Source organism: Acidobacteriota bacterium (assembly GCA_035529075.1).
GTDB lineage: Bacteria > Zixibacteria > MSB-5A5 > GN15 > FEB-12 > DATKXK01.
Map to the genome: position 1 here is coordinate 56365 of DATKXK010000010.1, position 461373 is coordinate 517737.

392 protein-coding genes, 11 tRNA genes, 1 pseudogene and 1 riboswitch (2 of these 405 cut by a window edge) are annotated in these 461373 nt (G+C 59.1%); of the genes and pseudogenes, 315 read left to right on the forward strand and 89 right to left on the reverse strand.

Going from position 1 to position 461373, the window contains the following annotated elements; translation table 11 throughout:
• Positions 1–515, forward strand: partial view of an ATP-dependent chaperone ClpB gene (clpB, locus tag VMY05_03435; GenBank protein ID HUV30131.1) — the final stretch only. It extends 2116 nt beyond the left edge of the window; 515 of the gene's 2631 nt are visible here — the last part of the coding sequence; its start codon lies off the left edge, out of view; the stop codon is at positions 513–515.
• A gap of 167 nt (positions 516–682) precedes the next feature.
• Here clpB and VMY05_03440 read toward each other — a convergent pair whose 3' ends face one another.
• On the reverse strand, positions 683–1255 hold the full coding sequence (locus VMY05_03440) for a hypothetical protein (protein HUV30132.1): 573 nt from the start codon (positions 1253–1255) through the stop codon (positions 683–685).
• Positions 1256–1452: 197 nt separating this feature from the next.
• Between VMY05_03440 and VMY05_03445 the strand changes: the two genes are divergently transcribed.
• The 5 genes from VMY05_03445 to VMY05_03465 all read left to right on the forward strand — a co-directional run bounded on the left by VMY05_03445 (position 1453) and on the right by VMY05_03465 (position 5722).
• Positions 1453–2502 (forward strand): hydroxymethylglutaryl-CoA synthase, encoded by a 1050-nt coding sequence (locus VMY05_03445; GenBank protein ID HUV30133.1) that lies wholly within the window; start codon positions 1453–1455, stop codon positions 2500–2502.
• Between the two features lie 14 nt (positions 2503–2516).
• Positions 2517–3677 (forward strand): thiolase domain-containing protein, encoded by a 1161-nt coding sequence (locus tag VMY05_03450; protein HUV30134.1) that lies wholly within the window; start codon positions 2517–2519, stop codon positions 3675–3677.
• Entirely contained in the window at positions 3677–4078 is a 402-nt protein-coding gene (locus tag VMY05_03455; GenBank protein ID HUV30135.1) for a Zn-ribbon domain-containing OB-fold protein, read from the forward strand. Before VMY05_03450 ends, VMY05_03455 begins: the two co-directional genes overlap by 1 nt.
• A 215-nt stretch (positions 4079–4293) precedes the next feature.
• Complete coding sequence (locus VMY05_03460) at positions 4294–4848, forward strand: acetate uptake transporter (GenBank protein ID HUV30136.1); 555 nt, start codon at positions 4294–4296, stop codon at positions 4846–4848.
• 73 nt (positions 4849–4921) lie between these two features.
• Positions 4922–5722, forward strand: coding sequence for a class I SAM-dependent methyltransferase (locus tag VMY05_03465; GenBank protein HUV30137.1), 801 nt, complete (start codon positions 4922–4924; stop codon positions 5720–5722).
• 38 nt (positions 5723–5760) lie between these two features.
• Here VMY05_03465 and VMY05_03470 read toward each other — a convergent pair whose 3' ends face one another.
• Positions 5761–6228, reverse strand: a complete 468-nt coding sequence (locus VMY05_03470) for an SRPBCC family protein (GenBank protein HUV30138.1) — start codon at positions 6226–6228, stop codon at positions 5761–5763.
• Between the two features lie 20 nt (positions 6229–6248).
• On the reverse strand, positions 6249–7214 hold the full coding sequence (locus tag VMY05_03475) for a DUF523 and DUF1722 domain-containing protein (GenBank protein HUV30139.1): 966 nt from the start codon (positions 7212–7214) through the stop codon (positions 6249–6251).
• 273 nt (positions 7215–7487) lie between these two features.
• On the opposite strand from VMY05_03475, the gene VMY05_03480 reads away from it, so the two are divergent.
• From VMY05_03480 to VMY05_03500, 5 genes are read left to right on the forward strand one after another with little or no spacing between them, the layout of a single operon-like run.
• Positions 7488–9278 (forward strand): acyclic terpene utilization AtuA family protein, encoded by a 1791-nt coding sequence (locus VMY05_03480; GenBank protein ID HUV30140.1) that lies wholly within the window; start codon positions 7488–7490, stop codon positions 9276–9278.
• A 15-nt stretch (positions 9279–9293) separates the two neighbouring features.
• On the forward strand, positions 9294–10901 hold the full coding sequence (locus VMY05_03485) for a carboxyl transferase domain-containing protein (protein HUV30141.1): 1608 nt from the start codon (positions 9294–9296) through the stop codon (positions 10899–10901).
• Positions 10902–10954: 53 nt separating this feature from the next.
• Positions 10955–11758, forward strand: a complete 804-nt coding sequence (locus VMY05_03490; protein ID HUV30142.1) for an enoyl-CoA hydratase/isomerase family protein — start codon at positions 10955–10957, stop codon at positions 11756–11758.
• Positions 11759–11760: 2 nt separating this feature from the next.
• A complete protein-coding gene (locus VMY05_03495) occupies positions 11761–13281 on the forward strand; it encodes an acetyl-CoA carboxylase biotin carboxylase subunit (protein ID HUV30143.1) in 1521 nt (506 codons plus the stop codon).
• A complete protein-coding gene (locus VMY05_03500) occupies positions 13274–13771 on the forward strand; it encodes an acetyl-CoA carboxylase biotin carboxyl carrier protein subunit (GenBank protein HUV30144.1) in 498 nt (165 codons plus the stop codon). Before VMY05_03495 ends, VMY05_03500 begins: the two co-directional genes overlap by 8 nt.
• Positions 13772–13871: 100 nt before the next feature.
• Here the strand turns inward: VMY05_03500 and VMY05_03505 are convergent, their stop codons facing one another.
• The gene (locus VMY05_03505) at positions 13872–14468 is read right to left on the reverse strand and encodes a hypothetical protein (GenBank protein HUV30145.1); all 597 of its coding nucleotides are present in this window, start codon (positions 14466–14468) and stop codon (positions 13872–13874) included.
• A gap of 144 nt (positions 14469–14612) precedes the next feature.
• Positions 14613–15224, reverse strand: a complete 612-nt coding sequence (locus tag VMY05_03510) for an outer membrane beta-barrel protein (protein ID HUV30146.1) — start codon at positions 15222–15224, stop codon at positions 14613–14615.
• A gap of 411 nt (positions 15225–15635) precedes the next feature.
• Here VMY05_03510 and VMY05_03515 point away from each other — a divergent pair, with 411 nt between their 5' ends.
• The 37 genes from VMY05_03515 to fliJ all read left to right on the forward strand — a co-directional run bounded on the left by VMY05_03515 (position 15636) and on the right by fliJ (position 48537).
• The gene (locus tag VMY05_03515; GenBank protein ID HUV30147.1) at positions 15636–16826 is read left to right on the forward strand and encodes an acetyl-CoA C-acetyltransferase; all 1191 of its coding nucleotides are present in this window, start codon (positions 15636–15638) and stop codon (positions 16824–16826) included.
• Positions 16827–16852: 26 nt separating this feature from the next.
• Positions 16853–17716, forward strand: a complete 864-nt coding sequence (locus VMY05_03520; GenBank protein ID HUV30148.1) for a 3-hydroxybutyryl-CoA dehydrogenase — start codon at positions 16853–16855, stop codon at positions 17714–17716.
• 11 nt (positions 17717–17727) lie between these two features.
• Positions 17728–18870: an acyl-CoA dehydrogenase family protein gene (locus tag VMY05_03525; GenBank protein HUV30149.1), complete on the forward strand. Its 1143-nt coding sequence runs from the start codon at positions 17728–17730 to the stop codon at positions 18868–18870.
• A 3-nt stretch (positions 18871–18873) separates the two neighbouring features.
• On the forward strand, positions 18874–20016 hold the full coding sequence (locus tag VMY05_03530; protein HUV30150.1) for an acyl-CoA dehydrogenase family protein: 1143 nt from the start codon (positions 18874–18876) through the stop codon (positions 20014–20016).
• Between the two features lie 170 nt (positions 20017–20186).
• Entirely contained in the window at positions 20187–21131 is a 945-nt protein-coding gene (locus VMY05_03535; protein HUV30151.1) for a branched-chain amino acid transaminase, read from the forward strand.
• Entirely contained in the window at positions 21132–21593 is a 462-nt protein-coding gene (gene rpiB, locus VMY05_03540; protein HUV30152.1) for a ribose 5-phosphate isomerase B, read from the forward strand.
• A 162-nt stretch (positions 21594–21755) separates the two neighbouring features.
• Positions 21756–23012, forward strand: coding sequence for a serine hydroxymethyltransferase (gene glyA / locus VMY05_03545; protein ID HUV30153.1), 1257 nt, complete (start codon positions 21756–21758; stop codon positions 23010–23012).
• A gap of 2 nt (positions 23013–23014) precedes the next feature.
• On the forward strand, positions 23015–23323 hold the full coding sequence (locus tag VMY05_03550; protein ID HUV30154.1) for an MTH1187 family thiamine-binding protein: 309 nt from the start codon (positions 23015–23017) through the stop codon (positions 23321–23323).
• On the forward strand, positions 23323–23643 hold the full coding sequence (cutA, locus tag VMY05_03555; GenBank protein HUV30155.1) for a divalent-cation tolerance protein CutA: 321 nt from the start codon (positions 23323–23325) through the stop codon (positions 23641–23643). The genes VMY05_03550 and cutA overlap by 1 nt, the downstream gene beginning before the upstream one ends.
• Before the next feature lie 72 nt (positions 23644–23715).
• Positions 23716–26064: a tetratricopeptide repeat protein gene (locus VMY05_03560; protein HUV30156.1), complete on the forward strand. Its 2349-nt coding sequence runs from the start codon at positions 23716–23718 to the stop codon at positions 26062–26064.
• Between the two features lie 3 nt (positions 26065–26067).
• Positions 26068–26517 (forward strand): transcriptional regulator NrdR, encoded by a 450-nt coding sequence (gene nrdR, locus VMY05_03565; protein ID HUV30157.1) that lies wholly within the window; start codon positions 26068–26070, stop codon positions 26515–26517.
• A gap of 47 nt (positions 26518–26564) precedes the next feature.
• The gene (gene tatC / locus VMY05_03570; protein HUV30158.1) at positions 26565–27299 is read left to right on the forward strand and encodes a twin-arginine translocase subunit TatC; all 735 of its coding nucleotides are present in this window, start codon (positions 26565–26567) and stop codon (positions 27297–27299) included.
• 73 nt (positions 27300–27372) lie between these two features.
• A tRNA-Gly gene (locus tag VMY05_03575) sits at positions 27373–27444 on the forward strand.
• Between the two features lie 25 nt (positions 27445–27469).
• Positions 27470–28753, forward strand: coding sequence for a DUF512 domain-containing protein (locus VMY05_03580; GenBank protein ID HUV30159.1), 1284 nt, complete (start codon positions 27470–27472; stop codon positions 28751–28753).
• On the forward strand, positions 28750–30060 hold the full coding sequence (der, locus tag VMY05_03585; GenBank protein ID HUV30160.1) for a ribosome biogenesis GTPase Der: 1311 nt from the start codon (positions 28750–28752) through the stop codon (positions 30058–30060). The genes VMY05_03580 and der overlap by 4 nt, the downstream gene beginning before the upstream one ends.
• 115 nt (positions 30061–30175) lie before the next feature.
• On the forward strand, positions 30176–31468 hold the full coding sequence (locus VMY05_03590) for a GAF domain-containing SpoIIE family protein phosphatase (GenBank protein HUV30161.1): 1293 nt from the start codon (positions 30176–30178) through the stop codon (positions 31466–31468).
• A gap of 2 nt (positions 31469–31470) precedes the next feature.
• A complete protein-coding gene (locus VMY05_03595; GenBank protein ID HUV30162.1) occupies positions 31471–31896 on the forward strand; it encodes an ATP-binding protein in 426 nt (141 codons plus the stop codon).
• 21 nt (positions 31897–31917) lie between these two features.
• Positions 31918–32268, forward strand: a complete 351-nt coding sequence (locus tag VMY05_03600; GenBank protein HUV30163.1) for an STAS domain-containing protein — start codon at positions 31918–31920, stop codon at positions 32266–32268.
• A 33-nt stretch (positions 32269–32301) separates the two neighbouring features.
• The gene (locus tag VMY05_03605) at positions 32302–34209 is read left to right on the forward strand and encodes a HEAT repeat domain-containing protein (GenBank protein ID HUV30164.1); all 1908 of its coding nucleotides are present in this window, start codon (positions 32302–32304) and stop codon (positions 34207–34209) included.
• Positions 34209–34583, forward strand: coding sequence for a response regulator (locus VMY05_03610; protein HUV30165.1), 375 nt, complete (start codon positions 34209–34211; stop codon positions 34581–34583). Before VMY05_03605 ends, VMY05_03610 begins: the two co-directional genes overlap by 1 nt.
• Before the next feature lie 43 nt (positions 34584–34626).
• Positions 34627–35649 carry a protein-glutamate O-methyltransferase CheR gene (locus VMY05_03615; protein HUV30166.1) on the forward strand — a complete coding sequence of 341 codons (1023 nt, stop codon included), beginning with the start codon at positions 34627–34629 and terminating at the stop codon, positions 35647–35649.
• Positions 35650–35660: 11 nt separating this feature from the next.
• On the forward strand, positions 35661–36032 hold the full coding sequence (locus tag VMY05_03620) for a response regulator (protein HUV30167.1): 372 nt from the start codon (positions 35661–35663) through the stop codon (positions 36030–36032).
• 45 nt (positions 36033–36077) lie between these two features.
• Positions 36078–36455 carry a response regulator gene (locus tag VMY05_03625; protein ID HUV30168.1) on the forward strand — a complete coding sequence of 126 codons (378 nt, stop codon included), beginning with the start codon at positions 36078–36080 and terminating at the stop codon, positions 36453–36455.
• Between the two features lie 21 nt (positions 36456–36476).
• Positions 36477–37079: a hypothetical protein gene (locus tag VMY05_03630; protein HUV30169.1), complete on the forward strand. Its 603-nt coding sequence runs from the start codon at positions 36477–36479 to the stop codon at positions 37077–37079.
• 137 nt (positions 37080–37216) lie between these two features.
• Positions 37217–38572, forward strand: a complete 1356-nt coding sequence (locus VMY05_03635; protein HUV30170.1) for an ATP-binding protein — start codon at positions 37217–37219, stop codon at positions 38570–38572.
• A gap of 16 nt (positions 38573–38588) precedes the next feature.
• A complete protein-coding gene (locus VMY05_03640; GenBank protein ID HUV30171.1) occupies positions 38589–39962 on the forward strand; it encodes a sigma-54 dependent transcriptional regulator in 1374 nt (457 codons plus the stop codon).
• Positions 39963–40084: 122 nt separating this feature from the next.
• Positions 40085–40849 carry a flagellar motor protein gene (locus tag VMY05_03645; GenBank protein HUV30172.1) on the forward strand — a complete coding sequence of 255 codons (765 nt, stop codon included), beginning with the start codon at positions 40085–40087 and terminating at the stop codon, positions 40847–40849.
• Between the two features lie 3 nt (positions 40850–40852).
• Positions 40853–41596, forward strand: coding sequence for a flagellar motor protein MotB (locus tag VMY05_03650; protein ID HUV30173.1), 744 nt, complete (start codon positions 40853–40855; stop codon positions 41594–41596).
• A gap of 183 nt (positions 41597–41779) precedes the next feature.
• Positions 41780–42184, forward strand: coding sequence for a flagellar basal body rod protein FlgB (gene flgB / locus VMY05_03655; protein HUV30174.1), 405 nt, complete (start codon positions 41780–41782; stop codon positions 42182–42184).
• A 10-nt stretch (positions 42185–42194) separates the two neighbouring features.
• A complete protein-coding gene (flgC, locus tag VMY05_03660) occupies positions 42195–42689 on the forward strand; it encodes a flagellar basal body rod protein FlgC (GenBank protein ID HUV30175.1) in 495 nt (164 codons plus the stop codon).
• Between the two features lie 18 nt (positions 42690–42707).
• Positions 42708–43034: a hypothetical protein gene (locus VMY05_03665; protein HUV30176.1), complete on the forward strand. Its 327-nt coding sequence runs from the start codon at positions 42708–42710 to the stop codon at positions 43032–43034.
• A gap of 2 nt (positions 43035–43036) precedes the next feature.
• Positions 43037–43357: a flagellar hook-basal body complex protein FliE gene (gene fliE / locus VMY05_03670; protein HUV30177.1), complete on the forward strand. Its 321-nt coding sequence runs from the start codon at positions 43037–43039 to the stop codon at positions 43355–43357.
• A gap of 62 nt (positions 43358–43419) precedes the next feature.
• Positions 43420–44979 (forward strand): flagellar basal-body MS-ring/collar protein FliF, encoded by a 1560-nt coding sequence (fliF, locus tag VMY05_03675; protein ID HUV30178.1) that lies wholly within the window; start codon positions 43420–43422, stop codon positions 44977–44979.
• Positions 44980–44986: 7 nt separating this feature from the next.
• Positions 44987–45997 carry a flagellar motor switch protein FliG gene (gene fliG, locus VMY05_03680; protein ID HUV30179.1) on the forward strand — a complete coding sequence of 337 codons (1011 nt, stop codon included), beginning with the start codon at positions 44987–44989 and terminating at the stop codon, positions 45995–45997.
• The gene (locus tag VMY05_03685; protein HUV30180.1) at positions 45990–46691 is read left to right on the forward strand and encodes a FliH/SctL family protein; all 702 of its coding nucleotides are present in this window, start codon (positions 45990–45992) and stop codon (positions 46689–46691) included. Before fliG ends, VMY05_03685 begins: the two co-directional genes overlap by 8 nt.
• 17 nt (positions 46692–46708) lie before the next feature.
• Positions 46709–48004, forward strand: a complete 1296-nt coding sequence (locus tag VMY05_03690) for a FliI/YscN family ATPase (protein HUV30181.1) — start codon at positions 46709–46711, stop codon at positions 48002–48004.
• Positions 48005–48015: 11 nt separating this feature from the next.
• Positions 48016–48537 carry a flagellar export protein FliJ gene (gene fliJ / locus VMY05_03695; protein HUV30182.1) on the forward strand — a complete coding sequence of 174 codons (522 nt, stop codon included), beginning with the start codon at positions 48016–48018 and terminating at the stop codon, positions 48535–48537.
• On the opposite strand, the gene VMY05_03700 is transcribed toward fliJ, so the two are convergent.
• Positions 48527–49822 (reverse strand): T9SS type A sorting domain-containing protein, encoded by a 1296-nt coding sequence (locus VMY05_03700; protein ID HUV30183.1) that lies wholly within the window; start codon positions 49820–49822, stop codon positions 48527–48529. The two genes, fliJ and VMY05_03700, sit on opposite strands and share 11 nt — an antisense overlap.
• Before the next feature lie 516 nt (positions 49823–50338).
• On the opposite strand from VMY05_03700, the gene VMY05_03705 reads away from it, so the two are divergent.
• The 19 genes and pseudogenes from VMY05_03705 to VMY05_03795 all read left to right on the forward strand — a co-directional run bounded on the left by VMY05_03705 (position 50339) and on the right by VMY05_03795 (position 71644).
• Positions 50339–51067 carry a flagellar hook-basal body protein gene (locus VMY05_03705; protein HUV30184.1) on the forward strand — a complete coding sequence of 243 codons (729 nt, stop codon included), beginning with the start codon at positions 50339–50341 and terminating at the stop codon, positions 51065–51067.
• A 36-nt stretch (positions 51068–51103) separates the two neighbouring features.
• Complete coding sequence (gene flgG / locus VMY05_03710) at positions 51104–51892, forward strand: flagellar basal-body rod protein FlgG (protein HUV30185.1); 789 nt, start codon at positions 51104–51106, stop codon at positions 51890–51892.
• A 4-nt stretch (positions 51893–51896) separates the two neighbouring features.
• On the forward strand, positions 51897–52583 hold the full coding sequence (gene flgA / locus VMY05_03715) for a flagellar basal body P-ring formation chaperone FlgA (GenBank protein HUV30186.1): 687 nt from the start codon (positions 51897–51899) through the stop codon (positions 52581–52583).
• A 34-nt stretch (positions 52584–52617) separates the two neighbouring features.
• Positions 52618–53202 carry a flagellar basal body L-ring protein FlgH gene (locus tag VMY05_03720; GenBank protein ID HUV30187.1) on the forward strand — a complete coding sequence of 195 codons (585 nt, stop codon included), beginning with the start codon at positions 52618–52620 and terminating at the stop codon, positions 53200–53202.
• A 9-nt stretch (positions 53203–53211) separates the two neighbouring features.
• A complete protein-coding gene (locus tag VMY05_03725) occupies positions 53212–54351 on the forward strand; it encodes a flagellar basal body P-ring protein FlgI (GenBank protein ID HUV30188.1) in 1140 nt (379 codons plus the stop codon).
• On the forward strand, positions 54351–55292 hold the full coding sequence (locus tag VMY05_03730; protein ID HUV30189.1) for a transglycosylase SLT domain-containing protein: 942 nt from the start codon (positions 54351–54353) through the stop codon (positions 55290–55292). The genes VMY05_03725 and VMY05_03730 overlap by 1 nt, the downstream gene beginning before the upstream one ends.
• 24 nt (positions 55293–55316) lie before the next feature.
• Positions 55317–55820 (forward strand): flagellar protein FlgN, encoded by a 504-nt coding sequence (locus VMY05_03735; GenBank protein ID HUV30190.1) that lies wholly within the window; start codon positions 55317–55319, stop codon positions 55818–55820.
• Positions 55820–57214: a flagellar hook-associated protein FlgK gene (gene flgK / locus VMY05_03740; protein HUV30191.1), complete on the forward strand. Its 1395-nt coding sequence runs from the start codon at positions 55820–55822 to the stop codon at positions 57212–57214. The genes VMY05_03735 and flgK overlap by 1 nt, the downstream gene beginning before the upstream one ends.
• 45 nt (positions 57215–57259) lie before the next feature.
• A pseudogene (gene csrA, locus VMY05_03745) lies at positions 57260–57442 on the forward strand (carbon storage regulator CsrA).
• Between the two features lie 185 nt (positions 57443–57627).
• Positions 57628–59547, forward strand: a complete 1920-nt coding sequence (flgL, locus tag VMY05_03750) for a flagellar hook-associated protein FlgL (GenBank protein ID HUV30192.1) — start codon at positions 57628–57630, stop codon at positions 59545–59547.
• Between the two features lie 25 nt (positions 59548–59572).
• Positions 59573–60049, forward strand: coding sequence for a flagellar assembly protein FliW (fliW, locus tag VMY05_03755; GenBank protein HUV30193.1), 477 nt, complete (start codon positions 59573–59575; stop codon positions 60047–60049).
• A gap of 97 nt (positions 60050–60146) precedes the next feature.
• Positions 60147–61796 (forward strand): tetratricopeptide repeat protein, encoded by a 1650-nt coding sequence (locus VMY05_03760; protein HUV30194.1) that lies wholly within the window; start codon positions 60147–60149, stop codon positions 61794–61796.
• Between the two features lie 3 nt (positions 61797–61799).
• Entirely contained in the window at positions 61800–64496 is a 2697-nt protein-coding gene (locus VMY05_03765) for a tetratricopeptide repeat protein (GenBank protein HUV30195.1), read from the forward strand.
• 292 nt (positions 64497–64788) lie between these two features.
• On the forward strand, positions 64789–66984 hold the full coding sequence (locus tag VMY05_03770) for a flagellin (protein ID HUV30196.1): 2196 nt from the start codon (positions 64789–64791) through the stop codon (positions 66982–66984).
• A 104-nt stretch (positions 66985–67088) separates the two neighbouring features.
• A complete protein-coding gene (gene fliD, locus VMY05_03775) occupies positions 67089–69422 on the forward strand; it encodes a flagellar filament capping protein FliD (GenBank protein HUV30197.1) in 2334 nt (777 codons plus the stop codon).
• A gap of 21 nt (positions 69423–69443) precedes the next feature.
• A complete protein-coding gene (gene fliS / locus VMY05_03780; protein ID HUV30198.1) occupies positions 69444–69869 on the forward strand; it encodes a flagellar export chaperone FliS in 426 nt (141 codons plus the stop codon).
• A 13-nt stretch (positions 69870–69882) separates the two neighbouring features.
• Complete coding sequence (locus tag VMY05_03785) at positions 69883–70335, forward strand: hypothetical protein (protein HUV30199.1); 453 nt, start codon at positions 69883–69885, stop codon at positions 70333–70335.
• An 86-nt stretch (positions 70336–70421) separates the two neighbouring features.
• The gene (locus VMY05_03790; GenBank protein HUV30200.1) at positions 70422–70742 is read left to right on the forward strand and encodes a hypothetical protein; all 321 of its coding nucleotides are present in this window, start codon (positions 70422–70424) and stop codon (positions 70740–70742) included.
• 17 nt (positions 70743–70759) lie between these two features.
• On the forward strand, positions 70760–71644 hold the full coding sequence (locus VMY05_03795) for an HDOD domain-containing protein (protein ID HUV30201.1): 885 nt from the start codon (positions 70760–70762) through the stop codon (positions 71642–71644).
• A gap of 90 nt (positions 71645–71734) precedes the next feature.
• Here the strand turns inward: VMY05_03795 and VMY05_03800 are convergent, their stop codons facing one another.
• Positions 71735–72328: a class I SAM-dependent methyltransferase gene (locus VMY05_03800; GenBank protein ID HUV30202.1), complete on the reverse strand. Its 594-nt coding sequence runs from the start codon at positions 72326–72328 to the stop codon at positions 71735–71737.
• Between the two features lie 313 nt (positions 72329–72641).
• Here VMY05_03800 and VMY05_03805 point away from each other — a divergent pair.
• From VMY05_03805 to VMY05_03965, 33 genes are all read left to right on the forward strand, one after another.
• A tRNA-Val gene (locus VMY05_03805) sits at positions 72642–72718 on the forward strand.
• Positions 72719–72796: 78 nt separating this feature from the next.
• Positions 72797–74740, forward strand: coding sequence for a threonine--tRNA ligase (gene thrS / locus VMY05_03810; protein HUV30203.1), 1944 nt, complete (start codon positions 72797–72799; stop codon positions 74738–74740).
• Positions 74741–74764: 24 nt separating this feature from the next.
• On the forward strand, positions 74765–75313 hold the full coding sequence (gene infC / locus VMY05_03815) for a translation initiation factor IF-3 (protein ID HUV30204.1): 549 nt from the start codon (positions 74765–74767) through the stop codon (positions 75311–75313).
• An 88-nt stretch (positions 75314–75401) separates the two neighbouring features.
• Positions 75402–75596 carry a 50S ribosomal protein L35 gene (gene rpmI, locus VMY05_03820; GenBank protein HUV30205.1) on the forward strand — a complete coding sequence of 65 codons (195 nt, stop codon included), beginning with the start codon at positions 75402–75404 and terminating at the stop codon, positions 75594–75596.
• A 38-nt stretch (positions 75597–75634) separates the two neighbouring features.
• Positions 75635–75985 carry a 50S ribosomal protein L20 gene (gene rplT, locus VMY05_03825; GenBank protein HUV30206.1) on the forward strand — a complete coding sequence of 117 codons (351 nt, stop codon included), beginning with the start codon at positions 75635–75637 and terminating at the stop codon, positions 75983–75985.
• A gap of 17 nt (positions 75986–76002) precedes the next feature.
• On the forward strand, positions 76003–77016 hold the full coding sequence (gene pheS, locus VMY05_03830; GenBank protein ID HUV30207.1) for a phenylalanine--tRNA ligase subunit alpha: 1014 nt from the start codon (positions 76003–76005) through the stop codon (positions 77014–77016).
• A 2-nt stretch (positions 77017–77018) separates the two neighbouring features.
• Positions 77019–79403, forward strand: coding sequence for a phenylalanine--tRNA ligase subunit beta (pheT, locus tag VMY05_03835; protein ID HUV30208.1), 2385 nt, complete (start codon positions 77019–77021; stop codon positions 79401–79403).
• A gap of 2 nt (positions 79404–79405) precedes the next feature.
• Entirely contained in the window at positions 79406–79648 is a 243-nt protein-coding gene (locus VMY05_03840) for a hypothetical protein (GenBank protein HUV30209.1), read from the forward strand.
• A gap of 117 nt (positions 79649–79765) precedes the next feature.
• Entirely contained in the window at positions 79766–80059 is a 294-nt protein-coding gene (locus VMY05_03845) for a cell division protein ZapA (protein HUV30210.1), read from the forward strand.
• A gap of 94 nt (positions 80060–80153) precedes the next feature.
• Positions 80154–81719 (forward strand): ribonuclease Y, encoded by a 1566-nt coding sequence (gene rny / locus VMY05_03850; protein HUV30211.1) that lies wholly within the window; start codon positions 80154–80156, stop codon positions 81717–81719.
• Positions 81720–81856: 137 nt separating this feature from the next.
• Complete coding sequence (locus VMY05_03855; GenBank protein ID HUV30212.1) at positions 81857–82681, forward strand: TIGR00282 family metallophosphoesterase; 825 nt, start codon at positions 81857–81859, stop codon at positions 82679–82681.
• Positions 82682–82695: 14 nt separating this feature from the next.
• Positions 82696–83586 (forward strand): tetrahydrofolate dehydrogenase/cyclohydrolase catalytic domain-containing protein, encoded by an 891-nt coding sequence (locus tag VMY05_03860; protein HUV30213.1) that lies wholly within the window; start codon positions 82696–82698, stop codon positions 83584–83586.
• A gap of 483 nt (positions 83587–84069) precedes the next feature.
• Positions 84070–86889 carry a hypothetical protein gene (locus VMY05_03865; GenBank protein ID HUV30214.1) on the forward strand — a complete coding sequence of 940 codons (2820 nt, stop codon included), beginning with the start codon at positions 84070–84072 and terminating at the stop codon, positions 86887–86889.
• A complete protein-coding gene (locus VMY05_03870; protein ID HUV30215.1) occupies positions 86886–88712 on the forward strand; it encodes a PorV/PorQ family protein in 1827 nt (608 codons plus the stop codon). The genes VMY05_03865 and VMY05_03870 overlap by 4 nt, the downstream gene beginning before the upstream one ends.
• 62 nt (positions 88713–88774) lie before the next feature.
• On the forward strand, positions 88775–90823 hold the full coding sequence (locus VMY05_03875; protein ID HUV30216.1) for a SpoIIE family protein phosphatase: 2049 nt from the start codon (positions 88775–88777) through the stop codon (positions 90821–90823).
• 75 nt (positions 90824–90898) lie between these two features.
• A complete protein-coding gene (locus VMY05_03880; protein ID HUV30217.1) occupies positions 90899–91582 on the forward strand; it encodes an STAS domain-containing protein in 684 nt (227 codons plus the stop codon).
• A gap of 81 nt (positions 91583–91663) precedes the next feature.
• A complete protein-coding gene (locus tag VMY05_03885) occupies positions 91664–93310 on the forward strand; it encodes a GGDEF domain-containing protein (protein HUV30218.1) in 1647 nt (548 codons plus the stop codon).
• 116 nt (positions 93311–93426) lie between these two features.
• Positions 93427–94407, forward strand: coding sequence for a polysaccharide biosynthesis/export family protein (locus tag VMY05_03890; GenBank protein HUV30219.1), 981 nt, complete (start codon positions 93427–93429; stop codon positions 94405–94407).
• 54 nt (positions 94408–94461) lie between these two features.
• Positions 94462–95583 carry a tetratricopeptide repeat protein gene (locus VMY05_03895; GenBank protein HUV30220.1) on the forward strand — a complete coding sequence of 374 codons (1122 nt, stop codon included), beginning with the start codon at positions 94462–94464 and terminating at the stop codon, positions 95581–95583.
• A gap of 10 nt (positions 95584–95593) precedes the next feature.
• Positions 95594–96385 carry a CpsD/CapB family tyrosine-protein kinase gene (locus VMY05_03900; GenBank protein ID HUV30221.1) on the forward strand — a complete coding sequence of 264 codons (792 nt, stop codon included), beginning with the start codon at positions 95594–95596 and terminating at the stop codon, positions 96383–96385.
• Positions 96386–96397: 12 nt separating this feature from the next.
• The gene (locus tag VMY05_03905) at positions 96398–97270 is read left to right on the forward strand and encodes an XrtA system polysaccharide deacetylase (GenBank protein HUV30222.1); all 873 of its coding nucleotides are present in this window, start codon (positions 96398–96400) and stop codon (positions 97268–97270) included.
• Between the two features lie 208 nt (positions 97271–97478).
• Positions 97479–98150: a hypothetical protein gene (locus VMY05_03910; protein HUV30223.1), complete on the forward strand. Its 672-nt coding sequence runs from the start codon at positions 97479–97481 to the stop codon at positions 98148–98150.
• Positions 98151–98251: 101 nt separating this feature from the next.
• Positions 98252–98626, forward strand: coding sequence for a hypothetical protein (locus tag VMY05_03915; protein ID HUV30224.1), 375 nt, complete (start codon positions 98252–98254; stop codon positions 98624–98626).
• Complete coding sequence (locus VMY05_03920) at positions 98623–99717, forward strand: tetratricopeptide repeat protein (protein ID HUV30225.1); 1095 nt, start codon at positions 98623–98625, stop codon at positions 99715–99717. The genes VMY05_03915 and VMY05_03920 overlap by 4 nt, the downstream gene beginning before the upstream one ends.
• A gap of 33 nt (positions 99718–99750) precedes the next feature.
• On the forward strand, positions 99751–100749 hold the full coding sequence (locus VMY05_03925) for an SPOR domain-containing protein (protein HUV30226.1): 999 nt from the start codon (positions 99751–99753) through the stop codon (positions 100747–100749).
• On the forward strand, positions 100746–103355 hold the full coding sequence (mutS, locus tag VMY05_03930; GenBank protein HUV30227.1) for a DNA mismatch repair protein MutS: 2610 nt from the start codon (positions 100746–100748) through the stop codon (positions 103353–103355). Before VMY05_03925 ends, mutS begins: the two co-directional genes overlap by 4 nt.
• Positions 103355–105229, forward strand: coding sequence for a DNA mismatch repair endonuclease MutL (gene mutL / locus VMY05_03935; protein HUV30228.1), 1875 nt, complete (start codon positions 103355–103357; stop codon positions 105227–105229). Before mutS ends, mutL begins: the two co-directional genes overlap by 1 nt.
• Entirely contained in the window at positions 105222–106130 is a 909-nt protein-coding gene (gene miaA, locus VMY05_03940) for a tRNA (adenosine(37)-N6)-dimethylallyltransferase MiaA (protein ID HUV30229.1), read from the forward strand. Before mutL ends, miaA begins: the two co-directional genes overlap by 8 nt.
• Before the next feature lie 164 nt (positions 106131–106294).
• A complete protein-coding gene (locus tag VMY05_03945; GenBank protein ID HUV30230.1) occupies positions 106295–108598 on the forward strand; it encodes a LysM peptidoglycan-binding domain-containing protein in 2304 nt (767 codons plus the stop codon).
• Positions 108599–108610: 12 nt separating this feature from the next.
• A complete protein-coding gene (sppA, locus tag VMY05_03950; protein HUV30231.1) occupies positions 108611–109513 on the forward strand; it encodes a signal peptide peptidase SppA in 903 nt (300 codons plus the stop codon).
• Between the two features lie 204 nt (positions 109514–109717).
• Complete coding sequence (locus VMY05_03955; GenBank protein ID HUV30232.1) at positions 109718–110002, forward strand: HU family DNA-binding protein; 285 nt, start codon at positions 109718–109720, stop codon at positions 110000–110002.
• Between the two features lie 339 nt (positions 110003–110341).
• Positions 110342–113188, forward strand: coding sequence for a FlgD immunoglobulin-like domain containing protein (locus VMY05_03960; protein ID HUV30233.1), 2847 nt, complete (start codon positions 110342–110344; stop codon positions 113186–113188).
• Positions 113189–113311: 123 nt separating this feature from the next.
• Positions 113312–114568 (forward strand): hypothetical protein, encoded by a 1257-nt coding sequence (locus VMY05_03965; GenBank protein ID HUV30234.1) that lies wholly within the window; start codon positions 113312–113314, stop codon positions 114566–114568.
• Positions 114569–114695: 127 nt separating this feature from the next.
• Here the strand turns inward: VMY05_03965 and VMY05_03970 are convergent, their stop codons facing one another.
• From VMY05_03970 to purD, 3 genes are all read right to left on the reverse strand, one after another.
• Positions 114696–115607, reverse strand: coding sequence for a tetratricopeptide repeat protein (locus VMY05_03970; GenBank protein ID HUV30235.1), 912 nt, complete (start codon positions 115605–115607; stop codon positions 114696–114698).
• 74 nt (positions 115608–115681) lie between these two features.
• Positions 115682–116128 carry a 5-(carboxyamino)imidazole ribonucleotide mutase gene (gene purE / locus VMY05_03975; protein ID HUV30236.1) on the reverse strand — a complete coding sequence of 149 codons (447 nt, stop codon included), beginning with the start codon at positions 116126–116128 and terminating at the stop codon, positions 115682–115684.
• 5 nt (positions 116129–116133) lie between these two features.
• Positions 116134–117420, reverse strand: coding sequence for a phosphoribosylamine--glycine ligase (gene purD / locus VMY05_03980; protein ID HUV30237.1), 1287 nt, complete (start codon positions 117418–117420; stop codon positions 116134–116136).
• 275 nt (positions 117421–117695) lie between these two features.
• On the opposite strand from purD, the gene VMY05_03985 reads away from it, so the two are divergent.
• The 15 genes from VMY05_03985 (at position 117696) to rnhC (ending at position 133685) form a co-directional block, all read left to right on the forward strand.
• The gene (locus VMY05_03985) at positions 117696–118370 is read left to right on the forward strand and encodes a hypothetical protein (GenBank protein ID HUV30238.1); all 675 of its coding nucleotides are present in this window, start codon (positions 117696–117698) and stop codon (positions 118368–118370) included.
• Positions 118371–118462: 92 nt separating this feature from the next.
• The gene (locus VMY05_03990) at positions 118463–119812 is read left to right on the forward strand and encodes a sigma-54 dependent transcriptional regulator (protein ID HUV30239.1); all 1350 of its coding nucleotides are present in this window, start codon (positions 118463–118465) and stop codon (positions 119810–119812) included.
• 180 nt (positions 119813–119992) lie between these two features.
• Positions 119993–120892 (forward strand): fibronectin type III domain-containing protein, encoded by a 900-nt coding sequence (locus VMY05_03995; GenBank protein HUV30240.1) that lies wholly within the window; start codon positions 119993–119995, stop codon positions 120890–120892.
• Between the two features lie 32 nt (positions 120893–120924).
• On the forward strand, positions 120925–122529 hold the full coding sequence (locus VMY05_04000; GenBank protein HUV30241.1) for a DUF4384 domain-containing protein: 1605 nt from the start codon (positions 120925–120927) through the stop codon (positions 122527–122529).
• 63 nt (positions 122530–122592) lie between these two features.
• Complete coding sequence (locus VMY05_04005) at positions 122593–122940, forward strand: hypothetical protein (protein ID HUV30242.1); 348 nt, start codon at positions 122593–122595, stop codon at positions 122938–122940.
• Positions 122941–123119: 179 nt separating this feature from the next.
• Positions 123120–124166, forward strand: coding sequence for a heat-inducible transcriptional repressor HrcA (gene hrcA, locus VMY05_04010; GenBank protein ID HUV30243.1), 1047 nt, complete (start codon positions 123120–123122; stop codon positions 124164–124166).
• Between the two features lie 4 nt (positions 124167–124170).
• Entirely contained in the window at positions 124171–124839 is a 669-nt protein-coding gene (locus tag VMY05_04015) for a nucleotide exchange factor GrpE (GenBank protein ID HUV30244.1), read from the forward strand.
• Positions 124840–124937: 98 nt separating this feature from the next.
• On the forward strand, positions 124938–126896 hold the full coding sequence (dnaK, locus tag VMY05_04020; GenBank protein HUV30245.1) for a molecular chaperone DnaK: 1959 nt from the start codon (positions 124938–124940) through the stop codon (positions 126894–126896).
• Positions 126896–128059 carry a molecular chaperone DnaJ gene (gene dnaJ / locus VMY05_04025; protein HUV30246.1) on the forward strand — a complete coding sequence of 388 codons (1164 nt, stop codon included), beginning with the start codon at positions 126896–126898 and terminating at the stop codon, positions 128057–128059. The genes dnaK and dnaJ overlap by 1 nt, the downstream gene beginning before the upstream one ends.
• Before the next feature lie 2 nt (positions 128060–128061).
• Complete coding sequence (locus tag VMY05_04030) at positions 128062–128946, forward strand: 50S ribosomal protein L11 methyltransferase (GenBank protein ID HUV30247.1); 885 nt, start codon at positions 128062–128064, stop codon at positions 128944–128946.
• A 3-nt stretch (positions 128947–128949) separates the two neighbouring features.
• On the forward strand, positions 128950–129696 hold the full coding sequence (locus VMY05_04035; protein ID HUV30248.1) for a 16S rRNA (uracil(1498)-N(3))-methyltransferase: 747 nt from the start codon (positions 128950–128952) through the stop codon (positions 129694–129696).
• A 26-nt stretch (positions 129697–129722) separates the two neighbouring features.
• A complete protein-coding gene (locus VMY05_04040) occupies positions 129723–130508 on the forward strand; it encodes a prepilin peptidase (GenBank protein ID HUV30249.1) in 786 nt (261 codons plus the stop codon).
• A 54-nt stretch (positions 130509–130562) separates the two neighbouring features.
• Positions 130563–132407, forward strand: a complete 1845-nt coding sequence (locus tag VMY05_04045; GenBank protein ID HUV30250.1) for an ATP-binding protein — start codon at positions 130563–130565, stop codon at positions 132405–132407.
• A 60-nt stretch (positions 132408–132467) separates the two neighbouring features.
• Complete coding sequence (efp, locus tag VMY05_04050; protein HUV30251.1) at positions 132468–133028, forward strand: elongation factor P; 561 nt, start codon at positions 132468–132470, stop codon at positions 133026–133028.
• A 3-nt stretch (positions 133029–133031) separates the two neighbouring features.
• Positions 133032–133685, forward strand: a complete 654-nt coding sequence (rnhC, locus tag VMY05_04055; GenBank protein HUV30252.1) for a ribonuclease HIII — start codon at positions 133032–133034, stop codon at positions 133683–133685.
• Positions 133686–133767: 82 nt separating this feature from the next.
• Here the strand turns inward: rnhC and VMY05_04060 are convergent, their stop codons facing one another.
• On the reverse strand, positions 133768–134082 hold the full coding sequence (locus VMY05_04060) for a hypothetical protein (GenBank protein ID HUV30253.1): 315 nt from the start codon (positions 134080–134082) through the stop codon (positions 133768–133770).
• Between the two features lie 291 nt (positions 134083–134373).
• On the opposite strand from VMY05_04060, the gene VMY05_04065 reads away from it, so the two are divergent.
• From VMY05_04065 to VMY05_04135, 15 genes are all read left to right on the forward strand, one after another.
• Positions 134374–136425, forward strand: coding sequence for a GAF domain-containing protein (locus VMY05_04065; GenBank protein HUV30254.1), 2052 nt, complete (start codon positions 134374–134376; stop codon positions 136423–136425).
• Between the two features lie 143 nt (positions 136426–136568).
• Positions 136569–136693, forward strand: a riboswitch (FMN riboswitch).
• 76 nt (positions 136694–136769) lie between these two features.
• Complete coding sequence (ribD, locus tag VMY05_04070; GenBank protein HUV30255.1) at positions 136770–137873, forward strand: bifunctional diaminohydroxyphosphoribosylaminopyrimidine deaminase/5-amino-6-(5-phosphoribosylamino)uracil reductase RibD; 1104 nt, start codon at positions 136770–136772, stop codon at positions 137871–137873.
• 2 nt (positions 137874–137875) lie between these two features.
• Positions 137876–138511 carry a riboflavin synthase gene (locus VMY05_04075; protein ID HUV30256.1) on the forward strand — a complete coding sequence of 212 codons (636 nt, stop codon included), beginning with the start codon at positions 137876–137878 and terminating at the stop codon, positions 138509–138511.
• A gap of 1 nt (position 138512) precedes the next feature.
• Positions 138513–139733, forward strand: a complete 1221-nt coding sequence (locus tag VMY05_04080) for a bifunctional 3,4-dihydroxy-2-butanone-4-phosphate synthase/GTP cyclohydrolase II (GenBank protein HUV30257.1) — start codon at positions 138513–138515, stop codon at positions 139731–139733.
• A gap of 7 nt (positions 139734–139740) precedes the next feature.
• Positions 139741–140211, forward strand: a complete 471-nt coding sequence (gene ribH / locus VMY05_04085; GenBank protein HUV30258.1) for a 6,7-dimethyl-8-ribityllumazine synthase — start codon at positions 139741–139743, stop codon at positions 140209–140211.
• Between the two features lie 3 nt (positions 140212–140214).
• Entirely contained in the window at positions 140215–140640 is a 426-nt protein-coding gene (gene nusB / locus VMY05_04090) for a transcription antitermination factor NusB (protein HUV30259.1), read from the forward strand.
• A gap of 146 nt (positions 140641–140786) precedes the next feature.
• Complete coding sequence (locus tag VMY05_04095) at positions 140787–143756, forward strand: DUF2723 domain-containing protein (protein ID HUV30260.1); 2970 nt, start codon at positions 140787–140789, stop codon at positions 143754–143756.
• The gene (locus tag VMY05_04100; GenBank protein ID HUV30261.1) at positions 143753–144868 is read left to right on the forward strand and encodes a glycosyltransferase family 4 protein; all 1116 of its coding nucleotides are present in this window, start codon (positions 143753–143755) and stop codon (positions 144866–144868) included. Before VMY05_04095 ends, VMY05_04100 begins: the two co-directional genes overlap by 4 nt.
• The gene (locus tag VMY05_04105; protein HUV30262.1) at positions 144865–145875 is read left to right on the forward strand and encodes a lysylphosphatidylglycerol synthase transmembrane domain-containing protein; all 1011 of its coding nucleotides are present in this window, start codon (positions 144865–144867) and stop codon (positions 145873–145875) included. Before VMY05_04100 ends, VMY05_04105 begins: the two co-directional genes overlap by 4 nt.
• A gap of 254 nt (positions 145876–146129) precedes the next feature.
• The gene (locus VMY05_04110) at positions 146130–146669 is read left to right on the forward strand and encodes a hypothetical protein (GenBank protein HUV30263.1); all 540 of its coding nucleotides are present in this window, start codon (positions 146130–146132) and stop codon (positions 146667–146669) included.
• Positions 146670–146683: 14 nt separating this feature from the next.
• Complete coding sequence (locus VMY05_04115) at positions 146684–147001, forward strand: LuxR C-terminal-related transcriptional regulator (protein ID HUV30264.1); 318 nt, start codon at positions 146684–146686, stop codon at positions 146999–147001.
• 207 nt (positions 147002–147208) lie between these two features.
• Positions 147209–147391, forward strand: coding sequence for a hypothetical protein (locus VMY05_04120; GenBank protein ID HUV30265.1), 183 nt, complete (start codon positions 147209–147211; stop codon positions 147389–147391).
• Positions 147392–147547: 156 nt separating this feature from the next.
• A complete protein-coding gene (locus VMY05_04125) occupies positions 147548–148288 on the forward strand; it encodes a ZIP family metal transporter (GenBank protein HUV30266.1) in 741 nt (246 codons plus the stop codon).
• A 74-nt stretch (positions 148289–148362) separates the two neighbouring features.
• Positions 148363–148878, forward strand: a complete 516-nt coding sequence (locus VMY05_04130; GenBank protein HUV30267.1) for a rhodanese-like domain-containing protein — start codon at positions 148363–148365, stop codon at positions 148876–148878.
• On the forward strand, positions 148866–149315 hold the full coding sequence (locus VMY05_04135) for a MauE/DoxX family redox-associated membrane protein (protein HUV30268.1): 450 nt from the start codon (positions 148866–148868) through the stop codon (positions 149313–149315). Before VMY05_04130 ends, VMY05_04135 begins: the two co-directional genes overlap by 13 nt.
• Here VMY05_04135 and VMY05_04140 read toward each other — a convergent pair.
• From VMY05_04140 to VMY05_04175, 8 genes are all read right to left on the reverse strand, one after another.
• Positions 149312–150595, reverse strand: a complete 1284-nt coding sequence (locus tag VMY05_04140; GenBank protein HUV30269.1) for a secretin and TonB N-terminal domain-containing protein — start codon at positions 150593–150595, stop codon at positions 149312–149314. The genes VMY05_04135 and VMY05_04140 overlap by 4 nt on opposite strands.
• Positions 150596–150599: 4 nt before the next feature.
• Complete coding sequence (locus tag VMY05_04145; GenBank protein HUV30270.1) at positions 150600–151049, reverse strand: hypothetical protein; 450 nt, start codon at positions 151047–151049, stop codon at positions 150600–150602.
• Complete coding sequence (locus tag VMY05_04150) at positions 151046–151609, reverse strand: hypothetical protein (protein HUV30271.1); 564 nt, start codon at positions 151607–151609, stop codon at positions 151046–151048. The genes VMY05_04145 and VMY05_04150 overlap by 4 nt, the downstream gene beginning before the upstream one ends.
• Entirely contained in the window at positions 151606–153213 is a 1608-nt protein-coding gene (gene pilM, locus VMY05_04155; protein HUV30272.1) for a pilus assembly protein PilM, read from the reverse strand. Before pilM ends, VMY05_04150 begins: the two co-directional genes overlap by 4 nt.
• Before the next feature lie 15 nt (positions 153214–153228).
• Positions 153229–153708 (reverse strand): prepilin-type N-terminal cleavage/methylation domain-containing protein, encoded by a 480-nt coding sequence (locus tag VMY05_04160; GenBank protein HUV30273.1) that lies wholly within the window; start codon positions 153706–153708, stop codon positions 153229–153231.
• Positions 153709–153712: 4 nt separating this feature from the next.
• Positions 153713–154141 carry a prepilin-type N-terminal cleavage/methylation domain-containing protein gene (locus VMY05_04165; protein ID HUV30274.1) on the reverse strand — a complete coding sequence of 143 codons (429 nt, stop codon included), beginning with the start codon at positions 154139–154141 and terminating at the stop codon, positions 153713–153715.
• A 70-nt stretch (positions 154142–154211) separates the two neighbouring features.
• Positions 154212–155426 (reverse strand): type II secretion system F family protein, encoded by a 1215-nt coding sequence (locus tag VMY05_04170; GenBank protein HUV30275.1) that lies wholly within the window; start codon positions 155424–155426, stop codon positions 154212–154214.
• Positions 155410–157149 carry an ATPase, T2SS/T4P/T4SS family gene (locus VMY05_04175; protein HUV30276.1) on the reverse strand — a complete coding sequence of 580 codons (1740 nt, stop codon included), beginning with the start codon at positions 157147–157149 and terminating at the stop codon, positions 155410–155412. The genes VMY05_04170 and VMY05_04175 overlap by 17 nt, the downstream gene beginning before the upstream one ends.
• A 153-nt stretch (positions 157150–157302) precedes the next feature.
• Between VMY05_04175 and VMY05_04180 the strand changes: the two genes are divergently transcribed.
• The 3 genes from VMY05_04180 (at position 157303) to VMY05_04190 (ending at position 161599) form a co-directional block, all read left to right on the forward strand.
• Positions 157303–158937 (forward strand): hypothetical protein, encoded by a 1635-nt coding sequence (locus VMY05_04180; GenBank protein ID HUV30277.1) that lies wholly within the window; start codon positions 157303–157305, stop codon positions 158935–158937.
• A gap of 302 nt (positions 158938–159239) precedes the next feature.
• On the forward strand, positions 159240–161261 hold the full coding sequence (locus VMY05_04185; GenBank protein HUV30278.1) for a dockerin type I repeat-containing protein: 2022 nt from the start codon (positions 159240–159242) through the stop codon (positions 161259–161261).
• A gap of 131 nt (positions 161262–161392) precedes the next feature.
• Complete coding sequence (locus VMY05_04190; protein HUV30279.1) at positions 161393–161599, forward strand: zinc-ribbon domain containing protein; 207 nt, start codon at positions 161393–161395, stop codon at positions 161597–161599.
• A 107-nt stretch (positions 161600–161706) separates the two neighbouring features.
• On the opposite strand, the gene VMY05_04195 is transcribed toward VMY05_04190, so the two are convergent.
• From VMY05_04195 to VMY05_04205, 3 genes are read right to left on the reverse strand one after another with little or no spacing between them, the layout of a single operon-like run.
• A complete protein-coding gene (locus VMY05_04195; GenBank protein HUV30280.1) occupies positions 161707–163461 on the reverse strand; it encodes a M6 family metalloprotease domain-containing protein in 1755 nt (584 codons plus the stop codon).
• Between the two features lie 13 nt (positions 163462–163474).
• Positions 163475–164767 (reverse strand): DUF5723 family protein, encoded by a 1293-nt coding sequence (locus tag VMY05_04200; protein HUV30281.1) that lies wholly within the window; start codon positions 164765–164767, stop codon positions 163475–163477.
• Positions 164768–164777: 10 nt separating this feature from the next.
• Complete coding sequence (locus VMY05_04205) at positions 164778–166826, reverse strand: hypothetical protein (GenBank protein ID HUV30282.1); 2049 nt, start codon at positions 166824–166826, stop codon at positions 164778–164780.
• Positions 166827–167053: 227 nt separating this feature from the next.
• On the opposite strand from VMY05_04205, the gene VMY05_04210 reads away from it, so the two are divergent.
• The 14 genes from VMY05_04210 (at position 167054) to VMY05_04275 (ending at position 184845) form a co-directional block, all read left to right on the forward strand.
• Complete coding sequence (locus VMY05_04210; protein ID HUV30283.1) at positions 167054–168025, forward strand: YafY family protein; 972 nt, start codon at positions 167054–167056, stop codon at positions 168023–168025.
• Between the two features lie 271 nt (positions 168026–168296).
• The gene (locus VMY05_04215; protein ID HUV30284.1) at positions 168297–168485 is read left to right on the forward strand and encodes a hypothetical protein; all 189 of its coding nucleotides are present in this window, start codon (positions 168297–168299) and stop codon (positions 168483–168485) included.
• Between the two features lie 265 nt (positions 168486–168750).
• Positions 168751–169314 carry a flavodoxin domain-containing protein gene (locus VMY05_04220; protein HUV30285.1) on the forward strand — a complete coding sequence of 188 codons (564 nt, stop codon included), beginning with the start codon at positions 168751–168753 and terminating at the stop codon, positions 169312–169314.
• A gap of 39 nt (positions 169315–169353) precedes the next feature.
• Positions 169354–169914, forward strand: coding sequence for a DJ-1 family glyoxalase III (locus VMY05_04225; protein HUV30286.1), 561 nt, complete (start codon positions 169354–169356; stop codon positions 169912–169914).
• A gap of 125 nt (positions 169915–170039) precedes the next feature.
• Complete coding sequence (locus tag VMY05_04230; protein ID HUV30287.1) at positions 170040–171308, forward strand: putative sugar nucleotidyl transferase; 1269 nt, start codon at positions 170040–170042, stop codon at positions 171306–171308.
• A gap of 112 nt (positions 171309–171420) precedes the next feature.
• Positions 171421–172467: a galactose-1-phosphate uridylyltransferase gene (gene galT / locus VMY05_04235; protein HUV30288.1), complete on the forward strand. Its 1047-nt coding sequence runs from the start codon at positions 171421–171423 to the stop codon at positions 172465–172467.
• Positions 172457–173959 carry a glycogen synthase GlgA gene (glgA, locus tag VMY05_04240; protein ID HUV30289.1) on the forward strand — a complete coding sequence of 501 codons (1503 nt, stop codon included), beginning with the start codon at positions 172457–172459 and terminating at the stop codon, positions 173957–173959. Before galT ends, glgA begins: the two co-directional genes overlap by 11 nt.
• On the forward strand, positions 173956–175839 hold the full coding sequence (locus VMY05_04245) for a hypothetical protein (GenBank protein ID HUV30290.1): 1884 nt from the start codon (positions 173956–173958) through the stop codon (positions 175837–175839). Before glgA ends, VMY05_04245 begins: the two co-directional genes overlap by 4 nt.
• Before the next feature lie 75 nt (positions 175840–175914).
• Positions 175915–175987: transfer RNA gene (locus VMY05_04250), tRNA-Gly, on the forward strand.
• A 9-nt stretch (positions 175988–175996) separates the two neighbouring features.
• A tRNA-Cys gene (locus VMY05_04255) sits at positions 175997–176068 on the forward strand.
• A gap of 593 nt (positions 176069–176661) precedes the next feature.
• Positions 176662–181521, forward strand: a complete 4860-nt coding sequence (locus tag VMY05_04260) for an FG-GAP-like repeat-containing protein (protein ID HUV30291.1) — start codon at positions 176662–176664, stop codon at positions 181519–181521.
• Positions 181522–181734: 213 nt separating this feature from the next.
• The gene (locus VMY05_04265; protein ID HUV30292.1) at positions 181735–183372 is read left to right on the forward strand and encodes a hypothetical protein; all 1638 of its coding nucleotides are present in this window, start codon (positions 181735–181737) and stop codon (positions 183370–183372) included.
• Positions 183373–183585: 213 nt separating this feature from the next.
• Positions 183586–184473 carry a hypothetical protein gene (locus VMY05_04270; protein ID HUV30293.1) on the forward strand — a complete coding sequence of 296 codons (888 nt, stop codon included), beginning with the start codon at positions 183586–183588 and terminating at the stop codon, positions 184471–184473.
• A gap of 186 nt (positions 184474–184659) precedes the next feature.
• Positions 184660–184845: a 4Fe-4S binding protein gene (locus VMY05_04275; protein ID HUV30294.1), complete on the forward strand. Its 186-nt coding sequence runs from the start codon at positions 184660–184662 to the stop codon at positions 184843–184845.
• 268 nt (positions 184846–185113) lie between these two features.
• Here VMY05_04275 and VMY05_04280 read toward each other — a convergent pair whose 3' ends face one another.
• Both VMY05_04280 and VMY05_04285 read right to left on the reverse strand, forming a co-directional pair.
• Positions 185114–185815 carry a DUF1573 domain-containing protein gene (locus VMY05_04280; GenBank protein HUV30295.1) on the reverse strand — a complete coding sequence of 234 codons (702 nt, stop codon included), beginning with the start codon at positions 185813–185815 and terminating at the stop codon, positions 185114–185116.
• Positions 185812–186807 (reverse strand): cysteine synthase family protein, encoded by a 996-nt coding sequence (locus VMY05_04285; protein HUV30296.1) that lies wholly within the window; start codon positions 186805–186807, stop codon positions 185812–185814. The genes VMY05_04280 and VMY05_04285 overlap by 4 nt, the downstream gene beginning before the upstream one ends.
• A 181-nt stretch (positions 186808–186988) precedes the next feature.
• Between VMY05_04285 and VMY05_04290 the strand changes: the two genes are divergently transcribed.
• A complete protein-coding gene (locus tag VMY05_04290) occupies positions 186989–187465 on the forward strand; it encodes an SPOR domain-containing protein (protein HUV30297.1) in 477 nt (158 codons plus the stop codon).
• Between the two features lie 85 nt (positions 187466–187550).
• Here VMY05_04290 and VMY05_04295 read toward each other — a convergent pair whose 3' ends face one another.
• From VMY05_04295 to VMY05_04305, 3 genes are all read right to left on the reverse strand, one after another.
• Positions 187551–189500 (reverse strand): S9 family peptidase, encoded by a 1950-nt coding sequence (locus tag VMY05_04295; GenBank protein HUV30298.1) that lies wholly within the window; start codon positions 189498–189500, stop codon positions 187551–187553.
• Between the two features lie 160 nt (positions 189501–189660).
• Complete coding sequence (locus VMY05_04300; GenBank protein ID HUV30299.1) at positions 189661–189951, reverse strand: hypothetical protein; 291 nt, start codon at positions 189949–189951, stop codon at positions 189661–189663.
• 8 nt (positions 189952–189959) lie between these two features.
• A complete protein-coding gene (locus VMY05_04305) occupies positions 189960–192143 on the reverse strand; it encodes a tetratricopeptide repeat protein (protein ID HUV30300.1) in 2184 nt (727 codons plus the stop codon).
• Between the two features lie 221 nt (positions 192144–192364).
• On the opposite strand from VMY05_04305, the gene VMY05_04310 reads away from it, so the two are divergent.
• The 3 genes from VMY05_04310 to VMY05_04320 all read left to right on the forward strand — a co-directional run bounded on the left by VMY05_04310 (position 192365) and on the right by VMY05_04320 (position 198440).
• A complete protein-coding gene (locus tag VMY05_04310; protein ID HUV30301.1) occupies positions 192365–193918 on the forward strand; it encodes a hypothetical protein in 1554 nt (517 codons plus the stop codon).
• A gap of 481 nt (positions 193919–194399) precedes the next feature.
• Positions 194400–196361, forward strand: a complete 1962-nt coding sequence (locus VMY05_04315; protein ID HUV30302.1) for an ATP-binding protein — start codon at positions 194400–194402, stop codon at positions 196359–196361.
• Positions 196362–196403: 42 nt separating this feature from the next.
• A complete protein-coding gene (locus tag VMY05_04320) occupies positions 196404–198440 on the forward strand; it encodes an ATP-binding protein (protein ID HUV30303.1) in 2037 nt (678 codons plus the stop codon).
• 52 nt (positions 198441–198492) lie between these two features.
• Here VMY05_04320 and VMY05_04325 read toward each other — a convergent pair whose 3' ends face one another.
• From VMY05_04325 to prfB, 4 genes are all read right to left on the reverse strand, one after another.
• On the reverse strand, positions 198493–199773 hold the full coding sequence (locus tag VMY05_04325) for a citrate (Si)-synthase (GenBank protein HUV30304.1): 1281 nt from the start codon (positions 199771–199773) through the stop codon (positions 198493–198495).
• A 413-nt stretch (positions 199774–200186) separates the two neighbouring features.
• Positions 200187–200483 carry a zinc ribbon domain-containing protein gene (locus tag VMY05_04330; GenBank protein ID HUV30305.1) on the reverse strand — a complete coding sequence of 99 codons (297 nt, stop codon included), beginning with the start codon at positions 200481–200483 and terminating at the stop codon, positions 200187–200189.
• A gap of 90 nt (positions 200484–200573) precedes the next feature.
• Positions 200574–201566: a phosphate acetyltransferase gene (gene pta / locus VMY05_04335; GenBank protein HUV30306.1), complete on the reverse strand. Its 993-nt coding sequence runs from the start codon at positions 201564–201566 to the stop codon at positions 200574–200576.
• A 48-nt stretch (positions 201567–201614) separates the two neighbouring features.
• Positions 201615–202722 (reverse strand): peptide chain release factor 2 gene (gene prfB, locus VMY05_04340; protein HUV30307.1). Its coding sequence is split into 2 segments (ribosomal slippage): positions 201615–202664 and positions 202666–202722, totalling 1107 coding nucleotides; the frame shifts between segments, so codons are not numbered across the junction.
• 170 nt (positions 202723–202892) lie between these two features.
• On the opposite strand from prfB, the gene VMY05_04345 reads away from it, so the two are divergent.
• From VMY05_04345 to VMY05_04395, 11 genes are all read left to right on the forward strand, one after another.
• Complete coding sequence (locus tag VMY05_04345) at positions 202893–203540, forward strand: MBL fold metallo-hydrolase (GenBank protein HUV30308.1); 648 nt, start codon at positions 202893–202895, stop codon at positions 203538–203540.
• Positions 203533–204387, forward strand: coding sequence for a histidinol-phosphatase HisJ family protein (locus VMY05_04350; GenBank protein ID HUV30309.1), 855 nt, complete (start codon positions 203533–203535; stop codon positions 204385–204387). The genes VMY05_04345 and VMY05_04350 overlap by 8 nt, the downstream gene beginning before the upstream one ends.
• A gap of 17 nt (positions 204388–204404) precedes the next feature.
• A complete protein-coding gene (locus VMY05_04355) occupies positions 204405–204995 on the forward strand; it encodes a DNA-3-methyladenine glycosylase (GenBank protein HUV30310.1) in 591 nt (196 codons plus the stop codon).
• Positions 204996–205037: 42 nt separating this feature from the next.
• Complete coding sequence (locus VMY05_04360) at positions 205038–205658, forward strand: site-2 protease family protein (protein HUV30311.1); 621 nt, start codon at positions 205038–205040, stop codon at positions 205656–205658.
• A 47-nt stretch (positions 205659–205705) separates the two neighbouring features.
• Positions 205706–206395 (forward strand): hypothetical protein, encoded by a 690-nt coding sequence (locus tag VMY05_04365; protein HUV30312.1) that lies wholly within the window; start codon positions 205706–205708, stop codon positions 206393–206395.
• A gap of 79 nt (positions 206396–206474) precedes the next feature.
• Entirely contained in the window at positions 206475–208376 is a 1902-nt protein-coding gene (locus VMY05_04370) for an ABC transporter ATP-binding protein (protein ID HUV30313.1), read from the forward strand.
• Complete coding sequence (locus VMY05_04375; GenBank protein HUV30314.1) at positions 208373–209503, forward strand: glycosyltransferase family 4 protein; 1131 nt, start codon at positions 208373–208375, stop codon at positions 209501–209503. The genes VMY05_04370 and VMY05_04375 overlap by 4 nt, the downstream gene beginning before the upstream one ends.
• Positions 209490–210605, forward strand: a complete 1116-nt coding sequence (locus tag VMY05_04380) for a glycosyltransferase family 9 protein (GenBank protein ID HUV30315.1) — start codon at positions 209490–209492, stop codon at positions 210603–210605. Before VMY05_04375 ends, VMY05_04380 begins: the two co-directional genes overlap by 14 nt.
• Positions 210602–211366 (forward strand): glycosyltransferase family 2 protein, encoded by a 765-nt coding sequence (locus VMY05_04385; GenBank protein ID HUV30316.1) that lies wholly within the window; start codon positions 210602–210604, stop codon positions 211364–211366. The genes VMY05_04380 and VMY05_04385 overlap by 4 nt, the downstream gene beginning before the upstream one ends.
• A 3-nt stretch (positions 211367–211369) precedes the next feature.
• Positions 211370–212404 carry a glycosyltransferase family 9 protein gene (locus tag VMY05_04390; protein HUV30317.1) on the forward strand — a complete coding sequence of 345 codons (1035 nt, stop codon included), beginning with the start codon at positions 211370–211372 and terminating at the stop codon, positions 212402–212404.
• Positions 212405–212406: 2 nt separating this feature from the next.
• The gene (locus VMY05_04395) at positions 212407–214569 is read left to right on the forward strand and encodes a bifunctional (p)ppGpp synthetase/guanosine-3',5'-bis(diphosphate) 3'-pyrophosphohydrolase (GenBank protein HUV30318.1); all 2163 of its coding nucleotides are present in this window, start codon (positions 212407–212409) and stop codon (positions 214567–214569) included.
• 47 nt (positions 214570–214616) lie between these two features.
• On the opposite strand, the gene VMY05_04400 is transcribed toward VMY05_04395, so the two are convergent.
• Positions 214617–216329, reverse strand: a complete 1713-nt coding sequence (locus VMY05_04400) for a M20/M25/M40 family metallo-hydrolase (GenBank protein ID HUV30319.1) — start codon at positions 216327–216329, stop codon at positions 214617–214619.
• A 313-nt stretch (positions 216330–216642) separates the two neighbouring features.
• Between VMY05_04400 and VMY05_04405 the strand changes: the two genes are divergently transcribed.
• From VMY05_04405 to VMY05_04425, 5 genes are all read left to right on the forward strand, one after another.
• Positions 216643–217146, forward strand: coding sequence for a tetratricopeptide repeat protein (locus VMY05_04405; protein HUV30320.1), 504 nt, complete (start codon positions 216643–216645; stop codon positions 217144–217146).
• A 175-nt stretch (positions 217147–217321) separates the two neighbouring features.
• Positions 217322–218035, forward strand: a complete 714-nt coding sequence (locus tag VMY05_04410; GenBank protein ID HUV30321.1) for a ComF family protein — start codon at positions 217322–217324, stop codon at positions 218033–218035.
• Between the two features lies 1 nt (position 218036).
• The gene (locus VMY05_04415; protein ID HUV30322.1) at positions 218037–218945 is read left to right on the forward strand and encodes a tyrosine recombinase; all 909 of its coding nucleotides are present in this window, start codon (positions 218037–218039) and stop codon (positions 218943–218945) included.
• Complete coding sequence (locus VMY05_04420; protein HUV30323.1) at positions 218890–219888, forward strand: diguanylate cyclase; 999 nt, start codon at positions 218890–218892, stop codon at positions 219886–219888. The genes VMY05_04415 and VMY05_04420 overlap by 56 nt, the downstream gene beginning before the upstream one ends.
• A gap of 468 nt (positions 219889–220356) precedes the next feature.
• Positions 220357–221817 carry an SdrD B-like domain-containing protein gene (locus VMY05_04425; GenBank protein HUV30324.1) on the forward strand — a complete coding sequence of 487 codons (1461 nt, stop codon included), beginning with the start codon at positions 220357–220359 and terminating at the stop codon, positions 221815–221817.
• A 103-nt stretch (positions 221818–221920) separates the two neighbouring features.
• Here the strand turns inward: VMY05_04425 and VMY05_04430 are convergent, their stop codons facing one another.
• Positions 221921–223270, reverse strand: a complete 1350-nt coding sequence (locus VMY05_04430) for a vWA domain-containing protein (GenBank protein HUV30325.1) — start codon at positions 223268–223270, stop codon at positions 221921–221923.
• A gap of 286 nt (positions 223271–223556) precedes the next feature.
• Positions 223557–225542 carry an oligopeptide transporter, OPT family gene (locus VMY05_04435; GenBank protein ID HUV30326.1) on the reverse strand — a complete coding sequence of 662 codons (1986 nt, stop codon included), beginning with the start codon at positions 225540–225542 and terminating at the stop codon, positions 223557–223559.
• A gap of 601 nt (positions 225543–226143) precedes the next feature.
• On the opposite strand from VMY05_04435, the gene VMY05_04440 reads away from it, so the two are divergent.
• Positions 226144–226956, forward strand: a complete 813-nt coding sequence (locus tag VMY05_04440) for a T9SS type A sorting domain-containing protein (GenBank protein HUV30327.1) — start codon at positions 226144–226146, stop codon at positions 226954–226956.
• A 433-nt stretch (positions 226957–227389) separates the two neighbouring features.
• On the opposite strand, the gene VMY05_04445 is transcribed toward VMY05_04440, so the two are convergent.
• A complete protein-coding gene (locus VMY05_04445) occupies positions 227390–228415 on the reverse strand; it encodes a hypothetical protein (GenBank protein ID HUV30328.1) in 1026 nt (341 codons plus the stop codon).
• Between the two features lie 72 nt (positions 228416–228487).
• On the opposite strand from VMY05_04445, the gene VMY05_04450 reads away from it, so the two are divergent.
• Genes VMY05_04450 through VMY05_04460 form a run of 3 tightly spaced genes read left to right on the forward strand, consistent with a single transcriptional unit; the run spans position 228488 to position 231147 of the window.
• Positions 228488–229369, forward strand: coding sequence for an ABC transporter permease (locus VMY05_04450; GenBank protein ID HUV30329.1), 882 nt, complete (start codon positions 228488–228490; stop codon positions 229367–229369).
• On the forward strand, positions 229366–230160 hold the full coding sequence (locus VMY05_04455) for an ATP-binding cassette domain-containing protein (GenBank protein ID HUV30330.1): 795 nt from the start codon (positions 229366–229368) through the stop codon (positions 230158–230160). The genes VMY05_04450 and VMY05_04455 overlap by 4 nt, the downstream gene beginning before the upstream one ends.
• A 51-nt stretch (positions 230161–230211) precedes the next feature.
• Entirely contained in the window at positions 230212–231147 is a 936-nt protein-coding gene (locus tag VMY05_04460) for an MlaD family protein (protein ID HUV30331.1), read from the forward strand.
• A 78-nt stretch (positions 231148–231225) separates the two neighbouring features.
• On the opposite strand, the gene VMY05_04465 is transcribed toward VMY05_04460, so the two are convergent.
• The 7 genes from VMY05_04465 to VMY05_04495 form a co-directional block, all read right to left on the reverse strand.
• On the reverse strand, positions 231226–233505 hold the full coding sequence (locus VMY05_04465) for a DEAD/DEAH box helicase (GenBank protein HUV30332.1): 2280 nt from the start codon (positions 233503–233505) through the stop codon (positions 231226–231228).
• 21 nt (positions 233506–233526) lie between these two features.
• Complete coding sequence (locus VMY05_04470) at positions 233527–234069, reverse strand: archaemetzincin family Zn-dependent metalloprotease (protein HUV30333.1); 543 nt, start codon at positions 234067–234069, stop codon at positions 233527–233529.
• A 328-nt stretch (positions 234070–234397) separates the two neighbouring features.
• Positions 234398–235072 (reverse strand): deoxyribose-phosphate aldolase, encoded by a 675-nt coding sequence (gene deoC, locus VMY05_04475; GenBank protein ID HUV30334.1) that lies wholly within the window; start codon positions 235070–235072, stop codon positions 234398–234400.
• Positions 235073–235085: 13 nt separating this feature from the next.
• Positions 235086–236267 (reverse strand): phosphopentomutase, encoded by a 1182-nt coding sequence (locus tag VMY05_04480; protein HUV30335.1) that lies wholly within the window; start codon positions 236265–236267, stop codon positions 235086–235088.
• A gap of 27 nt (positions 236268–236294) precedes the next feature.
• Positions 236295–237134, reverse strand: coding sequence for a hypothetical protein (locus VMY05_04485; GenBank protein ID HUV30336.1), 840 nt, complete (start codon positions 237132–237134; stop codon positions 236295–236297).
• A gap of 37 nt (positions 237135–237171) precedes the next feature.
• Complete coding sequence (locus tag VMY05_04490; protein HUV30337.1) at positions 237172–237738, reverse strand: zf-HC2 domain-containing protein; 567 nt, start codon at positions 237736–237738, stop codon at positions 237172–237174.
• A gap of 2 nt (positions 237739–237740) precedes the next feature.
• Complete coding sequence (locus tag VMY05_04495; GenBank protein ID HUV30338.1) at positions 237741–238316, reverse strand: RNA polymerase sigma factor; 576 nt, start codon at positions 238314–238316, stop codon at positions 237741–237743.
• A gap of 155 nt (positions 238317–238471) precedes the next feature.
• Between VMY05_04495 and VMY05_04500 the strand changes: the two genes are divergently transcribed.
• The 3 genes from VMY05_04500 to VMY05_04510 all read left to right on the forward strand — a co-directional run bounded on the left by VMY05_04500 (position 238472) and on the right by VMY05_04510 (position 241923).
• The gene (locus tag VMY05_04500) at positions 238472–239866 is read left to right on the forward strand and encodes an MFS transporter (protein ID HUV30339.1); all 1395 of its coding nucleotides are present in this window, start codon (positions 238472–238474) and stop codon (positions 239864–239866) included.
• Positions 239867–239919: 53 nt separating this feature from the next.
• Positions 239920–239995 (forward strand) — tRNA-Ala (locus VMY05_04505).
• Between the two features lie 161 nt (positions 239996–240156).
• On the forward strand, positions 240157–241923 hold the full coding sequence (locus VMY05_04510) for a hypothetical protein (GenBank protein ID HUV30340.1): 1767 nt from the start codon (positions 240157–240159) through the stop codon (positions 241921–241923).
• A gap of 253 nt (positions 241924–242176) precedes the next feature.
• Here VMY05_04510 and VMY05_04515 read toward each other — a convergent pair whose 3' ends face one another.
• Complete coding sequence (locus VMY05_04515) at positions 242177–242536, reverse strand: DUF6249 domain-containing protein (GenBank protein HUV30341.1); 360 nt, start codon at positions 242534–242536, stop codon at positions 242177–242179.
• A gap of 121 nt (positions 242537–242657) precedes the next feature.
• Between VMY05_04515 and VMY05_04520 the strand changes: the two genes are divergently transcribed.
• Positions 242658–243230, forward strand: a complete 573-nt coding sequence (locus tag VMY05_04520) for a sigma-70 family RNA polymerase sigma factor (GenBank protein ID HUV30342.1) — start codon at positions 242658–242660, stop codon at positions 243228–243230.
• On the forward strand, positions 243221–243799 hold the full coding sequence (locus VMY05_04525) for a hypothetical protein (protein ID HUV30343.1): 579 nt from the start codon (positions 243221–243223) through the stop codon (positions 243797–243799). The genes VMY05_04520 and VMY05_04525 overlap by 10 nt, the downstream gene beginning before the upstream one ends.
• A 37-nt stretch (positions 243800–243836) precedes the next feature.
• On the opposite strand, the gene VMY05_04530 is transcribed toward VMY05_04525, so the two are convergent.
• A complete protein-coding gene (locus VMY05_04530; GenBank protein HUV30344.1) occupies positions 243837–244682 on the reverse strand; it encodes an exonuclease domain-containing protein in 846 nt (281 codons plus the stop codon).
• Between the two features lie 280 nt (positions 244683–244962).
• Here VMY05_04530 and VMY05_04535 point away from each other — a divergent pair, with 280 nt between their 5' ends.
• Positions 244963–246486 (forward strand): aromatic amino acid ammonia-lyase, encoded by a 1524-nt coding sequence (locus VMY05_04535; protein HUV30345.1) that lies wholly within the window; start codon positions 244963–244965, stop codon positions 246484–246486.
• 39 nt (positions 246487–246525) lie between these two features.
• On the opposite strand, the gene VMY05_04540 is transcribed toward VMY05_04535, so the two are convergent.
• From VMY05_04540 to VMY05_04555, 4 genes are all read right to left on the reverse strand, one after another.
• Entirely contained in the window at positions 246526–248499 is a 1974-nt protein-coding gene (locus VMY05_04540) for an LTA synthase family protein (GenBank protein ID HUV30346.1), read from the reverse strand.
• A 105-nt stretch (positions 248500–248604) separates the two neighbouring features.
• Complete coding sequence (locus tag VMY05_04545) at positions 248605–248925, reverse strand: YbjQ family protein (GenBank protein ID HUV30347.1); 321 nt, start codon at positions 248923–248925, stop codon at positions 248605–248607.
• Entirely contained in the window at positions 248922–249368 is a 447-nt protein-coding gene (locus VMY05_04550) for a hypothetical protein (GenBank protein ID HUV30348.1), read from the reverse strand. The genes VMY05_04545 and VMY05_04550 overlap by 4 nt, the downstream gene beginning before the upstream one ends.
• Complete coding sequence (locus VMY05_04555) at positions 249358–249906, reverse strand: RNA polymerase sigma factor (GenBank protein HUV30349.1); 549 nt, start codon at positions 249904–249906, stop codon at positions 249358–249360. The genes VMY05_04550 and VMY05_04555 overlap by 11 nt, the downstream gene beginning before the upstream one ends.
• A 234-nt stretch (positions 249907–250140) precedes the next feature.
• Here VMY05_04555 and VMY05_04560 point away from each other — a divergent pair, with 234 nt between their 5' ends.
• Positions 250141–251139, forward strand: coding sequence for a DUF1028 domain-containing protein (locus VMY05_04560; GenBank protein HUV30350.1), 999 nt, complete (start codon positions 250141–250143; stop codon positions 251137–251139).
• Between the two features lie 87 nt (positions 251140–251226).
• On the opposite strand, the gene recN is transcribed toward VMY05_04560, so the two are convergent.
• The 6 genes from recN to rpsU all read right to left on the reverse strand — a co-directional run bounded on the left by recN (position 251227) and on the right by rpsU (position 258382).
• Positions 251227–252885, reverse strand: a complete 1659-nt coding sequence (gene recN, locus VMY05_04565; GenBank protein HUV30351.1) for a DNA repair protein RecN — start codon at positions 252883–252885, stop codon at positions 251227–251229.
• Positions 252885–254603 (reverse strand): DNA primase, encoded by a 1719-nt coding sequence (dnaG, locus tag VMY05_04570; GenBank protein ID HUV30352.1) that lies wholly within the window; start codon positions 254601–254603, stop codon positions 252885–252887. Before dnaG ends, recN begins: the two co-directional genes overlap by 1 nt.
• Positions 254600–256966: an endonuclease MutS2 gene (locus VMY05_04575; GenBank protein HUV30353.1), complete on the reverse strand. Its 2367-nt coding sequence runs from the start codon at positions 256964–256966 to the stop codon at positions 254600–254602. Before VMY05_04575 ends, dnaG begins: the two co-directional genes overlap by 4 nt.
• Positions 256967–257045: 79 nt before the next feature.
• Positions 257046–257678 (reverse strand): CvpA family protein, encoded by a 633-nt coding sequence (locus tag VMY05_04580; protein HUV30354.1) that lies wholly within the window; start codon positions 257676–257678, stop codon positions 257046–257048.
• Positions 257679–257735: 57 nt separating this feature from the next.
• Positions 257736–258182 carry a GatB/YqeY domain-containing protein gene (locus VMY05_04585; GenBank protein ID HUV30355.1) on the reverse strand — a complete coding sequence of 149 codons (447 nt, stop codon included), beginning with the start codon at positions 258180–258182 and terminating at the stop codon, positions 257736–257738.
• Entirely contained in the window at positions 258182–258382 is a 201-nt protein-coding gene (gene rpsU, locus VMY05_04590; GenBank protein HUV30356.1) for a 30S ribosomal protein S21, read from the reverse strand. Before rpsU ends, VMY05_04585 begins: the two co-directional genes overlap by 1 nt.
• Before the next feature lie 215 nt (positions 258383–258597).
• Here rpsU and VMY05_04595 point away from each other — a divergent pair, with 215 nt between their 5' ends.
• Positions 258598–259431: a DUF4184 family protein gene (locus VMY05_04595; protein HUV30357.1), complete on the forward strand. Its 834-nt coding sequence runs from the start codon at positions 258598–258600 to the stop codon at positions 259429–259431.
• Positions 259432–259456: 25 nt separating this feature from the next.
• On the opposite strand, the gene VMY05_04600 is transcribed toward VMY05_04595, so the two are convergent.
• Entirely contained in the window at positions 259457–259792 is a 336-nt protein-coding gene (locus VMY05_04600; protein ID HUV30358.1) for an HIT family protein, read from the reverse strand.
• Between the two features lie 6 nt (positions 259793–259798).
• Positions 259799–260560 (reverse strand): hypothetical protein, encoded by a 762-nt coding sequence (locus VMY05_04605; protein HUV30359.1) that lies wholly within the window; start codon positions 260558–260560, stop codon positions 259799–259801.
• Between the two features lie 571 nt (positions 260561–261131).
• Here VMY05_04605 and VMY05_04610 point away from each other — a divergent pair.
• The 32 genes from VMY05_04610 to VMY05_04765 all read left to right on the forward strand — a co-directional run bounded on the left by VMY05_04610 (position 261132) and on the right by VMY05_04765 (position 290587).
• Positions 261132–261884, forward strand: a complete 753-nt coding sequence (locus VMY05_04610) for a YebC/PmpR family DNA-binding transcriptional regulator (GenBank protein ID HUV30360.1) — start codon at positions 261132–261134, stop codon at positions 261882–261884.
• Positions 261885–261950: 66 nt separating this feature from the next.
• Positions 261951–262727, forward strand: coding sequence for a TIGR01458 family HAD-type hydrolase (locus tag VMY05_04615; protein HUV30361.1), 777 nt, complete (start codon positions 261951–261953; stop codon positions 262725–262727).
• A 100-nt stretch (positions 262728–262827) separates the two neighbouring features.
• Positions 262828–263322: a crossover junction endodeoxyribonuclease RuvC gene (ruvC, locus tag VMY05_04620; GenBank protein HUV30362.1), complete on the forward strand. Its 495-nt coding sequence runs from the start codon at positions 262828–262830 to the stop codon at positions 263320–263322.
• The gene (gene ruvA / locus VMY05_04625) at positions 263277–263966 is read left to right on the forward strand and encodes a Holliday junction branch migration protein RuvA (GenBank protein ID HUV30363.1); all 690 of its coding nucleotides are present in this window, start codon (positions 263277–263279) and stop codon (positions 263964–263966) included. Before ruvC ends, ruvA begins: the two co-directional genes overlap by 46 nt.
• Positions 263966–264994 carry a Holliday junction branch migration DNA helicase RuvB gene (gene ruvB, locus VMY05_04630; GenBank protein ID HUV30364.1) on the forward strand — a complete coding sequence of 343 codons (1029 nt, stop codon included), beginning with the start codon at positions 263966–263968 and terminating at the stop codon, positions 264992–264994. The genes ruvA and ruvB overlap by 1 nt, the downstream gene beginning before the upstream one ends.
• A gap of 117 nt (positions 264995–265111) precedes the next feature.
• On the forward strand, positions 265112–265399 hold the full coding sequence (locus VMY05_04635; protein HUV30365.1) for a hypothetical protein: 288 nt from the start codon (positions 265112–265114) through the stop codon (positions 265397–265399).
• Positions 265400–265429: 30 nt separating this feature from the next.
• A complete protein-coding gene (locus tag VMY05_04640) occupies positions 265430–265651 on the forward strand; it encodes a DUF2905 domain-containing protein (GenBank protein ID HUV30366.1) in 222 nt (73 codons plus the stop codon).
• A 6-nt stretch (positions 265652–265657) separates the two neighbouring features.
• Positions 265658–266698, forward strand: coding sequence for a tRNA preQ1(34) S-adenosylmethionine ribosyltransferase-isomerase QueA (queA, locus tag VMY05_04645; protein ID HUV30367.1), 1041 nt, complete (start codon positions 265658–265660; stop codon positions 266696–266698).
• Between the two features lie 42 nt (positions 266699–266740).
• A complete protein-coding gene (ispD, locus tag VMY05_04650; GenBank protein HUV30368.1) occupies positions 266741–267430 on the forward strand; it encodes a 2-C-methyl-D-erythritol 4-phosphate cytidylyltransferase in 690 nt (229 codons plus the stop codon).
• Complete coding sequence (gene ispF / locus VMY05_04655; protein HUV30369.1) at positions 267423–267911, forward strand: 2-C-methyl-D-erythritol 2,4-cyclodiphosphate synthase; 489 nt, start codon at positions 267423–267425, stop codon at positions 267909–267911. The genes ispD and ispF overlap by 8 nt, the downstream gene beginning before the upstream one ends.
• Positions 267904–268536, forward strand: coding sequence for a DedA family protein (locus VMY05_04660; GenBank protein HUV30370.1), 633 nt, complete (start codon positions 267904–267906; stop codon positions 268534–268536). The genes ispF and VMY05_04660 overlap by 8 nt, the downstream gene beginning before the upstream one ends.
• Positions 268533–269558 (forward strand): D-alanine--D-alanine ligase, encoded by a 1026-nt coding sequence (locus tag VMY05_04665; GenBank protein HUV30371.1) that lies wholly within the window; start codon positions 268533–268535, stop codon positions 269556–269558. Before VMY05_04660 ends, VMY05_04665 begins: the two co-directional genes overlap by 4 nt.
• 6 nt (positions 269559–269564) lie before the next feature.
• Positions 269565–270311, forward strand: a complete 747-nt coding sequence (locus VMY05_04670) for an HAD family hydrolase (GenBank protein HUV30372.1) — start codon at positions 269565–269567, stop codon at positions 270309–270311.
• Positions 270312–270390: 79 nt separating this feature from the next.
• Entirely contained in the window at positions 270391–271467 is a 1077-nt protein-coding gene (locus VMY05_04675; GenBank protein ID HUV30373.1) for a M42 family metallopeptidase, read from the forward strand.
• Positions 271468–271473: 6 nt separating this feature from the next.
• Positions 271474–272868: a cysteine--tRNA ligase gene (cysS, locus tag VMY05_04680; GenBank protein ID HUV30374.1), complete on the forward strand. Its 1395-nt coding sequence runs from the start codon at positions 271474–271476 to the stop codon at positions 272866–272868.
• Between the two features lie 81 nt (positions 272869–272949).
• A tRNA-Thr gene (locus tag VMY05_04685) sits at positions 272950–273022 on the forward strand.
• Between the two features lie 94 nt (positions 273023–273116).
• A complete protein-coding gene (gene rfbB / locus VMY05_04690; GenBank protein ID HUV30375.1) occupies positions 273117–274178 on the forward strand; it encodes a dTDP-glucose 4,6-dehydratase in 1062 nt (353 codons plus the stop codon).
• 8 nt (positions 274179–274186) lie between these two features.
• Positions 274187–275080, forward strand: coding sequence for a glucose-1-phosphate thymidylyltransferase RfbA (rfbA, locus tag VMY05_04695; protein HUV30376.1), 894 nt, complete (start codon positions 274187–274189; stop codon positions 275078–275080).
• On the forward strand, positions 275064–275960 hold the full coding sequence (gene rfbD / locus VMY05_04700; GenBank protein ID HUV30377.1) for a dTDP-4-dehydrorhamnose reductase: 897 nt from the start codon (positions 275064–275066) through the stop codon (positions 275958–275960). Before rfbA ends, rfbD begins: the two co-directional genes overlap by 17 nt.
• Complete coding sequence (locus VMY05_04705; GenBank protein HUV30378.1) at positions 275957–276427, forward strand: dTDP-4-dehydrorhamnose 3,5-epimerase family protein; 471 nt, start codon at positions 275957–275959, stop codon at positions 276425–276427. The genes rfbD and VMY05_04705 overlap by 4 nt, the downstream gene beginning before the upstream one ends.
• 132 nt (positions 276428–276559) lie before the next feature.
• Complete coding sequence (locus tag VMY05_04710) at positions 276560–277699, forward strand: glycosyltransferase family 1 protein (GenBank protein ID HUV30379.1); 1140 nt, start codon at positions 276560–276562, stop codon at positions 277697–277699.
• Between the two features lie 62 nt (positions 277700–277761).
• On the forward strand, positions 277762–278790 hold the full coding sequence (locus tag VMY05_04715; GenBank protein HUV30380.1) for a glycosyltransferase family 2 protein: 1029 nt from the start codon (positions 277762–277764) through the stop codon (positions 278788–278790).
• On the forward strand, positions 278783–279892 hold the full coding sequence (locus tag VMY05_04720; protein HUV30381.1) for an NAD(P)-dependent oxidoreductase: 1110 nt from the start codon (positions 278783–278785) through the stop codon (positions 279890–279892). Before VMY05_04715 ends, VMY05_04720 begins: the two co-directional genes overlap by 8 nt.
• A gap of 443 nt (positions 279893–280335) precedes the next feature.
• Positions 280336–281601, forward strand: coding sequence for a flippase (locus VMY05_04725; protein HUV30382.1), 1266 nt, complete (start codon positions 280336–280338; stop codon positions 281599–281601).
• Positions 281598–282269: a phosphocholine cytidylyltransferase family protein gene (locus tag VMY05_04730; GenBank protein HUV30383.1), complete on the forward strand. Its 672-nt coding sequence runs from the start codon at positions 281598–281600 to the stop codon at positions 282267–282269. Before VMY05_04725 ends, VMY05_04730 begins: the two co-directional genes overlap by 4 nt.
• Before the next feature lie 144 nt (positions 282270–282413).
• Positions 282414–283685 (forward strand): CDP-glycerol glycerophosphotransferase family protein, encoded by a 1272-nt coding sequence (locus VMY05_04735; protein HUV30384.1) that lies wholly within the window; start codon positions 282414–282416, stop codon positions 283683–283685.
• 83 nt (positions 283686–283768) lie between these two features.
• Positions 283769–284908 carry a glycosyltransferase family 4 protein gene (locus VMY05_04740; GenBank protein ID HUV30385.1) on the forward strand — a complete coding sequence of 380 codons (1140 nt, stop codon included), beginning with the start codon at positions 283769–283771 and terminating at the stop codon, positions 284906–284908.
• A gap of 6 nt (positions 284909–284914) precedes the next feature.
• A complete protein-coding gene (locus VMY05_04745; GenBank protein ID HUV30386.1) occupies positions 284915–286099 on the forward strand; it encodes a glycosyltransferase family 4 protein in 1185 nt (394 codons plus the stop codon).
• Positions 286096–287394 carry a hypothetical protein gene (locus VMY05_04750; protein HUV30387.1) on the forward strand — a complete coding sequence of 433 codons (1299 nt, stop codon included), beginning with the start codon at positions 286096–286098 and terminating at the stop codon, positions 287392–287394. The genes VMY05_04745 and VMY05_04750 overlap by 4 nt, the downstream gene beginning before the upstream one ends.
• Positions 287395–287635: 241 nt before the next feature.
• Positions 287636–288772, forward strand: coding sequence for a Wzz/FepE/Etk N-terminal domain-containing protein (locus VMY05_04755; protein ID HUV30388.1), 1137 nt, complete (start codon positions 287636–287638; stop codon positions 288770–288772).
• Positions 288773–288984: 212 nt separating this feature from the next.
• Positions 288985–289069: transfer RNA gene (locus VMY05_04760), tRNA-Tyr, on the forward strand.
• 144 nt (positions 289070–289213) lie between these two features.
• Positions 289214–290587 carry an MATE family efflux transporter gene (locus VMY05_04765; GenBank protein HUV30389.1) on the forward strand — a complete coding sequence of 458 codons (1374 nt, stop codon included), beginning with the start codon at positions 289214–289216 and terminating at the stop codon, positions 290585–290587.
• Positions 290588–290608: 21 nt separating this feature from the next.
• Here VMY05_04765 and VMY05_04770 read toward each other — a convergent pair whose 3' ends face one another.
• From VMY05_04770 to VMY05_04800, 7 genes are all read right to left on the reverse strand, one after another.
• Entirely contained in the window at positions 290609–291412 is an 804-nt protein-coding gene (locus tag VMY05_04770) for a SagB/ThcOx family dehydrogenase (protein HUV30390.1), read from the reverse strand.
• 138 nt (positions 291413–291550) lie between these two features.
• Positions 291551–292057 (reverse strand): hypothetical protein, encoded by a 507-nt coding sequence (locus VMY05_04775; protein ID HUV30391.1) that lies wholly within the window; start codon positions 292055–292057, stop codon positions 291551–291553.
• A gap of 115 nt (positions 292058–292172) precedes the next feature.
• Positions 292173–292688, reverse strand: coding sequence for a hypothetical protein (locus VMY05_04780; protein ID HUV30392.1), 516 nt, complete (start codon positions 292686–292688; stop codon positions 292173–292175).
• Positions 292689–292789: 101 nt separating this feature from the next.
• Positions 292790–295888 (reverse strand): error-prone DNA polymerase, encoded by a 3099-nt coding sequence (locus VMY05_04785; protein HUV30393.1) that lies wholly within the window; start codon positions 295886–295888, stop codon positions 292790–292792.
• 17 nt (positions 295889–295905) lie between these two features.
• Positions 295906–297432 (reverse strand): DNA polymerase Y family protein, encoded by a 1527-nt coding sequence (locus VMY05_04790; protein HUV30394.1) that lies wholly within the window; start codon positions 297430–297432, stop codon positions 295906–295908.
• Positions 297429–298010 carry a hypothetical protein gene (locus tag VMY05_04795; protein HUV30395.1) on the reverse strand — a complete coding sequence of 194 codons (582 nt, stop codon included), beginning with the start codon at positions 298008–298010 and terminating at the stop codon, positions 297429–297431. The genes VMY05_04790 and VMY05_04795 overlap by 4 nt, the downstream gene beginning before the upstream one ends.
• Positions 298011–298435: 425 nt before the next feature.
• The gene (locus VMY05_04800) at positions 298436–299032 is read right to left on the reverse strand and encodes a hypothetical protein (GenBank protein HUV30396.1); all 597 of its coding nucleotides are present in this window, start codon (positions 299030–299032) and stop codon (positions 298436–298438) included.
• A gap of 213 nt (positions 299033–299245) precedes the next feature.
• Here VMY05_04800 and VMY05_04805 point away from each other — a divergent pair, with 213 nt between their 5' ends.
• Positions 299246–301360, forward strand: a complete 2115-nt coding sequence (locus VMY05_04805; GenBank protein HUV30397.1) for a DUF2723 domain-containing protein — start codon at positions 299246–299248, stop codon at positions 301358–301360.
• Positions 301361–301421: 61 nt separating this feature from the next.
• Here the strand turns inward: VMY05_04805 and aceK are convergent, their stop codons facing one another.
• Positions 301422–303212 carry a bifunctional isocitrate dehydrogenase kinase/phosphatase gene (gene aceK / locus VMY05_04810; GenBank protein ID HUV30398.1) on the reverse strand — a complete coding sequence of 597 codons (1791 nt, stop codon included), beginning with the start codon at positions 303210–303212 and terminating at the stop codon, positions 301422–301424.
• Positions 303213–303802: 590 nt separating this feature from the next.
• On the opposite strand from aceK, the gene VMY05_04815 reads away from it, so the two are divergent.
• Entirely contained in the window at positions 303803–304210 is a 408-nt protein-coding gene (locus tag VMY05_04815) for a hypothetical protein (protein HUV30399.1), read from the forward strand.
• 151 nt (positions 304211–304361) lie between these two features.
• Here VMY05_04815 and VMY05_04820 read toward each other — a convergent pair whose 3' ends face one another.
• The gene (locus VMY05_04820) at positions 304362–305429 is read right to left on the reverse strand and encodes a DJ-1/PfpI family protein (protein ID HUV30400.1); all 1068 of its coding nucleotides are present in this window, start codon (positions 305427–305429) and stop codon (positions 304362–304364) included.
• A gap of 760 nt (positions 305430–306189) precedes the next feature.
• Between VMY05_04820 and VMY05_04825 the strand changes: the two genes are divergently transcribed.
• The 4 genes from VMY05_04825 to VMY05_04840 all read left to right on the forward strand — a co-directional run bounded on the left by VMY05_04825 (position 306190) and on the right by VMY05_04840 (position 308798).
• Positions 306190–306492, forward strand: coding sequence for an RNA-binding protein (locus VMY05_04825; protein ID HUV30401.1), 303 nt, complete (start codon positions 306190–306192; stop codon positions 306490–306492).
• 104 nt (positions 306493–306596) lie between these two features.
• Positions 306597–306968, forward strand: coding sequence for an RNA-binding protein (locus VMY05_04830; protein HUV30402.1), 372 nt, complete (start codon positions 306597–306599; stop codon positions 306966–306968).
• A gap of 97 nt (positions 306969–307065) precedes the next feature.
• Entirely contained in the window at positions 307066–307494 is a 429-nt protein-coding gene (locus tag VMY05_04835) for a peptidylprolyl isomerase (protein HUV30403.1), read from the forward strand.
• Between the two features lie 155 nt (positions 307495–307649).
• Positions 307650–308798, forward strand: coding sequence for a 3-oxoacyl-[acyl-carrier-protein] synthase III C-terminal domain-containing protein (locus VMY05_04840; protein HUV30404.1), 1149 nt, complete (start codon positions 307650–307652; stop codon positions 308796–308798).
• Between the two features lie 115 nt (positions 308799–308913).
• Here VMY05_04840 and VMY05_04845 read toward each other — a convergent pair whose 3' ends face one another.
• A complete protein-coding gene (locus VMY05_04845; protein HUV30405.1) occupies positions 308914–311640 on the reverse strand; it encodes a pitrilysin family protein in 2727 nt (908 codons plus the stop codon).
• A gap of 515 nt (positions 311641–312155) precedes the next feature.
• On the opposite strand from VMY05_04845, the gene VMY05_04850 reads away from it, so the two are divergent.
• The 6 genes from VMY05_04850 (at position 312156) to VMY05_04875 (ending at position 317790) form a co-directional block, all read left to right on the forward strand.
• The gene (locus tag VMY05_04850) at positions 312156–314807 is read left to right on the forward strand and encodes a tetratricopeptide repeat protein (GenBank protein ID HUV30406.1); all 2652 of its coding nucleotides are present in this window, start codon (positions 312156–312158) and stop codon (positions 314805–314807) included.
• A 71-nt stretch (positions 314808–314878) separates the two neighbouring features.
• Positions 314879–315208 (forward strand): hypothetical protein, encoded by a 330-nt coding sequence (locus tag VMY05_04855; GenBank protein HUV30407.1) that lies wholly within the window; start codon positions 314879–314881, stop codon positions 315206–315208.
• 102 nt (positions 315209–315310) lie between these two features.
• On the forward strand, positions 315311–315586 hold the full coding sequence (locus tag VMY05_04860) for a hypothetical protein (GenBank protein ID HUV30408.1): 276 nt from the start codon (positions 315311–315313) through the stop codon (positions 315584–315586).
• 557 nt (positions 315587–316143) lie between these two features.
• A complete protein-coding gene (locus tag VMY05_04865) occupies positions 316144–316584 on the forward strand; it encodes a nuclear transport factor 2 family protein (GenBank protein HUV30409.1) in 441 nt (146 codons plus the stop codon).
• Positions 316585–316699: 115 nt separating this feature from the next.
• The gene (locus VMY05_04870; protein HUV30410.1) at positions 316700–317107 is read left to right on the forward strand and encodes a cupin domain-containing protein; all 408 of its coding nucleotides are present in this window, start codon (positions 316700–316702) and stop codon (positions 317105–317107) included.
• Between the two features lie 161 nt (positions 317108–317268).
• Positions 317269–317790, forward strand: coding sequence for a nuclear transport factor 2 family protein (locus tag VMY05_04875; GenBank protein HUV30411.1), 522 nt, complete (start codon positions 317269–317271; stop codon positions 317788–317790).
• 328 nt (positions 317791–318118) lie between these two features.
• Here VMY05_04875 and VMY05_04880 read toward each other — a convergent pair whose 3' ends face one another.
• A complete protein-coding gene (locus VMY05_04880; protein HUV30412.1) occupies positions 318119–318892 on the reverse strand; it encodes a hypothetical protein in 774 nt (257 codons plus the stop codon).
• 632 nt (positions 318893–319524) lie between these two features.
• On the opposite strand from VMY05_04880, the gene VMY05_04885 reads away from it, so the two are divergent.
• The 8 genes from VMY05_04885 (at position 319525) to VMY05_04920 (ending at position 330000) form a co-directional block, all read left to right on the forward strand.
• Positions 319525–321165 carry a hypothetical protein gene (locus tag VMY05_04885; protein HUV30413.1) on the forward strand — a complete coding sequence of 547 codons (1641 nt, stop codon included), beginning with the start codon at positions 319525–319527 and terminating at the stop codon, positions 321163–321165.
• A 1282-nt stretch (positions 321166–322447) separates the two neighbouring features.
• Positions 322448–323032, forward strand: coding sequence for a hypothetical protein (locus VMY05_04890; protein ID HUV30414.1), 585 nt, complete (start codon positions 322448–322450; stop codon positions 323030–323032).
• A 3-nt stretch (positions 323033–323035) separates the two neighbouring features.
• On the forward strand, positions 323036–324544 hold the full coding sequence (locus VMY05_04895) for a hypothetical protein (protein ID HUV30415.1): 1509 nt from the start codon (positions 323036–323038) through the stop codon (positions 324542–324544).
• 488 nt (positions 324545–325032) lie between these two features.
• The gene (locus tag VMY05_04900) at positions 325033–326070 is read left to right on the forward strand and encodes a serine hydrolase domain-containing protein (protein ID HUV30416.1); all 1038 of its coding nucleotides are present in this window, start codon (positions 325033–325035) and stop codon (positions 326068–326070) included.
• A gap of 867 nt (positions 326071–326937) precedes the next feature.
• Entirely contained in the window at positions 326938–327303 is a 366-nt protein-coding gene (locus VMY05_04905; protein HUV30417.1) for a PadR family transcriptional regulator, read from the forward strand.
• Positions 327296–328186: a sensor domain-containing protein gene (locus VMY05_04910; protein HUV30418.1), complete on the forward strand. Its 891-nt coding sequence runs from the start codon at positions 327296–327298 to the stop codon at positions 328184–328186. The genes VMY05_04905 and VMY05_04910 overlap by 8 nt, the downstream gene beginning before the upstream one ends.
• A gap of 340 nt (positions 328187–328526) precedes the next feature.
• A complete protein-coding gene (locus VMY05_04915; protein ID HUV30419.1) occupies positions 328527–329477 on the forward strand; it encodes a hypothetical protein in 951 nt (316 codons plus the stop codon).
• Between the two features lie 160 nt (positions 329478–329637).
• Positions 329638–330000 carry a methyltransferase domain-containing protein gene (locus VMY05_04920; protein ID HUV30420.1) on the forward strand — a complete coding sequence of 121 codons (363 nt, stop codon included), beginning with the start codon at positions 329638–329640 and terminating at the stop codon, positions 329998–330000.
• Between the two features lie 345 nt (positions 330001–330345).
• On the opposite strand, the gene VMY05_04925 is transcribed toward VMY05_04920, so the two are convergent.
• Positions 330346–333360, reverse strand: a complete 3015-nt coding sequence (locus VMY05_04925) for a hypothetical protein (protein ID HUV30421.1) — start codon at positions 333358–333360, stop codon at positions 330346–330348.
• A 204-nt stretch (positions 333361–333564) separates the two neighbouring features.
• On the opposite strand from VMY05_04925, the gene VMY05_04930 reads away from it, so the two are divergent.
• The 4 genes from VMY05_04930 (at position 333565) to VMY05_04945 (ending at position 338610) form a co-directional block, all read left to right on the forward strand.
• Positions 333565–333650 (forward strand) — tRNA-Leu (locus VMY05_04930).
• A gap of 311 nt (positions 333651–333961) precedes the next feature.
• Positions 333962–336274 carry a fibronectin type III domain-containing protein gene (locus tag VMY05_04935; protein ID HUV30422.1) on the forward strand — a complete coding sequence of 771 codons (2313 nt, stop codon included), beginning with the start codon at positions 333962–333964 and terminating at the stop codon, positions 336272–336274.
• Positions 336275–336756: 482 nt separating this feature from the next.
• On the forward strand, positions 336757–337494 hold the full coding sequence (locus VMY05_04940) for a hypothetical protein (GenBank protein HUV30423.1): 738 nt from the start codon (positions 336757–336759) through the stop codon (positions 337492–337494).
• 237 nt (positions 337495–337731) lie between these two features.
• Positions 337732–338610, forward strand: coding sequence for an arginine deiminase family protein (locus tag VMY05_04945; protein HUV30424.1), 879 nt, complete (start codon positions 337732–337734; stop codon positions 338608–338610).
• A gap of 63 nt (positions 338611–338673) precedes the next feature.
• Here VMY05_04945 and VMY05_04950 read toward each other — a convergent pair whose 3' ends face one another.
• Genes VMY05_04950 through VMY05_04960 form a run of 3 tightly spaced genes read right to left on the reverse strand, consistent with a single transcriptional unit; the run spans position 338674 to position 341963 of the window.
• A complete protein-coding gene (locus tag VMY05_04950) occupies positions 338674–339144 on the reverse strand; it encodes a DinB family protein (GenBank protein HUV30425.1) in 471 nt (156 codons plus the stop codon).
• 34 nt (positions 339145–339178) lie between these two features.
• Positions 339179–340540 (reverse strand): FAD-binding oxidoreductase, encoded by a 1362-nt coding sequence (locus VMY05_04955; protein HUV30426.1) that lies wholly within the window; start codon positions 340538–340540, stop codon positions 339179–339181.
• Between the two features lie 31 nt (positions 340541–340571).
• Complete coding sequence (locus VMY05_04960) at positions 340572–341963, reverse strand: C1 family peptidase (protein HUV30427.1); 1392 nt, start codon at positions 341961–341963, stop codon at positions 340572–340574.
• A 326-nt stretch (positions 341964–342289) separates the two neighbouring features.
• On the opposite strand from VMY05_04960, the gene VMY05_04965 reads away from it, so the two are divergent.
• A complete protein-coding gene (locus VMY05_04965) occupies positions 342290–343708 on the forward strand; it encodes a Glu/Leu/Phe/Val dehydrogenase (GenBank protein HUV30428.1) in 1419 nt (472 codons plus the stop codon).
• 44 nt (positions 343709–343752) lie between these two features.
• Here the strand turns inward: VMY05_04965 and VMY05_04970 are convergent, their stop codons facing one another.
• Positions 343753–344697: a Gfo/Idh/MocA family oxidoreductase gene (locus VMY05_04970; protein ID HUV30429.1), complete on the reverse strand. Its 945-nt coding sequence runs from the start codon at positions 344695–344697 to the stop codon at positions 343753–343755.
• A gap of 285 nt (positions 344698–344982) precedes the next feature.
• On the opposite strand from VMY05_04970, the gene VMY05_04975 reads away from it, so the two are divergent.
• The 43 genes from VMY05_04975 to coaE all read left to right on the forward strand — a co-directional run bounded on the left by VMY05_04975 (position 344983) and on the right by coaE (position 394340).
• Positions 344983–345516 (forward strand): hypothetical protein, encoded by a 534-nt coding sequence (locus VMY05_04975; protein HUV30430.1) that lies wholly within the window; start codon positions 344983–344985, stop codon positions 345514–345516.
• 2 nt (positions 345517–345518) lie between these two features.
• Positions 345519–347492 carry a homoaconitase gene (gene lysF / locus VMY05_04980; protein ID HUV30431.1) on the forward strand — a complete coding sequence of 658 codons (1974 nt, stop codon included), beginning with the start codon at positions 345519–345521 and terminating at the stop codon, positions 347490–347492.
• Positions 347493–347517: 25 nt separating this feature from the next.
• A complete protein-coding gene (locus tag VMY05_04985) occupies positions 347518–348897 on the forward strand; it encodes an MmgE/PrpD family protein (GenBank protein HUV30432.1) in 1380 nt (459 codons plus the stop codon).
• 45 nt (positions 348898–348942) lie between these two features.
• Positions 348943–350382, forward strand: a complete 1440-nt coding sequence (hisS, locus tag VMY05_04990) for a histidine--tRNA ligase (GenBank protein HUV30433.1) — start codon at positions 348943–348945, stop codon at positions 350380–350382.
• Positions 350383–350463: 81 nt separating this feature from the next.
• Complete coding sequence (locus tag VMY05_04995) at positions 350464–351219, forward strand: class I SAM-dependent methyltransferase (GenBank protein ID HUV30434.1); 756 nt, start codon at positions 350464–350466, stop codon at positions 351217–351219.
• Positions 351220–351255: 36 nt separating this feature from the next.
• Positions 351256–352734: a hypothetical protein gene (locus VMY05_05000; protein ID HUV30435.1), complete on the forward strand. Its 1479-nt coding sequence runs from the start codon at positions 351256–351258 to the stop codon at positions 352732–352734.
• Positions 352735–352878: 144 nt separating this feature from the next.
• Positions 352879–353850, forward strand: a complete 972-nt coding sequence (locus VMY05_05005; GenBank protein HUV30436.1) for an ROK family protein — start codon at positions 352879–352881, stop codon at positions 353848–353850.
• An 18-nt stretch (positions 353851–353868) separates the two neighbouring features.
• A complete protein-coding gene (locus tag VMY05_05010; GenBank protein HUV30437.1) occupies positions 353869–354243 on the forward strand; it encodes a hypothetical protein in 375 nt (124 codons plus the stop codon).
• Positions 354244–354302: 59 nt separating this feature from the next.
• Positions 354303–354375: transfer RNA gene (locus tag VMY05_05015), tRNA-Phe, on the forward strand.
• A gap of 297 nt (positions 354376–354672) precedes the next feature.
• On the forward strand, positions 354673–355881 hold the full coding sequence (locus VMY05_05020) for a PLP-dependent aminotransferase family protein (GenBank protein ID HUV30438.1): 1209 nt from the start codon (positions 354673–354675) through the stop codon (positions 355879–355881).
• Positions 355882–355987: 106 nt separating this feature from the next.
• A complete protein-coding gene (dapF, locus tag VMY05_05025; GenBank protein ID HUV30439.1) occupies positions 355988–356830 on the forward strand; it encodes a diaminopimelate epimerase in 843 nt (280 codons plus the stop codon).
• A complete protein-coding gene (gene trpE, locus VMY05_05030; protein HUV30440.1) occupies positions 356827–358293 on the forward strand; it encodes an anthranilate synthase component I in 1467 nt (488 codons plus the stop codon). The genes dapF and trpE overlap by 4 nt, the downstream gene beginning before the upstream one ends.
• Complete coding sequence (locus tag VMY05_05035) at positions 358290–358856, forward strand: aminodeoxychorismate/anthranilate synthase component II (protein ID HUV30441.1); 567 nt, start codon at positions 358290–358292, stop codon at positions 358854–358856. Before trpE ends, VMY05_05035 begins: the two co-directional genes overlap by 4 nt.
• A gap of 1 nt (position 358857) precedes the next feature.
• A complete protein-coding gene (trpD, locus tag VMY05_05040; protein ID HUV30442.1) occupies positions 358858–359868 on the forward strand; it encodes an anthranilate phosphoribosyltransferase in 1011 nt (336 codons plus the stop codon).
• Between the two features lie 3 nt (positions 359869–359871).
• The gene (locus tag VMY05_05045) at positions 359872–361197 is read left to right on the forward strand and encodes an MFS transporter (GenBank protein HUV30443.1); all 1326 of its coding nucleotides are present in this window, start codon (positions 359872–359874) and stop codon (positions 361195–361197) included.
• Complete coding sequence (trpC, locus tag VMY05_05050; protein HUV30444.1) at positions 361194–361973, forward strand: indole-3-glycerol phosphate synthase TrpC; 780 nt, start codon at positions 361194–361196, stop codon at positions 361971–361973. Before VMY05_05045 ends, trpC begins: the two co-directional genes overlap by 4 nt.
• Positions 361970–362605 (forward strand): phosphoribosylanthranilate isomerase, encoded by a 636-nt coding sequence (locus VMY05_05055; protein ID HUV30445.1) that lies wholly within the window; start codon positions 361970–361972, stop codon positions 362603–362605. Before trpC ends, VMY05_05055 begins: the two co-directional genes overlap by 4 nt.
• Complete coding sequence (gene trpB, locus VMY05_05060; GenBank protein HUV30446.1) at positions 362595–363800, forward strand: tryptophan synthase subunit beta; 1206 nt, start codon at positions 362595–362597, stop codon at positions 363798–363800. The genes VMY05_05055 and trpB overlap by 11 nt, the downstream gene beginning before the upstream one ends.
• Positions 363797–364585, forward strand: coding sequence for a tryptophan synthase subunit alpha (trpA, locus tag VMY05_05065; GenBank protein HUV30447.1), 789 nt, complete (start codon positions 363797–363799; stop codon positions 364583–364585). The genes trpB and trpA overlap by 4 nt, the downstream gene beginning before the upstream one ends.
• A 120-nt stretch (positions 364586–364705) precedes the next feature.
• The gene (argS, locus tag VMY05_05070; GenBank protein ID HUV30448.1) at positions 364706–366517 is read left to right on the forward strand and encodes an arginine--tRNA ligase; all 1812 of its coding nucleotides are present in this window, start codon (positions 364706–364708) and stop codon (positions 366515–366517) included.
• A 48-nt stretch (positions 366518–366565) separates the two neighbouring features.
• On the forward strand, positions 366566–367582 hold the full coding sequence (gene aroF, locus VMY05_05075) for a 3-deoxy-7-phosphoheptulonate synthase (protein HUV30449.1): 1017 nt from the start codon (positions 366566–366568) through the stop codon (positions 367580–367582).
• Complete coding sequence (aroA, locus tag VMY05_05080) at positions 367579–368922, forward strand: 3-phosphoshikimate 1-carboxyvinyltransferase (GenBank protein HUV30450.1); 1344 nt, start codon at positions 367579–367581, stop codon at positions 368920–368922. Before aroF ends, aroA begins: the two co-directional genes overlap by 4 nt.
• Positions 368919–369758, forward strand: coding sequence for a shikimate dehydrogenase (locus tag VMY05_05085; protein HUV30451.1), 840 nt, complete (start codon positions 368919–368921; stop codon positions 369756–369758). The genes aroA and VMY05_05085 overlap by 4 nt, the downstream gene beginning before the upstream one ends.
• A 45-nt stretch (positions 369759–369803) precedes the next feature.
• Complete coding sequence (locus tag VMY05_05090) at positions 369804–370382, forward strand: shikimate kinase (GenBank protein HUV30452.1); 579 nt, start codon at positions 369804–369806, stop codon at positions 370380–370382.
• A complete protein-coding gene (locus VMY05_05095) occupies positions 370348–371478 on the forward strand; it encodes a 3-dehydroquinate synthase family protein (GenBank protein HUV30453.1) in 1131 nt (376 codons plus the stop codon). Before VMY05_05090 ends, VMY05_05095 begins: the two co-directional genes overlap by 35 nt.
• Positions 371456–371896 carry a type II 3-dehydroquinate dehydratase gene (gene aroQ / locus VMY05_05100; GenBank protein HUV30454.1) on the forward strand — a complete coding sequence of 147 codons (441 nt, stop codon included), beginning with the start codon at positions 371456–371458 and terminating at the stop codon, positions 371894–371896. Before VMY05_05095 ends, aroQ begins: the two co-directional genes overlap by 23 nt.
• 1 nt (position 371897) lies before the next feature.
• Positions 371898–373484: a M3 family metallopeptidase gene (locus VMY05_05105; protein HUV30455.1), complete on the forward strand. Its 1587-nt coding sequence runs from the start codon at positions 371898–371900 to the stop codon at positions 373482–373484.
• A gap of 123 nt (positions 373485–373607) precedes the next feature.
• Complete coding sequence (locus VMY05_05110) at positions 373608–374957, forward strand: MATE family efflux transporter (protein ID HUV30456.1); 1350 nt, start codon at positions 373608–373610, stop codon at positions 374955–374957.
• 43 nt (positions 374958–375000) lie between these two features.
• Entirely contained in the window at positions 375001–375933 is a 933-nt protein-coding gene (locus VMY05_05115) for a histone deacetylase (protein ID HUV30457.1), read from the forward strand.
• Complete coding sequence (locus tag VMY05_05120) at positions 375930–376700, forward strand: fumarylacetoacetate hydrolase family protein (GenBank protein HUV30458.1); 771 nt, start codon at positions 375930–375932, stop codon at positions 376698–376700. Before VMY05_05115 ends, VMY05_05120 begins: the two co-directional genes overlap by 4 nt.
• Complete coding sequence (locus tag VMY05_05125) at positions 376681–378459, forward strand: M1 family aminopeptidase (GenBank protein HUV30459.1); 1779 nt, start codon at positions 376681–376683, stop codon at positions 378457–378459. The genes VMY05_05120 and VMY05_05125 overlap by 20 nt, the downstream gene beginning before the upstream one ends.
• Positions 378459–379358: a hypothetical protein gene (locus tag VMY05_05130; GenBank protein ID HUV30460.1), complete on the forward strand. Its 900-nt coding sequence runs from the start codon at positions 378459–378461 to the stop codon at positions 379356–379358. The genes VMY05_05125 and VMY05_05130 overlap by 1 nt, the downstream gene beginning before the upstream one ends.
• The gene (locus tag VMY05_05135; GenBank protein ID HUV30461.1) at positions 379351–380541 is read left to right on the forward strand and encodes a DHHA1 domain-containing protein; all 1191 of its coding nucleotides are present in this window, start codon (positions 379351–379353) and stop codon (positions 380539–380541) included. Before VMY05_05130 ends, VMY05_05135 begins: the two co-directional genes overlap by 8 nt.
• On the forward strand, positions 380504–383920 hold the full coding sequence (gene lptD / locus VMY05_05140; GenBank protein ID HUV30462.1) for an LPS assembly protein LptD: 3417 nt from the start codon (positions 380504–380506) through the stop codon (positions 383918–383920). Before VMY05_05135 ends, lptD begins: the two co-directional genes overlap by 38 nt.
• A 144-nt stretch (positions 383921–384064) precedes the next feature.
• On the forward strand, positions 384065–384340 hold the full coding sequence (locus tag VMY05_05145; protein ID HUV30463.1) for an HU family DNA-binding protein: 276 nt from the start codon (positions 384065–384067) through the stop codon (positions 384338–384340).
• 104 nt (positions 384341–384444) lie between these two features.
• Positions 384445–386736 carry a DNA translocase FtsK 4TM domain-containing protein gene (locus VMY05_05150; GenBank protein HUV30464.1) on the forward strand — a complete coding sequence of 764 codons (2292 nt, stop codon included), beginning with the start codon at positions 384445–384447 and terminating at the stop codon, positions 386734–386736.
• Positions 386737–386769: 33 nt separating this feature from the next.
• Positions 386770–387384 carry an outer membrane lipoprotein carrier protein LolA gene (locus tag VMY05_05155; GenBank protein ID HUV30465.1) on the forward strand — a complete coding sequence of 205 codons (615 nt, stop codon included), beginning with the start codon at positions 386770–386772 and terminating at the stop codon, positions 387382–387384.
• Between the two features lies 1 nt (position 387385).
• The gene (rimO, locus tag VMY05_05160) at positions 387386–388708 is read left to right on the forward strand and encodes a 30S ribosomal protein S12 methylthiotransferase RimO (GenBank protein HUV30466.1); all 1323 of its coding nucleotides are present in this window, start codon (positions 387386–387388) and stop codon (positions 388706–388708) included.
• Between the two features lie 3 nt (positions 388709–388711).
• A complete protein-coding gene (locus VMY05_05165) occupies positions 388712–389356 on the forward strand; it encodes a lytic transglycosylase domain-containing protein (GenBank protein HUV30467.1) in 645 nt (214 codons plus the stop codon).
• A complete protein-coding gene (bamD, locus tag VMY05_05170; protein ID HUV30468.1) occupies positions 389356–390300 on the forward strand; it encodes an outer membrane protein assembly factor BamD in 945 nt (314 codons plus the stop codon). Before VMY05_05165 ends, bamD begins: the two co-directional genes overlap by 1 nt.
• Complete coding sequence (nadD, locus tag VMY05_05175) at positions 390254–390886, forward strand: nicotinate-nucleotide adenylyltransferase (GenBank protein HUV30469.1); 633 nt, start codon at positions 390254–390256, stop codon at positions 390884–390886. Before bamD ends, nadD begins: the two co-directional genes overlap by 47 nt.
• Positions 390883–393600 (forward strand): DNA polymerase I, encoded by a 2718-nt coding sequence (polA, locus tag VMY05_05180; GenBank protein HUV30470.1) that lies wholly within the window; start codon positions 390883–390885, stop codon positions 393598–393600. The genes nadD and polA overlap by 4 nt, the downstream gene beginning before the upstream one ends.
• Before the next feature lie 146 nt (positions 393601–393746).
• Complete coding sequence (coaE, locus tag VMY05_05185; protein ID HUV30471.1) at positions 393747–394340, forward strand: dephospho-CoA kinase; 594 nt, start codon at positions 393747–393749, stop codon at positions 394338–394340.
• 130 nt (positions 394341–394470) lie between these two features.
• On the opposite strand, the gene VMY05_05190 is transcribed toward coaE, so the two are convergent.
• A complete protein-coding gene (locus tag VMY05_05190; protein ID HUV30472.1) occupies positions 394471–395469 on the reverse strand; it encodes an ornithine cyclodeaminase family protein in 999 nt (332 codons plus the stop codon).
• Between the two features lie 206 nt (positions 395470–395675).
• Here VMY05_05190 and VMY05_05195 point away from each other — a divergent pair, with 206 nt between their 5' ends.
• The 6 genes from VMY05_05195 (at position 395676) to VMY05_05220 (ending at position 402258) form a co-directional block, all read left to right on the forward strand.
• Positions 395676–396470 (forward strand): NlpC/P60 family protein, encoded by a 795-nt coding sequence (locus VMY05_05195; protein HUV30473.1) that lies wholly within the window; start codon positions 395676–395678, stop codon positions 396468–396470.
• The gene (locus VMY05_05200) at positions 396467–397498 is read left to right on the forward strand and encodes an enolase C-terminal domain-like protein (protein ID HUV30474.1); all 1032 of its coding nucleotides are present in this window, start codon (positions 396467–396469) and stop codon (positions 397496–397498) included. The genes VMY05_05195 and VMY05_05200 overlap by 4 nt, the downstream gene beginning before the upstream one ends.
• Positions 397491–399434 carry an N-acetylmuramoyl-L-alanine amidase gene (locus tag VMY05_05205; GenBank protein HUV30475.1) on the forward strand — a complete coding sequence of 648 codons (1944 nt, stop codon included), beginning with the start codon at positions 397491–397493 and terminating at the stop codon, positions 399432–399434. The genes VMY05_05200 and VMY05_05205 overlap by 8 nt, the downstream gene beginning before the upstream one ends.
• Positions 399421–399681 carry a hypothetical protein gene (locus tag VMY05_05210; GenBank protein HUV30476.1) on the forward strand — a complete coding sequence of 87 codons (261 nt, stop codon included), beginning with the start codon at positions 399421–399423 and terminating at the stop codon, positions 399679–399681. The genes VMY05_05205 and VMY05_05210 overlap by 14 nt, the downstream gene beginning before the upstream one ends.
• Positions 399682–399818: 137 nt before the next feature.
• Positions 399819–401138: a hypothetical protein gene (locus VMY05_05215; protein ID HUV30477.1), complete on the forward strand. Its 1320-nt coding sequence runs from the start codon at positions 399819–399821 to the stop codon at positions 401136–401138.
• Positions 401139–401268: 130 nt separating this feature from the next.
• Complete coding sequence (locus VMY05_05220; protein HUV30478.1) at positions 401269–402258, forward strand: radical SAM protein; 990 nt, start codon at positions 401269–401271, stop codon at positions 402256–402258.
• Between the two features lie 57 nt (positions 402259–402315).
• Here VMY05_05220 and VMY05_05225 read toward each other — a convergent pair.
• A tRNA-Arg gene (locus VMY05_05225) sits at positions 402316–402387 on the reverse strand.
• Between the two features lie 227 nt (positions 402388–402614).
• On the opposite strand from VMY05_05225, the gene VMY05_05230 reads away from it, so the two are divergent.
• The 13 genes from VMY05_05230 (at position 402615) to leuS (ending at position 419117) form a co-directional block, all read left to right on the forward strand.
• Positions 402615–404333 carry a proline--tRNA ligase gene (locus tag VMY05_05230; protein HUV30479.1) on the forward strand — a complete coding sequence of 573 codons (1719 nt, stop codon included), beginning with the start codon at positions 402615–402617 and terminating at the stop codon, positions 404331–404333.
• Between the two features lie 110 nt (positions 404334–404443).
• Positions 404444–404887 (forward strand): hypothetical protein, encoded by a 444-nt coding sequence (locus VMY05_05235; GenBank protein HUV30480.1) that lies wholly within the window; start codon positions 404444–404446, stop codon positions 404885–404887.
• Between the two features lie 14 nt (positions 404888–404901).
• Positions 404902–406341, forward strand: coding sequence for a transcription termination factor NusA (gene nusA / locus VMY05_05240; protein HUV30481.1), 1440 nt, complete (start codon positions 404902–404904; stop codon positions 406339–406341).
• Positions 406342–406402: 61 nt separating this feature from the next.
• Positions 406403–408646: a translation initiation factor IF-2 gene (gene infB, locus VMY05_05245; protein HUV30482.1), complete on the forward strand. Its 2244-nt coding sequence runs from the start codon at positions 406403–406405 to the stop codon at positions 408644–408646.
• 81 nt (positions 408647–408727) lie between these two features.
• A complete protein-coding gene (rbfA, locus tag VMY05_05250; GenBank protein ID HUV30483.1) occupies positions 408728–409087 on the forward strand; it encodes a 30S ribosome-binding factor RbfA in 360 nt (119 codons plus the stop codon).
• Entirely contained in the window at positions 409056–410084 is a 1029-nt protein-coding gene (locus VMY05_05255; GenBank protein ID HUV30484.1) for a bifunctional oligoribonuclease/PAP phosphatase NrnA, read from the forward strand. Before rbfA ends, VMY05_05255 begins: the two co-directional genes overlap by 32 nt.
• Complete coding sequence (gene truB / locus VMY05_05260; protein HUV30485.1) at positions 410071–411018, forward strand: tRNA pseudouridine(55) synthase TruB; 948 nt, start codon at positions 410071–410073, stop codon at positions 411016–411018. The genes VMY05_05255 and truB overlap by 14 nt, the downstream gene beginning before the upstream one ends.
• A gap of 2 nt (positions 411019–411020) precedes the next feature.
• Positions 411021–411968: a bifunctional riboflavin kinase/FAD synthetase gene (locus tag VMY05_05265; protein HUV30486.1), complete on the forward strand. Its 948-nt coding sequence runs from the start codon at positions 411021–411023 to the stop codon at positions 411966–411968.
• Positions 411959–412228, forward strand: coding sequence for a 30S ribosomal protein S15 (rpsO, locus tag VMY05_05270; protein HUV30487.1), 270 nt, complete (start codon positions 411959–411961; stop codon positions 412226–412228). The genes VMY05_05265 and rpsO overlap by 10 nt, the downstream gene beginning before the upstream one ends.
• Positions 412229–412248: 20 nt before the next feature.
• Positions 412249–414426, forward strand: a complete 2178-nt coding sequence (pnp, locus tag VMY05_05275; protein HUV30488.1) for a polyribonucleotide nucleotidyltransferase — start codon at positions 412249–412251, stop codon at positions 414424–414426.
• A 19-nt stretch (positions 414427–414445) separates the two neighbouring features.
• Positions 414446–415726, forward strand: coding sequence for a pitrilysin family protein (locus tag VMY05_05280; protein HUV30489.1), 1281 nt, complete (start codon positions 414446–414448; stop codon positions 415724–415726).
• Positions 415698–416525: a polysaccharide deacetylase family protein gene (locus VMY05_05285; protein HUV30490.1), complete on the forward strand. Its 828-nt coding sequence runs from the start codon at positions 415698–415700 to the stop codon at positions 416523–416525. Before VMY05_05280 ends, VMY05_05285 begins: the two co-directional genes overlap by 29 nt.
• Positions 416526–416615: 90 nt before the next feature.
• Positions 416616–419117 carry a leucine--tRNA ligase gene (gene leuS, locus VMY05_05290; GenBank protein ID HUV30491.1) on the forward strand — a complete coding sequence of 834 codons (2502 nt, stop codon included), beginning with the start codon at positions 416616–416618 and terminating at the stop codon, positions 419115–419117.
• 279 nt (positions 419118–419396) lie between these two features.
• Here the strand turns inward: leuS and VMY05_05295 are convergent, their stop codons facing one another.
• From VMY05_05295 to VMY05_05330, 8 genes are all read right to left on the reverse strand, one after another.
• Positions 419397–420314: a serine hydrolase gene (locus tag VMY05_05295; protein HUV30492.1), complete on the reverse strand. Its 918-nt coding sequence runs from the start codon at positions 420312–420314 to the stop codon at positions 419397–419399.
• A gap of 19 nt (positions 420315–420333) precedes the next feature.
• On the reverse strand, positions 420334–421650 hold the full coding sequence (locus VMY05_05300) for an ABC transporter permease (GenBank protein HUV30493.1): 1317 nt from the start codon (positions 421648–421650) through the stop codon (positions 420334–420336).
• Positions 421643–422575: an ATP-binding cassette domain-containing protein gene (locus VMY05_05305; GenBank protein HUV30494.1), complete on the reverse strand. Its 933-nt coding sequence runs from the start codon at positions 422573–422575 to the stop codon at positions 421643–421645. Before VMY05_05305 ends, VMY05_05300 begins: the two co-directional genes overlap by 8 nt.
• Before the next feature lie 84 nt (positions 422576–422659).
• Positions 422660–423469: a DUF72 domain-containing protein gene (locus VMY05_05310; GenBank protein HUV30495.1), complete on the reverse strand. Its 810-nt coding sequence runs from the start codon at positions 423467–423469 to the stop codon at positions 422660–422662.
• Positions 423470–423606: 137 nt separating this feature from the next.
• On the reverse strand, positions 423607–424221 hold the full coding sequence (locus VMY05_05315; GenBank protein HUV30496.1) for a hypothetical protein: 615 nt from the start codon (positions 424219–424221) through the stop codon (positions 423607–423609).
• Entirely contained in the window at positions 424221–425033 is an 813-nt protein-coding gene (locus VMY05_05320) for a hypothetical protein (GenBank protein HUV30497.1), read from the reverse strand. The genes VMY05_05315 and VMY05_05320 overlap by 1 nt, the downstream gene beginning before the upstream one ends.
• A complete protein-coding gene (locus VMY05_05325; protein HUV30498.1) occupies positions 425030–425653 on the reverse strand; it encodes a hypothetical protein in 624 nt (207 codons plus the stop codon). Before VMY05_05325 ends, VMY05_05320 begins: the two co-directional genes overlap by 4 nt.
• The gene (locus VMY05_05330) at positions 425653–426462 is read right to left on the reverse strand and encodes a DUF6754 domain-containing protein (protein ID HUV30499.1); all 810 of its coding nucleotides are present in this window, start codon (positions 426460–426462) and stop codon (positions 425653–425655) included. The genes VMY05_05325 and VMY05_05330 overlap by 1 nt, the downstream gene beginning before the upstream one ends.
• Positions 426463–426589: 127 nt before the next feature.
• Here VMY05_05330 and VMY05_05335 point away from each other — a divergent pair, with 127 nt between their 5' ends.
• The 4 genes from VMY05_05335 to VMY05_05350 all read left to right on the forward strand — a co-directional run bounded on the left by VMY05_05335 (position 426590) and on the right by VMY05_05350 (position 430185).
• The gene (locus VMY05_05335; GenBank protein ID HUV30500.1) at positions 426590–427804 is read left to right on the forward strand and encodes an extracellular solute-binding protein; all 1215 of its coding nucleotides are present in this window, start codon (positions 426590–426592) and stop codon (positions 427802–427804) included.
• The gene (locus VMY05_05340) at positions 427801–428667 is read left to right on the forward strand and encodes a sugar ABC transporter permease (GenBank protein ID HUV30501.1); all 867 of its coding nucleotides are present in this window, start codon (positions 427801–427803) and stop codon (positions 428665–428667) included. Before VMY05_05335 ends, VMY05_05340 begins: the two co-directional genes overlap by 4 nt.
• Complete coding sequence (locus VMY05_05345) at positions 428661–429488, forward strand: carbohydrate ABC transporter permease (protein HUV30502.1); 828 nt, start codon at positions 428661–428663, stop codon at positions 429486–429488. Before VMY05_05340 ends, VMY05_05345 begins: the two co-directional genes overlap by 7 nt.
• A gap of 106 nt (positions 429489–429594) precedes the next feature.
• Positions 429595–430185 (forward strand): OmpA family protein, encoded by a 591-nt coding sequence (locus VMY05_05350; protein ID HUV30503.1) that lies wholly within the window; start codon positions 429595–429597, stop codon positions 430183–430185.
• A 77-nt stretch (positions 430186–430262) separates the two neighbouring features.
• Here VMY05_05350 and VMY05_05355 read toward each other — a convergent pair whose 3' ends face one another.
• Genes VMY05_05355 through tyrS form a run of 3 tightly spaced genes read right to left on the reverse strand, consistent with a single transcriptional unit; the run spans position 430263 to position 434934 of the window.
• Positions 430263–431954 (reverse strand): Ig-like domain-containing protein, encoded by a 1692-nt coding sequence (locus tag VMY05_05355; GenBank protein ID HUV30504.1) that lies wholly within the window; start codon positions 431952–431954, stop codon positions 430263–430265.
• Positions 431954–433603, reverse strand: a complete 1650-nt coding sequence (locus tag VMY05_05360) for a tetratricopeptide repeat protein (GenBank protein ID HUV30505.1) — start codon at positions 433601–433603, stop codon at positions 431954–431956. Before VMY05_05360 ends, VMY05_05355 begins: the two co-directional genes overlap by 1 nt.
• A 59-nt stretch (positions 433604–433662) precedes the next feature.
• On the reverse strand, positions 433663–434934 hold the full coding sequence (tyrS, locus tag VMY05_05365; GenBank protein HUV30506.1) for a tyrosine--tRNA ligase: 1272 nt from the start codon (positions 434932–434934) through the stop codon (positions 433663–433665).
• A gap of 197 nt (positions 434935–435131) precedes the next feature.
• On the opposite strand from tyrS, the gene VMY05_05370 reads away from it, so the two are divergent.
• From VMY05_05370 to VMY05_05425, 12 genes are all read left to right on the forward strand, one after another.
• Complete coding sequence (locus VMY05_05370) at positions 435132–437288, forward strand: PBP1A family penicillin-binding protein (GenBank protein HUV30507.1); 2157 nt, start codon at positions 435132–435134, stop codon at positions 437286–437288.
• A 166-nt stretch (positions 437289–437454) separates the two neighbouring features.
• Positions 437455–437538, forward strand: a tRNA-Leu gene (locus VMY05_05375).
• A 116-nt stretch (positions 437539–437654) separates the two neighbouring features.
• Positions 437655–439106 (forward strand): hypothetical protein, encoded by a 1452-nt coding sequence (locus tag VMY05_05380; GenBank protein ID HUV30508.1) that lies wholly within the window; start codon positions 437655–437657, stop codon positions 439104–439106.
• Positions 439107–439243: 137 nt separating this feature from the next.
• Positions 439244–440428: a hypothetical protein gene (locus tag VMY05_05385; GenBank protein ID HUV30509.1), complete on the forward strand. Its 1185-nt coding sequence runs from the start codon at positions 439244–439246 to the stop codon at positions 440426–440428.
• Positions 440429–440620: 192 nt separating this feature from the next.
• Positions 440621–442612 (forward strand): Glu-tRNA(Gln) amidotransferase subunit GatE, encoded by a 1992-nt coding sequence (gatE, locus tag VMY05_05390; protein ID HUV30510.1) that lies wholly within the window; start codon positions 440621–440623, stop codon positions 442610–442612.
• Positions 442605–443987, forward strand: a complete 1383-nt coding sequence (gene gatD / locus VMY05_05395; protein ID HUV30511.1) for a Glu-tRNA(Gln) amidotransferase subunit GatD — start codon at positions 442605–442607, stop codon at positions 443985–443987. The genes gatE and gatD overlap by 8 nt, the downstream gene beginning before the upstream one ends.
• Before the next feature lie 316 nt (positions 443988–444303).
• The gene (locus VMY05_05400) at positions 444304–444765 is read left to right on the forward strand and encodes a YbhB/YbcL family Raf kinase inhibitor-like protein (protein HUV30512.1); all 462 of its coding nucleotides are present in this window, start codon (positions 444304–444306) and stop codon (positions 444763–444765) included.
• Positions 444766–444861: 96 nt separating this feature from the next.
• On the forward strand, positions 444862–445860 hold the full coding sequence (locus VMY05_05405; GenBank protein ID HUV30513.1) for an HD-GYP domain-containing protein: 999 nt from the start codon (positions 444862–444864) through the stop codon (positions 445858–445860).
• Positions 445861–446185: 325 nt separating this feature from the next.
• On the forward strand, positions 446186–449170 hold the full coding sequence (locus tag VMY05_05410; GenBank protein ID HUV30514.1) for a C25 family cysteine peptidase: 2985 nt from the start codon (positions 446186–446188) through the stop codon (positions 449168–449170).
• Positions 449171–449444: 274 nt separating this feature from the next.
• Positions 449445–453041, forward strand: coding sequence for a hypothetical protein (locus tag VMY05_05415; GenBank protein ID HUV30515.1), 3597 nt, complete (start codon positions 449445–449447; stop codon positions 453039–453041).
• A 270-nt stretch (positions 453042–453311) separates the two neighbouring features.
• Positions 453312–453914 carry a superoxide dismutase gene (locus VMY05_05420; protein ID HUV30516.1) on the forward strand — a complete coding sequence of 201 codons (603 nt, stop codon included), beginning with the start codon at positions 453312–453314 and terminating at the stop codon, positions 453912–453914.
• Positions 453915–454202: 288 nt separating this feature from the next.
• On the forward strand, positions 454203–454415 hold the full coding sequence (locus tag VMY05_05425) for a cold-shock protein (protein HUV30517.1): 213 nt from the start codon (positions 454203–454205) through the stop codon (positions 454413–454415).
• A gap of 125 nt (positions 454416–454540) precedes the next feature.
• Here VMY05_05425 and VMY05_05430 read toward each other — a convergent pair whose 3' ends face one another.
• The 3 genes from VMY05_05430 to VMY05_05440 are packed head-to-tail and all read right to left on the reverse strand — an operon-like array spanning position 454541 to position 459359.
• Positions 454541–455902 carry a DUF4340 domain-containing protein gene (locus VMY05_05430; protein ID HUV30518.1) on the reverse strand — a complete coding sequence of 454 codons (1362 nt, stop codon included), beginning with the start codon at positions 455900–455902 and terminating at the stop codon, positions 454541–454543.
• A gap of 2 nt (positions 455903–455904) precedes the next feature.
• Positions 455905–458595, reverse strand: coding sequence for a Gldg family protein (locus tag VMY05_05435; GenBank protein ID HUV30519.1), 2691 nt, complete (start codon positions 458593–458595; stop codon positions 455905–455907).
• Complete coding sequence (locus tag VMY05_05440) at positions 458592–459359, reverse strand: ABC transporter ATP-binding protein (GenBank protein ID HUV30520.1); 768 nt, start codon at positions 459357–459359, stop codon at positions 458592–458594. Before VMY05_05440 ends, VMY05_05435 begins: the two co-directional genes overlap by 4 nt.
• Positions 459360–459805: 446 nt before the next feature.
• Between VMY05_05440 and VMY05_05445 the strand changes: the two genes are divergently transcribed.
• Positions 459806–460489, forward strand: coding sequence for a hypothetical protein (locus tag VMY05_05445; GenBank protein HUV30521.1), 684 nt, complete (start codon positions 459806–459808; stop codon positions 460487–460489).
• A 293-nt stretch (positions 460490–460782) separates the two neighbouring features.
• On the opposite strand, the gene VMY05_05450 is transcribed toward VMY05_05445, so the two are convergent.
• A protein-coding gene (locus VMY05_05450) for a cytochrome b/b6 domain-containing protein (GenBank protein ID HUV30522.1) crosses the window boundary here: on the reverse strand, positions 460783–461373 show its end. 1449 nt of this gene lie beyond the right edge of the window; only the last 591 of its 2040 coding nucleotides appear in the window; the start codon falls outside the window, past its right edge; the stop codon is at positions 460783–460785.

Consider the following 461373-nt stretch of genomic DNA (forward strand, 5'->3'; position numbering starts at 1 on the left):
CGGTGTCGTTCAGGAACACCATCCTGGTGATGACCTCGAACGTCGCCGCCGAGTACATCCAGAAGGAATCGCAGAACCTCGGCGAATTCAACCGCCAGGTCGTCTACGAGAACATCAAGCGGAACGTTCTGGCCACCCTCAGACAGACGCTTCGCCCTGAGTTTCTCAACCGGGTCGACGAGACCATTGTGTTCTCGTCGCTGACCAGGCCCGAAATCGCCGACATCGTTCGCCTGCAACTCAGGCGGCTGCAAACGCTGTTGACCGAAAAGGAGATTACGCTGGAGGTCACCGACGCCGCCGTTGATCACATCGCGGCGACGGCGTATGACGAGACGTTCGGCGCTCGCCCTATCAAGCGGTTTATCAATAAGCAGCTTAGCCAGAGGATCGCCAGAATGTTGCTGTCCGGCGACCTGGGCCAGGGGCAGAGGCTGCGGGTGGATATTGTGAATAATGAGCTTCAGCTTACCGGTCTCAACGACAGACCGGAAGAAGAGGCGGTTCAAGCGTAAATCGCGGGGATGCGGTAAACGGCAGGGTCGATGCCCCTGCCGTTTTTTTTTGCCTAGGTCCGTTGCGGCCGGGACGGGGCATCAGGGTTAAATCGGCCGGCCGGTTTTGGGACCGGGCAGCCCTTCCAGCGCCCGGCCTGGACAGGCGGGGGTAAATTCAAAAGGGACTATGGGAGCCCGGTTTGGCCCCTGACCAGAGCCCTTGCGCTCCGGAGACAGGCAATGAACGCTTCCTCGGCGTGCGGGCGCAGCACCGAGTCGGAGATGACGAGTTCGAAAATCAGCAGGTCCGCCCCGCCGTCGAAATAAGAAACCATGACATTGGGGATGAAGCGGCCCTTGTCATCGAGGAAGAACGTCTTGATCGGATCGCCGCTGCCGATCATGACCGAATCTACCTTCCACATGACCAGGCTGTCGCCGTAGTGGGCTCTGAGTGAGGCGGTGTCATGGGCTACGACGTCTGCAAACGACAGCCCCCGAATCTTGTAGATGTTTACGCCGATCATAATCTCGGCGCCGCCGTACTGCGAGGATTCAGGAACGAAGGCAAACGAGTACCCGTCGTCGATCGCCTCGCGGTCGACCAGCCTGAACCGAGGGGGTGGCGCTATCACGTAGTTGAGCGTTTCCCCTTCATAGAAAGCCGCGTTCCGGCTGATCACTTCCTCGGGTTGGGAGGCCGCCGACTCGACCCACAGGCAGAGTAATACGGCCGCGAGGGACAAGTATACCTTCATATCATCAGTATATCGGCACGGGCAGACGGAGCGTTTAGGTGACCTTTGCAGGTATAACGGTCGGGGATCCGGGGCAAAAAACCGATATTCGCTTGTCACCGGCTGCGGCCGGGTTTATAATGGCTTTTCCGGTCGGCCGGGTAACGGCCGAGGTGGAGTAGGACAACAACGCCAACATCAAGCGATAGAGGTTTCTAATGGCTGGTATTGTAGGCTACGGAGCGCATCTTCCGAGACATCGCATAAAGATTGCCGAGATTGCCAAGGTCTGGGGAGCGGATGCGCCGAGCTACGAGAGAGGGCTGATGCTGCGTCAGAAGTCGGTTCCCCCGCCCGACATGGATACGATAACCCTGTCCGTGGAGGCCGCCAAGAACGCGCTGAAGCGCTCCGGCGGGGTGGACCCGGCGGATATAGGAGCGATTTATGTCGGTTCGGAGTCGCATCCGTACGCGGTGAAACCATCGGGCACGGTCGTGGCGGAAGCCATCGGAGCTACGCCGGATATCCATTGTGCCGATTTCGAGTTTGCGTGCAAGGCCGGATCGGAAGCAATGTTCGTGGCGCTCTCCCACGTCCAATCCGGGAACATGAAATACGCTCTGGCCATCGCCGCCGACACGTCGCAGGGAGCACCTTCCGATGCCCTGGAGTTCTCCACGGCCGCCGGCGCGGGTGCCTTCATCATGGGCATGGAGAATCTCATCGCCGAGGTTCTGTACACGCATTCCTACATGACCGACATGCCCGATTTCTGGCGTCGCGAACACGAGTTTTACCCGCAGCACGGCGGGCGTTTCACCGGTGAGGAAGCCTACTTCGCCCATACCAAGGGAGCTTCGCGGGCTATCCTGGAGAAATCGGGGATGAAGCCGGCCGACTTCAGGCACGCTGTTTTTCACCAGCCCAACGGGAAGTTCCCGGTCAGGGTCGCCCGTGATCTCGGGTTTAGCAGTGAGCAGATTCAAGCCGGTCTTCTGGCACCGACGCTCGGGAATACGTATTCAGGGGCGTCACCGATCGGGCTGACGGCGGCGCTGGACGCCTCAAAACCAGGCGACCTGATCTTTATGTGCTCGTACGGTTCCGGCGCCGGTTCCGACGCCTTTATCTGGAAGGTCACGGGGCGCATCGACGAGGCGCGCGACAAGGCGGTTCGTACGAAAAAGCTCCTGGACGAAAATCTCTTCTACATCGACTACGGCACCTACGCCAAGTATCGTGGGAAGATCATCAAGAACAATTAGGAGGACATTCAGCGATGAGAAAGGTTTGTGTAGTAGGTGTCGGCTTGAGTCAGTGGGGAGAGATCTGGCGAAAGTCGTTTCGCCAGCTTTTTGTCGATGCCGCTATGGACGCAATTCGTGACTCCGGGGTCGATCACCTGGACTCGCTGTACGTGGGTTGCATGTCCGGCGGGCTTTTCGTCGGCCAGGAACACGTGGGTGCCCTCATGGCCGATTACATGGGCATGCCCGGCGTGCCGGCCGTCCGGGTGGAGTCGGCCTGCGCGTCCGGCGGGATGGCGTTTCGGCTGGCGTTTCTCGAAGTGGCTTCGGGCAACGCCGACATCGTCATGGCCTCCGGTGTCGAGAAAATGACCGACTGTTCGGGTGACGACGCCACCTACGCCCTGGCTGCGGCCGCGGATCAGGAATACGAAGTGTTCCACGGTGCCACGTTTCCGGGATTGTACGCCATGATGGCGCATGCCCACATGGCCAGGTACGGGACGACCCGCGACATGCTCTCGGCGGTGGCGGTCAAGAACCATCGTAACGGCGCCCGGAACCCGGTTGCCCAGTACCCCTTTGAGATCACGGCCGAGCAGGTGGCCAAGTCCGTTATGGTCGCGGACCCGCTTCACATTCTGGACTGCTCGCCGATCACCGACGGGGCCGCCGCCGTGATCGTGACGACCGAAGAGGTTGCCAGGAAGCTTGGCAAACCGTACGTGATAGTGACCGGCAGCGGTGCCGGCACCGATACTATCGCCCTTGCCCAGCGCGAGGACATGACGACTATCAAGGCCACGACGGCGGCCACGCAGCGGGCGCTGAAAATGGCCGGCCGGAAGATCGAGGACGTCCAGTTCTGCGAAGTGCACGACTGTTTCACCATTGCAGAGCTCGTGGTGACGGAATCAATCGGCAAGTTCAAACCGGGCAAAGCCGGTCCGGCGGCTCTGGCGGGGGAAACCTCGCTGGAAGGAACGTTTCCGGTTAACCCGTCGGGCGGCCTGAAGTCCAAAGGACACCCCGTCGGTGCCACCGGCGTAGCACAGGTGATTGAGGTCTATAAACAACTGACCGGGCAGGCGGAAAACGGTCGGCAGATTGCGGGGTCGCCGAAGACGGGCCTGACGCAGAACATGGGCGGTTCCGGCGCATCCTCGGTCACGCACATATTGGAGGTGGCGTGATGACTATGTTCAGCTCTCGCAACTGGCGCGAGTACCCGCAGCGGTACCGGCTGGAAGCGGTCAAGTTCAAGAAGAGCGGCAAGACGTATTTCCCGCCGAGGCTGGTGGACCCGGAAACCGGCGATACCGAATGCGAGAAGGTCACGCTGCCGGACACCGGCAAGATCGTCACGTACACCGTTATCCGTGTGGCGCCGAGTCAGTGGGGAGACATTGCACCGTACGCCCTGGCCATTGCCGAACTGGCTGACGGCACCCGGCTGATGGCGCAGGTCACGGACTGCGACGTCGAAAAGGTCAAGATCGGGATGGAAGTACGGCTGGAGTTCCGCCGTATCCAGTCCGAGGGCCACCACGGCGTGATCAGCTACGGGTACAAGTTCGTGCCCAAGTGGTACTGAGAAGCGTTCTCGATTCTCGCTCTTACGACGACACTGTTTTGACACGGCAGGACTTTCGGGTCCTGCCGTTTTCTTTTGCCGGTCCCACGGGCGCGCCGGTCCGTCGCCGGGACAAACATTTACTTGCAGGTGCGTACAGTCGCCGGTAACTTGGTGTTTCTTCAATGTCGCAGGGTTATACCGTGCGCTCAACGATGGTGGAGGAGGAGATACCAATGGACAACAAGCTGTCGAACCCGGCGCCGCTGGGACTGATGGGTTTCGGCATGACCACCGTCCTGCTGAACATTCACAATGCCGGGTTTTTCCCGCTTGGTTCGATGATTCTCGCGATGGGAATCTTCTACGGGGGTCTGGCACAGATCTTTGCCGGCATCATGGAATTCAGGAAGGGAAACACCTTCGGGACCACGGCCTTCACCTCGTACGGTCTTTTCTGGGTGTCGCTGGTGGCCTTGATCGTCTTTCCCCGAATCGGGTGGGCCGAGGCAACCCCGGCGGGCTTCATGGCCTGGTACCTTTTCTTCTGGGGCCTGTTTACATGCTTGATGTGGTTTGCCACGTTCGGCAAGCACCGTGCTCTGCAGGTCGTTTTTCTCACTCTGACGATTCTTTTCTGGCTGCTGGCGGTCGCTGACTGGACGGGCTCGGCCGCGGTGCGCATAATTGCCGGGTACGAGGGCATCGTGTGCGGTCTTTCGGCCATCTACCTGGCCATGGCCGAGGTCATCAATGAATCGCAGGGCAGGACGATCCTGCCGATCGGGTAAAGCGTCAAGGAACGGCCGGTCTCAACTCCTGTCGGGTCCGGCCTCTCTGAAATCGTTACGTGAGGACAACGCAATGGACACGGCGGGTGGGTACGAAGACTTTCCGTTTGTTGCTGAATACTATGACTACGTGCATTCGTATGCGGCTCTGAAGGACACTGACTTCTTTGTCGGATTTGCCCGTAAGGCGTTCGGTCCGGTCCTGGAGCTTGCCTGCGGCACCGGACGGGTGCTGATCCCGACAGCAAAGGCCGGCATCGAGATAGTCGGGCTCGATCTCTCTGAGCCAATGCTTTCCGCCTGCCGAAGAAAACTGTCCAAGGAGGCGGCCGAGGTTCAGGCGCGGGTTCAGCTCGTTCACGCCGACATGCGACGCTTCGACCTCAAGCGCCGGTTTGCGCTGGCCATGATCCCGTTTCGATCCTTTCAACTGTTGACCGAGATCGATGACCAACTGTCATGTCTGGCCTCTGTCCATCGCCACCTTCAGGATGACTGCCGCCTCGTGCTTGACCTGTTCAATCCGCATATGCCGTGGCTGGCCGGTGAGCCGCGAAAGGAGGAGTACGGTGATGATCCGCCGGTGACGATGCCGGACGGCCGGAAGGTCTACATGCGCGGGCGCAATGTTCGGATCGACAGACCGAAACAGTGTATCGATGTCGAACTGATCTTTTACGTCGAGCATCCTGACGGGCGGAAAGAGCGACTGGTACACTCCTTTCGTGTCTTCTACCTGTTTCGCTATGAGGCCGAGCACCTGCTGGCACGAAGCGGGTTCGAAGTCGAGCACGTCTACGGCGATCACGAGATGAATCCGTTCGGCACCGAGGAACCCGGAGAGCTGATCCTGGTTGCGCGCAAACGCCCCTGACCGGCCCTGAGGGCGGTCAGACCTTCGGACGTCTCCGTCTAGTGGGCTGCGGACCCGAACCGCTGCCCGAGTACCCTCTCCCGGAAGGCGAAGATGGCGTCGATCTGCCTGCGGACCACAAGGGCATGGGCTATTCGGCCCAGGATACCCAGCGGCAGCCCGTAGCGGACGGTATCCCCCAACACGATGCCGTTCGCGATTTCCTCAAACCGGTGCTCATGGTGCCAGAACCTGTACGGCCCGAAGCGCTGTTCGTCGATGAACATGAACGGTTCGTTCACATGGGTGATTTCGGTCACCCACGTGACGGGGATACCGGCGAACGGGGTGATACGGTAGGTGACGAGCATCCCCTCGTACATCAGGGCCGGCACGTCGGAGATCGGTCTCAGGTTGAGCGAGGGCGGGGTCAGAAGCGCGAGATTCGCCGGGTTGGAAAAGAACCGCCAGGCGTCATTCAGCGACAGGGCCAGTTGCTGACTCCGCTGAACGCTGTAGATTTTCATGGCAGTGTGGTCTCCTCCAACTATTCAGACTTTCTCCAGGAGTTGATGTCGGCCAGCTCACCGGGGTATGGTCGGAAGAAGCTGTCAGACCGCAGGAACGTCTTGTCGTACCGGACGGCCCAGACCTGGAGCGTTTTTCGAAGCGCGCTCAGGGGGAACTCTCCCTGACAATACCTCTCTAACGACCGACTGAAGGCGTGCCTCTCGGAGGCGTCGAGGTGAGTCGAGTAGTAATCCAGTGCGCCGGCCAGTATTTTTCTTACGGAAGCCCGCCGGGGAGGTCTGCTCATGGCGGCGCGAAGGTGGAGCTGATATTCCGCGAAGGTCGCGCGTGGATGTTTCCTGTCGCAGGCTCGCATGGCCGCGTCGAGGCGCCGCGCCCGCCCCTGGTTGCAGGCGGCCAGCAGGTGACGGTTGTACCGATGAAAAGCAACCAGGCGTTTCATGCTGCCGGATCGCATGCTCAGGCGGAACGCTGCCAGTGTAAACAGCCCGGTCAACCAGTGTTCACGGGCGCGGTCCCGGGCCAGCCTCGAATCCGTCGTGACGGCCAGATCACCGCAGCGTTTCAAAACCTGTGCGGCAAAGACGCCGGAACCGTGCCGTGATTCGGTTCGATGATTGTCGGTCAGGCTTCGGATTCTCACGTCGCCGATGCCGCATGAGGGTGATCGGCCCTTGAGAATGAAGCCGTCCACGTCCTGCTGCGAAGAGAGAAACCGATGTGCGAAGGCATTCATCGTTCGGGTCAGATTCCGGCCGGTCGTCGGCTGGCAGAGTGAAATTTCCGATCCGGTCCGAACGAGTTCTATCGGTTCGCGGGGAGTGCCCAGCCCGATCCGGACCTCGGGGCAGACCGGTACGAAGTTCACGTACGGTTTGAGAGCCTGCACGAACGGGCTGCACAGACGCCGCCCGTCAAAGCGGCAGGCCTCGAATCCCAGGCACTTGCTGACCACTACCGTGGGTTTGGCGAACGAACTCATGCCGGGCTTCCGTTTACAACACTCCTGTCGTCGGTGTCCTCGCGCAGACGCTCACGCGCACCGCGCGGTCAAAACCTCGTTTTTCTCTGTCGGGCAAAGTAGCGCCGGTAAGTCCTGTTTGCAAGCCGAAACGGGCGCCGACCAGCGAAATCAAATCGACCGGTATCAGCTTCCCCTTTACAAAGGGAAGGCCGGCGGCTATATTGTTTCTCCTGTGTGCAAAGACACGCTTTTCGGTGGCTGGAGACAACGGCATAGCTGGGACCGCACAGCTTGAAGAAAGCAATTCGTATCGGCAATGCAGGCGGCTACTGGGGTGATGACCTCGCGGCACTAAAACGCCAGATCACAGGTGGACCGCTCGACTACATCATGATGGACTTCCTGGCCGAGATCACGATGTCCATACTCCAGCGCCAGCGCAAGAAATCTCCGGATCTCGGCTACGCGGTTGACTTCCTGGAACAGCTCGCGGAGTGCCTGCCTCTGGCTGTTCAGAAGGGAGTGAGGATCATAACGAACGCCGGGGGGATCAATCCGATCGGCATGGGCCGAAAGATTCTCGACATGGCTCGTGCCATGGGACTCGACCTGAAAGTCGGCGTGGTATATGGGGACGACATCGTCAATCAGCTTTATGAGCTTTCCGCCGCCGGTGAGCGGTTCACCAACATGGAAACAGGCCAGGACTTTCACGGCGTGCGTTCACGCATAGCCGCGGCCAACATCTATCTCGGCGCAGAGCCGGTCGTAAAGGCGCTCGAGACGGGCTGCCAGCTTGTGGTCACCGGTCGAGTCACCGACACGGGTCTGGCGCTGGCCCCGATGATACACGAGTTTGGCTGGGCCATGGACGACTGGGATCGCATGGCCGCGGGCATCGTGGCCGGGCACATAATCGAGTGCGGTTGCCAGGCCAGCGGCGGCAACGTCACCGACTGGCACGAAATTAAGAACTTCGAGGCCTGCGGTTATCCGATTATCGAAATGGATGACAGTGGAGAATTCGTCGTCACCAAGCACCCCCGCACCGGCGGGCTGGTTTCCGAGAAGACGGTCAAGGAACAGCTCGTGTACGAGATGGGTGATCCGGCCAATTACATATCGCCCGACGGGATAGCCCGCTTCGATACCATTCGGCTGAAACCCGCCGGTAAGAACCGGGTGCGCGTGTCCGGGATCAGGGGAAAGCCGGAGCCTGACCGCCTGAAGGTTTCGATGGCCTACGACGACGGCTGGAAATCGTCCGGCGAGGTCCTCGTGTCCGGACCCGACACGTATCGCAAGGCCGAGACCATCGCGCGGATCTTCTGGGGGAAACTCGGGCATACGTATGAGTCGACGCGCACTGAGATGATCGGTTCCGGCTCTATCTGGCCCGACCATCTGAGGAATTGCGACACCAACGAGATTCTGCTCCGCTTCGGGGTGCGGGATCGCGAGCTGGATAAAGTCAGGGACTTCGGCAAAGTGCTCTCGACGCTGATTCTGTCCGGCCCGGCGGGTATGGCGGTTACCGGGCAGGGCCGACCCAGGCCGAAACAGGTCATCGCATACTGGCCGGCCTTGATTCACCGCAGCCGCGTCCGGGCCAAGGTGCTGGCAATTACGACGGATGGCCGGGAGGAGTTCTACGAGATCTCGTTTCCGGTGCGGGTGCAGACGGCGCCGGTACAAGCCGCCGGGGCGAGGCCTCGTCGGAGAAAGCGACAACGACCCGCCGGACGGCTGAAAACGGCGCGGCTGCGCGATATCTGTTACGCGCGCTCGGGTGACAAGGGTGATACGTGCAATATCGGTGTGCTGGCGCGTACGCCCGAGGCGTACGGCTGGATCGTCGAACACCTGACCGCTGAACGGGTCAGGAGGTTCTTTCGCGGCATAACCGGGGGAAAGGTGATTCGCTATGAACTGGACAACTTGCTGGGCCTTAATTTCCTTCTGGAGGAAACGCTGGGCGGCGGCGGGACGAAATCGTTAATGATAGATCCGCAGGGAAAGACGCTGGCACAGGCGCTGTTGCAGATGCCCGTCAGAGTGCCCTCGTCGCTGCTTCAGAGTTAGACGGGACGGACACAGATGTTTCGTATTGAATCCAAAGTTGACACGAGTTCCGCGACGTTCAAGGAGAACGCGGAGGTAAACCGGCGGCTTCACGCCGAGTTCAAGGAGCGCCTGGAAAAGGTGAAGCTGGGAGGGCCGGAGAAGTCGCGCAAACGCCACGTCGACCGTGGGAAGATGCTGCCGCGCGACCGGATGGCCCGCCTGCTCGACCGCAACAGTCCCTTCCTGGAGATCTGCTCGCTGGCCGCCTATGACATGTACGACAACGACGCGCCCTGTGCCGGTATCATTACCGGTATCGGCAAGGTGCACGACAAGCACGTCATGGTGATTACCAACGACGCCACGGTGAAGGGCGGCACGTACTTCCCCATAACGATTCTCAAGCACGGGCGGGCGCAGGCGGTGGCGGAAATCAACAACCTGCCCTGCATTTACCTCGTCGACTCGGGCGGAATCTTCCTGCCCCTGCAGTCAGGCACCTTTCCCGACAAGGATCACTTCGGCCGTATCTTTTACAACCAGGCCCGGATGTCGGCCAAGGGGTTGGCCCAGATTTCAATTGTCCTGGGCTCCTGCACCGCCGGCGGCGCCTACCTTCCGGCGATGTCCGACGAGACCGTCATTGTTCGCAAACAGGGTACGATTTTCATCGGCGGCCCCCCTCTCGTCAAGGCGGCGACCGGTGAGGTGGTGACGGCCGAAGAGCTGGGCGGGGCGGACGTCCACTGCCGGACCTCGGGCGTTACCGATCACTACGCGCAGAATGACGAGCACGCCCTGCAGATGGCCCGCAACATCATCGAAAACCTCCACATACCCAGGCCCGCCGAAGTTGACCGCACGGCTCCGGAGGACCCGCATTACGATCCCGAGGAACTGTACGGTGTTGTCTCGCACGACGTCAGAAAGCCCTATGACATTCGTGAAGTAATCGCGCGGCTTGCGGACGGTTCCCGTTTCCACGAGTTCAAGGAGCTGTACGGCGCCACGCTGGTTACGGGCTTTGCGCGGATCATGGGTTATCTCGTCGGGATCATCGGCAACAACGGCGTCCTCTTTTCGGAATCGTCGCTCAAGGGCGCCCATTTCATCGAGTTGTGTACGCAGCGAAAAATCCCCCTTGTCTTTCTGCAGAACATATCGGGATTCATCGTCGGTCGTCAGTACGAGGCGGGCGGCATTGCGCGCGACGGAGCCAAGCTGGTTCACGCGGTGGCGAACGCGGACGTACCGAAGTTCACCGTCGTGGTCGGTGGCTCCTACGGCGCCGGAAACTACGCCATGTGCGGACGCGCTTACTTTCCACGGCTGATGTTCATGTGGCCCAACGCCCGGATTTGCGTCATGGGCGGCGAGCAGGCGGCCGACGTACTGGCGACGGTCAAGATTGTGCAGCTGCAAAAGGAGGGCAAGAAACTCAGCGAAGAGGAGATCAGGACCATCCGGCAACCGATCATAGACAAGTACGAGGCGGAGTCAACGCCGTACTATTCGGGGGCGCGGCTGTGGGACGACGGGATAATCGGCATGACCGATACCCGCCAGATGCTGGCCCTGTCGATAGCAATGGCTCTCAACGCGCCGATACCGGATCAGAAGTACGGCGTTTTCAGAATGTAAACGTGATCGTGACCCCGACGAGACAACCATGAGAATACGGTGAGCGCGAGCAAATGAACTTTACGACACTCAAATATGATAAGGACGGCCAGGTTGCCCGCGTCTGCTTCAACAGGCCGGAAATCCACAACGCCTTCAACGCGACCATGATCACCGAGATGTCGCGGCTGTTCTCCGAGATCGAAAAGGACAGCGAGGTTCGCGTGATAGTTCTGACCGGCGAGGGCAAATCATTCTGCGCCGGGGCCGACCTTAACTGGATGCGCGAGGTGGTCAAGCAGTCATTCGATGAAAACCTTGCCGAATCCAGCGCCCTGGCAGACCTGTTCTACCAGATTTATGCCTGCCCGTGCCCGGTGGTCGGCCGCATCAACGGCGCAGCCATCGGCGGCGGGACCGGGTTTGTGGCCGTCTGCGATATCGCCCTGGCGGCCCGTTCGGCCCGCTTCTCGTTTTCCGAGGTCAAGATCGGCGTCGTGCCGGCCTGTATCGGTCCCTACGTCATCAAGAAAATGGGGGAGGGAAAGGCGCGCGAGTTGTTTATCACTGGTGAGCGTATGCCGGCCGAGCGTGCCTTCCAGGTCGGCCTCGTCAACAAGGTGGTCGAGGACGACCGGCTTGATGCCGAAGTCGACCGCTTGGTTCAGGACCTCCTGACGTCGGGTCCGGAGGCCGTGGCCATGGCCAAGAAGCTCATCGGCGAGGCGCCGGGAATGTCACCGGAGCAGTTCAAGCCGTACACGGCCCAGATGATTGCACGGCTGCGCGTGTCGGATGAGGGGCAGGAGGGCATGACGGCTTTCCTTGAGAAGCGCAAGCCGGCGTGGGTGGCCCGGCGTGAACGGCGGGAGGAGTAGCTATGTCGGACGGATTATTCGCAAAGGTGCTCATCGCTAACCGCTCGGAGATCGCTGTGCGCGTCCTTAACGCCTGTCGCACGCTCGGGATTCCGACCGTTGCGATCTACTCCGAGGCGGACGCCAACAGCAGGCACCGGCTTCTGGCCGACGAATCGGTATGTATCGGACCGCCGCCGCCCGGCGAATCGTACCTGCACATCGACAAGATTATCGACGCCGCCAAACAAACAGGGTGCGACGCCATACATCCCGGCTACGGTTTTCTCGCCGAAAACCCGGCCTTCGCGAAACGCTGCGCCGATGAGAAGATCACCTTTATCGGCCCCGGCGCCGAGGCCATCGAACTGATGGGAAACAAGGTGATCTCACGCCGGATGATGGCCGACGCCGGGGTGCCCATCATCCCGGGCATGAATAGCAGCGAGTCATCCCCGGAAGCGTTCGCGCGCGAGGCGGAGAAGATCGGCTACCCGGTGCTGGTTAAGGCCGCCGCCGGCGGGGGCGGCAAGGGGATGCGTGTGGTGCGCTCCGATGATGACCTCCCGGCGGCACTTGAGGCCGCTCAGCGCGAAGCCAGAAACGCTTTCGGCGACGACACCATTTACCTCGAGAAGTTCCTGACCAATCCGAGGCACATCGAATTCCAGGTCCTGGCCGATCACCAGGGCAACTGCGTGCACCTGTTCGAACGCGAGTGTTCCATCCAGCGACGTCACCAGAAGATCATCGAGGAGTCACCGTCGACGGCACTCGACGAGGAGCTGCGGAACCGCATGGGCCAGGACGCCGTCAGGGTGGCTAAAGCGGCCGACTACACCAACGCCGGGACCGTGGAGTTTCTTTTGGACGAAGGCGGCGGCTACTACTTTCTGGAGATGAACACGCGTGTCCAGGTTGAGCATCCCGTGACCGAATTCGTCTGCGGCGTGGATCTCGTGGTTGAACAGATCAAGATTGCGGCCGGACTGCCCCTGTCGGATCATCTGTTCAATCTCGTGCAGCGCGGGCACGCCATTGAATGTCGCATCTACGCCGAGGATGGCGAGAACGACTTCCTTCCCTCGACCGGTCGAATCCTGCACTACTCCGAGCCGGTCGGCCCGGGAATTCGCGTGGATTCCGGGGTGACGACCGGGACTGATATCACCATTGATTACGACCCGATTATGGCCAAGCTTATCGTACACGCGCCGGATCGTTCCCTGGCGATACGCAAGATGATTGATGCCCTGCACCAGTACAAGATTCTCGGAGTGAAGACCTCCAAGAAATTCATGGTTGACGTCCTCCGTCACGAGGAGTTCGCCGCCGGCAGGACGTTCACCAGCTTTATTGAGCAGCACATGGCCGACCGGGCAACCGACCTCTCCGCCTACAGGGAACTGGCCGCCGCGGTGGCCTCGGTTGCGTCCGTGACCGGCCGTGAAGCACCAGCCGTTGCCGCCGAAGGCCGGACAGCTCTGCCCTCTCCATGGGAAACGCTTAGCCACTGGCAGATAGGAGATTCGATTGATGCATAGGCACGACTTCGTGTTTGACGGTCAGGCCGTTGAGTGCTCCACGGAGAAACGCGGCGCGGTTTACGAAGTACGGGTCGGCGAAAAGCTCGTGGAGGTACATCCGCTCGGCACGGACCTGTTCGCCGCAACTCTCAACGGTCAGAAGAAGATCATCGCCGCGGAATTCAACAAGGGAGTCTGCTATCTCGAGATCGATTCCGTCCAGCTCGAATTGCGCGAGCCCGGCGACGAAGGATTTGCCGGAAGTGGCGCTGACCTCTCCGCGGTCAAGGACAAGATATTCGCCCCCATGCCCGGAAGGATCGTCAAGATCCTGGTGAACGTGGGTGACACCGTCAAGGAAAAGCAGCCGCTGGTGATCGTCGAAGCCATGAAGATGGAGAACCCGGTCAGCTCTCGTGCCTGCGGCAGGATCAAGGCGATAAACGTCCAGGCCGAGCAGCAGGTCGACACCGAGACTCCGCTCATCGAGCTGGACATCCAGGAGTGAGCACAACTCAAACCTTGAGTTAGATAATCGGGCCGCGACCGCCGGTTCCGATCAGTGCTCAGCCGTCTTTCGGGAAAGCCCCCGATTGATCCCGGCCGTCTTAGATTTTAACCCCCAGGGTGACCGTCACAAACTGGTAATCTGATATATATGTTCCCGAGACATCGGTGAATCTGAACTCGATGAAGGGCCTGATCGGGCCACCGGCGGCCAGTTCGGCACCGAAGCCGGGGGATGCGTAAAAGTCGTTCTCCGAGCGGCTTTCGATCTGGCGCTCAATGATTCGGAGTCCGGAGGCCGTAGCCACGGTACTCCGGTACATGAACTGTTCGCGGCGCGCTTTCGCGTAGCCGCCGCCGAGAATCAGATAGAGCGTGGAACCGTTTCTCTGCCGATAGCTTATTTTCACATCAACCCCGGCGGCAACAAAGGAGAAATCTCCCTCGGTGTCTATATCCGACAGCAATCGATGGTAAAAGCCCCGGAGAATAAACTCAATGCCGCCTGACGGAACGGCTGCTAACGGCACTCCGGCACCAAGCCCGGCATGATAGCCGGTCTCGGCGCGTTCACCAAGATCGCCGACGGCAAGATTGCCGCCGCCACCCAGATACAGGGCGGCCCGTGACCCGGCCAGGCATGACGTCGAGCCGGTCAGCCAAAGAAGGAAAAGAATGGATATCCGTATCCGCGCCAACGTGAGTCCTCCACTGCGCCGGGCGCGGACTGACGGCCCGGCACAAACGCTAATATATCCAATAGGACCTGAAATAGAACCCCAAAGCACAAAAAAATACCGGGGCCGACGGCCCCGGTATTGGCACTGCCGAATAACAATCTCTTAGAAGAACTTTACTCCCAGTGTCACCGGCACGAACGAGGAGGATTCTCCTTCCGTGGCGATGGAGACGTAGCGCAGCTGCGCGAACAGGCTCCAGGCCGGGCCTGCCTTTAGCTCGACGCCGGCGCCGAGGTTAAAGTACATCTTGTTCTGGTCTTCCTGGATCAGGCTGTTGAGCGTGCTGGTAGCCAGAGTGTTGGAGCCGGAGAACTCAGACTGCTGGATCTTGGCCATTCCAAGGCCGCCAAGCACGAACGGCTTTACCGGGGAGGACGGAAGAGCAAACGACATCCGTGCGTCGACACCGAACATCCACATCTTGTTCGCGCCGCCTTCGACGCCCGTCAGCGTCGAGAGGAGGGGATTGCTGTCAAAATCGATCGGGAACTGGTGATGTTCCACCTTGGCCACTATCTGAGTATTCGGAGCAGCTTTGTAGCCAAAGCCTATGCTTCCGTGGAAACCGGTCTTGTACCCCTCCTTGAAACCGTCGGGCGCGGCCGGCAGCGACAGTGCTCCGCCTGCATAGAGGCTGAACGGCTGCGGCGCCTGCGCCCAGGCCGCGACAGCAAACACCGTCAGAAAGAGTACGGTGAAAAGCAGTTTCTTCATCTTTACCTCCAGTTAACGTGAGTGCCACCTGCGTTTGTAGATAAATCGGACGAGTGAGACGATTCCTTAACGGCCTGTGGTCAGGCAACTCGGATATACTCCGGGGCTCAATTAACTACGGGCAAGGTCTGGATTAAACCGGACTAATTCAGTCTGAATGGTTCATAAGGCCGCGAACAGGTTATTTCGCGCAGTCAGCACTTGCACACTGAGTGGTTCTGCCGGGTTGCGGGGTCGGTGTTACCTGCTGCTGCACGTCGGCGGAATTCGGCCTCTGGCGGCCACGGGACGGTCGGACAGGACGCCCCGAGACGACATTTGTGAACAAATTCACTTGCGCCTGCCCGCGCGATTCGTTATATAGCGCAAAAACATCGTCCGGCACAAATCCACTTATATCAGGAGGCTTCGATGCCAAAAAGAGACGAGGCTTATATCATCTCCGCCTGCCGGTCAGCAATTGGCACGTTGCACGGCGGCCTGGGCAGCTTCACTGGTCCGCAACTCGGTGCCTTTGCCGTCAAAGAGGCCGTCAAGCGTGGCAAAATAGATCCCGCTGCCCTTGATGAAGTCATTATGGGACAAGTAGTTCAGGGAGCTGCCGGTCAGGCGCCGGCCCGTCAGGCGGCTATCCACGGGGGCATTCCGGCTGAAGTGCCGGCCATAACGATCAACAAAGTCTGCGGTTCAGGGCTCAAGGCCGTTATGCTGGCAGCGCAGTCGATTCGGGCCGGCGACCAGAATCTCGTTCTGGCCGGCGGCATGGAATCGATGTCCAGTACGCCGTATGTCATCCGGGGGGCCAAAACGGGCACCAAGTTCGGTCACCGGAAACTCGAGGACATCATGATCTCTGACGGCCTGTGGGACTCTTTCAATGACGTTCACATGGGTAACATCGCCGAGTACACGCGCAAGAAGGCCAACGTGACCCGCGAGGACCAGGATGAATTCGCCTTTAAGTCCCATCAGAAGGCGGTTGCCGCGCAGACGGCCGGCAAGTTCAAGCAGGAGATCTTTCCTATCAGCGTGCCGCGCCGCAAGGGCGATCCGGTGATTTTCGAGGTCGATGAGTGTCCGCGGGCCGACATTTCCATCGAGAAACTGGCCAAGCTGCGTCCGGCATTCGAGAAGGAGGGGACAGTCACGGCCGGGAACGCTCCGGGTCTCAACGATGGCAGCGCGGCGTGCGTGGTGGCCTCGGAGAAGTACATGAAGGACAACGGGCTTACACCGCTGGCGCGGGTGATCGAGTACGCCGTCGCCGGTACCGAGCCCATCGACCTGTTCTTCTCACCGATCTATGCGGTGCAGAAGCTGATGGAGAAGATGAAGGTCGACATCAACTACTTTGACCTCATCGAAGCCAATGAGGCATTCTCGGCGCAGGCGGTCACGGACGGTCGCGGTCTGAAGTGGGACTGGGACCGCGTCAACGTGCATGGCGGCGCGGTGGCTCTCGGCCATCCGATCGGCGCCTCCGGCACCCGTATCCTGACCACGCTGATCTACGCGCTGAAGGATCGAGGACTCAAGACCGGCCTGGCCACGCTCTGCCTTGGCGGCGGCAACGCCGTTGCGATGGCTATTGAGCTTAGCTAATAACCACAGTCGTGGAGGGAACGAACGTGAAGTTAGAGGATATCAAGACGGTGTCAATCATCGGCGCCGGCACTATGGGCAACGGGATTGCCCAGGTGTTTGCCCAGACCGGGTACGCCGTGAACCTGATGGAAGTAGATCAGGCGTACCTGGATCGTGCTCTGGCGACCATTACCAAGAGCCTTGACCGGATGGTGAAAAAGGAGAAGATCACGGAGGCTGTGAAGACCGAGACCCTCGGCCGAATCAAGACCTCAACTGATCTCAAGTCTGCCTCCGGTTCACAACTGGTCATTGAGGCCGTCACGGAACAATTGGACCTGAAGCTGAAGCTGTTTCAGGAGCTTGAGGGTATCTGCGGCCCTGATACGCTGTTTGCTTCCAACACGTCATCGTTGCCGATAACCCGGCTGGCCGCGGCGACCAAGCGACCGGCCCAGTTTATCGGTATGCACTTCATGAACCCCGTGCCGATGATGAAGCTGGTTGAGCTGATTCGCGGTATTGCCACCTCGGATGAAACGTGTAACGTCATCGCGGAGTTAGCAAAGAAGCTCGGCAAGGTGCCGGTGGAGGCCAACGATTTCCCCGGGTTCATCGCGAACCGCATCCTGTTGCCGATGATCAACGAGGCGATCTACGCCCACATGGAGGGTGTCGGTACGATTGAGGCCATCGACGAGGTGATGAAGCTGGGGATGGGGCATCCGATGGGACCGCTGACACTGGCCGATTTTATCGGCCTTGACGTCTGCCTGGCCATTCTGGAAGTGATGCACGACGGGTTGGGCGATCCCAAGTACCGTCCGTGCCCGCTCCTGCGGAAGATGGTTCAGGCCGGCTACCTTGGCCGCAAGACCGGTCGCGGATTCTACGACTACAGCAAGTAAGGAGTCGGTCTATGGATTTCAAGTTGTCCGAAGATGACCTTGAGCTTAAGATGACGGCCCGGGAATTGGCTGAGAAACGTCTCTACCCGATCGCCATGGAAATGGACGAGAAGGAACAGACGCCGCCGGAACTGATCAAGGAATGTGCGGAACTCGGTTATTTCGGGTTCACCGCTCCCGAGAAGTACGGCGGTCTCGAACTCAGTGCCACCTCCTTCATGGGGGTGCTCGAAGAGATCTGCGCGGCCTGCGCTGGCTTCGGCATCATGCTCTCGGTTCACAACTCCCTGGTCTGCGAGATCATCAAGCTGTACGGCTCTGAGGAGCTCAAACAGAAGTACCTGCCGCTTATGGCGACCGGAGAGAAGATCGGCGCCTACTGCATCACGGAACCGCAGGCCGGTACCGACATCGCCTCGCTGAGTATGACGGCCGTCGAAAAGGGCGACTCCTGGGTGCTCAACGGCACGAAGACGTTTGTCACCAACGCGAACTTCGCCGGTGTGTATATCGTCTTCGCCAAGACGCACCCGGAGGAGGGGCGCAAGGGTATCTCCTGTTTTGTGGTCGACGGCGGCCTTGACGGGATGACGCTCGGCCAGCCCGAGAAGAAATGCGGGTTGAGGGCCTCAGACACGCGCGAGGTGAACTTCGCGGATGTCGTGATTCCAAAAGGGAATCTTCTGGGGAAACCCCGCGAGGGTTTTCGTATGGCCGTGAGCATCCTGAATTCCGGCCGTATCGGGGTGGCCTTCCAGTCCATCGGCATTGCCCAGGCGGCTTTGAGCGAAGCCATCAAGTACTCCAAGGAGCGCCGGCAGTTTGACCAGCCGATCGCCAACTTCCAGGCCATTCAGTTCAAGCTGGCTGACATGGCGATGAAGATCGACGCCGGCAGGTTGCTGGCGTACCGCGCGGTGCAGCTCAAGGATGCCGGGGAACCGTGCCACCGTGAGTCGTCCATGGCTAAGCTGTTTTGTTCCACCATGGCCAACTTCGTCTGTAATGAAGCCCTGCAGATTCACGGAGGGTACGGCTACATCAAGGAGTACGCCGTGGAGCGGTATTTCCGCGATGCGCGCGTGACGGAACTTTACGAAGGTACCTCGGAAGCCCAGCGCATGGTCATTTCGAGGGATCTCTTGAGGGAGTGAGCGTTGCTGGAAAAGAAGCACCTGGAATACCGCGAAAAAATCCGGGCGTTCATGGAGGAAACCGTCAAGCCGGTCGCCGCGACGCTTGACCTTGAACAACGGTTTCCCGACGAGCACATGAAGCCGCTGACCGACATGGGGCTGCTCAGTATGCTCGTGCCCGAGAAATACGGCGGTCGCCCTACCGACACGTTGACCTACACCATAGCGGTCGAGGAGGCCTCGCGCGTATGCGGGTCCACCGGCATTATGCTGGCGGCGCACAATTCGCTGGGCTGTTTACCCATCCTGGAGTTCGGCTCCGAGCAACAGAGGCAGAAGTACCTGCCGCGTGCCGCGCAGGGGGAGCTGATCGCCTTCGGCCTTTCGGAGCCGGAGGCCGGGTCCGATGCCGGCGGCACGCGCACCATGGCCCGCCGTGAAAACGAACACTGGGTCATCAACGGCTGCAAGTGCTGGATAACGTCGGCCACCAAGGCCTTCGCCACGATTGCTTCCGCGCGCACGTCCGAGGATCTCGAGGACAAGCGTATCACCTGTTTCATTCTTGACAAAGACTGGGAAGGCTACTCGGTCGGCAAGAAGGAAAACAAACTGGGCCTGCGGGGTTCGGACACGGCGTTTCTTCATTTCGATGATCTGCGCGTGCCCCTGGATGCGCAGCTCGGCGACGTCGGGCAGGGGTTCAAGCAGATGTTGATCACCCTGGACGGAGGCCGGATATCTATCGGCGCCATGGCCCTGGGCCTCGGCCAGGGGGCCTTCGAGTGCGCGCTCAGGTACTCGGCGGATCGCGTACAGTTCGGCAAACCGATCAGCTACAATCAGGCGATCCAGCACAAGCTGGCCGACATGGCGACGGAACTGGAGGCCGCCCGGCAGCTCCTGTACGAATGCTCCTGCATGAAGGACGCCGGAGTGCCGTACGGTCATTATTCGGCCATGGCCAAGCTGTACGCCTCGGAAGTGGCCACTCGCGCGGCCGCCACCGCCATCGGCATCCTTGGCGCCGTCGGCATCAGCACCGGCCGGTACCCGGCCGAGCGTATCTGGCGCGATGTCAAGCTTTGCGAGATTGGGGAGGGGACGTCCGAGATTCAACGGCTGGTCATCGCCCGGTACCTGCTCAAGTCGTTGAAGGTGTGACAGCTGCCCATAGAATCAACCATGCCCGCCGGGGCGGCATTGCCCGTCTCCGGCGGGCTTTTTGCTTCGGGCGGTGCTCCGGCCGACGCGAATTTGTTTGAACCTCAGGCCGGTATTTTGTATCATGACTAAAACGGTGCATCTAATCATCTTGCTCTTGAGGTATCCATATGGCGTTCAATAAGACCGAATACATCTGGATGAACGGTAAGTTCGTCAAGTGGGACGATGCCAAAATCCACGTCCTCTCGCACGTGGTCCACTACGGCTCGTCGGTGTTCGAGGGCATGCGCGCGTACAAGACACCCAGGGGAGCGGCCTGTTTTCGCCTGAAGGATCACAGCGTTCGGCTGTTCGATTCGGCAAAAATCTATCGCATGGACATCCCCTTCACGCCGGAAGAGATCGACCAGGCCACGCTCGACATTATCGGTGCCAACCGTCTGGACGAGTGCTACGTGCGCCCCGTCGTCTACCGGGGATATAACAGTCTCGGGGTGGACCCCTCGCGTTGCCCGATCGACGTCTGCATTGCCGTCTGGCCGTGGGGGCAGTACCTCGGCCCGGAGGCTCTTGACAAGGGCGTATCGGTGTGCTTCTCGTCGTGGAACCGCATGGCTCCCAATACGCTTCCCGCCATGGCCAAGGCCGGGGCCAACTACATGAACAGCCAGCTTATCAAAATGGAGGCTATCAGCCACGGCTACGTGGAGGGAATTGCCCTGGATGTCTACGGTCACGTCTCGGAAGGCTCCGGCGAGAACATCTTTCTCGTCCGCAACGGCGTGCTGATTACACCGACCTTTGCCGCCTCGATCCTTCCCGGCATCATTCGCCGGTCCATCATCAGGCTGGCCGAGGATATGGGCATCAAGGTCATCGAGCAGAACGTCCCGCGCGAGGCCCTGTACCTGGCCGACGAGGTCTTTTTCACCGGCTCGGCGGCCGAGATCACGCCGATATCCGCAATCGACCATATCAAGGTCGGTACCGGCAGGTGCGGGCCGATCACCAAGAAGCTCCAGCAGACCTTCTTCGGTATCGTCAGCGGCGCGATCGAGGACAAGTACGGCTGGCTGACGTACGTGCCGGAGTACAAAGGAGTACCGGTATAAATGAAGGTGGCCGTCGGCGCCGATCACAAGGGCTACGCCTTCAAGGCGCGGATCAAGGGCATACTCGAGAAGCTCGGTCACGAGGTGATCGACTTCGGTACCGATTCGGAAGAGTCGGTGGACTACCCGGATTTCGGCCTGAAAGTGGCGCGCGCGGTTCGAAGCGGTCAGGCCCGGTTTGGCATAACGGTTTGCTGGACCGGCAACGGCATGAACATCGCCGCCAACAAGGTTCCTGGTATCCGGGCGGGCATGGCACTCAGTCCCGACCAGGCCCGCCTGACGCGCCTTCACAACGACGCCAACGTCCTGACGATTGCCAGCAAGTACACGCCTGAAAGCGATCTCGAGGCCATTGTCACGACGTTTCTCACCACCGAGTTTGAGGCCGGACGGCACGTACAGCGGCTGGAGAAGATCAGACAGCAGGAGGAAAGCGCCGCCGACGTGTCGAAGGAGTAGCCCGTCCCGGCTTCAAAGTGCCTGATATTGCGGGTCGACCGTCCGGTCGGCCCGTGTTTTTTCAGGCCGGGTGACCGGTCAAGGGGCCCGTATGGAATAGATTGACCCCCAAAGCCGTTTTGCCTACCTTGGCGGTACCTGAATAAAGAAACGGAGCCAGCCATGTCATATCTGAAAGACGTCGATCGTGAAATTTACGACGCCATTGTCAAAGAAACCGATCGCGAGATGACCAAGCTCGAATTGATCGCCTCGGAGAATTTCGTTTCCGAGGCCGTGCTGGAGGCGGCGGGCGGGGTTATGACGAACAAGTATGCCGAGGGTTACCCGGCCAAGCGGTACTACGGCGGCTGCGAATTTGTCGACATTGCCGAGAACCTTGCCCGTGACCGGGCCAAACAACTGTTCGGCTGCGACCATGCCAATGTCCAGCCGCACGCCGGGTCGCAGGCCAACATGGCCGTCTATTTCACTGTCCTCAAGCCCGGCGACAAGGTCATGGGCCTGGATTTGACCCACGGCGGCCACCTGACTCATGGCCACCCGATCAATTTTTCCGGCTTCCTGTTCAATTTCGTCGGCTACCAGGTCGAGAAAGAAACTGAAGTCATCGACTACGACAAGCTGATCGAAACGGCGAAAAAGGAGAAGCCGAAAATGATCGTATCCGGGGCGTCGGCCTATCCGCGTTTCCTTGATTTTGAGAGAATTCGCGAGGCCTGCGACGCCTGCGGGGCGTACATGATGGTGGATATCGCCCACATCGCCGGGATGGTGGCCGTCGGGCTGCATCCCTCGCCGATCCCGTACGCCGATTTCGTCACCACCACTACGCACAAGACCCTGCGCGGGCCGCGCGGCGGCATGGTCATGTGCAAGGAACAGTACGCCGCCGATCTGGATCGCATGGTCATGCCCGGCATCCAGGGCGGGCCGCTCATGCACATCATCGCCGCCAAGGCCGTTGCTTTCAAGGAAGCCCTGACCGACGAGTTCAAGGCCTACCAGAAGCGGATCGTGGACAACGCCAGGGCGCTGGCCGAGGCGCTCAAGGCCAGGGGTTACCGGCTGGTCGCGGGCGGCACCGATACCCACCTCATGCTGGTGTCGTTTCTCGACGTGCCCAAACTGACCGGAAGCAGGGTCGAAAAGGCGCTGGACAAGGCCGGCATCACGGTCAACAAGAACACCGTCCCGTTCGACACCGAAAAGCCGTTCATCACTTCCGGAATCCGCATCGGCACCCCGGCCATCACCACGCGCGGCATGACCACCGCCGAGATGCCGATTATCGCCGATATGATCGACCGCGCCATCCAGAACCGCCGCGACGACGAGGTCCTGGCTTCAATCGCCGCCGAGGTCGCCGCCTTGTGCAAGAAGTTCCCCATCTACCAGGAGCGGCTCGAGGAGGCGTGAGCATGCTGTTTCAGGTGACGATGTTTCCGACGTCCAAGGGCACCCCCTCGGCCTCGGCCGACGTGGCCCGGGTGATCGACATCATCGACAGGTCCGGCCTGCCGTACAGGCTGACGGCCATGTCGACCATCATCGAGGGGGAATGGGAGCCGGTGATGAAAGTCATCAACCGTGCCCGGCTGATGTTGCGGCGACGGCACAGCCGCCTGTATATCAATATCACTGTCGATGACCGCAAGGGGGCGCGCCATCGCCTGACGGGAAAAATAGAATCTGTTGAACATAAACTCGGACGCGAGGTGAAAAAGTAATGGAGAACATTCGGGTCGTCTTCATATCGGTTCCCCGGGACGAGGTCAAGAAGTTCGCGCGGGCGATCGTGGCCGAGCGGCTGGCCGCCTGTGTCAACATCGTGCCCCATATCGACTCCTTCTTCTGGTGGAACAACGAGGTGCAGTCCGACGAGGAAGCCCTCATGATCATCAAGACCACGCAGGCGCGCGTCGACCGCCTCATCGAGTACGTCAGGGAGAACCATCCCTACGACATCCCGGAGATCATCACCGTGCCCGTGGCCGAGGGCCTGCCTGACTACATCAACTGGGTCATAGAAGAGACGGGGAAGAGCTAATAACCACATAGCAAGGGGGCATCGATGGGTGCCGGGGAGAAGCAGAAATGGTGCAAGCGCCCAAGGTGGCGCGTGGCTGGAGTTGCGTTCGGTGCAGTATTGCTTGCTTTGCTGTTGCACGTCGGCAGTGCATCCGGCCAGGTTGAGCAGGAGCAGGACATCAGTGTCGAGTTACTCGAGGCGCTCGACAAAACTCTTGAGAAGATCCCTGAGCAACTCAGGTCCGACGTGATTATCGAGGTCCCGGAGAATTTCGATACAATCGAAGCAGAAGTCCGCAAGCATCTTGATCAGGGTGAGTTGTTCGAACTGTCTACTCTTGTCAAGATAGGTAACGTGGAATACAGCCGGGACCGATTCGACAACGCGCTGCACTACTTCAACGTCGTTCTTGATCAAGTAGAGAACCAGGGGGGCCGGGAGGCTGTAGCGGCGGCGAGCGGTAACATCGGTCTGATTTATCGAGCCAAGAACGAACGTGACCGGGCGCTGGAGTATTTCGAGAGAGCGTTGGAGATAGATCGTGAGACTGGTTATCGTGAGGGTGAGGCGGCTCAACTGTGTAACGTCGGTCTGATCTACCAGGATAAGGGCGATGCCGAACGCGCGCTGGAGTATTACGAGAAAGCGTTGAAAATAGATCGGAAGATCGGTTGTCGCCAGGGTGAGGCGAGTGACCTGAGGAGCATTGGCAAGGTCAATTATACCGAAGGTGACCCTGACCGGATCCTGAAGTACTCCAAGAAAGCCCTGAAGATATATCGTAAGATAGGCGATCGTCTGAATGAGGCGAATCAACTGGGCAACATTGCGCAGGTCTATCTCATGGAGGGCGATCCTGACCGCGGGCAGAAGTATCTACAGGACGCGCTGGAGATGTTCAGCGAGATCGGCTATCGTAGGGGTGTGGCGATGACTATTGGCAACATCGGTGGGGCCTACCACCAGAAAGGTGATGCTGATCGGGCGCTGAAATACTACGAAGACGCGTTGAAGATAGATCGTGAGATCGGCTATCGTAAGGGTGAGGCGCATCGACTCGCCAACATCGGTCTTGTCTATCGGGACAAAGGTGATCCTGAGCAAGCGCTGGAGTACCTGGAAGAGGCGTTGAAGATACGTCGTGAGATCGGCGATCGCGGGGGTGAGATGGTTGACCTGGCCCACGTCGCGAAGATCTATGAGGCCCAGGGTGATTACGACCGGGAGTTGGCGTATTTTGAGGCGGCAGTGGAGGCAGCTTCTGCGCTGAATTCCCGTCAGGGCGATGTGGGAATGGTAGCTGCTCTAACCAAGATCGGACTGGTCTGTCAGGTGCAGGGTGATGCCGAGCGGGCGCTAGAGTATCACCAGAGAGCGTTGAGTATACGTCGCGAGATTGGCGATCGTCTGGGTGAGGCATATGATCTGCGCGAGATCGGTCACTGTTACTACGCGAAAGGTGAATCTGACCGGGCGCTCGAGTACTACGAAAAAGCGTTGATGATGTTTCGTGAGATTGGCGATCGTTTCAATGAGGCAGCTGTTCTGAACCACATCGGCTCGGTTTTCCTTGAAGATAAGGGTGAACCTGATCGGGCGCTGGAGTATTGCGAAGAAGCACTCAAGATAGATCGTAAGATCGGCTATCGTATGGGTGAGGCGCATCGACTGGCCAACATCGGTCTTGTCTATCGGGATAAAGGTGACCCTGAGCGAGCGCTGAAGTACCTGGGAAAAGCATTGAAGATACGTCGTGAAATCGGCGATCGTCAGGGTGAGGCGCAGGACCTGTGCAACGTTGCCGACATCTATCACGCCGGGCGTGATCCTGAACGGGCGTACGAATATCTAGTGAAAGCGTTGAATATAGGTCGTGAGATGGGCGATCGTCAGGGTGAGGCGGGTTGCCTGGGGAAGATCGGTGTGCTCTACGCTGAAGCGGGTGATCTTGACGAAGCGCTCAAGTACCATGAGGCAGCGTTGAAGATAGCTCGTGAGATCGGCGATCGTTGGGAGGAGGCGGGCCAGTTGACCAACATCGGTGTGGCCTATCGGGAAAAGAATGATCCTGACCGGGCGCTCGAGTATTACGACGAATCGCTGGGGGTATTTCGTGAGATAGGCAATCGTCACGCTGAGGCGGAGGTCTTGTGCAACATCGGTCTGATCTATCTGGATAAGAGCGATTTTGACGGCGCGGTGGAGTATGAATCGGAAGGGTTGAAGATAGCTCGTGAGATTGGCTATCCCAAGTGTGAGGCGCTTGGCCTGGCCAACATCGGGGTGATCTACAAGGCGAAGGGGGATCCCGCGAACGCGCTGGAGTATTTGGAACAGGCCAAGGCCGTCCTCGACCGTCACGGCCTTGCACATGGGCGCGACGTCATAGAGGCCGCTCTTGCCGAGATACACGCAGCGGAAAAGGCCGAAGGCAAGTAACCCATGAAATGCCCCCATTGCGGACACCAGGAAGATAAGGTCGTGGACAGCCGGCCGTACCAGGACGGGCGGGCCATACGCCGCCGCCGCGAATGCCTTCAGTGCGGGGAAAGGTTCACCACCCTCGAGTACGTGGAGCAGGGGACACTGACCGTGCTCAAGTCGGACAACCGGCGGGAGCAGTTCGACCGGGGGAAAGTGTTGCAGGGTCTCAAGCTGGCCTGCAACAAGCGGCCGGTGACTTCCGATGAGATGCAGGCGATAGTGGACCGGATCGAGGCGGAACTTCACGCCCGGGGCAAAAACGAGGTCACCAGCAAGGATATCGGCGAGCTGGTCATGGACAACCTGCGGCAGGCCGATGAAATAGCCTACGTGCGGTTTGCCTCGGTCTACCGCAAGTTCAAGGACAAGACGGAGTTTCTCGACGAGATGAAAAAGCTGCTGGAGTGAACCGGCCCTGTTGACTTGACGACCCCTTTTATCGATTTTTGCTGCAAATGACCACCTCGGAAGACCAGCCTGACACCACCAAAGGCGGCGGCATGCCGTTTCTGGAGCACGTCGAGGAACTTCGCCGCCGCATCCTGAAGTCCCTGCTGGCGGTTGTCGTCATGTCCGGCGCGGCGTTCTACTTTTCCGACGAGCTTATCAAACTCATCAAGATACCGATCGGCGACACGCCGCTTCACAACATCCAGGTGACCGGGACGTTTTACGCCTACCTGAAGATTTCGCTGATCACCGGGGTGGTGGCGGCTCTGCCGGTGGTCTTCTACCAGATGTGGGCGTTCATCTCGCCGGGGCTGCTTCGCCGCGAGAAGATCGTCATCCTGCCGCTGGTGCTGATTTCGACGGTTCTTTTCGTCATCGGGGGCGGCTTCTGTTTTGTCGTGGTGCTGCCGATTGCGCTGCGGTTCCTGATCGGGTTCGGCGGCGAGTTGGTCATAAATTACATCACCATCGGAAGTTACATCAGTTTTGCGGGCCTGCTGCTCCTGGCCTTCGGCTTTGCCTTTCAACTGCCTATCGTGAGCTACATTCTGGGGCGGATCGGGCTTATCAGCAGCCGGGGGCTGGCCAAAGGCCGCCGGTATGCCGCTGTCCTGATTCTGGTGGTGGCGGCGATCATCACGCCCCCGGACGTTTTCACGCAGGTCCTGCTGGCCGTCCCGATCTACCTGCTGTACGAGATTTCCATTGTAGTAGTGTACCTGACCGGCCGGCGGACGTAGCCGGTGACGCCCGGCGCGGTATGTTTGTTGACAAATTATAGCCGGGGGGTTAGATTTCAGGTGAGTTTTACCAGCGGGCGTAATTCAGTGGTAGAATGCAAGCTTCCCAAGCTTGACGTCGTGGGTTCGACCCCCATCGCCCGCTTTTTTTATTGCCGTTGAATAACGACATGAAAGTGGTCAGCATAGAGCGGGCCTCGCCGCTTTTCGGCCGGGTCAGGCCCGGTTACCGGCTGGTGAGCGTAAACGGCCGCAAGGTGCTCGACGTGATCGATTTCCACTACAGGGTGACCGACGAGCGGGTCAGGCTCACCTTCGCCGATCCGCGCGGGCGGCAGACGGACTTTGAGTTCGTCGAGCCGACGGCCGCGCACCTGGGGTTGACGTTCGACGATCACAGGATTCGGCACTGCAACTGCGACTGCATCTTCTGCTTTGTCTCGCAGCAGCCGAAAGGGATGCGTCCGGCGCTGTACGTCCGGGACGAGGACTACCGGCTGTCGTTCACGCACGGCAATTACGTGACGCTGTCCAACGTTTCAGAGAGCGACCTGGCGCGGATAATTGAGCAACGCCTGTCGCCCCTGTACGTCTCGGTGCATGCCACCGACGACGCGCTTCGCCGGTCGATGCTTCGCAACGACCGCCTGAGTCCGATCCTGCCGCGCCTTTGCCGCCTAACCGACAACGGCATCACGATACACAGCCAGGTGGTGCTGTGCCCCTCGATCAACGACGGCCGGTATTTCGAGCAGACGGTCGACGATCTGGCCGCGCTCCACCCGGGCGTGGCGTCGCTGGCCGTCGTGCCGGTAGGGCTGACCAGATACCGCGAGGGCCTGCCGCCGCTGCGCACGTACACCGCGCAGGAGGCCGGGGAGATTATCGACTACATCGAAACACGCCAGGCCGGGTTCCATGCCCGGACCGGCAGCCGGTTTGTCTGGCCGGCCGATGAATTCTATGTGGCCGCCGGGCGAGCTTTCCCGCCCCGGCACGTCTACGAGGACATGCCCCAGTTTGAGAACGGAGTCGGCATGGCCCGGGAGTTCATGACAGGGTTTAACCGTCGTCGCAGCAGGCTGAAAGGAATACGGTCGGACAGCCGCGTGATGATGTTGACCGGCTGTTCCGCGTACCCGTTTCTGTCCGAAGAGATATTGCCGTATGTCACGGAGACGCTCGGTTTGAACCTCAGTCTGCACCGCGTGTTCAACCGGTTCTGGGGCGAGACGGTCACGGTTACGGGACTGCTGACCGGGCAGGACCTGCTGCAGGATGCAACGGACACGGCCGACCAATACGATCTGGTCGCGCTTCCGCCGAACTGCCTGAACGCCGACCAGCTCTTTCTCGACGATTTGTCTCTGGCGGAGTTCCGGGAGAGACTGGGCAAACCGGTGCTGGTCGGTCGCTATAACCTCGCGCAGACGATCAGGGAGGCGTTCTCTTGAGTATCCCGGTAGTGGCCATAATCGGGCGGCCGAACGTTGGCAAGTCATCCCTGTTCAATCGTTTTCTCAAGAAGCGCCTGGCCGTCGTGGATGCCGAATCGGGAGTCACCCGAGACCGCAACTACGCCGCCTGTGACTGGAACGGTGTAAAGTTCCGGCTGATCGACACCGGCGGCATGGTGCCGGATTCGAAAGACGCGATGGAACGACTGATTCTGGATCAGTCCGAGTTTGCCGTCCACGAGGCGGACCTGGTGCTGCTCATGGTGGACGTGCAGACGGGCCTTGACGAGGCTGACCGCAGACTGGCCCAGGCGCTGCTGAAAGCGCACAAAGACAACATCCTGGTGGTCAACAAGGCGGACAATGATACGTTCGACAGCGACGTTTTCGGCTTCGTGAAACTGGGCCTGGGTGACGCATACGCCGTATCGGCAACCGGTGGGCTGGGCGTGGGCGATCTGCTGGACGAGGTTGTCAGGCGGATAGCCGGCAAGAAGGAAGAGAAGCCGGCCGAGGGCGTTATCCGGGTGGCCGTGGTAGGACGGCCCAACGTCGGCAAATCCTCATTCATCAACACGCTGTTGGGGGAAAACCGGCTGATCGTATCGGGCGAAGCCGGAACCACCCGGGATGCCGTCGACACGCCGTTCGAGCTGGAAGGCCGCCAGTACTGCCTGATAGATACGGCTGGACTTCGCCGCAGTTACAAAGTGCAGGAGAACATTGAGTTTTACACCAACCTTCGCGCCACCAGAGCCATCGAGGGCTGTGATGTCGCGGTAGTGCTGGTGGACGGTTCGGAGGGCGTGACGGTGCAGGACCAGCGTATCCTCTCGCAGGTTCTTCATTGCCGGCGGGCGGCGGTGCTGGCCGTGAACAAGTGGGACTTGGTTGAGAAGGACAGTCTTACGGCCGACCGCTTCACGAAGGACATCAACCGGCAGTTGGCCAAGTTCGCCTTCCTTCCGATTGTGTACGTGTCGGCGCTGTCCGGTCAACGTTTGGTCAGGGTGATGACGGTTGTCGATCGCGTGTACCAGGAGTTCAATCGCCGCATCCCAACGCCGCTGCTTAACGACTTTCTGCAGCGGGTCTACGCCCGCAAGAAACCCCCGGCAAAGGAACGTAAATTTATCCGCTTTAAGTACGTCACCCAGACCGAGGTGGCGCCGCCGACCTTTGTGTTCTTCGCCAACCATCCCCAACTGGTCGACAAGGCATATCTTCAGTACCTTTCCAACCAGCTTCGGCTGCAGTACGGTTTTGAGGGCGTGCCGATCCGCATCAAGTGCCGTCAAAAGTGACCCCGTGCCCTGATCTTCGGGCCGCCGTTTGTGAAGTGCGCGCGGCCGTGTTCTGCGGGGACGTGGTGCGGTTCGTGCGCTAAGCAGGCCCGGCTTTCGGCCGATACACGGTTGTATGAGCGCTTTTGGCGGACCTGCGGCCGAACTGGACGAACTCGAGGCGAAACTGGCTGCGCGCACGGCACAGCTTCGCGACCTCGCCACCATGGGAACGGTGATCACCCGTATTCACGAAATAGACGCCGTTCTCTCCGTCGTCATGGATATGGCCATACGGCTGGTCGAGGGGGAGGTCGGGTTGATCATGATCGCCGAAGACGACTGCCTTCGGCCCGAGGTCTGCTGGGGGGTCAGCGAGGATTTCATCAAGTCGCTCATCTACGAGGACGGCATCGACCTCGTGACTTACTGCCACCGGAATCGTCAGCCGGTCGTGCTGTCCGGTCTTGACCTGAGATGGGACGGCGGCATCAAGCTCGATTCCGTTATCGCCATGCCCATCCAGACGGCGGATGAATGCCTCGGCGTGATGGTGATCATTAACAAGACCAACGGCGGTGCCTATACCGACGACGATACGGAAATTCTCAGGATGCTGCTGAATTTCGTGGCCGTGGCGATTGACAATTCACGCCTTCTGAAGGACAAGCTTGTCCGCCAGAAGATTGAGCAGGAGATGTTGATCGCCAGGCAGGTACAGGAAACCATCCTGCCGCGAGATGACACGAAGATCGACGGGGCTGAGATCGGGGCGGTCTATTTCCCGGCCCGCGAGGTGGGGGGAGATTTCTACGACATCCTCCGGATTGACGAGCAGCGATTTCTCGTCATCCTGGGTGACGTCTCCAACAAGGGGGTGCCGGCGGCCCTGGTGATGTCCGCGTTGTCGGGAATCGTCAAGTCGGTGATGCTCTCCGATCCTACCGTCTCGGTGGCCGAACTGGCCGGACGCCTGAACGACATTCTGGCGACCGAAATCATCAAGGATCGCGAAATGTTCGTGACGCTGTTCTTTGCCCGTTTTGATCTGGAGGCAAAGGAACTCACCTATTGCAATGCCGGGCACGTGCCGGGCCTTTACTGGGACAGCACTACCACCCGTATCGAGGAACTGGCCAAGGGCGGCCCTATCGTCGGCCAGTTTGAGGGTATTGCGTTTACGGAGGGTCGGTGCGGGATTACCGGCGGTGATCGCCTGTTCCTCTTCACGGACGGGCTGACGGAGGCCGAGGACGCCGACCACAACCTCTTCGGGCGTGAAAGAGCGGAACAGGTCTTCGGCACCGAGATCGGTCTGGCCCCGAAGGAGTTCTGCCTGCGCGTAAAGGAATGGGTCGATCACTTCACGGAAGGGGCCTCGAAGGACTCGCAGGATGATTTCACTGTCCTTCAGGTGAGGGTGGAATAGTCGTGGCCGAGTACTCGCTGAGATACCCGTCAGTCAGCGACTCCGAGGAGCGGATGCTCGACGATCTGGATAAGATCGTGTGCGAGAACGAGATCGAAGCAGCCACCGCCCAGCCGCTTAAGCTGGCCGTGTCAGAAGCGTTCACCAACGCCCTGATTCACGGCAACCGCCAGGATTGTCGGAAACTTATCCGGATCGATCTGCGAGTGAATGAATGCGAAGTAACTGCCGATATAGCTGATCAGGGTCATGGAGGGCTGAAGCAGGTACTGAATCGGCGGCCCCCCGCGCCGCTGGCCGAAAACGGGCGCGGCATTGACCTCATACGGCATACCACTACGGCTGCCACCTTCTGGGAGAACGAATCCGGCGGCCTGGTGGTTTCGATTCGGCTGAAACGGAATGTCAAAAGTGGAGTTAACGGCTAATCTCTCGATCTGGAGGACGTGATGGATATCAGGACACGGGAAGAAGGCAGTGTGACCGTGCTCTATCTCAAAGGGAGGCTCGATTTGGCCAGCGGAGCGACGCTGAAAGAAGAAGTCAAAAAGCTCTTTGCCAAAGGCTGCACCCAGATCCATCTGAATCTGGCCGAGGTCGAATTCATCAACAGTTCCGGCCTGGGCTCGCTTGTCTCCGTCATGAAGGAAGTGCGTTTGCTCAAAGGCCGGCTCACCCTCTCGAATCTCGCCAGCTACGTGCAGGAGATTTTTGATATTACACAACTCTCGCACATCTTCGAGGTGTTTCCGACCGAGGAGGACGCGCTGGTTTCGTCCCAATCGGTAAGTGTGGTCTGACGGGGCGCGCTTAGTGGCAAAAGGGGTTGACGAATGAATGACGTTGTGCGACGCATCGGGGAACTTCTGGTCAGACTCCAGTCGCCGGACTACTACGACCGTGAGGACGCTGTAAAGGAGCTCGGGACATGCAGCGAGGACGACGCGGTGCACGGCCTGGTGATGGCCTTGGAAGATCCCGATCTCGGCATTCGTGAACTGGCCGCCGACTTCCTGGCCCGCATCAAGACGCCCGCCGTTTCCCAGCTCCTGATCCGGTGCCTGGCCAGTGAGGACATCGGCACGAGAAACCTTACGTGCGAGGTCCTGGTGAGAATCGGTTCGGACGCCGTGCCGGTCCTTATCGAAAGCCTGGAAAGCGACGACCGGGATGTACGCAAGTTCGTGGCTGACGTCCTGGGTCGCATCAAGGACCCGCGAGCCGTGGAACCACTGTGCGCAAGACTTGCCGACGACAGCCGCAACGTAGTCTGCTCTGCGGCAGAGGCCCTGGGCGAGATCGGTTCACCGGAGGCCGTACCGGACCTGCTGGCCGTGTGCGAGAAGACGGAAGACGCCCGCCTGCACGCCATAGAAGCGCTCGGCAAGACCGGGGACCCGGCCGTCCTGGAGCGGCTGTACGAGTACCTGGAATCCCCGGATCCCATGCTTCAGTATGCCGTGATCGAAGCTATCGGCCAGATGGGACTGGTCAGGGCCGTCGAACGACTGATACCGTTCTTCGATTCAACGGATCCGGCCATTGCCGAAGCTGCCATGTCCGCCGTCATCACCGTAAGCGTCCGGAGCAGAGAACCGGTGGCCTGCGATCCGCCGCTTGACCGGTTCACTGATTTTCTCCTTGAAGGGATCAAGAGCCGGGACCCGGCTACAACCCACTATACACTCGATCATCTGGCTCAATGGTACGGCTCCGGCATCATGGAAGGTGTTTTCAGCGTGCTCGAGTTTGTGGATGACGACACGTTCAGGCGGGTGGTCGAAATCGTCGGCGAGATAGGCGCTCCCGCCGGGGAACTGCTGGTATCAAGGCTGTCCGTATCATCCAAGCAGCTCAAGCTGAAACTCCTTGATGCCGCTCGTCTCATCGTCGACGAGGAATTCGCCCGGCACGTAATGCCGTACGCCGAGGATGACGACCCGGAAATCCGCCAGCGCGTAGCCCACCTTCAGGGCATCTCCGGGTATGTCGGTGCCGTGCCGACGCTCAAGAAGCTCGCCCTGGACGCCAACGGCCACGTTCGTGCCGCCGCCATTGCAGCCCTCGGCTGGCTGTGCGGCGAGGAGGACGTCGATTTCATTCTGACCGGCCTTGATGACAAGTACCCGGACGTGCGCGAGGCGACGGTCGGCGCGCTCATCATTGTCGGCGGATCCAAGGTGATCGCGAAGTTCACCGCTGATCTCTACCACGAAGATACTGAGCGGCAGCGCCTGGCCGTCACCGCCCTGGGGTGGATTGGCGAAGTCGACGTGGTCGAGCCGCTGCTGCGCGCCATCAACCATCCGGATGCAGGTGTGCGCAAGTCGGCGATTAGCGCCCTGGCGCGTATCGGCAACGTCAGCGACGTCGAACCGATTGCGCTGGCTCTCAACGATGAGAACAGCGCCGTTCGCAAGGCGGCGGTCTCGGCCCTCGTGACCCTCAGGGGCGGCTGGGCTTTTCACCACATTCGGCCGCTGCTTGACGACCCCGACGTCTGGGTGCGGTATCATACCATCAGTGCCGTCGGCGACATCGGTGATCCCAAGTATGCCGATTACCTGATCCCCTACCTTGACGATTCCCTGGATGTGATAAAAATCGCCACCGCCAAGGCCATGGCCGTTCTGTGCGATGAACGCGCCGTGCCGGCGCTGGCTCGCCTGACGCGAGAGAAGAACGCCGATCTCGCAGACGCCGCAAAGGTGGCCCTTACACGCATCGGAGGTACAACGTAATGGAAAGACCCTCGATACTGGTGGTGGACGACGAGTTGCTTATCCGTGACCTCCTGTACGACTTCTTCAGTGGCCAGGGGTGGGACATATCGGTGGCCGAAAACGGTGAACGAGCACTGGACATCCTGCGCGGTCGCAAGGTCGATCTGGTCCTGACCGACATCAAGATGCCCGAGATGGACGGATTGACCCTCACCAGCCGAGTCCACGAGACCTACCCAGGTATTCCGGTGGTCGTGATGACCGGGTATCCGTCCGTGGATTCAGCAGTCCAGGCCCTCCGCAGCAAGGTTGCCGACTACATCATCAAGCCCTTCAACATCAACCAGTTACACAAGGTAGTTATGGAGAAGCTCAAGGAGAAGGAAGGATGATTGCCGCCGTCAAACAACGGCTGTCCTGAACATCGGGTGCGGTATGCTGGCCAGTTTCGAACATGAGATTGAAATGGGTCTCGACGAATTTCGAATGATCCGTGATTTTATCCATGAAAAGAGCGGCATCTACTTCGCGGAAAACAAAATGCACGTGGTTAAAAACCGGCTGGCCAAGAGAATGGCGGAACTCGACCTCAAGGCCGTTCGCGATTATTTCTATCGCGTCAAGTATGACGCGTCGCTTTGCGAGTTCAACCGGCTCATGGATCTCGTTACGACCAACGAAACGAGCTTCTTCCGCAATCGACCGCAGCTGCTGTCATTCTCCACGGAAATCATTCCCAGCATCCTCAAGCACAAGCAGGACAGGGGAGCCCCGCGCCGGATCAAGGTATGGTCGGCCGGTTGCTCCACGGGTGAAGAGCCTTACACTCTGGCGATTCTTCTCAAGGAGTGCTCTGAGCACCTGGACGAGTGGTCTCTGGAGATCATTGCCAACGACATATCGCAGAGAGTGCTGCGAAAGGCCCGGCTGGCTGAATATGCGGGCCCGACCCTGCACGACATTCCCAGTGACGCGCTCGGCCGTTATTTCACGCCTGCGGACGGGTCATATCGAGTCAGGCCCGAAATCAAGACGCTGGTCAAGTTCTCCCACATGAATCTCAACGACCCGAGAATGATCAGCCTGATCAGTGGCGTAGACGTCGTGTTCTGCCGTAACGTGATGGCTTATTTTTCTCATGAGGCCAAGAAACGCCTGGTCCGTGCCTTTTACAACGCGCTCCGCCCGGGGGGGTACCTCTATGTCGGCCACGCGGAGTCACTGCACGGCATCTCCAAGGCGTTCAAACTGGCCTACTTCAGAAACGCGCTGGTTTACCTCAAGGAGGCGGCCGCCGCGCCCGGCCGTGCCGCCCCCGTGCCGGCCCGCGAACTCCAGCCGGCCCGGGCCACCGTCGGCCTCGGCGGCGCCGAGCCCTGGGCCGCGGCGGGAGTCCTGAGTCCGCCGGCCGGGGTCAAACACGAGCCGGTGAACGGCGTGTCGGTGACTGGGGAATAAAGGTGGATTCCATGAGTCGCACAATCCTCGTTGTCGATGACTCTCCGACGGTGGTGAAATTCGTGTCCTTCTCACTGAAGACCCGCGGCTACCGGGTTGTGACGGCGCGGGACGGGATGGACGCCATCGAGAAACTGTCCGCCCTGACCGACGGCGTCGATCTTATCATCACCGACCTGAACATGCCCAACCTGGACGGCTACACGTTTATTGAAGCCGTCCGTCGGAACAAGGAACATCAGGACATCCCCATTATCATACTGTCGTCGGAAGAGGGTCAGGCCGACCGCAGCCGCGGACTCTCGGTCGGCGCAAATTCGTATCTGGTCAAACCGTTTGAGTCCGAAAGGCTTCTTAACGAAGTATCAAGGTACTTGAAATGAAAGCACACCACCAAGCGGCACCGCGCAGGTATAAAAGGAGGCACCGTGTCTAATCTTAAGATTCTGGCGGTCGATGATAGCCCGACCATGCGGCGAATCATTGTCAACACGCTTAAGAAGGCAGGTTACCCCGACGTGACGGAAGCAACCGACGGCAAGGACGCACTGGCAAAACTCAAGGTCGACAAATTCAACTTCGTCATCACCGATTGGAACATGCCGGAGATGGACGGCATAGCGCTCGTCACTACCTTGCGCGCAACGGAGGAATTCAGAGATCTGCCGGTCCTCATGGTCACCACCAGATCGGTCAAAGAGGACATCATGGAGGCCATGAAAGCAGGCGTCAACAATTACATTGTCAAACCCTTCACGCCTGATACCCTCAAACAGAAAATCGAGCAGATTCTCACCGGCTTATGAAGGTGACTGAGGAAGGACGCTATGCCTGATACGGATACGACAAAGAACAAGATTCAGAAAGATGTCGCCGAGCTCTCGGCCTCTATCTTCAGGTTGGCGGACAATCTCGAGAGGCTTCGCCGCCCTCTCCTGGAGTCGCGCTACGGGGTCCCGGAAGCGGCCAACCAGCTGGGTGAAATCAGCCGTCAGACTGAGGCCGCGGCTCACCGGATGCTGGACAAGGTGGAAAAGATCACGCAGCGTGAGGAGCAGACCATCAGCGACCTGGGTGCCGTAACGGACCTTCTCCTCCAGGAGAAAACGGACGAGATTGTCAGGCGGGTTCGTGGCGCCGTGCAACGGGCCGACGCTAACCTCAACGATGCGTACGCTATCCTTGAAGCCTTGCAGTTTCAGGACGTTACCAGCCAGCAGATGAGCCAGGCGGCAAATGAACTCGGGGAGATCGAAACGAAACTTCGAGACATTCTTGCGGCTCTTGATTCCGGCGGCGGCGAGGCGCCCGGTTCTCTGCAGCGAGTTGAGGCGACTTCAGCACAAGAGGCCGGCTCCGCCCAACACGGTTCGAGCATGGAGCAAAAGGACATCGACAATCTGTTTGCGCAGCCCGAACGTAATCGGTAACAGCCCCTCGTGATCCGATCAAACGGCGCCCATCGACCGGATCGCCAGCCAGACAGCCCGCTATTTTAAGCCAAGTTTTTGTTGAAAACCTCGCCTGGGGTCTCTACTATCCCGCCATCGGAGGAATGGGATACTTGATGACGGAAGAGCAGAACAGCGGGTTGGCGACGTCGGCCGGAACGGTTGACGAGATGGCCAGATTCACCGAGTCCTACGCGTCTTTCAATCGCATTATCAACAACTTACAGCGGCAGTATATCGAACTCAAGGAGGAGTTCTCGGCCCAGAACGAGCGGCTGGTGGAGACCAATCGCAAGCTCGTGGCCATGACCGCCCGCAATCTCGAGGCAACGGAATTTCTCAACCGGATACTGGGTTCGATTTCCGCCGGTGTCATAGCCGTCGACCAGGGCGGGCGCATCACTCATTTTAATTCAGCGGCCTCGGTCATGCTCGGCATACCGATCGACAAGCCGCGGGGAGAGCATTACCGGGACGTCATCCCGCCCGGGGATCCGATTGACGCCAACGCCTTGCGCGCCGCGGAATCCGGCCGGCCGGTCGACTCCGTGGAAAAGCGCACGAACCTTCCCGACGGAACCGCCCTTCACCTCTCGGTCTCTACCGCCATTCTCTGTGATGATGAGGGCAAGCCCAACGGTGCGGTCGAAGTTTTCCACGACCTGACCAAAGTAAAGAAGATGGAGGCGGAGATTGCCCGGCTGAACACGCTGGCGGCGCTGGGGGAAATGGCGGCCACCATCGCGCACCAAGTGCGTAATCCCCTGGCCGGCATCGGGGGGTTTGCGGCGCTTCTGAAGCGTGACATGGAATCGGATGACCCGAGGCAGAAGACGGTCGACAAGATCGTTCGCGGTGTGGAGAATCTTAACAGCACGGTCAGCGCGCTGCTGGGCTACACGCGGACCGAGGAGGTCAGGAGGGACGAGGTTGACTACGGCGACTTTCTCAAGACTGTGATCAGGCAGTACCGTCACGAGAACGCCGAGATGGTTCCGGGGATGTTCATCCGCCTGATGATTCCGGACTCCCCGCCGGCGGTCTCGGTCGGGTTAATGATCGACCGGCAGTTGTGCCGTCAGCTCTTCTGCAACCTCCTGACGAACGCCGTTGAGGCCTGCCGGGGCAAAGGGAACATCACGATCTCCTATCGTAAACTTCCGCGGCAGGCCGCTGCCCGCTGGTACGGTGAGAAGGTGCTCCTGGGGCTCGAAGAGACACTGGTTGAGACGGTCGTTGCCGATAGCGGCTCGGGCATCAAGCCCGAGGCGCTGGAATCGGTGTTTTCTCCGTTCTTCACGACCAAGCAGGACGGCAACGGTCTCGGGCTTGCCGTCGCCTGGAAGATCATCAAGGCGCACGGGGGCGACATCATTGCGGAGAACATTCCCGGCGGGGGAGCCAGGTTTACGCTGCTGTTCCCCGCCAAGGTCGATACTGTGACCGCGGATAAGGAACGCGCGAACGAATAAGCATGGAGCGTCTCTGATGAAGTACTCGGTTCTGATCGTTGATGACGACAGCCTGGTAAACGAGTTCCTTGTGGAAACCCTGCAGCGGGCCGACTACGAAACCGAAGCGGTTCTTTCCGGCGAGGAAGGGCTGGAAAGGTTCCGGGCGCGCCATTTCGACATCGTTCTGACCGATCTGAAGATGGACCAGATGGACGGTATCGCCCTGCTTGACAACATCAAGCAGCTGGTGCCGCAGACGGTAGTGGTTATCATGACCGCTTACGGCACGGTTGAGACGGCCGTAACGGCCATTAAGAAAGGCGCCTACGACTTTCTGCTCAAGCCGGTTCTGCCGGAGACGCTGGAGCTGATGCTGTACCGTATTTCCGAAACGCTCGATCTCCGAGCCGAAAACGCCCTGCTCCGCAAGGACCTTGCGCACAAGTTTCAGAACATTGTCGGCAAATCGAAGCTGATGACGGAGATATTCGATCTTGTGGAAACCGTGGCCGATGCCCGGACGACCGTCCTGCTGACGGGCGCATCCGGTACCGGCAAGGAACTCGTCGCCCGCGCCATACATTATTCCTCCAACCGGCGCGAACGCCCGTTTGTCAAACTCAATTGCGCCGCCCTGCCCGAGAACCTCGTGGAGGCGGAACTGTTCGGCTACGAGAAGGGCGCGTTTACGGACGCCAAGAAAACCAATCGAGGTCGGTTTGAACTGGCCGACGGCGGCACTCTCCTGCTCGACGAGATCTCCGAGATGCCCCTTAACCTTCAATCCAAGCTGTTGCGGGTCATCCAGGAACGGGAGTTTGAGCGCGTCGGCTCCGCGACGACCATTTCGGTTGACGTTCGGCTTATCGCCACCACCAACCGGAATCTCAGGGAGTACATCGCGGAAGCAAGATTTCGTGAGGACCTGTACTACCGGTTGAACGTCATTCCCATATACCTTCCGCCGCTCAGGGATCGCAAAGAGGATATCCCCGTTCTGGTGGAGCACTTTATCGACAAGTACAACCGCGAGAACGACAAGGGCATCACGGGGCTCAACCGCATGGCGCTTCGCCTTCTGATGAAGTACGATTGGCCCGGCAACGTCCGTGAGCTCGAGAACCTTTTGGAGCGGGCCGTGGTGACCACCCGCGGTGAGTACCTGACGGAGGATGATTTTCCCCCCGAGCTGGCCATTGGAAGGGTCGATGCCGGCGTACCGGGCCTCAGCGTTCCCATGAAGCTCGAGGAGGGGAGCAGGTATCTGATTCTCAAGACTCTCGAAAAGTATAACGGGAACAAGACGAAGGCAGCCGAGGCGCTCGGCATCACTACGCGTACTATCCGCAACAAGCTGGCCGAGTACCAGGTCAAGGAAAAGACTACCGACGCACCCCTAGTCGGGTGAAATCCTTTGGTCGACGGGCCTGCGCCGCTTATTAATCAGCCCCCATCTGCCGATACTACATAACTAACAGGGCAGTTGCCCTGCTGTATGAACCTGTAATTACCGGTAGTGCAGGCTGATTCATGGACCTTGCCACCATACTCGGCATAGCTCTGGCCGTTGCAGCCATCCTGGGTGGTTACACTCTTGAGGGCGGCCATATCGATGCCTTGTTCCTGATTGCGCCGATCATAATCGTCGTTGGCGGAACGCTCGGCGCGACCATGGTAACCACTTCTTTCAGCACCGTTCTTCAGGTTCCGCGCTACCTGCGCCTGGCCACCTTCGGCCAGGCCAGTTCGGTGGCCGGCGGTATCGAGGCGATTGTCAAGATGGCCGAGAAAGCCCGGCGGGAAGGCATTCTTGGCCTGGAACCGGATCTTGTAAGGATATCCGATCCCTTCTTCAGGAAAGCCGTGCAGCTGCTTATAGACGGCACGGAAGTCACCGTCCTGAGGGAGATTCTGGAGACGGAGATTGCCTGCAAAGAGGAGCGCCATAAGCGCGGCATCAGTTTTTTCCAGAAGGCCGGCGGTTTTTCGCCTACCCTCGGAATCCTCGGGACCGTTCTGGGGCTGGTTCACGCACTGGGCAGTACTTCTGACGCCACGAAGATGGCCACTGCCATTGCGGCTGCTTTTATTGCCACCCTGTGGGGAGTCGGACTGGCCAATCTCCTTTTCCTTCCCCTCTCCGACAAACTCCGGCTCCGCCACGAGGAGGAGATGACCTACCTGGAACTGATCACGGAAGGCATCGTCGCCATCCAGTCCGGGGACAACCCCCGCGGTATTCGGATCCGACTGCAGTCTTTCGTGGCCCCCCAGCACCGTCAGCAGGAGGGGTAACGGATGCCTCGACGACGCCGGAAACTCACTGACAGCGAAAACCTTGATCGCTGGCTCCTGACCTACGCAGACCTGATCACGCTGCTGCTGGCGTTTTTCATCGTGATGTATTCCATGTCCCAGGTCGATGCCAAGCGGTTCGGCAAGGTGGCCGAAGCTCTCCACGGCGTGCTAAAGGGGGGAGACTTTGTGATAAAGCGTGACGGCGCCAGCCGCAAGACGGGCCACGGTCTGCTGGAACTGGGCAATCTCCAGATGATTCAACGGCAAGTTGAGGAACGGTTCAAAGGAGTGGGCAAACAGGACGTCATTGAAACCGAGATTACCGAGCGCGGCCTGGTCGTGCACATCGTCGAATCGGCTCTTTTCAACGAAGGAGTCGCCGACCTGGAGCCGAGAGCCGTGGACGTGCTGGACATAATCGGCAACCAGGTACGCGGCCTGCCGAATCACATCCGGATTGAGGGTCACACCGATGATCGTCCGATCTCCACTACCGTCTATCCATCGAACTGGGAGCTTTCCTCGGCCCGGGCCACCGAGGTGGTGCGGTATCTTCTGGACGGCCAGTCGATTTCTCCGGATCGCATTTCGGCCCTGGGGTACGGCGAATACCGTCCCGTGCGGCGCAATAATTCCATTGAAAACCGGGCCGCCAACCGGCGGGTCGACATCGTAATCCTGACCATGGAGCTCACCCTCAAGGAGCCGACCTCACAACTGTACTGGGTAACCCGTCAGCAGTAATGTCTTCCCCGACGGGGGGAAATACTTTCCCGTTGTGGCCGGTGCAAGGTCCCTCAAGGCGACCGCCGGCGCGTCCCAACTCCTTGTCAAACAATAAGAAACAATCCCCTGGGCACACTTTGGCACTTCCCTTGCATTGATGATTGCTGTAAAAGTGTAAGCGGACCTGACAGTATGGCCAATATGCTCTCAAAACTGGTCTTTGACCGGATCGGGGTTCCTGCCAATCGGAAGTTCCTCGATCTGGCCGCTTTGCGCCACCGATTCATTAGCGGCAACGTGGCCAATGCGTCCACCCCGGGATACAAGGCGCGCGACATTGATTTCAAAACCGAGTTCGCCAGGATGACCTCGCGCACCAGTCACATCGCTGGTTACCGCACCGACCAGCGACACATTCCCCTCGGCAGTCATCAGGCGCGCCAGCCGGAGGTGCAGACGGAACCGATAGCCCGGGGCGATATGAATTCGGTGGATATCGACCGGGAGGTGTCAAACATGGCCCAGAACGAGTTGCTGTTCACCGTCGGGGCGCGTCTCCTGCAGAAGAAGTTTGAGGGCTTGCGCAAGGCGATCACGAGCAAGTGAGGTATCACGTATGGGCGGTATTCTGAATGCCATCGAAATTTCTTCGCGGGGCCTTTCGGTTCAGCGAGGTAAGATGAACGTCGTGGCGGAAAACATGGCCAATGCCGAGACGACGGAAACGGTCGAAGGAGGGCCGTATCGGCGCAAGCGCGTGGTCGTGACCGAGGAAAAACCACGGCCGGAGTTCAGGACCTTTCTGAAGCAGGCCGACGGCCATCTGGTCAGGACGCATGGGGCCCATCGCAAGGGATACGGCGCGCCGGCCGCGCGCAAAGAACAGCCGTCAACTGTCCGCATGAAAGAGGTTGCCGACCCGGAAAGCAGCTACAAGCTGATCAATGACCCGACTCATCCCGACGCCGACGAACAGGGCTACGTGAGGATGCCGGATATCGACATCATCGAAGAAATGGTTGATATGATGGCCGCTACGCGGGGCTACGAAGCAAACACGGTGGCCATCGGTGCGGCCAAGAAGATGGCCAGGAATGCGCTCGATATTTAACGAAAGCGAGGAGTGCTGATGAAGATTAACGCCGTAGCGATTCAGTCGTATCAACAGTTGAACCGGCAGAGCCGCCCTGACTCGGTTCCTGCCGAGAAGGCGGCCGGCAGGGCCGCCGAGAAGACCGTGACGATTGAACCGCAGGATGAAACGCAATCGTCAAAACTGGCCGTCAAGGCTCGCGGCGGCAGTTATGCCAAGTTTCTCACTGATGAAGAGCGACAGGCGCTGGATCTGCTGTTCAGCCGCTTTCGGGACACCGGCCGGTTCGGTGCGTCTTACCGCGCCGAAACTGATGCCGATGAGGGCAGTCCGGTAGGCCGCCTGATCGACGTAAAGGTGTGAGCATGTCCGGTACCGTTCTAAATACAGGCAGGCTCGTTCCCGGCCTTGTCGAACGCGTCGCGAGCGCGCCGGCAACGCCGTCACGCAACGTCGATGATGGCGCCGGCCGGTTTACCGACCTGTTTGCCGAACTCGTGAACTCGGTGAACGATGCCCAGCACGCGGCCGCCCAGACCCAGCAGGCGTTCCTGGCGGGTGAACCCGTGGAACTCCACGAGGTCATGATAAAGGCCGAGGAAGCCGGGCTGACCATGGATCTGCTTCTGGAAATCCGTAACAAACTGATGAGCGCATACTCGGATATTATGCGCATGCCGATGTAGTACGTTCCGGGTCGAAGTGGTTGGCTATGGAAAGCCGACCCGACTACTAAATAGGATTTGCCATGGACCAATTCAAAGCACTCTTCAAGAATGTAGCGGCCACAGTCGGGCGTATGACCCCGGCTCAGGTCATTATGCTCTTCGGCCTGGCGGCGGCCACCGTTGTCGGTACCGTCTTCGCCGTCGGCTGGATCACGAGCGTGCGGTACGCCCGCTTGTATTCCAACCTTGACCAGGGCGACGCGGGCGAGGTCATTGCCCGCCTTGAAGACCAGAAGATCAACTACCGGCTGAGCGACAACGGCACCACGGTCGAAATCCCGGCCGGTCAGGTTTACAAAACGAGGATTTCTCTTGCCTCGGATGGCCTGCCGAGGGGCGGCAGCGTCGGTTACTCGATCTTCGACCAGAGCAACCTCGGCATGACCGATTTCCTGCAGAACCTGAACTTCCGCCGGGCGCTGGAGGGGGAACTGACGCGTACGATCGTGCAGTTGCGCGAGGTCCAGGCGGCGCGCGTACACATAGTCATGCCCAAAGAACGCCTGTTCAAGGAAGATCGCAAAGAGGCAACCGCTTCGGTTCTCCTCAAGCTGACCGGCGCGGGCACCCTGTCCAAGCATCAGATCAACGGCATTGCACACCTGGTTGCATCGTCGGTAGAGGGGCTCAAACCGCCTAATATCGCCATCCTGGATTACGACGGCAACCTGCTCTCGTCGGCGCAGGACGCCGACCCCGTGGCCGGGCTGTCCAGTTCGCAGCTCGAGGTGCGGAAAAACGTCGAGCAGTACCTGGAGGAAAAAGCGCAGACGATGCTTGACGGTGTGCTGGGCACCGGCAAATCCGTGGTGCGGGTCACGGCCGACCTGAATTTCCAGCAGCTCGAGCGGACCAGCGAGACTTACGATCCCAATGCTCCGTCAATCCGCAGCGAGGAGAGAACCAAGAGCACCAACACGACCAGCGACAAGGCAGAGGAACTCAACGAAAGCTCCGGCGAAGAAAACACGGAGTACACCATCACAAATTACGAACTGAATAAGACGGTTGAGCACATTATCAACGCCATTGGTGGTATCGAGCGGCTCTCGGTGGCGGTTACGGTCGACGGTACGTACGACGAAGTCCAGAACGAGAACGGCAACAAGGAGCTGATCTACCAGCCCCGGCCGCAGGAGGAGATTGACAGGTTGTCGGCGATTGTCCGGAACGCAGTCGGGTTTGACCAGCAGCGTAACGATCAACTGGAGGTCATCAACATTTCTTTTGACCGTCGAAACCTCCAGGAGGATCGAGAAATGCTGGATACGATGTACCGCCGCGAATTTTACATGGATGTCGCCCGCAAAGTTGGCCTGGTTCTGCTGGTCCTGTTCGCTTTCCTCCTCTTTAGAAGGAAGTCAAAAGCGCTCTTTGCGGCCCTGGGTAGACTGGCTGCGCCCGTGGGGTCGGTGGATGCTCTCCCGATCGAACTGTCGGCCCCCGCGCGACCTGAGCCGGAGGTGGCGGCGATTCGACCGGACATGCGCAAGCCTCGCCTGACTGACCAGATGAAGGCCACGGCCAAGGAACGTCCCGAAGAGATAGCCAAGGTTATTAAGACGATGATGATCGAGTAGGCCGGATATGGATTACGAACAGATGACCTCACAGCAACGAGCGGCCGTAGCGCTCGTATCGTTCGGCGCCGAGGTTTCGGCGCTGGTGCTTAAAGGATTGAGCGAATCAGAGTTGGAAAAGATCACGATTGAGATCGCCAACCTCCGCGACGTTCCGCCGCAGATCGAAGCCAAGGTCATGGAGGAATGTCACGACATCTTCATGGCGCGCCAGTACATCTCCCAGGGAGGTGTGGATTTCGCCTCTCAGGTCCTGGAATCGGCTCTTGGCCCCGCGAAAGCCCGGGAGATTCTGCACCGGCTGGAATCGTCATTCCAGGCGCGAGGGTTCTCACTTCTGAAGGATATCGACCCCAAGCAGCTTTCAGGGTTCTTTCAGAACGAACACCCCCAGACCACGGCGCTGATTCTCACCCAGTTGCATCCAAACCAGGCGGCCGCCGTGCTCTCGGAGCTTTCCCCTGAACTGCAGGCCGAGGTTTCACTTCGAATAGCCACCATGGAGAAAATCTCGCCCGAGACGCTCAAGGAAATCGAGGCCACCCTGTCCGGACACTTCGGGTCAGAGGCCAGTCGCGACCTGTCCGTCTCCGGCGGCGCCAAGACCATCGCCGAGATACTGAACCTCATCGACTCCACGGCCGAGAAGAACATCCTCCAGTCGCTGGAGGCAGATGACCCGGAGCTGGCCGCCGAGGTCAAGAACATGATGTTCGTGTTTGACGACATCGTCCTGCTTGATGACCGCTCAATCCAGCGTCTTCTCAAGGAGGTCGAGACCAAAGAGCTGTCCCTGGCTCTCAAGGCCGCCGGGGAAGAGGTCAAGCACAAGATTTTCAGCAACGTCTCGGAGCGCGTCGCCACCATGATCAAGGAAGAAATGGAGTTCATGGGGCCGACCAGGCTTTCCGACGTTGAGGCCGCCCAGGGGCGCATTGTCGAAGCCGTCCGGCGGCTCGAGGAGGAGGGCCAGATTATCATCGCCGGCCGCGGCGGCAAAGAGGATATCATTGTCTAAGATCATCCGATACTCCACCGAGGCTCCGACCGTATACGTCGGCGAACGACACGAGGAGACCGTCCTGGAAATCCGGGCGGAGGAAACACTGACCGAGTTCTTTCCCATCGTGTCTTTCGTTACCTCTCCCAATGGAGCGAAGCTGATCCCGATTCAGGAAGTCCACAAGCTCAAGCAGGTCCTTGACGCCGAAAGGGACAAGGCTTACAGCGCCGGGTTCGAAAAGGGCCAAGCCGAAGGGCTGGCCGAGGGGCAGCGTGACGCCCGCCAGGTGCTCAGGCAGTTCGAGCAGGCCCTGCAGGACGCCATCGGCCAGCGCGAATCGCTCCTGGCCGAGGCCAGGCAGAAGGTCCTGGAGCTCGTCATACAGGTGGCCAGAAAAGTCACTCTCGATGCCATCAGCGTGGATCCCGAGATAACCGCCACGCTGATCTCCCGGGTGATCGACCGGCTGGTTGACCGCTCGAGGTTAAAGATCAAGGTGCACCCCGACTTCCTTCCGATCGTAGAGCAGCAGACCGACCGATTCCTGGCGGGATCGACGTCCATCAAGGATCTTACATTCGAGCCCGACCCGCGAGTCCGGCTGGGCGGCTGTTTTATAGAAACTCCGACCGGGGACATAGACGCTCGGTTGGAATCACAGTTCGAGGTTGTCCAGGAGGCCATACGCGGCGATGGGGACGAGTCGTGAGTTACGTCTCGTGGGACATGTATGCCGACCGCATCAGCCGCGCTTCCACCGTTCGGCAATTCGGCAAGGTGACACAGGTGGTAGGGCTGGTCATCGAATCAGCCGGGCCGGCCGTTTCCGTCGGTCGTCTCTGTCACATCGAAAACCGGGACGACGGCTCGCGTGTCCGGGCGGAGGTGGTCGGATTTCGCGACGACAGAACGCTTCTGATGCCCCTGGGCAGCACGGCGGGCATCACGCCGGGGGCTATTGTCACATCCACGGGGGAGCAGTTGCGGGTACCGGTAGGCCCGGGGCTTATCGGCCGCATCGTCGGCGGTCTGGGCGAACCGTTAGACGGCAAAGGACCGGTGACGTGCAGTGCCTCGCGATCCGTGTCCGCCCGACCCATTCCGGTTCTGCGCCGGAGACGCATCACCGAGTCCATTCGAACCGGCATCAAGTCCGTGGACCTCACGGCAGCAATCGGGAAAGGTCAGCGCATGGGCATTTTTGCCGGCTCCGGCATCGGCAAGTCGATCATGCTCGGCATGATCGCGAGGGGCTCCTCGGCCGATGTGAACGTGATTGCCCTTGTCGGCGAACGGGGCCGGGAGGTCCGCGAGTTCATCGAGCAGGACCTCGGCCCGGAGGGTCTGAAGCGATCCGTGGTGGTGGCTGTCAGTTCCGATCAGCCGGCGCTCATCCGTATCAAGGGCGCCATGGTTGCCACGACGATTGCCGAGTATTTCCGCGACCAGGGCAAGGACGTTATGTTGTTGATGGATTCCATAACGCGGATCGCCATAGCCCAGCGCGAGGTCGGCCTGGCCGTCGGCGAGCCGCCGGCCACACGCGGTTACACGCCTTCCGTGTTCGCCATGCTTCCCTCGCTGCTGGAACGAGCCGGTAACACCGAAGAAGGATCGATTACCGGCCTGTACGCGGTTCTCGTCGAAGGGGACGACTTCAACGAACCGATATCCGATGCCGTGCGGTCGACTCTCGACGGGCACGTGGCCCTGTCGCGACGGCTGGCCGCCCTCAACCAGTATCCGGCGGTCGACATCCTCGACTCGATCAGCCGCCTGATGAAGGACGTGTGCACGGCGCAGGAACTGGACCTGGCCGCCCGCGCCCGGGCGCTCGTGGCGACGTACAGGGAGGCTGAGGACCTGATTAACGTCGGCGCTTACGTCAAGGGTTCGAACGAGAAAATAGACCGGGCTATCGAGAAAATCGACGACGTAAACCAGTTCTTCCGCCAGGATATATCCGAACTGTGCGATCACGAGGCCGCCGTTGCCGAGCTTGCACAGATCCTGGATTCCTGAGGGCTCGGATCATGAAGAGGTTCAAGTACCGTCTTCAACCCCTGCTCAACGTCAAATCGCACCTCGAAAAACAGCGACAGAAGGAACACGCCCGGGCAAGCGAGAAGGTCATGCATCAGAAGGATCTCCTGGCCGGGATATATGCCGAGCGTGATGCCACCGCCGAGACTCAGAAAGCCCGGATGATCGGCCGGATATCGATCTCCGGACTGCTCGTCTGCTCACGGTATCTGCTGAAGCTCAGGCGCGATACGCTGGCCGGAATCGAACTGTTGCGCGGACTGGAAAAGGCGGCCGAAGAGAGACGCCTGGCCCTGGTCAAAGCCTCGAAAGAACGGAGAATCTACGAGAAGCTTCGCGAACGCCAGCGGGCGAAGTACTTCAAGGAACTGGCTCGACAGGAGAGAAACGAAAGCGACGAAATAGCGGGCAATACCTTCCGCCTTCACAGCGGCAAATCGTCCGGGTCTCGCGGGGGGCGTGAAGTCGCGGCGGGCAAGACGCCGGCCACGTCTTCGGAATCTACTTCATAAGAACCATCTTCCGGCTGGTCGTGTAGGCGTCGGTGACCAGGCGGTAAAAGTACACGCCGGAAGCAAGCGGCTGACCGGAATCCGAATGAGCGTCGAATTCTACTTCGTGAACTCCCGCCGCCATCTGCCGGTCTACCAGCCGTCGCACTCTCCGGCCAAGCACGTTGAACACGTCTATCCGCACGCGGTTGGAGGTCGGCAGGCTGAACTGAATCAGCGTAGTGGGGTTGAACGGATTCGGATAATTCTGGGCCAGCGCATACTGTGACGGCAGGGGGTGGTCATCAACAGCGTCGTCCACGTCGGTCGGCAGACGGATCTCAACGTATCCCGCCGTGAACAGGGGGGTAAAGGTGATATCGCCGGCCGCCGGCGTGCGCGTCACGGTGGTGTGCACGACACCGGCAAAGGCCGTGGTGTCTATCTTTATGATAGTGTCCGGGGCCAGCGGGTCGATGGTGAAGTAGAGGCTGGCAATGATCCCGCTGCCGGCCGGAAGAGGGTCGGCCTCGTAGAACGAGAGACGCAGTATCAATTCGGAGGACTCGTTCTGATTCTGAACCGGCTGGCTGTTGCTGTACGGCGGCAACGGCCGGGTCTGCTGAAACGACACGGAGTCGTACTGCAGGTAGGGAGATCCGTAGTCCAGGGCCACCGTGACGTTCGCAACATCGTCTTCGTTGAAGAAGTTGACGTCGAGTGCAATCGTCTGTCCTCGCTCGCCGGCCGTGTCGGTTATCCAGACGCTGTCAAAGGCCACCGGGGCTTCGCGGATAATGAGGCGGCCCGGCACGAACTGAGGTACGAAAGCGTCGAACGCATCGTCGGTAAACGAAGTGCCCCGGGTGATGGAGCCTTCAATAATCGTCGTTGAGTCGATTAGGACGACCTGCGGTGATATGCTCGACGGATACGACAGGAAGAGATGCCCGAGCAACCCGGTCGCCGGTGGGATACCGTCAAAGGCATATACGGAGATCGCGGTTGAATCTCTGTTGAAACTGGCGCCCCTGAAATCTGAATCTTCAAGCCGGCCGCCCAGAAACGAGAACGAGTCAATAGCGACCTGCGGGGAGTTGGGCTTCAGCGTGATCTCGACTCCCGACAGCAATTCATCGTTCAGGAAACGAATCGGCACGACGCCTATTCCCGACGTATATGCCACCGCGGAGTCGACCCAGACGGTGTCTGGCAGGTTGGGGTCCGTCCCCTGGGTCCAGGCGGTAGAAGTCATCGTCAGCGAGCCGATTAAGACGAGCAACCATATCCGAATTGTTCTGTTCATATCCACGATCCTGTTCTCCGATGCCACTCAAAGAGCAAAATCTGTGCTTTCTCAGCCGTCAGTGTCAAGAATCAGGCGGGCCTTCGGAGATTCGCCGGTGCTGACTGTAAGTAGTTGCAAGACCGCAAGCTTGATCGACCTCAATATATGGAGGCGGGCCGATATCGGCAAACGCTTTTTGGCCGGCGAGCCGCCGGTATGCAAGATGCTTCCTAAATCCTCCGCGCCCAACGCCTCCCGGCGGTCCTGTCGTTACACGCGTCAGGTCCCGTTCGGGCAAGGACGCTGTTGTGCAAAAACATCCGAGGATGCCGACGGGTTCCGCGCCGTGCATGATCCGGCCCGAGATGGCCGGAGAAAACATTTCTCTCAAGCCAAAGAAAAACATTCCTGATCCAACCGGCCGGGGCCCTGTGTCAGGGTGGCGAGACCAGTGTAATCTGTTGACGGGTCATTGGTTACGCGCCTCCATGACAGCTTGGCACGGACCCTGCTATGACAGGATTGGAGGATTCTATGGTTAAAGGTATGTACACCTCTGCATCGGCTATGCTACCGCGCGTCCGCAAGCAGGAAATGCTGGCCAATAACATCGCCAACACCGGCACCGCCGGTTTCAAGAAAGACCGGATGTTCACCAAGGAACTCTCGCGTGCCGCGCAACGGCAACTGCCCAGAAAAACAGACTGGCAGAAGCCTATGGTGGACCGGGTCTACATCGATTACGCGCCGGGCGTCTTCGACAAAACGGGCAACCCGCTCGACCTGGCCATTGACGGTGACGGTTTCTTCACCCTTCAGGCTCCGGACGGCGGCACGGTTCTGACGCGCTCAGGGGCCTTCCAGGTGGACGCCGACGGCTTTCTTGTGTTTCCCGGCGGATATCTTGTGACCGGCGAGGGAGGGCCGATTGAAGTCGGCGACGGCAAAGTGTCGATCAGCCAGACCGGTGAGGTGGAGGTCGACGGGTTTGCGGTAGGCCGCATCGTGCCCAAATCGGTCTCGGACGTGAGCAAACTCGAACGGCTTGGCGATTCGCTTTTCGGCGTGCCGGCCGACGAGTCGCTTCTCCCGGCCATAAGCGCCAGCATCCAGCAGGGGTATCTCGAAACGTCCAACGTTGACGTCGTCCATGAAATGGTAGAGATGTTGATCTCCTACCGCACGTACGAAGCCAACGCCAAGGCGCTGCAATCGCAGGACGAAAGCCTGGACCACCTGTTTAACAGGGTGGCGGGGGATTAAGTAGAGCGAAAACGAAGTGGACACAGGAGTGACGATATGATCAAAGCGATGCGCACCGCGGCGACCGGCATGATGTCGCAGCAGATGAACGTTGACAACATCGCCAACAATCTCGCCAACGTCAATACCACCGGCTTCAAGAAGAGCAAGCTCGAGTTCCAGGACGTGCTGTATCAGAATCTCCGGCGTGCCGGGGCCGCCTCCGCCCTCGGTGCCCAGGCGCCGACCGGGCTGGCTATCGGCTATGGAACCCGTGCCTCCGCCACCGTTCGTCAATTCACCACCGGCGACCTGCAGCAAACGGGAAACCCGTTCGACATGGCTCTCGATGGCGACGGTTTTTTCCAGATTCAGAGACCTGACGGCACCACCGCATACACGCGCGACGGTACCTTCAAGCTCTCCAGCGACAGTCGCCTTGTCACCACTGACGGATACTACCTCCTGCCGGAAATCAGCGTGCCGGAGGATACCGTCTCAGTGGCGATCGGCAAGGACGGCAGCATTGAGGTACTGCAGTACGGCCAGGACGAACCGGCTCAGATCGGGCAGATCGAGTTGGCTCGCTTCGTGAATCCGGCCGGTCTGTCAGCAATCGGGCGAAACCTGCTCGTCATGACCTCGGCCTCCGGTGATCCGATTACCGACGTGCCGGGTCAGGGCGGTCTCGGCGAGATCGACCAGGGCTACGTGGAAATGTCCAACGTCAGCGTGGTCGACGAGATGGTGAATATGATTGTCGCCCAGCGGGCCTACGAAATGAATTCGAAGGCGATACAGACCGCCGACGATATGGCGTCGGTGGCCAACAACCTGAAGAGATAAAAATATGAAACCCTCGTCTGTAGCCGGTGCGGTGCTGCTGTCGCTGGCACTGGCCGTAACCGGACATACCGTTGCCGTCGACGATCTGGTCGTGCAACGGTTATACGAGGACTACAGCCTCGACACGCTTCACTACGCCGTGGAGGTTCTGTCCAATCCGCTGAGGGAGATGGATGTCGACCCTGAGCAGGTGGCCTTGCGCCCCCTGACGCGGAAGGAACCGCTGGGACTGTTCACCGTCCTGGTGGAAGTGACAGACGGCGGGGCGCTCATAAAGCGAGGCCAGGTCCGGCTCCGCGTCAGGAAATACGCCGACGTTCTGGTAGCCGCGGGCAGACTGGTCCGCCATGAACCGCTCACTGCCGACAGGCTGGTTAAGAAAAGGATGGAGGTGACCTCCTTGCGGGAGCAGCCGGTCACTTCGGTCGACCGGATCAACGGGTGCAGGTTGGCGCGGAATCTCAGCAAGGGACAGATTCTCACCGCCGGTGCGATCCAGCCGGTGCCTGACATTGACGTCGGGCGGGAGGTCTCCATCGTTATTGCCAGCGGACTGTGCACGATAACGGCACCGGGCCGCTCGCTTCAGGCCGGTCTGACCGGCTCGTACATCAGAGTAAAGAACATGGCATCGGGCAAAATCCTTAACGCACGCGTTGTCGACAGCCTCTCCGTCGCGGTCGACCCGTAACGCGCGCCGACGCCGAAGGCGCGAAAGGAGACACATGAAGAAAATCATCATATTGCTGGCTATCCTGCTGCTGCTGCCGTTCTCTCTCAAGCTCAAGGGACAGGGATTCGGTCGTGACCAGTCGTTATTCTCCGATATCAAGGCGCGCCGGGTCGGTGACATCCTTACCGTCATCATCGTCGAGCAAAACCGCGCCTCCAGCCAGGTCGAGTCCAAGACGGAAAAGAGCGGTAACTCCCAGCTATCCGGCGGCCCGGGCGTCGGACCGCTCCTGCGCCATATCCCAATCTTCAGCGCCGACGCCAAAATGAAGAACGATTTCGAAGGCAAGGGGGAGAACCTCCGCACCGGGACCATCATGGGAAAAATTTCAGTAACGGTAGTGGAAGTGCGGGAGAACGGCGACCTGGTGGTGGAAGGTTCCCGCGTGATCGGCATCTCGGGCGATAAGGAGACGCTTAACCTTACCGGTGTCGTGCGGCAAAAGGACATTGCCGCCGATAACAGCGTCCAGTCATACCAGATCGCCGACGCCGAGGTTGTTTACACCGGTAAAGGCAATACCAACACCGGGGCCCGACCGGGCTTCATAGCCCGGCTGGTTAACTGGATCTTTTAGGAGACCGCCATGCTCAGTGCCATATACAATCACCTGTTTCTTCCGGCGGGATTCACCGCCGTGCTGTTCTTCCTGTCGCTGTGGCTGCCGGCGGCTGCCGAGGGCGCCAAGGTCCGGATCAAGGACATCTGCTCGTTTCAGGATCGGCAGGAAGTCGCGCTTCTCGGCTACGGCCTGGTGGTGGGTCTGGACGGGACCGGCGACGGGACCGGGACGCAGTTCACCAGCCAGTCAATGGCCAACATGATGGAGCGTCTGGGCGTCACGGTCGATCAGAGGAAGCTCAAAGTCAAGAACGTGGCCGCCGTAATGGTCACGGCGCGCCTGTCGTCGCAGCAGACGGCCGGATCTACCATAGACGTCACCGTGTCGTCCATCGGTGACGCCTCGTCTTTGCAGGGGGGGACGTTGCTGTCGACACCGCTTTCGACGCCGAGCGGCGTCGTGCGGGCCACCGCCCAGGGCGCGGTGTCCATCGGCGGCTTTAACGTACAGGTCGACGAGGCCAACAAGATCGTGAACAACTACACGCTGGTCGGAAGAGTCCCGGGGGGCGGTACCGTGACCGATCCGCTGGCGCCGACCCCGGGCAGCGACCGCGAATTCATCCTGTCGCTGCATGACCCGGATATGACCACGGCGCATCGGACGGCGCAGGTGATCAATATCAAGTACGGGACGGTCGCCTACCCGACCGACGGCGGTGCCGTTCGCATCGTCATCCCGGATTCGCTCATGTATCCGACGCTTCGGTCCAAATTCATGTCCGATATCGGGCACCTGCGCATAGTGCCGGACAACGTGGCCCGCGTGGTGATCAATGAAAGAACCGGCACCATTGTGGCCGGCGAACACGTTACCATTGCTCCGGTAGCGGTCGCGCACGGGACGATCACGGTCGACATCCGTTCGCGCCCGATAATATCGCAGCCGCAGCCGTTCTCGGAAGGCGAGACGGTAATCACGCAGGAACCGTCGATCACCGTAAATCAGGAACAGGCCCGGGTGGTGAACCTCAAGGGTTCCGTTTACCTCAAGGACGTAGCCGGGGCTTTGAACAAGATCGGCGCTACCCCCCGTGACATTATCGCCATTTTCCAGGCCCTCAAGCAGGCCGGGGCGCTGCGCGCCGAACTGGTGATCCTCTGATGATCTCGTTGGCCAAAACCGCCCCATCACTCCTGAAGCAGACCGGCCTGGACCGGCTAAAAACGCAGCAGGCGGCAGACATCGAGCAGGAGAAAGCCCGGCTCCGTGAGGCCACGCGGGAGTTCGAGTCTTTCTTCATGTACTACCTGCTCAAGAACATGAGAAAAACGATTCCCAAGAATGAGCTGACCCGGACCGGCGGGCTTTCGGAGTCCATGGGCAGCGACGTTTTCACCGATCTGTTTGACATGGAGGTGGCCCGCAAAATAACCAGAAGCAACAATCGGTCGATAGCCGAAATGCTGTACCAATCGCTCGAGAAGCAGACTGAAGCCCGCTTTGGTCAGCCCGGGCCGACACCGGACGCCGCCCCGGGAATCTCCCCTGAGCCGAAAGGTCTTAAGCTGGACAGGGATCACATCGAGTTGCCCAACAGGGACGACCGGCAAATACCGCGGCCGGATGCGGTCCGGAGCCTTCCCGTATCACAGGGGCCGAGACGGGTCCGTCATGATCCTATCCTGGCCAAGTACGGTCCCGATATTTATCGGGCTGCGGCCGAAACCAAGCTGGATTCGGCGCTTATCGCTTCGGTCATCAGGGCTGAATCCAACGGCGACGCGCGTGCGGTCTCGACCGCCGGGGCCCGGGGCCTGATGCAACTGACCGACACCACCGCACGCGAAATGGGCGTCACGGACGTCTTCGACCCGGCGGCAAACATCAGGGGCGGCAGCCGGTATCTGCGCCAGCTGATTGATCGGTACGGAGACGTGAAACTGGCCCTGGCGGCCTATAACGCCGGCCCGGGGAACGTTGACCGTTACAAAGGGGTTCCTCCATTTAAGGAGACGCGCCGGTACGTCGCGCGTGTGATCAGGCTGATGGCCGCACACACGGCGAATTCGAGTGCCTCGAACTCTAAAGTGTCACACAGGTAAAGCCGATAGAAGGAGTACAGGACGTTGCAGCCAATATCGGACATGCTTAATCGGTTGATAGACATAATCGGTCGTGAAGCCGCCCTCTTTGAGTCCTTCCTCGAGTTGCTGGACCAGCAGAAGCGGACGCTGGTTTCCAATCACCTTGAGGGCCTGAACGAAGTCACCGATAAACAGCGTGAGAAACTGGTCGAGAGCCGGTTGCTCAGCAGGGAGCGCGACGAGCTTATCCGTCAGATCAAGGCCGCCAACAGCCTCGAAGGGGACGTAACCGTCACCAGGCTTCTCGAGTTCGCGGACAGGGACCAGGCGGAACGCTTGACGCAGCTCAGGGAGATCATTCTCGACATGAACGATCGAATCGCCCGGGCCCGGAACACGAACGCGATGCTGTTAAACCAGTCGCGCGAGTTCATTGCCCGCACGATGACGGCGCTGTCCAAGATAAAGAACCCTGACCATACGTACGCCGCCGACGGTGCCGCCGCCGGCAAAGGCTCCAACGTGGCCGTGGACAGGAGGGTATGATGCCGGGCTTGTTTCAGGGATTGGAAATCGGAAAGCGCGCACTGCTGTCACACCAGGTGACGCTCCAGACCATCGGTCACAACATCGCCAACGTCGACACTCCCGGTTACACCCGCCAGCGGGTCCGCATCTCGTCCGCCCTGCCGGAAACCCTCACCTACGGCTCGGTGGGGATGGGTATTCAGGTTGACGACGTCCGCCAAGTGCGCGACCTCTTTCTCGGCCAACAGTACCGCGAGGCCAACAAGGCGATGGGCCAGTGGACGTACAAGCAGAAAACAATGTCGCAGATCGAGTCGCTGTTCAACGAGCCCCAGGACAACTCCCTGAACGACTACCTCAACCAGTTTTGGGACGCCTGGTCGGATCTGTCGACGAACTCTGATTCGAGCACCCATCGACAGATGATACGGACCAAGGCCAACCAGTTCATCAACGGACTGCACCAGTTGGCCAAGCAGCTGACCTCGCTCCGCGACGCGATCGACCGCGACCTGACCGACATGACCAAAGATGTCAACCGCTTGACTGCCGAAATTTCGCAGCTGAACCAGCAGATAAAGACGACCGAGCTGGGTGGCAGGAAGGCCAACGATTTGCGGGACGCCCGTGATCGGCTGATCGACGAGCTGTCCAACGTCGTGGACGTGCGCACGGTTGACAAGGCCAACGGGGCCAACATCGTTTACATGGGTGCCATGGTGCTTGTCGACGGCTCTGACTCGTTCGATATCGACACCGTGGCCGAGAACGAGGCGGGCGTAACCACGCACCGGGTGGTCTGGAAAGGGACCGACGTCACGCTGGCCAACATCGACGGTCAGCTGGCCGGCCTGACGGAATCGCGCGACGAGATTATTCCACGGTACCTCGAAGAGCTTAACGCACTTACCAGGGAACTCGTGGAACGGGTCAACACCATCCATCGTTCCGGCTACGGATATCAGAACGGTTCCACTGATGTTGCTTTTTTTGACCCGCGGTTTACCGACGCCGCCACGATCCGGCTGAACGCGGATATCGAGCAGGACATTAACAAGATCGCCGCCTCGTCCACCCCGGACGGCGACAACCTGATTGCGTTGCAGTTATCCGATTTGCGGGACGTGACGGTAATGACCGACAACACGATGACGTTCAACGACTATTACAGCGGTCTTGTCGGCGGACTGGGCGTCGAGTCGCGTGAGGCGACGTCGTTCTCGGACAACTATGAACTTTTGCGATACCAGGTTGAGAACGCCCGGCAGTCGGTCCAGGGCGTATCGCTGGACGAGGAGATGACCAATCTGGTCAAGTTCCAGCACGCCTACGATGCAGCCGCCCGGGTCATCACGGTGATGGATGAGGCGCTCGACGTCGTCATCGGGGCCATGGGCATAGTGGGAAGATAACATTTCAGGCCCCTCGGGGCCGAGCAATACACCACGGAGGGTGACTTGCTGATACTAACACGGAAGTTGGGCGAATCTATCACCATCGGCGATGACATCAAGGTGTCGATCCTTGGTGTTCGTGGTCGCCAGGTACGCCTGGGGATAGAGGCGCCAAGCAGCGTCGTCGTTCACCGCGAGGAGATCTATGTCAAGATCCAGGCCGAGAATCGAAAGGCATCCAAGACGATCAAGGGTGACCTTCTCGGCGTCGTCAAGATGATCAAGGACAAGATCGGCGGGTCTTCGCACCGCACCGGATCCTCGGTGGTCGACTACAAGGACAGTCCGTCCAAAAAGAAACACAGCGGTTAGTCCGAGCGGCCGGCGGCGGCCGGGACTGAAACCGGCGCCGGAACCCGGGAGAGGCGGCAATGCGCATAACCAACGGAATGATGGCCTCCCAGGTCGTCTTCAACATGCAGCGGTCACTTCGGCGCTTCACCGACATGCAGACCAACATGTCGTCGGGACGCCGGATCAACAAACCCTCTGATGATCCGCTGGGAACGCTGCGGGACCTGGGGTACCGGACGGAACTGGCCAAGATCGCCCAGTACAGCAAGAACGTGACCCAGGGACTGACCTGGATGACCACGTACGACTCGGTTCTCGCCGACGTCAAGGACATCGTCTCATCGGCCAAGGAGGTCGCCATTGCGATGGCCAACGGCAACTACGACGCGGCGGCACGGGAAGCATCGGCGCAGGAGATCCGCTCGATGATCGAACAGCTCGTACAGCTGGCCAACACGGAACTCGAGGGACGCCGCGTCTTCTCAGGGTTCAGGACAAAGGTCACCCCGTTCGAGGTGTCGGGCAACGGTGTTCTGTATCGGGGCGACCGGGGGGAGATCCAGTTCGATGTCGAGTCCTCGTCCCTGATGACGATCAATCTGGACGGCGCGTCCGCGTTCCTGGAACGGCTCTGTATTCTCGGCGAGGACGCCGACCTTCAGGTTGGCGTCACCGGACAGACTTTGCTGGCTGACCTGCACAACGGCAACGGCATCGATCAGGGCTCGTTTACCATCACTGACAGGAATCTCGATTTCCTTCCCGTCGCGACCGTGGATATCAGCGGCGCGACCACCGTTGATGACGTCCTGACGCTCATAAATGCTGAACTCACTGCCTCCGGAATCACCAACCTCGTGGCTCGTCTTGGTGATGAAGGAAACAACATAACCCTGGAAGCGACCGAGAACGGCCTGATATCGAACAGCACGCTGTTGAGCGACCTGAACGAAGGCAAAGGTATTGATCTCGAACCGGGAACGATACAATTGACGGACTCCGGCGGCATCGGCGTACAGGTGAATCTCTCCGGGGCGGAGACGATAGGCGATGTCATCACACAGTTCAACGCTCAGCTCGCGGCGGCCGGCGTGGCCAACGTCACCATGGCTGTCAACGCCGCCAACACCGGACTGGTAATCACCGATACCAACGGCGTGCCGCTCGGGTTGACGATCACGGACGTTGACGTGGACAACCACACGGCCTCGGGTCTCGGAATCGTCGGGGCGGTCGACCCGACGCTCGACGGAGATGACCTCAACCCGGTGACTCGCTTCGAGGTGGCCGAGAATGGCGGCACCACGGCGGGTGATCTCTGCGTTCTCGGTGAGTTCCCCGGCACCAGGGTGGGTGAAGATCTTGACCCCGGCCTGCAGGTCACTGATCTGTTGACCAGCCTGAACAACCGGCTGGGCGCCGGCCTGGGCAGCTTTACGGTCTACCAGGGCGGGTCGACTCACACCGTTGACGTGACCGATCCTGCGCTTGTGACCGTTCAGGACCTTCTGGACGAGCTTAACAATTCAGGTCTCGACATCACGGCCTCCATCAACGCCTCCGGTCGGGGTATACAGGTTGTCAACAATGACACCACCAGGAGCTTCAGCATAGAAGAAGACGGTGACGGCCGGACGGCAAAAACCCTCCAACTGTTTGGTTCCAGCGATCTGCTGGGCAGTATGCTGACCCTGCGCAACGCCCTGGAAAAGGACGACCAGGAGGGCACCGGGATGCTGCTGCAGAACCTTGACGACGGGCTGCTGCAACTTCTCAAGCAGCGGGCCACCATCGGTGCACGCACGATTCGTTTGGAGGCAACCGATCGCCGGCTGCTGGACCTGAACCTCAATTTCACCGACCTGCTGTCAAAGACGGAAGATGCGGATATTTCAAAACTCGTCACCGACCTGACGACATATGAAAACAACTATCGGGCCGCGTTGATCTCCGCCGGAAAGATCGTGCAACCGAGCCTGCTGGATTTTCTAAGCTGATAGGGATTAACAGAGGGATGTTCTTATGCTCGTAAACAGCATGCGATTTGGAACGCTGGAAGTGCCTCCACAAAAGCTTATCACTATGGAGCGGCCGGTTCTCGGCTTCGAGTCACTGCGGCACTTCTGCCTGGTCGAGATCGACGAGCTCAAGCCGTTCCTGTGGCTGCAGTCGACCGAGGATTCGGCTGTGGCATTCCTGGTCGTCAACCCGGTGGTCTTCTTTCCGGACTACCGCATCGAGATCAACTCCAACGAGATCGCCGAACTGAAAGTTGATCGCGTCGAATCGGTGGAGACCTATGTTGTTGCGACTGTTCCGGATGATCCGCAGAACATGTCGGTCAACCTTCAGGGGCCTATTCTCATCAACACCGAGAATAACTTGGGCAAGCAGTTGGTGCTTGTTAACTCCGATTACCGCGTGAAGCACTCCCTCCTGCGTGCCCTGGACGAATTGCCGATTCAGGCCGTACAGGAGGAAGAACTGGCCCCCGTCTGATGCCGGTTGTGTCCGGCCACCGGGTGCCGGGATCGGCAGCCCGAATCGATCAGTGCCTTGCAGCCTTGTGCAGGCGCACAGAAATCGGATTTCGAGAGTGAAAGTAGGACACTCACAGGCTCAATCGCGTGGGGCGAGAACGGCGCCCTGCTCCAGCGAAGAACTGACCCGCCGGGCGAACGCCTATCTTCAGGCCGGTGACTTCATTTCGGCCTACCCATCAGTCTCCCAACTGGCACAAATGAACCCTGACAACCCACAGGTGTCGGTCACGGCGGGGCTTATCGCCCTGAAGTGCGATCGCCGCGATGAAGCCGTGGAGCATTTTGAGCGGGCACTGGGAATATCACCGGGGAACTACGATGCCGGGTACAACCTGGCGCTGGTCTACATGGCTCAGGGCGAGCTTCACCGTGCTTTGCACCAACTGCGTCGACTGGCGCACTTCCATGCGGAAAACGCAGAATTACAGAATGACCTGGCCGTCCTGTGGCTGAACGCGGAAAGGCCCTCCCGCGCTGAAGTCAGCTTCTACCGCGCTCTGCGGCTCGATCCGAATTTCAGAAAGGCGCGCAATAACGCCATGGAATATTTCCTCAGGCACGGCCTGCTGGAGCGAGCCCGAAAACTCCTGGCCTTTCAGGGAAAATGCGAATCACTGTCGGCGATCTCCCGGGCCGAGCTTTCGCGATGGCAAGAGGTTCTCGACCGGGCGGCCGCGGGCCCGGGGCCGGAGGAGGCCGTCCAAGCGTCCGGCACAGCCGTCAGTGAATCGGTCGAACCGGCACCGCCTCGTATCGGCAAAATTGCCGTGTTCGCCTCGCACCGGGCGTTTGTGCAGGATATCGTCGCCGCGCTGGGCAGAGGCAACGACGTTCGGTATTTCGAGGGCGACACCGTCGAGCAGATAGCCGAGCTGATGTCATGGGCGGACGTGTCCTGGTTCGAGTGGTGCGATGAACTGCTCATAGAGGCCACCAAACTACCGAAACAAGGCCGGATTATAGCCCGCCTGCACAGCTACGAAGCTTTCACCGATATGCCTTCCCGAGTCGACTGGAGCAAGGTCGACCGCCTTGTTTTCGTCAACGAATCGGTCAGGGATATCGCCGCGGGGCAGATCGCCAACCGGGTTGATACCGTTGTTATCCACAACGGCCTGGATCTCGAGCGGTTCACGATTCCCGAGGACAAACGGTACGGCAAGAAGATTGCCTCGGTGGGCTACATCAACTACAAGAAAAACCCGCCGCTGCTCCTTTACTGCTTCAAGAAAATACACGAGTATGACCCGGCCTACAGCCTGCACGTCGCGGGGACGCATCAGGACTCGCGCATCGCCCTATACTTCGACAACTTCCTGCGTCACTCGCCGCTGCCCGTTACCTTCCACGGCTGGGTGGAGGACATACCGGCCTGGTACGCCGACAAGGATTTCGTCGTCTCGACCTCTTTGTTCGAATCATTCCACTATTCGATTGCTGAAGGCATGGCGTCGGGACTCATGCCGCTTGTCCACAACTGGTACGGCGCCGACCGCCTTTACCCGGATGGCTGCCTGTTTGAAGATCCGGACGGCTGCCTTGAGCTCGTCAAGAAGTATGAGCGCGTCGACCGCCGCCGCCTGGCCGTTGAAAACCGTGAGTATATCGCCCGCAGGTTCAACCTTCGGGACAAGGTGGATCAAATCGCAGGCCTGCTGCTGTCGCTGAAGGGCGAAGATGCGACCGCCGAGAGGGGAGACTGAACCGTGGCAAAGTCCAGGACAGGAAAGGTCACGCGGCACCGCAAGAGCACCGGGCGGCCGCCCGTCAGGAGCGCCGCTACCGCCGGAGCCACCCTCGACAGGCTGTTGATGGCCGTGCGAAGCGATCCGGCCGACGTCGGCGCGGCGCTTGCTCTGGCCCAGTACTACTACGTCAATAACCTCGAGGATAAGGTCCTGTCCGTGCTCCAGCCGCTCGAACGGCAGTACCCGTTCAGCGATGCCGCCCGGCGGCGCAAGTATGACCACCTGATTGCCTTCGGTTACGTCCGTGAGCACGGCTTTGCCGAGGCTGAACCCGTCATCGCACGCGCCCTGGAAGATTGTCCGGAGGCCCTGGACCTGTACTACGCCCTGGCGTACCTCAAAGTATCGCTGCGCGAGTTCGGTGACGCCCTCGAGGCCTGCCGGAAGTATCTTTCCGCGTTCGACGAGTCTGCCGCCGCTCCGGCGGGCACACATTTCACCGCGACCTCCGCGCACCGGTCGCAGTTGCTGAATTTCATGGCCACCGCGTACCGGGAGACGGCCGAGACGGGCCTGGCCATCGAGACATGGCAGCAGGCGATCTCCGCTGATCCGACAAATCACTTTCCGTATCTCAACCTGGCCAACCTCTATATGCAGGAAAAGGACTGCGGCAGCGCGGAGTCGATTGTCAGGGCAGGTCTCAGGGACTGCCGGCAGGTGCAGGAACTCCGCATGCTGGCCTCCAGGCTGGAGAACTCCGCCACGATATCCGCCTGCATGATCGTGAAAAATGAAGAGGAAATGCTCGAGAACTGCCTGAGGTCCATCCGCGACTGGGTCGACGAGATCGTCATCGTGGATACCGGCTCGACGGACAGGACGGTGGAGATAGCGAAGTCCTTCGGGGCTACGGTGTACCACCAGGCTTGGGAAGACAACTTCTCCAGGCATCGCAACTACTCCATGGACAAGGCGACCTGCGACTGGATATTCATTATAGACGCTGATGAAAAAGTCAGGCAGGAGAGCGTTCCGAGGCTGCGGGAACTTGTCAACAGCGGTAAGTACCCCGCATACTGCATTAACGTGTTCAACGTCTACGGGTCGCAGAGGGACATGGTGACGTTCTTGCCGTCCGTGCGGTTATTCAGACGTGACCTCAACCTTCGGTACGAGGGTATCGTTCACAACCTTCTCAACGTTCCCGACGACGTCCCCGTGGCCCGGGTGGACGTCCGGCTCGACCACTACGGGTACGATTTGTCTGAAGAAAAGATGAAACGGAAAGGGGAGCGGACGCGCGGCCTGCTGGAGAAACAGCTCGAGGAAAACCCGGACGATGCGTTTGCGCTTTTCAACTACGCCCAGGTGCTGTTGACCGGGTTCAACCGGTCCATCCGTGACAACGGACCGGTGATCCTTGACGCCGCCGGGCGGGCGGTCGAGTTGACGAATCCGGAGGCGCCAAAGGAACGGCATATTCATTTGATGGGTCTCAACCAGCTCGCCTGGACACACTTTTACCTGAATGACCATGAACAGGCGCTGGCCTGTGCCCGTCGCGCCCTCGAGATCAAGCCCGCCTACCTTGATCCGCTGCTGCTGGTGGGCCATGCCTACAGCCGCCTGGGCCGGTACGACGAGGCGGCCGAGGCCTACCAGGTGTACCTGCAGGCCCAGGAGTCGTTTCATGCCTCGACCGAACACGATAACATCATCCTGTCCCACGTCGACAGCCGCCCTGCAGCCTGCTACGGGTTAGGCATGATTGCCGAGATCAAGGGAGATACCGAGCTGGCCAGGAAGTGGTACTCAGAGACGTTGCGGGCAAAGCCCGACTATCTCGAAGCCAACCGCCGACTCGGCCTGCTGTACCAGCGTGAGGGCAACCTGCCGGAGGCGGAACGATACCTCCGTCAGCAGGCCGAGCGAGCAGGCAATACAAAAGACCTGGCGCTGGACCTGGCCGCGGTTTACTCCGGCCTGAAAGATAACGACCGGGCTGAGGAGTGCTTCCGCCAGGCCATGGAGCTGGCTCCGGAGGACCCGAACGCGCCGGAGCAGTTCGGCCAGTTCTGTCTCACCCTTGAGCGGTACGACCGGGCCGGCGAACTGTTCCAGAAGGCAATTGCCATGGCCGGCGCCACGGAGGCGCTGTCAATCCAGCTTGCTTCGGCCCTTACCGGGGCCGGACGCTGGTCGGAGGCCGCCGGTCTCTATGCCGATCTGGCGGCCCGTGGATCCGCGTCCGGTGAAATCCTCAACGATCTGGGCAACTGTTACTATAAGATGGAAGACTATGCGGCCGCCGAGACGTACTACCAGCAGGCCATGGAGTGCAGTTCCGTCCCCGGTGTGGTCTACCGAAACCTCGGTTTGACCCGTGCCCGGCTCGACAAGCCGAAAGAGGCCATATGGGCGCTGGAAAAGTACCTCCAGATCGAGCCGTCCGAGCATGACTTCCTTCACGTTGTCGGAGACCTGTATGCGAAAATGGGACATTTCGACTCTGCTATGTCCTATTACGAGAAGTACTTACAGCAGAAACCGAACGATCCGCTTGCCCTGTATAATCTATCTGAATGCTATCTCCATATGGGACATACAGATTCGGCGATCATAGGATATCGCCGCGTGCTGCAGATCGATCCTCATTTCAAGCCTGCCCACGACCGCCTCAGCCACCTTTCGCAGCCGGCCGGGAAGGCCTAGATCGCCTGACCGCCCGGCCCTGTGTGACCCACAAAAAAGAGGGGGGAGAACTCTTAAGTCGCTTACCCTTTTGCCGATGAACAGAGTATGACACAAGGATTCGGTGTAGCCAAGCCAATGTAAAGTAAGAGGAGGGTATACCGCGCACCAAGACCGTCCTGTACGCAAACCGATGTTTATCGGAAGAACTCGTATTGGAGACTGATTTGACATAGGAAGTGACGTCATGGAGAACCCAAAACCGATACCAAGCGGTAAGGAAACCTGATACATAGTCAAGGAGGATTGACTGATGTCACTTCGTATCAACCACAACCTGGCGGCTCTGAATGCCAACAGGAACTTGAAGCTGACGAATGATGCACTGACGAAGTCAATGCAGAAACTTTCGTCCGGCTTCCGAATTAACGCAGCGGCAGACGATCCGGCCGGTCTGGTGATTTCGGAGCAGTTCCGCTCTCAGATTGCCGGTCTGAACCGAGCTATCCAGAACTCGGAAGGATCGATCTCCATGATCCAGACGGCTGAGGGCGCCCTCACCGAAATCAACAACCTGTTGATCTCGATGAGAGAGCTGGCTATTCACGCCGCCAACGAGGGCTTCAACGACACCGATCAGTTGGCTGCCGACCAGGCCGAAATTGCCAACGCGATCAAGACTATTGACCGGATCGCGGCCAACACCCAGTTCGGTACGAAGAAGATCCTCGACGGCTCGAAGGATAACATCGCCACCATCACGTCGGCGAACTCCTCGGGCCTGAGCATTATCAAGTCCGGCCTGTCGACCGGCCTGCACTCGATCTCAGCCACCAAGACGGCTGACTCGACGGCGTCGCTGAACACCACCTCGCTCGGTCTGTCGCTCGCCAACACGGACGGCGATCCGGCCAACCTGGTGGAGAAGATTCACAACCTCGACGTGCTGCAGGCCTCCGACGTGGCCAAGAAATCGACCGGTACCATTACCCTGGCGGATGCCTGGGGCAATGACCTGACCCTTGCCGCCGCGGCAACGTCGGGTATGGTCTCGTCAGCCGCCGCTCTGGCGGTTGCCACCGCGGGTAACGTCGGGACCTACGACATCATCCTGAACTACCAGGAGTACGGTGAGTCACCAGCCGGTAATCAGGTGGTCTCGATCGACGTCGCTCTTAACGATACGGCTGCTGACGTCGCCGGCAAGATTGAGTCGCAAATCAATCTGAATACCGAGCTGGCGGGTAGGCTGGTTGTCACAGCGACCGCCGCCGGCAGCCCGATTCGTATCAAGACGGCCAACACCGGTGCCCAGTACACGGTTCGGGTGGAGTCAGTCACGGCTAATCCGGCTGATGCCGGCAGCCAGCTCTTTGACTTCACGGCCGCGTCCTCGCGGGGCCAGTCGGCTAACGTCCTCGAGTTTACCGTCGTGACCGAGCAGTGGGCAAGCGGCAGGACGGCCCAGGCAACGGTGGGGGCGGCCGGCTACAACAGTCTCGACACGCTGATTACGGCCATGAACACGGCCCTTGCCACCACTGGCGGCTCGGGCGGTTTCGGGACCATTATAGGCGGTGTTAACGACATCGTGGCTACGGAGGCCAACACCAACCAGATCCAGTTCTCGACACAGGACGAGGGTTCGGCATACAGCATCAAGCTCAGTGAGCACGCCGGAACCGCGGGCGTCGGGAACCTAATCAACGTCCTGGGGCTGACGACGGACACCCTGCCGAATACGGGGATTGATGCCCTGGTCAGGTTTGACGACTACACCAACACCATTACGGCCGCCAAGTACGGGACCACCCACGACGTCACCTTGTACAACAAGGACGCCGACGATAGCAGCCGTGGTACGGCCACTTTCACGGTGGCAACGGCTCTGAACGGTATCAACGTCGGCAACCTGCTGTTGGATGTCAAGGCGGCCAAGTTCGGCGTCCGTCTGGACGGCGGCCCGGCGAGCTCGGTGACGGCCGGTATCAACTCGACCATTTTCAATGCCAACCGCAGTGAGTCGATCGTTGTCAGGTACGGCCTGGATTCCAACGGCGGTACGGAGACGATCAACAACTTTAACCAGTCGCTGGTCTTCCAGATCGGTGGCAACGTCGGTCAAACGACCGAAATCGGCATCCGTAACATGGCGGCCTCGTCACTGGCCAAGAACCTCGCCGGCAACATGTTCACCTCGCTGGCGGAAATGGACGTGACTACCGTCCAGGGCGCTCAGGACGCCCAGGCGCTCATCGACAACGCCATTCTCGAGGTGTCGACGGCCAGAGGTACTCTCGGATCGTTCCAGAAGAACACTCTGGAGTCCAACCTGAGAAACCTCCGCGTTGCCGCTCAGAACCTGACGGCTTCGGAGTCGCAGATTCGTGACACTGACATGGCGGAAGAGATGTCAGAATTTACCAAGAACCAGATCCTGGTGCAGACGGGCATGGCTATGCTGGCCCAGTCGAACCAGATCCCGCAGGTGGTTCTGTCACTCTTCTAATCGCCATGGCGATAGATGCGATTCGGGGGAGGCTTGACCTCCCCCGAATCCAACAACACAGGCAAGCATAACGACAGTGATGTCGATTCGATTACAGGAGTAACATGCCATCTTTCTCGATCGAGGGCATCAGTTCGGGGATCAACACCGCCGAATACATCGATGCCATTATGCAATTTGAGCGGCGCCCGGCCGTGCTCATGGAGACGGAACAGGCCGCCAAAACTAACATCGTTTCCACTCTCAAGGCCCTGCAGGCAAAAATCCTCGCGCTCAAGACCAAGTCAGCGCTTCTCATGAGGAGAAGCACCTTTGAAAAAGCCTCCATATCCGTCTCCGATGAATCGATCCTGAGCGCCACGGCCAGCGGGCGGGTGAGCGTGGGCTCCTATGACCTGCAGGTGCTGTCACTGGCCCGCAACCACCAGCTGGCCTCGCAGGGATTCTCCGATGAGTCGATTTCCTCGCTTGGCACGGGCACAATAACCATCAGCGTTGGTTCCGCCTCACCCGACGTTATCACCATTGACGCCGGCAACAACTCGCTCGTGGGAATCAAGAAGGCGATCAACGACGCCGACGCCGGCGTCACCGCCACGATCATAAACGACGGCTCCGGTTCCCGAGCCTACCGGCTGATTCTTTCTGCCGATACGAGCGGCGTCACCAACACGATCAATGTCACTTCGAACCTTTCCGGCGGCAACAACCTGAATTTTTCGACGTCGTCCTTTGACGATCCCGAAGCCGTCAGCATGGATTCCGGATCGGATGCCGCCATCTCGCTGGGGGCCTCGGCGGCCTACACCGGCAATGAAAACAAGATCTATACGTTCACCGTGGCCGGCACCGGGGTGCAGACGGTCGGCACCGACAATATCACGATTGACTGGACCGACGGCACCGACTCGGGGTCAATTGTCGTCACCCAGGCGGATGCCGAGGTGGAACTGGTCGGTGCGAGAGCCGACGGGCTCAAACTCACCTTCTCGACCGGTCAATTGAAGTCCGGTGACATCTTTCAGGTGCAGACGTTTGCGCCGCTGCTCCAGCAGGCTTCCGACGCCCGGGTCGCTATCGGCTCGGCAGGCGGAACCGGCTCGCCGATCACGGTGACCTCCGAGACAAACACGCTCGACAACGTCATCGCCGGCGTGTCTCTCCAACTGGAGAAGGAAACGCTCCCGGGCGACCACGTGACCATCAAGACGGACATCGATATCACCGGCATAAAAGAGAGGATCAATGACCTGATCGCCGCCTACAACGACGTCAACGACTTCATAGACCGGCAGAATGCGTACAGCGAGGACACCAAGGAGACGGGAGTGCTGTTCGGAGATTCCGTGGTCCAGTCCATGCAGTACTCCATCAGGCGCGTCATCGCGTCACGGGTCACGGGTCTCACCTCGAAGTTCAACCAGCTGTTCACGATCGGCATACGCACCGGCACGGACGGCAAGCTGTCCATAAAGGATACCAGCCGGTTTGAGGAGGCGCTGCGCAACAATCTGGACGACGTCATAGACCTGTTCGCCGACTCGGGCAACAGCTCCTCGAGTTCCATCGAGTTCGTGTCGGCGGGCAACGAGACCAGGGTCGGCGAAGATTACGAGGTTGACATTACGCAGGCGGCTACGCGCGGCGTTTACAGGGGCAGCGGCATCGCCGACCCGACCGCCACGCCGCTGACGCTGAACAGCTCCAACAACCGTCTTAAGTTCACCATAAACGGTGTGCAGTCCGATGATATCATCCTGTCGGAGAAAACGTATAATTCGGCCGACGAGCTTGTCCGGGAACTCCAGGACAAGATTGACAGCGACCCCCTGATCGGTAACCGGGGCCTGTCGGTCGAATGGGTCGAGTCCGGCTCGGGGATCGGGTACCTGGAACTGACCAGTTCGACGTACGGCAGCGGGTCCAAGGTTGGCATCGTTACCTCAATTCCAAGCGGCGCCTTTGCTCTGCTGGGTCTGGCTTCGGGGACCGCCGTCCCGGGCCAGGACGTGGAGGGGACCATCAACGGAGAGGCGGCTGAGGGCAGCGGGCAGTATCTGACCGGCAAAGAAGGCAACGCCACGACGGAGGGGTTGAAGCTGCGGATCACGCTGGATGCCGACCGGCTGACAAGCGGCAGCGAGGGAACCATCACTTTATCCAAGGGCGTGGCTTCGAATCTCCAGACCGTGCTGGACAGCCTCACCAAGGTGGGGGACGGCATGATAGACCGCCGCATCCGGGCGTATCAGAATCAGATCGAATATCTGAAGGAGCGCGTCACGGCCTTTGACGAACGGCTGGTAATGCGGCGTGAACGGCTGGCTCTTCAGTTCCAGCGGATGGAACAAATCCTCGGTCAACTCAACGCCCAGGGAGACTACCTTACAAGCCAACTGGCCAATATCAACGCCAACTGGGTTCGGACCGGAGACTAAGGGGCAGGTGGCAGGGAGGTTATGGAAAACGCGCTGAACGCTTACCGGCGCACCGACACGATGGGCAAGTCGCAGCTTGACCTCATCGTCCAGGTATACGACGGGGCCGTATCGGCGTATACGGCCGCCGTCGAGAGTTACGAGGCCAACGACCTGCAGCAGGGTCACGAACACCTGGAGCATGCCAGGAGATTCGTGACCCACCTTTACACGACGCTTGATTTTGAACGGGGAGGCGAGATCGCCGAGAGACTGGGCGCGCTGTATGCCTTTCTGATCAACCAGACTGATTTAGTCCAGGCGACCAAGGACTTAAGTGTCATACACAGCAACATCAAGATTTTGAAAAACATTCGCGAGGGCTGGGTTGGCATCAGAGACCAGGTCCCCGGTGCCGGGACGCCGCCGGACAACGCCGCTTCCGGCTCGCGGTCCACTCGCGCATAGGTACGAGGAGGGTATGGACACGAACGCGATCACGCAACTCGAACAGGGCCTCATTGCTGTCTTGAAAAAAGAGTACTCCTTTTACCAATCGCTGTACATCTTGCTGGACAAGCAACGGGATGTCGTAAAGTACGACAAGGACGAAAACCTGCTCGATCTGTATGCCGAGATCGAGCGCTGCCAGTGCCGCATCAGGGAGTCCGAGGCGAAGATTACGGCGATCCGGGAGACAAGCCCGCAATTGTTTCGCGTCGCGTCGGTCCACCCCGAGGTCAAGCGGCTGGTCAATTGTATCATAACGCTGGTCAAGAAAAACATACGGCTGGTCGCGGAAAACGAGCAGTACGCCCGTGATCGGCACGAGAGAATTCGAGCGGAACTGGAGGAACTCAGGAGCAGTCAGAAGATACTGCAGTACATGGGCAATGTCGACCCGTTGCCGCACTTCGTCGACGGCAAGAGTTGAATCGCCCGCGGAAAATGCAATAGTGAGCTGCCTAAAGTTAAAGTTCAGGTAGCGTGCCGACGATAGGATAGTTGGAAGGTAAAACGATGGAGATAGGACCGCTGTCGAACAAACCGCCCCTCCCGTCCCCCGCCGACAGGTCGCAGGACCGGCAGGAGGCGGTTGAGAAGGGCGCCCCGCCGCAGGATTCGGTTGAGATTTCCCGGGACGCCAGGTGCCGGCTGGCAGAGCTGGCCGATGCCGCCCTCAGGGCGGAGAAGACCGGTGACGGAGCGGTCGACCGCGCCGACCGGCCGAGAGAAGATAAGATCGAGCAGGCCCGTCAACGGGCTCGGGAGGGCTTCTACGACCGACCGGACATCAGGGACCTGATTGCCGACCGCTTGATTGAAGACTTGAACTTGTAGTCAAATGGATCGCAGATATGGCTATTGCCACGATTGACAACCGAGTCAGGCAGGTTATTTCCAATATCAGGAATCTCCCTACGCCGCCTATTGTATTTCATCAGATCCAGAAGGTGATCAACGATCCCCATGTATCCGCCGCCCAAATCGCCGGCATCCTGTCGGAAGACCCTGCGATGTCGGTCAAGGTGCTCAAACTGACCAACTCGGCTTTCTACGGGCTCACGCGCGAGGTGGAGTCGGTCAAGCAGGCGGTGGTCGTCGTTGGCATGGAGGCCATCAAGAATCTTATTCTGTCCGCCTCGGTCCTTGACATGTTCAAGGGAGATGAGTTTGATCAGGAGTACCAGGAGAAGTTCTGGCGGCATTCCCTGGCCGTAGGCTTCTGTGCCCGTCTGCTCGCCCGAAAGGTCCGGAGCCGTGCCGTCATTGATCCCGATGCCGGGTTCTCGGCCGGATTACTGCATGACGTGGGCAAGAACATTCTGTGCTGCTTTCTGAGAAAGGAATATGAGATCTTCTCGGAGGCACGGGCCAAGGACCGGGAATCGCCCACCCACGAGATTGAAGAGCAGGTTCTCGGATATAACCATGCCCAGCTCGGCGCAGTCCTGGCCGAGCAATGGAAACTCCCCGAGCGGCTCATGCAGGCTATCGGATATCACCACCACCCGCAGTTGAGCGAAAACGATGATGCTCTTGCGTTCTATGTCCACGTCGCCAACCACCTGGCCAAGGTGACGTTCTATGAGAACGAGGACCGCTATCTGATCGGTCATCTCGGGGCCGGCGTGCTGGATTACCTGCAGATCGAGGAGGCTGATATGCAGGCTCACTGTGAAGCTCTGCGGGAGGAATACCTGAAGGCCGAGACCTTCATGAAAATGGTCGGTATCGCCTGAGGCGGAACGGGAGATGCAACTCGCGTAACCCCGGGACGGTGTTTCCCGGGGCTTTTTTTTGCCCGGCCTCGGGCCATCCCCGCCGCGAAATCAGCGTTGAGCGTCAGGTGCGGCGGCCGGGGCCGTTCTGGCCTGTACCCGTGCCCCGTCGAAACGCAGGTAACAGACCAGCGATCTGGCGTTGGGGATAAACACCTTGTTGGCGTAGTCGTCGAAATGTCGGCCGGTCCACTGTGAACGGTGGACCTCGTATTGGTTGCCGAACGCCTCCGCCTGGGCCGAGGCGGCCAGCGGCGTGGAGACAAGACAGGCGTTTGCTTTTCGCGCACACTCGGCCAGAAGAGCACGCCCGTCGTCAAGCGTAAAGTGCTCGATAACGTCGATTAGAAGGATAAGATCGTAGTGTGTATCCAGCCCGGGAAGCAGGCTCAGGGCGTCGCCGACGTAGATGTTGTCATAAATGTGTTCGTGCACCGGCGTGAGGTATTGTTCGAAAGCTTCAATGCCGTCGATACGTCTCTGCCAGTCACCGTATCTGTCGCGTCCGTCCCATAGCTCCAGGTATTCGCGACAGAGAAACCCGTACTTGCCGAAACCGACCCCGACGTCCAGCACTGACTGCGGCCTGGTCGCGAGCACGATCTCCATTATGGTGCTGATCTGACTAATCTGACTGGATGGCATGGCTTGTCTCCTGTGCGGATCGAACGGCTCGTATGCGGCGAGTGTGCGCTCGCATTACGTCCATGTAAGTTAAGTCTCTACCACGTATATCGGCGTCCTAGGCGCGATCTGTAGCGAGGGACGTCACGCCCGACCCGCTCCGCGCCCGCAGGTGGGCTGCGGCCTTGTTCCCGGGTCAACCCGTGCGTAAGGCGTTAAGATTCATAAAGTTGTCAGTGGCGTGGGGCTAAAAATTCTGTTGACAAGTTCGATATAAGGTTATAGGATTAGGGTCGGGTCGAAATTCGGCCGAATTGATAAAACTTGGACGTGTGGGCGATTAGCTCAGTTGGTTAGAGTACTTGCTTGACATGCAAGGGGTCACTGGTTCAATTCCAGTATCGCCCACCATTGGTGGCTTGTGCGGGAAGCTGTCGTGCACGGTCTGGCCCAGCCTCCCGTATTTAGTTATAGGACTTATTTGACAGTATGGCAAAAGTACAGATAAAATTCCCGGACGGATCGGTTCAGCCGTTCAATTCCGGTATCACCGGAGCCGAGATTGCCAGGCAAATCTCCCCACGGCTGGCCAGTCAGGCGATTGCCGTTAAGGTTGACGGCCGGGTCCGCGACCTGAGCTATCCGATTGCCTCCGATGCGCCGATTGAGATTCTCACTTTCGATAACCCCGAGGGGCGGCAGGTGTTCTGGCATTCCAGCTCGCATATCATGGCCCAGGCCGTGCAGGAGCTGTTCCCCGGCGTGAAGCTGGCTATCGGCCCGCCCATTGACGAGGGCTGGTATTATGATTTCGATGTAGACAAGCCGTTCTCCCCGGAGGACATCGAGCGCATCGAGAAGCAGATGGCCCGGATTATCGCCGAGGATGCGCCGTTCAAGCGCGAGGACATGAACCGCCGGCAGGCAATTGACTTCTTCAAGGAGAGCGGGGAGCAGTACAAGGTGGAACTCCTCGAGGATTTGGAAGATGACACCGTCAGCTTGTACCGGGACTCGCGTTTCGTAGACCTGTGCCGCGGTCCGCACCTGCCGACGACCGGTATGGTGAGAGTGTTCAAGCTGGTCTCGTCCTCCGGGGCCTACTGGCGCGGTGACGAGAACCGCCGGATGCTCCAGCGCATTTACGGCGTTTCGTATCCGAAGAAATCGATGCTTGACGGCTATCTGCAACGCCTGGAGGAGGCCCGCAAGCGCGATCACCGCGTGCTCGGCAGGCAGCTCGAACTGTACACGGTCTCGGACGAAGTCGGGGCCGGCCTTATTCTTTGGCTGCCTCAGGGGGCACGGATACGAAACGAGATTGAAACGTTCTGGCGCGACGAACACCTCAGAAACGGGTACGAAGTAGTATACTCGCCGCATGTGGCGCTGCTGGATCTGTGGCATCAAAGCGGCCATACGGATTTTTACAGGGAGAACATGTACGCCCCGATCGACGTGGATCAGCGGCAGTTCCAGCTCAGGCCGATGAACTGCCCGTTTCATATCCAGATGTACAAGTCGCGGCGATGGTCCTATCGCGATCTGCCCCTGCGCTGGGCCGAACTGGGGACGGTTTACCGGTACGAGCGCCCCGGCGTGCTTCACGGCCTGATGCGCGTGCGTGGTTTTACCCAGGATGACGCTCATCATTTCGTCACCCCCGAGGGCATGGAGGACGAGTTGATCTGGCTGCTGGACTTCTGCGTGCATATACTCAGATCGTTCGGCTTTACCGAGTATGACATATTCCTCTCGACGCGCCCCGATAAGGCCATCGGCAGTGCCGCCGACTGGAGCCGGGCCGAGGCGGGCCTTCAGGCGGCTCTCGAGAAGGCCGGCCTGGCGTACACGGTCGACGAGGGAGAGGGCGTATTCTACGGCCCCAAGATCGATATCAAGATCAAGGACGCCATCGGGCGATCATGGCAGTGCTCTACCATTCAGTTCGATTTTTCACTGCCGGAGCGGTTCGATATTCATTATATTGACTCGAGCGGCAAGCCGAAGCGGCCGTATATGATCCACCGAGCCCTGCTCGGCTCCATTGAACGGTTTTTCGGTGTCCTGATCGAACACTACGCCGGGAACTTCCCGCTCTGGCTGGCCCCGGTCCAGGTCAAGGTTCTGCCGATAACCGATGACCTGAACGAGTATGCTTCGGGCGTGCTTGAGCGCCTGCGGCGAGCCGGTTTACGGGCTACCCTGGATGATCGGTCGGAGAAGATCGGAGCCAAGATTCGCGACGCCGAGCTGCTGAAGGTGCCGTACATGTTTGTCGTCGGCGGCAGGGAGGCCACCGCCGATTCGGTCGCCATGAGAAAACACGGCACCGGCGATATAGGTGTGAAGTCGGTCGATCAGGCCGTTGCCCTGCTGCAGGCCGAGGTTGCCTCGAAGGGAAGCGTGTCAGACGGTAAGGAAAAGATATAGGAGGAATTCATAGGCACCAGAGACATTCGCGTTAACCACCGAATCAGGATGTCCCCTGTTCGGTTGATCGGACCGGAAGGTGAGCAGGTCGGCATTCTGCCGATCGGCGAAGCTCTTGAGCGTGCGCGGGAGCGGGGCATGGATCTGGTTGAAGTTGCCCCGGACAGCCGGCCGCCGGTCTGTCGCATCATGGATTTCGGGAAGTACAAGTACGAACTGGCCAAGAAGGACAAAGTATCCAAGAAACGTCAACACGCCTTGCAGCTCAAGGAGATGCGGTACCGGCCCAAGATCGATGATCACGACTACGATTTCAAGACGCGCCACGTTCGCGAATTCTTGGAAGCTGGAAGCAAAGTCCGGGTGTTCGTCATGTTTCGCGGTCGAGAGATGACCCATCAGGAGTTCGGTCGGAAGATCCTCAATCGTGTAAAGGAGGATCTGGAGGACATCGCTCAGGTGGACGTCGCGCCGAAGATGGAGGGCTACACGATGAGTATGATACTCAGCCCGAAGGCGGGACTGCTCAAGAAAATCCAGGCGGAGAAGGAGGCGGCAAAAACGGAGGACTAGGCCCCGTGGCCGGTCAGTCCCGTTTCCGACCGACCGCCTCACCCTGTTGAAATCAGACAACTGAGTCGAATTGCAGTAAAGGAATGACATGCCCAAGATGAAGACCAAGCGTAGTGCCGCCAAGCGGTTCTCGCGAACCGCCACCGGCAAAATCAAGCGGCGCCATGCCTACAAAACCCACATACTGAATAAGAAACCCACCAAGCGGCTTCGCAAACTGAGGAAGCCCACCCTCATTTCGGGGGCGGACCTCCGCGAAGTAGAGAGAATGCTTCCCTACTGAGACTTCGAGGCCGGGCTCCGGCCGGGAGATGAACACATATGCCACGTGCGAAAAACAACGTTGCAGCCCACAGGCGGCACCGAAAGATACTCAAGAAGGCCCGGGGCAACTACGGAGGGCGCAGCAAGCTCTACCGTACGGCTCTGGAAACGGTTAACAAAGGGCTCAAGTATGCCTACCGTGACCGGCGCAATAAGAAGCGCGAATTCCGTGCCCTCTGGATCACGCGCATTTCGGCGGCGGCCAAAAGCTGCAACACCAACTATTCGACCTTCATAAACGGCCTGAAGAAGGCCGGTGTTGAGCTTGATAGAAAGGCCCTGGCCGATATCGCGGCGCGCGATATGGCTACGTTCACCAGGCTGGCTGAAATCGCTGCAGGCAAGTAAGCGGAGTCCGGTCGGCCATGTCGCTTCTGGATGAAGTTGCCAGGTTGGAGGAAGAAGTGCTCGAGCGAATCGGACAGGCCGATTCGCTCGGTTCGCTAGAGGAACTGAAAGTTCAGTATCTCGGGCGAAAAGGCCCGGTCATGTCGCTCCTGAAGAGCCTGAAGGATCTTCCGCTCGAGGAGCGAAAGCGGACCGGAGCCCGCGCCAACCAGATGCGTGCTCAGCTGGAAGAGTGCTTCTCGGCGGCCATGGGCCGGCTCTCGACCTCACGAAGATTGTCCGCCTTCGATCCCACCCTGCCGGGGACCGCCCAGACAGTCGGCACTATCCACATCATCAATCAGGTCATGGGGCAGATTTGCCGGACTTTTTACGGCATGGGTTTCGAAATCGCGCGCGGGCCGGATGTCGAGACGGACTATTACAATTTCGAGGCCCTGAACTTTCCGCCGGACCACCCTGCCCGCGACATGCAGGATACGTTTTTCGTCGAAGGCGGCAGGCTGCTGCGGACCCACACCACCCCGGTGCAGGCGCGCGAACTCGAGAGGCGAAAACCGCCGATCAAGATCATCGCCCCGGGGAAGACGTTCCGCCACGAAGAGATATCCACCCGGGCGCACGTATCGTTTCATCAGGTCGACGGCTTTCTCATCGACGAAGGTGTGACTATGGCGGACCTCAAGGGTGCCCTGGTGGCGTTCTGTCGCAACTTCTTCGGCGAAGACCTTAAGCTGAAATTCCGCCCGTCCTTTTTCCCGTTCACTGAACCGTCGGCCGAGGTGGACATCTCCTGCTTTCTCTGCGGGGGCAAGGGCTGCCAGCTCTGCAAGTACTCCGGCTGGCTGGAGATTCTCGGTTGCGGTATGATTCACCCCGCCGTGCTCGAGGCAGCCGGGCATGACTCGGAGAAGTATACCGGCTACGCGTTCGGGCTGGGCGTAGAGCGCGTGGCTATGCTCAAGTATAAAATCAACGATATCCGGCTGTTCTTTAACAACAACGTCCGGTTTCTCAGGCAGTTTAACTAGGCATGAAAGTCTCTTACCGCTGGCTCACGGAACTGGCCGGTGTCGACTGGCCGGTCAAGACGGTGGCCGAACGGCTCACCATGTGCGGCACGGCCTGCGAAGACATCATTTCCACCGCGCGGCATCTGGACAAGGTCGTAGTCGGAGAGGTCCTGGCCGTCGAACCCGTCCCCGGGGCCGACAAGATCAGGAAGGTCACGGTTGATATCGGCGGCGAAACGTGGGACGTCATATGCGGTGCTCCCAATGTCGCGGTGGGTCAGAAAGTACCCGTGGCGCTGGCCGGGGCCAGGCTCGCCGGCGGCATCGAGATCAAAGACGCCAGGATCCGCGGGGTCCTGTCTCGGGGCATGATCTGTTCTGAAGCGGAGCTGGGCATCTCGGACGACCACTCGGGAATCATGGTGCTGCAAAGCCGGACCATCCCGGGAACACCGCTGGCCGACCAGCTTGATTTCGACGACTATATTCTCGATTTCGAGTTGACGCCCAACCGGGCCGACTCCATGTCGGCGACAGGCATCGCACGCGACCTGGCTGCACTGGCGTCGGTCAGGGTGCGCTATCCGATTCCTGAGTTGAAACCATCCCGCGAGAAGACATCCGACGTCATCAAGGTGACGATTGCAGATCCGGAGGCATGTCCGCGTTTCACGGCTCGCGTTATTCGAAACGTGAAGATCGGCCCCTCTCCGTGGTGGGTACAGAAGCGACTGCTGACGGCCGGGCTGAGGCCGATCTCGAACGTCGTGGATATCACCAACCTTGTGATGCTCGAGACCGGCAATCCCATTCATTCGTTTGACCTGGACCGGTTCGGTTCCAACGAGGTCCTGGTTCGCCGTGCCGGCAAGGGCGAAAAGCTGGTCACTCTCGACGGCAAGGAACACGCGCTCTCGCCGGAGGTGCTGCTTATCACCGACGGAAAGAAAGCCATGGCCGCGGCCGGCGTGATGGGCGGGCTTGAGTCCGAAGTCTCCGAGTCGACCACCAATATCCTGCTGGAAGTGGCGTATTTCGATCCCAAAGTGATACGCCGAGGCCGCAAAGAGTTGGGTTTCGTATCCGAGGCCTCGACGCGTTTTGAGAAAGGCGTCGATCCCAACAACCTGCCGCACGCCTCGGCACGTGTGGCCGGCCTGTTTCAGGAACTGTGCGGCGGCGAAGTGCTTGACGGCCTCGTGGACTGCTATCCGACGCCGATCGAGCCCCGGGTGATCACCTTCCGACCCGAACGGTGCAACACCGTTCTGAGAACAAACTACCCCGTGGAGCGCATGAAGCAGATTTTCACCGACCTTGAATTTACGGTGGAAGACGGCGATCCGATGAAGGTCACGGTGCCGACTTTCCGCCACGACGTGAGCCGGGAAGTTGATCTTATCGAAGAAGTGGCCAGGATCCAGGGGTATGACAGCATTCCGGACGCCGTGGAGAATCTCGGTCCCTTGTTCACCCCGCTGCACGGGGAAGATCTCTTTGCGGACGAAGTCCGGCGGATTCTGACGGCCGGCGGGTTTGAGGAAATTGTCGGGCACGGCCTGGCCGGCAGCAGGGAGGCGGCCCTGCTTGATCCTGCCTTGCCGCAGTTGAAAATAGTCAACCCCATCTCGGAAGACCTCGACATTGTGCGAAACTGCCTGGCGCTCAGTGGGCTGGCGGCCGTAAAGCACAATCATGCGCACCGGAACATGGATCTTCGCCTCTTTGAAATCGGCCGGGCATACTTTCCTCCCGATGCGTCCGGTCAATGGCGCGAGGAAGACCGACTGCTTCTGCTGGTCACCGGCCAAACGCCGGCCCTGTGGCGTGAAGAACCCCGGCCGCTGGACTTCTATGACGTCGCCGGGGCCATAGGTCGTCTTGCCTCCCACTTCCGCTGGCCCGGGACGGCCTTCGAAAGCCGTTCGGTTCCCTACCTGGACGAGGACATCTCGTTTGAGTTGAAAGTTGGCTCGGTTGGAGCCGGTCCGGTCGGCAAAGTGTCCGAGGCAGTGGCGCGAAAATTCGACATAAAACAGCCCTTGTACCTTGCGGAACTGTCGATTTCTGATTTAATTGCACTGTGCCGGGACAAGGCCGAGTTTGAACCTTTGCCGGTCTACCCGGCGGCTCCTCGTGATCTTGCCATAGTGGTCGATGTGACGACGCGGGTGGGTGATATGCTGGATCGTATTGCCGCCACCGCCGGCCAATTGGCTGATGCGATTGACGTTTTCGATGTTTACGTCGGCCGGCAGATTGAGCAGGGGAAGAAATCGGTCGGCGTCTCGATCAGTTATCGATCCAGCGAGCGGTCGTTGTCAAGTCAGGAAGTTGATGGCTTGCAACAAAATATCATAGATATGCTCAAGCGTGACTTCAACGCAGAAATAAGGGAAAAATAACAATGTCGGGAAAGTTCGCTTTGCTGGAAGAGAAAGTCGAAGCGGTGCTGGCGCAGTTGGAGGAACTGCGCCGCGAGCGGACCGCTATCCGCGAAGAGAACAGGGACTTAGGGAGCGAACTGAACCGGATGAGACAGAGTTTTGAGGAATTCAAGTTGTCTCAGGCGGATCAGGCGGACGTCGTCAAGTCCAAACTTATGGCCGTTCTTGACCGCATCAAGGAGTTTGAGACCATCGGCCTGTGATTTTTTTCTTGACACAACTTAAAGAAGTGTGTATAACGTCTTAAGCGATAGTGAGATAGGAACACAGGTATCAGTCAGCTCTCGGGGCGCTTAATGACTGATTTTGCCGTAGAAAACATGGTTACCGTAAAAATACTCGGGGAAAATTACCCGATTGCAGCGAGCAATGACGTTGCATATATCTCCAAGGTTGCCGACTACGTGGATTCAAGGATGAGGGATGTGGCCACACGGAGCCGCTTCCAGGCGCGAGACAAGGTGGCCATTCTGGCCGCCATGTCGATCGCCTCGGAACTCCTTGAGAAGTCCGAAGACGTGTCGCAGTTTGAGGAGCAACAATCCGTCGGGCTGGATCGCCTGCTGGCGCGTCTGGACGGTGCGATTGACGGTGACCCGTCGAACGCTGATTGAACTGCTTGCCTGACTGACCTGAAGTTTCCCGTCTCCATATCTCAATGAATAGATTGTATGCGCCCGGCCCTGGCATGCCGGGCGGGAGGACTATATGGACAGCCTGATTGTTCCTGTAGCCGTGGGCGTCGTTGCCGGCGCGCTTGTCTACTTCATCACCTGGAGCGTATCCCGGCGGTTGGGGCGTAAGAAAGTCCATAGTGCGGGCGAGGAGGCGCGGCGGATTATCAGTGAAGCCACCAAGGAAGCTGAAATCCGCAAGAAAGAAGCCGCCCTGGAAGCCCGGGAGGATTTCCTTAAGATCAAGGCCAAGTTCGACCAGGAGATGACTTCCAGGCGCCTGGAACTCGACAAGCTCGCCAAACGACTCGAGGATAAAGAGGCCAACCTACAGAAAAAAGCGGACTTCATCGAGGGCAAGGTCCTGGAACTCTCGGGGCGCGAGAGTACCCTGTCCGCCCGTGAAAAGGGCATCGGGCTGCGTGAGAGGGAGCTGCAGGATATTATCGCCAGGCAGAATGAAAGACTTCAGAAGATCGCGCAGATGACGCCCGAAGAGGCCAAAAAGCTGCTCATGGACAACATGGTGGAGGAGGCCAAACGGGAGGCGGCCGCCTTTATCAAGGAGATTCGTGACAAGGCCGAACGGGACGCCGAGAAGGAATCCAAGGAGGTTATCCTGTCCGCCATCTATCGTTGTGCCGCCGACCATACGGTCGAATCGACGGTGTCGGTTGTCAACCTGCCCGGTGACGAGATGAAAGGGCGGATTATCGGACGCGAAGGCAGGAACATCCGGGCTTTTGAAACGTGCACCGGCATCGACGTCATAGTCGATGACACGCCGGAGGCGGTGATCCTGTCCGGCTATGATCCCGTGCGCCGGGAGATCGCGCGCATGGCCCTGGAGAAGCTGGTCTCCGACGGGCGTATTCACCCTACCCGGATTGAGGACGTGGTGGAGAAAACCAAGAAGGAGATGGATGTAATTATCCGCGAGGCCGGCGAACAGGCGTGCTTTGAGCTCGGCGTTCACGGACTTCACCTCGACTGCGTCAGAGTGCTGGGGAAGCTTCACTATCGGACGTCGTACGGACAGAACGTGCTGGCCCACTCCAAGGAGGTGGCGATGCTGTGCGGCCTCATGGCGGCCGAGCTGGAGCTGGACGCCGTGCTGGCCAAGCGCTGCGGCCTCCTGCACGACATCGGCAAGGCCATTGACCGGGAGACCGAGGGAACGCACACGCAGATCGGCGCCGATTTCCTTCGCCGCTGCAAGGAGCATGAGATCGTCGTCAATGCCACCGAGGCTCACCACGGCGACGTGCCGATGCTCAGCCCCTACCCGGTTCTCGTGCAGACCTCCGATGCCGTTTCCGGTTCGCGACCGGGCGCCCGGCGGGAGCCGCTCGAAGCGTACATTAAACGGCTCCGCCAGCTTGAGGAACTCGCCGACAGCTTCAAAGGCGTTTCCAAGGCATACGCCATTCAGGCTGGCCGGGAGATCCGCGTCATAGTCGAGAACGCGATGATAGATGATTTGTCCAGTTCCGTGCTGGCCTCGGACATCGCCGCCAAAATCGAGAGTGAAATGCAGTATCCCGGGCAGATCAAGGTGACCGTCATCAGGGAAACGCGTTCGACCGAATATGCGCGGTAGGGAACGGATCACGATATTTTGACGTTGATAAGCGACCGGAGATGTGGTACCCTCCGGCTGGGTTTGTTTCAACGGTCGAGGCGGATAACAGCGGGGATTCGTCTCATCCATGCCTGCCCGCTTTAGAGAGCTGAAGCATGTCGCCATTCACAATCCTGTTTATCGCGGACATCTGCGGGAGACCGGGCCGTCAGGCGGCGGCGCACCTGGCGCGCCCCCTGCGTGAGAAATTCTCGGCGGACTACGTTATCGCCAATATAGAAAACGCCGCCGGTGGGTTCGGCATCACCCCCGAAATGTCCGGCAAGATATTCACCTACGGGGTGGACGTGCAAACGTCGGGCAATCACATCTGGGACCGGGTGCAGATCCTCGAGTACATTCAGCAGACGCCGAAGCTGTTGCGCCCGGCAAACTACCCGGACGGCGCGCCGGGACGCGGAGTTTGCGTCGACACGGACGGCAGCCACCCGGTCGGCGTGGTCAGCCTGATGGGCCGCACCTACATGGCGCCCATCGAATGCCCGTTCCGGACCGCCGATCGTTTGCTGGAGCGGATGGGCGACGTCAAAATAATCGTGGTCGACTTCCACGCCGAAGCCACCTCCGAGAAACAGGCGCTGGTGCATTATCTGGACGGCAGGGTGTCGGCCGTTATCGGGACTCACACGCACGTCGCCACGGCGGACGAACGGATAAGTGACCGCGGCACCGCCTACATCACCGACGCCGGAATGACGGGCGCCCACGATTCCATCATAGGCATGGACAAGGGACCGTCGCTGGGGCGCTTTCTGACCGGGATGCCAAAGCGCTTTTCGACTGCCACGGGTGATGTCAGGATGACGGGTGTCGTACTGCAGGTGGATCCGGTGTCGGGGCACGCCGTCAGCATCGAGCGATTCTCCCAGGACTTCGACATTACCCGGTTTCAAACCGGTGATGCGACCGATGTCGACTGAAAGAGCAGGATCATATGGCCGCGCAACTCATCGACGGTAAGCTTGTGGCCGCCGCCGTGAAGGAAGGTCTTCAATCGAGAATCTCTCGGTTGGCGGGCCGGGGTGTGACGCCGGGCCTGGCCGCAGTGCTGGTGGGGGACGACCCGGCTTCCGTCACCTACGTCAACAGCAAAGTCAAAGCGTGCGGCAAGCTGAACCTGCACTCGCTGGTTATTCGCAAGCCGGGCGATCTCTCGCAGGGTGAATTGCTCGACATCGTCGCCGAACTGAACGAAAACGAACTCATACACGGCATCCTCGTCCAGTCACCGCTGCCGCCGCATATAGACGAACTGGCCGTCACGCTGGCCATCAGGCCTGACAAGGACGTCGATGCCTTCCATCCACAAAACGTCGGCATGCTTCTCATTGGTAAGCCGCATCTCTTGCCGTGCACGCCTCACGGCATCATCAAGCTCCTGGAGCATTACGGGATCGACCCGGCGGGCAAGGAGGTCGTGATAGTCGGCCGGTCCAACATCGTCGGCAAGCCCGTCGCGGCGCTCCTGCTGCAGAAGGCGGCCATGGGTAACGCCACCGTCACGGTAGCCCACTCACAGTCACGGAATCTTCCCGAGATCACGCGCCGCGCCGATATCCTCATCGCGGCCGTGGGCCGGCCCGGAACCGTCTCGGCCGACATGGTGAAACCGGGAGCGGTTGTGATCGACGTCGGTCAAAACCGCGTTCCGGACGCTGGAGCGGCTAAAGGGTATCGAGTGACCGGGGACGTCGACTTTGAAGCCTGCCGGGAAAAAGCCTCGTACATCACGCCGGTTCCGGGCGGCGTAGGACCAATGACTATCGCCATGCTTGCGGCCAATACGGTGACTGCCGCTGAGCACTTGTGCGGCTGCGCCCCGTAAGGGGTGGTAGTCCCGTTGCTCCTTATGCGCAAGAGGTTACACAGTCACACCCACATCTTTTGGCTGAATTCGTTGCTACTCACCGGGATAATCTGGAACGTGGACGGTACGACTACCTCCCTCGATCAATAAGTACCTTTAGCACTGGTGGTTAGACAACGAAACCGCCAGCCTCGCGGTCGGAACATTTTTCCCTATTCATATGAATTACAGTGACTTGGAGGGCATGTTCTTTGCTCGCTTAAGATCGGGTAAATACGTGTTTATTGGCCTCTTTGACCGTCAAAATGTATCGTGAGACCCCTGGCCGGACTCCTCATAGTTCTCGCTTTCGCGACGAGCGTGCGCGCGGCGTCAGTTCCCCCAGACTCTGGCAAGGGGACCCTGGATTCGTCGGGTCCTGCCGGTTCGTTTGCCCCCGCCGGCAACTCGGACGCTGCTGAGCTTGCTCAGATCGTCCTGTCCATATCCCCCCGGCAGGTTGTGGACAAACCCTGGGTGATCTCGGCACAAGTTTTCCTCTTCGATGAAAACAGCAATCCGGTTACGGATTATGATCTTGCGGCTAACCCTATCCAGCTTGTAGCCAGTTCCGGACAACTTATCCCGGATATTCTGGATGATCCGGCTCTCTTCAATGCCGGTGTGATCGATTTCCTGCCTGCGGCTGTGCGCTACCAGGGCACGACCGGTCAGGTGGGGATTACCGCCGTCAGTGGTGCCGTCTCGTCTACTGAAGTCCTCGTGGTGTTCAGCGGCTATGACGTACTGAGCGCGTTCGATGCCCTGGGCGAACCGATAGACACCATCTACGCGAACCTGTTGACGACCATCCAGGTATTGGTGCAGAACCTGGGAGATCTCGTCGCCCAGCCGTCACCCAGCCTGAGGTCCTTCTTCCGTTCGGGCGGCGGCTCGGTGAAGTCTTTTATTTCACCGAAAGCCAACGGGGCCATTGACACCGTCGTTATCGATCTTCCGACCGAAAACCTGGGCGGTGGTCCTGACACTCTGATTCTCGAACTCACCAGCGAGTACCAGATCTCCGATTCCATATACGCGACGTCTGATACCCTTCTTGTCCCGGTAACCGTTCAGCTTCCCGCCGTGCTGGAGTTTGCCGAAGGCTCGTTCGTGCCCGACTCCGTCTATGCCGGTGAGGCGTTTGACGTTTCTTTCCAGGTGGTCGGCTCCGGGTTTTCCGGCGTGATCGATACCTCGGTCGCCCTTATCCGTTTGTACGGTGACACCACGCAGCCGCCGCTGGCCACCATTTATGACGGTGGGCCGGTTCCTGAGCGCATCCAGGGCGACACCGTCTTCTATGAGGGCCTGACCGCCCTGGTGGACGCGGCCGCCGGCCTGATCCCCGGGTCGTACATGGTGCGGCTGGATTTCTATCTCATATCCAGTGGCAGCGTGTACACACTCGACCTGCGATATCCCGATTCGCTGTTCATTCTGCCGCCGGCTGCGCTGTCGTACGTGGAAGGTACGTTTTCACCGCTGTCCGTGAGCGCTGGCGCCAAGGTCGCCTTCAGCTTTGACCTCCTGCTTGAGGATGCCCTGCCGCTTGAGATAGAGCCGTCCGGCGACAGCTTCACTGTTACAGGCAGCGGCTTCTCCACGACCGCCGGGCTTGACATTCCCGGGCAAATGCTTTCGCCCGGCGTCAACACGGTGTCAACTGACAGCGTTTTCATCCCGTCTGAACAGCTGGGTCAAAGTCTGAGCCTGTCAGCATCGCTGGGCTATCGGCTTTCGGGGTCCGCCAATTACCTGCCGTTTACCTCGGATTTCAGCGGCGAAACGGTACTGGTCGAGGAGTTGCCACAAGTGCAGGTGCGGGAGGTGTTTACGATCGCGCCGAATCGCCCAAAGGTCAACACGCTGCAGGAGTTCAGCATCAGGTGCCGGATTGAAAACTCTTCGGGGGTGACGGTGGATTCCCTGCCGATCCAGATGACGAGCGACGGTGAGTCATCGTTTGAACCGGTGCACGTCATCGGTCCGATAGACGCTCACCAGACGGTCGAGACGTTCATCGATGTGGTCGCCGGCCCCGAGTCCAATCCGGCTGAGGTCTTTGAGGTGAGAATAATCCCGGACGGGTTCGATGTCCTGCCGCCGGTTGACAACATCGCTACCGTAACCATACAGGAGCCGGCCAGACTTCAACTCTCCAGAACCCTCCCCGGCGGCGAGACGGGCTACGTGGGTCGTGGAAGCAGTTTTGGCATGGTGATCAATCTCGCCAACGCGGGAGAGGCGGCCGTGTCGCCCGGAGTATTCCGGCTGACGACGGGCGGCGTGGACCTCGGCGTCGAGGACCCGTTGACGGATACCATCCGGGTCGGCGTTCCGTACAGTCTCACGTTCTTTGCGCCCACTTTTGATACAACCCTCGTGCTCTCCTTTGAGTTGATGGATCTCCCGATTGACCTGAATGACAGCCTGCCGGCCGAGATCGACACCACCTCCTTTGAAGTCAGGATCACGGTGGCTTCCCTGGACGCCCACCTGTTAGTGGAGTCGCAGGTCCAGTTGTCCAATCTTCTGCTGCCCGGCGAAACCCGCGAACTCTTCAGGCTGTCCCTGACCAACCGGGCCGATTCGGACGTCGACACGATCCGGCTGGACACGGTCGGCCTCCGGTTCACCGGGCCCCGCAACCAACCCCTGGAGGTGACCTCCGTGCTCAACGTGACGGAGAGCGGCTTCTTCGAGAACGGCCTGCGCCTGTCATCGTCGTCCTCAGCCGTGGACAGGCTGTACCTGACTTTTGATGACTTCCTCCTTGATCCCGGAGATCAGAGAGTGCTGAGTTTTTTCGGCTCGCTTGGTGAAGGCGCCTCCGGGGAGTTCCGGCTGAATCTTGATGTTAGCCAGATCAGGGCCGTTTTCATCTCGGGACCGCAGAGCGGACAGGCGGTTGCCGTTGCGTCTGGCACCGGTGATACCAGTGCGCTGGCCGAGACGTTCACCCCGGTGGCGAGCCGCTCCGCCCGGGGTTCCTTCACCATCAAGGACAATCCGTTCAACCCGCTGGTGGAACCGGCCGAGTTCCAGTTCTTTCTGCCGGAGCCCAGCGCCGTCGAACTTCGCATTTTCACTCTTACCGGCGAAGAAGTCGTCTCGCTGGTGTACCCCGAGGGATTTCTGCCCTCGGGTCGGCTGGTGCCCTTGGGCTGGGACGGCCGCAACGGCTCCGGTGACTTCGTGCTCAACGGCGTGTATATCGCTCTTTTGCGAATCGTTAAGTCCGGCGATGAAGCCCTGCTGAAGGTTGCGGTGGTGAAATGACTCGGCGGATACTGATATTCCTGTTCTCCGGTATGCTTGCCCTGTGGGTGTTCCAGGCGGCGGCGGCTTCCGATGCCGGTCGGGAAACACCGTTCTCGCTGGGTGCGGGGGCCAGATCGGTAGGCATGGGAGCGGGCTTCACGTCTTTGACCAGCGACGCTACGGCCGTCTATTACAACCCGGCCGGGCTGGCTTATCTCGATTACCAGGAAATTTCCCTGATGCACTCTGCGCTTTTCGAGGGAACGATATACAACGTCGCGTCGTGGGTGTTTCCAATGTCGCCCGGCAACGGCGTCGGAGTGGGTTATATGCGGGTCGGCACCGGCGAGATCACGCGACGCGAGAACTATGCCAGTCGCGGAGAGTTCAGCTATTCGCACTGGCAGTTCATTCTTTCGTACGGCCACCATTTCGGCCGGCCGTTCGGGATCGGGCTGAGCCTGAAGATCGTCAACCAGTCGCTGGATAACCTGTCTGACTTCGGTCTTGGCCTCGATGTCGGCCTGCGTTCGACAATCTGGAAACATCTTTCTCTCGGGGTAATAGCCCGGGACATCGTTCCCGCCGACCTCGAACTGAACGGCGTCGTGGAGGAGACACCCGGATCGGTGGCGGGAGGGATCTCGCTGGCAGATGTGACCCTTTTCGACCGGACGGCCGTCAGCCTCGCGCTGGACCTCGAGAAATTCGAGGATCGTGACTGGAAAGTCCATGCCGGGGGTGAGGTTGAATTCCGTCGTGCCCTTGCGCTCCGTTTCGGATATGATCGGGACAACCTGACGTTCGGCGTCGGCCTGAGCACCGGGCGGTTGCGCTTCGACTACGCGTACAAACTCCTTGACTACATCGACAACACCCACCACGTGTCGATGTCAATCCTGCTGGGTGAATCGCTGTCCGAGCAGGCCGCCAACGCCCGGCTCACCGTGCCCGCACCGCCCCCGCTCACCGAAGAGCAGCGCGTCCTGCTGCATTTGAAAGAGACGGCCAACCGCTACTTCCGCCAGTTCAAACTGGACTCGGCCCTGGCGTTTTATCGGCGATGCTACGAGCTTGACAGCACCGACGAAGAGGTGGCCTCCAGCATTCCGGCCATCGAGCAGGCCCTGCGCCTCCAGGTTGAACGGGAGGGCAAGCTGCGCGACGCTGAAGAGGACCTGCAGCAGTACATGCGGAACTTCTATGCGCGCGCGCAACTGCTTTACGCACGCGGATTCTACTCGGCGGCCCTCGATCTGCTCGACCTGATATTCGACACCGAGCCGAACAATGCCCAGGCCCTGTGGTTGAAACGCCTGGTCGAACAGGGCAGGGAGGCCGAAATCGAAACCCGGCTTGACAGCGCTCGCGCTGCCGTCGAAGACGGACGGATCGTTGCAGCCATCGAAACCTATAACCGGGTGCTCGAACTCGACCCCGGCAACCAGGAGGTGATGGACGCCCGTCAGACAGCCCTGGCAAGTCTGGATATCCCGCAGCAGCTTAACCTGGGTATCGATCTTTTTGAGAAAGGTCGCACGGCCGAAGCTCGGCGGCGGTTCGAGGCGGTTCTGAGAATACGGCCCGAGGAGCCCGTTGCGCTTGAGTACCTGAACAAGATCGAGAAGGCCGTCACCGAAGAAAAGGAGCCGGTCGCACCGGTTGACCTGCAGAAGGACCCCGTGGCCTGGCAGCACTATCTGAACGGCCTGCGGTACATGCGCAACAGCGAATACCAGAAAGCCATAGACGAATGGCAGAGAGTGCTCGAGATATATCCCGACGAGCCTAACACGCTGAGCAATATCGAACAAGCCCGGCTGCGCCTAGAGACCGAATAGCCTGCATCAAGTTCTCACTCTTTTTAGTGGCTCGCTGCGCCGCACGGCGCTACATTTTCATTATGTTCCGTCGACCGATCAAAGAGATCAATGCCGAGTTCCTGGCCGAGGAAAAGTACCTCGACAGCATACAGAAAATCGTGCGTGAGTCCTGTGCCGTGGCCGGGATGCCTCGCAAGCAGGTAACCGCCGTCCTGCTCGCCATCGAGGAGGGGGCCACCAACATCATTCGCCACGCCTACCTGTACGAGAAGGGGACCCTGCGGGTCCGGATCGTCATATACAGGAAACTTATTGCGTTTTCACTGATTGACTCCGGGCGGTCTTTCCAGCCGGACGGCTCCGGGAAGCTGGACCTGGCCAGACTGGTCGAATCAGGGCGACGCGGCGGTCTGGGCTTCTACATGGTTCAGAAAATCATGGACTCGGTCGAGTATATCTCTTCGGCCGGGTTCAACGAACTTCGCATGCTCAAGCGAATCCGGCCCAGCGCCGGCAGGACGCCGCCCCTGCTGAGAAGGATGTTTACGCTGCGGGTCAAGTTCTCCTTCTGGACCCTCTTCATCGTGACGCTGATAATCGGCGCCACGTATTACTACGTCAACACTCGGACGGTGGCTCAAGCCTACGATTCTCTGGATGAAACGGCCGGGGCTCTGGCCACGACCATCGCCGATCAGGCCGCCGGGTACATTATCAACCGTCGGAGCGACGTCGAGTTCGACCGGCTCACGGTCAGCTACAAGAAATCCAATCCCTTCATCAGGCTGATCGTAGTGACCGACACTGCCGGCGTGACGCTGGCGCATTCCGACGACATCCACAACATTCGCAAACCATACACGCCGCCCGTGCCGGCCCGACCCGGGTCGCTCCGCGGACCTCGCCGCATCAGTGTCGACGGCGCCAGGCTGAACTACCTGGCCTTGCCGATGGCCGCCGGAGAGAGGCCCCTCGGTACCATTCACATGGTGTACACGTCGGAGTCCATCAACGCCAAGCTGGTCGAGGCCCGCCGGAAAACGCTGCTGGTAACGACCGGGTTGCTCCTGGTCGGTATCGTGGGCATCTACCTCCTGTCGAGCTACTTTGTCACCCCCATCGTCAAGATCACGCAGCGCGTGCGTCGTTTTACGTCCGGCGACCTGGAAACGGAGTTGCCGTTGGAAGGTGCGGACGAGTTTTTCGAAATATCACGGGCGCTCAACGAGATGATGACGCGCCTGAGCCGCGACAGGAGAAACGTTGTCGAGCGGGAGAAGATGGCCAAGGAAATCCAGGTGGCCTCCCAGATACAGAAGATGCTTCTGCCGCGCGATCTGCCCCGGCTGCCCGGTCTGGAAGTTGACGCCTTCTATCGCGCCGCTTCGGTGGTGGGCGGGGATCTGTACGACGTCTTCCGGATCGGCGAACAGCGTTACTGCCTGGTGGTGGCTGACGTATCCGGCAAGGGCGTCCCGGCCTCGCTGGTGATGTCGATGCTGCGCACGGTCATACAGATTCAGGCAATAAATGCCACCTCGGCCAAGGCCACGCTTCTGACCGTCCATGAGTACCTGTCCGGAAACATTCCTCCCGGGATGTTCATCACGGTTCTTCTGGCCATATTTGACGGCCCCGGCCGCAAGCTCAATCTCGTCTCGGCCGGCCACAACCCGCTGCTGCATTTCCATGCGGGGACGCGACAACTCACCAAGGTTAACCCATCGGGGATGCCCCTGGGGGTGCCGATCACGCTGGGCCAGACGTTCGCCGAGACGCTGGAGGAAGTGGAACTCCCGCTGCAACCCGGAGACCTTCTGTTCCTGTATACCGACGGCGTGACCGAGGCCACCAACCGCGAGGGCAAACGCTACGGACTGGAACGACTGACGGCGTTCATTCAGGCACAGTTCCACGATGGTGCGGTGCCGCCGGCCTCCGTACTCACGCGCGGAATTGTTGACGAGATTGACAACTTCTCCGGTTTCGCCAAGCAAAACGACGATATCACGTTCATTGTGGCGCGGACGGCGTACGAAGTCGAGCAGGCTTCGCCCCGGTCCGATGAGCTTCACGGCGAGCTGGGAATTCGCAATCTTCCTGACGACCGCGAGGCGCAAAGAGGCTAAGAATTCGCTTGCACTGCGACGGCCGATGTGCTTTTTTCGACGTAAAGTACGACTTACTGGCCCGGGCAGCAGTTCATGGATGGTATCAGCATCTCATTACTCGAAGACGGCGGCAACCGTGACGTCTCCGCGGTGCGCGTTGACGGCGTGATCGATACTTTGACCGCCAGCGAACTTGAAGAGGTAATAGACTCTCTTCTCAAACGCAGCCGCTACAAGATCGTGATCGACCTGGCCGGTGTCGATTATATCTCCTCGGCCGGCTGGGGGATATTCATCTCCCACATTCGAGACGTTCGGGCCAACGGGGGCGACATAATCCTCGCCGACATGAACCCGGACGTCTATGAGATTTTTGAGTTGCTCGAGTTCGACAACGTGCTGAAGGTCTTTGGGTCGACCGATGCGGCGATCGACAGTTTCGGCGGAGCCGACGACGCTCCGGGAGAAAAAAAAAAGGGAACGACCGTAGCTCGGCAGGTAGTCGCTGAGGCGATTTCGAGCCAGGAACCCGGAGCGGGCGCCGCGCCGCGGGGCGGCATGCCTGGTTCTGACGAGCAGACCACCGGCGATCTGGAAGTGGCCGTATGCCGGGTGGTCCGACAGGATCCGTTTGTGACGGTGGCCGAGATCAGGCGTCACGTCAATTCCCACTTCGGCGGTCGGCACGTCGGCTGGTGGCGTATCGTCTCCGTTTTGCGGAAAAAGGGCTTATTGAGCCGGAGATCTCGTTTCAGGTATGCGTGGGGACGCTCCTGAGGCCGAGATTTAGGTTGACACCTCCCGTTAATCTGTTATAATTCAACGAGGTATAGCCTCGACATCCGGGTACGTGTGGATATGACTGCCCATTCGATCATAACTGCCGCGCTGGCCCTGCTGGTGCTTCTGCTGCTCTATTTGCTGCTGTCCAGAATCCGGGCTGAGAGGCGGCAGACAGCGGCGGTCCGCCGGATGAATCTGGCCGAGTTTGCCGATTTTCTTCGCTCCAACTCGCTTGAGGGGACCATCCAGCTGGTAGCCGGAAAGGTTTCTGACTTGCTGAAAGGGGCGCTGGGATGTGAGCGCATCGTATTTTTGCGCAAGCAGCGCGGCTTCCTTGAATTGAACTACTACCACGGGATCAGGCAGTTCAATCGCCAGGACTTCAGGCTGCGGTTCTCTCGGCGTCTGGTCGAACAGTTGGGCGAGGATTTTCGGCCCCGCCCTCTTGCCGATCTGGACAAGGAGCTGCCGGAGCATTTTATGCAGAACCTGCGCCGGCGTGAGTTTAACCTCTTTTTCCCTATATTCTGGCGCGACAACCTGTACGGTCTGTACTTCATCCAGAGCACGATTGAAACATCGACAGAGTCTTTCAATCTGCTGGTCGCGGCGGTGGCGCAGTCTCTCTCGGCGGCCTACCACATCAAATGGCATGAACAAAAACTCGACCGCATTCAGCGCCGGCTGGACCTGGCCGCGAGTGCGGACCGCGAGCAGCAGAACCAGAATTCCTCCGGCATCCTGCGACTCGTCCGGCATCGCAACTCCGAGACCGTGGTGCGGAAGATTTTTGACACCGTCCGAACCGAGCTTGACCTGAAGAAAGCGGCTCTCCTTTACGAGCCCAAGGAGAAAAACGACCCCCTGCATTTGATACACTCCGATAACCCGTCGGGGATGGAACCGCCTGATCGGGAAACGTTCGACGTGCTGATCCGTGAGCTCAGCCGACAGGAGCAGGTCGATCTGGATCAGTTCGACGGTAGATCCGCAGCCGCGTCTGCCGTCAGCGTATTCAAAAAGGCCGGGCTAAAGTATGCGGCGCTGTTCCCGTTGTCAGCGAGTCGGGTGGGGCTGTTCGTTTGGGCGGGCGAGCGTGCGCCCTCAGAAATAGCCAGCCGACTGCGGCAGTACCGGGATCCGGCTTCGGTCCTGATCAGCAATGCTGAAATGTTCGAGAAAGCCGAGGAGATGTCGTATACCGACGGCCTGACGGGTCTGGCCAATCGTCGGTATTTTCTGCGCCGGCTCAAGGAAGAGATTGATCGTGCCAAGCGGTACACACGTTCGCTGGCCCTGATCATTCTCGACATGGATGAACTGAAAGCTATCAATGACCAGCACGGGCATCAGGCCGGCGATGCCGTAATCAGACGCATGGGCGGGATTCTGCGGAGTTCCATCCGCGCGATTGACATCATTGCCCGGTACGGCGGGGACGAGTTCTGCGTCGTCATGCCGGAGGCTGATTCCGCGACGTGCGCGCGATTCATGAACCGTCTGCAGCAGAAGATCGCCATGTCGAAATTCTGTGCCGACATTGTCGATACTGACCTGGCGTGCACAATCTCCCTGGGGGGAGCCGTTTTCCCCGACCACGCAGCCGACTCCAATTCCCTGATCTTTGCGGCCGATATGGCACTTCTAAAGGCAAAGGAAGCGGGCCGCAACCACTATCGCCTGTATGAGCCCGTCCCGCAGGTGGATAATCCTTCCAAGTGACGTTCCTGTCGTTTTTTAGCTTTACACCCGCGACCGGACTTCTATATTTAAGAATCTAATCTAACAGGCTGTGATGCCGATTTCATGAAAGACAATTGCCCGGGAATCATGTGCCCATGAAAAAAGGAAAGCAAAGGCTTGCAGGAGCGGCGGCCGCTGCCCTGGTGGTGCTGCTCGGGCTGGTGGCCGGCCCGGCCGCGGCCCAGTACGTTATCGGTCCGGACGATCTCCTTCAGATCAGCTTTTGGCAGGATCCTGACCTGAACACGCAGGTGCGCGTGGGGCAGGACGGCAAGATCACACTGGACGTAATAGGGCAGATTGAGGCGCAGGGGAAAACCACCGAGCAGCTGCAGAACGACATTGTGCGCCAGATCTCGCGACTCAAGCAAAACATCTCGCAGGCGGTGGTCCGGGTGATCGCGTATAACTACAACTATGTCTTTGTCATCGGGCAGATAACACTGCCCGGCAAGAGGAGCTTTGAGGAGATTCCGGATCTGTGGACCCTGATCAATGAGTCGGGGGGAACCACCGAGTTTGCCGATCTGAGGAGGGTGACCATAATTCGGGGCGGTGCCGAGGCCGGCAAGGTGGAAGTCGTAAACGTCAGGCAGGCCATCGCTACCGGCAAGCCGGAGACCCTGCCGAAAATCCGCCGCATGGATACGATTGAAATCCCGCGCCTGCCCGTCCCCGTCTCGGCGGGGGCCATTTTCACGACCGCCGACAGAAAAAACCTGATTTACGTGATAGGCGCGGTCAACTCGCCCGGCCCGATCACGTATGAGGAGAACATAGACGTTCTTGATGCATTGTCCCTCGCGGGCGGACCGACCGACGCGGCCGATCTGAAGCAGGCCAGGCTCGTGATCAAGGATGGCATGTACGCCCAGACGATCGGTATTGACCTTGATAAATACTGGCGGAGCGGCCGACCGGCTCGGTATATCCTGCAGAAGGAAGACACCTTCATCCTTCCCGCACGCGGGGCCGGCTTCCTCGGAGTCGGGCTTCCCGCAGTAGTGGGGATTATAGGTGCCGTGGCGTCGGCCATACTTGTGTACGACCGGCTCACGAGCAGCGACGGAGTGTGAGCGATCCCGGCTCAGGGCGACAGTCCGGAAGTACTACACCGGTAGGGGAAACGTATGGAATCCTATCGTTTGAGCAGTAAGTTGCGACAGAAGGATCGCGAGTACCTGATCCAGACTTCGAACGACGCCAACCTCGGTTCGGTTCTGACAACCGTGTACGTCGACGGTGTGCCGGCTGAGACCATCAGCTGCCCGCACCCTTCCGAGATCAATGCCGAGGAAGTGCTGTCGTTCGTCAAGGCCACCCACGGCGAGAAAAAGAAGGAGATCGAGACGCTCCTTCAGTCCTACCGCCGGGTCTCCGAGAGCGCCGACGTGGAAAGGATGTATCACCTGGCTACGGCCTTCTTTTACAAGGGGTTTCATAACGAAGCGCGGGATCTCTTCATGGCCGTCACGGACCTCAGCCCCGGGAACCACCAGGCCTATAACTTCCTCGGCATGACGGAGCTGGCCCTCCGCAGGCTGAAGGAGGCGCTTGGGGCGGCGGCGCAGGCGGTCAGTGAGCGTCCCGGCTACGCCGACTACCACAACAACTACGCTGAGATTTTCCTGGCGAACAACGACCACCGGCAGGCCATCGCCGAGCTGCAAAAAGCGATCGACATCAACATGTACTACAGTGACGCCTACTTCAATCTGGGCCTGGCGCACCTTCTTGCGGCCGTAAACTCCCCGGATTCCGGACGGCTGGCGGAAGTTGTTCGGCAGGCCGGCGACTGCTTTCACCGTGCTTCGCTGATCTACGCCAATTTCAAGGGCGAGGCGTTTCAGGAAGGCATGAAGGCACTGCGGGACCACGATTTCATCCGCGCCCTCGGTATTTTCAAGCGCATCCGGGAGGAGAAGAAGGCGACGCACCGGCGGGAATTCGCGGCCTTCTACATGAAGTTCGTGCTCTACCCGGAATGGGTTTCGGAAAAGGCCGTCGTCGAACGCATTCGGTTTCTCAAGTCGGAGTTGAGCAAGAATCCGACCTACGTCGATCTCCACGCGGAGTTGGCCGAGTGTTACTTCGAGCAGGCAAAACTGGCCTGGAAGGAGGGGATGGAAGAGTTGCGTCGAACGGCCGAGATAAATCCGTCGATCCCTAAGATTCCTCCGAGCCTGGATCGGGCGGACGCTGTGTACAGCTATATGAACGATGCGCTAATGCAGCTTGTGGAGAAAGGGTAACCGTCCTCGTATGGCCCGGCCGAACGTTCCCATCACCGAGTATTTCGTGGCTGATTCAGCGTTTGCCACCGAGTTCCGGCGGCTCCTGTACCGCCTGATGAACCTGCCGGACAAACGCGATCTGAAGTCAATCCTGGTATCGTCAGCGATTCTGTCGGAGGGCAAGTCCACGGTGGCGGCGTTCCTGGCCATCGTCGCCGCCCGCAAGGGGCTCAAGACGCTTCTGGTCGACTGCGATTTACGGCGGCCGGTGATCCACAGGTTGTTCGCCCTGCCGCGGGTCCACGGCGTCGTGGAACTGCTCAGCGAGGGGCTGGCGGTCAAGAGCGTCATCAAGAAGACGAGCGTCGACAAGCTGGAGATAATTACCGCCGGGCGCCTGAACACTCACCCCGGTGACGTTTTCGATGCCGCGGCCATCGGCTCCCTGCTCGCTGATCTCAAGTTTTACTACGACCTGATTCTCGTTGACAGTCCGCCGGTAATACCGGTCTCCGACCCGATGCTCCTGGCTTCTGAAGTGGACGGCGTCCTGCTGGTGATCAAGTCAGGGTTCACACAGAGGGAAATTGTCAGGCGAGCGGTGGAAATCCTGGGCCGGGATGAAGGCAAACTGTTGGGCTTTGTCATGAACAACATCAATCGAAGTCTGCCGTACTACTACGATCATCGGCATTACGGTTATGATTACGCGCCGAGAAGCAACAACGATGCATCGGGGGACAGACCGCCTGCCGGGGGCGGTGGCAGTGAGCACCCGCCGGAACGTTCCGGCAGGAAAGGGTCGAAATCACCCTCGTAGCTTTCCGTACGTATGGATCATCAGCTGAATCTTCTTACGATTGATCTGGAGGAATGGTTTTCGGTGGAGATCTTCTCCGACCGCTATTCCTTCGAAGACTGGGCAAAGCTGCCGTCGACACTGGTGCACAACAGCCGGCTGCTGCTGGATCTGTTCGAGCGCAAGTCGGTTCGCGCAACCTGGTTCGTTCTGGGCTGGTGCGCCGAACGACACCCCGATTTGATCCGCGAGATATACCGGGCGGGGCACGAGATCGCGTGTCACAGCTATCGTCATCGACAGGTCGGTACCCTGACACCTGAGGCCTTCAGGGCGGACACCGAACGGGCGCGGGATGCCGTCACGGGTGCCGTTGGTGTTCCTCCCTCCGGGTACCGCGCCCCGAGCTGGTCGCTTGACGAGACCGTGCCGTGGGCGTTCGAGACGCTGGCCGAGCTGGGCTTCGAGTATGACAGCTCCATTTTCCCGATCAAGCACGATATCTATGGCATGCCGGGGGGGCCGCGCCACCTGTTCAAAATGAAATTCGACAGCGGCAAGTACCTGTATGAGGTTCCCGCCTCTACCTATCGGCTGTTCGGCCAGAACCTGCCCATCGGGGGCGGCGGCTACCTTCGCCATTCTCCCTACTGGTATTCCCGGCGGATGATACGCCGGCTGAACAGTCAGGGGCACCCGGTGGTTGTCTACGTGCATCCCTGGGAATTCGACCCCGATCCCCCCGGTGTAAAGGGGCTTTCCGCGGTGCAGCGTTTCCGCACCTACGGTTCTACCGGGACGTTTGTCTACAAGCTTGAGCGGCTGCTCGACGAGTTCGAGTTTGCGTGCATGGCGGATTATATCGCTTTCACGACGAAAAAGAAGATTGGCTTCGACCGCCAGTAGGCCGCGGCAGCCCTGAGCGCGGTTCGGGCCGCCGGTTCCGGTGACCAAGTCGGGCCGAGACCAGCCAAGGCATAACCTCCTCGTGTCCAACGGGCGCCCGAGCACGGCGCTGAAGGGGGGACAGTCTTCAATAAATACTTGACTATTGGGTGTATAAGAATAAAACTTATGCTGAAGCGGGAACGGGATCAGCATAGAAGGAGGACACGTGAAACGATTTATACTGCTTGCAGCGGCGCTGCTGATGATGGTGCCGACGGTCGAGGCCAGGCGCAAGACCAAGAAGGCCGGCAGCATTGACGGCTCGGTGTACTCCGACGGCAGGTATGGGTTCAAATTCACCGTGCACGACAACTGGAAAGCCAAGATCAATAGGGATGAGGACAACTTTCGCATCATCCTTACCCAGAGGAAATACGGTACCCCGGCGCGCTACCAGGATGCGCCGGATTACACCAAGAGGCCGCGCCTGGCGGTCTATGCCGATACCTGCACCATGGGTGTATATCCGCTTTTGGATTCGCTCCTGAGCGAGTCTTTCGAGTCTGAGCAGAAAAAGGCCATCATGAAGGAGTTTGAGTTCTTCTATGAGCCTGAAATCATCCCCAAGGGACTCAGCCGCATTGAAATCAGCGGCGAAAGCGGTGTCCTGTGGTCGGGGCAGGCCAAGTACGTCAAGGAGGTCCAGACGTCGGCCGGCTCGGTCGGCGGCAAGCGCGAGTACGGCTCGTACGCCGGAGCCGTTATCGCGGTCAAGAAGGGAGAAACCGTCCTGCTGGCCCACCTGATGTGCGAGTGGGAGTTCTTCGACTCCGTGCTGAAGGAAGTAACGACAATGATGACCGGCCTCGAGTGGAACGAGGAGGGCGGAGAATCGTAAACGGGTCCGCTCGACGGCGGGCTTTTCACGTTGACAGTGAGGCATAGCCCTGCTACCATATCCGTCTTCCGGGCCGGCCGCATTCAAGCAGCGGAGGTAACGTGCGAGCAGTTATCGTAGTCCTTGTCGTCGTTCTGATTGTCTGTTTCCTGGGGTTCGTGGTCTACAACGCCAGTGAACGGGTCAACATTAACAAGCAGCCGTTTGCCCAGGGTACCTTCCATAACGTCGCCCTGGCCGAGGTCGTGTTCTGGGCGCTGGCCGCCGGGGTCGTGCTGTCGACTCTCGTGTTTCTGCTGATCTACATCAGGCAGTCGGTGCAGCTGCATTCGTCGCGGAAACGTGTCCGGGCCCTGGAAAGCGAGGTGACCCTTCTGCGCAACCGGCCCATAGAGGAATCCGCCGAGTTGCTCAAGGGTGCCGACAACAGGTCCCGCGAACTGAAGAACCCGTTTGACGAGGGCGGGCAGGCATGATTGAGTACATCCTCGTTTTACTGGTGCTGCTTTTCGCCGCGGTGTCTTTCATTCTGGGGTATGACCGCTTCAAGTCGCGGCGCCGAAGGCCGGAGTCGTCCCTGTACGTCCAGTCGCTGATCGATCTTCTGGACGGCAAACCGGAATCCGCCTTCACGAAACTGCGTCAGGTAGTGGCTGAAGATTCAAACAACGTTGATGCTTACGTTCGGTTGGGCCAGATCCTGCGCGAGAACAAGAATCCCGATCGCGCTCTGCAGGTGCACAAAGACCTGACTTTGCGGGGTACGCTGTCCGGCGAGGAGAAAAAGGCGATTCTCAAGCAACTTGTCGCCGACTACCTGGCCCTTCAGGAACTCAGCACGAGTGAACGGGCCCTCAAGGAGATAATCTCGATAGACCCGCACGATCGCTGGGCGCACGCCGCGTTGCTCGAGCTTCAGGAAAAGGCCCGGAGATGGGAGGATGCCTACCAGACTGCGGCCACCGTGCTCCGCCTGCAGGGCAACAAGTCCAAGAAGCCTCTTGCGCGGTACAAGTTCCAGATGGCCGAACAGCTCTACCGTAAGCGTGAGTACCACAAAGCAAGAATCGTGTACAAAGAAGCCATCGGTCTGGACTCCGCTTTCGTCCCCGCGTATCTGGCTATCGGCGACTCCTACCGCGATGAACAGCGCTTTGAGGATGCCGTCAATTTCTGGAGCAGACTTATCTCGGCCGTTCCAGAGAAGGGACATCTCGTGATCGACCGGCTGAAGAAGACGCTCTTCGACCTGGGGCGCTTTGGCGACATCGTCCAGATTTGCAACAGCATACTCGAGCACGATCCGAGAAACCTCGAGGCCCGTCGAACGCTGGCCGAGTTCCACGAGAAGAAGGGTGACCTTGACGCCGCGGCGGAACTGCTCGAACAGATTTTCGAGGATTACTCCGATGACTATCTGACCGTGCTGGAACTGGCCCGGCTGTACCTGGAAAAGGGGGACAAGAAGAAGGTCGATGGGCTCTTGCGCAGCCTGGAGCGCAAACGCGAGATGTTAAAGCAAACCGTGCCGGAGAGACCGGCCAGTACTTCTGCTGCCGGGGCCTGACGGCCACGCTCCCGGCCGTATCCGTTTACGTCGATGAAGCACGTATCGGTCAGCCTGCTCGTCCTTCTGGCTCTCTGCCGGATGGACGTTTCCGCCCGGGATATCTACACGCTTATCAGGGAGGGCAATCTCAGGGAAGCCGCTGATTCCCTGTCAGCGCACAGCAGTGCGGAGTTGCGTGACGGGCGCCTTTTGTTCTTCCAGAGTCTGCTGGAGCGTGACGGCGCGGAGTCGGCCCGGTTGATGGAAGCCGCCTTGAATGCCTCCGTCCCGGCCCGCTTTCAGGAGGAGATTTATTATCGCCTGGTACAGTACTACCTCCTGACCGGAGACGTGCAGCGGCTGTCCGTCCTTGTCAGTGAATACCGGGCGCGCTGGGAAACGGGCCGATATGACGATCAGATGTTACGATTCACGGTCCTGGCCAATCAACTGGCCGGGGACTACGACACGGCACTCAGAGAGGCCGACAGGTACCTGTTACGTTACAGCGAGGGCGAACGGTACCAGTGGGGACGGGTGGACAAAGCTCGCGTCCTGTGGGCCAACGACAAAGCAATCGGTGCCGCCAAAATGCTGGGGCCGGTGGCCCGAGCCAAGTCGGGTCCCGGGGTGCCCCAGGCCCTGTACCTGCTGGCCATGGATGCCGTCCGGAGGACACGCACCGACGACGCCGTGTTCTACTATAACCTTCTTCGGGAGGGCTACCACGGCGCCGTGGGGCTGGACGACCTGGTGGACCAGCTCGGCAGCATGCCGGATGAGTCGTCCGAAAACACGCGGGCCGAGGAGATCACCGGCACCTTTTACTCCGTCCAGGTCGGGGTCTTCTCCAGCCGGTCGAATGCGGGAAAGCATGCCGGGACTTTTGAAGCCTACGATAAGAAGATTGACATCGGGTCCAAGACGATCTCTGGTAAGAAGTACCACGTGGTTTATGTCGGACGCTTCAAGACGTTCGAGGATGCCCGCCGGTTCAAGGAGCAGATCGAGTTAACGCACGGGGAAGCATATCAGGTTGTAGCCCGATGAGCAACAAGCCTGACTACGGAGACAATCTGACCCCCCTGATGCGCCAGTATCAGGCTGTCAAGGAGCAGCACCCCGACAAGATACTTTTCTTCCGCATGGGGGATTTCTACGAGATGTTCGGCGACGACGCCGTCAAGGCGGCGCCGCTGCTCGGGATAGTCCTGACCTCGCGTTCCCACGGCAACAGTGAGCGAATCCCGCTGGCCGGGGTGCCGTACCACGCGGTCGAGCGTTATCTGGCCAAGCTGCTGGCGGCCGGCGAAAAGGTCGTGATTGTCGAACAGGTCGAGGACCCGAAAACCGCCCGCGGGCTCGTCAAGCGCGAGATCGTCGAGATTCTTACGCCCGGGACGGCCGACGTCGAAGATCCCGCCCGGCCGCACCGTCCGGCCTGCCTCGCGGCCGTCTGTGAACGAAACGGCAAGAGTCTTGGGCTGGCCGTGCTGGACTTTTCCACCGGAGCTTTCCTGGTGGATGAGGGTCCGACCGAGCGGATAGTCGAGCGCCTGCGCGTGGCGGAACCGGCTGAGATCCTGTACCCGAGCGAGCTTGGCGCCGAGCAGACCGCTCGGCTGGTGGGGCTGCCCGCCGACTCCAGGCAGTTGACCGGGTTTGACGACTGGAATTTCGATTACAAGACCGCCCAGAGGGATCTCAATCAGCATTTCGGCACCGCCACCCTTGAAGGCTTCGGTGTGCGCGACAGCCGCCTGGCCGTAAGCGCGGCCGGAGCCATCTTCCGCTACCTTCGCGAGAACCACCGCGACAGGCTGTCGCACATCCATCGCCTGGGACGTTTCGATGATGCCGAACTGATGTCACTTGACTACAACTCGGTGCGCAATCTGGAGCTTGTGCGCAACCTGTCCACGGGTTCCGAGGAGAATTCGCTTTTCTCGGTAATCAATATGTGCCACACCGCCGGTGGAGCCCGGCGTCTGCAAAACGCGCTGTTGCGGCCATTTAGAGTCCGGAGCAAAATCGCGCTTCGCCTGACCGGAGTGACCGAACTCGTCAAGAACCATGATCTATGTTTTCGTCTCCGCAAGCACACAAAGCAACTTCCCGATCTGGAGCGGCTGGCCGGACGACTCGGCATGGGCAAGCTGAACCCCCGTCAATTGGCCGCCATAAGTACCGGGCTGCAGATCGGCGCGCAAATTCGCAGCCTCCTTCGCGAGTGCTCGGGCCCGCACCTGGTCGGTATCTGCGACACGCTTCCCGACAACGACTCACTGATCGCGCGTATCGGTGCCGCCCTTGTCGATGATCCGCCCATGGCCGCCAACAAGGGCAACATTTTCAGGCGCGGCCATTCCGAAAAGCTCGATCAGTTGAACGATTCCATCAAAGACGCCCGGGAGTATATCGGTTCACTCCAGAAGATAGAGCGGGAGCGAACCGGTATCAACGTGCTGAAGGTCGGCTACAACAAAGTCTTCGGGTACTATCTCGAAGTGACCAGGGCCAACGTCGGGCTGGTGCCGAAGGAGTACATACGCAAGCAGACGCTGGTCAACGCCGAACGGTACGTAACGCCGGAACTGAAGGAGAAGGAAGAGCTGATTCTTGCCGCGGAAGAGAGGATTTTCAAACTCGAGGAAGACCTGTTCGACGAGCTCGTGGAATACGTCAACGACCATATCGCGCAGATTTTCCATACCGCCGATTTGCTGTCCGAGTTTGACCTCGTCTCGTCGCTGGCGGAATTGGCGGTCAACAGGGGTTACCAGTGTCCGGAGATTTACGAGGACGGCCGTCTCGTTATCGAGAACGGGCGGCACCCGGTGATCGAAGCAGTGCTTCCACCGGGCTCGTTTGTGGCCAATGATCTCCGCATGGACGACCGGGACGATCTCATCGTCATCCTTACCGGCCCGAACATGTCCGGCAAGTCGACCTACCTGCGCCAGATAGGCCTCATTGTCATCCTGGCCCAGATCGGCTCGTACGTTCCGGCCGACCGGGCCGAGATCGGGCTTGTCGACCGCGTCTTCACGCGCGTAGGGGCCCTGGACAACCTGGCCCGGGGACAGTCGACGTTCCTGGTGGAGATGGTCGAGGCCGCCAACATTCTCAACAATGCCACCGAGCGGTCGCTGGTGCTTCTTGACGAAGTCGGCCGGGGTACGTCGACTTTCGACGGCCTGTCGGTCGCCTGGTCGGTCGTCGAGTATATCAACGAACACAACCGGTGTCGTACGGTCTTTGCTACGCACTATCACGAGTTGACCGGCATGGCCAGTCTCTACGACAGGGTGCACAATTTCCAGGTGGCGGTCAAGAAATGGGAGAACCGGGTAATTTTCCTGCATAAGATTATCGCCGGCGGCTGCGACGATTCATACGGTATCGAGGTGGCAAAGCTGGCCGGCCTTCCGCGTCAGGCTGTTTCCCGGTCGAAGCAGATCCTCAAGCTGCTGGAGTCCGGCAGATTCAGCCAGAGCGAACTGGGCCGCCGCATTTATACTGAAAAGGTCCAGCCGAGCCTGTTTGAACCCGGACCGTCGGAAGCTGAAGCCGGAATCCGTAAGCTGGATTTGGACAACATGACCCCCGTTCAGGTCGTCGATTTCGTCCGCAAGCTGAAAAAGGAGCTCGACTGATGCCGCAGTTTTCCGAGCGCAAGGCCGGGCACTTCATCCGTCCGCTGCCTGAACGGCTCATCAACAAGATTGCCGCCGGAGAAGTCGTCGAGAGGCCCGCCTCGGTCGTCAAGGAACTGGTCGAGAACTCGCTGGATGCCGGTGCGGATCGGATCGAGATCAGCATCGAAAAAGCAGGGGTCAAGCTGATCAAAATCAGCGACACTGGCTGCGGCATCCCTGAAGACCAGATCGAAATCGCCTTTTCCCGTCACGCCACGTCGAAAATCTCGGGCTTTGACGATCTGGATTCGATATCCTCGTACGGCTTTCGGGGCGAGGCGCTGCCGTCCATAGCCTCCGTGTCGCGGCTGCGGATGGTTTCCCGTTCGCGCGATGCCGACGTGGGTGCGGAGGTCGTTTACGAGGGTGGCGTTCTGCACTCCCGGCAGCCGGTTCCCGCTGCACCCGGCACGACCGTCGAGGTGGCCGATCTGTTTTTCAACACGCCGGCACGGCGCAAGTTCTTGAAGGCCGAGAGCACCGAACTGCGTCACGTTTCGCGCACGGCCATGGCGCTGGCCATCGGGCGACACGACGTCGCGTTTACATACCGCGTCAACGGACGTCAGGTTTTTGCCGAGCCTGCCGGGCAGGAACTCGCCCAGCGCGTGCAATCTTTGCTTGCCCCGGGCAAACAATTTGTTCCCGTAAAGGGACAGACCGGCCCGGTGAGTATCGAGGGTTACCTCGGTCTGCCGGATCTGGCGCAGAGCAACCGGACCGGCCAGTACGTCTTCATCAACGGCCGGGCCATCCAGTCGGCCACGCTGGCCCACGCCTTTGTGGCCGGGTACGGTGAGTTGATGCCGCGCGGCAGTTTTCCCGTGGGGGCGCTTATGCTGACGGTAGACCCAAAGAGCGTTGACGTCAACGTTCATCCGGCCAAGACCGAGGTGCGCCTGAGTCACGAGCGTGAGATTCACGACGCGCTGTATCGTCTTATCAGGGAAGCACTCCGGCATGACGGTGTCATTCCCGGCGTGCGCTCCACGGTTGCCCGACAGCGATCAGCCGGCGGAGCCGAGAGGCCGGGCGGTGCAGCGGACACAGCCCCGGAGCCGTCCAACCGGATCCCCGGTGTGCGGGAACTGGCGGCGGCCAGCCAGGCCTTCCTCTCCGACCTGTACAGACCGCCTGAGGACAGGCTGCAAGAACCTTCGGAAATAGTGCAGGTTGACACGCGCACCGGCGAGATTGTCCAATCGTCGGGTCGAGGGCCTGCCGAGGTCGTCCCGCCGACGGACGAGGCCGCGAGGTCCCCTGAGCCGTTACGGCTGATCGGACGTTTTTCCGACCTGTACCTGATTATCCAGCGCCACGACGAGCTTCTGATCGTCGATCAGCACACGGCACACGAGCGTGTGCTCTTTGAACAGACTCTCGGCCAGATCGAAGCGCAGGGCGTTGTCGCCCAGCACCTGCTACTGCCCGTTCAGATTGACCTCAGCCCCGAGCAGTTGGCTCTTTTCGATGAAGCCGAAGATCTTTTCAACCGGTCGGGGTTTCAGGTGGCGCGCTTCGGTGGCCGGACAGTGAGGATTGAGGCGGTTCCGTCCGTTATGTCGGGCAAGTCTCCTGAGAAATCAGTCCGCAAGATACTTGACGATATCGGCTCGCTAAAGAGAGCGGGTTATGATCTCCGGAAGGCGATGGCGCAATCAATCGCCTGCCGCTCGGCCGTCATGGCGGGCGACCGCCTGACCGACGCCGAGGCGGTAGCTCTTGTCTCCTCGCTGCTTGCGTGCGAAAACGCCTTTTCCTGCCCGCATGGTCGACCGACAATGCTCAGGATGAGCCGAGCGGACCTGGACCGCCAGTTTGGCCGTGGATAGTTCCCGTCCCATACCGATAATATGCGGTCCCACCGGTTCAGGTAAGACGGCCGTCGCCCTCGAGCTTGCCGACCGTTATCCGATTGAGATAGTCTCCGCCGATTCCAGGCAGGTCATCAAACACCTGAACATCGGCACTGCAAAACCCACGGTCGATCAACGGCGGCGCGTGCAGTTCCATCTCCTTGATATCATCGAGCCGGGCGAGCGATACTCCGTTCGTCGGTTCATCGACGAGGCCGGTCAGACCATTCAGGATATTCTCGGCAGGGGGCGTATCCCGGTGGTGGTTGGGGGCACCGGCCTGTATCTGCGGGCGTTGAGTGAGGGAGTGGTGGAGGTTGACGAAGACGGCATGGGACTCCGCGAGCGTCTTCAGCGGGAGATGGATGAGCTGGGTCCTGAAGTGATGCATGAGCGGCTGCACAAGATCGACCCGCAGGAGGCCGCGCGGATACATCCTAACAACAGGGTGCGGATCGTGAGGGCACTGGAGATTTTCTTCCTGACCGGCAGGACCAAATCAGAACTTGTTGCCACCGGCGCGTATAAGAAGAGTGACTTCAGTTTTGAGTACCGCTGCCTGGCTCCACCGCGCGAGCAGTTGTACGGGCGCATCAACGATCGGGTGGATCAGATGATGGCGGACGGGCTGCTTGAGGAACTGCAGGAACTGATCGCCCGTGGAATGAAAGAGGGAATCAGAAAAGCCGGCGTGATCGGCTACAGCGAGTTGCTGGACCACCTTGACGGCCGGTGGACCCTGCCTGAAGCAGTCGCACTGGTAAAGCAGAACAGCCGCCGCTATGCAAAGCGGCAGATGACCTGGTTTCGCCACCAGGCAAAGACCAGCTTTTTTCCTGACGGGAGTTCGCTGACACGAGATCTGTGCCTTGGCTAATCCGTTGGCTGAAAAGACGATGCAAAAAACTTGACAGTTGCGCCTGCGTGCGATTTAATAGCTATGATGTGATATATGCCCGGATGGAGAGACTGCACAAAAGTTCCGATTACATTTAATGAGCCACAAATGACCCCGGGAACAGACATGGAAGCTAGTTCAACATGACACGAAAAAGACCTGACCTGATCACTATTATCGAGTTAACAGCACTTCTGGCTGCCCTGACGGTGCTTTCAATCGGCTGCGGTGGGGCCAGGAGCATGTCGTCGCCACAGGTGTACGGTGAGCATAGTCAGGCCGGGCCGGAGGGGACCGAGCCGTCGCCGGACACAGTTTCCGACACAACCGGTTTCGGGCCGCCGCCCGAGGCGAAACCGGCTGACGACCAGCCGGCTGTGGTGGCAACCGAAGAGTCCGACACGGTGGCACCGGGCGCTGACACTACTGCACAGCGGACCACGGAAGGAAAGACCGCTGGCCGGCCGTCCCCGTCTGACAGCCGATTGGAGAACGGGGCGCAGGAAGGTGTTTATTACGGGCAGGTCGATAATGCGGACTCGGCGGCTGCCGTTGATGACGACATCTGGCGCCTTTTTGACCTGGCCGAGGAATACCACGCCATGGGGGTCATCGCCAATCGTGAGGCGAGCTGGGAAGAGGCTCAGTACTATTTTGAGAAGTGTCTGGTGATTCTCGCTAATCTTGACGTCGAAGCCGATTCGGTCCTGACCCCGGAGGCGGTCAAGTATAATGCCGTTCTTGACAACGTTGTGGCTGACTACCGGGTGACCCTTCGGTCGCTCGGGCAAATGCAGGGGACTATCGCGCCATCGGTGCTGATTGAGCGTTTCGGGGAACTGGGGGAGCGGCTTGAGCATGACACCCTGCTGGTGTACAGGCAGGAGTCTCCGCCGATCAAGTATGACCTGCCGGTCGTGATGAACGACCGGGTCAGGAGTTCCATCATCTACTTCCAGACCGTCGCCAAGGATGCCTTCACCAAGTACCTGACGCGTTCGAAGAAGTATGAACGGCTCTTCAAACGGGTGCTGACTGAACACGATCTGCCGCACGACCTCATTTACCTGTCTCTGGTCGAATCGGGTTTCAACCCCAACGCGTATTCGTGGGCCCGGGCCATGGGACTCTGGCAGTTCATCTCCTCAACGGGCCGGCTGTACGGTCTGAAACGTGACTGGTGGGTGGATGAGCGCAAGGACCCGGTAAAATCGACAGCCGCCGCCGCCCGTTTTCTCAAGGACCTGTATAAAGAGTTCGGCAACTGGGAACTGGCCATGGCCGGGTACAACGGCGGGCCGGCGCGCGTGCGGCGCACCATGAAGAAACAGAAGACGATTGATTTCTGGAAGCTGCGGCTCAAGCGGCAGACGATGGACTACGTGCCGCTTATCTATGCTGCGGCCATTATCGGTAAGGACCCGGAACGCTATGGTTTCCACGATATCGAGTTCGAGCCGGAAGTGGTATGGGACGAGGTGGAGATAGATCGTTGCCTTGATATGAAGGTCGTGGCCAGGGAGATAGGTTGCTCGCTTGAGGATCTCAAGCAACTCAACCCCGAGCTGCTTCGCAACTACACTCCGCCGAACACAAAGAAGTACAGTTTGAAGATCCCGGTCGGCAAGCGGCAGAAGTTCCTCGCGGCGTATGACGCGATGCCGTCGCCCGAGGAAACCAGTTGGGTCCGCCACAAGATCAAACGCGGCGAAACCGTCAGCAGTATCGCCGCTCGATACGGTGTCTCCCAGTATGCCATTCTCGAAGCCAACAACTTGAGACCCCGATCCAAGATATATGCCGGCAGGACGCTTATAGTTCCGGTTCCGCTGGACCGCGAGAACAGCGGATCGAGCAGCCGCAAGAGAGAGTACGTGGCCAAGAAGTCCATATACATCGTACGGGCCGGGGATACCATGTGGGATATCGCGCGCGCCTTCGGTACTTCAGTCGATGCTCTCCGCCGAATAAACTACATCGAGCGAGGCTCACGGATCTATGTCGGACAGCAACTGCGTATTCCGGCGGACGCCTCCATGCTGGCGATGAAAAGCTCGTCGCCCCGACTGTACGCCAGCAATCCTTCAAGTTCAGATTCAGGCAGCAAACCGGGCTCATCGAAAGCGACCGCTACCGGGAAACGGTCCTATAAAGTCAAGGCAGGGGATACGTTGTGGGATATCGCCCGCGCCTTCGGAACCACCACCGGCCGGATTCGCCGACTGAACAGCCTGGGCCGGTCCAGCAGGATATACCCCGGCCAGGAACTCACGGTTGAAGCCGGCGGCGAGGCTGACTATGTTATCCATCAGGTGAAACGAGGAGAGACGCTCAGCCGCATAGCACTCAGATACCGCACCACGATTGCGCGAATTCTGGCCGTCAACAACCTCGTGGACCCGGATGCTATCCAGATCGGGGACAAGTTGAAGATCTACGTGAAGTAGCGGGTAATCGTTATGGCAAAAAAACGGGATGTGATAGCTGCGGTGCTGATTGCCATTGCCCTGGTAGTCGCCGTGGTCTTTTTCGCGGTGATTCTGATTGGCGTGCTGGTGCCCGGTGAAGGCATCGACTTCGCCGGGCTCGGCGGGACAGTCGGGGTCGTGGAAATCATGGGCGTCATCAGAGAAGACAGCGGCCGACCGATCGTCAAACAGCTCGACAAATGGGCCGATAACCAGTCCATCAAGGCGGTTGTGCTCCACATCAACTCGGGTGGAGGTGAGGTCGCGATCTCCCAGGAGATGTACGATGCCGTCACACGCCTGAAGGCGGAGAAGCCCGTCGTGGTGGCTATGGCGGCCGTCGCCGCATCGGGAGCTTTCTACATCGCCTGCGCCGCCGACCGGGTGGTGGCTAACCCGGGCAGCCTGACCGGCTCTATCGGCGTAATCCTGCAGTTCCACACCTTTGAGACCTTGATGAGCAAGGTTGGTATCGGCACCGAAACGGTCAAATCCGGTGAGTTGAAGGACGTGGGAACCTATAGCCGGGAAATGACGGAGAAAGAACGGCTCATGCTGCATTCGGTGATCATGGACAGTTATGAGCAGTTTGTCGAGGTGGTGGCGGAAGGACGCGGCAAGGAAAAGGACGAGGTGTATCGGTTGGCGGACGGTTCCGTGTTTACCGGGCTTCAGGCGTACAACCTGGGCCTGGTCGACACCCTGGGCGGTCTGCACGAGGCGGTAGAGATTGCGGCGGATCTGGCCGGTCTGGAGGGGAAACCCAAAGTGGTCAGGCCGTACAAACGGGATAAAATAGGTATCTTTGATCTCCTTCCCGGTCTTTTGGGCGAGTTTGGCCAGACCGTGGACAAGGCGGTGAGTGGCCCCCGGTTACTCTATTTATACCAGTGAGTTGTGGCGTTTTTTTTGGTTCTTGGGGCAAAAAACAGTAGACATCGCACGTAATTTCCTTTTCTTTCCGGTTGGGATGTATTATCTTCTGCTGTTCCAAAGGCTTATCGCTCTACACCCGATCTGTTGCGGACGGGGCGGAGCCCGTTTTAGAGAGGCAACTGCAAATGTACATACAGGAGCTAAGTCTCGAGGGAGGACGGAGTGACAAAGGCTGATCTTGTCGAGAAAGTCGCCGAGAAGACCGGGCTGACGCGAACCGACGTTGCGGTTGTTGTCGATTCGTTCCTGGATACTGTGAAGAAATCGGTTGAGAGTGGGCACAACATTGAGATCCGCGGCTTCGGCACATTCAAAGTCAAGTTGCGCAAGGCAAGGATGGCTCGTAATCCGCGTACCGGAGAGGTAGTGCCGGTGCCGGATCGAAAAGTGCCCGTCTTCAAACCGTCGAATGAATTTAAGAGCATGATAACAAAGTTGTCGGTCTGATCGGACGACAACCTGTCGGAGGATTGATGCCGAGCGGAAAGAAGCGCAAGCGCGCAAAGATCAAGACTCACAAGCGGAAGAAGCGCAGGCGCGCTGACCGCCATAAGAAGAAAAAAGTCTGAGCCTTCCACCAGGGAAAATATGTGACAGCAGGCCGGGAAGATATTTCCGTTCTTCCGGGCCTGCTTCTGTTCTCCGTAGCGCCGTCGCCGTGTGAGCGGTGCGGAATCGTTTGCAGCCACAACGGGTTGCTAATCTGAAACAGGCTCTGATGCCCACCGGGTGCGGTGGGCACTTTTGTTGCATAGTATGACTGCGGTGAAAACTGCGGTTTTACATATGCTCCTGCCGGGGGTGCTCCTTGCCGTCGCTGTCAGCATGCCGGTGCGAAGCGATGTGACTGATTTTCTGGTCAACGACGACGGCGGCTCGGCCCAGCAAAGCAGCCCGCGCATAGCGGTGGCCGGCGACGGCACCTTTGTCGTCGCATGGGCAGACAGGCGGGAAGGCAACAGCGACATATACTTGCAGCGCTATGACGCCTTCGGTAATCCCCTCGGCGGCAATTTCAGGATCAACGACGACAGCACCGGGGCACACCAGTCTGAACCGTCCATTGCGGTCGATCTGTCCGGATTGTTCTCACTTGTCTGGAAGGACTTTCGTCAGGGAGAGTATCCCTTTGGCCCGGACATCTACTTTCAGCGATTCGACACCGCCGTCTCCGTGATTGGCGAGAATCTGTGCTTGACAGCAGGATGGCCTGATTCTCTGAAGGAGTCTCCCGACATTGCTCTCGCCCACTGGGGCAGTGGTGTAGTGGTGTGGGCTGACTACCGCGACCACAACTGGGATATCTACGGTCAGCGATTCTCTTCAGACGGCGGGCTGATCGGATCCAAGTTCAAAATCAATGACGACGTCAACTTCGCCCAGCAGCACGCCCCCCGAATCTCGGTGGCTCCGGAAGGGTGGTTTGTTGTCACGTGGTATGACAATCGCTGGGGAAACGATGACATCTTCGTACAGCACTTTGATTCGCTGGGAAGCGCGCTGGGCCCGAATGTCAGGGTGAACTCTGACGGGGCCGAGGTACGGCAGGCTTTCCCGGACGTAGCGGCCGACGGGGCCGGTCACTTTACGGTGGTGTGGGTCGACTGGCGCAACGGGACGTATCCGTCCAACCCCGACCTTTACGCTCGAAAGTATGACACGTCTATGGTGCCTCGTGCCGCCGAGGAGCGAGTCAACAGGGACGGCACCAGGAGGGCACAGCGGGAACCGACCATTGCTGCCGATCGCATGGGTAATGTCGCCATCATCTGGTCCGACTCGACCGGCAGTTCCTGGGACATCACGGGACAGATGATTGACGTCGAGGGAGTAATCCGTGAGACCAATTTTCAGGCCAACTCTTTCGGAGACAGTGCCCAGTTGCAGCCGGATGTGGCCCTGGACGGCCGGTATCGTTATGTCACGTGGGCTGACCGCCGGCAGGGTAACTGGGACGTCTTTGCCTCGATCACCCGGTACAATGACCCGACGCTGGTGCCGGTACCTTCGGCGCTCAAGTTCGAGATGGAGCTGGGCGGACCGCTGCCCGAGGTCCAGGAACTGAGAATCGAGCATACCGGGTATAATGCCCTGCATTTCGTCGTGCACAGTTCGGTTCAGTGGTGTCTGGTCACGCCGGACTCCGGCCTGACCCCGGCCGGTGTCACGGTATCCGTTTCCGGCAGCTCTTTTGACTACGGCACCCATTTCGGCACACTCACGCTCGTGGACCTTCACAACCAGGATTCAACCTCGGTTGTGTCCGTTCGCCTTGACGTTACCGTGGCCGAGTTGGCGCTTTCCACGGACACCGTCCGCCTCAGGGCTATGACCGGCCTGACCGACAGCGTTGTCGGCTATGTTGAGGTTTCGAATTCGGGAGCGGGATCGTTCACGTGGACGGCTGCCGAATCAGCCCCCTGGCTGTCGCTCTCGGACGCTTCCGGGGCGCCGCCAAGCACCGTCGAGCTGATCGCCACGGCAGCCAGTCTGGCAGAAGGGCTTTACGCGGAACCGGTGGTGTTCAGGGCGGAAGGAGCCCTTGGCTCTCCCGATACCGTGTGGGTTACGCTCGAGGTTACAGCTGAACGGCCCTACCTGGCCGTTTCTCCGGAGAGCTTCTACGTTCAGACCGCGTATCCGGGCGCTGTAGCTGAAACGCTCGTGGTGGAAAACAAGGGCTCCGGCACGCTTAACTGGAACGCCACGGTGGCTGATTCGTGGCTTCAAGCCGATCGGTTGGCTGGCGGGTCAGGAGACACTATCCATCTCGCCGTCGATACCCTTGGCCTCACACCCGGGAGCCATGAGACGTCCATAGAGATCACGGATACTTCCTCCATCATAGTTTCGCTGACCGTTCCCTTCGTTCTGGAAGTGCTGGAGCTAAGCGAGACGGACACGCTCAGGCTGGGTTCGGCGCAAATGGAGACCGGCGGTTCGGCTGCAATTCCAGTGGAACTGCACCTGCTGAACCGGGCACGTGAAATACAGGTGCCAATCATGCTTGATCCGGTGTTTGTTTCCATCCAGTCCGTAGAATTCGACCCCGTCATCGTCAGCCAGGCTTCGGTCGCCCACCAGATAGACAGCAGCCTCGGCCTGGTGCTGCTTTCGATCACGGCCGTGTCTGTCGATGATTTCGTCGAGACCGGCGAGTATCAGCTCGCCCGCCTGCGAGTAACGGCGCGCGACCGACCAGGTGTCTTCCCGGTGGACACAGCGCGATTCGACTCGCTCTCGGTGTGCGTCGTGACCGACCGAGATGGCAGCGTAACGCCCGTCGTGATTCCCGGGCAGGTGACTGTTGACACACCTACCGAATTGCCGCCGGAGCTCCGGGATGAACTGCCGCGCGCGACCGCCCTGTCCCAGAACTTTCCCAACCCCTTCAATCTCTCGACCGGGATTGAATTCGAACTGCCCGCCACTGCCGAGGTCAGGCTCGAAGTGTACAACATACTCGGCCAGAAGGTCCGGGTGCTGGCCGGCGGGTTGTATAGCGTCGGCGGACATGTTGTCCAGTGGGACGGTATGTACGAAAACGGACAGGTAGCGCCGTCGGGGATATACTTCTACCGCCTGCGGTCCGGGCCGATTTCCCTGGTCAGGAAAATGGTGCTGGTCAAATAACCGCGCCGCAGTCCAGGTGCGGTCGGCACGATTTCAGACGACAATTGCAGATTCGGAACAACTTCCCGTCCCGGCACTCGTATATGTAAGACAGCAGGGATAGTGTATCTGTCTGGAGGCTTTATGAGAGTAACTGCATTCCTTATGACCGCCGCAGCCGCCATACTGTTGTCCGCGATGGCTCTTGCGGCTGACAACAGCGGACGTATTTACGGGGAGATTACCACCGTCGACGGCGACGTTCTCAAAGGGCTCATACGCTGGGACAAGAACGAAGGTTCGTGGGTCGATCTGCTCAACGGATCGAAGGATCTGCGGGACGACCGTGATCGGGATCGCTCGCTATCCAAGCGAAAGAGGTACAGCGATCGCAGGAGGTCGATTGAACTTTTCGGGATCAAGATCATCGACGACGACGGGCTCGTGCACGTGATGACGGGTGTGGCCCAGTCCGGAATTCGATTCGGACACATCAAGACCATGAAGATCCTTGACGATGACATGGTGCGGCTGGATTTGAAATCCGGTCGCGAAGCTGAACTGTTCGATGGCTCCACGGACATCGGGACGAGCATTCGGGAGATCGTGATCGAGGATGAGAGCGAAGGTGAACTGGAGCTTGCGTGGGATGATATCGAACGCATCGATTTCATGGCGGCCGGAACCTCCGAGCCGTCCAGCTTCGGAGATCGCCTCTACGGGACGGTTACCACGCGCCGCGGCGAGGATTACAGCGGCTTCATTTGCTGGGACGTTGACGAGATATTCACCGGCGATGTTCTCGACGGTGTTGAGAACAGCCGCAAACGTAAGATACGGTTCGACAAGATCGCCTCGATAGAACGGTACAGTTCCAAGGGTGCGACCGTCGTGACCAGGACGGGAGACGAGTACGTGCTCCGAGGCACCAATGACGTCAACAGCAGCAACCGGGGTATTGGGGTCTCGGATCCGGGTCTCGGTCAGGTAACGGTCGGCTGGGATGAGTTTGAACGGGTCGTCTTCAGTGACCCCCCATCCATGGTGCGATACGATGATTTCGACGGCGGACGTCCGCTGCAGGGAACGGTCTTTACGGAGGACGGCAACCAGTACACCGGGACGATCTGCTGGGATGACGACGAGGAGTATACGTGGGAGATTCTTGACGGTGAATACCGCGACCTCGAGTTCGACGTCGAGTTCGGTCTGATCAAGCAGATCGAGAAGAAATCCTACCGGGCGGCCATCGTGACCGTGTGGGACGGCCGCAGTTTCCAGTTGCGGGGGTCGAACGACGTGGACGAGGACAACAAGGGCATAATCGTGGTCATGGACGACGGTGAGGAAGCGATCATCGACTGGGAGGAATTCACGCGGGTCGAGTTTGTGAAGCCCTGAACGACGTGGCCAACCGCACTTGCTCCACATGGGACCGCCTGCACGCGGTCCCATGTGCTGTTGAGACTACAAAAACGGACCCCGGCCGCCGAGCCGGGGTCCGTTTTTCTCCGTCCTCGGATCAAGTCTATTGCAGCGCTTCGGCTTTCTTTTTCTCCTTGAGCTCCTTGACGTGTCCTTCGGCGGTCCCTACTTCGCCCTTGGCCTTGGGGTTCTTCTTGGCCAGCGCGATGAAGCGCTCCCAGTTGGCTATGTTGGTGTCGACGTCGTCAGGGTTGTATGATTCCATCGCCACGGCGAAGTTGTACGCGGCACGGTACCCGGTCTTTGGTTTCGCCTTTAAGGCAGCTTCAAACTCTCCCGCGGCTTTCAGGTACTTCTCCTGGCTGAGGTATATCTGACCGAGCGCCGAATGCGCGTTGTAGTTCGAGTTCTCCAGAGCCACAGACTTTTCCAGGGCCGCTATGGCCTCATTAATCTTGTTCTCCTTCTGGTAGCTTTTCCCCAGGTAGAGGTACGTGAGCTGGTCGCCTGCGCCCAGCGTGTGGCACCGCTCCAGGGTGGCAATAGCCTCGGTATAGTTCTTTCGTCCGTAGTATGACTTGCCGAGCTCCTTTATGACCTCGGCGTTGTTCTCATCGATGGATATGGCGGTCTTGAAAGCCGTTTCTGCCTCGGCGTATTGTCTCAGCACCATCAAAACCCTGCCCAGATTGGCGAAGCCATCGACGTTCTGGTTGTTCTTTTCCGTCGCGGTCCGGAACATCTCCAGCGCCTTGTCATAATCCTTCTGCCGGTAGTAGATAACGCCCAGATTCAGGTATGCGTCCGAGTAATCCCCGTCCTCGGCAATGGCCGCCTCAAACGCGGTGACGGCGGCGGCGTCATCGCCCTCCTGCATGGCGCTTACGCCCGCGTTGTAATGCTCTTTGGCTTTCTCGGCGTCCGCGATAGCCTGCGGGGCGAGGCCAAGGAAAGCCAGGAGGACGATCACGAGAATGAGTCGCTCGGACATTCTGGTTCGATCTGCAAATGCCATCAAGGCTCCTTTCAGTTTGACAATACTGTCGCCTACACTTAATACAATTTTTTAACCTGATTTGATCCAGCCGTTCACAGCGCCTGGCGGTGTTGCGCCACGGCCGCCCGAACGTCGGGGTACTTCAGGGCCAGAATTCTGGCGGCCAGAATCGCTGCATTCTTCGCTCCCGGCGCGCCGATTGCCACCGCCGCCACCGGTATCCCCGGCGGCATTTGCACGACCGACAACAGCGCATCGAGTCCGTCGAGCGCCGCAGGAAGGGGTACGCCGATTACCGGAAGTATCGAATGGGCCGCAGCCACTCCCGGCAGCGCCGCCGAGAGACCGGCCATGGCAACGATCACTTCGTACCCGGTCTCCTCGGCCTTACCGGCCAGTTCGGCGGTTTTCTGAGGCTGTCGATGCGCCGAGCAGACTTCTATATCACCGTCGATACGGAATTCCTTCAGCAGCGACCGGCATTGTTCGGCGTATTCCAGGTCCGATTTCGACCCGACCAGTATGAGTACTCTGGGCATATGTTTCAGTTCTGCCTGTTTCCTTTTTTGAAGGCCCGAAAGCCTATGTCACGACGGAAGAAGGCTCCCTCGAACCTAATCCTCTTGATCTGCTCGTAGGCGCGGCCAAGGGCGCCTTTGAGATCCTTGTCCAGACCGATAACGCTGAGCACCCGGCCGCCCGCCGTCAGCCACTTGTTCCCCTCTTTCGTTGTCCCGGAATGGAAAGCAAAGCTCGAGTTGTTCCAGTAGTTCTGGAGACCGGATATTCGTAAACCCGTCTTGTATTTGCCGGGATACCCCTTGGAGGCCATGACTACGCAGGCGGCCGCGCCGCTGCGCCACTCCAGCCGGTCGAGGCTGCCCAGTTTCCTGTCAACTGCCTTGGCCAGCACCTCGGCGAGATCCGTCTTGAGCAGGGGCAGCACCGCCTGGGTCTCGGGGTCGCCGAACCGGCAGTTGAACTCGAGCACTCTCGGCCCCGAGGCCGTTATCATCAGTCCGGCATAGAGGACCCCTTGATACGTGATATTCTCATTGCGCAGTCCGGTGATGGTGGGGGACAGAATGTGGTCGTACACATCCTGCATCAGCGCACTGTCAAGGAAGCTCGTGGGGCAGTACGCACCCATCCCGCCCGTATTCGGGCCTTTGTCACCTTCGTATGCCTGCTTGTGATCCTGGCTGGGCAGAAGCGGGAGAATTGTCTTACCGTCCGTAATTGCCATCACGGACACCTCCTGGCCGTTCAGGAACGATTCCACCACCACCCGGGCCCCCGCCTTGCCGAACCGCTGGTCTACCATTATGGCCTCGACCGTCCGGGCAGCTTCCTCGAAACTGCCGACCACGAACACTCCCTTTCCGGCAGTAAGGCCGTCAGCTTTTATCACCGCCGGGTACTCAAGCGATTTGCAGAATCCAACCGCCTCGGTCGACGTCTCGAAGACCTTGAACGGAGCCGTGGGGATGTGGTATTTCTGCATGAACTGCTTGGCGAACACCTTGCTGGCCTCGATCTGTGCGGCTCGTTTTTCGGGTCCGAAGATCTTCAGCTTGCGGCGGTGGAACTCGTCGACTATACCCATCGCCAGCGGCTGCTCCGGGCCGACCACTGTCAGCTCGATTTTCTTGCGCTGTGCGAAGTCGGCCAGATCGCGAACGTTATCGGCGGGGATATTCAGGCATCTCCCGGCCAGGGACATGCCGCCGTTGCCCGGCGCACAGAAAATGGCCCTGACCTTCTTGGATTGCTTGAGCTTCCACGCGAGAGCGTGCTCGCGCCCTCCTGAACCGACTATTAGTACTTTCATCCTTTTTTCAACCGGACTTTCGTCATGGAATAGCGAATTATACGAGAAGAAGGCTAAAATTCAACAGTTTTTTGGAGGCGTGGTCACGCTATCCGGCCGCGCCGGCCGGCAGTCGACCCCGGCTAAGTCGATTCTAATGAACATAACCTGTTGACAACGCGTCTGCGGATTGATTATCTTTGCAGCCTGTTTTGGCTGGTCGGCCGATTGGCCCTGCATCTGTCTAGTACCGGTTGGGAGAAAGGTCATCTGTACAATATCGCGAGGAAGCGGAGATGAAGAAGCTTGTACTGGTTTTGCCGTTGGTCTTTATGCTTGCAGTGAACACTTCCGTTCTGGGTCAGGTGGAAGAAGAGGAAGAACGGGACGTCCTTGAAGTCGTCGGCTTTTTCGGGGCCGCCATCCCGACGGCCGGTGTTGCAGAGTGGATGAGCCCGGGCGGCCCGGAGATCGGAGCCAAACCGGGCATCGGTTTCGGCGGGGGAATCGGATATTTCGTCACCGGCAATCTGGTGCTTGGGGTTAACTTTACCTATTCTCAGCACAGCCTGGACACTCAGGCCGGAACAGGCAATCTGGAGCACCGCTTCTACAATCCCAGCCTGTATCTCAAGCGCTATTTCTACGGCGAATCGGACCTGGTTCCCTACGTGAAAGTGCACGTCGGACTGGATAATCCAAAGTTTACAACCTGGGTCTGGGATGAGGCCCTTCAGCAATTCAAGTTCCGGGAACTGTCCTATGATCCGGCGCTGGCATTTGGCGCCGGGGTCGGCCTGTTCTACTATACCTCTGACTACAGCGGACTGCTTTTGGAGGCAAACCTTCATTACGGCTTGAGCGAGGATGCCGAAGGGACTTTCCAGGATCGGACGTACAGATTCGGCGAGAGCAATGTCATGATCGACGTGCATGCCGGTGTGAAAGTGTTCTTCGGCTCCGGCGAGTGATACCAGGCAATCATGGAACCCCCGGGCCCGCTTCTGCAAGCGGGCCTTTTTTGTCGTTGCGAGCCGGGTGAAGACACCGTAGCTTTTGCAGCATGAAACGCCCGAAACTGCTGATTGTTGATGACGAACCTAAGCAACGGGAACTGTTATCCGGTTATCTGGGAAATGAAGGTTTCCGGGTCACTGAAGCTGAGAGCGGAGAGAGAGCGCTTGAAATCTACCACACGGTGTTTGCTCCGCTGGCTCTCGTGGACATGAAGATGCCTGGAATCGACGGTGTGGAACTGTTGATTCGCCTGAAAGAGATCAACCCGTTTATCCAGGTGATAGTCCTGACCGCCTTCGGGTCCGTGGAATCAGCGGTTCGTGCCATGAAGGCGGGGGCCTTTGATTATTTGACCAAGCCGGTCGAAGACCTGGACGAATTGCTGTTAAAACTGGAGAAAGCCGCCGCCCAGAACCGCCTCGTTGTCGACAACCAGGCAATGGCCGAGCGCCTGGCCGAGATTTTCCCCAGCGCCGAGATCATCGGCGAATCGCCCGCCATCACCCGGGTCAAGGAACTCATCTCGCTGGTCGGCCCCAGGGATGCCACGATACTGATCACCGGACCGTCAGGAACGGGCAAGGAGCTGGTGGTGCGAGCCATCCATTCGCTCTCGCCTCGTTCGCAGAATCGCCTGGTGGCGATAAACTGCGCGGCTTTCCCGGAGACGCTGCTTGAGGCCGAGTTGTTCGGTTATGAGCGCGGCGCCTTCACCGGCGCCGATCGGGCCAAGCAGGGACGGTTCGAACTTGCCGACGGCGGGACGCTGTTCCTTGACGAGATCGGCGAAATGCCGCCGGCGATGCAGGCTAAACTGCTGCGGGTCCTCGAAGAACGGTCCATTCAGCGTCTGGGCTCGGTTCGGGATATCCCCATTGACATCAGGATACTGGCCGCCACCAACCGGGAGTTGGAGCAGTTGATCGAGCGCGGGAAGTTCAGGGAGGATCTGTACTACCGCTTGAATGTCATCCGCGTGCACCTGCCTCCGCTCTCGGAAAGATCAGGTGATATCCTGCTGTTGGCCGAGCGGTTCATCAAGAAGTACGCGCGCAAGATCGGCAAAGAGGTCAAGGGACTGGACAGCGAAGCGGCCTCGGCACTGGCGGCGTATCACTGGCCCGGCAACGTTCGGGAACTGGAAAACGTCATCGAGCGCGCCATCGTCCTGACCCGGAACGAGTATCTCACGAAACAAGATCTCCCCGGGCTGACGGCGGGCGGGGCTATGGTTGCCGAAGCCGTCGTGCGGACCCTCTCCGAGGTCGAAAAAGAGCATATCAAAGCCTGCCTTGACAGTCTCGGCTGGAACATCGGCCTCTCGGCCGAGAAGCTCGGCATACACCGCAATACCCTGCGGGTGAAGATAAAGGAATACGGGCTGGCAAAGGATTGAGTCCGGGTCGCCCTGTTCCTGTGCCGCCTTCTTTGCATCTGCACAGAAAATGTGCACGAAAACCTCCCCGAAATACACCCCGCCAGCGCTATCCTGCTTTACAATAACGCGTTACGGAAATTGGCACGATTCTTGATACTCTCCTGACTGGAGACTTTAAAGCAGACACTGGAGTGAAACATGAAAAAGATAATAGTCTTGGTCCTGATCCCGCTTATCGCCCTTGTGACAGGCGGTTGTGATAACGACGATGAAATTGTCTACGTGTCCGACCCGCCGCCGCAGTCGCCTCAGGGCGTGTTCTCGGTCACCGGTGACGGGCAGGTCACGATCGGGTGGCTCGGTCTGTGGGAGGATGACATTGTAGAATACGTGGTCGGGTGGAACGACGCCCTGCTTGGGGAATACGAGGAAGTCGGCCGCGTCCCTGCCGATCCGCGCGATACCGAGACGAACCTGTACTGGTTCGTGGATACCGACGTGGACAACGGGACGACGTACTTTTACTCGGTCTGGGCCGTCGATGAAGCGGGCCAGGTTTCCCGTCCGTCATATGAGGCCGTCTTTGATACTCCCCGGCCGCAGGGCCAGGTGGAGTTGTACTCGCGGTTTGCCAGCCCCGTTCAAGCCGGCTTTGACCTGAGTCAATCTGCCGTCGTGCCCTGGGATGCCACTACGGCCGATGTCTTCATCGATCACATAGAGATAGCGGACGGGGATAGCACGTTGGTGGTGCTCTACCTGAACACGGCTAACCCGGCTACGGACATTCAGGACAAGGGATATACCGATGACTTTGACGATGTAGACTGGGCGCCGGTGGAAGGCTGGTCGGACTTGCAGTACTACGAAGTAATCCCCGGCCACACGTACGTCATCTGGACGGCTGACTACCATTATGCCAAGATGCGGGTCAGCTATGTGAGCCGCGACACCCGGCTGGTGGCATTTGAATGGGCGTACCAGGTTGCGGATACGACCAACGAGTTGGGCAATCGCGAATTGATGCCCCCGCCGCCCGAGTCGGAGGTTGACCCCGAACACGTTACGGCCGAGCAGGTCGACCGGACGTCACGCTAAAGAGCATGAGACGCGAAAGGATTGGTGATGCCATGTTACGTAATACCAAAAAGACGGCGCTGGCGGCCCTGCTGGCGGCAATCGTCAGTGTGACGACGGCGGCGGCCCAGCCGGCGGAGCAGGAGTACGGCGACTATGAGCGCGTGGCGCGAGTAGACCGGTACCTGGATGCCGAGGTCTGGACCAATCACTACGACGGTGAGTACTACGAAGGTGACAACATTGTCATCCATTTTCGCGTGAGCCGGGATGCGTTCGTCGTCATCTACTCCATTGATACTCGCGGTCGGGTGAATCTCCTGTTTCCCGCAGATCCGACTCAGGACAACTTTGTCTATGGCGGAATAACGAACAGTCTGCCGGGTGAAGACGACGGGTACGACCTGATGGTCAACGGCCCCGAAGGCCTCGAGCACTTGCAGATTATCGCCTCTCGCGAACGTTTTTCGGTGCCGAACTGGTACCACAATTCGGGCCTGGTTTTCACGGGCGATGACCGGTACGACTACATGGACTACCTGAACGACCAGTACTTCGTTCGCTACGACGGCCAGCGGTTTGCCTATGATCGTGCCGTGATTTTCGTTGATGAATGGGAGCCGTACTACTACCGGCCGGTTTACTATCCCGGGTATCCGGCCTGGTCCGTTTGCGGTAACGCCTACATCGACTACCCCTGGGGCGCCACGGTATACGTCAATGGATACTACTGGGGTGTCGCGCCGCTGTATATCCCGCGCCTGGTGGTCGGCTGGCACACCGTGACGATCTACGACCACTACGGTTACTGCTGGGAAAGCGACTTCCACGTCAGCCGGTACAACACCGTAGTCTTCAGCCGGACGGTGGTCAAGACGAGCGCCACGGTGACTTCCAAGTACGCCGCCGTAAGGAAGGTCGGATACCGGGATCCCGTGATGCACGGCTACCCGAACTTCTCGGCCAAACCGGCCGGCAAGAACGTTACGAAGCTGCAGGCCGGCAGCGTTACCGGGACAAAGACGCTCAAAGAGTCCGGGGCGTTCAACGACTACGTGCTGGACAAGAAGTACGTGCGTGGTTCGACCAAGCTCGTCAAGACGAAGCGCGGCTATGAAACCGACGTAGCCGGTTCAGGTTACACGGGCAAGGCCAAGAGCGTGGAGTCGTCCAAGTCAGAAGCCGCCGGAGAGCGCCGAGTGACCTCGTATTCAGAAAAGACGACTGACCGCGGCACGTCCGGCAAGTCCACGATTGGTGCGAAAGATTACTCCCCTGACAAGAGCGTGTCGGGCGAATCTTCGGGCTACTACGAGAAAAAGAGCGGGACCTCCGGAAAGGTCCGCTCGGGCTCCGGGAAGGCACAAAGCGACCCGAAGGTGCGGGTCGGCTCCAAGTCAGGTGCCGCTACGTCGAAGCCCAAAGGCGACGCCGGTAAAACACCAAGCGTGAAAAGCTCTAAGGAAGAGAAGTCAGCCGATAAACCGTCCGGGAGCGTCAAGAGTCGTACGACGTCAAAACCATCCGGCGGTAAGTCCGGCGGCTCGGTCGGGTCTGGCAGCACATCTTCGAGCGGAAGCAGCTCCTCGGGCAAAACGGGCAAATCCAGCGGCGGGTCCTCAGGCAAGAAGTCCGGCTCGGGCGGCAAGGGGAAGTAAGGGTGTCGTGTTTTCTGTCAACGGGTGAGGTGAAGTCAAGCTCATGAAAGCCGGGTGTGAATCATGAAACGTTTACTGACATATCTGTTGTGTGCCGCCTTTCTGTTCTCTCTGAGCGGCGTAGCATCGGCGGTTGAGAAAAAGAAGAAAGAGGACACGCCTAAAGCTAAGGTGCAAAAGCGCGATACATCTTCGAAGACTGTCACCAAAACGACAGCGAAGAAAACAATCCTGGTGCCGAAGCGGCCGGCTGCAACTAAGAAGAAGTACGATAACTTCGTCGACCGTAATAAGAACGGTGTCGATGACCGCCGGGAAAACCTGAAACAAAAGGTGCAAAAAAAGCCCGCCGCCGAGGTTCAGAAGAAGCCGAGCAAGGACTCCGGCTCCAAGAAAGAGCCGAAAAAGTAAAGGCTTACCGGCACGTATAGACATTCAAGCCGCCACCGTCAGGTGGCGGCTTTTCGTCTTCAGGGGGCATTTTTCTGAACCGTTCTGACTTGACTATCGTTAGAGAATGTGTTAATTAGCAATGGGTGTCAGGGTGGACTGCCAAAATGGCAGTTGCTCGATAAGCGCAGAGGAGCGTGATGGCTTTTGAGAATCTGTCGGACCGCGAAAAGTTGGTCCTGTTTAACCTGATCAGCCACTATATCGAGTCGGCCGATCCGGTGGGCTCGCGCGTTATTGCCGACAGGTTCAGGATGGGTATATCCTCGGCGACGATTCGCAATACCCTTCAGGATCTGGAGGACCTCGGCCTAGTCGAGCAGCCGCACACCTCAGCCGGCCGCGTCCCCACCGACAAGGGGTACCGTGTCTACGTCGACTACCTTCTCAAACCGGACACGCTCAGCGAGACGGAGAAGGAGACCATCAAGCAATCCATTCTCCGTGAAGGGCGGGGGATCAGCGAAATCCTGGGCCAGACGGCCAGGGTTCTCAGCGACATTACCGACCAGCTTGGACTGACCGTGGCGCCCCGATTCGAAGAGGGGGTTCTCGGGAGCCTGAGGTTAATTCCCGTTTCCGAGGGGCGGTTGATGGTCGTGGTGATCGTCAAATCCGGTCTGGCTCGCTCGCTCATTCTGGAAGTGGAGGCATCGGTATCGGACTCGGCGTTGCGGGAGGTGGAGCAGGGTCTCACCGAGCGCCTGACCGGGCTGACGCTCTCGGAAATCCGTCGCACCATAACTGAGCGCATGGCCGGTGTGTCCGGGCAAGGCCGGCTGATCAAGCTGGTCATGGACGCCAAGGACAGGATCTGGACGGAAGACCGCGCCGGTGATCTGCACTATGCGGGGACCAACACGCTGTTGTCCAAGCCGGAGTTTGCAGACCGCGGGCGATTGTCGAAGCTGATGAAGGTGCTCGAGGACGGCAAGGTGCTGCTGGAGTTCCTCGGTGAAGCCGAGCGTGAAGGCCTTATCATAACGATCGGCGAAGAGAACAAGATGGATGAGATCATAAACTGCTCACTGGTCAAATCGACTTACCGGGTCGGCAATATCACCGGCACTATCGGCATCATCGGTCCCACCCGGATGCCGTATGCAAAAGCAGTGTCCATTGTCGAGTACACGGCGCGATCGATCACCGAGCTGCTTGCCGGGATGAAGCCTGCGAAGGAGCTATGAGTAAATGTCCAGGAAAAGACACATAAAGGTAGAAGGACCATCCGATTCCGGCGAGGCCGATCAGCGTGCCGCTCCCGGCCCGGCGGAGTCTCCCAGCTCGTCAGACGAGACCGTGGCAAAGTCGCCTCGTGAGGGCAACGGCGGGGAAGCGGAGCAGGCCGAAGCGGCGGTGGAGTTGTCTGAAGAGGAGAAGCTGCGTGCCCGGGTTGAAGAGTTGGAGGATCAATTGCTTCGCGCCATGGCGGATCTCGACAATTTCAGAAAGCGTTCCGCGCGGCGGATCCAGGACGTGGCGGCATCGGCTAACGACCGCCTGATCGGTGAATTGCTCGAAGTAGTGGATAATTTCGAACGGTCCTTCGAGCACGCCGAGGAGGCTGCCAACGCTGAAGCGATACGTCAGGGTACCCGGATGGTTTACGCTCAGATGAAAGACCTGCTCGGCAAGTATGAGGTCCGGCCGATTGAGGCGCTGGGCAGAACCTTCGACCCGCGCTACCACGAGGCCCTCATGCAGGTGGACTCTGACGAGTATGATGAAGGGCTGGTCGCGATGGAGGTCAGCAGGGGGTACATGATCGGGGATCGCGTGCTCCGGCATGCCAAGGTCGGGGTCAGCCGAGGCGCCCCGACGGACCGAGCCGGAACGCGAACCGAGGTGGAGGAAGACTGAGTTGTCTCCGCAGATGCCGTCCGTGCACCATGAGGTCGCGGTCGGAACACCAAACGAACGGAACAAGAAAGTGATGACGTATAGAGGAGGAAGGAAACATGGGGAAAGCAATCGGCATTGACCTGGGCACCACCAACTCATGCGTGGCTGTACTGGAGGGGAAGGACGCGGTCGTCATTCCCAACCAGGAGGGTTCGCGCACGACGCCGTCGGTGGTGGCTTTTGCCAGGGACGGTGAGCGTCTCACGGGCGCTGCGGCTAAACGCCAGGCGGTTACAAACCCGGAGAATACGGTTTTCTCCGTCAAGCGATTCATGGGACGGCGGCACGAGGAGGTGTCCTCGGAGGAGAAAATCGTCCCGTACAAGGTAAGCGCCGACGCCGAGGGGAACGTCCAGATCGAGGTTGCCGGCAAGAAGCTGAAGCCGCCGGAGGTGTCGGCGATGATTCTCCAGCACCTCAAGAGCGCCGCCGAGAACTACCTCGGCGAGGAAGTCAAGCAGGCGGTGGTCACCGTCCCGGCGTACTTCAACGATTCGCAGCGACAGGCCACCAAAGACGCCGGTCGCATCGCAGGTCTCGAGGTGCTCCGTATCATCAACGAGCCGACTGCGGCTTCGCTCGCATACGGTCTGCAGAAGAAGGGCAACGAGAAGATCGCCGTCTACGACCTTGGGGGCGGCACCTTCGATATCTCCATCCTCGAGATCGGTGACGGTGTTTTCGAGGTCCGTTCCACCAACGGTGACACGCACCTGGGCGGTGACGACTTCGATCACGTGGTCATCGACTGGATGGCTGAAGAGTTTCTCAAGTCGCAGGGGATTGACCTGCGCAAGGATCGCATGGCCTTGCAGCGGCTCAAAGAGGCGGCCGAGAAGGCCAAGATCGAGCTTTCTTCGACGATGCAGACCAACATCAACCTGCCGTTCATCACGGCGGACCAGTCCGGTCCCAAGCATCTCGATTTGACGCTCACGCGGGCCAAGTTCGAGCAACTGGTTGATCATCTGGTTCAGCGCACGGTGGAGCCGTGCAGAGCAGCCCTGGCCGACGCCAAGCTGTCGATGGGCGACATTGACGAGGTCGTGCTCGTCGGCGGTATGACGCGTATGCCCAAAGTGGTTGAAACGGTCAAGCAACTGTTCGGCAGAGATCCCCATAAGGGCGTCAACCCGGACGAAGTGGTCGCCATCGGCGCCGCGATACAGGCGGGCGTACTGACCGGAGAGATGCGCGACATCGTGCTGCTCGACGTTACGCCGCTCTCGCTTGGCATTGAAACGCTGGGCGGCATCATGACCAGGCTTATCGAGCGGAACACGACCATTCCCACCAAGAAGTCGCAGATCTTTTCGACGGCGACCGATAGCCAGCCCGCGGTGTCGATCCACGTGCTGCAGGGAGAACGTCGCATGGCCGTGGATAACCGCACCCTGGGCAAGTTCGACCTGGTAGGTATTCCGCCGGCTCCCCGGGGCGTGCCGCAGATCGAAGTGACGTTCGATATCGACGCCAACGGTATTGTGCACGTCAGTGCCAAGGACCTTGCCACGGGCAAAGAGCAGTCGATAAAGATCGAGGTCTCCTCGGGCCTGTCGGAGGAGGAGATCAAGCGCATGGTCGATGACTCTGAGAAGTTCGCCGACGAGGACAAGAAGAAGACCGACCTTATCCAGGCTCGCAACGAGGCGGACCAGTTGATCTACAGCACCGAGAAGACTCTCAAGGAGCAGGGGGAGAAGATCTCCGAGGGTGAGAAGAAGAGCATTAAAGAGGCCGTCGAGGAGCTTCGCAAGACCATGAGCGGTGAATCGGTCGAGGCCATCAATGCCGCCAAAGAGAAGCTCACTCAGGTGTCCCACAAGCTTGCCGAAGAGATGTACAGGCAGGCTCAGCAGGCGGCCGGTGCGCAGGCCGGGGCCGGCCAGGGGCCGGCGGCCGGAGGAGCCGAGGCCGGTCCGGACGCTGCGGCCGAGAGTTCCACGGGAGAGAAAAAGGACGGCGCGGTGGATGCCGACTTCGAAGTCGTCGATGATGACAAGAACCAGACCTGATGGCTAAACAGGATTACTACGAGGTCCTCGGCGTTGATCGGAGTGCCGGATCCGACGAGATCAAGTCGGCGTACCGGAAAAAGGCGATGCAGTACCATCCGGATCGCAACCCGGGCAGCAAGGACGCCGAAGATAAGTTCAAGGAGGCCACCGAGGCCTACGAGGTTCTCAAGGACCCGGACAAGCGTCGCCTGTTTGACCAGTACGGGCACGCCGGCCTGGCCCAGGGGGCGGGCTTCGGCGGTTTCGGCGGATTCGAGCACTTTGATCTCGGGGATGCCCTGCGGGCATTCATGCGTGACTTTGGCGGGGGCGGGTCGATCTTCGACGAGTTCTTCGGCATGGGTATGTCCGGGGGATCTCGTCGCCGCGTCAACCGCGGTGAGGACCTGCGGGTGCGGATCACCCTGACCCTCGAGGAGATCGCCGGTGGGGTTGAGCGCAAGATCAAAGTCAAGCGCCAGGTTCGCTGCGACACCTGCGGCGGCACCGGCTCGGCCGCCGGATCGTCAAGAAAAACATGTCCCCAGTGCCGGGGGTCCGGTCAGATGCGAAGGCTTTCACGGACCTTCCTCGGCACCGTCCAGCAGGTGAGCACGTGCGACATGTGCCGCGGCGACGGTGAGATCATCGGGGACCCGTGCAGGACCTGCAGCGGAGCCGGCCGGCACCAGGGCTCCACGATGGTCAATATCAAGATTCCGCCCGGTGTCTCCAGCGGCAACTACATGACCATCGAGAACATGGGCAACGCGGCGCCCCGCAACGGTGAGCCGGGCGATCTTATTGCCGTGTTCGAAGAAAAAGAACATCCCCAATTCACCCGCCACGGCGACCACGTCGTGTACGAGTTGCCCGTTTCGTTCACGACCGCCGCCCTCGGCGGTGAGTTGACCGTCCCTACGTTAGCCGGCGAGACAACGCTGAAAGTACCTGCGGGCACGCAATCCGGCAAGGTGATCAAGATGCGCGGCAGGGGCATTCCGCGCCTTCATGGCACCGGTCGGGGGGACCACCTGGTCCAGATTACGGTGTGGGTGCCGACCAGGCTCTCCGCCGAGGACAAGCGGCACCTGGAAAAACTGGCCGGTTCCGAATCGTTTCAGCCGCCGTCGGCCGACCGATCGTTCTTCCAGAAGTTGCGCGAGACGCTGGGAGTGTGACGATGGCCGCGCTCAAGCCGCAAGGATACATCGAGGTGCAGGTTGACGTCCCGTCGCAGGTAGCCGACGCGGTTTGCAGTTTCATCACCGACAACCTCTGCCCCGGTCTGGTCCTTGAAGAAGAAGAAGGCAGCCCGTCCGTTGGCATAATCTTCTACGTGCCCCAGGCGCAGAAGCGAACTTTTCGGAAGCCGCTGACTGCCTACCTCTCGCAACTCGTGGGTGAGGCGATGCCGTCCGTGCCGCCGATTCGCGAGCATACGATTGAAGCCGCCGATTGGGAAGAAGAGTACAGGATGTCCGTCAAGCCCGTTCTCGTGGCTCCGGACGTCCTGGTGCGCCCGGTCTGGCGCGAACCTGAGACGGCGGTCGCGTACGATATCGTCATCGAGCCGAAAATGGCCTTTGGAACCGGCGCGCACGAGACGACGCAGAGCTGCCTGCGGGCAGTCCGCGAGCATTTCCAACCTGGTATGCGATTCCTGGACATGGGTTGCGGCTCCGGCATTCTCTCCATACTGGCCGACAAGATGGGAGCTTCGTACATCAGGGCCGTCGACTACGACCTGACGGCGGTGGAGAACTGCCGGGAGAACCTCGCGGTGAACCGCGTGGTGACTCGCCATGACGTTCTGTTCGGGTCCATTGACAAGTGCGACCGCGATGAACCGTATCAGTTCGTCTGCGCCAACATCATCAAAAGCACCATTCTCTCCATGCTGGACCGGCTGCTGAGCCTGACCGCCCCGGGCGGCTTTCTCGTGCTCTCCGGCTTGCTGGAACCCGACCGGGACGAGGTGGTCGAGGCGCTTCGGCGGCGCGGACAGAACGGCTACTCGACCGAAGTCGCCGACAAGTGGATCACGTATACGATTCGCAAGGTATAGCCAGTGCAGCCGCCCGTGTTTTATGCGCCGCCGGAGTGTCGGGTCGAGGGAATGATCCACCTGCCCGAAAGCGAGGCTCGCCACGCCGCCGCCGTGCTGCGGTTGGTGCCGGCATCGACCGTAATCGTCATCGACGGGCTCGGTACGGCCTGCCGTGGCGAACTCGTCGAGGTATCCCGTCGCAAAGCCACCGTGCGCGTGCACGCGGAACATCGTAACTTCGGGGAGCCGGGCGTTCGCCTGACGCTTGCTGCCGGGATGTCCACGGGCGACAAGTTCGATTCCGTAGTGCAGAAAGGGACGGAACTGGGCGTGAAGCGATTCGTCCCTATCCTGGCGGAGAAGTCGAAGGTGACAGTGACTGACCCGGGACGTGCCCGTACGCGCGTCAGGCGGCTGGAAAAGGTTGCCCTGGCGGCGGCCAAGCAGTGTCGCCGGGCATACCGGCCGGAAATCGCCCTGCCCACCGATTTCTTGAAGTTTCTCGGCGAGCAGGACGAAGAGAGCCTCAAGCTGCTGTTTCATACCGGTAGCGATGCCGTTCCTTTCCAGAGTGTCGACTTAGCGGCGGATACCCGCCGCGTGACCCTCCTGGTGGGGCCGGAATCGGGCTTTTCCGATGACGAGGCGCGGCAGGCCCGGCAGGCCGGTTTCCGGCAGGTGGCGCTCGGGGCCAGGATACTGCGCACCGAAACGGCCGGACCGGTGGCGGTAGCGCTTGTCATGCAGCGTCTGGGCGAGTTCAGTTAGGCGCGTTGCTGCCGATAATCCATTTGGTGGAAGCAATTCTCAACTATCTGATCGCGGGTCTTCTCGGGCTGGCCGTCGGCTCGTTTCTGAACGTTGTCATTTACCGGCTGCCCCGCAGGGAGCGAATCCGCACCGGCCGGTCTGCCTGTGTCCACTGCCGGCACCCGCTGAAGTGGTACCACAACATACCCGTTGTGAGTTACGCCTGTCTTCGGGGACGGTGCGCGTTCTGCGGCGGACGCATTTCTCCTCGGTACCCGGCCGTCGAACTGATCACCGCAGGCTTGTACCTGTACCTGCTGTGGCAATTCGGCCTTGCCCTGGAGTCCTTTATCTTCGCGTACATATTCTCTGCCCTGGTGGCGATATTCTTCATTGATCTGGAGCATCAAATCATTCCTGACGTCATCACGCTGCCGGGTATCGTTCTGGGCGTGGCGGTCTCTCTGCTGCCGGGCGGGATGAGCATCCTGTCGTCCCTGCTGGGCCTGGTCGTCGGCGGCGGTTCCCTGTACCTGATCGCTCTTCTCGGTGACTGGCTGTTCAAGAAGGATTCCATGGGCGGCGGCGACATCAAGCTGGCCGCGATGCTTGGCGCCTTCCTTGGCTGGCAAAAGGTCCTTTTCGTATTCGTGGCGTCGGCGGCCATAGGGCTGGCAGTCGCGCTGGTCTTGATGGCGTTCTCGCGCGGATTGCGGCGGCACCGCGTGATACCGTTCGGTCCTTTCCTGGCCGTTGCCGCCATGCTGGCGGCGGTGTGGGGCGACCGGATAGTAGGTTTCTACGTAGATCACTTCCTGGGCCTTCCATAGGGCCGAGCCGATTCTTAATTCTGCCGCCGAAATTCCGATTGATCAGGCGTAACCATGGCCAGACCGCGAAACAAGTTCGAAGCCGAAGTACATCTCGGTTTTCTCGTCATCGTCAGTCTGCTGTTGCTGCTGAACTTCGTCTCCAATTTCGTCGTGTACAGGGCACGTTCGGCGGACCAGACGGGACTGTCCGGGCATCTTCGGCAGACTTCCCTGGCGATCAGCCGCGCGGTTCAGCAGAAGCTGCCGCAGCCGCTGTCGGACGCCGAAGTGCGTGACCTTGCGGTCCGGCACGACCTGAGCGATTTGATCGTGATTCCCTCGCAGCCGGCCGAAGATACGCGCGATGCCAGGCGGCAGTGGTTTGCCACCATGGCCCACAACTTCCCGCCCGGGGAACTCCCCCGGATGGCCGAGAAACTCGTGCGGGCGGAATACCAGCAGTTGACGCGAGGCGACGGCGACGAGTACTTCTACGTCTATCCGATGCCGGTGAAAGCCGGGCGAAGTCTGCTGGTGCTTACGGTCGAGCGTGCCAACCTTGCGTATCTTGACGATTCCAGAAAGGTGCTCACTTTCATCCTGCCGTGGTCAGTGGTCATTGTTCTGGTTACCTATCTCATCCTTTCGCGGTTCATCTTCAGCCCGTTTCGCAAGCTCAAGGAACAGGCCACTCGGGCCGGTCGCCGAGTCGAAGAGGGGGGTAACGAGGCCGAGGCGCTGGTCGACGAGTACAGGCAGGTTATAGAGCGCCTCAGGCAGAAGGAGGCCGAGCTTCTCAAGCTCAACGCCTCAATCCAGAGCCGCGTGGACTCACTCGAGCAGTTCAACCGGTACCTCCTGTCCTCCAGCGATTCCGGCATTGTCACGATGGACGAGCAGGGTCTTGTGCTGTCGCTCAACGACGCCGCGCGGCGGATTCTGCAACTTGACGACGAACGCGACATCGGCACGCGCTGCGAGGAACTGATTGCCAGCTATCCCGAGCTCGGCCGACGGGTGTTTCGGGCGCTAAGGGGCGGCGACTACGAGGGCTACCGGGAACTTTCCCTCAAGCGCCGGGACGCCGACGATCTGGTCGTCGGGGTCACCATATCGCCCATTAAAGATTACGACGAACAGACAGTGGGCGTATCCGTGCTGCTGAACGACCTGACCGAGCTGGCCCGCCTTCGCCGTGAACTCGAACAGAAAAACCGGCTGGTCGCGCTGGGCGAGATGGCCGGGGGGCTGGCGCACCAGTTGCGCAACGCCCTTGGCACAATCGCCGGTTACGGGCGGCTGGTGTGTCGGCGGCTGGTCAACTGCGGTCAGCCCACGGACAACATCGACGCCCTGCTTCAGGAGACGACTGAGGCGGAAACCCTGATCGGGCGCTTTCTCAATTTCGCGCGACCGCTGTATTTCATCCCCTCGCCCGTCGACGTGCGTTCCCTGATCGAAGAAACGGTCGGATCTTTTCGCGTGCGCGAAGAATCCCGGTCGGCCGAATTCTCAATTTCGTTTGAGGGCAACCAGACGGTTCAGGGCGACGCCGCCCTGCTGAGGCAGGCACTGGTCAACATCCTGGACAACGCCGTCCTGGCCTACCCCGAGGGCCGGGGGACGGTGGCAATCTCATCGGTCGAGGTCGGTGGCGGCGTACGGATAGAAATAAAGGATTTCGGTACGGGAATCGCAGAGACCGAGCTGGACAGCATCTTTACTCCGTTTTTCTCCAATCGTCCTTCGGGCACCGGGCTGGGGCTGTCCCTGGCGCGGAAAATTCTCGATCTGCACGGCGGGCGAGTCACGGTCACCTCCAGAGTCGGGCAGGGAAGTGTCTTTACGTTGTTCCTGCCCTGCCGGCCGTGCGCGAAGTCAGTGCCGGCGGATCAGGCGCCTGCCGGGTCAGTGTAGAAAAGTGCTTGGGGAATCGCCCCGTTTTGCTATATTTGAGACTGGTTTTCAGGAGGACGTATGTATTCAGTCTCAGATTTTCGGCGGGGTTTGCCGGTTGTGGTTGATGATCAGCCGTACTACGTGGTTGAGTTTCAGCACTTCAAGATGGGCCGTGGCAAGGCCAACGTTCGGACCAAACTAAAGCACATCAAGACCGGCGCGGTGATCGAGAAGGTCTTTTCCTCTAACGACACTTTCAAGCCCCCCGACCTCGAGAATCGCAAAATGCAGTACCTTTACGAGGATGGCGGCGAATTCGCATTCATGGATTCGACGACGTTTGAGCAGCTTCAGGTTCTCGCCGGCAACCTCGGCGAGGCCCGCTGGTACCTCCTGGAAAACCAGGAATACACTGTTCTGTTTCTTGATAACGAGGCTATCGCCGTCGACCTGTCGGCCTCGGTCATTCTGGAAGTTGTCAAAACCGAACCGGCCGTCCGGGGGGACACGGTCAGCAACGTCACGAAGCCGGCTACGCTGCAAACCGGGCTCGTGGTCAAGGTTCCGCCATTCGTCAAAGAGGGCGACAAGGTCAAGGTGGACACCCGCACCGGCCGTTACCTGGAACGAGCAAACTGACGGGTGAGCGCATCCCGGCGGATCATAGGCGTTGACGAATCCGGCAAGGGTGACTTCTTCGGCCCGCTGGTCGTGGCTGCCCTGCTGGCGGACGATGCTCAGACGACCGAACTGACTAAGATCGGGGCCAGGGATTCCAAGAAAATAGCCAACGGGCGGCTGCTCGAGATCGATACTGAACTCCGTCGTATCTTTCCCCACGCCGTGGTCGTCATCTCACCCGAAGAATACAACGATCGCTACGAACAGATACGAAACCTCAACAAACTGCTGGCCGCAGGTCACGTCCGCGCTATCGAACTGGTGCTGCTAAAATCGGAGGCGGAGATTGCGATCTCCGACAAATTCGGCAAGACCGAGCTGATTGAGACGGCCATGCGAGAGCGCGGTCATACGCTGCCGTTGCAGCAGTTGGTTCGCGGCGAGGCAATCCCACAGGTGGCGGCTGCCTCGGTCCTGGCCCGTGCCGCTTTCATTCGGCAAATGCAGGAGCTGTCCCGCCTGATCGGTGTCCGGCTTCCGCTGGGAGCGGCCAGGCAGGTGGACGAGGCAGGACGTCGCGTCGTGGCGACCCACGGCGTCGGTATACTGCGCAAAATCGCCAAAATGCACTTCAAGAACTACAGTCGAGTCGTCAATCCCCGGCTGGATCTCTGAACTTTACGGGCAAAAAAAGCCGGACCCGGTCCGGCTTTTTTTCAGGTCGGCGGCAGTAACCCTCTACGCCGTTCGATTTGTATCAGCTTCCTTCGTTCGGGTTTTTCCAGTCGTCCGGATTGTAGATATCCTGATCTTCATCCTTGTCGATCCTGATTTCACCGATGATGTCGTCGTCCGCGTCCTGTTCCTCGTTGTCGAATTCGTACCCGTAGGTAAGCAAATCGTCCATGGTGAAGCCGTCGGAATCGATGTCGTCCTCGGACGTGATGCCAAGGCTCAAGTCGGTAATGGTCGGGCTGGTGGGCGGATCGGATTCCTGAGAACAGCCAACGCATAACAGGCAGCCTGCCAGGATCAGTCCCAGCAACAGAGTAGACATAGATCTAGCTTGCATGATTTCCTCCCTCCGCCGACGTGACGGCAGTCAGTTGAACTTATCCCTCTGGTACTGCGAAACACCGCAATCCGGATGCCGGACCGGGAGAGTCCGACGAACCCGTTGATTTACAACGGGTTACGCAACCCGGAAGGCCGTGCTCCGGAGCGAACGACGGGAAATGGATAGGCCTGCGTCCGCAGTCAGTGGGCGGAGGGCTATCGATGCCGGCTAACCTCGGTCCGGTAAGTGCCGATAACTGTAGTGATTACAGTAGAATCCACCGTATCTCGGCGCGAGGGAGGTGCCATGACTCCAGAGATTGCCGATTGGCTTGTCTCGCTGTTCTTTCTGCTTGCGCTCCTGCTGGTTCTGAGGTTCAAGAAACAGGTCGGAGTCGAAAGCAGGCGAAGTTATAACCAGATTGCCGTCGGGCTGGCGATCCTGGCCCTGGTAGCAGTCTCCCGCGTGCACAGCAACGCCGGCCTGTTCAACTCGGTTCCGTTTCTATCCGAGCCGGTCTTCTATGAACTGGTCATCTGGATTGCCGCCATCTTCGGGGCCGCCATGCTGGTAGGCGGAGTATCTCACTGGCTGCCGGCCATTCGTGCATACCGCAGGTACAACGAAACGAAAGTACATCACCTGGAGTTTCTCAAACGTCTGGAACAACTGGTCAGCGTGGAAGGTCGCCTGGACACGGTACTCGCTACGACCGTGGATTACATGATGGAACATTTCGGCTTTAAAGACGGCGCCGCGGTAAAGCTCTCCCGCGGCGGGACGCTTCACCTCACTGCCAAGAGCCGGAATCTCGGGCTTGACCGGGGACGCATGTACCGTCTGTCATTCAGCAAGACCGGCTGGCAGAAGTACCTCGACGGCACACCGGCGCAATCGGCCGGTATCATCACCGGCCTGGCGGACTTGGGTGGGCATCCGCAGGTGGTCCTGCCGGTTTCCGTGGCCAATCGTCCGGTGGCGTTCTTCCTCCTCTGGCGTTCGCGAGACACGAACTGTGATCATGACGACGAACTGAACCTGCGAATAGCGGGCGACATCATTGCCCGGAAGATACAGCTGGATCAGGTCAAGCTTCACCGACAGTGGCTGCGCGGTCGTGATCGGCAGCGGCTGAATCTGGAGCGGGCCTTCGACAGCGCGCCGGATCTGAAATCACAAATGACCGCCCTGGCCAACGGCGTCACGGACCTGTCGACGGCCGACGTCCTGTCGCTGCTGCTCGTCGATGAACGTCAGCCGAAGGCGACACGGGTTACCGTGGGCGACAGTGGCACCGTGCTGGTCGAGCATCTTGACGAACGACCTGGTCCGAACACGCTTGCGGGCCGGCTGCTTGACTCGGACAGGGTCCGGATCATCGAGGATATTGGTCAGGCAGGTGACGTCACCGTTGATGAATTCCTCCGCGTGCATAACTTGAAATCGCTCGTGGCCCTACCGCACCGAGTTTCCGGCACGCGGGCCCTGTTTGTCGCCGGCTCACGACGATTACGCCAGTTTGATGACTCCACGGCCGCAGCCGTCGAGACCATTCGCCCCTTCCTGGCCCGAATCCTGCTGGGTTACCAGGCGCAGGCAGTCGCAGCGGCCTATCAACGCCGGGCTGCCCGGCTGAACGGGCTTACCACCCACGTGACCGCCTCGGCCGGAGTGAAACCGGCGTGCGATTATGCCGCCCGCCTGCTGGCCGACGAACTCGATCTCGACTTCGTGCGCATCTCACTGTTAGACGGGGAAGCAGCCTTTCTTGAATCGCGCGCCCTGGTTGTGCGCGGATTTACGACGGGCATGGTGCCGGAGAACGGTACGATGGTGCTATCACTGATGCCCCAGCACGAAAGAGTGATCCAGCGCGGTGAGGTCGTCCTGATTCAGAGCGGACGGGAGCCTGCCGCCCTGTCGGAAATAGAGGCTTCTCAGGTATTCGCGCCCGTGCTCGGCCCGGTTTGCCTGATGCCGATTACCGGCGCCGGCCGGGTCGTGGGCGTCCTGAGCCTGGCAGCCGCCGGCGCGGCGGCACGCAGCGGATTCGAAGCTGAAGAAATGCAGTTTGTCGCTTCCGTTGCGGAACTGCTCGCCCTTGCCGCTCGCCTCTCGGTTCGCACGCCGGATCTGCGGCCCGGGGTTATGCCGGCGGGACCGGAGCCGGTCGGCGAACAGATGGAGACAGCGCTGAAAAGCCGTGTCAGATCTCCTCTGACGGGTATTCTGGGCTCGGTGGAAATGCTCAGGTCCCGGCCGCAGGCGGATCAGGAGCAGGTAAACCGCTACCTGTCGATAATCGACCGCTCGGCTCGCAGGATCAGCGCATACCTGCATGAGGAGGCCGGAAGCTGAGCGCGTCCACGACGTAACCTGCCCGCGAGCCACGCAACGGTCCGGTCCGGGCCGCCACGAGATACCGCTTTACGGTCGTAAGGGGGACTCCCTGCCGTTTAAGAAACCGGTTGCCTTTTCCGGCTAATCAAGTATATTGGCCGGTGAGTCTTCGGGGTGAGGTGCAAATCCTCAACCGGCGGTCATAGCCCGCGAGCCGGATCGAGGTCCGGTTGAACCTGTGAAATTCAGGTGCCGACGGTTACAGTCCGGATGGGAGAAGATGGCGGTTGCTACATAGCTCGCCGTACCGAGCGCGAGCCCGGTCTGACCGTTACCCCGATGATTGTCGCGGGTAATTTTTTATGGGCGCGAAAGCGGACGAAGGATTCATGCGGCGGGCGCTCGAACTGGCGGTTCGAGGACGGGGGAAGACATCACCCAACCCGATGGTGGGGGCCGTTATCGTCAAGAACGGGCGGGTTGTCGGCGAAGGCTATCACCGCCGGGCGGGTGCTGATCACGCCGAGGTAGTCGCTCTCAGAGAGGCCGGCCGCCGCGCCCGGGGGGCTTGCATGTACGTGACGCTGGAACCCTGCTGTCACACCGGCAACACCGGGCCGTGCACCATCGCTCTTATCGACCATCGTATCGAGCGCGTGGTTTACGCGGTCAGGGACCCGGACCCCCGTGTCAGGGGCCGGGGAGCGCGCGAACTGAGACGAGCCGGTGTCACGGTCGAGCACGGCGTGCTGGGGAAAGATGCGGCACGCCTCAACGAGCAGTATTTTGGATTTCATCAGAACCGCCGACCGTTCATCATATTGAAAGCGGCGCAAACGCTTGATGGCCGGATCGCCACGGCAACGGGTGACTCCCGGTGGATTTCCGGTCGGCCGGCGCGCGTTTTTGCACACCGGCTGCGTTCCGAAGTCGACGGCGTGGTGGTTGGCATGGGAACGGTGAAGACCGACAACCCGGCGCTGACGGTCCGACTGGTGAAAGGCCGCAACCCCTATCGCATTGTTCTCTCCCGATCCCTCGATTTCCCGCGTACCTGCGAACTGCTCGACGACAACGAGGACTTCAAGACCGTCGTCGCCTCCACGGAAGCGGCCATCGAGCGGTTTGTCCGGCGTCGCCGGAACAGCGGGATCACTTTCTGGGTTATCAAGTCTGATCGACAACGGCTGCTTGACCTGAATGACTTTGTGGCCAAGGCCGCACGTTTCGGCATCCGGTCCCTGCTGGTAGAGGGTGGAAGCCGGCTGGCGACCTCGTTCGTGAAAGCCGGGCTGGTGGACAAGCTGGTGGTGGTCACGGCGCCGATGTTGATCGGGGAGGGGCGAAGTCTCGTGGGTGACCTGAAGATCCGGAAGCTGTCCCGGGCGATTGAACTGACCGACAGCTCATTTGAACGCTGCGGGAATGATGTCATCGTCACGGGATATCCAAAGAGGAGACGCTGAACGTGTTTACCGGGTTGATCGAAACAGTGGGAACGATCGCGGAGATCGGGTCGCGAGGCAACTACCGGATCATGACGCTCCGTTCGTCGATCGATTCCGCCGGTATCGTGATCGGTGAGTCCATTGCCTGTGACGGTGCCTGTTTAACGGTCGTGGCCACCCAGCCCGGTGTTTTCAGGGTCGAAGCGTCCCGAGAGACGCTTGCCAGGACGGTCCTGGGGCACTACCGGGTCGGCCGGGCGGTCAATATCGAGCGAGCCCTGACCGTGGGCAGCAGGCTCGGCGGGCATTTCGTCAGCGGTCACGTGGACGACACGGGGACGGTCGAATATCTCAAGCCGGTCGGAGAATCGTTTGAGCTGGGCGTCCGGTTCAACAAAGCGTATGATCGGCTTGTCGTCGAGAAGGGTTCGATTGCCATCAACGGCGTTTCCCTGACCGTTAACAGTTGCCGGTCTGGGCGAAGTGCCGTCAATCTGATCCCCTATACGCTTGAGCATACCAGCCTGAGCGGTCTTAGAACCGGGCACGGCGTCAACATTGAATTCGATATGATCGGCAAGTACGTTGTAAAACTGATGGCTGGTGACAAACAACCAGGGTTAACAATAGATAAACTCATCGAAAGTGGATGGTAGCATGACTGAAGATATCCGATTCAACGGTATTTCCGAGGCCGTAGAAGACGTGAGGAAGGGTAAGTTCGTGATCGTGGTCGATGACGAGGACCGTGAGAACGAGGGTGACCTGATCATGGCCGCCGAGGAAATAACCCCTGAGGCGGTCAATTTCCTTGCCACGCGCGGGCGCGGGTTGGTCTGCGTGCCCATGACTGAGGCGCGGATGGAAGCTCTTGGTTTGCGTCCGATGGTGGATCGCAACACGGCCAAGCACGGCACCCGTTTCGCGGTCTCGGTGGACGCGCTTGACGGCACGACGACCGGCATCTCGGCGCACGATCGGGCGGCGACTATCCGTAAGCTGGTCGATACGGATACGCGTCCCGAGGAGCTCGGCCGGCCGGGGCATGTTTTTCCGTTGCAGGCGGTGGCCGGGGGGGTGCTCTCCCGGGCCGGTCATACTGAAGCGGCCGTCGACCTGGCCCGTCTGGCCGGTTTTCAGCCGATCGGCGTGCTGTGCGAAATTATGGACGATGACGGCACGATGGCGCGAGTGCCTCGCCTGCATGAGATAGCCCGCAAGTACGATCTCAAAATGATAACCGTTCGCGACCTGATTGCCTACCGGCACCACACCGAGAAGCTGGTGCACCGGCTTTCGGTGGTCGGTTTCCCGACCGCGTACGGTGATTTCAAGCTGCACCTGTACGGCTCCGATATCGACGATCACCATCACCTGGCGCTGGTCAAGGGCGACGTTGCGGGCAAGCCCGACGTTCTGGTCCGCGTTCACAGCCAGTGCCTGACCGGTGACGTGTTCGGGTCGCATCGCTGTGATTGCGGCCCGCAGCTTCACAAGGCCATGCAGCGGGTCGAAAAAGAAGGCACCGGTGTCATTTTGTATATGCGCCAGGAAGGACGCGGGATCGGCCTGGCCAACAAGCTCTTTGCCTACGAGTTGCAGGACGCCGGCCGTGACACCGTGGAGGCCAATGAGGACCTCGGTTTCAAGGCGGACCTCCGCGATTACGGAGTCGGGGCGCAGATACTGGTCGACCTGGGGCTTAATTCCATCCGGCTTCTGACCAACAATCCCCGGAAAGTGATCGGCCTCAAAGGGTACGGGCTGGAGATTACTGAACGCGTGCCGTTGCAGACCGAACCGACACGGCACAATCATCGGTATCTGGAAACAAAACGGGATAAACTGGGACATTTGCTTGTACTAAAGAAATCGTGAGGCTGCTATGGCGTACACAACTTACGAGGGAAACCTCGATGCCAAGGGACTGATCGTTGGTCTCGTGGTCAGTCGTTTCAATAATCTGTTGACGGACAAACTTCGCGACGGGGCGCTTGACTGCCTGCGCCGCCACGGTGGGGCCGAGAAGGACGTCTCCGTCGCCTATGTTCCGGGCGCGTTTGAAATCTCTTACGCTGCGTCCCGGATGCTCAAAACCGGCAAGTTCGACGCAATCGTCTGTCTGGGCGCGGTCATTCGCGGCGACACTCCCCATTTTGACTATATAGCTACTGAAGCCTCCAGGAGTATTGCCCGGCTGGCTCTTGATTCGGGAGTGCCGGTGGTGTACGGCCTGGTCACGGCCGACACGCTTGATCAGGCCATCGAACGCGCCGGGACCAAAGCGGGCAACAAGGGCTGGGATGCCGCTGAGTCTGCGATTGAGCTGGTGAATCTCTATCGCTCGATAGGGTAGGGTATGGCCGACACTGCCCGCCGGCGTGCCCGGGAACTGGTGCTCAAAGCCCTCTATGCCGAGAGCGTGGGCGGGCGCGATCCCGACGAGATCGTGAGCGCCATCATTGCCGCCGGCTCACTGAGCAAGAGGGCGTATGAGTTCGCTCGCGCTCTGTTTCTGCTTGTATGTCAGCACCGTCAGTGGGCGGATGAAGTTATCTCGTCGCTGGCGGAAAACTGGGATATCGAGCGGATTGCCCTGGTGGACCGCAGTATCATGCAAATGGCCCTGGTGGAACTGCGAGAGATGCCGGATGTACCGGTAAAGGTGACTCTGAATGAGGCAATTGAACTGGCCAAGGAGTACTCAACCGGGGAATCAGCCGCTTTTATAAACGGCATTCTCGACAGCTTCGTGAAGAGCAGCCCGCAAGGCCCCGCGGGGTAGGGCCGTTGCGTTCTTTTCGGCTGTCCCGCCTGTCTAAAACAAACTGGACAGCACCGCCAAAACGGTTATATTACCGGCTTTTGGTAATGTACGTCCGGCAATAAGGGCAGCCTCCGGGGTGTTCCGGGGTCACCGCACTGATCGGCATGCAGCATACTTCGACCTACAAGTTTGACCGCACCAATGCCCTGATTGCAACCGCCGTCTGGCTGGCCACCCTGTCAGTCTATATGCTGACAAAAGCTCCCACGCTTTCCCTGTGGGACTGCGGCGAGTTCATCGCCACCAGCTGTATTCTCGGCATTCCGCATCCCCCGGGAACGCCGCTGTACATTATGTTTGGTCGCATCTTTTCGATTATCCCGCTTTTCGCCGACGTGGCCACCCGGGTGAACTTTTTGTCGTCCCTGACTGCTTCCATCGCCGCACTTTTCGGCTACCTGTGCGGCGTGAGACTTCTGCGCATCTGGTTTCGCGGGGACGGCAGCCGTTACGGGAGAATTCTGCTGTATGCGGGGTCCGCATGCGGTGCCCTTTTCCTGGCCCTGGGCAGGACCGAGTGGACCAACGCCACGGAGGCCGAGGTATACGGGATGGCCATGATGTTGATGATGGCGATTCTCTGGTTGACGCTGCTTTACTTCGATAAACGCGGGACCCCCGCCGCCGGCCGGATCCTGCTGGCCATCGTCTATCTTGCCTTTCTCGGTATCGGCGTTCACATGACGACCCTGCTCGTCCTGCCGGCCTGCGCATTCGTGTTCGTTCTGAAGGACGGAACGCCCGTCAGGTACTGGTTCATCCTCGCTGCGCTGTACCTGATGGAGCTTTACCTCGTTTTCGCGCTTTCGTCGCCGCCGGTGTCGGTGCCGTTTTACGTGCCCATCGTGATCGTCTTCATCTTTCATCTCTTCTATACGCTTTCGTTCGAGCGCGTCCCCCGCCCGGCGCTGGTGATGGCCCTGGGGTTCGCGTTCTCCTGCGCGCCGCTGCTCGGTCTTGTCAGCCCGGCGCTGGCCGGACCGGCCACGGTCTTCGGTGTGGTTTGTTTTGTCCTGACGCTGCTGTACGCGGTCTATATCACGCGACAGTACTTGCGACAGCGCGGTCCCGGCGAGCCGGTTTTCAGGGACGTGATGCCCGGAGCCCTGCTGGTATTTGCCGCCGCCTTCATGACCCTGCTGCTGCTGTCCGGCCTGAAGGGTTACGGGGCCTTTCTCGTTCTCTCTTTTGTTTTGCTGGTCGCGACGGCGGCCGTTATCTGGCGTTACGTGAACCTGCCCATCCTCCTGGCGCTGGTGGCGGCGTTAATGATCATCCTGGGGGTGCTGCCGTTTTTCTATGGTATCGGTATCGCCGTGCTGGTGATTCTCGTTCTCGGTCTGGGGTACAGGGTGCGGGGCGCCGCGACGGCGTTGCTGGTCATTCTGGCCGCCGTGCTCGGATTCTCGGTGCACTTGTACGTTCCCATACGTTCCGCGCAGGACCCGTACATCAACGAGAACAACCCCTCGCAGGATTTGACGTCGACGATAAACTTCCTCGAACGCAAGCAGTACGGCCTGGAGTCGATGTTCGAGCGGATGTTCACTCGCCGGGGCGAGTGGGGGAACCAGTTCGGCATGCATCGCCGCATGGGATTCTGGTCGTTCTTCCAGGAACAGTACGGTTTGTCGGGGCGCAAGTTCTTCCTGCTGTTCGTGATCGGCCTCTTCGGTATCTGGGAGGTGGTGCGGCGGCGATCGGAGACCGGCCTGCTGTTCATGATCCTGCTGCTGGTGACGTCGGTCGGCCTGATACTGTATATGAATTTCGCTGACGGTACCCGGCAGGTCGGTCTGCGCGACTACCTTGAGGTGCGTGACCGGGACTATTTCTTCAGCCCCGCCTACATGTTGTTCGGCCTGGCGATCGGTCTGGGCTGGGCCGCCGTGGTGCAGTTCCTTCGGGAACTGGTGGCCAGGTATACGCCGTCGGTCCGCAGGACGGTCCTGGCGGCCGGCCTGGTCGTGTTCCTGACGCCGGCGTACGCCCTGGCCGTCAACTGGCACGTGTGCGACCGGTCCAACGACTTCATTCCCTACGACTACGCCTGGAACCTGCTGTCGTCGGCGGATGAAAACGCGGTGCTGTTCACCAACGCGGATAACGATACGTTTCCCCTGTGGTGTCTGCAGGAGGCATACGGGGTGCGCAAAGACGTCAAGGTCGTGAACCTGGCCCTGGCCAACTCCAAGTGGTACATCAAGCAGTTGCGCGACTATATGCACCTCGAACTCGGGTGGACGGAGCGCGAGATCGATGCCCTCATTCCGTACCGCCTGCGCGACGGGCGATCCTTCCGCGTTCAGGACCTGGTGATAGACGCGGTCATAGATCATAACCCGGATATCCCCGTTAACTTCTGTATTACGCTGGTCGGTTCGGCTCGCACCTATCATGGGCAGCAGGCGGATTCACTCCTGACCCTGAGCGGTATGAAGTTTCGCCTGGATCGCGACAAGACCCGGTTCACCGTAGACAGAGAGGAAACACTGGCCTATTTCAGGGATTCGACGCGATTCCGGTACAAGAGCTTCGCCGATCCGACGATCTACAAGAATGAGACCACCCTGCGGACCGTAAGCAACGTCGCAAACAGCCTGATCATGTCCGCTGAGAGTTTTCGCCTGGGTGAGATGTATGTGGAGGCGGAAGAGCTGGCCCGGCTGGCCCTGCAGATCAGGCCGGGTTCCGGCAGGCTGGTCAATGCCCTTGGCCAGGTGTTTGCCGCCCGGGGAGAGATCGACTCCATTGTCGCGCTGCTGGGGAGGTATCCCGACGGGGACCTGCGCGAGCTTCGACTCTCCCTGGCCAGGGCATATCGCCAGATTGAGAGGCCGCAAGAGGCGTGGCTGATCCTTGACAGGCTCCTGAGCACGTCGCCGTCGTACCATCCGGCGCTCGATGAAATCATACGGCTGCTTCTGCGGGAGCAGGATGCCGGGAAAATGGTCTCGGTCCTCGAGCGGTGGCTGTACTACAACCCCGACGACACGGAGATCAGGGCGGCCCTGGACGGGCTGCTCTTGCAGCTGGAATCGCTGTCCGGCGGCGGGCAGAGGGACTCCCAGTGAACATCCTCGCGCTCAACTGGAACGACCTGAAGAACCCGTTTGGAGGCGGGGCGGAAGTCCACCTCGAGGAGTTGTTGCGCCGGCTGGTTTCCTACGGTCACGAAGTCACCCTGTTTTGCTCGGGCTGGCCGGGCTGTGCGGCGGAGGAGACGATCCAGGGGATCAGAATCATCCGCCGCGGCAGGCGTATCAGTTTCAATCTCGTGGCGCCGTTTCACCTCAGGCAGCTCGTGCAGCAGAACAGGTTCGACATACTGATCGAGGATATCAACAAGATACCGTTTTACACCCCGCTCTATCTCGACCTCAAAACCCTGGTTGTCATTCCGCACCTGTTTGCGACGACGGTCTTCCAGGAGATAAACTTCCTCCTGGGGACCTACATATACCTGGCCGAGAAACCCCTCGTGCCGGTGTACCGGGGCAGGCGGTTCAACGTTATTTCGGAGTCGACGGCACAGGACATCGTCGCCCGCGGGGTTCCCCGTGAGGACATATCGATAATCCACTGTGGCATCGATCGTGACGTTTACTCGCACGATGCGTCGGTGACCAAGTATGACCAGCCGACCGTTTTATATCTCGGACGAATAAAAAAGTACAAGTCGATTCAGCATCTCATCATCGCCTTTAAGCGGGTGAAAGCCAGGCTGCCCGAGGCCCGGCTGATGATTGTGGGTGCGGGAGACTATCTGGCTGCCCTCAAGTCGCTTGCCGGATTACTCGATCTCGGCGATGCCGTCGAGTTCCCGGGGTACGTGTCGCTTCAGGACAAGGTAGAGCGCATGCGGCGCGCCCATGTGTCAGTCCTGCCCTCGCTCAAGGAGGGCTGGGGGCTGACCAACATCGAGGCCAACTCAGTCGGTACGACCGTCGTCGCGGCCGATTCCCCGGGCCTCCGCGACTCGGTTCAGGATGGCAAGACCGGCTTCCTGTACCGGTTCGGTGACACGGACGAGCTGGCCGAAAAGCTCCTGCGTATTCTGGAGGACCATCAACTGCGCCGGCGTCTTGAACAGGGAGCCCTGGAGTGGGCCGAGAGGTTTAACTGGGATACAGCGGCCCGGCAGTTCGAGGCACTCCTTCTGGAAATCACTGGAGGGAAGCAATGACCGGACGGTGGCGCCGAGTGATTTTCCTGCTGATCGGGTTTACGGTCTCGGTGGTCTCGCTGTGGCAGATCTTTCGTGACACGCCTGCAGACGAGCTCTGGCAGGCCCTGGAGAAGCCGAATTACTGGTGGCTGGTGCCGAACATCTTCTTTGTCGTTCTGGCCATGTACCAGCGCGCGTACCGCTGGCGGTTCATGATAGCGCCTATCAAGATGGTCAGCTTCTCAAGGCTGCTGGCCGCCACCTGCATAGGCTTCATGGCAAACAACATCCTGCCGCTCAGGCTGGGGGAGTACGTGCGGGCCTACTCGCTGTCACGCCAGGACGGCGACGTGTCCAAGTCGTCGTCGCTGGCCACCATCTTCGTCGAACGAATGGTGTTCGATCTGGTGGCCCTGCTGCTTATCTTCGGGGTAGTCCTCTTCATATCGCCGCTGCACTTCGATGAGCAGTTGCGCGTCGGCACTTATGCGGCCGTGCTGGCCGCCCTGCTGGGGTTGATTTTCATTGTCATCCTGGCCCTCAAGCCCAGCCAGTCCGGCGAGGTCCTCACCCGCTACCTCTTTTTTGCACCCGAGAGCGTCAAGGAGAAAGTCAGGGGAATCGTACTGCGGTTTTCCCGCGGCCTCGACTTCATGAAGGACGGTAAGAAACTGCTTTCCGTGTCCGTTCAGACCATAATCCTCTGGCTGTTCATGGGGCTGTCCAACTATTTTGTTTTTCTTTCGTTCGGGTTTGACCTCACTCTTGAGGCTTCCTACGTGCTGCTCGTGGTCGTATCCATCATGATTCTGATTCCGTCGTCGCCCGGGTTTTTCGGCGTATACCACCTGGGGACGGTGCTGACGATGTCGCTTTACCAGGTCGCCGACGTTGATGCGCGTGCTTTCTCAATCGTCCTGCATCTGGCCCAGTACATCCCGATCACGCTGATGGGTTTCTACTTTCTCAGAAGGGCGCACCTGTCGCTCAAGTCTCTGGAGAAAGAAGCCGTGGGCGGGATGTAGCGGCCGGTCGATTCTGCAATTTCCGCCAGGCTGTTCTAAAGACCGGCGGTTGAACCTTTGCGGGTGCCTCAGTCCTTTTTATCCTCACACGGCTCTCTATCGGCCAGGGGCGGCAACCGGTTGTCCGGCAAAAGGTTGGCAAACCAGACTGGATCGATCCAAGTTGTCCCGACATTGATCGACTACCGCCGGAAGTTCAAACTTGACTGCCCCCATCCGCCGGTGCATGATAAAAATTGAGGGAGATATAGGTAATGAAGAAGGTACTGCTGGCTGTCCTGCTGATCTGCCTGATCTTTGCGGTAAGCTATTTGAAAACAGTCCGGGACGACAAGGAGCGGTCTGAGGCTCTGGACGAGATCTCCGCCACGGCCGAGCGCGAAGAGGGCAGACTGCGCGATTCGGTCGATTCACTCGAGGGCCGACTGAAGGGAGTGAAGGCCTCGTACCAGGATTCCTTGCGGCAACTCGACGATGCCCGCCGACAGGAAACGGACTCCCTCAGCCAGATGTTGCAGGCCAGCGAGGAAACAATCCGGGGCCTCTCGGCAGGTGCCCGGAGCGAGGCGGCCCCCACCGGGCAGGCGTCGCAGGCGGCCAAGGTCGACAGTCTCGATTTTCACCGTCGTGTGCTGACGTATTACAGGAAGAGGTTTAACGACTTACCGGGTGATCTCTCACGTTATGAACGTCGTGTAGCGCTCTCTGAGATTCGCCAGGAAACCGCCCGGCGGTTCTCGATCAGTGTGGACAGCCTCAACCGGATCAGGACAAAGAACAAGCTTGACTTTTGACGTTCGGTGCGATGATGGCAAAGCGGGACGAATCGGCATTCGCAGAAGTGCTGGTAGATCGGCTGCTTCTTGAGTCATTTGCCAACGAACGATCTGCCTATTACAAGACGACCGGAGAGATTTCGAAGAGTGCGGCCCTGGACAGGTTTCGCAATCGCCTGAAATGGCACGTCAATAACTCGCTTTCGCGGCGGCAAAAACAGGTGATCCGGTTTTACCTGCTGGGTAGAAAAGAGAGAGATATAGCCCACGATCTGGGGATCACCCAGCAGGTGGTGAACATTTATAAGCATAGGGCTATCAGGAAGTTACGGCAGCTTCTCGGCTCGTAGGTGTATGTCAGGCGGCTATTTTATAGAAGGGAATATATACATATCCGGGTCCGTAAGCACCTTCGTGAAAAGTCACGTCGGCACGAAACGACCGGTGAGGAGGTGATAGCCTAACTAACCACTGGGCACCCCTATTTCATTGCTAACTGTGGTATATGATTGGTAACTAACTGTGTTCACACAGTAGATGACAATAGGGAGTTTGCCATGCCGAAAAGAAAAGAGGCCGAGGAATTTGCAGTCGTAGGAGAGAAGGATTGCTGGCACCTATACGGCTTGCAGGTCCTGTCGCCGAATAAGTTTGTAACAGTTGTTGGGAGAATCCTTCAGGGAAGATATTGGTTGATCAATCCTGGAATCCCCGACAAGACCGGCGCAAGGCTGTCATAGGGGCAAAGTTCGGAGCTTCGTCAGCACGGTCCTATTCTTGGACTACGACCAAATTCGAGGACCTGTCGATCGCGGCAGGTCCTTTATTTTTTGCCTCGCCGGGCGGGCCGGATTTATGTTGACAGTCACCGGCGATTGGTCCTTTTTCCCGCTCGTATGAGCAATAGCCTGCTGCCGTACTGCCTGATCCTGTTTCTGGCCGCGTTTGCATCCGGTATGGTTATACTGGTGCGGCGCTGGTCGGACGAGTTGCTCCACATGTTCCTGGCGTTCGGTGCAGGTGTGTTTCTCGGGATTGTGTTCATCCACCTGATCCCCGAGTCCTTTCCCGATGACCAGACTGCCACGGTGGGTTTTTTCGTCCTTGGGGGCTACCTGCTCTTGTTTTTCCTGGAGCGCATTCTGTTCAGCCGCGGCGATCGCGGGTACGAGCACAGCCACGAGGTACTGGGTATAACGGCCCTGGTGGGCCTGTCCGTACATTCTCTTATCGACGGTTTAGGGCTGGCGGTGACGGCTGCCGATCCGCATCTGGGCCGCCTCTTATTCGTTTCGATCCTGGCCCACAAGGTGCCGGCGGCTTTTGCGCTAGCCTCGCTGCTTATCCTAGCCAAGCAGTCGATGCGGCGGATTACCCTCTACCTGCTGTTGTTTGCATCCATGACGCCGGTCGGGGCGCTCCTGCTGGCCCAGGTATTCGTAAACGGCAAGCAGGACGTACTGGTCCTTATGACGGGACTGGTAACGGGATCTTTTCTATACATTGCCACCGGTGAGTTGCTGCCCGAGGCGTTCCACAGCCGCAGGCGGCGATGGGTAAATCTGGTGCTGGTGCTGCTGGGGATAGTGGCGATCGGATGGCTGGGGCTGGGGACGTTTCACGGGCATTCCCACTGACTAATTCCTGCAAACCGGTTCGGCCGTGACGAGTATAACCTGTAACACAAACTTGAATCAGTAACCTGGAAGCTATGGTCATCAAACAGACAATCGTTCTGCTGGCGGCCGCGGTAGTGACGGGCCTCGTGGCCAACCTGCTGTCGCCCCAGCGCATTGATTTCATCGGCAAGTACCGGGACCTGTCCGACGGAGAGGGGCCGCTTGTCCCGCCTGCCGCCGAAGAGGGCGATCCGCCCTTTATCGACGTCAACGTCGCACAGCTTGAGTTCTACGCGGGCGACGCCCTGTTTGTCGACGCGCGCTCCGCCGAGGAATTCGAATGCGGCACCATCCCGGGATCGATCAACATCCCGTTCGAGTATCTCCCGGAGGATCTTCCCGCGTACTACGACTCCGTCTTTGAGGGTGTCAGCCGCGACCGGTCGATAGTCGTGTTTTGCTCGGGCGAGGAGTGCGACCTTTCGTTATATCTCGGCCGTAATCTCCAGGATTTCAACTACACGCGTGTTTTCATCTTTTTCGGCGGAGCGCGGGAATGGGGGAAGTACGGGCTGGACGTGGAGCGGAGGAAGCCATGCGGTCAATAGTGGATAACGATTACCTGACCATGTTTTCCCGGGTACTTATCGCCGTGCTCTTCATTTACGCGTCGTTCTACAAGATTGTGGAGCCCGCCCTGTTTGCCAAGTCGATATGGTACTACCACCTCGTCCCGGGAAAGCTCATCAACCTGGCGGCCCTGATATTGCCCTGGCTGGAGCTTTTCTGCGGCCTGGCCTTGATTCTGGGGATCGTTTACCGGGGAGCGGTAGTCTGGGTCAACGTGATGACGGCGGCGTTCATCATAGCTCTGGCTTACACAATTGCGCTGGGGATCGATATCGACTGCGGCTGCTTCAAGGCCGCCGGATCGGCCACCGGGCCGGCGTGGAACTCCCTTTTGCTGGACCTGGGCATGATCGTGTTCACGCTGCAGTTGCTGTTCAGCCGGTCGCGGCGCTGGCGTTTGCAGCCTCGCTCTTAATCCAGGATGTGCGGCGTGATCAGGATGAGCAGGTCCGTGGTGGTCTTCTCGACAGAGTGGTGAGAAAACAGCAGGCTGCCCAGCAGCGGGATAGAGCCGAGCACGGGGACCTTCTTCACGGTCTTGATCTCGTCTTCCTTCAGCAGGCCTCCCAGAGCCACAGTTTCGCCGTCCTGAACGTTGATGCGCGTTCTGATCGAACGTGATGCCGTGATCGGTTTCTGGTTTCCCGGCGGGCCGTTGAAGCCGATGATATCCTCCACCGTGGGTTCAACATCCAGGGTGACCCGGCCGGCCTCGTTTATGCGCGGCGTCACCTTCAGCGAGATACCGACCTCCACGTCCTCAAACGTGACGATATCTGAGGTGGCGGCCCCCTCGGTGAAGCGGTTGATGGTTTGAATCGGGATCACCGTTTCGAATCTGAACTCCGCCTCGTGGTTCTCGACCGTGGTGATACGGGGGTCCGAGATGAGCTGGCTGTTGCCCTTCTGCTGCAGCAGATCCAGCACCATGCGCAGTTCGGCCACTGAAAGCTTACCCCAGATCCAACGGCCGCCGTCGACTTCAAGAACCCCGGCGTTTCTGCTGGAGGTGGCGGTCGTGTACGCCGTGCCGGCGGTGCCGTCGTCGGCGCCGCTCAGTTTGGCGTCGATGGCCGACGGCCAGTTCAGGCCGAGCTGGAGCTGATCGTCAACCTTGGTTTCGATGATCCGTGCTTCGATCAGGATGGTCCGTTCGCGGACGTCAAGCCGGACCACGAGGTCAACCAGGTCGTCAATGATTCTCGGGTAGTCGGTGATGATTATCCTGTTTGCGGCGTACGTGTCGGTCGACGTTCCTTCCTTCGCTTTCCGGTCGAGTATGACCGCATGTCCCTTGTCCGAGAGACGGGGTTCAACGGCTTTCCGGGCGGTGACCGGGTCGAGGTATTTCAGGGTGATTGTCCGGGATTCCAGGTCGCCGGCCTCGGCGGCATCGATGGCCTTTACGACGATGACGTTATTGCGGTGGAAGTACGTGTAGCCGTTGGCGGCCAGCACGGCGTCGAGCGCCGTGGCCACGTCGACGTTGTCGAGCTTGACGGTGACGTTACCTTCGACGGCCCCGGAGACAACGAGGTTCAAGCCGTTCTGCTGCGCAATCATGTTCAGGACGGCCACCAGCGGCGTGGACTGAAACTCCAGGGTCAGTTTTCCCTCGGTTAGATTGGCCTGGGCCGACAGAGAACCTGCCGTCAGGAGTATTGCCATGCTGATGCGAATTATTGCGCGTATCATAGTGCTACCCTTTGCTGACGCGAATGGTGAAACGGTCGCCTCTGTGCTCGAGCGTGACCGTGCCCTGTTCAATGGAGATTACCCTGGCGCCGTTGACGGTATCGCCCACGCTGACCGTGCGCCCGTTCAGGTAGGCCAGAGGGAATCCCTGGCTATACAGGGTGCCGGAGAGTCTCCAGCCGGGTGACCGGGGCTGTCGTGCAACAACAGGTGATCCCTTCGAGAATTCCGGACTGGCCCTGAAAGGGTCATTACCCCAGGGTTTGGCCCGGTGCTGCTGCACGTCCAGCGGGGCTCTGATCGTGCCCGAAGCCGTACTTGCCTGAATGACACCACGAGCCGGCGCCGGGTAAGAGACGGGTTTATCGCTGCGGCCCGGGAACGTGAAGGCTGCCCAGATAACCGCGGCGATGAAAAGCAGGGACACCAGTCTCTTGCGTGTTTTGTCGTTCATGTCGTTGCCTCGACGTTGCCCAGCAAGGCCCTGAAACCCACTGAAAACGTAACCTTCCGGTTCACATCACGTGAACTGACGATCTGGCAACTGTTAATACCGCGAAAGTACGGGGCGCTTTCCAGACCGCCGACGAACCGTCCAAAACCGCGGTAACTGCCGTTGAGTCGGAGCACGAGATTCAGAAACTGCGGCTCATCGGGCTGGGCGACTATCCTGTTAAGCTCGAGCAGTTCATTGACCGGCGGGATGATTTCCGTGAGAGTCAGTCCGTGCTCCTCGGCCTGATCGGTTATCCTCTCGAGGAGCTTGAGGATGTCCCGCTTCGCGTACAGTGACGACTGAAGGTGCAGTCTGGATTCCTCAAGCTGGCTGCTCACGGCGAGGAATTCGGGCAGTCTGGCCAGCGTGCGGTTAATGTCGGTCAACTGTGCTTCGACATCCGCCACCTGCTGCAGTACCTGGCCGTGTTCACGATCCAGCGGGCGATAGACCAGGATTGCCCAGAGGCACAGCAACACCATGCCCACGCAGACATATGCCGCCACGCGTGCTCTCATACTCTTCCCCTTGCGGCGACCTGAAACTCGAGCTCGAAAATCCCGTCGACCTGCCGCTTGGTGTGACTCATGACAGCCACGTCGTCGTAGTACGGGGAAGCAGACAGGCTCTCCACGAACTCCGCCAGGATGATTTCGGGGGGTATGCCTGGATGTACCGCGACACCCTGGATCTGCAGGTTCTGTCCCGGCTGAGTGACGTCATAGCGCAGGGTGTACAGCCGGATCGACGACGGTGTCAGGTGCGAGAGTTCCTTGAGGCTAAGGCTGAGATAGCTTGGTGCCGCCTTGATCTTGTCCAGGTAAGACTGGTCGACGGCGATGCGCTCGTTAAGCAAGTTGTAGGTGTCGAACACCGGGGAATTACGAAAGTTCTTTACCTGCTGAGTCAACTCGTCCCGGTGGCCTTTCACGCGGCCCAGTTGGGACCGCTGGAAGAGCGTGACACCCGATACGATGAAGAAAAGCGCGGCCAGGCAGACTACGGCGATCTTGTTCGCCCGGCGGAGGCGCTGCTGGTACTGTCGCTCCTGCGGGAGCAGGTTGGTCAGCCTTGCCGGACAGACGACCGACGCGAGCACCGGCAGGCACACCGGCAGGGAGACTTCGAAGCCGAGGTTCCTGCCCCTGACGAACTTGAGTTGATCGGCCGGGAATCGTCGAAACACGAAACCGAAACGATCGGTCAGTTGCTCGACCAACTCATCGGAGTACGACAGGTCACCGTGGATGAATATCTGGTTGGCGAAGTGAGCCGAGAACTGGCCCGTGTAGTAATCCAGCGAGTTCTGTATCTCGGTGGCCAGGGACTCGCTGAAATACTCGAACATTGTCGGATCGGACCGGTTGGCCAGAAAGGCCGACCCGAGTGCGCTGATGTGGAAAAACTCGAGGTTTGATCCGTGATAGTAGGCGATCTCCGTATGGTTGCGCTCAATGCTGACCAGGGCGTAGTTGGCATCCTCGCGGAATCGCGGCAGCCAGCGCAGCAACTGTCCGATTGCTTCCTGGGCGTGGAACACGTGAGACACGCTGCGGTCGATGCGGTCGAACAGCCTGAGATTCTCGTGCAGCATGCGGCGGGTAGCGGCCAGGATGGCGATCCGGGCTCGCTTTATGTCGCCGTCGGTGGCGGTCTCTACCGTTCGGTAGTCGTACTCGCAGTCGTTAACGGGAAACGGCACCTGCCGCTTGGCTTCAAAGGCGATGGCCGACGCCAGCTCCCGTTTCGAGACGTAGGGCATGCTGAAGGTTCTGAAGGCCGTGTCCGGGCCGCCCACGGTCACCGACAGCATGGGGCGACGGCCGCCAAACTCTCGTATGTAGTCGTCTATGCTGTCGGCGATGAAGTCGGTCTTTTCCTCTGGCGAGGCGATGGAGGGAAGCACGTACACCTTGCGGACGTCCAGCAGTTTCCTGCCGTACCCATAGTGCATTGCGGCGGCCAGTTGAAGGGAGTCCGCGTCGATGCTGCACGTAACGTGGCGGCCGAAAAGGTGCCACTTTCGCGGGCGGACAGGACGCCATGAATAGGATGCCGGAGGTGCCTCGTGCGCCTCGGCGCCCGACGGCTGCGGTGGTTGTGATTTCTTCAGGTCAAGCATCCCTGCTTTTCCCACCTAAAACGTGACGATGATACTGTCGCTTCCGCCCCCGGTGGAAATGATCCGGCGGCTGTCCGGGTCGTACCCGTACGGGTTTCCCCAAGCGTCTGCGAGATACTCGCCGCCGGCGCCGTCCATATACGGTCCATTCCAGCCCAGGCGGGCCAGGTGATCGTAGGCTTCTATCGAGTCGGGCTTGACCGCCAGGTCGGCCAGAGCTGAAGGGGCGAATCCGACGTCCCCTTCGAACCCACGGTCGATGTACTCACCGCCTGAGACGGCCGCAGGATTTCCGGTAATGGCTTTCTTCAGGGCCGCTATCTCCGCCTTGGTAGCGTTGATCTTGGCGCTCTGAGCCATTTCCGTGAATTTCGGGACCGCTACTGCGGCCAGAATTCCCAGGGTAACGATAACGATAACAAGCTCGATCAGAGTGAAACCGCCCCGACCGAGCTTGGGGTTTTTCCGCACGTTCCCGGGGAACGTGCGGCTCATCTTCTTACCACTGATTCTCACCCACAACATTTGTATTGGGCCAGATTTCGCCGGTGGCGGAGTTATATGTCCAGCCGTGAGCTGTTCCGTCGGGCAGCCTGCCGACTCCCGCTACGATCAGATTGGTGGAATCGGGGTCGGGCTGATACGGATTACCCGGAATCGCCTGTGCCATCACTGTTCCCACCGCCTGAACCTCGACCAGGGTCGGCCAGGTTGCGGTTCCGGTTTTCACGGCCTCGTTGGCGTAGAAGATCGTGATCCCGGAGCGAAGGCTTCCCAGCGCTGCCCGGCAGGCGGCCTCCCGTGCTTCCCCGGTGATGTTCTGATACCGGGGGATGGCCACCGCGGCCAGGATTCCCAGCACTACGATGATAATGACCAACTCGATCAGTGTAAATCCGCCCCGATTTGACAGACGCCTGAGATTCATTCGTACCTCCTGGGAAGTATGCGTTCTCTCTATCTTATTGTCGGAAAAGGAGAGGTCATTCTTTACACACCTAGCCGCTGAACACCGTGATCAGGTTCCACATCGGCAGGAAGATTGCCAGGGCCAGGATCAGGACGAAGACGGCCATTACCAGTGTAAGGGCCGGCTCGATAATGGACGTCAGGTGCCGCGAAGTGTAGAGCACCTGTCGAGAGTAGTGATTAGCCAGCTCCCTGAGCATCCGTTCCAGGTTGCCTGATTCCAGGCCGACCGCCAGCATCTGCAGTGCCTCGGCGGGAAAGTACTCAAAGTCGCCGCGAAGTGATTCGATGTCTCTCCCGCGGCGGAACAACTCCTCGAGCCGCGTAATCTCCTGCCCGATGATCGTATTCTTGACCGTGCCTGAAAGAATGGAGAGCGATTGCACCAGCGGCAGCCCGGACTTGAAGAGTATCCGGAACATCAGGCAAAAGCGAGCGACGTTTCCTTTGATGGTCAGGTCGCCCAGGACCGGAAGTCGGAGGAGTAACCGGTCGTACTGCCTGCGGCCGTTGGGTGTATCGATGAATTTCTTGAAACCGACAGCCAGAACGGCTGCGCCGGCCAGGATCAGCGGCCAGTAGCCGGAAACAAAGTTGCTGATCGCTATGATAACCTTTGTCGCCCAGGGCAACTCGGCGTCAAACGAAGAGTAGAAACTGACAAACCGGGGGATGACGAAGTTCATCAGCACGAAGAAGGCTGCGAAAATCACGCCGACGACGATGAGCGGGTACCTGACGGCCGTCTTGATATGCCGGTTAAGCTCCAGTTGTCGCTCGAGCATTTCCGCAAGCTCGTCGAGGGTATGTTCCAGCCGCCCCGATTCTTCTCCTGCTGCCACGCTGGCCGTATATACCGGCGAGAACACGTCACTGTAGTTGGCCATCGCCTCGGAGATGAGCCGTCCCGAACGCACTTGCTCCTGAATGCGATCGACGATGTACTGAAGGCGGCTGCCCGGTTTGCCCACGTGGATGACCGAGAGAGCCCGAAGGATCGGGATGCCCGCCCGGTGCATGGTGGACAGGCTGGTGGTGAACATGATAAGCCGCTCGTAATCGGCATCGCGCTGAAGGCCGAAAAGGGGGAAGGGTTTCTTTTCTCCGAGGGCCTTGATCCGGACGGGCAGGAGGCGTCTCTTGCGCAGGTGCTCTTCGACCTGCTCGATTCCGGGAGCGCTGATGATTCCGCTGGTGTGCTCGCCGGTCTCGGAAACGGCTTTGTACTTATACCGGTCTGGCATTGGGCTCACCCGCGGCTATCCGGCGCTGGGAGTGGAAGTAGTCCTCGATATTCGACGTTTCCTTGAGCAGTTCTTCTAGGCACAGCGTGCCGTCGCGCAGCTTCTCGAGGCCCGCCTCGAACAGGGGTGTGTATCCCTGGAGGCGGGCGGTCTCTCGGATTCGGGCGGGGGACGCGTTGTCCAGAATCATCTCGGTAATCTGGGCGGTGATATTCACGAACTCGAAAATACCCGTCAGGCCCGTGAATCCGGTCCCCTTACAGTGCGTACAGCCGTTGGTCCGGCGAAAGTCGACTGTGCCGGAGATCTCGCCTATCCCGGCGCGATTGAGCAGGGTGTCCGACGGCTGGTAGCTGACCAGGCACTGCGGGCAGTTTACACGCACCAGACGCTGGGCCAGCACTCCCTTGAGCGCCGAGGCCAGCAGATAGTTTTCGATGCCCATGTCGATTAGGCGCGTAATTGCCGACGGAGCGTCGTTGGTGTGGATGGTGGAGAATACCAGGTGGCCGGTCAGCGCCGAGCGGATGGCCATCTGGGCCGTCTCGGCGTCGCGAATCTCTCCAATCATGATAATGTCCGGATTCTGTCGCAGGATTGACCGCAAAGTCGACGGGAACGTCAGGCCGGCCTTTTCATTTATCTGCATCTGATTGATAAGGGGCAGGGAATACTCCACCGGATCTTCGACCGTGATGATGTTCTTCTCGATGCTGTTGATAACCCGCAACGTCGCATACAGCGTTGACGTTTTGCCGCTCGAGGTCGGGCCCGATATGAGAATGAGACCCTCCGGCTTGTGGATGACGTTCTGCCAGGCATTGGTGATGGCGGTGTTGAAGCCGAGATCGCCGAACGTCAGGCTCAGGTTCCGTCGGTCCAGTATTCGTATCACGATCTTTTCGCCGTGGATGGTCGGCAGGGTGGACACGCGCAGGTCTATGGGCAGGTTGTCCACGGTCGTCATCAGGCGTCCGTCTTGGGGGAGTCGTTGCTCGGACACGTCCATATTGGCAGCGACCTTTATGCGCGAGATAATTTCCCTCTGGACCGACTTGGGAGGTGACGCTTCCTCGCGCATGACGCCGTTGATGCGGAAACGGATGCGCACCGTGTTTTCGTCCGGTTCAACGTGGATATCGCTGGCCCGCGCCCTGACCGCCTTGGCGATTATCAGGCTGACCAGCTTCATGACCGGCGTTTCCACTTCGGTCGACCCGTCGCGGTCGGCCGCCTTGGCGCCGATCAGGTTCTGGTTCTCACTTTCGGTCTCCATGATTTCGCCCAGAGAATCGGCCACCGAGTAATACTGGTTGATAGCTTCTTTGATTTCGGTGGTGGTGGCGATGGCGCGCTTGATTTCGGCGCCGGTGAGGTAGCGGATTTCCTCGAGGGCCAGGATGTTAAGCGGGTCAGCCATGGCGAGCGTGAGGGTGTTGCCGATGGCGAAAATCGGGATGAGCGTGTACCGGCGGGCCACCTCGACGGGCAGGCGCTGGATAACGTTCGGGTCGATAACCATCATTTTGAGCGAGACGCGGGGAATTGACAGGCGTTCCGAGGCGCACTCAGTCACCTGCTCCTCGGTTACGTACTGCTTTTCGACGAGGATTTCTCCCAGGCGTTTGTCGGTGGTTTGTTGTGCCTGGAGACTCTCTTTGAGCTGTTGCGGCGTGATATAGCCGCGTTCTACGAGCAGGTCACCGATTTTCTTTCTTGCCATGGCGCGAGTTTCTACGGTTTATTCGGAGTCATTATATTGTCGGCGTTTTCAGATTTTTCCTTGAGACGGGCGCGTCCATGCCGGCCAACCGAGAGGATACAGACGCTGGGCCATTTGACGGGCGAGTTGGCAGATGCCGGAAGTATACACCCCTTGTTCCTCATGAGGGCGGCGGCCGGGGCGGCAGTCCTTCTGGCGCTTGCCCTTTTCGGGCCCGCCGGGGCGTCGGGTGGAACCAGTGACGGCGGCACCTGGACCGGCTGGGGCGATCCTGCGGCCCAGGGGAAAATCATCGACAGCATCATCATTGACAACCGGAACATCAATGACTATTCCGGCTCCGGTCTGAACGGTTTCCTGTCCAGCACCGCCAACCGCCTGCATTACGTTACCCGGGCCAGTGTGATAAGGAGGGAACTGCTCTTTGCGGTCGGAGAGCCGTATTCTCTGGAGGCAGCCAAGGAGACGGCCCGCAATCTCCGGACGCGGCTGGCCTTCAACGACGCCCGGATAGAAACCAGGCCGACCCGGCCCGGACACATCGCTGTGAGGGTCGTCACGCGTGATCAATGGAGCCTGCTGGGCAGCTTCCGGATTGAACGGGAGGGCAACGAGACCGACTACGAAATGGGTCTGGAAGAGCGGAATTTCCTCGGCTACAACCAGTTCCTGGCGTTCGACTACTTTTTCCAGGAAAACGACGAGGACTACCTGAGGGTGCGGTTTGCCAACACGAGGTTCTGGGGCAAACCGCTGCAAATCAGCGCCGTCTACGACGACGACCCCAGGAACGAAATTCGCAGCGTCTCGATAGGGCGGCCGTTCTATGACCTCCGGCAGCACTTTTCCCTGATGTTCGGCGTGGCTGACAACGGGGGCAGGAGTGACGTGTACCGGGACACCCTTAGAATAGCCGAGTGGCAGCGACAGGTTGACGTCGCGTCGACGCAGATGTACTATCGATGGGGTGGCTATCACCAGAAAGCGGAGCTGGGGCTGGACTACGATTACGTTTATCAAACGACGTCCGACCGGGTCCTTCTGGCTCCTGCCTACGCCTCCGACGTGGTGTTTCCGGACGATTCAGTTTACCACAGGATTCAGCTTTCGGCGGGTCTGATGGATCGCGACTTCATCGTCGTCAACCGCATCAACGGCTTTTACTATCCTGAAGACATCACCGTCGAACAGTCGGTCAGGCTGAGCTACGCCCGGGCGTTTGCTCCTGGCTTCAGCGGCTACTTGTACGACGGGTTCACCCTGGACGGTCTATTTGTGCGGAGATTTGGATCCAGTATTGTAAGGCTGGGTTACATTCGCTCGTTCTGGTTCAAGGGTGACCGCAATATCCGGCAGACATCCAGTTTTGTGGCGGCGGCGTACAACACGCATTTCCCCTTTGTTACGGGCGTTTTTCGTGGCCTTTATCGCTCGGACTGGCGCGATGATCCGGCCGCCGGCGTGGTCCTGGGCGGCAAGAGCGGTCTGCGCGGTTTCGATACCTATTTCTCAACCGGAGATCGGCTGCTGCTGTTCAACTTCGCGGGACGATTCTACCCTGGAGTGGAGATCCTTTCGGTACTGATCGGGGGAGTGGTCTTTCTTGACCTCGGGCGGACCTGGGACGTCGGCGAGCCGTTCAGGTTCAGGGACTTCCACCGCAGTGCCGGTCTCGGCCTGCGGGTATCCATGGAGCGATATACGAAAACGGAGTTGATCAGGATAGATTTTGCCTATGGACAGGACAATCGCTGGCAACTGGCTTTCGGGACCGGTCAGTATTTTTAGCAAGCGGGGCCGTTGGGCCGCAATTTTGCTTGACAACCTGTTGGCGTGCAATATATTAGAAGTGTACTTGCAGGTTTCGCCCGGCTGCTTGAAGGCCATTCGTAAAATCCACGCCCCCGGGTATTGCGGGCAACGCTCAAGCAATGGGCCGGAGGCCGGTCTTATTTTTGGTACTTGCACGTTTAGCGCGGAACCGCGGAACTGCTCGTGTATGTTAGAGTATCAGTGAGCAGATCATTGGTTCGAGATCTGTTCGGAGGGGCCGATACACAGGGTAGCGGCAAAACACAACCGGAGTTGGAATGACACTGAGACATCTTTTTTGCGCCATTGCTTTGAGCACGGCCCTCGCGGCACCAGTGACACCGGTGCAAGCCGGGGAGGGCGGGCCCGCCGATCGCCTCGCGGCTATTGCGGCCGACTACGAGAAGGGAACTATCAGCCTGGACGAGAAGGCGATATTGCAGATCACCGCCATCACCGATCCGTCGCAACTCCCGCCGGAATACAGGGACCTGGACGTCACCGGCGGCAGGCCGGACCTGCGCGGCGCGACCCTGGTCATTCTCGAAATCCGGCGCAACTGGGATCAGCTTTCACCAGCGGCGCAGTCGATTGTCTCGGCAGCCCTCGACCGGCCGATCAGAGCGTTTACGTTCGATTCTCCCTCCGGCTTCTTCAAACTGCACTACGATACGGAGGGTGCACAGGCCGTGCCCACGGCGGACAATGACGGTGACGGGGTCCCGGACTACATCGAGCGGTGCGCGTCGTACTGCGATACGACGCTTCAGAAGCACGTGGAGCTTGGCTATCTTCTGCCTCCGGCGGACACCGAAGGTGGTGATGACAAATACGACGTGTACTTTAAAGAGATGGGTTACTACGGGTACACGGTCGGCGAGGCCGACGGTCCGGAGCCGTGGGACGACCTTGTCAGCTATATCGTCGTGCATCGGAATTTCATCGGTTTTCCTCCCAACACCGACCCCGAGGGCAACCAGGCGGGCGCCGCGAAGGTGACCGTGGCGCACGAATTCCACCATGCCGTTCAGTATGCTTACAACGGCTGGGCGTCGGGATGGTTCATGGAGGTGGACGCGACGTACATGGAAGACATCGTGTTCGACAACACCAACGACAACCTCAACTATCTCCCGGAATTCTTCGATTACCCGGGATCGTCACTGATGGAATTCTCCATGCACTCGTACGCGTCCTTCATATGGGGGCTGTACGTAGCGCAGCGATTTGACACGTCACTGATGGTCTCGACATGGGAGGGTGCCCGGTACGATGATGTTTTCCAGGCTCTCTCCGATTCCCTCCAGGCCAACTATGGCTGGACGGCGGACTCGGCGTTCGGGGAATTCGCCACCTGGAATTACATCACCGGCTATCGGGACGACGGGCTGCACCACGAAGAGGCGTCCACGTATCCGCTGATGGCCATCGGGGCTACCCACAGTTCGTATCCCATGTACATGCAAACCTCGCCGACGCCTTCGGAAGGCTACAGCGCGTGCTATATTCGGTTCCTTCCCGGTACGTTCGAGGGTAATCTGCGCATCGAGTTCGACGGTGCCAACAGTCGGGACTGGGCGGCGTACATCATCAAGTCACTGGCCGACGACCAGCACGAGGTCGAGAAAATGGTCCTGGATCCGTCCACCGAGGCCGGGACAATCGACGTGTATGATTTCGATTCGTATCAGACCGTGACCCTCGTCGGCGTGAACGTGTCGGAGTACTCATTGCAGGAATCGTTCCTTTACAGGGCGGAGCTGTTCGGCGACTTTGCCTGTTCCTCGGTGGTGCTGACCACCGACGGCGCGGTGTATTCAGGCGCCGCCCGCGATTTTGAGTACCAGGTATACAACACTGCTCCCGTGAACGACGTATTCGACATCATATCCTGGGACGAGGCCGGCTGGATCACGCCCGATACCGTCGACCGGTTCGTGTCGGCTGGAGACAGCGTAGTCGTGCCGATTCCCGTTCATCCGCCGATGGGTACACCGCTGGGCCAGAGTTCCACTCTGCACTTCAAAGTCGTGTCGAAAAACGACCCTAACGTGTTCCACCAGCAGGATCTCCTGGCCATCACCAGCCTTCAGCGCGGCGACGTGAATTTCGACGGCTTGGTGGACGTGGGCGACCTGACGTATCTCATCAGATACCTGTTCATATCCGGCCCGGATCCCGTGCCGGTCGCCCAGGCGGGCGACTTCGACTGCCTGGGTGACGTGGACGTGGGGGATCTCACGGCCATGATTCGGTACTTGTTCGTGGACGGCACGCCGTGCCCGTGTAACCCCTTCTGACTCCGCAAGTACGCGCAGTTTTTTTACTTGACAGGCTCTGCCGTCGGGCCTATTTATAGCAGAATAATCTACAGAGTATCGTTGGCGGAAACATCAAGGACGATGTTTCCCGGCGGTAGAGAGGGGATGCAATGCAGAGCGGATTTGAACCGCGTGTTCTTATCTGTAGTGAGTGCAAGGAAGAGTTCGTATTCACTGCGGCCGCCCAAGAGTACTTTGCCGAACGGGGGTACACCGAGGATCCCAAGCGCTGTAAGTCCTGTCACATGAAGTATAAGAAGCTGCAGCGCAGCCAGCAGAACCACAGCAGCTTCTCGCCCTTAGACGCAAAGTACTAACACAGTTACTCTATTCTCGGAAAAAGCCCGGACTTCCGACCGGGCCTTTTCCGTCGGGGTGGGTCCTCACGAGGAGTCACTCTGATTCCGAGGGTAAGGAGTGATGGCTACCTGACCAGCACCATCTTCTTGGTCCTGGTTGTTTCTCCGACTGTCAGCTTATAGAAGTAGATGCCGGACGAAAATTCGCTACCCTGTGCGTCGGTTGCGTCCCACTGAACGGTCGTGATCCCGGGTTCCGTGTCCCCGTCATAGAGCGTCATGATCTTCTGTCCCAGGACGTTGTATACGTTCAACTGCGCCCTGGTCCCGGGATCGGTGGAGAACTCAATTGTCGTCGTCGGGTTGAACGGGTTCGGGTAGTTCTGCGCAAGCTCGACGGAAATGGGGATCTGGTCTTCCTCCTCGCCGCCTATGCCGGCTGTGGAGCTGACGATCAAGTCGGCAAACATCGTGGCGCCCGAGGGGGAAATGTTGTTCACGGCAGTGATGGAACTGCCCCCGGTATACGAATCCGTGTTCGGGAGCGTCCCGGCGTTGAACGAGGTACGGTTGGACGAGCCGGGGAAGGGATCACCGTTGTCGCCCGCATCGCCGTAGAGGTCCGACTGTTCCAGTTCGTACAGGCCGTCGGCCTGCTCAAGTGCCACAAGGTAATGCTCGGACGGCAGTTGCCCGGGCCACCATTCCTGGGTGTTCCCGGGTTTGGTCGAATCGACGTGCCAGATCAGCAGACCGTCCGACGGCAGGTAGGTGTCGTAGCCCACGCGCTGCCGGTTCTCGACCAGGAAATACTCGCCGGGACGACTGTCGACAATCTTTAGCCGGTATATGGTGCCCCCGTTCTCGACGGCAGTCATGGCTTCACCAACCCGGTTGGACGTTAGGTCCACGGTGGTGGCGAGCCCCATCCTGACGCGGCTGTAGGCCGACGGATGGGCGGGCGAGCCGCCCAGTCCGAGGGGGCCGTTCCAGCTTCCAAAGGACATCAGGCCCCAGTTGCCGATGCCGTTCGAGGAGTAATCCGTATCGTACAGGTCGGGCAGGCCGAACCCGTGACACAACTCGTGGGCGTAGACGCCGATGGTCATGTCTCCCGGGGAAAGCCAGAACTCCGGCTGGACCGTGTACGTGTACACGTATACACCGTCCTTCGGGCGTGGGCTGGGTAAGGACCACTTGTGCGAGTGCATGTCGTCATTGGAGTCGGAAATTTCAGCTCCCGTGCCGGCGTGAATCACCAGCAGCACATCCACGTAGCCGTCGCCGTCGTTGTCGTACGGGCTGAAATCAACCATCGGGTCAACCAGGTTGATCAGATCGTCGACCAGTCCCTGCGAGTTGTTCGGGTAGCTGGTCGGGCCAACGCCTCTCTCGCCGTTCACGTAGTAAGCATACGTCTGCGGTGCGCGGCTCCAGCCGACCGTCGACGGCAGATTGACGGTCACGAGGTCAATCTGACCGTACGAGATCTCGTCGAAGTAATCTCGAACGGTGTTGGCGACGGAGTCGTAGACGAGCGAGTCGAAGAAGGTTGTTGCCACGGAGGCCGCGTTGTCGGAGAAATCGACCAGGAGCGCCAGCACTCTGAAACTCGCGGCGTCCGGGGAGAGGCCGGCCCGGCCGGGATTTCTCAGGAATTTCAGGAAAAAGTCATCGGGAGCACAGACGCCCGCGGCCCGCGCGTCCTTCATGATGGAAAGGCCGGCCTGGAATGCATCTGCGCGCTCACCCGCCTTTTCCACGATGCTGGGGTGGGGGGGCATGGCGGCCAGGGTACCGGCGAGCACAGCTGTGGCGGCAAGCACCGTGATCCACAGGTATCTCCTTCCGGCATATTTATAGCGGTGTGCGGTCGTCATGATCGGTCCCCTCCTAAAATTGGATGCCGGTTGAGATGGCGAGGTTCAGCCCCTTGGCGGAATACCCCGAGAAGGCGGTGCCGCTGACGAGGGCGTAGTCAAAATAGAAGGATGCCAGACGGACGCCGGAGCCGAACGAAAAAGCCAGGCTTTTTCCGCCGCCGGCGCTGCAGCCGGTCCGGACCGGTATAGCCGTGATCGGCCACCATTCGGCCCCCAGGCACAGCCGCGGCCTGGTTGACGCACCGGCGCCCCTGCTCAGGCCCTGTTCCCAGTCGACCGCCCAGTTCACCGAACGAGATCGCTTAGCCACCCCGACCGTCATGACGGCCGGAAGAGCCGTGGAGAAACTCTCGACGGGTCTGGAGTACTCGTCCGACACCACGTAGTCTTCATCCACGTTGTCGATGGTCATGGTGTCGAAGGCGAACAGGTACCCGTGCTCCTGGGCGTCCTTGTTCCAACTGATGTGACTGAGGATGTTCGTGACGGCGATACCGACCGTGTAGCTGTCGTTCAGCTTCAGCGAGGCGCCGACGTCAAAGGCGTACCCGGTGCCGCCCGACGCGGTTCGGGCGGTCATTCGTCCCTCGCCCTCGAAGCCGGTGGCCTCAGTCGAGATAAGGCCTTCCAGGTCGGTTACTTCTTCGATCGCGATCCCCCGCAAGTACTTGACACCGGCGCCGAGCGCCAACTGGCGCGTCCCGGCACTGTACACGGGGGTTCCATAGGAAAAGCCGATCGACACGTAGCTCACGGCTTCCGAGTAGGAGCCGATGACGTCGATGGTGTCGGCGAAGGCATTGCCGTTCAGGACCAGCTCAAATATGTCCCTGCTCAGGTTGACGTCCGCGGCCCCCACCCCGGTCACGACAAAGCCGAAATTGCGGTACGTTGCCGAAAGAACCGAGGCCTCGACTTTGCCCGACAACTTCAGCCCCTCGTCCGGAATGCACGAGAGGATGTCATTCTTGTCGCTGCCGGTGAGAAGGGCGCCCGTGTACTTGTTGTAATCGCCGAGCGTGAAGGCGTTGTTGACGATGCTGGCCCCGAGTCCGAACAGTTCCACGCCGGTGCGGCGGTAGTCGTTCAGGCCCAGGTTGGCCGGGTTGTGCCGGGAAGCATCGACACCTTCCGCCAGCGCCGAATACGCTCCGGCCATGGCGACGCTTCTTGCCGAGGACTGTCCGCCGGCGGCAACCGACGCCGTCGCGGTTATCGTCACAAGGACCGCTAGTATCATGTGTTTCACGGCTGCCACCTTTGTTCTGACAGTTATCCTGCTGCTTTTCGTGAGCTTTCTCATGACCGCCGCCCTAGAAACTTCCGTCAAAGAGGTATTCCACCTCGACGCGTCCCATGATCGTGATGGCGTTGTCCGGAGTCAGCTTCACTACCTGGCCGCCCGAATCCTCGAGCACCAGCTGCGTGAGAATGTACAGGGAATCGGTGTTCAGAATCTGGACGTCCTCGTCGGTCAGCACGACCGTGTCGACAATCTCCGAACTGCCGATCGACACGCCGCCCAGGTGGGGTGCCGCCCCGACCGAGAGGTCGGATATGTCCAGATCGTAGCCGGCCGGCGAAACGTCCGAGGTCCGGCTGAGGTAGACGTTGGCGGTAACGCCCAGCGGAAGTGAGTTCGTGATCTGGTAGACGAATGTCGCCCGCTCGACGTGCTCGGTAACCAGGTCGATGTTGTCAACGTCGATTTGCTCATCCTGAATGTCCGTTTCGATAGTCGAGCCGGTGACCACCATCTCCAGTGGCGCGTAAAAGCTCAGCGTGGCGTGAACGAAATCACCGACTTGCAAGGTGCCCGTCGATACGCCGTCCGCGAACTGCGCCGTGCCCGTTACGGTTACCTGGCTCGGGATAGGGCTCAGGAATGAGGACGCCGAGTCATTGATAATGAAGCTCGTGACGGACGAGTCGGCGGTGCCCGCCGCGACCGGGCCGTTGATAATGAGGACTCTGCCGTTATCGCCCGTCAGCTGGACGTCGAGGGTGCCGGGCAGTTGAACGGCGTTTTCGATCCGGACCGTCAGCACCACCGTAGCCAGTTCGAAACCGTCAAAGCCGCTGGGAACGTCGATGTCCTGCTGCGTGGAGCCGACGTCGACCTGCTTCGGCGAGAAAATACCTGTCACCGAGGCGAAGGAGACGGACGAAAGGGTGGTGGAGACACCGAAAGCCTGGTTCTGGTTGATGTCCACGCGCCCACCGGCCGTCACGGCCGAGAATATCAGGTCAACCTCCTGTGGCGCCGAAAGGTCCGAGGGAACCAGTTCGTACGACGAGATATCGAGGATTGCGACCTGCGTACCAACGGCTTGCACCAACCTCTGGACCTGCAGCGGCTGGCCGCCGGAGACGAGGTCCGGGAGTTCGCATGTCACGGTCGCCGCCAGGGGCGTGTTGTTGGTCAGGATGATCTGCAGGCTTCCACTCTGAATCGCGGCATGGTGGATCTCAACGGTGGTACCGTCCGCTCCGAGCTGGACTTTCGTGGTGTCGCTGAGTGAAAGCGACGGCACCTCGGCGTCGGTGGCCGAATTCAGCCCCAGTTGGCCGTCGAAGCTTACGGCGGTGGTGATATCCTTGTCCGCTGTCGTGAGTACGGTGCCGCCGGGCGTGTGGCACGTCGAAGAGATGCGCAGCGTGTTGGAAATCGTCTGACCGTCGAGAATGAACAGGACGGAGTCGGTGACGCCGTCGGCGATGCCCGAGGGAAACGCCTCCGAGCCCACCAGGGCCGGCGAACTCGGAACGGCCATGTCGTACAGGTCGACCCTGACGGTGTCGAGATCCACTCCCAGGTTGTTGTCAACCACGACGTACATCCGGCCGCCGGCGATGGTCGCCGTTGAAAAGCTTGTGATCGCCGCCATGTCGTTGACGACCGTGAAGCTCGATGGCGGCACGATGCCGAGCGGGAGCGAGGCGATCTGGTCAAATCCGATCGTCACCGGGGCCAGCGATGGCGCGTCGATATCGATAATCCCCAGTGACCGTGACGTTGTGGTATCGATGTCGGCGATGGAAAGCTCCGCCTCGTCGAGACGAATCGTGTCAACTTCCTCCGTGATCGTGTAGGTCACGTTGCTGTCACCTTCGATCTGTACGCCGTCGTCGCCGATACGCTGGACAATCTCGTCCATCGGATAAGTCCGATTTATGAGCGGCACCGTCAGAACCGTGGTCCACTGCGGTGACTCGGGTTTCTTGATCGTGCACTGGGCCAGGGTGAGAAAGACGACAACTACGCCCAGCGCGAGAGCCAATCTGGTTCCGAGTCTGAACAGACGGGAATCGAGGAATTCCTGGGAGTCGGCGGTTCTGGATCGCTTCTTCTTCCGTGCCATCATGTACTCCTTGGCGGCGTTGTTCCTTCCTTACCGGTCAGTTCCTGATGCAAAGGGGGTGCCCGGCGGCCGCAGACTGGTATCTCGTTGGTTGACTGTAGGTTGCGAACCTCGAGCGAGGTCGGTCCGGGCGAACCGGGGGGCTGCCGGCGGCAAACCTATTGGAACAACCCCATATTGACCGAGGAATCACTCAAGCCGTATATTGGTCTCAGGGAGCAAACTCTATGGGTATGCCGAAGTACGATCGACTCCTGCACATTCTCAACCTGCTGCGGTCTCGCAGAAACCTGAATGCCGCCCGCCTTGCGCAGGAATGCGGCGTTACCGAACGGTCCATCTATCGTGACATTCTGAGCCTGTCGGAAGCCAACGTTCCGATCTACTTCGACCGGGGCTACAAACTGGCCAGCGATAATTTCCTGCCCCCGCTGAACTTCGATTTCGAGGAATACACGTCTCTGAAACTGGCTCTGGAGTCATCCCCGCTGGCCAGGGCTGATCGTTACACGAACGTTCTCAAACGGATCAGGGGGAAGGTCGACGCGGGTCTCTCCCAGTCTGTCAGGCAGCAGCGACAAACCGCCGTCCAAACGACTCATATCGAGATTCCGGTATCCCAGTCGGAGCAGAACGCCCAGAGATATTATCGTCTTATCGAGATGGCCATCGTGGATAGTCGGTGTATAGAGTTGCACTATCAATCCATCACGTCCGGCGAGACCGAACGCCGGGTGGAACCGTACTTTATCGTCTTTCGCGCTCGCGCGTTTTATTTCGTGGCCTACTGTCGCCTGCGAAAGGAGTTCCGGACGTTTCGCATTGACCGCATCCTGGGCATGACGCTCTCCGAGGAACGCTTCAGTCCCCGGCGCGACGTGAACCCCAGGGACTACTTCGAGGGGAGTTGGGAAGTGTATAGCGGGGAGCCGGTTGAGGTCGTGATCGAGTTCACCGGCTCGGCGGCGCGGGTGGTGCAATCAGGGAGGCATCATCTCAGTGAGGTGGTAGAGACGCTTGGCCCCGATCACGTGCGATACCGCGTGACGGTCAACGGGCTCGAGGAGATCAAGCGCTGGATTCTCGGGTTCGGTGACGAGGCCCGAGTGGTCTCTCCCGAGGAGTTGCGGGGAGAATTGTTGACCATCGGCGAGTATCTCGCGGCAACCTACCGGCCCGCCGAAGGCCGGAAACCGTAGTCCTGTCCGTCGCATTTGGAGAGCAGGCAGGGTTGTCCGGCTATAGTGTGTTACTTGCAGAAATCGTTGTAACGTATTATTTGACAGCGCTGTAGCGCGACCGCGCCATCTGCGCGCATTCTCCCCGATAACAGTGCCGCAACCGGACGGTCCTGAAAGAAGACCGGCAGGTTTTCACTTGTTTCGGGATTTGAGGATCGTTATATGGGTACGTAATTACGGTTGGCCGCCCGTGGCGGTGGCCGAGGCTGATTCACAAGGAGGTCCCGGCTTGGACGTGATACTTGAAACACTCGGCACACCCGGAGCGATTGGCCTCGTTCTCGGACTGTTGGGGATAGTTTTGCTCGCCGCGATTGCCGCTCGCCTTTCGCGGGTAATTGATCTGTTGGATGAACTTGCAGAGCTCATAACATCCGGTACCCGGCATCAGGAAGACGAGGTTGGCCAGCCGAGGTAACATCTCGCTACCGGATCTCGCTTGGAAAACGGCGGTTTGCCCGGTGTGCGGCAAAACGTTTGAATACGTTTCCCGGCGATGTCCTCATACCTGTACCGGGGCCGAGTGCCGGTACAAGTTTCGCTACGGCATTGACAAAGCCTCATGGGTTGACCGCCAGTTGGGCCTCTTTGACCGGACCGGACGATGACCGTGAGCGGTCTTTTCGGTCGTTCGCGCCGCAAATCCCGAGATCGCTGTTTAGAGCCAAACGAAAGGGTAAACGATGACCAGAGTGCTGATAGTGTACTGGTCGGATTACGGCAACACCAAAAAAATGGCCGAGGCCGCTGCCAAGGGTGTCGGCACCATAGCTGACGCCGAGGCCGTGATCAAGACCACCGAGGAGGCCACTGCGATCGACGTGACCGCCGCCGATGCTCTCGTAATTGGTTCGCCGACGCATATGGGTTCGATGGACTGGCACGTGAAGAAGTTCATAGACGAGGTGTGCGGCGGCCTGTGGATGAAAGACGCGCTGTCCGGCCGGGTCGGCGGTGTGTTTGCCACCGGCAGCGGGTACGGCAGTGCCGGGGGCGGCTGCGAGATGGCTATGCTCTCCATGATAAGCAACCTGGCCGAACTGGGCCTTGTCGTCGTGCCGCTGCCCAAGCATACTCCCGGATATCCCCAGGGCGGTCTGCAATGGGGTCCCTACGGACGGTCCGCCGGGCCGAATCTGGAGCAGAAAGAACTGGCCGAGGAGCCGCTGGTGGCCGCGCGGCATCATGGCGCCAACATCGCCCGGCTGGCCGTGAAACTCGGCGAACCGGTCACCTTTGCCAGATAGGGTGGCGCGGTTTGCGAATATTCTGAAGAAAGGACAGCGGTGGCAAAACGAGTTCTCGTGATAGTGGCAAACGGTTATGAGGACATGGAAACCGTGGTGCCGGTCGACGTGCTTACGCGGGCCGATGTGGAAGTCACCATCGCCGGCCTGGAAAAAGGGCCGGTCAAGGGGGCGTACGGCAGCACGATTGTACCTGATACAACGCTGGACCGCATCGACGGCCTGTACGATGCCCTGGTACTTCCGGGCGGGGTGGACAACGCCGAGCGTCTTGCCGCCCATCCCGGGGTCGTCAAGCAGGTGCATGCTCATAACGACGCGGGCAAGCTCGTATGTGCCATATGCGCCTCACCGGCTCTTGTTCTGGCCGAGGCGGCCGGGATCCTGGACGGCCGAAAAGCCACCGGTTACCCCGACTTCAGCAACAAGCTGGCCGCATACGGAGCGGTGGTCACTGATCAGGTAGTGACGGTCGACGGCAACATCATAACCGGCATGGGTCCGGGTGCGGCCCTGCCCTTCGCCCTGGCTGTGGCCGGGTACCTGGTCGGTGCTGAAATCCCTGATGGAATGGCGCAGCGGTGGCGGATCACCTACTGACGCGGAATGATGACGACCGGGCGGGAGTTGCGGGAAGCGGCGGTACGGGACGCGCCAGGTAAAAGTCCCGACCGTTTGACCGATAAGGTCGCAGTAAACAACTTTGACGGGAATCAACAGGAGTCATGCCTCTGAAGGTCTGTATTTACGAGGACGACAGGTTTGCACAGTTCTACCCGCTTACCTTTCTGCGACCTGTGTACCTGCTGCGCGCCGGCATCGTACCGTTGTTCGAGCGCGCTCACCGGCATTTTGACGGCGCGGAGTTTTGTCTCATCGCGCGCAATTCGCTGGCCCCGCTGGTAGCGGGCCGGGTGCGCGACCTCCCGGTCAACATCGTCAAGCGGGGAGAAGGGGACGTGCTGTTTCTCAACGGCCGGGTCCGCGACTTCGGCAACCTTGCGGCGCTCATTCCGGGAACGCGGCTGTCCACCGTGTTCATCAACCGGGGTGAAACGATCGCGGTTCTGTTCAAGTCTGAATCCGTAGAGGTGTTGCCGCCGATCGTCACGCAGAAGGAGTTTGTTGACCTGTATCGAGCGCAGCGTTCCAACATGGCCGATTTTGAAACTACGGCTACCCTGTACCAGTATCCATGGAACCTGGTCGAGGACATTGAAGCCCGGCTGGAACAGGATTTCGACTTTCTCTCGTCCTCGTTCCCGCCGTCGTCGGCCGTTGTGCACGAAGGGGCGTGGCTGGTCAACAGGACGCGCATTTTCATCGGCGACCAGGCCCGGGTGATGCCGGGGGCGGTGATCGACGCCTCCAAGGGTCCCGTGTATATCGGTATGAACACGCGGGTCGAATCTCACGCCGCCGTCTACGGGCCGTGCTATATCGGTCCCAACTCGGTAGTACTGCCGGGCCGGATTACCGCCTCCTCGATCGGTCACACCTGCCGGGTCGGAGGGGAAATCGAAGAAACGGTCTTCCAGTCGTACGTGAACAAGTACCACGCCGGGTTTATCGGTCACAGCTACGTCGGTTCATGGGTGAACTTCGGTGCTATGACAACCAACTCCGACCTGAAGAACAATTACTCCAACATCACTGTCACGGTGGCGGGCGAGGCGGTCGACACCGGCTCCATCAAGGTGGGGTCGTTTATCGGTGACCACACCAAGTTCGGAATCGGTACACTGCTTAACACCGGCATCAGCATAGGGATATGCTGTAATGTTTACGGCGGCTCGCTGGTTGCGGACAGGGAGGTACCGTCCTTCTCGTGGGGCGGTCCTGACCGCTGGCGCAGGTACCGCTTTGACAAGGCCGTTGAAACGGCGCGGCGAACATGCGCGCGGCGCGATCACACCCTGGCCGAGGCTGAAATCAAGCAGTTGAAGTCCGTGTCGGACGAGGCGGTGGACACGGAGGGAATCGTGGTCTTTTGAGCGGCGAGGCGATGTCGGCCCGGGGTGCGGCCGCGCCCCGCCGGGAAGTGAAGGCCGGTGTTGACAAGCGATATCACGGTTGCTATTATCTGTCACTACCGGAGAGGCACAGATGCCTGAGTTGAGAAAAGATCCCGTCATCGGCCGCTGGGTCATCATTTCGACCGAACGCGGCCGCCGGCCCTCGTCATTCGCTTCGGTGACCAGGACGAACAACGCCGTGATGTGTCCGTTCTGCCCGGGCAATGAGAACGCCACGCCCCCGGAGGTCATGGCGTACCGCCAGCCGCACTCGGAGCCGAACGGACCGGGGTGGCGCCTGCGTGTAACCTCGAACAAGTACCCGGCCCTGGTGGTGGAGGGTGAGCTCAACCGTGAGCCGGCCGGAATGTACGACCGCATGAACGGGATCGGCGCTCACGAGGTCATCATTGAAACGCCCGTGCACGCGCGTGACATGGACGAGATGACGCCCGAAGAGGTGCGGGACGTGCTGTGGGCCTACCGGGAGCGCATGACCGATCTGGAGCGCGATATCCGCTTCAAGTACATTCTTGTTTTCAAGAACCACGGCGAAGTTGCCGGCGCCTCGCTGGAGCACTCGCACAGCCAGCTCATTGCCACGCCGATCGTGCCCAAGCGGGTGGCCGAGAAGATTGAAGGGGCCAAGTGGTATTACGGTTTCAAGGAGCGCTGTATATTCTGTGATATTATCCGCCAGGAAATCAACGACCAGGAGCGTATTGTCAAAGATTACGACGCCTTCATCACGTTTGAGCCGTTTGCGTCGCGCTTCCCGTTTGAAACCTGTATCATTCCCAAGACGCATCAGTCCAGCTACCTGGAGATGTCCGATGCTGAGTACCTGACGCTGGCCGAGTGTCTGCGCGACACGCTGCGGCGGCTCAAGCTGGCCCTGCACAACCCGCCGTTTAATTTCATTCTGCATACGCGCCCGACGTCGCAAGAATATCACGAGTTCTTTCACTGGCATTTCGAACTGATTCCAAAGCTGACCAAGGTAGCCGGTTTTGAATGGGGATCCGGTTTCTACATCAATCCCACGCTTCCCGAGGAGGCCGCCGAGTTCCTGCGCAATATCGACACCAGCGGGCAGGCCCGGCTACAGCGGTCGAAGTTGTCAGGTGATGGCGGCTAAACGCAGGATCCTTCTTGTCTCGTCGGAAGTCGCGCCGTTCGCGCGAACCGGCGGGCTGGGTGACGTGCTCGGGGCGCTGCCCCAGGCGCTTGCCAGACTGGGCCACGAGGTCAAAGTCTGCCTGCCGCGGTACGGCACGATGGATCCCGGCACGCGGCAGCTCCGGCCGCTTGACTGGACAACCACGATTTCCTTCGAGGGACGCCAGGTCAGGGCAGGCGCCGAGAGCTATCGCGATGCCCGGACCGGTCCGGAATACTTCTTCATCCGCGACGATCACTACTTCAACCGATCGGAACTCTACCGTAATCCTCGGACGGGCAAGGACTACGCCGACAACGACGAACGGTTTGCGTACTTCAACCGAGCCACGCTCGAACTGGTCAGACATCTGGAATTCAGACCGGATATCATTCACGTGCATGACTGGCAGGCGGCCCTGATACCTGCTTATCTGAAGACAGTCTATGCCCGTGACCCGATCCTCGGCGGCGTACGGACCGTACTCACCGTTCATAACCTCGGTTACCAGGGGACGTTTGCCAGCGAGCGGTTCCCGTTGCTGGGTTTGCCTGAGGAGTACAACTATGCGGTCACCGGCCCGTTCGAGTTCTTCGGCAAACTGAACTTTCTCAAGGCCGGTATCGTGCTTGCGGATGCCGTCACCACGGTGTCACCGCGCTACGCGGCGGAGATCCGGTCCTCGGCGGAGTTCGGTCGGGGTCTCGAGGGTGTGCTGAAGGAGCGGAGTGAAGTCCTTCACGGCATACTCAACGGCGTCGACTTGACTATCTGGTCACCGTCACGCGACAAGAAGATCCCGCACCGGTACGGTATCAGCAACCTCTCCGGCAAGCGTATGACCAGGGTGGAGTTGCTGGGCAGGGCGCAGCTTCCCGTGCGGGACAGGACGCCGTTGATCGGTATGATTTCCCGCCTGGCGGACCAGAAGGGATGGGACCTGATAGCCGATACCGCCGAGCGGCTTTTTGCCATGGATTTACAGATGATCGTGCTCGGAACCGGGGATGAGAAATACCACCGGCTGCTCGCAAAGCTGGAGCAGAAGTACCCGGACAAGCTGAAGGCGTATCTGAGGTTCGATGATACCCTGGCCCACTGGATAGAGGCCGGGGCTGATATGTTCCTGATGCCGTCACGCTACGAACCCTGCGGGCTTAACCAGATGTACTCCCTGCGCTACGGGACGGTGCCGGTGGTCCGCGCCGTCGGCGGTCTGGCCGATACGGTGGCGGACTATGACCCGAAAACGGGCGAGGGAACCGGGTTCGTGTTCCGGGACTACAGTGCGGAGGCGTTTTTGGAGGCGGTCCGGCGTGCCCTTACGCTGTTCACCGGTCGCCGCGTCTGGATGAAGCTCATGAAGGCCGGCATGCGCCAGGATTTCTCATGGCAGCGCTCGGCCGTAAAATACGCCGAGCTTTTTGAAGAGGTGATCAGTCGGGGACCGGCAAACAGGGCGGTGCCTTGAAAAAACACCTGATAGTACTGCTGTTGCTCGCGCCCGCGCTTGCGGTCTACGCCGGGTTTGCCTACCACTTCGATTTCTACCAGGACGACGCCTACATCTCCTACCGGTACGTAGCCAACTACGTGAACGGTGATGGTCTCGTCTACAATGTGGGCGAGCACGTTGAAGGCTACACGAATTTCGGCTGGGTCGCCTACCTCCTTCTGTGGGGTGCGATGGGGGCGGATTACCTGCTCGTCTCGAAGATCACCGGGTTTCTGCTCGGCTGGGGGATCATACTCGTCGGCTACCTGACGGCGCGCCTGGTCTTCGGTGAGCGACAGCGATGGTTTGCCGTTGGCGCAGCATACCTGGTCGGGCTGAACCAGTCGCTGGCCTACTGGTCACCGGCGGGTCTGGAAACCGCGGCTTTCGCCTTCTGCGCCGTGTTGTCGCTGTACCTGTACCTGAAGCAGAGTTGGCTGCTGACAGCTTCCCTTGCGTACGCGGTGCTGCTGCGGCCCGAGGGCGCGATGCTGGCCGGGCTGCTCATCCTGATTGAGTTCGTACAGCTGAAGAAGCTGCCGTTGTACACGATTGTCTCGTCGGGTATCGCGCTGCTGCTGCTGGTGCCGTACGTCGCTTTCAAACTGCTCTATTACGGTTCGATCTTGCCCAACCCGTTTTACGCCAAGACGAGCTTCGATTTCACGCAGCTCTCGAACGGACTGGAATATACCGGAAGATTTCTGTCCCACTACGGGTTTTACGGGGTCAGTCTGGCCGTGCCGCTGATCTTCTGGCGCCGGCTGCACGCCGAGGCGAAAGCGGTATGGTTGTACACCGTCATATACAGCGCGTACGTCGTGCTCATCGGCGGTGATGTGCTCAAAGTGCACCGTTTCTTCCTGCCGGTGACAGGCACGGTGGCCGTACTGACCTTGCTCCCGGTGGCGTTGGTGACGCATCGCCTGCGCGGACGCAACCGCCGCGTCGTCCTGTGCCTCGTGATGGTCCCGCTGCTTGCCCTTACATACTGGCTGCCGCGAGGATTCGTCGAGTACTACAATTTTCAGGAGAAGGCGTTTACGGCCAAGATGCAGTATAAGGCTCGTGAAATGAAAAAGGCCGATGCCACGAACTTCTCCGTGGCGCTCGGAACGATCGGGATATTCGGCTATGAATTGATCGGGCATCAGATCATCGACATGCTCGGATTGACCGATTCGACGATTGCCCGCTATTCCGAGAAGCCGATCGAGGGCATGCAGACTACGTGGAAAGAGCAAAAGCACAACTCCCGCTATCTGCTCGAGCGAGCGCCGGACTATATCATATTCTCGACCGGGATCAAGCCGTCCGCGCCTGCTGAAAAAGCGCTCCTGCTGTACTCTCAGTTTCTTTCGTCGTATCGGACGGTTGCCTGGTACTACCAGAATCCGGAAGTCTCTTCCAGAGGCATCATGTCGAGCGCATTCAAACGGGTCCGGCCCGTTGAAGGCGAGATCGTACCGACCTATCCACTGGAGTACGTCGAGAACTTCAAGCTGGGGCTGGAGGCGCACGTACGCGGCGACCAGCGGGCAGCCCTCCGGTATTACGACCGGGCGCTCCAGGTGTCGCCGGAGCCGTACAACACGAATCTGCTTTATCAGAAAGCGTTCAGCCTCCTGGTACTGCGCCAGGACAACCTGGTGGAGCCAATCCTGAACTCGATCCTGCAACAGGATTCTCTGGTCTACGAAGCGCACCGCGAGCTGTACCTCTTTTCGATCTCCAGAGGGGACACGCGCCGGGCCGTCATACACCGTCGCTGGCTGCAGAAGCTTGTCCCCTGGTACCTGCCGCGCCTGGATTCCATTGCGGCGCAGTCGCTTGGGCGTCCCGTCCGTCGCCCGTGAAATGATACTATGGGGTTGACAAAGTCACCGGCCGATATATATTTCAGACGTGTTGCCATGGCAGCATCTTTACAAGCGGGAATAGCTCAGTTGGTAGAGCACCACCTTGCCAAGGTGGCTGTCGCGAGTTCGAGTCTCGTTTCCCGCTTTTTTATTAGGCGGCATAGCCAAGTGGTAAGGCAGAGGTCTGCAAAACCTTTATTCCCCGGTTCGAATCCGGGTGCCGCCTTTTCTTGATGCCCCCGGCGCCTGAGCGATCTTCCCTCCCGCCGTAACTTGTTGTGTCTTCCTGTATTCGGCTGTATCAGGGCTTGCTGACGAATGTCTGTGATCGTCAGTCTGACCGTGCTATATACTGGCACGGCCAAAACTACTTGACAGAATATGGGCTAAGACGTATATTTTTATCAGACGATGAGTTCTCGCCAGCATGGTCGGTTGCTGCCCCCGTGAGCGGATCGGCGGCAGGTATTGCCAGCGTAAGAGGATGGTATTAGGTATAGGTCCGCGCGCAGACTCCGTATTCAGGAATCTCGCACCCTCTTACCTCATCATCGCTATGGGCGCAGTCACGCAGAGATCATTGTCATTTCGAATTCTTGCGTTCGCCCGGGTCCGGGTGCCTCAAGTGAATTATTCCGGACCTGTCTGACCGGCCGCTGCGACCGGGCACCGAACAGAAACAACTTGGAGATAACAGTCGGATTCCTCAGCCAGGCCATATCGGGCCGGCTCAACCATCGCCGGCCTCAAGATTGCCGGGGGTCGTTGTGGAGAAACCGGAAGACTTGCAGGCTCCGTGGCCTGCAGGAGGAGGAAGTCATGTTTCAAAAGGGCCTCGCGGTAGTAACCGCGACAGTGCTGTTCTGCTTGCTGACGTCGCCGACATCGGCCGTAACACCGCCGGTCAAGGGAGTCCAATTCCCTCAGCACGTCATTGAAGCCCAGAAAGTGATTTCAGAGACGTATGGTGTGTCCAGCATCGCGACCCGCCTGCGCGAGATCAAACGGGAAAAGGAGCTGGCCGCAGAAACCGACGCCGTGTATCGCCCGGCGACGGTGACGTTTAACATTCCGGTCGTGATGGGGTCGTACTCCAACAACGCCCATATTTTCACGGCCGGACAGTTTTGGGAGCAACTGTTCGGCTTCAATCCGACCGGGAGTATGGCCGACTACTTCGATGAAGTTTCGTACGGTGAGTTCAACGTGACGGGTACCGTCTACGGGCCATTCACGGCAGCCCAGACACAGGCGTATTACGTGCAGGACGATAACGGCTTCGGCGTCGATTTTCCCACCAATGCCTCCGGGTTCATTTACAGCATCCTGGGCGTCGGCGACCCTACCATTGATTTCTCCCAGTATGATAACGACGGTCCCGACGGCATACCCAACTCCGGCGACGACGACGGCTTTGTGGACGCGCTGATTGTGATCTTCCCCGACGGCGACGCCGCGGCCGGTGACAACGACAACCTGTGGGCACACAAGTGGAATCTTCAATATGGAGCGGGGGCTCCCTATACGACCAACGACGCGCGCTACGGCGGCGGCAATATCGAAATCGATCTCTACACTATCCAGGGAGGGGAGAAGGGTGCCGGGACGCTCAACCAGATCCGGCCGATCGGCACTTTTTGCCACGAGTTCGGCCACGTGCTGGGATTGCCGGACCTGTACGACTCTGACAACAGTTCGTACGGCGTGGGCACGTACTGCCTGATGGGTTCCGGAAACTGGGGGGTAGACTGGAGTGTGGACACCGAGCACCACCCCACGCACCCGAGCGCCTGGTGCAAGGTCGACATGGGCTGGGTCATACCCAAGACCGTCATCCACACCTGGGTGCGGGATATTCCGCCCGTCGAGACCGACCCCATGGTCTACCGGCTTTGGGAGGACGCTTACCAGGGTACGCGGTACTTCCTGCTGGAAAACCGTACCCAAACCGGTTTTGACGTGGACTTTGCCGGCGAAGGTGTGCTGATCTGGCACGTTAACGAGGACGTCTGCTACGACAACTCGGTAGACAACTTCCGGCTGGTCGACCTCGAGGAAGCCGACGGCCTTGACCAGATCGACCACAAGACCAGCTACATGGACGCGGGCGACTTCTACCCGGGCTCAACCAACAACACCGAGTTCTCCGACGTTACCTACCCCAGCGCCAAGGACGTCTTCGGCGAGTTTACCGCCGCCGTGGCGACGAACTTCGCCTACGGTGCCGGGTCCGACGTGTCGGTTACGCTGACCCAGCGCAGCCTGTACGGGTATACGCTGGCCTATCACCACCACAGCAATATGCGAAGCTGGGGGTCCGCCAGCCCGCAGGTCATGTACGGCGCGGTGCGTTTTACGTCATTCACGGACGGTCTGGTGACGTCGGTGCAACTCGGGGCGCATGAAGGCACGCCGGTCGGATACAGCGTGCGGATTTTCGACGACATAGTGTCGGGTTCACCGAGCGGCCTGAACTCGACGACGACGGGCACGTTCCCCAACTATCCGAACGACCGGTATCATGAAATCACGCTGTCGTCACCGCTGACCGTTACGACGGGTCAGACCTTCCTGGTTGACGGCGCCTGGGGACCGGACGATTACGCCATACCGTATACTTACCGCGAGCCGGTGTCCGGTCAGTCGTTCTTCTCTGGCGACGGCTCGAGTTACTCCAACTGGACGGACAAGGATGTGCTCGTTCGTGCCCGCGTTCAGTTTGCCAGCGGCATGGCGCCTGAGATCCTGACGGTTACCCCGGCGCAAAACGAACTGAACGTCGTACCTTACACCAACATCTGGGTCAGGTTCAACGCCGACATGGACGAATCCACTTTCACCAACTCGACCTTCGTGGTGCACGGCGATCAGACCGGTCTGCATCCGGGCACGTTTGGCTATAACTCCCTGACCCATACGGTCACCTTCAATCCCTCGGTCGATTTTGCCGACGGCGAAGAGGTGTCGGTCGTGCTGACCACCGGTATCGAGTCGGCCGTGGGGATGCCGCTGGACAGCAGTTACGCCTGGTCATTCAGGGTTGCGGTGGTGGACGGCTTTGCCACTTTTGTCACGGATTCGGCGTACTCGCTCGGTCCGCACATGGCCGTCGTCCCGCAGCACGTCGCGGCGGCGGACCTCGACGGTGACGGCGACATGGACCTCGCGACGTGCAACGCAACGGACACGGTTTCGGTGCTGTTAAACGACGGGACGGGGACTTTCGGGCCGCACGCGAATTACTACGCCGGCCAGGACCCAACCGGGATCACGGTGGCTGACCTGGACGCCGACGGGGACCTCGACATAGCCGTCCCCCGGCAAAGGGACAGCGTGTCGGTGCTGCTGAACAACAGTGACGGCACCTTTGCGCCGGTCGCTTCCTACCCGACGGCCGCATGGGGCGTCTGTATCGCCCATGGTGATATCGACGGGGACGGAGATATAGACCTCGTGACGGGAGACCACAGTACAGATGAGGTTCGAGTCTCGCTGAACAACGGTGACGGCACGTTCGCCTTCGGCTACCCGGTGCAGGTGGGTCTGCGTCCGGACGGCGTGACGGTGGCCGACCTGGACAACGACGGTAATCTGGATATCGCCACGGCCAATACTGATGACAACGACGTCACTGTCCAGTGGAACTGGGGCGGTGGGCTGTTCAGCTACCCCATGGACTACCCGGTCGATGACCGACCGGTGGCCGTCACGACCGGTGATTTCAACGCCGACGGTCTGGCTGACCTCGCCGTTGCCTGCCTGTGGTCCTGGACCGTCTCGGTGCTGATAAACCAGGGCGACAGCATGTTCGCGGTGCACGTGGATTACCCGGTCAGCGAAATGCCGTGGTCAGTGACCGCGGCCGACGTTGACGGTGACGGAGACCTCGACCTCACCGCCTCCTGCCCGAATACGGAAGATATATCCGTACTTCTCAATAACGGAGACGGTACTTTTGCACCCTATGTGGCCTATCCGGTTCAGTCAGAGGGGCCGATGTGCGTAGATCCCGCCGATCTCGACGGCGACGGGGACATGGACCTGGCGGTGGCCTGCCAAATGTCGAGTGACATCGTAGTCATGTTCAACCAGTACGCGGCGGTGCCGCACGTTGTGAGCGCTACGCCGGCGCAGAATGCGCTCAATATCGGTCTCGACTCGTCGATTACGATCCGCTTTGACATGGACATGGACTGGTTGGACATGAGCGATGCCAACATCACGCTAAACGGCTCGTGCAGCGGCCCGCACGAGTGGAGCAGATCATTCTACCAGCCGGACCTCACCGTGACCCTGGACCCCGTGATCGACTTCGACCACGGCGAACAGGTGACGGTCGTCGTGACCCGCAAGGTTCATTCCTCCCTCGGGATTCCGCTGGCAGATGCCTATGCGTGGACGTTCACCGCGGTCGTCGACAGCAGTGACGGTATGTTTGACCTTGATTCGACGTATGCCATTACCGGGTACGAGATTGGTTGCGTATATGCAGCCGACTTCAACGGTGATACATATCCTGACCTGGCCGTTACCCATCGTTCCTACCGCTATGCCGTAGTGGCACTGAACAACGGTGACGGCACGTACGGGCCCCCGGTGGCCTACGATGTCGGCAAAAATCCGTATTCGGTGATCGCCGCAGACTTCGACGGCGACGGAGATATCGATGTGGCCACAGCCGAGGACGGTGGCACCGGCGTCTCGGTTCTAAAAAACAACGGTGACGGCACCTTCGGCTCGCTGCAGATCTACCCCGTAGGGGCGTGGAAACTCTGTGCGGCTGACTTGGACGGCGACGGGGACCATGACATCGCAGCCGCGGGGCCGTGGGACAGCCTTTCAGTGCTGTTCAATGACGGCACCGGAGCTTTTGCATATACGCGTACGTTTCCCATAAGTCCGGCCGGCACGTATCCCTGGGCCGTCTGTTCGGCGGACCTTGATAATGACGGAGACTTTGACCTGGCGGCGTCCACCACCAATGGCTGGTTCGTTGCGCTGCTTAACGCAGGGGACGGCACGTTTTCGCAGCACGATGCGAACTGGATGGGGGATGATCCCGATCACATTATAGCTGCGGACCTTGATGGTGACGGCGATCAGGACCTGGCCACTGCCCACATGACTACAGACGGAGCGGTGGTGGTCCGTGCCAACAACGGTGACGGCACGTTCGGCGCCCTCTATACTTACCCGGTCGGTCCCAATGTGTTCTCACTTGTCGCTGGTGACTTGAACGGCGATGGTCACCTTGACCTGGCGGCCACGCCCTTTGGCGCCGCTGCCGCCTCGGTTCTTCTGAACAACGGTGACGGAACCTTTGCGGAACCATCAGCCTACACGTGCGGTGACGATGCCTGGTTTCTCTGCGCCGCGGACGTAGACAATGACGGCGCAGTGGATCTTGTCACTGTGAGCGACAGTAAATTCGCCGTCCTTATCAACCGTTGCTGCATGGGTCTGACGGGCAACGTTGACGGCAGCGAGGCCGAGGACCCGGATATCGGCGACCTTACGGCCCTGATCGACTACCTGTTCATCTCCCAGCAGGAGCCGGACTGTCCGGAAGAAGGGAACATCGACGGCGATGCGAACGGCACGGTCGACATCGGCGATCTGACGGCGCTGATCAGGTACCTGTTTATCGACGCGACTGCCATTCCGGCACCGTGTCAATAGGATAACCGCACCACCGTCATTGGTGGTACGGGTTAGTGAGTTGTAACGCCACCCTCGAGGTTTCGGGGGTGGCGTATTGTGTTCGGTGTCAGGGATTTGCGAATCTCCTTGACACAATTGTGGGGGGGGGTATTTTGTGAGTGTTAGGGGAACTACCTGCACACCTTCGATTCTGCCCGTCTCACGCAGGCAACGAGTTGACGGGAGGCTGCGATGAGAGCGCTCTGTTCACTTTTAACAATCTTTATAATCCCGCTGGTGGCACTGTCACTTCAGGCCCAGGAGCACCGCGTCTTTCTGGACGAAGTGTATGGCCTTAAAGATGATACCACCATCAGGTCCGACGCCCCGGTCGCATTCTGGATCGGCATGGCCAACAGTGAATGTACGTACAACTTTGTCAGCGGCTTTCGTATCTGGTCGCCTGACGGTGCCGAGTGGGGCTATCCGTATGTTGATTCCATCTTCGACACCACGCTCAATTTGATTTCGTTGGACCCAGTGGTGTATGAAACTATCATGGACACCTTCGTCACGCATGCTCTGGTCTATCCGCCGTTTCTGGACACGGGGGTCAGCTTCAGTAAGTTCTTCGTCAATGAGTACGGTCTGGACGGAATCGGCGCCGACACTGTTTCTTTTGCCTGCGTTGGCCTGGTAATTGGGGACGGCATCCAGCCGGGTTATGACGGGCCGGCGTTTGAGATTCCGATTCAGCCCCGCTCTGTGGATGTGGGCAAGACGATCTGCCTGGACTCGAGTTGGACGCCTCCCGGGGGAGTATGGAAATGGGCTTCCACTGATCCCCATTGTAGCACTGGACACGATCTCATTCCGGATTGGGACGGGCCGCACTGTTTTGTGATCGGTGACTGCTCGGTGACGGCCGAGCAGCCGGACAGCGACGGTGACGGTGTCCCGGACGTCTGCGACTTCTGCGCCGGGTATGATGATTTCGAGGACTATGACGGAGACATGATACCGTACGGTTGCGACGATTGGGATGTCCCCGACTACCCTGACGGCTGGAGCGCTGTCTGCCGGGTGACGCTGGATGCACCGGAGCTGGTGATGGACGAAGAAAGGGCTATCGTGGCGGAACGCCCCGTGTCCATCAAGGTGCGCTTCACGAACGAGAGTGTCGCAGGATTCGATCGAATCGCCAACGGTTTTCGAATCTGGTCACCTATCGGCGCAGAGTGGACCTACCCTGAAGCGGATACAGTATTCGATACGATTATCAGTCTTATTGATCCCGGACCGCCGATCGTGCTTGATACGGCAGTCGACACTCTTCTGAACGCCCGGGTGGATCCGGCGTTCGCCGCGCTCTTTGGCGGTTTTCACTACGATGAGCGCAGTCTTGACGGGATTGGTGCCGACACGATCTGGATGGCGGGGAACTCGGTATCTGTCAATGACGGCATTTCGCCCGGATTCGACCGCCCTGTCTACGAATTCATCATCCAGGCACGGATGCAGGATACGGGACGGTACATCTGTATTGACTCGAGTTGGTGGCCGCTGGCCGGTACATGGAAGTGGTTCACCCAGTACGTGGGTGTGCCGGACGTGGCTCCGGGCTGGGGTGGTGCGCACTGTTTCCGGATCGTGCCGACGTGTTGCCTCGGGCAGATGCGCGGGAACGTCGATTACGACGCCGACGATGTGGTCGACATTGCTGACCTGACGGCGCTGATTGACTACCTGTTCATTAGCTACACGGAGCCGGTTTGCTGGCAGGAGGCGGACGTGGACGGCGACCCGGACGGGTACATTGACATCGGTGACCTGACGCTCCTGGTGCGGTACCTGTTCCGGCACGAGGAGCCGCCCGTGCCGTGTGAGTAGGGCGGCAGTATGACTGCGCCCGGCGGTGCCGGTAAGTGAGTTGTGACGCCACCCTCGAGATTTCGGGGGTGGCGTATTGTCTCGCGTGACAGGGACTTATGAAAGTCCTTGACACAATTGTAGGGGGGGGGTATTTTGTGAGTGTAGGGGAACTACCTGCACACCTTCGATTCTGCCCGTCTCACGCAGGCAACGAGTTGACGGGAGGCTGCGATGAGAGCGCTCTGTTTACTTCTGATAATCCCGCTGGTGGCACTATCACTTCAGGCCCAAGAGCACATGGTTTATCTGGATAAGGTGTACGGCCTTTATATGGGCTTCGACAGCACCATCAGGTCCGATGCGCCGGTCACATTCTGGATCGGCATGGCCAACAGTGCATTTACGTACAACGTTGTCAACGGCTTTCGTATCTGGTCGCCGGACGGAGCGGAGTGGGGCTATCCGTATGTTGATTCTATTATCGATACCACTGTAAGGCTGATCGATCTGGGGCCGCCGCTGATTCTTGATACGACTATCGATACAATCACCCAGCATGTTCTGGTCTACCCGCCGTTCCTGGACACCGCGGTTGAGTTCAATGCTTTCTACGTCAGAGAATACGGTCTGGACGGGATCGGCGCCGACACTGTTTCTTTTGCCTTTGTCGGTAATACACCTGGGGGCGGCATCCAGCCCGGCTATGATGGGCTGGCGTTCGAGATCCCCATTCGGCCCCGCTCGGTCGATGTGGGTAGGACGATCTGCCTGGACTCGAGTTGGTTTTCACCGGGCGGAACGTGGAAGTGGGCGTGCACTACGCCCAGCTTGCCGGATGTCATCCCGGATTGGGACGGGCCGCACTGTTTCACCATTGGGGACGGCTGCTGTTTTGGGGTGAGTAGTGGGAATGTTGATGACGGTCCTGTGGATGTGGTCGACATTGGCGACCTCACGGCGCTTATCGACTACCTGTTCATCTCCCAGCAGGAGCCGGCCTGTCTCGAAGAAGCGAACGTCGACGGCGATGCGAACGGCACGGTGGACATCGGCGACCTGACGGCGCTGATCAGATACCTGTTCATCGACGCAACTGACCACCTGGCGCCGTGTCGGTAGAGCATCGGCCGGAGATAACAAAGCCTACAATTTAGTACGTATTTGCCTGCCCGGCAGCAGGTTAGGGCAAACCTAAGCCGATATTTTCCTGAACAATTTGCTTGTCGCCCCGTAGAACTTGTGTATATTTGCCGGGAAATTTTGATAACTGAGCACAAGTGACATTTTGTCTGGAGGTTCTCTGCCATGGCCATGAAAGTAACTGATGAGTGCACCGCTTGCGGACTATGCCTGCCGGAATGTCCGACCGAGTCAATCACCGAGGGCGACATCTACGAGATCAACCCTGAGACCTGCAACGAGTGCGAGGATCAGGACGACGGACCGCAGTGTGTGTCGGTATGCCCGGTGGATTGCATCGAAAAAGCGTAAGCTCTGCTGTTGATTATTCCGCCGCCCGCTCAAAGCCGGGCGGCTTTTTTTTGCACGTTTTGACCGGGATGTCAGTCGAGAATAAGACAGAAAAAATAAGAGGGCGCTACTCTGGTCGGGTAGAGGGGGCTAGGAAACTACCCAGGGACAGCAGAGAGTCACCCTCGTCACTTATAAAATTACCTACAGCTTCAGTCTTGTCAAGCCCTTTTTGCCAAAACTTTTCCCGCTTTCTGCCGGCCCGGCGGGCCCCCTGGGTCTGCCGCCGTCAGTACCGGACAATCTTCACGGGAAGAGTCATCCGGACCGGCTCGTAATCGCCTCCCAGCTCGACCGTCACGCGGAAATTCGACTCGTAAGTGCCCTTTTGCAGTCCGTCCCTGGGGGTCACCTCCAGTTCCAGGCTCTTCCCCTTGCCCGCTTCTGCCTGCACGACGCGGATTTGCACGAGATCGTCATGCTGCTCCATTTCCGATAGTTTGATCCGCTCCAGGACCGGATTGGAGATGGTCAGCGTTCTCGAGGCGTGGCTGGGCAGAAAAAACACGCTTATCGGGTCAGGCTTGATTCCCATAAGCCACTGGCCGACCATGGACAGGTAAAAATACTCCAGTTTCGGCGAGACCGGGTTATCGGTATACACCTGCATGGCCTTGCTTGTCTTGCCATAGTAGTTCTTGGAGTGAAAGCGCAGGGTGATCCGGCCGGTATCGCCCGGCATTATGGTTGAATCCGGCACCCAGACACGTGAGCACTCACAGTCGGCTATGACTGAATCGAGCTTTACCGGTGCGTCGCTGAGGTTGACCAGCATAAAGTCGTGGTAGACGTAGAAGTCAATCCCGATTTCACCGAAATCGTATATCCGATCCACCTGCTGCACGCCGCCTCCGCCGGAAGGCGGCGGGGGAGAGGCGGTGGCGAGGGTAACGGTCAGGGCAAAGGTGACCAGTGTTGTCATTTTCTTCATAGTTTGGCAGCATCCTCCGGCGCGGGCAGGTAGCCGTGTTCCCGCATCCAACTGTCATTGTAGCACTTACTCAAATACCGTATGCCGGCATCACCGAAGATGCCGACGATGAATGCATTCGGTCCCGGATCGGCCGCCACCCTCTCCATGGCCACCGCCACGGCTCCCGAGGAGCCGCCGCCGGAGATCCCCTCCGTCCGGGCAATCAGGCGCGCCCGGTTGAAGGAATCCTTGTCCGATACGGTAATTACCTGGTCGACCAGTTCGGGGTGCAGCGCCTCCGTGATGACGTCCGTGCCGATCCCTTCGACCATGTAGTTGTACCCGGCCGTCAGCTTCTTTTCTCGAATATAATCCGCAAAAATCGAGCCCTCGGGATCGACCGCAATCGCCCTGATCTCCGGATTGCGCTCCTTGAGATACCGGACCGTCCCGGAAAAGGTTCCGCCGGTGCCGATTCCTGTGACGAAGTGCGTAATCTTGCCGTCGGTGTCTTCCCATATCTCCGGGCCGGTGGTAAGGTAGTGGGATTCAACGTTGTCCTGGCTGTTGTACTGGTCGATATCGAAGTAGCCGTGCTTGCGGGCCAGCTCCCGGGCCATCAGGTAACAGCCCTCGGGATCATCGTGCGCCGCCTCGGTGGGGGTGATGATTACCTCGGCGCCGAAAGACCTGATAAGGTCAACCTTCTCCTGGCTGGTCTTCTCCGGCGTCACGAGCACCGACTTTAGACCGAGCACCGAGGCCACCATGGCGACCGCGGAGCCGGTGTTGCCCGAGGTGTTGTCAATGACCGTGTCTCCGGGTCTGATCTCGCCGCTGTCCATGGCCTTGCGAAGGATGTGAAAGGCCATCCGGTCTTTGAGCGACCCCGTCGGACTGAGGAACTCCAGCTTGACACAGGCCGTAACTCCGGTTTTCGGAATGCCGGTGCGAAGCCGCACCAGCGGCGTTCGGCCGATGAGATCAAGGACGTTGTCTGCAACCCGCATGGTAACTCCTCAGGATTGTCATAGGTTATACAAGCGGCTCGATACTTTCAAGTCTTTAATTTGAATCGTTAACGGGTCTTTTTAGGTTGACAAGGTTTTCACGGGGGCTTATTTGACTAACGAGTGATCCATGTAGAGTCTCTGAAACTGACAGTTGAATGATGGCTCGCTGGGAGGAAATATGAGCTACACGAAAATACCGGTGCTGATGGTGCTGATGGTGCTGCTGGGCCTGCTGATAGTCGGCTGTTCCGACAAGAAGGAGGAGGCTGAGCGGCTTGAACAGGAGATGCGTGAGGTGGAGGCGGGCGCCGATACGGCCGCCCTGCCGGCAGTTGACACCTCGGCCGAGACGGCGCCGGCCGATGCCTATGCCGTGCCCAAAGAGCAAGCGCCGGAGCCGATGATGCCCCAACGCCCGCTCGGAAGCGGCTTCACCGTTCAGGTGGCCAGTTGCGAGGATGAGGACTACGCTCGATACCTGGTCGGCGTGTACGGCCAGCGGGGGTACGAGCCTTACGTCGTCGAGCAGACGATAGAGGGTCAGGTCTACTACCGGGTGAGAATCGGCCTGTTCGCTACCTCGGCGGAAGCGCGGGCTTTGAAGGAAGAGTTGAAGGACAGATTCTCGGTCGAGGCGTGGGTGGACCAGGACTGACCAGCCGGGGGCGCGGGTAAGACAATAAACGGCGGCCGGTACGCGTACCGGCCGCCGTTCTCTTATGCGCGTTTGTGCCGCGTGCTCATTCTTTCGTCATCTGCGGCTTTATACCTTTGAGGTGCTCGTCAAAGAAGGCTACCTGCTTGCGGTACTCCTCGATGATATTGACACGCTTGCCGCTGCCGTGGCCCTCGTCACGGAAAATCAGCGAGTCCACCACGCCGCCGTTATCCGTAATCGCCTGGATGATCTGGCGAGCCTCGCCGATCGGTACGCGGGGGTCGTTCTCACCATGCACGACGAGAAGCGGTGTTTTGATCAGGTCGGCCTTGTGTATGGGGGATATCTCCGCCAGGAACTCGGGATCGCTCAGGGGACCGTACTCGGCCTCGCGCAGGGCACGCCGGTACTCACGGGTATTCTCCAGGAAGGTCTTGAAGTTGGCAATGCCAACGGCGTCCACTCCCGCGGAGAACATGTCGGGGTACTCGGTGATCATACCGAGGACGACGTAGCCGCCGTAAGATCCGCCGCGAATACCGATCATTCCCTGCTTGGTGTACCCGTTTTCGATAAGCCACTCTACGCCGGCTTTGTAGTCCTTAAGAGAGTTCTTCCGGTTCTTGTAGTTGTCCAGATTCATGTATTCCAGGCCGTAGCCGCTTGAGCCGCGCGGATTAGGGGCCAGGATGCCGTACCCGTTGAGGATCAGGTACTGGACGTTTCTGGCAAAAGTCGGCCTGAACTGACCCTCCGGACCGCCGTGGGCGTCAACGATGAACGGAATAGGCTCGCCGGGAGTGTACCCGGGCGGAAGGTACAGGAAGGCCGGTATTTCCAGGCCGTCAAAACTCTTGTAGTGGACAAGCTGCGGGTCCGTGAACAGCCCTCGGTCGATCCCCGCATAGCTGGAAAAGGTCAACTGGGTAAGATCCCCGGTTGCGGGGCTCCACCGCCAGACGTCGGACGTGCGCGCAGGACCGTTGAACGAAATAAGGCAGTTGCCGCGCTTATCGAACTGCCCGCCTCCCAGCTGGCCCTCAAGGGGCGGCGAGGGCAGTTCCCGGCCGGACTCCACCTCACGAATCTTCATTCGCGCGTAGCCTTCCTCGTTGACACGTGCCACCATGTATTTGTAGTCACGCGACACGAGAAGGCCGTCCACCTCCCACCTGGGATCGATCCAGCCGTCATCGATAAACTGCACCTTGGGGGAGCCTACCTTCATCTTTGCCAGGCGAAGGATACCGTCCTCGTTGTCGTTGCACAGCAGCCAGATTGTCCTGTTGTCCGGCATCAGGGTTGGACTGTCGTACATCACGTCCTTGTCGTCCTGGTTCAGCTTCTGATATTCCCCGGTCGGCACGTCGACGAGGTACAGGTCGTCGTCTATATTCGAGGAGAAGTGATAGACAATCAGCTTGTTGCCGTCCTGGGAAATGTCGCCCAGGCCGTTCCAGCCGCGAACGGTGGTTGTGTCCCCGAATACCTTGACTGCATCTCCGCTCCCGATATCCATGCGGTAAATGAAGAAGTCCGTGCCGTTTTCCTGGTTGGACCGGTAGAAGATGGACTGATCGTCCTTGGCCCAGATTATCGATCCGAACCTCACGCGAGAGAGATCGGTCAACTGGTGAATCCGGCCCGTTTCGGTGTCCATCAGGTACAGTTGCGCGTCCTCCGAGCCGCCCACGGAGGCACCAACGATAGCTAGGTCGCCGCCCCATGACAGGCTGAAAAAGTCTATCCCATCTTCGAAGGTGGTCAGTTGGTACGGCCAGCCTTCTTTCGTGAGACGATACACTTGTGTCGCTCCGGACAGGGACGAGGTGAAGAAAACGGTCTCGCCATCCCACGTGTATCCGGTCGGGCTGGCATAGCCGATCTGCATGAAGGTGCTGATATCGGGGACATACTTCATTTTGCTGAGAAGCGATTTCGCTTCCTCCTGGCCCCGAGCCCACTGCGGGGCTGCCAGCACTATGCAGAGCACGAGCACTGCAGCAAAACCCCCGGTCAAACGTCTCATCATAACTGTGGTCTCCTCTTCACGGTCGTTACGTTACTATGTAGACGATGATAGGCAGAAAATAGTTGCCAGGCAACTGTAATTCTGAGAGGCTGTGCGAAGGGAAGAGACGGAGCGCCGCGCGCCGGCGCGAGGAATGTGCGGTGGCCTCGGCCGAGGCAGGCTACACGGCTGCCGAGGCGAAACGACAGGTTATGTTATCGGCTTCCTCGTAGAGAACCCGCCGATAAAAGGCGCACGCGTGACAATTCGGACAGGACAGGTCAGTGGATTGGGCTCTGTTGCCGGAAGAGTTTCGCACTACCCAGCATATTCGGCCGGCGGCTTTGCCGTCGTGGATTCCATCGTATTTCATGGCCGTTGCCACCGGGCATTCACCCAGCATCTCCACCAGTAGGCCGCCTTTCTCCCGCCCGCAGTTCAGGTATTCCCAGCAGTTGAGTTTTGCAGACACGTTGTCGGTTACTCCTGTGTTTCGACGACTCGCATGACGGCGGAGAACTTCTTGTCCGAGCGCAGTTTGGAGAGTTCCTCCTGCGACGCGAGCTCCTTGTACTTGTCGTAGGTCTTCCTGACGTTGTTGGTATCGTCGTCAGCCAGGTAACTCAGCATGAGAAACTGGTACACCAGGGGGTTCTCGGGATCCAATGACCTCGCGTCCTTGAAGTGCTTGACCGCCTTTTCATAATACCCCTGGTTGAAACGTGCTTCACCGAGGCCGTAGTACGCCTGGGCGTTTCGCTTATCGAACCTGATCGCCGTTTCGTAATCCGCAATGGCTGCGATCTCCTCGCCCTTGGCCAGGTAAAGGGAAGCGCGGCCGAGAAGGGCGGGGACCGCCTCTCGATCCATTTCGAGACAGTGGTTGTATGCGGTGATCGCTCTGTTGTATTCGCCCTTAAACCGGTACTGCTCCGCCGCTCGGATGTAATCGTCTAAGGCGGACGGATTCTGTCCCGTTCGCTCGTATGCCTGGGCGCGGGCGAAGTACGCCTCGGCATAACTGGGCTTGATCCGTACCGCCTCCGTGAGGTCGGTAATCGCGGTTTCGTATTCGTTAGCTTTCAGGGCGCGCTCGCCCGAATGAAAGTAGTCCGTCTCGGCGTACGTCTTTTCCTTTTGTGCCGGGCTCATCGGTTCAAGAGTGACGTCGAGTTTGGTCGTCTTTCCGGCCACCAGTTCCAGGGTGCCCGTGGCCGTCCGGTGTCCGTCCGCCGCTATCGAGTAGGAGTGTTTCCCCGGTTTCAGCCGTGAGTACGTGAGGTTGCCGGCGCCCACGACGGATCCGTCGATAGACAGGCGCGGGACTTCGACATTGGTATTCACGGCAATCTTCGCCGTTTGCGGCGCTGTGCTGGCCGCTCGCGGCCGGTCGGCCGCCGGTTTTGAGGATTTCGTCGGGCTGGAGCCGGTTTGCGGGGCCGCCTGCGGCTGGGCCCGCTCACGAGATTCGGCCGCCGCTTCGGCGGGTACCGGGCGAACGGTCGCGACGGTAGGCTTGGTGCGGGATTCAGACGAAGGCTGGAGAGTCAGCATTGAAATTTCGCCGTCGACCACTGTGGCGTAATCGGTCGCGGCCACCTCGCCGTCAACGATGCACTCGATCTTGTAACTGCCGGCCTCTATCAGATCGGTCTTGAAAAAACCCTGGGCGTTCGTTCGGCAGGACTTGCCCAGGGCCGGCAGGCGGATCGTAACAGCCTGCAGCAAGGGGCGTTCGTGACTGTCTAATACCACTCCGACAATTCTTCCGTCTCCGGTCGTGATGTCCGATGTGAACTGGGTGCCGATCGCGAAAATGGCGACGGCCGCAACGGGGGCTATAATCGCGGCCAGCAGCTTGGAATTGAGTTTCTTCTTGCGCAGCACGTATTGGCGCTGGTTAATGATCAGTTCATCGTGCTCGTGCAGTTCCTGCTCACCGGTAATCTGGACGATGTTTTTGGCATAGTATGCGACCCCTCTGGTCCGCTGGGCCATTTGCGGCCTGGGCTTGACCTCCGGCGCTGCCGTGTCCGGTTTGCTCGGACCTGCTTTTTTGGGTGGTACGATGGGGGCGGTGTCGAAGCCCTTCGGTTTTTCCGGCTTGTCCGCGGCCTGTCCGTCGGTCGGTCGCCGATCGATATGTTTCAGAAGATCGAGCTTCTCCTCATCGCTGAGGTACTCGGTCGAACCGCCGTACAGGTTTTGCTTGATGGATTTGATCTGATCATCGGAGAGCTTCCGCACCTGGCTGGTGCTGTCGCTGGAGGGTGCGGATCCGGCTGGCGGTTCGTCGGAGACTGTGCCTCCCCCGGTATCCGTCTCCTGCGGGGCAGGCATCGTTGGGTTGCTGTCTCCGATCGGTGAGCAGTTGCCTGTATCCGATCCGACCGCGCCCCCGCCGATGCCGGCGCCGGATATCGCCTCCCGCTGGACCAGGTCGGCGGTCGTCTCCAGCCCGAGGTCTCCGTCGGTCTTTTTCGGCACTACGCCGCCGACTAGGTCATGGGACGCGTCGTGCGTTTCGGTGATGACAAAGTCGAGATTGTCGGGGGCTCCGTCAGGTGACTCAGGCGCAGGGCCCGACGTCAGGCGCTGACCGCAACACGCGCAGAATTCGGTGTCAGCCGCCTGTTCGGTATGGCACTGTGGACATATTTTCAAAGTGAAATCATCCTTTTTTGGGTTCCCCACTACATGTGCGTAATATCGACGGTTCGTGATTTTTCTTTAAATCCGGGCAGTAGACGGGACGTCTATGGAGGGAAGCGGCTGATTTCCAAATAACCGCTTGACAGCCGATTGGCTTTAAGGTTATAATTTTGGTTCTGAGAACGGGAAGGATTAATAGAGATTCGGGAATGTTCCTGAGGAGGAAGAGATAAATGTCGAAGCCCTACAACCGGCTGTGGTTCCCCGCCTTAGCCCTCTCGGTGCTGGCTGTGATTTTCAGTTGCAGTCAGCCGGACGATGTTCTGACGCCGGTATCACGGACAGTTCTCAACTTGGCGGTCGAGCGGCTTCCCACACCACCCGTTGGCATGGTCTATGAACTCTGGGTTTCCGAGGAGGTCGTCCAGGGCTATGATCTTGATCCCGAGACCATCCTGTCGCTGGGCAAGTTCTCCTTTATGACTTCTGACACCCTGATAGCGTTTTTGGAACCGGTAGATACTATGGAGATCGTAAGGGCCGATTCAAATCAGTTTGTTATCGAAGGCGATCTCTTTGCGTATCGGTCGGTCTTTGTATCGGTGGAGCACGTGGATGACCTGGATCCCGACGTGCCGGGGCCGATTATGCTTGTCGGCAACGTAATTCCTCTGGGAGATTTCACCCCGACCCTCAATTTCCCGATTTCGGATGAGCTGTGGGAGAGCACGGTGCAGTACAATCTCGAGGCTGTCTCCGACAACCGCAGCAACGTCAACGACAGCCGCGGCATATGGTTCTGCAGCTACCGCACGACCCTGGATACCATTCCCGATACGCTGAATCTTGACACGATTACTTACCCCTGGATAGTCACGGTAATCCAGCCCGTGATTGAGGACGGCGAGACGCTTAACAAAGACTCGCTCTATGCCGTGCGCCCGTTTACGGTACGGGATATCCAGGTCGTCACGGAAAAAGTGCTCTACGGGCCCGACACCCTTATCCTTAACGTCGACTCCTTCATGCATACCCACGTCACGTTTGTCTTGGAAAGCCTCGCCGACAGTACACCCCCGTTCACCAAACGCGACCTGGATGCCGGGGCGTTTCAGGTGACGGCACCCGGTGATGCATCCCGGGTGGTTCGGTACGACATCTTCACCCAGGGCGAGGAGGGCTACGGCCTGCCGGGCTTCGCCCAGTGGGGCTGGAAATACAAAGGCTGGGCTGTCTCGCCGTACATCCCGACGGCCGGCACCGGTGAGTTCACACCTCCGGCGTGGCCGTACAATACGCCCGAGAGGACCTGGATTCCGGGAGCCGAGGGCGGCCTTGTCACCACCGGGACGTTTACGAGAATCGATACTATCGATGACAACGACCCCTTCACGCTTGACTCGCTCGCCGGTGACCTGCGTGTCGTGGACACGCTCGGCGAAACCACTCTCGTGACTATTTACAAGCGGCCGTACTATCCCGGGGAGGACTTCCTGAACAGCGCTTCACTGCTGGCCCGCTACGGTTTGACCGAAGTCGAGCTCATGCCCGAGGCGGCAAACGGGAGTATCGAGGGGACTGTATTTATCAGCCTGGAGCCGGACAACGGCCTGACGGACTCTACGAATTTCCCGCTGATAGCCTTTATTGGCGAGGTTCCCCCCTTCTACACAGTCTCGGGATTGGCTCGCGACCCCGTGGTTGTCACCATGGTCGGCAAGTATGGCACCGTACCGGGCACGAATCAGGGATTCCCTGAGATAAAGGTCAGGTTCAAGAGGCAGTAGACCGGACGCGGCTGTCATAAGAAAGTATGTAAAGGCCGGCACCTGCGGGGTGCCGGCCTTTTTCGGTGCCTGTTCGGGTGCCGGGCATTGCCGGGAGTTGTAGTGAAACTCGCTGCTGCTTGCACAGTTGTCTGCACCGGGCATCAGAGAGCGAGGCGACGCGCTCTCTGGCCGCCGCCTGACGGACCGCACATTTTCTGTTGCTTGCAAAGGCGTTATGCTGTATACTTAAAGCGAGAAATCAAATCCTCTCGAATTTACATCCACGGGCACGGTTGTTGCGTTTAGCCTGCCCGGAAATGGCTTTTGCCTCTGTAAGCGTCGAATAACTAGGGAGTGGTGTGCGCTGGATCTCCAGCCACCTGACGTTAGAGTCGGGCATCCCCCCTCCACCACTCCCTACTTTTTTTGTCCGTTACCCCGTCAATTCAGATTTCACCGGAATCTGTCGATAGAGACCCTAATCGATGGAGGGTGAACGGTGAACAGGCAGAAATCCGGGGGCCCGGGGATACTCATACGGCTCAGCAACCTGATTGTACTTCAGGTCCTATTCATCTTTGCAGCTCTGGGCCTGATCCTGTTTTATCCGGATCAAGAGCCTGAGGTACGCTACAATTCGGCGCTCATACGAGAACAAATAGAACAGGTCTGCGGCCAGGTGGCCGAGCGGCTGGCCGGTACCGAGGCGCCTGCGGCTGAGGGTCCGGAGATCGTTCCCCTGGCCGAGGTAACGCAGGGTCCGTCACCCATCTCGGCGGCGGCGCTCTATGAGTTGCGCCCGGACGACCCTGGTCAGCCCCGGCCGCTGTTTCACTGGGAGTCAGGATCAGGCTCGTCAGCGGACGGATCTGAGGCCACGCGGGCGCTCGGGACAGTGGATTTTCGGGTCCTCCGGTACGTCGCCGCCCAAGAGGACTGCTACATTCTCACCACCACCGTGACCCCTATGGTCTCGATTCACTACTGTCATATTCCCGGGGACGCTCAATCGCCGCGCGTACTGGCGGCAGCGGTGGATTATGGCGTGTACTATGCGTCTCCGGCCAACGAACGGTATGCGTTCTTCCTGCTGTTCTTGTGCTCCACGCTCATCTCGCTGCTGACCATATACCTGATAGTCAGGAGACTGAAGCGTCCGATGGACAGGCTGATTCACGGCATGGAGAAGACGGCGCAGGGCGAACTGTACTGCCTGGTGGAGAGCGACGGTGACCGTGAACTGAAGCGCCTGACGGACGCCTTCAACCGCATGGCCCAGACGCTGTGGAGCAATCACAAAGCGCTCAAGGATTCCGCCGATCGGCTGAAGAAGTCCAACCTGTCGCTGATCGATTCCCAGATTTTCCTGGCGACCCTTATCAACAGCTCGCCCCTGAGCATCATTGTCTCCGCTCCCAACGGCAGGGTGGTGCTGTGCAACGACCGGGCGACCGGCGATTTCGGTTTCGAGGGCGAGCAGTTGGTGGGGCGCGACATAACGGACCTGCTGCATATCTCCTCAGCGGAATTCACCGAGAACCTGACAACGCTCAACGACAGGTTCGGCTGCGAGGCCCTGTGCCGGCGGTCCGACGGTACGTACTTCCCCGCCTACGTGATCGTCAACCCGATACAGGTCAGTGGAAATACCCCCCAGGGGTATCTATACATTACCAAGGACATCACGGCGAGCAAGGATTTCCAGGAGATGATAATCAGGCTTGACCGGTACTGCACGCGCGGCGAGATGGCCGGTGACATTGCCCACGAAATCAACAACTACCTTGCGATTCTCTCCGGGAACCTTGAATTGCTCCCGCTGCTTCTTCGGAAAGGCGACGCGGAAAAGATCGACAAGAAACTTGACCTGATGAAAGGGACGGTAGACAAAATCGTTCGCTTTGCCAACGGACTCATGGATATCCCTCAGGACGAGGCCCGTCTCGAAGCCTGCAGCCTGAACCAGATCGTCGAGAATGTGGTGGCCTTCCTCAAGCCGCAAAACCGATTCGATGGCATTCATCTGGTCACGAGCCTGGCGCCGGATCTGCCGCTGGCGCACCTTGACCCGGCACAGGTGCAGCAACTGCTCGTGAACCTCCTGTTCAACGCCGCCGATGCCGTCGCCGACGGGGAGGGCGACAGGGAAATCCGCGTCACGACCTCGCTTCAGGCGGGAGAAAAAGGAAATTACGGCCGGGTCGAGGTCCGCGACAACGGGACGGGCGTACCGCCGGAAAAGGTTGACAGCCTGTTCCGGGATCGGTTTACGACCAAGCGAAAGGGTCATGGCATCGGACTGATAACCTGCCGCAAGATTGTTGAGGTCCACGGCGGCCACATCGGTTACAGGTTCGACAACGGCGCCGTGTTCTGCTTTGACACCCCTCTCGAAGCACGTCGGGGTGAAAGGCTGCCTGAGCCGTCGCGCAAGGTACCGGCTGCAACCCCCGGTAACTGATTTTCCTTGCCCTGAATCAGAGGCTCCAATAGCTTAGACGGTATGACTGAACCCTCTGCGCGACTGCAGGTGGCGTTCGATCGCCACGTGGCCTTGATCCTTACGGTGGCCGTGGCGGTGGCGGTGCTGGCGTTAACGGCGATGGCGATCCGCAAGAGCCGCACCGACAGCTTCGAACTGCTCGTGGAACAGGGGCGGGCGTTTACGGAGGCTCTGGCTGAGGCCTCCAGCAACGCCATTGCCGCCGAGACGTTCTATGACCAGCTGCTGCAGAAGCGGTACGCCGATCTGGTTACCTCTCTGACGGAAGAGAATCTCAATCTTATCACGGGGCAGGACCTGTTGCGTTTTGCCGACGCCCATGATCTGTACAGCGTTTACATATACGACAGCAGCGGCCAGATGATCCTCGGGACGACGGCGCGCGGACTTCGCCCGGCCCTGCCCGAGTTCGTGGACAGGGAGGTCAGCCAGTTTTTCTCCGGTCCGCAGATCAGTTTTATCCTGCTCACCGACGAGGAGGACAGCCGGACGCCGATGATGCACTACTACCTCCAGGTGAACAGCCAGCTCGACCGGGTGGTGGTGCTGGCCTGCGACGCTTTGTACTACGGGGAGGCCGTGCGGCAGACGGGCATAGGGTACCTGGCCCAGAACATGGCGCGGGAGAAGGGCGTAGAGTACATCATCTACCAGTCGACCGAGGGAATCATTTTCGCTTCGCGCAAACCCGGGGATCTGCTGGCTATCGAGTCCGACCCCTTCCTGTTACGGGCGCTCGAGAGCGATTCCATACTCAGCCGCCGGTTTGACTTTCAGGGGGAAACGCTGCTGGAGCTCGTCCGGCCCTTTTCGACAGATCGGTTTCCGTTCGGGCTGTTTCGGGTGGGACTTTCTCTGGACCGGTATTATGCCGTGTCGCGCGGGCTGACAATTCAGTTGGCCGTTCTGGCGGCCGCCCTCTTCTGCCTGCTGCTGGTGGTTATCCTGTATCTGAACAGCCGGCACAAGCGCCGGGAACTGGCCCGGGAGTATACGCGCATCAAGTCGGTGACCGACAAGATCTTTGAACAGATGCGCACGGGCGTGGCCGCCGTTGACGGTCACGGCGTGCTGCGTCTGGCCAACGACGCATTTGAACAGATACTTGGATTGACCAACGTCACGGGCAAAGCCTGGTCGAAAGTGGCGCCGGACGAACGCCTGTACCTGGACCCCTTCTTAGCCGGACCGGACCAGGCTGATGAGACCGAGATTACGGTGCAACTGGGCGGCGAGGAGAAAACGCTCCTCGTGGCGCGATCGAAGATCGCCGCAACGGATGCCGACAGTGCTTCGGCCGTGATGGTCGTTTATGACATAACGCGCCTGAAAGAGTTCGAACAGGTTTCGGCGCGGCGGGAACGGCTCTCCGAGATGGGGGATCTCGCGGCGGGGGTCGCCCATGAAATACGAAACCCGCTTAACGCCATCTCGATTGCCGCGCAGCGCCTGGCTGCCGAGTTTACGCCCCGGGAGAACCACGATGAATACCGCACCTTTACCCAGACGATCCGTGGCGAAACCAAGCGGCTCAACGAGATCATTTCCCGTTTCCTGGCCCTCTCCCGTGAGGAGAAGAAAAAGACCGCCCAGGTGCGGCTCGATAAATTCTTTGCCGAGTTGGGAGATCTGCTGCGGGTCGAGGCCGCAAGGCTGAAGATTGAATTGACGTTTGATGTTCCCCCGGGACTGACTCTCACGGCCGATCCTGATCTTCTGAAACAGGTCTTTCAGAACCTGTTCAGCAACGCCAAGGAAGCGATAAACGGACAGCCCGGACGGGTCGCGGTGGAGGCGTCACGCCTTGACGACCAGGTTCGCATTGTCTTCTCCGACAGCGGTCCCGGTATCCCGGAACAAATGCGTGAGAAAGTCTTTGCCCCGTACTTTACGACGAGGGAAACCGGCACGGGCCTCGGGTTGGCCACCGTGGATCGGATAGTGAGTGAATTCGGCGGCACCATGAAGATCGCCGAAAGTCGGTGGGGGGGCGCCGGCGTGATCATTACGTTTCCTGCGGCCGGGTCTGGAGCATAAAAGAAGCGGCCCGTCTTCGGGCCGCTTCTCATTCCATCCTGGCAGACTGGGGCTATTGCCCCACCTGGCTCTTGATCCAGACGGTACTTACGGATTTCGGACGCGTTATGGCAGTGCCGAGCGCGCGGTTGAGCACCAACTGCGAGAGCATCCCAAGCGACCGTGAAACCGAGAACAGCACCGTGTAGTATTCGAATTCCTTGATGCCGTAATGGTACAGAAGCGCACCGGAACCGGCATCGACATTCGGCCACGGGTTGGCCGCCTTGCCGTGCTCTTTGAGCACTTCCGGTACCACCTTGAACACGCGATCAACGGCCTGGAACACGGGATCGGCCTTGAGGTATTTCTTCCCGAATTCATTGAAGGCGGCAAACCGGGGATCGGTCACGCGCAGCACGGCGTGGCCGTAGCCGGGGATTACTTTGCCTGATTTCAGCGTTTCCCAGGCGTAGTCGCGAATCTGCTTCTCCGACGGAACGCCGTTGAACTTGTCAATCGTCTCCAGGATCCACTTGAGGCACTCCTGATTTGCCAGACCGTGCAAAGGACCGGCCAGGCCGTTCAGACCGGCGGACACCGCGTAGAACGGGTCGGACAGCGCTGAACCGACCGTGTGGCACGTGTTGGCTGATACGTTTCCGCCTTCATGGTCGGAGTGCAGCGTCAGGTACAGCCGCATCATCTCGTAGGTCTCGCCCTTCTTGGTCGGCAGCCCGAGCATCTTGGCGTAGTCGGCTCCCCAGTCGAGCTTCTTGGACGGCTCGATAAGGTCGCCCTTCTTGTACCGAATGCGGTAGACACCGGCCGCAATCGTGTGGATGGTGCCGATGATCGTCATGGCATCATCCAGCGTCGGCTCCCAGTATTCCGTCCTGGTCATCCCCTCGGTATAGCGTTTGCGGAAGGCCGACTCGTGTTCCATGGTCAGAATGGCCGTATCGAGCATGGCCATCGGGTGCGAGGTCTTCGGCATTGATTTGAGGACCTTCCACACGTAATTGGGAACTTCTCCGTGCGTCTTCAGTTCCTCCTGGAACTGCTTCAGCTCATCCGCCGACGGTAGCTCACCTGTAAGCAGCAGCCAGAAAACCTCCTCGGGCAGCCGTTCCTTGATTTTCATGATCGGATGGCCGCGGATTATCAGGCCGAGGTCCGGTTCAACAACGGAAGTATCGCACACCATGCCCTTGACGCCGCGCATGCCGCCGATCGCCTGAGCAACCGTGACCTGCGAAATCACCTTATCACGGTGTTCCGAGAGCACTGACTTTCGCTCGTCGCGGATTTTCGGGATAATGATGGCCAGCTTTTCTTTCAACGTCTGGGCCATTGTAGACTCCTCTTGGTTAACGGGTAGATTGGTTGTTGTTTGACCGAATTCCAGTATCAACCGCTGTGCATACGCCGCCAAGTTTAACTAACCTTGTCCTGAAAGTCAAGGGGCCAGCAGGCAAGGAATCCACCCAAAACGCACCTTTCTGCCTCCCGTTTGGAATCAAGTAAGATATCCGCCGAAAGATCTTCTGACGATCCCGGCGACCCCGTCCCGCCGGGCAGCGAGACTGACGCCGACGGCCGGTTCAGCGCGGCCTGACAGGACCCCGCCGTCGCTCCGCCGCCCGGGCCTCGGCCCGCTGCTAAGCTTTTGACCTGTTTGAAGTTGGGCGGAAGCATTGGCGGCACGCCAACCCGCTGAGCTCTCGCCGTTGGGGTGACCCGGACAGGCCGCGTCACCCCGGTGCTTCAGGAGTCGCGCGCCGAGGGTTTGTCCGACGGTTTCTTCTCTGAGGAACCGGTCGATGCGCTCTCGGAAGCGGCTGAAGACGGTTTGTCCTTGGCGGCCTCCGCTCGGTACTGCTTGCTGCGGTAATCGGTGGCGTAGAATCCCGAACCCTTCAAAAGGAAACCGCTTCCCCCGGAGATTACCCGGTGTGTCTTGCCCTGGCAGTTCGGGCAGACCTCTATCGGATCGTCCGTAATGGACTGAAATTCCTCAAATGAGTGGCTGCACGCAGGGCAGTGGTATTGGTATGTCGGCATCTACTATGTTCGCTCGGTACGCCGCGTTCGCTCGTTCAGCCGGTCAGGTAACCGGCAGTGCGTCTCGTGGTCCTGCTTTCTTCCCTGAGATCAACCTTTCATGAGCAAGGCGATAGCACATACGTCGACGATGTCATCGACCGTGCAGCCGCGCGAGAGATCGCTGGCGGGCTTGGCCAGTCCCTGGATGATCGGTCCGGCGGCCGTGGCGTTGGCCAGTCGCTGCGTCAGCTTGTAGGCGATGTTTCCGGCGTCGAGGTCCGGGAATATCAAAACATTGGCATCGCCGGCGATAATGGAGCCGGGAGCCTTCTTGCGCCCGACCTCGGGGACAATGGCGGCGTCGGCCTGCAACTCACCGTCAACCTTGAGTTCCGGGTGGTCCCGCCTGAGGTTTTCCAGCGCCGCCAGGACTTTGTCGACGTCTTCATGTTTGGCCGAGCCCTTGGTTGAAAACGACAACATGGCCACCCGTGGTTCCTCGCCGATGATGTTGCTCATTGTTTCGGCCGTCGACACGGCGATCGACGCCAGTTGCTCGGCGGTCGGGTTGGGAACAACCCCGCAGTCGCCGTAAACGAACACCTTGTCCTTTACGCCTCGGTACTCGGGGAGAGTCATGATGAAAGAACTGGAAACCGTGCTGATACCTTTCTTGAGTCCGATCACCTGGATGGCCGCCCGGAGAACGTCGCCCGTCGTATTGACCGAGCCTGCCACGGAGGCATCGGCTCTGTCGTTGCGCACGAGCATGGCTCCGAAGAAGAGCGGCTGCAACATGGTGCTTTGGGCCTGTTCCTTGGTGATTCCCTTTTCCCGGCGGATTTCCATGAACTGGGCGACGTAATCGGCGTAGTCGGGAGACTTGGCCGGATCGATCACCCGGACTTTGCCCAGGTCAAGGCCGTACTGGCCGGCCAAATCCGCAATCTCTTTCTCGTTGCCCAGCAGAATAACGGAGGCCATCTGCTCGGCCACCATCTTCTTTGCGGCCTGGATCATGCGCGGTTCGGTTCCTTCCGGAAGAACCACACACCGCCCCTTTGCTTTTGCTTTTTCCTTTATTGTCGATATGGCACTCATCACAAGCTCCTACCGCCGTTGATCGGCATTCCTCCTGTTGTTGCGTTCCTACACGAACTGATCTCTCAGTTCCGGGTCCGATAGGTATGCTTCTATGAAGGGATCGATGTCTCCATCCATCACGGCCTGTACGTTGGACGTCTCCCATGACGTACGGTGGTCTTTGACCATGTTGTATGGATGAAAGACGTACGAACGAATCTGCGATCCCCATTCGATTTTCTTTTTGGCCTTTTCGAATTTTTCCCGCTTTTTGGCTTCCTCTTCACGGCGCAACAGATACAGGCGCGCTTTGAGGACGGTCATGGCGGAGTCCTTGTTCTTGTGCTGGCTGCGCTCCGACTGGCAGGTGACCACGGTGCCCGTGGGAACGTGCGTCAGGCGCACGGCCGACGAGGTCTTGTTCACGTGCTGACCGCCGGCACCCGAGGCCCGAAACGTGTCCACCCTGATGTCCTCATCCTTCAGGTCGATTTCGATGTTGTCCTCAACGACCGGGTAGACGTGTACGGATACAAACGAGGTGTGCCGCCTGGCGTTGGCGTCAAAGGGGGATATGCGCACCAGGCGGTGCACGCCCGATTCCGCCCTGAGGAATCCGAACGCATACTCGCCCTTGATCTCCAGGGTGGCGGATTTGAGCCCCGCTTCGTCACCGGGCTGGTAGTCCATCAACTCGATTGCAAAATCCTTCCGCTCCGCCCAGCGGTTGTACATGCGAAACAGCATTTCCGCCCAGTCCTGTGATTCCGTCCCCCCGGCCCCCGGGTGAATAGTGACAATCGCGTCCCGGTGATCGTCCTGTCCCGACAGGAGAGCCGCAAATTCCAGTCTGGTGACCTCAGCGGCAACGGATTTCATAGAGGCCGCCAGTTCCCGGGTTTCTTCGGAATCCTCCTCGACGATCCCCAGCAACTCTTCGACGTCCGACAGTTCTCCCAGTGCACGGTCCACGTGTTCGACCCATTTCTTGTGCTGCGAGATTTCCTTGAGGACCGCCTGGGCCTTCTGGTTGTCGTCCCAGAACCCCGGTTGCGTTGTGTTTTCCTCGAGTTTGGCTATCTTCTTGCGGCGACCGTCGAGGTCAAAGATACCTCGCTAACTTCTGGAGTTTCTCCGTGAGTTCGGGTAGTTGGCTTCTCAAATCCGCTATCACGATTACCTTTCGCTCCTCTCTGTTCGCACACAGGTGCCGAATATATGCTAAATACTCCACGACGTCAATCCCAAAGGCTCCGACCGGTGCGCCCGCAGGCCTGAAGACCGCACTGCCCGAACCGACAGAATAGAGTTGACAGGGATAGTCTATGTTGTATTTTCAACGCCGTGGCAAGAAGGCTTGAGACACTTGTGGTGGGGCCGTTCGAGGTGAACTGCCACCTGTACTGGGACCCGGACAGCCGCCAGGGAATCATCATCGACCCGGGCGCCGAGGGAGACCGGATTCTGGACGCAGTCCGGGCCGGTGAATTTGAACCGCGCGCGATACTCCTCACCCACGGTCACGCCGATCACATTGCCGCCATTCGCGCGGTCAAAGAACGCTTCGACATCCCCTTGTATATCGGAGACGGCGAGCAGGGGCTGCTGGCTGATCCCAACGCCAATCTCTCGGCTCTCATTGCCGACCCGGTCATGGCGCCCGAACCGAACCATCTCGTCACCGATGACCAGGTGCTGTCGCTGGGAGCGATGGCGCTGAGAGTCCTGGCTACGCCCGGTCATTCGCCCGCCGGTGTCTGCTACCTGGATGAAACGGAAGGCGTGCTGTTCTGCGGTGACACCCTCTTTGCAGGCTCCATCGGCCGCACGGACCTGCCCGGAGGGTCGCTCAAGCTCCTGCTGGAATCCATCGGCAGCAAGATCCTGTCACTTCCCGACGGCGTTATCTGTTGCCCCGGTCACGGGCCGCAGACCACGGTCGGCGCCGAACGGGTCGGAAATCCGTTTCTCGTGGGGGGATCATTTGCCTGACACGCCCAAAATCGAGCCGCTGCACCTGCAGGGCCTGTCGGACTACCATTGTCACTGCGATTACTCCGTCGATGCCGTGGGGACGGTGGACGAATACTGCGACGCGGCGATCCGGCGCGGTCTGGCCGAAATCTGCTTTACCACCCATTACGACTTCAATCCTCGATCGGACCGCCAGGCCAACTTCATCGTGGTCAGGGGAGACAAGCGGCCGACCGGTCCCGAAAGCCTGGCGCCTTACGTAAAGGACGTCCGTCGCGCGGCTGACCGGTTCCTGCCCGAAGGACTGTCGGTGAAACTCGGCGTGGAGTTCGGCTGGTTCCCGGGGTGCCAGGAAGACGTCCGTGCGGTCATAGATCGATTCTCTATCGAGTATGCCCTGTGCGGCATCCACGAGCTTGACAACATCTGTCTCTGTTGCCGCGCCCACGTTGAACGGTGTTTCAGCCGGTTCTCGGTGGAGGAGGCGGTTGAGGCGTACACCGCTCACGTAATTCAGGCCGCGAAAAGCGGGTTGTTTGACACCATTGCGCACCTGGATTATGTCAGACGATACGGGCTTGACTATTACGGGCCCTCACTGGACAGTGTTTTCGAGAGCCGCCTGCCCGACATTTTTGGCGCCCTGAGATCGAGCGGCACGGCGCTGGAGATCAACACGGCGGGCCTTCGTCATGGGGTTAAAAGTTACTACCCGAAGATGAACGTTGTCAACGCCGCCACGCGGTCCGGGGTCGCCGTGCAATATATTGGCTCCGATGCGCACCGCCCGGACCAGGTAGGTTTCGACTTTGACGGAGCCGGGGCGCTGGTGGCCGGTTCGATCGGCTGGTGCGACGATCTTTAACGTGCCCTGTGTCCCGAATGCCAGCCAAGCGCAACAAGAAACTCCGGAGGTCGTTTTACGATCGGCCAACCCTCGAGGTGGCGCCTGATCTATTGGGTATGTACATCGTGTACCGTTCACCGGGCGGCATCATGTCGGCGCGGATAGTCGAGGTGGAGGCGTACATTGGCCGGGACGATCCGGCCTGCCACGCAGCGGCGGGACCGACCCGGCGCAACCGGGTCATGTTCGGCCCACCGGGTTTCAGCTACATTTACTTCATTTACGGGATGTACCACTGCCTCAATTTCGTGACCGAGGCCGAAGGCTTTCCGGCGGCGGTGCTGCTTCGAGCCGCCGAACCCTGCGACGGGCTGGAGACAATGCTGAGCAACTCCGGCAAGCGGCAGGTGGAAGGGCTTCTGGGTGGTCCCGGTAAATTTTGCCGCGCCTTCGGCCTGACGCGGGCGCAAAATGGTCTGGACCTGACGGGGGATCAACTGTTTCTTGAAGATCGAGGCGAGGCCAGGCCGACTGTCGCCCGCTCACCCCGGGTGGGAGTAACCAGAGCTGCCAGGAGGCAGTGGCGCTTTCAAGTCGCAGGCCCACCGAAAGCATCCGGTGGCTGACGCCTTGCCACAAGGGTGCGCACAGGAGAACAGGACGTACGCATGTTTGGACAGGATTTTCTTCACAAGGCCCTGATCGGCGCCCCGATAATTCTGTTTTCGCTGACCGTACACGAGTTCTTTCACGCCTGGTCAGCGTTCAGGTTCGGGGACACCACCGCTCGCGACCAGGGTCGGCTGACACTCAACCCGCTGGCCCATCTCGATCTGACCGGCGTGCTGGTCATGGTCGTGTCGCAATTCCGGTTCGGCTGGGCCCGGCCGGTGCCGGTTAACCCATTGAATTTGCGCAACCCGCGCGTGGCCAATCTCTGGATCTCGGCGGCGGGGCCGTTGTCCAACGTTGGGCTGGCCGTGATCGCGGGGTTGGTCTATCGCTCCGTCCTTGTGCTCGATCTGGCTCTGCCGCCCATGTTTATCGAGTTTCTTACTACGGCGGTGGCGATTAACATCATTCTGGCGTTTTTTAACCTGGTCCCGCTGTTTCCTCTGGACGGGTCTCACATTCTGAAGTCCCTGGTGGGGTACGATGTGGCCGCGAGGATAGAGCGATTCGACCGTTTCGCCCCCTTTGTGCTCATCCTGCTGGTCATCACGGGGGTGCTGTGGATATTTCTCTGGCCCCCGGTGGCTGTGATTATCAGTCTTATCCTGGGGCAGTGAGCTTGCGCCGGCGGGGTAAGAGCAGGCGAAAAACAGCAGAGAGGATCGTGACAAAGACTGTGTTCAACAGAACAACGATACCGGCGGCAGTCCTGCTTGCTCTCTGCATCGGTTGCGGCGGTTCCTGGCAGTCGATACCGCCGGGACAGGACGGGCCGGCAGGCCGGGAATCTGTTCTTGCCGACGCCTACCTGTTTGACTGCAAGGTATATCGGCGTGGTAAGCCGACCACCGTGAGGCTGGAGGTTTTCTCCACCGATTCGATCACGGCCCTCGGGGGCAGGGCGTATCTGGGCAAGGGCGCCCTGAAAGGAATACTGACGCCGAACAGACTTACACTTTATTTTCCGACGCGTAACGAGTACGTAGACCAGCCCGTTGAAGAGGCCGTCACGTCGTCAGATTGCCCTATCCGGCCCGGCGACTTCGGCTTATCTGACCTTTTGAGCCGTCGGCCGGACTCGCTGGGCTTTGGCGCGGGCATTCAGGTTGTCCGCAGGAATCCGACTGAAACCTCACGCCCGGAGTTCGCCGTCTTTGACGAGGCCTGTAGCTGGCGGTTGGAACTGACGTACGACCGGCAGGGGGCGGGCTGGCGGCTGGCCAGGCTGGAGTTCAGTGACGGTGCGGACCTGCGGGTGCTCGCCAAGCGTCGCCGCTTCAAAGCACGGGCAAACGTACAAGCGGGCAAGTTCCAGGTCGAAATCCCCGCCGGCGCCGTGCGTGTGTCACCGTGACGGCACATTCTTGTGCGGTGTTGACAACCCTCGACAGATTAGTGATGTTAATAGCTTGCGTGGGAATTGGAGCCCGTAAGTGAACCTTTATCGACGAACATTCTCGATCATCAAGCCGTATTGGAAGCACCTGGTCACGGCCTCGCTGTCGGCGGCCCTGCACGCCTTGTTTGCGGCTCTCATGATCTGGATGGTCGGTCCGTTGCTCATGACCCTCTTCCAGGTGGAGTCTATTCCGGGTGTGACCGAAGAGCGCACGGAAATCCGTGAGCCGGCCTCGTCGCAGCCGGGGATGCCGCTTTCTGGCGGCGGCACGGTTTCCCAAGTTTCCGGTTCAATCCACGCGGTCAAAGAATGGATGAAGGAGCGGGTCGCCACCGTCGTCGAGACCGAAACGCGCCGGGACACGCTGGTCAGGTTTTGCTGGCTGATCCTGGCGATTGTGCTGGCCAAGAACCTGTTTCTGTACCTTCAGGGGTTCTTCATGGCCTACGTGCAGCAGTCGGTGATGCGCCGCTTCAGGGATGAGCTGTTCACCAAGTACCAGCGTTTGTCGCTGGACTATTTCCACAGCCGCCGCACGGGACAGATCATCTCGCGGGTCACCAACGACGTGGAGGTGTTGAACAACTCAATCGATATCGGTTTCAATCGCCTTGTGACCGACGGACTCCAGGTGGTCCTGTTTTCCGCGTTCCTCGTGGTGCTGAGCTGGAAGCTGACACTGCTGGCGACGGTCATACTGCCGGCCGTGTTCGTGTTCATCTGGTTTGTGGGCAAGAAACTGCGCAAGTACTCGGAGCGCTCGCAGGAGCGGATGGCGGACGTCAACTCGGTGCTGGAGGAGACGGTCAGCAACATACGAATCGTCAAGGCGTTTTCCATGGAGAAGTTCGAGACGAGGAAGTTCCTGAGGTCGACGTACAACTACTTCCGGGCCCTGGTGCGCATGACGCGTATTCGCCACCTCGCCTCGCCTATCAACGACACGCTGGCCACGATTGCCGGCGTTATCATTCTCCTGTTCGCCGGGGCGCGCATTATCGCCGGCACCGGGGAGCTTGACGCCGGTGATTTCATGACCTTCATCCTGGCCATGTTCTCCATGATCAAGCCGGTCAAGTCGCTCAGCCAGATCCACATGAAGCTGCAGGAAGGAATGGCCGCCAGCGAGCGCGTTTTTGACGTCCTGGACGCCGAGGAGAAAATCAAGGACACCCCCGGTGCCACGACCATCGGACGGTTCGAGAATTCCGTAGTCTACGATGACGTGTCGTTCAGCTACAATCCCCACGAGCCGGTGCTGAGGGACATCTCGTTTGAGGTGAAAAGCGGTGAGGTCGTGGCCCTGGTCGGGCCCTCGGGAGCAGGGAAGTCAACGCTCTTTGACCTCCTGCCCCGCTTTTACGATCCGCAGGCGGGAAGGATTCTGATCGACGGGCACGACATACGCGACGCCACGATCGCGTCGTTGCGCGGGTTGATGGGGATCGTAACGCAGGAGACGTACCTGTTTAACGACACCATCAGGAACAACATCGCATACGGCCTGAACGGGGTCGTGGACGAGCGGGTCGAGGAAGCGGCGCGGATGGCCAATGCCGACGAGTTTATCACTCAGTTCGAGGATACCTATGATACCGTTGTGGGCAATCGCGGCGTGATGCTTTCGGGCGGACAGCGGCAGCGCATCGCCATCGCCAGGGCGTTGCTGAAGAATCCGCAGATACTCATATTCGACGAGGCGACCTCGGCGCTGGATACGGAGTCCGAGATCCTGGTTCAGGAGGCTATAGATCGCCTCATGCGAAACCGAACCACTCTCGTCATCGCGCACCGGCTGTCGACAATCAAGAACGCCGACCGAATCATGGTCATTGACCACGGCAGGATCGTGGAAAGCGGCCCTCACGACAGCCTGATGCAGCGCGACGGCCTGTACCGGCGGCTTTACCTGATGCAGTTTCGGGACGTATCATGAACATTCTCTTCCTTGACGCCATCGACAGGGATACGTTCGGGGGCTATGAGAACTGGATTCTTCTCACTGCCCGGCACATGCAAATGCGGGGGCACCGGGTGACCGTGGCGGGGCGGGCGGGATCGGAATACCTGCGCCGTGCCGGCCTGCTCTCGAACGGTATCGATATTCTGGAGGTGGCTATCGGCGGCGATTTCAATCCCGCCACGATATATCGGCTCAAGTCGTTCCTTGACCGCAGAGACGTCGACGTGATGACGGTAAACTTCAACAAGGACGTCCGGCTCGGCGGCCTGGCCGCCAGATGGCACGGCGGCACCTCGGTGATCTGGCGGCTCGGCCTGGATATTACGAAAAACGGCCTGGTTCACCGTCTCCTGACTCCGCACCTGGTCGACGGGGTCATCGTTCCGTCACAGGCGCTGAAGCGTCAGGTGATAAGGCACGGGTACCTGACCGATTCCCTGGTGCGGGTCATCCACAACGGCACCGAGATCAAGGACTTTGCCCGGCCCGATCCGGCGGCGGCGCGCCGTCTGAGAGAGGCATACGGCCTGCCGGAGCAAAGCGTGGTGGCGGTCACGGCAGGCAGGTTCGTCGACCAGAAAGGGCACGTGTACCTGGTCGAAGCCGCGCCCGAACTGATCAGGCGGCACCCCGACCTGCGCTTCCTGTGGCTCGGGAACGGCCCGCTGGAGGGCATGTTGCGGGCAAGGCTGGATGAACTTAAGCTCAGCGATTACTTCGTGTTTGCGGGCATGCTTGATAACATCGACACTCCGCTGGCCGGAGCGGATTTCATGATCCACCCGGCCGTCGAAGAGCCCTTCTCGCATGCCATCCTGGAAGCTATGCGGGCCGGCCTGCCGATCGTGGCTTCCCGCGTCGGCGGCACTCCCGAGGCGATAATCGATGGCGAGACCGGTTTCCTGATCTCACCGGGGCAACCACTTGCCCTTGTGAACGGCGTTGACAGGTTACTGGCGGACAGAGACAACCTTCACCGGCTGGGCCTTGCGGGACAGAAGCGGTGGCGGCAGAACTTCACGATCGAGCGAATGGTGGACAAGGTCGAAGAGTACTTCTCGTTCGTAGCTCGAAAGGGGGAGGTTCGTGAACCGGCTTAAACCGCTCGAGAAGTGGTTCAAAGCGGCCTTCTTCGGCGTCTTCCGCCGCTGGCTGCGCAAGGGGCAGAAGGACTTCCGCCCGCTCGACGGCCGGCGGATCCGGTCGGTGCTCTTTCTGAGGCCGGAGAAGATCGGCGACATGGTTATTTCATTCCCGGTCTTTGACGGTCTGAGGAAGCACTTCCCGCACATTCGCATCGCCATTCTCGGTTCGCCCCGCAACTACGAGATCATTCGTGACGACCCCCGGTTCGATACGGTCTACCTTTACCGTAAGAACGTCATCGGCGACCTGTTCACCCTGCTGGCCATGCGGCGCGGCGGGTACGACTGCGTCGTGGACATGATCGGGAACGACTCGGTGACGGCGCTGTTTCTGTCTCAGCTCTGTGCCGACGGCAAGCCGAGAATCGGCGTGGGCAAGAAGGCGTACCGCGAGTACTATGATTTCAATTACGATCACCGCATGGGTAATACCGGGCACATCATTGAAAACACGCTCAAGCTGCTGACCGCCCTCGGCATCGACACCGACACCGTCGACCCTTACGCGATTCCGCATATCCGCCAGGAGGCGTGGAAGAAAATCGATGCCTTCCTGGCAGATGTTTCCGGGAGTCCCCGGCGGCCCGTCGTAGGCTACAACCTGTCGGCCGGATCGCGAACACGACTGTGGGCGAAGGAGAAATCGCTTGAGCTTATTCAGCGCATATGCGACCACGTTGAGGATTGCAGGGTCATTCTCATAACGTCTCCGGCCGATCGGCGGCGCGGCGATGAACTGCAGCGGCTCCTGGACCGGGACGGCATCCTCCAGTCGCCGCCGAATCTGAGTTTGACGGAGGTTTCGGCCCTGGTGGCCCGGCTTGATCTCCTGATTTCGCCTGACACGTCGCTGGTGCACATCGCCCGGGCGTTCAAGGTCCCGGTGGTCGGCCTGTACAGCCGCTACATGAAAAATTTCCTGCTCTGGCGGCCGTACGGCCAGGAGGTAGGGGCGGTCGTGTCCGGCAACGATGACAACATTTTCGACATCACCGTCGACCAGGTGTTCGGCGTGTTCACCCAGGTGCTTGAGCGATTCGAGGTGGTGAGGTCATGAGCAGGCTGTCGGTGGTGGTGATAACGAAGGACGAGGAGAGCAACCTTGGCCGCTGCCTGGCCTCGGTGGCATGGGCTGACGAGATTGTCGTCGTTGACAACCAGTCGACCGACGATACCCGGGAGATTGCCGCCGATTTCGGCGCCAGGGTGTTCTGCCGGGAGTGGCGCGGTTTTGGTCCAGCCAAGCAGGAGGGTGCCGGCCACGCCACCGGCGACTGGATCCTCTCGCTGGACGCCGACGAGGAAGTGACGGTGCCGCTCGCTGACGAGATTCGGCGTGCCATTGGCGACCACGGCGGGACGGTCGGCTACCTGATCCCGCGGCGAACCGAGTTTCTCGGCCGCTGGATTTACCACTGCGGCTGGTATCCGGATCCCGTCCTGCGTTTATTTCGCAAGGACAGCGGTTCGTTCAACGATGCGGTCGTTCATGAACGGGTTGAGTTGGAAGGTCCGGTCGGCCGTTTGAAATGCGAGCTTCTTCATTACAGCTACCCGTCGCTGGAGAAGTATTTCGACAAGTTCAATAGCTACACGAGCCTGGCAGCCGAGGAAGCTTACAAAAACGGCCGGAAGGCTCTGCTTCTCGATCTTGCGGTCAGGCCGATCAGCGCTTTTGTAAAGCACTATTTCATCAAACTCGGGTTTCTCGACGGAGTAGAAGGGTTTCTTGTTTCGCTGCTGTCGTCAGGATACGTGCTGGTGAAGTATGCGAAACTGCGGGACCTTACTCGCAAGAGAAGGACCGCTCAAAGGTAAGACATGGCCAGGGAGCTCGACATACAGCCCGGCGACCGCATTCTGGTCAGCCGCACGGACAGGCTCGGTGATCTGATCCTGGCGCTGCCGTTCGTGGAAACGCTCAAGCTGCGGTACCCGGAATGCCGGATCGACGTACTGGCGTCGCTTTACGCGTCGCCCATTCTCGAGAACAACCCGCGCATTGACGGTATAGCGCGCGTCCAAAACGATCAGCTCATCATAAGCCGCAACTACAAGAAGGAGCTGCTGAGGAAAATCCGGCGGGCCGGTTACAAGGCCGTGGTGGTCCTGTACCCGGAGCGCCGCGTTTCGCACCTGCTGTATAAGGCCGAGGTGCCGAACAGGATCGGTACGGCGGGGCGGCTGCACTCGTTTCTCTTTAACCACCATCTGTACCACTCCCGCAAAGCGAACCGGAAACACGAGTTGGAGTACAACCTGGACTTTCTCAAGTTCTTTCGCGACGGTTCCACGGTCATTACGCCGGTGGTTCACCCCAAGGATAAAGAGATTCACAACGCCCGGCGTATACTTCGCGAGCACGGTGTCTCGGGTGATTTTGCCGTTATTCATCCGGGTTCCGGGGGATCGGCTCACGCCTGGTCGGCCGAGAACTTCCTGCGCGTCTGTCCGCTTCTGGAGAAGGCGGGTCTGCAGGTCATAGTCTCCGGTACGGAAGAAGAGGGCCGCCGGTATGAAGAACTGGCCGGCGAGCTTGATATACGGTTACGGATGATCACGGGCCGCACCGAGTTAAGGACGCTGGCCGCCGTTCTGGCGCAGGCCAGGGTTGTGATCGCGAACTCGACGGGTCCGCTGCATCTTGCTGCCGCCGTAGGAACGCGGGTGGTGGGCCTGTACCCGCTCCAGAAAGTCATGTCACCGCGCCGGTGGGGGCCGCGCGGAGCCGGACATCGAGTCATTCAGCCGGCCAGCCCGGACTGCCAGTGCCCGCCGGGAAACTGCACGTGCATGACCACGATTTCCATCGAGCGCGTCGCTGCAGAAGCGCTCGCTGCGATAGGGGAGATGTAGCCGTGGCGCAGACGTGGGAGCCGATGAACCTCGCCCAGTTCATAATTCACATCGAGTCGTACAACTCGAACGTCGACATTCCGCTGATAAAGAAGGCCTACGAGTTCTCCGACGCGGCACACGCCGGCCAGAAACGGTCGTCGGGCGAGCCGTTCATCGAGCATTGTCTCGAGGTTGCCTTTATCCTGGCCGAACTGCACATGGACTCGGCCACCATCACCGCCGGTCTGCTGCACGACGTGGTCGAGGACACCGAGTACACGATTGAGAATATACGCCGGGAATTCGGAGACGAGATCGCCGAGCTCGTGGACGGCGTTACGAAGATCGGAGCCGTGCAGTTCACGTCGGTCGAGGAACAGCAGGTCGAGTACTTCCGCAAGATGCTTCTGAGCATGGCCAAGGACATCCGGGTCATCATTATCAAGCTGGCCGACCGTATGCACAACATGCGTACGTTGAGCCACCTGCCACAGGAGAAACAGCGGCGTATCGCCCAGGAGACGACCGACGTCTATGCGCCGCTGGCCCACCGTCTGGGAATCAACCGGGCCAAGGTGGAGCTTGAAGACCTCTCGCTCAAGCACCTGAACCCCAGGGTATATCAGCAACTGGTCACACTGGTCAAGGAACGCAAGGAGGAGCGCGAGGACTACCTGGCCGAGGTCGTCGGCCCGCTCAAGGAAGCCCTGGCCAAGGACGGCATAATCGCCTCCGTTCACGGGCGCGCCAAACACCTGGATTCCATCTACCGCAAGATTCGCCTGCGCAACGTACCCTTTGAAGAGATCTACGATCTGCTGGCCATCCGCGTGATCGTCAACTCCGAGCGCGAGTGCTACCACGCCATGGGGATAATTCACTCCATGTGGAAACCGGCGCCGGATCGCTTTCACGATTACATCGCCAATCCGAGGCCGAACGGCTACCGGTCGCTGCACACCACCGTCTACGGTCCGCGCAAGAAGACCGTGGAGGTCCAGATTCGCACCCATCAGATGCACCACGTTGCCGAGAACGGCATTGCCGCGCACTGGCTGTACAAGGAAGGTCGCCGCGGGATGAGCAAGGATGACCAGCAGGTGGCGTGGCTGCGCAACGTCCTCGAGTGGCAGAAGGACATGACCAACCCGGCCGAGTTTATCGAGTACCTCAGGATGGACCTGTACTCGGAGGACATCTTCGTATATACGCCCAACGGTCGGCTGATCAACCTTCCCCGGGGCGCGACGCCGCTCGATTTCGCCTTTCAGGTGCATACGGAGATCGGCCTGCACTGCGCCGGCGCGAAGATCAACGGCCGGCTGCAGCCCCTCTCGACACGGCTCAGGTCGGGTGATCAGGTGGAGATAATCACCAACCCCAACCGGACGCCCTCCCACGACTGGTTGAAGCTCGTCAGGACGTCGGCCGCGCGCACGAAGATCCGACGCTGGCTGAAGCAGGCCGGGTTTGAGCAGTCACTGAACCTGGGCCGGGAAATCATCGGACGCAAGCTCAAGGAACATCGCGTACCGATGCCCGACGACGCGTTACTCCAGGAATACGCGGAGCAGCTCAACCGCAAGTCCGTACCCGATCTCTTTGCGGCCATCGGTAACGGCTCCATGGGGGCGAACAGGCTCATGCGGCTTATCATTCCGGAGGAAGAGAAGGACACCGCCGGATTCGTCGGCCGGGTGATAGAACGCCTTCGCCGGTCCAAGGGCGTCAGGGTCCAGGGACTGGAAAACATGATGTTCCGCTTTGCCGGTTGCTGTCAGCCCGTCCCCGGGGAGGATATAGTCGGTTTTATCACGAGGGGCCGCGGCGTCACTATCCACCACGCCGAGTGCCAGGTGGCTATCGACCTCGGCAACAGCAACCCCGAACGCAAGATTGCGGTAAGCTGGGACGCCGGCAAGGATCAGTGGTTTATCGTGCAGCTCGACCTGGTGACGGAAGATCGCAAGGCCATGCTCCGGGATGTCACGCAGGCGATCGCGGATTCAAACACCAACGTCAGGGGCGCGGAGATGAAAACCACCGACGACGGGACGGCGGTCGGACGTTTCGTGCTGGAGGTCTCCAACCTGTCACACCTGAACCGCATCATCGACAAGGTGAAGAAGGTAAAGGGGGTCGTCTCCGTCAAGCGGGCGCGCAAACGCGAGTTCTCGACGTAGGCTGCGGAACCTTTCCTGTCCCGGTGTGGCCGTCCGGCGCCCGGGCGCTACTTGAACTCAACCGGCAGAGCCAGCGTATCGTTGTCGCGCTCGACCAGCAAAGTGGTCGTGTCTCCCTTTCGGAACTTGCCCAGTGCGTTCATGTACGTGTAGATGTCGTCGATCACGAGAGCGCCCATTTTGATGATGACGTCGCCTTTTATCAGACCGGCTCTCTCGCCGGGGCCGTCGGCCGACACACCGTCCACACCCAGGCCGCGAAGTTCGGAGATGAAGTCCGGCATGATGCCGAGGGTGACTGAGTAGGCGCCGCGCCTTCTGCCCGTGTCCTCGTGCTTGGTCCGTTGAAACGCCAGAAGACCGTCGTACCCGTCGAAATGGGTGACGATGCGGTCCACCAGTCCCGCTACCCGGACTATGCCCTCCAGGTCGATCTTGTCCACCACGTCGTCCGGCGTATGGTAATCCTCGTGAGCCCCCGTAAAGAAATACAGAACCGGGATGCCCATGTTGTAGAAGGCGGTGTGATCGGAAGGGCCGGTGCCGGATTCTTTAAGGGCGAGCTTGATATCATCCACCTGCAGACTATCGAAGAACGTCTTGAACTCGGTGCAGGTCCCGGTGCCGAAGATGGCCAGTCCTTTCTCCTGGTCCTTGAGCCGACCAATCATATCCATGTTTATGGTCATCCGGACCGTGGAGGAATCGACCGGCATGTTTCTCACGAAGTGACCTGATCCCAGCAGGCCCTTTTCTTCGCCCGTGAGGGCGACAAAGAGATACGTGTATTTAAGCCGGCTCCGCTCGGCGCTGTACCGGCGGGCCAGTTCGAGCAGGGCGGCCACTCCGGAGCCGTTGTCATCGGCCCCGTAATGGATCTTCCTGGGCTCCTCGAGGTAGCGTGACGTCGGCCCGCCCCAGCCGAGATGATCGTAGTGAGCGGTGATAACCACAGCCGTGTCGTTGTCCGAAGGCAGGCAGGCCACGACGTTGTATCCGGTATCGCGCACGGCAATCAGCTCCGTTTGACCGGACGCGTTCACCAATCCGGGGTGGGCCAGGTCGAGGCCCAGTTTCTCCAGCCCTTTCCGACGAAGCCAGATCACGGGAATATCCTTGGGCGTAACGTGACCGCCCGCGATTGCGATCATGGTGTCGTCGTGATCCTCCGGCGTGTAGAAAAACACTCCTGTCGCCTTGTGATCCAGGGCCCGGGCAATCTTGTCGGTCAGCGAACTACAGGCGCTGAAGTCGACCGCGGAACTATCCTCTGATTCGGGTGCGTGCCGCTTTACAATGACAGCTTTGCCTTCGACGTCTCTCCCCGCATAGTCGTCGTAACTGGAATCCTCCAGAGTGATGCCGTAATCGACAAAGATGAAGTCGTCGAACTGAAAAGTCGTGCTTGCCGACTGCAACAGGGGTTCAAACTCTTCGTGAAGTATTAGCTCGACTTCGTTGATTGCCAAGCGGTTACGCTCGCCGACCTCGATCTTGTCGGTGAACTCGAACTCCTGAAGCCAGGACCCGGTATCTCCCTTCGGCTGCAGGTCCGCAGACTCGAAGACTGAGACGATGTAGGCGGCCGCCTTGAATTCCCCCGGCTCGCCGGTCTCTCGGCCTTCCAGCGAGTCGGAGGCCAGAACGGAGATATGCTTGTAAATCGAATCGGCGCTGATGGTGTAACCAAATGCCGCTGCCGGGTACAGAACCAGGGCGAGCAGAGGAACAATTGTCAGGACGAGGGTGTTTCTTTTCATATGCTTCTCTTATGAATGGTCCAAAATCAGAGCCGGAAGGTAGGAGATTGTCACGGCAGTGTCACGTCTTAATTGACCTGTATAGTCTTCAAAACAATTGCCGGCTTTGACTGGTAACGTATATTATGCCGAAAATGCTCCGAGAGGTGACGGTTCAGTGAATCTTAGCAAATGTCCCAACTGTGGTGCGGCTCCCGGGGGCCGGCCGAAGTTCTGTCCCGAATGCGGAACGCCGCTGTCGGATCGGAAGAGACCGACCCGGAACGCCAGGCATGGCAGAAGATCAGCCACCGTCGACCGGTGGGGCTGGGTGATGATACTCGGTGCTCTTGTGATCGTGACCGCAGGGTATTTCGTTTTCAAAGGCGCCGGGCGGGCTTCGACGTCCTCGGAACGTCCGGAAACGTCGCAAGAAGGAACCGCAGCGGCTATGACGAGCATGCTCGATCAGCTTCCCAACGATTACGCCACCCTTGTGAGCATGGGTAACCAATTCATGGACGAGAGGAACTTCACGGTCGCCGCCGAGATCTACCGGAGGGCGCTGTCAATCGATGGAACGTCCCCGGACGTGCGCACCGATTACGGTGCCTGCCTGCACGGGATGGGTCTTGCCGAGCAGGCACTCCAGGAGTTCTCTCAGGTTGTGCGCAACCATCCCGAGCACAGCGTCGCGCATTACAACCTCGCGATTGTATACAATGAACTCGGCCAGATCGACTCGGCCCGCTACTACTGGCAAACGTTTCTTGACCTTGAACCGGATGGCCGTGGGTCAGACGCAGCGCGGCAGTACCTTAAGGGCCTCGAGGGGTAGAAGCGTCGCCGGCCTCCGGGCCGGACTGAAGGCGACTGGGCCTCGACTCGGGTCGCGATCCCCGGTGCGAACATGTTTGGGTTCCTGATCTTCTGTCCTGACGGCGGCGGATGCCTGCTGCCGCTCGCGTGTTTTTTCCCTTGAACGACCGGTGGGGCTGCGTTTTCTTAAAGGTATGAGGGCTTCCGTTGTCAAGGCGCGGGCATGGCTGGACGCAGCCATCGACTTTGCTTTTCCTCCGCTCTGTCTCGGATGCGGGGAATTCGTTCCAGAGGGTGTGTCCGTCTGCCGGCGTTGCCTGCAGAGAATAGACCGCTTCGAATATCCCATCTGCCTGACCTGCTCGAATGCCGTGGAGCGGGGGAGTCGTTGTACGCTGTGCGGTGCCGACTCACTTTTGCTCTTCGCATATGGCAACTATGTCGATCCGCTGAAGCAAATCGTCGTCCAGTTCAAGTTTCGCGGCATCAGGACGCCTGCCCGACTGTTTGCCTCCCTGCTCGCCGAGAAGTACTCTGAGCGCATTCAGTCCCTGGGGGCTGATCTGCTGGTGCCGATTCCGCTGCACATGTCCAGAGAATACCATCGCGGATACAATCAGGCCCTGCTGCTGGCTAAAGAGCTGGAATGCCGGTTGCACGTTACATGCGACGATGGTCGCATATTCCGGGTCAGGAAGCGCCGGCCTCAGACGCGATTACGGAAAACGGATCGGGCCAGTAACATCAGGGGAGTGTTCAGGGCGGTGCCGTCCGGCGGCCAGGGCCGTCGAGTCATCCTTGTCGATGACGTGGTCACGAGCGGCGCCACCGTAAGGGAGGCCCGCAATGAGCTCAGCCAGGCCGGCTGTACGGTCGTGGCCGTGATAGCCATCGGGCACGGGTTGTGACATGGCCGACACGTTTGAATTTCTTATCGATGATTTCCTGCAGCATCTCAAGCTGGAGCGGGGGCTGGCCCCGAACAGCCTTGCGGCCTATCGGGCTGACCTTAAGGAAGCCAGGCAGGGACTGCGCGTTGACGACCCCCGCCTGGTATCCCCGACGGCTGTGTGCGGGCATTTCGGTAATCTGGCCCGTCTGGGTCGCAAACCCGCGACGCTCGCGCGCAAGATTTCCAGTATCAAACACTTCTTCGAGTATCTGAAAGATATCGCTCTGGTGGCGGAAAACCCGGCACTGGCGTACGCCGCTCCCAAAATCTCACGCTATCATCCCGACTACATTTCGCCGGGGGAAATCGACGGCCTTATCAACGCCGTGAGCCCGGGTTCGAGAACTGCCGCCCGCGACCGGGCGATTATCGAGGTGCTGTACGGCTGTGGGTTGCGCCTTTCTGAGCTGATCAACCTCAAGCTCTCCTACATCGAGTTTGAAGCCGGTTTCGTCAGGGTTACCGGCAAGGGAAACAAGCAGAGGCTGGTGCCGCTGGGGGACCCGGCCCGGCAGGCGCTGGAGGCGTTTATGGACTCGGACCAGACCGCGCGGGCCGCGCCGTTTCGCGACCTGGTGTTTGTCAACCGGACCGGCAAACCGTACTCGCGGGTGGGTATCTGGAAGGTAGTGAAAAGGCTGGTCAGGGCCGCCGGGATAGCCAAGCGCGTCACTCCTCACACGTTTCGCCATTCCTTTGCCACGCATCTTCTTGAAGGCGGCGCCGACCTGCGGGTGGTACAAGAAATGCTCGGTCATGCCGATATATCTACGACGGAGATCTACACCCGAATCGACCGGGATTATATCGTTGCAGAACATCGAAAATATCACCCTCGAGAACTGGCCGGATTCAAAAGGGACTAATGCGGTCTCGAAGCCCACTTTCCATTTTGCGATCAAGCAGTCTGAAATCAGTCTGGATTTCCACCTCAGGCAGTTCTTTCGCGAGGAGGAAGTCTCGTTTCACTACTTCCGGGATTTCATTGACCTGAATACGATCTGTCTGCGGTATGCCGTCGATGCGATTCTCATCGGCGGCAAGTCACTGTTTCTAAGAGAGTTAGAGCTAACCCGGGCCATCAAGAACAACATCCAACTATCCATCGTTCCGGTTATCCTCTATCATCCGTCTCCGGCCAAGGACATCATCATCGCTGCCTATGAAAACGGTGCCGAGGAGTTCATCTACGGTGAGTGGATTGACAGGTTCGTGGAGGTTCGGATTCGCCGCGTCGTTGAACGCAGCCGCAGGGACCTCTCGGTCAACCCGACCACCCGGCTCCCCGGACCGGCCATGATCGAGCGGGAGATCGAGCGCCAGATGAGTCTTGGCGAAGAGTTCGCCGTATGCTACGCCGACCTCGATAACTTCAAGGCCTACAACGACTACTACGGATACGCCTACGGCGACCGCATCATCCGCATGACCGGCCGGGTCCTGAAGGACATCGTATACGATCTGTGCCAGGAGGGGTTTGTCGGTCACATCGCCGGTGATGATTTCATCTGCGTCATTCCGCGAGATCTCGTCGATGAAACCTGCTACTGGGTGATCAAGTGCTTTGACGCTTTTGTCCAGTTCAGGTACAGCGAAGAAGACAGGGACCGCGGATTCATCGTGACGACCAACCGTCGGGGGATCGTCGAGCGGTTTCCCATTCTCAGTATCTCGATTGCAGTTATCATCAACGAAGAGGGCAAGTTCCGGCATATTGGCGAGCTGTCCAAGATGCTGGCAGACCTCAAGAAAGCCACCAAGGCCATGCCCGGCTCCAATTACATGATTGAGCGGCGGAAGAAGTACTGACCAGAGTCCTCCGGCGCAGCCGAGCATCGGCTCGAGGCTGTTTCGCCGGACCGTCATCCAAAAACAAAACCTCTTTCTCAAAATTCGCGTGCGAAATGGCACCAGTCCCATTATATTACTTATAATTACTCCGGGCTGAGCATCGCAGATTCAAAGAGTTACTCAAGGGGTCGATCAGATCGCGCTGAGCGCTTAAAGACTCGGCGCAAGGAGTACGGCAATTTCACAGGATAGTCGGATCCTGTTTGCACCGGCTGGCAATTCCCCCCTAAATTACTCCGATTTTCGGGATCCGGCTTTTGTATACAGCACCAAATTTGCTCAGACTTAGTGTAATCACCTAAGGCTCTAACCATCTACTCTTTGCAGAAAGGAGCTAGCCTACTGCAAGAAAGCGAGATGAGACAAGACGGTTCTTGAAATCAGGAAGTAACTAATCACAATTGAAGAGGATTGAAGGGGAATGATATGATTCGGATTACAAACTATGTGCTTTTGTTTGCACTGTTGATGCTTGTGGTGGGTGGGTGCTCTAGGGACTACAGCCCGGTGGACTCGCAGGCACCGGCTGACGTTGGTCGTGCTGCGGCGCCGGGGCTGAGTCTGGCGGCTGAAGATACCTTCAAGTCGGCTACCCTGTACGTTAACGTGATCGAGCCCAGTGGCCAGCCGGTTAACGTGCACCGGATAACGAACTCCTGGGAAGAGATGACGGTCACGTGGAACAATTTCGCTGCTGCCTTTGCACCGGAAACTTGGGGCTCCTTCACGGCCGACGGCGCCGACTGGCGCTCGACGGACGTTACGGCGCTGGTACAGGCCTGGATGAACGGCACGTATGATAACTACGGTTTCCTGCTGGATCAGTTCGACCCCGACTATCCCCGGACCAAGTACTTCAGCCGGGAAGCGAGCGCCAACCAGCCGTACCTCGAAGTCTGCTACGAGACGGACGGCGGCGAGGAGTGCACAAACATCTTCCCGGTCGCCGACGCGTACATTTTCGAGTATACGCCGGATGAGAACCGGGGTGATTCTCCGTTCCTGTATACCGGCCGTTACGAGGAAGGCGGGCCTGAGAAGCAAACGTTGATCAGGTTTGAACTGCCCGTGATGCCTGAACTCGCCGCTATCGGTGACTTCGTCTGGCACGACGAGAACATGGACGGCATCCAGGACGGTGGTGAAGCCGGTGTTGCCGGTGTGACCGTCAATCTTTACGACTGCGAAGATGTTCTGCTTGCCACGACGGTTACGGACGGCAGCGGGTACTACCTCTTTTCGGACCTGACCCCGGGCGGCTACTATGTCGAGTTCGTTTTGCCGATGGGGTACGTGTTCAGTCCGAAGGACCAGGGCATGGATGACGCCATGGACAGCGACGCCGATCTCATGACGGGCAAAACGGAGTGCACGACGCTGGATGCCGGGGAGACGGATCTTACCTGGGACGCCGGCATATACATGCCCGTTCAGGAGGGTTGCACGCACACTATCGGCTACTGGAAGACCCACGCCGGGTTCGGTCCGCAGGACGACGTCGTGACGCCGCTGCTGCCGATCTGGCTCGGTACGGCGGGTGGCAGCAAGAGCCTTGCCGTGACCACCGCAGCTATCGCCGTGGACGTCCTGGAGATGAAGACGTACGGCAAGAACTCAAACGGCATCACCAAGCTGTACGCTCAGTTGCTCGGCGCCAAGCTTAGTATCGCGAGCGGAGCGAGCGGCTCGGATGTTGACGATATAATTGCCGACGCCGATGCCTTCCTTGCCGACCACGACTGGATGGACTGGGATGGCCTGAGCGATGAGGATCGGCAGATGGTCCTTGATTGGCAGGGCACCCTTGATGATTACAACAATGGCGATATCGGCCCGGGTCATTGTGACGAGATCGACGGGCATTCGCAGGAGTTTGACAACAGATAAGAGGGGGGAGACGTAGATCGAGCAGCCCACGGGTATGTCTCTTGCCCGTGGGCTTTTTTTGTGCCGGTGACCGTATCAGTCAGTGTGGACGGCTGCCTCGCCGCTACTGGATCGTCAGGGGCCCAGAGGCGACTTCCTTTCGAATCCCTGCCCCGATCACGACGATATGAATCTCATAGCTGCCTGCCGGTGCGTCGGTCCGCCTGATTGTAAAGGAGACCGGGATGGTGCTGGACCCCTGCGGGGCAGTCGTAGCCATCGGATTTCCACCCGGATCGAAGCCGGAGACATAGGCCTGCCCGCCGGCCTGGGTGACGAGGTAGGAAATCGTAACCGGCACCGGGGCGTCGGCAACCGTGGTGATCGTCACCCTGCCGGTGACAGTCCCGCCGGCCTGGTCCCAGGCAGGCTGTGTTTCATAGGCCACGTCGAGACTGAATGCGCCCACGTATACGGTCGCTATCAATGCGGCCAGGACGGGCCCGCCACCGTCCGGGACTGCTTTGAGAATCAGGGCATAGCTGCCTGACATGGCCTGGCCTGCGGTCAGTTCAAACTTGCCTCCAAAAGATGGAGATCCGGGACCAAGCGTACCGGTCGCCTGCTCAAAGCGCACGGTGCCGCCGTCGTCCACGAACGGGCCGACGGCCTGCAGCATGACATCGACTGCTTCCCCCTGAACGTAGTTCGCGCTGTACATGCCGGTGCCGGTGCCGCCGGGGCCGAAACCGGTGGGGACGTCCGCTGCAAGCTCCACTTTCAGAAAACCGCAGAGAGTACCGACGGTCTCGACAAGCATAGAGTATGCCTCGTTTGCCGAGGTGCTGTTAGTGCAGGGGTCGGGGGCGGTTATACTCGTGAGAGTTCCCTGTTCCTCGGCCGTGAGGTTGTAACCCGCGGCCATGATCCTGACCCCGTCGGCTTTCAGCCCGGCGGCGATGTTGAGCAGCTGGTTGCAGGTACCATCGGCTTGTGAACAGAAACCGCCGTCGGTCACGATCACGAGGAACTTGGGCCGGTGGGTGTCCTCGGTCAGCAGGTTACCGGCCATATCGAAGGCAGTGACCATGTCTGACGAACCGGCGGCGGTGAGGGCTTCGAGGGCGTCGACAAATGATTGCCTGTTCTCATCTGTGACTACTTCCATGCCCCAGGCCGCCGTCCCGGCGTTTTGCTCGAACGTATGCAGGCCCATGTTCCAGCGCCCGGAAGGCACGGTCTGTACGACGTCGCCTGCCGCGCCGGCCATCCATTGAAGAAGGCTGAGGCCGCCGCCGATGTCCTGGCCCATAGTCTCACCGACGTCAAAAAGGAACATGGCCGCCAGGTCGCACTCCATGTTGGCCTCGGCTGTCAGCCCCGGTTTTTCAGGGGCCTTCGTACCGCACGAAAGCGCCAGGCTGAGTGCAAGAGCAGCGACCAACCAGCCTGCAAACCGACATTTTCTGGCCATGGTATACCTCCAGTGTGTTAGGTGTTGTCCGAAGGGCGAGCCCGATGAACCGTCGAGTTGATATGGAATCTGAGTTTCCAACCTACCCGAAGTGGCACGGGCAGGCAAGGCTTTTTGTGCCGGCGCAAGTCGTTCGGTAAGGAGGCTCACCGGCCACTACGCTGAAGCGGCCTGCCACCGACGGGCATGCCGAGGCGGTCGGAGTAACACGTTGGGGCAGAAATAATTAACGGCCCCGGTGGGAACGGGGCCGTTTGTTCGCTCTAATGGCGGAGCCGGACAATCGCTATTTCCTGAAACCCCTGAAGGCCATGTGGGCCAGGACAGCGGTAAGACACCCGAAGAGGATCAGGGCTAACCACGGGCCGAAACTGCCCGTGAGGGTGTTGAGCATGCCCAGATGACTGTCGTAAAAGGCGGCGTAGCCTCCCCACGAGCCGATGAGGAAGGCGGTCACTACGCCCACCAGCGCATCCCCGGCCACGAGGCCGGATGAGAAAAGGATACCTCGGAGATTTCTCTCGCTGTAGTCGGCCGATCGGGTATATCTTTTGACCAGGAGCGCAATGAGCCCGCCGGTCATGATCGGCGTGGAAAGGGAAAGGGGCAGGTACAGCCCGATTGCGAACGGCAGTGACCCGATCCCCAGTAACTCAACCGCGAGGGCGATCATGCCACCCACAAGTATCGGCGCCCAGGGCAGGTTGGCGTTCATAACTCCCTTAACGACGGTTGCCATCACATTGGCCTGCGGGGCCAGCAAGGGCGTGCGCTCGGTGGCGCCCTCGACAAAGCCGAACGCCTCATTGAGGTAGTACACGGTGAACCCCATGGCCAGGGCGGGAAAGATCAGTCCTATGAACTCGGTCAACTGCTGTTTGCGAGGTGTGGCTCCGAGCAGATAGCCGGTCTTGAGGTCCTGGGCTATATCACCGGACATGCAGACGGCGATGCAGACGATGGTGCCGACCGACATGGTGGTGATCATCCCGCTTACCCCTGAAACGCCGAAGTAGATCAGAATCAGCGAGGTTACCAGCAGGGTCGCGATGGTCATGCCGGAGACCGGCGAGGAAGACGACCCCACCAGTCCGACAATGCGGGCGGCCACGACGACAAAGAAGAAGCCGAACAGCACGGCCAGCGCCGCGCCGAGAAGGTGCAGTTGGGTCCCCGGCAGCAGCCAGATGGCGACGACCACTACGGCCACTCCGAGAAGAACCCACTTCATCGGCAGATCCTGCGAGGTGCGGGGAGTTTCGGTTTCGATTCCTTTCCTCCCGATCAACTGACCGAACCCCTGGCTGAACGAGGAGATGATCACCGGGAACGACTTGATAAGGGAGACGAATCCTCCGACCGCGACCGCCCCGACGCCCAGGTACTTGATATAATTGTTGCGCAGTTGTGCGCTGTCCATCTCAGGGATGGGGATATTCCCGGGTGTAATAATGACGTCTGGAATCTGGGCGCCGATGAACGCCAGCAGCGGACCGATTCCCAGGTAACCGAGAACAGCCCCGCTGAGCATAAGGGCGGCGATTCTCGGACCGATGATGTACCCAACGCCGAGCAGCGCCGGGGTGGCGTCGATGCCGACCGTCCCGCCCTTCAGGAACCTCTGGAAATCATAGTTGACCGATTCAGACCACGTTCTCAGCAGGTCGTAACCGATTTTATACAGAGCCCCGAGACCGATGCCCATAAAGACCATGCGCGCCTTGCCGCCGCCCTCGTCGCCGGCCACGATTATCTCGGCGCACGCCGTCCCCTCGGGAAAGCGCAAAGTTCCGTGCTCCCGCTCCACAAGGTAACGACGAAGCGGAATCATAAGCAGAATGCCCAGCGTTCCGCCGAGGATCGACAGCCAGAAGATCTGGGCTTTGGAAATGTTGTGCAAGTAGCCCTGGGCCACCAATTGCTGGTCGGTTGCCCAGATGAAAAAGGCCGGAACGGTGAAGATGATTCCGGCGGCCAGTGATTCCCCCGCCGAGCCTACGGTCTGTACGATGTTGTTTTCCAGAACCGTCACATTCTTGCCGAACATCAGCCGAAGGACGGCCATGGATATTACGGCCGCCGGGATGGAGGCCGATACGGTCATGCCGAATTTCAGCCCCAAATAGGCGTTAGCCACGCCGAATACGACTGAGATAATGATGCCCAGAATGATGGCTTTCCAGGTAACTTCGGCGATGTTCTCGCTGGCCGGAACAAAGGGGGTGAAGGACGCAGCGTTATTGGCTTTGCTGCCGGTCGTAGAGTTGTCCACGTGACCTCCGTGCGATGGGTGTGGCGCCGCTGAATTGCCCCTAAGTTAGCTCGCAGCATGAGAGTGTCAAGTGATTAGTCGAATCCTGGTGCCCGGGACACCCTACCCTTGCGCCGGTACTGCCGCCGCACGGTGCACCCGGTACTACGCGCAGAAACTGCGACGGGCACGAACCTTCCAATCGCCGGGCGGACCCGTGCGAAGGGCCTCTCTTTTCGGGAACAATCGCACGCTGGCGGGTGTATTAAAAGGCAGAGGCGCCGGTGTCACCAGTATGCGGGTCAGCGAGCTGTCAGGGCCGGGCTCATGGACTTTTCGGAAGGTCCCTGAATACAGGATTGAAAGTTTTAGGGGCCGGCACCGTCTATATATGTAGAGTGTAAAGAGAACAAAGAAAAGGCCTTGACATCGGGAGGAAAAGATTGTACCATAATTACGGACAGATATCGACCCCACATCTCATCTCCGGTTGCAGATATAAGAGTAGCGGACTAACTCGCGGTCGTATTGCGGTTAGGAGCGGCTGCATGGGCCCAAGGATTCCGGTGTCCTGTGTCAGTCATAACAGTAACCAGATTCAGCCCTGAGGGGGTGAGTATTGTTGAAACATTTTAGCATCTTCACAGTGGTCATTGCCATCATGCTCGTGTCTGCTTCGTTATTCGCGGCTGACAAGATCGCACCGGTTGCGGCGAAAGTCAGCGCCGATAATACGGTCACTGTTCCGCTGGAGATCACCAACCAGGACGGTTTAATGGCGATCGACATTCCAATTCGGTTTTCCGATGGTGTGACGCTCAAGGAGGTCAACTTTGAGAACACCCGCGTCTCATACTTTGACCTGAAGATCGCCAACATCGACAACGATGATAATACCGTTGTTGTCGGTCTGGTGACGCAGACGACGCCGGAGCCGAAACCGATGTTAGCAGCCGGGACCGGGTCGGTGGCTAACCTGGTGTTCCAGGTCGACGATCCATCAGTCAGTGAGATCACCCTGGAGGCCTTGGAGACGCAACGGCCACATCACTCGATGACTTTCATCTACCTGCCTCCCGATCGCGGGGAAGGCGTTGGGCAGACGAGATCGACGCCGGAATTCGGAACGGTCTCTGTTTCCCTGTCGGGTAAGCTCGGCGAGGATAATCTTCCGACCAGCTACAGTCTGGCGCAGAATTATCCCAACCCGTTCAACCCGACTGCCACGATTCCTTTTTCTCTGAAGGAAGGCGGTGAGTGGAAGGTGACCATCTACAATGTAACCGGACAGGTCGTCGAGGAGATCAGGGGCTACGCCGAGGCCGGTCACGTTGACGTTGAGTGGGACGCTTCGGAACTCGCCTCTGGTATCTACTTCTACAAGCTGGAGGCCGGCAGTTTCAAGGCCACCAAGAAGGCGGTTCTGCTGAAGTAATCGGAGTACGTTAATAGTAAATCGCGCGTTCAATAAGGCTTGAGGATCCTTTCCGCGGTCAGGGCAGGGGTCCTCTTTTTTTCCTCGTCGCACGGTTTGCTGACGCTGCCTCCGTGCGCACGCAGAATCTGCGTGTGACCCGTACCGGTAAGGCCCCAGAGCCTCTGTAATTCCCTCGTTCTGCGTTGCGTGACAACGTGTTCGCTAAATGGCACTGTGTCGGGCACAATAGTTGTATGTCTTCTGCTATGATTGGGGACAGACGGCAAGCAATACCACCTGCTCAATATGTCTGTCTTTGACTTGTAGTCACCGGTGCTGAGCGGTCTTGTATGGCGGTTATTCCGCTTCGTTCCGGGTCCCCGGTTTGTGAGGAGTAAAAGGTCTCGCGAGTACGCGAGGCCTTTTGTTTTCTCCGGCAGACCCCCGGGAGTCAGCGAATGATGATATTCTTCAGGTCCTCGTCTCCGGCGGGGGGCACCATGACCTCGACCGGCTCACCTCCTGCCTCCGCGACCACCCGCACCTGGGGCTGATGGCGCGCCGAGCAGTAGCGGGCGGTTATCATGGCCGCCTGCCGGATGTTTTCATCGGTGGCCGGTCCTGCCAGCAGGGTCAGTGGCGATCCTGTATCGGGTGCCTGTAGCAGCACGTGGTGTTCCTTTCGGCAGGACAGAACCCGCTTGTTCTCCTCTTCATTCCTTCCCACGATGACTTTGGTCTGCGGGTTAATGCGGAAGTGCCGCCCGACCCGAAGCAGGTTGAGGTCATCGAACGTCAGGTGGTCGTTGTGTGCCAGCAGGTCCTGCAACCGGTGGGAGTACCCGGCGTCGGTCAGCAGGCAGCCGGCGGCCGGGGAAGGATAGTCCTCCAGGCCGAACTCCTCGGCGAGCTCAAGCTGTCTTTTGCGGCTGCGGCCCGAGATACCCTCCAGCCGGTCACGGTCGACCAGGCCGGCCAGTTCCGGCTCGGTCGGCGGCAGCAGCAGGGCAGAAAGCGGGCGAAGCAGGCGGCCCTGAAGAGACGACTCCTTCTCCACGAGCCTCAGCCGGTGGCTCAGTTGCGAAAACGGTCGCTGGCCGAGGACCTCGCCCGTGACGACGAAATCCGCGTTGACCATCTCCATGAAGGTTTTGGCCTCCCGGAGCATGAGGATCCGGCAGTCCACGCAGACGTTCATGTGCGCGCCGCGCCCGAAACGCGGATTCTCGACGATATCGACGAACTTCTGGCCCAGGTGCATCAGCTTGACGTTGAAGCCGAATTTCTCGGCTGCCGGGTACGGATCGGACCCGCAGGAAGACCGGTCACCAAGATCGCATCCAAAGTGGGTAAGAAAGGTCAGGGCCGTGACCTCGATGTTCTGCCGGAGCATGAGGAGTATGGCCAGCGCAGAGTCAAGACCACCGGAAAACAGCGCTATGGCATGGCCGTGTTTGTCATTACTCGTATGTGTCATTCTCAGCGTGCCGCCGCTTTGGCATGATTCCCGTTCGCGACTATAGTCAAACGTTCGCGACGCGAGTGCCGTTTGCGTGATAATAGCACAATCCGCGACTTTTTCAAGGTGCTAAATTGCCTTGACTTAAAGGACCGGGGCGTCTACCATTTCTCCGGGCAGGATATGATTGTCGTTGATACCATTAACGGTTGGCTCAAGCGTTTCGCTTCTGAGTGCCAGAACATCTTCTTCTTTGCGCTGCGGATGGTAGCCGCCCTGTTCTCACGGCCGATCTACCTGCGCGAGACCATGGAGCAAATGTACCTGATCGGCGTGGGCTCGCTGTTTCTTATTGTCCTTACCGGTCTCGTCTCGGGACAGGGGTTTGCCCTGGCCTTCTCCCAGGAGCTGGCGCTGTTCGGCGCCAAGGATTACCTGGGCCGGATCATGTCGCTGGCGATCGTCCGGGAGCTGGGGCCGAGCCTGGCCGGCCTGATGATAGCCGCGCGCGTCGCCTCGGGGATTACCGCCGAAATCGGCGCCATGAAGTCTTCCAACCAGCTTGACGCGCTGGTGGCATTCGGTATCGATCCGTTCAAGAAGATCGCGGCGCCGCGGCTCATTTCGCTCATGGTCATGGTGCCGGCTCTCACCATCATCTGCGACACCGTGGCAATCCTCGGCGGGTGGATGGTGGCGACGCTTATTGCCAATGTTACTTCCACCACATACTGGGCAAACGTGAGGTATAAACTGACCTTCGGGAACATGCTCATGGGCTTCCTGAAACCGGTTGTCTTCTCGCTGATAATTGCGTTCATATCATGCTATAAGGGATTTACGTCCGAGGGCGGCACCAAGGGCGTGGGGCGCGCCACGACGAATTCAGTGGTTCTGTCCTCCATACTCATACTGGTGTTCAGTTTTCTGATTACGAAGATTCTCGGCCCGGTGGTCAGGGGATACATGTGATCGAGTTTAGGAACATAGACTTTTCCTATGGCGACCAGGTCGTGCTCACGGACGTCTCGTTCAGGGTCGGCCGGGGAGAATCCGTGGTCGTTATGGGCCCGTCCGGTTCCGGGAAATCGACCATCCTCCGGCTGATCCTCGGCCTTGAGTGTCCGCAGTCGGGCGAAATCCTGATCAACGGCCGGAACGTGTGCGTCATGAAGGAGGCCGAGAAGCGGGAAATCCGTAAGCAGATCGGCATGGTGTTTCAGGACGGTGCCCTGTTCGACTCCATGACGGTGGGGGAAAACGTCGGCTACTACCTGCTCGAGTACACGAACATGACTTGGCCCGAGATCAGTCAGAAAGCGTCACGGATGCTCGGCTTTGTCGGTCTGGATCCGGACGAGGTGGGCGACAAGCTCCCGGAGCACCTCTCGGGTGGCCAGCGGCGGCGGGTGGCTATCGGCCGGGCACTCTTGTCCACGGATCCCAAGATCATGCTGTATGACGAGCCCACCACGGGGCTGGACCCGGCCATGACGGACGCCGTGCTGTCGCTCATCATGAAGCTGCAGGAGACCAGAGGAATCTCGTCGGTGGTGGTCACGCACCAGATCGCCGACGTCCTCGGGATACCCGGCCGGTTCGTGGTGCTTACCGACGGGCGGGTGGTGTTTGACGGTACGCTCGAGGAGTTGCGCGAAAGTCGCGAACTCGATGTGCTTAGTTTTCTGGCGCCGTTCCGGCTGTCCATGGCCGACGTGGCGCGGCGGAAATTCATAACTACTCAACGCGCGGGCGGAGAATGAGCAGCCGGTTGGCGCACGCAGCGCAGGTTTGAGAGAAGCGGGGTCGAAGATATGAAGCGTTCGGTCAGGCTGAAGTGGAGTAACCTGCAGGTAGGGGCCCTGATCACGGTCGTCATTGCCGTCGCGCTCTGGGCTTCATTCAGCGGCGGTGGAACATCGATATTCGAGCGCAAGCAGAAGTTCGTCTGTTATTTCAGGAACGTCGACGGCCTGGTGCGCGGCTCTCCGGTGTGGATGGCCGGCATGGAGGTCGGTAACGTCCGTTCCCTGGAGTTCGCCAACCTCGATTCCCTGCGCCGGGTGCGCGTCGTCTGCGCCGTCAAGACATCCATCTGGCCACAGCTGACCTCCAAGTCCGAGGTGCTCCTCGGCAGCATCGGATTCCTGGGTGACAAGTACATCGAGATCATCCCGGGCGACGTCGGCGGCGTGCCGATAGCGCCGATGACTATTATCCGTACCCGTGACGCGGGTGACGTCAAGGCAGTGTTCAAAGAAGCGGAGCAGGCCGCCGCCACCGCCGGATCGGTCCTCGCGAACATCGACACGCTGCTCGACCGGATGAACCGGGGGGAAGGCACGCTGGGCAAGATTGCCACCCGGGACGATTTGTACATCCAGATGACGAAGCTGGCGGCCAACCTGACGAAGCTGACGGCGGACCTTCAGCGTAACCAGGAGCGCGTGGTCTCGTCGATGGAGCGACTGTCGCTTTCCGTTGAGAACGTCAGCGATCGGGTCAACGAGAATACCGGGACGCTCGGCAGGATCATGAACGATCCCGCTCTTTACGACAACCTGAGCGCCACCTCGGCGCGGCTGGACACCATCATGATGCGGATAAACTCGGCCGACGGCAGCCTCGGGCTGCTGGTTCAGGACACGGCCTTATACACGGAAATCGTGGAACTGCTCGACCGGGTGAGCAATCTCGTTTCGGATATCGAGAAAAACCCGCGCAAGTACTTCAAGTTCTCGGTGTTTTAGACTTCCGAGCCGCCGGCTCGGTCAGAATGTGGGCAACCGGATCGCAACGGTACGCGGGGCGGCCTTGCAGACAGCTCCTTACACCGTCTGGACCGCCAGCATATACTCCAGCAGACTCAGCACCCCCTGCTTGCCGGCGTCGCCGACTTCCAGCGGCGGGCCGACACAGCTCGGGCACCCTGACGCACACGGGCAATGCCGCACGTGTTCGCGGCAGGCCTCGATCAGGTGATCCGATTCCGCGAAGATCTTTTCGGACAGCCCCACCCCGCCGGGGATATTTTCGTAGATGTACACGGTCGGCCGTTCCGTAAACGGCGCCCGGACTTGGGAGACCGAGCGCAAGTCGCGGTGATCGCACATTACCCACAGGGGGGCTATCTTGCCGAGAACGTTGGCCAGGCCTCGCAGCGCGCCGCCGAAGTTCTGGCGCTCGACATTGACCTTGAGTGGGACGTCGCCGGGGAAGGAGTACCAGAAAGCATGGGTGTGCATTTCCAGTTCCGGCATTTTCAGTTCACCGGAGCCGACGTTTTCGTGGGTCTGGAACTTGACCTTCTTGAACAGCACGGTGGTGGAGGAAATCGACACTTCGCCGTGGCAGCTGCGGGCGTCGTCGAGTGTTTTCTTCTCGTCGTCGGTCGACAGGACTTTCAGGTCGGTCTTGGTCTCGGCGTCGGTGAAGTAGTCAACCTCGACCTCCTTGACGTACGCCTTCTTTCCCTCCCAGTCGAGCCTGGTCACCTGGTACTGTTCCGCGCCGTGAAGGTAGATGGCCTCCGGGTGCAGGAAGATGGGGGCGGAGTAGTAGTCCACCTCGCCGATCACCTCGGCGTTGCGTGATTCGTTGAGGATGACGAAGTTGTCCGGCGAGGCCGACCGCAACGATACCTGCTGGGCAGGGTAAATCTCCGACGACCAGTGGTAGCGGTCCGCCGTTCGCCGCACGACGTTTTCGGAGGCCAGGTAGTCAAGGATCTTGCCGCTGCCGATGTCCCGGGCGTACTCGTCCTCGTCAAACGGCAATTCAAAGACCGCACACTTGAGGTGGTTGGTCTTGATTATCAGGTTCTCGGGATCGATGATACCGGACTCCGGCGTACGCTCGAACACGTACTTGGGCTCGACGCACAGGAACTGATTTATGGGCGAGGAATTGGCCACCATTACGGTCAGGGAGTTACCGGAGCGCCGTCCGGCTCGTCCCGCCTGCTGCCAGAGCGAAGCGATTGAGCCGGGATAGCCGACGATTATGGAGACGTCGAGCGCCCCGATATCGATACCGAGCTCGAGCGCGTTGGTCGATACCACCCCCGTGACGGTGCCGTTGCGCAGCCCCTGTTCGATGCGGCGCCGCTCGTTCGGAAGGTAACCGCCCCGGTAACCCGCTATAGTGATACCGTGCCCGAAATCCCCCTTCAGTTCGCGTTGCAGGTACGTCAGCAGGACTTCGACATACAGCCGGTAGTGCGCGAACACGATGGTCTGAATCTTCTCTCTGAGGAAAAGCGCGGCCAGCCTGGCCGCTTCGTTGACGGCCGACTTGCGGATACCCAGTTGCGGATTGATGACCGGCGGGTTGTACAGGATGAAGTGCTTTTCGCCGGCCGGCGCGCCGTTGTTGTCCACCAGCGTGACGGGGCGGCCGATAATGCGCTCAGCCAGCTCATCCGGATTGGCTATGGTAGCCGAACAGCAGATAAACACCGGATCGGACCCGTAGAACCGGCAGATGCGGCTCAGCCGTTTGATGACGTTGGCAAGGTGGGAGCCAAATATCCCCCGGTAGTGGTGGACCTCGTCGATCACCACGTACTTGAGGTTCTCAAAGAGCTTGATCCACTTGGTGTGGTGCGGCAGGATGCCGGTGTGAAGCATGTCGGGGTTGGTGATGACGATGTGCCCCGCACTGCGGACAGCCCGCCGGGCATTGACCGGCGTGTCCCCGTCGAAGGTGTACGTCTTGATGTCGACCTCGAGCCTCTGCACCATGTCGTGCAGTTCCGACAGTTGATCCCGCGAGAGCGCCTTGGTGGGGAAGAGGTACAGGGCGCGGGTCCCCGGCGACTGGAGAATCCGGTTGAGTACGGGGATATTGTAGCAGAGCGTCTTGCCCGAAGCCGTCGGCGTGACCACGACCACGTCCTTGTCATCCATGATCGCTCGTATAGCTTCACCCTGGTGGGTGTACAGGCGCGAGATACGCTTTTCGGCCAGAGCGGAGATCAGCCGGCGGTCGAGGCCGTCGGGAAAATCAACGTACCGCGCCTCCCGAGCGGGAAAGGTCTGCCAGTGGCTGATACACCGGCTGACGGCACGGTCACTTCTGAGAAAGTCAATGATCTGTTCGAGGTTCATCGGCGTCAGCAGGGAGTCGGCCTATATTACCCGAATCAATTCGCGGCGGCATATGTCGCAGAACTTCTCCGACTTGTTGTCAATGTCGAGCATAATCTGGCTGAAGTAGTTCACGCACTTGGGGTTTCGGCATTCCGTCAGGTCGAACAAGTGGCCCAGTTGGTGCACCACCTCTTTAAAAAGCCGCGGGTAAATTTTGCTTTCGTCCTCCGGCAGCCCGTAGAACTCCTGCCGCATCCGGTAAAGTGCCACCACGGCGGTCCCCGAGAGCGTATCACCCCAACTCATCACGTAACTCTCATCGGGTAAATAGAGGTCCTCTTCGCAGATGGCAATCACTTTTTCCCGGTTGTTCGCCTTGGTGCGCTCTATCTTGGAGAGTACGACCTGGGCGTAGTACTGGTTGCGGACAACGTTGTGTCCCTCCTGGGGCATTTTCATGCCCTTGAGGATATCCACCGAGCGATTGAATATGGGCCCGAGGTGAGTGGCCAGCTTGTTGACCATCATGAAGTCAACATCACCCAGCGGGACTACGACAATTTTCGGCTTCAGAATGGCCATGGGACGCGCTGTTTTCACTTCTTTGCCACGAAGAAGCGACTCTTTGAACCTGTTGGCGAGACCTTTACCACCGCCCTGGCCGCACATCGGGGGCACCACCCCACGAAGGCGCTCCCGTCACGGTTGAGGTAAATGCGAGAGTATATGTTGCAACACCTGAAGTGCATGCCTATGAAAGGCCGCTTTCGCCTGCCGCGTTCTTCGGTCATCACAACCCCATAATACAACAAATTGTCTCACGATGAAAAGACTAAGTGGCAGCCGGGCGATGCCCACGGCGCCGGATGCCGGTCGCGGCGAGAACCGACCCGTCCGTCCGGCCCGGGGCTTACAATTGGGATTTCCACTCCTCGACAATGCGTACGGATGAAGAGGAGCCGAGTCGGTCCGCTCCGGCCTGCAGAAGCTCCCGGCACTGTGAAAGTGTTTTGATCCCGCCTGCGGCCTTGACTTGAATCCGGCCGTCAGCGGTCTGGTGCAAAGTCCTTACCTGATCCACGGTCGCCGGGCCGTAAAAGCCCGTGCCCGTTTTGACAAACTGTGCGCCGCTGTTAATGACGGCCCGGGTGGCGTCCTGTTGCTGCTTCTCGGTCAGTTCCGGGGCCTCAATAATGACCTTCAGCAGGACATTGTAGGGGAGACCGTCGCGGATTTTCCTGATTTCGGCCTCGGCCCTGCTGAATTCGCCGGAGGCCAGCCAGCCGATATTGGCGACCATATCGATCTCGACCGCGCCGTCACCGGCCGCCTTTGCAGCCTCCATGAGCTTGACGTCAGTTCGAGAAGCGCCGAGCGGGAATCCGACCACAGAGCACACCTTTACCTGTGATTTCTGGAGAAACCGTGTGGCGAAGGCTACCCATGTCGGATTGACGGCAACGGCATATAAATTGCATTCGCCGGCTTCCCAGCATGCCGTGACGATATCGCTTTGATCGAGACTCGATTTGAGCGCGGCGTGGTCGAACCGGCAGTTGAAATCCCGGGGCAACAAATCCTTCAAGCGAGGTCCTCCCTCACTGCCTGACGTCTTTCAGGAACGAACGTCCCGTCACGGGCACATCGAAGCCGAATAAACCGGCCAGCGTCGCAGCCACGTCGGCAAACGTCTCGCGCGTGCCCAGATCAACGCCGGATTTCGCGTACCTGCCGTAGACCAACAGGGGCACGTACTCGCGCGTGTGATCCGTGGACGTCTCCATAGTCGGATCACAGCCGTGGTCGGCTGTGATGATCAGCAGGTCGTCGCCGCGCAGCAGCGGCAGCAACTCGCCCATTCGCCCGTCGAATTGTTCGAGACCCCGGGCGAAGCCGCGCGCGTCGTTTCGATGTCCCCAGAGTTGGTCAAAATCAACGCAGTTGGCAAAGATAAGCTCGTGCTGGTGATCGTACCGAACCATCTGCCGAACGGCGTCCATCACCTCGGTGTTGTTCTCGGTCTTGACCCGTTCGTGGATGCCGTGGCCGGCGAAAAGGTCCCATATCTTTCCCACGGCGAAGACATGACGGCCGTTGGCGGCAAGATGATCCAGGATCGTCCGGCCGGTAGGTGGCAGCGAGAAGTCCCTGCGGCGCGAAGTGCGGACGAAGAAACCGGGTTCGCCGGTAAACGGTCTGGCGATAACGCGCCCGACGCCGTAATCGCCCTGGCATACGTCGCGCGCGATCAGGCAGATTTCGTAGAGGCGTTCAACGGGGCAGACTTTTTCGTGAGCGGCCAACTGGAATACCGAATCTGCCGATGTATACAGGATCAGCGCCCCGGTGCTCAAATGTTCATGCCCCAGCCGCTCAATGATCTCAGTGCCGCTGGCCGCGACGTTGCCAATGGTCTTGACGCCGGCTTTCTCCTCGAACCGCCCGACCAGATCGTCGGGAAAGCCGTCATGAAAGAGCGGAAGCGGTTCGTCCAGGGTCAGGCCCGCGATTTCCCAGTGGCCCGAGGTAGAATCCTTGCCGGCCGACCTCTCCGCCATGCGCCCGAAACAGGCAATCGGCGCCGGTGCCGGCGGGATTCCTTTTATGGCCGCGATGTTGCCGAGTCCGAGCTTCTGGCAGTTCGGCATGTTCAGCCCGCCGACCGCTCCGGCCAGATTCGGAAGAGTTGCGGCGTGATCATCGCCGTAATCGGCGGCATCGGGAAGAGCCCCCACGCCGCAGGCATCAATGATGATAAGGATTACTCGATTGAACGGCATGGTTGCCGAACCGCCCCGCCGCCGGGATCACATTTGCTTGAAACGTTTAAGGACGTACTCAATATCATATTCAATGGCTACCTTGAGAGCCCTTTCCTCGCCCTTCTCCAATGTGTAGCGGTCTCCGTCGAGTATCCAGCGTTCTCTCTCCAGTACCACAAACCCTTCCTTGTACGCGAAATAGATCACGCCCCTGGCAGTTACACGGTCGACGCCGTGCCTCTGAGTCGTATCCTGGGGCTTCGCTTCAATGGGCAGAATCAAATTCCCGTCATAGCCGATAACTACGCAGTCGTAGCCGCGTTCGCGCGCGAAGGACTTGATCTCGTATGTCATCGAGGCCGTCATCTCCTCGCCCTCGGAGATCACCTTGTAGGACTGTGTCCACGTGTAACCCTGGGAGATCTCGCCCTCCGGGAAGACCGGCATCCCCTGTTCATAGAAGTTTTTCAGGTACGTCCCGGAACCTTGGTGTTCCTCTGAAGTGAACTCGAAATCCACCACCCGGCCGCTGGGCGTAATGTACAGGGCCAACTCCGGTCCGGCCTCGATTGTGTCGGCGGCCGACGAGTCGACCTTGTCAAAGTGCTTATAGTGATAGATCCTGTTGTCCACCACCTCGGCAACGGTGTCATCGACCATCCGCCGGACGTACAACTCCTGTTCGGTCGTGATCTCGCTGGTCCGGTCGTGAATGGTGGAATCCCCTGAGCGGACCAGGACGCTTCCCCTTGTCACCTGCTCGAAGGCCAGCTTCATGCCCGGTTTGTACTTGGTGCGCAGGGTGATCTTCTTGCCTCCGCGATCACACGTTTGCAGGCACAGGCCGACGATCAGCACGGCTATTATGGCGGTTATTTTTCTCAATAGCATGGCTCTCCTCTCACGTTTATTCGGCACTCGCTTACCATATCGCCAGCAGGTCGGTGAGCCCCGAAGATCGCCCTGGAATCCCCGGCGGCCCGAGCAGGAGAATGCCCCGGGCCAACCTCAACCGTTCCTCGCGGTTGATGATACCGGTATCGACCGAATAGACCATCCCTGCCAGCGATGACGTCAGCAACACCGGCTGATCTGAGGTTGAGATTTTAACCGTGCCGGGGGGCTGGTTGGCGCCGACGTAAAGCGCGCTGACCAGAATCAGGACGGATATCGCGGCAGCCACCAGAGAACGGAAAAAGGAGCGCCGTCGCGTGATGTACGTAAGCTCACGATCCGTCTCTTGCCGGGCGGGAGGTTCGGCTTCCACTGTCCTGGCCAGTATGAGACTGGCCACTTCCCGCCAGTATTCGCGGCCCGGATCAGGCCTCGGTTGGCTTTTCAGCAACTTCTTGAGGTTCGCAAGCGACTCGTGGTCGGTTCGACAGTCGGAGCACAGGGCCAAGTGCTCCTCAACGGCCCTTCCGACGCCGGCCGAAAGTTCGTCGTCAACATGACCCTCAAGAAGCGACCGTACTTCGCAGCATGTCATTCTCACTCTCTCTTGGCAAGTCGCCTCTTCAGTATTTTCTTAAGTTTGGTGCGCGCGATGTGGAGATTAGAGCGCACCGTAGCCTCCGGGCACTCAAGAATTCCGGCAACCTCCGATTTGCTGTACCCTTCGACATCGTGCAGGATTGCCGTTATCCTCTGTCGTGAGGGAAGCGTATTCAGGGCACGCCGTATCTCCGCCATCAACACCTTGTTTTCGAACAGATCGCTCGGCGTTTTGACCCGCCTTGCCAATTCCACCTGGACTTCGCCCGGTAGAAGACTCGGGTCGTCGCTTACCTGCCCACGCCCCCTCTGTTTGCGTAACAGGTCAATGGCGTAGTTGGTGGCGATCCGAATCAAAAACGAGGTGAAATTCGTTACACTCCTTAACTCCTCTCGCTTTCGGTAGACCCGAACAAACGTTTCCTGTACGACCTCGTCAGCGTCCAGGTGATTGCCGAGAATCCGGTAGGCCAGATAATAGATCTTCTGGTAAAATCTCCTAACCAACTCAGCAAACGCTGACGCATCTCCGTCGCTAAACCTCTCGACCAGATCAGGGATCAGCTTAGGCATTGCCTGCTGATCTTGTTACTATGATATAGACGAGCAAGACTCTCACCTGTGCAACGGGTGAAAAACAGGTTGACGGACTGTGAGGGGTAGGTTATGGTTACCACGGATGTTTGTCAATCTTTTTTTGTGCAACGACTTATGAGCATTCAGCCGGCATGCCTCGCGACCTGATCCAGGCCAATCGCTATAGATTTTTTGCCGTCGGAGCCCTCGGAACCTTTATGGCGACCCTCGACGGTTCCATCGTGAACGTGGCTCTTCCGACTATCGCAGCCAATCTCGATGTCTCAGTTGATCTGGTATCCTGGGTGGTCCTGTCATATTCGCTGACGCTCATATCGCTGTTGCTGGTGTATGGCACGTGGACGCAGCGGCGGGGATACCCGTTCGCGTACAAGTTTGGTTTTATCCTGTTTACAGCCGGCTCCCTGATCTGTGCCGTCGCCCCGAGCATCTATCTGCTGATCCTCGGGCGGGTGGTGCAGGGGGCGGGATCGGCAATGTTCGCGGCCCTGGGACCCGGGATGGTGACGGCCGTTTTCCCAAAAGAAGAGCGTGGCAAGGGGATCGGGATGATGGTGATGATGGTATCGGCCGGACTTATGACCGGGCCACCCCTGGGCGGCTTGATGCTGGGTGTCTGGTCCTGGCGGCTCATCTTCCTGATCAATCTGCCCGTCGGAGTCATAGGACTCTTCTTTGTCTTCCGCTATTTCGGTCTGCTGGCCAAACGGGTGCACGAGAAGAAACTGCGCCTGACGGCAGCGGTTGTGCTCTCGTTCAGCATGGTGCTGGCCGTGTTCACGATGAAAATGATCAACCGCTGGTCGCTTTCCGATCCACGGATCTGGGGCCTGGCCGCGGTGTCGCTGGCCGGTCTGATCCTGTTTCTCCGCATTGAGTCGATGCCCGACATGGCGATGATCGGACTTGGCGTATTCCGCAACCGCCGATTTACCACGGCCATCGCTGCCCAGCTGGCGCATTTCACCAGCCAGTCCGGGGTCATGATACTCATACCCTTTTATCTCGAGCGGGTGAAGGGCCTGGCGCCCCGGGAGGTGGGGCTGTACCTCGTGATCCTTCCCATCCTCATGTTCGTGCTGGCTCCGTTGGCCGGTCGACTTTCCGACCGCATAGGTTTTCGAGCCCTGACTTCCGCCGGCCTTGCGACTGAGGCGCTGGGGATGTTTCTGCTGTCGAAGTACGGTTTGGAGACCTCGCCTGCGCTTATCATTGTCAGTCTGGTAATCATCGGCGTGGGCGTGGGTTCGTTTGCCAGTCCTAATTCGTCAGCACTTATGGGATCAGTCACGCGGGACCAGCGGGCAATAACTTCCAGTATTCTGGCTACGAATCGCAATATCGGCCTTGCAACCGGGGTGGCGCTGGGCACCACGTTGTTTGCCTTTTTCGAAAGTCGCAGCGGGGAAGCGGCCGACGGCGCACTGGCTTTTCTGGCCGGTTTCCAGCCGGTTACGTACGTGGCGGTGGGCTTTGCCCTGGCCGGAGCGCTCCTGTGTCTTACCCGACCGGCGCGCTCGGGCTAACAAACTCGTTGACACTCGCCGATAGGTTAGGTATTATTTTTTGAGTTGGCAGTGGGGCCATAGCTCAGCTGGGAGAGCGCTTGACTGGCAGTCAAGAGGTCGGGAGTTCGATCCTCCCTGGCTCCACCAATTTTGCTCCCCGTGCCTCAGGCCGGGGGTTTCTACATGGGTCAGGACTATTCGGCCACTCGGGTCCCGAAACATTTGGGGATTGATCACGTACCAAATGTGACGGGAGGTTCAAATCTCAGGGTTGTGCCATTAGACAATGTACAGTGAGGGCAGTGGTAATGCATAAGCTTGTTAGTCTTGTTCTCGGCGTGTTGCTCGTCGGGCTGAGCAGCGTGCCGGCGGCCGCGACGACCGTGGCCGAAATCGACCAAATCGAACCGGGCCGGCTGGAGATAGTCGGATTCGAGATCACCAAAGCGGCGGAGGTTCAGATCGAGGCGGTCGGTCTCCAAGCGCGCTACGGTAGCCAGCTGACCGTTTACGCCTGGTTGCTCGATTCTGATACGCGAGAGACGAAATGGGTCATGAAGGACCGCTTTGTCGGCAAACAAGGCGGGTCAACCGCGCTGCGCCGGGCCGAAAAGGTCAAAGCGCTGGATCCGGGCAGGTACGAGTTATATTTATACGCCGGTGACGGCTGGTACGGTGATATTAACATCGGAGGGTCCAAGGATCTCCTGGATTTCCTCGGGGACCTGATCGATGGTGATTATGACGATGATGAGGCATACGATTACGAGGACCTCATCGATGATTGTTTCGTCCGGATCTCGTCGGACGAAATCTCACCGGGTGACGTGAAGACCTTCACGGTGACCGGCGACGTGCCCGATGCGCTCATCCGGTACAACCGGCTGGGCGACTCCGAATCCATCCAACAGGGGTTTACCCTGGAGAAGGCGATGAATTTGCGGATCTATTCGGTCATCGAACATCCCAGGGGTTACCGTTCGGCGGTGGACTACGGCTGGATTATCAACGTCGACACCCGCGATAAGGTGTGGCGAATGGATCGCTCGGGCACGGAGCGGGCCGGCGGTGGCAGAAAGAACCGCGTGTTTGACAACGAGATACGACTGGAAAAGGGTAATTACGCTCTGTATTTCGTTACCGATGATTCGCACTCATATGACGATTTCAACGTCAATCCACCCTATGACCCCTGCAATTGGGGAATAACTCTGCTTCCGGGGACCGATTTTGACCGTTCGGCTTTTGCCCTGGTGGAATTGTCGGGCGACGGCGAGCCGCTGATAAACCTGACTCGTGCCCGGGACGATGATTTCCACGAACAGGCTTTCCGGCTGGATAAGGAGACAGACTTGAGAGTGTACGCTGTCGGTGAGTACGCGACCGGCAGCCGGGAATTCGTCGACTATGGATGGATTGAGGAGGCGGCCAGCCACAAGGAAGTGTGGGAAATGACGCGCCGAAACACCGAGCATGCCGGGGGTGCCGATAAGAACCGTATGTTCGACGGTGTGGTGACGCTGCCGGCCGGTGATTATGTGGCTGTGTACGTGACTGACGGTTCGCATTCTTACCGGGACTGGAACGCCGCGGCCCCGTTTGATCCGCGAGCCTGGGGACTGGCCGTTTATCCGGGGCCCGGCTCGGACGGCTCCAGTCTGAAACAGGTCGCGCTGGACGAAGTGAGGGGGACCGGAAATGTCTTGGTCAGCCTGGTGCGCGTCAGGGACAACGAGCGGGTTCGGGACAAGTTTACGCTGGATAAGGCCTCCCGCGTTCGGATATACGCCATTGGCGAGGGGGAACGGGACGAGATGTTTGACTACGGCTGGATCATCGATGACAATACCAACCGTGAGGTCTGGGAGATGACATGGCGCAACACCGGCCGTGCCGGAGGCGCTCGCAAGAACCGCATGTTCGATGACGAGGTCATCCTCGATGCCGGCACCTACGAAGTAGTCTACGTGACCGACGGTTCGCACTCGTTCAATGACTGGAACGACACGCGCCCGCGCGATCCTCAAAGCTGGGGAATCACAGTAAGTCTGGTTGGAGAAAGCAGCGCGCCGTAAGGCGCTACCCGTCCTGCGGCGAAGGCCGTGACCGATTTGCGGGGATTGCCCAAAAAGGGCAATCCCCGCTGTTGTATTTGCTGCCGGACCGTAAAGGACGTCCGCCGCTTGTGCGGCCCGGCCTTACTGTCAGTTCCGGTGCTTTCTCGACGGGAACCCCCGGAACAGGAAAACTCCCCGCAGCCGTTCGCGCCGACCGGCTGTCGGGGAGTTGGTGAATCGCGTAAGTGCTCTTTAGCAGGGATGCACACGACTACCGGACAGATTGGTTTCCCTTCTCCTCTATCTTCTTGAGCCGGCTCTGAGCGATCGGATAATAGACCAGAAACGCGATTCCCGCGAAGATCAGGATCAAGCCCAGCGTACCTTCATCCGACCAGCGGTATGGCAGGAATTGGCCGATAAAGGCCGCCGCACCGATTCCCACCAGGACCATTCCCCACTTGAGATTTGACAGGACGGAAAGCTCGGATGCCCCGAAGATATGTCTTACTCGATCGTCAACCAGCCCCTTCTCGATGAGTTTCTTCCTGGTCACCGTGTCCGAGATAATCTTGACCACCGCCACGCATGACAGGAAAACTATTCCGACAATGATCGGCGCTTCCATCATAGCAATCTCCTTTCGCTGAGGTGTTCGCCATATTTGACCGGTCGCGTCTCGGCCAGGTTGCAGAAAAAATGCAACTTTTCGTCCGGGCTGCGAGTCTATTTAAGTGCAGGGACCGGTGTATATGACCAGCACGCGCAAGCAGATCGAGGCAATCCTGGCGGGCGACGGACGTTCCTTTGCCGCCCTGGTCGAGCGATACAAGCGGCTGGTCAGCCACATTGTCTTCCGCATGATTCGTGGCCGGGCCGATCAGGAGGACCTATGTCAGGAGGTCTTCATCAAGGTGTATGAGAACCTTGGCAGCTTCAACCATCAGTCCAAGCTCTCGACCTGGATAGCGCGGATCACCTATAACACGTGCCTTCATTTTGTGGAAAGGAAACGGGTGCCGCTGTTTGAAGACTGCGTTTCGGATGGAAAGACGGTCGACGACTGCGAGGGAAGCGCTCCGGCCCCTGACCGATGGGCCGAGTCGCGGCAGACGTCGGAACGGCTCTGCGAAGAAATAGACAGGCTGCCCGTGCACTACGGGCTTATCCTGAGCCTCTTTCATCTCCAGGAGATGAGCTACGCGGAGATTGGGGAGATTCTCGGCATGCCGGACGGCACTGTCAAGAGCTATCTGTTTCGAGCACGAAAGCTGCTCAAGAAGAGAGTAGTCGCCAAACGGGCACGGGAGGGTTTATGCGCGTAGGCCATGTAACCGAGGAAGAAATCCAGGCGTATCTGGACGAACGGAGACGCAGCGGGCGCCCGTCCGTTGCCTCACTCCTGGCCGAGGGACACTTTGACGGCTGTGTCGTTTGCCGCGAGACTCTGCGCGACTACGAGTATCTGTACAAGGCTATCCCCACCATCCCGGAGCCGTCGCTTTCTCCGGACTTCACGAACCGGGTCGCATCGCGACTTGAGCAGCCGGTGCAAGTAAGCGAGCGCCTCTGGGACTCTCTCGGCACGATTGTGTCGCCATTTGCCGCCATCATTGCACTGCTGCTGTCAGGGAACATCGCCCCCCAGCTCGGGCACGTAGTCCTTGTGGTTCTGCGAGCGTACTTCTCGGCCAAAGTCTGGTGGAGCGGTTTTGCCCTGCCGGGATTTTCGGTGCCCGATATCTCCATCGACCTGAACATCCTGTCCTCATTGAATGCGTTCGTCGCGTCAAACGCCGAGACCGGCGTTTTCGCCCTGTTCGTGTGTGTAACGCTGCTGGCGTACTCGACCGTGGACCGGCTCGTATTCAGGCGGGCATACGAGCGCCTGTAGCCGCCCCCGGGCCGGCACGTCTCTTCGCCCGAACCGCCTACCTGATCAGCTTGAACTCTTTGATACGATCGAGGCGAAAGGTCCGTTCGCTCTCCGTCAGTTCGCAATACGCGGAGACATAGAAGTTTGACTTGTGCCAGTGGACCTGGGAGGGTCGTATTACCCGCGTCTGCGCCAGCTGGCTGTCGCGCTGGTACGATATCTCCAGCCGTCGCTTTTCGTCGATAGCCACCCGGATATCGGCATACTCGCTGGGTAGTTCGCGGGTTTCACCCTGCCACTGGGCCATGGCGTAGGTTGTGAAGAGGCGTCGGAACGCCTTTAGATTGGAGACGTACGGAAACTCCTCCGAGGCATGCAGGAACAATCTCCAGACGAGCGCGGCGTCGTCAGCCGCGCGGTGATTCTGGGTCTTTGAGATATGGAACTGCCGGGCCAGCGACAGCAGGGAATAGGAGTCAAGGCCGGGGCAGAACCGCCGAAAGATATCGACCGTGTCGACAATGATGTTCTCGGGCAGGGGCAGGCCGGTCCGGTCGAGTTCACAGCCGATAAAGAAAATGTCAAACATGGCGTTGTGGGCCACCATGATTGCATCCGGACCGCAGAAATCCATGAATTCTTCAAGAACCGGAGCGACGGTGTCCGCGTTTTGCACCATCGAGTTCGTGATGCCGTGAATTGCGGCGGTTTCAGCCGGAATCGGCCTCTCCGGGTTGACCAGGGCCTGAAAGCGGTTGCAGGCGTATTCGCCGAGACGGAATTTTACCGCTCCCAGTTCGACAATCCGGTTGGCCGGAGCCCACAGGCCGGTCGTTTCGGTATCGAAAGCGACGAAGTCGAGGGTCTGAAGAAAATCAGCATCCGTCTTCTGCCACTTCATGCGCTCAGTATGCTGCATCCTAATTCGATTGACAATTGCTTTCTGCGGCGTATTTTACGAGTGGAGGTAAGGCAATGGATGAGCTGATCCCGTACCGCTCGAAACGGCAACTCCAGCCGAGGCCGTGTGTGTCATTCTCACACCGGTATAATTCTCTTGCCGCCTCAGGCCTGCAGGACGAGTAGCCGGCATCGCGCGTACCGCGATGATGGTTACTCTCGCATCGTAGTATTGTACCATCGAGAAATCTCTGACAAACTTACATAAGAAGGGTCTGAACATGGCTGTTATACTGGAAGGTTCCGGACTGACCGTTGACAAACTGGTCAGAATAGCAAGGAATGAAGAGAAGGTGGAGCTGCCGTCCGAGGCCGTCGAACGAATCAAGAAATGCCGGGCCATGCTGGAGAGGAAGATCCAGGCCAGGGAGATCATGTACGGTGTGAATACCGGGATCGGCGAGTTTTCTGAAGTGGTTTTAAACGACGAGCAGGTCGAGGATTTCCAGCGGTACCTCATATACAATCACTCCGCCGGTATCGGCGATCCGGCGCCGATCGAATACGTACGCGGCGCCATGGTATCCAGGATCAACGTCCTGGCTCGCGGGCATTCGGCCATTCGCCCCGAGATTCCACTGACTATGGTCGAAATGCTCAACCGGGGCGTCACGCCCTACGTCTGCCTCAAAGGCTCGGTCGGTGCCTCCGGCGACCTGGCGCCCATGTCACAGATCGCACTGCTCATGCTGGGCGAGGGCCAGGCTTACTACCAGGGGGAGTTGCTTGAGGGCAAAGAGGCGATGGACAGGGCCTCCATACCGGTTCCGGGGCTTAAGGCACGGGACGGCCTGGCCAGCATAAACGGCTCAAACCTGCTTACCGCGATGAGCGGGCTGCTCCTTTATGACGCCAACAACTGGCTGAAACAGGCGGAAATCGCCGCGGCCATGTCGCTGGAAGCGCTCAAGGCCAACATGAAACCGTACACGCCCATGTTGCACCAGGTTCGCGGGTTCAGGGGGGCCATGCGGACAGCCGGGGCTATCTGTAAACTGACCGAAGGCGGTGACCTGGCTGCGGGCAGGATCAAGTGCAAGGTTCAGGATGCGTACTCGATGCGCTCAACGCCGCAGGTGATCGGAGCCGCCCACGATGCACTCGCGTATGCCCGTTCGCAGGTGGAGATCGAACTGAACGGGGTCGGTGACAATCCCGTTTTCTTCCCTGACGAGAACCTCCAGCTCACCGGCGCCAACTTCCAGGGGACGCCCGTATCGCTCCCGATGGACATGGTTGGAGTGGCAATCACCATGGTGAGCGTGATGTCGGAGCGGCGCATGAACCGGTTGAACAATCCGGCCCTCAGTGTCGGCCTGCCGCCGTTTCTTACCAAGGGCGCCGGCATGTTCTCCGGTATGATGCTAAGCCAGTATACGGCTGACATGCAGATCGTCGAGCAGCGGATACTCTCCGCCCCGGCATCCATACAGTCCATTCCGGCCGCCGCCGACCAAGAGGATTTCGTTTCGATGGGCATGAACACGGCCATCAAGAACTTCCAGATCATGGACAACGCCTACGGTATCCTGGGCATAGAATTCATGGCGGCCGCGCAGGCCCTGGACTTTCGTGACTATGCGTTCGGCAAAGGCGTTACCAGAGCGAAGGAAGTCATTCGCAGGCACGTTGATTTTCTTGACATCGACCGGCCGTTGTACCCGGATCATACGAACATGAAGCAGCTCGTCAAATCGTGTGAGATTCTTCAGGAAGTGGAGGCGGCGGTCGGCAGCCTCGAGTGAGCCGGGGCGGTCCGGAATCTCCGTTCCCGGAACGGGCGTCTACCTGCGCACCTCGGCAGCCGGCGTCGAGAGCTGCTCGGCAATTTGAACCAGATAACGCATGCGGCGCTGCATGCGGCGGGACGCCGTCGGATACCAGCACCTGACGTCGACGATCCGTCGCGGCATCTCGGCCAGTTCGTAAAGTTTCTGCTTCCGGCCGAAGTACTCGAAATACAGCAGTCCGTCCTGGACGAACCCGCAGAGGCTCAGCACGTTCATCATGGCGAACCCGGAATCTTCGGGCGGCAGCCTGAGAAGATCACGACCCCAGCTTGCGTGCGTGTAGTCGGAGCCGAGCAGACCCATGATAGTCGGCAGGATATCAGTCTGGCTCCCGATTCTGCCGATTCGCCGTTCCTCGCTGCCCAGCGTGCCCGGTGAGTAGATCAGCAGCGGAATGTGAAAGTTCACCGGGTGAATCGTCACGGGGGCGGGTACCCACTTGGCGTGATCGGCGGTGAAGACGAATATCGTACTGTCAAAGAGCGGGCGTTGTCGCAGGCTGTCCATGAATTGTCCGAGGGCGAAATCCGCGTACAACTGTGCATTGAACACCTTTGAGCTGTCCGTATCGTCAAAGAACGCGCGCACCGACGAATCCGGCAGGTCGAACGGTTCATGATTTGACAGGGTCAGGATTGTCAGTTGAAAGGGGCGGGGGAGCGAGTCGATCAAAGGTACCAGCCTGTTGAAGACGATGTGATCCGGCACCCCCCACTCGGCGAAGACGTTTTCACGACCGAAATAGTCCTCGCCGAAAAAGCGATCGTACTTCTTGGTCCGGAGAAAGCCCTCCATGTTGTCAAACACCAGGTCACCGCCGTAGGCGAAGCAGTTGACGTAACCCCTCTCGTGCAGGATTTCGGAAAACGCGATAAACGGATGGTCGGCGTTGTACCTCGTCATGACGGACCGGCCGGGCAGCGACGGAAAGCTGCACAGGGTCGCCGTCATGCCGTAACTGGTACGGATGCCGCTGGTGTAGAACCTGGTAAAAAGCAGGCCCTGCCGGGCCAGGCGGTCGAAATTGGGAGTGAGCCGGTGGGGGCTGGCCAGCGCGGACGTGTTCCGTCCCGACCAGCTCTCCATGAGGACGACAATCACGTTGGGCCTGAAACCGTACGGCGGAGCCGGCTGGGTCGTCTTTCGCAGCAGCGAGCGGTCCGGTTCCAGCCACTCGTCGCCCGGTTGATCAAGCATCACGCGCACCGAGTCCAGCCCTTCGCGGAAATCAACGAACGGGAAGCGCTCAGATTCCGGTGCGTAAGATAGGCGTGAGTCATGGCCCTCTTCCGAGTATGCCCGTGCCAGAGTGTACACGCCGTTCAGACCGAGCTGGTTGACAAAATGGTTGTCGGAAACGTAGGCCAGCCCCCACCTGAGCGGAGAGGTTGATACGCGACCGCGAATCCCCAGAACCGCCAGCACGGCCAGGAGCACGAAAAAGGCTACTTGCGGCCCCCAACCCCGCCTGTCCGGCAGACCGCGCGTAAACCGCAAGAACCGGCCGAGAACGCAGGCAAGCAGCGCCGTCCCGACAAGCCATCCCGCAAGCACCGGGTAGAACATCGGATCGGAAACCACCAGATGCCAGAAGGTCCTCCCCTGGTTGAAGTACTCGATGGCCCGGAAATCGAGATGCGAGGCGAAATACGCGTAGTATCGGACGTCCACCAGCAGGAGCAGGACGCAAACCGACAGGCACACGGTCAGGTAGGTCAGGGCAGCGGCTGCCGTTGCCTTCCTCTTGAGCCTGACCCACGGCAGCACCAGCAAAGCCGGAGCCAGCAGGACCAGCACCACCGCCAGGTCGAAGCGAAGGCCGACCAGGAAAGCACTGCCCACGGACCAGGGATCGGATCCGCCGGCCGACGGATCAACACTTAAATAGAAAAGAAGGCGGGCAGCGGTGAACAGCGCCATGGCGAGGAAGAACACGAGGGCAATGAACACAAACGGGCGAGACGGCAAAAGTCGTCCTGCCCGGGGTCGTTGTGTAAGGTCGCGTCGGGCCATGCAGGGAATAAAGCCCTGGCAGCGGTGATGTCAAGGTCGTACGGGCACGCCGGCGCCTGATCACTCGTTTTCACATACGACTGCCGTACCGTATACCAGCAGTTCTGCCGCCCCCTGCATCATGGAGGACGTGGAGAACCTGATCATGATGATGGCGTTTGCACCGAGAGCCACAGCATCATGAACCATGCGATCTATGGCCTGCTCCCGCGATTCGGCCATCATCTTTGTATAATCCTTTATCTCGCCACCGACCACGTTACGGAACAGGGCGGCAATGTCCCTGCCGATGTGACGTGCCCGAATGGTGTTGCCCTTGACCAGGCCAAGGGTTTTGACAATCCGTTTGTGACAGATGTATTCGCCCGTTGACAGAATCACTTCATCACCTCCCGGTAGCGTTCGCGTCTGTGGGCAAAGAACCGTTCGCGGGCGTAGGAGACAAGCAGAAAAACGGCGCCGAGGCCGACCCCCGTGACGCCTAATTTGAGCCAGAGGGGATTGTCCGGGTTGGTATAAAGTGCCTGGAAAGCTTCGAACAGGCCGAAACTCAGCAGGATTACGGCTCCGAGCGAGAGGAAAATCCAGCCGATTCCGCGCTCCAGCTTTCGGTACAGCGAGCGCCAGTAGTTCTCCCAGATCTCATCGGGAAGATCCGCATAATGCATCATATCCGTCACCTTCTTGATCTTTCTCAAATCGTCCAGTTCGGCGCGAAGTTCCGGATTGGCGGCAAGCTCCTTTTCCAGGGCCTCGCGCTCGACCTGAGAAAGCTCACCGTCGATATATCCGGCCAGCAATTCCCTGAAATTCTTATCCATCATTGCGCCTCATAATAGCAGCCAGCCGTTTCCTGGCGTAGTAAAGCCGGGACATGACGGTTCCCCGCGGGATGTGCAGCAGCGAGGCAATCTCATCGTATGACATTCCCCGGAAGTGCTGCAGGACAATGATCTCGCGGTCATCGAACGACAACTCACGGAGCGCCGCAGCGAGCAGTTGCGTCGTCTCTTTGCGGACCAGTGCCGCCTCCGGGTTGTCGCGGCTGACCAGCAGGTAGTGAGCGGTGTCAAGATCCACCATTCGGTTCTCGCGGGAGGAGCGGCGCTTCAGCCAGGTCCGGCAGAGATTGGCGATTATCGTGTAAAACCAGGGGAGGAACGGTTGCGTCTCGTCATATGTCCGGGCTGACCGGTACACTCGCAGAAAGGCCTCCTGTGAGATATCAAAGGCATCGTCTTTATTGCCCACCAGACCCAGGGCCGTCCGGTAAGCCGTCTTCTTGTACCTCTCGACGAGGCACTGGAGGGCCTTCTTGTTTCCCTTCCTGATGTCCATGATCAGCTCAGAGTCGGTGTCCATCCTGCATTTTTCCTTCCCTGTTGGCTTACCAGCAAATCCGCAGCTTATTCAAAGACCAGGGGTGTTTTTTTCTTTTTTAGTTTGTCACTAACCTATTCTATTGCCTACCCTTAGCTAAATCAACAAGATTGACGGGACAGGGGAGAGCTTTACTGGCCATGCCACGGCACCATCGGGCTGACTGCGTGGCTGCGCTGCCCTTGAACCATAAGGTGATTTCAGAGGAGATATATCATGAGAGCGCGTAATCCGGCAGCCTTTATTGCCCTGCTTCTGCTCGGCTCCGGCATCATCGCCGGCCGGACCGAGGCGTCCGAATCCTCTGCTTTGCATCCGGTCTGCACATACTCGATAGTTGCATACGACAGCACGACGGGTCAGTTCGGTGCCGCGGTCCAGTCGCACTACTTCAAAGTGGCCGACGTTATCTGGGTCGAGCCGGGTCTCGGGGCGGTGGCCACCCAGTCGCTGGTGGATTTCGCCTACGGGCCGCTGGGACTGGAGATGATGAAGAATGGCCGGACCGCCCAGGAGGCGCTGGCCGGCCTGCTGGCAAGTGATCCGAACAGTTCGGTCCGACAGGTCGCCATGGTGGACCGTTACGGTAACGTGGCGACGCACACCGGCAAGAATTGCATCGCCGAAGCAGGCCATCGCCAGGGGAGAATCTACTCGGTTCAGGCCAATCTCATGCGCAACAACACCGTCTGGGACGCCATGGCTCAAGCCTTTGAAGAAACCCAGGGTGATCTTGCCGACCGTATGATGGCAGCCCTGGAAGCCGCGGAGGGCGAGGGCGGCGACATCCGAGGTAAACAGTCTGCGGCCATGATCGTCGTTACCGGCGAACCTACCGGCATGTCGTGGCTGGACCGAATCGTAGATATCCGAGTTGATGATTCCCCCGAACCCCTGGCGGAACTGCGCCGGCTGCTTAACATCACCAGGGCTTATGACTTCATGAACCAGGGGGACGAGTACATCGCCTGGAAGAAGTATGATGAGGCCAACGAAGCTTACGCCCGGGCCGCCGAACTGGCTCCGGGCAATCCGGAAATTCTGTTCTGGCACGCCGTCACACTGGTCTCCGTGGGAGAAGTTGAGCGCTCCCTGCCGATTTTCAGGGAGGTTTTCACAGCCGATGAATCCTGGCGTGAATTGGTACCGCGCCTGGTCGATTCGGGACAACTGCCTGACGACAAGGCGGTCATACTGAGCATCACCGTTCAGTAATAGTGAATCGGCACGGTCCGCGGTGACCGGATCAGGAGGGCACGTCTCAGGAAACCATCAGGCCAGCGGCTGAATCGTAAGGGGGGCTTACGCCTCTTTCGGCAGGGCGACCATGCGGTCAAGCTCTGCCGCGACGGCTTCACGCTCAAGCTTCTTCACGGTGATCAGCGTCCGGGCGTCAGACTTGGGGGCTTTTACAGCCACGTAATGGTGATCTGCCAGTCGCGCGATCTGGTGCAGGTGGGTAATGATGATAAGCTGGCGGTCAGTAGCCAGCTTTTTCAGTTTCCTGGCCACTTCATTGGCCGTCTGTCCACCGATACCCGCATCTACTTCGTCAAAGACGAGGAGTGAATGGTGCAGGTTGACGTTCTTTTTCTCGGCCGCCTTGAGGGCCAGCAGAACGCGTGAAATCTCCCCGCCGGAGGCCGTCTTCACAAGTGATTTCAGCGGCTCTCCCGGATTGGCGGAGAACAGAAAGCGCCCGCTTTCCAGTCCGTGCGGATGCGCCCTGACCGTGCTGTCGTCAAGCCGGATTCCGTCCGGGTCCTGCTCGTACAGGAACTCGAATTCAAACCTGCCCTGGTCAATGGCCAGTTCCGTGAGTTCCTTGGTGACGAGTTTCTTGAGGTATTCAGCCGCCTTACGGCGAACGGACGTCAGCGAGACCGCCTTTTCAGTGTAGGCAGTCTTCGTCTGTTCGGCTGTGTTCTGAAGTTCGGCGATGCGGGCTTCGGTATCGGGATGATCCCCGATTTGCTCATTGATCTCGGCCAGCGTCTGCAGAACGGCGGATTCGGACACTCCGTATTTTCTCTTGAGCTGATACAGTTCGTCCAGCCGGGCATTGATTTCATCAAGGCGAACCGGGTCGTCGGGAATACTCGAACCGTACTGCTCAATCAGCCGGCGCAGGTCTTCGAGTCGGTAGTCCATGTCGACCAGTTCCCGGAGTTGCTCGTCAAGGCCGTCGTCGATGGCGGCCATTTTCTCCAGTTCCCCGCGTGCCTGGCGCAAGTGGGTGAGAGCAGAACCATCTTCGTGATCGAGCGCCCGTTCGACGACGGATGCGGATTCCATGAGCGACCGGGAAGAATCGAGGATCGTCTTTTCGTGCAGCAACCGCTCCTCTTCGCCGACGGTGATTTTTGCTTTCTCAATCTCATCCTTCTGGAAGAGCAGAAGTTCCCGGTCCTTTGTGGACTGATCGCGCCGTGAGCGGAACCTGCGCAATTCGGCGGCCACCTTCTCCCAGTCGCCGAACAGGCTCGCAACTTCGTCACGGAGATCATCAAGCGCGGCGAAATGATCGAGAAAGAGCAGGTGGTTTTCCTCGCTCATCAGCATCTGGTTGGCGTGCTGCCCGAGAATCTCAGCCAGCGGCGCCGTTAGTTCTTTAAGCCGCGCCAGCGAGGAAGCCACGCCGTTGATCCTGACCTTCGAGGTACCGTTGGGGCGGATTTCCCGCTGCACCGTAAAGCGGTTGTCCTGGATGTAATCCTCGAAATCCTTCTTGTACTGTCCCTGCATGGTCGAGACATCGAACGTCGCCTCGACGCTTGCCTTCAGCTCGCCGGCCCGGATGAACTCCCGGTCGGCGCGTCCCCCGAGCGCAAGGGAGAGGGCAGTGACAATAACGGATTTGCCGGCTCCGGTTTCGCCGCTGAGAACCGACAGCCCCTTCTCGAACTGCAATTCGGCCCGATCAACCAGGGCGATGTTCGCTATTTTCAGGCTCTTAAGCATCACAGTCCCAACTGCTTCAGCCGTTCGACTATCTCCTCGGCCCGTTTCTGGTTACCCTCGGCCTCGGCCTCGCCAAGTTCTCTCTTTAATTGAGATCGGATGTCTTTCTGGCGTTTCTTAACAAAATCTTGGACCCGTTCCTTTATTTCGTGGTCCACTTTCTCCTGATCCCATTCCACGGCAGCCAGTTCGGTCAACAGAGAAACCGACTGATCGTCCTGAAAATGCTCGACCAGACGGTTGGCGCTGAGCGCGCCATCAGTCTCGTACTGGGTTATCATGGCTGCGTAAAGACGGGAAAGCTGGCGGGAATCGAAATCGTCCGGGCTGATCTGCTCGAAAATCGGGTCGACTGCGCCGGGGTAGCTCAAAAGCAGTGAGAGAAGTTCAAACTCGGTCTGGCTGTAACGGGTCGACCGTTCGGGCTCGACGGGCCGGGGGGCAACTGCCTGGCGGGCGCTGGTCAGGACCGACATGTCGATCCGGAGGGCCTGGGCGGCCTCCTGGAAAAAGATCGAGCGCCGCGTGGGATCGGAAATCTTCTCTCCCAGCGCGCCCAGTTCCTTGACCAGCTTTTCCCTGGCCACAATGCCGGTATCGTCGATCCGTACGTCTTTGACCCGGTACGGAATATATCCCAGTGCTTCGTGCCGGAGTTGCTCAATCCTCTCGCCGCCGAATTGCCGGGCCACGGAATCCGGGTCTTCACCCTCGGGCGGAATCATGACCTTGACTTCAATGCCGGCGTCGTACAGCGCGTCGACGGAGCGAAGGGCTGCCTGTTGCCCGGCTGAGTCAGCATCGAAAAAGAGGTACACTTCCCCGGCAAACCTGGCCAGCAGTTGGGCCTGCTGCTGAGTGAAGGCGGTCCCGGAGGAAGCCACGACATTGTGCACGCCGACCTGCCAGAGGGAAATGAAATCGAAATATCCCTCCACCACGATCACCGTTCCGGTGTCGCGGATGGTTTCCCGGGCGAAGTTCAGCCCGTACAGGACACCGCTCTTGCTGTATAGAGGTGTCTCGGGCGAGTTGACGTATTTTGCCGGTTCGCCCTTCTTGAGAGTCCTGCCGCCGAACGCAATCGGCCTGTTGCTGAGATTGAAAATGGGTATCATGAGCCGCTGGCGGAAGCGGTCGAAGTAATTGCCCTTCTTTTCGGAATAGCTGGCCAGTCCCGCTTTGACCAGTTCCTCGGGCTTGAGTCCCTTGCCCGTGGCGTGAGTAACAAGCCCGTCCCAGCGCTCGCCGGCCAGGCCGAGTTTGAACTGCTCGATACTGTCATCGCTGATCTGTCGTCTGTCTCGCAGGTAGCCCTGAAGCACCTTGTGGTACCGTGATTCAAAGAGAAGCCGGTGGTAGTAGTCGACCGCGACTTCGTGGGCGTAATTGAGGCGCTGCATCTGTTCGCGCCTGACGTCGGACACCTCATCCCGGATGACGACGCCGGCCTTGGCGGCGAGGTGTTTGACGGCTTCGACGAACGACATCTTCTCGTGTTCCATCAGGAAACGGAAGACGTTGCCCCCCTTGCCGCACCCGAAACAGTGGTAGATTTGCCGATCGGTGTTCACCTTGAAGGAGGGGGTCTTCTCGATATGAAAAGGGCAGACCGCTTCGTAGTTGCGTCCGCGCTTCTTCAGCCGGATATACTCGCCGATGATCCGGGCGATGTCGGTTGCCTCGCGAACCCGTTCTATGGTTTCCTGCGGAATCATTCTTTCAGTTTTACGATGGTGACGCCGGCGCCACCCTCGTTCCAGTTGCCGAGCCGGAGATCGACGACTTCGGGGTGTTTTCGCAGGTAGTCGGTCAGGGTCCGGCGCAGCGCGCCGGTGCCCTTGCCGTGGATAACGTATATTTGCGTAAGGCCGCTGACCACGGCTTTGTCAAGAAACTTGTCGAGAGCCTCGAGGGCCTCTTCGACCGTCATCCCTCTGAGGTGTATCTCCGGCGAAAAGGGCGCGCCGTTGTCAAAGCTGGTTCCAGCCTGCGCAGTCTGCTTGACGGGCCCGTCCGCAAGCGGCTCGAGATGGCGCAGTTCTACGACCGTGGTCATGGAACCTACGCGTACCCGAGCCCGGTCGCCGCGGAGCATGCGCTCGATCTCTCCCTCCTGGTCGAGCGTCAGAATGCGCACGCGGTCTCCTTTCTTGAGCTGTTCCGGCCACTTTGACCGTGGTCGGCCGGCTTCCAACTGCCGTTTCTGCGAAGCCACCTCCTGCTGCATCGACTTGAGATGCTGGTGCAGTTCCTTGACGGCTTTCTTTTCGGCCTGGGTTCGACGGATGTCCGCCACTAACCGTTCCGTCTCTTTGCGAGCGCGTTCCAGTAATTGCTCGGACTGTTCAAGAGCGTTTTTCTTCTCGGTTTCAATGTCGGCGTTCAGCTTATCCACCTGCGCCCGGTAGCCCTCCTCGAGCTGGCGGGCCTGGTTTAGACGTTCGGTGAGTTCTGCCCGGTCGTTTCGGACCGTCGCCAGCTCCGTCTCCAGGGCGGCAATCAGGTCGCTTAGTGAACGCTCCGCAGGTCCCAGCAGCAAGCAGGCATGGTCGCAGACCTCATCGGGCATGCCCAGCCGTTTCGCGATTTCCACGGCATACGAGGAGCCGGGGATTCCGACCTGAAGACGATACGTCGGGGCCAGCGATTCCCGGTCGAACTCCAGCGAGGCGTTCTCGATTTCCGGATGTTCCAGGGCGAGAGTCTTCAGGTAGGAGTAATGGGTGGTGGCGATGAGTCTTGAGCCTCTGGCAATCATATACAGGATTATGGCTTCGGCCAGCGCGGCACCCTCTTTGGGGTCGGTACCGGCCCCGATTTCGTCGAGCAGGACCAGCGTGTGTGGCGAGACGCCGTTGGTGGCGGCGACGACGTTCTTCACGTGTGAAGAGAAGGTCGACAGGGACAGTTCGATTGACTGCTCGTCACCGATGTCGGCGTAAATCTGGTTGAATATGCCGATCCGGGACTTTTCGTCGGCCGGAATCGGGAGCCCCGACTGTGCCATGAGGACGGTCAGACCGATTGCTTTCAGCGCGATCGTCTTGCCTCCCGTATTGGGCCCGGTAACGACCACGGCCTGGCGTGATTCATCCACCGTGAGCGTCAGCGGTACCACGTCTTCTTTCCGGCCGAGCTGGAAGATGAGCAGGGGATGGCGGGCGTCGACCAGTGAGAAGCCGGACGAGGTATCAATGGTGGGCCGGTTGGCATCGATCTCGACGGCCAGCGTTGCGGCGGCATGGATCATGTCCAGGATGCCGATCAGCCGGCAGTTCTCGCGCAGGGGATAGGCTCGCTGGGCGATTTCAGACGTGATGGCGCGCAGGATCCGGTCCAGTTCGAGCCGTTCGTCCTGCATCAACTGGTTTATCCGGTTGTTCAAGTCGACCGTTTCTTTGGGCTCGACATAGAACGTGGCGCCACTCTGACTTCGGTCGTGCAGAATGCCCATGTCGTTCGAGTACTGGCTGGCCACAACGGGGATGACATAGCGGCCGTTGCGCTGTGTCACCACGTCGTCCTGCCAGCCGGCCTGCTTGCGCTGGCCGGTAAGCACGCTCTCGAGCCGCGCGACAATCTTGCGGCGGGCGTCAAAAAGCCCCTCGCGAATCCGCTTAAGCTCGCGCGAGGCGTTGTCTCTCACCTCGCCGTTCTCGTCAATGGCTTTCCGTATTTCCTTTTTCAGTTCCGGGAAGGCGCGGATTTTTGGGAGATAGGCGGCCACGGCGGGAAACTTGGCCCGCTCCTCCTGGTCGTAGCCGTTCAGGTCCATCGACACTTCAACCAGTTCAAGGACCTTGAGCATGTCTTTGGGATCCAGAAACGATCCCTCGAGCAGCGCCTGGGTGAGGAATTCACGGCAATCCTCAAGCCGGTACAGGGGAAAGGCCGAGCCGAACCTGACTATGTCCTTCATCTGCGCGATCTCATCCTGCCGGCGGTCGATCTCCTCTTTGTCGAAAAGCGGCGTGATCCCGCCTACGACTTCAGTGCCATACGCGGTCAGGCACTTGCCGGCAACGGCGGCGATAACCTTTGGGAATTCCAGAGTTTGCAGTGTATGCTGGTCGATCATCGGCCCAGATTTCCAAAAGAAAAAAACCGGCTTCGAGCCGGTTTTTAATATATGCGAATCCTGATCAAATCAAAGCAGTTTAGATTTTAGCGTCGCCGAAGAAGTAATCGATCTGCCGCAGAACCTCGTGCACCTGCCGCCGCTCTTCGTCAAGAAGACCCTTTCCGGCCTGCCCTCCGCTCGGGGCAAACAGCAGCGTGTTCTCCACCTTTTCCATGAAGCTGGGGTTTTTCGGATGAATGAAGGAGGTGCCTTCGTACACGACGGGGATAGTCTTGGCCACGGTCGAGCCGAACAGCGAGGCCTCGAAAGCGGTGTAGAAATTACCCGGCATAGGCAGCAGGAAGACCAGGAAAGTCAGGAAGGCCACGGCCGTCCAGCCGCGCAGGAACCCGATCAGGGCGCCGCCCATCTGGTCCCGCCTCTTGGTCTCCTTGAGGTTTGCCACCTTGTAAAACAGCATCCCCATCAGCTTGAAGGCCGCATACGAGATAGCCAGAAGGAACACGAAGGACAGAAACGCACAAACGAGCGGAGAGCCGCCGATCCGCTCATAGACCCACACGGCGAAAACGTCGATGTAGTTGATCGAGGCGATCAGGGCAGAAAAAAAGACGATGAATGCAATCAGCTCGCGAATCAGGCCTTTCTTTGAACCGATGATGACCGACGCTAAGAGCAGTACGATAAGCAGGCCGTCAATCCAGTTCATGACACACTCCCCGTGATGAATTCATTCCTTTGACGAAAAATATAGGTGGGTGTTAAACTATTTGGCAAGGATTTCCGTAACCAGGTGATTGACCATCTTTCCGTCCGCCCGGCCTTTTATTTTGGGCATGAGGACCTTCATCACCTGGCCGATCATGCGCGTGGAATCGGCACCTGCCTCTGCGATGGCCGCCTCGATCATCTGCCTGAGTTCGCCTTCGCCGAGTTGTTCGGGCAGGTACGAAGTGATGATCTTCAGTTCCTGCTCTTCCTTTTCAGCCAGATCCTCACGGCCGCCTTGCCGGAACTGCTCGATAGACTCCCGCCGTCTCTTGGCGGCGGAGTTGAGCACCTCGACAGACTGTTCGTCGGTCAGATCTTCACCGACGGCGATCTGTCGGTACTTCCAATCAGATTTAAGGCCCCGAAGCACGCTGACCTTTGCCTTGTCACCGGCTTTCAGGGCCTCTTTAAGATGCTGATCGATTCTGTCCTGCAGGGCCATTAGATTCTCTCGGACAGATGGCGCATCTTGCGGGCCTTGCGCCGCGCTGCCGCCATCTTGCGCTTTTTCGTCTCTGATGGTTTCTCGTAATGCAGATGCTTCTTGTAATCGGACAGAATGCCCGCCTTTTCGCAGAATTTATTGAAACGTCGGAGAGCTCGCTCAAATGATTCGTCGTCGCGTACTCTGACTCCGGTCAAACAGAACACCCCCCTTCACAACCAACCTGCCTGTCGTTCAAATATACCTCCACCTTTCTAAGCTTCTATCGGATAGTATATTAAAAAATCCACGCTTTGTCAACCGGCCGGCAGTGGATTCCTTCTAATTCGCCACTCCGCACTCAAAGGCTTCACAATCGCGCAATTCTCACACGATCGCGGAACACGGTAACCATCCTGCCGATATAAGAGGCATGCCCTTTACCACCGCCCATCCGGCCCTTGTCCTGCCGTTGAAACAACTGTTCCCGAGATATGTTTCGTTAACCGGGCTTGTGGCCGGGGCCATGGCCCCGGACCTGCTGTATTTCCTCTGTCTGACAACGGACTACCGGGGCGTCAGCCACAGTTGGACCGGGCTGCTCCTCTTTTGCCTTCCGGCCGGGCTGGCCTTCTGTTTCGTTTTCCATTGGTGGTTCAAGGGACCGTTTCTGCGTCACTTTCCCGCCCCCCTCGACCGTTTTTTCTCCGGCCTGGCGGACCGGCGCTGGTTGCCGACAGGCCGGGGGCAATGGCTGGTGCTGATCCTGTCACTGACGGCAGGCGCACTATCGCATTTCTTCTGGGATTCATGGACGCACGCGGACGGAGTGGTGGCGCAGAGTTTTCCATGGTTGCTCGAACACCTTGATTTTGCGGGTCTTCACGTACGATACACGGAGCTAACTCAGCATCTGAGCACACTTTTCGGCACCATCCTGATTCTGTGGTACATCGCGTCCGGCAGGCTGATTCCGCCCGCGGCCACCCGGCCTCAATCCGCTCGTACGCCCGGTCAGAAAGTCCGCTTCTGGCTGACCGGCCTTGCCTGCTCCGTGATCCTGGCCTTCGGTGCCGTGTGGCTACATTTTGGATCGTTGACCCTTGACCCGGCCGCGCTGCCCGGCAGTTTCCATCTGTATCACAAGCTTGGTCTGGGCAGTTGGGCGGGCTTTTTCTGGGCTGCGTGCGCATATACGGTCGCAGGGCGACTGATCGAGCGAACACGCTCTGGTGCAGTCAGTTCCGGGGAGAACCTGAAGTCATAGATTAGAAAACACTGATCGTGAGGACTCACGTCTCTTTCAGAAACGTCAGCTTTTCCCGGCCCGCATCGGACATGAAGTGGTAGTGCACGTGGTCGATTTCCTGGCCGTAGCCGTTGTTTATCACGAGCCGGAAATGTTCCTCAAGGCCGAGCTTTGAGGCCACGAATTTGGCCGTATCATTCAGCAGTTGCAGCACTTCGGGGGGTGTCTCGATGAAATTGCGGTGCTCCTCCTTGGGGATGATCAGCAGGTGAATCGCATCTCTGGGCCGGTGATCCGCGATGACAATCACCCGGTCGGTCTCGTGGAATATTCTCGCGGGCAGTTCACGGTTAATGATGCGAGTGAACACGGACGGCATTGGTGGCTACCACTCCCACATGATTATTGCTTTCATACCGGGCATAACCTGGTTCATGGAAAACAGCACTTCCCGGTGATCGCTGTCGACCCGGAAAACATGGGGGTTTCTGTCGGTGAACCTGGTTCGGTGGCCCAGGTAAGTGAACTCGACCCAGCCTGATTTGACCGGGCGATCCTGGGGAAACCGGATACGGAAGGTATACTTTTTCGCGGGATGAGAAATCGAGATCGTGAAAAACTCCGTTTCGTTACGGAAGCTGTCTCGCATAGTCCAGGCGGTCTGGATTTCCCGGACCTGGTGCCGTCGGAGTGGTTTCTTGAGGATGACGTCGAGTTCATACTTGTTCGGGCGGTCGGGAACCTGCCTTTTGGTACAGGTCACGTTGTCACTGTAGGTGATGTCTTCCAGCGGGCCGTCCGACCACAGGCCGGTCTCGGTATATTGGCGTATTTCCGGCGCGTCGGTCGTAATCTCCTTGGTCTTTGTATATCGCGCGCTCTGCCCGGTGGCATCGAGAAGCTCCAGCGTGGCCCCGGTGCTTTGGATGACAAGGGTACTTTTCGGCCTTAACCGATTGAAGCGGCTGTCGATCTGCGAGCGCCTCCACAGGTAGTACAGGACGGTAAGAGGGACGGAGATGATGAGGATCCCCCAGCCACGGACGCTGGCCTCCCGGATGACCAGAACAAGTCCGGAGAAAACGAGTAGCGCGAGAATAACGCCAAGGGCCTTTACGACAACGGATCTATTGTGATCTGCGGACATCGATCCCTCGTTACCGGTGACGACCACAAAATGGTGAGAGTGAACAAGGAATCCCGCCTCTCAGCGGCCGGCCGGGCAAAGTCAAGTCGTTATCGCGCATATGAGTAAGTGCCAACCCGGTGATTCGGTCGGCCCAACGGCCGGCTCGTTGGAGTCTGGACGCCGATCGACCAAACCGTGTGCGGCCCTCACACGCGGGCCGCGGCCTCGATCAGTGATCGATCTCAGGCTATCCAGGCCGCGAAGAAATGTCAACAACTATTCGGCCGTGTTTTTGTTGACGGGGCATGCCGGCGGGTTTAAGCTTTTGGCAAATGTGCCGATAACGCCTCCGGGACAAGATATAGAAGTGAGGTAGAGATGGCAGTAGGATCAGACGGCGGTGGTGATACGAACTGACCGCCCGGAAAAGAATGATTTGACGGCCCGGTTGACCTTTAGGTCGATCGGGCCTCTTTCTTGTTGGACCGTCCCTTGCCAACGGCCTCGCCGTTGATTAAATTCCGTTATGGCAAGGCAGGGAATCTGGTGACTTACACGTCGTTTTTCGCAGGCGCTGGGAGGGCCGAGCATGTCCGGTCATTCAAAATGGTCAACGATTAAGCGAAAGAAGGGTAAAGCCGACCAGGAGCGCGGCAGAATTTTCACCCGTCTGATCAAGGAGATCATTGTAGCGGCCCGCGAAGGGGGCGGAGATCCCGAAAGCAACACCCGTCTTCGATCCGCCGTCGCGGCGGCCAAAGCGGCCAACATGCCCCAGGACAACATCAAGCGGGGAATCTTAAAGGGGACGGGCCAGTTGCCGGGCGTCTCGTACGAATCTGCGACCTACGAAGGCTACGGTCCCGGCGGAGTGGCCCTGTACCTCGAAGTGCTGACTGATAACAGGAATCGAGTAGTGGCCGACATCAGGCATATCCTTTCCAAGTATGGCGGCAACCTCGGGGCGAACGGCTGTGTGGCCTGGATGTTCGACAAGAAGGGCGTCGTTACCGTGGATTTGGACGCTGCCGATGAAGACAGCCTGATGGAGATTGTCGTGGACGAGGGAGCCGAGGACATAAAAACGGATTCCGGGGCGTATGAGGTCTACATGGACCCGGGCGTGCTGGATAATGTCCGGTCCGCCATCGAGGGAAAGGGCATCACGATCGCCTCGGCCGAGGTGACGATGGTGCCGCAGAGCACGACGAAGCTGGAGACGGAATCCGAAGCCGGTTCGATGCTCAAGATGCTGGAGCTGCTCGAGGAACACGATGACATCCAGAAGGTGTATTCCAACTTCGACATCGATCAGGAATTGCTCGAAAAGCTCGCGGGGTGATGCCCGGCGCGTGCGCCGCCCTTGCCGGACGGGCACTGATCCTGACCGGGCGGACTGGCGGCTTCCTTGACCCCGGCACTGAAGAATCTTTCCGGTTTGCTGATAGACCTCGATGGCACCGTTTATGTCGGCGACGAGCCGGTTGCCGGTGCAGTCGAGGTGATTGATTTCCTGCGGTCGAGAAATATCCCGTTTCGCCTGACCACCAACACAACGACGCGCTCACTTAGCTCCCTTCACGGCAAACTGGTTTCGATGGGATTGCCCGTTGAGCCCCACGAGATTTTCAGCGTGATACGTGCGGCCGTGGCCTACTTGCGCAGTAAAGGCAAACCCTCGTGTTACCTGTTGCTGACGGAGGACCCGCGCGGTGATTTCGCCGATTTCCCTCAGTCCGACGAACAGCCGGAGTGTGTCGTAGTCGGTGACATAGGCAAGTACTGGGATTATGAGCTTGTAAACCGCGTTTTTCGCATGGTGCTGCAGGGGGCCGACCTGGTTGCGCTTCACAAGGGTCGATACTGGCAGACCGAAAGCGGCTTGCAGGTTGATATCGGTGCCTTTGTGGCCGGTCTGGAATATGTAACGGGCAAAGAGGCTGTCGTCATCGGCAAACCGTCGAGATCCTTCTTTCAACTGGCCCTGGAGGATCTCAACCTTCCGGCCGGTCAGGTAGCGATGGTGGGTGATGATATCGCGTCGGATGTCGGCGGCGCGCAGCAGGCGGGCATGCACGGGATTCTGGTCAGAAGCGGCAAGTATAGAGAAGAACTGGTGGCACACTCACCGGTGAAACCTGAACTGACTATCGACTCGATCGGTGACCTGGTCGGCCTGTTGTGAGGCCGGGTTTGCCGGCGTTATCAAGCTGCAAACCCTCACATTGGAGGGCGGGGGCGACTTTTTTATTGGAAATCCGAGCACGGGCGGATATACATGTGGTATGCGAGTGCTTGGTATCGACCCCGGGCTGAACGTGACCGGTTACGGGGTTCTTGACGGAGACGACAGGCAGGTTCGGCTTGTCGAGGCAGGCGTTGTCCGGACCGATTCTTCGGCGCCGATGGCTGATCGTCTGCGAGAAATAGCCGCGCAGATGGACCAACTTATCGGCCAGTTCCGGCCGGACGCGGTGGCGGTGGAGGACCTGTATTCGCATTATGCGCACCCGAAGACAGCCATAATCATGGGCCACGCGCGCGGCGTGGTGTTTCTCAAGGCCGGTGAGGCGGGCATCGAGGTGCACCAGTACGGGGCGACCCGCGTCAAGAAATCGCTGACCGGCAACGGCCGGGCCACCAAGCGGCAAATGCAACTGATGATCCGGTCGACGCTCGGTCTGAATACGATTCCGGAACCGGACGATGCCGCGGATGCCCTGGCCACGGCCCTATGCCATTGCCGGACGCTTGGCAGCAGAGAGGCGGTCCTGCCGTGATCAGTCGTTTGCGAGGCACTCTTGTGCAGGTGCATGACCAGCACGCGCTGGTTGAAAACGGCGGTTTGTACTACGAAGTGCTTCTGCCGTCGGCCCTGGCCGACCGCCTCAGGAACGATGGGCACGTCAGTCACGAGATCGTTTTTGAGACGATTTACTATATCGAAGCGGGTGACAGGAAATCCAGCCATTTTCCGCGTCTCGTGGGCTTTACCGATCCGATCGATCGTGAGTTCTTTTCGCTGTTCACTCAGGTGCCGGGCCTCGGCGTGAAGAAGGCTCTCAAGTCGCTTATCATACCTATCAGCGATATCGCAACGGCGATTGAAGGCAAAGATGCCGCCTGTCTGTGTCGGCTTCCCGGTGTGGGAGGTCGGCTGGCCGAAAAGATTATCGCCGAACTCAACGGCAAGACGGCCAAGTTTGCCCTGTCGAAGGTGCGTGAGCCGTTAGCCGCAAGCGAACAGCGCCCCGTCCCGCTGGCTGAAGACGCACTGGAGGTCCTGTTGCAGCTTCAGTACGGTCGGCGCGAGGCCCAGGAAATGATCCGTGAGGCGATGCAGGCAAACCAGACAATACGGAGTGCGGAACAGCTTATCACTGAGATCTTCAGGAACGAACGGCAGGCGAAGGTCAAGTCCTGATGACGCGCGATCGCATAGTATCCGGCACGCAGCTTACACCGCAAGAAGACCTCACGCAATTCTCTCTGCGCCCGAAGGTGCTCAATGAATATATAGGTCAGCAGGAGTTACGCGAGAAACTTGAAGTATTACTTCAGGCCGCAAAGGGGCGAGGCGAGCCAATCGAGCACGTGCTGCTCTACGGCCCCCCGGGGCTGGGCAAGACCACTCTGGCACACATCATAGCGCGCGAGATGGGCGCCCGGATTGTCTCGACCTCAGGGCCCGCGCTGCAGCGAACCGGCGATCTGATGGGCATTCTGACCAACCTTGCAGCCGGTGACGTTCTTTTCATCGATGAGATCCATCGGCTCTCCTCGGTCATCGAGGAGTTCATTTACCCGGCGATGGAAGACTTCAAGGTGGATTTCGTCGTTGACAAGGGTGCTTTTGCAAAAGTCATCAACATTCCGCTGAACCGGTTTACGCTGGTGGGTGCGACCACGCGCGCCGGTATGCTGACAGCTCCGCTGAGAGACCGGTTCGGCCTGTACTACCATATCGACTTCTACCCGCCTGAGGATCTCGAAGAGATAGTGATGCGCTCGGCCGGGCTTCTGGAGATCGAGATTGACCGCGAGGCCGCGCGGGTGATTTCACGGCGGTCCCGCGGTACGCCGCGCATCGCCAACCGACTGCTGCGGCGGGTGCGTGATTTTGCCGCGGTGAAGGCGGACGGTTTGACGAACGCCAAGATCGCTGAACAAGCCCTGGATGCCGAGGGGGTGGACTCGGCCGGCCTGGACAACCTTGACCGAAAGCTCCTTCGGGTTATTATTGACTACTACAAGGGCGGTCCGGTCGGGATCGAAGCCCTTGCCGCTACGCTCAGTGAAGAAGCGGACACGCTGGTGGACATGGTGGAGCCGTACCTGCTCAAGATAGGTTTTGTGCAGCGGACCAGGCGCGGTCGGGTGGCATCGGAAGACGCGGCCCGGCACCTCGGGTCACAGCTTCCTTCGGCCGGTACGCAGCAACGCCTGTTCTGAAGTTTGATGAGAATCACGCTGGTGACAACTACAGGCTGTATTATTCCGGCCGGGGAATTGCGCCGCGCTTGATGAATTTGTGCTCAACTGGACCGACACGGGGAGATAAACTCGCTGATGGCAAATGAGGATTTCAAGCTGCTGATACAGTCGCTCGGCGGGCGGCTGACAAAGGGTAGCGAAGATGGCGTGGCAGTGGTGCACGTGCTGATGACTGAGACGGTGAAGTTCCGGGACAAGCTCAAAGAGGAAACCGGCGAAATCCTGACCGTCGGGGATACCCGCGTCGCGCTCGATGCCCTGGAATGCCGACTTAACGGAAAACCTCTCCCGGAAGGTCTGACACCGGAACAGGCGGCCCTGGCCCAGATATATGTTGACCGGCTTACCTTGTTCAAGGGCTGAAGAGCTTGATCGACGGAAATCGGGTGTTCGATGCTCGACCAGATCGGCAAAGTCCTGATCGTCGCCGGAGCGGTGATCGCGCTGTTCGGGCTGGTCCTGTTGCTGGCCGGGCGCGTTCCGTTTTTCGGCAAGCTGCCCGGCGATCTCGTGTTCCGCGGCAGGCACGTTACGATCTATGTCCCGCTTGTGACCATGCTGCTGATCTCGCTGGCGGTCACGATCCTTCTTAACCTTTTCGGTCGGGGACGGTGAGCGGGCGTGGAACTGTCCCTTTTTGACTATCACCTGCCAAAAGAACTGATCGCACAGTTTCCGTCGGGACGGCGAGATCAGTCGCGTCTGCTCGCGTATGATCGGAACGGCGGCCGGATAGACCATCTGAAGTTCCGCCGCCTCGTCTCGTTTCCGAAAAAGGGGGACGCCCTCGTTGTGAACAATACGAAAGTGTTCAAAGCGCGGCTTCTGGGCAGGCGGAAAACCGGAGGACGGGTTGAGACCCTTCTTGTGCGGAAAGCTGCCGGGCGTGCAGGTGAGGTATGGGAAGCACTCCTCAAGCCTTCAAGCCGCCTGTCTGAGGGTGAGGAAGTTCTATTCGGAGAAGGTGATCACCTGCTGCTCCAGGCTGATGTCGGGGGCGGGCGCTGGCTGGTTCATTTCGCGTCCGGGGCCGTTCGAGAGCGAATCATCCGCCGGTATGGTCATGTCCCGTTGCCGCCGTATATCGCCCGCCAGGACCGGCCCTCGGATATCCGGCGTTACCAGACCCTGTTTGCGGCCGGAGACCGGGTGGGGGCCATCGCTGCTCCTACGGCCGGGTTTCACTTTACGCGGCCGATTCTCCGGGCGCTTGAAGCCAAAGGGGTCAGGATTGTCGAACTGACGCTGCACGTGGGGCCGGGCACTTTCAAGCCCATCCAGTGCCGGGATATTGGCGATCACGTCGTCGATCCGGAGATGGCCGAGCTGTCGTCGTCGTCGGCGACGGTCTTGAACCGTGTACGCGCGGCAGGGGGCGCCGTCTACGCGGTCGGGACCACCGCCGTCAGAACGCTGGAGTCGGCCAGGCTGGTCGGCGGGAGACTTCAGCCGTTCGGCGGGATGGTTGACCTTTACATCAAGCCGGGGTTCCGGTTTCGGGTGGTGGATCATCTGATCACCAATTTCCACCTGCCCCAGTCGTCGCTGCTGGTGCTGGTGGCGGCCTTTGCAGGGCGCGAACAGATTCTCAGCGTCTATCGTGAAGCCATCAAGCAGCGGTATCGTTTCTACAGCTACGGTGACGCCATGCTGATCTTATAATTAGCTTTGCCGCTAATTCCGTCCGCCCTATATTCAAACGCGATGAACGTCACGGCACTAATTGTAGCCGCCGGGAAGTCCGAACGCTTCGGCGGCGCCGCGCCCAAGCAGTTTCGGGAGCTCTGCGGCCGGCCTCTCCTGACCTGGACGATCAGCCGCTTCGAAACGGCCTCGTCGATTGACCGGATTGTCCTTGTTGTCTCGGAAGAGCACCTGCTTTTCGCCGGTGAGAAGGTCGTGGATCCTTACGGTTTTTCAAAGGTTATCAAGATTGTCAAGGGAGGTGACACGCGGCAGGAGTCGGTGCGGCTCGGTCTGGAGTCCCTGCCCGTCTCGACCCGGTTCGTGGCCATACATGACGGCGCTCGGCCCGTCGTTTCCCCGCGTGATATCGACCGCGTGGTGGAAGCAGCAACGGTCGACCGTGCAGCCATGCTGGCGCTGCCCGCCGGTGACACGGTCAAGCGAGTGCGGGATAAGCTGGTCATCAGTACTCTCGACAGGGATTCACTGTACCTGGCACAGACGCCGCAGGTGTTTCAATACGACCTGATTGTCTCGGCCCACCGGGAGTTCAGCGAGAGTGACGCGGCCACTGACGACGCGGCGCTCGTTGAAAGGAAAGGCTTCAAGGTGCGCGTGGTGGAACCCGAAAGCCCGAACATCAAAGTGACGACACCGGAGGACCTGGTCGCGGCGTCGGCCTTCCTGCAGGAGGAAGGGCATGAGTGAACTGCGTATAGGGCAGGGTTTCGATATTCACCGTCTGGTGGCCGGCCGGGACCTGGTGATCGGCGGCATCCGGATCGACTTTGAAAAAGGGCTCGAGGGCCACAGTGATGCCGACGTTCTGTTGCACGCCATTATTGACGCCCTTCTGGGGGCGGCCGGCCTGCCCGACATAGGCCGCCAGTTTCCGCCGAGCGACCCCGCATACCGAAATGCCGACTCCGCGGAACTGCTCGGCACCGTGGTTTCTCTCGTCCGCCGGGCCGGGTACAAGGCCATCATCAACGTGGACAGCACCATACTGGCGGAGAGGCCGGCCATGCATCCGCACGTTCCGGCCATGAAGGAGAAGATCGCCCGGGTGCTGGACGTGGCTGAAGACCGAATAAGTATCAAGGCCACGACGTGCGAGCGCCTGGGTGCGGTCGGCCGAGAGGAAGGAATAGCCGCCCTGGCAGTCTGTCTGATCGCGCGCGATGAATGATTCCCTGGTCCATATCAACGAGTATCTCGACCTGCTGTTCGCTTACGGGCCGGTGTGGGTCTATGTCGTAGTTTTCTCGGCTTGCTTTGTCGAGAACCTGTTTCCACCTTTTCCCGGTGACACTTTCATTTTAGCCGGTGGCGGCCTGGTCGCGGTGGGGCGGCTTGACCTGGCCTTGTGCCTTCTGTCGGTTATCTCCGGGGGGTTGTGCTCGGTCATGTTGCTGTACGTGTTAGGGCGGAAATACGGGCGCAGTTTTTTTATCAGGAAGGACTATCGGTACTTCTCGGCGTCCGATATATACCGTATGGAGTCGGGCTTTCGACGCTGGGGTGTGTTGCTGCTGGTGTTTTCGCGGTTTGTGGTCGGAGCCCGTTCAGCCCTGGCACTCGTGGCCGGGATAGGCCGTTACCCGGTGCTCGGGATGTTCATGTATTCGCTGATATCCTACTTTTTGTTTACCGGACTGGTCATGTATATTGCCCTCGTGCTGGTCGAGAACATCGAGGCTGTAGCCGGATACTTCAGGACGTACGAACTCGTAATCTGGCCGATACTGATCGTCCTGGTTATCGTGTGGGTGGTGCGAAGAATCGGGAAACGCAGGAAAGCGGGTGCGGCGTGAGGGTTCTGTTGCTGGCCGGGGGCACGTCGAGCGAACGGGAGGTCTCGATGACCACCGGGAAAGCCATACATGAGTCACTGCGCCGCCAGGGCCATGAAGTGCTGGCTATCGATCCCGCCTCCGGCAGGACGCTGCTGGACCATGACGGGAAATTCCTCGAAGACCCGGAGGCCGGGCGGTCGCAGGCAGGCTCGGCCGTGGCGGTGCGGCCGACGGCGCTGGTGACCGGTCTGAACAGGGAAGAGTACGATAACATAGACCTGGTCTTTCTTGCGCTCCACGGGGGCACCGGTGAGAACGGTTCCATTCAGAACCTGCTTGAGCTCTCGGGCAAGCGATTCACCGGGTCATCCATGGTCGCTTCGGCCATTGCCATGAACAAGGCCGTCTCCAAACGCCTGTTCAGTTCGGTGGGTGTCGCCACGCCGGAGTGGGAACTTTACAGCCTGAAACGGGATGACTCCGTCGAGGAGTTGTCCGAAGCCATAATCGAGGACTTTAACTTTCCGGTGATCGTCAAGCCCAACGCCAGTGGGTCGACGGTTGGTCTCACAAAAGTGGACGGTCCGGAGGGGCTGGCCGGGGCGCTTAAGCGCGCCGCCGCTGAAGGCCGGGATATTCTGGTGGAACGCTATATCAAGGGGCGCGAGATTACCGTCGCCGTACTTGACGGCCACGCCTTCCCGGTGGTCGAAATCATTCCCAAGAACGAGTTATACGACTACGAGGCCAAGTACACCAAGGGGAAATCGGAATACGTGGCGCCGGCGATAATCGCGGAGAGCCTGAGCCGCCAGGTCCGCAATGCGGCAGTCGCCGTCTATCAAGCCATCGGTGCCTCGGGGCTGGCGCGTGTAGACTTCGTGCTGGCCGAGCCCGATACGTATTACTGTCTTGAGTTGAATACACTTCCCGGAATGACCGGTCTGTCCCTTGCCCCCATGGCTGCCGGCTGCGAAGGCATCAGCTTTGACGAGCTTGTCACCATGATTATCAAGTCAGCTTTGAAACGGTCCCATTGACTACCTGTGCAGAAGCTTGAACCCAAAGCGATAATCTTCGATCTCGGCTCCACCCTTATCGAGTACGAGGCCGTACCGTGGGATGAGTTGAGCGCCGTCTGCGTGGCCGCGGCCCGGACGGAGCTGGTGCGCAAGGGAATCTCCCTTCCCGGTCAGGAGGAATTCATCGCTGCCTTCGATCAGGTACGGCAGGCGTATCGGGAGCGGGCGCAGAGTGACCTGACGGAATGGAACGTGCTGCAGGTGGCCGCAGGGCTGTTTGAGGCGATCGGTGTCCGGTACGACGAGCCTTTGCTTCAGGTCTTCTTTGATGCCTACTACGTGCCCGTGGGCGAGCAACTTTTCGCCTTCGAGGACACGGTGCCCACTCTGCAGACGTTGAGGGGACAGTTCCCGGTCATCGGTCTGGTTTCCAACACCGTTTTTCCCGAGGAAGCGCATCTGCGGGAACTGGACCGCTTCGGGATCAGCCCGTATCTGGATTTCACGTTGTTCAGTTCCACCTTCAAGCTCAGAAAGCCGCATCCGGACATTTTCTACCGGGCGGCCAATCTGGCGGGCTACGCGCCGTCCGAATGCGTCTACGTCGGTGATCGCTACGTCGAGGACGTCCAGGGGCCGAACGCGGTCGGTATGCCGGCGGTTCTCAAGGTCAAGCCGGGGCGAGTCTATCCGGACGACATGCCCGCTGCCGTGCGGAGGATTGACACGCTTTCGGGACTGCTTGAACACCTCGAAAACGGGGTGGACTGAGTACCCCTGCCTGAGTATATTCCGTCTTACCGCCCGATGGGGTTAATGATGATGGTTTTTGACTGGCTGAGGTGAAACTTTGGATAAGACTGAACTGCTGCTCAAGGAGATTACGGAGGCCAACGGCGTCTCCGGGTATGAGGGGGAAGTCCGCAAGATCATGGCCCGCGAATTCAAGGGCCATGTAGACGAGATTGAGTACGACAAGCTGGGCTCGATCATGGGGGTCAAAAAGGGTACCGACGCGTCGCCGCGTGTGATGGTCGTGGGGCACCTGGATGAGATCGGGTTCATGGTCAAGGAAATTACGGCCGAGGGGTACATCCGGTTCCTGCCGCTTGGCGGTTGGTGGGGGCACGTAGCACTCGGGCAGCGGATGCGAATTATCACCTCTCGCGGGCCGGTGATCGGGGTGGTGGGAACCACTCCGCCACACTTGCTGACCGCCAAGGACAGAGAGAAGGTGGTAGAGGTCAAGGACATGTTCATAGACGTCGGCGCCCAGGAGAAGTTCGACGTCAAAAAGAAACTGCATATCAAGCTGGGCGACCCGATTGTCCCGGACAGTCTGTTTACCGTCATGGGTAACAGGAAAATGTATATGTCCAAGGCCTTTGACAATCGGGTGGCGTGCGCCATCACCATCGAGGTGATGCGGAAACTGGATCGGGTCAGGCATGCCAATACAGTGCTCGGTTGCGGTTCCGTACAGGAGGAAGTGGGGCTGCGCGGCGCCCAGACGCTGGCGCACATGGCCGAGCCCGACGTTTGCATAGTTTGCGACACCGGTGTGGCCCAGGACGTGCCGCCGGACGGTTTCAAGAAGGAGGAAAAGCTGGGCGCCGGGCCGTGCATCCTGCTGTACGACGCCAGGATGATTCCGAACACCGGCCTGCGGGATTTGTCCATCGCGACGGCCAGGGCGAACAAAATCCCCTACCACCTGTCGTACATGGAGCGCGGCGCCACCGACGGCGGCCCGGTCCATCTCAGCCGCAGCGGTGTGCCGTCAATCGTTATCGGCCCGCCGGTGCGCTACGTGCACAGCCATAATGGAATACTCAATCGATCCGATTATGACAATAGTATCAGGCTCATCGTTGAGCTGATCAAGAAGCTCGACGCCAAGACAGTGCGCTCGCTAACCAGGGACTAAGATGCCATGGCTCTCGTATTCAAGAACAGTCTGACCGGCGCAAGGGAAGAGTTCGTTTCGATCACTCCCGGGAAAGTGAAGATGTATACATGCGGCCCGACGATATACGGTTACGCGCACATAGGCAACATGCGGACGTTCGTGTTCGAGGATCTCCTGCGGCGCTACCTGAAGTACAAGGGATACGAGGTTACGCAGGTGATGAACATTACCGACGTTGATGATAAGACTATCCGTGACAGCCAGGCCAAGGGCGTGACGCTGGCCGAGTATACCAAGCCGTTTGCGGAGGCGTTCTTCGGGGATATCGACGCGTTGAGGATTGAACGCGCCGAACACTATCCGGCCGCGACGGCGCACGTTCCGGAGATGGTCGAGATCGTAAGGAAGCTGGTGGAAAGAGGGCTGGCCTACGAGATCGACGGCGACTACTACTTCAGGATATCCGAGTTTCCTGACTACGGCAGGCTGGGGAACGTTGACGTCAAGGGGCTCAAAGCCGGCGCCCGGGTGGCTGCGGACGAGTACGAGAAAGATTCGGTGTCCGATTTCGCCCTCTGGAAGGCGTGGGACGAGGCGGACGGCGAAGTCTTCTGGGAGACCGAGCTGGGCAGGGGCCGGCCGGGCTGGCACATCGAGTGCTCCGCCATGTCCATGAAATACCTGGGCGATCGTTTCGACATCCACACCGGCGGGGTCGACAATATGTTCCCCCACCACGAGAACGAGATTGCCCAGAATCAGGGTGCCACGGGGCATAAGGTCGTCAACTATTGGCTGCACTCGGAACATCTTCTGGTCGAGGGCCGGAGGATGTCCAAGTCGCTGGGCAATTTCTACACGCTGCCGGATATTCTGGCCAAGGGCTACCCGCCGCTGGCGGTTCGCTACCTGTTGCTGTCCACGTACTACCGGCAGCAGATGAATTTCACGTTCGACGGTCTGGATGCTGCCCGTGCCGCGCTGGAACGTTACAGTGACTTTGTGGCCAACCTTGCGGCTTACCCCGGCGGCCGGTCAAGCGGTGAGGCGGAAGGATTCTGCAAGCGGGCCGAGGCGGCTTTTGAGGAGTCTCTGGATGATGATCTGAACATATCGGGTGCGCTCGGGGCGGTGTTCGATTTTGTTCGCGATATCAACCGGCTTAAGGCCGAGGACAAGCTTGGGGCCGAGGAGCGCGACCGAGCCCTGACTGTTATCCGCAGGTTTGACACGGTTCTGGATCTGCAGGCTGAAAAGGCCGTACTTGACAGCGAGATAGAGGGACTGATCGAGAAGCGAACACAGGCCCGCAAGGAGCGTGATTTCGCCCTGGCCGACAAGATCCGCGATGACCTGGTAGCGATGGGTATTGTGCTCGAGGATACCCCGCAGGGTGTCCGCTGGAAGAGAAAAGTCTGAGCGTCCGGCAAAGCTACGGGACGACAGATCGAATCCTCTTGACTTGCCGGGCGGGTGAGTCTTTCCTTGCAAGTAAGCTAAGCCGGCGTAACTCAGTTGGTAGAGTAGCTGATTTGTAATCAGCCTGTCGGGGGTTCGAGTCCCTTCGCCGGCTTATTCTGTTTACAGGCACCTGAAGCGTGCGTATAGTCGCGATGTAAATCGATCCGGCACGTTCGACAGACAGCGGGACCACACCGGGGGATGCATTGGACCTCGACAGGTACACGAGAAGAATAGTCGTCACCGGCGGGGCCGGTTTCATCGGTTCCAACCTCCTGCTGTACTTGGTGGCGAAGTGTCCGGACTACCTGTTTATCAACGTTGACTGCCTGACGTACGCGGCGAACCTGGGCAATCTGGCCTCCATCGAGAATCTCCCCAATTACCGCTTCGAGAGAATCGATATCCGCGACTATCCCCGGATTCAGGACTGCTTTGAGCGGTATCGAGTCGACAGCCTGATCCACCTGGCCGCCGAGTCACACGTTGATCGGTCCATCATCGGGCCGGCGCCGTTTATTGACACGAACATAGTGGGGACGTTCAACCTGCTCGAGGCGGCCCGTCGCCGTCTCGGCCAGACGGGCAGTTTCCGTTTTCACCACGTTTCCACCGATGAGGTTTTCGGCTCACTGGGTCCTGAGGGTTACTTTTCGGAACAGAGCGCGTACGGCCCGAACTCCCCGTATTCGGCGTCGAAAGCGGCCGCCGACCACCTCGTGCGGGCATATCACCGGACGTACGGTCTTGATACGGTCACGACGAATTGTTCGAACAACTACGGGCCTTTCCAGTTTCCGGAGAAACTGATTCCGCTCATGATTCGTAATGCCGGGGCCGGCCAGCCGCTGCCGGTGTACGGCGATGGCGAGCACGTCCGTGACTGGCTGTACGTGGTCGATCATTGCGAGGCGCTTGACCTGGTGTTTCACCGCGGTGAGACGGGTCAGACCTACACGATCGGCGGGCAGTGTGAAATCCGGAACATCGACATGGTTCGCAGGATCTGCCGCATACTTGACGAGAAACTCGGCGGCGGCCCCCGGGAGGATCTCATAACCCTGGTCAAAGACCGTCCGGGCCATGACCGCCGCTATGCGATCGATCCTTCACGGGTGCAGCGCGAACTGGGCTGGACGGCCCGTGTCGGGCTTGACGAGGGCCTGCGCCGGACGGTTCAGTGGTACGTTGATAATGCCGACTGGCTGCAACGGTGTGTCAGCGGCGAATACCGCAAGTACTATGACATGATGTATTCAGATCGCTGAGGACGTCGATGGCGGGTGCGATAAAGAAGGGAATCATTCTGGCCGGCGGCAGCGGCACGCGGCTGTATCCCGTGACGCAGGTTGCCTGCAAGCAACTGATGCCGATCTACGACAAGCCCATGGTTTTCTATCCGCTCTCCACCCTGATGCTTTTCGGCATAACCGAGATTCTCGTCATTTCGACACCGGCCGACATCAGGCGCTTTGAAAACCTGCTTGGCGACGGCAGCCGCCTCGGCCTGAGGATTTCCTACGCTGTGCAACCGGAGCCGGCGGGGATAGCCCAGGCGTTCCTTATCGGCGAGGAATTCATCGGCCGCGATCCGGTGGCGCTGATCCTCGGTGACAACATATTCTATGGGGTTTACGATTTCCTGCGCCAGGCACGTGACTTCTCGGAAGGTGCGATGGTATTCGGTTACTACGTGAAAGATCCGGAACGTTACGGGGTGATCGGGTTTGACGAGCAGGGTCGGGCTGTTTCGATTGAGGAGAAACCCGTCCGGCCGAAATCGAACTATGCCGTTACGGGCCTGTACCTTTACGACTCCGAGGTAGTGTCAATTGCCAGAGGCCTGCGGCCGTCATCGCGCGGTGAGTTGGAGATCACCGACGTCAACCGGGCCTACCTGCAGCGGGGCAGGTTAAAGGTCGTCAGGCTGGGGCGCGGTATTGCGTGGCTTGACACCGGCACCCACGAGAGCATGCTCGAGGCCGGCAACTTCATCGCGACGATCGAAAAACGGCAGGGGCAGAAGATCGCCTGTACCGAGGAAATCGCCTATCGCATGGGCTACATTGACCGCACGCATATGATGAAAATCATCAACGACATGGCCGACAACAGCTACCGCGGCTACCTGCTGGGGGTGATCAAAGAAGTCGATGGCGACGGCTGGTAAACTGCTCGTCACGGGCAGCAAGGGGCAACTGGGGCGCGATCTCGTGCGGCTGTTGTCTCCTGCCGGCGAAGTGATCGGAGTTGATCTGGGCGACGTGGATGTTTGTGACAGGGGAGGGATTATCAGCCTGGTCGAGTCCGTACGACCGGACGTTGTCCTTCATGCCGCGGCCTGCACCGACGTGGACGCCTGTGAAACGAACCGCGACCTGGCCTTTGCAGTCAACCAGGAAGGGACGCGTAACGTGGCCCTGGCCTGCCGGGAGACCGGCGCCGAACTGGTCTACTACTCGACGGACTACGTCTTCGACGGCGAGAAGGGCAGCCCGTACACCGAGGACGATACTCCCAATCCGCTCAACGTTTACGGTCGCAGCAAGCTGGCCGGGGAAGAGGCCGTTCGCGAAACCCTTGATCGTTTTGCCATTCTCCGCGTGGCCTGGATGTACGGCCGGTATGGGAAGAACTTCGTCAAGACGATGCTTGAACTCGGCGGGCGGCAGCGGACAACAGCGGAACGCGGCGGCGAGCCAGAGCCACTCAGGGTCGTCGACGATCAGATGGGCAACCCGACGTGGACGGAAGAGGTTGTGCGTCAGACACGGGAGGTAGTCAGGCATCGGCTGACCGGGATTTTCCATGCGACGGCCGAGGGGGAAGTGTCCTGGTATCAACTTGCGGTGGACGTATTTTCGCTGTTGCGGCAACCGGTGCAGGTAATTCCGTCTACTACGGCGGAGTACCCTCGTCCGGCGGTGCGTCCAAAGCGCTCCTCGCTGGAGAACGCTCGCCTGAAGGCTGCCGGGTTGAACGTGATGCGCCACTACCGGATTGCGCTGGAGGAATTCGTCGGCCGCTACGGCCGGGAGCTATGGTCATGAAGTGTGATATCGACGGCGTTATTATTCGAAAGCTGACGTTGCACCACGACGGGCGAGGCTGGCTGACGGAACTTTTCCGCCGCGACGAGCTCGATCCGGAGGTATTTCCCGCCATGGGATACGTGTCCATGACCAGACCGGGGGTGGCCCGGGGTCCGCACGAGCATACCGACCAGGCGGACCTGTTCTGCTTTATCGGGCCCTCGACCTTTCGCCTCTACCTGTGGGATAACCGGCCGGGCTCACCGAGTTTCGGGGACAGGTTCTGTATCGATATCGGACAGGACAATCCTGCCGCCGTTGTCGTGCCTGCGGGGGTGGTCCATGCCTACAAGAATATCGGGGAGGCGGACGGCCTGGTTTACAATGCGCCGAACAGGCTGTATGGCGGCGCCGGCGGAGGCGAGCCGGTCGATGAGATCAGACACGAAGATGATCCGATGACGTCGTTCAAGCTGGACGACTGATCCGGAGGGCGTATCCGTAACCGGGGGCTGATTTTGGTTGATAATCGGCGGCCTTGAGGTTAGGTTGGTCACTCAGCCGGCGGCCCGGTACGCCCCGGAGCGGCCGCGCTTTCCGGCAGCCCACGGAATTGTATGGACGACGCATATACGAAGACAGAGTGCTTTATCAACGCCCGCTTTCTGACGCAGCCGACCACGGGCGTGCAGCGGGTGGGTATGGAACTGGTCAAGGCTCTCGATGAGATTCTGGACGGTGACGAGGAAGTTTCGCGGCGGTTCGCCTTTACGATGCTCGCGCCGAAGAACGTCCGCCACCGAACCGAGTTCAAGCACATCCCGCTGCGGTGCGTGGGGACGTTTAGCGGCCATCTCTGGGAGCAACTCGAACTTCCATGGTACACGCGCAACCGAATGCTCATTAACCTGTGTAACGTCGCTCCCCTGGTGAAGCGCAACCAGGCGGTGACGATTCATGACGCCATCGTCTTTGCCGTACCGGGGACCTGTTCAGTAGCGTTCCGGACGTGGTACCGGCTGCTGATCCCGCGACTGGCCAGGTTCAGCCGGGTGCTGGTGACGGACTCGGAGTTCTCCCGGAGGGAGCTGGCCGGGTACACGCACGTTTCAGCAGACAGGTTCGAGATTATCTCGTTGGGCAGGGAGCATATAGGAGCCGTGGAAGCCGACGAAACGATTCTGGAGGCAATCCCGAATTCGGACAGACCGTTCCTTCTTGCCGTCAGCAGCCTGAGCCCGCACAAGAATTTTCGGTCGCTCGTGCGCGCCGTCGAACTGCTGGAAGATCAGCAGTTCAGCATTGTGATCGCCGGTGGCACGAACCGGCGGGTTTTCAGCCGCGAACGTCTTGCCATGCCGGCATCGGCCGTTTCCCTGGGTTACGTGTCGGACGGCGCCCTGCGCGCGCTGTACGAGCACGCCGCCGGGTTTGTGTATCCGTCCGTGTACGAGGGTTTTGGCCTGCCGCCCGTCGAGGCAATGGCCTGCGGCTGTCCGGTAATAGTCTCGTCAATCCCTCCTTTGAGGGAGGTCTGTGGTGATGCCGCACTATACTGCGATCCTCATGATCCGCGGGATATCGCGGCCAGGATGACCGAGTTGATGAGCGACAGCCGGCTGCGCGAGCGGCTTATAGAGAAGGGTTACGAGCGGGCCGGCAGGTACAGTTGGCGGCAGGCAGCCGTGCGGTACCTGAACGTGCTGTCTCGGGCCATGGGATGCCCGGCACACGGAGCCGTGAGCGTAAAGGGATAGAGCGACTTTCCGGTCGACCGGGTCGGTCGCATCGGACGAACCGTTTACCGTAGAGATGAGCAATGCAGGGACGCGCTTCATTTGACACCGGCGACAACTCGCCTCGCCACGGCGCCGACTCCCGTGCCGTGTCTGAGATGGGTAAGGTAAGGCCGGGTTCGGTCGGTGGCACGGCCCTGGTTCTTCTCACGTGCGACCCCGGTGACGGCCTGGCTGCCTGGCTGACATCGCTCGGCTCACAGACCATCAAGCCGGACCGGCTCCTGCTGATAGACTCGTCGTCGGATGACGGCACGGTTGGGAAAGCGCGGGCCGCGGGCTTTGAGGTTGTGATCATTGCCCGGGAGGATTTCAGCCACGGAGGGACGCGACAGGCGGCGGTCGAAATGATTCCTGACGCCGACGTGATCATCTTCCTGACCCAGGATGCCGTGCTGGTGCATCCGAAGTCACTGGAGCTGTTAATCGAGCGATTTGCCGATCCGAAGGTCGGCGCCGCGTACGGCCGCCAGTTGCCCCGCCCGGGAGCGGGCCCCATTGAAGCCCATGCGCGCCTGTTCAACTACCCGAGCCGAAGCGCCGTCCGGGATGCACAAGACATTCCTCGGCTGGGGATAAAGACGTCGTTCATATCCAACTCGTTTGCCGCCTGGCGCCGAGCCGCCCTCCTGGAGGTCAAGGGATTCCCTTCGCATACAATCCAGAACGAAGATACGTATGTCGCCTCCAAAATGATCCTGGGCGGTTGGAAAGTAGCCTACGTGGCCGAGGCCACGGTCTACCATTCTCACCGACACGGATACCGGGAAGAGTTCAGGCGGTATTTCGACATCGGTGTATTTCATGCGCGAGATCCCTGGATCCGCAGGGCGTTCGGCAACGCCGAGGGTGAAGGCTTCCGCTATGTCAGGTCGGAGTTGAAATACGTCGGGAAACGCAGGAGATGGGCGATTGCGCCGGCGCTCCTGCGCACCGGCCTGAAGCTGGCAGGCTACAAGCTGGGCAATTTCGAGGCGTACCTTCCCGGGTGGGCTAAGGGGTATCTGAGCAAGAACGAGCAGTACTGGCGGAAAGGGGCTCGGCGTGGGTAGCTGCGTGATTTTCGGCGGCGCCGGATTCGTCGGCACACACCTGACAAAGCGTTTCCTTGAGACGGGCAGGTTCTCGCGGATTCACATTGCCGATATAGCGCCCACTGACCTCGACACCCTGCCGGGAGTGACTTCCTCGAGGACTGACGTCCGTGAGCCTATCCCGCGCGATCTGGTACCGGATTCGCCCGCCTGGATATTCAACCTTGCGGCCGTTCACAGGGAGCCCGGGCACGAGGACTACGAATACTTCGAAACCAATCTTGCCGGGGCCAGAAACGTCTGTGCGTACGCCGAGGCGCTGAGCTGCCGAAACATCTACTTCACCAGCAGTATCTCGGTCTACGGGCCGACTTCGCGGCCGACGACCGAGGACTCGCCCATCCGTCCGGTGACACCATACGGTGCCTCCAAGTATCCCGCGGAACTGATCCACGAGGTGTGGAGAGGATCCCGGCCGGGGCAGCGTTTGCTTATTTCGCGCCCGGGCGTCTTGTACGGTCCGGGTGATCCGGGCAACATTATGCGGATGATCCGGGCGATCAAGAAAGGGTATTTTGCCTTTCCCGGCTCCAGTAAGATTTTCAAGTCGTACGGGTACATCTACGGCTTTGTGGACAGCGTTGAATTCATGATGGATCAGTCAGTTGACCTCATACGGTACAACTACGTCGAGTTTCCGACCCAGAGTCTGGGTGGCCTGGTGCGCGCCGTCAAGGATCATTGCCGCGCCCGGGCGGTGGTGTTTTCCATCCCGCTGTGGGTTCTGCTGCCCGTTTCGAAACTCGTTCAGCGCCTGTTCGGGTTCCGTAATCCCATTCACCCCGTGCGAGTGAAGAAAGCTGCCACACCCACGCACATTGTCCCGCAGGTGCTTCGCGACATGGGCTTTGCATTTCGTTATGCGTTTGCCGAATCTCTGAAACACTGGCAGACGGTGGCGGGCGAGGATTTCGGGTTGGGAACGGATGCAACCAGGCCGGTCGGACGACTGCGCTTCCTGACCAGATCGGGTCGGGCCGGGGCGGCGGCCGAACCGAACAAACCGGTCGAGCCGGCGCGGCTGTCCGACCCGCAGGAGAAATCGACGCCGGCCGAATGACAGCGTGATCGGGGGCGTGTCAGGCCGGCCCTGCAAGCTGGCACTGACGGTTTCTTGTTGACTTGTGAGTTCCCCCACAAATACATTTGGGCTGCTAAACAAAAGCCGTGATATTCTCTGAGGATTGCAATCTGCGCAAGTGAAACACCTCTGGCCGGCTGCAGCGTGAGCCTGCGGCCAAACCGGCTGGGTGCGGCGTTGGCGCGGGTTTGACAGCACAAGGAAGCGCACGTAGTGACATTGGCCGGTCCAGAAACAGCCCCGAGTCGCAGTTATTCACGTGTACGGGGCGTTCCACCCGGCTGCCGGCGCTCGGGGCGCTCGCCCCGGCCGTCTCAGGGACCACGGATCTGCCGTCCGCCGGTCCCGCGAAGCTCCTCTTTTCGTTCGCCCGGATTGTCCGGGACGGTGTTACCCCCATCATTTAGAAAAGCTCATCCGCAATGGGGATAGTCGCGCAGCTCAAAGGGGAACTCAAGGATGAGAAGAAGAAGCGCCTGCTCGAGAACTACTTCTCGCTGTCGTTGCTTCAGGGGGTCAACTATCTTCTCCCGCTTGTAACGCTGCCTTATCTGGTTCGCGTCCTCGGGGCGGAGAAGTACGGGCTGGTCATGTTCGCCAACGCCTTTATACAGTATTTTGTGATTCTCACCGACTTCGGGTTCAATATCTCCGCAACCCGGGAGATTGCCGTCCACCGGGAAGATCAGCAGAAAATCTCGGAGATTTTCTGTAGCGTGATCATCCTGAAAACCTGCTTTCTGGTGGTGGCGCTCGGCCTGATGTCGCTTTTCGTGTTTTCATTCGCCAAGTTTCGGGGTGACTGGCTGCTGTACGTTCTGACGTTCGGGATAGTCCTCGGCCAGACGTATTTTCCGGTCTGGTTCTTCCAGGGTATGGAGAAGATGAAGTTCATCACGCTGCTCAACATCACGGCCCGGTTGATCTTCACGATCTCGATATTCCTCCTGGTCAGGAGCCGTGACGACTACGTTCTGGTGCCGCTGCTGAACTCGGCCGGCCTGGTGGTCGCGGCGGTGCTGGGTCTGTGGATAGCCGTGCGACACTTCCACGTATCGGCCATGATTCCACGGCTGTCGGTTCTTATCGGATACGTGCGGCAGAGTTTCCAGTTTTTCCTCTCGCGGGTGTCCGTGTCCATATACACGGTCTCCAACACGTTCGTCCTGGGGTTGTTTACGAGCACTCAGACGGTGGCGTATTACGCCGCCGCCGCGCAGTTGTACAAGGCGGTGCAGAACCTGTTCCTGCCCCTGAGCACTGCCCTGTATCCGTTTATATCCAAGGAGCGCAATGTGCGCCTGTACCGGAAGATCTTCGGTGTCGCGCTCGGCGCGGTGGTGTGTATCAGCGTCCTGGCGTTTTCGTTCAGCGGACCCATAACCGGGTTCATATTCGGAAGCGGTTTCGAAGAGACGTCGGGACTGCTGAAGCTGTTCTCGCTGCTGATAATTATCGTGGTGGCCTCGATTCTGATCGGGTACCCGTTTCTGGCGGCACTGGGGCATGCGCGGTACGCGAATTTCAGCGTGGTCGTCGGTTCGATCGTGCACCTGCTTCTCCTGGCGGCGATCATCCCAGTGATCAACGCCTACCTGGTGGTGGTGGTCACTATCGTCACGGAATCTATCGTCCTGGCCGTGCGAGTATACGGCGTGAGAAAACAAAGGCTGTGGAATCTGGCATGAGAGCGGTTATTCTGGCTGCGGGTAAAGGGTCGAGGTTCAGGTCGGGCGTTCCCAAGGTGCTGCTCGAGCTGCCCGACGGTGAGAACATTCTCTCGCGCCAGGTGCGCCTGCTGCGAGCCGCCGGACTCAGCGATATCGTCGTGGTGGTCGGTTACCGGAAGGAACTGATCGAAGCGCACGTGGCCGACGTCGAGTTTGTGGAGAACGCCGACTATGCGACCACCAACACGGCGCGCAGCCTGCTGCTGGCGGTGGAGGGTGCGGACGACGACGTCCTGTGGGCGAACGGCGATCTTGTTTACGATGAAGAAGTGATCCTGAACGCAGTGGCCGCGACGGGAAACGGCGTCGTGGTGAACCGGGCCGTGTGCGGACATGAAGAGGTGAAGTACAGATTAAACGGTCAGGGTAACATTACCGCTATCGCCAAGGACGTCGAGAATTCCGCCGGCGAGGCGCTCGGGATCAACGTCGTAAAGAACGAATCGCTCGGCAGTCTTGCTGAAGCGTTGCGCGCGTGCGGGGATATGGATTATTTTGAGAGAGCGATGGAGATGATGATAGAGCGCGGAGCCGAGTTCAAACCGCTGGACGTTTCCGCGTATCGGTGTATTGAAATCGACTTTGAGCAGGACTGGCAAAAAGCGCTGGAGTTGTTTGCCCGGTAACGGGGTGCCCGGGCGAACAGCGGCGGCGAGCGCGCCCCGTTTCCCGGGCACGATATCGGCGGTTGGAGCCGGGTCGACCGCAACTGCTCTCCTGATGACAGTACCCGGGCCGAGATCGGTACGCCGGATTGGAGGGGGTCAAAGGTGAAGGATACCTCGGCAAAACGGCGGCACCTGCGCACCGCGGTAGTCCTTGCGCTCTGGTCACCCCTTTACCTGCTTGCGAAGCTGGTTCCCAAAGACAAGCGTCTGTGCATTTTCGGTTCGTCGCTGGGTCAGCATTTTGCGGACAACTCGAAGTATCTCTACCTGTACATGAGCAGGCATCTTGACAACGTCAGGTCGGTATTCGTATCGCACAGGAGGGATGTAGTGCGGTTCCTTCGTGACAACGGCCTGACAGCCGAATACCTGTGGTCGCCGCGAGGCATATGGACGGTCCTCAGAGCGCACAGAGCCTTCGTGAGCCATTCCACCGAGGACATCCATCCGGCCCTGCTGGGCGGGGCGGAGGTTATCCAGTTGTGGCACGGGACCCCCTTGCGCAAGATCAGCTATGACAGCAAATGGGTCGATGCCTCCGGACTGAAGTCGCGGCTGCGCAGGTACCTGCTGAAAATCGTGTATGCGCTGTCTCCGTATGCCTATGGAAGCGTCACGTTCAACACGATTGTCATATCGTCGGAGACGGTACGGCCGAGCTACCGCAGTGCGTTCAGAATCAGGGATGACCGCATGCTGCTGTCGGGCCAACCGCGCAACGACTGCCTGGATCCGGAGTATCCGCTGGACGAGAAGCTGTTTCCGGAACTGCCGTATCTGCAACGGCTCAGCACGAAGGCCGAGTTGATTGTCTCCTGGCTCCCGACGCAACGCGCAAACGCACGGTTCAGCATGGTCAATCTGCTCTTCGACTACGGGTTCGATCCGGGTGCGCACGGCCGGTTCCTCGCCGAGCACGGAATGCACCTGGTGATAAAACCGCACTTCCGCGTCGCCCGGGAGTTCGGCGAGCGCCTGAGTGATTGTGCCAACGTAACGGTCTACGATTACGCTGATCCGTATCCGTTGTTGAGAGTAACGGACGTACTCGTCACCGATTACTCGAGCGTATACTTCGACTACCTGTTGCTGGACAGGCCGATCATTTTCGCGCCTTTTGACTGCCGTGATTACGTGAAGCTCAGCGCTTCGTTTTATTATCCCTATAACGATGTTACGCCCGGACCCAAATGCCGCGACTGGCCAGAGGTTATGAGGGAACTGGGCGATGTTGCGGCACGAAGGGCGCAGGGAGAGGCGGACCCGTTCCGGCAGGGGCGGATTGCGGTCCGCGACATGTTCAACCGTCACCGGCGTGATTTCTCGCGCCGCATCGTGGAGCAGTTGTTTGGAGAATCACCGTCCGGTGAGTAGGGCCGCCGTATGAAGCGTCACGCGGCCGCACAGGCCGCGTTGAAGGAGTTGACCGTGCGTTCCGGGGCCGTGGAGTGACAGAAGTGAAGAGAATCCTCATGCTGACATACGAGTTTCCGCCCATTCGCGGAGGCATCGGCAGGTATGCCGCCCGCCTGGCCCGTGCGGCCGTGGAAATCGGCCATGACGTTACGGTTGTTGCCCCGCAGCCGGCGGAGGATCTTGCAGCGCAGGATCGGCACACGTACCCGTTTGGGGTCATTCGGTACCCGGGTCGTGTTTACACGGTGATACATCTGTTAAGCCTGCTGCGGCGAACGAGGCGATGGAGCCTGACGACCGGGCACGACCTCATCCACGCCGTTGACTGGCCGCACATAATGGCCCTGGCCTTCATCAACAGGTTTCGGCGTATTCCCTTTGCGGCCACCGTGTACGGGACGGAGATCCTGAGCGTACCACACTCGCGCCAGGCCAGATTGCTTGCGGTGCGTAACCTTCTCGAGAAGCCCGACCGCGTATTTGCCATCAGCTCGTTTGTCAGATCGCTTCTGTGCGAGCGCTATCCGGGCATAGCCGCCGAGAGCGTGGCTGTTACTCCACTGGGCGTGAGCGAGGACATGTTCGAACCGCCCGCCTGTCAGGATGACATCCGCAAGATCTACTCGATTCCCGAGGACCACCGTATACTGTTGACGGTGGCTCGTCTGGACGAGCGGAAAGGACACCGTACGATTTTTGGGGCGCTCGCCCGACTGCCGGAAGGGCTGAAGCGTGGTATCACTTACCTGGTGGTAGGCACGGGTGAAAACCACCGGTACGAGACAGAACTGAATCAGCTTGCGGCCGGTTGCGGCGTACACGTCGTGTTTACCGGCTCCGTATCGGACGAGCGGTTGCGCTCACTCTATGCCCAATCAGCCGTCTTCTGCATGCCCGGTGAGCGGCACCCCACCAGGATTGAAGGTTTTGGCCTGGCTTATCTGGAAGCTGCGGCTCACGGGCTGCCATCGGTGGCCAGCCGTATCGGGGGCGTTCCGGAGGTGGTGTTGCACGATGAGACCGGCCTTCTGGTAGAGCCGGGAGACCAGCCGGCGGTGGCGGACGCACTGGCTCGACTCTTCACCAACGATCAGCTTTGCCGGACACTGGGCCGCAAGGCGCGGGAGTACGCCGGAACATTCACCTGGACGCGGTGTGCCGAAAAAACGTACGGTCGGTAACAGGGCATGAAAATCCTGCTTGTCAACTCGCTGTATCATCCCAACGTCGTCGGCGGCGCTGAACGCTCGGTTCAGATCCTGGCCGAGGGCCTTCGCGAAAGGGAGGTCGAACCGGTGGTCGTGTCCACGGCGGCCGAGACGACTCAGGGCGCGGTCAACGGCGTCAGAGTGTATTACCTCAAAGTCCCGAACCTGTACTGGATGCGCACGGCCAAGGAACAACCGGGCTACAAGAAGCCGTTCTGGCACCTAATCGATTCATACAATCCACTTGCCGTGTCAGTCCTCGGCGAGGTATTTGACCGCGAAGAACCGCAGGTGGTTCATACCAATAACCTTGCGGGCATTTCAGCAGCCGCCTGGAAGGAGGCCGGCCGTAGAAATATTCCCATCGTGCACACGATACGGGATCACTACCTACTGTGTCCTCGCGGTCTGATGTACAAGCACGGCCGGATCTGCCGGCGGCAATGCCTCGACTGCAGGCTCCTGTCGGTGCCGAGAAGGCGGCTGTCTCGCTCGGTGAGTGCGGCCGTGGGCGTCAGCAGATTTATCCTGGAGAAACATCTGTCCTTTGGCTACTTTGAAAACGCGAGAATCAGGACGCACATCTACAGTTCAATGAGCGCCTGCGGGTCGGTGGAGAAGAAGCCCCCTCGGCCGGGCGTCATCAGGTTCGGCTACGTCGGCCAGCTTGCGCCGGCCAAGGGCATCGAGTACCTGCTGGAGCGAATGGCCGGGATGACCGCACCGGGCGTGGAGCTTCACGTGTTCGGAAGGGGCTTTACCGATGCATACGAGCGATACCTGATGGCTCGCTATGGCGCCGAAAACGTGACCTTTATGGGGTATCGCAGGCCGGAGGAGATATACGGCGCAGTGGACGTTGGCATTATACCATCGCTGTGCGACGACGCGTTTCCGAGAATCCTAATTGAGGCGTATGCGTGCGGTGTGCCGGTCATTGCGACCGGCAGGGGAGGGGCACCTGAAATGGTCGAGGAAGGAACAACCGGCTTCGTTTTTGATCCCGGCAAACCCGGGGATCTGGAGAAACAGATGAATCGATTCGTGACCGACCGCGGACTGGCGTCGCGCATGTCGGTTCACTGTCGCGCTGCGGCGGCCGAGTTCCGGACCGACAAGACGGTCGACCGATACCTGGAAATCTACAGACGAGTGATCGGATGAAGAGACTGACGGAAGCGATTCTGTACGCCTGGTTTCTGATCGTAGCCTGCGAGGCGCCGTTGCGTCTCCTGTGCGTGAGGGCCGGTGTCCCGTCGTTCATTTACGTGAAGGACGTGCTTCTGGTAGGCCTGTTCGTCTACTTCATCATATATACCACCTCCGTGGCGCGAATAAATAAAGTCGTGCTGACTCTATTCGCACTGGGGCTTTACGGGCTTGTCGTAGGTTTGATTAACGGGCTTGACCCGCTCCAGGTGTTGTTCGGTCTGAAGATTCTCCTCACCCTGTTCGTGGGCTTTCTGGCCGTGTACGTTCTGGGCCTGGAAACGGGCTTTTTTGTCAGGCTCTTCCGTGTCTTTGTGCCCATCGTTCTGGCCGGAATCGTTCTTGACCTGCTCTTTAAGCTGCCCTGGACGGGACTGGAATACGAAGCTTTCGGAGTGTCGATTGAAGCCTCGCGGCGCTGGTGGGTCTTTGGTATGTCGAGGCTGGGCGGCTTCGGGAGAGCCTCTTTTGAGACGGCCATAATGCTTTTTGCTTTATGTGCCCTGTATCTGACCACGACCTGCAACGGACCGGTCACGTACGGGACTCGTGCGAGAGTATACGATGTAGTCCTGCTGATTCTCTCGTTTGCAGGCATTGTCCTGACCACCGCCAAGACGTCGATTCTCGCGTTCGTCATCCTGTTTGTCTTCTACGTGCTGGCCAGGATCCGTACCGGCCGCCGGACCGCAGGCCGGGCTCTTGCGAACGTCGGGGTGAAGGTGCTGATGGTGATGATATTCCTCTACGGGCTGATCCCGCCGGTGCTGGCGCTGGAGTCGCCGACGTCCCTGGTGAACCTTCTGCACACGGACAGCGGCATCCTTTCAAGGCTGGCCGCCTCCTATGTGCTCAGGATGGAGGAAATGTGGCCGCGGGCGTTCCAGTTGCTTTCGGAGCCCTATATGGTTGTCACGGGGCGTGGGCTGGGCGGTATCGGCATGCCCCAGAAATACTTCGAACCGGGCCTGGCAAACGCGGCCGACAACGTGTGGGTTTACCTTGTAGTCGATTTCGGAATTATCGTACTCGGCCTGCTGGTAGCTTATCTGTTGCACAAGATCCTGTTCCTGCGCCTGAGCGGCGGCAGCAACCTGTACTTCTTCGCCTTCTGCATGTCACTGTTCGCATACGGAGCCACTCTCAATGTAATCGAATCTCCCACCCTGATGATGACGCTGGGATTCCTTCTGGCCTTCTGGAAGCGACCGGACATGCGAGTGCACGCGTATGCCCTCACCGGAAGATAGGGGCTGCAGGGATTGGTCGCGTCTTCCGAGGGGGTAATTGTCTTGTCACACGGGACTTTTTTCCTGAGCCGGGCGGAAATCATTTCCCCTGTGCGGTGGAACGGTTACGGCGGACCCATGGACGCGTTCGGTAACGTGCCCGCTGACAACGTGATGCCTGAGCGACCGCCATTTTGTATTCCGGCACGCGGTTTGTATGTCCGGATGTGGAGACTTGCCGGTTATCGGTATGCGCAACAGGATGACAATAAAAACGCGATCGGACGAGGCGATGCCCGGGCGAACGGAGGTGCGCGAGCGCGCTGACGGCCGGGCGGACGCAAACGAGCCCGATATAGGTCTGTATGAACTTGCCTCCCTGCTTATCAAACGCAAGCGGTTCATTCTGTACTCGGTTGTCATCATATCGGTGATGATGGCAGCCATACTTTTGGGTACCGCCAATACCTACCGGTCAACCGCCACGATTCTGTCAGCCGATCGAACCGATAAACTCGGCGGTCTGAGAGGACTGGCCGGTCTGGCAGGTATCAACGTCAGTCAGGATAATCCATCGGAGCTGTTTCCGGTTATCCTTCGCTCCAGGTTGGTGAAGGACGGCGTGCTGGGCAGGGAGTACTCGATCGGTGGAGCGGATGCCGAACCGGTGACCGTAACCCTGCAGCAGTATTTCGGCGAGGATTTACCCGACAGACTCTACGCCGCGCTGGACGGTGTCACCAGCATTGGCATGGACAGGGGGACGGGCGTGATACGGGTTTCGGTTGACACCAAGCAGGCCGAGTTGTCGCAGGCCATTCTGACGGAATACCTCGCTCAACTCGAGACTTTCAACCTGCACAAGAGGCGTTCGAGCGCCAGGGAGAATCTGCAGTATCTCAATCGTGAACTGGCGACGATCGGCCGGCTGTTGTCCGAGGCCGAAGATAACCTGAGCGTTTTTCAGAGCGCCAACCGCGACTGGGCGGTGACGACAAATCCCGATGTTCTCAAGGAGCTTGCCCAACTGCGCCGGGAAGTGGAAATCCGCACACAGGCATATCTGTTCCTTACCGGCGAAAGCGAGATAGCCAAACTGGAAGCACAGAAGGACGTGCCCATCGTTCGAATTCTCGATGCACCGTCAGTGCCTGCCCAGAAGTCCGGGCCGTTCCGGGCGGCGACCCTGGCCGCCAGCGCGGTCGGGACGCTGTTCCTGGCCATGTTTATCTCCGTCATTCACGGGATGTTTCTTAAGCGGGTGCGGGGGCCGGACAGGCAGGCTTTCCAGGCCCTGCGAGAAGACCTGGTCGATGCTTTTCCGCTGACCAGGCGCGTCGTTACCCGTGCCGCCCGGCGCCTGAGTGCGAGGGCGCACCGACACGCTGATTCTGCGTGATACCGTCCGTTATTCCCGAATCGAACCGGTGCCGGAGAATTCTTGTGCCCGGCTCCGGATTTAAATTGATTTTTGGGGTGTGATGTTATAGTTTTGCCACACCCGGACAGGCCCGTATCAGGGAAGAGGGTTTCGGGCAATTCGCGGTGGATGGACCGACGCGCGCGCCCGAAACTTCAGGACTGTTCAGAACACGATGAGTTTTGCATCGTGGTGGGGTTCCCGAGTGGTCAAAGGGAACAGACTGTAAATCTGTCGGCGTAGCCTTCGAAGGTTCGAATCCTTCCCCCACCACCATGATTAATGCCTGTTCGGGTTTTTTTTTGCCCCTGGTGCCGGCTCGCCATACGTCGATTCACAGTCCTTCCCGGTGGGCCGTCTTGAACAAATGGGTTTGCGCCGGAGTCCGAGTCAATATATCTTGGCGGCTCGCATCACGCTATGGCTGGCGAAACGGAAAAGATACACGCGGACTACACTGAAGGTTCGATCCTCGGCTCCATCCTGAAGATGGGGCTGCCCTCCATGTTCGGGTTCCTGACTCAGAACATCTATACCATTGTCGATACGTGGTGGGTCTCGCGGCTTCCTTCCGGCGAAGCGGCCGTGGCCGGCCTGACTTTTTTCGCCGTCATACTGTCGCTGCTGTTTTCGTTCAACCAGCTGGTCGGGCCGGGCTCGGTGGCCGTCATCTCGCGGCGATACGGCGAGAAGAACTATGATCAGACCGAAAAGGCGATCAAGGAAACAATCCTGCTCAAGCTCCTTTTCGGCTTCGTCTTCGGAATCACCGGCTACTTCTTCACCGAGGATCTGCTGAGACTGGTGGGAGCGCGAGGAGAGTCCCTGAGACTCGGCGTGCAGTACGCCCGGATCATGTTTGTGGCCCTCGGCATTCCGTACGCCACCTATTCCATCTTCACTGCCCTGCGCAGCGTGGCCAACCCGCGCATGGCGATGATACTGATGGTCGTCTCCAACCTGCTGAACATGGCGCTCGACCCGGTGTTCATTTTCGGCTATTTCGGTTTCCCTGCCCTGGGTATCCGGGGAGCGGCTATTGCCTCGATCATCTCGTTTGCGCTCACCCTGACAGCCGGCCTGGTGCTGTTCTATACCGGCCGTACCAACCTGCGGCTTCACCTGCGCGGCAAAGCGGCCCTGTCCCTTGAAACCATGTGGCAACTGGTCCGGATCGGTGTCCCGGCCTGGCTGGGGTCAGTCTCGTTTACGGGTTCGAGACTGCTGATAACGCCCATGATCGCGATGTTCGGTACCTCGGTCGTGGCGGCCTACGGTGTGGGGGCGCAGATTTTTGGCTTCGGCATTATGATAATCATCGGTATCGGGCTGGGCCTCTCGTCGCTGATCGGCCACAACCTCGGCGGGGGGAAAATCGAGCGGGCCAGGAAAACCGGCGACCAGGCCATACTGCTGTCGGTAGGTATTATGATCGTGTTCGGAGCGATCATGTTTACAACGGCCGAGCTTGTAATGGGACTGTTCTTCAGATCGCCGGAGACGATCGGTCACGGCGTCACGCTGCTTCGCATTTACTCCCTTGCCTTTCCCTTCTTCGGCGTCTTCCTGATGATCGAGGAGATCCACGTCGGCGTGGGTTTGAACGCCCCGATGATGGTGTTCACGGTCATTCACTCGTGGCTGTTGCAGGTCGTGCCGGTCTTCCTGATCACGACCGTGTTTCATCTCAACCAGGTCGCCGTCTGGTGGGCTATGATGCTCGCAGGGTGTGTGACCGCCGCCATGGTCTACGCGTACTATCGGCGCGGCCGATGGCTGACCGTTAAAGTGTAGGGCGCCCGCCGCCGGTATCGTTTACCGGCCCGACGGGTACCCGACCGGCATAATCAGCAGCACGGCTTCCTCGTGCCCGTTGACACCCACCAGTGCGTTGACGGCATCGTCGCTGAACGCCCCGGCCACCACCGTGCCCAGACCGAGCGAGGCAGCTTCCAGATAGATATTCTGGCACACCGCGCCCGATTCCATGTACGCGTACCGGTAACCGCGATCGGAGTACTTGCGGGTCACGCGGTCAAACCGGGCGGCCAGGATGAGCGTGACCGGGGAGCTGCCCACGCAGTCCTGCTCAAACGCGGCCTCGTGCGCTTCACGGCTGAGATCGCCTTCTCTGACCAGCTCAAGGCTGCTGTCAGAGACCTGGAAATGGTACAGCCCGGCCGGCAGGGACTCGACGTTGGCCGCCACAACATAAATCTCCATCGGGTAGAGCGCCCCGGCCGAGGGGGCCGAGCGGAAATCGAAATCGCCGCGCCGCCGCGTGATGCCGTCGGCCGAGAGCAGAAGCCGCGAAAGCTGTGCGAGCGTGACCGGCTTTTTCTCAAACGAGCGGACGGATTGGCGTTTCTGCAACGCCTGTTCGAGGCTCATGCCCCCGGGGGCTGGTGCCGGCAGTATCATCTTGATGGCTCCTTCGTATTGTTTGTAGAGCGGGACCTCTTTGCCCTGCGTGATATCGTCGCCCTTGAATCCTTCGTCGCCGTAGCTGGTTTGGAAGTGGAACTGCGGTCCGATGGACGGTTCCGGCTCCTCCTGCGCCCACGCACCGGCGACGAGGAAGAGGGTGAGGGCGATAACGGTGGACATAGTATGCTTCATGCTTGCCTCCTTTCGACAGGTCTTTGGGGCTCATGTGACTCGCGCGTGGGTGTAGTATAATAGGCGGTCGAGGCTTCAGGCAAGTGCTGGGCCGATCTGGTGGGTTGATTGCGGTGCCAGAGCCTTGTTGCGGAACGGTCAAGTTGAATTGGCGGGCGGGTGAGTGTGTGTGCCGTTCTCTTCAGCTGCATAGTCTTCGTATTGCTTGAGGAGTCCCCTGACGTGTTCGCCTTTCATGTAGTGTTTCTTGCCGCTGGCGTCGAGAGCGTAAATGCACTTAACGCTCTCCGTTGGCTTCAGGTGAAAGAGGTTCAAAGAGGTAGTAAATGTGACTTGCTCACCCTCACTCAGTTTCCGGGGCAATTCGTCGAGCAGTGTCAAGCGGGATTGTTCTTGCGCAGACTGTATGCCCATAGCGAAGTCCGTGATACATATAGGTCTCCTGCCGATGTTGGCGATGGTAAAGCAGGGGAGAATTTGCACGTCCATCTCACCAATCATGCCAGTCACTAGTATTCTGGCACGATCACGACGCACGCGCCACAAGGTTAACACTACTGCAAACGTGGATACGACCGCTCCATACACAGCTACCCACTCAAAAGTAGTTAACCCTAAAAGCGCGAATGGGCTGATAATGGACATGGCACACACCTCCTTCAGCGTTCGTCCTCTGCCGGCCGGTCGGTATGGGTCATGTCAGTTCTGTAATTCTGAACTCGAATATCGGACCTAGGACCGGCTTGGACAATCCTCTTTGCTATCCGGATGGGTCAGCGTACTCTTCAAGTATGCTGTGTTGATCTATGAACTGGCTGAGGACCGTATGAGCACGCGTGCTGGAGCTCATGGCCTCGACCATAATCTCGGCATCAGACTGCGGAAGTGAATCTCCCAGCTTCTCAATTGCTACCCTTAGTTTCGAAGAGGCCCGCGACATCTCTCCTCTCAATGCTGAGGGAAACAGCGGACCCCATCGGTCTATATAATTCCACGCGTCTAAGGTCGCGTCCATCGTTTCTTGATTCACGATGCGTGCGCCGTTGGTCTTCAGTTTAGCAAGCGTTAGTTTGAGTTGGTCTAACCTGTAGCAGGCTTCTATCATCTTGTCAACTGACATGTTGGTGATTCGGCTTGCAAGCTGGAACTTGCGTGCTACCTGAGCGTCCTTCAAGTCCATCTCCTTTAGCTTCCGGCTTTGCCGCAGGGCGTAGATGGCCACAGTGGCCGTAACCGCATTTGGCACTAAGAGTATCAGCACATCAGTCCACGGCATGGTAGAGACCCCCTCCGGTCGTGAAGTGTTCCTATTTGTTCTGTAAAGCTATTCTGTTACAGTGAGTGTGTCAAACGGAAAATCCACACTGCCGTAACCCCCTACCTGAAATCCCTCGACCTGGGCGTGTCGAGGTTCCGGGTCATTCGTAACGGCGTGAACTCGCAGCCGATGACGTTGATCACACCGTCCTTTTTCTCCACCGTGCCCCTGACCACCAGCGCTTTGGAATAGACAATCGCACGGCGACAACGCTGCATGTAGTTCGGCTTGACGACGATGTTGGCAAAGCCGGTCTCGTCCTCCAGCGTGACAAACAGGAATCCCCTGGCGGTGACCGGACGCTGGCGGATAACCACCACCCCGGCCACGCGGACGGTCCGACGTCCCGGCACGGTTTTCAGGTCGTTCGACGAGAGAATGCCTTCGCGTTCGAGCCGCCGTCGCAGCAGCGCCATGGGGTGCGGCCCGGTGGAGAGTTCCATGCCCCTGAAATCGGCGGCCAGCCGTTCGCCGAGCGCCATCGGCCGCAACAGGCGGAAGCTCTCTTCGGGCACGGTCAGGGAGAGTTCGTCATCGGACTTCCGCGACAGGGAGAGGATTTCCCAGAGCGCCTGGCGGCGGGTCAGGCCGAAACAGCGAAAGGCGCCGATAAGGGCGAGTTGCTCAAAACAGTCCTGGTCCAGCCGGGTGCGAAAGACAAAATCAGCCGGGGAGACAAACGGACCTTTCTCCAGTTCGTATTCGATTTTTTCCTTAGCCGCCGGGCCGAGCGATTTGACATAGCGGAACCCCAGCCGGACTTTGTCGCCTTCCACCGTGCAGTCCCAGCGTGACGTGGAGACGTCGACACCAAGCATCCGGATACCGCGCTGGCGGGCTTCGTAGACAATCGTCGAGGGGGAGTAAAAGCCCATCGGCTGTGAGTTGAGCAGGGCGCAGTAGAATTCCTGCGGGTAGTACACTTTGAGGAAGGCCGAGACGTACACCAGCAGGGCGAAGGAGGCGGCGTGTGATTCGGCAAAGCCGAAATCGGCAAAGGCCGCCATTTGCACGAAGATCCTGCACGCGGCCTGTTCGTCGATGCCGTTTGCCAGCATTCCCACGATGAGCCGTTCTTTGAGGGCGTCCATTTTTTCTTTGGAGCGTTTGTGTCCCATAGCGCGGCGGAGTTCGTCGGCCTGCGACGGGGTGAACCCGGCGGCGGCCACCGCTATCTGCATCCCCTGTTCCTGGAAAAGCGGCACGCCGAGGGTGCGTTTGAGGATCGGTTCCAGCGACGAGTGCGGGTAGGTGACTTTTTCTTCGCCGTTTCGCCGCCGAAGGTACGGGTGGACCATGTCTCCCTGGATAGGTCCGGGGCGGATCAGGGCCACCTCGACCACGAGGTCGTAGAAACATCGCGGCCGGTGGCGCGGCAGGGTGTTCATCTGGGCGCGCGATTCGATCTGGAAAATACCCACCGTGTCGGCGGAGCAGACCAGGTCGTACACTTTCGGATCGTCATAGGTGAGCCCGGCCGGGTCGATGCGGATACCGCGATGTTTTTCGATCATCTTAAAGGCGGTGTCGATGAGGGAGAGCATGCCGAGCCCCAGGAGGTCGATCTTGACCAGCCGGACCTCGCCGGTGTCGTCCTTGTCCCACTGGATGACGCTCCGGTCGGGCATGGTGGCGTTTTCAATCGGGACGATCTGTGTGAGAGGTTTTTTGGTGATGATCATGCCGCCGACGTGGATGCCCAGGTGGCGGGGGAAACGCCTGATCCTGCGGCAGAGGTCGATCAGCAGGCGGACCCGCTTGTTGTCGGTGTTCAGCCGGGTTTCGCGGACCCGTTCTTCGAGTTCTTTGCTGTTCGAGTAGTGGTCCAGCAGTTTGGCCAGTTTGCCGGTTTCTTCGAGGGAAAAGCCGAGCACCTTGGCGATGTCGCGCACGGCCGAGCGGCCGCGGTAGGTGATGACCTCGCACACCATGGCGGCGTGTTCCCGGCCGTACTTGTTGTAGACGTACTGGATGACCTCTTCACGGCGGTTGTTGGCGATGTCGATATCGATATCCGGCGGCTCCGAGCGTTCCTCGGAGATGAACCGTTCAAAGAGCAGCCGGAGCCTGATCGGGTCGACGGCGGTGATCTCGAGACAGTAGCAGACGGCGGAGTTGGCCGCCGAGCCGCGCCCCTGGCAGAGGATGCCGTTCTCGTTGCAGAAGCGGGCGATGTCCCGGACGATCAGGAAATAGCCGGTCAGGTCGAGCTTGTTGATAAGGCGCAGTTCGTGCTCGAGCTGGTTGACCACCTCGGCGGTGAGCTCGCCGTAACGTTTTTTCGCTCCCCGGTAGGTCAGGTGTCGCAGGCAGGCGCGCGTGCTCTGGCCGTCGGGCGTGGGGAAGTCCGGCAGGGAGGTTTTCAGGTCACGAAGCATGAACCAGCATTGTTCGGTGATTGCCTGGGTGTTTTCAATTGCTTCCGGCAGGCGCGCGAACTGTCGGCTCATCTGTTCGGCGGACTTGAGATACCGTTCCGCGTTCGGGTACAAAAGGTCGCGGGCGTCGTCCAGCGTGGTGTGATGCCTGATGCAGGTCAGGACGTCCTGCAGCGGCCGATCCTCGGGCGCGGCGTAATGGGCGTTGTTGGTGGCCACCAGCGGGATGTCAAGCGCCCTGCCGAGCCTGGCCAGCCCGGCGCACACCGTCTGGTGCATCGGAAGATTGTGATGTTGCAGTTCGAGGTAAAAGTTGTCCCGGCCGAACAGTTCGCGGTACCGTGCGGCCGCCCTCCGGGCATCGTTCGTGTTTCCGTCCAGGAGCGCCTTCGGGATTTCACCGAGCATACAGCCGGACAACGCAATTATCCCCTCGCGATGGCCGTCGAGAAGGTCCCGGGTGACCCTGGCTTCTCCCTTTTTGCTCTTTAGCTGTGCTTCGGAGAGAAGCCGGGAGAGGTTGGCGTACCCCGTGGGGTTCTTTACCAGCAGCAGCAGGTGGTGGTCGTCATCGAGTGTTATTTCGGCCCCGAAGATCGGTTTGATTCCTTTGCTCAGCGCTGCCTGGCTGAACCGCACGATGCCGTACAGGCCGTTGTGGTCGGTCAGCGCCAGCGCGGGATATCCCAGTTGATACGCCCGCTCGACCAGGGCCTCCGGATGCGAGGCACCGTCGAGAAAAGAGAAGTTGGAATGGCAATGCAGTTCGGTATAGTTCATGCTGCCTGTCCGGCTTTTCAATCAAAGATTCCCTGCAGGAACCAGCGGGAAGAAGTACGCTCGAAAAAGACGAGGTAAAGCTGCCGGTGAGAAGAAGACCGGTCATCGCCGATCTGAATCTCGTAGTACAGCCGGTTGAAATCGACGCTCCACCATCCCCCGGAGAGTTCCCACGGTCCGTGATACCGCCTGATCGGTTGCCGGTGGCGACCGATCCCGGCCTCCCGGAGCCGGCTGTCGGTGGTGGTTATTTCGATCCGGCGCGGCGGCTGGAGAAGACGCAACCCGGAAACGTTCCCCATAACGCAGGCTCGAAGACCGTCGGCCGGTTGACGGTCTTCCATAGTGCGCGGGCGCCGGTCCGTGTTTCGAGGTGAGAAAGGGGCAAGGGAGAATTTCTGCTCCGGCAGGATGGCGGCACACAGTTGGGGAACGTATATGAGGTCGGAGTCGATGGTCCGTTCGGGAGAACTGATTTTTTCGTTTGATGAAAACGCCAGTTGCTCTGAGAGCAGTGTCGCCGCCTCGGGAATAGTAACCTTTATGCCGGTGACACCGGCGGAGAGTTTGAACCCGGCAAGCAAGGGGAGAAGCTGCCGGAGGAATCTCGATACGGACAGGGTCGGTCGTTCGACGGTGACCGGGAGATTCTGCTGCGTGTGGTTATCGAGTTCCAGCATGATCGTAACACAACCGCACCCCCGGCTGAACTTCCCCAGGGCGCCCAGCAGGGGAGAGAGCAGTTGTCTCACGTACGAGGTAACGGCGCCGGCGGTGTAGATCGGGGAGACCAGGTGGATTTCGTTCGACAACTCGTCGTCCGACGGTTCAGCGGGGGAGAAGGTGGCGTCGGTATCGTCACCCCGCGCCAGGCGTGACAGGGCTGTTCCCTCCCGGCCGAACCGCCGGGTCATCTCGTTGGCGGGGAAGGCCGCCAGTTGGCCGATGGTTTTCAAGCCGAGATCGTGCAGCATGGCCCGTGTCTCCGGAGAGAGAGGGAGGTCCGCAACGGGGAGATTTTCAAGGAACGTACGCTCACGGCCGGACGGGATGATCGTATACGGGACGGCGCCGGACACCCTGGCGGCCGTTTCGGCGACGAACCTGTTTTTTGCGATTCCGACCTTTACCGGGTAGCCGAGCGGACGGATGGCTGCAATTATCCGGGCGGCAAACGCAGCTTCGCTCCTGTGCAGCAGGGTAAGACCGGCGGCGTCAAGGAAGAACTTCCCTGGAGAAGTTTCCTCCACAAACGGTGAGAAGCGCTGGAGTTTTTTGAATATCGCGTTTGACTCTTCTATCTCCCTGGTTATCTCGCGGACCCTGACCACCAGGCCGGGACACAACGTACCCGCCTGGGCAAGGGTCATGTCGGGCAGCAGGCCGGCACGCGATGCCGCGTGGTTGACGGCGATAATCGGTGCGGCGTCAAAATCGTTTTCAGCCAGCGCCGCCGGTTTGAGGCGAAGGGAAGGGTCCGCCCGGAGACAAACGGCCACCGGAAAATCAGGCGCCAGCAGACAGGCCACGCGTTCCCCGGTCATAACAACACCTCCGCCTGCGTTCCTTCTCTGCAAATCCGGCTTTTCGTAAGGTGCACTTTCAGGCGGTCGCTTCCGGATCGAAGGACCTCCAGCCGCAGTGACGCCATACTGGAGGGAATAATCTCAGAGTTATTCTCGGTCAGGAAGATTGTCAGCGCCCTGGCCCGGACGGTCTTGAGGCGCAACCGGTGAAGCAGGACGATTGGCAGCACCTGTTTTTCACCCACCAGGTCGAAGACGATGACGTTGACGGTTTGATTTCTCAACAGCAGTTCCGCGGTGCGAAGGCCGGTTTTTACACGGTCGGTGGGGCGACTGTCCGGTTTGACCACCAGCAGGCGGGTAAGATCGACCCCGCTGACGGCAGCCGCGGACGGAAAGAAGGTACTGCTGAAATCGATATAGGCCGCAACTCCCGTCCGGGTGAGATGAGCCAGCAGCTTGAGCAAAAGACTCGTTTTCCCCGATGAAACGCCGCCGGTGATTTCGATCAGTTGGCCGTACGGAATACCGCGCAGCGGAAAGAGGGCATCAAGCTCCGGCAGGCCGGTGCTGAATGCCGGTGCTGTTTCGGCCACGGGCTTCAACGCCTGCGGCCATCGTTTCCGGATAATTTCCCTTAGTGCGGCGGTGCCGACGGGGGCAAAATCGGCGGTATGACAGCTTGTTTTTTTCGTTTGACGGTCCATATTTTTTCATATCGGCAATACTGCCCATGCGTGCAGTTATACGATACGAAAGGTTTCCGGGCTGTCAATAACATATTGCAATGCATTGGCCGGCAACGGGTTGTCAGACCCGCCGGCGGTCAGGATGGCCGTGCCATCGGCTGTGTTCTTGACTTCGGCCGGGAGTGCTCTATATTGGAAGTGCGTAACAGGCAGGCGATCTTTTCAGATCGGTCATTCGGAAGAGATCACAAGGTTCCGGCAGCGTTCGGGCCGGCAGTTGGCGGGTTGCCTTTACCCTCGGTGACTGCCTGACTCTGATCAGTTCCCTCAACCTAATCAGGCCAAATCATCCCCAGATCTATTACTTTGGCCGGTGGAATTGTATCGACGGCGGATTCGCTCACCACGATCACAGCGGCGCCGTCAGCCGAAAAGAACCCGTTGGCATTACCGTAGAAAACGGTGGTATGCAGGGGAAACTGGAATTCACCGGCCAGATCACAGGTGAGTCTCAACTCCAGGACGGTGCTGTCACCCGGGTTGAGCACGCTGCCGAGAGTATCAGATTCCCCCGGTTCGTCGATGATCCAGTAGTACGTTTCGTAGCCAGCCACGACGGGATTCAGGGCGGCGTGCTCAAAAAGGCACGCTCCGGCGGCACCGGCAACGGTCACCGAATACGAGACAATCTCGAACTGGGCAGGGAGGTTCTCTGAAAAGTAGAGTCCCGAGAGGGGAAAGGATTCGTTGTTCACCACCGTTCGCGTGATGGCAAGGGTGTCGCCGGCCGCGACCTCAAGCTCGGTTAACGTGTACGTGCTGACTATGCTGTAGCCGGTCGGGTGAACGGTTTCCTGGCCGCAAAGGCGCGCCGGCAGCAGGAACAGTCCCAGCGCCAGTAGCAGGTGGGCCGGTCGCGAGTATCTCATATCATTGTATATCGACCACAATTCGGCGGCTTTTTATCTTTAATGTACGCGCGGCCGGCCTCTGTGTAAACTCTTTTCCCGGGGAGCCGCCATGCCCGGCGAAGCCGCCGGTCAGTCAATGCTGGCGGTTCGATAGTGGCACTCGTTTTTGGTTGACACCGCGGCGCGCATTCTCGTACTTGAATCAGTTAAATAAGGATACTCTACTCTACTATGCACGCTACGGGGCAGGGACATCTTCCGCCCGGTCTCTCCTATGTTCGGCTCTTCAGGGCGAGAGTTGCCTGGGCGACCTCAGGAACGGTCGTGGTGCTGTCGGTTGTTGTTTACTGGCTGACGGCCTTCAGGACGTTCACGTGGTGGAACTCGGCAGAGTATTCGCTGGCCGCCGTCACTCTCGGAACGCCGTCTCCTCCCGGTTCGCTGCTCGTAACCGTGCTCGGCTGGATCGTGACAAAGCTTCCTCTGGGCATTCCGGATCTGTTTCGTCTGAACCTGTTTGCGGCTGCAGCGGCGGCGATTACGGTGGGGCTGGTGTCCCTGATTGCCACCGAGCGACTTATAGGCGCGGCAGTGCAGAGGAGGCCGCTGGTCGAGAGGCGTTCTTTGATAACCGGGTCCGTCGGCGTGGCCGTCGGCGCCCTGACCTTTGCTTTCAGCCAGACTCTGTGGACGTACGCGGTCAAGTTGACTCCCTACGTCTTCACGGCCCTGTTTACCGCTCTTATTCTATGGGCTCTCTTTCGGTGGTCGGAACGTGCGTATGACCCGAGCGCAGCCCGGCGGCTGTTCCTGGTTACGTTGCTGTTCGGCCTCGACCTGAGCGTTCATCGCACCAACTTTTTGCTTTTCCCGGGCCTGTTCGTCTGGGTGCTGCTGGGCAACCCACGAACGTACCTCTCGATTCGATCCTGGCTTTACGGCTTCTGCGGACTGGTCCTGGGTCTGGCCGGGCACCTGCTGCTGATTCCCCTGGCCGCCAGAAACCCTTTCCTGAACATGGCCGATCCGAGCAACTGGTCGCGTTTCTACGACTACGTGTCACTCCGCATGGCTGGCGGCGGCTGGCTTGTGGAGCTGTATCCCCGCAAAGCGGATTTCCTGCAGGTGCAGGTGATGGACTGGGTAAACGGTTTCGCGGCCAACTTCTGCACCTTTGACAGCAGCATCGTACCGGCTCTCCTGGCCCTGGTCGGCCTAGTCTGGTTGTGGCGCAGAAACTGGCGCCCCGCCTGCGGCCTCACCGTGCTCTTTCTTCTGTCGAGCCTCGGGGCGGTCGTGTATTTCAACGTCCCTGCCGATTTCTTTCGATCCATGTACCGGCATTACCTGCCTTCATTTGTCATCATCTCCGTGTGGATTGCCTGCGGCGCGGGGGCTATTGTATACTATGCGGCCAGGATGACCGGCCGGCTACGAGTTTACGCCACGATGCTGGCGGTGATCGTCATAGCCGTCGCCGCGGGCAGGCAGGTGAAGCTGAATTTTGCGCCTGTCGACGGATCGAATCGCTCGTTCGCTTACGATTTCGCCATGAACGTTTTTGAGAGTCTGCCGGAGAAGGCGATTGTTTTTGTCGCTGGAGACAACGACACGTTTCCCCTCTGGTGCCTGCAGGGGACCAGGGGGGTCAGGCCGGACGTGACCGTCGTCAACCTCCCTCTGCTCAATACATCGTGGTACGTAAAGCAACTTGTCTCTCGCGACAGCACGTTCCCCTTGTCCAGCGATGACTTGTCCGCGGTTGTGCCCCTGGCCTGGCGGGACACGACAATCACCGTGCCGACGGGCGGTGACCCGACCGCCCCGGGGCTGTCCGACGAGACCGCGGTGCCTGATTCGGTCTACTTTCAGGTGCCGCCGAGCTTCCAGAGCGGTGTTCTGATGGGCAGTGATCGGCTGATCCTGCGAATGATCAGTCAGAATCGCTGGCAACGTCCCGTGTTTTTTGCCATCACGACAGGGTCGCAGTTCTGTTCCTGGGTGCAGCCGTACCTTCGCCTCGAGGGCCTGGTAAGGCGCCTGGTGCCGGTTTCGGACGGGCCCGCGGTGACAGGACCGCTGCGGGAGAACGTGCTCTCGAGATACGTCTACAACGGTTACGCCGATTCCGCCGTTTGGCTCGATGATGTCTCCAGATCGATGGCCGTCAACTATTATGCGGGCTTTATCGCGCTGGCCACGGCTGAAAAGGCGCGCGGGGACACCGCTGCCTGTCAAGAGGTTCGGCGGCGAATGCTTGAACTGCTGCCGCCGGATCGGCTGGTGCCCCCACCCAACATCCGGCGGTTGATCGACGTGGTCTGCGGCCGGGACGAGCCCGGTTGACGGCTCTTGCCGCGAGCCGCCGTCACGTCCGGCAATTGCGGCAGACCACAAGCAGATCAGGTTACTTTCTCTGCCGAAACTTCCTTCGCCGGTCGTAGGGAGTGATGTCGGGCAGTTCACCGTGCTTCAGCTTCCGCTTCATCTCTCGCCAGAACGCGATGGTGTACAGATCCGCGTGCACGATGTCGAAAATGCCCTTGAGGGGCTTGGGGATCCCCGAATACCTGTCTATCTCATCCATGAAGAAATCGTCGGGAGTGGCCGTGATCCAGTTTTCCTCGAGCTGGGTTTCCTCGTACTCGTCCCGGGGTTCGGGCTTGACCCTGAAGTGTGTAGTTTCCAGCGGCTGGACGTCGTCGTAGTCGAACAGGACAACCCTTCCCTGACGGGTAACGCCGTAGTTCCACGTGTTGAACAGGTCGCACGGGAAAATGCCGGTGCCGGCGAGGTCTTTCAGGAAGTAGCCGAAGTCGATGATAACCCGGCGTATGGCTTCAGGATGCTTTTCGGTGGCCAGGTATATCGGCAGGGGCGTCACTTTTCTCTGGACGTACACGTGATGTATGACAACGTGTTCATCCTCGATGTCGATAGTCTCGGTGCCGGCCCGACGGAACTCGTCGAGGAGCTGCCTTGAGAAGCGCTTCCTCCGGAACCTCAGGTTTTCAAACTCGAGGGTGTCGACCATTCGACCGACGCGATCGCGGTGACAGACGAAACTGTAATGGTACACTACCTCGGAGCGGGAAATCGTCTTCACTGTAATGTCCTTTGACCTGAGAAAGCAGGGTCTGTCCTTGATGACCTTAAACACGAAGTTGTAATCGGGCAGGGTGAAGACGATCATGACGGCGCCTTCTTTCCCCGGAGCGATGACGAACTGCTCTTTGGATTCGTGGACGAACCGATGCAGATCCTTGTAGAACCGCGTCTTGCCGTGCTTGGGGCAGCCTATCGACGCGTACAGTTCGGAGACGGGTTTTTGCGGCAGGATCGACTTGAGAAAGCCGATCAGCGCGTCGTGGCGGTCAATCTCGATATGAAAATAGGAATGGGCAAAACCGAAGACCCGGCTGGCCTCGGCCTCACTGAGAAGAACGGTGTCGACATATATGCCCGTACCTTCGTTGTACAACGGAAGGATGAAGGGGATAAACTGTGAATCTATGCGGATTCGCCCCACCGTGTAGGCGACCTTGTTACGGTAGAAGGGAGACCGAATAACCTCGACCGTGTATGTTCTGTCGTACCCTACAATCGGCCAGAGGAACAGCTCGACTTCCGTGGCCACGAGTGCGGCGTCCCGATCGATGTCCTCATACCTGATCGCAAAGTCGTGGTCCTGAAGAATCCCGCGTATGAGTTGCCTGGTCTCGGCGCCGTTGACGTAAGTCCTGTAAATCGGGTTCTTCGGCTCATCCGGCTGGGCCCGGTCTTCCAGGTGCAAGTATTCGACCTCTCTGTTGACGCCGACCGTCATCAGGACCTTTCTCGTCACCGAATTGAAAAACGTTTCGGCGAGCTCGATGTCGTAACGGCCGGTGATAAGCCCGGTGTACTTGCGCTTGACGGCCATCCAGAGCGAGACGTCGGTTGTCCGGACGCCCAGGGTATGCCTGAGTTTCGCGTTCACCTGCTCCAGCGACTTCTCATTCAAGTCCAGCCTTTCGAGCGCATCCTTGTATCTTCCCTGCCAGTCGGCGCGCTCGAATCTGCGCTTGGCGCGCCGGGTAACCCTGGCGAACTCGCGCGAGTATTTTTCGTAAGCGTCCCGAATGCATTCCGAAGCCCACTGAGCAAGCCCCTGCGTGGTCGTGGGATGCTTCGGCGTTGCCTTTTGATGTGGTGTCATAGTCTCCCCGCTGCGTAGTGCAGTTGGTTGTCTGTCATGAATATAATATCTCTTGCTGCCCAGACCAGAGCCTTTCTGGCGGATTTCGCCGCGCGCGATGCAGGCAGTTCGGACCGTGGTTTCAGGACGCCGACAGTGACTGCGGATTCCCCTCGTCACCGCAGAGGCACGCATCGCGCTGGGCGCCCGGGAACTGGAGAAAAAAGTCGCCAGAAAGAAACGGTGTCTGATAGCGGTGCCGGCGATTTATGGCTTGCCCGTAGTGTGTTATTGCCCTGATACTTACGACACAGTGATGAAGTGATGCTTTATATCTTGCGGCCGTGCGACCTGCCGGGTCGCCGGACGGTTGTGGACACTGCGGCAAAACCGAACCCTGAACCCGCCGGGAGAGCGCAACGTATTGCCGTCAGGAACCGTGAATAAGTGCGCTTGCGGCGGGTATGATATATGGACCGACCGGACGCCCGCGAGGGAGAAGCTCAAGCCCGGGTTCGCACCGCCGGGGATCAGCAGGGTTGACCGGACTGCGACCCCTCGATTTCTTACGCCGGACCGGTGAAACATCAGGATAGCAAGGAGAGTTGATCATGCCGTTCTGTCCCCAATGCCGCTATGAGTACGAGGCCGGCACCGTGACGTGCCCTGACTGTGATGAACAATTGGTAGAGAGCCTGCCGGAGGCCGGTGGGGCCGGCGCGCCCGAATCCCGGTCGGGCCGGAAGGACTGGGTACTGATAGCCCGGTTGACGTCCCGCGAGTATGCTGAAATGGTTCTGGAAGGTTTACGGGCAAAGGACATCCCGGCCGTGGTCCATTCCGCTACCGGGCATTTCGGCCAGACGGGGCAGATGGGTACGTCCACGTTTCGGCCGGTTGGCGGGGGATACTCGCTGATGGTGTCCCGGGAGCACGTTGCCGAGGCCGACCGGGAGGCCGAGCTTATCCTGGGCGACATCTGGAGACAATCACGGCTGATAGACCTGGATCGTTCGTGACGGGGCTAGTTGGAAGGGGCTGCGTTCATCCGGCCAGGTAGGTTTCAAAGCCTTGCCCGGAGACGTTTCGCCTGCAGGCGTGTCGTGCGGGGATTGATATGCAGCCTCAGGTGCTCAGCTCAACACCGGCGATCCGCCGGATTCTGACTGTCTATCTCCGGTACGTAGTTTTCGGTGCTCCCGGTGGATCCACTGCTGACACGCCGACACTGTCGGTGACACGCAGGTAGTACAGACACACCGTTGGATCCAGCGTCGGCGGGAGAACTCCTCCGAACAGTGAATCACCTGCCTGGCCGTCTTCATGGTTTCCGTCGTCGAACATGTCAACGGTGAAGAAGCCATTCCCGGTGTCGACCTTCAGTTCGATCGACGCGATACCGGCATGGTCCGCGATCTTAGACGTCACAATGACCGAGCCGGCCAACTCGGGAGAGCGGGAGAGGTGATGGCTGGTTTGCCGAACCGAAGGCGGCAACGCATCGCGTATGGCCTCGCACATAGCCGTACGGTAGTATCTGCCTCGCACGGATGTTACTATGTTGCCCTGGATAATCGGCGGGTGGTCTCTGCCCTGGTAGGAGGCTCCGGCGGCTTCATACTCCGCCCGGTAATCCGGGTGCCCTGTGATTTCAAGACCGTTAACCAGGTCGGCGGCCGCCAGCACGCGTACTGCCTTGCACCAGGCAGCCACCACCAGCCCCGAGTCGGCGGCTGACCTGATAAGGTCGAGAGCTTCATTGCTGTTGCCTATGTTCTCAAGCCCGGTGTTGCCCGGCAGCAGACACAGGACGTCGTACTCCGTGATGTCCGCAATTTCAGAAACGAGGAAGTCCGCCGTTCGGGGCAAAAGCCCCAGACTCCGGCTGTAATCGCACCGCTCGACTGTCTTGGACAGGGCGGCCGTTGTGACGTGCCAGCCGAACCGCTCGAATTGCTCCATGATACTGAGCGACGTGTCATCGATGTCGTAGTTGGCTCCGAGACCGTCATCCATCAGGAGTAGAATGTCCACGCGGTCCTGCTCCAGTGCGGCGGCAGCGATCCCCTGCGCGAAAGCTATACCGACGTCACCGATGGCGAATTGGCAGGACGACCGGTTGTCGGCTTCCGCCTGCCGGACCGGCTTGCTGGACAGCTTGATCTCCGCGATTGTCACCCCACGGGTGATCGTAACCGCGAGCGCTACGCAAACCGCCGTTAGTGCAGCTTTTTTCATTTGGAATACTCCTGCTGGCGAGTGGAAGCTCACCGTATGCAAGGGCGGGCCAGTCCATTGTATCTTCCCCTGAGTTCTTGCCGGATTCTTCGCGAATCATACTATATAGGACACAGGAAAGTCCATATCTGTTTTGCGGAATCGGGGATACGGCTACGAGCACACAGTTGCAGGCGTATTGCCCCTGTTCAGGCCGGCGGTTGAGGGACGAGGTCCGTGGACGGTTCTGCCGGGCCCTGCTCGCGGATAGGGTTGTGCCGGGTTTGCCGTAACGTCAGTTGAAAACCGATCTACCGGGCTCAGGGCGCGGGTGAAGGGGAAGACAGCCACCAGCAGAACCGCTTCCCGGGCCGTGTCACGCCGTCCCTGGGTCAGGCAAAGGTGATCTGCCGGATGCCGCAGGCTACCGGAGCGCAGCCTAAGTTGCTGCTGAACAGTCGCTTACAAATCAGGTGGGCGGTCCCGCCGGACGCGACGAACTGATACAGGGCTGCTCGGATTCCGTCTCGAATCGGTTGCCGTGCCGCCGGTCCGGGACTTGGGATTTAAGGCTTGCCCCGGCGGGAGCGATTTCTTATAGTGGACGCGAAGACAAACGCCCGCTGCTTTATCTTTTTGGGACTTGTAACCTTGGATTGATCCCCTCCAAAGGGCAAATTCGGTGGGAACAGCGCGGCGTTGCGCACAGAGGTGATGATTGTGAGTAGCGGGTATTCTCCATGTCGAGCATCCGTTATGCGGATATTAAAGAGAGGAAGGCATGAACATCTACGTGGGAAACCTGTCGCGCGACACCTCGGAGGAACAGCTTCGCCAGGCGTTTTCAAGCTACGGTGAGGCAAAAGAGGTGCACATCATAACTGACCGGTACAGCGGCGAGTCCAGGGGATTCGCGTTTGTCGAGATGCGCAGCAAAGAGGAAGGTCAGGCGGCAATTGCGGGCCTAAACGGAACTGAATTGAACGGTCGGACGTTGAACGTGAATGAAGCCCGACCGCGCGAGCGGGGCGGTGACCGCGGTGACCGCGGTGACCGCGGTCACCGAGGTCGTGGTCGCTGGTAGGATCGGGTTGGACATTACCAGGGCGCCGATTGGGCGTTAGTTATTCAGGGGCGCGGGGTCATACCCGTGCCTTTGTCACACTCAGCAGGAGTTGACACAGCACAATGAACATATTTGTCGGGAATTTCTCGCTTGACACGAATGAGGACGACCTTCGGAAGGCTTTTGAACCGCACGGGGAAGTGGGCTCGGTGGAGATCATCAGGCAGAAAACCACCGGTGAATCCAGGGGATTCGCGTTCGTCGAGATGCGCTCTCGGGACGAGGCCCAAGCCGCCATCAGCGCCCTCGACGGTGCTGAATTCATGGGCCGGTCTCTCAACGTCAATGAGGCACGACCCCGCGTACAGGAGTATCGCAACGATCGGTCGCGGTACGGATCGAAACGGCCTGATTCGAGACGGCGGACGGGCAAGAAGGGCAGCAGAAAACATCGTGGCGGCCGGGGCGGTCACGGTTATGGGGGCCGGCGGTGATACAATCACCTTAGCCTGCCGTCTGCGGTTTCCACCGAATTCCCGGCCGAGTGTGTGTTACGGAATCTGAAAACGTAAACGTCGTAGGGAGGATTGGGTGAACAAGGCAAAAGCTGGCGACACGGTCAAGGTTCATTACACCGGCAAACTGGAGGATGGGACTGTGTTCGATTCTTCCAGCGGGGGCGACCCGCTGGAGTTTACGATCGGACAGGGCAGAATCATCCCGGGTTTCGAGAACGGCATCGTGGGGATGGTAAAGGATGACAAGAAGACTATTACCACAACGTCGGAAGAGGCCTACGGCTCGCGGCGAGAGGAATTGATGACGACGTTTGACAGGTCGCAGCTTTCCGACGAAATCGACCCGGCTGTCGGCATGCGCCTGCGGATGAAGAAATCCGACGGTGGCACGATCGACGTTGTCGTGGTTGACTGTAACGAAAAGTCGGTGACTATTGACGCGAACTATCCTCTGGCCGGCAAGACTCTGATTTTTGACGTCCAGCTGATTGAGATAGCATAGAATGTTTTTGCGTATTGACTCCCCGGCCGTCGTGATCAGCCGGCGCGGCTGGTTCATGTCCGCGGCCGGCCGCAGGGAATGGGGGGACAGGACACGTCGGTGAAGCTGCAGAGCCGCCACCAGGTGTGAACCAACATTGATTCGGCAGGAAGCCTATGAGTGCGACACAGAATTTCGGTATGCGCATCCACGCCATTGCTGCTTACGCGCCTCGTCAAAAGGTGACAAACAGCAGGATCGCCGCCCGGCTGCGCATGGAACGCATGCGCGTCAACGCCGAAAACAGGCACAACGGTCTGGGGAAACTGGACCGAAAACAGGAAAAAGTTTACAAGACCAGCGATCGCTGGATACAGCGGTTCATCGGATTCAGGGAGCGCCGGTTCGCCGCCGAAGACGAGGGAACCATTGATCTCGCGGCCAGGGCCGCCCTGCTGTTGCTGGACAAGACCGAGTTGAAGCCGTCGCAGATTGACGGCATAGTCTTTGGCAGCGTCACGCCGTCATACCTGAACAGTCCCCCGGATTCCGCCATGCTGCAGGACCGGCTGGGAATCCCTGCCTACGATGGTGATACTCCCAGAGACTTCCACTGCATTGACTGCTCTCTGGCGTGCAGCACGTGGATGGCGAGCCTGCTGCACGCCTACCTGCTTATATCCTCCGGCATGGCCAGGAACGTCCTGGTGGTGGGCGCGGACAAGATGAGCAGCACCATTAACTGGCGGGACCGGGCGTTTGCCACGGTGCTCGGAGACGCCGGCACGGCCACGTGGTGCAGCGCCGTGGCCCCGGAAGAAGACTGGTTCGGCCCGCGTCGGTTCTGGAGCTGGGCCAGCGGCAGGGACGGCGGTGTCATTATGACGCCGATGGGGGGATCAAGTCATCCCATAAGCTCCGCCATGGACATCATCGAATATAAGAACCGGCTGGCCATGGACGGTGCGATGGTCAAGGAGTTGATCGTTCCGCTGGTCGGCGGGCCGGGAATCGAGGCCGCCCTGGGTAAGGCCGGCTGGACGATGGACATGCTTGATCTGGCGACGTTGCACGAGGCCAACCTGACGCTCAACGACGATATTTTTCGGCAGTGGAAGCAGCGCGGTTTTTCCGGGAAGGTTCTTGATGCCGGCGGACTGTTCGGTAACACGACCGCGGCGACAATCCCGCTGGCGCTGGCGCTGAATTCCGAGGCCCTGACGGTGGGCAGCCGCTTTGTGTGGATGGCCTTTGGCGGCGGCCTGTCGGCCAGCAGCGTGCTGGGCCAAATAAAGCACCCCGTTACCTGCGTGTCCGCCGTCTGATTACCGGCCGTCGGCCGGGCGGGGTGTGCGGCAAACTCACGAGGCAGGCAAAGAACAGCCCGGCAGCCGTGTGCCAACTGCCGGGCCGAAACAGACCTGCCACCAGGCACCGGGGTCAGTGCAGTTCCGAGAAATACACTTCACCCAGATTCAACCCTCTGATTTCGTCCTCGATCGCAGACCGGTCGCCAACCACGACGATTAGGATCTCATCGGGTTTGACCCACCTGTTGGCCGTTGCCAGCGCCTCGTCGACGCCGACATCGTTTATGCGGGTGACATAAGTATTCCACGTATCCATCGGCAGGTCGTGTGTGATCATGGTCGATAACTCGTAGGCTACCCCGGGAAGGGATTGGAAATCCTGGGGGAAACCCTTGGTAAGCTTGTTCCTGCTGTCGGTCAAGTCGGCCCCGCTCATGGGCCTCTCACCGACAATGCCGCGAAGCTCCCTGACGAACTCAACTATCGCTTTGCCGGTGACGTCCGTTTGCACCTGTGCGTAACAGCACAGAAGACCCTGGCCGCGCCGGGCTGTAATAAAGGAATACGCACCGTACGTGTACCCCTTGTCCTCGCGGAGATTCTTGAAAAGTCTTGCCGATGGATCCGCGCCCAACACCTGGTTTACCACCGTAGCCGGCAGGTAGTCCGGATCTTTCCGTGAGCCGAGAAGATTGCCGAGAAAGATAGTGCTCTGGGACGTGCCCGGGAAGTCGACGATGCAGATCCTGGTCCTGTCAGGCGGTGCCACAGCAGGGACGGAGCCCGGGGCCAAGTCGCCGCGCTTCCACTTCTTGAAGACGCGTTCCAGGCCGGTCCTGGCCTGCTCCAGAGTGATGTCGCCGACGACGATGGCAGCGGCGTTATTCGGCAGGAAGTTGACCCGGTAGAAGCTCTCGATATCCGAGCGGCTGATGGCGTTTATCGATTTCTCGGTTCCTGAACCGGTGTAGGGCTGGCCGTAGGGATGGTTCTCTCCGTATATCTCGCGCTGGAAGCTCTTGTAGGCCACCGTAAACGCCTGTGAGGATTCCTGTCGAATGCGTCCAAGATAAATCTGCTTCTGTCTCTGGAGTTCCTCTTCCGGGAAGGTCGGGTTGAGCACCACGTCGCCCATGAGATCCAGGGCCGGATCGAGATTCTTCTTTAGCACGTTCAAATTAACGCTGGTGTAGTCGAACGTGCTGGCGACGCCGAAGTAGAGTCCGAGCCTCCGGGCTTCATCGGAGATCTCAAGGGTGCTTCGGGACTTAGTGCCCTCGTTGAGAAGTTCGGCCGTCAGAGAGGCCGTGCCCGGACGGTCGGCCGGGTCGGCGGCCCAGCCGCTCTTTATCAGGAGATTGACCTGAATCAGGGGCAGCTTGTGATTCTCGACCAGGTACAGCTTCAGCCCGTTGGTCAGCGTGGCCTGCTGGATTTGCGGGGTCGTGAACGACGGATCGGTTTCCGGCTCGGGTTCAAGGCTCATCTCCGTGCCTTTGTCCGTTTCCGCCAGTTGGCCATATGGTTCCACGTACAAAACCAGGCGGGCGTCGGGCCGCAGGTAATCACGGGCGTAGGCAAGCATGCCATCGATGGTCGCATCGGTGTACCTGTTCCTGTCCCACGGCAAGTGACCGGGATCACCCAGATAGGTGTTGTATCTGTTCAGCAGATCAGCGCGGCCGCCGAATCCGCCGAGGTCTTCCAGCCGCCGTACGAAGGCGGATTCCCGGTTAATCTGAGCCCGTTCGAATTCGTCGGTCGTCACGCCGTTCATCAGGAGGTCACTTAGGATCCGGTCAACCTCGCGTTCGATTTCCTGCAGGCTGTGTCCTTCCTTGGCTGTGACGATTATGTAGAAAAGGCTGCCGAGCTCTAAGGAGGACTGGAATGCCGTCACGTCCTGCGCCATCTGGCGGTCGTAGACAAGCGCTTTATAAAGCCGTGATGTCTTGCCGGCAGCGAGGATGCTCGCCAGCAAATCGAACTCGGCGTCACCGGGACTGTAATAGGCGGGAGTGTGCCAGGTCATGTACAGACGCGGCAATTCAACCTCATCCGTAAGTACCGTCCTGATTTCCTCGTTCAGTGTCGGTATCCAGGCTTCAATGCGATTGACGGGCGGGCCCGGCGGAATGGGGGCGAAGTACTTTTCCACCCACTGCTTTACCTGTTCGGGCTGGAAGTCACCGGCGATGCAGAGAGACGCATTGTTGGGGGCGTAATACATTCGGAAGAATTCCTGCACGTCCTCGAGGGTAGCAGCCTCGAGATCCTCCATCTTGCCGATGACGGTCCAGGAATACGGATGGTGGGACGGGTACAGAATTGCCCGAGAGATCTCCTCCACCATGCCGTACGGCTGATCATCGACGTTTTGCCGTTTTTCATTCATCACGACACTGCGTTGATTGTCCAGGCGCTCCTGGGTAATCGCCGGCAAGAGATATCCCATGCGGTCGGCTTCCAGCCACAATGTCTTTTCGAGGTAGTTGGCGGGCATGTTTTCCCAGTAGTTGGTGCGGTCCTCGTCGGTGGACCCGTTTCTGGTGCCGCCGTACCTGATGATGCCGTCGGTGAAATTCGTGTTGAAGTGCTCCGAGCCCTGAAACATCATGTGCTCGAAGAGGTGGGCGAATCCGGTTCGGCCCGGCATTTCGTTCTTGGAACCGACGTGGTACCAGACGTTGACCGCGACCACGGGAATCGTATGATCTTCATGTAGAATGACGTCAAGTCCGTTGGGCAGTTCGTATTTCTCGAACTTCAGATCGGGCAGGTCGTCGGCGTGGATGAAAGGCGCGAAGATGACAACGGTAGCCAGCAAGGCAACTGTGGCAATGCGGCAGCATCTCATAGCGTCATCCTTTCTCACAGTGTTTTTGGGGGAACGTCGTACGTGTGATACCGGTGCGCGACATAGTACTCTCCGGCTTCGAGCCGTTATATGGCATACGAGAGGCGCGGAGTCGTTGTTGCATAGCGATCTGCGCCGGTCGCCGAAGAGACTGGCGTTTTTCAGCGGAGTTGCGACGCCGACGGTCTTTCCTCAACCAGGCGCTGGCCGTCAACCCGTGGGGAAAGGTGCCGGCTCCGCAGCCATGTACCGGACCAAAAGTCCCTTGCGCCCTGAAATTCGATACCGTTTATTATGTATCAAAGGACGCCGGATTGGTGGAAAAGACTAACACCAGGAATTTTCAGGCGAATCGAATCGATTCGGCAGGCGTTTGACAATCAGCTTATAACTCAAATCCTACACTGAGATTGTCAAGGTCTTCGGCTCTCGAAGTTCTTAGTGGCCAGGGCTATCGAATGCCATCAAATCACGTCAAGCCCGTATGTCCGAACTGACGGAGGGAGAATCTGCCCGTGGCGGAGAATGACGCTCAGGACGACCCCACGCAGTCGTTTACAGCTTTGACTGTTGGCACCGCGGTTGCGCACTACAGGATCATCAGCCGAATCGGTGCCGGCGGGATGGGCGAAGTCTACCTGGCCGAGGATACCGAACTCAACCGCAAAGTGGCTCTCAAGTTTCTGCCTTTTCACATGTCGGCCAGCCAGGAGTGCAGGACCCGCTTCAAGCGAGAGGCGCAGGCCGCCGCCGCGCTGGATCATGAGAACATCGCGACGGTCTACGAAGTAAGCGAATTCAGCGGTCGTCCCTTTTTCTCCATGCAGTATGTGGAGGGCCGGTCCCTGCGCGAGGTCATCAAGGCCCGCCCACTCTCGCTGGAGGAAGCGGTCAGCCTTTCGGTCCAGATATGCGAAGGGCTGAGCGAGGCCCATCGGTGCGGAATAACGCACCGGGATATTAAACCTTCCAACGTGGTCGTGGATTCGCACGGGCGGCCCAGGCTCGTGGACTTCGGACTGGCCATCGTCAAAGGCGCCCAGCGTATAACCAAGACCGGTACGGCCCTCGGAACAGTGGGCTACCTGGCGCCGGAGATCGTGCGCGGTGAACCGGCCGATACGCGCAGCGATATCTTCTCCGTCGGCGTGCTCCTGTATGAATTGGTCACCGGATGTCAGCCTTTCCTTAAGGACAGCGAGGCCGCCACGCTTCACGCCATCGCATACGATTCTCCCGAACCGGTGGCGCTTCTGAGAGAGGGCGTCCCGGAGGAATTGCAGCGCATCGTGGACAGGGCCCTGGACAAGAACCGAGATACCCGGTACGGGAGCATCGATGACCTTCTGAACGATCTGCGAGTTCTTCATTATGCCGTCGTGGGCGGTGAACGATTGCCCGTTGCCAGGCCGCTCAGGCACCGGCGAGCCCGGTCGAACGCACGGCTTGTGGGCTCGTTCACGGTGGCCGTTCTGGTCGTGCTGGCGCTTTTCCTCGTCCCCGGAAGCAGGCAAACAATCCGGGAGTGGTTTGGCGCAGGCCGCGTGCCCAATGAACGTCACCTTGCGGTGCTCCCGTTTGCCGATCTCGGAGGGGGCGATCTGGGACAGATCTTTTGTGATGGTCTTATAGAGACTCTATCGAGCAAGCTGACACAACTGGAGCATTTTCACGGATCGCTTCTGGTGGTTCCGGCCAGTGAAGTGAGGCAACGCGGCGTGGCCAGCGCCGGGCAGGCGCGAGCCGCGTTTGGTGTCAATCTCGCCGTCAGCGGGAGCATTCAACAATTGGGTCAGGCTGTTCGGGTGACGCTGAACCTGATTGATGCAGAATCGGAAAGGCAGCTTCGGGCGTCGGTGGTCGATCATGTGCTGACCGATCTGACGGCCCTGCAGGACTCTACCGTCGTAATCGTGGCGAACATGCTCGAAGTTCAGTTGCGGCCGGAGGAAGAGAGGGTCCTGCAGGCGGGCCGGACGAATAGCCCCGGAGCTTATGATCTGTATGTCCGCGGGCAGGGCTACCTGCAGCACGCGGAGAAATTGGCCAACGTCGACACGGCCATTGAGTTTTTCCAGCAGGCCCTTGACCGTGACCCCGATTACGTCCTGGCGCTGGCCGGGCTGGGTGAGGCCTACTGGAGAAAATACAGTGTGGAAACCGACCCCCGGTACGAAGAACTGGCCGTCTACAGCAGCCGTCGCGCGCTGGCGCTGGATGATCAGATTGCGCCGGTCTATGTCACTCTTGGCCTGATCTACACTGGAACGGGCAGGTATCAGGAGGCGGCGGACGTATTCAATCAGGCGCTCAGCCTGGACTCCACCAGCCGTGCGGCCTTTGCGGGGCTGGCCGAGGCGCTCGAATCGATGGGCAGGCTCGACGCAGCGGAAGAAGTCTACAGGAAAGCCATCGCCGTACGACCTGACCATTGGCCCGGGTACACAAACCTGGGGCTGTTCTACGTCACTTACGGTCGCTACGACGAGGCCCTAGAGCAACTGGACCGAGCCGTGGCGCTGGGGCAGGACGGCTACGTTGTCTGGAACGATCTGGGCGGGCTGTATTTCGCCGTAGGCGAGATCGACCGAGCGCAGGAAATGTGGGAGCGCTCGGTAAGGATCGAACCCAATTACGGTGCGTTGTCCAATTTGGGTATCCTTCACTTTATGAACGACCGTTTCGCACTGGCCGCGCAGAAGTATGAAATGGCGCTCGAACTGAACAATCGCGACTACCGGATCTGGCTTAACCTTGCCTCGGTCTTGAAACGCGTTCCCGGCGAAGACACGCGCTCCGGGGAAGCGTATTCCAGAGGAATTGAACTTGCGGAGGTCCAGCGCCAGATTAACCCGTCTGATCCCGGGCTGCTGGCGCAGCTTGCGGATGCCTACGCCTCGATCGGCGACGATGACAGGGCGATTTCACGGATTGACGAAGCCCTCGAGCTTGACCCGAATAACGTCGAGACGATGGTCACGGGCGGTTGCGTGTTCGAGCAGATCGGCCACCGGGACCGGGCCCTGTCGCTGATCGCCAATGCTTTGAAATGTGGTTTCCCGCGGAATCAGATCGAGCCGCTGCCGGAGCTGCGCGAACTGATGAAAGATCCGCGTCTTGACAGGATGATGGATGAAGGCCGTGCGCCGGGCTCCGACTCGATATAGGACGGAAGCTCACGCGGCGACGTTAGCGTGCTCGGCCCGGCTGATAACTCACATAACAGGAGGGTAGTGTGATGACGAACACGGTAAACGCCCAAGAACACGCAGTCGTGATCTTCGAGGATTCACGGGAAGGCAGCCTGTACAAGGTTACCTCCTGCAGACTGCTGGCGCAGAAGTATGACTCGGTCTTCTTCAGGAATTTCACCGGCGTGAAAGTGAAAGTGCAGTTCCAGGGTCCTTCTCCGTTCGACGCCGATACTTTTGAGCTCGTTCCCGGCGAAGAGGACACCAAACCGGTGGCCAGTGGAGTTTCGCCGGGGGCATATCCGTATGATGCCCTTTGCGGTCCCCAGCAGGTGCCGGCGGAGGGTTCAAGACCGATCATCATAATCTACAAGTAGTGAGGTCGGCACCGCCGTCTTCAGCGCGGACACGCCGAAGTCCGGTAACGAACCTGTCGGATACGGGCCGCGTACGCCGCCGAGCCGGTCATTGTCTTACAAGTGACCACCGGACTCACCCGGTTGTACATCGGGGCTGAGACCGGACGAAGCTCGGAGAGAAAAACGACCGGTAAGAGGATACTGGTCGTCGAAGACGGGCGGGACATCGAAGATCTGATTGCATACCACCTGCAACGAGAGAGATTTCAGCCGGAATCCGCGTTGCCTGGTGAAGGGGGCATAGAACTGGGAAAGAAATCGATTCCCGACCTGATCGTTCTCAATCTGATGCTTCCCGGGATGATTCGTGCAAGGGTCGGCCAGGCTGGTCAATGAGGCCTGTCGCCTTTGAATCCCGTCCCTAATGCTTGTATTCCATCCCTGAGGGCAAATGAATTGAAACAGAAGGCACGGTTCTAACGTCGTTATGATCTGAAACCGGAAATACGCGAGGAATGCCTGTCCTGAATAGAGCAGCCGTAAACAGACGCATGCTGTTTGCTGTCCTGGTTCTTTCGAGTGCCGGGTGGAATCAGGCATACCCGTTTTCGACATTCGTTCTTGGGGCGGAGAGAATCTGGTTTTCCGGGGGGAATCCCGATTTTTTGCACCGGCCGGGGTCTGGTGGTCGTAAACAAGCGGTGGGTCGCCAAGACCGCCATGCTGGCGCCTCCCGAGATGCCGGTCAGTTGGGTTTCAAGGCTTGCTTCCGGCCCCACGGATGTACACTCTGTGTGCTGTGCAACAACCAACATCAAAGACCAGACGGCGTGTTATACGGGGCCGACGTCCGGGTCCCGAGAACGCTCGTCTGAGGGAAGGAGCTTATGAGAGCCCTGAAGCTTTTGGTTCCAGTCATTGTGATAACGACGTTAGGAGAAGGATGCCGGACTATGAATCAAAAACCCAGCGTTGAAGATGAGAAGGCACAAATAGGCGAGGTCATCAGCAACAGTATCGGCTGGGCGGCGAACAAGGACAAAGAACTGTCCTTCAGCTGTTTTGCCGAAGACGAGGAATTGTTCTACTTCAGTCCCAGAGACGATGGCACCATTCACGGCCGCAAAGCATTCGTCGCTTTGACGGAAGGCTTCTTCATGTTGGATGATTTCAAAGCCGTCCGTTTTGAAATCCGGGACCTTCAGGTGAACCTTTCCCGATCCGGCGACGTGGCCTGGTACCACGCCCGCCTGGACGACTTCAATGAATGGAAAGGCCAGCCGGCCAACTGGGAGGACGTCCGCTGGACGGGCGTACTGGAGAAGCGCGACGGCCGCTGGGTGATTGTGCAGATGCACTTCTCTTCCCCCACTGATCGGCCCGAGAAGGGGTAGGAGAAAGCCGAAACGTAGACGTTTCGGTAGTCGGCGGGTTGGTGCCGACAGGCACTGATTCGCCGACAACAGATAAGCAGGAAAACGCTGGACCGCTGACAAAGAGAGATAGCTCGTGGGTGAAACACCGAAATGGAAACACGCCGCAGCGGGGGGCGAGCGGGATCTGAAGAAGCTGTTCCCGCAGTTACAGGAATACTGTTCGCCGAGGGTTATCGGCGAGGTGAACGATGTCTTTGTCAAGATCACGAAAGTGATCGGTGATGACGTGCCGTGGCACACGCACAACGGCGAGGACGAGATGTTCTACATGGTGAAGGGTTCCATGCAAATGCAGCTCCGGGACAAACCAGCCTTCACTCTGGCCGAGGGGGAGTATTTTATCGTCCCGCGCGGAACTGAACATCGTGTCAGCGCCGAACGTGAATGTTGGATGCTGCTGATCGAGCCTAAGGCCACGAAGCACACCGGTGACGTGGCATCGAAGATCACGAAGACAATCGAAGAGCAGATGGGGTCCTGAACCCTGCTGAACGGCAGTGCGGAGACTTCACGTGCAGTTTTGGCCCTGTAGCCATTGGCCGGCTTATGTGCGGCTTTGTCCACGGTCAGTTGCACTTGGTCGACTGGTTGTGCGTCTATTCAAGAGATATTAGCGCACTTGCCAAAGGAGGATTTTAGACCATGCACGCAGCTTGTGACCCGACCGGCCGGTTTCTGGTGATCGCACTCATCTGTATAGTATGCCCTGGCCTGTTCATAGCCGTCGTTATGGCCGAGGCCGAACGGGAGGCAGGTTCAATGAACAATGAATGGGCGGCGGTTGAGCAGACTATCCACAACTGCTTTGGCTGGGCCGTGGAAAAGGATTTCGACCTGTTCTATCGGACAATTGCCGATGACTCCGATTTTATCAGTGTCACGCCATACAGCAAAGTGAAGTTCGGCGTCGACGACGTAAAGGCGGGGGCGGGATTTTGGGCCAGTCCGGATTTCAAGGCGATCAGTCACGAAGTACATGATCTGAGAATCACATTCTCGCGGGAAGGCGATGTCGCCTGGTTCTACTGCGTACTTGACGACCTCAACGAGTGGAAGGGTCAGCCCGCCAACTGGGAAAAGGTGCGCTGGACCGGCGTTGTCGAAAAGCGCGATGGCCGCTGGCGGATTGTGCAGCAGCATTTCTCGTGGCCGAAGGAAGATTAGACTCCCGTGGCCCCGGTGGCCCATCCGCTTGCGGTGGGTTTCTGATTGCTTTTGCGAGACCCCCGGGCAAAAAACTCCCTTGCGGTGCATTTTTGATCTTCGTAACCTATTGCCGGCCGGAACGGTGGCATGGGCAGACACCCGGGGCTTGGGAAAAAATTCCGGCGATTCGGCTTCTGACTGAACCACAACACAATACGAAATGGGGAAGGGCGTTGACGCCCGAAGCTTCAAGTACTACTTCGCATTGATTTGGACCATTTTGGACACGAATTAGCCACATTTTGGCCACATGAGCATCACGAGAGTTATAGGCAGTGCCGGGGCACTACGGCCGTATCGCCATCCATGTCACATAGACTGATGTCAAATCATCAATAGATGTTCCATCACTGTACTTCGACACTGTAATATCAAACCCAGTCCAGTTACCGGCGGAGCCTTTTACGTCCGCAACCGCCTTGATCGCTGCACCCTCAACGAGCCCATTGGCAGCTCCTCTTAAGACAACAGTGAGGAACATGTGCGGCTTTTCGGTGCTCGTGAACGGACTTCCGAAATCTATTGTCGTTAGTCCATAATGCTCAATCATATCAGCATTCACCACACCATCGAATGCACCCGACTCACCGATACTCGAGACAACCACCCCCGCCGAGTCGGCATATTTGGCATAATCAGCCTGCCACGCCTTGTAGGCGTACGGTGCTGAACACAAACGGGTCCGCGGTGCCAACTCCGGGTCCTCACCGACCTGAATGCCCAGCCATAGGTCAGGGTCGTTGGTGAATGTCCAGGGGGGCAGGCCTTCCTTTGATCCAAGCTGCCAGTTGAAAAGACCGTTGACAACCAGGACCGTGCACGATGGGCTGATCCACTCCCGATCGGTCGGGGCGGTGCTGAGCGAATCATTCCAGATCCTGAAGGTGAGCACGTAATCGCCGTCGGTGACCGGGTTGTGGTCGGTGTCGGTAAGCCTCCCCTGGTAGTTGATCAGGTGGGGGACACCGTCCAGAACCTGGGTCACACCGTTGGACGCCGGCATGAAAGCGGCACAGAGCAGAAGTGCCCCTGCCGCGCGGTAGATGTTCCTGCGTCGCATGTTTCTATCTCCCGTTTCGATTCGTTTTTTTCGCCTGTTGATGATAGGTCAGAGATGTACGATCAACTTATAAGATAGGCATTGCAGCCTATGTTGCAAGAGGCAGATTGGGCGGAATGCTTATGGCCGCTCGTGAGGCTTCCGGCTCAAGGCTCGAAGTCACTGATAATCATGCAGTTGGCGCAGGGACCTTTTACTCGGGAGTCTCAGCTTTGTGAGTTTTGCCAGGAAAGAATTTGGACTCTCGGGCAACATTTTGACGAAACCTGAGAACCTCGGGACCCGTAAGGCATATTACTAGTCTGACAACAAGATGTAACATCCTGGAAATGCCATGACAGACAACTGGATTCCGAAGCGCAAAACTATAGTAGGTCCTGTCTACAGAGCGATTCTTCAAGTTACTGAGTCGGACATCTGCTCTGGAATTCTGTCGTCAGGAGCGCTTCTTCCGCCTCAGGGTGAAGCGGCCGACAGGCCGGGAGGGGCTCAGAACCCTGCCGGCGGAGACAGCATGAGTCGCCGGACGACAGGACCCTGGCTGATGGACACATTGGTCGGTTAAACGTGAATTTCATCTATAAGAATTGTCTGAAAACATGCCCAGTCAATTACAGGAACTGATATGGGCGATGAATCGTAGGAGGGTCAAGGTGGTTGCACGCATTCTCACGAGCTTACTCGCAGGCAAGTCCGGTCATTTCAGGCCCCATTTCATGCTCAGCCTTGCGATACCGGCGTTTGTCGGAGGTATTCTGTTTGCAGGTTCAGAAGCGGTCGGTGCCGGAGCGGAAGCAGCCAATTTTCCGTGCGTCATCACAACCGAAAATGCCTCAGAGGTCCAGTTAGTAGAGACGCTGAGCGAGCATACCGACAGAGTCTGGACCGTGGCTTTCAGCCCGGATGGCAGTCTGTTGGCCTCGTGCGGAGAGGATGGATCGGTGATCGTTCGACCGGTCGACACCCTTAGTTCTACGACTGTGTTGACGGCTAGTTATTGGGTGATAGGTTTGGCCTTTAGTCCTGATGGTCAGGTGCTTGCCTCGGGAGAATACGTCGGCCCGATACGCCTATGGGATGTTGCAACAAGTACCCAGATAGACATGTTGATGGGTCATACCCAGGGATGTTGGAGTCTGGATTTCCAGGAGAGTTCCGGGACGTTGGTCTCCGGGAGCTTAGACGGCACCGTTAAACTGTGGAACCCGTCCACCGGTGCACTTATCAACACGCTTGAGGGCCACTCGGGAGCGGTGTTGTCGGTCGACTTCAGTCCCACCGAGGACCTGATCGCGTCATCCGGAACCGATTATGATATCTGGCTTTGGAATAGCCTGAACGGCGACTCGGTACGTGTTCTTGAAGGCCACACGGAGAACATAGGGTTCGTCAAATTCAGCCCGTCCGGTACTCATCTGGCTTCCTCGGCGGATGACGGGACCGTCCGCCTCTGGGACGTGGCGACTGGTGATCAGGTGTGGAGTCAAAATGCCGGGCAAAGTTGGGTGAACTGTGTCAACTTCAACCCCGACGGCACCCTCCTGCTTACGTGCGGCCATAACGGCTCGGTAGTCCTGAGAGAAGCCGCCACCGGCAATGAGCTGCGCCGGTTGACGGATCACACCGAGCAGGTCTTACGCGGTGCATTTCATCCGGGAGGCGCGATGTTCGCCACCGCCAGCTGGGACCAAACTGTCCGCATCTGGGCGATCCCGACATCCATCGGCTCGACAAGCCACACTCCCGTCGAACCCTTACCGACCGACTCGGTCGTGGTGCTTTCGCAGGTGTCCGAATGCGGGGGCATCACCAGTGTCACACTCCATTACGACATCGGAGCCGGGTTTCAAGCTGTTCCCATGTTCGATGACGGCGCTCATGGCGACGGATCGGCCGGTGATCTCACCTTCGGAGCAAAGATACCTCCCGTACCGCTGGGGTCTTCAGTAAAGTACTATGTTTCGGTCATGGATAACGATGGTGCCACAGTCGTCGATCCTGTCGGAGCTCCTGATGTCTGCCACGAGTACACCGTTCCGTGCTGTGTAGGTGTTACCGGCAATGTGGATGCTGATCTGGGGAACACCATAGACATTGGCGATCTTACCGCGCTGATCGGATACTTGTTCATTCCACCGAACGATGTGCCCGCCTGTATGGAAGCCGCGAACGTGAATGGCGACGAGGGTGGCGTGATCGACGTGGGCGATCTGACGGCTCTGATCAGGTACCTGTTTATCCCGCCTAATCCATCACCGGTAGACTGCGGCTAAGTATCGGTTGCCGGTGTTCAGTCAAACCCGGACCCTGCGGCGCGGCGGAGCCATCCGGAGCGTGCAAACACAACCGTCGTGTGTCCCATCATTCATGGTGGGTATCTTTTTCTGAAGCGATTGTAGTCACTGACCGCCCGGTGGCCCATCCGCTTGCGGTGGGTTTCTGATTCCTTTCGCGAGACCCCCGGGCAAAAAACTCCCTTGCGTTCCACTTTTGGTCTTTGTACCTTATTGCCAGCCGGAACGGTGGCATGGGCAGACACCCGGGGCTTGGGAAAAGATTCCGGCGATTCAGCACGTGACAGACATCCAACGCATCCCACCGCAGGGCAGGGGGATAGGGCGGATTGGTTTGAGTGTTACGTTGGATGGTTTTGTATTGATTTGGGCGGAAAGTAGTTACTGCTTGGTCACAACCTAGTGCCTATGTTCCACCCATCTGTAGGACACGCGAAACAATATGAGAAATTTCGTTTTTCTTAGTCACGCGAATCCCGAAGATAACGATTTTGTATGGTGGCTAGCCCTGCAACTTGCGAGGCGCGGGTATAACGTTTGGTGTGACCTGACAAGGCTTCTAGGGGGAGAGGACATATGGAAGGATGTGGAAACAGCGATTAGGGATGGTTGCTCAAAGTTCCTATACGTACTCACAAAGACGTCGAACGCAAAGACGGGACCGCTGCAGGAGCTTCAAGTAGCTCAGAGTGTTGCTCGTGATCATGGCCTACAGGATTTCATAGTTTCTCTGCATCTTGACGATTTGCCATACCGGGATATCAATATCCAACTAGGTCGAATCGAGGCTATTCCATTTGAGGAGAGTTGGGCCAGCGGGCTGGGCAGACTGCTGAAGAAACTTGCGGCCCACGGCGTGCCAACCGACCGCCGGCTAACACCAGACTGGGTAACGTCCATGTGGGCGGTAACAGGCAGCAGGCAGCGAATCATTCGACAGCGGCAGGAACACCTCACAAATTGGTTTCGAATAACGAAGCTGCCTAAGGAGCTACACGTACACAGTTTGCGCGACTCAGTTGGCCGGCCGGATCACCTAGTCCTGGAGACACAGTTCCCGGTAATCGTACATAGAAACAGCCTGGTTTCGTTCGCATCCGAGGAGGATTTGCCAGATAGTGCGAGAAAGGCGGTATCTTGTACCCGTCGCCTAACCATATCATCGACTGACCTGATTCCGGTGGCAAGAGCGGGTGGATCAGGTAGGCGCGACAATATACACCGTTTCGTGTCCCGACTGCTAAGGTCAGCGTGGGAAATCATGCTTAATGAGCGCGGGGTGCCAACATACTCACTGTCAAATCGCACAAAGTGTTTCTATTTTACAGAAGATATTCTTAGAGGAAAACGAATTGACTTTCAAGGTGTGGATGGAGCAAGAGCTCACCGTCAGCTCATTGGGTTCAAGACTGTGGGCAAAAAGAGTGTGGGCGGTCGCGCAAAGAGAATGTGGCATTTTGCGCTTAGCTCTAGGCCGTTACTTCATCCAGAACTAGCATATGTTATAAGACCGCACGTGTTGTTCTCTGATGATGGGGTAACCATTTGGGAGAGTAAGGAGCGGCTGCATGCCGCCCGACGAAGTCAGTGCAAAGATTGGTGGAATGATGACTGGAGAGATCGTATCCTTGCCGGTGTGATGTGGCTGAGTGACGGGGCGGATATGATTCAGTTACCAATCAGCAATGATGCAACACTTCATGTAGAACGCTCGCCTGTTATCGTGTCAAGTCCTGTGACCTATGCAGGACCTGTGTCTGTTGAACTGGAAACGTTTGACGAACACGAGGACGAATCTGACGTTGGTACTGAAAACTGGGAATATGATGAGAGCGATACATCCTAGACGATGAGACTTCTCTACATACAGGAGCCGCTAATTCAATTTGGGTATGAGCAGAAGCTCGAAGATCCGCGAGACGGGCTCACTCTGTTCGGCCCACTAGACCAGGGCAGACCGTATGGCATTAGAATAGGTGTTGTTGGGACCGCCGACGGCGTACGGCGGTTCAAAGTGTGGGCTAGGCGGATGCAGTCTCCAATCTCCAGCATGCCTTCTACTGTTGCCCACCCTCTTTTCCCAGGATTCGAAGCTGCATTTCTGATACCGTGGGCCTCTGAACCAGCACTTGAACTCGAGGTTTGCACGGAGACATTGAACAGACAACTGCGTCTCGATGATAAGTATCAAAGAGTCTTCGAGACGGTAGATCTTTTCGTAAAGCCAATTGCGACCGCTTTGCGTGAAGAAGAAACTACAGTGGATGTGTGGTGTGTGATGATTCCAGACGAAGTCAAGACGTACTGCAGGCCGAAATCGTTTGTGCAGGTCGATAGGAGAATCGTAGCTAGGTCTAAACTACCTTTCAAGTACGCTAAGAAGCTCAGAAATGAACCGTCATTGTTTAAGGAGGATAACATAAAGGCAAGACCTTACCACTACGAGGTCAATTTCCACAATCAGTTAAAGGCTAAGTTGCTGGAGTATAATGCTCCTACTCAGATAATCCGTGAGAGCACAATCATCCCCGAGGAGTTCACAGATAGCCAAGGTAGACCAAAGCGAGATCTGTCACCAATGCTCTCTGATATAGCGTGGCACTTGTCAACCGCGTTTTTCTACAAAGCCGGCGGTCGCCCATGGAAGATTGGTGAAGTGCGCGAGAATGTCTGCTACATTGGACTTGTATTTAAGCAGGACGTGCGGTATTCTGATCCACGTTCAGCATGTTGCGCAGCGCAGCTGTTTCTTGATTCCGGTGATGGCATCGTCTTTAAGGGAGATGTTGGTCCGTGGTACAACAAAAAGTGGGGGGAGTTCCATCTTAACCGTGCCGCGGCCCGCGATCTGGTCCGAATTGCTATCGAGACGTACAGTGAAAAGAGAGGCTCCGAACCAAAGGAGTTGTTCTTGCATGGAAAGGTGAGATTCAATGATGAGGAATGGTCTGGATTCAGAGATGGCGTCGGGTCCAGTACCAACCTCGTCGGAGTTCGTATTCGCGATTCAGATGACATAAAGCTTTATAGTAAACTTGACCACCCGGTCTTGCGGGGACACGCATTGGTCGTGGACGAGCATACGGCCTATCTCTGGACCAAGGGGTTTGTACCTCGACTTCAAACCTACCCGGGGAGGGAAGTGCCACGGCCGCTTCTCGTGGAGGTGTGTCGTGGAACTGCCTTAATAGAGACAGTTCTCAAAGATATTCTGATACTAACAAAGCTTAACTACAACGCGTGTCGTTTCGCTGATGGGTATCCTGTAACGCTGAAATTCGCCGACGCAGTTGGTGAGATTCTGACTGCCGGACCTCTGGAAAGGGTTCCGCCCTTGCCGTTTAGGCACTATATCTGAACCGGACAGGTGCCCGGCTACGAGGTTTGAGGCCAAAAAGTGGCTTTTTGCTGCTGGCTTTCGGATACCGGTCTGATGAGGCTATCTAGTCTACCCATTTGCAGCTACATAGGATTTGGTCGGCGCCACGGGAGCCAAAAACCCCCTTGCATCTCCCGCAGCCCACATCTAACTTACTGCCGCATCATTGATTGCCGGAATGGTGGAACGGGCAGACACCAGGGACTTAAGAACTGATCCCGACGAAAAGGCATCTGACTGACGATCAATACAGTGCGATGTATAGAAAGGGTTCAATCATACTTGTGTAACGATTGCTCTGTATCAGCTTGGGCTGTTTTGGTGCAAGAGTGGTCCCAAGTTGGTCACAGAGTAGTTGGTAGCCTCTATGTTACTGACAATGACTGGGTGATTCGTCCAGTCTCAAGCGACGCCGAAGACTGATTCTCTGGTGTGGACAGGTTCAGCGCAGAAGACGGATGAAAGCGATGAAACTAGACATTCAACGACTTGCGGACTGCATTGAAAACCAAGCTGAGCCGGAACCTTTCTCCGGTGTGGTTTACTTGACCAAAGGTGCAGAAGTCCTGTTTGAAAGAGCATGTGGGTTTGCGATCAAGTCGGAGTCGATTATCAACAAGATCGACACTAGATTTCAGATGGCATCCGGGTGCAAGATATTCACCGGTGTGGCCATCTGTCAGCTTGTGGAAAGTGGTAAGCTTGGATTTGACTCCCTTCTAAGTGAGAACATCGATGCGGAGTTTCCGAACTATTCGCCGGACATTACTATACATCAATTGTTAACGCACAGTTCAGGTATAACTTCCTATTTTGAAGAGGATGTTGATCCCGATTATGAAGCATTGTGGCGAAATACGCCGATCTACAACATTAGAAGTCCAAAGGACTTCCTCCCGTTGTTTCAATCGAAACATATGAAGTTCTCGCCAGGGGAGAAGTTCGAATACAACGATGCAGGATTCATTCTACTGGGCCTGGTGGTTGAGAGTATCACTGGTATCGACTTCTCAGAGTATATTCGACAGAACGTGTTTAATCCGGCTGGGATGAGAGACTCGGGGTACTTTTCGACTGACCAACTACCGGAAAGAACGGCCTATGCCTACATCAAGAAGAACGATGGTACTTGGCGAACAAACTTCTTTGCAGTTCCAATTACGGGAGCACCCGATGGTGGTGCATATACCACTGCGCCGGATATGGCCAAGTTTTGGAGGGCGCTTCTAGAGGGTAGGCTCCTGGGCGATGAGATGACAGGACAAATGATGGAAGCGAAGATTGTCTCGTTGTCAGACCCAACAAGTTCCCATTATGGTTACGGTGTATGGATTGACCAGTCAGATGGGAAGAAGAGAAAGGTTCTTGTTGTAGGATACGATCCGGGAGTCGCGATGAAGTCAGCATGCTATTTGGACGAGAGTGTTACTCTCACCGTAATGGGTAATACGTCTGAAGCTCTGTGGCCTATGTACAGGAAGATTGAGATGATGCTGGGTCTTTAGGCTACTCTCAGAACAAGCAGTTCGATCTACCATGTCACAAGCTCCGGTAGCCCCAGATTTCTTCCAGGTCTCAAGTTCTCTGGAGGAAGCCAGGGCTACAACAGAGCTTAGATACGTTGTGTGTCCGACTCCGCTACGGTTTTTCCTACACGCGAAACGTAATCCACGGTACTCGAAGAGCCTCAATCATCAGCTCCGGAAAGGTTCCTGGATAGGGCCTGCTCGCGGTCTCATTGATCTTCGAGCATGCTTGTGATAAGAAGTTTCATCGCCGTAATATGATAATCAATGGAGGTCAATGGACGGCGGGACACCAGGGACTTTTTGTCCCTTGCATTTCTCTCCAAACATTGATAACTTCTTGTTGGATCGTCAATTGCCGGAGTGGTGGGTTGATTTGGGCCGTTCTGGAGCGAAAACGGTCCTGAACCAATCACAGCGATAGATCCCCGAAAGTACGTCGATTGTAATCCGAACTCACAGGAGGGGGCGGAAAAGCCCGCGGAGGAGGGCCGAGTGGGAGCGAGTCTGCCGTGGAGGCCGAGCCGCCATGGGCCAAATCCGGCCTTCGCGCCGACCCGGTTTGCTGCTTCTCGGTAAGGTGAGAAACGAGACCACTGGAAGAAGACCGCCGTCGGGCAAAGCTGCGGCCTGGGGATCAATTTCAGGTGCGGATTCGCTTAAGGCGTACAGGGGACACCTGACTCAACATCAGTCCTAATCGACTCATTTATAATGCCTTAGCCGGGATAGGGTATGGGGGAGAAATTTATGGAAATTATTGGGAACTTAATAGTAGTATCTACGTAGTAATATCCTGTAATTAGCACTATAAGCCAGCTTGCAATACCGTGAGAGGCCAATAAGGTGACAGGAAGCGAATCGGCCCATAAGAAATTCCAGAAGGAACTGAATTCCGGGACTGCTGCGTTGGTCCTGTTGAGTGTTCTGGAGCGGGCTTCCGAGCCCATGTACGGATACCAGATAGCCAAGCATATTGAGGCCGGGCGTGACGACGTACCGGTCAAGCAGGGCGCGCTGTACCCGGTACTCAGATCGCTTGAGGGCGCGGGCCTGTTACAGAGTCACGTGGAACCCTCCGTGTCGGGTCCGCCCAGACGTTACTATCGGATAACGGATATGGGTCGTGATACACTCAGACGCTGGGTAGAGATCTGGGATCAGACAAGAGCATTTGTAGATGATACGTTGAAAGGGGATCAGAATGGATAGAGGAATTCCTGAGTACCTTGCTCAGCTAAGGGTAGAGCTGGCCGAAAGCGATCCGGCAACGATACAAGATGCCCTCTCGGACGCTGAAGAACATCTGAGCACGGCGCTGGCTAACGCACTCAAAGCAGCCCCGGATCTTGCGAGGAGCGATCTGCTGGAATCCATCGTGAAGAAGTACGGTACGCCTGCGGAGATTGCGGCGGCATATAAGGACATCGAAGCACACACAAGACCGGTGTTGGAGATAGCGAGGTCAGGTGTGAGACGTTCTCGAACCTCCAGTTTCTATGGGGTAGTCGGTGATGCCCGGGCCTGGGGGTCACTGATGTATCTTCTGGTATCGATGCTGTTGGGCCTGGCCTATTTCTCATGGGCCGTAATTGGTTTCAGCCTCTCGCTGGAGTTGTTGATCCTGGTCATTGGGCTTCCCGTTGCCACGCTCTTTCTCCAGTCAGTAAGGGGCATTGGGCTTGTCGAAGGGCGCATTGTGGAGGCATTGCTGGGAGTTCGTATGCCGAGGCAACCATTGGTCTCACACCGGGAACTGGGCTGGTGGAAACGTCTTAAGATGCTGGTTAAGGACAAACGCACCTGGACGACTCTGGCGTACATGGTACTGTTGCTTCCTTTGGGGATACTCTATTTCACCATAGCCATTCTCATGTTTGCCCTTTCTCTTGAGTTTATAGCTGGTCCTATCGTCTTGAATGCTTTGGATCTGCCGTTTATCATGATCGGGCATTACTCCATCTATCTGTCCCTGGAGTGGGCGCCGCTGCTCATGTTTGCAGGTATTCTGATTCTCATGGTGAGCATGCACGTGGCCAAGTTCCTTGGCCGGATGCACGCAAGGTTGGCCAGGGCGATGCTGATCAGACGCTGACACCAGGAAGTTATCTGCTCACACTGAGACCGTCGCTGCAGCCTTGGGCAACACGCTTGACGTGTCAATACGAATGGGCCGCCCTTCCTCCGTCCAAAAACTCCCTTGCGTCCGCCAGCATCCCCATCTAACTTATTGACGCGACCGCGATTGCCGGAGTGGTGGGCTGGTGAGCTCCCCTTGGATCGATTGCTCGGAGCCGCCCCGGCTGGCTTGATGTTCGCCCGCCTTCAGGCGGCTGTCGGGTGATCCGGAAGGACAGGATGCAACATTTCGTGGTTTGATTCGGTCCAAAACAGAAGAGGCAGATCGAACGGTTCGGAGCAAACGGAGGTGACTGGTGAGACAGGCTGGTACGGTCATTAGGGTCTTACTTATTTGGGTTTTGGCAGCCGGAACGTCAGCGGCGGGCTCAGTTGGTCTGACTTACAATAATTACGGAATCAGAGTTGGCAACGCACCGATTGTCCACGGCCTGAGGATCAACGCAGTTGACCGGGATGTAGAACAGGTCGACGGTATCAACCTGACCTTCTGGGCGCCGCGGGGGAAGCACCCGAATCCGCGTTTTCGGATGAACGGTCTGGCGGTGGGGCTGACGGTTCCGGTGATGCACCATCTATCCGGCATGGGGGTTGGTGTCCTTGGCATCGGTGCGGACAAGGTAAGCGGGATAGCAGTAGCCGGCCTCGGCGCCGGCATCGATGAGATGACCGGGATCGGTATTGGCGGCCTGGGATTAGGTGGGGACAATCTGACCGGGTTGTTTGTGGGAGGTCTGGGGGCGGGTGCGGACAAGATAACTGGCGTTGGTGTCGGCGGCCTGGGAATCGGCGGCGACCATCTGGAAGGTCTTTTTATCGGCGGCCTGGGGGCGGGCGCGGACGAGATGATTGGCGTTGGCATCGGCGGCCTGGGAATTGGCGGCGACCATTTGCAAGGTATGTTTATCGGCGGCCTGGGAATCGGCGGCGACCATCTGGAAGGCATGTTTGTTGGCGGTCTGGGTGCCGGTGGCGATGATCTCACAGGATTGTTTATTGGGGGTCTGGGCGTCGGGGGCGATCGACTCTCCGGCGTCGGTATAAGTGCGTTCACGATCCGGGTGAACGAATTACGGGGGATTCATATTGCCCCGTGGGTTCATGCCAAAGATGAGTCGAACGGATTCTCTGTGGCGCTGTTCAACTACTCACGCGAGCTACACGGCCTGCAACTTGGCATCCTCAACTGGGCCGGGAACCAGGAAGGGATATTGAGACTGCTGCCGCTGGTGAACTATCACAGATAAGCCGCCCGAGTCCATACTATGCGGCCGAACTTCCGCTACGAACGGCCCGGGCAGTTCACCGTCACCTTTTCGTCCAATACTCGGTCACCGATTGAAAACCATGTAATCGCGGTACCGAAATTCTATCAAAGAGCAATCTCCTCAATTACGGTGCGGCAGCCTGGATCGCCAGGCGCAGTTCGTGTGCCAGGATATTACGGATCTGACCTTTCCCGACGCCACGTTCGACGCAATCTGCTCCTACTATACGATTATCCATATTCCCCGACAGGCGCACGAGGCCATCTTTCAGCAATTCTATCGTCTGCTTAAGCCGTCCGGTCTGGCTCTGCTCTGCCTGGGGGCAGAGGACCTGGAAGATGACATCGTCGAAGATTATCTGGGCGTCCGGATGTATTGGAGTCATTACGACGTCGAGACGAACCTGGATCTGATCGTCGCGTCCGGATTTGTCCCAATCTGGTCGCGAATCGTGGAAGATGCCACTTCGCCCGGGCCGGGCCACCTCTTCGTTCTGATATAGAAGAAACAAACCTGACACCGGGGCGCAGTAAAGCAAACGAATCCGTACTCTAGCTCGCGACAAGAGACTTGCGTCCCACGCCAACAAATCCTAACTTACTGCCGCATCGCTGATTGCCGGAGTCGTGGAACAGGCAGACGCCCGGGGCTTGGGAAGAGATTCCGGCGATTCAGCAGGCGATAGACATCTGGGGCATTTCACCGGGCCGCAGTTACCCGATAGGGCTCCTGACCGACAAGAGGGAGTAGACAGTGGGCTTTGGCGACCCAAGGGGTGAAGCCCACGTCCAGGTTTCATTTCTCACATTCCCCATGCCCTTTTGCTATAATGATCCAATCAGAACCCTCATCTGCTCCGGTTGGTCATCTTATCCAGTCTGCCTCTGATTCGCAGCCGGAATGACTCACCTATGTTTCGGAGCTTCTCTTTGTCGACGATCTCATCGATTCGTGGCAACAGAGCCTGGAGATCATCCTTTGAACCATGGTCAATTGCCTCTCTCCACATTGACTCTGCTCCATTGGTAAACGGGCTCAGATCGGCGTTGACGTCCTCATTGAAGACTCGCTCTGCCACCTCCAAGATCTTTCTCGTCAAAAACTCGAGCCAATGGAGCTTGTCCTTAGTCAGAATGTCTGCACCCCACAAGATTCGTATGTAGCGGGCAAATACTATTGAGAAACTACTCCAGTTCGATCCCGGTAACAGAAGTTGGTTACATAGATGATATGATCTTGGAGTGATCCTGTAGTCGTCGGCTGCTACAATCTCCGCTAGGTCTTCATGGTCAAATGACAAGAAGACGAAAAACCTCTCTGCCAACCTGCCCAGCACAGCCGAATATGCCCGCTTATCTAAATGACCAGCCTTCATCAGATGATCGATTAGAGAATAGATGTTAACTACTTGAACATTTTCTGACTGCAAGAACATCAGCAGCCGCAGATCATCGGTTACCAATGTAGTACCGTTGGCCTTCGCATACTTCAGGGTTTCAACTAACCAGTCACTCATGAAGGGGGATATATCACCGACTGTAAATGTGGCCTCTGACACATCATGAATAATCTCGACGCGATTGCTCTTTCGCAAGAATTCCCAGAGGCGCCGCAATTCCGGAATTTCGTGTATTAGGAGATCGTCCTGTATAGTGTGAAACAACTTCTCATGAACCAATACTCTCTTACCGCAGCGCTCCAAGAATCCAAGTAGATCTGATTTGGAAAGATCAAGCAATGAGAGGTAATCTAACAGAATCGTATCGGAGCCTTCAAAAGTGCTTATAAGATTCCCAACGAAAGCAGCATCTGGTAAGGTCATATCGATGGTGAATTCAGGGTCATGGCGATTGCAGACGAAATCGGGATAGGTGCTGTTCGTATGATGCACTAGAACATAGGTTGGTACAGGGCTTCTCTTGAAGGATTCTCTCATGCGAACCCGTGCCCGCTCCTGATCGGTGAACATCTTCTTGATTTCATCCGTTAGTTGGCCGTGTTCATCTAGCGCCTTTACGGGGAAGACGATATTCTGCTCAGGAAACTCCTTCTGGAACGCAAGAAGGGAAGGTAGAAGCCTTCCAGCTTCGTCCTTACCAACCTGGCGTACGTACCGGAAAATGATGGCGCTGTAATTGGATAGAATCTCTTGTCGCACCGAGGCGCTAAGATTGGACTCATCGGCAAACCTCTTCGCGTGGTTCGCGGCGCTAATGGCTTCGGTCTTTCTATCAAGGAACACGTTAATGAGAGCGACGTCGAGCCAGTAGTCCACATCCTTGTTTGCATTTGCCTCCTCTTCAAGATCTATTAAGATCCTGCGGGTTTGCTCTGGAGCGCCTTTATAGAGAAAGCGCTTTGCCAAAAGCTTCTTCTCGGGATATGAAATGGCACCGAAACCGGGATCATCTATCAGAGTGGTTAGAGCACTGTCAAACTCTCGATTCTGCAACTGGGTGGTGAACTTAAGGAGGTTTAGGTGCTGGGCGAGTTCAGGAGGAAGCTCAGCACTGTCTATTAGACTCAGGGTTGCAGGCGCTTCGAGGAACTTTCCCAACAGCAGTTGGCACTGGACAATCCCAAGATGGATTTCGGGCATCAAGTACGGCTTATTCTGATCGGTTGCCAACCGTTCAGCCTCACGAAACAGTTTCAGCGCATTCTCAACATTTGATTTATCTTGGATCTCCGGGACCAATGCTAGGTTCTTGATATCACCTTCGTCTTTAACTGTAGTCTGGAGCAGGATGCGCGCCTTGATTGACAGGAGCTCCGGGTCCTCCGGCGTGTCTTGTAGAGCTTTGTCGCAGTCTTGCAGTGCAGTTGTGAGGTCACCTGTCTCTGCGCGCATCGATACGCTGAGCCGTACTACGGGCAGAACCTTAGAGGCTGCCTGTGTTAGGCGTTCGTCGAACCCGTCTATCAGATCAACACCTGCTTGCGAACCTCGGAGCCGATACGTCGCCCACACCATCGCGCTTAGCGGTGGCTCAAGTTCTGTCGCAGAGAGTTCCGTGTTGTTTTTTAGGGATTCCCATATGGCCGATATGGCGTTATAACCTCTTTGGATACTTTTCTTAGAATCCTCCTCGATATTGGCCAGTCCCAGATTGAGCTTAGCCAAGTAAAATGACGAGTCTTGATCCAAGGCTTGATGGAAGAACTTCTTAGCCAACTCCACATCGCCATGTTCATCTGGTTGATTATAGGAAACTCCTAAGTTGTTAAACACCCGAGCTCGTTCACGTTCAAGACCTGGTTCCTTTTTGATGTCAGCGAGTATCTCAAACAGTTGTGTTCGTGCCTCCTCAAACTGGCGACTGTGCAGATGTTCGAGAGCTTCTTTGATCCTACGCGAAATCTGTTGTTTTGCATCGTCCACATGCGACGGCACGACTCTGGTGTCAGTGGGAGTCAATGTTGGTTCAGGAGGTTCTACTTGTCTAAAAGAAATGCTGCCAGATGGGGGAGGTGAGGGGGATTGCTCAGGCTGTTGAATCGCATTGTAGTTGATTGTTATTTTAAGGTTTTCAATTATGTTATTCTGAAGAAGAGTTCCGCTAATCTTACTACCATCGTTAGTGTCAATAGATTGTTGCTGAAGAATGCCTTTAGTGTCATTCGTGGCACTTGGTTCTTTGGAAGACCGAAAAAGCAACCCGAATACGGCTACCGCGCAGGCGATGCTAGCAGGAACAGCAAATTCTGTCGGAATATCGACGAGCCAGTATTGACCGAAGAAGATAGCAAGTCCCGAAAAAACTCCTATTAGCGTGTTGCGCACCGATTCTTTCAATGTAAATCTCATTTGAGCGTTTTTGCTTGATACGCCTCCCTGATTACGGAAGGCGGTCACGTCCACCTAAACAAATATAACTGCTTGTAATGCTGAGGTCGATCATAAAATCGCCTCTTGGTGTTCCCGGTCGCCGCCTGCCCCACCATCTGCCGCCGAGTACCCCATCTGCTTCCGGCAGGCCCCCCGGCTCCCGTCGCCGTTCCCCCACACAAAAACTCCCTTGCGTCTGCCGGGGGCGGCATCTAACTTATTGACGCGACTCTGATTGCCGGAGTGGTGGAACAGGTAGACACCAGGGACTTAAAATCCCTTGCTTCGTAAGAGGCGTGCCGGTTCGAGTCCGGCCTCCGGCATCTCCAATTATCCCCATTCGATATGTGACCATCCACACATAGCTGACTGCCCGCCAATCCATGATCGGGTGGCCCATCCGCTTGCGGTGGGTTTCTGACGAGATACTTGTCCTGAGACCGCAGTCGCTGTGCAATGCCTGCGCAATTGGTGAGTAAGCCACCAATATCGGGGCTTCTCAGGCGGGCAGTTTTTTCCGGAACGTCCCTAACCGCCAAAACCACACCGAATTAGGGATAATTCTGCGTCGGGCCTGCTATTTGATTAGTATCCCCCGCCACAGCAGCCCAAACAGATACAAACAGGAGCGTATATGTTCTGTCGATCGTGTAAGAGCGTTCTCAGCAGAATCCCGGCGGTCATAACCGGAATCATCCTGCTGGGGTTTGTCGCCGCTAACGTGCAGGCGAGCATCTCCGCTTCGAACGAAACCGCCAGTTCAGTCACCCTGACCTGGACGGCGGTCGGTGATGACGGCACCACCGGCACTGCTACTTACTACGACGTCCGCTACGCCACGTTCCCCATCACCGACGCCAACTGGGATGCGGTCAGCCAGGCGGTCGGCGAGCCGGTCCCGCAACCGGTCGGGACTCCGGAGACGTTTACCGTCGAGTCGCTGGAGTCGGGCACGTTGTACTACTTCGCGATCAAGGTCGGTGACGAGATCCCCAACTGGTCCACGCTGTCGAACGTCGTCAGCAAGAGCACCCTTGATGAGACGGAGCCCCCGGCGGTCATTGCTGATTTGGACGGTTCCAGTCCCGACCCGACCAGCGTGGCGCTGAGCTGGACGGCTCCCGGCGATGACGGCACCAGCGGCACGGCGGCCGAGTACGACATCCGGTACGCGCTGGTGCCGATCACGGACGCCAACTGGGATGCCGCGACCGAAGTGAGCGGCGAGCCGACTCCCCAGGCGGCAGGCAGCGCCGAATCGTTCACGGTCGGTTCTCTGGGACCTAACACTACCTACTACTTCGCGATCAAGACGGCCGACGAGGTCCCTAACTGGTCCGGTCTTTCCAACGTGGCAAGCGTGACCACGCTGAACGAACAGACGGCTCCCGGCGTGATCGCCGACCTGGCGACCTCCAGTCCTACCCAGACTTCTCTCACCCTGACGTGGACCGCGCCCGGTGACGACGGTTACTCCGGCACGGCGTCATTGTACGACATCCGTTATGCGACTTTCGCAATCACTGACGCCAACTGGAACCTCGCCACCCACGCCGGCGGCGAGCCGACACCCGGTACGGCCGGGAGCGCCGAGACCTTTACTATCAGCAGCCTGAATCCCAGCGCCACGTACTATTTTGCGATCAGGACCGCCGACGAGGTGCCCAACTGGTCGGGCCTTTCGAACGTAGCCCAGGGGACGACCTCGGTGGAGACGGCCGCACCTGCGGCTATCGCGAACCTCGGAGCGGGCAACGAGACCGAGCACACCATGCGGCTGACGTGGACGGCTCCCGGTGACGACGCCAACTCCGGGACCGCCTCGCAGTACGATATCCGCTACGCCACTGCCCCGATTACCGAAGCCACTTGGGACGCTGCTTCACAGGTCAGCGACGAGCCGACCCCGCGGGCGGCCGGGTCGCTCGAATCGTACACCGTGACGGGCCTGAATTCGGGAACGATGTACTACTTTGCAGTTAAGACCGCCGACGAGGTGCCGAACTGGTCGCCGTTGTCCAACGTCACCAGTCGCGCCACCGCTTCGGACCAGACACCGCCGGCCGGTATCGATGACCTCCAGGCCAGCACCGGCGGAACCGAAGGCGAAATCCTCCTTGGGTGGACCGCGCCGGGCGATAACGACAACGACGGTGCCGTGATGGGCTACCTTATCAAGTACGCCACCTGGCCCATCGACGAGCAAAGCTTTGATGCTGCCGCGTTTTGTGATTCCTTCCCCATCCCTCTGGCGGCAGGCCAGGCGCAGTCAATGAAGCTGTCCGGGTTAAATCCCGGACAGCTTTACCATGTAGCCGTCAAGTCTTTCGACAACGCGGCTAACCTGTCGCCCATTTCCAACCCCGCCTCCGCCGTAGCCGGGTTTAACATCGTGGCCGGCACGGAAGATCCTGCCGCGCTGGTATCGCCCCCGCCGGGAGCGGTCATGCCGATGTCGCGCCCGACCCTGACGATTGAAAACGTGTCGCTCGAAGCGGACGAACTTTACCATTTCGAAGTCGCCGCCGATTCTACTTTCTTCGAACTGGCGGCCGGTGACTCAGTGGAGGAGCAGGAAGGACCTACGAGCTCGTGGAAAGTAAACTCACGCCTTGCCGCCGACGTGACCTACTTCTGGCGGGTGGGCACCGATGACGGCGGGTACAGCGAAGTCTCGACCTTTACCGTCCTGCCGCAACCGCACCCGTATCCGAACCCCTTCGCACTAACCGACGGTGACGCCGTTACTTTCACCGATCTGCCCGTGAACACGAACCTCGTCGTGACAACGGTGTCCGGTGACATCGTGCGCCAGTGGTCGAGCCTCGGCGGTGATGACGTCATCTGGGACGGCACCAACGAGTCCGGGCACGAGATCGGCTCCGGCATGTACCTCTGGTTTGTGGCCGACGCCGGGTTGAAAGGCAAGTTGATGGTGGTCAGGTAACAACCGTCCGCTTCGTTCGTCCCCGCGCTCTGCGTAGTACCGTTTTCGATTCGCATCCCTCCCCATCAGGTTACATTCGCTCAGTATTATTCAGCAGAGTATTCCTCTGACATGGACTGTGTGCGTCCTTGTTATCACACACTGACTGTCAGAAACTGTCAGTGGCTAAATTCACATCTTAAACGTTGACGAATACGGCCTAATTTGCGACATTCTGTCAGGCATCGGGGCGGACAACAGGACAGACATCAGGGCAGACTTGACGCGAATGCGTGCTGAGGAAGTGCTTGGCACCGGTCGGCGGTGCCGGCGAAGCCGGAGACGGTACATGAGCATATACACCGTGAGAGCAGAAAAGTGCTTTGAGGAAAACCTGCGCCTGTTCAGTGATCCAAACGCCGAACCGGAGAGGTTTAATCTAAACAGTGGGTTTCTCAATTTGGCGAACACTCTGTTCAGGACGGAGTTGGGAGAATGTAGATATGGGGAAAACATGTTTCGTAATAGCGCCCATAGGCAAGGAGAAGTCGGACACGCGCAGGAGATCAGATCAGGTTTTCAAGTATATCATTGAGCCGGCGGCGTCTGAGTGCGGCTACAAGGCGATGCGGGCCGATCAGATTTCAGAGCCTGGCCTGATAACCAGCCAAGTGATACAACACATCGTCGAAGACCCTCTCGTCATAGCGGACCTAACCGAACGGAACCCGAACGTGTTTTACGAGTTGGCATTGAGGCATGCGCTGAAAAAGCCGCTTGTCCAGATATCACAGAAGGACGAGCAGATACCGTTCGATGTGGCTACCATGAGGACTATTGCCATTGACCACCACGACCTGGACAGCGTGGAGCAGGCTAAGAAGGATCTGATAGGCCAGATTAAGACGGTCGAGGGGAGAGCCCCCGATAAGATCGACACTCCGATTTCCGTCGCCTTGGACCTACAACTGATGCGGCGAAGCGATGACTTGGTGCAACGTACGCTCGCCGAACTGGTGCGGTCCGTTTCAGAGTTGCGATCGGAGGTCGAGAGCATTCAGCGGCCTGTACCCTATCGGCCGTCTGCCGACTTAGCGAAGTCATTACAAAAGTATATGGATTATTTTGAACTTGCGAAAGCGACGCGGCCTCGCAGTACAAAAGACAATGATGTTGCGACGACAATCCAGGAGATTATAGAACGCGGACGCGACCCATCCGGTGAGACAGACTCGGACTGAAGTGATCTGAGAAACCCGACAGAGTCACCCTTGGACTCAGCTTCCTTGCATCGCCTTTAAGGGTGATGGGGGGATTGGGCGTCGGGTTTCTCACTTTATATATACGGCCGACTGCAAACCCGCCCGGGCACAGCTTCTACGTTGACATTCCCGCCCGTATTTGACATATATACACGCCTGTAACCCTCGTTGAGTCAAAGCCGTCCGTGTCGCCGGCTGTCAGGCAGGAGCGAAGCCATGCCGTCGGGTTGTCAGTCCGAAGTCGGGAAGATCGACAGAATTCTCGTCAAGCATCCCCGGGACGCGTTCGTATCACGACAAAATATCGACGCCCAATGGAGGGACCTGCACTATTCCGGCGCTCCCGACTACGACAGGGCGCTGCGGGAGTACGAGACATTTGTCGAACTCCTGGCCGGGGTGACGCCGCATATCGACTACCTGCCCGCGAGCGACGAGACGGGACTTGACTCGATCTACGCGCGTGACGCCGTGGTCGTGACCGACGCGGGAGCCATCCTGTGCAACATGGGCAAGGAGGCGCGCCGCGGGGAACCTTCCGCCTCCGGTGAATACCTCAGGCAGGCCGGTTTTCCGGTACTGGGCGCCATCACCGGCGAAGGACGGCTGGAGGGAGGCGATCTCATCTGGCTGGAGCCGAGGACTCTCGTGGTGGGACGGGGGTATCGGACGAACGACGAGGGCATCCGCCAACTGAAGGACCTGACCTCTGATCTGGTCGACGAATTCGTTGTCGTGCCGCTGCCGCACTGGAAAGGGCCGGCCGGCGTGTTCCACCTGATGTCAATGATCAGTCCGGTTGATCGCGACCTGGCTGTAGTCTATCCCAGGCTTCTTCCCGTTCCGTTCCGGGAGTTTCTGGCTGAGCGGGGGATAGAGTTCGTGGAGGTGCCGGATTCGGAATATCCCGGTATGGCCTGCAATGTTCTGGCGGTCGCCCCGCGCAAGTGCCTCGCACTCTCCGGTAACCCGCTTACGCGGCGCCTGCTCGAAGAGAAAGGTGCCGAAGTGTGGGTGTACGACGGCGATGAGATCTCCAGAAAAGGGGCCGGCGGCCCGACCTGCCTGACCAGGCCACTCCTGCGAAGCTGGTGAGCATGCTCCTGTCAGCGCTGCACGAATACTGAACCGGAAGGCTGCCGGTCAGCGGGCACGCGGTTATCGGGGTTTCTCCTGAATGATTCTGAGGTAAGTAGCGATCTGGCCGCGGTGGTGAATTTCGTGGTCGAGATTGCCCCGCATGATGATCCACCAGGCTGTAACTTCGGCGCCAAACCGTTCATCATAGATCTTCTCCGAGAGATCGCCCTCCGACAAACCGGCGAGCATGTCAGCCCGCTGCTGCCCGGTCTGCTCCAGGGCCTCAAGCAACCGCAGGTACCGGGAGCGGTTCTCGACGTCGGCAAGCCCGGCTTTTCCGCGAGTGGGTGTGAGGTCCTTCAGCCGCAGCATACTGAACAGCCATTTGTCGGCGTCGCAAAGGTGCTGCGCGAGGTCGGCGAAGCTCATGGCCTCGGGAGTGGGACGCCAGTTCTCCATGCCGTCGGGAACGGTTCGCAGTCGCTTGAGACTGGATTCGCGCACTGCTCGTGAGAATTCGGCGAGTGTTTCTCCGCCGGTGGTATCCATGGGAGTCCTTATCGGGTCGCGGGAGCCTGAGGCTTTACATGTCGAATATTTTGCCCGGGTTCAGGATATTCCTCGGATCGAACTGTCTCTTGATGCCGCGCATGAGGTCGACCGCCGCACCGTGTTCCTTGGCGAACAGGTCTTTGTGGCCCAGTCCAATGCCGTGTTCGCCGGAGATACTGCCTTCCAGTTGGATCGCTTTCTCGACTATCATGTGGTTGATGTCGCAGGCGGTGGCCCATTCGTCTTCGTCGTCCCTCCGTGCGAGCATAAGCGCGTGCAGCAGGCCGAGACCTACGTGGCCGAACGTGAACATCGTAATTCCGCGTTCATCTCCGAGGCGGTGACAATATTCCACCATCTCGGGCAGTCTCGATATGGGGAAGGCGACGTCGTTGCGGATAACGGTGTACCCGGGCTCAAAGTGCTTGACGGCGTCGGTAACCCAGTGGCGGATCTCCCACGGGCGGTGGTCGCCGGCCAGTTCGAGCTTCTCAGCGCCGAACTCAGAGCAGATTTCTTCGGCCAGGGAGTTGTTCGATTCCAGTGCCGGACGCGGGCCGTGGAACTCCAGGAACAGAGTCGGCACTTCTTCCAGGCCGTAATCTTTCAGGCGGTTGAGGGCTTTCGTAATGCGCCGGTCCAGGAACTCCACGGCGGCCAGGTCCAGTCCGTAGCGATACATCTCCGACACGGCGCGAGCCGCATCCGTCTCGGTCGGGAACTTGAAGGCAGTCTGCAACCGGTCTTCCGGTATACCGGCGAGCCGGATTGTCACGGCGGATATGATCGCCAGGGTTCCCTCGGACCCGGCCACAAGATCGACAAGGCTGTAACCGCTGGACCGCTTGGAGGCACGGTTCCCCAGCTTGAGAACGTCACCCGTCCCGGTGACAACCTCCAGGGCCAGCACGTACTGGCGGGTACCTCCATACTTGACCGAGTAGACGCCGCTGGCGTTGGTGGCGACCATCCCGCCGACCGTGGCGACGTCACCGGAACCTCCCGGGGAGGGTGGGAAGAAAAGTCCCTCGCGCTTGAGGTGCTCGTTAAGATCGTCATAGACGATGCCGGGTTCGACCCGGACCTGGAGATCCTCGGGCCAGAAATCGAGGACCCGGTTCATGCGGCTGAGGTCCAGAACGATACCGTCGGCCAGGGGGATGGTGGAGCCTTCCAGCGCGCTGCCTGCCCCGCGAGTCGTGATCGGCGTGCCGCCGGCGCAGCATAGCTTCACAACCCCGGCGATATCTGCCGTGCTCATGGCCCAGACGACGGCCAGCGGAGTCACGCCGGGCAGCGTGGATTCATCCTCGGCCGCTACGGCAAGCTGGTCGGGCTGCGTGGAAACCTGCTCGGGCGGCAAAATCCGGCAAAGCTCGTCTATGATGCTCATTGGTTATCGACGTCACGCCGAATGCCGGCGGCTACCTCTGGGCCTCCCACATGGGATCCCACGGTGGTATGGGAATCGGCTTTAGCTCCAGCTTCCTCATGTCTTCATCGGTCAGAAGGCCTTTCGGCACGGCAAGCGTGTAGACGTAAGTATCAAACCAGCCGTCGTACATGTACCACATTCCATCATCACCGCGTTCGGTCCCCCAGCTGTTCTGCACGAGCCACTTGACGGGCTCGCCGCTCGCGGAAGTATCAACGCCCATCAGCACCATGGCATGGTTGGGGGTGCTTTCCCGGTACGCGAGCCGTTCGGCCTTGGTCATGGGGAAGTCGATGCCGAACACGCGGTCGTACTCGTAAATGCCGGTCATGAGCAGCGCAGAATCGCTGTAACGCTCCTTGCCGACGTCGCAGGAAAAGTAAATCGCCTGGCTGTCAAGAAGGGCCGCCACGGCGTACTGCTTCAGCTTCTCAATCGGCAGGTTCAAGTGAACCAGGTCCTCGGACTCATATATGTTGCGGCTGTCCTGGAGTTGGTACATGCGGTCAAGAGGCTTGGTCGGATCGTTCATCAGGACCGCGTATTCAGGCAGCTCGGCGCCGATATACTGGTCGCGGAACGACGCCGGCGTGTACGCCGATGTCGCCAGCAGAGTGGTGTCTTTCGTCTCGGCCCGGTAGGTAAACTCGGCCGGAGGCTCGCCGTAGTGGACTGCCAGGAGGGTATATATCTCGCCGAGCATGGCTTCCTTGTGCTTCCTCAGTTCGTCGACGCTCTTGCCGGCCTCGTGCATCTGGCGAAGTTCGGAGGCGCAGCGACGCAGCTTGACACTGGCCAGTTGGTTGATCGTCCCGGTCTTTGACGACTGTATCGTCTCCGGCATGGCCGATTTCGGCACTACGCCGTGCTTCCGGATCAGGGCCGTTACATATTGCCAGTAACCGCCGTCGCCAAACGGAGAGCGCAGGAGAATCACGAGGCGACGATCATCAATTGGCTTGTCACGGTATGTGATCATCTGCTCCAGGAACGTGTTGGCTTTCTCCATCTTGTCCCAGAAGGCCAGGTAGGACTGTGAGAACTCGAAGGAGGAGAGCTCAAGCCTCTTCATCACCGCCGGGGCGAAGACGTTTAATCCCGCGAACAGCCAGCATCGACCGGAACTCTTCTGGTTGGTGATCCCGGCACCCTTGAGTTTAAGGGAGAAGTACGTGTCATGGTGGACGAGTTTTTCGCGATTCAGCGCCAGGGCGGAAACATCGTTGTTGGTGACGGCGTTTACGACGGCCTTGCGGTCAGCCGAGTCCCGAAACTCCGATTGAAGGCGACCGACAAGGTCGTCGGTGAGCTGCCCGTCGCTGCCGGCGGCCGCAAAATCGGCAGTCAGAAGCAGAGTAAGGAAAATGGCCAGGGCTCGCATATGGATATCCTCTCGCTGGTCAGGTCATACGTTCGGTGTGCTGCCGTTCGCTACGATTACGAGGAATCTAATGCATAAACAGGCAAAAGGGAAAGGAATATCGGCAGTGCGCTGCCCGGCCGTCGGGACCACCTTGCTCGCGCCGGGCCGGCAGGGCGCTTACGGTCCAGCGGTCCGCATTTGACAAGAGGCTTGCCTGCCGGGCCGATCGGAGTTAGTTTGGTATGACTCAGTCGCACGATGAGCGGCTCCATTCAGGCGACGCGACCGCTGCACGGTCCCCGGGGTCGATGTGGCGGGGGCGCGAAATCTCACGCGAGGGATGTATGCGAAAGAATGACCTGTCGTTTTTTGAAACGGTGCTGGCCTTTTTTGACAAGGCGGCGAAACTGACCAGGCATCCACCGGGTCTGCTCAACCAGATAAAGTACTGCAACAGCATTTACGAGTTCAAATTCCCGCTCAAGCGCGATGACGGCTCTATCGAGATAATCCAGGCCTTCCGCGTTGAGCACAGCCATCACAAGTTGCCGGTCAAGGGCGGCATCCGGTACAGTGAAATGGTCTCCGAGGACGAGGTCAAGGCGCTGGCGGCTCTCATGACGTTCAAATGCGCCATCGTCGACGTGCCCTTCGGGGGGGCGAAAGGCGGTGTCCGGGTGGAACCGCGCAAGTACACGGAGGCGCAGCTCGAGCGCATAACGCGCAGGTACACCTCGGAGCTGGCCAGGAAAAGTTTCATAGGCCCGGGCGTGGACGTACCGGCCCCGGACTATGGTACGAGCAGCCGGGAAATGGCCTGGATCGTCGACACGTACAGCGCCCTGAATCCGAATCAGATTGATGCCGCAGCCTGCGTGACGGGAAAGCCGATCGCACAGGGGGGGATTCACGGCCGGACCGAGGCCACGGGACGCGGCGTGTTCTACGGCCTGGTGCGGGCTATCTCGTACGCCGAGGACATGAAAAAGATCGGGCTGGCCCCCGGTATAGAGGGCAAGCGAATCGTCGTTCAGGGGCTGGGCAACGTCGGCTATTACACGGCCAGATTCCTGCAGGAAGCCGGAGCGGTGCTGGTGGCCCTGGCCGAGTATGACGGGGCCATTTACAATGACCGCGGCCTTGATGTCGACCAGGTGCAGGCGCATCGCAAGGAGTCCGGTACGATACTCAACTTTCCCGGGGCCACGAACTTTGCCGCCAATTCCGACGCTCTCGAGTACGAGTGCGATATCCTTATCCCCGCCGCCCTCGAGCGCCAGATAACGGTCGAAAACGCTCCCCGGGTCAAAGCCAAAATCGTCGCCGAGGCCGCCAACGGGCCGATCACCGCTGATGCGGAAGAAATCCTCAAAGGGAAAGGCGTGCTGATAGTGCCGGACACCTACCTGAACGCGGGCGGCGTGACGGTTTCGTACTTTGAATGGCTCAAGAACCTCTCTCACGTGCGGTTCGGCCGTTTGAGCAAACGGTACGAAGAAGCCACGCACGCCAAGTTGATAGAAACCGTCGAGACGCTGACGGGCAAGTCGCTCTCTGAAGATCAGCGTCGGGTGGCCGTTCACGGCGCGGACGAGATCGACCTGGTCAACTCCGGACTGGAAGAGACCATGTTCAATGCCTACGATGAGATGCGGGAGATCTGTCTGCAGACCGAGGGTTGCTCCGATCTGCGGACGGCGGCATTCCTCACCGCTATTAACAAAGTCGCTGTTTCATACATGCAACTGGGGATTTTCCCGTAACGCCCGGATGCGGCCGGAAGCACCGGTGACGTGCCGCCGGTGAATCACTTCAGGAGCGGGTGTGAGTTTTCGTTTTTGCCGGTCGCTTTCGCCACGCGGATATCGTGAGCCAGCGTAATCGACGGTCTGGATTCCTCCAGGCCGAACCCCCGGCCCGCCAGAATCTCCCGGTACGCCACCGTGTGCAGGTCGGTAAAGCCTGCCGAGAACTCGATTTCCTCCCCGCCGATCGTGATTGATCGGTAGGTCGTCTGTCCCGAATCGGACGCGCCCCGGGGAAGGTCAGCGCGGTCGATGGAAAGGTACCACCGTACGTTCGCCTTCTGTAGTTCCAGGAAGCCGGCCGTTTTCGTCGGTTCGCTGTGGTGAACCTCGCTGTGCTGTACCGGGCCGAACAACCATATGAGCAGGTCAAAGAAGTGGATGCCGATATTCGTAGCCAGGCCTCCCGACCGGTCCGGCTGGCCCTTCCAAGAGATCAGGTACCACGGCCCGCGCGCCGTAATGTACGTGAGAACCACCTCGTACTTCCGGTTCGCCTTTTCCCGGGCGATTTTGTCTCTCAGGGCGATCAGCGAGGGATGCACGCGCAACTGCAGGATAGTACTGACGTGACGACCGGACTCCTGCTCCAGTTGCCTGAGCGGATCAATGTTCCAGGGGTTGAGAACGAGCGGTTTTTCGCATATCGCGTCGGCACCGATCCGCAGGGCAAACCGCACGTGCGCGTCATGCAGGTAATTCGGCGAACAAATGGACACGTAATGGACCCGTTTATCTTCCGACTGCCGCCGCAGCTTATCCAGGTGGCGGTCGAATCGCTCAAACTCAGTGAAAAACTTGACGTCCGTAAAATGACGGTCAAGTATCCCGACCGAATCACTGGGATCCACGGCCGCCACCAGGCGGTTCCCGGTTTCCTTAATCGCTCTGAGGTGGCGTGACGCAACGTAGCCGGCCACGCCGGTTATGGCAAAGTTCTTCGACATCGGTTCTCCCGCGATGATGTGTTTTTCGCCGAGTCCGGATCGTGGCGCTTCGCGCTCTCAGCCCGTAACCCCGTTGAAAACGCCAGCAAGAAAGTAGCTCCGACCGGGAATGCCAAGTTTTTTTTGACCGTCGGTTCCATGACGGCGGCCGGTGCTCACAGGAGGCGGCAAACGGGGACGGCCGGCCCCGACCGGCCGAAGCGCCAAAAAGCGTTTGACCGGGGTACCGGCAGATGATATTATGTCGCACGAACGGTCCGCAAACAGATTATTACCGAGGCATACATGAGAGAACTGGTTGTACGGCTTCTACCCGAGGTTAACGAGATTTCCGCGCCGGACCTCCGGGAGAACGTAATCGCCTGCTGGGAAGAGGCGATAGCCTTTCGCGGGTGGACGGAGCGCTTGCTGCGAGGCATTCCCTTTACGCTCCTGGCTGAGGACGTCAAGATTACGTTCATTGATCACGTGCGGGCGGTCTGCCGCATGTGCATTGCCGTCAACGACGTGCTCGACGACGTTCACGGCGACGGCAAGACGCCCGTCAACCGCGACTACCTGGTGGCCGGAGCGCTGCTGGCCGACGTCGGCAAGCTGCTCGAGTATGAAATCGTCGACGGTAAACCCGTCAAGTCCGACTACGGCAAGCATATCAGGCACCCGTTCAGCGGTGTCGGCCTGGCGTTCAAGCACGGGCTGCCGTCGGAAGTGATGCATGTCATCGCCACTCACTCCAAGGAGGGGGTGGGGGAAAAGCGAAGCCCGGAGAGCATCATTTTCCATCACGCCGACTTCATCGATTTCGAGCTGGTGAAATAATCATGGCACAGACGTTGGTGGAGAAGATCGCCCAGCGGTTCGCGCTGGGGCTGGAACCGGGGCGGAGTATGCGAAGCGGCGACTACCTGTCGATCCAGCCGGCGCACGTGATGACCCATGACAACACGGGCGCCGTCATTCCCAAGTTCAAAGCGATAGGCGCCCGCAAAATTGCCGACCCGCGCCAGGTGGTCTTCGCCCTTGACCACAACGTGCAGGACACCAGCGAGAAGAATCTCGCGAAATACTCCGCCATCGAGGCCTTCGCCCGGGAAATGGGTGTCGACTTCTACCCGGCCGGGCGCGGGATCGGGCATCAGATCATGTGCGAGGAAGGCTACGCCTGGCCCGGCACGATGGTCGTGGCTTCGGACAGCCACTCCAACATGTACGGCGGGCTCGGTTGTCTGGGAACGCCGATCGTGCGCACCGATGCCGCCGCCATCTGGGCGACCGGCCGGACCTGGTGGCAGGTGCCGCCGGTAGCGCGGGTCGAACTGACAGGGTCACTGGCCCCGGGAGCCTCGGGCAAAGACGTCATCATCACCCTGTGCGGCTTTTTCAATCATGACGAAGTCCTTAACCACGCCGTAGAGTTTGTGGGTGACGGTATCGCGGCGCTTTCAATCGATGATCGACTGACCATTGCCAACATGACCACGGAGTGGGGGGCGCTGGCCGGGGTTTTTCCCGTTGACGACGCAACCATCGACTGGCTGCGCGACCGCGCCGAGTTTGTCAAACGGCGGGGCACGGCCGGCGTTCCGTCGGATGCGGACGGGCACGGCGGCCATCCACGGCTCACCCGGGAGAAGGTCGACCGGCTGGATGCTGGGCGCTTAAGTGTCGATAAAGAAGCAGTTTACGCCAAACATCTAACCCTTGACTTGAGCACGGTCTCGCCGCACGTCTCGGGGCCGGACACGGTCAAAGACATGGCGCCTGTGGCTGAGTTGAGCCGGCGCGGGGTTCGGATCGACAAGGCGTATCTGGTCTCCTGTGTCAATAGTCGAGTTGGGGACATAGCCGCCGCGGCCAGAACGATCAAGGGTAAGAAGGTTGCGGATCACGTCAAATTCTACGTAGCGGCGGCTTCGAGCGAAGTACAGGCCGAGAGCGAAAGGCGGGGCGACTGGCAAACCCTGCTGGAGGCCGGGGCGATCCCGCTTCCGCCGGGATGCGGCCCCTGCATCGGGCTCGGCGCGGGGCTGCTGGAGGACGGTGAAGTCGGGATTTCGGCGACCAACCGGAATTTCAAGGGCCGGATGGGGTCTCGGGAAGCGCAGGCATACCTGGCGTCGCCGGAGGTTGTGGCGGCGTCGGCCGTAGCCGGCAGGATCGATCTGCCGGGTCCGGCGCAGCCCGGGAAGGTCGCGGGACGGGTCGAAGTCAGGCGGCAGGGCGCCGAGGTCACCGAAAAAGTGCCCATTATAGAAGGTTTTCCGGAACGGCTCAGCGGAGAGATCATCTACTGCCATCAGGACAACCTTAACACCGACGGTATCTTTCCGGGGAAGTACACGTACCTTGACGACTTCACCGCCGCCCAGCAGGCCGAGGTGGTCATGGAGAACTATGACCCTGAGTTCTCCGACCTGGTTCAAAGCGGTGATATCCTGTTGGGTGGCTTCAACTTCGGCACCGGGAGTTCGCGCGAACAGGCGGCGACCGCACTCAAACACCGGGGGATTCGACTCGTGCTCGCCGGATCGTTCAGTGAAACGTACAAGCGAAACGCCCTTAACAACGGCTTCCTGACTATCGAAGCCCCGGAACTGGCGCGTGATCTCGGTCAGCGGTTTGGGACCGACAGACTGACCGTAAGAACATCAATAAAGGCAACCGTTGATTTCGTTAATTCGCGAGTAGAGGCCGACGGGAAATCATACGGTGTCAGCCCGGTCGGTGCAGCCGCCCAGGAACTGATTGTATGCGACGGGCTGGAAAACTGGGTGAAGAAACAACTGGAGACTTAGCGCCTGCTGCAGGGACGGAGGATCGATGCACAAGACAATATCTCGAGCGATATCCGAATTCGCCGTCAACCTTCGCTACGACGATCTGCCCCGGGACGTCGTAGGCGAGGTCAAGCGGTATCTCTACGATTCAATCGGCTGCGCGCTCGGCGGATATCATACCAGAGACGTCGGGATCGTTCGTGGCATCTACGAGAAGATGGCCGGGAGGCCTGAGGCTACGGTGATAGGCTTCGGCGAGAGAATACCGGCCGTCAACGCGGCCCTGGTCAACTCCCTGATGGTCCGTGCGCTGGATTTCAACGACATTTACTGGAAAGAGGACCCGTCACATCCATCCGACCTGATACCGGCGGCTCTGGCTGCGGGGGAACGCGTGGATGCCTCCATGAAGGATGTCATTACGGCGATTGTGCTGGCCTACGAGTTCGAGATGCGGCTCTGTGAGTTCGCGGTACCCGGCGTGCGCGAACGCAAATGGCACCATGCCACGCTCACCCAGTTTGTTTCGCCCGTGGTGGCCGGGAAGCTCCTGGGGCTGACCGTCGACCAGATGGTCAACGCCATCGGGATCAGCGCCTGCCACAACCATACGATCGGATGTCCGACCGCCGGCAAGCTCACGATGATGAAGAATACGGTGGACCCGATGGCCGTCCAGGCGGGTGTTCTCGCTGCTCTGATGGCGCAGAACGGCTATTCCGGCACGGAGGCCGTCTTTGAGGGCAAGGAGGGGCTGATGGACGTTTACGGGCCGGCCTGGGACGAGGACAAGCTGACCGGCAGGCTCGGTGATTCGTTCAAGATCCTTGAATGCAGCATGAAGGCGTTTCCGACCGAGGCGCTGACTCACACGCACCTGAGCTGCACGTTGAAGGTTATCAGGGACAATGACATTGACCACGACCAGGTTGAATCGGTGACCGTCACGACCATCGCGCGGGCATGCGATATCCTCTTTGACCCGCACAAGTATCGCCCCGAATCCCGGGAGACGGCCGACCATTCGTTGCCGTATTGTGTTGCAGCCGCAATTGTCGACAGGCAAATTACCACGCAGACTTTTTCCGATGAGAAGCTGAAAGACCCCCGCATCTGGGAAGTGATCGACCGTATCAAGGGAGAGGCGTCCGAAGAGTTTGAGCGAATGTTCCCGGCCAGGCAGCCGTCCCGGGTGACCATCCGCACCAAAGACGGTAAGGAATACAGTGCGTACCTGGAGAACCCGAAGGGCCACCCGACGGAGCCGATGACCAGGGAAGACCTGCGGGCGAAGTTCAACGCCCTGTCCGGCGCGCTGATGGATGCGGCCAGGCAGGCCGACATGGAGGAAATGATCTTCGCGTGCGAAAAGGAGAGCGCCCGCGATTTCATGGCGGAACTGGTTGTCAAATCCACGGCATGACGTGCCGATGAATCGTTGACGAAAGAGAAATCAGGTTGGCATCAAATGGCAAAGCGTTCACAAAAAAAAGTGAAGCCGCGAGTTCTCAAGGGGTTCAGGGATTACCCTCCCGCCGAACAGATCGCGAGGGAGAAGATGCTCTCATCCGTGCGCGAGGCGGTGGAGCTGATGGGCTTTCTGCCGTTGCAGACAGCCAGCCTCGAGTACGCTGAAACCCTGCTGGGACCGCACTACAGCAAGGAATCGCTGGCCGAACTGTTCGGCTTTCGCGGACCGGATGACGTTGATATGGCGCTGCGTTATGAGTTTACCCTGTCGCTGGCCCGTTACGTGGCCGAGCATTCGGAGCTCCCGCTGCCTTTCCGACGCTACCAGTACGGCAATATCTGGCGCGTGGACAAGCCCGGCCCGGGGCGCTTCCGCGAGTTCATGCAGTTTGACATCGATATCGTCGGCACGCAAAATCTGCTGGCCGACGCTGAAATCATCGCCGCCATGGTGACGATCTTCGACCATCTCGGTATCGAGGATTTCGAGGTTCGTTATTCCAATCGCAAGATTCTAAACGGACTGATTGAGTGGGCGGGTATTCTCCCTGAAAGGGGATCGGACGTTCTGCGCGTCCTGGACAAGTATCGGAAGCAGGGAGAGCAGGCCGTCATACTGGAACTGGGTAGCGGAAGAAAGGATGATTCCGGAGCCGAGATCCCCGGCCTCAGTCTTCCGGCGGACCAGATAGACCACATAAGGGATTTCCTGCACGAGGCGATCAAGCGGGACACCAAAGATCCGTTGTCATGGGTCAGGGGCAATCTCAGCGGGTTCCGGCAGGCGGAGGAGGGGATGAGCGAGCTGGAGGCGGTCCGGGATCACCTTAAGGCCATGGGGATTGATCGGAGCAAAGCGGCCGTCGACCTGTTGATCGTTCGCGGGCTGGCGTACTACACCGGGCCGGTGTTCGAGACATATCTGACAAAACTGTGGGATTACGGCTCGGTCTTCTCAGGGGGGCGGTACGATAACCTCGTAGACCGCTTCCTGGGCCGTTCCGTTCCGGCGGTCGGCTCATCCATCGGGATAGACCGTCTGCTCGCCGCGTTGATCGAGCTTAAAGCCTTCAAATACGAACGGGCGACCTCGCAGGTGCTGGTCACCGTGATGGACCGGCATCGCCTGCCTGAGTACCTGAAGATGCTTCGTGAACTGCGTGACGCCGGTATCCGGTCCGAGATATTCGCCGGAGACACCAAGAACCTTACGCGTCAGGTGCGCTACGGTGACAGAGTGGGGATACCGTTTGCCTTGATTGCCGGTTCAAACGAGTTTGAGTCAAACAAGGTCACCGTAAAGGACCTGGCCTCCGGTGCGGACCAGGCCGGGAAAACCGCTGACCGAGAGAAGTGGCTCAAGGCCGAGGGATTCCAGGAAACCATTCCGCGTGACACGCTGGTATCGTACCTGAAGAAGCGATTGAGGGAAAGCTGACTCGCGTGCCGGTCGCGCGGCGTTCCGCTCGCGGCCGTGCCGTCGTGATTTACTGCCATGACTTCCCGGAAAACACCTTCGATGTGCGACGTCTACGCGCATGAATACGATCTTATGACCAACGCGGCGGCGCGGGAGAGTTACCATGCGCGCGAAGTAGCCGCCCTGGCCGAAGCATTCAAGCCGACCTCGGTGCTGGACGCCGGGTGTGCCACCGGCCTGACGGCGATGCTGTTTGCCCGGCTGGGCGTTGCCGCCACCGGGCTGGACAGGTCGCGGAAAATGATCAGCCTGGCCAGGGGGAAGTACGGTGCGTCGGGCCGGTCGCCTGTTTTTCGCGTCGGACAGTTTGAATCACTGCCCGGGCTGCTTCACGGGCGGTTTGACCTGGTGGTATGCCTGGCCAACGCCATATCCGGAGTCGGGTCGGTCGCCAACCTTCGGAAAAGCCTCAGGAACTTTTGCAGGGTTCTCAAGCCCGGAGGCGCCCTGGTGTTGCAGATGCTCAACTATGCCGCGCTCAAAGAGGGTGAGGTCATGCCCGTTCGCGCCACCAGGAGCGACGGCATCATATGGGTGCGGTATTCGATCCGGCGCGGGCGAAAACTGGCCCTTCACGCGGTACGGCTGGACATCGATGAAAGTCCGCCCCTGTTGGAACCGTTTTACCACGAACTTGACAATTTCACCGTTGAGCGGGTTACCCAGGCAATGCGCTCAGCGGGTTTTCGGCAACTGCACCGGTACGCTGATCTCCTGTTAAGCAAGAGGTTCACCAAGTCGGCCCGTGATCTTGTTATAGTCACGCGCAGGCCGGCCGGGCGCCAAACAGTTTGACATGTCGCGCAGGACACCTATCTTCTTAACCCGGTTATGAACAGAATTCTCCTTACCTGTTTGGCGGTGTTCCTGCTGGCGTCGGCCGTCGCGGCTGAGACTGACCGCAGTGTGGAGGCGGCCCGGTCCGTACAGGCATATCGGCCGGTCGGCGACCGGCGGGTCTGGAGTTTCTTCTCTCGTGACTCGACCTTCGGACGGCTCGTGTCGACCGTTTCCCGCACGGCCTCGCAGGACGGCCGTCCCGGGCTGGTCCTCACCGAGGAACTAACCATCGACTATACGATGATCGGCGGCGAGCAGGTTATCCGGCAAAGTCGTGAACACTACGTGGACCTGACCGGTGGCTACCTGGGTGACCGCATGACGTTGATCACGGGCGAACAGTCCGAGGATTTCCGGCTTTCGCGGCAGGGCGGCCGGGTGAACGGGTATTTCACACGCGCCGGTCGGGAGGTCCCGCAGTCGCTGGAGGTGGACACGGGCATGTCGGGTTGGGACAACAACTACGTCGATCAACTCGAGCTCATACTCGCCATGCGTGACCTGCGCGTGGGCCAGCGGATATCTGATTCAGTCTTTCAGCCTCAGGCTCTTGTGAAGACACGGCTGACGGGAACCGTCGACCGCTTCTTCTACCAGGAGATATACCGGAATCGGTTTGACTCGGTTTTTCTGATCCGGCTCAGCGAACCGGTCAGGGCCGAGCTTTCCTTCACCGCCGACCGGAGGCTGGTCAAGGTGAACCTGCTCGATCAGGACATTAGAATCTACCAGGATGAGGCGCCCCGAACCAGCGTGCCCGAACGGGAGGCCGTACCATCGCCTCGTTTTACAGTCCTGGGGCTTGTGGTCATGCTGCCGCATTACGTAACCTATTTGCTGATCTCGCTGGTCTCCCTGTTATTCTTTGCGCGGCGGGACCTGCGACGGGGAGAGCCGTACCTGGGCTACTCGGTGGGTGCTCTGCTGTTCCTGGCTGCTCTGGTCACGCAGATACCGCTGCAGAAGATGATGATCGCAGGTTGGTTTGTCCCGTCGGTCTCCTCGGGCGGCTCGCTTTATCTGCGCGGTATTCCGCCGTCCCTGGCAGCCGGGTTGATTCAGGAGTTGCTCAAGCTTGCTGCCGTCTGGCTCGTCATAAGCTGGCGTAAACCGACGTCCGGGCGCTGCGCCGTGATCGGTGCTTTCTGCGGCGCGGGATTCGGCGTGGCAAACGTGTGGTATCACGTCGGGTGGCACCTTGCCCCTCTTTTCACCTTCGCGCTTCTGGAACGAAGCTTCCTCGTTTTGTACCATGTGGCGTCGGGAGCCCTGCTCGGGAATGCCGTGGGAGGTGACCGTGGTCGTCTGCCGGCAACGCTGACCATCCTCGTCCTGGTAAACTCAGTCCTGCGCTACCTGCCGGTCTTCGTCCAGGAAGGAACGGTGTCGGGCGCGGGCATGACCTTCGTCTTCGCCTTTCTCTCGGTCGGTTTTCTCCTGTTCGCGGTGATTCGGCTCGGGCGCCAGTGACCGGCCACGCATAGTGTGCCGGGCCGATTGAGGTTGACTTTGGTTTGCGGACGCGGTATGTTCGATTTTTGAGTCGCGAGTGCGGTCCTGTATCAATTTGTCCGGAGATAACTTTAGCAATTCATTCCTGAGATGCCACAGCCTATGGGTGACAATCGAGTATTTGCCGGCATTGACATCGGGGGCACCAGCATCAAGTACGGTCTGGTCGACAGCCAGGGGAAGGTCCTGTTCAAGGAGCACCGTCCGACCATGGTCGAAAAGGGGGCCGAACCGCTCATGCACCTCGTCACCAACATTGCCGAGAGCCTGCTGTACCATGCGGCCGAGGAAGACTACCAGGTCAGTTGCCTGGGTGTCGGCACGCCCGGCGCCGTAGAGCCCAAATCAGGCCGAGTGGTTGGTTTTGCACCCAACATTGACGGCTGGGAAGGAATGAAGATCGGGCAGATCCTCACTGAACGCCTTAACCTGCCGGTTCTCGTTGACAATGATGTAAACGCCATGGCTGTGGCGGAGTCGCGTTTCGGGGCGGCGGTCGGTTATCAATCGGTTGTCTGTGTGGCTCTCGGCACGGGAGTCGGCGGGGCTATTATTCTGGACGGCAAGCTCTGGCGCGGTTCGAATCATTCGGCCGGCGAGATCGGGCATTTGTCCATAAATGCCGACGGTCCTGCCTGCCACTGCGGCAATCGCGGCTGCGTGGAGGCCTATTGCTCGTCATCGGCGATAATGGATCGCGCTAAAGGGAAACTGGAACGTGAGTTAACACCGGCATTTAAAGAAGTCCTCAACGGCTCGCTGGACAACCTTAACATAAAGAAGATATTCACCGCCGCCAACAGGGGCGACGAGGTAGCCAGGGCCGTGATAGACGAAACCGCGAAGTACCTGGCGGTCGGATTGGCCGGTACCGTGAACCTTCTCAATCCCGAAATCGTAGTAATAGGAGGCGGAATCGCCGACGGTCGGGGCGGGTTCGTGGAGTCGGTCTCCGCGGAGGTGCGAAAACGTGCCTGCGGCCCGGCCACCGAACACCTGAGGATCACGACGGCCACGCTCGGCAACAACGCGGGTTTCATCGGAGCGAGCATCCTCGGCGAGGTGGTTCGCTGACGCTGAAAAGGAAGATCTATGAGCGCCAGAACTGAACATGTCCCGGTTGTATTCAACATTGTGAAATGGTACGGCTACGTGTTTGCCTCATCTTACCTGCTGTACGGTGCGGTCAAGATCGTGCTGGCGGTTCTCGACCGCAAATACGACAGCATGGCACAACCGTTCATTTTTCTGTTGTTCGGCCTGATCCTCATTTCCGTGACGCTGGCCTTCAGGGAGACCAAAAAATGGGGCTGGTACGGGCTGGTTGCGCTTAACGTCATCGTCATTATCGGTGCACTGTTCGGCTTGAGTCACGCCGAAAACTACATCCTGATAATTCTCTCTCTGGGCGCTCTGGGAGCGCTGTTTGCCCCGGCCACCAAACGCTGCTTCTTTGACCGCCGCTAAACATTCTGTTGACATCGACCGAAAAGGTAGTAAATTGACTGGCCTTCAGCGAAGGTACGGGCGCCCTAGCTCAGTTGGTAGAGCAACGGACTGAAAATCCGTGTGTCCGCAGTTCGATTCTGCGGGGCGCCACTTTTATTTGCCCGTCCCTGCGAATCCGAAACCGATTAACTGATCGTTGACGGCGTCTGTCGCACGCTCCCTGGCCGCCGGTGCATCCATGATTTACCGGGTCGGTGGCAGGAATCGGTAAGCGGTTTCGAAACCCGGTAAATGCTATATTGGCGGGTGATTTGTCCACGTTTGCGCACGAGGGGGATTTCGGTTGTTTTTGTCCCCGTTTTTCCTATATTCCCACTGCCAAAGCTGAAAACGTCATGTTCCGGTATCCGTTGGCGGCGCTGGAGTTGTTGGAGAAAGGACTACGTTATGCGTGTCGGTACGAATAAACATGTAGATCCCAGTAAATGGCCGATTGCCTCGCACGTTGTTGATCTGGAGACGTCGATCATTCGAGAGATCCTGAAGATCTCGTCTCAGCCGGGTGTTATTTCATTCGCGGGCGGTCTGCCGGCGCCGGAGATGTTCCCGCTTCAAGACCTGGCGCGGATTGCCTGTGAAGTTCTCGAAAAGTACGGTGCTGCCGCCGTGCAGTACAGCCTCTCGTCCGGCATTCTTCCCTTGCGCGAGTTGATCGCCAAGCGAGCCAACGACCACGGTATTCCCACCGATGTCAGTAATCTGCTTGTAACGGCCGGCGCTCAGCAGGCGATCGAGCTGGTGGCTCGCGCCTTTGTCGAACCGGGGGACTACATACTGACGGAGAACCCGACCTACGTCGGCGCCATGCAGGCGTTCAATTATTACCGCGCCCGTTATGCGACCGTCGAGATGGACAGTGACGGTATTATTACCGATCAGGTAGCGAAGGTATTGAAGAAGTACCCCATCAAGCTCATCTATACCGTCTCCAATTTCCAGAATCCCACCGGGATTACGATGTCGCATGCGCGCCGCACCGAACTGGTCGCGCTGGCCGCGGAACACGGAATCCCGATTGTGGATGACAACCCGTACGGAGACATCCGTTTTACCGGCCAACCCGTGCCCACGCTCAAGGCCATGGGTGGCGATGACGTGATCTCGCTGCAAACGTTCTCCAAAGTGATAGCCCCGGGACTTCGTGTCGGCTGGATGAACGGCCACAAGAGCATCATCGCGCAGTTCGAGAAGGTCAAGCAGTGCGCCGACCTGCATACGGGCACGCTGGTTCAGTACATCGTCTATGAATTCGTCAACCAGGGGTTGCTGGAGCCGCACATCGAGAAGATCAAGGCAGACTACCGGGCCAAGGGGGAGTTGATGCTCAAGACGATGGAGGAGACGTTTCCCTCCTCCATTACGTGGACCCGTCCGGAAGGTGGCCTGTTCCTGTGGGTCGAGCTGCCGCGGGGCATGTCGGCCAAGGACCTGCTGCCCAAAGCGGTCGAGATGAAAGTGGCGTACGTCTATGGCGAGCCGATGTTCCCGAACGGCGGCGGCGAGAATACCCTGCGACTGAACTTCTCGAACGCCGGCAGGGAGGATATCGTGGAAGGCATCAAACGCCTGGCCAAACTGTTCTCCGAGCACGCGTGACGGTGCGTCTCTGCGTGAGCGCCGAAACGCTGCTTCAGGATGAATAAACCCGCCGACCGGCGGGTTTTCTATTGCACGCCGAAAGCCCGACGGTTATCGTCGGCCTATGGAAATCAGATTCAGAAAGTACCATGCGCTGGGCAATGACTTTCTCGTCGTCGAGAAACGGCACACGCGGCTGCCTCGCCGAGGATTTCCTCGACTGGCGCGGCTGATGTGCCATCGCCGGACCGGCGTCGGTGCCGACGGCCTCATCTACCTGTCGGCCGACAGAGCCACGGATGGCGCCATTGACATATACAATGCCGACGGCGGCTGGGCACAGAAATCAGGCAACGGGCTGCGTATCGCGGCGGTTCATCGGAGACTGACGTACCGAAAGCAGCGGGTTTTCTCGTTTCGGACGGGCAGCGGAATCGATCGAGTGACGCTCGGTCGGCGCATTCCCGGCGGGTACGTCGCCACCGCGCAGCTTGGGAAGCCGGATTTTCTGACCGCTCGGGTGCCCGTCAGGACGCGGCGCAAGTACCTGATCAACAGTCCGCTGAAAGTCGGTCCGCTGAGTCTGCCGGTGACCTGCCTGTCGGTGGGCAACCCGCACACTGTCCTGCTTGTGGACAATCTCGATTTTGACTGGAAGCAACTCGGGGGAGACATCGAGAACGCCCCGCCATTCCCCGAGGGAACGAACGTCGAGTTCGTCAAGGTCCTCAGCCGGCGCCGGCTCCGGGTAGGCGAATGGGAACGCGGTGCCGGAGCCACGTGTTCTTCGGGAACAGGCGCCGCCGCGGCGGCGTGCGCAATGGTGATGCTCGGTCTGGTCGATCGACGATGCCGCGTCGAATTCGAGGCGGGAGTGCTCGCCGTCGACTGGAGTGCCGATACCAATATCATTGAGCTGACCGGGCCGGCGCGGTTCGTTATGGAAGGTTCTTTCGCGTTTCAATGATTTCACTCTCAGAGGTACGCAAGCTCAACCGTCGGGCCAATGTTATTCCCGTTGTCGCCAGGGTACCATCCGACCTCGAGACACCGGTATCCGCCTTCATGAAGCTGGCCGCCAGCCGGCACACGTCGTTCCTGCTCGAGTCGGTTGAAGGCGGGGAGAAGCTCGCGCGGTACTCGGTTCTCGGCTACGATCCGTTCCTGGTCATCGAAGGGGCCGGCTCGCAGGTTCTGGTGCGCCGGGGCCGACAGCTGCGGAAGTTTGACGCCCGGCCTCACGACTTTCTTCGGGAACTGTTCGCCGTGTACCGCCCGGTGCGGCTGCCCGGGCTGCCGAGGTTTACCGGCGGCGCCGTGGGCTACTTTTCCTATGACTGCGTCCGCTGGATGGAGAAGATTCCCGACGACAACGCCGACGACATCGGGCTGCCGGAGATGATGTTCGGGCTCTACAGCCGTATCATCGTGTTCGACCACCTCAGGCAGGAAATCGTCATCATTGCCAACATCATGCACGACCGGGGGGAGCCGGGGCTGGTATCGAAGTACCGCGAGGCCCGAAAGAGCGTTGAGGGTATCGTGGCCCGCCTGGGCAGGCCGTTGCGAAGGTCGGTCGGTCGAGAGCGCGTGCCGCGTCCACGCATCACCGCCGGCTGCAGCCCCGGGGAGTTCGAGCGGATGGTCCGTAAAGGCAAGCGTTACATAAAGGAAGGCGACATCTTTCAAGTCGTACTTTCACAGCGCTGGCGCTTGGACGTCACGCAGTCAGGTCTTCAAGTGTATCGCCGGCTGCGGCGTATAAACCCCTCACCGTATATGTATTTCCTGAAATTCGGCGAGAATGCGATCATCGGTTCGTCGCCGGAGATGATGGTGCGGGTCGAGGACGGCGTGATCGAAACTCGCCCCATCGCGGGGACTCGGCCTCGTGGCAGAGACGAGCGCGAGGATGAAAGGCGCATTGCAGATTTACTGTCGGATAGCAAGGAGCTGGCGGAACATACCATGCTGCTGGACCTGGGCAGGAACGATATCGGCAGGGTCAGCCAGGCCGGGTCGGTGGCGGTTCGGGAGCAGATGGCGATAGAGAAGTACTCGCACGTTATTCATATGGTCAGTTCCGTTACGGGGCGACTCAAAGCGCGGCTGTCGCCGCTGGAGGGTCACTTTGCCTGTTTCCCCGCGGGAACGGTCTCGGGAGCGCCCAAAATCCGAGCCATGGAGATAATCGACGAGCTGGAGAACCGGCGACGGGGCGTCTACGCAGGGTCCGTCGCCTACCTGGATTTCTGGGGGAACCTGGATTCCTGCATTGCCATTCGAACGGTGGTCAAGCGCGACGACGCCTTTTTCGTTCAGGCGGGCGCCGGTATCGTGGCCGATTCCCGTCCCCGTCGGGAATATCACGAGACCGTGGCCAAGGCTTCGGCAATGATTGAAGCAGTCACGGGGGAGAAGGCGCCGTGATACTGATGCTCGACAACTACGACTCCTTTACGTACAACATCGTACAGTATTTTGCGATGCTGGGTGCCGAGCCGGTGGTGTATCGCAACGATGAAATCAGCGCCTCCGACGCCCTCGCGATGCAGCCCCGGGCAATCCTGCTTTCGCCGGGACCCGGGCGGCCGGAGAATGCAGGTGTCATGAACGAACTGGTCAAGCTGGCCACCTCGAAAGTGCCGATCCTCGGGATCTGTCTGGGCCATCAGGCCCTGGCCCAGGTCTTCGGCGGCCGGATCACCTATGCGCCCGCGCCCGTGCACGGCAAGACGTCCGAGATTCATCATGACGGCTCCACGCTGTTCGCCGGATTAGACTGTCCCTTTCAGGCCACGAGGTACCATTCGCTGACGGTGGACGCGTCCAGCCTGCCGTCCGGTTTCAGGACGACCGCCTGGACGGACGACGGTGTCATCATGGGACTCGAGCATCAATCACTGAGGTTGTACGGCGTGCAGTTCCATCCCGAGTCGATCATGACGCCGTGCGGGAAGGAGATCTTTCGGAATTTCCTGGAGACGCTCTGATATGATCCAAGAACTGCTGAAGAAAGTGCTGGCCAAGGGCGATCTGACACGGTCCGAGGCGCAGACAGCCATGAACCTGATCATGGACGGCAAGGCCACGTCGGCCCAGATTGCCGGTCTGCTGATCGGGCTGATGCAGAAAGGGGAGGCGACCGACGAGGTGGCCGGGTTTGTTGACGCCATGCGGGAGCACGCCGTAAAGATTGACATCGATGACCCGCACGCGGTTGACGGGTGCGGCACCGGCGGTGATGATTCGCAGACGTTTAACATTTCGACGGCCGCGGCGATCGTAACCTCGGCGGCGGGCGTCACGGTGGCCAAGCACGGCAACCGCTCGGTCAGTTCTCGCTGCGGCTCGGCGGACCTGCTGGAGGCAACCGGGGGCAACATCGATCCGGGCCCGGACAGGGTCGCGAAGGCGATCAATGAAGTCGGGTTCGGGTTTCTCTTTGCGCCGCGTTTTCACCCGGCCATGAAACACGCTGCGGCGACGCGCAGGGAACTCGGCATACGCACCGTGTTCAACGTTCTGGGACCGATGACCAACCCGGCCGGCGTCAAGAGACAGGTGATCGGGGTGTACGATCGTACGGTTATGCGCCTCATGATTGAGGTGATGAAAACCACGGGTTCGGAGCACGTTATCATGGCGCACTCGCGGGAGGGACACGACGAGTTCTCCATGTCCAGCCCCACCGACTACCTGGAGCTCAAGGACGGCCGCATAGCTGAGCACTCTGTGCAGCCGGAGGACCTCGGTCTCAAATCATACGCGCCGGGCTCAGTGGCGGGTGGTGGAAGCCAGACCAATCTCGAGATTCTCACGCGCGTGCTGAAGGGCGACGCGGGGCCGTACCGTGACGCGGTTCTGATTAACGCAGGCGCGATGATATACGTTGGCGGCGCAGCAGAGTCGATCCGGGATGGTCTTGCCGCCGCCGCCGGAGCCGTTGACACCGGTCGAGCCAGGGAAGTGCTTGAGCACTGGATTACTCACTCCAATAGTTAGCGCATGTCATCCCGGAATTCACATCTTGCCACCAAACCGCCGTCCGTCGAGCCACTCACCAGAGTACGGGCGAGCCTGGCCGAGTACGTTCGGCACGTCCGGATGTTCTCACGGAACGCGCGACTTTACCTGACCGGCTCCTTTCTGATGGCGATCAACTTTGCCGTCTTCCAATTGCTGTTCAATCTGTACTTGCGGGAGAACGGGTTTGCGGAAAGCGCCATCGGGCAGGTGCTCTCGGCGCGCGGTCTCGGAATGGTCCTCATTGCCGTCCCGGCCGCTCTGCTGCTGAGCCGCATCCGTCTCAAGCCGGTCCTGCTCCTGGCCGGCACTCTCTTTGCCTTCTTCAGCGCCGGTATGTGCGTGTTCCTCGACCTGTCGCACCTGCGGGGCCTGGCTCTCCTGGTGGGCATGGCCTTCTCGTTCTACCGCGTGGCCTCGGGTCCGTTCTACATGCGGAACTCTTCACGGCTCGAGCGGACGCACCTGTTTTCATTCTCGTTCGCCATGATGATCCTGGCGAACATGGTCGGCTCGGCCGGTTCGGGAAACCTGGTGACCCTGATGACGTCGTTGACCGGCGACCTGATACTGGGATATCGCTACACTCTTCTTCTGGGCATACTTGTCGGTCTGACGGCTCTCATCCCGTTTTCAATGATTAAGGCCGCGGCGCCGTCGGCAGAGGAAAACCGGATCACTCTCACCTTGTCCCAGCTCAAGCGGCGGGGGCGTTTTTATGTCAAGATCAGTTCGGCCAACCTGCTGATCGGTCTCGGGGCAGGCCTGATAATCCCCTTTCTGAATCTCTTTTTCAGAGACCGGTTCGACCTGCCGCCGGATCGGATCGGCTGGTATTTCTTTGCGGTCTCCTGCTCCATGTTTTTCGGGACTCTTTCGGGTCCGGTACTGGCCAAGCGACTCGGGCTTGTCCGCACGATCGTCATCACGCAACTGGCCTCCATCCCCTTCATGTTCGTGCTTGCCTACAGTTACGTGCTTCCGCTGGTCGTGGCGGCCTTTGTTCTGCGCGGCGGCCTGATGAATCTCGGCGTGCCCATCAGCACTAATTTCGGTATGGAAATGGCCGAAAAGAACGAACAGGGTCTCGTCAACGCCCTGCTGATGGTTTCCTGGACCGGCTCCTGGATGCTGTCGGCACTGATCGGCGGATTTGTCATCGAACGATTCGGATATACCGTGGCACTCAATGTTTCTATCGTGCTTTATGTGTTCTCCTCGCTCGTATACTGGGGCTTTTTCCGGAATGCTGAACGGAAACGCGAAGGCGCTCGCGGTTGGGTTATCCCGGAACGGAGTGAATTGTGACGTCGATTCTCCAGCAAATCGCGGCCGCAAAAAGGTCTGAGGTCGAGCAACTGAAAACGGACAGGCCGGTCGAGCAGTTGAAGGACAGTTTGCCGGAAGCGCCTGCCGGCAGGTTCCGACGGGCGTTATCCGGGAGCGCCGCTGTCAACATCATAGCGGAAATCAAGAAAGGATCGCCGTCAAAAGGTATTCTTCGCGAGGATTTCGATCCCGTGCGCCTGGCCCGGCTATACGGCGAAGGGGGAGCGGCAGCCCTGTCGGTTGTGGCCGACGAGAAGTATTTCTTCGGCAGCGCAAAGCACGTTGAACTGGTCAGGAACGAATCGTCCCTGCCGGTGCTGTATAAAGATTTCATTATCGATGCTTACCAGCTTTATTACTCGCGGGCCATGAGAGCCGATGCCGTGTTGCTGATTGCCGCGCTGCTTGCGCCCGGCCCGCTGAGCCACTTTCTGGGCCTCGCCCGGGAGCTTGGCCTGGACTGTCTGGTTGAGGTACACGGTGAGGATGAACTGAAGATCGCACTGGAGGCCGGTGCCGACCTGATCGGAGTAAACAACCGCAACCTCGAAGATTTCACCGTAAACCTGGCGACGTCGGAGCGTCTGGGCCGGCTCATCCCCGCGCACGTCACGCGGGTGAGCGAATCCGGTATTACGGCTCCCGGGGACATAGGCCGTCTGCGTGCGGTCGGGTACAACAATTTCCTGGTTGGCGAGGCGCTCGTTACGGCAGGCGACCCCGTCACCCTTCTTGGCTCGTTGAGAAGCGCATGAAACGCTTTCACGTCAAGGTATGCGGTATCACTCGTGCAAAGGATGCCGAGCGGGCGGCTCAACTCGGCGGGGATATGATCGGTTTTATCTTTTTCCGCCCGTCACCGCGGTATGTTACGCCCGCCCGTGCGCACGAAATATGCTCGTGCGCCTCGCCTGTGCTTGACCGCGTCGGTGTCTTTGTCGATGAGGATCTCGAAACCATTCTTCGGATTGCCCGAAGAGTCCGCTTGAATATCATCCAGCTGCACGGAAAGGAACCGGTGCGGGCCGTCACCCGTCTCCAGCGGGAAGGGTACCGGGTGATCAAGGCGTTCGGGATTGCGCATGCCCGCGACTACGAACGGCTTCGCGCCAGCCCGGCCGATTTGGTCATGCTCGACGCGGCGGCGGCGAACCTTCCGGGCGGCACCGGCCGCACGTTTGACTGGTCCGTGCGGCCCCGGCCGGCAATTCCGAACCTGGTGCTGGCGGGCGGAATTACGGCCCGGAACGTCGCCCGGGGAGTGAAGTTGTTTGATCCGACCGTGGTTGACGTCAACTCCGGGGTGGAGAGCGCCGCCGGGGTCAAATCGCCGAGGAAATTGAAAGAGTTTTTTGACGTCTGTAATCGCTTGCGTTATGGTGGATAGAAAGAAAAAACTACCGGATGCCGCAGGCAGGTTCGGCCCGTACGGAGGGCAGTACGTGCCGGAAACGGTCATGTACGCGCTGCATGAACTGGAACGCGCCTACCTGCGCTTCAAGCGGGACCGCGAGTTTCAGGCCGAACTGCGCGGGCATCTGAGCACTTTCGTCGGCCGCCCCACGCCGCTGTATTTCGCGGAACGCCTGACCCGTCACCTGAAGGGCCCGCGCGTGTATTTCAAGAGAGAGGACCTTGCCCACACGGGCGCCCACAAGATCAACAACACCGTCGGGCAGATCCTGCTGGCGCGCAGGATGAAAAAGAAACGGATTATCGCCGAAACCGGCGCCGGACAGCACGGGCTGGCCACCGTTACCGTGTGCGCTCGATTCGGCCTGCCCTGCGTCGTATACATGGGGACCGAGGACATGCAACGGCAGGCGCCCAACGTGGAGAAGATGCGCCTTCTGGGTGGGGACGTCGTCCCGGTCGACACGGGATCGCGTACTCTCAAGGATGCCACCAGCGAGGCCCTTCGGGACTGGGTTACGAACGTCCGGACCACCTTCTACATTATAGGCTCGGTGGTGGGTCCGCACCCGTACCCTATGATAGTGCGGGACTTTCAGTCAATCATCGGTAGGGAAACGAAACGGCAGGCGCGGAGGATTCTCGGCCGGCTGCCGGACTGCATTATAGCCTGCATCGGTGGTGGTTCCAACGCCGCCGGTATTTTTCACGACTTCCTGGTCGATCAATCGGTGAAACTGATCGGCGTGGAGGCGGCGGGGTGCGGGCTGAACTCCAGGCGGCATGCAGCCACCCTTGCCCGGGGCAGGCCCGGGGTTCTGCATGGGTCGTACAGTTACCTTATATATGACGCCGACGGCCAGGTGACGCTGCCTCATTCCGTGTCGGCCGGACTTGATTATCCCGGGGTCGGGCCGGAGCATGCTTTCTTGAAGGACTCCGGCCGGGTCACGTATGCGTCAGCCGGCGACCGGGAAGCCCTGGCGGCGTTCAAGCTGGTATCAAGGCTGGAAGGCATTATCCCGGCCCTGGAGACGGCGCACGCCCTGGCCTACCTGATCAGGAATCGGAAGCGATTCGGCCGCAGGCAGAATGTCGTCATCTGTCTGTCCGGCCGCGGCGACAAGGATATGCCAATCCTTGCCCGGCTCGGGGAGCTTGACCCGTGAATCGAATCCGCACGCTCCTTTCTACTCAGCGAGAGCATAAACTGCTCGTGCCGTTCTTCACCGCCGGCTACCCCGATCTGAATACCGTCGTCCGACTGGCGGAGATATCGGCGGACTGCGGAGCTGATATCGTCGAGCTGGGCGTGCCGTTCTCGGACCCGCTCGCCGACGGCCCGGACATCCAGTACTCTTCCAGTCTGGCCCTGCGCAGGGGTGTCAACCTTGCCCGGATATTCCGGGTGGCCGAGAAGATCAGGAGACGGTCGGATATTCCGCTGGTTCTGATGGGATATTACAATCCCATACACGCATACGGCCCGGCACGGTTTGTCCGCGATGCGGTTGACGCCGGGATTGACGGTTATATCGTGGCGGATCTGCCGGTGGAAGAAGCCTCCCTGCTGAAAGGCCATGCCGACCGGTGGCTGCTGTCCTCGATCTTTCTCGTGGCCCCGACCTCCTCACCCGAACGAGTGCGCATGATCGACGCCGCCTGCACGGACATCGTCTACGCCGTGACCGTAACAGGCGTAACCGGAGCAGGCAGGAAGTTCGACGCCTCTACCGACCGGTATCTTAAGAACCTCAGGCGGCTTGTCACTCATCCGTTTGTTGCCGGATTCGGTGTCTCTTCGCCGAAAGATGCTCGGCGCATGACCCGGTATGCCGATGGCGTCGTTATCGGGTCGGTTCTCACCCGGTTGATGCGGACGGCACGTACTCGGGCCGCCGGTGTCAGCGAAATTCGACGTTTCCTCGGCCGCGTGAGGCGAGCAATTCCTTGAGCAGGAAAGAGATTGCGCGTTTCGCCGGTAACGGCACCGCCGATCAACATTATAATTGCCAACCTCGTTGCGTTGACCGATATTACCCTCTGTTTTCTCCTGACCCGACGATACACGTGCATGAGCAGGGATAAATACAAAGATCAGTTTGACCGCTTTGCGGCCTCGGCCTTCAGGAACGTCTATGCCGACGTCTACAAGGAGACCGGTGACAGTGACATATTCAGTGCCGAGGCAATCCATGCATTGCTTGAGAAGCCGAAGGACCCGAAAATGGGCAGGTTCTCCTTTCCCGTATTCAGGTTCGCATCCCTGCTGAAAGATCGCCCCGCCGAGATGTCGACGAAAGTGGCTGCTGAGGCCAACCGGCTGCTGGAAGCCTCGGGGGAACCGAAGCTCGTGTTGTTCAAGGGGGTGGGGGGTTTTCTTAATGCTGAGGTTGATTTCGAGACCCTGGCGGAAGGCACGACAACGACGGTTGTCTCCCGGGTCGAATCCTATGGGTCCTCGACTGTCGGCCGTGACAGGACGGTGCTTGTTGAGTACTCCTCGCCCAACATCGCCAAGCCTTTCGGGGTGGGCCATCTGAGGACGACCGTGATCGGCAATTCCCTCAGGCGGATATTCAAGGCGCTGGGTTACAACGTGGTAGGGATAAACTATCCCGGCGACTGGGGCACGCAGTTCGGCAAGATGATTGTCGCGTACACCAGGTGGGGAACGGAGTCAACGCTGACGGGCAACGCGGTCGCCAACCTGCTGGATTTGTACGTGCGCTTTCACCGGGAGGTTGAGCAGGATCCCTCGCTTGACGAAGAGGCGCGACGGGCGTTCAGGAGGCTCGAGGACGGCGAGCCCGAGGCGGTGCGCCTGTGGGAACGGCTGAGGGAAATCTCTCACGCCGAGTTTGACCGCGTCTATGACCTGCTCGGAATAGAGTTCGATCTCGTCATCGGCGAGTCATTCTTCAACGACAAGATGAAGGGCGTGATCGAGCGGCTTCAGGCCGACGGCCTGACCAGGATTTCCGAGGGCGCCCTGATTGTCGACATTGACGATCCCCATCTGCCGCCCGCGCTGCTTCGCAAGGCGGACGGCGCCACTCTGTACATTACGCGGGACCTCGCCGGGATGATCTACCGCTGGGAGACTTACCGGTTCGACCAGTCCCTCTACGTGGTGGGCGCCTCGCAGGCGGACCATTTCAAGCAGTGCCTGTCGGTCATTGAATCCATGGAAAAGGCCGAGCGGCTTCCTGTGGAAAACCGCATGACGGGGAAGATAAAGCACGTGGGGTTCGGCTGGGTGCGGTTTGAGAAAAAGTCGATGTCCACCCGGCGGGGCAACATCATCTTTCTCGAAGACGTCATCGACAAGGCCGTGACCCTTGCCCGGGATATCATCATGGAAAAGAACGCCGGCCTGGAGAGGATAGACGAGACGGCTCATATGATCGGAACCGGAGCCGTGATTTTCTCGCAGCTCTCCGTCCGGCGGCAGAAGGACGTCAACTTCGTCTGGGAAGAGGTGCTCAACTTCGACGGTGAGACCGGCCCCTACCTGCAGTACACGCACGCTCGGCTGTGCTCCCTGCTGCGCAACTACGAGGGTGACATTACACCGGATATAGACTATCATCTGCTTCAGCGGGAGGAAGAGACCCGGGTGATCGAGCACCTGGCCGATTTTCCCGAGGCCGTCACAGATGCGGCTGAAGACTACGAACCGTATTACGTTGTCAGCTATCTGCTGAGACTGGCCGGAGCGTTTAACAGGATGTACCAGCGCAAGACGGACACCGGTCGCATCGATAAGATCATTTCGGATGACGCGGCGCTGTCGGCCGCCCGAATTGCGCTGGTCAAGGCGGTGCAAACAGTGCTCAAGGAAGGGCTGTACCTGCTGGGAATGCAGGCACCGGATCAGATGTAGGCGGCGACGTTCGCGCCGTGACAGAGGGTAACCTGTCGGGAGTGATACATGCTTGTCGTGATGGAGACCGCGGCCACCCCGGAGATGGTGGCAAAGGTATGTGAAGAGATTGAACGGCTGGGGCTGAGCGCGCACCCCATGCCGGGAGCGCAACGTACGGCGGTAGGCGTCACCGGCAACAAGGCGCGCGTCGACTCCGACAGTATTCTGACGCTTGAGGGCGTCCGTGAGATTATCCACGTTACCGCGCCGTACAAGCTGGTCAGCCGCGAATTCCACTCGGAGAATACGGTCGTTGACGTGGGCGGAGTAAAAATCGGCGGCCGGGATTTCGTCGTGATGGCGGGCCCCTGTTCCGTGGAAAGCCGTGAGCAGACCCTGGCGATTGCGGAAAAAGTAGCCGCGAGCGGGAGCAAGGTCCTTCGAGGCGGTGCCTTCAAACCGCGAACCTCACCGTACAGCTTCCAGGGGCTGGGACGGCGGGGGCTGGAGATCCTGGCCGAGGCTCGTGAGCGATTCGGTCTGCTCATCGTGACGGAGGCGATCGACACTGAAACCATCGATATGGTGGCCGCCTATGCCGACATCATCCAGATCGGCGCTCGTAACATGCAGAACTACTCGCTTCTGCGTAAGGCGGGAGGACTGGACAAGCCGGTGCTGCTGAAACGGGGGATGTCGGCGACGCTGGAGGAGTTGCTTATGGCCGCGGAGTACGTTATGGCCGAAGGGAACCACCGGGTGATTCTCTGTGAGCGCGGCGTGCGTACCTTTGCCGATCACACCCGCAACACTCTCGATCTTTCCGCCGTGCCGTTCGTCAAGCGTATGTCGCATCTTCCCATCATCACCGATCCCAGCCACGGGACGGGAAGAAAGGACAAGGTGCTGCCGCTGTCGCGAGCCTCTATCGCCGTCGGCGCCGACGGCCTGTTGATCGAGGTGCACCACGAGCCTGAGAAGGCGCTGTCCGACGGACCCCAGTCCATTACTCCGGCCCACTTCGAGCGGTTGATGAAAGAGATGCGAACCCTGGCCGGTGTCCTTGGCAGGACGGTGCCATGAGACGCCGGATCCTCCCGGCGAAGAAGATCGGCGGACGCCTGCAGGTGCCGGGGGACAAGTCGATCGCGCACCGGGCGGCGATGCTGTCGCTTCTGTCGGCAGGACCCATTACCGTCAGGAACTTCCCGGACGGTGCCGACTGCCGGACGTCCCTGAGGGCCGTCGAGAAGTTCGGCGTGCGCGTTGAGTGCAAAGACGGCGATCTCGTGCTCGAGCCGCCGGCCCGGCTCTCCATCGAACCCGAAACCATCATAGACTGCGGAAACTCAGGCACTACGGCCCGCCTGCTGGCGGGAATCGTTGCCGGCACCGACCTCACGGTGATTCTGTCCGGGGACGAATCCCTTTCGGCGCGACCCATGAAGCGAATTGTTGATCCGCTGACTGCTATGGGTGCGGACATGGTCGACAGCGAGGGACATCTGCCGCTGAAAATACGCGGCTCCCGGCTCCTGCCCTTTGAGTACCACATGCCGGTGGCGTCGGCGCAGGTCAAATCCGCGCTTCTTCTGGCCGGGCTGGCGTCGGGCTGTTCCGTGACCGTGCGGGAGTCGGTTATTACGCGCAATCACACCGAGATCATGCTGCGGGAGATCGGCCGGGGCGTCAGCGTGCGGGAGATCAGGCCGGTTCTCGAAGAGGACCCCCGAGACCCTCGCAGGCGCCGTACCTCGATGCCTGAGGACTTCAAACGTGAAATCGCGGTCAGTGCTGAGGCGTGCGTGGACGGCGGGCACGTGGACATTCCGGGTGACGTATCGACGGCGGCCTTCCTGTTTGCCGCCGCCGCAATTTCCGGCGGCACGGTCACGGTGGAGAACGTGGGCCTGAATCCAACGCGCACCGCCTTTCTGACGTACCTCAAGACCACCGGGTGCCGGGTGGAGACCGAAGAGCGCACGGTCGTCTCGGGCGAAGCGCGGGGGACCGTGACGGTTACGGGCGGAGAACTCGGGGCTCGAAAGATCTCGGGCGAGACGACGGTGGGACTCATTGACGAAATACCCATCGTGGCCGTCATGGCGGCACGCGCCCGGGGCACGACCGTCGTGCGGGATGCCGCTGAACTGCGATTCAAAGAGTCGGACCGTCTTGCCGCCGTGGCCGAGAACCTGGCGGCTATGGGCGTCAAGTGCGGCCTCCTTGGTGACGGCCTCGTCATCGAAGGAAGCGACGAACTCAGCGGTGCCGACCTCAAGAGCTTTGGTGATCATCGTATCACGATGGCCTTCTCCATCGCCGCCTTGTTCGGGGTCGGCCCGTCCACGATTGATGATGATTCCCCGGTCAGTATTTCCTGCCCGGGCTTCTATAACCTGGTAGATTCGATAGTACAGTGACCAGAGAGCATCATTTTGCGCTGATCGGGCACAACGTTTCTTATTCGAAATCTCCCGATATTTTCCAGGCCGCGCTCGATCTGGCCGGTCTGGACGGCCGTTTCGAGATTTGCGAAGTACTTTCTGAAGAATTGAACGACCGGCTGAGACAACTGGCGCTTGATGGTGTGTCAGGCTTCTGTGTGACTATTCCCCACAAGCGGGCAATTATCGATTTTCTGGATGACATCGATCCGGTCGCCCAGGTTCTCGACGCGGTGAATTCCGTATACGCCGATGAGGGCAGGTTGTTCGGGTACAACACGGACAGTTACGGGTTCGGCCTGTCCCTCAAGCCGTTTGCGGAGAGCCTCAAGTGCGGGCATGCCCTGATCCTCGGTTGTGGGGGAGGCGCACGGGCCGTGATCCATTCTCTCAACGTCAATTTCGAAGTCAGGCGGTTTACAATCTTCGGGCGGACGCCGGAGAAATTGCGTGAGATAAAGGCGTCACTGGAAGGCCGTCTTGAGCGTATCGACATCAGCACGGCACCGTTGAGCTCCGTGGGTGCCGCGAGAGAACGGACGTTTGATCTCATCGTTAACTGCACCCCGCTCGGGGGGTGGAATTATCCCGACGAAAACCCGCTGGGGCCGAATTTCGATTTCTCTCGCACCAAAATCTACTATGATCTCAACTATAACCGCGATAACCGGCTGGTCGGCTCAGCCCGCGATGCCGGTGTGGTCGGTATTGACGGATCACTGATGCTTGTGGGACAGGCCGTGCGGTCATTTGACATCTGGACCGGGCATTCGATCCCGGTGCAGCAGGTTTACGAGGCGGTCTTCGGCTGAAGACCGGAGTTGAAGGACCGTCGCGGATGCGGTTACTGTAGGCCTATGATTGACCGGAGCATTTTCCTGATCGGTTTTTCCGGGTCGGGCAAATCGACCATCGGGCTGAGGCTGGCGCAACGTCTGAAAGTCCCGTACTATGATACCGATGCCATGATCGAGCGCATGGAAGATTGCAGCATCGTTGAGACATTCCGCCGGTCAGGGGAGCGGCGTTTTCGCTCTCTCGAAACCGATGTAATAGCGCGACTGTGCCGGGGCGTTGATCCGCACGGCGTGGTGGCGTTGGGTGGAGGAGCGTTTCAGGACAAGAGAAACCGGGAACGGCTGCTGCAAAACGGTCTGACGGTGTATCTCAGTTGTTCGGCCCGGGAGATCGACCGACGCCTTCGCAGGATGCAGGATCGCCCTCTCATGAATGTCCGTCCCGGGCCCGGCGAAACGGTTCGTCAGGCCCGTCTGAGAAAAATACGAACGCTGTTGAAACAACGCGTACCGAATTATCGCAAGGCCCACGTGCGGTGTTCCACGACCGATGCCCCCGTGGGCCGGGTCGTCCAGAAACTATATCGCAAAATCCGGAGACATCATGGCCCTCGTAAGAGTGAAACTTCAGGGTCGTAGTTACCCGATCGAAATCGGGACGGCAAACGCCGCCGCGCTGAGCCGGCAGGTGGCACGGCATCTCGAGAGTGACCGTTTGTTTGCTTTTTACGACGCCCAGTTTTACGTCCTGCACGGACCCCGTTTGCGGGCGCAGTTGCCGGTATCGCCCGGACGACTCGCGGAGATGGTCATTCCCGGCGGTGAGGCGTCCAAGTCTCGCGCCGTGCTGGGGCGAATTTACGACTTTCTCCTGGACCAGGGTGTCTCGCGCTCGGATGTGATCCTGGCCTGCGGCGGCGGCGTGACCACGGATCTGATCGGTTACGCGGCCGCGACAACCCTGCGCGGCGTGCGGTGGGCGGCCGTGCCGACTACGCTGCTCGGCATGGTGGATGCCGCCATCGGCGGAAAGACCGGTATCAATCACTCCCGGGGAAAGAACCTCATCGGCGCCTTCTGGCAGCCGGTTTTCGTGCACTGTGACGTGGCCTACCTGCAAACTCTGGCCCCCCGTCACATGGTGGCCGGGATCGGAGAGGTGATCAAGTACGCAGGGTTGATTGGCCGCCCCATGGTCGGAAAGCTCAAGCCGTATCTTTCCCGGGCGGAGCTGTACCGGGAAAAAGACCTGGCATCGCTGGTGCGGCTGGCCGCACGGTACAAAGCCGACATGGTAAGTCGCGATGAACGCGAGACGGGTGCGCGCGCGGTACTCAATTTTGGACATACGTTCGGGCACGGCATTGAACGGGCAGTCGGTTTCGGCCGGCTCCTGCACGGCGAGGCCGTCATCCTGGGCATTCTGGCCGCACTCGAGCTGGGAGAGCTGTATCAGCTGCCCGTAACCGACGGAGTGCGTGAGTACCGAAAGATAGTCGAAAGCGCCGTCGGGCTCGTGCGGAAGCTGCACATCTCTGCCGATACTATCATGAATGGCATGAAACTGGACAAGAAGCGCCGTGGCGGCAAGTTCAGATTTGTCTTGCTTGCCCGTCCCGGTCGCCCCATTATTGCGTCGGATGTCAATTATCGACTGATCACCAAGGCAGTGAAGCGGATGCTTGCCTTCTACGAGAGCCAGGGAGGGAGAAATGCCCACCATCCTAGTCGTTAACGGCCCGAATCTGAATCTCCTGGGCCGGCGCGAAACCGAGGTGTATGGTACCGGGAGCCTGGCGGACCTCGAGAAGGATCTGAGCGTCCTCGCGCAGTCCTTAAAGGTTGACCTCAAGTTCTTTCAATCGAACTCAGAGGGAGCCATCATTGACTTCATCCAGGCCGAGGGGTACGATGCCGAGGGCCTGATTATCAATCCCGGCGCTCTGACTCATTACAGCCTGGCCGTTCGAGATGTCGTGGCCTCGGTGGCAGTACCCACCATCGAGGTGCATCTGTCGAACATCCACAGCAGGGAATCATTCCGCCACCAGTCGGTCGTGGCCGCGGTCTGCGTGGGCCAGATATCCGGCCTGGGGTTCAGGGGTTACCGCGCTGCTTTGCACTACCTTGCCGAATCAGCAGGGGAGGAGTAGCATGCGACTGCAGCTTGTTCTGGTGTTGTTTCTCCTGGCCACTCTGGCGTCCGCGCCGGTATGCCGGGAACCGGAGCCGAGTGCGAAGGACATCACCCTGACCCTGGACTCCCTCGAGAGCAAGTTCGTCCGGCTGAACTTCCGTCTCGCACAGGAGAACTGGCTTTTGTTGACCACGGGGCAGGCGGACTCACTGGAATTTTATCGCGGGCTGTACGACTGGGTGGTCGGCGACGAGAGCGCCTTTGACCGGCTGCGGGCCGGCGTGAAGCAGGCGCAGAATGAAACCGACCAGAGACGCCTGGCCTTGCTATATCCGATGTTCCTGAGATCTCATGTCGAGCAGAGCCGACAGGTTCGGGCTGCCCGGGATTCCCTCGTAGACCTGATGAGCAGCTATGCCCCGATGATGGACGGTGAAGCGCGGACTCCCGCGTCACTTGCCGGCACGCTCCGTTATGATGCGGAGCGGGCCGACAGAGAGAAAGCGTATCGGGCGTTGCACTCGGTGGGGGACGAGGCTGGCGCTTTGCTGTCCAGGCTCTTCCGGCTGAGGAACCAGCAGGCTCGCGGGCTGGGCTACAACAATTTCTTCGGCATGATACTCAGCGCAACGGAGTTGACGCTCGACGGCTATGTTGCCCTGCTGGAGACTCTTGATTCCGCGACGGTGGAGGAGTACGCCGGCCTGACTGACCAGGTGCGGCGAAGTCTGTCGTCTATAGAGATTGAGATCTGGGATGTGCCGTATGCCTACAGTTCGGTTTTTCGCGAGGTCGATCGGTATTTTCCTGTCGATTCGCAGTTGAATTACATCCACCGGGGATTTCAGGATATCGGTTTCTTTCTCAACAAGTTGCCCATCTATTTTGACACGAAGACCCTGGAGGGTGAAATCCCGTCGGCCGTGGCGCTCACCATCAAAGCTCCGTTTGACCAGCGTGTGGCCTACACTCCGTCAGGCGGCCTGGCGGCGTGCCGCATGACGGCTGAACAGATCGGGAAAGCACTTCGCACGGCGTTTATAAATGAGCCGCGTGCGCTGTACTCATCGATCTGTGACGAGATCTGGACCGGCGCAATGGCTCGCGTTTTCGCCGATATCTTTGGCCAGGATCAATGGCTGGGCCGGTATGCCTCGGTCCCCGGCGAGCTTATCGCCCGCTACCGCCGGGCGCGGCACCAGCAGGACCTGGTGGAGCTTCGGCTTACCCTGCTGCAGTTGTCGTTTGAATACGAGGCGTATCAGAATCCCAATCGCGATCTCAATCGCCTCTATTGGGACCTGTTTGAGAAATATATGCTTTTGCCCCGACACGACGACATGAGACCGTGGGCGGCGACAATCGAATATGTAACCCGACCGGCACAGTCTCATCACGATCTGCTCGCCGATATGATTTCGGCTCAGACACTGGCCTACATCGAAAAATATCAGGGTTCCGTCGTCGCCAACCCGGAAACCAAGGCCTTTCTGGTTCAGAACTACTTTCGCTTCGGCAGTCGCTTTCCGTGGAACGATCTCCTCCAGCGTGGCACCGGGGAGCCGTTGCAGCCGCGCTATCTACTTGAACGCCTGGGCATCTGAGCCGGCCGCCGTGCGGGCAAGGTCCGCCTCGTAGCGCCATCGCCCTTGCGGGTGTGACTCCGGCGTCGTACCTTTCGGTTCGCCAACGCAGCAGGCGCGACCGGAGGTCAACCCTTCGCCCGCATGACAAACACGAACAACATCGTCTCCGGCTCCATCATCGGGACGGTCGTGTCGCTCGCCGTTCCGGTCGTGCTCGGCATGTTCCTGGAGTTTGCTCTTTCGGTAACGGACTTCTACTGGGTCGGCCGGCTGGGTCCCGTGGCCCAGGACGCGGTGACGTCGTCCATGGTGGTCATTTGGACCGTTTTTGCCACCAGTTCGATCATAAGCATCGGGATCACGGCGCTCGTATCGCGACACGTTGGTGCGGGCGACCTTGACCGGGCCAGCTTCTATACCCGCCAGGGGCTGATACTGGCCGCCCTGATCTACGGAGCCGTGACGGTGGTCGGCTACTACTGTACTCCTTTTGTCCTGGCCTTCATGGAGACCGGTGAGCAAACGTTCATCATGGCCGTTCCCTACCTGCGGATTTTCTTTCTTTCAACTCTCTTTCTGGGCTTCGCCCAGACTTCCTACGCGACTTTTCGCGCTGCCGGGGACACGATAACTCCGACCGTGGTGGGGTGTATCGCCGTGGCGCTCAACATGGTGCTTGACCCGTTGCTGATTTTCGGCCTGGGGCCGCTGCCGGCTCTGGGGGTCCCGGGGGCGAGTCTGGCTACGGCCATTTCGATGGCCTGCGCCGCCTCTCTGATTCTCTGGCGGCTGTTCGGTGGCAAGTCCGGCTTCAGAGTTGACGGCATCCTGCGAACCAGTCCGCATCCGGCCAGCCTTTTCAAGATCGCCCGGATCGGCCTGCCGATTGCCAGTCAGCACATCGTCTTCGGGATGGTGTACTGGTTTCTCATTCGAGTGGTGCATCGGTTCGGCGAACACGCCGGAGCGGCCATGGGCATCGGCAACAGGATGGAGTCGCTTTCTTATCTTACCTGCTACGGTCTCTCGGTGGCGGCCTCGACCATGGTTGGGCAGAATCTGGGGGCGAAAAATCCGGACCGGGCGGCCCGGTGCGCCTGGGGCGCCAGCGGGCTGGCCCTCGGCATTACGCTTATTATTACGATCGTGTTCGTGACGCTTCCACGGTCAATTGCGGCCGTCTTTACGGATGATCCCGAAGTGCTCAAAATCGCCGCGGACTACCTGATCATTCTCGGTATCTCACAGTCGGCCATGGCGATTGAGATAGTCCTGGAAGGGGCGTTCAGCGGCGCCGGCGATACGATCCCGCCGATGGTTGTGATGGTCCCCGGCGCCGTGGCCCGCATCCCGCTGGCATACTATCTGGCGTTCAATCTGGGCTGGGGGATAAACGGAGTCTGGTGGACGTTGACGATCACCAGCGTCGTGAAGGCCCTGGTATTTGCCTACTGGTTCAAGCTCGGCAGGTGGAAGGGCAAGAAGATTTGATAATGGTTGACGGTCAGAGCGGACTGCCCTTAATTGCCTTCCGATGAAGCCGATCGGCCTTTCAATCCTGCTGCACGAACAGGAACACGCACCACCCGCGGGACATCCCGAGAACTGTGATCGGCTGCGGCCGGTCGTGGAAGCGTTGTGGGGGCAAACGGACTTCGTGATCCCGGAGTCTGTGCCAGCCGGCCTGGAACCGGTGCTGAGAGTTCACAGTCGGCAGTTGATTGACAGCTTGCTTGCCCTGGAGGAGCAGGGCGGCGGAATGGTGGGACTGGAGACGTACGTCACCGGCACGTCGGTACAGGCGGCGCTGGCCGTGGTGGGTGCGGTGCTTCATGCCGTCGACCGGGCGTTCGGTGACGGCCCGGCGGTGTCGTTCATTCTGGGGCGGCCGCCCGGCCACCATACGGAGACTCGGCGCGCCATGGGCTTTTGTCTGATAAACAACGTCGCCGTCGCCGCCCGGTACGCGCTTGACAACCATCCCGCGCAGCGCGTCGCGATAGTCGATTTCGACGTCCATCACGGCAACGGAACGCAGGAGATATTCTACGAACGCGACGACGTTCTGTATGTGTCGACCCACCAGTATCCATTCTATCCGGGCACGGGCGCAGTAACCGAGCGTGGCAACGGTGCCGGCAAAGGCTATACGCTCAATTTCCCGCTTCCGGCCGGTACCGGCGATGAGGTCGTAGTCGAACTCTTCAATGGTGAGATAGCCTCGGCGCTGCGGGAATTCCGGCCGCACCTGCTTCTGATCTCGGCGGGGTTTGACGGCCACGCGCTCGATCCGCTCGGCGGTCTTCAGTTGACCGGCAAGGCATATTACAGCATAGCTTCAACGCTTGCGGATATTGCCTTAGAGTTATGTGACGGTCGCTTGGTAGCGGTGCTCGAGGGAGGCTATGACGCCCGCGGGAATCTTGATTCAATCGGCGGATTTCTCAGGGGACTGGAGGAAGCATGAGCAGAAAGTACGTCAGGTACAGCGATCCGACGACGCCGGGTGTCTGTTACGGTGTGCTCGAAGACGACCGCGTAACACCTTTGGCCCGGGCGCCGTGGTTCGGCCTGGAACCTCTGGGCGAGAGTGTGCCGCTCGCATCCGTCTCCCTCGAGGCGCCCGTGGAGCCGTCGAAAATCGTCTGCGTCGGGCTCAACTATCAGGCACACGTGACGGCCTCCCGGTCGGCCGTCGAGGCCCCGGAATATCCGTTGATCTTTCTCAAGCCGCCGTCGGCCGTTATCGGTCCCGGCCGGGACATCGTGCATCCCCCGCAGTCGCAGCGCGTCGATTACGAGGCCGAGCTCGGGGTGGTGATAGGACGGCGAAGCACCAACGTTGCCGCCGGGGACGCGGCTCGGCACATATTCGGATTCACCTGCGTAAACGACGTTACCGCCCGTGATTTGCAGAAAAAGGACGGCCAGTGGTCCCGGGCCAAGGGCTTTGATACCTTTTGTCCGGTGGGACCGTGGATTGTCACCGATCTTGACTGCCGCGACGTTCTGGTGGAAGGAATTCATAACGGCGAGGTGAAGCAGTCGGGCCGCACGAGCCTGATGATCTTCGACGTGCCGTTTCTGGTCAGTTACATCTCGTCCGTCATGACCCTGATGCCGGGTGATCTGATCTCGACCGGCACGCCGGCGGGCATCGCGCCCATGAAACGGGGGGACGCGATTATCGTCCGAATAGAGGGGATAGGTTCGCTTGAGAATCGCATGGCTTAGGTATCTGGCCCTGATTGCCGCGACGGCGGGCCCGGTGTCAGGGTTTGACCGTGTGGAACTCGACGTAACGGTCAACGACAGCGCCAGGACGATTTCCGGCCGTGTCAGCGTCGACTTTGAGCCGCGACCTGTGGAACTGACAGAACTCCGTTTTCGCCTGTACGCCAACGTCTACCGTAATAAACGTGATTCGAGCGACAGCGGGACCGAGGTCGACTCGGTTCTTATCGACGGACGCGACGTCACGAGCAGGGTCACCCTTGACGGGACGGACTTTCTCGTGACTCTGCCGGGACCTGTGGGGCCCGGTGTGCCGGTTAGTGCCGATATCCGTTTCGTCACGCACGTTCCGGAAGATCCCGGACGGCTCGGGTACAATCGTGACCAGTTCACCCTGGCGGGCTGGTTTCCGATGCCGGCCCCCTGGGCCGACACCGGCTGGGTTCGCATCGAGTACGGAGAGAACTCGGAACCCGCAGCCGACCTCTGCGATATGGACGCAACGATCCGCTTGGCCGACACCCTGCAACTGATCGCCCCCGGAATCGTGTCAGTCGAGCATGGGGCAGACACCCAGGTGGTCAGAATATCGCTCCATCCGGCGCAGGACGTGCCCGTCGTTATCGCAACCGGATATGAGGCGGACGAGACAGTCTGCGGGGGAACCACCCTGAAGATATTATTCCGACCGGAGCATGCTTATGTGCTGGACACCGTGCGCGAGACCGCGTGCCGGACTCTTGCATACATGAGTGAGAACATCCTGCCCTACCCGTTTGACGAGTTCGTAGTCGTCGTGGGCGGCTACGGAATCGGCGGCGGTGTAGAGCTGCCACGGATGATCCTGCTTGGAAAACCGGGAGCGGGCTTGTTCACCCGATTTTATCCCGCCATGGTAATCCACGAGGTGGTGCATCAGTGGTTCTACGGAATGCTTGCCTCAGATCAGGCCAACGAACCGTGGCTGGATGAATCGGTGGCGGAATTCTTCACCGTGAAAATAAACCGGCTGATGACGCACGGCCGCGGCGACCTCTTTTCGCAGTTCGGGTTCAGCGCGGGTTTCGAATCGAGTCACCGCACGACGAGCTACCCGGTGCAGGATTTGGTGCCGATTGACAGACCGGCCGATGCTTACGGCCGGGGCGAGTACTTTGCGGCCGTATACAGCAAAGGGGCGCTGGTGATGATGACTCTCACCCGCCTGATGGGTGCCGAACAAGAAAGACAGTTCTGGCAGGAGTACGCCGGGCGCTTTCAGTTTACGCGGCCGACGCGCGCCGATTTCGTCAGCCTTGCAACCGAATACATGCCGACCGGGGATACGGCCGATGTCGCGGCGCTTATTTCGACAATCGCACCTCTCGATTTCGCCATCCGGTCGGTCAGTGTCACACGTGACGAGACGGCGGCGGACTCGACGGCCGACTCAGCCCGGCCGGAGCCGCAGTACCGGATCACGGTCGAGTACACCGCCCGCCATCCGCTCGGTTTTCCCGTTGACCTTCGGCTCGAGTACCAGGACGGGACCGTACAGGATACGACAGTCACTCCGACCCCGGGGCGGCACCGCCTTGTATTTCACCACTCGAACGGCCCGGCGTGCGTGACGATCGACCCTGAGTATACGTACGCCATAGACCGTAACCTGCTGAACAATTCGATTCAGTTCGCCGGTCCCAGGGGTGTCGGCCCGCGACTGTTTTCCGGAGTGCTGTTCCTTGTGGAGTCTCTCTTCAGCCTGCTGTGGGGGTTTTGATGGCACGCCTGGTCAGCAGAGGCATTGACAACTGCCGAAAGAACTTCGCCATCTGGTACCTGCTGTACTTCGGAAAGCTCATCCTGGCGGCGGCGTTTTCCATCCCCCTTTTGACGATCATCAATATGACCGTGGAGAATTCCCGGTACGCCGGCGCTCTGCTTGGTGACTGGTCGCTTGACGTGATCAACGAACTGGGCCGCGCCCGTGAGAACGTGTTCACTTCGTTCCTTATCGTGCTGATGTTCTACTCCGTAATCGTGTTCCTTTTCAAACAGTTTCTGAACGGGGGGATCTATTCCAGTCTTCTGGCCCGACGGAAGCTGGACCGCCGCGACTTCTTCGGTCAGAGTGCCGGCCTGTTCGTCGGCAATCTCAAGGTATCCGCGCTTATGGCGCTGGTGTACGTGTTGCTCCTGGCCGTGGCGCTGGCGGCGGGATCGTTCGTGCCCGAGAAACCGTTTCAGGGATTTGGCGCTGTGGCTCTGTATTCGACATTTCTCCGTGTTGCACTGCTCTATCCCTTTCTGATAGCCGGTACGATACTGTCGGACGTGCTGCGGTTTCGGCTGGCGGCGCACCCGGCCGAGGCCTTTCGCTATACGCTGCGGGCCGCCCTGGATACGTATCGCTCGCGGTTTGTACAATTGAATGGAGTATACTACGTGTACTTTCTGCCGTTTGTGGCCGTCTGGTTGCTGGCCGAATGGCTGGCGGTGCAGGTAACGAGCGGGATGGGCAATATGCTCGGTGTGTTGCTGGAGCTGATCCTGTTCCAGGTGTGCGCGTTCCTGCGCACGGGACAGTCCGTGCTCGGAAGTGCCACCATCGCCTGCGTCGTGCAGGCCGATCAGGACGGCTTCACTCCCGGGCAGGGCGAGGTAACGTCAAGTGACTGAACGGTTGTACTATCACGATCCGTCCCTGGTGGAGTTCACGGCCGTAATCGTGGCCGCGGGCAGGACGGACAAGGGGTACTACACGCAGCTCGATCGCTCCGCTTTTTATCCCACCTCGGGTGGGCAGGCCCATGATACGGGAACCATCAACGGAGTCGAGATCTCAGAAGTGATCGAGACCGACGACGGTGAGATCCGGCACCTGTCCGGCGAGGCGACGGGCAAGGCGGGTGACACGGCCAGTTGCACGATAGACCGCGAGCGCCGATGGCGGCATCGGCAGATGCACACGGCCCAGCATATTCTCAGCCAGGCGTTCATCAGGTTGTACGACGCCGAGACCGTCTCCGTGCATCTGGGGCAGGAGTACGGCGCCGTGGAACTGAAGACGAAGGAACTCAGCGAAGAACAGATCGACAGGGCCGAGGAGTTTGCCAACGACGTGATTCGCGACAACCTGCCGGTCGAAGTCGTCTTCGCCGAGGGTGAGGAATTGGCGGCTCTGCCGTTGCGAAAGATCCCGGAGCGGCCGGGCAGGCTGCGCGTTATCAAGGTCGGCGGCTTTGACTGCTCGGCGTGCGGGGGTACGCACTGCACAAGCGCCGCGGAGGTGGGCCTGCTGAAAATCACCGGCCGGGAGAAGCTTCGCGGCAACCTGCTGGTCAAATTCCTTTCAGGACGCCAGGCCCTCGAAGACTACCGGCGGCGATTCGCCGTCACGGACCGCCTGTCCCAGGCGCTGACGTGCCACCTCGCCGACCTCTCCGACAACGTTGAGAAACTCAGGACCGAACACAAGGCGCTTCGCCGGCAGGTGGCGCAATTGCAGAAAGAATTGCTGCCGGCCCGGGCTGAGCAGCTTGCCGCCGCCGCCCGCCCGGTCAAAAATACGTCCCTGGTCGTGCAGGATGTGTCCGATATCGACGCCTCGGTGGTCGCCGCACTGGCTGCACAGGTATGCGAGCGAATCGAGGGTGTGGCCGTGCTGTTGGCCGCTGACCGCCTTGTCTTGGCCACCAGCCCGGCTACCGGTATTCACGCCGGTGAAATAATCAAGAAGTTCGTCGCCCGGGCAGGTCTTAAAGGCGGCGGCTCGGACCGTCTGGCGCAGGTCGGAGGCGTTACCGCCGAGGACTTCAACCGTTATGCCGGGATTCTCGAAGGTCTTATCGCAGATGCGTAACTGGTTTCGACGTTGGTGGCCGTACGTGCTCTTGCTGGCCTGTCTCGCCCGCGTCCACGCGGATGAGGGGCACCAATTGCAAATGCCGTATGCCGACCACCTCGAGGTTACTGTCTCCGACGGTCGGGAGACCTGGTATGTCTGGGGGTCGGTTGTCTTCCAGACCGAGGCCGGCTGGATTTACTGCGACTCCGCGGTCTGGCACAAGGGCGAAACCGTACGGGCGAAAGGCAGGGTGATAATCGACGACGAGGAGTACCACCTTGCGGCGGACTCCGTGGACTACAACCTCGTAACCGACGAGGCCGTGGCGCGCGGGGCCTACGTTGAGCTGTGGCATCGAACGGACTCCGTATTCGCCGTGGGAACGCACGCCTATTACAACCAGGCGGATGATTTCTGCTACATGGAAGAACGTCCCACGGTCTACCTGCGGTACCCCGACACGGCCCACATGGTTGAGGTGGTCGCCGACTTCGTGTACTGTGATTTCGAGGCGGCCCGGACGGAAGCCAGCGGCGACGTGCGGATTTCGTCAGGCGACCTTGCCGCTCGCAGCGGCTGCGCCGTTATGTACACGGAGCGTGACGTGCTTGATCTGTTTGGCCAACCGGTAGCCAAAAGGAAGAAATCAACGCTCTCCGGGCAGCTTATCACCATAATCTCGGAAGAAGGCATTATCAGCAGGATCGACGTCGTGGATTCAGCCAGGGGGGAGTTCCTGGAGCCGGTCGATTCGGCCGGCCTGACGTTCGATCAGTCGTTGCTGTCGGGAAACCGGATTCTGTTCGACTTCAGCGCCGGTGACCTTACGCGCATCCTGTGCCGGGGTCAGGCCTATTCGTGGTATTTCCCGCACAGCGCGGACGAGAATGAATCACGGGAGAACTCTGTATCGGGAGATATGATCGCGTTCGACGTCGTCGAGGAAAGTCTGACGAACGTGAGTGTTATCGGCGGCGCCGTCGGCACCTACATGCAGCGTAAGGTCATCGTTGCGGACATCGTTGCGGACACCGTTACGGACAGCGTTACGGATACCGTTGTCGACACCATCGACTACAATTCCCGGCGCATCGACTACAACCTGCTGGATTCCCTGATCATCCTGACCGGCCAGGCTCACGTCACCTCGGGCGCCGTCTCGCTGGACGCGCAGCTGGTCGAGATTGACACCCGGACCGACGTTGTCGAAGCTTTCTCGGCCGATACCGCGCTTGACAGCGCCGTCTCTGACTCCTCGCTGACCTCGTACATGCAGCCCAACCCGCTGCCGGTGGTCCTCCGGGACGGGAACGACGTGCTCTACGGCGACTACCTGGAATACTCGATAGACACCGAGAAGGGACGGATCGTCCAGTCGAAGTCAAAGTACCAGACCGGCTTCTTCTACGGCGACAAGCTGTACCGGGAAAAGCGCGACATTTATTACCTCGATCACGGGCGCTACACGACCTGTGACGCCGATGAGCCGCACTTTCACTTCTACTCCCGGAACATCAAGCTGCTCGAAGGTGAGAAGCTGATCGCCCGGCCGGTGGTTTTCTACGTCGGTCGGTTGCCGGTGCTGGCCATTCCCTACTATGTCTTCCCGTTGAAGAAAGGGCGACACTCGGGCTGGCTGCCGTTCACGCTGGGTAACATCGAGAGGGGTGACCGCTATATCCGGAACGTCGGCTACTACTGGGCGGCCTCGGATTACTGGGACTGGCAGGGGGCGCTGGATTACTACGAGAGAAGTCACAGGATCAACTTTTTCACCAAGGTCAACTACAACAAGCGATACACGTTCAGCGGCTACATCAGCGGCAACTATGCCCGGGAGACGGGTTACGGCTGGTCCTCGGCGTCCGAGACGCAACGGACGCGGTGGACGCTGCGCGGCGCTCACGAGCACCAGGTTTCGCCCACGTTCAAGCTGAATGCTTCAGGCTCGATCCAGTCCGATGCCGAGTACTACCAGGATTTCTCAGCCAACCTCGACGATCGGCTGAACCGTGACGTACGAAGCCAGGTCAACTTCTCCAAGCGGTTCGGCAGGTCAGTGGCGCTATCGGGTAAGGTGGTGCACGACGAGAACCTGGATACCGAGTCCCGCACCGACCAGTTGCCCAGCCTCGGGCTGAGCCTGCCGCAAATCCGACCGTTCGGTGCCGGCAAATTGGACAAGGAGGGAAAGCTCCAGACAAGCTGGTACCATAACCTGGTGGGCACTTACCGACCGAATCTGGTCAATTTCTCGCAACGCCGGACGAACAAGGTGGTCCTCTCCGGTGATACCCTGTCAGTTCGCAGCCGCAAGGAATTCACACGCGTGGATCACGCCCTGACGCTGTCATTCCCGGTGAAGATCGCCAGGTACATCACTTTCAACCCCAGTCTGTCCTACCGTGAGGAGTGGTACAAGATACACCAGACCGACCAGTCCGACGCCAAAGGGATCGATGCTTCCACGACGTACCGCACTTACGTATACGGTACCGGGGCATCCGCCTCTACCAAGATCTACGGAACGGTCTATCCCAATATCCTGGGCTTCGCCGGCCTGAGACAGGTGATCACCCCGACGATCAGCTACCGCTACCAGCCCGAGATTGACCGCCACCCCGAAATCCGGAGCTATGCGGGAGGCTCGGCCGGGAGCTCCCGGCGCAGCCAGTCCATGAATTTCAGCCTGAATCACGTGTACCAGGCAAAGGTGAAGAAACACGAGCAGGAGAGGAACTACAACCTGATCTCGATAACCTCCGGTTTCAACTACGATTTTGAGAAAGAGCCGCGCCATTTCAGCAATCTCAACACCAGCTTTAACTCGACCGTACTGCCGAAGGTGAACTTTTACGGTTCCATGGTCCACTCGCTGTACAAGCCGGGTACGGACGAACTGGATTTCTGGTCGCCGTACCTCGAGAATTTTAACGTAAATGCCAGCCTGACTCTGGCCGGCAGCCGCTTTCTGTTCGATGATGAGTACAGCGTTCCCGGGGCTGAGGTGGATTCGGCACAATCGGCGGAGGGGGGCGGTTCATCGCCGGCCAAACGCGGCTGGAGCCTGAGCGCCAATTACAGTTATCGGGAATCCGGCCGCGACGCGGCTTTCAGCAAGTCCAGCTTTGTCCGGTTCAGTTTGCGGTTCAACCTGACGCCCGAGACAAGTGTTTCGTATTCACAGTATTACAATATTACCGGGGCCGAAACCGTGAACAACCAGGTCAGTATCGTGCGCAAGCTGCACTGCTGGACCGCGACCCTTTTCTGGGTCCCGATCGGCTCTAACCGTGGCTGGGGCTTCAAGTTGTACGTGACGGCACTGCCGCAGATCAAGCTCGACCAGTCGCAGAATACTCTCAGTTCGGGCTACTTCCAGGGTCTCCGGTAACCGGCCGGATGGCTGTAAAGCCCCTATATCGGGCCTTTCTCGGGACTTGCCGACTTTTTTTTATTGACAGCAGGGACCTCGCTGCCGGTATTTGAGGCAGGATATGTTCGGTGAACCCATAACAATTCAAGGGAAGGATCAGGCATGACCAAAGAGGAAATGATCGGCATGATGGCCGAGAGTTCAGGTATTAGCAAGCGGCAGGCGTCCCAGGCGCTGGATGCTTTCATTGACAATATCACCCGGCAGCTCAAGGGCGGCAAGAGGGTGAGCTTCTCCGGATTCGGCACGTTCTCCGTCTCTCAGCGCAAGGCCCGCAAGGGCAGGAACCCGCAAACCGGCGCTACTATTTCCATTCCCGCGACCCAAGTGCCGGTGTTCAGAGCCGGAAAGAACCTCAAAGAAGCCATTAGAAGATAGAGTTTTCTCCACTTTGAAAGGGAAGGCAGGGCGGGGAATCCCTGCCTTTTTTTTCCATCGCCTGTCGGCACGGTCGCCGCGCGGAAGAGGATGTCTGGACTACTATGGCAAAAAGGCGTAAACGGCGCTCCAACGGTACGCGGGCACGGGTTGCCGGTACTCTCTTGTTCGTGCTGGCCCTGCTGGTCCTGGTATCACTGGTCACACACCACCCGCTGGATGATGCCAGGATTCGCGGCGAGATAGATTCTGACCTGAATCCGATAACGGAAATCCAGTATCGCAACGAAGCGGGATTTGTCGGTGCCATCCTTTCCGGCTGGCTGGACTTTTTGTTCGGATGGCTGGCCTTTTTCCTGCCGGTCGGGCTGCTTCTCGCGTCGTTGCGGCTCTTTTCATCCCGGTTCGGGACGCGCCTTGAATTCAACGTCTTTCTTCTGTTTGTCATTTCGACCATCGGAACGACGATCTACAACATCCACCTCGTGGCCAAGCGTACGGTGGGCTATGAAACCGGTGCCGTCGGCGGCTATGTTACCGAGAAACTCACCCGTCTGAGTGTCGCCGTCTTCGGCGAAATCGGCTCCTACCTGGTCCTCGGCGGAATTATCCTTGTTCTCCTGCTGATGTACACCTCGATCACACCATTGCTTGCCATGCGGCTGAGAATCCCCGGAAGTCAATGGCTCAGGCGACTGTACGGAGTGGCAGCGGGAGCCTTCCGGCGGTTGCCGTCGCTCAGGCGTATCCTCAGCGCGGCCGGCAAAGAGCCGCGCGTCGATGAGGCGGTCTCCGATATCGAACCCCTGGAAAGTGACCTTGAGCCTGACGAAGTGGACGAGGGGGATGAGCAGGTACTGGTTGCGGATGATGGTGAGAGGTCGCCGCGGCGGCGGTCGGTGCTCAGGAGAAAAGCCGAGCCGGTGCAGGTCAGGTCCTTTGAGTACGTGTACCCGTCGCTGGATCTGCTGACCGAGGGGAGCGGCAGGCCCGCTGCCGTAAGTGCCGATGAATTAACGCATACAGCACGGATGTTGAAAGAAACACTTGAGACTTTCGACGTTCTGATCGAGGGGGAGATCGCAAAGTACCCCGGCCCGGTCATCACGCGATATGAGTTCCGACCTGCGGCGGGAATCAAGCTCAGCCGGATTGTGGGCCTCGCGGACGACTTGGCGCTGGCGCTGAAGGCAAGGCGGGTCAGGATAATAGCCCCGATTCCGGGCAAAGGCGCCGTCGGTGTGGAGATTCCCAACCGCAACCCGCAGACGGTCTACCTGCGCGATATCCTCGGGTCCGACGAATTCAGCGATCCCCGGCTGGTGCTGCCCCTGGCGCTGGGTAAGACGACCGCCGGGCGACCGTTCGTTACCGACCTGGCCAGAATGCCTCACCTGCTGATTGCCGGGGCAACCGGGTCCGGCAAATCAGTATGTATGAATGCGCTGATCACCTCTCTGATTTACAGGCTTCATCCCCTCCAGGTCAGATTCATCTTCATAGACCCCAAAATGCTCGAGTTGTCTGTCTACTCAGGCATTCCACAACTCGGCCGCCCGGTTGTAACCAAGCCGAAACGGGCCGAATCGGTTCTATCCGACACCGTCGCTGAAATGGAGAACAGGTATAGGAAGCTGGCCGGAGCCGGTGTCCGAAGTATCGAAGACTACAACGCCCGGCAGCACGACGAGGAAGCCCGGCTGCCCTATATTCTCATTTTTGTTGACGAGCTGGCTGATCTGATGATGGCCTCGACATCGTCACGGATCGAACTGCTCATCACGCGCCTGGCCCAGATGGCGCGGGCCGTGGGCATTCACCTGGTGCTGGCCACCCAGAGACCGTCGGTCGACGTGATTACGGGCCTGATCAAGGCCAACTTCCCGGCGCGGATTGCCTTCCAGGTATCGTCCAAGGTAGATTCCCGGACGATTATCGATGCCAACGGTGCGGAGAAACTCCTCGGCTCGGGCGACATGCTCTTTCTGAGTACCGGCCAGCCGGAGCCGACGCGGATTCACGGGGCGTATGTGAGCAGCGCCGAGACCGAGTCGCTGGTGAACTTTATCAAGGATCAGGGGCTGTCCATGATGGCACTGGAGAACATATCGCAGGCCACCGGGGAGGCCACCGAAGCGGACATTGACTTCGGCGATCCCCTTTTCCGCGAGGCATGCGAGGTGGTTATCCGGCACAAACAGGGGTCGGTCTCGCTGCTTCAGCGGCGTCTCGGCATAGGCTATCAGCGGGCGGCGCGGCTGATCGACAAACTGGAAAAGGCGGGCATCGTCTCGGTGTTTGACGGTTCCAAGGCACGTGACGTGCTCGTCGACCAGTCGTACCTCGAGACTCTGTTCGCCAGCCGCCCGGGGCATCCTTCCCACGGCGCCGGATAACAACGATTATCCTCCCGCAATGTATAAGAGAATATGAAAAACCACCTATCCCTGCTGGCGGGACTGCTGTTTGTTCTGTGGATCAGCCCCGTCCGCCCAGCCGACCGGTTCGACGCCATCAAGGCCCGGCTGGCCGAGGCCGGATGCGTCACCCTGGAGTTCCTGAGCATCCTGGAATCGGAAATCTTCGATGAGACCGACACCATCGCCGGGGAAGCCGTCGTTTCGGCCGACGGTCGGTACGTTGTCGACCTGGGTGGCGACCGGTACCTGTATGACCTGACTTCCCTGTACAGCTACTCCGCGGAGAACAATCAGGTGACAATCGAGAGCGTGCGCGGTGGAGGAGCTTCCGGCCGGGAAATATCATTCATCACCCGCCTTGACCAATACTACGAGACCCGCGTGATTTCCTCCGGCCGCGCCTACCGGCTGATCAGGCTGTCGCCGGACATGCAGAACATTCCCGATTCGCTGGTGCTGACGATACGGCCGGACAGCTCGGTTCTGGATGAAATCCAGTACTTCGACGTGAACGAGGAGTTAAACCGCATAGTCTTCCTGCGCCTGGAGACGGGAACCTCGTGTCCCGATTCGCTCTTCAAACCGGCCTACCCGGATTCGGTGGAGAAAGTCCGGTTAGACTGAGATGAAAGTGTACGTCCACAAGCTGGGTTGTCCGAAGAACGACGTCGACGCCGAATACCTCGCTGCCTTTCTGGCCGGGGCCGGGCATGACCTGGTAACGGTCCCGGAGGAAGCCGAATCGATAATCGTCAACACCTGCGGGTTCATTGTCCCGGCGAAAGAGGAGTCAATCGACGAGATTCTTCGTCTCGGGCAGTTGAAACAGACGGGCAGGCTGCGGACGCTCTACGTGAGCGGCTGTCTCAGCCAGCGCTACGGGGATGAGCTTTTACGCGGCATGCCGGAACTCGATGGGGCCTTCGGCCTGGGTGAACTTGACGCTATTGCCGAGGCCGTAACTTCGTCCGCCCGCCGCGACAAAACCGTACGAACGGAACCCCGCCGGCTGGGCTATCTGGACTGGGAGCAACGGCTGCTGTCCGACCGGTATCCGTACGCCTACTTGAAGATATCCGACGGTTGCGACCGTCGCTGCTCCTATTGCGCCATACCGGGTATCCGGGGGAGCTACCGTTCGCGGCCTTTGAAATCCATTTTGCGCGAGGCGGAATTCCTGGCGCGCAGCGGCCGGAAGGAGCTGATTCTGGTCTCGCAGGAAGCGACTCTCTGGGGCAAAGGCCTGTCCGGCCGCCCCGACATAATCACGCTGTTGCGGGAACTGGAGAGAATTGACGGGATCGCGTGGATTCGTTTGCTTTACCTGCACCCGACAATGGTGGATGACGCCCTGCTGGACTACCTGGCCGCCGACAACAAGACGCTGAACTACCTGGATTTGCCCCTGCAACACTGCAGCAGCCGCATTCTGGCCGCGATGCGAAGAAAGATCGACGGCGCGGGCACGGCGCGGCTGTTGGCGTCGATCCGGCGGCGATCGCCCGGCGCCACGATCCGCACCACTTTCATCGTCGGTTTCCCCGGTGAGACCGGCGAGGATTTCGAAGAGTTGAAGGAGTTTGTCCGCCGGCACAGGTTTGACCGCATGGGTGCCTTCGCATACTCCCCGGAGGAGGGCACGGCCGCAGTTAAGATGTCCGGACAGGTTCCCGAAATAGTTAAAGAGGAACGCGTTGACGAGCTGATGAGCCTCCAGTACGACATTGCCGTAGCCAGGAATAACTCCTTGATCGGCCAGACGGTTAAGGTTATCATTGATAGAATTGCTGGCGACGGGCGCGCGTACGGACGCACTCCGGCAGACTGCCCCGAGGTGGATCAGGAGGTGATCATCCACGGGGAAGGCTTGCAGACCGGCCAGATCTGCCGCGTCAGGATCGACGCCGTCGATGAGTATGACCTTGTCGGTATGAAGCTCACGGGTTAACCCATGATACAGTTTGAAAAACTCGGTATATTCCTGTCCAGACCGATTGCCTTTCTGCTCGTGGTCATTTACCTGTTGCAGTCGGGGCTTCTCGTCTACCTGATCAGCGATAAGTTCGACCTGGAGAAGCAGATTTCGTTTCAGCAGAAGCGAATCAACGAGCTGGAGGACAAGCTCCAGATATTCAAGGCCATCGACGACTTCCAGATCGGCTTTTCCGACGAGGAGGTGCAGAGACTCACGGACGTCATCTATGCCGAAAGCAAGAAGTATGAGTACGACCCCATGTTCATCATGGCGGTGATTCTGACGGAATCATCGTTTCGTCGCGGTCAGCGATCGCAAGTGGGTGCCCGCGGCCTGATGCAGGTGGTGCCGTTTGTGGGAGAAGACGTGGCCGACCGGGCCGGGATTGAATGGCAGGGTTCCCAGACCCTCTTCGAACCGGAGTCGAACATCAAGCTGGGCACTCTGCACCTGTTTGAGCAGATCCTCAAATTCGGCGACGTGAAGAAGGCCATCATGGCATACAACGTGGGCGAGACGCGCCTGAGACACCTCATGCGCTTTAACGAGCCGCTGCCCAAGCGCTATCTTGACAAAGTCCTTGAAAACTACGAGATGCTGAAGGAGATCTACCGAGTTTGATGAAGCGCGTTGCGATCTGCCTCCTGTCCGTCGTCGTTGCCGGTGTCGGCCTGATGCCGCTGGGATGTTCCCCGGCGTTGCAGCTCGGCTCACTGCAACCCGACGGGCTGTTCACGTTGGGGAAAGAGAGGTACGAGAACGGCAAGTACGTCAAAGCCGTCGAGGCTTTCCAGACGCTGGTGTATAATTTCCCGGGCGAGCCGGTGATTGACACCGCCCAGTACTACCTCGCTTTGTCCTATTTCGCCAGCGAGGATTACATCCTGGCTGAGCGAGAATTCAACCGCCTGCTCCTGAACTATCCGTCATCCGTGTACGTCGTTCATGCGCAGTTCATGAGGGCGGTCTGCTTTTTCGAGGGGACTCCGGGCCACTATGGGCTGGACCAGAGCGACCTTACAGAGGCCATCGGGCAGTTCGAGGATTTCATCATCGACCATCCGGAATCTGAACTGATGCCGGATGCCCGGGCGTACCTGCTTCAGGCCAAGACACGGCTGGCCAAGAAGTACTACGAGAGCGGCATGGTATACGTGCACATCGGCAGGCCCTCACCGGCTGCAACCTATTTTCAGAAAGTCATCGATGATTTCACGGACACGGAGTTCGCCGCCAGGTCAAGTTTCCAAATGGCCGAGCTGGAGTTCAAACGAATGGACTACGAGGAGGCGCGCCGGCTGTTCGACAACTTTCTGATTGTCTTTTCCGACCATGAGTGGTCGGACAAAGCCAGAAAGGGCACCGAGGAGGCCGCTTTCAAGCAGGCGGAGAGGGCGTACAAAAGTGGTGAACCGGCCCTGGCACGCAAGCTCTTTGAAGCGTTCAAGCGAGACTTCCCGGAAAGCAAGCGAACCGGCAAGACCGACAAATATCTGAAGAAAATAGGGGAGATGCCAGTTGAAGGATCATCGGTCGAACAAGCCAGCTCCGGGGATGACCGGTAACTGGGGAATACTCGGGGGAGCGTTCGACCCGGTTCATCGCGGACATCTGACCCTCGCTTCCGACATTCGGGCGGCCAAGACGCTCACCGGCGTGCTCTTTGTGCCCTCGTATGAACCTCCTCACAAGATGAATCGGTGTGAAGCCTCGTGGGATGATCGACTGGCCATGATCCGCCTGGCCATCGAGGGCCGTGACTCATTCAAGGTCAGCACGGTTGAAGCCGAGATGAGTCAGCCCGGGTATTCCCTGAACACCGTGCGGGCTTTAAAATGTCTTTACCCGGACGTCACGTGGTACTTCATCATCGGCGAAGATCTGCTGTCTGAATTCGCTGCCTGGCACCGGCCGGAGGAAATCCTAAGGGAAGTTCGAATCCTGGCCGGTTCGCGGCCCGCCGCGCCCGCCCCGGGGTCGGCGCAGCCGTACCGGTCGGACCGTATCGAGGTCGTGACCACGGGGCTGTTCGACGTCTCCTCGACTGAAATCCGCAGGCGAATCAAGGAAGGCACAGCACCCGCCGAATTACGCGAGCTTGTCGGCGACGCCGTCGGAGAGTATATTTTGAGCCGGAAACTCTACCGATGACGGCTCAAAAGAAACGCGTTTTTCTGGTCGACGGTTCGGCGCTGTTCTACCGCGCCTACTTCGCCTTCATACGCAACCCGTTGATCAACTCAAAGGGGGAGAACACCTCGGCCACGTTCGGCTTCGTCAACTCGCTGCTCAAGATCATCAGGGAAGAGGAGCCCGACTACTTGGCGGTGGTTTTCGATACCAAGCACCCGACCTTCCGGCACAAGCGATACCCTGAGTACAAATCGACCCGGGCCAAAATGCCTGAGGATCTGGTGGAACAGTTGCCGCGCATTCATGAGGCGGTGCAGGCGCTGAACATCCCGGAATTCGAAGTGGCCGGTTACGAGGCCGACGACATCATCGGTACCATGGCGGCGGATTGCGAAAAGAAGGGGCTTGAGGTCTGGTGCGTGACCGGCGACAAGGACTTCTTTCAACTCGTCACTGACAACGTACGGATTTACAACCCGCGAAAGGTTGCCGAAAGTCCGGAGAAACTCGGGCGTGAAGAGGTCAAAGCCAGGTTCGGCGTGTATCCGGAGAAGGTCATCGACAAACTCGCGCTCATGGGTGACAGCTCGGACAATGTCCCCGGCGTGCCCGGCATCGGCCCGAAAACCGCTGACAGGCTGCTTGAAGAATTCGGGTCGCTCGCGAACGTGCTGGAACAACACGAGCGGATCAAGGCCAAAGGCGTGCGGGAGAAAGTCGCCGCTCACGTCGAGCAGGCAAGACTGTCCGAGGAACTGGTAACGATCGACTGTGCGGTGCCGCTTCAGTTCCAGCCCGAGTCGATTGCGCGACGTCCCGTCGACTACGAAGCCACCAAGCGGTTGTTCCTGGAGCTCGAATTCTTCGCCCTCCTGAAAGAGCTCATGCCCGGTGAAGTCGCGAAAGAAGTTCCGGAGGGTGCCGCACCCTCCCGGCCTGATTACCGCCGGGTTTCATCACTGGACGAACTACGGGGGCTGGTCGAGGAGTTTTCGAAGTCCCGGGAGATCGCCGTCGACACCGAGACGACCTCGCGCAATGCCCTCGATGCCGAGCTGGTCGGGATATCAATCGCCCGGCGGGCCGATTACGCGTACTATATACCGTTGGGTCACAGCAGCGATCCCGAGAAGAACCTTCCGTTCGACGACGCTCTCAAGATCATGAAAACGCTTCTCGAGGACCCGGCGGTTCAGAAGATCGGGCAGAATATCAAGTACGATCTGCACGTGTTTCGCAGGTACGGCATTGAGATCAAGCCGGTTTCCTTTGACACCATGGTGGCTTCCTACGTTCTCGATCCATCAAGCCGCCATTCTCTGGATTTTCTGGCGCTGCGACATTTCGACCACAAGATGCAGCCGATTTCGGACCTGATCGGCTCCGGCAAAAGTCAGAAGACTTTCGATACGGTCCCGGTCGACAAAGCGACCAGCTACGCCGCCGAGGACGCGGACTATACGTTCCGGCTGCGGGGCGTGTTCGCTCCCCTGATTGACGGCAAGGAGTTGCAGAAGCTCTACTATACGGTGGAGCTTCCGCTGATCAAGGTGCTGGCATCGATGGAGGAAGCCGGCATCCGGGTCGATGTAGCCTTCCTTTCAACCCTGTCGCGGGATATGGACGGTCGGCTGGAGAAGCTCTGCAAGGAGATTTACATGGTCGCCGGGATGGAGTTTAATATCAACTCCACGCAGCAACTGTCTCACGTTCTTTTTGAGAAGCTGCGCCTGCCCCCGATGGGAAAGACGGCCAAAAAAACCGGCTATTCCACGGATGTGAGGGTGCTCGAGCAACTGGCGCAGACGCACGAGTTCCCCCGGTTGATCCTTGATTACCGCCAGTTGGCGAAGCTGAAGAGCACGTATATCGATGCCATCCCCCGGCTTATACGGCCGGCCACCGGGCGCGTGCACACTTCGTTCAATCAGACCATCACCACGACCGGGCGTCTGTCGTCTACCGATCCCAATCTGCAGAACATCCCCATCCGCACGGACGAGGGGAGACGGATCCGTAAGGCATTTGTGCCCGGCGATCGCGACCACGTGCTGCTGACGGCTGATTACTCGCAGGTCGAACTGCGCGTCCTTGCCCACTATTCCGGCGATACGGGATTGATCGGTGCGTTCAGGCAAGCTGAGGATATTCACACCCGGACGGCCGCCGAAGTTTACGGCGTGAGCCTTGCAAAGGTCACTGCCGATATGCGGCGGGTGGCAAAGACGGCCAACTTTGCCGTTATCTACGGCGTCTCGGCGTTCGGTCTCTCCCAGCAGACGGGCATGACGGTCGAAGAGTCACGCCGGTTCATAGACACGTACTTTCAGCGCTACCCGGGAATCAAGACCTACATCGAGGAAATCAAGCAGTCCGCGCGCGAAAGCGGGTACGTTACGACGCTGTATAACCGCCGCCGGTACCTTCCGGAGATCCGCGACAAGAAGGCCGCCGTGAGACAGTTCGCCGAGCGTACGGCCATCAATACCCCGATACAGGGGACCGCCGCCGACATCATCAAGGTGGCGATGATCAGGATCTTCAAGGAGATGAAGGGCATGCGCTCCCGCATGGTGCTCCAGGTACACGACGAACTGGTTTTTGACGTCTACAAAGATGAATTGACCGACCTGCGGGAAATTGTCCGAACCGGAATGGAAAAGGCCGTCAGCCTCAAAGTTCCGCTCGTGGCCGACATGGGAGTCGGTGACAACTGGCTCGAGGCAAAGTAAGGGAAAAGCACCGGACTGTGAGTACAGTACGGTGATACTGTTGACCCTCCCGTTTGCGGTTCCGGCGGTGTGAGCGGCTGGTCAGCCTGTCGAATCCGCGCCGAAGTCCTTCTTGAACGTTTGCCCCCGGCTCCTTATCTTACGTCATGCTCATAGGGATAACCGGGCAGATCGGGGCGGGGAAATCGACCGCCGCGAGGATCCTTGCCGCTCATGGGGCGCACGTTATAGATGCCGACCGAATAGGCCGGGAGGTGGTCGACGACTCCGCGCCGTTGCGAAGGAGGCTGGCGCGGCGGTTCGGGGCGAGTATTCTTGATTCCGGCGGCAGGGTGAAGCGCCGGGCGCTGGCGCGGCTGGCCTTTGCGTCCGAGACGTCCCACACCGCCCTGAACAGCCTGGTGCATCCGTATCTTCTGAAGGAACTGCGCCGCCGGGCAAAAGCAGCGGTCAGGGTGCACGCCCTGGTCGTGATCGACGCCGCGCTGCTGCTGGACTGGGAGATGGACCGGGAACTGGACTGTATCCTCGTGATCCACGCCTCTCAGAGCCTGCGGCTTGCCCGGATGACGGGGCGGGGGATGTCCCGGGCAGATGCGCTGGCGCGCCAGAGAGCGCAACTTCCGTATCGCGAGTTCCGGAAGCGGGCCGACCGTCTGATACTGAACAACGGAACCATCCACCAGCTCGAGACCAGATTAGTCGCGTTCCTTCGGCGTAACAGGCCCGCGGTCGGCTGATTGGAGATTCTCCCCGGGTACGACGGCTTAGCGGCGTAGACGAGCATGAAAAATGCCGCCGGGAGTCGCCCGGCGGCATTTCAGGTTTCCTCAGCACAAGGTGCGGTTGCCCCAGCGGGAGCATCCGGTATCAGTCAAAAATCCGCACGGCTTGCAGCTTGCTCTTGTCGGAGCCGGCCATTACCAGCTTGTAGACGTGCCAGGCTGTCATAAGATCCTGTACGGCCAAACCCGTGGAGTCAAAGATGGTGATGTCGTTGTCCGAGGTGCGGACCTTCAAACCCTTGGCCACGACCTCACCGAGCTCCGCGGCTATGTCCTTCTGCGTGAACTGATCGTGCGATACGGGCACGTTTATCTCACCGGAGTGCGATGCCTGGACCCAGTCGTCGATAACGACCCGGGCGTGCGGCAGGATAGCCGGATCGAGCTCCTGCTTGCCCTTGGCATCCGCACCGATGGCGTTGATATGGGCACCCGGGGACACGTCGGCCTTCATAACGATTGGCTTGCGGGTGGAAGTAGTGCAGTTGATTATATCCGCTCCGGCGCAGGCCTCGTTGATGGAGCCTGCCACGCCGGCGTTGAGCGTGAAATCGTCGACGCAGTGTTTGGCGAACGCCTCAGCCCTTTCTTTGTCGATGTCAAAGACCGCGACCTCCTTGATGGCCGGCCGGGCGATGAGCATGGCGGACAGCTGGGTGCGCGCCTGCACGCCGGCCCCGATAAAAGCCGCCTTTTTGCAATTCGCCTTGGCGAGGTACTTGGAAGCGATGCCACCGGCCGCGCCGGTCCGCATATTGGTGATATGGGTGCCATCCATGACGGCCAGCGGGAAACCGGTTTTGGGGTCCACCAGGAGGATGGTGGCCATGACCGTCGGCAGGTTGGCGTTGGAATTGTCCGGATGAACGTTTACCGCCTTGATGCCGGCCGCGCCGATATCGCGCACGTACGCCGGCATGCACCGCAGATCGCCGAAGTAATCTTCGAAGTACAAGTATGATTTCGGCGGCATCTGGACCTTTCCCTCGCCGTACAGGCGAAAGGCCGTCTCGGTTACCTCGAAGCAGTCCTTCATGGTAAGGGCTTTTTCGACGTCGGATTTCTTGATCAAATATGTATCCACTTCCGAACCTCCTTGCGTTGAGCGGCTTGTGAAATCATTCTCAAGAGGATAACGGATGCGCCGCCTGATGTCAAATCCAATCTGAAGCCGGGTCGGGCGGCCGGCTGTCGCGTCCGTCCGCCGGGTGAAATGGGAAGAAGTCCGGTGGCGGCCGGACGGCTTTTTTTTGATTGATCGCCCTGCGTTGTCAGTATAAGCTAACCGGCATGAGGTATGCCTGGGTTACGACCAATCTTCTTGACCTGCGGGCGCAGCCGAGATTCAACGCGGAGCGGGTCAGCCAGGTGCTGTTCGGCGAGATCGTTACCCTGGGAGCCAGGAAGAACGGCTACTGCCGGATACTCATCGGCGGCGGCTACCGTGGCTGGGCGGACGGCCGCTTTCTCAGCGCCCTGTCCGACACCCGGCGGGCCGGCTATGTCCGGCGAATCAACCGGATACTGGCCGTCAAAACTGCTCGCATATTCGACTCTGTCGGGAAAAACATCGCACCCCATTTTCTTTTCTACGGTACCCGTCTCTCGGTTCGTTCGCGCCGCGGCCGTCAGGCTCGGGTGGTCCTGCCCGACGGCACGGCCCGGTTTCTCAAGGCGGGAAGCCTGTGTCCGATAAATGAAGCGGGGACACGATCGGTCACGGGAGCGATGCTGGTCAGCGAAGCCAGGAAATTCCTGGGCGTGCCGTACCTCTGGGGTGGAATAAGTCCGGCTGGTTTTGACTGTTCGGGATTCGTTCAAACCGTCTGTGCCCGCTTCGGCCTGACTCTGCCGAGGGATACGCGCGAACAGGTCACGGTCGGCAGCCGCCGGCCGCGCAAGGAAACCAGGAGCGGCGATCTGCTGTTCTTTAAACGACACGTGGGCTTTGCCATCGGCAGGCATCGAGTAATCCACGCCTCGGCCGGAGGCACAGGTGTCAGAATCAATTCCCTGCGGGCCGGGGACCGGGACTACCGTGAGGATCTTGACCGCGACTTCGACCAGACAAGGAGGATTGTGTGATCAACGTTGACACCATCACGGTAGTGCTGCCGCTGAAGAAGAAATTCGTAGTCTCCAAGGGTGAGGCGGAGGTAAAGACCAACGTTATCACGATCCTCAATAACCGTTACATCGGTGAGGCCTCGGGTTCCGTCTACTCCGGTCCGCCGCTCGAGGTGATCGAAGCCGACGTCAAAGCGGGTGTCAAACGGTTGCAGCGAAAGCGGACAATCAACCTGCGGACGCTCTATGAGATCGGCCAGTACGACATCCACGCGGTCGCACGCTCGGCGCTTACGGGCATGGTCCTGAATTACCTTTCCGGGGAGAGCCAGCGCTATCCCTGGGAGGTTCTTTCACTGAGCACGCCCATGGGCATCAGGAACTCTATGACCGTCAGCCTGGGCACGCCGGACGAAGTGGCGGCCGCCGTCAGGGAAAGCCAGTATCCCATCCTGAAGGTCAAGATGGGTGGTGAGACCGACCTGGGACTTGTCAAGGCCATCGCCGACGTCACGGACAAGGAGATCCGGGTGGACGCCAACGGCGGCTGGTCGTGCGAGCAGGCCGAGGAGATCATTTTCTACCTGGCCAAACAGGGGATTACGGTGATCGAACAGCCCACCGACATTGAACATATCGGCGAGTGGCCCCGCCTGAAAGGGAAGTGCGAAGACGTGGAGCTTATTCTGGACGAAGGTCTGGCAACGATGAAGGATTACCGGCGGTATGCCGAGTTCATCGACGGGGTCAACGTCAAGATGGAGAAAAGCGGAGGCATCCTGGAGGGGATCAGAATCGCGAGGGCTGCCCGCGCCGACAAGAAAAAAGTCATGCTCGGTTGTATGGTCGGGACATCGATCGGCATCGCGCAGTCGGTGTACATGTCGTCGCTTGCCGACTACTTTGACCTGGACGGCCCCCAACTGCTCCAGGACGACATTGCCCTCGGCATAAACTATGATCGCGAGTCGATCCGGGTAGACCGCGAAATCATCGGTGGGCCGAAGCTCAAACGGGACATCGTCGAGAAGTTGTCGAATGAATAGAACGAATGCGCGCGCGACGCTGCTATGGGCCGTCGCCTCGGTGCTCCTGGCCGTCTCCACCGTCCGGTCCGACACACCTGACCTGGTCGTTGTGTATCCCAAGCCCGGTCAGATCGTCACGGCCGTGGACTCCACCTTCATCTTCGGCCACGTTACCGGACAGATTGACGTTCGGAAGCATCGTCTGACGATTAACGGCGCCGACGTTCCGATTCATCGTGACGGCGGTTTTCTCGCGTTCCTGCCGGTCACACCCGGCGACTTTGTCTTTGCGCTGGAACTGTTCCGGCGCGAGGGTGGCGGTTCCGGGAGGGCCGAGACTGCCATGCCGGTGGCTGCGGCCTCGGTTCCGGTCAGTATCCCACGTCCGTTAAAGACGCTCCCGGGCGGCGTCCTGCAAATTACCGGGGACTATCGCGCCCCGCGCGGTGACCTTGTCCTGACGGCAGGCACCAGGCTGGTCGTTATGTTCCGCGGCAGCCCCGACATGCGTGCCTGGTTCTCAATCCCGGGTGTCGTGGACTCGGTCCCGGCCGCCGAAATGGAACCGCTGGAGCAGCCGTACTGGGGAGAAGCCGTCTTCGGGGCCGGTGCCGTGCCCGAATCGGTGATGATCGGCGGCGTCTACAGCGGCTTTTATGACGTACTCTCGACCGTCTCGGCGGGCAGTGTTCCCGTCATCTACCATCTTGCGCCTCCCGACCCGGCGCGAATCGTGGCAAAAGTCGTCGCCGCGCCCGCCGACCCTCGTGTCCCACAGTGGCTGGCGCAGCTTTATCCTCAGGGACCGGTATCGCAGGAAAGCGCCTATCGCGTGTCGCTCAATCCGCCGGATTACCCGTGCGCGATTCGGTTCACCGATTCCGTCCAGATCATTCGCCATGCCCCCGGCAAGGGGTACTTCTCCATCTTTCAGCCGGAGGGTGTCGTGGCGATGGCCGTCGGAGCCGAAGCTGACTGGTACCGGGTCAAACTGTCGGCCACCCAGTACGGCTGGGTCAACCAGCGGTCGGCGGAACGACTGGCCGAGGGGATCCTTCCGTCGAGGTCCTACCTGGCGTCGGTTCGCACCTATAGCCACGACGATCACGTGCTTCTCGAGTTTCCGCTGGCCGGCCGGCACCCGTATCGCATCATAGAAGATGACAGGCGGACTATTCGCATCCAGTTGTTCGGGGTCACGACCAACACCGACTGGATACGTTATGACTTCTCCGACCGGCTGGTCGAGATTGCCACCTGGTCACAGCCGGAGCCGGGGTTGTACGAGTTCAGGGTTTCCCTGACCGGGGACATGTGGGGTTATGACGCCTACTACGCAGGCAACACGTTCTTTTTCAAGCTACGGCGGCCGCCGGCTGACCTGAAGCGGATTCGGGGTAAGCGAATCGTCATCGATCCCGGTCACTCGGCCGACCCGGGAGCTATCGGGCCGACCGGTCTGACCGAGGCCGAGGCCAATCTGAACATCGCGCTCGTTCTGGCGCATCAGTTGCGCAAGAAGGGAGCCGAGGTGATCCTCACGCGAGCCGACGACAGCGATCTTGCGCTGTACGACCGTCCGGCCATAGCGAAGTTGAATGATGCCGACCTGTTCATCTCCATACACAACAACGCCCTGCCCGACGGTGTCAACCCGTTTACGAACAACGGCGTGTCCTCGTACTACTATCACCCGCATTCGATAGAGCTGGCGCGGGCGATTCAGGAGGAGATGATAAAGGCCACCGGTCTGCCCGACTTCGGGTTGTACCACGGCAACCTGGCCGTAAACCGACCCACGCAGTACCCGGCCGTGTTGATCGAATGCGCGTTCATGATGATTCCGGAACAGGAGGCACTGCTAAAGACGGAGAAGTTTCACCGGAAAGTGTCCGGGGCGATCATTAAAGGAATCGAAAAGTTCTTGAAGGGGTACGACGATGGTAGAAAATAACCAGGGCAGTACAGATCTGAAACGCAAGCGCCGCCGCGTGTGGTTGATCTACCTGTCGGCTATTGTGGCTGCGGCGATTCTGCTGGCCGACGCTTTTGCCTACCCGCCGATGCAGAAGATCACCGCCAGGATTGGTCTGGCGTTGCTGTTTTCCGCCATAGCCCTGGTTGCCGGCAACGGCCGTGCACCGGGCTATATCGCGGCCATTATCCTCTGGGGGGCGGTGATTCTGACTTTCTTCATTTGAAGCAGGCAAGGGGGCGGAAAAGGTAGTGTTTCCGTCCGAAGCCGACATCGCCTCTCTGAAAAGGGCTTGCATCACAGATAAAGATTCTGTATAATTAATATGCTAGGAGCTAAAAGTCTTGGACGGAGGGAATACTGATGAAACGGTTAATCTCTGTCCTGGGGGTGTTGGGCTTTCTTCCTGCAACGGGCTTCTCTCAACTACACATCGTATTGGACAGTTTGTATCCGGAAGTCTGTGGCGGGGTGCTCGTTGGTGACCAGGTGACCCAGACAATTGCTATCGCCAACCCCGAGCAGACCGTGCAGGACCTATTATACCTTGGGTTTAAGTTCTACTGCCCTGAGGGAACAGTCGGTTTCGGCGGCCTGGAGTTCTACAACGACCTTGACGTCAACTGGTATGTGTGGTCGGAAACGGAACCGACGGCCGATGGTCACGGCTTTCAGGTTGCAATCGCGATCGAGGGGCAGCATCAGTTCCCCGCTGACACGATTCCTTACATCGGCGTGCGTTTCTCAGCGTATGCTGCGGGAGGCCCGCCTGTCTGTATCGATTCTGCCGTCCAATGGGGATCCGTTGGAGGCCTCACACCAACCTGGTCTGGGGAGAAGTGCTACGCCACTATAGACTGGCCGGTGTGGGAACCTATTGGAAACTGCCCACCGGAGACACTATTCACGGTCGGATGCTGCGACCCCATAGAGTATCTATTCTATGCGGGCGACCCTGACGATCCATCACCTTCACCCTCTCAGTTCCAACTCGTTTATGGACCTGGACAAATAGAAAACTACTTTCTTAGCCAGGCACTATATACGTTCACGCCGGGGCCGGCAGATGCGGGTATGACATACTCTGTCGGTGTGCGTTCGGTTGTGGATCTATGCGGGGACGGTTCATACTGGTACCAACAAGATGGCTGTGATTTTTTTGTCACGGTAGCCGAAGAAGATGATCCGGTGGCGTTTGTGCATGGTCAGCAGCAGCGGTACTCGGCTACGACCGGTGATACGCTAAAAGTGAAGCTGGCCATTGAGGATGACGGGCCATGCGCGGACCACCGGTTTTCGTACATCGTGTGGCCGGAAGACCCGGAACCACCGGGCTTTATAGACAGTCTCACCGGGATATTCTATTACTACGGTGCCAGTGCCGACACGAACCTGTACTGGGTATCAATAGTGGTCAGCGAATGCGGCGGGCATGCCGACACCATGGGCTTCTATATCTACCACAGCGAAAGCTACATCTGTGGCGACTGCGACCACAACGGCATTGTTGACATCGGCGACCTGACTCTGCTTATCGGGTATCTCTTCCTTGACGACGCCCCGCCGACCCCCGCTGAGGCAGGTAACGTGGACTGCGTGGAGGGGGTCGATATCGGGGATCTTACCCGGGTGATTGACTATCTCTTCATATCCCACGCGCCGCTCTGCAACGGGTGTGAGTGACCCCGACAGGTGCCCTGTCAGATCAGACGGGTCACGGGCCCACGGCTGACTCGCTGAGGCGAATCCCTATACGTCAGGCGATACACATTGAATCACCCACCCTGCCGCCCATTATGTATATTGGGCGCGGATGACCTCATTTCAGGACAGCTCAGAGGAGTACCGGCAGTTCAACCGGGAGCTTGAAGAGTTCCTCTCGCCGTTGCGCGAGCTTTCAGACTGCACCGGCTGCCCGCGCCACTGCCACGCGGATCGAACTCGCGACCGGCTCGGGTACTGCGGTACCGGTGCCGGGTTGGCGGTCGGCGCTATCTGTACGCATCGCGGCGAAGAGCCGGTCATATCGGGCAAGCACGGTATCTGCAACGTGTTCTTCACCGGCTGCAACATGCGCTGCACATTCTGCCAGAACTACCAGGTGAGCCGGCCTCCGGTCGCGCGTGACGGCGGAATGGACCTGTATGACGTTACAAGCCGCATAGAATCGATTCTGGCCGGGGGCGCAACCGCAGTCGGTTTCGTGTCGCCTTCGCACGTTATCCCGCAGGTGAGAATCATCGCGGGTGCTCTGAAGGCACGAGGGCTGAGGCCCACCTTTGTGTTTAACTCGAACGCGTACGACAGGGTACAGACAATCGCGTCGCTGGGAGACGTCATATCAGTCTGGCTGCCCGACCTGAAGTACATGGATGACGAACTGGCTGTCAGCCTGTCCGATGCCCCGGATTATCCTGAGGTCGCTACCGCCGCGATCAGGGAAATGTACCAGCAGACCGGGCCGGAGATCGAGCTCGATGATGACGGCATTATCCGGTCGGGGTTGATAATCAGGCACCTGGTTGTTCCCGGTCAGGTAGAGAACTCGCGTGCGGTGCTGCGCTGGATAGCCGGCGAACTCTCACCGTCGGTTCACGTCTCGCTCATGTCCCAGTACTGCCCCACGCCTGAGGTGGCCGATGATGCGGTGCTTGGCCGCACCCTGCACGCGGAGGAGTACGAGGCGGTCATGGAAGAATTCGACCGGCTCGGGTTCTACCGGGGCTGGCGCCAGGATCCGGACAGTTCCGCCGGGTACCTTCCGGATTTCAACCGCCCGCATCCCTTCGAAGATCAGGCGTGATACTCGGTATGATACCTCGTGTCGGCCGCCAGGCTGTCAGGGGAGACGCATCAACAATACCCCCGTCAGGAATCGAACCTGAATTTCCGGCTCCGGAGGCCGACGCGTTATCCGTTACACCACGGGGGCAGTAGCAGACGTCTGTGTTTGATTCGACAGGCATACATATCAAAATCGCGATTGGTTGGCAACAGTTATTTGCCGATGCCGTTGCACGGGTTCCAACCGCCTGTCACTTCAACTTTTAGATTGCGCGGGCCGGGCAAATGGTTTTGTTTAGCTTTCACCGTTTCGGCGGAGTGTGGCCGGAGATGGATAAGATGCAACTAATGGTTTACTGGACAAGGACTTGAACGATGCGCTGGAGCCAAACCTATATCCCGACCCTTCGACAGAAACAGACGGAAGCTGAGCTCGTTTCGCACCAGTTGCTGCTGCGCGGCGGATACATCCGCAGGCTGGCGGCGGGCGTGTACCTGTACCTGCCCCTGATGCAGCGGGTGATAGAGAAGTTTTCGCGCATCGTGCGCGAGGAAATGAACAAGGCCGGGGCGCTGGAGATCACCATGTCGGTGCTGTGCCCGGCCGAAATATGGCAGAAATCCGGCCGCTACGCCGTGATGGGCAAGGAGCAGATGCGCCTGAAGGACCGCCATGAACATGACATGGTCCTGTGCGGCACGCACGAGGAGACCGTGACCAAGCTGGTCGCTGGAGAGGTCAAGAGCTACCGGCAACTGCCGCTTAACCTGTACCAGATCCAGGTGAAGTTTCGGGACGAGATTCGCCCGAGGTTCGGGCTTATGCGCGGCCGCGAATTCATCATGAAGGACGCCTACACGTTCGACGCCGACGAGGAGTCGTTCGGGAGATCGTACCAGGCGATGGTGGATGCGTACTTCGCCATATTCAGGCGGGCCGGGCTGGAAACGACCAAGGTTGAGTCCGACACCGGGGCCATGGGCGGCAAGGCGGCCCACGAGTTTATGGTCCTGGTGGACACCGAGGCCGGAGAGGAAGTAATCGTCACGGCCGAGGACGGTACTTACGCGGCCAACGTCGAAAAGGCCGAGTTTCGCGATCCGGCTGAAATAGAAATCGATCCCGAGATGAAAGAAAAGAAGACGGTCGATACGCCCGGCGCGGCAACAATCGAAGAGGTCACCGCGTTCCTGAAGGTCGACGCCACCCGCCTGGTCAAGACTCTTTTGTATATGGCCGACGGCAAGCCGGTGGCGGCTCTCGTTCGCGGAGACCGTGATTTGAACGAGACAAAACTGAAGAACGCCGTTGGGGCCGCCGACCTGGAAATGGCCGGCCCCGACCAGATACTGACCGCCACCGGGGCGCCGGTCGGTTTTGCCGGGCCGGTCGGGCTGAAGGATGTGCCGATCATCGTCGATCCCCTGGTGGCCCGGTTGCGGAACTTCGTTGTCGGGGCCAACCAGAACGAGAAGCACCTGGTAAACGTCAACCTGGACCGGGATTTCAAGGCAAGCAAGATCGTCGACATCACGCTGGCGCGGGCCGGGGACATTTCTCCGGTCAGCGATGCGAAGCTCACCGCCAGCAGGGGCATCGAGGTAGGCAACACCTTCATGCTCGGCACGAAGTACTCCGAGGCACTCGGTGCCCGGTTCCTTGATGCCGACGGCAAGGAGCGCCCGTGCATAATGGGTTCATACGGCGTTGGGATCACCCGGACGCCCCAGGCGGCGGTGGAGAAGTATAACGATTCGAAAGGCATTATCTGGCCCAAGAGCATCGCACCGTACCTGGTCGAGGTCATTCCCCTGAACATGGAGCGTAAGGAACACATTGAGACGGCGGACAGGATATACGACCGGCTTACGGCGGCCGGGATTGAGGTCCTTTATGATGACCGTTCGGAGCGCGCCGGGGTGAAGTTCAACGATGCGGACCTGGTGGGGATGCCGATGCGGATCACGATTGGAGATAAGTCATTGAAGGAAGGCAAAGTAGAGTTAAAGGCCCGCTGCGAGCAGGCGCTTGAACTGGTTTCTGAGGAAGAGGTCGTTGCGGCTGTTGAGAAGATGGCGGAACGGCTCAGATAGCTCAGAATTGAGTTGCGCGATAAGTGCTTGGTTGTTATATTCTTAGGTTCGGCGAGTGGGCCGGGGCCCACTCTTTTCTATAATTGTTGTGTGAATGAGTTGTTGCGTGAATGGACAGACTGAAAAAGCAAATCGCCGACCTGGTAGGAGAACTCCTGGCGGCACAAGCATGCGAACTGGCCGACGTGGTGGTCTCACGGTACAAAAACAAGGCTACCGTGCGCGTGTTTGTATACGCCCGGGGGGGAGTCTCGCTTGACCGCTGCGCTCATCTCTCGAGCACGATTGGCGATATTATTGACGGAACCGATTTGTTCCAGGACGGTTATACTTTGGAGGTGTCGTCTCCGGGGCTTGATCGGCCTCTGACCACGGCTCGGGATTTCAGCTACCGGGTCGGAGAGACCATTCGAGTTGGATTTACTGATCCCTCCCGAAAGAACATAACAGCGCAGATCGTCGAGGCCTCGACTGACAGTGTTCTGATGCGCAATGAAGACGGCGAGTTCCGGGTCGGCCTGGACGAGATTGAAATGGCAAGAATCGTTTACTGACGGAGTTATACTCTATGGCGTATGACATGATAGAGGCGATGACGCTGATCGCCCGCGAGAAGAATATTGATTTCGACGCCGTGGTCGAGACTCTGGAGGCAAGCCTCCTTGCAGCGGCCAAGAAGAAATACGACTATACTGACAATATCTCGTTCAGGTTTGATCGGAAGAACAACGAACTGCTCATGATCGCCACCAAGAAGGTGGTTGACGCCGTGAACGATCCGAACGTGGAGATCGGTCTGGTCGAGGCCAAGGAAATAGATTCCTCCGCCGAGCTTGGTGATGACATCGAAATCTACATCGACTACGAGCTGGAATTCGGACGCAACGCCATTGCTTCGGCCAAGCAGATTCTTATCCAGAAGATTCGAGATGCCGAGCACGAGCGGATTTTCGGTGAATTCATCGACAAGGTGGGCACTATTAGCAGCGGCGTGGTTCAGCAGATCGAGAAGGGCAACGTCATTGTCAACCTGGGCCGCGCCGAGGGCGTGCTTCCGGTCAAGGAACAGATTCCCAGGGAGAAATTCCGCCAGGGGGATCGGATCCGCGCGTATATTCTCGACGTTCAGTCGATGCCGCGTGGTCCCCAGATCACCCTGTCCCGCGTCTGCAATGACTTCCTGTGTGCCCTGTTTGCCATTGAGGTGCCGGAGATCTACGAGAAGGTGATCGAGATCAAGGAGATCGCACGCGAGCCCGGTGAGCGGGCCAAGATCGCCGTGTACTCCTCGGATGATCGGGTGGACCCGGTCGGGGCGTGCGTCGGAATCAAAGGCGTGCGGGTACAGTCGATTGTGCGCGAGCTCAGCAACGAGCGGATTGACATCGTGCCGTACTCCTCCAATTCGGAGGTGTTTGTCACCCGGGCCCTGGCGCCGGCCAAAGTCGTGCATATCGACGGTTTCGAAATCGAAAGGAAAATGACGGTTGTCGTGGAAGATGAGAAGTTGTCGCTGGCCATCGGCCGAAACGGACAGAATGCCCGGCTGGCCTCCAAGCTGACCGGGTGGAAGATCAATATCCTGTCGGAGACCGAGTACAACGAGTCAAAGCGGCGGGAAGCGGAGATGCTGGTGCCGATCGGACAGCTCGAGGGCGTCGGCGTGAAGCTTCGGGACCGCCTCATCGAGGCCGACATCAGTTCCGTTCAGCGATTGGCGCAGACCTCACCCGGGACCTTGATGAAGATCGACGGCCTGGGGCCAAAGACGGCCGAAACGCTGCTGGAGCGGGCCAAGGCGCTGGTGCAACAACTCGAGAAAGAGTACGAGCAGCGCAAAGCTGAGAATCAGGTCCAGGAAGAGGGCAAGGGAGTCGAAGAGGAGAAGCTTCAGGAAAGCGACGTGTTCGAGGACGACAAGGACTACGTTACCGAGGAAGATGACGTCCCGGAGGCGGCGGCTCCGGACTTTGAAGGCATCGAAGGAGATAGCAAGGCATCGGAGTAGCAATCGCTGCTGATCCGGATGTGGAAATGCCGGGCATGGATCGTAAGGGAGGTGATTACTGATGGCAAGTAAGTCACGACGAATCTACGAAATCGCAAAGGACTTCAGAGTGTCTTCACAGGCTCTGGTGAAGATCCTCAGGGAACTGGGCTTCAGCCCGAAGTCGCACATGTCGGTGGCTACCCCCGAAATGATCTATGCGGTAAACAAGAAGTTCGCTGAAGAAAAACGTTCTGCTCGAAGGGACATGGAGCAGAAAAAGGTGGCCAAGGAAAAGAAGGAGGCCAAGGACAAAGGGGCCGTCAAAGAACCTGCCGTCGCGGGAGTGAGCGGTATCAGGGTTACGGGCGGCGGCTCCATGGTTACGGGCGTTGTTCGCCGGCTGGAGAGGAAGAAGAAGAAAAAAGAGCGGCGGCGCAAGAAGGAACGGCGCAGGGTGGATACTGCCGCCGTCTCGCGCAGCTTCAGAGCCACCATGGCCGTTCTCGACGGGAGCCGCCAGAAGAAAAGGCACCGTCGGACGGCCGCCGACAGCCAGGTCAGGGACGGCGAGGGCGGCAACATCATCAGAGTCAACGAGTATATGTCGGTGGCGGAGTTGGCCAATTTGATGGACACCAAGGCCGTCGAGGTCATCGCCAAGCTGCTCGAACTGGGTATGATGGCTACCATCAACCAGCGCCTCGATATTGACAGCATAGAAATGGTAGCCTCCGAATTTGGATTTGACGTCGAGATCGTCAAGGAAATAGGCGAATCGGCCAGGCAGCCGGAACACGACGAGTTTCTGGTCACCCGTGCTCCCGTGGTCACCGTCATGGGCCACGTTGACCATGGCAAGACCTCCCTGTTGGACTATATTCGCAAGACCAACGTCGTGGCCGGTGAGGCGGGCGCAATTACTCAGCATATCGGGGCCTACGAGGTTCGTCACGGGGACAGGCGCATTGTTTTCCTGGACACGCCCGGCCATGAGGCCTTTACGGCCATGCGGGCGCGAGGCTCCCAGATTACGGACATCGTCGTGATCGTCATAGCAGCCGATGAAGGGATTAAACCCCAGACAACAGAGGCAATTGATCACAGCCGGGCGGCAGGTGCGCCCATCATTGTTGCCATCAGCAAGATTGACAAGCCGGGGGCCAAAGTGGACGAAGTGAAGTCGCAACTGGCCAATCATAATCTGCTGGCGGAGGAGTGGGGTGGCAAGACGATAGCCGTCAATGTCTCGGCTAAGACGGGCGAAGGTATTGACAAGCTCCTCGACATGATCCTGTTACAGGCGGAGGTGCTGGACCTCAAGGCGGACCCGTCGATTCGCGGTCAGGGGGTCGTGGTTGATGCACGTCTGGAGCGCGGCCGCGGGCCTGTGGCCACCGTGCTCATCCAAAAAGGGAAGTGTAAGATTGGCGATCCCATTGTGGCCGGGATCTACAGCGGCCATATCCGCACCCTGACCGATGATCGGGATCTGAAGCTGGAGGACGTGGGTCCGGCGACACCGGCTCAGGTCACGGGGCTGTCCGGCGTGCCGCAGGCTGGTGACTCGTTTCTTATCGTCAGAAACGACCAGGAGGCCAAGGAGATCACGCTCAGGCGCGGCCAGGTAAAGCGCGAGCACGAATTCCGGCGGACCCATGGCCCGGTCTCTCTGGACCGGATTTACAACCAGATTCAAGAGGGACAGATCAAGGACGTGCGCCTGATAATCAAGGGCGATGTTGACGGTTCGGTCGGAGTTCTTGCCGATACGCTGGGCAAGATTGCGACGGAAGAAGTCAAGACGAACATCATCCACAGCAGCGTCGGTGCGATCACCGAATCGGACGTCGTTCTCGCCGCGGCCTCGGATGCTATCATAATCGGGTTCCACGTCTCCCCGGATCCTCGCGCGCGGGAGATGGCCCGGCGCGAAAACGTCGACATTCGACTGTACGATGTTATCTACGAGGCCGAGGATGACGTCAAGAAGGCACTGGAGGGACTGCTGTCTCCGGATATCACGGAGAAGTTCGTCGGGCTGGCCGAGGTCCGAGACACCTTCCGGATTCCCAGGGTAGGGATGATTGCCGGGACCTACGTGAAGGAGGGCCGGATCAGCCGCAAGGACAAAGTAAAGCTTACCCGCGACGGCAAGATCGTCTATACCGGCAGTATTTCCTCACTGAGGCGGTTCAAGGAGGACGTGCGCGAGGTCAGAGAAGGGTTCGAGTGCGGGATCGGCATCGAGAACTTCAACGACATCAAGGTGGGCGACATTATTGAGGCATTTGAAGAGGTGGAAGTTGCCCGGACGCTTGCTTAGGGTAGCCCGGCACGGGCCGGGGGAGCATAGCGGTGCGTACGTGGCGGTCCCGCCGTTCGGTTCGCCGGAGGACGGGCAATTATGAGACAGTTTAGGCGCTCCGACCGGCTGAACGCACAGATCCTGCGTGATATCTCGCAGTTGCTTGACCGGGAACTGGGCGGGATTGCAGGCGGGATTACGACGTTCACGGCGGTTCGGCTTACCTCCGATCTCCGCTATGCCAGGGTGTTTTACTCTTTCCTCGGTGACGATGAGGGTCGGCAGGAGGTGGAGAAGTTCCTTGAGCGGCAACGCGGCCGGATTCGTTCGCAGATCGGGCGGAATTTGCATATGCGCCATATTCCGGAACTCGTGTTCAAGTACGATCCAACCGTCGAGCAGGGAATCAGAATCGAGAAATTGCTCGATGACGTCAAGCACGGGCGCCAGGGAGAATAAGCACATCTTGCAGCAGGCGACGAAAGTGAAAGACCGCATTCGGGAGATCGTTGATCGAGGCCGCAAGGTCATAGTGGTGTCGCACATTGACCCCGACGGTGACGCCGTGGGAACTGAACTCGCGTTTGGCGCCTACCTGGCTGATCTGGGTAAAGAGGTTCACCTGGCCCTCGATTCGCAGGTTCCCGAGAAGTACCTGTTTCTGCAGGGGGTGGAGCGTATCATGCGCGTGGACTCCCTGCCCGCGGATTTCACGGCCGATACGGCCATAGTCCTCGAATGCCCCAGCCGGGATCGCCTCGGCAGAGCAACCCGTCTCCTTGGCCGGGACACGGTTGTTGTCAGTATCGATCATCATCGCGGCAGCACGGAATTCGGAGACGTCAACTGGGTGGACATCGAGGCCTCCTCGGTGGGGGAAATGGTGTACGAGTATTTCCGGCACGTGGGGTATAGGCCGAACGCCGGGGTTGCTGAACAGCTGTACACGGCCGTATTGACCGATACCGGAAGGTTCCGGTACGCTTCGACCTCGGCCCGTACGATGGCTATCGCCGGTGAGTTGATTGCGGCCGGGGCCGATCCGCGAAGGGTCTGTGATCACGTCTACTACAACCTGCAGCCTTCGACGATGAAGCTTATGGGCAAGGTGCTCAACGGCATTGAGTTTCTTGGCGACGGCAGGATCTGCCTGATGACCATGACCAACGACATGGTACGGCAGGCGGGGGCACTGCATTCGGAGTCGGACGGCCTGGTCGATTACACGCTTTTTAACCAGGGGGTCCAGATCGGTGCCCTGCTGAAGGAAGTGGATGCCGCGCATACCAAAGTGTCGCTGCGGTCCAATAACGGGGTTGACGTTGCGGCCATTGCCGCCGTCTACGGCGGGGGCGGCCATTTCAACGCCGCCGGGTGCACTATACCGCTGCCGCTCGGGAACGCAAAGGCGGAGTTGGTCAGGCGTCTGTCAGAGGCAAATGATGACGCGCAGTGATCATTTTCATGGAGTCCTGCTGCTTAACAAACCACCGGGCATATCAAGCCACGATGCGGTGATTCGTGTGCGGCACATAGCCGGGCAGCGAAGCGTGGGTCACTGCGGCACGCTTGATCCGCTGGCCGAGGGTCTGCTGGTTTTATGCTTCGGCCGCGCCACCAAAGCGTCTCGTTTCCTGACCGAATGTGACAAAACGTACGACGCGGTGGTTCACCTCGGGTTGACATCGACGACTTACGATGCCGAAGGGCTGTCGCCGGATGCGGTGGCGAACGATGTTTCGTCATTGAACGCCGAGCGGATCAGCCGCGTGCTGGCTCAGTTCGAGGGCGCCATTCGACAGAAGGTGCCCGTTTTCTCGGCCGTGCGCATGCACGGTAAGCGGCTGTACACGCTGGCCCGCCGGGGCGAAACGGTGGAAACTCCGGAGCGAGAGGTGATTGTCAGGCGTATCGAGCTGCTGAGCTATGACGAGCCGTACTTGCATATCAGGGTGGAGTGCACGAAGGGTACGTACATCCGGACGCTTGCCCACGGGATCGGCGAGCGACTCGGTTGCGGGGCGTACCTGTCGCACTTGAAACGTATCGGGATCGGGCACCTCCGGCTTGAGGACGCGTTGACACTTGATGAGATTGCCGAACGTGCCGCACGCGGCGGGCTGCAGGAGTGTCTTCTGGCGCTGGACGAGGTTCTGCGGTACGGCGCCGTTACCGTGAGCGAGGAATTCGGCCGGGTGGTTGCGACGGGCCGACAGCTTTGCCGGGAAGACGTGGTCACCGTCGAAGGATCTTTCTCGGCCGGTGACAGGATACTGCTCAAGAACGGCAACGGGGCCGTTCTGGCCATCGGCATGGCCGGCGTCGACTCCGGCGGTTTTAACGGCGACTCCGACCGGCAATTGTTCAGATACGTGAGAGTGCTGAATTGACTGTGGAATTCATTCGAGGTCTGAAGGACTTCCGACTCCCGGAGGGGAGACGGACAATCGTCACGGTGGGAACGTTTGACGGCATCCATCGCGGGCATCAGGAGATCTTTCGACGGGTCAGGCGGGCGACGGCCGAGTCGGACGGTGAGACCGTGCTGATAACCTTTCACCCGCACCCCAGGGTTCTCGTCAGTCCGAGCAACGTGCCGATGCTGCTGACCACGATCGAAGAGAAAGAGAAGTTCGTCCCGGACTATTTCGAGGGCCGCGTGCTGGTTCTGGAATTCAATGAGACGCTGAAGAACATGAGCGCCGACCAGTTCGTCAAGGACATATTGGTTGAAAAAGCTCACGTCAGAAGGCTGATCGTCGGCTACGACCACGGGTTCGGCAGAAATCGCGAGGGCACTATTCCGGCCCTTCGAGACCTGGGCGAGAAACACGATTTTTCGCTGGAAGTCGTCGACCCGGTCTTCTACGGCGGTGTGCCGGTATCGTCGTCACGCATCCGGCGAGCCATGACCGAGGGGCAGTACGCGGAGGCCGTGGACCTCCTGGGGCATGACTATGCCATTTCCGGCCGGGTGGAGAGCGGCATTGGTCTTGGTCGCAAGATCGGATACCCGACCGCCAACATCCAGTACGGTCCGCGCAAGCTGCTGCCTCCGCAGGGTGTCTATGCCTGCTGGGCGGAGGTGGCCGGGCAGGACTGGTGCGGCATGCTCTTCGTGGGACAGAACTACTTCAACCCGGTTCAAACGGTCACCGTTGAGGTCAACCTTTTCGATTTCGACCGGGAGATTTACGACGAGGAAATCGTGGTTTACCCCACGCGTTTCATTCGGGGGAATCAGCGGTTTGCTTCCACCGAACTGCTGGTCCAGCAAATTGAACGAGATAAAGGAAGTGTTATGAAGATCGTACGTAAGGGAGAAAAGCAATGCCAGTAAGCAAGGACCGGAAGGCGGAGATTGTACAGCAGCACCGCCTTCATGAGGCGGACACGGGTTCGCCGGAGGTACAAATCGCGCTCCTGACGGAGCGAGTCAACCATCTGACGGGGCACATGCAAGAGCACAAGAAGGATTTTCACACCCGCCACGGGCTGCTTAAGCTCGTCGGTCAGCGCCGTCGTATGCTTGATTACTTAAAATCGAGAGACATCGGGAGCTACCGTGACGTTGTGAACCGGCTCGGCCTCAGACGATAGTTACTTAACAGGAAGATTGTATGTCACACAAAGTTGAATTTGAACTTGGCGGTCGCACGATGATCATTGAGTGCGGCAAGATGGCCAGGCAGGCTAACGGCGCTGTTACCGTCCGTTACGGCGATTCCATGGTTATTTCGACGTGCTGTTCCGGTCCGGACCCGAGAGAGGGTCTGGATTTCTTTCCGCTTACGGTCGAATACCGGGAAAAAGCTTATGCCGCGGGCAAGATTCCCGGCGGTTTTTTCAAGCGCGAAGGCAGACCTTCGGAGAAAGAAGTTGTCTCGGCGCGTATTATCGATCGGCCGATCCGGCCGTTCTTTCCTGATGATTTTCAATCCGAGACGCAGTGTATTTCGTACATCGTCTCACACGATCAGGAGAACGATACGGACATGCTCGCCCTGGTCGGCACCTGTGCGGCCATCGCCGTCTCTGACGTGCCGTTCCAGAAGATCCTGGCCGGCGTTCGGGTGGGGCGTATTGACGGCGCCTTCGTAGTCAACCCGACTTTGAGCCAGTCGGAGCAGAGCGATATTCAGATTGCCATGGCCGGTTCGGCGGACAGCATTGTCATGGTCGAAGGCGGAGGCAGAGAAGTCTCCGAGGACGACGTCATCGAAGCGCTCCTGTTCGGCCATGACTGCATCAAGACGATTGTTGCCCGGATTGACGAACTGCGTGCCCAGTGCGGCAAGGAGAAGTTCGAATATACGCCCGTGGTCCAGGATGAGACGCTTGCGGCGCGGGTCAAGGAGTTGGCCGGCGAGAGGATCGACGAGTACAACCACGAAGCGGACAAGGAAGCCCGCCGCGACGGCAAGAGGCGTCTCGAGCAGGAGATCAAGGAAGCCCTGGCCGAGGAGTTCCCCGAGCAGGAGAGGCCAATCAGGGCGATTTTTCACGATCTGGACGCCGCCTCCATGCGGCGGATGATTGTCGACTCAGGGCGGCGCATAGACGGCCGCGAGCCTGATGCCATTCGGGAAATCACCTGCGAGGTCGGCACGCTGCCGCGAACGCACGGCTCGGCGCTGTTTACCCGCGGTCAGACGCAGGCGCTGGTGGCCGTCACGCTGGGCACCAAGATGGACGAGCAGCGGCTCGACGAACTCGAGGGCGAGTCCACCAAGAGTTACATGCTGCACTACAACTTCCCGCCGTTCAGCGTCGGTGAGGTCAGGCCGATCCGAGGTACCTCCCGCAGGGAGATCGGCCACGGGGCGCTGGCCGAACGCGCCCTGCTTCCCGTCATCCCCTCGGAGATCGACTTTCCGTATACGGTGCGGCTGGTGTCTGACATTCTCGAGTCGAACGGATCCTCCTCCATGGCCACCGTGTGCGGAGGTTCTCTGTCCATGATGGACGCCGGAGTGCCCATCAAGACCGCCGTCGCTGGGATCGCCATGGGCCTGATCAAGGCCGAGGACAACGTCATCATTCTGACGGATATACTCGGCGACGAGGACCATTTCGGCGACATGGACTTCAAGGTGGCCGGGACGGCCGACGGGCTCACGGCCATCCAGATGGACATCAAGATCGCCGGCCTTGACATCGAAACGATGCGCCTGGCCCTGCAGAAGGCCCGCGTGGCCCGCCTGGCCATTCTGGACAAGATGAACGCCGTTATCGACAAGCATCGCGACCAGCTTTCGGAATATGCCCCCAGGATACTGTCCTTCTATATCAATCCGTCCAAGATCGGTGAGGTCATCGGTCCCGGTGGCAAGGTTATCCGTGCCCTGGTAGAGGAGACGGGGGCGAAGATCGACATCGAGGACGACGGCAAGGTGCTGATCGCCACGACTGATGCGGAAGCCGGCCGGGTCGCCATGGCCCGGATACAGGCGATAGTCGAGGAGCCCGAGGTTGGCAGAGTGTACGACGGCGTTGTCACCAGGATCACCGAGTTCGGCGCGATCGTGCAGATCCTGCCCAACTCCGACGGTCTGGTGCACATATCGGAACTCGACGTGCAACGGGTCCGGGCGGTCGAAGACATAGTCAGCATCGGTGATCACATCAACGTCAAAGTCCTTGACGTTGACGGTGATCGTGTACGGCTCTCACGTCGCGCTACGCTTACGGACGAGCCAAAACCGCCGAGTCAACGCAGCCAGCCGCCACGCTCAGGCCGGGGCGGCCGGCCCGAGCGCCCCAATCAGCGCCGGAGGTACACCAAGACGAAGGACTGACGTCCCCGTACTGGCGACCATGGCGAAACCGGCGTCCGGCAACGAGAACGGCGTGTACCGCAAGACAACGCTGAAGGATGGGCTGAGGGTAGTCACGGAACAACTGCCCTCGGTTCGTTCGATCTCCATCGGTGTCTGGGTGGACGTGGGATCGCGAAACGAACGGCCGGAAGACAGCGGGCTGTGCCACTTTCTGGAGCACATGGTGTTCAAGAAAACCAGGAAGCGGTCGGCCAGGCAGATAGCGGCCTCGCTGGAGTCGATCGGCGGCTCGCTCAACGGGTTTACCTCGCGTGAGCAGACGTGTTTCACGGCGCGGATACTCGACGAGCATCTGGCCGAAGCAATTGACGTCCTGGCGGACCTTACCTGCAACGCCTCCATAACCGCGGCTGATATGGACAAGGAGCGCCTTGTCATTTGCGAGGAGATCAAGGAGTCCCTGGATACTCCTTCGGATCACATCCACGATCTTTTTGCGCGGTCTTTCTGGGGTGAACACCCGCTTGGCCAGCCGATCATGGGCTCGCTGGAAAACGTCATGAATATGACGCGCTCGCGGATGAAAGCTTTCCGGAAGCGCAACTACCGGGCCGGTTCGGTCCTGGTCGCGGCCAGCGGGGCAGTCTCTCACAACCGCCTGGTGCGGCTGGTTCGCCAGAATTTCACATTCCCCGAGGGTTGCCACGAAACTCCCGAAGGCTACTGGCGAAGCCGTGACAAAGCTGTATCCGTCACCGACAACGACAGCAAACAAACCCACCTTTGTCTTGGCTTTCCGGGTTTCAGTTACGGCGCGAAAGAGAAGCTGTCCGCATTGGCCCTGAGCGCGTACCTCGGCGGCGGTATGTCGTCGGTTCTGTTTCAGAGGATACGCGAGGAGCGCGGGCTGGCTTACTCGGTGTATACCTACAATGACCTGTACCGCGACAGCGGCGTTTTCGGGGCTTACCTGGGTACGGACAGTGAACGGCTGGCGCAGGCATTCGAGGTCGTTTTGCGGGAACTGAAGCGAATCAAGAAAAAGCGGCTCACCACCTCGACTCTCGCCAAAGTGAAAGCCCAGATCAAGGGTCATCTGACCCTGAGCCTGGAGTCGACCTCAGCCCGGATGAGCCGCCTGGCCCGGCAGGAACTTGTCGGCAGCGGCTACCGGCCCTTGAAACAGTTGCTGCGCGAGATTGATCGCGTATCCTCCTCGGATATCCTTGACGCCGCAAACCGGATACTCGACGAGAACCGTATGGCTGTCGCGGTCCTTGGCCCGGCCGATGAAAACGTCTTCACCCAGGTTGCCTGAGGATCTCGAACGTCGACCGGGGTCGCCTCGCGTTTGCCCCAGAGCGCTCGTCTTCCACAAGATCATACCGCGCCTGGCGTGGGACTCCACCAACGTTTCTCCTCGCCGCTTTATCCGGTTGATGGATTACCTCTCCGGACTAGGCTACCGGTTTACCTCGCTGCAAGGGGAGAGATCCACGGCAGACCCGCACGGCCTGGCCATCACGTTTGATGACGGCTATAAACATCTGAGCACGGTTCTGCCGGATATGATCGAGCGGTTCGGCATTGAGCCCGTGGTGTTCATGCCGACTGCCTGGATCGGCAAGCCCAATCGCTGGGACTACAGCTACCGCCTCAGGAGCGTACCGCACCTGGATGGCAATGACGTACGTCAGTTAGCCTCGTGTGGCGTTCGCTTTGGTTCGCACGGTCATCGCCACCTTGACCTCACGCGCTGTTCCGCGGCAGAGCTGGCTGCTGAACTGAGCGACTCCAGACGCCGGCTCGAGGATATCCTGGGCGAGCGGGTGAGCACGGTCAGTTACCCCTACGGCCGCCACAACCGGCGCGTCCGTGACGCAGCGGCCGTGGCCGGGTACCACCTCGGCTTTACGATGCGATTCCCCACGCCAGGCGACCTGCCGCTGGCAGTGGGACGTCTCTCCGTCTATACCTGGGACAGCCGGCTGGCGGTGCTGCAGAAGATATCAGGCGGGCCGCTGGCGGGCCTGGAGCGGCTGAAGTCGCGCCTTGCGAACTCCCTGTCGGCCGGCAGCGACATCCTCAACAGAATGCGCCGTCACGGCTCAATCTGAGACCCCGACAGGCCGACAAACCAAAAATGTTGCCAAAGGTAATCCTTTTTGCTACTTTGACGCTTCACCGGGCAAGAGAGAGGTAGTGCGATGTCAGTGCAGGAAAAATCGTTTCGCAAGTACGATTTCAGGGCGATAGAGCAGAAGTGGCAGGCGCGGTGGGACAAAGACCAGCTCTTCAAGGCCGTCGATAAACCGTCCCACGACAAGAAGTTCTACGTGCTCGTGATGTTCGCCTATCCCTCCGGTGACATCCACATGGGTCACTTCCGCAATTACATCATCGGCGATGCGGTGGCTCGCCGGCAGATGATGCTCGGCAAACAGGTCCTGCACCCGTTCGGGTGGGACGCCTTCGGCTTACCGGCGGAGAGAGCCGCCCTCCAGCGGGGTATGCATCCTGAGAAGTGGACCATTGGCAACGTGGCTGCCTCGCGGAATACGCTCCAGAAGGCCGGTATCTCGTTTGACTGGTCGCGGGAAGTGACGTCATGCCTGCCGGATTACTACAGGTGGACGCAGTGGATGTTCGTCCAACTTTTCAAGAAGGGCCTGGCTTACCGCAAGCGGGGTTTTGTTAACTGGTGTCCGGAGGACAAGACGGTTCTGGCCAACGAGCAGGTTGTCCAGGGATGCTGCGAGCGGTGCGGAACCGTCGTCGAAAAACGCGACCAGATACAATGGTACTTCAAGATTACCGACTTTGCGGACCGGCTTATTGACGACCTGGACAAGCTGCCCGGCTGGCCGGAGAGCGTCAAGACCATGCAGCGAGAGTGGATCGGCCGCTCATACGGTCTTGAGGTTGACTTCACCATCGAGGATACGGGGGAGAAGCTGCCAATCTTCACCACCCGTCCGGATACCATTTATGGCGTGACGTTCATGGCGATTTCTCCGGAATCAGAAATTGTCGACAAGCTCAACATGGATCCGGAACACTCCACCAGGGTGGCCGAATACAGGAAGAAAGCTCTGCTCAGGTCCGACATTGAACGGGCGGCTCTCAGCGAGGAGAAGGACGGTGTCTTCACCGGCCGATACGCCGTGAACCCCTACAACGGTGAGCGCGTCCAGTTGTGGGTGGCCGATTACGTGCTGGCCGGCTACGGAACGGGCGCCGTGATGGCCGTTCCCGCTCATGACACCCGCGACTTCGCCTTTGCCGGAAAGTACGGCATCCCGATCAGGGTCGTTATCCATCCCGACGAGAAAACCTCGCTGGACCCGGCCGCGATGCCGGACGCCTTCGTCGAGTACGGTCCCATGGTGAATTCCGGACCGTTTGACGGCAAAGCGGGGCAGGAAGCCATCGACGCCGTCAGCGAATACGCCGAGACACGTGGATTCGGGCGGCGCAAGGTGAACTACAAGCTGAAAGACTGGTTGATCTCACGCCAGCGCTACTGGGGATGCCCCATCCCGATCGTCCACTGCGAGCGTTGCGGCCTGGTGCCGATCAACGAGAATGATCTGCCCGTTCTCCTGCCCTGGGTCGAGGACTACCAGCCCAGAGGCCGTTCGCCGCTGGCCGACGTTGCGGATTTCCTGGCCACTACCTGCCCCGCGTGCGGGGGAGAGGCCGAACGCGACGTCGACACCATGGACACATTCGTCTGCTCGTCCTGGTACTATCTTCGCTACGTCGATGCCAGGAACGACAAGGAGCCGTACTCCCGGGACAAGGAGAAAAGATGGCTGCCGGTTGACCTGTACGTGGGCGGCGTGACGCACGCCACTGGACACCTGATCTATTTTCGCTTTTTCCAGAAATTCCTGCACGATATCGGCTGGAGCGACTATGATGAACCGGCCAGCCACCTGTTCAACCACGGCCTGGTGCTGGATGCCGATGGCGAGGTCATGAGCAAGTCCAAGGGCAACGTGGTTTCGCCGCTGGCCCTGATGGAGGAGCGGGGCGTCGATATCGCCCGGCTGGCCATGTATTTTACCTCACCGTCGGATCGAGAGGTGCTCTGGAGCGAGGAGAGCGTGACCGGGGTCGAGAAGTTCGTCCTGAACCGGCTCTTCCCCGTCGTTCAGAAATATCGAGGCTCCAGGCCGGACTTAAAGCAACACTTTAAGCCGGAGCAGCTGTCGGCCGATGAACGGCGCGTCTATGTCAAACTTAACCAGACCGTCAAGAAAGTCTCGGAATCCTTTGACCGGCTTCAGTTTAACACGGCTATCGCCGCCCTGATGGAACTGATCCGGGATTATGACAGCGTACCGGATATCTCGGATGACGGGCTCAACGATATGGTCATACTCAAGACCATACTGCTGGTCGCCCCGCTGACGCCGCACCTGGCCGAAGAAATGTGGGAAACGGTCGGTTTCAAGGAATCGGTCTTCAAAGCCGGATGGCCGAATTACGATCCTGAAGCCGTGGTCGGAGATACTGTCCGGATAGCGGTGCAGGTTAACGGGCGTCTGCGGGATACCGTCACGGTAGCGGCAGGGTCGGAGCAAGCTGCGGTCGAGAAGGCTGCCCTTATGAGCGAGAAGGTCCAGAATCACATCGGGAATAAGGATATTGTCCGGAAGATCTACGTGCCGGGGCGACTGCTGAATATCGTGGTGAAGGGTTAGCGGCCAGGGAGCCTGCGCCAGGGGGCTTGGAAGGCCATTCTGTTAACATAATATATCTTATGGGACCATGCGCCCCGTCTTTCCATTGCCCTGAAAGCACCCCAACTCCCCCTTCCGCCCCCGGGACCGCGTACTCCTTGCCCGGGCAGCTTACCACTACTGACTATTAGACCACACGGAGAGGTTTTTAGTGAGACGACTCAGAAGGGAAACGCTCTTCCTGCTTACCACGATTGATGCCCCCGGGCTCCAACTTGCCTTCGGGTTCTGACACCGAAACTACAACTGGGCCAGGGCGGCCATTCGCCTGAAGCCCCAGTCGGCCAGCTTGCGGGCTTCGCGGAAGCGAAGTTTGTCTCTCGGCACACCCAGCACTACCACGGTGAGCCTCTCCCCTGCCGAGTTTCGAAGGATAGTCGCCAGACAGTGGTCCGCGGCTCGAATATAGCCGGTCTTGCCGGCGAGAACATCATACCGGGAATGGACCAGGAGATTGGTGTTGCTCATCGGGACGTACACGTTCTTCTTGTTCAGGATTTCCACGCGGTACTGCTTTTCGGACGTGATCCGGGCGATCAAGTCGTAGTCACGGGCATAGTGCAGGATTTTGGCCACTTCCTGGGCCGTCGAAACGTTCCTGGAATCCAGGCCGGTGGGTTCCTGAAAGTGAGTATGTTTCAGGCCCAGTGTCCGGGCCTTCCGATTCATGTCCTTTACAAACTCTTCGATAGTCCCGCAGGTGGCCCTGGCCAGGGCGCGAGCGGCCCGGTTATCCGAATTCATCAGTGCGGCGTGCAGGAGGTCACGAAGGGTGACTTCGTATCCAACCCGGAGCCGTGATCGTGAAGACCGCCGGGCGTCCTTGCCGGTGATGATCTCGGTCGAATCGAGACTGACCCCCTTGTCGATCACGACCATTGCCGAGACGAGTTTAGTAATCGAGGCAATCGGCCGCTGCTGATTCGGCTTGCGCGCGTACAGCACTTCACCGTTGTCATAGTTGACCACGAGGGCGGACTTCAGGTTAAGTGCGAGGCCCTTTGTGGCGGCGTGGTCGAAATCGAAGTGATAGGTCTGATCGACGGACGCCCACAGGCCCGAGTCGGAGCTTTCAACGAAGTGGACGGTGTTTGCCGAGAAAAAGACAAAGCCGGCCAGCAGCAGAAGGACTCTGGGCAATGTCGAGCGCTGAATCATTCCGGTCGTGCTCTCCTCGTCAGTACCTGACCCACCTGATCAGCTCCGGCAGCGTGGGCCGCTTGCCGTACATCAGAATGCCGACACGAAAGATCCGGCCGGTAACCCAGACCGTGCCTATCAAGGCCAGAACGATCAGGAGAAAGGCCAGCGCCCCTTCTGCGACAATGCCTGAAAAAAGCGAGTACTCCGCGACCGTGGGCGCTATGAATATCACCCGCATCAGCATCAGCGTGGGTGAGAACAACGGAATGAACGAGAGCACCAGCACCCAGGTGGCGTACGGGTCGCGCACAACAGCTATGCCGATGATCACCGGGAATATCAGGCTCAAGGAGATCGGCATGACGAAACTCTGCGCCTCCTTGTCGCTGTTGACAATCGCTCCGATCAGGGCAAAGAAGGTGGAATACAACAGGTACCCGGATATGAAGAAGAGAATGAAGAAGGTGACAATCACGGGATTAAAGGCTATGCGCTGCACGGCTGGCAAGGCCTGCGCGGCGGCGGCGCCGGTGCTGACGGATATCAATGCACCGATGACGACCCAGATAGCCACCTGCGTAAAAGCCGCCGCGCCCATGCCCAAAACCTTCCCCAGCATCAACTGAAACGGGCTGACGGACGAAACCAGTACTTCCACTATACGACTGTTCTTTTCTTCGATGACGGACCGCATGAGCACCGCGCCGTAGCCGACGATCATCATGTATATGATCATGACGAAGATCAGTGCGCCGAAATACTTGACGGTAAACGGGATCGACTGCCCCATGGTATCTCTCAAAACAAGATCGACACGTTCGGTCAGAGCCAGCACGGAATCTACGGGCAGGTTGATGTTGCTCAGCCGCAGGCGGTGTGCGGCGAGCACGTTCGACAGCCGGTATTCAAAGCGGCTCAGGGCGTTGAAATCGTCCGAGTTTGTCACCATGAAGACGTTGCTGTCGGCCAGGTGAGGATCCGGTTTGACGACAAGAAAGTACTTCAGCCCCTTGTCGGTCACCAACTGGGCAAGCGAATCGTATAGCACCTGGAAGCGCGCATCATCGTCGGCCGCGGGCCGAAAGATCCCGCGCACGCTGTACGAGGGTGTGTCCGTCCCCTTGAGCTTGTATCGTTGCAACGATTCAGCGAATTCCTCGGCAATCTCCATGCCGCTCTGGTCAATGACGGCGAGCTTTTCAGTAACCGCCGTCTCCTGCCTGGCGAGCATAGCAGGAAGCAGGATAAGCAGCCCCATGAAAACCGGTATGAGCAGTATTCCGATAATGAATGACTTCTTCTTGACGATCTGCGCGTACTCGCGCTTGAAAATGGCCAGGAACTTATACATGACCTTGCCTCCCGTTCTTATGAAGCTCGGCCGGGTCGACCTTGGCCATGTCGATGAAGATGTCGTAAAGCGACGGTTCCATGATTTCAAAACGGCGGACGGCTACTTTTTCGATCAGCGCCCTCAGGATCGTGTTCGGCAGTGCTCCGTCCTCCAGGCGGACTTCAATATAGTTGTTGAACTCGGTCATGGCCTGTACGCCGGGGAGGGACCTGATGAACGCGCCGTCGCCCTCGATGCCGATATGCAGGGAATTCTTGCCGAACCTCGCCTTCACCTCGGTGAGCCTGCCGTCAATGACCTTCTGACCGTGTGAAATCATGCAGATGTAGTCACACAGCTTCTCCGCCTGTTCCATGACGTGGGTGGAAAAAAGGATGGTCTTCCCAGCCCGTTTGAGTTCAAGGAGTATGTCCGTGATGAGTTCGATGTTCATGGGATCGAGGCCCGAGAAGAGCTCGTCGAGAATGATTATGTCCGGTTCGTGCAGGATAGTCGCGATAAACTGGAGCTTCTGCGCCATGCCTTTCGACAGTTCCTCGACCTTGCGCTCGCGATACTCCGACAGGCCCATGCGCTCAAGCCAGGGCCCGATCTGCTCGCGCGACTTCTTCGGAGGATACCCTTTAAGCTGCGCCAGGTAAGTGATTATCTCCTGAAGCTTCATTTTCTTGTACAGGCCGCGCTCTTCGGGAAGATAGCCAACGCAGTCCTTGAACGTGTCGTCCACCCTCCGACCGTCGAAATAGATTTCTCCGGCGTCCGGGGCGATGATGTTCATGATCATGCGAATGGTGGTGGTCTTCCCCGCGCCGTTCGGCCCGATGATGCCGTAGATGACCCCTTTGGGCACGTGAAGAGTCAGGTTGTCAACGGCGACCTTACCATCGTATTCTTTGCGCACATTTTCAAGCCGGAGGTACATTCGCAATCGCCTCTCACGTTTCGGGTACGAAACTACTATTGTTCTGCGGACATCGTCAACTAAAAAAGTGCTGATCGGCCGTGGCTACGACTCAAGGAGCTTGACGAAATCGACCGCGTTGCCGACGGCCTGTCCCAGGTGACAGTTGTTGAAGTAGACGTAAAGTCGACTGACCTTGGTCATCAACTTGCCTATCTTCCGGCGCCAGAGCTCGAGTTCCTCCTTCGAGTAGGTGTAATCGTACCGGAGTGGGCCGCCGTCCCACCACCGGTCGGCGTTGCGGCCGTGAAGCCGAACGTAGGCGGTGTCGGTCGTGGCGAACGAGTCCGGTGCGAGCAGGCCGGGGAGCTGCGGCTCGTCAACGCAGACGTAGCCTATCCCCTGTTTTCTGAGACGGTCATACATGGAGCGGTTGACCCAGCCGCTGTGGCGGAATTCGACGTACAGGCGGTGCGGCGCCACGGCGTCACGGCAGATGCTCACGTAATCCAGGGCGTCCGGGGAAAACTTGAACGAGTACGGGAACTGCGCCAGCAGCCCGGCGAGCTTGCCGGATTCCGCGAGCGGGCTGATGGCCTCGGCGAACCGGCCGGCGTCGCTGTCGAGATCCGTCCGCCGGTGAGTGAAGGACTGCGGCACTTTTACCATAAAGTCAAACCCGGCGGGCGCTTTCTTTACCATGTTGGCAAATACGGCGGGGTGCGGGATGCGATAGTAGGTCGTGTTTATCTCGACGGTCGGAAAGTGCCGGACGTAGTAATCGAGCATCTTGCCCTTGTCGATGGTCTGGGGGTAGAACGGGCCCCGCCAGTCGGCAAAGCTATAGCCGGATGTGCCCACGCGGATTCGCCCGTCACGGCTCCGGGGGGCAGGCGTGTCTGGCTGTATGCTCATAGGCCGCTTCTAATCACAGTTCCTCTACCGCTACTACGACCGAGTATTCAGCCGGTTGCGAGGTTTTTCAATCACTTTTTTTCCGGGCAGCCGTCGACGCGGGCCAACGCCCCGTGTGCGCCGGCTGGGCACATATTTCAACTGGTCAGCTTGAGAAAGTCGTTCAGCAGGAATTCCACTCGGCCTATGAACGTCGACATGCGGGACATGACGGTATATCCAAACGTCGTTCCGAAGAAGATCATCAGGAAGTAGGTGCCGATTCGCGCCGAAACGCCCAGCAGCCCGCGATGCTCGCGGCTAAAGTAGAAATAGGAAAGCGTGCTCAGCACACCGAGCAGCACGATCAGGCCGGAGAAATCAAACCAGCCGGATTCGCCCAGCAGCGGGACCACGGTGGCAGACATCTGCTTGAGTGTCCGTGCGTTCAGCATGGCGGGAATGGCCACGCCGGCGCCGGAGCCGATCAGCACGGCCATGGGGATTCGCGACAACCAGGTGGCCCGGCGCACGAATCGCGTGAACATCAGGAAACCGAGCACCAGTGGCACGACGAGCGGCCATTCGCCCTGCGTGAGTAAGGGCTGAAAAAGCAGATCCATCAGGCTGTTCGTCCACGTGATCACGAGAAAGTAGCCGATCGACACGCCGATCAGGATGGATTCGGCCATCCTGTAGACGGGATTGTCACGGTACAGAAACGTGAATATGGCCAGGGTCAGGACCCCGGCGACGACCGTGCCGATCTCCATCAGGCCTCCCTTCTCTTTGACCGCAAGCGAAAGTATATGACGTTGCCGATGATTATGAGCAGGATCACGTAGACGTGGGCCGCCGTCTGCGCGAGCATCGCCCGCGTGCCGCTCCCGCCGATTTCAATGAGCCCCTCGTATTCGGCGGCTCCGCGCAGGCCGCCCACCATGGCGTACATCTGCCCCGAGGCCAGGTAGGGATCGTACGTCGTCACCATGGCCGCCGTGACGAACGCCGACACGCGCACGCCGTAGCGTGCCCCGGCGTACTCTATCCAGTGTGTCGTCAGGGAACCGTCGGCAATCGAAACGACCCCGGCAACGTCATCATAATTCGAAATCCCCGAAAGGAGAGGCAGCGCGCCGTATTCATTGCCGCTGTAATCCTCCGGATATGTCTTGGATAAGGACTCGCCCATGGAGAGTATCGCGGCGATATACTGTGGCTTGAATCCCAGATGCACGTAATCGGTGCCGTATTTGAGTCCGTACTCGTCGGCTGTCTGAGACATAAGGCGATAGCCGATGCCGGTCCCCTCGGCCAGCAGCGAAACGCCGATCAGCCGGAGCCCCCTGGACATGGCGTGTCGAAGGAAAGCCTGCGCCAGCGGCGCTATTTCGGGCAACGAGGATGCCTCGTGGTCGAACGACACCATCAGCACTGTGCCGGCCGGGAGTGAATCAAGATACCCGTACATGCGTTCGGTATCGGCGGAAGGCACGACGGCGGGCCTGATACCGAGCAGCATGGTTACGGTGACCACGGCGATCAATCCGAGGAACGCCCAGTGTCGGCCCTGGAGGCGCATCACGAGTCACTCCCCAGCCAGGTCCGTTCCAGACCGAGCAGAACTCTGAGCGAGGTCGTCAGGGAGCCCAGGCCGATGCCGATAAGGATGGCCCGCCGGGCCGCCATGGACGGAGCGTCGCGAACCCACTCGGCGACATCGGAGAACTCCGCGAAGAGGACGTCACCCAGGTCGGAGCGACTGATAAGCGTCAGCAGCGCGGAAACGAGCAGGACGGTGGCCGGCACGGAGCGGGCGCGAAAGCCGCGCAGCGAAGCCGAAGCGACAAAGAAGGCCAGCAGCGCGAAGACGGTCGATTGCATGGGCACCTGCACGTAGTCAAACACCCATATGAACGGGGAATCGCCCTTTATCCCCCACACCAGCGCGAGAAAAGGCATGCTGAACAATCCGACCAGGCTGGCTATCCGGTATGGGCGGTCGCTTCCCCGTGCAATCGCCCCCAGGTTGAATCTGGCAAAACTCACCACTCCCACCAACAGGGCAAAAGCGAAAATGATCTGCCAGTATCCGCGCAGCACCGTTTCATTGATGGCACCGGCGATGGGATGCCCGGAGAAATACACGGCAAAGAGGGTGAATCCGAAAAGACCACAGACGATCTGCGGGAACCGGCGCCGCATCAGAACCTCCACCAGCCCGAGGTCGGGTCTATGGTTGCCCACAAAATCGCGCCGACAAGAAATATCGCGATCAGGATTTTCAGGACGTCCTGCGCTCTTACCGAGGCCAGGATCGAGGCATCCTGTGAGAGGTAACCGGACGCCGCGAAAACCTCCTCGCCGATCAGCGTGTAGTCACAGGCCACAATGAAGAAGGCCAGTTGAATGGTGGAGTCGGTGCCCGCGATCTGGATGGCCCCGACCGTGTTGCCGACCTCCGCAAGAATGAGCGATTCGGCCTCAAAGGTGCCCAGCAGGAAGATCGACGCGGGCTTCAGCCGGGTTATCATCCCCTCTACGGCCGCCGCGTAGCCGAACTGCGACGACGACACGTAGCAGATGTCGTCTTCGGAGAAGCGGTCACCCTGCCCTGCCCGGGCGTAGCTTTCCCGAACCACTTCCTGGGCGACGGCCATAATGACCGGGTCGTGCGTGGGGAAAACAAGGCGGCAGTCGTACTGCGCCGTCTTTTCCGCGATGTGACTGAGGATATTCAGAGACGCGATGGTGGTGGGTCGCTGAATGTCTCCCCCCCACCCGGGCGTGTACAGGACGGGGCGGGCCATCTCGGTGGCGCGCCCGACGGCCTCCTCGACCGCTTTCAGGCCGGCAATCTCCCGCATCTTGAATGGCCGCCCGGTTCGTGCACGGTGCATTGTGTAAAGCACAATTGCGATTGAGATGATTGCACAGATCAACACCGTTGTACGGCTGGTGTCAAACCACGCCCCGCCGCCGGCCAGGAGCAGGTAAAGACCAGGGAAAAACATTGCTGCCAAACAGCGGCGCGGTTTTCGGGAAATCAACTAAAAGATTTCTTGTTGACCGGCACCGGCAACGGATATATTAACCGACTGTTACGAACAACACCCGACAGAGACGGAGGAGCCATCCGCCATGTATAGAATCGTTTTCGCTGCCGCCTTTCTGGTACTGCTCGCTTTCGATATGCCCGACTGCAAAACGACCCTTACCTGGTGGCAGTTCTGGACTGATCCCGACGTGAAGCCCGCCATAGACGCGATCGTGAGTGATTTCGAGAAGGCCAACCCCGATATCGAGGTCAAGCTGACCGACCTGACGTGGGCCAACGGGCATGAGAAGATCGTGATTGCCTTTTCCTCGGGGTCAGGACCGGACGTTGTGGAACTGGGCTCGGACTGGATCGCCCAGTTTGCACAGACCGGACACCTGTCCGACATTTCCGATCACGTCACCTCCGACAGCGCCGAATTCCAGGGCTGGGGGATGGCTACATACGATGGCAGGGTGTTTGCGCGGCCGTGGATCCTCGGCACGCGAGTTATGTTTATCAACCGGGACTTGCTTTCCTGGGGCGGCTTCAACAAAGATTTTGTGCCGTATGACTGGGAGAAGTTCAGATTCACCACCAGGCGAGTGCGCAAGCTCAGTCCCGATATCTATGGCTGGGGTTCGAACACGGCGGAAAAGCACCGCCTGTATAAGAAATTCCTGCCCTTCTTCTGGTCCAACGGGGCCAAGATCTTCACCGAGGACGGCGAGTATTGCATCGTGTCATCCGACAAGGCGATCGAGGCGTTGACGTTCTACAAACTGTTGCATGACTCCTGCGGATACGTGGCCGACCAGCGGGGGATTGAGGATGCCTTCCTGGATGGAAAGATCGGCTTCATTATCTCCGGAGACTGGCTGCTCAAAAGGATTGCGCTTGAGAATAGGGACATAGACTTCGCCGTGACCAACATTCCGGGACCGGCCTTCCCCGGCAAGTCGTTCCTGGGGGGAGAATTCCTCGCCATAAATGAAGCCTGTGAGAACAAAGAGGCCGCCCGGAAGTTAATTAACTTCGTTACTTCGCCGGAAAACCAGGTGCGGTTCTGCAAAGCCAACTACTCAGCCAACCCCTCCAGTCTCGAGGCCCAGGAGGATCCGTACTTCGCGGACAACGAGTACTTTCAGGCGTTTATCCGGCAGATACGTTCGGCCGTGCATCCCCCGGTCGACCCGGACTGGGTGTACATCGAGGACATCATTGAAGAGGCCGTGGAGGACGCCCTCTTCGGTTCCGGTCTGCCCGCGACGGCCCTGAGGGAAGCCCAGATAAAAATCGCAAAGCTGAAGAAGAAATGAGCCCGAAGTCAAAGACGGCGCTGCTCCTGGCGTCCCCCTGGGTTCTCACCTTCCTGCTCTTCTGGCTCCTCCCTCTGGTATACTCGTTTGTCATCGGGTTCACCGACTACGAACTGCTGAAAGGCTCTCACTGGGTCGGGCTGGCCAATTACAGGGAGCTGTTCTCGGATGCGGAATTCATAGGCTCGATCAAGAACACCTTCATTTTCGTCCTGGGTACCATCCCTGTTACGACCGTGCTGGCCTTGGGCATGGCGTTGCTGGTGAACCGTCAGTTCAAAGGGCGGGGCGTTTTCCGGGCCGCGTACTTCGTACCGTCAATAACCTCGATGGTGGTGGTGGCGCTCATCTTCATCAACCTGTACGCACGAGGCGGCTACGTGGCGATCCTGGCAAGAATGGTGGGGCTGGCGCCGCCGCCGCATGGTTTCCTCTATGACGGCAGGACGGCCTTGTACTCGATCATGGCCATGGACGTGTGGATGTCGGTCGGCTACTATATGCTGATCTTCCTTGCCGGCCTGAAGGCGATTCCGGACGAGTTGTACGAGGCCGCCGAGATCAGCGGCGCCTCACGAGTCCGCCGGTTGTTTTCCATTACGCTGCCCCTGCTCAGGCCCGTGATGCTGTTTATCCTGGTCATCAATTCCATCAAGTCGTTCCAGGTCTTTGTCGAGATATTCGTGATGACGAAGGGCAAATTCGACACCTCCACCGTGGTCTACTTCGTGTATGAGACCGGTCTTGCCACGGCCTTCCGTCTGGGTTATGCCTCGGCGGCCGCTTACGTGCTGTTCGTGATAATCGCGGTGTTTTCACTGGTGTACTTTGCGCTCCTGCGCCGGAGGCGGATTGCATGGTGAGCCAAACCGGGAGATTCGGCGCCGTCATCAGGTACGGATTCCTGACCGGGTTGCTGGTCGTAATGGTCTTTCCCCTGGTCTGGATGTTCCGGGTGGCCCTGGCGGAACCCGGCAGCAGCATCGGCAGCGAGATTCTTGCAAGTTCAAGTATAACTTTAGATAACTTTACGGACTTATTTGCCAGGGCTAACATCGGCCGACCACTGTTCAATTCGCTGTTTGTCGGTGTGACCGTGACGCTGGGCAACATCCTGTTCTGCTTCATGGTTGCATATTCGCTGGCCCGTTACCGGTTCCGGTCCGGGAAACTGCTTTTTGTGACAGTAGTTGTGGTGCTGATGATTCCCGCGCACATTACGATCATCCCGTTGTACGCCCTGTGCGTCAAAGCCGGGGTATACAACACGTACTGGGCTCTCATTCTCCCCTGGCTGGTCAACCCGATAGGCGTATTTCTCGTCAAGCAGTATGTCGAATCGATCCCCCCGGCCATGGAGGAGGCTGCACGCATCGACGGCGCCGGTGAACTGCGCATTTTGTTCCAGGTCGTGATGCCCTTGTGCAAGCCGGCCCTGGCGGTGCTGGCCATTCAGGTCTTCTTTACTAACTGGAATTCGTTCCTGTTCCCCTACATTCTCACCCTGGACGAGGGTTTGCGCACCCTGCCGGTGGCCCTGGCTCTCTACCAGGGACACCAGGCGATTGACTGGCAGCACCTGATGGCCGGCTCGGCTGTTGCCGTGATTCCCGTCCTGGTCCTTTTTGTTTTCATGCAGCGCCAGATAGTGTCCGGCATCACGGCCGGGGCTGTAAAACAGTAGTGGGCTTTTCAGGGTTTTTTTTGTTGCGCAGACCGGCCTCGTCCTCTACCTTTTCCGCCGAAATCGAGTTTGGAAGCGATTCCCGGAAAGAAAGGATTCTGCACAAATGGCGAAAACGATCCTGGCACTTGCGGTTCTGCTGTTAGCTGTCGCCGGTTGCGGCGTGAATAAGGACTACGTCGCCGGACAGATAACAGACTCGGAAACAAAGATGGCCACGCAGATGAAGGCGCTTGAGGACAAGACGGACTTCAACGCCGCGGAGCTTACCAAGCTGCGGTCTCTGGCCACGGAACTGGAACAGAAGACCGACATGGCTGTCAATGAGGCCAAGGGATTCGAAAACTACCAGATCATCTGGCAGGGGGAGATCAATTTCGACTTTGACGGCTACGAGATCGACGACGTGGCCGCCCAGATACTTCAGGAGGCCGGTAACAAAATGACCGGCTACCCGAGATCCCTTATCGAGATTACCGGTCATACGGATGCCTCCGGCTCAGGCAATTACAATCTTCTCCTTGGGGAGAAACGTGCCAACTCGGCGAAGCGTTACCTTGCCGACAATTACGGCATCTCGCTGTACCGTATGTTCGTGATCTCGTACGGCGAATCCAAACCGATAGCCATGCCCGACGAGAAGTACGCCAGTTCCAAGAACAGGCGGGTCGCTCTGACCGTCTGGGGCAGTCTGTAGATCTCTGGCAGCGAGTTTATCGTTCTGGCTCGAGCGGCGGGATCGTGGAGGTCCCGCCGCTCCTGTATTCGTTCCGGTTACCTGAACTCGAACAGGATACCGGATGTCTCGAACCGAGCCCTCACGGCGACCGTGTCGGCATAGAACGCCGTCGTCTCGGCCGGCTCAAGAGGAATCAGCGAGCCGCCGTCGCGCCGGCCGTTGCCGTTGCTGTCGACAAAGCCGGACAGAAGATATTTGCCGCCGGGGACGTCTATGCCGAAGGACCTTCCGGAAACGGGCAGCTCGAAAGCGTCACTGCCGGAAACACTTTGGAAGGTGAGCACGACCGGGGCGTCGGTGCGATCCGGCAGGTTCACCGTGACCTCGCCTGAAATACGGCCAAGCGAATCGGCGTCCAGCGTCGAAAAGCCGTACTGCGTAAGCGAGTCACCAAGCAGGTTGCCTGCAAGGTCCGCCAGGTCGAACTCCGTAACATCAAGGCGGTAACGCTCGCCCGGTCTGATCTTCTCCGGGACAAACCCGATATGGAAGCGGTCGATCCAGTGGCGGGCCAGAGCCACCGTCCGTGTCTCCGACTGCCACAGGACAAATGTCTGATCCGTAATCTTGGATGTATCCAGCGGCTCCGACAGGGTCATCTGCATTTCGACGGCGTCCGGGAAATGCGCCTTATCCTCCGGTTGGAAGGCGATTATCTTCGGGACCGTCTCATCTTCGACGGCCTGGATTTCGATCTGGTCGTACGTCATCGCCACTTCGGCCGAATCGGGAGTCACTTCAAGCCCGTAACTGCCCGTAATCAGAGTGTCGAAAAAGACCGTCAGTGTCGACGATTCTTCTTCGGAGGACTCGAGGAAACCCCGGGCGGGCACGGGCTGTTCGTCCGGATTGGAGGGCAGCAGCCTGATCATCTCCGGGTGGTGACGGAGCCGGCCCAGTCCGATCGGCCTGGACAGGCGAACCCGCACGAGCCCGTCGGTGGTCTGGGACGCCGACAGGATGGCGGGTGCGAGAGTATCGGCAGTCGCGAGGTGAAGGTTAAGCGCATCGAGAGGAAGCGGTCCCCCGACCACTATACTGCGATCGGGCACGGCAAAAGGTTCACGGTACGGGTCAGGTCGCTCGTTCCGGTTCTTATCCTCAAAAGCCACCAGCCGGTACTCGTGTTCCGGCAGGTACCGGAAACTGAAGAAGCCGTCGCTGTTGGTTGGAGCCAGGTAACTGGGGTAGACGGAATCGTAGGCAATCGTATCACCGAACAGCGACAGGTCATACAGGGCCGCCACGGCGGCAGCCGCCCGGGCGTTGTCTTTGTAAAGATACCCGGATACACGGCCGGTATCGATGGCTGCTCCGGTGGAGAACGCGATGGTAGCGGAACTGTCAAGACGGTTCCTGCGCAAGTCGGTAACAGTGGCATTGAGCGTGATGACGTACGTCCGATTGGCCTTAAAGGCCTCCGGCAGCGTGATGATGATGCGGTCCTTCTTCCATTGGATCCGGGGCTCGCTGGCCGGACGCGGGGAGATGAAAACGGGAGAGCCGGTCAGCGGCTTCAGGAGAGGTTCGGAGAAGTACAGGGCAATCCGGTCGCCGGTCGTCACCATAACGGATTCGTTTTCGGGCGAAGACCCGATAAGAACCGGTCCGGTCCGGTCCTCTTCCCCGCCGGGCGGGGCGCTGATCTGGGCGCATCCGAAGAAGGCGGCCAGCACCAGCACGCCAACTGTGAAAACGTAACCCCTCTGCCTCACCCGGTACCGCATCAACGGTCCAGCTTCTCCCTGATTCGTTCGTTATCAGGCTGCTGATCAAGTGCCTTCTGCCACCACTCCCGGGCTTTTGCCATATCGCCCAAGGCCTGGTGCGTGTCTCCCAGATGATCGAAAATAACCGCATCGGTGTCAAGGGATACTGCCTTTTCCAGGTGCTTGAGGGCCTCCTTGAAGTCTCCCAACCGGTAGTAGACCCAGCCGTAGCTGTCAAGGTACGCGGCGTTGTCGGGCGACAATTCCAGAGCCCGGGCGATCAACTCCCGGGCATACTCGAGTCGCTCTCCCTTGTCGGCCAGCATGTAGCCCAGGTAGTTCAGCGAGGGCGAATGACTGGAATCGTGCGCAATGATCTGCTCGAAGGTGGCGACCGCTTCCTCGATCCGGCCGGCTCGCTCATATGTCGCTCCGAGCGCAAAGGAGAGATTGATGGCGCTGGTTTCGTCCCGCATGCGGTTCAGGCCGGTTTGATAAGCCTCGATCTCCTGGTCGATACGGCCCAGTTGCCGATAGGCAAGCGCCAGGTCGAGCCAGCTTCCATCGAGAGTGTCGGCCAACTGCGTCTCTTTCAGGAATTCATCGCGAGCCTGCTCCCAGTTGTCATTCAGGCCCGCAATCCGTCCCAGGTAATAATGGTTTAGCGCACTGCGATCACCGGAGGCCACCAGAGAGCTGAATATGGAATCGGCCACCGCCACCGAGTCGACGGCAAAGTAAAGGGCCCCCAGCCGCCGCTTGGCCGAGCGCTCCATCGGTGCAAGCGTCGCCACCTTCCGGGCATGGTGCAAAGCGGCGTACAGTGAATCCGCCTGGGCGTATAGGCCGGTTAACTCTCGATGAAGCACCAGGTTGTCCGGGGATAGTTCAAGTCCTCGTTTAAACGTTGCGATAGCCGAGTCGGGCTGCCCCGCTATTACGAACAGCTCACCCAGGCCGATCACAGCGAACACGTTGGCCGGGCCGGATTCAATGCCCAGCGATTGGCGGAAAGCCTCTGCCGCCCGTTCCAACTCGCGATGTGTGGCCAGCAGTCTGGCCAGGTCGTTCAGATGGCGGAAATTCTCCGGGTGCAGGCGAATCAGACTCTCATACGCCCATATCGTAGAATCCAGGTCGTTTTTCTGTCGGTAGAAGTTGACCAGAAACGAGAACGCAACCGTGTTATCGGGGTCGAGGGCGACCAGCCGTACGTATGTTGACCGTACACTGTCCGGCAACTCGAGTTGGTGATAGCACTGGGCCGTGAGTTGCAGTACGTCGACGTCCTGTGGCTCGAGTTTGCTGAGTGTGGCCAGTGCCTCGGTCGGTTCGCGCAGGTAGTACAGTACGCGTCCAAACGCCAGGCCGATTTGTTGCGACTCGGGAAAGAACTGAAGCGCCTTCCTGTACTGCTTGGCGGCGTTGTAGATATCCCCCACTGCCTCGTACAGAAGGCCGTTGACATAGAGGTTGTACGCACGGTAATCAAGCGGTTCTGCAACCTTCTCCTCCCGGGCGGCAGTTCGGGTACGCCCCGGGTCCGAATCCGGGCGGGCCTGGGCTATCTTGTGGTTGACCGCCTTCGATCCGCATCCGGCTGCCAGCAGTCCCGTGAAAAGCGCAACGGCTGCAAGACCACGGACCATGGGTATACTTAATCGCATGAATCGACCCTGCGTATTCTCTTTCCCTGATAATGCCGCCGGACGGAAAAAGTTGCAATTCAAACCGATTTTAATCGGAGAAAGCGTCGCTTCCCAACCTTGAGCACCATATCACCGCTTAGTTGGAACTCGAAGCCAGTGTCGGTGATCTTCTTCTCGTCCAGTGAAACGCTTCCCGCCTCGATCAGTTTTCTTGCTTCACTGTTTGACCGGCTCAGTCCGGCTTTGGTCATCAGGTGGACAAGATAGATGCGCCCGGGATCAAGGCCGAGTTGGCCAAGTTCCGCGGGTGTCAGTTCCGGTATTTCGTCCGGAAGCTGCTTTTGCGAAAAAACGCGCTCAAACTCTTCCCTGGCACGGCCACCCGAGCCGGCCGGATGGTACATGTCCACCAGCGTCACCCCCAGCTCTTTCTTGATATCCATCGGGTTGACATCCGGGCTGGACAGCGCCGTTTTGATTTCCCGAAGTTTTTCCAGTGGCACGTTCGCGGCAAGCTCGAAATACTCATATATGAGCCGGTCCGGGATCGACATCACTTTGCCGAAAATCTCTCGCGCCGGTTCGTCGATTCCGATATAGTTGCCCAGGGATTTCGACATTCTCTTCTCGCCGTCGGTACCGACAAGTATCGGCACGGTCAGGATGCACTGAGGATCGAGGCCGTACGCTTCCTGGATGGTCCGGCCCGCAAGCAGGTTAAACGTCTGCTCCGTCGCGCCAAGCTCCAGGTCCGCCTTGATAGCCACCGAATCGTACCCCTGCATCAGCGGGTAGAACAGCTCATGCAGCGAGATGGGAATGCCGTTCTTGATCCTGTTGGCGAAGTCATCGCGCTCGAGAAGCCGGGCCACCGTAAACCGGGTAGCCAGGTTCATGATCTCGACAAAATCCATCTGTCGAAACCATTCGCCGTTGAACCGAACCTCGGTTCTGGACTTATCCAGAATCTTGAAGAACTGTTTCTGGTACGTCTCGGCGTTCTTCATGATATCGTCGTAGGCCAGCCGGGGACGGGTGGCGGATCGTTCCGACGGGTCGCCGACCATGGCGGTATAATCGCCCACGATGAGAACGATCTGGTGACCCAGGTCCTGGAAATCCCTGAGCTTTCGGACGCCCACCGTGTGGCCGAGATGGATGTCGGGAGCCGTGGGATCGAAGCCCTGTTTGATGCGAAGCGGCTTATTCTCCCCGATGGAGCGCGCCAGCTTGGCCCTGAATTCGACCTCGGGCAGCAACTCTACCACGCCGCGCAGGATTACCTGGAGCTGGCGCTCCAGTTCCTTCTTTTGCTCCACACCGAGGCTGTCTGCCGATGTATCCGTCAATTCAATCTCCCGCTTATGGTCTTTTCGTAGCTATCGGCATATAAGGATATGAGTTTGATTGGCCGGCCGCGCCGGCCAATCCATCTCGTAATGTATGGCCGAGAATAGCCAATTACCGTTTAAAAATCAACGGGATATGGGCAAAGGCGGCTGTTTTTGGTTGACTGAAACCAGTCTGAAAGCGGACATTTGCGCTGATGGTCATTCCACCTAGAAAAGTCGTTGCGAGGCTCAGGGGTCGCCGTTTCAGAAACCCCATTCTCGTGTTGTTCGCCCTGTTGTTTGTGCTCGCGGTCATTTTATTCTATCGCACCTACCGGATATACCGCTCGGAACTGCCGTCCTTCGAACAACTGCACAACATCGAGCCGAGCCTGAGTACTCGCATTTTCGACCGGAACGGCACGTTGCTCAAGGAGTTTTACACCGAGAACCGGGCGTTGACACCGCTGCGGAGCATGCCGCCGCACCTGACCGGCATGTTGCTGGCCGTCGAGGATCAGGAGTTTTACGATCACTGGGGTCTTAACCTGAGGCGTATCCTCATTGTAGCCACCAACAACCTGATCAAGGGACGGATCACCGCCGGGGCCTCCACCATCAGTCAGCAGGTGGCGCGGATGTTGTTCCTTGACCGGCGCGTCACGTACGAGCGCAAAATCAAGGAGGCATTGACAGCCGTTAAGCTGGAGAGGACATACTCCAAGGATGAAATCATCGAGATGTACCTCAACCAGCACTATTTCGCCCGGGGGACGTACGGCGTGGCGGCGGCGGCACGGTTGTACTTCGGTAAGGCCGTCCCCGACCTTAACCTTAACGACTGTGCCATCCTGATTGGCATGACCAAGGGTCCGAACATCAATTCGCCGCTGAACAACCCGGACAAAGCACTGCAGGCGCGCAACCGCGTGCTGTACACGTATTTCTCCGTGGGCGGATTGACGCGGACGCAGTACGATTCCCTCAGGGCCGAACTATTGCAGATCTCAGCCCCGAAGGAAGAGGTCGGGATTGCACCGTATTTCACGGAGGCCATCCGGCAGGGGATTCTGGAAAGGTACGGCGAGGATGTCCTGTATTCGGGCGGTCTGAAAGTGTTCACGTCGCTCGATGCCACGCTGGAGGTGGCGGCCGAGGAGGCCGTGGCTAAAAAGGTCGATTCCCTTCGGGCGATGATAGAGCGCACCTACAGCCTGACCAACCCGGCGTATTCGTTCAACCTGCCGGACACTGTTGACGAGTTCGGCGATTCCATCCGCGTGTACAAGAAGATCCAGGGGGCGTTCATTGCCATCGACAACTTCAACGGCGACGTGCTCGCCATGGTGGGCGGGCGGTCATTCGAGGAAACCCAGCTTAACCGTTCTTACCAGTCGCCGCGGCAGGCCGGCTCGGTGTTCAAGCCGTTCGTCTACACGGCCTGCATCGACAACGGGTTCCGCACGACGGACATAGTCGACGACAACCCCATCGTTTTGGACATCCCGGGGGCCAAGCAGTGGCGGCCGCACAACTTCGACTACAAGTTCCGAGGGCCGATCCCCCTTCGCACCGCCATCCAGGACTCGCGCAACCTGGCCACCATCAGGCTGCTGCTCAAGATCAGCCCCCAGGAGGCCATCTTCTACGCCCGCCGCATGGGCATCACGTCGCCGCTCGACCCGGTTCCCTCGCTGGCTATCGGGACCGCTGACGTTCGGTTGATAGAGATGGTCTCGGCCTTTTCCATTTTCCCCAACCGGGGGATCCATATCCCCTACCGGATGGTGCGCCAGATTGTCGACCGCTACGGCAAGGTGATCGAGGACAACCGGGCGATCCTCAAGGAAGAAGTGCTCTCAGCGCAGACGGCGTATATCATGGTGGACCTGATGCAATCGGTGGTCAAGGAGGGCACCGGCAGGCGTTCGCAATGGATGGGCTTCACGCGGCCGGCCGGTGGCAAGACCGGCACCTCCAACGCCTTCTGCGATAACTGGTTTATCGGCTACACCCCGCAGATTACGGCCGGGGTCTGGATCGGGTTCGACGACCGCACTTCTATCGGCCGGGGCATGGACGGGTCCAGGAACGGTGTCCCGCCGTGGACCGAGTTCATGATCGCCGCCCACGACTCCCTGCCGATAGCCGGCTTCGAGGAGCCTGACGGCATCGTCCATCTTGATGTCTGCCGCGAATCCGGGGAGCTTGCCACCGACCGGTGTATCGACGTCCGCAACGAGGTCTTCATGGTCGAGAACCAGCCGACCGGCACGTGCCACATACATCCGTCGAGTGGTCTGTATACTCCCCGCGCCACGCAGGAGCAGCCGATTCAGGAAGACACCGCCAGCGACCGCGTGCATTTCTAAGCGGGCTGCCTCTCCCCTGTTCCGTGCCGCAAAGCCGCCTCTAATCAACGTCCGGGTGACCCAGGGCTTGCCCTGGGTTTCTTGCTTTTGGCTTCCGGACAATATCCTTGCCTTCACCTCTTCCCTACTGTAACTTATTGCCGTTCATGAAGCAGGCTATGCCTGTGCCGGAGTGGTGAAACTGGTAGACGCAGGGGACTCAAAATCCCCCGGCAGCAATGTCATGTCGGTTCAAGTCCGACCTCCGGCACTATGATATCAGCAGCGGGGCATACTAGGCGCGGCAACTCGAACCTGACGGCGCAACTAATTGTAGGTTTGCTATCGTTTTGTGAAGAACTGAATTCACAGGAGTCGCGATCTACCATGAGCACCGAACAAGAATGCAGATTTACTCTCAAAGATAACACGCCCTGTGGGCAGACCGGCGGCGACGCGGCCAAAGGAATGTGCAGGTTCCATCAATGGGTGCGGCCTGACAGACTGTGGGCGCGCGGAGATCTTAGCGCCATTAAGCAATATGTGACGAATTGCAAACAGGAGTTTGTCGACTTCGCAGGTATCCGTTTTGACGGTGTGGACTTCGCGGGTCTGTTGGGCACCGAAAAGCGACTCCTGTTTGAGGGTTCACAGTTTACCAAATGCACATTCAAGGCTTGTGTATTCTACAATGCTTCGTTTATCGGCGAGTGTGTGTTCAAGGACACGGTTTTTCGTAAATGCGAATTCCGAGGCACTGAGTGTAGCTTCGAAGATTCTGTTTTCGACTCGGATGCGATCGTCTTTGATGAGTGCACGTTCATTCTGACGTCCAAGGACGAACTCGACCCTACTGCGGTGTCTTTTAAGGGTTGCGACGCAAGTATTGTTCACGGACTATTCAGGAACTGCTATGTGAAAGCTTATCGATTCGATGCGAACGGCTTACAGCTTATCGGGAAAGATGTACATCCTAAACTAGCTTTATTCGTCACGGACGCGGGCCAGCGCCTCAAAACAGATATGCTGTGTTTGGATAGTGTTCACCAAGTTCTGTTAAGTGGACTTCAGTTTCGGGGTGTATTCACGTACAGGCAGCATCAAGAGTATGGTGATTTCGTGCCGAGGCTGGACTTAACTCAAATTGACTTCGACAAAATGCTGTCTGCGCATCTTTTTGACGCAAACTTGAAAAAGGCGTGGTTCAGGAATTCATCTATCGAGGCGGTGAAGTTTCATAACTGCCGCTGGCCTAAGAAAGGTGAATACAAGTATCTGCCTGAAGATGGACTCAGCGAAAAGGCTCTCGTCAAGGATGACTCAGAGCTGCTGAGGCTTTACGTCCAACTGAAGAAGAATTTCGAAACTAACGGCGATTTCATCGGTGCTGGCGACTGGCACTTTCGAGAGATGGAGGCAAGGCGACGGCTTAAGCTAGGGAACAGTAAAGGCCCGAAGCGCTTGCTGTACAAGTGTCTTTCCCTTATATGCTGGTACAAGAGGCTCTCCAACTATGGGGAGAGCTATGCTCGCCCGTTGATATGGATTATTGCAGTGTGGTTTGTGTTTTCGTGGATATACCTATTCTCTGGCTTCGTTGAGTCGGGTGCGTTTGTCAACTTGGATGTTTTTCACGGGCACGTAGTGAGCGTCAGAACGTTCCTCGATCATCTCCTCAAGGCCATGCTATTCAGCTTCCTGGCTATGACCCTTCAAGTCGGCAGAGGTGCAAACCTGCAGGGAAGCTGGTTGCAGTTTTGGCACAGCCTCCAGTTACTGCTTACCGCCGTGCTGGTGCCTTTAATGCTGTTAGCTGTGCGCAGAAAGTTCCGCCGCTAATGTTGCGCGGTGCGCAAGCCCCGGGCCACCGGACCGAATCCAATGCGTACAGTAAACAAAACCCATAGTGTCGTGAAGGCAGTCCGCCCTGTGCTAAAACCTTGACACCGGCAAGCGCGGCGGCCTGCTTGCGGCGTATGACGATGCGATTGCCGTTGCTTTTGCGAAAGGCGGTCCTGCGCTACATGGGGCCGGTCTGGGCGCTCGCGGTGTGCGCGGGATGGTTGGTCGGTTGCGGGTCCGGCGGTGAGTCCGGCCAGCCGCAGGATCAGCCCAGGGAGATGACGGCGGAGCTTGATGTATCGGCGGCGCGGGCCGGGCACGCCGACTGGTTTTTCGATTCTTCGTACATCCACGATGGGGCGGGCCTAGATGGCGGTATCGGCCACGATTGTTCCGACAGCGCCCACGTGACCCATCCCTCCCTTGTCCATGCCCCCGGCGGCTGGAACTCAAAGAAGTTCTGGATGGCCTACAGCCCGGTGACGTCCTGCCGGGGGGCGGGCGACGAGGACCCTCGCGTCATATGCAGCGACGACGGCCTGCACTGGGGCGTGGTCGTGCGGGACGGAGACACGATCGCCAATCCCATATTCAGGGAGCGCGACCTGGATGCCCGGGTGCACTACCTGTCCGATGCGGAACTGTTCTTCGACGGGCAGGAGAACCTCTGGCTAATGTTCCGCGCCAAGTTCGGCATTGCTGAAACCGATTCGGTGGGTTTGTACGTGTCGTGCTGCGACGACGGCGTTACCTGGAACAGTCCGGCCCTGGTCGTGGTGGACACCGGGATCGGCAAAGGTGATTGTCCCCTGATGTCCCCGGCCATCATCCGGTGCGCGGATGATCGTTACAGGATGTTTGTGGTCGACGGTTCGACCGGGATCAGGGACACAAACGTGATTCTCATCTACGCGTCTTCGCGGCCCGACAGCGGCTGGAGCCTCATCGATACGATTCATCCGGGCGTGGTGAGCAATTCATCATCGTCTATCGGTCAGCAAGTCTGGCACCTTGATGTGATTCCCCGGACAGGCGACGAACTGTTGGGTCTTTTTACCATGGGCGACCGGGTGTCACTGGGCGCCAACGCCACGCTGTACATCGGCTACAGCCGTGACGGCGGGCGGAACTGGAAGCTGTCGGACGGTCCCGTGCTTCAGCCGCGAAAAGGCGCCTGGGACTCGGAATTGATATACCGGGCGACGGGGTACTTCCCGAGCGGTTCCGCCAATGAACTGAAGGTGTACTACTCAGCTTACGGCGGACCCGGCCGCACGTGGCACATGGGCGTCACAACCGTGTCCTTTGAGGCCCCGTAGCGAGGGTCGAACGCCCGCCCCGGGCGGGACCGGCTCAGCACCCGTCCGATCCCTCGGCTGATGCCGTCTGGCGCCCCGTACGATACAGGAAGTGCTTGAAAATCGGGCTGAAAGGTCTTACTTTGGCTCTCTGAATGAGCATGACCGGGCGCCCGGCATTCCGTTATTCGGGCGCGGGAATGATAAAGACCTGTGAACGTACTTTCTGACGCTGCCGCAAACTATGAGCGAACCGGGCAACTGGTCGGATATGTTCCCCGTAAGCTGGCCGCACCGGAGGTGTACGCAGACCTCGGGTTCAAGTCCGGCCTGGAAATCCATCAGCAACTGAAGACTGAAAAGAAGCTGTTCTGCCGCTGCCCGGCCGGGATTTATCAGAAGGACGGCGAATTCGACGCGGAAGTGATTCGGCACATGCGGCCGACGTTAAGCGAGATGGGCGAATACGACGGCACCGCCCTCATGGAGCGCAAGACCCGGAAAAACATCATCTACCGGATCAAGTATGAGACCGCCTGCACGTATGAGATCGACGACACGCCGCCATTCCCGCTGAACCGCGAGGCGCTCGGAATCGCCATCAAAATCGCCCTCATGCTGAACCTGAACATCGTGGGCGAACTGCACATCACCCGTAAGCAGTATCTCGACGGCAGCATTCCGACGGGATTTCAGCGGACGGCCATTATCGGTATCGAGGGCGACATAGCGCTGAGCAACGGCCCGGTCAGGATCATCCAGCTGAGCGTCGAAGAAGACGCCTGCCGTGAGGTCTCGGACGTCGGCCACTGGCGCGTATATACTACTGACCGTCTGGGCATGCCGCTGATCGAGACGGTCACGTATCCTGACATGAAGACGCCTGACGAGGTCGCCGACGCCGCCCACTACCTCAGGTTCCTGACCCGGAGCACGGGAAACGTCCGCACCGGCATAGGTGCGGCGCGCCAGGACGTCAATGTCAGCATTGACGGCGGCACGCGGGTGGAGATAAAGGGGGTGGCCCATATACGCTCGATTCCTGAGCTGGTGCACAATGAAGCCTTCCGGCAAAAGGCCCTGCTGCTGATAAGGGATGCGCTCAGGGAGCGCGTCACTGATCCTTCCGCATGGAAGGCGTCGCATATAGACCTGAACTTCAACAATGCGCTCTCGCAGTATGCGCCCGTTCGGGAGGCCAAGAAGCAGGGGCAACGGCTGGTGGCGGTCAACCTGCCCCGGTTTGGCGGCATCCTTTCGTTCTTTACCCAGCCGGGGCAGTCGTTCGCCGACGAGTTGAGCGGGCGTCTCAAGGTCATCGCCTGCCTGGAAAGGCCCAACATGTTGCAATCGGAGCAGACCGGCGAGCCTTTGCCGGCCCTGCCGCCGCAGGCGCTGTCGCAGATACGAGAGAAACTCGGCGCCCGTGATGGCGATGCCCAGGTTGTCGTCTGGGGCGCATCCGATGACGTTGACACGGCCATAGAGACTATCGAGGAACGTTGCCGCATGGCGTACGAGGGCGTTCCGAACGAAACGCGCCAGGCTCTGGCAGACGGCACGACTCTATTCGAACGCGTGCTGCCCGGCCCCGACCGGATGTATCCGGATACCGACTCCGCCCCGATCCCCGTGGAACAGTCACATATCGACGAGCAGAAACGGGACCTGCCCACGTCCGTGCGCAATCGTACCCTGCAGCTCGAGGAATGGGGCGTTCCGCGGGACACGCACCATTACATTCTGAAGCGCAATCTGGCCGGCCTGATATCCAGGATAGTTGAAGACCTTGGCTACGAGGCGAAATTCGCGGGCACCGTCATCGGACACACGCTGAGGCATCTGGAGGGCACCGTCAGCCCGGCTTCGCCGTTTGATTATGAGCGGGTGTACGAGGTGTTTGCCTTCGTCAGCGCCAGGCAGCTCGAGCGGCGGATTATCCAGGAAATGCTGCCCGTTGCCTATGAGCACCCCAACATGGTGCTTGACTCGGCTCTGACGACTATCCAGTATAAACCGATGTCGTGGCAGGAAATTATATCTTTCGCGCCGTCACTTGACGAGAAGTTTCGTGAAATCTGCAGGTCGCGCGATCCGGGCGCCGGGGCGCGCTGGATCATGGGGAACCTGCGCAGGCTCGCGATCGGCAACGTCCCCATGAGTGACCTGAGAACCTACGTCGAGAACCTGACCGCTCATGTCTGATCTGTTCAAAGGATACAAGGGCGACGGCCTGGCCGTGCTGAAGAAGTTCAAGGTGCGGGTCTGGAGCGAAACGCGGGTCAAGACGACGCGCGGCGATTTCTCCGGCATAATCCTGCCCCGGTCGGAGAACGACGACGACAGGCATATCGTTCTGAAGCTGGCCACCGGCTACAATGTCGGCATCGCCACTGACACAATCATAGACATGCATGAAAGCGGTTACAAGGAAGCTCACTACAAGATACCGGAAAAAGAGTTCCCCGTATCCGAAGATAAACCGGGCATCAAGCTGCTCGGCACCGGAGGGACCATTGCCTCCCGGCTCGACTACCGCACCGGCGCGGTGATACCGGCCTTTTCCCCGGGCGAACTGTACGGTGCCGTCCCCGAACTGGCCGACATCTGCAACCTGACGACCGAGAAGCTGTTCGCCGTGTTCAGTGAAAACATGGGCCCGGACCAGTACACGAAGCTGGCCGTGGCTATCGGCGAGGAGATCAGGAAAGGTATTGACGGTATCGTCATCGGTCACGGTACCGATACCATGCACCACACGGCGTCGGCTCTGGCCTTCATGGTACAGAACCCACCGGTTCCCGTTGTGCTCGTCGGGTCGCAGCGATCGTCCGACCGGCCTTCATCCGACGCCGCGCTCAACCTGATCCATGCCACCAAAGCTGCCGCCGAGTCGGACATCGCGGAGGTTATGGTCTGCATGTTCGGTCCCACCTCGGACAAGTACGGGCTTCTACACAAAGGAACCCGGGTGCGTAAAATGCACTCCTCCTATCGGTCAACGTTCCGTACGGTGGGCGATATCCCGCTGGCCATGGTGGACCGCGAGACAATCACGCCGCTGCGGCAGGATTACAACCGCCGCCGCAAGGACCGGCAGGTCACGATCCTGCCGTACTTCGAAGAACGGGTGGCGCTGGTCTACTACTACCCCAACATGCACCGCGACATCATCGATTCCCTGGTGGACAACGGCTACAAAGGGATCGTGATCGCCGGGACCGGGCTGGGGCACGTCAACAAGCCGGTCTACCCCGCCATCGAGCGAGCCACGAAGGAGGGCGTGGCCATCTACATGACGGTGCAGACGCTGTGGGGCTATGTGCACATGTTCGTCTATGACACCGGCCGTGATCTCATGGCCAGGGGCATAATCCCGACCGAGAACATGCTTCCCGAGGTGGCCTACGTCAAGCTGGGCTGGGCGCTCGGCCAAACCTCCGACCTGGCCAGGGTGAAAGAGATTATGCTTACCCCCCTGTGCGGCGAGATTACGGAACGAGAGCCGTACAACGGCTACCTCATTTTTCAGGGCGGCATCCCTGAAGTCGAAGAGTTCCTGCACAAGATCCACAAGTAAGTCCTGCTCCGGCCGATCTTATCCGGCTCGGTCTTTTGCCTGACCAGCGCGGCTATGCAGCCTCGGCCGGGAGTATTGACATCGGTGACCTGACCGGCTTAATTGAATACTTGTTCCCGGCTGACACGCCTTCGAAGGACTGTCCGTAGAATCACGCATCGCTGACGGTCTGCATCACGAACAGCACGCGACGGCTATTAAGAAGGAGTTGCAGTTGATGTTACGTTTATTCTGTTTATTGATGGTAACGGGCATACTTGCAGGTGCCTGCGGGGAAAAGGAAGAACCTGAATCACTGCCAAAAGGAGAAGAAGAGATGGCGATAATCGTCACCAGTGCCGCCTTCGAAGAGGGCGGCATGATTCCCAGGGAGTATACCTGTGACGGCGCGGATATTTCTCCCCCGCTTTCCTGGAGCGGAGTGCCGCCGGCGGCAAAGAGCATGGCGCTGATATGCGACGACCCCGACGCGCCCGCGGGTACATGGGTCCACTGGGTGCTGTTTAACCTCCCGCTCGATACCACGGAACTGCCTCAGAGCATTCCGCCCGAGGAGACTCTCGCCAACGGCGCCAGGCACGGCGTGACGGATTTCGGCCGGCACGGGTACGGCGGCCCATGTCCGCCCGGAGGCACGCACCGGTACTATTTCAAGCTCTATGCCCTCGATACGATGCTGGAGATCGCGGGGCGCGTGACCAAGACGGGGCTTCTGAGTGCGATGGAAGGACATACCCTGGCCCAGGGTCATCTAATGGGGAAATACCGCAGACAGTAGGCGCAGCGGGCTGACCCGGGCGCGCGAGTCACGGTTCTGCGGCCGATGGACACGCACTGCGTCGGCGGACGTCAGCCTCAATGTTCGGGAACAGCTATGCCGCTTTCAGACGTCATCAAAGCAAGAATCTCCCGAAAGCTGGAGAACTCTACCCTCAAGCGAGTCATCGTTGAAGAACTGGCTGACCTTCTTGACGACTGTCCGTCCGATGTATCTCCCGAAGAGTACTGCACCACCGTCACTCTGCTGATCCTGAAGGAATTCGGCTGCCATGCACGGACTGTGGATTCGCCGGCAGGAACCGGCGAGAATTCGGCCCGGCCCGGCACCCCGGCGGCGACTCTGCCCTTCGAGACAATACTGGAGGCCCTGCTGGCAGCCACGCAGTACGATCTGATCGGCGCGAACGTACAGATGGTCAAGGCGCTCGGCAACGCCATCGCAGAACGCGACACCGGCACGAACGACCATAACCTGAAAGTGACGCTGTACGCCGCCGGTCTTGCGGTGCCAGCAGAATTTCACCAGCAGGAGATCCAGGCGCTCATCAAAGGTTCGTTCCTGCACGACATCGGCAAGATTGGCATACCCGACGCCACCCTCCTGAAGACGGGAGAACTGGCCGAGGACGAGCGGCGCCTGATGAACAGTCACCCGGTCAGGGGCGGTCGCATCATTGCCGGGGTTCTCTGGCTCGAGGACGCCCGCGACGTCGTCGTGCACCACCACGAGCGCTGGGACGGTTCCGGTTATCCCGACGGGCTGGGCAACGACCGGATACCGGTTGCGGCGAGGGTGTTTGCGATCGTCGACGTTTTCGATGCCCTGACGTCTCATCGCCCCTACAAGGAGGCCCTCTCCTACGACGACACCATTGCCTATATGAAGAGGCAGAGCGGAAGCCACTTCGATCGCTCCTTGTTCAACCTGTTTCTTGACATATCCAAAGACCTCTACGAACGGATCTGCTGCAGGACTACGTCTGAACTTGAAGCTCTCATGGTACGCCTCGTGCAGGAGCATTTCGGGCTTGATCCCAAAGGCCGGTACCTTGGCTCGCTCTACGGCGGCCCGCGCAGACCTGGTCGGCATTGATATCGGCAGCCACGTCTTCCGAGGCACAGCCTCACCATGCCGCCCGACTCTGCCGGGTATGCGTGCCGATTGGACGCCCACCGCTCATCTTTGCGGCGCTTTCTGCCGATCTTTTGTATTGACAGATGCCGGATAAGACGGTACACTTTAATAGTCGCCTAGTTTACACATCGAGCCCGATTGCATGCACTACAACTTCGAACCGGTCCTGTTCCGACGCCGACGACGCTTGGTAACCCAGCCACGTGCGAAGAGAGCAAGGACAGGTATATCTGCCGCTCGGTGCGGATCTGCATGCCTGGTCTGGCTGGCCGCTGCATTTGCCGTGACAGCCTTAAATGCAGGGGCGGAAAATCTGACCCTGAGCCTTCAGGCCGGAGGCTACGAGATAGTCGACCAGCCGGACGGACAGCAGGTTGTCACGATGGAAGGCTTCAGCTACCTCTCGGTACCCGGCAAGCCGCTCCTTCCGGCCAGGAGCTATATGATTGCAGTCCCGCCCGGCGCGAGCATTCTTTCGGTCTCTGTTGCCGGTGACGGCGAGTTTGAAATTGACGGCCGCTACCGGATCATGCCGGCACCACCGTTTCTGCCGACTGACGACCGACAGGCGATGGTTGACGAGTGCCGCCGGGAGTGGCAGGAAAGCTACAATACAGTCTATGAATCCGACCAGACGTATCCTGAGAAGCCCGGGGAATTTCTCGGCACGGGCGGGTTGAGGAAGTACTCTTTCGTCAGGGTGTCTTACTTTCCGTTCGCCTATAACCCGCGTTCGGGCAAGCTCGTATTCACACCCTCCCTGACGGTCTCCATTGACTACGACCTGTCGCCGTCCGGTCTGGCGCGCGCAGACGCCATGATGGCCGATACCAGGGCCGACGAACGGGCCTCCGACCTTCTGGTGAATTACTCTCAGGCACGCCAGTGGTACCCGCCCGCCGTTGCCCGGCAGTCACCCGACACCATCGCGGCGGATTACGTGATTGTCACGACGGACGCCCTGAGCGGCGCCGTGACTGCCCTGGTCAACTGGAAAGAGTCCATTGGCTTCAGCGTCGAGGTCGTCACCACTGCCTGGATCAGCAGCGGCTACAGCGGCGCCGATCTGCCCGAGAGGATCAGAAACTTCCTTAGTACTACCTATCTCGATTGGGGTATTGAGTACGTGCTGATTGTCGGGGACATCGACGTTATCCCGATGCGGCACTGCTTTCCTGATCCCACCAACCACCAGCCGAATTCGGATTACTGCCCGCCGACGGACTATTACTACGCGGACCTGACCGGCGACTGGGACAGCGACGGAGACGGCTTCCACGGTGAATACGGTCAGGACAACGTTGACTTTGTACCCGAAGTCATCGTCGGGCGAATCCCGTTCAGCGACTCGGCCACGGTCGCCTCGATATGTCAGAAGCTGGTCGTCTTTGAAAGCGATACCGCGTCCTGGAAAAGCAACGCCCTGCTGCTGGGCGCCATGAGCAACTATGCCGACGAAGATGAATCCGGCTGGGATCGGACCGACGGCGCCGCGCTCATGGAGGACATGATTACTGACATACTCGGCGGCTGGACGTACACGACGATGTATGAAAAGGCCGGTCTGAATCCGAGCACGTACACCTGTGACCTGCCGCTGAGCTATGAAAACGTAATAAGCGACTGGTCCGCCGGCGACTACGGCGTCGTCAACTGGTGGGCCCACGGAAGCAACACCGGTGCCTGGAGGAAGTGGTGGGCCTTTGACGACGGCGACGGCATCCCCGAGACGCAGTCCCCTGACGAGATGGACTGGGACGCGTTTATATACAGCACGGTCGTGAACAATCTTGATGACAACCACCCCTCGATTGTCTTTTCCTGCTCGTGCAACAACGGCTGGCCGGAGTATGACAATCTGGGACGGCAACTGCTGCGCCACGGCTCCTCCGGCATCGTTGTCTCTACCAGGGTCTCGTGGTACGCGATCGGCTGGGACCAGTGGGGCGGCGGCAACGCCTCCATAGACTACGACTTCTTCCGCTACATGATCGTCAACGGCGAGAAAGTCGGTAACGCCCTCTTCGACGCAAAACTCTACTACCTTAACCACTATTTCTGGTGGGGCTGGCAGTCGCAGCAGAACATGTTTGACTTCTGTCTCTATGGTGACCCATCGCTCGTCCGCGAGGGTACGGCATCTGTCCTCTGCGTGGACAGCGACGGCGACGGCTACGGCGATCCCGGTTACCCGGAGAACCAGTGCCCGACCGACAATTGCCCCTATGCATACAACGCGGACCAGGCTGACGGCGACGGTGACGGAGCCGGGGACGCGTGCGACAACTGCCTGGGGGTCGTCAATCCGAGCCAGGCCGATACGGACGGCGACAATATCGGAAACGCATGCGACAACTGCCCCGACGAAGCTAACACCGGCCAGGCTGACACCGACGGCGATCTGGTCGGCGATGCGTGTGACAACTGCCCGGCGCTGCCGAATCCAGACCAGACTGACTCGGATGGTGACAGAATCGGCAACCCGTGCGATGACTGCCCGGACACGCCCGATCCGTTCCAGATCGACTCCGACGGTGACGACGCCGGTGATGCGTGCGACAACTGCCTTAGCACACCCAATCCCGACCAGCTTGATTCGGACGGTGACGGGCACGGCGACCTCTGTGACAACTGTCCCGGGGAACCCAATACCGATCAGGCCGATGACGACGGCGATGGAATCGGCGATGCCTGTGACAACTGTCCCGGTGAACCCAATGCCGATCAGGCCGACGGTGACGGCGATGGAGTCGGCGACGCCTGTGACAACTGTCCCGGTGAACCCAATCCCGATCAGGCCGATGGCGACGGCGACGGACTGGGCAATCCCTGTGACAATTGCGCCGACCTGGCCAATCTTGAGCAAACGGACTCGGACGGAGACACCATCGGCGATGCCTGCGACGAGTGTACGGATACCGACGGTGACGGCTTCGGTGACCCCGGCTATGCCGCCAATACCTGCCCGACGGACAATTGTCCGGACGACTACAATCCCGGCCAGGCCGATGCGGACAATGACGGCACCGGCGACGAGTGCTGCTGCATGGATCTCACCGGCAACGTGGACTGTGATTCAGATGATATCATAGACATCGGCGATCTTACAAAGCTGATTGATTTCCTGTTTATCTCGCATAGCCCGCTGTGCTGTCACCGGGAAGCAAACGCCGACGGCGACTCCGAACATATTGTCGACATTGGCGATCTGACCAGCCTCATTCAATATCTCTTTATCAGCGGAGCGGATCCCGCCGTATGCCCGTAGCCGACCTCCGGCGCTCTTGATCTGCAACGGGCACCGGGGCGTGGGAATATCCGCAACCGGCGGGGGAATATATACGTATGATCGTTCAAGAGGGCGATCCTGGCCATCGCTGCCCTCTATCCTCGCTGAACAGTGCTGAACGGTATTGAATATGAACTCGTCTTTTGGTATTATTCGATCTACAGTGAGAGGTTCCCGTGCATGCTCGGGTCCTGCCGGGCTGCGCAGGTGCATTGGAACCGGAAGAAGCATACGTGCAGAAAGGCATTGCGAGATGAGACGACAATCCGTCAGGATCATGCTGTTGGGTGCGATCCTGGTTGCGGCCGCCTGCTGTACCGCGTTATGCGACGCGGCGCTGGACGGGCTTACGCCGAATCAGGAGATCGCCGCCTTCACGGTTGAGGCGCTCTATGACAACGAGGCCGGTAGCGCCATTGGCGCCCGTTTCCGGCACGCCCGGAGCGGCTTTGTGTTGGATTTCCTTCGCATTCAAACCCTTCCCCAATCGTTCATGTGGGTGAATACGCCTCCCACGAGTGACGAGGGTGCCCCTCACACTCTCGAGCACCTGCTGCTCGGCAAGGGGACGCGCGGGCAATATGTCTCCTCGCTCGAGGACATGTCGCTGGGGAACAGTTCCGCATTCACTCAACAGGTGCGGACCTGTTACCACTTCAACACGTCGGCCGGAGTTGACGTCTTCTTTGACCTGTTTAAAGCAAAGCTTGAAGCGACACTGCACCCGAACTACTCCGATGAGGAGATACAGCGAGAGGTCTGCAACATGGGCCTGAGGCTCAACCCGGCCGACAGCTCCTTTGAGCTGGAGGAAAAGGGGACCGTATATGCTGAAATGATCACTGCGTTCGAGCGACCGTGGGGTAATTTGGCGCGTGACCTGGGTCAGCTTCTCTATGGTGAGAAGCATCCCTTGTCCTTCTCAGCGGGCGGTTATCCGCCGGCTCTCAGGACCGTAACGCCCGCGGGCCTTCGGGAATTCCATGCCGCCACCCACCACCTGAACAACATGGGGGCGGTCGTAGTGATCCCGGCCGAAATCACGTTGGAGGATTTCCTCACACGGGTAGGGCAGATTCTGGCCGAAGCCGAGCCGGATGCCACGGCCGGTTCTCATCCTGAAGATTTCGAGCAGCAGTTGCCGAAATCCGCCCCGGCGCCGATCGGCACTGTCCGGCAGGTGGCCTTCCCGCATCCGAACGAGAGCGAACCGGGCATGATTCTGTTTGCCTGGCCCGCCGATAAGTTCACTGAGACCAGGGAGCGATTTCTGCTGGAACTGCTGATTGCCAACCTGGCCAGCGGCCAGACCTCCAACCTGTTCAACAAGTTCATCAATTCCGAGAAGCGCGTCATCGACGTGGGGGCCACGGGCGTCTTCGGCTGGGTAGACACCGACTGGGGACATCCCATTTTCATCGGTCTGAGCAACGTGCGGCGCGAGGCCACGAGCCTGGAGATGATCGATTCCCTGCGGTCGCTGATCCTGGCGGAACTTGAGGGCATAGCGGCCATGCCGGACGGATCCGACGAACTGCTGGCCTTTAACCAGCGGGCGCTCAACCGCGTGATCGAAAGCCGCAAGAACCTGCGCGATATGCTCAACTCCCCCCCGAGGTTCGGAACCCGAGGGACCGGTTCGGCCTGGATGAGCCACCTGTCGCGCCTTCACGAAAAGGGCGGATTCAGGCGCTCCCTTATTCTCCAGGATGAACTGGAGTACGCTGAAGGTCTGCTGGGTTCACCCGTAAACATCTGGCGCGAGTATATCGACAAATGGCGCCTGATCGCCGACGCTCCGTACGCAGTGGCGACAAGACCGGACCCCGGTCTCCAGGCGCGGAGCGAACAGGCCAGAACGGAGCGTATCGAGCAATATGCCAACACGTTGAAGGACAAGTATGGCATCGCCACCAAGCAAGAGGCCGTTGACCGTTATCGCACCGAGTACGACGCCAGGACCGCCGAGATCGAGGCGGCCGGCCGGTCCATCGAGTTGCCCCCATTTATCGACAACCCTCCCATGACTCTCGATGATCAGCTTCAGTACACCGTTGAGACGCTGCCCGGTGGCGGCCGCCTCGTGGTGTCGACTTTTAACGCCATGACGAGCTCTTCCATCGGGCTGGCCTTTGACATGTACGTCGTTCCCGAGACCCAGCTGATGTACCTGGCCATTCTGCCGTCCCTGCTGACGGACGTCGGGCTTTTCAAGGACGGGCGCGCCGTTGCATACGATGAAATGCAGGAGGCCGTGCGGCGGGAGATCCTCGGTCTGCACGCGTACTACACACGCAACGCGCGAACTGAGCGGGTCGAGCTGACTCTCCGCGCGCAGGCCAGCCATACGGACGAGACCGCCAAGGCCACCGGTTGGTTAAACGACATCCTTTACCACGCTGACCTGCGGCCGGCAAACCTCTCGCGTATCCGCGACGTCATTGATCTGAATCTCGGTCAGACGCGCAACCGCATGAAAGGTTCTGAAGAATCCTGGGTCACCATACCAGCCACGGCGTATTGGAGGCAGTCCAATCCTCTCTTTCTGAACACCGGCTGTTTTCTGACGCAGTCCCATGCTCTGCTTCGGCTTCGCTGGCAGCTAAAGGAGGCGGGTGACCAACCTGAAGAATTCACACAGTTCATGCAACTGCTGGCCGGGCTTGCTGAAGGCAGGCAGCGATCCGATCTGACGGATATCCTGAGCCTTCTTGCCGGCCCGCAGGACACAGCGACCGTTCCAGCCGAATTGGAGGACGCCGTTTCACTGATGAGATCGGCTTCAGAGACAGCTCGAGGGCACATGAACGAGGCCCTCAAGGATCTCCAACTCACACTCTCGGATTTGCCGGACGTCTCGCTTGCCGACGACTGGCGGTACCTCTGCGCCCGGTTCGTGTCTGATCTGCGCGTTCATCCGAATGACGCCCTGGCCGCTCTTTCGGAAGTCCTCTCGTTAGTACGAAGGCAGGATAACGTACGTGGCTTCGTCGTGGCCAATGAGGCCAACGAGGCGATCATACGACCCGCCGTTGAGAACATCGTGGGCCGGCTTGACACCACGCCATCGCGGCGGAATCGTTACTCCGCCACCCCCGTGATTACGTCTCGGCTGCGGCAGCGGACCGGTGAGCCGGTCAAACCGTTGTTTGTCGGGCTGGTCAATGAGGCCACCCGGTCCGGGGTGCACATCAATAGCGCCGACTGCGCCGGCTATGAAGATGGCAGCAACCAGGACCGGCTGCTCAACTATGTATCGTCCTGCCTTTACAGCGGCGGCGGTGCGCACAGCATCTTCATGAAGACCTGGGCCGCGGGCCTGGCATACTCTAACGGGTTGCGGCCCAACGAATTTACCGGTCGCCTTACCTATTATGCGGAGCGCTGCCCTGACCTGGCCCAGACTATGCAATTTGTGATAGGTGAACTGGAAAGCGCGCCGTATGACCCTGCTCTGGCCGAGTACGCCATTGCCCAGACGTTTTCAAGGATCCGCGCCGGCACGCGGTATGAGATCCGCGGCGAGGTGATGGCAGCGGACCTCGCTGACGGTCAGACGCCGGACGTTGTCAGGAACTTCCTCGGGAAGGCTCTCCAGCTGAGAGAGTATGAGAACCTCGGTGACACGTTGTATGCGCGGATGACCTCTACTTACGGGACGGTGCTGCCCGGGTACGGCGTGTCCAGCCGCAAGGCCGCCGCCGAGTCGAACAGTCTGTACTTTGTAATCGGCCCGGAAAAACAGATGCAGTCGTACGAGCAGTATCTCAAGAGCGTGGAAGGCGACGAGACCGTGCTTTACCGTCTCTACCCCAGGGACTTCTGGATTACGTCCCAGTCCGGAGACTGAGACGAGATGCGATCTGCGGACCGGGTGCGCCGAGTATCCGGTCCGCGGTTTTATAGATGCAGAATCCCTCCGGGCAAAAGGTGCTTGCCTTGCCGCCGGCCGCGTAGTTACTTGGAGGCCGGATCGTTTGCAGGGGCTGCTCGCTCTGCCCACGTCGATTTTACCTGCTGACCCCGGTCGAGTTGCGGCCGCGTTTCAGGAACCCCTGAAAGGCGACGGTGTTAAGAGGTGCATATCGATCGCAAACCAATAAAATGAGAGGAGACGCTGATGCCTTATACGTTACCTGATCTGCCCTACGCGTACGACGCGCTGGAGCCGTATATCGACAAGGAAACCATGACCATACATCACGACAAGCATCACCAGGCCTACGTCAACAACCTCAATGCCAGCCTGAAGGATCACCCGGAGCTTCACGGCAAGGCGGTAGAGGATCTGCTTGCCAATCTGGGTGCGCTTCCGGAAGCCATCCGCACGAAAGTGCGGAACCATGGAGGCGGTGTCGCCAATCACTCCTTTTTCTGGTCGATCATGAAAAAGGACGTGCCGTTCGGCGGCCCGGCGGCCGATGCGATCAAGAGTGCGTTCGGCTCGCTCGATGGTTTCAAGGAGAAGTTCGCCGCTGCTGCGGCCGGCGTGTTTGGCTCGGGATGGGCCTGGCTCGTTGTCGGCGCGGACGGTCTGGAAATCATCGGCACGTCCAACCAGGACTCTCCCCTTTCGGTCGGCAAAACCCCGTTGCTGTGCCTGGACGTCTGGGAGCACGCGTACTACCTGAAATACCAGAATCGGCGGCCGGACTTTATCCAGGCCTTCTTCAACATCATCAACTGGACCAAGGTGAACGAGCTTTACTCAAGGGCCGGTTGAACCGGTTCCACGCGAGGGCAAAAGGAATAAAACCGCTCTCCTGCTTTGCCGGGGGCGGTTTTTCTTTGCCGGCCCGTCACCGCTGGGTTTGTCCACCGCAGGAAAGCAATCCGACCGGCGGGCCGGGGCTGTGCCAGCCCGGTGTGATTTTTGATTTGGAAATCCGGGCGCCGGACAGTAAATTACCGCTTAATGGCAGAGGTTGTGGCTTCTGGGGTATTGCTTCTTTGAGGCCGGGAAGAACTGCTCTGTCGGACATTGATCAGGGTCATCGAGGAGGTAGGCAATATGGCAGAGCGTGAGACTGGTACTGTCAAGTGGTTTAACCCCGCCAAGGGTTTCGGCTTTATCAAAAGAGGGCAAGGGAATGACGTATTCGTTCATCATAGCGCGATCCAGGGTGAGGGATTCCGTTCGCTGGAGCAGGACCAGAAAGTTGAATTCACCATCGTGGAGACCCAGAAAGGGCCGCAGGCACAGGACGTAACCATCATATCGTAACCCATTTCAACCGGACCGGCATGTGAAATACGAGTTCATGCCGGCTCTGCAGCGCAAGGCGACACGCGTCGAGGTTGTCGCCTGTCGCTCCGCCCGGCAGTGAGGACACCCTGCTGGCCCTTCTGTTACTTGCTCACGACCAGAGAACTTCGGCTCTGGTTCAGCTTCTCAAAGCTCATGCCGGAAATGACGTAATACCAGTCGGCAAAGCGCGCGTTGAGCGTCTCCGCGAGTCGCGTGCCCTGATCAACCTTATTCTGCCATTGGTCAAGCGCCTCTTGCCGCTCCTTGTTCTGCCGATCCTTGACCGAAAGGAGGCTGTCGGGCTTGGTGCGGAATTCATCGTTCGCAGGACCGGCTGGCTGGGGTCCGAAGTAGTCAAGATCAAAGCGGGCGGTAATGAACAGATACCGGTTCTCTTCGGTGCCGGATTCATCACCCTTTTCCGCCTCCGCACCCGCCGTCACGGCCAGCCCTGAACCGTACAGGACCTCACCGAACCGGAGAGTGTAGGTGATGCCATCCGTAGTAGAAACCTGCATCTCTCCCTCGTTTGACAGTAACTGGCCGTCGCGGGACAGGTAGAACCCCTTCTGCTGTAAAGAGAGCTGGTCAGCCTGCGAGACGGTCGTTTCCCCGCTGCTTCCCCTCAGGCTGGCCGACAGGCCCCCAGGTTTGGGCCGCACGCCGACAATCGACAGCTCATCCAGCGCGGTCAGCAGCTCTTTCATTTTCGAAGAGTCCACCTGCTGTGACGCTGACATCCGATCAGCCGTCCACGTTTCGTTCTGAAGCGTCAGGATCAGGTTGTCGCCCTGCTCGATGGACAGTGTACGTTCGTTTATCGAGTAATCCCGGCGGACAAGCCGGCGGATCCTGTCGGCGTCAGTCTGGAGGAGGTCACTGTCGATCCAATCCTCAAACCGGGTGGAGATATCCGCGTCCACGCGGGCGGCATATACGCGGTTCTGTTGCGGCACCCGGACAAACCGAAATCCCGGGCGCGACAAGATATTCTTGCCGATGATGACGTCGGCCAACAGGGCGCCGCCCTGTTCCTTGAGAGTGACTCGCTTGCCCCGGCCGGACAGTCCCGCGGCTGACTCGTCCAGCGGGTCGACCACGCCGCACGCTTCGTGATCAGCAACGTTGTCCGTGCGAAAATCGTCCTTCTTGATGTCAATGACGCCGGCGGCCGTCTTAGCCAGCCGGTCCCTGGCATCGGCCGGGTAATTGTGATGAGACGGTATCGTCCATCGGCCCTGTGTAAACGTCACTTTGAACGGGCGTGCCGAACCGGTCGCCTCATCGTAGTCGATCACCTCCAGGGTGGTCGCGTCGTTCGGGTCGGTGAAATCCGGAAAGAACGGTTCGCCCTGGTCAAGGAACGCTTCCGGAGTAATCCGCGCCGGGCGAACGAGAATAGCGATGATCGCCAGGACCACGGCTACTGCGCCCAGAATCAGCGTCTTCTTGGTCTCACTCATGTTTAGCTCCTTAACCTCCTGGCCGCGGTTTCTCCCTCGCGTTCACGCTGACGCCGCTGCACGAAGATCCAGACTCCCATGATGAACACCGGAATAGGCGGCAGAAGCACGGCCAGTGTCTTGATGCGGCTCTGGATCGATCTGATGGCTACTTCCATACTGGCCTTTGCACGCTCAATGCGGGCCTGTTTCTTGGACTCGACGTTGGCCTTAGCCACCTCGAACCTTCGGTTCTCGACCTCCTGCAGATTCCTCATCATGATCTGCTTGGTCTGGTCGTCGAGATCGGTCCGGTTCTGTACGCGGGCCACTTTCTCATTGAGACGGTCCTGGGCCTCGGCCAGAGCCAGTTGGGCCTCGTTTTCCGCCTCCCGTTCCTGGTCGATCCGCCGCTGCACGTACTCGCGGGTCCGCGCTTCGACCGCCTCGAGGGTGCGATGTCGAACCCGTTTCTTGCGCAGGGTGATGAACGATTCGTCCTGCACCAGCAGGTCCATGCAGTTTAACGCAAATGTCACGTTATCGAAATTGAGCGTCTCGATCCCCTGCTGGCGGAAAAGGAAGAACTGCTCGGAGATCATATCGATGTCGGCCACAACCACGGCGTTTACCCTCCGGATTTCCGTCGCCCACTGTCCCAGGCTGTCGGGGAACGTGCCCACAGTGTCCACCGTCTGGCCGGTAGCGTGAGCGGCGATGATGTATGATTCGCCGGTCGGTAAGCGGCGCGGGTTGCGGTTGAGGCTCATGCCAAAGAAACCGCGCTGGACTACCTGGTCCCAGTTGAGCACGCCCGAAAGATGGCCCGTACGAAGCAGCGGTTCAAAACTGAAAGGCGTCATCCCGGCCTTAAACAGGTACCCGGAATAGAGAACGACGAGCTCCTGAAGGTCGGCCGAGGCCGGGCTGGCCTGACTGAAAGCGTCCGCGGATTCGTTGCCCTCGCCCACAAAGACGATCTCGGGCGGCAGTTGCCCGAGGCTGGGGTGAGGATTGTAGGTGTCCCAGACAAGCTGCGAGAAATTCCACTGCACGCCGATCCGGGCCAGGAAAGAACGAATGTCGCCTTTGCTCTCCGGCTGCTGGGTTTGCTGTCGCATGAACGGGTTTGACTGCGCACCCGGCGGCAGCACCGGTGACAGGCCCGGGTCTACCATCGGCAGCGGGTCTATGAAAAGCAGAGTCGGGCGCCCCTGCAGGACGTACTGGGCCAGGTTGTCCATCTTCGGCTGTGAAAGCGATGACGGCAGCACCACCAGCAACCCGTCCAGCCTTTCGGTGATCGGCTCGGCGGGGTCGACCTGAACGACCTCGTACTGCTTTTTGAGTTCAGAGACAATGGACCAGGGCGGCATGGAATTCATCGTCTCGAAGTCAAAGCCGCCCCACACCTTGGCCTCGGTGGTCAGCACTCCGACGCGCTTGCGCTGCGTTTTAGCTACCACTCTGATACTGCGAATCAACTCGTACTCGACCGGCAGCCCGGTGCTGAAAAACGGGATGACTTCCTGCCCGGCCCCGCTGGCGAAGGCCACGCCCATGAACACGCCGGCCGTACTGACGCGCGCGCTTTCGGAACTGACTACCTCACGGGGCTGAATCCCGAACTTGTCGCGGGCGTCTGCGGCCTCGGCGGAGAACGGTTCGGTTTCGTGGACGAGCACTTCCACCTTGTCTCCGGCCGCGGCGTCGATTTCCTCAAGCATGCTAAGCAGATTGGCCCGCGTCTCGACGTACTGCCGGGGCACCTCGGGGCTCACGAAAACCTGGATCAGCACCGGCCGGTCATCGGGCAGTTCGCTCAGCAGTTCTCGTGTTTCGTCCGACAGCGAATGCAACCGCTCGGCGGTCGTGTCAAGACGGAAACCGGGCCGGCCAAGGATGGCGTTCACGCTGATGACGGCGACGACCACGGCTACAATACGGACCGCCTGGTGAAGCCAGTAGCGTCGCCCCTCGATGTGGACCGGCCAGTGGCGACGACCGAGGATTACGACGTTCAGATAGAGCATCAGCCCGGCGAGGGACACGAAATAGAGCAACCCGGACAGGCTGACTATGCCTTTCGCGAAATCGCCGAAATAGCGAAAGACCGAAAGCGGCAAAAGCTGTTTCTGCAACCACTCGTTGAGCACCCAGTCCGAGGAACCGGGCAGGATGAAAATCGAACAGAACAGCGCACCGAGGATAAAACCGATGGTCACGTTAGCCGTCAACAGTGACGCCAGCATGCCCACTGACACCAGGGCCGCCCCGATAAGCCAGTAGCCCACGTAGTTGCCGAACATCAGCCCGAGGTCGGGCGAGCCGAGCCAGAACAAAACAATCACGTGGCTCAGCGACAGCAACAGCGACGCCGTAAAGACACCCAGCACTGCCAGATACTTGCCCAGGACGATCTCGACGTCGGTAGCTGGCAAAGTCAGCAGAAGTTCATCGGTGCCCTGCTTCCTTTCCTCAGCCCAGACACCCATCGTGAGCGCCGGCACAAAGAACAGCAGGACATAAGGAAAGAAGGAGTTGAGCTGGTCAAGGTTGGCCAGATTGTTGGCAAAGAACCGCTGCTGCCAGAAGGCCGCGGCGGCCGACAAAAAGATGAACAAGGTGATAAAGATGTATCCGGTCGGGCTGCTGAACGACGTTCGCAGGTCGCGCCTGAAAATCACCCAGATCAGTTTCCAGTTCAGCCTCATACCTGGCCCCCCGCGTCCGTCTTCGTCGCCGGCCGCCCGTAGTCGGTCAGCTGATAGAACGTTTCGTCAAGCGATCTGTCACTGGTCATCTGGCTGGTAGAACCGTCATATACCAGACGTCCGTTATGGATAAACAACACCCGCTCAGCGACCGCCTCGACCTCCTGCAGGATGTGCGTCGAGATCAGAATCGTTGTGGACTTGCCGAGCCTGGTAACGTTCGACCGGAAATCCCGAATCTGGTTGGGATCAAGCCCGGCCGTCGGTTCGTCCATGATCAGAACGTTCGGTTCGTGAAGGAGAGCCTGGGCCAGGCCGACGCGCTGGCGGTAGCCGCGTGAGATTTTGCCGATCGGCTTTTCCAGCACTTCGTGCAGCGCGCACTGTTCAACCACCTGGTCCACACTGCGCTGCAACTGCTGCTCGGACAGGCCGCGCGCCTGCCCGAAGAAGCGCAGCGATTCCAGCGGCGTCATGGTGTCATACAGCGGCCCGTCCTCGGGAAGGTAGCCCAGCCGTGTGGCGGCCTGAAGCCGCTGCCGCTGAACGTCGAGACCGGCAATGAAAGCCGTCCCCTCGCTCGGCGACAGAAAGCCGCTGAGGATCTTCATGACGGTGGTTTTGCCGGCCCCGTTGGGGCCGAGGAACGCCACCACCTGCCCCTTGGGAATGGAAAAGGTAATGTCTTTGACAGCCACAAACGGACCATAGTACTTGCTCAGGCCTCTGGCCTCGATCATGGCCGGGGATTCATCTTGAGGCATCAAACCACTCCTCACCTCTATTGTTAGTGCCTTTTAACCGGGTAACCGCCGACCATACATAGTCGCGGTGAAACCCGGCTAAAATAGACAAGTCGCCGCATGTTGTCAAGGCTCCGGGTTGGCCGGGTTGGCCTGCCGCATCCCGCCAGGATACCTATGCGCGCGTCAAATTAAGAATTATATCGCCCGGGACGCCGGAGGTTCCAACAGATTGTCCCCCGCCACAGAAAAGACTCACCCCGGTGATCGGCGGGGTTATTTTGGATTGAATAGGCCAGTTATGATATTTGGGGATAGACTTTGATCCAGGGAACCCCACAGCAAGCTGTGGGCCACCCGGGCGACAGGACTAAGCACGCGCGATCCCGCTTGACCACAGTGATGGGTGGCACTATTTTCTATTTATGGAGAGTTTGCTTGATCTAATATACCGGTGCGGTCTTCCTGTGGCTGCGACGATAATTCTCGTTCTCTCTGCGGTCAAGGGCAAGGAGAAGGGGAAAGGCAATATAATGGCCTTGGTGTTGATTATATTGGGCTCCGCGACGATCTGGTTGGGCTGGTACCAACAAGATACCGCTCAACGTCACCTGAAAACAAAGATTGATCAGATTCTCAGTGACGGTGCTAAAGAAGAACAAGCCAGGTCAATTCTCGAAGCGATTGATGGGGTTCAAGGTACGACCGACACGACTCTTGTTTTGGTGCGTAACCTAAGCTCTGATACCGTCATGCCGTTTGTCGCAAGGGTTGATACTTTCTATGTGTCCACTGAACCGGGGGAACTTCATCCAGTAATGCCACGAACACGACTCCAGAGAGTTGAGGCCAAGTCCGTGCTCGCACAAGACCTGCCATCAGGGGAAAAGCTAACTCAGTTGGTTTTCAGGGACAGAGAGAGTCGTGTTTTACGAGACATCAAAATAGACTTGAAGTTTGACAAACCTATTCTTTCGGCATCCTATCAGTTTCTTGGCGCAGTTGTGATTGATCAAGGCTCCAGGTTGATTCCAAGTGAAGACTCAACTCGTCTCTTTTTTAGCACAAGTTACTTGAGTCCATCAAATGACATTTGCATCAATATCATCAGTCGAGATTCACTTGACATTCAGGAAAACCTCAGTCCGTAAGAGTCAATCAGACAATCATTGAACTCCCCAAAGGGCCATAGGGGCACCTGCGAGCTCCCTTACCGGCAATAGATAAAAGTTATATCCTCGGGACGCCGGAGGTTCCAAAAGATCCCTCCCCGGATGATGATTGCCCATTTCACATCGTTTTCAGTCGGGAGACCGTGCTATGCGGCCGGGCGGATGGAATAAGGGAAACAACGGCCCGCCCGTCATCGGGAGCAGGCCGCACTGTATGCGAACATAATCTGAAGGCAGAAAACCGGTTCCCGGCGAATCGGGCCGGGACGGCCTCAGTCGTCTGCCGGAGGATCGCCCGAATCGGCCTGAGCACTGCTGCTCACTTGAACCGGCGGCCTGGGGACCAGCAACCTTGAAATGGCGGGTTGCGTGCTCTCCGCGCGGTCTCCCGACCCAGCCTCGTCGAACTGAGCCAGCGCCGGGTCGTCCGGATGCTCGTGTCGATAAACGTCCAGCGGCATCATGCCGTCGATCCACGACGGGTTCATCGGGTAGACACTGGGATTGAACACCGTCGAGTACATGTGCCACACGAGAATGGCCAGCGAGGCCAGCCAGGCCTCGTAGTAGTGGATAACCAGCATCACGTCGAGAAAACCCTTGGGAAACCACAGGACGGCGACGTTGTCGAACCAGAGGAAGAAGCCGGTCAGAATCATCACCACCGTTCCCCAGACCAGGGCCCAGTACTCGGCCTTCTCGACGTAGCTGAAGCGGCCGAATCTCGGCCTGTGAGCCGCCAGGTTCAGGTTGTACTTGATCATCAGGAAGAACTGCTCGAAGTCGCGCAGCGTGGGAAACATGTCCCTGACAAACTGTCTGCCGCGTGCGGTGGTCAGATAGAGGCCATGCCATACAGTGGC

Bases quoted from the DNA above. Each gene is read 5' to 3' on its own strand.
- VMY05_03440 (HUV30132.1), bottom strand. From the start codon at position 1,255: ATGAAGGTATACTTGTCCCTCGCGGCCGTATTACTCTGCCTGTGGGTC.
- VMY05_03445 (HUV30133.1), top strand. From the start codon at position 1,453: ATGGCTGGTATTGTAGGCTACGGAGCGCATCTTCCGAGACATCGCATA.
- VMY05_03450 (HUV30134.1), top strand. From the start codon at position 2,517: ATGAGAAAGGTTTGTGTAGTAGGTGTCGGCTTGAGTCAGTGGGGAGAG.
- VMY05_03455 (HUV30135.1), top strand. From the start codon at position 3,677: ATGACTATGTTCAGCTCTCGCAACTGGCGCGAGTACCCGCAGCGGTAC.
- VMY05_03460 (HUV30136.1), top strand. From the start codon at position 4,294: ATGGACAACAAGCTGTCGAACCCGGCGCCGCTGGGACTGATGGGTTTC.
- VMY05_03465 (HUV30137.1), top strand. From the start codon at position 4,922: ATGGACACGGCGGGTGGGTACGAAGACTTTCCGTTTGTTGCTGAATAC.
- VMY05_03470 (HUV30138.1), bottom strand. From the start codon at position 6,228: ATGAAAATCTACAGCGTTCAGCGGAGTCAGCAACTGGCCCTGTCGCTG.
- VMY05_03475 (HUV30139.1), bottom strand. From the start codon at position 7,214: ATGAGTTCGTTCGCCAAACCCACGGTAGTGGTCAGCAAGTGCCTGGGA.
- VMY05_03485 (HUV30141.1), top strand. From the start codon at position 9,294: ATGTTTCGTATTGAATCCAAAGTTGACACGAGTTCCGCGACGTTCAAG.
- VMY05_03490 (HUV30142.1), top strand. From the start codon at position 10,955: ATGAACTTTACGACACTCAAATATGATAAGGACGGCCAGGTTGCCCGC.
- VMY05_03495 (HUV30143.1), top strand. From the start codon at position 11,761: ATGTCGGACGGATTATTCGCAAAGGTGCTCATCGCTAACCGCTCGGAG.
- VMY05_03500 (HUV30144.1), top strand. From the start codon at position 13,274: ATGCATAGGCACGACTTCGTGTTTGACGGTCAGGCCGTTGAGTGCTCC.
- VMY05_03510 (HUV30146.1), bottom strand. From the start codon at position 15,224: ATGAAGAAACTGCTTTTCACCGTACTCTTTCTGACGGTGTTTGCTGTC.
- VMY05_03515 (HUV30147.1), top strand. From the start codon at position 15,636: ATGCCAAAAAGAGACGAGGCTTATATCATCTCCGCCTGCCGGTCAGCA.
- VMY05_03525 (HUV30149.1), top strand. From the start codon at position 17,728: ATGGATTTCAAGTTGTCCGAAGATGACCTTGAGCTTAAGATGACGGCC.
- VMY05_03535 (HUV30151.1), top strand. From the start codon at position 20,187: ATGGCGTTCAATAAGACCGAATACATCTGGATGAACGGTAAGTTCGTC.
- rpiB (HUV30152.1), top strand. From the start codon at position 21,132: ATGAAGGTGGCCGTCGGCGCCGATCACAAGGGCTACGCCTTCAAGGCG.
- glyA (HUV30153.1), top strand. From the start codon at position 21,756: ATGTCATATCTGAAAGACGTCGATCGTGAAATTTACGACGCCATTGTC.
- VMY05_03550 (HUV30154.1), top strand. From the start codon at position 23,015: ATGCTGTTTCAGGTGACGATGTTTCCGACGTCCAAGGGCACCCCCTCG.
- cutA (HUV30155.1), top strand. From the start codon at position 23,323: ATGGAGAACATTCGGGTCGTCTTCATATCGGTTCCCCGGGACGAGGTC.
- nrdR (HUV30157.1), top strand. From the start codon at position 26,068: ATGAAATGCCCCCATTGCGGACACCAGGAAGATAAGGTCGTGGACAGC.
- tatC (HUV30158.1), top strand. From the start codon at position 26,565: ATGACCACCTCGGAAGACCAGCCTGACACCACCAAAGGCGGCGGCATG.
- VMY05_03580 (HUV30159.1), top strand. From the start codon at position 27,470: ATGAAAGTGGTCAGCATAGAGCGGGCCTCGCCGCTTTTCGGCCGGGTC.
- VMY05_03590 (HUV30161.1), top strand. From the start codon at position 30,176: ATGAGCGCTTTTGGCGGACCTGCGGCCGAACTGGACGAACTCGAGGCG.
- VMY05_03600 (HUV30163.1), top strand. From the start codon at position 31,918: ATGGATATCAGGACACGGGAAGAAGGCAGTGTGACCGTGCTCTATCTC.
- VMY05_03605 (HUV30164.1), top strand. From the start codon at position 32,302: ATGAATGACGTTGTGCGACGCATCGGGGAACTTCTGGTCAGACTCCAG.
- VMY05_03610 (HUV30165.1), top strand. From the start codon at position 34,209: ATGGAAAGACCCTCGATACTGGTGGTGGACGACGAGTTGCTTATCCGT.
- VMY05_03615 (HUV30166.1), top strand. From the start codon at position 34,627: ATGCTGGCCAGTTTCGAACATGAGATTGAAATGGGTCTCGACGAATTT.
- VMY05_03620 (HUV30167.1), top strand. From the start codon at position 35,661: ATGAGTCGCACAATCCTCGTTGTCGATGACTCTCCGACGGTGGTGAAA.
- VMY05_03630 (HUV30169.1), top strand. From the start codon at position 36,477: ATGCCTGATACGGATACGACAAAGAACAAGATTCAGAAAGATGTCGCC.
- VMY05_03635 (HUV30170.1), top strand. From the start codon at position 37,217: ATGACGGAAGAGCAGAACAGCGGGTTGGCGACGTCGGCCGGAACGGTT.
- VMY05_03640 (HUV30171.1), top strand. From the start codon at position 38,589: ATGAAGTACTCGGTTCTGATCGTTGATGACGACAGCCTGGTAAACGAG.
- VMY05_03645 (HUV30172.1), top strand. From the start codon at position 40,085: ATGGACCTTGCCACCATACTCGGCATAGCTCTGGCCGTTGCAGCCATC.
- VMY05_03650 (HUV30173.1), top strand. From the start codon at position 40,853: ATGCCTCGACGACGCCGGAAACTCACTGACAGCGAAAACCTTGATCGC.
- flgB (HUV30174.1), top strand. From the start codon at position 41,780: ATGCTCTCAAAACTGGTCTTTGACCGGATCGGGGTTCCTGCCAATCGG.
- flgC (HUV30175.1), top strand. From the start codon at position 42,195: ATGGGCGGTATTCTGAATGCCATCGAAATTTCTTCGCGGGGCCTTTCG.
- VMY05_03665 (HUV30176.1), top strand. From the start codon at position 42,708: ATGAAGATTAACGCCGTAGCGATTCAGTCGTATCAACAGTTGAACCGG.
- fliE (HUV30177.1), top strand. From the start codon at position 43,037: ATGTCCGGTACCGTTCTAAATACAGGCAGGCTCGTTCCCGGCCTTGTC.
- fliF (HUV30178.1), top strand. From the start codon at position 43,420: ATGGACCAATTCAAAGCACTCTTCAAGAATGTAGCGGCCACAGTCGGG.
- fliG (HUV30179.1), top strand. From the start codon at position 44,987: ATGGATTACGAACAGATGACCTCACAGCAACGAGCGGCCGTAGCGCTC.
- VMY05_03690 (HUV30181.1), top strand. From the start codon at position 46,709: ATGTATGCCGACCGCATCAGCCGCGCTTCCACCGTTCGGCAATTCGGC.
- fliJ (HUV30182.1), top strand. From the start codon at position 48,016: ATGAAGAGGTTCAAGTACCGTCTTCAACCCCTGCTCAACGTCAAATCG.
- VMY05_03700 (HUV30183.1), bottom strand. From the start codon at position 49,822: ATGAACAGAACAATTCGGATATGGTTGCTCGTCTTAATCGGCTCGCTG.
- VMY05_03705 (HUV30184.1), top strand. From the start codon at position 50,339: ATGGTTAAAGGTATGTACACCTCTGCATCGGCTATGCTACCGCGCGTC.
- flgG (HUV30185.1), top strand. From the start codon at position 51,104: ATGATCAAAGCGATGCGCACCGCGGCGACCGGCATGATGTCGCAGCAG.
- flgA (HUV30186.1), top strand. From the start codon at position 51,897: ATGAAACCCTCGTCTGTAGCCGGTGCGGTGCTGCTGTCGCTGGCACTG.
- VMY05_03720 (HUV30187.1), top strand. From the start codon at position 52,618: ATGAAGAAAATCATCATATTGCTGGCTATCCTGCTGCTGCTGCCGTTC.
- VMY05_03725 (HUV30188.1), top strand. From the start codon at position 53,212: ATGCTCAGTGCCATATACAATCACCTGTTTCTTCCGGCGGGATTCACC.
- VMY05_03730 (HUV30189.1), top strand. From the start codon at position 54,351: ATGATCTCGTTGGCCAAAACCGCCCCATCACTCCTGAAGCAGACCGGC.
- flgK (HUV30191.1), top strand. From the start codon at position 55,820: ATGCCGGGCTTGTTTCAGGGATTGGAAATCGGAAAGCGCGCACTGCTG.
- flgL (HUV30192.1), top strand. From the start codon at position 57,628: ATGCGCATAACCAACGGAATGATGGCCTCCCAGGTCGTCTTCAACATG.
- fliW (HUV30193.1), top strand. From the start codon at position 59,573: ATGCTCGTAAACAGCATGCGATTTGGAACGCTGGAAGTGCCTCCACAA.
- VMY05_03770 (HUV30196.1), top strand. From the start codon at position 64,789: ATGTCACTTCGTATCAACCACAACCTGGCGGCTCTGAATGCCAACAGG.
- fliD (HUV30197.1), top strand. From the start codon at position 67,089: ATGCCATCTTTCTCGATCGAGGGCATCAGTTCGGGGATCAACACCGCC.
- fliS (HUV30198.1), top strand. From the start codon at position 69,444: ATGGAAAACGCGCTGAACGCTTACCGGCGCACCGACACGATGGGCAAG.
- VMY05_03785 (HUV30199.1), top strand. From the start codon at position 69,883: ATGGACACGAACGCGATCACGCAACTCGAACAGGGCCTCATTGCTGTC.
- VMY05_03790 (HUV30200.1), top strand. From the start codon at position 70,422: ATGGAGATAGGACCGCTGTCGAACAAACCGCCCCTCCCGTCCCCCGCC.
- VMY05_03795 (HUV30201.1), top strand. From the start codon at position 70,760: ATGGCTATTGCCACGATTGACAACCGAGTCAGGCAGGTTATTTCCAAT.
- VMY05_03800 (HUV30202.1), bottom strand. From the start codon at position 72,328: ATGCCATCCAGTCAGATTAGTCAGATCAGCACCATAATGGAGATCGTG.
- thrS (HUV30203.1), top strand. From the start codon at position 72,797: ATGGCAAAAGTACAGATAAAATTCCCGGACGGATCGGTTCAGCCGTTC.
- rpmI (HUV30205.1), top strand. From the start codon at position 75,402: ATGCCCAAGATGAAGACCAAGCGTAGTGCCGCCAAGCGGTTCTCGCGA.
- rplT (HUV30206.1), top strand. From the start codon at position 75,635: ATGCCACGTGCGAAAAACAACGTTGCAGCCCACAGGCGGCACCGAAAG.
- pheS (HUV30207.1), top strand. From the start codon at position 76,003: ATGTCGCTTCTGGATGAAGTTGCCAGGTTGGAGGAAGAAGTGCTCGAG.
- pheT (HUV30208.1), top strand. From the start codon at position 77,019: ATGAAAGTCTCTTACCGCTGGCTCACGGAACTGGCCGGTGTCGACTGG.
- VMY05_03840 (HUV30209.1), top strand. From the start codon at position 79,406: ATGTCGGGAAAGTTCGCTTTGCTGGAAGAGAAAGTCGAAGCGGTGCTG.
- VMY05_03845 (HUV30210.1), top strand. From the start codon at position 79,766: ATGGTTACCGTAAAAATACTCGGGGAAAATTACCCGATTGCAGCGAGC.
- rny (HUV30211.1), top strand. From the start codon at position 80,154: ATGGACAGCCTGATTGTTCCTGTAGCCGTGGGCGTCGTTGCCGGCGCG.
- VMY05_03855 (HUV30212.1), top strand. From the start codon at position 81,857: ATGTCGCCATTCACAATCCTGTTTATCGCGGACATCTGCGGGAGACCG.
- VMY05_03860 (HUV30213.1), top strand. From the start codon at position 82,696: ATGGCCGCGCAACTCATCGACGGTAAGCTTGTGGCCGCCGCCGTGAAG.
- VMY05_03870 (HUV30215.1), top strand. From the start codon at position 86,886: ATGACTCGGCGGATACTGATATTCCTGTTCTCCGGTATGCTTGCCCTG.
- VMY05_03875 (HUV30216.1), top strand. From the start codon at position 88,775: ATGTTCCGTCGACCGATCAAAGAGATCAATGCCGAGTTCCTGGCCGAG.
- VMY05_03880 (HUV30217.1), top strand. From the start codon at position 90,899: ATGGATGGTATCAGCATCTCATTACTCGAAGACGGCGGCAACCGTGAC.
- VMY05_03885 (HUV30218.1), top strand. From the start codon at position 91,664: ATGACTGCCCATTCGATCATAACTGCCGCGCTGGCCCTGCTGGTGCTT.
- VMY05_03890 (HUV30219.1), top strand. From the start codon at position 93,427: ATGAAAAAAGGAAAGCAAAGGCTTGCAGGAGCGGCGGCCGCTGCCCTG.
- VMY05_03895 (HUV30220.1), top strand. From the start codon at position 94,462: ATGGAATCCTATCGTTTGAGCAGTAAGTTGCGACAGAAGGATCGCGAG.
- VMY05_03900 (HUV30221.1), top strand. From the start codon at position 95,594: ATGGCCCGGCCGAACGTTCCCATCACCGAGTATTTCGTGGCTGATTCA.
- VMY05_03905 (HUV30222.1), top strand. From the start codon at position 96,398: ATGGATCATCAGCTGAATCTTCTTACGATTGATCTGGAGGAATGGTTT.
- VMY05_03920 (HUV30225.1), top strand. From the start codon at position 98,623: ATGATTGAGTACATCCTCGTTTTACTGGTGCTGCTTTTCGCCGCGGTG.
- VMY05_03925 (HUV30226.1), top strand. From the start codon at position 99,751: ATGAAGCACGTATCGGTCAGCCTGCTCGTCCTTCTGGCTCTCTGCCGG.
- mutS (HUV30227.1), top strand. From the start codon at position 100,746: ATGAGCAACAAGCCTGACTACGGAGACAATCTGACCCCCCTGATGCGC.
- mutL (HUV30228.1), top strand. From the start codon at position 103,355: ATGCCGCAGTTTTCCGAGCGCAAGGCCGGGCACTTCATCCGTCCGCTG.
- VMY05_03945 (HUV30230.1), top strand. From the start codon at position 106,295: ATGACACGAAAAAGACCTGACCTGATCACTATTATCGAGTTAACAGCA.
- sppA (HUV30231.1), top strand. From the start codon at position 108,611: ATGGCAAAAAAACGGGATGTGATAGCTGCGGTGCTGATTGCCATTGCC.
- VMY05_03960 (HUV30233.1), top strand. From the start codon at position 110,342: ATGCTCCTGCCGGGGGTGCTCCTTGCCGTCGCTGTCAGCATGCCGGTG.
- VMY05_03965 (HUV30234.1), top strand. From the start codon at position 113,312: ATGAGAGTAACTGCATTCCTTATGACCGCCGCAGCCGCCATACTGTTG.
- VMY05_03970 (HUV30235.1), bottom strand. From the start codon at position 115,607: ATGGCATTTGCAGATCGAACCAGAATGTCCGAGCGACTCATTCTCGTG.
- purE (HUV30236.1), bottom strand. From the start codon at position 116,128: ATGCCCAGAGTACTCATACTGGTCGGGTCGAAATCGGACCTGGAATAC.
- purD (HUV30237.1), bottom strand. From the start codon at position 117,420: ATGAAAGTACTAATAGTCGGTTCAGGAGGGCGCGAGCACGCTCTCGCG.
- VMY05_03985 (HUV30238.1), top strand. From the start codon at position 117,696: ATGAAGAAGCTTGTACTGGTTTTGCCGTTGGTCTTTATGCTTGCAGTG.
- VMY05_03990 (HUV30239.1), top strand. From the start codon at position 118,463: ATGAAACGCCCGAAACTGCTGATTGTTGATGACGAACCTAAGCAACGG.
- VMY05_03995 (HUV30240.1), top strand. From the start codon at position 119,993: ATGAAAAAGATAATAGTCTTGGTCCTGATCCCGCTTATCGCCCTTGTG.
- VMY05_04000 (HUV30241.1), top strand. From the start codon at position 120,925: ATGTTACGTAATACCAAAAAGACGGCGCTGGCGGCCCTGCTGGCGGCA.
- VMY05_04005 (HUV30242.1), top strand. From the start codon at position 122,593: ATGAAACGTTTACTGACATATCTGTTGTGTGCCGCCTTTCTGTTCTCT.
- hrcA (HUV30243.1), top strand. From the start codon at position 123,120: ATGGCTTTTGAGAATCTGTCGGACCGCGAAAAGTTGGTCCTGTTTAAC.
- VMY05_04015 (HUV30244.1), top strand. From the start codon at position 124,171: ATGTCCAGGAAAAGACACATAAAGGTAGAAGGACCATCCGATTCCGGC.
- dnaK (HUV30245.1), top strand. From the start codon at position 124,938: ATGGGGAAAGCAATCGGCATTGACCTGGGCACCACCAACTCATGCGTG.
- dnaJ (HUV30246.1), top strand. From the start codon at position 126,896: ATGGCTAAACAGGATTACTACGAGGTCCTCGGCGTTGATCGGAGTGCC.
- VMY05_04030 (HUV30247.1), top strand. From the start codon at position 128,062: ATGGCCGCGCTCAAGCCGCAAGGATACATCGAGGTGCAGGTTGACGTC.
- VMY05_04045 (HUV30250.1), top strand. From the start codon at position 130,563: ATGGCCAGACCGCGAAACAAGTTCGAAGCCGAAGTACATCTCGGTTTT.
- efp (HUV30251.1), top strand. From the start codon at position 132,468: ATGTATTCAGTCTCAGATTTTCGGCGGGGTTTGCCGGTTGTGGTTGAT.
- VMY05_04060 (HUV30253.1), bottom strand. From the start codon at position 134,082: ATGCAAGCTAGATCTATGTCTACTCTGTTGCTGGGACTGATCCTGGCA.
- VMY05_04065 (HUV30254.1), top strand. From the start codon at position 134,374: ATGACTCCAGAGATTGCCGATTGGCTTGTCTCGCTGTTCTTTCTGCTT.
- ribD (HUV30255.1), top strand. From the start codon at position 136,770: ATGGGCGCGAAAGCGGACGAAGGATTCATGCGGCGGGCGCTCGAACTG.
- VMY05_04080 (HUV30257.1), top strand. From the start codon at position 138,513: ATGACTGAAGATATCCGATTCAACGGTATTTCCGAGGCCGTAGAAGAC.
- ribH (HUV30258.1), top strand. From the start codon at position 139,741: ATGGCGTACACAACTTACGAGGGAAACCTCGATGCCAAGGGACTGATC.
- nusB (HUV30259.1), top strand. From the start codon at position 140,215: ATGGCCGACACTGCCCGCCGGCGTGCCCGGGAACTGGTGCTCAAAGCC.
- VMY05_04095 (HUV30260.1), top strand. From the start codon at position 140,787: ATGCAGCATACTTCGACCTACAAGTTTGACCGCACCAATGCCCTGATT.
- VMY05_04105 (HUV30262.1), top strand. From the start codon at position 144,865: ATGACCGGACGGTGGCGCCGAGTGATTTTCCTGCTGATCGGGTTTACG.
- VMY05_04110 (HUV30263.1), top strand. From the start codon at position 146,130: ATGAAGAAGGTACTGCTGGCTGTCCTGCTGATCTGCCTGATCTTTGCG.
- VMY05_04115 (HUV30264.1), top strand. From the start codon at position 146,684: ATGGCAAAGCGGGACGAATCGGCATTCGCAGAAGTGCTGGTAGATCGG.
- VMY05_04120 (HUV30265.1), top strand. From the start codon at position 147,209: ATGCCGAAAAGAAAAGAGGCCGAGGAATTTGCAGTCGTAGGAGAGAAG.
- VMY05_04125 (HUV30266.1), top strand. From the start codon at position 147,548: ATGAGCAATAGCCTGCTGCCGTACTGCCTGATCCTGTTTCTGGCCGCG.
- VMY05_04130 (HUV30267.1), top strand. From the start codon at position 148,363: ATGGTCATCAAACAGACAATCGTTCTGCTGGCGGCCGCGGTAGTGACG.
- VMY05_04135 (HUV30268.1), top strand. From the start codon at position 148,866: ATGCGGTCAATAGTGGATAACGATTACCTGACCATGTTTTCCCGGGTA.
- VMY05_04140 (HUV30269.1), bottom strand. From the start codon at position 150,595: ATGATACGCGCAATAATTCGCATCAGCATGGCAATACTCCTGACGGCA.
- VMY05_04145 (HUV30270.1), bottom strand. From the start codon at position 151,049: ATGAACGACAAAACACGCAAGAGACTGGTGTCCCTGCTTTTCATCGCC.
- VMY05_04150 (HUV30271.1), bottom strand. From the start codon at position 151,609: ATGAGAGCACGCGTGGCGGCATATGTCTGCGTGGGCATGGTGTTGCTG.
- pilM (HUV30272.1), bottom strand. From the start codon at position 153,213: ATGCTTGACCTGAAGAAATCACAACCACCGCAGCCGTCGGGCGCCGAG.
- VMY05_04160 (HUV30273.1), bottom strand. From the start codon at position 153,708: ATGAGCCGCACGTTCCCCGGGAACGTGCGGAAAAACCCCAAGCTCGGT.
- VMY05_04165 (HUV30274.1), bottom strand. From the start codon at position 154,141: ATGAATCTCAGGCGTCTGTCAAATCGGGGCGGATTTACACTGATCGAG.
- VMY05_04170 (HUV30275.1), bottom strand. From the start codon at position 155,426: ATGCCAGACCGGTATAAGTACAAAGCCGTTTCCGAGACCGGCGAGCAC.
- VMY05_04175 (HUV30276.1), bottom strand. From the start codon at position 157,149: ATGGCAAGAAAGAAAATCGGTGACCTGCTCGTAGAACGCGGCTATATC.
- VMY05_04185 (HUV30278.1), top strand. From the start codon at position 159,240: ATGACACTGAGACATCTTTTTTGCGCCATTGCTTTGAGCACGGCCCTC.
- VMY05_04190 (HUV30279.1), top strand. From the start codon at position 161,393: ATGCAGAGCGGATTTGAACCGCGTGTTCTTATCTGTAGTGAGTGCAAG.
- VMY05_04195 (HUV30280.1), bottom strand. From the start codon at position 163,461: ATGACGACCGCACACCGCTATAAATATGCCGGAAGGAGATACCTGTGG.
- VMY05_04200 (HUV30281.1), bottom strand. From the start codon at position 164,767: ATGAGAAAGCTCACGAAAAGCAGCAGGATAACTGTCAGAACAAAGGTG.
- VMY05_04205 (HUV30282.1), bottom strand. From the start codon at position 166,826: ATGGCACGGAAGAAGAAGCGATCCAGAACCGCCGACTCCCAGGAATTC.
- VMY05_04210 (HUV30283.1), top strand. From the start codon at position 167,054: ATGGGTATGCCGAAGTACGATCGACTCCTGCACATTCTCAACCTGCTG.
- VMY05_04220 (HUV30285.1), top strand. From the start codon at position 168,751: ATGACCAGAGTGCTGATAGTGTACTGGTCGGATTACGGCAACACCAAA.
- VMY05_04230 (HUV30287.1), top strand. From the start codon at position 170,040: ATGCCTCTGAAGGTCTGTATTTACGAGGACGACAGGTTTGCACAGTTC.
- galT (HUV30288.1), top strand. From the start codon at position 171,421: ATGCCTGAGTTGAGAAAAGATCCCGTCATCGGCCGCTGGGTCATCATT.
- glgA (HUV30289.1), top strand. From the start codon at position 172,457: ATGGCGGCTAAACGCAGGATCCTTCTTGTCTCGTCGGAAGTCGCGCCG.
- VMY05_04260 (HUV30291.1), top strand. From the start codon at position 176,662: ATGTTTCAAAAGGGCCTCGCGGTAGTAACCGCGACAGTGCTGTTCTGC.
- VMY05_04265 (HUV30292.1), top strand. From the start codon at position 181,735: ATGAGAGCGCTCTGTTCACTTTTAACAATCTTTATAATCCCGCTGGTG.
- VMY05_04270 (HUV30293.1), top strand. From the start codon at position 183,586: ATGAGAGCGCTCTGTTTACTTCTGATAATCCCGCTGGTGGCACTATCA.
- VMY05_04275 (HUV30294.1), top strand. From the start codon at position 184,660: ATGGCCATGAAAGTAACTGATGAGTGCACCGCTTGCGGACTATGCCTG.
- VMY05_04280 (HUV30295.1), bottom strand. From the start codon at position 185,815: ATGAAGAAAATGACAACACTGGTCACCTTTGCCCTGACCGTTACCCTC.
- VMY05_04285 (HUV30296.1), bottom strand. From the start codon at position 186,807: ATGCGGGTTGCAGACAACGTCCTTGATCTCATCGGCCGAACGCCGCTG.
- VMY05_04290 (HUV30297.1), top strand. From the start codon at position 186,989: ATGAGCTACACGAAAATACCGGTGCTGATGGTGCTGATGGTGCTGCTG.
- VMY05_04295 (HUV30298.1), bottom strand. From the start codon at position 189,500: ATGATGAGACGTTTGACCGGGGGTTTTGCTGCAGTGCTCGTGCTCTGC.
- VMY05_04310 (HUV30301.1), top strand. From the start codon at position 192,365: ATGTCGAAGCCCTACAACCGGCTGTGGTTCCCCGCCTTAGCCCTCTCG.
- VMY05_04320 (HUV30303.1), top strand. From the start codon at position 196,404: ATGACTGAACCCTCTGCGCGACTGCAGGTGGCGTTCGATCGCCACGTG.
- VMY05_04325 (HUV30304.1), bottom strand. From the start codon at position 199,773: ATGGCCCAGACGTTGAAAGAAAAGCTGGCCATCATTATCCCGAAAATC.
- VMY05_04330 (HUV30305.1), bottom strand. From the start codon at position 200,483: ATGCCGACATACCAATACCACTGCCCTGCGTGCAGCCACTCATTTGAG.
- pta (HUV30306.1), bottom strand. From the start codon at position 201,566: ATGAGTGCCATATCGACAATAAAGGAAAAAGCAAAAGCAAAGGGGCGG.
- VMY05_04355 (HUV30310.1), top strand. From the start codon at position 204,405: ATGCCAGCCAAGCGCAACAAGAAACTCCGGAGGTCGTTTTACGATCGG.
- VMY05_04360 (HUV30311.1), top strand. From the start codon at position 205,038: ATGTTTGGACAGGATTTTCTTCACAAGGCCCTGATCGGCGCCCCGATA.
- VMY05_04375 (HUV30314.1), top strand. From the start codon at position 208,373: ATGAACATTCTCTTCCTTGACGCCATCGACAGGGATACGTTCGGGGGC.
- VMY05_04385 (HUV30316.1), top strand. From the start codon at position 210,602: ATGAGCAGGCTGTCGGTGGTGGTGATAACGAAGGACGAGGAGAGCAAC.
- VMY05_04390 (HUV30317.1), top strand. From the start codon at position 211,370: ATGGCCAGGGAGCTCGACATACAGCCCGGCGACCGCATTCTGGTCAGC.
- VMY05_04400 (HUV30319.1), bottom strand. From the start codon at position 216,329: ATGAAAAGAAACACCCTCGTCCTGACAATTGTTCCTCTGCTCGCCCTG.
- VMY05_04405 (HUV30320.1), top strand. From the start codon at position 216,643: ATGATACTCGGTGCTCTTGTGATCGTGACCGCAGGGTATTTCGTTTTC.
- VMY05_04410 (HUV30321.1), top strand. From the start codon at position 217,322: ATGAGGGCTTCCGTTGTCAAGGCGCGGGCATGGCTGGACGCAGCCATC.
- VMY05_04415 (HUV30322.1), top strand. From the start codon at position 218,037: ATGGCCGACACGTTTGAATTTCTTATCGATGATTTCCTGCAGCATCTC.
- VMY05_04425 (HUV30324.1), top strand. From the start codon at position 220,357: ATGATTCGGATTACAAACTATGTGCTTTTGTTTGCACTGTTGATGCTT.
- VMY05_04430 (HUV30325.1), bottom strand. From the start codon at position 223,270: ATGGCCAGAAAATGTCGGTTTGCAGGCTGGTTGGTCGCTGCTCTTGCA.
- VMY05_04445 (HUV30328.1), bottom strand. From the start codon at position 228,415: ATGACACATACGAGTAATGACAAACACGGCCATGCCATAGCGCTGTTT.
- VMY05_04460 (HUV30331.1), top strand. From the start codon at position 230,212: ATGAAGCGTTCGGTCAGGCTGAAGTGGAGTAACCTGCAGGTAGGGGCC.
- VMY05_04465 (HUV30332.1), bottom strand. From the start codon at position 233,505: ATGAACCTCGAACAGATCATTGACTTTCTCAGAAGTGACCGTGCCGTC.
- VMY05_04470 (HUV30333.1), bottom strand. From the start codon at position 234,069: ATGGCCATTCTGAAGCCGAAAATTGTCGTAGTCCCGCTGGGTGATGTT.
- VMY05_04480 (HUV30335.1), bottom strand. From the start codon at position 236,267: ATGCCGTTCAATCGAGTAATCCTTATCATCATTGATGCCTGCGGCGTG.
- VMY05_04490 (HUV30337.1), bottom strand. From the start codon at position 237,738: ATGACATGCTGCGAAGTACGGTCGCTTCTTGAGGGTCATGTTGACGAC.
- VMY05_04495 (HUV30338.1), bottom strand. From the start codon at position 238,316: ATGCCTAAGCTGATCCCTGATCTGGTCGAGAGGTTTAGCGACGGAGAT.
- VMY05_04500 (HUV30339.1), top strand. From the start codon at position 238,472: ATGCCTCGCGACCTGATCCAGGCCAATCGCTATAGATTTTTTGCCGTC.
- VMY05_04510 (HUV30340.1), top strand. From the start codon at position 240,157: ATGCATAAGCTTGTTAGTCTTGTTCTCGGCGTGTTGCTCGTCGGGCTG.
- VMY05_04515 (HUV30341.1), bottom strand. From the start codon at position 242,536: ATGATGGAAGCGCCGATCATTGTCGGAATAGTTTTCCTGTCATGCGTG.
- VMY05_04520 (HUV30342.1), top strand. From the start codon at position 242,658: ATGACCAGCACGCGCAAGCAGATCGAGGCAATCCTGGCGGGCGACGGA.
- VMY05_04525 (HUV30343.1), top strand. From the start codon at position 243,221: ATGCGCGTAGGCCATGTAACCGAGGAAGAAATCCAGGCGTATCTGGAC.
- VMY05_04530 (HUV30344.1), bottom strand. From the start codon at position 244,682: ATGAAGTGGCAGAAGACGGATGCTGATTTTCTTCAGACCCTCGACTTC.
- VMY05_04535 (HUV30345.1), top strand. From the start codon at position 244,963: ATGGCTGTTATACTGGAAGGTTCCGGACTGACCGTTGACAAACTGGTC.
- VMY05_04550 (HUV30348.1), bottom strand. From the start codon at position 249,368: ATGATGGATAAGAATTTCAGGGAATTGCTGGCCGGATATATCGACGGT.
- VMY05_04555 (HUV30349.1), bottom strand. From the start codon at position 249,906: ATGGACACCGACTCTGAGCTGATCATGGACATCAGGAAGGGAAACAAG.
- VMY05_04560 (HUV30350.1), top strand. From the start codon at position 250,141: ATGAGAGCGCGTAATCCGGCAGCCTTTATTGCCCTGCTTCTGCTCGGC.
- recN (HUV30351.1), bottom strand. From the start codon at position 252,885: ATGCTTAAGAGCCTGAAAATAGCGAACATCGCCCTGGTTGATCGGGCC.
- dnaG (HUV30352.1), bottom strand. From the start codon at position 254,603: ATGATTCCGCAGGAAACCATAGAACGGGTTCGCGAGGCAACCGACATC.
- VMY05_04575 (HUV30353.1), bottom strand. From the start codon at position 256,966: ATGATCGACCAGCATACACTGCAAACTCTGGAATTCCCAAAGGTTATC.
- VMY05_04580 (HUV30354.1), bottom strand. From the start codon at position 257,678: ATGAACTGGATTGACGGCCTGCTTATCGTACTGCTCTTAGCGTCGGTC.
- VMY05_04585 (HUV30355.1), bottom strand. From the start codon at position 258,182: ATGGCCCTGCAGGACAGAATCGATCAGCATCTTAAAGAGGCCCTGAAA.
- VMY05_04595 (HUV30357.1), top strand. From the start codon at position 258,598: ATGCCCTTTACCACCGCCCATCCGGCCCTTGTCCTGCCGTTGAAACAA.
- VMY05_04600 (HUV30358.1), bottom strand. From the start codon at position 259,792: ATGCCGTCCGTGTTCACTCGCATCATTAACCGTGAACTGCCCGCGAGA.
- VMY05_04605 (HUV30359.1), bottom strand. From the start codon at position 260,560: ATGTCCGCAGATCACAATAGATCCGTTGTCGTAAAGGCCCTTGGCGTT.
- VMY05_04610 (HUV30360.1), top strand. From the start codon at position 261,132: ATGTCCGGTCATTCAAAATGGTCAACGATTAAGCGAAAGAAGGGTAAA.
- ruvC (HUV30362.1), top strand. From the start codon at position 262,828: ATGCGAGTGCTTGGTATCGACCCCGGGCTGAACGTGACCGGTTACGGG.
- ruvA (HUV30363.1), top strand. From the start codon at position 263,277: ATGCCATTGCCGGACGCTTGGCAGCAGAGAGGCGGTCCTGCCGTGATC.
- ruvB (HUV30364.1), top strand. From the start codon at position 263,966: ATGACGCGCGATCGCATAGTATCCGGCACGCAGCTTACACCGCAAGAA.
- VMY05_04635 (HUV30365.1), top strand. From the start codon at position 265,112: ATGGCAAATGAGGATTTCAAGCTGCTGATACAGTCGCTCGGCGGGCGG.
- VMY05_04640 (HUV30366.1), top strand. From the start codon at position 265,430: ATGCTCGACCAGATCGGCAAAGTCCTGATCGTCGCCGGAGCGGTGATC.
- ispD (HUV30368.1), top strand. From the start codon at position 266,741: ATGAACGTCACGGCACTAATTGTAGCCGCCGGGAAGTCCGAACGCTTC.
- ispF (HUV30369.1), top strand. From the start codon at position 267,423: ATGAGTGAACTGCGTATAGGGCAGGGTTTCGATATTCACCGTCTGGTG.
- VMY05_04660 (HUV30370.1), top strand. From the start codon at position 267,904: ATGAATGATTCCCTGGTCCATATCAACGAGTATCTCGACCTGCTGTTC.
- cysS (HUV30374.1), top strand. From the start codon at position 271,474: ATGGCTCTCGTATTCAAGAACAGTCTGACCGGCGCAAGGGAAGAGTTC.
- rfbA (HUV30376.1), top strand. From the start codon at position 274,187: ATGGCGGGTGCGATAAAGAAGGGAATCATTCTGGCCGGCGGCAGCGGC.
- rfbD (HUV30377.1), top strand. From the start codon at position 275,064: ATGGCGACGGCTGGTAAACTGCTCGTCACGGGCAGCAAGGGGCAACTG.
- VMY05_04705 (HUV30378.1), top strand. From the start codon at position 275,957: ATGAAGTGTGATATCGACGGCGTTATTATTCGAAAGCTGACGTTGCAC.
- VMY05_04710 (HUV30379.1), top strand. From the start codon at position 276,560: ATGGACGACGCATATACGAAGACAGAGTGCTTTATCAACGCCCGCTTT.
- VMY05_04715 (HUV30380.1), top strand. From the start codon at position 277,762: ATGCAGGGACGCGCTTCATTTGACACCGGCGACAACTCGCCTCGCCAC.
- VMY05_04725 (HUV30382.1), top strand. From the start codon at position 280,336: ATGGGGATAGTCGCGCAGCTCAAAGGGGAACTCAAGGATGAGAAGAAG.
- VMY05_04730 (HUV30383.1), top strand. From the start codon at position 281,598: ATGAGAGCGGTTATTCTGGCTGCGGGTAAAGGGTCGAGGTTCAGGTCG.
- VMY05_04745 (HUV30386.1), top strand. From the start codon at position 284,915: ATGAAAATCCTGCTTGTCAACTCGCTGTATCATCCCAACGTCGTCGGC.
- VMY05_04750 (HUV30387.1), top strand. From the start codon at position 286,096: ATGAAGAGACTGACGGAAGCGATTCTGTACGCCTGGTTTCTGATCGTA.
- VMY05_04755 (HUV30388.1), top strand. From the start codon at position 287,636: ATGACAATAAAAACGCGATCGGACGAGGCGATGCCCGGGCGAACGGAG.
- VMY05_04765 (HUV30389.1), top strand. From the start codon at position 289,214: ATGGCTGGCGAAACGGAAAAGATACACGCGGACTACACTGAAGGTTCG.
- VMY05_04770 (HUV30390.1), bottom strand. From the start codon at position 291,412: ATGAAGCATACTATGTCCACCGTTATCGCCCTCACCCTCTTCCTCGTC.
- VMY05_04775 (HUV30391.1), bottom strand. From the start codon at position 292,057: ATGTCCATTATCAGCCCATTCGCGCTTTTAGGGTTAACTACTTTTGAG.
- VMY05_04780 (HUV30392.1), bottom strand. From the start codon at position 292,688: ATGCCGTGGACTGATGTGCTGATACTCTTAGTGCCAAATGCGGTTACG.
- VMY05_04785 (HUV30393.1), bottom strand. From the start codon at position 295,888: ATGAACTATACCGAACTGCATTGCCATTCCAACTTCTCTTTTCTCGAC.
- VMY05_04790 (HUV30394.1), bottom strand. From the start codon at position 297,432: ATGACCGGGGAACGCGTGGCCTGTCTGCTGGCGCCTGATTTTCCGGTG.
- VMY05_04800 (HUV30396.1), bottom strand. From the start codon at position 299,032: ATGAGATACTCGCGACCGGCCCACCTGCTACTGGCGCTGGGACTGTTC.
- VMY05_04805 (HUV30397.1), top strand. From the start codon at position 299,246: ATGCACGCTACGGGGCAGGGACATCTTCCGCCCGGTCTCTCCTATGTT.
- aceK (HUV30398.1), bottom strand. From the start codon at position 303,212: ATGACACCACATCAAAAGGCAACGCCGAAGCATCCCACGACCACGCAG.
- VMY05_04815 (HUV30399.1), top strand. From the start codon at position 303,803: ATGCCGTTCTGTCCCCAATGCCGCTATGAGTACGAGGCCGGCACCGTG.
- VMY05_04820 (HUV30400.1), bottom strand. From the start codon at position 305,429: ATGAAAAAAGCTGCACTAACGGCGGTTTGCGTAGCGCTCGCGGTTACG.
- VMY05_04825 (HUV30401.1), top strand. From the start codon at position 306,190: ATGAACATCTACGTGGGAAACCTGTCGCGCGACACCTCGGAGGAACAG.
- VMY05_04830 (HUV30402.1), top strand. From the start codon at position 306,597: ATGAACATATTTGTCGGGAATTTCTCGCTTGACACGAATGAGGACGAC.
- VMY05_04840 (HUV30404.1), top strand. From the start codon at position 307,650: ATGAGTGCGACACAGAATTTCGGTATGCGCATCCACGCCATTGCTGCT.
- VMY05_04845 (HUV30405.1), bottom strand. From the start codon at position 311,640: ATGAGATGCTGCCGCATTGCCACAGTTGCCTTGCTGGCTACCGTTGTC.
- VMY05_04855 (HUV30407.1), top strand. From the start codon at position 314,879: ATGACGAACACGGTAAACGCCCAAGAACACGCAGTCGTGATCTTCGAG.
- VMY05_04865 (HUV30409.1), top strand. From the start codon at position 316,144: ATGAATCAAAAACCCAGCGTTGAAGATGAGAAGGCACAAATAGGCGAG.
- VMY05_04875 (HUV30411.1), top strand. From the start codon at position 317,269: ATGCACGCAGCTTGTGACCCGACCGGCCGGTTTCTGGTGATCGCACTC.
- VMY05_04880 (HUV30412.1), bottom strand. From the start codon at position 318,892: ATGCGACGCAGGAACATCTACCGCGCGGCAGGGGCACTTCTGCTCTGT.
- VMY05_04885 (HUV30413.1), top strand. From the start codon at position 319,525: ATGAATCGTAGGAGGGTCAAGGTGGTTGCACGCATTCTCACGAGCTTA.
- VMY05_04890 (HUV30414.1), top strand. From the start codon at position 322,448: ATGCTTAATGAGCGCGGGGTGCCAACATACTCACTGTCAAATCGCACA.
- VMY05_04895 (HUV30415.1), top strand. From the start codon at position 323,036: ATGAGACTTCTCTACATACAGGAGCCGCTAATTCAATTTGGGTATGAG.
- VMY05_04900 (HUV30416.1), top strand. From the start codon at position 325,033: ATGAAACTAGACATTCAACGACTTGCGGACTGCATTGAAAACCAAGCT.
- VMY05_04910 (HUV30418.1), top strand. From the start codon at position 327,296: ATGGATAGAGGAATTCCTGAGTACCTTGCTCAGCTAAGGGTAGAGCTG.
- VMY05_04935 (HUV30422.1), top strand. From the start codon at position 333,962: ATGTTCTGTCGATCGTGTAAGAGCGTTCTCAGCAGAATCCCGGCGGTC.
- VMY05_04940 (HUV30423.1), top strand. From the start codon at position 336,757: ATGGGGAAAACATGTTTCGTAATAGCGCCCATAGGCAAGGAGAAGTCG.
- VMY05_04945 (HUV30424.1), top strand. From the start codon at position 337,732: ATGCCGTCGGGTTGTCAGTCCGAAGTCGGGAAGATCGACAGAATTCTC.
- VMY05_04950 (HUV30425.1), bottom strand. From the start codon at position 339,144: ATGGATACCACCGGCGGAGAAACACTCGCCGAATTCTCACGAGCAGTG.
- VMY05_04955 (HUV30426.1), bottom strand. From the start codon at position 340,540: ATGAGCATCATAGACGAGCTTTGCCGGATTTTGCCGCCCGAGCAGGTT.
- VMY05_04960 (HUV30427.1), bottom strand. From the start codon at position 341,963: ATGCGAGCCCTGGCCATTTTCCTTACTCTGCTTCTGACTGCCGATTTT.
- VMY05_04965 (HUV30428.1), top strand. From the start codon at position 342,290: ATGCGAAAGAATGACCTGTCGTTTTTTGAAACGGTGCTGGCCTTTTTT.
- VMY05_04970 (HUV30429.1), bottom strand. From the start codon at position 344,697: ATGTCGAAGAACTTTGCCATAACCGGCGTGGCCGGCTACGTTGCGTCA.
- VMY05_04975 (HUV30430.1), top strand. From the start codon at position 344,983: ATGAGAGAACTGGTTGTACGGCTTCTACCCGAGGTTAACGAGATTTCC.
- lysF (HUV30431.1), top strand. From the start codon at position 345,519: ATGGCACAGACGTTGGTGGAGAAGATCGCCCAGCGGTTCGCGCTGGGG.
- VMY05_04985 (HUV30432.1), top strand. From the start codon at position 347,518: ATGCACAAGACAATATCTCGAGCGATATCCGAATTCGCCGTCAACCTT.
- hisS (HUV30433.1), top strand. From the start codon at position 348,943: ATGGCAAAGCGTTCACAAAAAAAAGTGAAGCCGCGAGTTCTCAAGGGG.
- VMY05_04995 (HUV30434.1), top strand. From the start codon at position 350,464: ATGTGCGACGTCTACGCGCATGAATACGATCTTATGACCAACGCGGCG.
- VMY05_05000 (HUV30435.1), top strand. From the start codon at position 351,256: ATGAACAGAATTCTCCTTACCTGTTTGGCGGTGTTCCTGCTGGCGTCG.
- VMY05_05005 (HUV30436.1), top strand. From the start codon at position 352,879: ATGGGTGACAATCGAGTATTTGCCGGCATTGACATCGGGGGCACCAGC.
- VMY05_05010 (HUV30437.1), top strand. From the start codon at position 353,869: ATGAGCGCCAGAACTGAACATGTCCCGGTTGTATTCAACATTGTGAAA.
- VMY05_05020 (HUV30438.1), top strand. From the start codon at position 354,673: ATGCGTGTCGGTACGAATAAACATGTAGATCCCAGTAAATGGCCGATT.
- dapF (HUV30439.1), top strand. From the start codon at position 355,988: ATGGAAATCAGATTCAGAAAGTACCATGCGCTGGGCAATGACTTTCTC.
- trpE (HUV30440.1), top strand. From the start codon at position 356,827: ATGATTTCACTCTCAGAGGTACGCAAGCTCAACCGTCGGGCCAATGTT.
- trpD (HUV30442.1), top strand. From the start codon at position 358,858: ATGATCCAAGAACTGCTGAAGAAAGTGCTGGCCAAGGGCGATCTGACA.
- VMY05_05045 (HUV30443.1), top strand. From the start codon at position 359,872: ATGTCATCCCGGAATTCACATCTTGCCACCAAACCGCCGTCCGTCGAG.
- VMY05_05055 (HUV30445.1), top strand. From the start codon at position 361,970: ATGAAACGCTTTCACGTCAAGGTATGCGGTATCACTCGTGCAAAGGAT.
- trpB (HUV30446.1), top strand. From the start codon at position 362,595: ATGGTGGATAGAAAGAAAAAACTACCGGATGCCGCAGGCAGGTTCGGC.
- argS (HUV30448.1), top strand. From the start codon at position 364,706: ATGAGCAGGGATAAATACAAAGATCAGTTTGACCGCTTTGCGGCCTCG.
- aroF (HUV30449.1), top strand. From the start codon at position 366,566: ATGCTTGTCGTGATGGAGACCGCGGCCACCCCGGAGATGGTGGCAAAG.
- aroA (HUV30450.1), top strand. From the start codon at position 367,579: ATGAGACGCCGGATCCTCCCGGCGAAGAAGATCGGCGGACGCCTGCAG.
- VMY05_05090 (HUV30452.1), top strand. From the start codon at position 369,804: ATGATTGACCGGAGCATTTTCCTGATCGGTTTTTCCGGGTCGGGCAAA.
- VMY05_05095 (HUV30453.1), top strand. From the start codon at position 370,348: ATGGCCCTCGTAAGAGTGAAACTTCAGGGTCGTAGTTACCCGATCGAA.
- aroQ (HUV30454.1), top strand. From the start codon at position 371,456: ATGCCCACCATCCTAGTCGTTAACGGCCCGAATCTGAATCTCCTGGGC.
- VMY05_05105 (HUV30455.1), top strand. From the start codon at position 371,898: ATGCGACTGCAGCTTGTTCTGGTGTTGTTTCTCCTGGCCACTCTGGCG.
- VMY05_05110 (HUV30456.1), top strand. From the start codon at position 373,608: ATGACAAACACGAACAACATCGTCTCCGGCTCCATCATCGGGACGGTC.
- VMY05_05115 (HUV30457.1), top strand. From the start codon at position 375,001: ATGAAGCCGATCGGCCTTTCAATCCTGCTGCACGAACAGGAACACGCA.
- VMY05_05120 (HUV30458.1), top strand. From the start codon at position 375,930: ATGAGCAGAAAGTACGTCAGGTACAGCGATCCGACGACGCCGGGTGTC.
- VMY05_05130 (HUV30460.1), top strand. From the start codon at position 378,459: ATGGCACGCCTGGTCAGCAGAGGCATTGACAACTGCCGAAAGAACTTC.
- lptD (HUV30462.1), top strand. From the start codon at position 380,504: ATGCCGGGATTCTCGAAGGTCTTATCGCAGATGCGTAACTGGTTTCGA.
- VMY05_05145 (HUV30463.1), top strand. From the start codon at position 384,065: ATGACCAAAGAGGAAATGATCGGCATGATGGCCGAGAGTTCAGGTATT.
- VMY05_05150 (HUV30464.1), top strand. From the start codon at position 384,445: ATGGCAAAAAGGCGTAAACGGCGCTCCAACGGTACGCGGGCACGGGTT.
- VMY05_05155 (HUV30465.1), top strand. From the start codon at position 386,770: ATGAAAAACCACCTATCCCTGCTGGCGGGACTGCTGTTTGTTCTGTGG.
- rimO (HUV30466.1), top strand. From the start codon at position 387,386: ATGAAAGTGTACGTCCACAAGCTGGGTTGTCCGAAGAACGACGTCGAC.
- VMY05_05165 (HUV30467.1), top strand. From the start codon at position 388,712: ATGATACAGTTTGAAAAACTCGGTATATTCCTGTCCAGACCGATTGCC.
- bamD (HUV30468.1), top strand. From the start codon at position 389,356: ATGAAGCGCGTTGCGATCTGCCTCCTGTCCGTCGTCGTTGCCGGTGTC.
- polA (HUV30470.1), top strand. From the start codon at position 390,883: ATGACGGCTCAAAAGAAACGCGTTTTTCTGGTCGACGGTTCGGCGCTG.
- coaE (HUV30471.1), top strand. From the start codon at position 393,747: ATGCTCATAGGGATAACCGGGCAGATCGGGGCGGGGAAATCGACCGCC.
- VMY05_05195 (HUV30473.1), top strand. From the start codon at position 395,676: ATGAGGTATGCCTGGGTTACGACCAATCTTCTTGACCTGCGGGCGCAG.
- VMY05_05205 (HUV30475.1), top strand. From the start codon at position 397,491: ATGAATAGAACGAATGCGCGCGCGACGCTGCTATGGGCCGTCGCCTCG.
- VMY05_05210 (HUV30476.1), top strand. From the start codon at position 399,421: ATGGTAGAAAATAACCAGGGCAGTACAGATCTGAAACGCAAGCGCCGC.
- VMY05_05215 (HUV30477.1), top strand. From the start codon at position 399,819: ATGAAACGGTTAATCTCTGTCCTGGGGGTGTTGGGCTTTCTTCCTGCA.
- VMY05_05220 (HUV30478.1), top strand. From the start codon at position 401,269: ATGACCTCATTTCAGGACAGCTCAGAGGAGTACCGGCAGTTCAACCGG.
- VMY05_05230 (HUV30479.1), top strand. From the start codon at position 402,615: ATGCGCTGGAGCCAAACCTATATCCCGACCCTTCGACAGAAACAGACG.
- VMY05_05235 (HUV30480.1), top strand. From the start codon at position 404,444: ATGGACAGACTGAAAAAGCAAATCGCCGACCTGGTAGGAGAACTCCTG.
- nusA (HUV30481.1), top strand. From the start codon at position 404,902: ATGGCGTATGACATGATAGAGGCGATGACGCTGATCGCCCGCGAGAAG.
- infB (HUV30482.1), top strand. From the start codon at position 406,403: ATGGCAAGTAAGTCACGACGAATCTACGAAATCGCAAAGGACTTCAGA.
- rbfA (HUV30483.1), top strand. From the start codon at position 408,728: ATGAGACAGTTTAGGCGCTCCGACCGGCTGAACGCACAGATCCTGCGT.
- VMY05_05255 (HUV30484.1), top strand. From the start codon at position 409,056: ATGACGTCAAGCACGGGCGCCAGGGAGAATAAGCACATCTTGCAGCAG.
- truB (HUV30485.1), top strand. From the start codon at position 410,071: ATGACGCGCAGTGATCATTTTCATGGAGTCCTGCTGCTTAACAAACCA.
- rpsO (HUV30487.1), top strand. From the start codon at position 411,959: ATGCCAGTAAGCAAGGACCGGAAGGCGGAGATTGTACAGCAGCACCGC.
- pnp (HUV30488.1), top strand. From the start codon at position 412,249: ATGTCACACAAAGTTGAATTTGAACTTGGCGGTCGCACGATGATCATT.
- VMY05_05280 (HUV30489.1), top strand. From the start codon at position 414,446: ATGGCGAAACCGGCGTCCGGCAACGAGAACGGCGTGTACCGCAAGACA.
- VMY05_05285 (HUV30490.1), top strand. From the start codon at position 415,698: ATGAAAACGTCTTCACCCAGGTTGCCTGAGGATCTCGAACGTCGACCG.
- leuS (HUV30491.1), top strand. From the start codon at position 416,616: ATGTCAGTGCAGGAAAAATCGTTTCGCAAGTACGATTTCAGGGCGATA.
- VMY05_05295 (HUV30492.1), bottom strand. From the start codon at position 420,314: ATGATTCAGCGCTCGACATTGCCCAGAGTCCTTCTGCTGCTGGCCGGC.
- VMY05_05300 (HUV30493.1), bottom strand. From the start codon at position 421,650: ATGTATAAGTTCCTGGCCATTTTCAAGCGCGAGTACGCGCAGATCGTC.
- VMY05_05305 (HUV30494.1), bottom strand. From the start codon at position 422,575: ATGTACCTCCGGCTTGAAAATGTGCGCAAAGAATACGATGGTAAGGTC.
- VMY05_05310 (HUV30495.1), bottom strand. From the start codon at position 423,469: ATGAGCATACAGCCAGACACGCCTGCCCCCCGGAGCCGTGACGGGCGA.
- VMY05_05315 (HUV30496.1), bottom strand. From the start codon at position 424,221: ATGGAGATCGGCACGGTCGTCGCCGGGGTCCTGACCCTGGCCATATTC.
- VMY05_05325 (HUV30498.1), bottom strand. From the start codon at position 425,653: ATGCGGCGCCGGTTCCCGCAGATCGTCTGTGGTCTTTTCGGATTCACC.
- VMY05_05330 (HUV30499.1), bottom strand. From the start codon at position 426,462: ATGTTTTTCCCTGGTCTTTACCTGCTCCTGGCCGGCGGCGGGGCGTGG.
- VMY05_05335 (HUV30500.1), top strand. From the start codon at position 426,590: ATGTATAGAATCGTTTTCGCTGCCGCCTTTCTGGTACTGCTCGCTTTC.
- VMY05_05340 (HUV30501.1), top strand. From the start codon at position 427,801: ATGAGCCCGAAGTCAAAGACGGCGCTGCTCCTGGCGTCCCCCTGGGTT.
- VMY05_05345 (HUV30502.1), top strand. From the start codon at position 428,661: ATGGTGAGCCAAACCGGGAGATTCGGCGCCGTCATCAGGTACGGATTC.
- VMY05_05350 (HUV30503.1), top strand. From the start codon at position 429,595: ATGGCGAAAACGATCCTGGCACTTGCGGTTCTGCTGTTAGCTGTCGCC.
- VMY05_05355 (HUV30504.1), bottom strand. From the start codon at position 431,954: ATGCGGTACCGGGTGAGGCAGAGGGGTTACGTTTTCACAGTTGGCGTG.
- VMY05_05360 (HUV30505.1), bottom strand. From the start codon at position 433,603: ATGCGATTAAGTATACCCATGGTCCGTGGTCTTGCAGCCGTTGCGCTT.
- VMY05_05370 (HUV30507.1), top strand. From the start codon at position 435,132: ATGGTCATTCCACCTAGAAAAGTCGTTGCGAGGCTCAGGGGTCGCCGT.
- VMY05_05380 (HUV30508.1), top strand. From the start codon at position 437,655: ATGAGCACCGAACAAGAATGCAGATTTACTCTCAAAGATAACACGCCC.
- VMY05_05385 (HUV30509.1), top strand. From the start codon at position 439,244: ATGACGATGCGATTGCCGTTGCTTTTGCGAAAGGCGGTCCTGCGCTAC.
- gatD (HUV30511.1), top strand. From the start codon at position 442,605: ATGTCTGATCTGTTCAAAGGATACAAGGGCGACGGCCTGGCCGTGCTG.
- VMY05_05400 (HUV30512.1), top strand. From the start codon at position 444,304: ATGGCGATAATCGTCACCAGTGCCGCCTTCGAAGAGGGCGGCATGATT.
- VMY05_05405 (HUV30513.1), top strand. From the start codon at position 444,862: ATGCCGCTTTCAGACGTCATCAAAGCAAGAATCTCCCGAAAGCTGGAG.
- VMY05_05415 (HUV30515.1), top strand. From the start codon at position 449,445: ATGAGACGACAATCCGTCAGGATCATGCTGTTGGGTGCGATCCTGGTT.
- VMY05_05420 (HUV30516.1), top strand. From the start codon at position 453,312: ATGCCTTATACGTTACCTGATCTGCCCTACGCGTACGACGCGCTGGAG.
- VMY05_05425 (HUV30517.1), top strand. From the start codon at position 454,203: ATGGCAGAGCGTGAGACTGGTACTGTCAAGTGGTTTAACCCCGCCAAG.
- VMY05_05430 (HUV30518.1), bottom strand. From the start codon at position 455,902: ATGAGTGAGACCAAGAAGACGCTGATTCTGGGCGCAGTAGCCGTGGTC.
- VMY05_05435 (HUV30519.1), bottom strand. From the start codon at position 458,595: ATGAGGCTGAACTGGAAACTGATCTGGGTGATTTTCAGGCGCGACCTG.
- VMY05_05440 (HUV30520.1), bottom strand. From the start codon at position 459,359: ATGCCTCAAGATGAATCCCCGGCCATGATCGAGGCCAGAGGCCTGAGC.